The sequence below is a fragment of the Candidatus Sulfurimonas marisnigri genome (genome assembly GCF_015265475.1).
In the GTDB taxonomy this organism is placed as follows: domain Bacteria; phylum Campylobacterota; class Campylobacteria; order Campylobacterales; family Sulfurimonadaceae; genus Sulfurimonas; species Sulfurimonas marisnigri.
Window position 1 is genome coordinate 1,845,008 of the sequence record NZ_CP054493.1, and the last position, 461,373, is coordinate 2,306,380.

A 461,373-nucleotide genomic window follows, 5' to 3' on the forward strand; every position below is an offset into this window, starting at 1 on the left:
AGCTTTTTCAAATTCTTCCATTCTCCCAATATCTAGCCAATATTCTCGTATAGGAAATGATATACTTTTCATTTTACTTTCTATAACTTTTTCAAATAGTGTTGGCATATCAAAAAACTCATTTTCCGGTATATAATCTAAAACTTTACTATCCAGTACATACACTCCAGCACTTACATAAAAGTTATGCACCGGTTTCTCTTCTATACTTTTAATATTTATCCCATCTACATTAACAACACCATAGGGAACTTGAAAGTCATATTCTCTTACGCCCATAGTTGCTGTTGAGCTGTTTGACACATGATAATCCATCATATGCTCAAAGTTAATATTTGTTAATAAATCTCCATTCATCACAAAAAATGGCTCACTTAATTTTTCCCTTATAAGACTCAATGCACCAGCTGTTCCCATTCTCTTTTCTTCATGAACATATTCTATATTAACACCAAATTTCGAACCATCACCGAAATAATTTTCTATAATTTCTGACTTATAGCTAACACTAAGAATTATCTTTGAAAATCCATATTTTTTAAAGTTTAGTATTATAGTTTCAAGTATTGGCTTATCTCCAACTTTTAACATAGGTTTTGGAGTTTTATCAGTAAGAGGTCTAAGTCTTGTGCCAAGTCCACCAACCATTAGTACAACTTTATTATTTTTGTGTTTAGGTTTTAAAAGCTCATCAACTTCTTCAATGCCTACCAGCTTTCCATCGTTATCTACAATCGGTATTTGATAAAGTTTTTTCTCTACAGCTATTTCAAGTATTTTTTCTTTTGTATCCTCAATTTTACAAACTGTTGGTGTTCTAAAAATAATACTTTCAATAATATCGTCTAAAGAAAGATTATTCAAAAGACCTCTTCTTATATCCCCATCTGTAAGCGTACCGATAAGTTTTTCATTTTCATCTACTACAATACCTATCTTCATGGCTCCACTATCTATGATTTTTAATGCTTCTCTTATGCTAGAACTTGAATTTAGTAAAATATTTTTGTAGTTTTTCATCTGATTTCCTTCAAAAGAACAAAACTCTCAGCGTACTCATATCCACATGTTGCACCTCTTAAAGTTGCCAATGCTCTAAGATTTCTCTCGCTTCGAGGAAACGGATGTTCAGCTATTTCACTTTCAAACACTTTCATAATTTCTATCTTTTTATTCATAAACTCACTTATATCTACAAATACATTAGGGATAAAACTATCTTCTTTTGTGGATGGCGCAAATTCTGTTTCACTTAAAGTTTCTATCATATATTTTTTTGATAAATGGATATCTAAAAGATTTTGTACAACTATAACTTGCTTCAAAAATTTTTCTATGGTCGCTATGAACATCACCTTTAAAAGGTAGATATATTACACTTGGTTTTACTTCATTTATAATTTTTGAAATTCTACTAATCAAGTCACTCATATTATACTCATCAACACGCATAGTTGATAACTCTAGGTTATGAAGTGAATTGAAATCATAAAGAGATTTAACTTTATCAATCTCTTGCTTTCTTTTAATAACTACTTCTTTTTTAAAGCCTTCTGATTCTTTAATATCTGTTGCTATAACCCAATGTATTTCATCTCCATTAGCTTTATGCTTAAGAAGTGTCCCGCCACAACCTAGAGTTTCATCATCTGGATGAACAGCGATTATTAATACTTTATTCATAAATATTCTCCAACTTTTGGCAAAATCTCAAATTCATGTTCTAGAATTTTTATTGCTGAATCATAAGTTTTTATTACGATTGTATTATCGTCAGATTCAAGTACTTTTCCATTTTCAATATTTTGTTTATCATATTTAATTTCTTCAACTTTCCAAATAGAGACATCTTTACCTTTATACTCTATGTGTGCGCCAATATATGGTTTAGTTAATGCTCTAACTAAATTATAAATAGCATCACTGTTCATTCTAAAATCAATAATACCATCTTTTTTGCCTCTTTTTTTCCATATATTAGCTAAACTATGATCTTGTTTTTTTCTTATAAATGTTTTATTTTTGAGTTCTGGTAAGAATTCTTCAATTTGTCTAAGTGATATGTTTATAACTTTATTATAAATACTTTGAGCATCATCTTCATATAGTATTTCAAACTTTTTTTGAGACAATATATCTCCATCATCTGCACCTTCTTCCATAAAAAAGAATGTTGATGCACTTTCTTTTAGACCAAGAGCCAATGCCCAAATTAATGGATGACGACCTCTGTTTAGAGGCAAAGCTGTAGGATGATATCCAACAACACCCATCGGAGCTAAATTTAATAACTCTTTTTTGATTAGAGATGACCAACCAAAACAAAAAATAATATCTGGCTCTAAAGATTTAATCCAAATGATAGTCTCTTTTGCATTTATATCATCTATATACATATACGGGATATTATTTACTACACATGTAGGAGCCAAATTTGCATAATCACTGTTAAATGCTGAAGTTCTTTTTGTACAAACTCCAACAATTTCAGAATTTAAAAAAAGTAATTTTTCTAAAGTTCTTAACGAAAATTCAACTGTACCGATAAATAAAATTTTCATTTTATACATTCCATATCATAAAAAGATTTTTTTATTATGCCATTAAGATTTATAGTTTTAATAATATCCTTAATTTGAATACTAGCACCCCCATCTCCATAAGGATTTTCTACTTTGTGCAAAAGTGATTTAAACTCAGTTGAATATAATTTATCAAATGCTTTAAGGATATCCTCTTTTTTTGGATTGCAATCCAAAACGCTGTCTGCTTTCATTCTGCCTTTTTGTCTATCTCCAATGTTTACAGTTCCTATTTTAAAAGTTGGCGTTTCTGCCAACCCACTAGAACTATTTCCTACCATTGCATCAACAAATTGTAAAGCACTTAAGTATCTAAGTTGTCCCAAAGAGGTAAAGGCAACAGATTTATGGGAATTTTTAGCTACATATTCATCTATCATTTGGTTTATAATTCTTCCATCTGTATCACTATTAGCTTTTGTAAATATAATATTAGTATCTTTTAATTCATCTATTGCATCGAGCAACTCTTGAAATTGCCCTTTTGCAGTACTGTTTTCTAGCGTTACAGGATGAAAAGTAACTAAAATATTTCTTTTATTTAATTTGAAATCAATTGACTTTTCAAAGTCTTCTTTATTTAAAAGTTTCAACTTTTTTATATTATCAATACCTAAGCCACCAACATTAAAAACTGTTTTGGGATGTTCTCCAAGTTGTATCACTCTATTTTCATACTCTTGAGTAGCTGTAAAATGGATATGGCTCATTTTTGTAATACTATGTCTAATAGGTTCATCAATTAAACCTTCTGTCGCTTCTCCACCATGCAGATGAGCTATAGGAATTCTTGCTATCATGGCAGAACTTACTGCAGAAAAAATCTCATATCTATCTCCAAGCACAAATACAACATCAGGTTTTAGTTCATCATAAGCTTCCGCAAAACTTATTTGTGCTAAGCCCATAGATTTGGAAATACCAATAGATGTATCAGAGGACAATAACATCTCTATTTTTTTATCAATTTTAAAATCTTTTTCTATCTCTTTGTAAGTTAATCCAAACTCAGGACTTAAATGCATACCAGTAGCTATGATTTGAAGTTCTAACTCATCATCTGCTTCTATCTCTTTCATCAGCCAATAAAGTAACCCATACTCTGCACGAGTACCTGTAACTATGCATATTTTTCTTTTATTCATATCAATTCATCTTCTTGATAATTTTTAGTAGAAACAAGTCCAACTACTTCATTCCATCTCATGGGACAAATCCCATTCCCAGGTCTTTTTACAGCTAGGTTATTTTCTGTAAATATTTCACCTTTATTAACAACTGTTTTAGCAACGATTGATTTTCTAACTACTTGTATATTTGGTTTTTCACTATTACTTGGTTTCTTTACGCTACTGCCAAGAGCTAATTCAATATTTCGTATCGTTTTTACCATAGAGTTTAATTCATCTGGCTCTAAAGAAGCTTTATGGTCAGGACCCTCCATATTATTGTCTAAAGTGAAGTGTTTCTCAATTACAGTAGCTCCCAAAGCAACAGCCGCAATATCTACCTCTATTCCTAAGGTATGGTCACTATAGCCATAAGATACATCAAACGTACTACCAATAGTTTGCATAGCCTTTAGATTTACGTCCTCCATTGGAGTCGGATACATTGTATTAGCATGTAGAACTGTTATGTTCTCTTTTACAGTCCCTGCATCTATCAAAATATCTAAAGCATCTTCTATCTCTCCGATATCTGCCATACCAGTTGAGAGAATAACCTGTTTTTTTAAACTGCCTATTTTTCTTAAATATGGAAGATTTGTAATCTCTCCACTAGGTATTTTAAATATCTCTAAACCTAAATCATTTAAAAGATCTATACTATCATGATCAAATGGAGTTGATAAAAACATAATATTTTTACTGTTACAATAAGAGATTAATTCTTTATGGGTTTCAACATCCAACTCTAACTTTTTTATCATATCAAATTGTGACTCTTGGCTATCTGTAGTTTGTTTTTGATATTCTGCTTTTTGTGCGTTTTTACTTACTAAGTTTTCTGCTTTAAATGTTTGAAACTTTACAGCATCAACACCAGCTTCAACTGCAACATCTATTAGTTTTTTAGCAAGTTCTATTGAGCCATTATGATTAACACCGGCTTCAGCAATTATAAATGCACTCATTTTATTATACTCCCAGCTTTTATAAAACTATTCTCTTGTATTTCTATTGCTTCTTTCGAAGTAGCATTACTACCAAAAAAAGTTCCATCTTTTACTCTCACTCCACCGTTAATAACTGATGATGTTGAGATATGGCAATTATTTTCCACAATACAATCATGTTCTACTAATGCCTTAGTATTAATTATACAATTTTTTCCTATTTTTGCATTTGCATTTATCAGGGCTTGATGCATTATGACCGTTCCCTCTTCAATGTTTGAATGCTTTGACACATAGGCTAATGGAGAAATTAATGTCGGCAAGTTATACCCTATATTTTTTAGTTTATTAAATAGTTTTACTCTTATGTCACTTGAGCGTAACTGACCAATAGTTATCACTGCATTTTTACACTCTTTAAACAATTCTTGTAAATTATCATCACTACCTATTATTTCATATCCAATAACATCTTGTCCAATAAGCTCTTTTTTATCAATAATTCCAGCAATTGTATACTTACCTTCTAATTCAATAACATCAATCACGGACCTACAATGTCCGCCACCACCAATTAAAAGTATCTGCTCTTTCATATTACTACACTACTTGAAATATTTACAACTCTTTGCTCTAAATATTTAGAATTTTTTAAACCACCACACTGACAATCTTTAAACATCTCCAGCTCATTCATAAGCTTCCAGATTGGTCTTGTCATAACACCATTTTTATTTGTAAAGTCTAAAAACTCATCTCTATTTTTTACATCTTTAACAATTACTGCTTGTAACCAATAGTTTGATTTTGAGTTACTTGGTTCTTTTACAAAATCAATATCAACAACTGAACTAAATAGTTCTTCATACTTTAAAGCTAAATCTCTCTTACTTTTTATAAATGTATCTAGCTGTTCAAGCTGTGCTACTAAAAGAGCTGCATTAAGATTAGGCATTCTATAATTAAAACCTATCTCATCATGCACATACTCCCATTTATGTGGTATTTTTGCTGTAGTTGTAAGATGTTTTGCTTTTTTTGCAAGCTTCTCATCATCTGTAACAATAACTCCACCACCACCAGAAGTAATAATTTTGTTTCCATTAAAACTAAATGCACCTAATTTTCCAAATGTACCAGTTTGCTTGTTGTTATAATATGAACCCAAGCTTTCTGCTGCATCTTCAACTAAAGCAATGTGCCACTCGTCACATATCTCTTGTATCTCTTGTATTTTGCAGGCATGGCCAAAAGTGTGCATTGGAACACAGGCCTTTATAGTTTTTCCAGTTGTTTTATTTTTACATGTAGAATCTATTATTTCACAATTTGCTTTTAAAAACTCTTCCAAAGATTTTGGTGATAATCCTATCGTATCTAAATCAACATCCACAAAAATCGGTTTTGCTCCTATGTAGCTTATTGCATTACATGTAGCTATGAAAGTTAGAGGCTGTGTAATAACTTCATCATCTCTTTTCACATCTGCCAGTATAAGTGATATATGAAGAGCTGCTGTTCCGTTTACTGTAGCTACTGCATATTTAGCGCCAACTTTTTTAGCAAACTCCAATTCAAATGTATCAACATATTTTCCAACGCTTGAAACAAATGTAGATTCTATGCAGTCGTTTAAATATTTTTTTTCATTTCCAATAAATCTAGGTTCATGCAGTGGAATAAACTCTTTTGTATTGTAAACATTTTGAATAAATTCTATGATATCTTTATACACTACATTTTCCCATCTAAATATTTTCCTGTTTCTTTATGTCCAAAATCAGGTATCATTTTAAAAAACTCTTTTACAATATCTTCTTTACTCCAAGATAGATTCTGTTTAAAATCCTTAATTGTTTTTTCAAAAGAGTTTAATAAATCTTCATCAAAAGTAGCTTCATTCTTTATAACTCCAAGATTTGAGAATCTTTGCATATCTAAGATTTCATTTTCGGTGAAGAACTCTTCAAAATCTTTTTCACCAGTTGTATCGCTAGATGTAAACAAACAAGGCCATTTACCTTCTGCTGGCAAAGTTTTAGCCAACTCCCTAGCTTCATCTTCGTCCTTACACAAATACGGTTTATACCCAATATTTTCAAGGTATTTTACCGCAATATCTGCAAAAGATATAAGATGCAAGTCTTCACTTAATTTTGGAAAGAATATATCTCTATTTTCTCCAAATATACAAGACATCAAACACAACTCTCCACTCTCTTGTGGTGTTACAAAGTATCTCTTTATATCATTAGGAGCAACTATTGGTTGTTGTTTTTGAATTCGTTGATTAAAGCCATGGAGCAGTGAGCCATCAGAAAAAGCAACATTAGCAAATCTGGCAGTAGAAATTTTTATATCTAATGATTTTCTCATCAAAAACATTTCCATAATTCTCTTACTAGCACCCATCATATTTACTGGATTTGCAGCTTTATCAGTTGAGACACAAAAGTATTTTTTTGTTCCATTTTCAATTGATTGCTGAAGTGTTTTATCTGTATTGAAAACATTTACATCAATCATTCTCATAAGGGTAAATGGATCTTTCTCACTTCTTACATGTTTTAGTGCGGAGAGGTTTAGAACATAATCATATTGCCCATCATTTTTTATAAAAGCATCATATTCAACACTTCCAATATCAAGGGCAAATGTTTGAAAATCTCCATCTATATATCCGTATGAGCTTCTTATATCTCTTACAAGCTCAACCATATTATTTTCACTAATATCTACTACATGTAACTTTTTAGGATTACGTTTAAATATCTCTTTCGTTACTGCTTGACCGATTGAACCGGCACCGCCTATTACTAAGAATGATGAGTTTGAAACTACCTCTAGCAACTCTTTATTATTATTTTTAAGATCTTTTTCAAACAGTTCTTTTTCTCGACCGATTAATTTTAACATTTGATTCATTATTTATTATTCTCAAAATAGTGCTCACACATGCTTTTAATACCACCTTATTATTTCACTAGCTTTTCAGTAGATTCTAGTATATCTTTTAAATATTGCATTTAATATACTTGGTTCTATATCATTACTATCTTTATAATCGTTTGCTATTTCATTTCTAGGATTCATTATCTATTTTTCAGTTTATCTTTTAAAATAATCTTTCCTGATTCAACACCTGGTTGATCATAAGCATTTATGTACATAAACTTAGCACACACCGATGTTAACAGTTCATACTCGTACATCAAACTGGCTATACTTCTCTCATTTACGGTGTCAATTGTTATTACATCACACGGAATATCATTTAAATTGTTAATTGATGCAATTGTAGCATCTGCTTGCTTATTAATAAGTGAAGAGAACTCTATATTGTCCAGATAATCCAACTCTCCTAGACCTTCCAGCTCTACTTGTGGTATTTTCAAATCACTATGAAAATCATCCACTTTTATCACTGTAACAGTTTTATCTCGTCTTCCCTCTATTATAAGCTGCAAAAAAGAGTGCTGGTCTATCGGCCCGATAATCCCCACCGGAGTCAACCCTTGCCTTGTACTGTTTATATCTACTTTGCCCAAGCTCTCACCCCAAATCTGAATATACCACTTGTTAAAACCCTCGAGTCTAGAGGAGTATGAGAAGACTACATTTATGTTAAAACTGTTCTTATACTCTACAAATAACCTTGCTTTTTTCATCACTCCGTCATAATCTACACTCTTTGAGAAAAATGAATCATATACCTCTTTTGCACCGCCCAAAAGTTCATCTATATCTATACCTACAATTGCCAATGGCAATAACCCTACTGCGCTAAAAACAGAGAATCTTCCACCAACATTTTTTGGAATTTCAAAAGTTTTCATGTCGTTTGCTTTTGCATACTCATTTAACTTTGAATCAAACTCGGTAATAACTAAAGTGTTATTTTTGTCAATCTTTACAAGTGAATGTATATACTTAAATATTGAAACTGTCTCAACAGTTGTTCCTGATTTTGAAATAACAACAAAAAGAGTGTCATTTAGGTTTATCGCCTCTAGTTTTGACTTGATATCTATAGGGTCTGTCGTTTCTAAAAAGTACAGATTTTTAGTAAGTTTTTTTGAATATTTTAAAAACTTATATATCGCATATGTTCCTAGCGTACTTCCACCTATCCCTATCACAACTACATTTGATTGCTTAACACCAGAAGCATAATCTTTAAAAGCAGTTGTCTCTTGATGAACCAAATTGTAATAACCAATATACTCTTTCTCTTTTACAATCTCGGAAAAAACATCTTCGTCCGATATAGTTGGGTTAAAATTGTTTTGATATTTCATAATCTTCCTTTACTCTCTAATGTGTAAAAAAACAGGAAACCTGGGCCTGCCATTAGATGTTAAGCCATAATACTTAAATGTTATCATAGCACCTATTTTTGGAGGGTTTGCTCTTTGATAATCATCTAAACCGCTCCCAATGTTTATAACCTGCGTGTTTTTCATTTCACAAGAGAGTGAGCCTGTCTGGTTCTCATATTTTCCTTGCCCTTTATTATATCCGATAACCTCACACTCTTCATCTATATAACTTTTCACCTTTAAAGCGTTGTTATCTCTTCCTGTATAGTACGAAAGCTCTCCATTACGGACTACTGCACCCTCTCCACCTTTTTCTTCAACAGATTTTAAAAACTCCTCTAAATGCTTTTTATCTTTTACTCTAATTTGTTCTATAGTTTTTAAGTATTTTGTTTTACTTTTAACTCTCTCCAACCTCTGTAAAAAGTCTCCTTGCATCTCAGGGATTTCAAAAACATTGTAAGTTAAATTTTTCCAACCGCTATGAGGCTTTTGCTGATTTACGATGGACGAGATATTTGAAAAATCGCCTCTTTTGCTCCAAAGCTCTCCGTCTAGTTTGTGTTTTGGAAACTCTTTTGTAAAAAATGCCGGAGCCGAAAAAATTTTGCCTGATCGGGATATTAATCTATTTCCGTCCCAGTAGGCTCTTACACCGTCAAGTTTCTCGCTCATATACCACGATGTCACATTTATATCTTCACTATATTTATTTAAAAGAAATATCTCTGGCTTTGATGCGAACAGAGTTGAAAATAAAAAAATAAGTAAAATAAGTTTCATATTTTTATGATTTGCTTTTGCCGTAAAAATAGTTTGTTGCTTCAACAAAACCGTCTACAGAGCCACAATCAAATCTTGTCCCTTCGAACTTGTAAGCTATTACCCTTCCCTCATTTGCCTGTGTTAAAAGTGCATCGGTTATCTGAATCTCTCCACCTTTTCCTGGTTTTGTATCTCTAATGATGTCAAAAATATCAGGTGTTAAAATATATCTGCCAATAATTGCCAAGTTAGATGGTGCATCTTTTGGGTCCGGCTTCTCAACCATATTTGTAACTCTCAAAACAGACTCTTCTAGTGGGTCTCCGGCTATAACGCCATATTTATTTGTCTCATCCATAGGAATCTCTTCTACTGCGACTATAGAGCACTTATACTTTTCATATAGTTTTGTCATTTGCAAAAGGACCGACTCCCCCTCATTGTCACATAAATCATCAGCGAGTATTACTGCAAAAGGCTCATCTCCGATAAGAGTCTCTCCGCTAAGGATTGCATGACCTAGACCCTTCATTTCAATCTGTCTTGTATATGAAAAAGTACAATTTGTTATCACTTTTCTTATCTCTGTTAGATAGTGTTCTTTAGATGTACCCTTTATCTGATGTTCAAGCTCGTAAGATATATCAAAATGATCCTCAATTGCACGTTTTCCACGCCCTGTTACAATAGCCATAGTCTCTATATCTGCTGTAATCGCCTCTTCTACTCCATACTGCAAAAGTGGCTTTGTAAGCACTGGAAGCATCTCTTTAGGGATTGCTTTAGTAGCAGGAAGAAACCTTGTTCCATAACCGGCAGCCGGAAAAAGGCATTTTCTAATTTTTGTATTACTTTTTGACATTAACTAACCTTAACAAATTATAATTTTTTTATTATTATATCTTAAGTTTATATACCTTTGCATGAGGAGTTGCTAAAACTTGCTCAAAAATAGTTTTATCAAACTCCTCCAGCACCATCAGCTGGATATAGAGTGAGTTGTATGTCTGCTCATCTAGAACTAAAAAAGTATTGTAGTTCGACATGTAGACAACACTGATATTCGCCATAAAATTTGAAACACTTACATCTTTTTGCAATTTCATATCTTTGTCATAAGCTGTTTTTACAAATCTTTTTATTGGAATTTTTTTATTCCCAATATTTAAACTTTGCCCTTGTAAGTCAAATAAAACGCCCCTGCCTAAGTCAATTATATTTTGATTTTGTTTAAAATTTTTACTTACAAAAAATTGTGGTGCTTGTTTCATCTCTCCGTTCATTAAATTCATATTAGAGAATATAGTAACAGTTGGGTAAATCTCTAACATTCTAAACGGTAAATAAAGATATATATCTCTTGTTTTATTTGGAAGCTTCATATCTGATTGCATTGAGAGCAAAAAGTCATTTGTATCTTTAAAACCATAATCGGTTGTCATCTGTTCTATATTTGAGAAAACATTAACTTCTTTATTTTTTATACGCTCTTCATTCTCTTCTATAAACTTAAAGGTTTTCTCTGTGTATTCAACGTCAAGTCTCGCCATTTTTGCTGAAATTTCCTGAGGATTAGTAAGTATAAAACTAACCGGGAAATTTACACTTCCGCTGTGTTTTCCGCCATCAACTAGTGTCTTAACATCACTGTAATACCTTAGCGGATATCCATAGTCCCACCAAGAGACTACGTAGTCTTCTCTACTGGCAACTGTTTTTAATTTGTCTAATATTTTAACTTCTTCTGCATTAAATACAGTAGGAACTTTATAAGCTTCTATATGTTTATAATTAGGATACAAAACCATCAAAGTAAAAGCTACTGTGCTTAAGACTTTTAGCTTCTTAGTTGGCATTAAGCGTGCTATCTCAGTGATTAAAAAAGCTATACCAAAGGCTAAAACAGGAACTGCATAGATGGTAAACCTAAGCCCCCCGACACTGGCTAAAAAACCAAGTCCTAGCATAGGAATTGTAAGCAGCATAATCTTGTGCCTGTATGCTAAATATATATAGCCAACAACAGAGAGAATAAATATAATTCTATGTCCGCTTATTCGGTTTGCAAATGTCTCAAACGGAATTTGTCCCGCCTCTCTTACAGTCTGCATAACAGAATAAAAATGAAGTTTAAGACCCTCTTCACCAACGACTACTGCATCTTTAAATATATACGCTTTTAACTTGTCCCAGATAGGTTCAAACCCTCCAGTTGCAAAAAATACGACCACCGAGAGAGCTAAAATATAGTAAATATATTTTTGATATCTCTCTTGTTTAAACAAGTAGTGTGCAACTAAAACTAAAGGAAATCTTATAAAGCCATCTATATTAAGCATAGCAAACATCATAATTGCCAAGAGTTTATAGTTATATAGATTTTTTCTGTCCCACACTAGAGTATAAAATAAAATCAGACCAAAAAATGAAAATTCTAAAGCATAACTTTGAGGATACCACCATCTGTATACTAAGATATCCAAGGCCGTTATAATAAGATAGATATCTTTGTTTGTTTTTACTGCCCAAATAATAGACCATAGCAAAAACATAGGAAGGACAATGTTTAGCATATCTGTATCGTAGTACCCTATCAAGGTTCGGTTATAGTAACTCCAGGCAATAGATGCTAAAAGTGCAGCTACTAAACCCATCTCTAAATTGTCTAAACCTCTAGCAATCAGCACTATTGGAACAACTACAAGAGAGCTTAAAAAAACCGGCATAAAAAGAATAACTGTCTCAAAAGAAAAAGGTAAAACATAAGCAAAAAATGCTGTAAGTTGCGAGCCTGCATTAGCAATTGGTGAGCGGTCATTCTCCTGACTTATTCCGCTAAGTATATCTCTTGCACCCTCAGCCCAAAAGTAACCATCATTTGTGTTTATCATAAACTGCCCATTGAACATAAAGGGTTCATAGCCGTCAAACTGATACATCCAAATCATCCGCATTGCTACTGAAAAAGCGAATGCTATCAATATATAAACTAGTGTTAGTTTTGTCTCTTGTGTTAAGTTATTCAAATCTGTATCTCTCTATTTTAATTTTATACTCTTCAATCTCCAACATTTTATCATATTTTATAGCCCCTTTTAGAAGTACGCTATATTTTTTTACTAAAGTTTCTCTGAGCAATTTTTTTTGCTCTAAATGTAACTCCAAATTCATAAGCTTTTCTAAAGCATGAACCCTAAATCTGTCCATTCCCCAAAACTTCACACTTAACTGGTCATCATTGCCGCCATATTTGGTAATAAGTTTTTCATTTATCAAGCCAACTTTATCTCTACATGTAACTCTCAGCCACATCTCATAATCTTCACAAACCTCTAAACTCTCATCGAAGAGTCCAACTCTGTTTATCAAGTCAATATGCATCATGGCAGCTGATGGGGCTATTATGCAGTGAGACAAACACTTTTCAAATATATCTCCGCCAAACTTATGAAACTTTTTAGGTATTTTTACTTCAATTCCGTCTCTAATCCACTTCTCGTCCGTATAGCTCATTAAAATATCTCTATTATTTTTATGAAACTCTACATGTAAAGCCAATTTATCTCTATGCCACTCATCATCGGAATCTAAAAATGCAATCCAGCTACATGTAGAGTTTTTTATCCCTAAGTTTCTTGCACTTGAAACACCGCAGTTTTTTTGATAAATATATTTGACTTGTGGAAACAATTTTTTGATTAGTGAGGTTTCATCATTAGAACCATCATCTATAACAATGACCTCTTTTGGCTGATGAGTTTGGGAGTAGACGGAAGCTAAAGCTCTTTTAAGAACTTCATACCGGTTATATGTTGGTATTACAACCGATATATTGTAATTTTTACTCATATTATTTCAGCAAAGCCAAAATAATATTCAAACACTAAAGCTTTGACTATTGTCAAAAAATTGTTACCAAGCCCGTACTTCATTATAGACACTGTCTCTCTCGACTGGTATAAAACCGCTGTTTTTTATAAGTGCCGTAAAATCTTCCAACTTTACACCATTCGCACTTGCAGCTCCAGCAGCTGAGTTTATAGACTCTTTTTCTATTGTTCCGTCCAAATCATTTGCCCCAAATTCTTGAGCAACCAAGGCTAAGTTTACAGTTGATGTAACCCAGTATGCTTTAAGATGTGGTACATTGTCTAAAACTATGCGGCTAATAGCCATTGTCTTTAAAATCTCGTTTGCAGTTATAAATTTATCAACTTTCAAGTAGTTGTTTTCTGTCTGGTACACAAGTGGAATAAAGCAGTTAAAACCGCCTGTCTTATCCTGAAGCTCTCTTATTCTCATCATATGGTCTATACGGTCTTTACGCTCTTCTACATGTCCAAAAAGCATAGTTACATTACTCTTTTTTCCGCGTCCATGCCATTTCTCATGTATATCTAACCACTGCTGTGAAGTAACCTTGCCTTTGCAAATATAATCACGAACCTTCTCATCAAAAATCTCAGCACCACCACCTGGCATAGAGTCTACACCATTCTCAATCATCAAGTCAATTATCTCATCATAACTTTTACCATATTCACGTGATAGAAAATCAACCTCAGCAGCAGTTAATGCTTTTATATGTAGATGTGGGTAAGCAGTTTTGATTTTTTTAAAAATCTCCAAGTACCACTCTAAACCTGTGTTTGGGTTGTGGGCTGAGACTATATGAACCTCTTTGGCCCCGCGTGAGTCAATATCTTTTACAACATCCATTATCTGCTCATGGCTCATTGTGTACTGATTTGGATTTTTTCTTGTCGCACTATAAGCACAAAACTTGCAAACATCCGCACAAACATTTGTAGGGTTTATATGACGATTTATATTAAAATATGTCTTTTTACCATGCTTTTCTTTTCTGATTTTATCTGCGAGTTCACCAATTTCAAAGAGATCCATCTCATAAAGTGCTAAAGCTTCATCAAAATCAATCCGCTTACCTGCTAAAATTTTTTCTTTAGTATCCAATTTATTACCTTTTTTTCATATTAGTTTAGGGAGTTTCCACTTAAATTTTATTGCCATCAGTCTCATAATTATTCCAAAAATTAAAAGTATTATCGTAGAGGCTGAATTTAGGAGGTTCATGGTTGAAAGTAACCAAACTAAAAAGCCCAAGATAAAAGCGACTGTTCCATAAAAATCGTTTGTTAAAACAAAAGGAACTTTATTCATCATCATATCTCTAATTATACCGCCGCCAACAGCAGTTAAAAAAGATAAAAACATTATACCTGCTAAATTAAAACCAGACTCTAATGCAACGATAGCACCGGTAAAAGCAAATATACTAAGTCCTATACTGTCACTAATTATAAAAACTAAATTATCTGTCAGTGTAGTGTTTTTATGTAGTTTGAATATATATGCAGTAATAATTGTAATAATTACAATAGTAATAGGATACGTCTTGAGAAATATATATGGCATTCTGTCAACCAGCAAATCTCTAACAACTCCACCGCCAAAAGCGGTAATGAATGCTATTACTAGAATTCCTAAAATATCATACTTGGCTTTTGCTGCTAAGATATAGCCAGATAGAGCAAAAGCTATTGTGCCAATAATATCCAAAAACACTGTGTACTGCAAAATTGACACCTTGAGCTATGTTTAATTTATTTTAGAGCCTCGAATTTTTCCAGCTCATCAAGTTTTTCCCATGGGTAATCACTTTGACCAACTTGTCCGCGAGCCGCCACGTCTGCATAAAGAAAAGTCTCTTCGCTAGGTTTATCCAGAGCAAATTTCTTTGTAATCCAATTTGGTGTCAAAGAGAAGTTATCTTGTATAAAAGTAGATAACTTATCATCGTCAAGTCCATCTATAACAGTTCCACATGTATCAACTGCTACAGAAGTTGGTTTTGCAACACCAATAGCATATGAAAGTTGAACTATAGCTTTTTTAGCCAAACCTGCTGCTACAATATGTTTAGCAATATAACGCCCTGCATAAAGTCCACTTCTGTCAACTTTTGTATAATCTTTTGAGCTTTGAGCACCTCCGCCGATTGGTGCATATCCGCCAAAACTATCAACTATCAGCTTTCTACCAGTTAAGCCGCTATCGTGAAGCGGAGAGTGAGAAACATACTTCCCTGTTGGGTTAATGTGAATAATACAGTCATGAGGATTAAAAAGATTTTTAGGCAAACCTGTGTCAATAATAAGATCTAAGATAAGCTCACGCACAGTCTCAATATTCATAGTAGATACACATGGAGCTGAAACTACGATTGTATGAATCTTTTTTGGTTCACACTCTTCAAAGTTTGCTTTTATACCGTAATCCATAGTCACCTGAGTTTTAATATCAACACCTAGTTTGTGCGGATGAGCAAGGGCGTAGTGATAAACTTTTTCCATCAGCATTCTTGCATAAGTGATTGCACTTGGCATAAAGTTATTTGTCTCTACATCAGCATAACCGAACATAATACCTTGATCTCCAGCACCAGTCTCACCATCATCTTGGTCAACACCTTGATTGATATCCGGGCTTTGACGATTTAAAAGCACTTGCACATCTACATCTTCAGGGTATAGACACTCTTGATGTGTAAAGTTTTTATTACCGTCATAACCAATTTTTATAAGAGCATTAATTGCGATTTTTTTATAATCTTCAGTAGAGACTTTAGTCTTTGATGTAACCTCACCACCGATTATAACGTGTTTACCTGCAACAAATACTTCAGATGCAACTCTAGATTTTGGATCACCGATAATAAGTTTATCAACTATACTATCTGCAATAATATCTGCAACTTTATCCGGGTGTCCAGGACTGACTACTTCACTTGTGAATAAATACATTCTTTTCCTTGAATTATTATCAGTCTATTTAAAATTTTAAACAGACTAGTTCAGAAAACACCTTCTAATTTTGGCTACAAACCAGGTGCTTTCCACATTGAAGACGTGATATTATCATCAACCAACTTTAATTGTGCTTCATAAGCTCTTTGCCATTTTAATTTTATATTATCATACACTTTTTTATTTTCTAAGTTTGGCTCGTAAACTTTTTCCCAAACAACTAACTCTTTGGCGATACTTTTTATGCTTTCATATATACCAGCACCGACTCCAGCAGCCATTGAAGCACCTAAGGCAGTAGCCTCAGTAACGCGAGGAATCTTCACTCTGCATCCAGTCACATCTGCAACTATTTGAGACCAAAGTTCCCCTTTGCTAGCACCGCCGGCAAAAACTATTTCATCAATTTCAATGTTTGTAAACTCTCTAATCTTATCAAGATTTATGCTAGAAACTATAGCAGCGTTTTCTTGCAAACTTCTAAACATTGATGCGCGGTTACAAACTTCTGGGTCAATACTAAGGTTCAAAAAACTGGGAGCTGCATGGTACCATTTCCCATACTTCATACTATCTGAAAATATTGGTAAAATTCCGTACGAGCCGACTGGAACATCTTTAGCTTTTTGCTCTAAAACTGTGTAGACATCCAAACCCTTCTCTTTTGCTTCAAGTTTTTCCATATCACAAAAAGCATCTCTGAACCATCTCATAACAAGTCCGCTGAAAAATGTAATCCCCTCAGCTTGGGACTGATTAGGTATAACATGTGGATTTACTCTTATGCTCATATCCTCTGGCATTTTAGCATCACTCTTTATATTTACAACCTGCTGCCAGAACGAACCGCCAAGAATTGCCACCTGTCCAAGTTCAACAACACCTAAACCAGCAGAGCCAAGCTGAACATCGCCGCCACCCATAACTACTTTTGTATCTGTTGATAATCCTGTTACATGTGAAGCCTCTTTTGTAACACTCCCCATAAGAGTTCCGACTTCCAAAGTTTTAGGAAATATATCATCTTTTATTCCAACTCTTTTAGCCATCACAGGTACCCAGTCACGATTTTTCAAAGAGAATATCCCTGTTGTTCCACCGTTACTTGGGTCAGTCGCAATCACTCCACTGAGTTTCGCCAAAATCCAATCACCAATCATTGATATTTTTGACACTTTTTCATAAAGTTCAGGTCTGTTGTTTTTAAGCCACATTATCCGCGGAATCGCACCCAAAGCAAAAGTTTGTCCAGACTCTTGGTAAAACTCCTCTTCAATTCCTGCAAAATTTTCTTTTAGATACTTAACCTCTTTGTCAGCCCTTGCATCAACATTTGCAACAGCCCATAACTCTCTGCCATCTTTATCATAAAGGACAATACCCTCTCTCATACTTGTAGCACTTAGAGCCAGGATATTTTCACCATTTAAATTTGCACTAGCCAACGACTCTTTTATACAGCTACATGTAAGAAGCCAATTTTTATCAAAATCAAAACTCATGCTATTTGGCACATTTGGCTCTTGCAAATGGCTCCACTCTTTTTGAGCAGAACTTATCTGGTTCCCTTTGGTATCAAATATTACCGCCCTTATGCTTCCTGTTCCGGCATCAATTGCCATTAAGTAGCTCAAATTATTAGCCTAAAACTTCTAATTCATCACTGTATTTTTTTTCACAATATGGCTCGAAAGAAGATTTATAAATTGCGTAATGTTCAGTTGACTTATGTCCATCAAGAGCAGCTTCATCTCTCCATGATTCAACAGCCATAAATTTTCTAGGGTTATTTTCATATACAAAAATATCATAAAATATACAGCCATCCTCTACTTTTGATGGTGCTACCATAGCTATTAAAAGCTCTTTCATTTTAGCTTCGTCACCCTCTTTTGCGATAAAAGTTACTCTTTTAGTTATACTCATAATACTGTTCCTTAATTTTGTTTAATATTTAATCGCAGAGATTATATCAAATTAAAGCAATTACAATATAATAGTAAAAAAATAAAATTGCACTAGTGCAATGGGCTTTCTGCCGAAGAAAACCAAATGTTAATGCAGACAAAGGAATTACTTCCTTTGTCGTAACAATAAAAATGAGGGGCTCCCTTCATTTTGTGAAACAAAATTAAGGGATATCACTTTGGACATAGTGCTACAGATTGAAGATATTATAGAAAAAAATGGCAGTGATTTTGAGCTTTCAAAACTTTTTAAAGCCTATATAAATGAGTATAAAACATCTCTGCCTGAACTGTTTGAAAAAACTCAAGGTAAAGATTTTTTGGTTCGTCATACAAAAAAACTAGACTCAATCATCTCAATGATGTACAAAACTGTTTTAAGACGTGTTTTTGGAAACTACATACCTATGCGTAACTCGATACCAATAGCCATAATAGCTCTTGGAAGTTACGGAAGAGAACAGTTGTGTATTCATAGCGATATTGACCTGCTTATAGTTTATGAAAAAGTTGACGGATTTAACAGTCAACTCATAATAGAAAAACTTTTTTACCTAGCACTTGATTCTGGGCTAAAACTAGGTCATAGAGTTCACGAGATCAGTGATCTATTTGGAGCAAGCAACGAAGATATAACAATCAGAACATCACTTATGGAATCAAGATTTATTACAGGTTCTAACTTTGCTTGGCATACAGCAACAAAAGAACTAAATAAAATCAGGCTTCACAACCAAAAAGAGTTTATACTTGCAAAGATTGAAGAGGCGCAAATAAGACGTAAAAAATATCCAAACTCTATGCAGCCAAATATCAAAGAGAGTGTGGGTGGACTTCGTGATTCTAATCTTATTTTTTGGGTTGCTCAAACAATCTATGGAATAACCAGCTTAAAAGACTTAACCGGAGTTGTCTATTCAGAAGATGAGTACAGAGATTATAGAATTGCTCTAGAACTACTGTTTAGAGTAAGAAGTGCCTTACATCTTATTGCTGGAAAGCAGGAGGATAGGCTCCTATTGGAACATATTCCACAAGTGAGTCGTATGCTTGGATTTAATAATCAACAGAAAATGGCGACTAAAGTTCTCGAAGCGCAATGGCGAATCAGTAACTTCACCCAAATCTTTGTTAAAAAAATGGTCCGTGTTTTCATCTCTGACATATCATATGTGAGAAAGTTTAGAAAAAACCGAATATGCAGGGGCATATATGCACTTGATAACAGACTGTTCGCTTCATACAACTTAGAGATACAGCCCATAAACTCACTCTTAGAGATCTTAGTATCACTACCAGATAATTTCCACCACTTTGATGCCGGGTTTTTAAATCAATTAACTTATACAAAAATATCCCATCCACTGAATTTAAAGACCTACTCACTCTTAAAAGAGCTCTTAAAGAAACAGCACATGTACTGCTTTTTAAAGCTATTTTATGATGCTGGAATACTTCACCATCTATTTTTAAACTTTAAAAAAGTTCTTCACATGCCACAGTTTGACGGATACCATCAGTATCCCGTAGATATACACTCTATTAAATGCGTTCAAGCATTAGAGAGTATAAAAGAGCCGTTTATTCAGAGTCTCTATGATGAGTTTAATGATGATGAAAAACTGCTTCTGAAAATAGTAACCCTTTTTCACGATACAGGCAAAGGTCGCAAGCAAGACCATAGTGAAGTTGGAGCGAAACTAATAGTCCCTTTTATGAAAAAACTAAAAATAAAAGATGAACTAATTGAGAGAGCAATAACATTAGTTAAACAACATGTGACTATGAGCAGTGTTGCTTTTAAACAAAATATTCACAATGAAAAAGTTCTATATAAATTTATGTCAAGTGTCAAAGATGTTAAAAATTTAAAACTTCTATATGTATTAACTTATGCAGATATAAATGGAGTTGGCGACGATGTATACAACAATTTCAGCTCTAAACTACTTCGTGACTTATATAACAGTGCTTTAGAAGTAGCACAAAATTTCGGAAGAATAACAGATGCGACTAAAAGAATGAATATAGAAAAACGTGTGCAAAAAGTTCCAGAGTTTTTAGAGCTTCCAAAACCCCTACAAAAAAAACTTCTTCGTGTTGAGTCAAATCTTTTCTTTTTTAAGCACACTCCGTTAGACATAATTAAAATTGCAAAAAAAGCTAATAATACCAAAGAGTATGCATACTCAATACATACAAAATCATCTCTTAGTATAGAAATATATAGAAAAATACCACTGAACATTGGTTATCTCTTAGCAACTCTAAGTCATCTTGATGTTGCCTCTATGGAAATTTTCACACTCTTTGACGGGGTTAAATATTTCAAAATTGAGTTTATTCATAACGTAAGCGGAAATGAAGCGATTGAACTAGAGGAAATAGTTAAAAATGCTTTTGACATGAGCCTACATGTAGAGTTGAAAAATGTAAACATATCTAAAGATGAGATTAACATCGACTGTGAGCACTCCCTCACACATGCAGAACTCGCTGTCAACACACAAAATCAAAGAGGTCTGTTAGCATATATAATGGACTGTTTTGAACAGCTTCATATAAATATAGTAACAGCAAAAATTCACAGCACTAAGCATAGGGTTAGAGATAGCTTCTTAATGGAGAAACAAAACGTTATATGCAATAATGTCGAAAAAATTTATCAATTATTAACAAAAGGCAAGTAAATGTGTGGAATTGTAGGCTATTTAGGGGAAAAGAACACAAAAGAGATTTTATTAGATGGTCTTAAAGAGCTAGAGTATCGTGGTTATGATTCAGCTGGAATTGCAGTGCTTGAAGATGGTAATTTTTCTAACTATAAAGCTATTGGTAAGCTGGTAAACCTTGAAGAGAAAACGAAAAACTATTCTACAAAAGGCCTTGCTGCTGGAATTGGTCATACAAGATGGGCCACACATGGAAAACCAACAGAAATAAATGCTCATCCACACCTAGGGGAGAGCTCTTATGTTGTTCATAATGGAATCATAGAGAACTATACTGAGCTAAAAAAAGAGCTTATAAACAGTGGTGTAAAATTTTTAAGCCAAACAGATACTGAAGTTATAGTTCACCAGTTTGAGAAGAATCTAAAATCATCAAAGAGTGCTTTTGAAGCTTTCTCTAAAACTATAGATGAGTTAAGTGGTGCTTACGCAATTTTACTTGTGACAAAATCTGAACCAAACACAATATTTTATGCAAAACATGGCTCACCGATGTTGGTTGGAAAAAACAGTGAAAATGAGAAGTATTTTGCCTCATCAGACACCCCCCTTATTGGGCACTGCACAGATGTCAACTACTTTGAAGATGGTGATTACGGATATGTGACATGTGATGAGATTGCTATTTTTGACCAACAAGGAACTAAAAAAGAGCCTCAATTCTCAAAACTTTCACAAAACAAACTATCTGCTCAAAAAGATGGATTTAGATTCTTTATGGAAAAAGAGATTTACGAGCAAACAAGTGTAGTTTCAGATACATTAATGGGGAGATTGAGTGATGAGGAGATTATATTTGATGAGATTGATAAAAACCTTTTTGACGGTATAAATGAGATAAAACTTTGTGCATGTGGTACTTCATATCACGCTGCAATGACTGCATCATACCTTTTTGAGCGTTACGCAAAAATAAAAACTTCACTGGAGATAGCAAGTGAGTTTAGATATAGAGAGCCTATTATGACTAAAGATACTCTCTTTGTTGTTATTTCTCAAAGTGGAGAGACTGCCGACACACTAGAGACTCTGAAAATGGCAAAAAAAGCTGGTCTAAAAACATTAGTTATTTGTAATGTAGACAACTCTTCTATGGTTAGATTAGCAGATTCAACAATACTAACAAGAGCCGGGATAGAAAAAGGGGTCGCTTCAACAAAAGCTTTCGCTACTCAGGTAACTGTATTTTGGATGCTAACTCTATATATAGCAAAATTTAAAAATTCTCTTAGTACACAAGAGATATCAAGACAAATAAAACTCTTGAGAGAAGTTCCATCACATTTAAAAGTTACAGATGAAATGCATGAGCGAATAAAGAGATTATCTAAGAGATATCTTCATGGTCATGGTTTTTTCTTTATCGGTCGAGATGTGTTTTTTCCTCTTGCTCTTGAGGGTGCACTTAAACTTAAAGAGATTTCATATCTTCATGCAGAGGGTTACCCTTCTGGGGAGATGAAGCACGGCCCAATAGCACTTGCAGATCCAGAATTATTTACCATTGCACTGCTTCCAGAACATCTTCATTATGAAAAATCTAAAAGTAATGTGGAGGAACTTAGTGCAAGGGATTCTACTATTTGTGCAATTAGTTCTAAAGAGTTTGATAAAGCTGATGACTTCATTAAAATCTCTACATGTAAAGACTATATGTTAGAGTTTTTTGAGATGATGATAGTGGTTCAAATTTTATCTTTAGAGATATCTATAAGATTAGGAAATGATGTAGATATGCCAAGAAATCTGGCAAAAAGTGTTACAGTTGAATAATTAACTAATAATTCATATTAAATTTATATACTCTTGGATAATATAATACAAAATAAACTATTTCTAAAGTGATTTAATATGAATGCAAAAACTAAACTTCTCATAATTGTGGCTCTTATGCTACTTGCACTAATGACAGCTACGATTATCAATGTAGCTCTAAACTTTAGAAGCTATAGCCTTAAGGGTGCAATTGAGAAGTCGAACTTGACTGCAAATATCGTTAGAGATGGACTTACAGCTCATATGGTAAATGGGATAATGCCTCAAAGACAATATTTTTTAGACCAGATATCAAACAATGACAAGATTAAATCATTATGGTTATTTAGAAGCGAGAATGTCAAAAAACAGTATGGCGAAGGGTTTGTAAATGAGACCATTAGAGATGATATTGATAAAGAAGTTTTAGCAACTGGAAAAATGGTACGAAAAATCATAGAGCATGCTGATGAAATTATTCTGAGAGTAACTATCCCTTACAACGCTAATAGTACTGGTGTTCAAGACAACTGTCTCAACTGTCATGATGTTAAGTATGGCGATACTCTTGGTGCGATTAGTATGGAGTTTGATGTTAGTGATTTGAGAACAAGCGGTCTTCTCACTATGTTAAAAATATTTGCAATTAATTTAATATTTTTAATAATAGCACTATATTTAATTAGACACTATGTGACACCTTATACAAGGCTTTTTACAAACTTACAAGCTGGGATTAAAAAAGCATACAGTGGAGACTTTACCCATAATTTTAGTACTACAATAGGTGGGGATGCTAAAAATATTGTAGATAGAATGAACTCACTCTTTAGTAAAATGCAAGAGACATTCGGAAACATTAAATACAACCTTGCAACTTTTATACCTCAAGGGAGTGTTTCGAGCGGAAGCATCTCAAGTGGTGATCCGCTTCATGAAGCTAAGACTATCATAAACGAGCTATCAGATATTTATAAATTTAAAAAGACTATTGAGCTTGATGCTTCAAAAGAAGCTGTATACACAAGACTAGTAGATATAATAAAACTAAAATACCATGTGGGACATTTTGCATTTTTTGAAATAAATAGCATAACATCGGAGAGATATTTATTTTTTACTACAGAGGGAGATAATAGTATCTGCTTCAACAGAGATAATAATGATTCATCAGTGTGTAGAGCATTCAGAACAAATAGTGTAACAATATCTACAGAGTTTCCAAACCTTTGTCAGGCATGTGTAAATAGTAATGTCAACTATGTGTGTATACCATTTACTATAAATCAAGACATATCTCTGGTAGTTTCAATGACTTCGGATAATATAGATGAAGTAGAGAAGATGAAAACTCATGTCTCAAGTATTAAGCACTACCTTGAGGCTGCTAAACCGGTTATAGAAAGTCAGATTCTTATGGAAAAACTAAGAGATTCATCTCTGCGTGATGGGATGACAGGACTATACAACAGAAGATTTTTAGAAGAGTTCATAGATAAACTTATGAGTCAAGCTGAAAGAAACCAACATACATATAGTGTTATGATGATCGATATTGACTTCTTCAAAATGGTTAATGATGAATATGGTCATGATATAGGGGATATGGTAATTGTTGCTCTTTCAAAAGTGTTAAAAGAGAATATTAGAGAAGCAGATTTGGCTATACGCTATGGTGGGGAAGAGTTTGTTGTAATGCTTCAAAATTCTACTCTAGAGGGCACGATGGCTGTTGCTAAAAAAATACACTCAGCTTTTTCTTCTCTATCATTTGATGTAAATAACGAAAAGCTAAAGAAGACTATAAGTATCGGAATTGCTAAACTGCCTACTGATGGTGACACTATTTGGAAATGTATTAAATTTGCTGACATTGCTTTATACAAAGCAAAAAATACAGGCAGAAATAAAATAGTTGAATACAAAGACGAAATGAATGAGATGAATGAGAATGACGAAAAATTTTATTAGAATATAATCTTTTAACAGAATAAATAGGCTACGCAAATATGCGTTGCCTATTTTATTTTTCTACTTACTACTACAAGCAGATACACCTGGAGGTGTAGTAGGCTGAACACTCTCATTACTAGCGCCACCACTTGCATTCACTGCTTCAATAGTAGCCCAAATAGACTCAGCAGCACGCATATATCTTTTTGCACTCTCAGAAGTTGGGTCAACAAAAGTAACCGGCTTACCTTCATCTCCACCAGTTCTAATACTTGGTTCAATTGGAATTTCAGCAATTATTTTAGTATCAAACTCCTCAGCCATTGGACCAGATGTTCCTTTACCGAAGATATCATATTCTACTCCAGTATCTGGAGCTATAAAGCCGCTCATATTTTCAACAATTCCTGCAATAGGAATGTCTAATTTTCTAAACATATCTAATGAACGACGAGAGTCATCAAGAGAAACAGACTGAGGTGTAGTTACAGTAAGACCAGCTGTAACAGGTACACTTTGAGCTAAAGAAAGTTGTGCATCACCAGTTCCAGGAGGCATATCAATAACTAATACATCAAGTTCACTCCAAAGGATATCTCTTAAAAATTGCTCTATTGCTTTCATTATCATTGCACCACGCCACATGAGCGACTGGCCATCATCCATAAGCGACCCCATAGACATCATCTCAATTCCGTAGGCTTTAATAGGAAGAACTTTATTTCCTATAACTTCAGGTTTAATACCAGCAACACCCATCATACGAGGAATATTTGGACCATAAATGTCGGCATCCAATAGACCTACTTTTTTACCTTGTGCTGCAAGAGCAATAGCAATATTTACTGATGTAGTCGACTTGCCAACTCCACCCTTACCTGAACTTATCATTAAAAAGTTTTTAACATGTGGAGCTAAGTTTTTACTTTTTGGTGTTGCTGCCTCTGGTATTTTAGGAGCATTTATATTTACAATTATATTTGTTGCACCTACAGATTTAAGCTCATCTGTCGCTTCATCTTTAATTTGCTGTGCAACTTCTGGAGCACTTGATGTTATATCTACATTAAAACTCACATCATTACCATTTATTTCTACATTATTAACAAAACCAAAAGTTACAATATCCTTAGTAAAACCTGGATACATAACTTTTGATAATGCTGAATTTACAATTTCATTAGTCATTATATATTATTCCTTAATTTGATTTTATTACGACTAAAGCTTTGCCTCTTTAAGGCAAGACTTTATTTGTTAGAAGCATAGCATATTTAAATAAGACAAAAATTGTCCTGTTTAAATTAATTTATTTTTTTAAGCTGTTTGTGCTTCTAAAGCTTCTTTTGCACCTCTCTCTTTAACTTCCTGTGCAATCTTTTCAATTGCTTCAGGATTTTCCATTATATTTTGAGTTATTTTATAAGAACAAAATTTAGGTCCGCACATTGAACAAAACTCTGCCTCTTTAAAAACATCTTGAGGGAGAGTCTCATCATGGTACTCTCTTGCTCTCTCGCCATCAAGTGCAAGTTCAAACTGTTTTTCCCAGTCAAAACTATATCTAGCATCACTCATAGCATCATCAACATCTCTAGCACCTTTACGGCCACGAGCAATGTCTGCAGCATGAGCAGCAATTTTGTAAGCGATTATTCCTTCTCGGACATCATCTGCATTAGGCAATCCTAAATGCTCTTTTGGTGTAACATAACAAAGCATACTAGCACCATGCCATCCACCAATCGCAGCACCAATTGCTGAAGATATATGATCATATCCAGCAGCAATATCTGTAACCAATGGCCCTAGTATATAAAAAGGTGCCTCATGACAAAGTTCACGTTGAAGTTTCATATTGCGCTCGATTTGATTAAGAGGAACATGACCTGGACCTTCAATCATAACCTGGACATTTTTCTCCCAAGCGCGAAGAGTAAGCTCACCTAAGACTTTAAGCTCGCCCAACTGTGCATCATCTGAAGCATCTGCTAAACAACCCGGGCGAAGAGAATCACCAAGAGATAGAGAAACATCATATTTAGCACAAATATCTAAAATTTCATCAAATGCTGTATAGAATGGGTTCTCTCTATGATAGTGCATCATCCAAGCAGCCATTAAAGATCCGCCACGGCTAACTATTCCCATTTTTCTCTTTGCAATTTTAGGCATAGTCTCCAATAAGAAACCTGCATGAATTGTAAAATAACTAACACCCTGCTTTGCTTGGCGCTCTAAAACTTCAAGCATAACTTCTATGCTTAAATCTTCTATTTTATTTCCAACATCATGAAGTATTTGATAAATAGGCACTGTTCCAATCGGTATTTTTGATGCATTAATTACCGCTTTACGAATTTCATCCAAATCACCGCCAGTTGAAAGATCCATTGCTGTGTCTGCTTTATAATGTTGAGAAACCTGCATCTTTTCAACTTCACCTTGAACATCGGATGCTATTGCAGATGAGCCGATATTTGCATTTATCTTACATTTTGCAGCTATACCTATAGCCATTGGCTCTAGTGTTACGTGATTGATATTCGCTGGAATTATTAATCTTCCTCTTGCAATTTCGCTACGAACCAATTCAGGAGCTAAATCTTCTATTTTTGCAACATATTCCATCTCTTCTGTTATTATGCCTTTTTTTGCATAATACATCTGAGTCCTAACAGAATCATTTTCTCTCTTATTTACCCATGAAGTTCTCATCTTATCTCCTAAAATTATTATAATATGTGTGTTTATGTAGCGTAATATAATCAAATAAAGTTAATATAATATTAAGTTGATTGTTTGCTTTTATTTTTTATATAATAATTGAATATTGAGAGGCAAATTTAAGATAAAAAAAGCTATTTAGATGTATACTTTCGTAACACTTTTTAATTATAGGAGTTTTATTGCTTAACTTAACGCTTATATTACTTGCTGCAGGTAGTTCTACACGCTTTGAACTTGATGTTAAAAAGCAGTGGCTGAGAGTTGGACAGAAGCCTTTATGGCAGTTTGTAGCTGATAAGTGTGAAGATACTAAACACTTTGAAAAAATAATCGTAACCTCTTCAAGAGAAGATATTGAGTTTATGAAAAACTACTCAGACTTTACCTTTATAGAGGGTGGGTCAACCAGAGGAGAGTCTCTACAAAATTCTCTTAGTGAAGTTACTACTGAATATGTTCTTGTTAGTGATATAGCCAGATCATGTATCAATAAAGAGTTCTTGGAACGAATCATATCTCACATTGGCAATAGTGATTGTATTGTCCCTTATCTGCCGATCAATGATACTATTGTTTATGAAGACAATACTATAGATAGAGATAAAGTAAAAATAATTCAAACTCCACAGCTATCACTTACTTCAGCTCTTAAAAATGCACTTGAGCTGCCACAGGAGTTTACAGATGAGAGCAGTGCAATAGTTGCAAACGGTGGCTCTAGAGAATTTATACTAGGTGAGTTAAATGCTCATAAAATAACTCATCTTCAAGATCTAAAAAAGCTAACTTGTCTTTCGCCACCATCAGATGATACACTAAGTGGAACCGGCTTTGATGTTCACGCCTTTGACAACAAAGGCAATATGTATCTAGGTGGAGTAAAGATAGAGTCCGACTATGGGTTTAAAGCTCATAGCGATGGTGATGTGGCAATTCATGCACTTATAGATGCTCTTTTAGGTGCCGCAGGAATGGGAGATATAGGAATGATGTTTCCCGACAACGATGACGTATATAAAGGTATTGACTCTAAAGAGTTATTAAAAATAGTTATTACTAAAATATACAATTTTGGTTTTATTATTATAAATGTAGATTTAACAATAGCAGCAGAAAAACCTAAGATTGGTAATTATAAATTGGCAATGAGAAAAACGCTTAGCTCTATATTAAATATAGAACCTAGCAGAGTAAATATAAAAGCAACAACAACCGAAAAACTAGGCTTTATAGGCAGAGGCGAAGGTGTTGGAGTTATTGCAAATGCAAATTTAAAATATTTTGATTGGACAAAAGTTTAAAAAATGAAAATACTAATTATAGAAAACGAAGTTTATTTAGCACAAAGTATCGCAACAAAATTAAGTGAACTCGGACATGTATGTGAAATGTGTACATCAACAAGAGATGCGATTAAAAGTAATAACTATGATGTTGTTCTACTCTCTACAAACATCAATGGTCAAGACTTCAATCCAGTTATTGAAACATTTAAGAACTCCATTATTATTTTAATGGTTTCATATATCAGTAATGACACGGTTTCTAAACCTCTTTCAGCTGGTGCAAAAGATTATATTTTAAAACCATTTATGATTGAAGAATTAATTAGAAAGATAAATCATTATCAAGATTATGAAAAGCTAAAAAAAGAGAATAAGTCATATGAGAAGTATTTAGCTCATTCTTTCTTGACATTAACTGAAGAATATAGCTTTGATAACCTTGATCTTCCTCTTTTCATATCTTCATCTTATCAAAAAATTGCAGACTCTTTTGCCTTTAAGTATGCAAAATATCAAAACCTGCCAATACACTTCATAACGCTAACTGATATAAAGGCTATGGATGAAATTGAATCTATAACAGAGAATTCTTTAATATATACAATAGATTTTCAAACTATAAAAAAGAGTGACAGAAAAGCTTTTTACAAACTAATTAAAGGTAAGAAGATAATAGTCTCTTCCACAGACAGAATAGAAGATGAAGATTTAAAAGTTCTAGATATAAAGAGTGAAAACAATATTTTCGACCAGGGTGAAATACTACCTATTGAGGAGTATGTTAAGTTTATTGTTTTAAACAATCAGCATAAGTTTCCAGATACTGAATTATCAAAAAAATTAGGTATAAGCCGTAAAAGCTTATGGGAAAAAAGAAAAAAATATGACATCATTAAGAAAAAATAAAACTCTTCTAATAGATAGCGAGGCAGCTTCTGCGCTTGAGCTTTTAAAAGATGGCTTACTATCTCCTGCTACATCTTTAATGAACTCATTTCAATGCAAAGATATTCTAAAAACAAGCCTCATTGATGGAAAGTCATTTCCTTTTCCTTTTATACTTGCTCCTTCTGGAAAGATAAATGAAGAGGTCTTGAAATCACTAGACGCTGGTGAAGAAATTGACATTCTTTTTGATGATAAACTTTTTGCTACTTTGATAGTTGAGGAAGTGTTTTATCTAGATCCAAGTGATAGAATAAAACATATATATGGTACTGACGATGTTAATCATCCAGGTGTAATGGCTACCATGAAAAGACTCGGCTCTTTGGCAGTAAGCGGTAAGTATCAACTAATAAACGGCTCAAGAAATAAAAATAAGCAAATTATTGAAAAAGCTAAAAAACAAATAGATGCGAAACATACAACAGCTCTTGTAATGGCAGCTAATCCCCTTCACCGTGCTCATGAAAGACTTATTCGCCAAGCACTAGACAACACTGATTTACTTGTTATATTTTTACTTAAACCATATACTGAGTCAAATTTAAGTTATGAGATTAGGAAAGAGTCTCTAGAGTTTTTTATAAATAATTTTTTAACAAAAAACAATGTTGTTGTAGTTACCTTAGAGAATAGTTATATTTTTGCCGGCTATAATGAGATAATTATTGATGCTATTGTTGCAAAAAACTACGGCTGTAATAGACTTACAGTAGGTAGAAACCATGCTGGACTTGGTATGTTTTCAGACTCTAATTCCAATAAGTCAATAATTGATAAAGTTATTGGTATTGAAATAGAAATAACAGTAGCAAGCGAGTATGTTTACTGTGATAAATGTACGACTCTTGTTAGTAAAAACACATGTCCTCATGGACAGCATCATCAAATCTCTTATCATGCTGACTCGATTTTAGAACTTTTAGAACTTGGAATTTTACCACCTACTATACTTATTAGAAAAGAGATTTCAGCCTTTATTCTCTCTAAACTATTTCCAAATAGGTTTAAAAATTTAGAAAAGCTCTACTATGACATACTACCAGTCGCAGGTCTTTTAGAAGAGCACACTGAAAAAGATTTTTATTTAGAGCTAATGAAACTCTATCAAACAACATCACTTACCTAGGAATAATATGAATTGGTTTTTTATAACTTTAGGATATAGCGGGCTTGCTCCAAAAGCCCCTGGAACGGTTGGAACCTTAGTGGCATTACCTATAGGAATGCTTATACTTATCTACTTTAGTGCACAAACTCTATTTCTGGCTACTGTTCTTATCAGTATAATCGCAATAAAAGAGATAAACAAATACGAAGCTAAAAGTGCAATACACGACGATAAACGTATTGTAATAGATGAATTAGCTGGGATGTGGTTTGCACTAAGTGTTGCGCCTGCAATCAGTATTGGATTAAACGAAGTAAGTGATTTACAAAATGGTTTTTTACTACAGAGTCTACTATCATTTTTGCTTTTCAGATATTTTGATATAGTAAAACCATCTATTATAGGCAGAATAGACCGTGAAGCTAAAGGTGGTATCGGTGTTATGGGTGATGATATAGTCGCCGGTTTTGTAGCAGGTATTTTAAGTGCTGTTATTTGGCAAGGGTGGGTGCAACTTCAAAGTTTTATATAATATGAAATATATCATTAAAACAATTAGTTTACTACTATCTATTGTTTTATTCTCAGGCTGTGTAACTAAATCGCTATGGGAAGATAAACATACATATTATGAATCAGTTCAAAGCTTTAATTTAGCAGAGGATAAATTAATTATTATTGGAAAAGAATATCATTATATTTTTACAATTGATAATAAAATAAAAAAACTGCTAATGTCCAAAAATAAAGAAGGCATTAGCTTTGAAACAGGCACTTTTCATATAGATAAAGAAAATAAAGTAGAAGGAAATGTCTATATAAATTATCAAGAAAAAGAACAACTTGATTACTTAAAGAGCTTAGGCTTTTCACAAAATAAAAAGACTAATGAATTTAAACTTGAATTAGAAGGCACTAGGTATTTGCCTAAGCATGATTTTCACTTTGAAGGAACTTTTTCTAAAGAATATAAAATAAAATTTTTAGAAAAGTACAGTAAATATAATAGGACAACTCAAATACTTTTATCCCCATTAACTGTTGCTACAGATGGAGTGCTAATTGTTGCAGGTCTTTCAGCTCTAATAGTTGTCTATGAAGTTTCATTACTAACAGGAGACTCACCATTTAATTAAATGAAAAGAGTGCTGCAGTTGCAAGGGCTGAAGGAGGAAGGATACTTAAGTATCTGACGACTGAAGCAACGCAGCAAATGCATCGCTATTTTGATTTTTAAACAAACATAGGGTCGTCTGTTGGTTCTATCTCCTCGAAATCTTCTGTTATCTGATTAAACATTCTCATAGTTTTTTTAGCCTTGTTAGTATGCTCATCAAATATCGACTTAGATGCAGGAAAAGCTTCACTGAGCTCTGTATATATTAAAATACGTCCATTTATATGTTTATCTATCTCATTAAAAGCATCTTTAAGATACTGTTGTTTTGTCGTGTGTCTAAAAAGAGCCCTAACCATTTTAATACGCTCTTTAATAGGTATAGATTCATCAATAGCCTCAGAAACTCTTTTAATATCAAGTCTTGATAGATAAACTCCGCTTACAGCAGGAGCCAGAAGTTTAGATGTTAAAGCATCGACAAACTGAGGTACGGGCTCATCATCTACTTTATCTCCAGCGTCTCTATCTTCTGCTTCAGCACCTTTTGCTAGATCAGTTACACAACTCTCTTTTACAAACTTATCAAACTCTGCTCTTAAATCACTAAAATCATTTGTATTCATTGTTATTTTCCTTATTTTTTTAAAATCTCATATCAGGTTTATCATAATCAAGATGTTTTTTTAACTTGAAGTACTCAAAAACAGCTTCACTAAACTCATCCAGTAACTCATCAAAGCCAATATAACTGTCTTCAAGCACATGTGTTCTTGCTTTAAGAGATGAAAACTGCTTTTTTGGTTTCATATCAATATTTATCAGACTAAGGTTATTAACCATTTCGAAATTCTGGATATCTGAAAAGTCAATAACTGCGTCATATTTTGAAAAGTCAACACTCATCCCATCAGCTATTCGGTTAATATCTGCATCCACTATTTCCATATCAGTTGTGAAACTCATCAAAGATTCTAAATCATCATTAAAATAACTAACCTCAAAGCCTTGAGTATTAAAAGCAAAAGCTTTAGCATAATGATTAATCCCAATAAGTGCAATTTTTTTCACATCTCTATTTTTTAAAAACTCTTTTAAAACATTTATACTTAAAATATCTCCAATAAGTTTTTCACCATCGCGTATTAACATATCACACATGCCAGAGTGCTTTACTATATCAGAGCTTTCATCCAGGATTTCAACCACATTAGTAACATACTCATTAGATATAAGAGTACCATTTACATGTGATTTTTTCATATTAGAAACTGTAAAATAAAAATCATCTTCGCGGATGTTCATTGGAATCATCATTGCATCTTTATTCTTAGCTTTAAATACTTTATTGAGTTTTGCAGAAATACTACTCTGTCCTGCAAATTCTCCAATAAATCCGTAAAGTTTAGTTTGATGAGAAATCTCATTACTATCGTTCATCATTTTAAATATCCTATATTACATATCATCTGTTATACCCCAAAGTTCACGAGCTTCTTCATCTTCTGCTTTACATCTATAACATAACTTATCTGCCGTGTTTGTACTAAAAATAACATTACATTCATTACATCTTCTTACATTAAACTTGATTAAGCTTTGCACAGCAGGTTCAAAAAACTCTTTTACATTATATGATGGTGAAAGAGTTATAGCATCTGGCTCACATACATCATGACAGATGTGGCATTTAATACAAAGAAATGGGTCAAAATCTATTTTAGAGTTTTTGATATCTGAAGTAAGTGCTCCACTTGGACATACTCTATAACACATTTGACATGCTGTACACTTTTCACTATCAAGCAGCTTCATTGAAGTAAATGTAATTTCATCTGCTTCAATTACATGATACTGGGATGGCTTTTTGACTCTTTTTATAGCTGTAAAAAACAGTTTTCTTCTGTCTGGTATTCGTTTTTGTTTTAAAAGGGCTATATCACTCTTTTGCAAAGTATGCTCAATTAACTCATCTGTTGCTTTTTGTATCTCTTTTTCAAATGCATGTTTAGTTTTTGCTACAGCTTTAAGATTAACACTGCTTAAGAACTCTCTTCTATTACTTGTCACATCTTGAATGGAATCAGATTTTTCATACCTAACATCTTCAACTTTAATAAGTGCCGGATTCTCCATAGCTTCTAATATATAAGAGGCCTCTTCGTAGTTTTTTTCTATTTGAGGTTTGCATTTATGCGCTATATCACAACCATCGCAGTGACCCATATCAAAAACTATCTCTTTTTTAAGTACTGCCATTGAAATAATGTTTTCTATATTCAAAGCTGCTATACATGGAACATTCTTTTTACATGATATTAAATTATCGTCATCTTCTATAAATTTAAAGAAGAAATCTGTTGAACTAAAATCATCTAAGGAGAGTGCTTCATTTGGACAAACTGCACCACATGCACCACATGCAACACATGCAGAAAAGTTGATACTTGGCAGTGGGTTATCTGCTACAACTATTGCCCCTGTTGGACATATAGTTTCACATCTATTGCACTCACTATCTTTTGATAATGAACGAACACAAAGACCCGCACTTAGTTGTATCATTTGTTAACTTAGCTCTTTGGATAAATATTCATTATCACTTAGTAAAAATTCCAAAGCCATCTCGGCAGCATCGTAATAAAGAGGTGTTCGTGCTTCAAACTTCATATTTATCAGATACATTGGTGCCCATTGCAGAAGATGTTTATTTAAAAATTCTCTCTGAACCTCTTTAAGCTCAAGAACTGCATTGGTATCATTGTCTTCTAAAGCTTTTAACTCTGCCTCAATCAAATGATGCATAAATTCCAACTCAATACCAATGTGGTCTGCTGACACAGTACGAGAGACTTCATAATCAACCATAAAATCATAAGCGCTGTAGATGTCCGTAACAGGGTTCGCTCCACCTGTCTCTATTTTCTGATCTTCTCTAGTATAAAAAGTTTCGTATGGTATAAGATGCAGAATAGACAAATTAACAAAGTCAGGGTTTAAATACTCTTGCAAAAGTTTACTTGCTTCTATCTCTCTAAGTGGCTTCCACTCTTTTAAAGTTGGGAAAAATTCTAAAATATTTTCATCATCTTTAATTGTTTTCAACATCTCAGTATCTAGCTCTTGAAGTAGTACACGAGATAGTAATGCGTAAATATTTGTTCTGGCTTTTGTATTTTGCATAATTTTAAGTTCTTTATATTGATTTTTTAAGAGATTATTTTATCTAAAGAATCTGAATATATGGTTAGATTTATTTTTTGTCTAATAAGTCCAACTCATTTTCATGATAAAGTGACATTGATGGAAATGCAAACTCTATAGAATTTTTTTCAAAGATTTCCATTATTTTAAACATTACATCTTGCTTTACTTCCAGCCATTCAGACCAGACAACTGACTTTGAAAAAGAGTAAACTAATATATTAATACTTGAACCACTAAACTCATCAAGATATACTAAAAGTGTCTTCTTTACACCCTGCTCATCATCCTTTGAAGTAACTATTCTTGTTTTTTTACGCTCTTGCATGCTGTGATCAAATTTTGTATTTTGTGTTGCTATTCCTTGATGCTGATCTAACATCTTATAAATATCTGAAAGTGCATTTTTAATATCTTGAGGCTTAGAATTATACTTAATACCTAAATTCATTTTAATTCGTCTACCCAAAGAGCGTTTATTCCAATTTCTAACATCTTTGTTGGCTAAAACTGCATTTGGTATAGCTATTAGAGCATTGTCAAAAGTTCTAAGTTTTGTAACTCTCAAACCTATTTCTACCACAGTACCCTCTTTCCCATCAACCTCAATCCAATCGCCTTGAGAAAACACATCACTAAATAATATAGAAAGTGTTCCAAAAAAGTTTGCTAACGAGTCTTTGGCTGCTAAGGCGACAGCAAGTCCGCCTATACCAAGTCCAGATACAACTGCTGTTAGCTCAACCCCAGCTAAGTGCAATACGATTAACGATCCAATAATCCAAATAAGAATATTTAATATTCTAACACCAACATTAATAACTTCATTTTTTATTTTTTTTTCTTTGGCATTAATGCTTTCTAGTTTTATATTAGATATCGTATTTATTACTCTAAATACGATAAATGTGAGTACAAAGCTGTAAGCTATATTAAAGTAGGTTCCAAAATCTTCAATACTTGAAAAATCATTATAAACATATAATGTTAGTTCTATATTTATTAAAATCATCATAACTTCTGATGATTTTCTTATGCTATTTAAAATATCTTTTGAGTAGCTTTTTAGTGACTTTACTTTAGAAATATTGCTTTGTATTAAATCAAAGATAACTTTACGGATAAAATATATTACTAAGAATAGTGCAATGATTATACTTATCTTCATTACACTCAAACCATAAGGAGTTAAAACTTTATCAATAAATGAAACTGATGCTAAAGATGTAAAACTATCTTTAGCATAAAGTGGAAGATAAAAGAATATGGTGAATAATATATAAAGCTTCTTAACCATAATTCCTCTTAAATTCCCTCAGCAATCATAGCATCAGCAACTCTTTTAAATCCTGCAATATTTGCTCCATCAACATAGTTACCCTCAACTCCATAATCTTTTGCTGTTAGGGATACTCTTTTGCATATCTGTTGCATTGTCTCTTTTAATTTATCGTCAACTTTTTCAAAACTCCATTTTGACATTGAAGCATTTTGAGCCATTTCAAACTCGCTAACTGCAACACCACCTGCATTTGCAGCTTTTGCTGGAGCAAAACATAGTTTATGAGCTAAAAAAGCATCTACGGCATCTGGTGTAGATGGCATATTTGCACCCTCTGTTACACTAATACATCCATTTGATATTAGGTTCTGAGCATCTATCTCAGTCAGTTCATTTTGTGTTGCACATGGAAATGCTGCATAACATGGTATATCCCAAACAGCATGTCCACCTTTTGGATACTCAGAAACTGGTATATATTTAGCCTCTGGATGTGCTACAATATATTCCTCCAAAGAGGCTCTTTTTTCTAATTTCAACTCTTTTAGAAGACATAAATCAACTCCACGCGGATCATATATTGTCCCTTTTGAATCTGTACATGTAACTGGAATCGCTCCAATCTGTTGAAGCTTTTCAATTGCATGAAGTGCTACATTTCCAGCCCCACTAATTGTACAAATTTTTCCTTCTAGACTCTCTTTACCTTCCATGTCTAACATTGTTTCAGTAAAATAAACTGCCCCGTAACCTGTAGCTTCCGGTCTCATAAGTGATCCGCCAAACATAAAAGGTTTACCAGTTAAAACACCCTCATAAGATGATGTAATCTTCTTGTATTCGCCAAAAAGGTAACCTATCTCTCTAGCACCAACACCAATATCTCCGGCTGGAATATCCATTCTTGGTCCTATATATTTATGCAATTCTGTCATAAAAGCTGAACAAAATTTCATAACTTCAAAATCACTTTTACCCTTAGGGTCAAAATCACTTCCCCCCTTACCTCCACCAATAGGTAAGCCAGTAAGAGAATTTTTAAGAATTTGCTCAAATCCTAAAAACTTTAAAATTCCCTCATTTACAGTTGGGTGGAAACGTAAACCACCTTTATATGGTCCTAGTGAATTATTGAATTGTACTCTGTAACCAGTATTTACTTGAATGTTTTGGTTGTCATCCATCCATACTACTTTAAATTTTATTATCCTATCTGGAACAACAAGTCGCTCTAAAATAGCATGTCTCGCATATCTCTCATCTGACTCTAATAATGGAGAAATAGAACAAATAACCTCTTCCATCGCTTGATAAAAAACTCTATCTTGCTCACAATCTGCTCTTTCGAATTTTTTAATATCGTCTTCTGCTATTGACATATATTTCCTTCGTATAATAAATTTATAAAAACATCTTACTTAAAAAAGAATATAATTTATGTTAAAATTCACCAAAAACAAGGACAAATCATAACTTATACATTGGTTCACACAATTCATATATTTTCTGTATTCATTTATGGTGGTTTTTTATTTATTGACGTTTTATTTATATCTAAAATGAAACAGACTTTAACTGATAAAGAGTATGTAAAAGCAAGAGAAGCGATTATGGTCAATGTCAGAAAAGTTGTTCCTTATGCTTTAATGATTGCAGTAGCCAGCGGTTTATACATGATAACTCAAGTTTTAGGAAAAATTGAAGATAGCGGCATGACATATTTTCAAATACTTTTAAGCATCAAAGCCTTTTTTGCCTCTTGGCTTGGTGTTAGAGGAGTTAATCAAAAACTATTCAATATAAACCCTTGGGTATTTAAGAGTCATTTGTTTCCGTTTAGTCTAGTTGTAGTAGTGATACTTATCTCTCAACTTATGTATATTTAAAAATAAGATCTAGAATTTAATAAATAAAATACTATTTTTTATGTAACATTATATTTAAAAAAAACAAAGGATTTTTTATGTTTAGCAAAACAAGTATTCAAAAGCAAATGCTTTACTTTGTAACTCTTGTATCAGTAACTATTTTCGGAGCTACTATTTTTGTGTTTTTTGCATTCCATTATGTTGAGTTAAAATACGATCATCTTCAAAATAGCACAATGGAAGGTGAACTATTAACTTTAAATATAGAAAAAAACATTAACTATATAAGTAGAACAACAAGAGAAATTATGCTTGGTGGAGACTACAATAAAAACATTAACAAACTAAATGATAAAACTGAAAGTATAAAAAGTAGTTTTATTGAACTAGAGAAGCTAATGGCTGATGATAAATCGTTGGATGTTGTAAACAAAGCAAAAGAAACAACTATAATTTTTTTAAACAACACTCTCAATATGATGAAGTCTTTATCTTCTGATAATATTAAAAATAATAAAGAAGCTATATATGCAAAGTACAAAAAAGATTTGACTCCTTATGCTAATGAATCAAGAGAATCATTTAAACAACTTGAAGACCTAAAAACAGATGAGTTAACTTTTGAGTTTAAAGAAATAAATGACTTAATTGTTTTTTTTAAATACTTTGTATTTGTATTAGGTACCGTAGTTGGGTCAGTTGTCTTAGTACTATCAACTTTTATTAGAAAGTCAATTATTAGCGGCATAAAAGATTTTACCTCTTTAATTAGTTATGTAGCAAAAGGTGACTTTTCTCATAAGGCAACTAATACCAATAAAGAAACAGAACTTGGTATTATGGGAAGTGAAGTAACGAATCTTATTACTCATACACAAGACCTAATCAATGAAATAAACAGAACAATTACCGATGCCTCAAAAGGTGACTTTTCACATAAAATCTCATCCGCTGGGATGGGTGGTGAATTTGTTAAGGCAATTGATAGTGTTGCTACTAGTATCGATTTTATGAAATCTCAAAATGATAAAGCCAAAAAAGACACCTTTAACTCTAAAATCAGTGTTAAAAGTGTTCAGGTAACAGAATCACTCTCTATTATTACATCCAGTTTAGGCAAGAATATTAATGAGTTAGAGACTATAACTTCTGCTACTAAAGAAGCAGCAAGTTTAGCCAGCAGTTCTCGTAACGATATTACAGAAATAACAAGTGAACTAAACCAGTTAAGTGAACAGGTCAATATTAACAATCGCAGTATTATTGAAATAGCCAATCAGACAAATGAAATAACTTCTGTCATTGAACTTATAACAGATATAGCAGATCAGACAAACCTTCTTGCTCTAAATGCAGCTATTGAAGCAGCACGAGCTGGTGAGCATGGTCGTGGTTTTGCAGTTGTAGCTGATGAAGTGCGAAAACTCGCAGAGAGAACACATAAGGCAACGGGAGAGATTTCTGTATCGATAAAATCTTTGCAGCAAGATATGAATGATATTCAAACTAGTTCAGACAATATGAAAGTAACTGTAGAGGGGTCAACTAAAAAAATCAGTGGCTTTGAAGAAACACTTATAAACTTAAGTGAAAACTCTAAAAAAATTGTTGACTATTCATATGAGATGGAGAGCAGCGTATTTGTAGTGTTAGCAAAATTAGATCATATTTTATATAAATCTCGTGCTTACAACTCTCTGCTTTCATTAAAAGAGATTTTAACCCCAAGTACATCTCATCAGTGTAGATTTGGAAAGTGGTATGATGATAAGGGCAAAAGTAGATTTTCTAATACTGCCTCTTATTCTAAAATAGCAACTCCGCATTCTATTGTTCACGATTATGCAAATAAAAATCTAACTTACATACAAGAGAATGCTCAAGAGAACACAATTTCAAACTCTGAAGAAATAATAAATAACTTTGAAATGATGGAAAAATCTTCTACTGAATTATTTACCTTACTAGACAATATGTTAGAAGAGTCAAAATAACTCTTCTACTCCCAATCATCATATTTTGATTCGGTGTGTTTATCTTTTTTATAGCGTCTAGCATTTTTATTTTTTTCAAGTTGATTTGAACTATATAAAATATCAGTTTTGATATCTTCTATATCCTTGTCTGATCCCTTGTAACTTATCATTTTTTTAATTAACTTCTGCAAATCTTGCAAATCACCCTTATATAGTGCTATTTCGTCAACTCTTTGTAAAACCTTTAAAGAATTTTCAATCTTCTTATCGTACCCTGCATGTGATAGTTCTGGAGTATTCATTAAGTAAGACAGAGTACTTTTATGAAACCTCTCAATCGCTCTTATATATCGAAGTCTTTGTGCGTTATCTACTGCTTTTTCAGATGCCATTTTTAACCTATTATTTATTTATAGATATAATTATACATTAAATTCAAACCTACATGGAGAAAATATTGAAAAAAATATTGTTATCACTTTTAGTTCTATCAGCATCGCTTTTTGCTACTGTTACAAATGAAAACCCTTCTAAGCAGCTTGTTGATTCGAGCATACCTATTGTTGACATAAGAACACCTGGGGAGTGGAAAGAGACAGGGTTGCTAAAACGCTCTATCCCGATTATGCTTTTTGATGAAAAAGGAAATTATGATCTTAAAGTTTTTTTAGATCAGTTAAACAAAGCAGTTGACACAAAAAAACAATTTGCTATCATCTGTAGAACAGGGAGCAGAACAAAAGTTTTAGCTGACTTTCTTTCTAGAAAAATGAATTATGATGTTATAAATTTAACAAATGGAATATCTTACGCCAAATATATACGTTTACCAATTATTCCATATAAGTAAGTATGGAATTTTTAAAATTTCTTTTTTACTTTACCACTAGGACGATGGTTGTTTTTGCAGCTATCGCTTTATTTGTGTTTCTTCTGTGGGGAGCTTTATACCTCATCTTTATTTAACTCATTTATTGGATTAATACCATTTACCATAGCGTAAAGTGTTGGTAAATAAAGCAAATTCAAGACAGTCCCCCAAATCAAGCCAAAACCAATTGAGATGGCTATTGGTTGCAAAATAACTGCTTGTCCCGTTGCATAAAATATAAGCGTAAACAGACCTAAAAATGTAGTAATAGTAGTAATTAAAATTGGTCTTAGTCTTAGTTTAGCACGCTTAAAAAACTGTTCCGAGTTATGTGTTCCATGTAAAAAATCCAACATAATAATCCCATCATTAATTACAACGCCCGCTAGTCCCAAGATACCTATTATTGATGGCATCGTCAGGTTGATTCCCAAAAGCTTATGCCCAAGTAAGGCCCCTAAAACTGAAAGGGGGATAACACTCATAACCATAAGAGCATATTTTATTTTTGAAAATATCAAGAGCAATGATAAAAGAATTAAAAACACAGCTAATACAACCGCTTTTTTCATATCTTCTTTTAACTGTTTAGATTTCTCTTTTTCACCGAGAAGATTAACTTCAATACCAGAGTTTGAAATCTCATCTAGAGTAGTATCAAGTTTATTAAGTATCTCTTGGGGTGTAATTTTACGCTTGTCAATATTGGCAAACATAGTTTTAACTATACTACCATTTAATTTATCAATCTTCTCATAATCTCTTATTTTTATAATATCTGCTACATCAGTTAATTTTACATAACGACCATCTGATATAGGTATGTCAAAATCTACTAAGGTTTTAACTTTGTCCTTGTCTATATCTTCTGTTTTTATCTCCATAATTCCATTTTTATTAAATGTAGTAGCTTGTCGTCGCTCTAAAAAATAACCACTTAATATCTTTGCGATGGATGCTTCACTAAGTCCTAACCTCTCACCATATGGGTTTATCTTAATTTTATACTCCATTTTTCCATAGCGAATATTGTCACTAAAATTTAAAACACCCTCTATTTTTGATAATTCTGCCTCTAATCTTTTAATAGCATTGTCCAAAGTTTTATCATCACTTCCTGATAAGTTTATTTGAATATCACTTCTAATCAAGCCTGGCTTACTCTCCATAACACCAAGCTCAACCATGCTATATTTCTCTTTGTATGGCATTATAATTTCTTTAACCCTAGGCGAGAGTTCAAATGTTTTTTTCTCCCTAATCCTCTCAGGATTATTAAAATCAAAAGTAAAATTAAGAACAGGGTTTATATATTGATTTATAAAATTTGTCTCAGCCCTATCATAGAGTTCCATTGTAATAAAAAAAACATTATTGTTGCGTTCAGTTTCACCGGAGAGGCTTCTTCTAAATCCACTTGTAGCCGTGATAGACTTTAATGAGAACTCCTTTGAGTGTTGCATCATCTTTGCCTCTATCTCTTTTGCAATTTCAAATGTATCACCAATTGGGGTATTAATATCCATTTTTCCTGATATATATAGATAGTTACCATCAAAATTTGGAAAAAACTGGAATTTCATAGATTTTGCTGTAAAAACAGTTAAAATAGGAATAATTACCAGAAACAAAAGCACAAATATTTTTTTATATGTAATAAAAAAGTGAAGTGTTTTTGCATAAGAATTTTGAAAAGGTTTCCAATCAATTAGATTATTGCTTTTTTTTAAAAACTCCTTAGCATGAAGGGGTAAAAAGAAAAAACTCTCTATTAGTGAGCCTAATAATATCATGACAACTACTATAGGCACAAGAATCAAAAATAGTGCTATATCTCCAGTTAGCATAAACATAGGTAAAAATGCGGCAGCGGTTGTAATAGTAGCTAGCGATACAGGCAATATCATCTCTTTTACACCTAGCAATACAGCCTCTTTTATCTCCATGTCATCATCAATATGACGTTGAATATTTTCACCTACAACAATAGCATCATCTACGACTATACCAATAACTATTAATGCTCCTAGTAGAGATACAATATTTATGGAGTACCCCAAATAATATATAAAGAGTAATCCTATAATAAAAGAGAATGGGATGCCAAGTGCTACTATAAATGCTATACGAAGATTAATCAGAATATACATAGATATAAAAACCAAAATTAGACCAAACATCAAGTTTGATATTACAGTGTTTAAACGATCTCCTACTGGCTTGGAGCTATCTTGGTATAGGTTAAAGATAACCCCCTCATAGCTTGCTCTTAACTCTTCAACATAGCTATACATTTGCTTAGACATCTCTATAGCATTTCCTTCTTCACCCTTAGATATAACAAGTGACAGGGTTGGATTATTGTTAAAAGTTGAGAGCGTATTTGTTTGTGGAAAGTGTATTTTAACATCAGCAATATCACCAAGTTTTACATTTTTATCTCCAATTGAGAGTATGGATTCTTTCCACCCCTCTACATTTGCTTTACCGCTGACAGTTGAGACATAGACAAATTCACCTCTCTCTTCTATATTTCCAATAGGAAAAATATAAGAAAGCTCAGAGATAGCACTTAGTACGCTTGAATGATTTAGCTTATACATTGAAATTGCTTTAGAGTCAATCTGAATTAGAACTTCTTCATTAGAGTCACCTCTAATTGATACATCGCTGATATTTTTTATTCTTGAAATTTTTGATTTTATATCTTGTGCAATATTGGTCAACTCACCTTTTGTATGTTTTTTAGATGAGATGGAGAGCCTAATAAGAGATCTGTGTCTATCTATAAGTATTGCAATCGGGTCAACCATATCAGATGGGAGATATTGCTTAGATGATGCAATAGAGTCTTGTACCTTATTGAGTATATTTATCTTATCACTCTTTTCATTTAGTGTTAAAACTATTGAAAATGCCCCAGGAATGATAGTAGTCTCTGTTTTATCAATGCCATTAAGATTACTAAGCGCATCTTCAATGTCACGGACAGCCATCTTGTCCATATTTGTAGCACTACTGCCGGCATAGCTTCCAGATACTGATATTTTGTCTAGTTCGACAGTTGGAAACATCTCTTTAGGAATATTAATATAAGCATTAACACCTAAATATAATAAAAAGACTAACAGCATATAGTTTAGACGACTATTGTTGACAAAATACTCTATAATTTTATTCATTTATAAACACCTATAGAAGAGACTTGATAACGTTACTTACACCTTGGTGTAAATTATAGTTTGCTATCGGGAAGTCTAGATTTTCATCTTCAAGATTTACTGTATATCTTGCTAAATAATCACCTAGTATTTTCAAATCTATATTTTTGTACTCTTTACATGTAGCGATATCAAGCTTAGTTCTAACCAGTTCATTGACCTCATTTGATTTTTGAATTGTAAAAGCCAATGTTTTTAGGCTTACAAAGTTATTCCACTCTAAAAACAGTTCTGGGGTAAGTTCTAATTTGGCTTTTCCTTCAGGGTTAAAGAGCATATTTGAGTCTCTCAAAGGTATTAAAACACTTAAAATTGATTCACTAAACGGTATAACTTTATCACTCCAAAAAGGAGACTCATTTCTCCTACTCAACTCACTACTCAAAGTATCTAAAATAGTTTGTAATTGTGCATTTTTAAAAAGTTCATAGCTTTCGTTGTTCATTGTATTTCTCTTTTAAATTTATTTACTATATTATAGAATCTTTTTAGTATAATTTCGCTTTTACATTGGAGATGTATTTTGAAATTTAATAAAAGCTTTATAACAAACATTATAGCTGCACTATTGGTAGCTTTATCATATATACTAGAGAGTGAGTGCAGTTCACTTCTACTATATACAGGTCTTTTCGCTCTTTCTGGTGCGCTTACAAATCAACTTGCTATTCACATGTTGTTTGAGCGTGTACCACTACTTTATGGCTCAGGAGTAATACCAGCAAGATTTGAATCATTTAAGGAGTCTATAAAAACCCTTATGATGAGTCAGTTTTTCACCCAAGAACAGTTGGATAACTTCTTTAAAAGTGAAGAGAAAAAAATAGAGCTAGCACCAATCATAGAAGAGACAGACTTTAGCCCGGCATTTGACGCTCTTAGTAAAACAGTTATGGAGTCATCTTTTGGAGGGATGCTTGGCATGTTTGGTGGAGAGAGTGCGCTGGAAGGTCTGCGTGAACCATTTTCTTTAAAAATGAAAAGCGCAGTTATTAAAATCGTAAAAAGTGAGGCTTTTAACAATACTCTGCAAACTCATATGCAAAACTCATCTTTAAGCAGTGATATGATTAACTCTATCGAAGAAGTTATTGATAGCAGATTAGATGAGCTAACTCCACAAATTGTTAAGGAGATAGTTCAAAAACTAATACATGAACATCTCTCATGGCTCGTTGTGTGGGGTGGTGTTTTTGGTGGATTAATTGGATTGATAAGTTCGTTTATATTTTAATACCAATCAGAACCTGTGCTTGTACTCTCTGTTAGAAAGTCCGCTTGACACACTTGTGTCAGAAGACAGAGGCAAGTCCTACTTAAACAACTTCAATAATTACATCAGCTATTTCTATAGTATCGCCACTACGGATTTTAGCTCTTTTTCTTAGCTCAAATTCACCATTCCTCTTTACATATCCATCCCCAACCAGTATCTTAGCTTGTGCTCCGCTATCAACTAAGTCTAAAACTTTTAGCAGCTTAAAAAGCTCTATATAATCATCTTCTAACTCATACTTCATAAATTATCCTTTTGTAAGTGCAATAATATCAAATAATTAGCTATTTTATAAAAGCAATGTTTAAATTTCAAGGCACAACAATGAAAATTATGAAAAAAGAGAATTTATACTACCACCTAACTGTATCTGCCAGGCCACATGTACTAGCTTAAGCCTCTTTGTTTATAATAGAAAAGCCTAAATCATACATAGCTTTGTCTACCATCTCTATGGCTTTTGCCATTGTTTTTTGAGAGATATCCGGAAGCTTACCACCCCACATAGTCTCGGCTTCTTTAAAGCCGGCAATCATCCCCTCTCTTCCCGCTCGAAGCATATCTTCATCACCTCCTGAGCCGTTAATTACAAAGTTTGCAATACGCTCAGAGGTTTGTGTAATTCCAAAAAAACCATCTTCGCTTACAAGTGCTGAAGCTTCTTTTTGAGAGAGTTCTGCTATAGGTTTTCCATCGTATCCAATATTACTCAAAAAACTTTGAAAATCTTTGTAATCTTGTCCAAAACTATCACTAGAACCTAAAATTGAACCCTGAATAGAAGTTGAGTTAAAAGCAACTGCATTAGCATTTTGCTGAATCTGTTCTCTTATCTCCTTTACCTCGTCCTTTGATAATTTTTCTGTAAAAAGAGGTTTAATGGCCGATGGCTTACTTGCACTATTTAAAGTAGCCACATTAGATGAAATTTGCATAACAAATCCTTTATAATTATTTACAATACACTAGCTTACACTAATACTTATTAAGTACAAATATCGACATATTAGTAACTTAAATTAATTATTCAATTTTTTTGTAATTTATTTTGTTATTTATTTTGTGAATTTAAAATTTTAAGTTATAATATTCGCGATGTAAGAATTGCGTGTGAGATCATCTATTAGTATATTCTGCTAGACAAACGACTCTCTCCATTTTCAGACTCCACTTCAATGAAGTGAATTTTTACCAAAGAGGTACAACATATGGCAGAATTGCTAGACGGATCAGTTAAATGGTTCAACGAAGAAAAAGGTTACGGTTTTATTCAACAAGATAATGGTGGGAGTGATATTTTTGTTCACTTTCGTCAAGTAAACAGAACAGGTCAAGGACGTGTTTCTCTAGCTGAAGGTCAAAAAGTGACTTATGAAGTTGGCGAAGGTCAAAAAGGCCCTCAAGCCGAGAACGTAACACCTCTATAGGTCTTGCGCTGTAGACTCCAACATATGTTGGCAGTCTACTACTCTTTTTTTTATCTATCCTAAAAACTTAACATAAAGTTATCTATTTTTCTAAAACCTTTATGCACTCACGAGCTATTTCTAACTCTTCATCAGTATTTATAACTAATATTTTAATTGAACCTGCTAAATGGTTGTCTAAAACTTTATCTCTGATATACTGAGAATTTTCACCTATACCGCCTGTGAAAACTATAGCATCTACTCTACCCAAAAGAGCCATATACGAGCCAATATATTTTTTAATTCTTCTTATCATCATATTTAGTGCTAATTTTGATTTTTCGCTATCACTCTCTATTATACTTCTTACATCATTACTGCCGCAAATACCAAGTAAGCCAGATTTTTTGTTTAAAAGATTATCCACCTCATCAACACCCATCCCCAGTTCTCTTTGCATGTAAATGATAATAGCAGGGTCTACATCACCGCTTCTAGTTCCCATAATTAGCCCCTCTAGTGGAGTAAAACCCATAGAGGTATCTATACTTTTTCCATTTTGTATTGCACACGCACTTGCACCATTTCCAAGATGAAGAGTTATTATGTTTAGCTCATCAACACTCTTTTTAAATATTTTTGCTGTCTCTTTTAATACATAAGAGTGTGATGTTCCATGAAAACCGTATCGCCTTATCTTATGTTTTTCATACATCTCATAATCCAATGCATACAGGTAAGCCTCTTTTGGCATAGTTGAGTGAAATGCTGTATCAAAAACAGCTATTTGCTTAACAAACGGTGCTTTTTTTCTACTAATAGTAATCCCCTCTAAATTTGCTGGGTTATGCAGTGGGGCTAGAGGTATAAGTTCTCTTATCTTATTTATAACATATTCATCTATAAGAGTTGATTTTTTAAACTCTTCTCCACCATGGACAACTCTGTGCCCTATTGCATCTAATGATGAAAAGTCTTTAATTATATTGTTTTGGGACAAAAGTATTATTATGTTTTTTAAACCTTCATGATGATTATCTATAACTGAGGTAATTACAACCTTTTTTTCATTATGTTTAAATATTGTCGAGGAACTAAACTCTCCTATTTTTTCAACCAAAACACTAGCTAAAACTAATTCTGTATTCATGTCAAAAAGCTGAAATTTAATAGATGAACTTCCAGAGTTTATTACTGCTATTTTCACTTTACCTGCCCTGCTTGAATGGCTGTAATTGCTACGGTATTTACGATATCATCAACCGAGCATCCTCTACTTAAATCATTAATAGGTTTATTCAGACCTTGAAGTATTGGACCTATTGCTACAGCTCCGCTTGAACGCTGAACAGCCTTATATGTGTTATTTCCAGTGTTTAAATCAGGGAAAATAAAAACTGTAGCCTTTCCTGCAACTTTTGAATTTGGAAGCTTGCTGGCTGCCACATCTGCATCTATAGCTGCATCATACTGAATAGGACCCTCAACCAAAATGTCTGGATGCAAAGATTTAAAAATTCCAGTTGCCTCTTTTACCTTGTCTACATCTGCGCCTGTTCCACTCTCACCTGTTGAGTATGACAACATTGCAACTTTAGGATCAATGCCAAAGGCTTCTGCTGTCTTAGAAGATGAATATGCGATTTGTGCCAAAGCTTCGGCATCTGGATCTTGATTTACAGCACAATCTCCATAGACTAAAACCTTGGTTTTTAAACACATAAAAAAGACACTAGAGACTATCGAAGTATCTGGTGTTGTTTTTATGATTTGAAGAGCAGGTCTAATAGTCTCACCAGTTGAGTGAATAGCACCACTCACCATCCCATCTGCATATCCCAAGTGAACCATCATTGTTGCGAAGTAATTAACATGTTGCATTGCATCTCTAGCCGCAAGCTTACTTAAACCCTTTGCTTCTCTTTGTTTAAAAAAGGCATCTGTAAACTCATCCAAAAGTTTTGAGTTCTTATAATCAATTATAGTAGCACCACTTAAATCAACACCTAGTCTCATATAGTTTTCTCTTACTTCTTTCTCATTACCAAGGAGTATTACATCTGCAACCCCACGACGGATAATTATCTCTGCCGCTCGCAGTATTCTCTCATCTTTACTCTCTGGTAAAACAATTCTTTTTTTATTAGAGCGTGCCATCTCAAAAAGTTTGTACTCAAACATTACCGGTGTCATTGTTGTACTGTAAGTACTAGTAATTCTTCTCTCTATTGACTCTATATCTGTATTTGCATTGAACATACCAAGGACAAGAGCTATTTTTCTCTCACTTGTAACTCTGATTCTTGCAGAAACTTTTGATATATTTCTAGCTGTTTCATATGTATTTGTGTCAATACTTATGATTGGAATATTAAAGCCATCTAATCCATCGAGTAATTTTTTAATATTTGGATGAGCCTTCATGCTAAATGGAAAGATTATTCCAGATACATTTGGATAGTTATTAGAGTAAAGAGAACCAAAAAGTCCAAGAATAATATCAGATCTATCTGCTGGAACTATCACTAAGTCATCCTCTTCAAGGTATTGTAGAAAATTATCCAAAGTCAGTGCCGCAACTTTTACATCTCTTATTATTCTTGTATGGTCCTTCTCTCTCATAGAAACACTCTTTGCACCAAGTCCTTCTATAACATCTTGAATTGTCAACATGTCAAGTTCTGCTACCTCTTTTAAAAGATAACAATTTTTATCGCCACTCTTAAGTGTCGATTGCAAGCTTTTATGTTGCTCACTATCAAGTCTATTTATAAATGTTGCAAAATGAACACACCCTTCACTTTTAAGATTTTCTTTCTCTATAAGCATATTTTCATATACATCTAAAACAGTGCTGTTTTTTGCATTGATAATATTTATTACCGCTGAACCAAAATTTTGTGCTATTTTTATATTTAAATCATAGTTTATTGTTGTTGTTAAAAAAGAGCGACGAACCCCTTCACAAAGGACAAAGTCATACTTGTCTTCAAGTTTTTTAAATTTTTGAATAAGCTGGTTTATTAGCTCATTAGTTCTATGTTGTGATATCATTTTTTCAACATAGTCTATGTCAAATCCATAGCTATCTTCATAGTCCATATCAATGTTGTAACGCTTTAAAATAAAGTTTATATCATTATCTTTTTTATCTTTTTTAAATATTATGGGACGGAAAAAAGCAACGCGGTCAATGTTTCTTTTTAATATTTCCATAATTCCCATAGAAACAAAAATAGTCCCTGCATCTTTTTCTTGTGCCGATATGTAGAGTGATTTTATCTTCATTAAAAAACCTTAAATAATATATTTGAATAATACAAATTTATATGTTAATACCTGCTGTATTGTGGTAGGATTACAAAAAAACTTGGAAGTCTTATGAGCTGTATATGTGGGAATAAAAAAGATTATAATGAGTGTTGTGGAGCAATAATAAATAGCAATATAAAAGCCTCCTCCGCAGAAGAACTTATGCGTAGCAGATATAGTGCTTATGTAAAAGGAGACAGCAACTACCTTATTAAAACATTAGTTGCTAATAATAGACATGCAGATGATGCAGAGCTTATTGAAGAGTTTAGCAACTCTGTAAAGTGGCTGAAACTTGACGTGCTACATGTAGAGCAAAATATTGTTGAATTTAAGGCTTATTATAAAGATATAGATTCCATAAAAGTCTTACATGAAAAAAGTAACTTTATTTTTAAAAATGGAATGTGGCTATATGTAGACGGTGAACTTTTCAACTCAAAAGTAGAGCGAAATGAGAGCTGTCCTTGCGGAAGTGCAAAAAAGTTTAAAAAATGTTGTGGCTAAACACTTTTTAAAAAGACAAAACTTTTTTTTATAAAACCATATTTTTCATAAAATAGATGTGCCTTTTCTTTCTCAACTCCTGAAGATAAGACTATATTTTTACACATGCCCATCTTTGCATAATCGTGCAGATATTCAAGCATCATTTTTGCATACCCCTTATTTCTATGCTTCACATCTGTAACCAAATCATATACATATAGATGTCTTTTATGGTAAAGGTTGGTAGAAACGGCGACACCAGTATATGTTATGAGTTCATCTACATCAAATATGCCAATCATCTTATAATCAATACTTCTCATGTCATATATTAAGTCTTCAAACTCTTTATAAGTGAGTTCCGTTCTAAGTTGACAAACCACCTCATAAGCAGTATATAATTCTTTTAAATCTAGTTCTCTTATTTGCATTCTGGCATTTTATAATAAATTTGCTACAATTCCAATAATTATATTTAAAATAAGGAATTATTATGGCAACTAAGAACTTTGAAGTTATTATTGTAGGTGCTGGCGTTTCTGGGACAGCATTAGCATACGAGATTGCAAGATATACTGACATTAAGTCTGTTGGTATTATTGAGAAGTATGGAGATATAGCAACTTTAAATTCTAGTGCTAAGGGAAATTCTCAGACAATGCATGTCGGGGATATTGAAACTAACTATACTTTGGAAAAAGCAGCGGTTACAAAACGTACTGCTAAGATGGTTGAGAAATACTGCCTACAACACCATTATCAAAATGAGATAATATATTCACACCAAAAAATGGCTTTGGGTGTGGGCGAAAAAGAGGTTGAGTTTCTACTTCACCGCTATGAAGAGTTCTCTGAACTGTTTCCATATTTAGAGGTATGGAGCAAGGAAAGACTTAAAGAGTTGGAACCTCGTGTTGTTTTTGATGAAGATGGGAATGAGAGAAAAGAAAATATAGTTGCTATTGGCACTAGGGACCAGTGGACAACCGTTGAATTTGGGAAACTTTCAAAATCTTTCATTGAAAATGCAAAAAAAGAATCAGATGTAGATGTAGAACTCTTTTTAAATACTCAAGTTTTAGATATAGAAAAAAGTAAAAAGCGTGGTTATATTGTTAAAACTGCAAACGATACTTACTATGCTGACTTTGTAGTTGTAGACGCCGGAGCTCACTCTCTGTTTTTAGCACATAGAATGGGTTTTGGCCTAGAACTAGGTTGTTTGCCGGTTGCAGGTAGTTTTTATATGACCGAACAAAAGCTGTTAAACGGTAAAGTTTATATGGTTCAAAATCCTAAACTCCCATTTGCAGCTCTTCATGGTGACCCTGATGTTCTAGCTGATGGAAACACACGCTTTGGTCCAACTGCCTTAGTTCTCCCAAAGCTAGAGCGTTACAAAAGTGGTACATATATGGACTTTTGGAAAACTCTTAGATTTGACACAAAAATTGCTACTGCATTGTGGAAACTGCTAAAAGAGAGTGATATCCGTAACTATCTTTTTAGAAATTTTCTTTATGAGATTCCATTTTTCAATAAGTATCTATTTTTAAGAGATGCTAGAAAAATTGTGCCTGGGCTTAAGCTTGATGAATTCAATTATGCTCCTGGTTTTGGTGGTGTTCGTCCACAAGTTTTAGATAAAGAGCAACAAAAATTGATGCTAGGCGAGGCTTCTATCTTTACAGGTGAGGGTCTAATTTTCAACATGACGCCATCTCCGGGTGCAACTTCATGTTTGGGCAATGCTGAGAGAGATTTGAAATATATTTGTAAATATATTGGTAAAAACTTCGATGAAGAAAAATTCAATGATGAGCTTACGGAGGGTGAATACTGTGCACTTCCAGAGCCTATTGCATCTCAAAAAGCCATTGTTAATCTAATCCGCGCAGAGATTGCAAGAACGGATGAAAAATATTTTAAAGATATGAATCAAAATAAACCTGATGATACTTTTTGGAATAAACCACATAGTAAACTTAAGTAATAGATAGCTATTAAATCAAGCTTTAAACAACTTTCAGCTACAATCGCGAAAAACAATAGGCACATCCCTTGTGCCTAAGCGAGAGATATAATCATGGTATATGTAAATAATTTAATAATGCGCTTTGGAAATAGAGTTCTATTTCAAGACATAAATCTTAAACTAGATCGTCATAAAAGATATGGACTTATCGGTGCAAATGGCGCTGGTAAAACAACTTTCTTAAAAATTCTTTGTGGTCAAATCGATGAATATGAAGGCGATATCAGTATTGAAAATGGTGCTAAAGTTGGAGTTCTAGGGCAAAATCAGTTTGCTTTTGAAGAGTATACAATTATGGATGCTGTTTTATACGGTAACAAAAGACTTTACGATGCAATCAAAGAGAAAGAGTTACTTTATGCAACTGGTGACTTTGAAGATGATGCTGTTAATGACCGTCTTGCTGAGCTAGAAGTTATCTCTGTTGAAGAAGACCCTACCTATGAGTATGATGTAAATATTGCTAAAATTTTAGAGAATGTTGGTATTCCTGCAAGCAAACACTATGACCTTATGTCAAGCCTAGATAGTGCAGATAAATTCAAAGTTTTACTAGCACAGGTTTTATATCCAAAACCTGATGTTTTATTTCTTGATGAGCCTACCAACAACCTTGATATTGAGACTATTAGCTGGTTAGAAAATGAACTTCAACGCCATGAAGGCACTATGGTTGTAATCTCACACGATAGACACTTTTTAAATGCTGTTGTTACTAATATACTTGATGTTGATTACCAAAAAATTCGTGAGTTTACAGGTACATATGATGACTGGTATATTGCGGCTAACGTAATAGCGAAACAACAAGAGCTTGGTAATGCTAAAAAAGAGAAAGAGAAAGAGGAGTTAGAAGCTTTTGTTCGTCGATTTTCAGCAAATGCCTCAAAAGCTAAACAGGCAACATCAAGACAGAGAAAACTTGATAAACTTGTTATTGATGATATTAAACCCTCTTCTAGAAGAGACCCTAGCATTGTTTTTAAAGCAAAAAGAGTTATGGGTGATGAAGCTCTAAATCTTGTTAACATAAATCACTCTTATGGTGACAATGAAGTTCTAAAAGACATAAACCTAAAATTCGATCCAGATGAAAAAGTTGCACTTATAGGTCCAAATGGTGCAGGTAAAACAACATTGGTAAAAATTATTATGGAAGAGATGAAACCAACAAGTGGTGAAGTTCACTGGGGTGCAACAGTTGAAAACAGTTACTTTCCACAAGACACAGCAGATACGATTAAGGGAAAAGGAACTCTTTATGATTGGCTAAGAGGATTTGACCCTAAGCGTGATATTGCTGAGATTAGAAACTGCCTTGGTCGTATGCTTTTTAATGGTGAGCAGCAAGAAAAATCTGTAGTAAGTATCTCTGGTGGTGAAAAACACAGAATGATGCTTAGTAAGATGATGCTTGAGGGTGGAAACTTTTTAGTTTTAGATGAGCCTTCGAATCATCTTGACCTAGAGGCTATTATTGCACTTGGTGAAGCACTATTAAACTTCAAAGGGAATGTTATCTGTGTATCTCATGACCGTGAGCTACTAGACGCTTTTGCTAATCGTATTATCGAAATACATGCGGATGGAAGCTTAACAGACTTCAAAGGTTCTTATGAAGAGTATGCTGAGGCCAAAGTAAGTGGACGTATATAAAGATTTTTTAGGGCTGGGAATTGCAGGTAACTTTGCACTTCACCTAGCTCAAGCCGGTGAACTAGAAGACTTCAAAGATATTATAACAGCCGATGAAGCAGCTCCTAAAGGGATGTTCCCTTTTCACCTTCCTCTACATGTAGAAAAAGCAAAAGCAATTTTAAACACCTACCCTCTCTCAAGCACTACCATTAAACTTCCAAATAAAGATGTCAATATTCAGGCTGAGCCAGAAATTGGACTTACATGTAGACTTGAATATATAGATAACAAACTCTCTAAAATTATTCCAACCCATTTTGGTGCCTATAACGACTGCTCCATAAGAGTAAAAGGTGCAAGTAAGATTAGTGACAAAAAAAACTGGGGCGAAGCATCTAAAGGAATTAGTGACAACTTAATTGCCATTGACAAATTTAGCGCTGGCGGAGTTATGGACAACTACTCAATATGCAGTTTTTTAAGAAGAGATGGTGAAGTTCACTCTTATGGTGAAGATGTAGAACTAACCGGTTATAGCTACTTTTACGAGAAGCTTCTTGACTGGATGACTAATCAAATAAATACTCAAGAAGATTTTGGTCCGCTGGAAAATTTGAGTGAGTATATATCTACATGTAACAATCCAAAAGAAGCAATTATAAGCATCGGGGCTACTAGATACACCCCTTATGGAGAGTGTACATTTTTAAAAACTGGAGATGAAGTAGTTATTGTTGTTTACAATGCCAAAAGCACTTCACATGCAGAAGTCTTAAAAAGTGTTAAAAACAGCTCCTACGATAAAGCTAACATGAGTGTTTTAGCTCAAAAGGTTTTGTAGTATGAAAACAGGTATCTATGAACATTATAAGGGTAACCGCTATGAAGTCATAGATACCCTCAGACATAGTGAGACAGAGGTGCTTATGGTTCTTTACCGCACAATGTATGGAGATGAAGATCTATGGGCTCGACCATACAATATGTTTTTTGAAGAAGTAGAAGTAGATAACAAATTAGTTCCTCGGTTCAAATATATAGGAAAAAAAAGTGTCTAGAGGCAAAAAACTAGATATCTTTATCGGTGCAGATATTGATGATAGCTGGTCAGAAATTCAATCGCCAAGAAAAACAACTATCTCTAATGAAATTTTAGAGCCATCAAAACACTTCTTATTTTTTAAAAAAGAAAAACGCCGTGGTAAAACTGTGACTCTTGTTGGTGAGTTTCATCTTCCCTCAAATGATTCTGAAGCTACTCTGAAAATTTTGAAGAAAAAGCTTGGTTGTGGTGGAACTTTTAAAGATGGGTGGATGGAGCTTCAAGGCGAGTTAAAAGATAAGCTTAGAGCTCTACTAGCAGCAGAAAAGTTTAGGTTTAAGAATGGGCACTAAGCGCTAAACTCTTTTTTCTTTTCACTCTTAACTTCAACATTTTTCTCTTCACTCTTAACTTTAACAGTTTTTGCTTCACTAATATCTGTAGTAATATTATATCGGTCTCTTCCACTATCTTTTGCTTTGTAGAGCATCTCATCAGCGCGAGATAAAAGTATCTCATCATTTAAAGCTTCATCAGCAATGCAACAAACAACACCAATAGAAATAGTTACAAACTCATTTGCCTTAGAAGCTGAATGTTTGATTTCTCTGCCTCTAACGGAGTCACAAATATCTCTAGCTAAATTTGCACTATTAGATTCATCTGTCTCTGTAAGTAAAATTCCAAACTCTTCTCCGCCAAGCCTAAATACAAAATCTCCAGGTCTTTTGAGTGTGTCTTGTAGTACTTTTGCAACACTTTTAAGAGCAAAATCTCCCTCAATATGCCCATAAGTGTCATTATATTGCTTAAAGAAGTCAATATCGAGCATCATAAAAGTTATATGTGTATGATTTCTTTTTGCCCGCTTTAGTTCTCTGTCGTAGACAAGGTTAAAATATCTTCTATTATAGAGATTTGTTAAAGAGTCTGTATATGAAACATTTTCCAGCTTTTTATTAGCTACCTTTAGTCTCTTTGTTGCAATCTCTAATGCTGTCTGGTCTTTTTGAATACTTTTAAATACATAATACGATATTAACATTACACCGAAAATTACAATGCTAAGTATAAAACTAACTTCAAGCAGTAAACTATCATAAACTTCTAGAAATTTCTTTCTCTCATACTTAGCAACACCTACTTCATAAGCAATTAGTTTATTTAGTACTTTGTGAATATGTGAAATCTTTTTTTCTAAACTTAATATAGATATATCTTTAATATTGTGTCCATCAGATAAAGCTTTTAATATTTTATAAAAATATTGATTAGTTGAGTTAACTTCAAGTGCCGTGTACTCAACATATCCAAACTCTTTATCTCTTTTAAAATGAGATTCATATTTTTTCCACTCTCTATTAATACTATTAACTGAGTTTTGAATCTTTGATTCAACTTCACTTCGAGTAATTTCAGAGTTTTTAGCTCTGTATATTGTATGTGCCAAATCAGAATGATATATTTGTAAAATTGAATTAAGTTCAATCACCGGAACTAGTGAGCCGAAATACAGGGAATCCAAGTTTTTTTTCATTGAATTTAGATTTATTGTACCCATGATGCCTAGGAAGAATAGACCAACTGCTATGAGTATAAAAATAAATAATAGTTTACTTCTAAGCTTTAAAGCTTCTATAAAATTCATCTCTCTCCCTGTTAAACATCATTAAACTAAAGCAAACACTATTCCAAATATAAAATTTCTATTAGAAATATAAGACTTTTAGATAAAATACATTATGTTTAAGATTTCCAAGAAAATTGTAACAATTACTATAATTTTAAGAAGTGAGTGAAAAGTTATGAATGAAAAGTTATATCATATAAAACAACTCTTTTTTTTTGATTCACTTAACAGTGAGATGTTAAATATAATTGATAGTATCTCGAGGGTGGTTAAATATCCAAAAAACTCAATCCTTTATTATGAAAATGATACTAACAATAAAATATTTTTTTTAGTATCTGGACTTTTAAAAGTTTACAAAATAGATAAGTTTGAAAATGAAATCTTTCTTTACAATATACATAAAAATTCTCTTATTTCCGAACTTACCACTCTAGACAATAATATAATTCATTGTTTTTCTAATGCTGAATTTATGGAAGATAGTACTATACTTGAAGTTGATTTTTTAGAGTTTAAAGCACAGTTCTTATCTAAAAACATACTAAACACTGAGTTTATAAATGAGATACTCTCAAAAACGCAGCAACTTCACTGTGTTGTAAACAGGGAGTTGGTATTTGATGCAACTGCAAAAGTTGCTTTTACCCTGTGTGATGATTTGGAAATGTTTAATACACTTAAAAGGACTGAAGTATCTTTTATGTTGCATATTCAACCAGAGACACTCTCTAGAGTTTTAAAAAAGTTAAAAAGAAGTTCTATCATCAATATTGAAAACTCTATAGTCACCATTCTTGATAAAAAGCTACTTCAAAATATATATAATGGTGGATTACTATGATTAAAACAACAAAAATGAGTACAAAAATCAAACTATTAGGCTCTATGCTAACAGTTCTAATGATTAGTGTAATAGGAACTACTATATACCTCAACCAGCAAAATACGAAAGATGCCCTTGTTGTAAATATTGTTGGAAAACAAAGAATGTTAACTCAAAAAATTGCTAAAAATATTTTTTATATATATCATAGTTCTAATAAAGATTTTACTGAACTAGATTCGGCTGCTAATGAGTTTATTAATGGTCTGAAGATTTTAGAACATGGGGATAAAGATAAAGAGATTTTAGCTGTTAATACATATAGTATCTCTACGCAACTTAAAAATGTCAATAAACTTTGGGTTAACTTTTATGAAAATATTCAAAAGTTTAAACTTCTCAATAATTCAAAATTTAGTATAAGTAAAGAGCTTGAAAAAGTCGTTAATTCTATATATGAACAAAACACCATCCTTCTTGATAATGTTGATAAACTAGTAACTATGTATACAAACCACAGTGAAGAGAAAACTAATTTCATAAAAACTTTCCAATACTTATCGGGAATTACATTCTTAATTTTACTTATATACTCACTAACAAAGTTAAGAGCGATGGAGTCACATGTAGATTCTTTTATACAGCACTCCAAAACACTCATAAATAATGAAAATATATCCAAGATTACACCAATAAAAATCAAACCTGAAAGCGAGAGTGAGATAGCTGAAGTTGGTGATACTATTAATTGTTTTATTCAAAAAATAAACTCTGCTATCGAACACTCCGACGAGGCTCTGAGACAATCACAGTATGCATCTTCCAAACTAGAGGAGCTTACTGATGAGTTTGACACTATCATAAATGAACTGCAAGATAATTCATTAGCATCTAAACACCTCAACAATAGCGAGGACATTGTCATTGAATCAACAGAGGTTTTAATAAACTCAACTCATAAACTTTCAAACCTAAAAAAAGAGTTAGAGAAACTTACTAAAAGTTGTCAAATAGTTAAACCATAAATACCCTCCCCTGCCAACGACCTAAGCTGTAAACATATAAGTTTTAGCTTAATTATAATCACTAAGCTATTGACATAAGTCAAGTAATTTATAAAAATTATGTGTTATACTTCTTTTTGTTAATTTATACATAACAAAAAATATTATCTAACAGGAGAGAATATGACACTTTCTAGAAGAGAATTTCTTAAGAGTTCAGCGGCGGCATCTGCGGCAGCGGCAGTTGGTATGAATGTACCGGCAAATTTGCAAGCAGCAGCTACTCAAGCTGAAGGTGACTGGAGATGGGACAAGGCAGCTTGTCGTTTCTGTGGTACGGGTTGTGGTATTATGATGGCTACTAAAAATGGTAAGATTGTAGCTGTTAAAGGTGACCCTGCGGCACCAGTTAATCGTGGTCTAAACTGTATTAAGGGTTACTTTAATGCAAAGATTATGTACGGTGCCGACAGGCTAACCAAGCCATTACTTAGAATGGATGCAAATGGCAACTTTGACAAAAAAGGTAAATTTGCACCTATATCTTGGGAAAGAGCTTTTGATGAGATGGCAATAAACATCAAAAAAGCACTTAAGCATGCTGGACCTGAAGGAGTTGGTATTTTTGCTTCTGGGCAATATACAATTATGGAAGGTTATGCAGCTCAAAAAATGATGAAAGCTGGCTTTAGATCAAATGCTATTGATCCAAATGCACGTCACTGTATGGCATCGGCTGTTGTTGGTTTTTACCAAACATTTGGTGTTGATGAACCTTCTGGCTGTTATGATGATATTGAACTTACTGACACAATAGTTACATGGGGTTCAAATATGGCAGAGATGCACCCTATTTTATGGTCTCGCGTTACTGACAGAAAACTTTCAGACCCTGAGAGAGTAAAAGTTATAAGTATTCAAACTTATACTCACAGAACTTCAGATTTAGCTGATACGGAAATCATATTCTCTCCAAATACAGATATAGCTCTATGGAACTACATTGCAAGAGAAATCGTAATGAGAGATGAAGCTGAAGGTATTATAGATTGGGATTTTGTTAAGAAACATATGATTTTTGCAGCTGGTCCAGTAAACATTGGTTATGGTATGAGAAGGGCTGGTGAGAAATCAATATCTCCTGTAAACTCTGATGGTAGTGCCGGTCAATATTCTGCTTTAGAGATGCAAACAATCAATAAAGAGATGAAAACAACTGTTTCTGCAAAAGAGGGACCTGCTTTAGAGCCTTTTGGTTATAAAGCTGGCGACACTATGAATCATACTGCTGGTACATTAGGTCACTGGGAAATTTCATTTGAAGAGTATAAAAAATCTTTAGAACCATACACATTAGAATATACTGCAAGTCTTACAAAGGGTGATCCGGATGAGTCCCTTGAGAGCTTCAAAGCAAAACTTCAAGAGTTAGCTAACTTGTATATTGAAAAGGGGCGAAAAGTAGTATCTTTTTGGACAATGGGAATGAATCAACATACTCGTGGTACTTGGGTTAATACACTTGCTTACAATGTTCACTTTTTGTTAAATAAACAAGCTAATCCTGGTGAGGGAGCATTTAGTTTGACTGGTCAGCCTTCTGCTTGTGGAACAGCTCGCGAGGTTGGTACATTTACACATAGACTTCCAGCGGATATGATGGTTGCAAATCCTAAACATAGAGCTATCGCTGAAGAAAAATGGAGGGTTCCAAATGGGACAATAAATGGTGTTGGTAAACAACATATTATGAAAATCCACCGTGATATCCAAGATGGCTTAATTAAATTTGCTTGGGTAAATGTTTGTAATCCATATCAAGATTCAGGATCCGCAACTCACTGGTTAAAAGCAGCCCGTGAAATGGATAACTTTATTGTTACCTCTGATGGATATCCTGGTATATCTGCAAAAGTATCTGACCTTATCCTTCCAACGGCTATGATTTATGAAAAATGGGGAGCATACGGAAATGCTGAACGCCGTACTCAACATTGGAGACAACAAGTTCTTCCTGTTGGTGATGCAATGTCTGATACTTGGCAATGGGTTGAACTCTCTAAGAGATTTACTGTTAAAGATTTATGGGGTGCGCAAGCGCCATCTGGTCCGAGAAAAGATGCGCTTCCTAGTGTTATAGAGCAAGCAAAGGCTATGGGTTACAGCGAAGATACAACAATGTTTGATATTTTATTTGCAAATAAAGTTGCTAAAACTTATAAACTTGACCAAAATGACCCAATTCAAAAAGGGTATGACAACTCTGAGGGTTATGGAGACAGCAGAAATGTTGTTGGTTCTGATGGGAAAGTATTTAAAGGATATGGTTTCTTTATACAAAAATATCTTTGGGAAGAGTATGCTGCGTTTACACGTGGGCATGGACATGACCTTGCACCATTTGATATGTACCATAAAGTTCGTGGTCTTAAATGGCCTGTTGTTGATGGAAAAGAGACAGCATGGAGATTTAATGCTAAGTATGACCCATATGCAGCAAAAGCAACTAAAGAGAGTGGTAACTCACATGCATTCTACGGAACGCTTGCAAAAGCACTCCAAAGTGGTAACCTAGGCGGAAAAGATAAAGATTCTAAGAAAAAATCACTGGCAAATAAAGCCAAGATATTTGCTCGTCCGTACATGGATCCTCCAGAAATGCCAGATGCAGAGTACGATATTTGGTTAAATACAGGTCGTGTTCTTGAACATTGGCACTCAGGTACTATGACTATGCGTGTTCCTGAACTATATCGTGCAGTTCCTGAAGCGCTATGTTATATGCATCCGAGTGATGCAAAGAATAAAGACCTTAAACAAGGTGGTTTATGCTGGATAGAGTCCCGTCGTGGCAAAGTTAAAGCCAGAGTTGAAACTCGTGGTAGAAATAGACCACCAAAAGGGTTAGTATTTGTACCTTGGTTTGATGAAAAGGTATTTATCAACAAAGTTTGTCTAGATGCAACATGTCCTATGTCAAAACAGACAGACTTTAAAAAATGTGCTGTAAAAATTTACAAAGCATAAGAGGTTATACTAAAAAATGAAAACTGAGGCAGTTAGCGATAGAAGAAAGTTTATCCTTAATATGGCTAGAAGTGCTGGTATAACAGCACTTGGTGGTTTTATTTGGAGTGCATATGTTGATGAAGTTACAGCTTCACAACTTTTACTCCGTCCACCTGGAGCTATAAAAGAAGAAGATTTTCTAAAAACATGTATAAAGTGTGGGCTATGCGTTTTAGCTTGTCCTTACGATACACTATTGCTTGCTAAACCAGGTGACAATAAACCTCTGGGAACTCCATATTTTATCCCTAGAGATATACCTTGTTACATGTGTACAGATATTCCGTGTGTTCCTGTTTGTCCTACGGGAGCACTTAATGAGTCAAGTGTTACAACAGATAAGAAGCTGGATATAAACGCTGCCGATATGGGGCTAGCTGTTATAGACAGTGAGAGTTGTATAGCTTTTTGGGGTATCCAATGTGATGCGTGTTATAGAGCTTGCCCATTGTTGGGTGAGGCTATATCAATAGTATATGAAAAAAATGAGAGAACTGGTAAACATGCCTTTATGAAGCCAGTTGTCCATGCCAATATCTGTACCGGCTGTGGTTTATGTGAAAGAGCTTGTGTTACAGAAAAAGCATCTATATTTATACTTCCAAGAGAAGTTGCTATGGGAAAAGCTGGCGATTACTATATTAAAGGCTGGGATAAAGAGGACGAAAAGCGTTTAGAAAATGCAATGGAAATCAAAACGAAAACTGAAATAAGTAAAGAGAGTGCTATTGATTCTTTAAATAGCGAAGAGGAGTTGTACTAATGGCTACGCTATGGAATAACTACCGATATCTATTTTTTAGAAGATTTACACAATTAAGTATATTGGTTTTATACTTTTTGGCTAATGCTTGGGGGTGGAGTGTTCTAAAGGGTAACCTTAGTTCATCTCTGCTTTTGAATACCGTTCCTTTAAGTGATCCTTATGCAGCACTACAAATGCTTGCAGCGGGTGCCGTTTTAAGTGCAGATTTACTTCTAGGTGCATTTATAGTTACTATATTTTATCTGCTAATTGGCGGTCGCGTCTTTTGCAGCTGGGTCTGTCCGGTTAATATAGTTACAGATGCGGCAGCGCTTCTAAGAAGAAAACTTGGCGTTGATGCTATTTCAAGAAGACAGCCAGCTTCGCGAAACATGCGATACTGGGTTTTAGTATTAAGCTTGATAATCTCAGCTATTATGGGTATTACAGCCTTTGAGTTTATATCACCAATATCTATGCTTCATAGAGGTATAGTATTTGGTTTAGGTTTTGGTTGGGCAGCAATGCTCATAATATTTCTTTTTGACTTATTCGTCTTAAAGAATGGTTGGTGCGGACATGTATGTCCACTTGGTGGATTCTATTCACTATTAGGCAACTTTAGTCTAATAAGAGTAAGTCATTCCGAAGAGAATTGTACTTTATGTATGAAATGCAAAACTGTTTGCCCTGAGCACCAAGTACTACACATGGTTGGCAAAGAGAGTTTACCTGTCCTATCAGGTGAGTGTACAAATTGTGCTAGATGTATTGAAGTTTGTGATGATGATGCTCTTAATTTTTCAATACGAAACCTAGCAAAAAATAAAACAACGGGAGAGTAAAATGAAAGCAATAAGAAAGATAACAATTGGTTTGGTTGCTACTACACTACTAATAGTTGGTTGTGGAGATAAAACTAAAGCTGCTTCAGCAGGTGATGCTGAAGCACTTAAAGTTGTAACTGAAGAGTCTTTAGGTCTAAGAAAAACTGACATATATACAGAAGCAGGTACTGCCGCTGAGAAAACTGAGTATAGAACAGCTGCAGCTGGTGGAAGTTTAAAAATCAAAAGAGCATTTCAAGATGCTCCACCAATGATTCCGCATGATACTGATGGAATGCTACCTATTAAGATTGGTGACAATCAGTGTACAGGTTGTCATATGCCTGATGTTGCTGAGTATATGGATCCAAAGCCAACGCCTATTCCTGTATCTCATTTTACAGACTTTAGACCCAAGCACGGTGTTGTAGATGGTATATTCAAAAAAGCTGTAGACAACTACAAAAATGAAGTTGCTATAAAAGAAACAGAGAAGCTTCAAGGTTCAAGATTTAATTGTACCTTATGTCATGCTCCTCAATCTCAAGGGAATTTAGCGGTTGAAAATACTTTCGAAGCTAAGTTTACTTCTAAAGATGGTGCGAGTAAGTCAAGTTGGGCTGGAACTACTTTAACAGACTCCCTGGACACAATTAAGGGTGAAAGCTTTGTAACAGATGAAAACATTGCAAACAAAGATTCTGCTGCTGGTTATTTAAACGAGCACTAAATGAACAATAGAAGAGAGCTTTTTAGCTCTCTTGTTTCTTCTTTAAACACAAAGAACAATCAAGAGAAACTGATAAGACCGCCTTACTTTGGTGATGAATCTCTTTTTCATAATGAGTGTAGCAAATGTGACGCAAAATGCGCCACTGTTTGTGAAGAAGAAATAATTAAAATTGAAGATGACAGAACTCCATATTTAGACTTTTCTTTGAGCGGATGCACATACTGTGACGAGTGTGCAAAAGCTTGTGAGTTTGGTGTTCTACATGTAGAAGATAAAAAGCTGATTAATATACATGTAACTATTAATAAAAGTACATGTCTTAGTTGGAATCATACTATGTGTTTCTCTTGTAAAGACCCATGCTTGGATGATGCAATAGATTTTAAAGCGATGTTTATGCCTGAAATTAATGATAAATGTACATCTTGTGGATTCTGTATAAATAAATGTCCAACAAATGCAATAGATATAAAGGTGCTGTAGTGAATAAAATCATACTTATAGGTATTTTGCTGACATCTCTGTTTGGAGCAGACATAAAACAGCCTACTGGACACTTTATCTCCAGTGGCAATGTTGTTGATTTGGTATATAAAGAGGGCAAAGTTTACAGTGGCACAGATGCTGGGACGGTTGATATATTTGATTTTAAAAGTAAAAAACTTCTAAAGCAAATAAAACTAGAGCAGATAAAAGATTTTACAGGTGATGATGTTGATTCTAAAGTTTTTTCTGTTGATATTATTGATGATAAAATACTTATTCTTTCACAAACAAAACAAGGGTATAGAAGAGTCCATATTCATCAAAACAACAAAACAGAGCTTTTAATTGATTTTTCAAAAGCTCTCACTATTGCAAAAGCTAAATTTTTAAATAAAAGCACAATTTTATTGGGACTCCTTAGTAGTGAACTTATTTCATATGACATGACAACTGCTAAGCAAAATTGGTCCATTCAAGTAAGTGGCGCTAAGTTCTCTGACTTTTGTTTAAACGAGGAGAAGAGTGAGGTAGTAGTTGCAGATGAGAGTGGTAATCTAAAGATCCACAGCATAAAAAATGGCAAATTTATAAGAGTTCTGGAGGGACAAAATCTAGATAATGTTTTTCAGGTTGATTATAAAAATAAAATTATCGCTACAGCAGGTCAAGATAGAAGAGTTGTGATATATACTACTTCATCAAACCAGGCATATTATAAACAGTCAAATTTCTTAGTGTACAGTGTTGGTCTATCGCCAAGTGGCAACAGAGTGGCTTATGCCAGTGATGAAAACAACAATGTAACTCTATTTAACACTGCGACTAAATCAACTTTAGGAATATTTGGTGGAAACAAAATCACACTATCAAATATAGTATTCGTCAATGAGAATGATTTTTTAGTCTCAAGTAATGACAAAATTATTAATCTATACAGTGTAAAATAAATCAGGAGTAATAAATGGATTATAACAAAAGTGAATTTCTAATAGAAACAGAAGTTCCCCAAGATGAGCTTATTATTTCAAGAACTGATCTTAATGGAAACATTACATATGTAAATGATGTCTTTTGTAAAATAAGTGGCTACAAACCAGAAGAGCTTTTAGGAAAACAGCACAATATTGTTAGGCACCCTGATATGCCAAGTGTTGTTTTCAAAGATTTATGGGAGACGATTAAAAGTAAAAAACAGTGGACCGGTGTTGTAAAAAACATGCGTAAAGATGGTGGTTACTACTGGGTTCAGGCAATTGTTTCTGGAGTTTATAATGAAGGGGTTTTGGTTGAGTATAAATCACTAAGAACTCCTATAAGCTACGCTGAAAAATTAAAACATCAGAAGTTATATGATAAAATCCGTCAAGAAAACGGCGAAAAAATAAGAAAAATAATATATCAATAAATTATAAAAGGAAATAAAATGAATGTATCAAGCATAGTAGTTCAAACAGTACCAAAATATCTAGAAGAGGTTGTTCAGAGTCTAAAAGATTGTGAAGTATGTGATTATCATATGCATGATGAAAAAGGTAGAATCATAATTACAATAGAGGGTAGTGGTGTTTCTGAGGAGCTGGAAAAACTTAGAGTTATAGAAAACATTCCACATGTAGTTGCCGCTGATATGCAGATGGCATATAGTGAGGATGAGCTAGATGCACATATGGAAGTAATTGCTAATGGTGACGCTGTTCCTAAAATACTAAATGACGATAGCGCTAGAGTATCAGATATTACATATAATGGTGATTTAAAGAAAAAAGATGATTTAATTACATTTACTAAAAAATTTGATGAAACTAAGAGATAAGAGATGTCTGCAATATTTAAATCAATAATAAAAATGGCTGATGGTAGTAATGAAGATTGGTATATAGAACTTACAGATATTGCCGATGAGAGAGTGGAAATTTGTAAAGATTTGCAAGAGTACTCTAAAAAAATTGAAGAACTTGGTCGTGATTATGGTGGAAATATTGAAGAAGTCAGATGGAGTAAAGATGACAATGTGCCTCCACATATTATGGATATTGTTAGATTTGAGATGTCTAAACTTCAAAAAGATATTGAGGAAGAGACAGGTAAGTCACTTTTCGGTGAAGAGGATAAATAATGGAGGCTAAAGCTATAAAGACAGACAAATATTTTAATCCAAGTGAAATTTCAAAACACCTTGAAAATGTAGAGTATATTATAATGGCAGCTCCTGCACCAAGTAGTTTTAAAAACACTCCAATTCAATTTACAATCTTTTTAAATACAGATGAGAAGCTACCACAAGATGTTAAAGATGCTATTTTAGATAAGTTTTTAGATGAAAACTCAATAAAGAGTCCAATAGAGGTAATGAGCCAGTTAATGCCTGTTGGATTTTCAATGAGTTCACAAGACACTCCAATGCCACTGCTTTTAGTATCACCAGAAGATCAAAGAAGTATACCCTACTCCGTAATGCATGTAATGGACTTTCTAGCCGATTCTGACAACTTTTATGAAGCAAAAACACATAAGCTTACAGGATGGACGTATTCATATAATTAGATGAAGATATAGATTCTATCTCTTCTATTGTTTTTGCAATACCTATGGAGAGGTTTTTGTAGCCATTTTGAGTAACTAGAATGTCATCTTCAATTCTAATCCCAATACCTCGATACTCTTTGGGCACATTTTTATCATCTTTGTCTATATATAATCCAGGCTCTATAGTTAAAACCATACCTTTTTTAAGTGGTATTTCTTTCTTTTTATCATCCAAGTAAGGAGCCGTATCGTGAACATCCAGGCCCATCCAATGACCTATTCCATGCGGATAATATTTTTTGTGTTTCTTATTTTTAATTAGCTCTTTGTAGTCACCCTTTAAAATACCAAGTTTAACCATCCCTTTTGTTAACAATATCTCCGCTTTAGCTTGCAAATCACTTCGTTTCACATTTGGCTTAATCATCTCTATTATCTCAAGCTGAGTATTCAAGATTAAACTATACAACTCTTTTTGTGCTTTTGTAAATACACCACTTACAGGAATAGTTCTTGTAATGTCACTTGCATAGTATTCATACTCACATCCTGCATCTATTAAGATAAGTTCTCCATCAACTAGCGGTTGATTATTATCTATATAATGAAGCGTATTAGCACTGTTTCCACATGCTACTATAGATGTATATGCATCACTGTATGCTCCATTTTTTTTAAATTCATACTCTATTTCTGCTTGAAGTTCAAACTCATTTTTACCTATTTTCTTACTACGCATTGCCCGATTATGAGCTTCTGTAGTTATAGCTACTGCTCTGTTTATTAAATTTATCTCAGAAGTAGATTTTACAAGTCTCATTTTTTGTACATGTAAAACTATATTATCAAAAGTTTTAATCTCTTTTGATAATTTTAAAACCTTTTTTAATCTTTTATCTTTAGAATCTAAATCATAATATAAATATTTTTTATTCGCTAAATACTCTTTTATACTCTTTTTAAAATAATCAGTAGTGTAAATTTCATCAACAAAAAATCTTTTTTTTGCCTCTTTAACGCCTAGTCTTTTCCCGTTCCAAAGCTCTAACTGTTCATCTTTTTTTTGTAGAAATATAACTGTTTTAACACTCTCTTTTTCTTTAATAAAGACTAAACTTGCATTGTCTTCTCTAAAGCCTGTAAGATAATAAAAGTCACTATTTTGCCTATATGGATATTCTGTGTCGTTTGATCTAGTCTTACATGTAGCGCTAAATATAACACCTACTGAACTATTATAAAGTTTTTTGGCTAACTTATCTCTTCTTTTTTTATACTCATTCTCTGTTATCACTTACAAACTCCATTAAGCCACTCTAAACTTTGTTCTAATACATTAGATAATGAAGCGTTCAACGCTTCCACTCCGCCATCTGCATTAAGAGTAGTTGAATTAACTTTAGACTTAAATGTTTTAGCTGAAAGTACTTCTCTTGTTTTTAAATCAATAAGTGTTAAACTTATTACAACATTAGCATATGATTCTTTTAAGTCTTCGCTGTAATACTGCATAAAATCTTCTATATTTATCTCTAAAATCAAATCTCCATTACTTCTAGATTTTGATATTTGAACATTTTTAAAGAGATTACTATCTCTTACTTTTTCATATATTTGTAAAGTTATAGCATGGTTTGGTGTTTCACTCCATTGAGACTCCGTATATGAAAAGATTTTATTTTCATCTTGCCCGTAATTCATTTTTAAAGACATAAGCACACTAGAACTAAATGCTTGTGACACCTTTAATGATTTATCTAGATAACCATCTGCTCTGCTATTTGTATTTATATTCTTAGCCACTACCCGGTACTCTGTAACAGAAGGTTTCGTTGTGGTACAACCTGAGAGTAAAAACAAACTTGCAATCATTAAAATTAGTTTCATATATTAATCCTCACCTGGTCCTTTTTTTATTTTTTCCTGCGTAAATATCATATCTCCTGGACTTCTTTCATACTGGTTAATAGCTTCTTCTATCTTTACAATAAGCTGTTGCATTGATAAAAAAGTATTGTTCATAGTTGGAACTACGTCACTTGTAATCTCTTTTAAATTAAAATCACCACTCGACACTGCTTTTTTAAATACATCCATTGAGTCTTGAATACCAATATAGCTATTTTTAATTGAATGAAAAGAACCTGATATTTTATTTTCCCATTCTACACTGTTTTCTAAAAATATATCTATGCGCGGCATTATTTCATCTAGCTTTTTCGTACTACTGTTAAGATTTTTCATAGCTGATTGAAAATCATTTATTGTTTTATCGTCTAACAATAGATTCATTTTATCCATAAACTTAGCACTGTTTTTCAGTAAAAGTGAAACTTGAATCTGATTTTCACCATCGAGTAACTCTTGAGTTTTCATTAATGTTGTTGATAAATTATCCGAAAAATTTCCAAATGATGACTCAAGCTGATTAAACAGTGAAGGAATAGTTTTTATTACTGGATAATCTTCTCCTTCTTTAGCTTCTAAAGGCTCTGCATTGCTATCATCAAAACTAAGATTAATATAACTTAAACCTGTTATACCATGCGAATTCAATTTGGCAACAGTTGATGACTTTATAGGTGTGGTTTTTAAAACACTGATTAACACCTCTACTTTTTGAGAGTTTTTTTGGTTAATGCTAAGTTTTACAACCTTTCCAACACCAACGCCTCTGTACTTTACTGATGCATCAACATTAAGACCTAATACAGATTCATCAAAGTATATAAGATATTTTTGCTTCTCATCTTCAGACGATGGCTTTAAAAGCCAGTACGTAAACCCAAGCATCATAGCCAAACTAAAAAGTACTAAAAAACCAATTAAACTATAATTTACTCTATTATTCATTATGATTCCCAAAAAATATCTGTATAAACTCACTCTCTACAGACTTTATACTATCTAAACTTCCCTCATAAACTATCTTTTTATTGTCAATAATTGCGACAGAATCAAGTGTATCATAAATAGAATGTAAGTCGTGTGAAACCATTACAATTGTTAATCCCAACAGCTCTCTAAGCTTTAAAATTAAAGAATCAAATTCTCTTGCTGAAATAGGGTCCAATCCGCTAGTAGGTTCGTCTAAAAAAAGAAGTTTTGGATCCATTGCTAAGGAACGAGCTAAAGCTGCTTTTTTCTTCATCCCTCCACTTATTTGAGATGGATACAAATCTGCATCCTGTAGTTTCAATCCGACTATATTTATCTTAAACTCAACTATCTCATTAATCATCTTTGCAGACAAGTCTGTATACTCTATTAAAGGAATAGCAATGTTGTCTCTTAGGCTTAAAGATGAAAAGAGTGCTCCGCCCTGAAATAAAACTCCCCATTTTCGTCTTAATTGCTGGGCATCTTGATGTTTAATTTGATGTAATTTATGTCCCAAAACTTCAATATGTCCACTGTAGTTATTTTGCAGCATTACCATTTCACGAAGAAGAGTAGTCTTTCCACATCCACTTGGACCCAAAAGGCCATAAATCTCACCCTCTTTCACACTTAGACTTACTCCGTCATGCACCAATCTATCATCAAAAATAGTTCTAATATCTCTGAGCTCAATAAGGTTACTCATCATATCCCCAAATTAGTGAATGCTATTGAGAATACTGCATCACAAATAATGACAGCAAAAATAGATTCTACAACACTTTTAGTTGTATTAAATCCTATACTTTGAGTATCATTTTTAACCATTAAACCTCTATAAAGTCCTATAGTTGCAATAAAAAAAGCAAAGAAAGGTCCTTTAACAATTCCAATAAAAAAGTGTTTTACAGCTATAACATCACTAAATCTGTCTAAAAATAGATTTACTGTGATATCCAAATCTACATTTGCCACGAACATCCCACCTAAAATGGCCATTACATCTGATAAAAAGATAAGTATTGGCATCGCTATCATTAAAGCAATTACACGAGGGAGCACTAAAAACTTATATGGGTCAAAACCCATAGTTCTCATAGCGTCAAGTTCCTCAGTAATTTTCATAGCACCGATCTGAGCTGTAAAAGCAGAACCGCTTCTTCCCGCAATTACTATAGCTGTAATAAGTGGTGATATCTCTCTTAGTATCGACAATCCAAGTATATCTACTATAAATACATTTGCCCCGAACAATTTCAATTGAAATGCTGACTGGTACGCCACTACTATACCTATTAAAAAGCTAGTGATTGCTACAATGCCAACTGCTTTTATAGCACTTTCGTTTATCTCAAAAGCAATCTCTTTATATCTTATATTTTTAACTGAAAAAAAATAATAGAGTATATTTGCAAATAACTCACCCATAAAAGCCATAAAAAGTAAAACTCCTTTGTAGCTTTTATAAATTTGAAATCCTATTTTCTCTATGATACTTATATCTTTAATAAGTGGAATTTCAGTCGTATTTTGTTTTTGATATTTTATTAATTCTAATATTTCTAATATTTCTCTATTATTGCAAAGCAGATTGTTTTGTATGTTTTTTGAGGAGAGTTCAGTTTGTAAATTGTATATAAAAATAGAAGCGGCACTATCTAAAAATGAAAGATTTAAAAAGTCTATATCTACGGTTTCAACACCATTAAGATCTATTGAAGATATCTGTTTTTGACATTTTGAAATATTGTAAAGGGTCAACTCTCCTATGAATCTAAGGGAGAGTCTACTATCTGCATGTTCAATTTCAAAAGATGAGTGATACATGTAAAAACTACTAAAAATCTCTTTCTAGCAGTTTATTCACTTTAAGGATAGTAATAATTCTATCCTCTTGTTTACCAACTCCATCAATAGCTGTATCGTCACCACTCATTGTATCTGGTGCTGGACCAATATCTAACTTTTTAATTCTTATTGCCATGGTAAGTCTATCGATTACAAAGCCTGCAATATCATGCCCGTCTCTCATAACAATAAAACGAGTCTCGTCAGTGTGTTTTTTAGGGCTTAGTCCAAATTTTGTACGAAGATCTATTAGTGGTATAACTGCGCCACGCATATTAAATACACCAACAACATGCTTTGGAACTTGGGGGACTCTAGTCCACGGAAAAGGCTTAATGATTTCTTGAATTGCTAAAATTGGAATAGCATACTCCTCATCACCAATTACAAATCCGACCAGTTGAACTACCTCATCTGTAATTATTCCTGAATCATTTTGTTGTGCACTTTGCTTATCAATTATCTGTTTTAATTTATCACTCATTATAAAAACTCCGATTTAAAATTAACATTTCTTTGAACTACACTTGATAGGTAGTCAGCAGAGTATGGTTTAGTAATATATTCAACCATTCCAGATTCAACACCGCGCATACGATCAGATTTGCCAGTACGTGACGTTACAGCTATGAGAGGCAGATTTTTATAACGATTATATTTTTTAATCTCATTAGCAAGAGTGTATCCGTCCATTCTAGGCATTTCAATATCTACCAACATTGCATCAAAATTATGATCACCCTGCTTTAAAATATTTAGTGCTTCTTGCCCATCGCCTGCTTCAACTAAAGTTATTCCTAATGGTTCAAGTGCTTTTCTCATAATCGTTCTATCTGTTTTAGAATCATCAACAATCATGACAGTATAATCACTTCTTTTTGTCTTCTCTTGTGTTAACAGAGCCGCATTTGATGCACTATCATTTGTGATTGTTGATTTTACTTTTTTAGCTATATCCATAAGTGCTATAACATCGACAATAAGAGTAACACCACCATCACCACGAATAGTTGCACCAGCTACACCTTCTATACCTTTTAGGAAATCACCAAGTGATTTAATAACTATCTCCTCTTGTCCAACAAGAGTGTCTACTATAAGACCTAGCTTACTAGTTCCTAAACCTAGAACAACAACATAAGCGTGCTCACTTGAATCCAATATACGTTCAACCTCAAAAATATCTCCAATATGAACCAAGGAGAGAACATCATCACGAAGTCTCATTACAGAGCGACCTTCAACTGTGTAAATTTCATCTTTTGAAATTCTAACAGTTTCTAAAACTGATGCTAAAGGGATAGCATAATGTTCCTCTTGAACACCAACCAGTAGTGCTTGAATAATAGCCAAAGTAAGAGGAATTTTCAACTTAATAGATGTTCCAATTCCCATCTCACTATCAATATCTATAATACCGTTCACTTTCTCAATATTAGTTTTTACAACGTCCATCCCAACGCCACGGCCAGAGACATTTGTAACTGTAGCTGCTGTAGAAAATCCAGGCCTCATAATAAGACCAAAGGCCTCTTTATCACTCATATTATCAGCTTCTTTTTCGGTAATAAGACCTTTTTCTAGGGCCTTATTTTTTAAAACTTCTGAATCAAGCCCCTTACCATCATCATCGATTTGAATAATGATTTGGTTACCTTCATTATATGCAGTTAACTTGATAGTTCCTTGTTCATCTTTCCCCTGTTCAGCACGAATTGATGGAATTTCAATACCGTGGTCACATGAGTTTCTTATAATATGAACTAAAGGATCACCAACTTCTTCAACAATAGATTTGTCAAGCTCAGTATCTTCACCAGAGATATCAAGTTCAATTTTTTTGTTTAATTCACGAGTTAAATCGCGAATCATTCTTGGAAACTTATTAAAAACTTTACCAATTGGAAGCATTCTTGTTTTCATAACAGCTATTTGCAAGTCTGTTGTCACAAGAGAAACAATAGAAACGACTTGATTTAACTCCTCAAGAAACTCCTCTCCCTCATAGCGCTCCTCTACATCATCATTAATCTTAATAAGTCTGTTCTTAGCAAGAACCAGTTCGCCGATTAAATTCATCAGGTGATCAAGTCTGTTTACGTCAACGCGTATTGTTTGCTCAACAGTTGTCGCTTTTTTTGCAGGTGCTGCTGCTTTTGTATCGTCTACTGGTTCAGCTTTTGTTCTGGATACTGAAGAAGGAGTTACATGTACAGGAGCTGTTACAACTGGCTGAGGAATTACTTCTTCTTCTAAAGTATCTTCATCAGTAGGATCTAGAGATGGAACACTCTCTCCGGCTGCTATTTTAGCTTCTCTCTTAATCTTATCTTCAATCTGTCTTGCATTGAGAAGCCTCTCTATCTCTGCTTCGAGTTCATCTGCATCCATACTATCGTAATCTGGCTCGTCACCAGAAGCTTCCGGCACTACCACTGGAGATACTTCTTCAATAATTGGAGTAACTTCTTCTACTACAGGAGCAACTTCTTGTGCTGCTGGTGGAGCTTTAACTTTTCCCTCTCCTCCACTGACTTTATCAAGTCTAGCAACACATTCAGCTACATCTATGCCAGCATCTTGACTTGTATCACGAATAGTTTCAAGGAGTGCCTTCATTAAATCTATTGATTGTAAAATAACATCCATAACGTCTGCATCTATTAATAAGTCACCATGTCTAGCTTTATTTAATACATCTTCCATATGGTGAGTCAAATGTGTAAGAACATCAAAGTTTAAAAATGATGATGCACCTTTAACAGTATGAGCAACACGAAATATACCATTTAAAAGTTCTAAATCGTTGGGTCTACTCTCTAATTCTACCAAATCATGATCTAATTGTTCAATCAGCTCAAAAGACTCAACTAAAAAATCCTGTAGTATCTCCTGAAATTCATCCATATTTACGCTCCTGTTTTCATATGTGCACGTATTATCCGTGACACTTCTTCATAAAATGTTTTAGCTTTAAACTTAACTAAATAACCTTCTCCGCCAGCTTCCTTACCCCTAGCTTCACTAAAGTGATCACTAATAGATGAGTTAAATACAATTGGAATACCTTTAAATCTGGCGTCATCTCTGACATTTGCTGCAAAGTGAAAACCATCCATTTTTGGCATCTCAACATCAGAAATAATTATTTTAAGGTTATTTGACACATCTTCCCCATACATTTTGTATAGCTCATCAAGCTTTTCAAGACCCTCTTCTCCATCTCCAGCTTCCATAACTTTAAAGCCCATCTTAACAACTGCTTCTTTCACTATTCTTCTTGCTGTTGGACTATCATCTAAAATGAGTGCTAATCCGGAAAATTTTTCTATCTCATCAGGAAGGCTTTGTGTATCAGGTGCATATAGTCCCAAATCTTCAACAACACTCTCTAGGTCCAAAATAAGAAGTACATTATCCCCTTCTATTCTAGTTACACCTGTTATCTTACTTCCTTCAAGCGATCCAGATTCACCCACAAAAGATGCTGGTTCAATATCTGACCAATTAATTCGTCGTATTCTTTTAGCATCATGAACTATAAAGCCAATTAAAACGTTGTTAAACTCTGTAATAATTACTCTTGAGTTTTTTTCAGATTCCTCAGGTACTATAATTCCCATCCATTTTGCTAAATTAACAACGGGAATCACAACATCTCTTAAATCGAAAATTCCTTCTATATAATCTGGTGTTCCTGGCAATTCTGTTAAATGTGGTATTTTAATTATTTCTCGAACTTTTGATACATTGATGCCATAAATTCCCTCATATACTTGGTCGTCTTCTTGCTTGAAAATGCGAAAGTCAACAAGCTCCATCTCATTAGAGCCAACTTTCAGTGATTCATCTCTTGTCATATTTCAATTCCCTTTAGAGAAAATTTTCTCTTGCAATAACTCTAGTTCTTTTGGTGATTTTACAATAAAATATCTTTGATTGCAAGCAAAAGCTCCTAAGTTTATGTATGTAAACTTCTCATATATAATAGTTCTGTTTTGATGAAAATGCCCCTCTATAAAGAAGTCACAACTGTACTTTTTATCTAACCTTCCTGATATATATTTAGTAAAACCCTTAAACTCTTTACAATCATTTTTTTTACTTAAATGTTTATCTAGTGTTTTTAATATGTAGTGCCGAGATAAAGTATCTATAATATTTAAGATATACACAATGGTAGGGTTTCTAATCATCGATGTATAAACTCTGTATCCATAATCAGACTCTATATCTCCATGAGCAAGCAAGATTCTTTTATTATTATAAATACATGTAACTGGTTGTTTTGAGATTGGGAACAGTTTTACATGTGGAAATATTTTCTTTAGATTGAAGTCGTGATTTCCTTCTAGATATATAACTTCTATCTCTTTAGAGATTTCATCTATAAACTTTACAACTTCACTATTTAGTTTTTGAGTATAAAAAACTCCGCCAAATAGAGCATCAAATATATCACCCATGAAGATCAGTTGGGTAGGTTTCAATTCTTTTAAGTGTATATCTTTTATGAAGTTTAAAAGTTCCGGTCGCTTATTTGAGTAGTGTGCATCTGAAACAATAAATGCACCCTCTAAAATTTCTATACTATGGGACATAAGCTATATTTGGAATTCCAGCTGATTCATCAATTCCCATCATAATATTTGCGTTAACTACTGCTTGGGATGAAGCCCCTCTCATTAGGTTGTCAATTGCACTAGATATAAAAAGAACATTCCCTTTTTGTTTTACATATATATCACAAAAGTTTGTGCCAGATACACTCTTCATATCCACAGGATTTTTACATACTCTTACATGTAACTCATCTTTATAGAACTCTTCTAATACCTTAAAAGCATCGAAATCACTACTTACTTGTATATATATAGAGCTTATCATACCTCGCGTTACAGGTACTAAATGCGGAACAAAACTAACATCATCAAAATCTACATATAGCTTTTGCGCAATCTCCGGAGCATGTCTGTGCATAAGGGGGTTGTATGCGAATAAGTTCTCATTTACATTTACAAAGTGTGTTACATCACTAAGCTTTTTTCCTGCTCCGCTTACGCCTGTTTTTGCATCTATAATAATAGGGGTATTTTTCAGTCGCTTATCCATAAAGGGTAAAACTCCTAAAATTGCAGAAGTTGGAAAGCATCCAGGGTTGGCTACAAGTTTTGCACTCTTTAAGGCTTCACGATTAATCTCAGGGAGTCCATAGACTGCATGTGATAGATTTTTGACATCTGTGTGAGGACAATAAAACTCTTCATATAAACCTTGTGTAAGTCTATAGTCAGCAGATAAGTCAACCACTTTAACACCTTTTTCTATAAGTGCTTTCACATAAGCCATAGCAGTCTGATGAGGCACAGCTAAAAATACAAGTTCGCATTCTTGTGCTAACTCATCAATATCAGCTTTTAAAACCTTACACTCATAAACTCCACTCAGGGATGGGTGAAGTTCACTCAGCATGACCCCACCCTCAGAGTTTGCAACATAAGAGAGTTGAAATTTTGGATGCTTAATAAGTATTTTAACAAGTTCAAGTCCTGTATACCCGCTAGCTCCAATTATTCCGACATTAATAACACTCAAAAACTATCTCCTGATATTTAACCTCGTTTATCTCAAACTCTTTTTCACCGCCTGGCAATCTAACTTTTACCTCATCACCCTCTGCTTTACCTAATAACTGCTTTGCTAAAGGTGAACCAAAGGAGATCAGCCCCATATCAGGATTGCTCTCACATCCACCAACTATAGTATATGTTATTTCTTCATCTGTATTCATATCTGTCATCATAATTGTTGAACCAAAACTAATACTAGAGTGTGTAAGTTCAGAAGGGTCAACAATTTTTGCACATCCTATAATGTCGGCAAGGTCTTGTAATCGTCCATCAATTTGTCTTTGCTGCTCTTTTGCCGCATGATATTCTGCATTTTCTTTTAAATCACCATGCTCTAATGCTTCTTCTATATCTTTGACAACTTGAGGTCTTTTTACCTCTTTTAAGTTTTTAACCTCTGCTTGGAGTTTCTCATATCCAAACAAAGTCATAGGTTCAACTCTTTCCATAATTATTCTCTTTTAGTGTTTATTTTTTATCAAACTTAATATCATTACCGATACTTACAGCTTCTTTTATATCTTCTATATTTTTATCTATCAACTTTATTGAGTATGGTTTTTCTTTATGGACAACTCTTATATCTTTAAGCTTTACACTGCTGCCATCATACTCAAAAATTGCTTCTGGTGTTAAGTTTTTAAAGTTTCTTTTGAAGTTTATATGCTCTTTTTTACTTATTTTTATAGAAACATCTTGTTCAAAATCTAACTTTCCTTCAAAAGATAAACTTGCAGAAAAATAACCTTTTCTTTTGTTATATTTAAATTTCGTAAGGATTGGTTTTCCCCAAGTTATTTCAAGAGCTTGTTTCAAGACTCTATCTTCAAGATGTTTTCTAGTTGATGGTTTTGGAATAGTATGCATCTCCTTCTCAACCAATTTTGAAACCAAACTATTAAAACTTAAACCATTATGATGTCCTGCTCTTGCACATCTCACATAGTGATTACTCTCTTTGCTGCCATAGTCACTGGAGAAGCCGTAACCAAAATGAACATACCAGACTCTCTCTTGGTGTGTTGCATGAATAGATGATGACCAATAGCCTTCAGAAGCAGTATTTTTAAACCCTTTTTTTATAGATGGATTAAACTTTTCTTTATCTGTTATAGTTAGAAGTTGCTCTGCCGACGGTAAATACCAATCATCTTTCCCGTCTAGCGCCAGCTCTTCGCAATATTTTCTTGCACCACTGTAGTCTTTTTGTAAACTTGCCACTTCACTGCTATCTTGCCACACTATTCCTGTACCATTATCAGTAACTACATCACCTTTTTTCTTTAGTTCTAATGGCTTCTTTTTCTCTACTCTAACACACTTAACATTATAAATATTTGTCTTATCAAGAGTATATGAACGACCATTCTCAAAAAGGAGAAACCATGCATCATTACTATTTGAGATGTCAGTGGATGATGACCAGTAAATATGAGAAGTAATATTATCAAAACCGGCTTTTATTGCAGGTTTGTATTGTCTATAATCAGCAATACTTTCAAGCTCATTAATAGCTGGCAAACGCCAGTCGTCATACCCACCCATCTTTAAATCTTGACAGTACCCTTTTGCTTCATTCCAAGTTTTTTTTACCTTATAATCATCTTTCCACATCATACCGGTCGTACTGTCAGTTATTATGTTGCTTGAGTCATCTCTTGTCAGAGTATGTTTTTTTTCGAGTTTTATCGTCTCATTTATAACTATTTCATATGCGAAAGATGTTAAAGCAAGCATAACAATCAGTAATAACTTTTTTATCATTTATCTATTTCCTTATGGTTTTTTATTATTAGATTTATAGTGAAGTATATCAATAATTTAGTTAAATAGACTTTACATGTTATTATTTATTTTTCTCATATTTGAGAGGTCAAACTCAATGTTTTCATCTTCACATGTAATAAAAACAATACACCCCTTCTTACTTATTGAGATTGGCTTATGAATATTTTCTAGTAGTGTTATACTCTCTTGGCTTTGTGGGTCGTAAGCTTTGAGCTTATTTTCGTCTATTGTGAAAAGTCTGCCACCGCCACAACCATCACCAATAATGCCCTCACATGTAAGATTTTCATCAAAATTATTAATCTCTCTAGAACCATGAGTCATCTAAACACTCCTCTTTAGTCTGTTTAACAAATGCTTTAAAATCTGTACTGTTTTTATCTAGATTTTTAAACTCATCATATGTATACTCTTTAAAAATTCTATCATCCAAACAGTTGCACATAGTTTCATTATTCTCTTTCTTACATGTAGATATCAACTCTGTTTTATCTCTATCTTCCCATGTCATATAACTATTATAAAAAGGGACAATTGCCCAAATAAAAAAACCAAATGTCAGTACAATATTTACTATATACTCTTTTTTTCTAGTCTCATAATACTTTTTTAAATCATACGCTATAAAAATCAGAAAAACTATCTCTAAGGTTATTGTGAACCAATCACTACTTACAAAATTAAACAACTATTTTTACCCTTAACATCTTACAAACCTCTTATCTTTTTAATCGCTTCTGCACACATGGTAAGTCCGAAAGTCGCAGTCACACCTACAAAACTCCCTTTATGCTCTGTAACGACAGCCTCTTCTGAGCTAAATATCACTTTATACTTACTCTTGAACTTTCTTCTTGTTAACTCTCGTCTTATCTTTTTACCAAGCGGGTCTCCGGCACTTTTCCAGATATCTGCCACTTGTACTTTAGTCGGGTCTACACGTTTTGCGGAGCCAAAAGAAGAGATTAGTTTTCTGTAACACGCTTGTGCAAGAGCCAGTTTTGCGCGAGTATTATCTATGGCATCTAAAACAATATCATACTCAGAAAAGTCAAAATCTCTAACCCATTGCTCCTCTACATGTACATTGATTATTTTTATATCTGGATAGTGCTTTTGAAGCGCTTCTGTTTTTAATTCCCCTACATGTAACTCTGACCACATTTGACGATTTTGATTTGACTCATCATAAGTGTCATAGTCCACAATAGTAATATTACTAACACCACTGCGAACAAGGCAATCGAGACAGTGACCACCAACGCCACCAACCCCTAAAAGAAGTACTTTTGCGTTTTGCAGTTTTGTAAAATCCTCTTTAAGAAGTTGTTTTATACGCTCATGCTTCATACTGTACTAATCAATCCAATCTTGAAGTCTATTCATACTTTTATATGCACTCATATCAAGCTGTATTGGAGTTATAGAGATGTTTCCGTCTCTTATTACCTCATAATCACTTAGACCACTATTACCAACTCTCGGAGAAAAGTTAAGAGGATGTAAACCTAGCCAATAGTGTTCTTCTCCTCTTGGATTTCTATGCACATGTGAATCATTTGCGTAAAACCTGTATCCGGCATAAGTTACTATCATTTTTGCCTCTTTTACATCTGCTGGAATATTCACATTTAAGAACTCTCTATCAGGAAGTGGGAAAGTGCCACCTTTGATTTTTAAAACAAGTTTTTTTATCGTCTCTTTTGCTAATGTAAAATCTCCCTCAGGATCTGAAAAATCCATCACCTGAGAAATAGCAATAGAAGGGACATCATGAAGTACACCCTCCATAGCTCCGGCGGCAGTTCCAGAGTATGTAATATCTTCACCCATATTTGAGCCGCGGTTTATACCGCTTATAAGCAAATCCGGTTTAGAATCTACAAAGATTGTGCTCAAAGAGAGATAAACACAATCACTCGGAGTTCCATCATCAAGCTTATAAAAGTCATCACCTACACCCACAAACCGAAGTGGACGAACCAAAGTAAGTGAGTGACCACATGCAGACTTCTCATTTGCAGGAGCCACAACAGTAACTCTTACATCATCCAACTCTCTTAAAGCCTCTACTAAACTAAGTAGACCTTTTGCCTCATAACCATCGTCATTTGTTACTAAAATTCTATACTTATTTTTCATAATCTAATTTTATCATAATGTGTTTACTTTTCTAACCGATATTGTATAAAGAAAGAAATAATTTTGGAGAAATATTATGAACACATCTTATGCATTTGACTCTTACAGAGCACACGATTTAAATATTGCTATGAGAACTTCAAGTGGTGACGTTATTAAGATGGATTTTTCCAATGCCGAGGCACTATCAATGAGCAAAGAGCAAAATGCTAACGGCTCAAAAACCTCTATGACATTCTCTTCTATGCAGTCGTTTCAGTTTTCTATTGACTCCAACGGCATAGATAAACAAGACCAAAAAGAGATAGATGCTTTTATGAAAATTGCGCAGCCTTTTATAGACAATTTTTTAAAAGAGCTCGAAGATGTTGCACCAAAGTCTCCTGTTTCAAAACTAGCACGTACTATTGCCGGAATTTTTGAGCCAAGCAAAGAGAGAGACGATAATTCTAAAAACAATGTTAAAACAAATATAGTAAATATGTTTGATAACTCTATGAAAAAACTAGAGACTCCTGAAAAACTAAACACTATTGATACTTTGGATAAAATATTTGAAGATGCTAAAAAGCTTTTGGAAAAAACACTTGAGGAATTTGATAAGTTTAATAAAATTTTATATGCATAAAACCAAATATAGCTTAATATAAAAACTAAGCTATATTTTGTGTAATCCTGATTGAATCACCATAGTATATCATATCATACAGTTCTAAACTCACGACATCACTGATGGCAACTAAATCTCTTATCTTTAAACTATCAGAACCAACTCCTGCATAAAGGTAAAGAGTTTCATCAACAATATCACTCTTTTTAAAATATATAAGATTACATTTATTTATATTTTTTAATAAATCATCTAACATAAGCACCCTTTATTATAATATATGAAATAATAACATAATTTGTAACAATATAATATATTTAGTTTTATAACATTATATTTTTCTGCACATAACATCGGATATTTTTTAATTTTATAAAGAATTTTTGCATATAATTACCAAGTAATAGAAATTTAATACCCATAATTTGGTATAAAAAATGCTTTGCAAATGTTATGAAAAAACTATTTTTATTACTTATTTTTAACCTAATCATTTTTGCTTCATCTGTTTCTACCATAGAAGAAGACTACCGGAAGCTCAATCATGAGATAGATAAAATATCTCTTTATTTAAGTGCTGAAGAAAAAGTATCTATATATTTTTTAATCCTCTCTACGCATGAAAAAATTACTTCTGCTCTGTCCACAAACATAAATAAAGTTTCAAGCCTCAAAGAGTTGCAAATAGACACAATACAAGCAATTTCAAACTTAAAAGAGAATAACAATAAAATAAGTTCCAAAGAGATTGAAAAAGTAAAAGAGCTTTATAAAAAAATGAGCAGCAATGGCTTGGTTCTTATTAAATCACTAAAACAAGAGACTCAAGATAAAATTGTTTATCAAGACAAAATTATATATCAAGATAAAATTGTTTATAAGGAGAAGTTGGTTTATCAAGATAAAATAGTCGAAACCACCTCTTATGTGTACATTTGGATAGCATCTATATTATTTTTAATAGTTGGCTTTATTCTTGGATACTTAGTTTCTAAAAACATCCATATAAAGAGAAAAAATCTTCCTCAGCTAATAACTATAAAAGATTTGGAAGATGAAAAAACAAATCTTTTAGAAATAATCAACAATATTAAAACAGACAATGAAAAGCTACATGTAGAAATAAATAAAAAAACTCTGCATGTAGAAAAACAAAATATAGAGCTAACAGAGAAAAACAAAGCATTACACAATCAAGCAGCAGAGTTGCAAAACTCTCACACAAACATGCTACTAGAACTTAATGAAAAGATTGAAAAACTAGCCCAAGAGAAGAATACTCTTTTTTCTCAGATTCAAGAGAGTGAAACCAACAGTGAACTAGATAAACAAAACAGTTTTCAATTTGATGAGCACTTACAATCTCTTCAACACCAAAGCAGGGATATATTCAATGTTTTAGATACTATATCTGATATAGCAGACCAAACTAACCTCCTTGCTCTAAACGCGGCAATTGAGGCAGCAAGGGCGGGAGAACATGGCAGAGGATTTGCGGTAGTTGCTGATGAAGTGAGAAAACTGGCAGAGAGAACACAAAAAACACTTAACGAAGCAAGAGTTAATATTTCAGGTGTTGTTGATGCCATTTCAAACCTTAAAATATAAAAACTTGACTTTAGAAGTTTTATTAGTGTAAAATTGCGCAATCAAGAAGATGTAATGAGTATATCCTAAACAACTTTCCCCCTGCAAAAATCCTAAAAACCAAGGCAGCCACCATATGAGTGAAAACAATTCAGAACAACCGCGTAAATCTAACCCTAAATCTAGCCCTAAGAACAATTCAAAGCAAAGAACTCACAAACCAGTAAAAGGTGCAAGTGTTGAAGAGCTCCGTATTAAGAGTATTGATGAGTTAACGGCTTTAGCAATAGAGTTAAATGTTGAAAACCCCAACGAACTTAAGCGTCAAGATATTATCTTTGAAATTCTAAAAGCACAAACTGAACAAGGTGGCTTTATCCTTTTTAGTGGAATTCTTGAAATTATGCAAGATGGCTACGGATTTATCCGCTCAATAGACAAAAGTTTTAACGAAAGTATAAATGATGCTTATGTTTCCAATACACAGATTAAAAGATTTGCTCTTAGAAACGGTGATGTCGTTACAGGTCAAGTTAGACCGCCAAAAGACCAAGAGAGATACTACGCTCTTATTAAAATCGAAGCAGTAAATTCACTTCCACCTGAAGAGAGCAAAAAAAGACCTCTGTTTGAAAATCTTACACCACTTTACGCACTAGACCAAATAAAACTAGAGTATAGAGAAAAAGGTCTAACCGGCCGCATGCTGGATCTCTTTTCCCCTATTGGTAAAGGTCAGCGTGCTCTTATAGTTGCACCTCCTAGAAGCGGTAAAACTGAACTCTTAAAGGAAATTGCTCATGGTATAACTCATAACCATGCAGAGATTGACCTAATGGTTTTACTTGTTGATGAGAGACCTGAAGAGGTTACAGATATGGAGAGAAGCGTTAAAGGTGAAGTTTATAGCTCAACTTTTGATATGCCTGCAAAAAACCATGTAAAAGTTGCCGAGATGGTAATAGAAAAAGCAAAAAGACGTGTTGAACTAGGTAAAGACGTTGTTATTTTACTTGACTCCATCACCCGTCTGGCACGTGCATACAATACTGTTACACCTTCAAGCGGAAAAGTTCTGAGCGGTGGTGTTGATGCAAATGCGCTTCACAGACCAAAACGTTTTTTTGGAGCTGCCCGCAACATTGAAAATGGAGGAAGCTTAACTATCATTGCAACTGCCCTTGTTGATACAGGTAGCAAAATGGATGAAGTTATCTTTGAAGAGTTCAAAGGTACGGGTAATTCAGAGGTTGTTCTTGATAGAAAAATTGCCGACAGAAGAATATTCCCTGCAATTGATATCCTCAAATCCGGAACACGTAAAGATGAACTTCTTATCGGCCCTGAAGTTCTACAAAAAGTATTTATTCTTCGCCAGATGATACATAAACAAGAGAATGAAATTGAAGCACTTAAATTTGTTTACGCAACTATGGGTAAAAAAGCTACAAATGATGAATTCCTAGAAAGCATGAATACAAACTCGTAACAATGAAGATAGGTGTATTTGATAGTGGAATTGGTGGTTTAACAGTTGTTAAATCACTCCTTGGACATAATCTTTTTGAGGAGATAATCTACTTTGGTGACACAGCTCGTGTTCCATACGGGATAAAAGACAAAATAACTATCATTCGCTACGCAATTGAAGCCGTAGAATTTTTCAAAAATTTTGAACTTGACCTTATTATAGTTGCTTGTAACACTGTCAGCGCTTATGCTTTGGATGAGATGAGAGAAGTCTCTGATTGCCCAGTCATAGGGGTTGTAGAAGCCGGGATACTCGCTACAGCCAATGCACTTAAAGATAAAACTTCAAACATACTTATTATTGGTACAAAAGCGACTATAAACTCAAAGGCGTACGAGATAGGTCTAAACGCAGAGGGATTTCACAGCTTGCAGGCCAAAGCAACAGGGCTTTTTGTCCCGATTGTTGAAGAGGAGATTTACTGCGGCGAAATTTTAGAGGCAACTTTTAAACACTACTTCAGTCAAACGACAAATCCAGATGCTATAATCTTGGGTTGTACTCACTTTCCTCTTATCTCTGATGAGCTACAAAACTACTTCTCAAAAGATACGATATTGATTCACTCTGGTGATGCCATAGTTGAGTACTTGGAGAAAAATTTTAATTTTAGTGTAAAGTATAATAATCCAAAACTGGAATTCTTTGCATCTGAAAATCCGGATGCATTAAAGGCTGTTAGTAAAAAATGGTTGAATATTTAAAAGGATAAATAATAAAAAAGCTATTTTCTGCTTATTATCACCCTCAACTTGTAGAAACAATAGTTAAAGGAAATTTATCTGGCGGTTTAGCAGCAAATATAATTATTCCTACCTTGGTGACTTATGTACTTTATAACACTATTCCAAATACTCAGATATTCACTTGGCTATTTTTAAACTACACAATATTTTCGAGTAGAGTTTTTTTTAACAAAAAAATATCTACTAATTTAAATATACATTTGTTTCATTTATCATTTACATCTTTTCTTTATGCTGTATTAGCATGGTTAAGTCTACTATACGGTGATGGAATTCACTTACTTTTTGCCGGAATGGTTATAGCATCTATTGCAGCAGGTTCCGTCATAACTGTGGTAAGCATATTTCATTTCTTTGTTATTTATGTAATTATTCAAATGTCTGGTTTAATCAGTGCCTTTTTATACTCTAATCAAGAGATCTTTTATATAAGTGCCATACTTGCAATTACCTTTAGTGTTTTTGTTATATCTAATGGTTACAAGCAGTACTCTTCTATAAAAGAGATGTTAAGACTACATGGTCAAATTAATGATTTGCTGGACAATGCAGGCCAGGGATTTTTATCATTTGATAATAATCTAATATGTGAAAGTAGTTTTTCAGCAGAGTGTAAAAAAATATTTGATTTAAAAGATATTGAAGGTCTTGATATATCTCAACTGCTATTCAGTCAAAACATAAAAGATAAAGAGCTTTTTTGTGAGGGAATAGAGAGCGCTGTTAAGTGTGAAGATAAGATGATAAAAGATATGTTTTTGTCTTTAATTCCAAAAGAACAAATTATAAACAATAACTCAATAAATATTGAGTGTAAAGCACTTAATAATAACAAATTTATGATTATTCTGACAGATATTACAAAAACAAAAATTCTAAAATCTAAAGTTGAGCACCAAACACATGTGCAAAATATGATTGTAGAGGTTGCTTCAAATAAAAATGATTTTATTGAGTTAAAAGATGCATTTAATAATTTTGTAAAAAACTTATCCTCTTATAAAGATGTCTCAACGAGTGAAATAGATAGTATCAGAAGGGAGCTACACACATTTAAAGGTGTTTTCGCACAAAAAAAGATGATTTACATACCCTCTTGCATTCATGAAATTGAATTAAAAATACGAAACATCTCTTTAAATAGTGAAATTATTTCTGCCATTATAGAAGCAAACTTACAAGATGAATTCAATAAAGATATAGCTGTTGTTAATTCTATTTTAGGTGAAGAATTTTTAAACTCTAAAAAAGCTATATCTGTGGAGATTGAGTCCATAAATGAGATTGAGTCAGAATTAACATCAATTAGCTCTATCTTGGAGTATAGCGAACAAAAAAATTTAAACAATATTTTAACAAAAATAAAAAAATTAAAATACGAATCAGTTAAGAATATGTTGGATCCTTATATTTCACATGTAAAACAGTTATCATTAAAACTAGAAAAAGAGGTGTATGAGCTAGAGATAGAGGGTGATTCAACTATAAGAGTATCAACTAAAATTAAACCATTTATGACATCACTTATTCATCTTTTCAATAACTGTGTTGACCATGGGATAGAAGACATTGACACCAGAGCTGATTTAGATAAAGATGATATAGGAACTATAAAATGTAAGTTTGAAGTTATATATGATGTTTTAGCCATACAAATAAGTGATGACGGGCAAGGGATAGATACAAATAAGCTATCATTAAATGCAATCTACAAAGCCTTTAATAGTGAGGAATACATAGCATTGATGAGTGAAGAAGAGAAGTGTAGTCTTATTTTCACTAATAAACTAAGCACCAAAGATCAAACGTCAATTGTTTCTGGTTTTGGGACAGGGATGAGTTCTATTAAAGATAATTTGGAAAAAATAAATGGTACATACAGTATAAAAAATGAGCCTGGTGATGGTGTTACTTTTTCATTTTTTATACCACTAAACGAAGATAAAAATACAGATTTTTCATATTTTAACAAGTGTGAAAATATTTGTGACTGTATCTCTGAACAAATTGGAATATTTATGAATGAGACGCTAAATATTGAAGTTATAAACACTAAAGAATTAACTAATCAAATTTTTGAGAATAAGTATGTTCAAGCTGAGTTATATGGTAGTTTTAATGGCAAAGTTATTATTGTTTTCTCTAAAAAAATCACTAATTTACTTACTTCTACTTTAATTCCAGATGGTTTCAACGAGCAAGATAAGCAATGTCTTATTCAAGAACTTCCATGTGAAATACTAAATACAGTTGTTGGTCTGTCCATTCAACATTTTGATAAAAACTTAGAGAATACAAATCTATCAACTCCAATAAATTATGATAATTTCAGTTTAATGAATTTAGGAGAAAAGTGTAAAAATAAATTTATTAGAGAGATTGAGACATCCTATGGTAGAATTATCTGCATAGTTTTGGAAAAGGAAAATCAATGATAAGCGTTATGATAGTGGATGACTCATCAATAATAAGAAAGATATTCGCAAAAAACTTAACAGACATGGGTTTCACAGTTTCTGGGGTAGCTAAGGACGGAAGAGAAGCTATAAGTATGTATGAAAAACTAAAGCCTGATTTAGTAACTATGGACATAACTATGCCTATCTTGAATGGAATAGAGTCATTAAAAGCTATAAAAGCAAAATTTAAAGATGTAAAAGTGATTATGATCACTTCCCATGGTGAAGAAAAGTTAGTTATGGAGGCTTTATTAAATGGAGCAAAAGGTTATGTACTCAAGCCTATCACCCCTGAAAAAATACAACAGGCAATATATAAAATTTTCCCACAAGTAATTGATAATAATCAAACAAAACTAAATAATACCGATATAGGAATCATAACCCCTTTGTAACATTAGTCACATACAAAAAAATATTAATGTCATATACTTCTTATTGTAAAACAAAACAAAAGGAAATAATATGTGTTTTAATGCAGGAAAAATAGATAGAATAATTAGAGTTGTTGCAGGTTTAGGATTGATTGCTTATGGAATCATTACCGTAAATATGCTAGTTGCTGCTATTGGTGCGATACCTCTTTTAACAGGTTTAATTGGCTTTTGTCCATTTTATCCAATCTTTAAAATGAATACCGGTTGTAAAAAATAATTACAATTTTTATTCCATAAATTCAGATATAATTTTCATCCAATAGGATGAAGATTATGCAACTACAAGATTTCGATTTTTACGACGAATTGACAAAAGACGAACAAGAGCTTTTGCTCAAAAGCTTAAAGCCTATCTCTATGGATGCCGGCAAAATTATTTTTTATCAGGGCGATACAACTCAAGATATACTTCTTCTTGAGGATGGTGAGGTAAGAGTATATATGCAAGGAGATGGAGTCAATGAAATCACTCTTTATAGTCTTCTACAAAATGAGCAATGTATTGTAAATACAACTTCAACAATAAACCAAATTCCGACAATAGGCTCAGCCATAACTACTACTCCAATAAGAGGTTATCTTCTTAACAAAGAGCTTGTTATAAAACTAATGAGAGATAACTCCAACTACCAAAGCTATATGTTCTCACTTTTAACATTGCGATTAGATAGCGTTGCAAGAGTTTTAGAGAATATTAAATTTAAACATCTTGATGAGAGAATCTATGAATGGCTTCAAGCTCAAAAGAGTCAAACAATACAAATAACACATGAAGAGCTAGCCAACTACATAGGTTCAACTCGAGTAGTTGTAAGTCGTGTTTTAAAAAAAATGGAGAGGGAGTCTCTTATAAAACTATCCAGAGGTTATATAACTCTGATTGATGATACTTTAACCCTATAAATGCTAAAATCACCATAACTAAAAATGGAGTGGCATGTGAAAGAGAGCTCAGAAGTATTAGCAAGAAAATATAGACCTATTAATTTTGATGAGCTTATCGGGCAAGAGACAATATCTCAAACTCTCTCACTAGCACTTGATTCAAATAGACTCTCTCATGCTTATCTTTTCTCCGGCCTTCGCGGGAGCGGAAAGACTTCTACAGCTCGTATCCTTGCAAAAGCTCTTATTTGCGAACAAGGGTTAAGCCATAAGCCTTGTGGGACTTGTCAAAACTGTATCTCTGCACTTGGAAATCGTCATATAGACATAATAGAGATGGATGGTGCATCATCAAGAAAGATAGATGACATTAGAGACTTAATCGAGCAGACAAAGTATAAACCGGCAAGTTCAAGGTTTAAAATTTTTATTATTGATGAAGTTCATATGTTAACCAAAGAGGCTTTTAATGCTCTTCTTAAAACACTTGAAGAACCTCCTTCTTATGTAAAATTCATTCTAGCTACTACTGACCCTCTTAAATTACCTGCTACTATTTTAAGTCGTACTCAGCACTTTAGGTTTAAAAGTATTGCTACGAATAAAATCATAAACCATCTTGCACACATTTTAAATATTGAGGGAATTCAATATGAAACAGACGCCCTAGAAATACTGGCTAGAAGCGGAAGCGGAAGCTTAAGAGACACTCTAACTCTACTTGATCAAGCAATAATATACTCTAAAAATCATGTAGATGTTCGTACTGTTACTGATATGCTTGGGCTTGTTGACCCTAAGTTTATTGGTGAACTTTTTGGAGCCGTATTCGCAAAAGATTATGCACGTCTTGTAGAACTCACAAAGGTTCTAGAAGATTATGAAGCAGAGATGGTTGTCGATGAGCTTATAGCATATCTTAAAGATAGGATGTACTCCAGTGACGCTTTATTCTCAACATTGGTTTTAGACAGGTTTTTTAGAATTTTAAGTGAGTCAAAATATCTATTTAGTATAAATGCTGATGGCTCGTTTGTATTATCACTTATATTTTTCAAGATGATTGAAGCTCTTCGTATAAAAGAGGTTGACCAAATGATTGAGTCTCTTCAAAAAGAGATTAGTAGACCTGCTATTGCTGTATCTGTACCTGAACCTACTCAAGAGGTAGAGACTCCATATATGGCTGCAGCACAGACATTTGAAGATGAAATACAAACTCCAAATATAGAAACTGAAATAGCTCCAGCAGTACAAGATAGAGTTCTACATGTAGAAGTAGATCCTAATCTAAAGGTATTCCAAGAGCTGATAGCAAAAATCAAAGACAGAAGTTTTGAGCTTGGTGAGTGTTTTGAAAAAAGTATTAGTTTTATATCTTATAGAGATAGTATTTTAACTTGGGAGAGTTGTGCCAATGAGGAGTGCAAGAAAGCTTTGACACACGGCTACTCGGCTATTAAACAGCTTGTTAGAGAAATATTCGGATTTGAGACAAAAATCAAACATGAAGCCTGTAGAAAAACTACTCAAGAGCTATATGCAGAACCTGAAAAAGAAACACAAACTATTGAACAACCAACAATGCAACATACTCAGAGTACCTCAATGGTAGAAGATGCGGAAATAGGCGGAAGTGCCAGCTGTGTAACAAGCTGTGAAAGTAGTGACTCTTCAAAAGAGATAGATGCTGTACAAATGAAAGATGAGCCTATGGTTCAAAAAGCAGTAGAGTTATTTGAAGCTAAGAAGATGACAATTCAGTCTAAAATTTAACTCTTTAGCATCTCTTTTATACTAAAACTAAAAACAGAACCTTTGGCAAACTCTGACTCAATTTCAAGGTTAGAGTTTAGTGATTTTAAAATATAACTGACCATAGCTAAACCTATCCCCATAGAGTTGTCCCAACTATTTTTGTCAACTCTGTAAAATTTACTCGTCACCTTATCCAGATGCTCCTCTTTTATTCCTATTCCACTGTCTTGAATTGATATTTTTTCATCTTTTAATATTATTTTCACATCACCACTTGAGTATTTCATAGCATTATCAACAAGGTTTATTAACACAAGTTCTAGCATTGTCTTATCACTAAAAACTATCACCTCATCCGCTTCAACAATAATGTCTCTATCTTTATATTTTGAAGATTGGTTAAATGAAACTTCATTACACAAATCTTTTAAGTCAAACTCGCTGTTATTGATAGTCAAATCACCATTATCTAGTTTTACAGATAGAGCTAATCTGTCTAACATTTTAGATATTTTGTCACCGTTTGAGCTAATCTTTTCCAAAAACTTATCACGAATTTTCGGTGGCATATCTGCATCTTCTCTAATAGTTTGAGCATAGCCCATAATAGATGCAATTGGATTTTTAAACTCATGAGAGAGTGCCGACAAAATATCGTTTCTTTGTTTATTTATCAGCCTGAGCTTAGCTATGTTTTTTATTTTCTTTTTATCATTTTTTGCAAGTTTTTTTACTAAATTTTTTAAAAGTAGTGAAATCTGCAAAAACTCATAAAAATATTCAATCTTTATAGCAGCATTATAGTTTTTATTTGATATTTCATCTAAATAGTTTGTTATTTGTGAAATATCATAAACCACCCTTTCACTCATTTTTTTTGAAATAAAAGTAGCAATTAAAATAATTCCAATAAAGACAAAAAATAGTTTTATCCATAATGAGTAAAAATCATCCATTATTTGAGCCAAACTCATAGATAGTCTAATATAAATTGTCTCATTGTTAAATTGGGTTTTTTTAGCAACGTATAAAAAATCAACTTTTAGTGTTTTAGAGTACCTTGTTATATCAGCAAATTTTTCTGAGTTGGCCTTCATAATCTCATATCTGTTACCATGGTTATCCATACTGTTCTTATCTGTATTAGACTCAGCTATCACAACACCCTCAGCATTTACAATTGTTATTCTAAGAGAAGTTTTATCATGCACTTTTGCTATAAATTTATCTAGGTTTACTATCTTATCCAACTCTAATTCCATTAAATCAATAGAGTGTTCAAGATGATTTTTATTGTTCCCTATAATTACAGATCTTAATGCCATATAACTAATAAGAGATGTAACAAGAAGAGCACCAACAAAAAGAGCTAAAAATTTAATTATAAATATCTGATGTATTTTTAGCACAACTTATACCCAACTCCCCGTACAGTCTGTATATAGTCTTTAGTCTTATCTGGATCAATCTTCTCTTTAAGACGATTTATCGCAACATTTACAGTCTTATACTGATATTCTTCACTGTCTCCCCAGACATTTAGTAAAAGATGGTCACGATCAAGAACCATATTTTTATTTAAAATAAATTCACAAAGAAGATTGAATTCTAATTTTGTAATATCAATATTTTTTCCATCAACGCTAAGCGTTCTTGAGCTTTTATCCAAAAAAAGATCTCTGTGTGATAAATTACCTTCCTCTATTTTTTTGCCTGTTCTGCGCAACATTGCTTTAACACGCAGGAGCAACTCTTTCATGTTAAAAGGTTTAGTAATATAGTCATCACCTCCTCTTAAAAATCCCTCTTCTATATCAGAGTCTCTATTTTTTGCACTTAGGTAAATAACTGGGGTAGTAATCCCATCTTTTCTGAGTTCTTGCACAAACTCACTTCCCTCAACACCTGGAAGATTTCTGTCCATTATTAGCAGGTCAATCTCCTCTTCATCGAGTATTTGAGCTACTGTTTTCGTATTTAAAAAACCTATTACTTCATAACCTTCTTTTTCTAAGTTATACTCCAATAATTCTAGTAAATCCTCTTCGTCATCTACAATGACAATTTTTGCACTCATTACTTTTCCTAAAATTTTATATTTATTATTGTACCCTAATGTTGGTATGGTTTAACTACAAAGTTGTAATAATAAATTTTTATAGTAAGTAAAGCAAAATTAATTTATAATGGTAGCAAACAGGAGGGTTGTTATGTTTATTTCGTCTTATAATACATATATTAATACCAACTCTTCCGATAGAACTGAAAAATTTAGAGAAGACCATTCTAAAGATGAATTTAAATCTTTTAACTTAAAATCTTTACCCAACTCCACTATAGACTCTTCTTCAAATAAGAATCTCCCTGTAGATTATGTTTCAAACTATAAATCATTTAACAATCAGCAAAAACTACAAGAGCAAATAAAAAGTCAAGATGAAATAAAATATACAAAAATAAAAGATATTAAAAATGCAAAGGTGGCTTATGAAGATAATTCTAAGATGTTTTCACTCTCAAGAAAACCAACTGCTTCTCTAGACCAGACACCAAAGATAGATAAAGATATACCTAAAAGTATTCAAGAGTTAAAAGAGAGTGAACTGCGACACATAATGGTAAATACATATACAGCTAATGATAAGTATTACCAATTAACAGCTTAAATACTTTTTATTTATACAAAACTTACATCTACAAGAGTTAAACAAAACAGTACCTCTTTATTGTTTAACTCAATTGCTTGAACAGCCTGATTTAAGGTAAATCCTGTTGTTATGATATCATCGACTAAAATAACATTTTTCTCTTTAAAGTTTTTCAATTCAAAATTTCTTGGATTTAACAATCTAAATTCTCTACTCTTGCCTGAATATGAAACTCTATTATTAGCCCTTAATTTATTAACCTTAGGTTTTATATATTTACATGAAAGAGACTTATTTAAAATTGCTGTATGTGAATACCCGCTTTTCACATGGTCATCAATTGCTACTGAAGCTACAGGATACTCAAATTCAAATTCTGATGCAAATTTTAATAAAGAATTTTTTGCCAATATAGAGTATATATAAAAACCTAAATCCGTATGTTTTGTATGCAATAAATTTTTTATTTCACTGTATTTATAAAAAGAGATTACTTCAATATTATTTAAAATTTTTCGTTTGTAGATTGAGGGAGTTAGAAAAGTAGTTTGACATGTAGAACATATGTGTGCAAAAGATAAACTTTCACACAACATACATCTCATGGTTTAGTCCATCTTTAAAACAGACATAAATGCTTCACTTGGAAGTTGCACTTTTCCTATGGACTTCATTCGTTTTTTACCGGCTTTTTGTTTTTCCAAAAGCTTGCGTTTACGGGTGATATCTCCACCGTAACATTTGGCAGTAACATTTTTACCCATAGATTTCACTGTTTCTCTAGCGATGATCTGAGAACCTAGAGAAGCTTGAACTGCCACTTCAAAAAGTTGACGAGGTATTATCTCTTTCATATTCTTAACTAAAATACGACCACGAGAAAGAGCTTGATTGCGAGGAACTACAATACTTAGTGCGTCTACAGCTTCCCCTGCTACTTTAATATCAAGTTTAACAAGGTCGCCTACTCTAAAATCTATAGGCTCATAGTCAAATGAAGCATACCCTTTAGAGATTGACTTTAAGGTATCGTAAAAGTCAACAACTATCTCATTCATTGGCACTTCATACTCAAGCATTACTCTATCTTCATTAAGATAGTTCATCTTGCTTTGAGTACCGCGTTTGTTTATTAAAAGAGTTATGATGTTACCAAGATATTCACTTGGAGTAATTACAGTTGCCCTTACATAAGGCTCTTCTATTCTGTCAATTTTGTTTACTTCTGGAAGCTCTGAAGGATTATGAACATTAATTTTTTCACCATTATTTAGATAAACTTCATATATAACAGATGGTGCAGAAGCGATTAAGTCAAGGTTAAATTCACGCTCAAGTCTCTCTTTAACGACTTCCATATGAAGCATACCTAAAAATCCAACACGAAAACCAAAGCCAAGAGCTAAAGAGGTTTCAGGCTCATAAGATAGAGAGCTGTCATTTAGTCTTAGTTTATCTAGTGCATCGCGTAAACTTTCAAACTCATCCGTATCTATTGGATATATACCTGCAAATACAAATGGTTTAGCTGGTTCATATCTTCCAACAGGCTCTAGTGCAGGATTTTTAGCATCAGTAATAGTGTCGCCAACGTTGATAACGCTAACTTCTTTTAGCCCAAGAACAACTATGCCAATTTCGCCACACTCAATAGTACTGGTTTTGATTTTTTTCATAGGGTGAGGATACATTAAATCTAAAATTTGATGCTCTTCACCGTTACTCATAAGCTTAATGTTTTGACCTTTTTTAACTTTACCGTCAAAAACACGAATAAGTGCAAGAGCACCAAGATACTGGTCAAACCAAGAGTCATAGATGATAGCTTTTGTTGTAGCATCAGGGTCACCAACTGGAGCTGGAACACGGTCTACGATAGCATCTATAAGCTCATGAATCCCAACACCTGTTTTTGCAGATACTAAACAAGCATCTGTAGCATCTATACCGATACTTGTCTCAATCTCTTCGGCAACTTTTATTGGATCCGCTGCAGGTAAATCAATTTTATTAATTACTGGGATAAGCTCTAGGTTGTTTTCCATTGCCAAATAAACATTTGCGATAGTTTGAGCTTCAACACCTTGAGCAGCATCAACTATAAGAAGTGCGCCATCACTTGAAGCAAGAGATTTACTAACTTCGTAAGAAAAATCAACGTGACCAGGAGTGTCTATAAGATTTAGAATGTAGTGTTCACCATCTTTTATATAATCAAGTCTAACACTTTGAGCTTTAATGGTAATACCGCGCTCTTGCTCAATATCCATGGTGTCCATCATCTGTTTTGTAAGTTCTCTATCACTTACTGCGCCACACTCTTGTATAATGCGATCTGCTAGTGTACTTTTACCATGGTCAATATGAGCAATGATAGAAAAGTTTCTAATATTTTTCAATAATTATCCTCTATTCAAACAGAGAGTTTACACTCTCGTTATGATATACTCTGCGAATCACTTCAGCAAAAAGCGGTGCGACTGATAACACTTTTATTTTTTCATGAGGCTTAGTTTCTAATGTATTTGTAATAATCAGCTCATCAAGCTCACCATTATTCAGATTTTCATAAGCTTTTCCACTAAGAACACCGTGAGTTGCACATGCCATTACTGATGTAGCACCGTTGTTCTTAAGTGCAGTAGCGGCTTTTACCATTGTACCAGCTGTATCTACCATGTCATCAATCATGATTACATCTTTTCCTGCAACATCACCAATGATATTCATAACTTCACTCTCGTTGGCTTTTTCACGGCGCTTATCAACTATAACCATATCTAAACCCATTCTTTTTGCAAAGTATCTAGCTCTTGCGACACCGCCAATATCTGGAGATGCAATAATAGGGTTTTTAAGATTTTTACTTTTTATATAGTGCTCAAATGTTACTGAACCATACAAGTTGTCAACAGGGATATTGAAAAACCCTTGAATTTGCCCAGCATGAAGATCAATTGTCACAACTCTGTCTATGCCAGCAGTCTCGTACATGTCAGCAACAAGTTTAGCAGTAATTGGTACACGAGGTGCAGCTTTTCTATCTTGTCTTGCATATCCGTAGTAAGGGACAACAGCTGTAATACTCGAAGCAGATGAGCGGCGAAGAGCATCTGTCATAATCAGAAGCTCCATTAAGTTATCGTTTGATGGAGCTCCAGTAGACTGAACAATAAATACATCACGACCGCGAACACTCTCAGCAATTTGAACTGAAATCTCACCATCACTAAAACTCTTAACATCAGCCTTAGCTAATGGAATATCTAAAACTTTACAAATTTCTTTTGCAAAATCAACACTGGAAGATCCGGCAAAAATTTTATAACCACGCATGGTATTCCTTCTTGGAAAAAATGATATCAGATTATACAAAAATAGTGCTGAGATGTTGTTAAAGTTTACTTTTATCTATTTCAACTCCACCATATTCCAATGTGTATATTAAATCAGTCGTATCAAGTTTTTCAAAATTTGCTATCATTATTTTTTTTAAATACTCTTTTTCTGCTATTTCTGCTCTCATTAAACTAGCAGCAAAAATTCCTTTTTTTTCAAGTACTAAAGAAGTTATATCGCTGTCCATTTTCACATGGTTCATTAACTCTTTAATATCTGTCTCAAAAATAGCACTAAGCATAGTAAACATACCAGCTAAATAAGCTTTATTTTTATCTCTAGGGCTAGCATCTACCTCCATTCTTTCTGCTCTTTTTATAGCTAATTCCAGTAAAGTTTGAGAAGCAGGATTTTTAGAAACCTCAGAGTATAAATAGACCATTAGCCATCTTAATAGTTTATCTCTTCCCATTAAAGTAATAACTTGAAGCAATGATTCAACTTTTACGCTCAAGCTTTTAGAATTATTGAAAAATTGAATAAGCTTAAAAGATAGGTCAGGCTGTTTTTTAATAAAAAACTCTAATTGTTCAGTAGTATTATTGTCTTTTATGATTTTTATCAACTGTAATATAATGAACTGAGCTGGCTCTTTTGAACCAATAATTTCAACAACTTCCGGTTTATCTAAATAATAACCCTGAAAAAAATCAAAACCCATTTTTAAGTATGTATTGTAATCTTCTTTTATTTCAATATTTTGGGCTAAAAGCTTAATTCTGCCACCTTTAAACTTCTTCATAACTTTTTGTAAATTTTCAGGTTCTGATAATTCAACATCCATTTTTATTATATCTATATAGTTAAATAATCTACTAAATTTTGTAATCATCTCTGCACTTGAATCAAAGTGCTCTAGTGATAATATAAATCCTCTTTTTTTATACTGTACTATTTTAGCAATGACTTTTTCTGTTAATTCTATATTTTCTAATATATTAAGAACAAACCTATCTTTATCTAAAACATCTAAAATGCCTTTTAGCAGTGTTTCTTCGTCTACGTTTACAAAAGCCAATGTCCTTTGCCCCAATAGCTTATCTAGCTCTATGCTGGTAATAGAACTCATAATTAATTGTGATGTGCCTTTGACATTGCTTGAAAAACCTGTTCTTTGGTCTTCACTGTCTTTAAAAACAAGTTCATAAGCATATAATCTATTTTTATTGTCAAATATCTTTTGTTTGGAAATATTAATCACATTCATTTGCTATATCCTTAACTGAGTATATTATATCATTAAGACCTATTTATTTTGATGAATATTCTTTAATTCAAAAACCATTTTATCTGCACACTTGTTAATGTCTACAACATGAACACTCAATGATTTTGCAATTTCTCTATACTCTTTATCTACAATTTTTCTATCAAACATAATTTCTGAATCCATATAGCTTGTACCTAGTACCGCATTGAAAAGAAAACTACTGTTTAAAGCAAAAAGAAATTTAACCTCATCGTATAAATCTTTTCTCTTGTTGCCATCAATAATATTATTAACATTATTCTGTAATTCCTCTAATTGTGCACTATTGTTATATGCCAAAAAGCTATTTGAATTTACAATTGATTTATATTTTTCTTTTTTATTATTGTAATACTCTTCCTTCACTCGTTTAAAAAACATCTTCTTGCTTGGGATAAAAGAGGGCAAAGATTTAAGTAATTTTCCTGTATCACCTTCTAAACTAATATATATATTCAATCTATTCTCTGGCGAACAACTATTTGTCTCAGCATTAACTACTGTTGTATACAACAGTAGATAGAGGGTTAAAAAAAGTTTTTTTATTAAGTCTCTATTTTTCAAGCCATGCCTCACTTTTTAAAACTATACCATCATCAAATTGCTTTAGTTTAAATGCACCGGTGCACTCCCCATCACTAAAGTCCATTACAGCTATTTGAAGTATCTTTTTACATTTTTTAGGAATATCAAAGTGACCCTTCATACCAGTCAAAAACTGCTTAAGCGGTACTTTTTTATCCATTCCTATAACATTATCTCTGCATCCTGTAAGTCCAATATCTGTAAGGTATGCTGTTTTATTTGCTATTTGAAAATCATCTGTAGATACATGGGTATGAGTTCCAATAATTGCGCTGACCTGACCTTGAAGCAGCATCATCATGCCCCTTTTTTCACTTGTCGCTTCTGCATGAAAGTCAATAAGTATGTTTTTTACCCCATCAACATGTAGAGATTCAACTGTCTCTTTTGCCTTACGAAATGCATTGTCAACAAGAGGCATAGAGAAGTGTCCCATAAGGTTTAAAACCGCTAACTTCTCTCCACAAACTTCATATACTTTACAGCCAGTTCCACTAACTCCATCAGGATAGTTGTGAGGGCGAAGTATCTCATGAGTATCAAATAGTTCTTCCACCTCTTTTTTATCCCAAGAGTGATTTCCCCCTGTCATACAATCAAGTCCATATCCCACTATTTCATTTGCATTTTTTTTGGTTAATCCAAATCCGTGGGAAGTATTTTCATAGTTTGCTATAACAAAATCAATCTTATACTCTTCTCTAATTTTTGACAGATAGTTTTTCAACATGTCGCGACCTGGGCTACCTACAATATCACCTATAAAACCTACTCTCACTATAATACCTTTGGTTTGTTATTTCTTAAATAATAAAGCACTGCTTTTACAATGTCATCATCATCTTTAGAGTCTGATTTAATACTCTCTTTTGCATCATTCATATATGTAAAAGTTATATTTTGCCCATAGTTTGAAACAGATTTTATCTTTTTGTCTAAACTCAAAAGTTTAATAACCATTAACTCAAAAAATTGTTTTGTTTGTGTATCCAACTCTCCAAATCTATCTATAACCTCTTCTTGTATCTCATATATCTCTACAGCATCTTCACAGGCTGAGAGTCGTCTGTAAATATCTAAACGGAGCCTATCCTCTTTTACTATTTCATCAGATATAAAAGCACTTATTGTAAGTTTAATATCTACTTTTGCTCTCTCTGTCTCCATAGTGTTGCTAAGGAGTTTTATAGCATCTTCAAGCATTCTAAGGTAGAGTGAATAACCTATGTTTTTAATATGCCCGCTCTGCGCATCACCAACAAGATTTCCGCCACCGCGTATTTCTAGATCGTGGTATGCTAAAACTGAACCGCTGCCAAGAAATGAGTTTGACTCTAGTGCTAAAAGTCTTTTTTTTGCCTCATCGGTCAAGTTCTCTTTATTTTGTACAATAAAATAAGCAAAGCCCTCAGCCTGCCCGCGTCCTACTCGACCACGAAGCTGATGAAGATCTGCTATACCGAATCTATCTGCACCGTCAACTATAATAGTATTTACATTTGGCATATGGATTCCAGACTCTATAATAGAAGTTGCAATCATAAGGTCATACTCTCTTGCTTCGAATTTTAAAAGCTCTTTTTCTGTATCAGCAGCAGATATTTTAGAGTGAAGCATTACAACTCTAAGACTCGGAAGCAGAGCCTTTAGTTCACCTAGCTTTATTGGCATGTGGTCTATAGAGTTATGTACATAAAAGACTTGACCGCCACGGCGAAGCTCTCTTAAAATAACCTCTTTTATAAGTTTTTCACCATACTCTTTTACAAAAGTTCTAACTGGTTGTCTCTCACTTGGTGGAGTTAACAGCTGTGACATTGTTTTTATAGAACTCATCGCCTGATTAAGCGAGCGTGGGATTGGAGTAGCACTCATAGACAGAAGATGTACGTTATGATAAAGCTCTTTTATCTTCTCTTTTTGCTTTACCCCAAACTTATGCTCTTCATCTATAATTACAACACCTAGATTTTTAAAGTCCAATCCAAACAAAGAGTGTGTACCAACTACAACATCCAATTCTCCACTTGACAGAGCCTTTATGACACTGCTTTTATCTTTAGCAGACACAAACCTATCTAACTTTGAGTATCTGATACCTAGATTTTTAAATCTCTCATCAAGTGAGCGATAGTGTTGAGCTGATAAAAGTGTAGTTGGGACTATCAGAGCAGATTGGAAACCTGATTTATATGCTGCAAAGATAGTATTCATTGCTACTTCTGTTTTGCCAAAACCAACATCACCGCTAAGAAGCCTGTCCATTATGTGGCCTGAACTCATCTGAGTTATTATTTCATTTACAGCTTGTGTTTGGTCTTGTGTGTAATCAAAGCCTGAAAGAGATTGAAACTCTTGCAACTCTTTTTTATTAACATTTATTTTAGGTGATTTTATCAGTGCTCTTGCTGCGGCTGTGTTTACAATCTGTCCGGCAATCTCCATAAGGCGTTTTTTAACCTTATCTTTGAGCTTTCCAAAACTCCCCTTACCAAGTCTGTCTAAAACTGGTGTTGAGCCTCCAGATGATATATAGCGGTCTATAACCTCTAGATTTTCAACTGGCAATAAAATCTTATCATCACCAACATACTTAATAACTATAAAGTCTTTAACACCACCAAGAATCTCAGTCTTCTCAATTCCTTCAAATATTCCTACACCATAATCTTCATGGACAACATAATCACCTTTTTTCAAATCATCAAGTAAAATTGAACTTTTTCTTCTTCGTCTCATTTTATCTGGTTTGTTAAGAGATATTATAAGTTCATCTTTACTAAGAATATTTAGAATATATGGGGCATAAACTTCTGTAATATTTTTAAGTTCAAATAGACCTGCTTGTTTCATAACAGCTTCGTTAGAGGCTATAATAGTCACTTTTTTATCTTTATGAACTTTTAAAAGAGTGTGAATATCTACAACTACCAACTCTTTAAAATCATCAGCCTCTGGCAAAAGTTCTAGATTAAAGCACTCTCTTGAGATTGTTGGATTATTAAGAGCGTAGGCATCTACTAAAAGTGTGTCTAGATTTCTAATGAGTTTTACATTTTTGTTCTCTAAAAAGTTTGAAGCACTCTCATCTAAGTGCCATAGACCCAAAGAAGCAATATCTTTAACCAATGAGTCAAATTCACTTAATTCTATTTTTTTATTTAGGGTGTTAAATTCTTCCTCATTTAAGGAGTAAAAAGCGGGAGTTATAAGAAAACTATCAAGCTCATCTTTTTGTGTTCTTTGAGACTCTAATTCAAAATATTTTATCTGCTCTATCTCATCATCAAAAAGTGAAATTCGAATCGGCATTTTAGAAGAAGGTGCATAGATATCTATAATATCTCCGCGAAAAGATATCTCTCCTTCAACTTGAACCATATCTACAAAGTTGTAACCCCAAAATAGCATCTGCTCTTTAAAGTTTTTAAGTCTGATTTTCTCTCCAAACTCGATGATTGTCGAGTTGAGTAAATTCTCTTTTGGAAGGTTGAAAAGTAAGGTTTTTAAAGGAGATATTACTAATGGTTTCTTTTTAGATGTGTAGTATGCTCTGAGAGAAGAGAAAAGCTGATGCAGTTCCTCTTTAAAAACTCTTAAATCATCTCCAAATCCTGCTCTGAAATCTGGAAAAACCAAAACATCACGCTTGAAAAATTTGGCGACGCTTTCCAGTTCATAAGCCTCTTTTGAGTCCTCACAAATTAGAAGCTCTAAATCTCCGCTTTGTTTTGAATTAAAGTACTTAAATAATATATTTTGAGACATTATTATAGACTAAAGAGGACTATGATTTTACTTCCTCTTTTTCAATTTTTTTTACTATAGTATCTGCAGGTAATATTGTTGGAGCTTTTGATGCGTCTATTACCGTACTGTTTCCTTCAAAAATTCCTTTTGCCTCAATAACAAGTTCACTTGATTCAATGCTGCCATTAACTCTTCCTTGAGCTTTTATTTCAACTCTTGCGGCATGTATGCTACCTTCTATATACCCTTGAACTACTAGTCTTTTTGTGGATACATCGCCTTTGATATGTCCATTTTTACCAATGTTCACTTCTTTATTTGAATGGATTACCCCCTCAAATTCACCATCTACATATAGATCACAGGCAAGATTCATCTCACCTTTTATTTTAGAGCCAGCTGTGATGATGGTAGTGTTTGTGTCGGGTTTGGTACTTTTATGTGTGCTGTCGCTGTTATTAAAGATTGCCATGGTATTTTTTTCTCCTTTTCAAATATCTCTTTATAATTTTTGACACTCCATTTTACAAATTCATAAGGATTTACTGCCCTTTGAATAAATCTAATTTCATAATGAAGATGTGGGCCGCTGCTCATTCCTGAATTACCGGTGTAGGCTATTAAATCACCCTTTTTTACAAATTTCCCTGATTTTATCACAATTTTATTTAAATGTCCGAAATATGCTCTAAAACCATAATTATGTTGAAGTATCACAAGATTACCAAAACCGCTGCGTTTATGAATACCTGCCCATTCAACGATTCCATCAGCTGTTGCGTACACAGGTGTCTTCATCTTCGCTTTCATGTCAATACCGCGGTGAAGCTCTTTGGAACCAAGTGTTGGATGAATTCTATAGCCGAACTTACTAGTTACGCCTTTATACTCTACTGGTGAACCGCTAGGTATAAACTGCATAAGAGTTGCCATGTGTTCAGAATTTAGCTTTGTGGCACTAACTCTCTCAGTAAGTGTCATATCAGCTACTGGAGACATTCCAATAAGAGTCTCTATTTCAGATAGTGAGTCGGAGACTTCCGTAAGCTCTTTCTTTTTATCTATAAGTGCCAATTGTGTGTCTCTAATACTCTCATCTAGTGCTATATTTTTTTCTTTTAAAGACGTATAAGCATCTTGCATACTTTGTCGCTTCAACTCTATGGCATCAACAGAACTGCTTAGGTATAAAATAGTCCCAACAGCAATAAGACCAATAAATCCTAAAAATGCTACAGCATAAAAAATAGCTTTTTTCATGATTTGATGTAGGTTAAATTGCTTGACACCATTGTCATCATGTATAGTAATAGTAAAGTGATTATCCATTATACTCTCTTAAAAAAGCTTCTACTACGCAAAAAGATCCAAAAACCAGATAGTTGTAATTTGGTTTAATCTCCTTAAATACAGTGTATTCTATCTTTAAAGAGATTAAAGTGCTTTTAATCACCTCTATTGATTCTACTCTTTCATCATCTATTTCTATAATCTCTACATGTAAAGAGATTGGTTTTAATATCTGAAGTATATCTTTATAGTTCTTATCCTTGAAACTATTATAAATAATTATATACTTATCTGGGCTCAATGAATCAACAATACTCTTTGCAGCTAATGTATTATGACCTACATCAACTATTATATTCTTGTTTACTTTAGACAACCTGCCAAATAGTTTTGCATTTTTAAAATTAGTAACCTCGTAATCTATTTTAAAAAAGTTCAATGCACTTATACTCAAAGACAAGTTTTCAGTTAAATATGCGGCAAGAGATAGTTCCTTAGAAATCAGAGCTATTTTTTTTCTATCTTCTTCATATAAAAGTTCATCAACCTTATAAATATTTATAGATTTCTCCGCTCTCATCTTATAGGCAACCTCATAAACATCGCTCTCACTTTGAAAAGCCAGAATAGCACTGTTTTGTATGGCATTTAATTTTGTTGTAGCAATTCTTTCTACAGTTGAGCCTAAAAAAGATTCATGATCTAAGGCAATAGGCGTCACAAGAGTTAAACATTTTGGAAAAACTGCAGTAGCATCAAATTCTCCGCCAAGGCCAGCTTCCATAATAATATACTCACACCCAGCAAAAGCTATCATTGCTAATATAGTTGTGTATTCGAAGTAACTAAGAGAGTCTAAATCAGCCTTAGGTAAAAGTTCTTGTAAACTTAAATGTGAGTTTTCTAAAAGCTCATCACTACTCTCTTTGCCATTTACCCAAACTCTTTCATTAAATTTTAAAATATGAGGTGAAGTATAGTGTCCACAGCTGAAGCCGATAGAGTGCAGTGCCTGAGCTAAAAAGCGACCTGTTGTACCCTTGCCATTTGTCCCTATGATATGGACTATTTTAGGAATATCTAAAGATGATTTTATCTTTTCATATATACGAGGCATACGAGTGTAGTCAATACTTTTATAATAAAGCGGTTTTTCTCTTAGGTACTCTTGCAGTTTCACTAGTGCTCTACTCTGTTTCTGCCATCTTTTTTGGCTTTATAAAGGTTTTCATCAGCAGCTTTAAGTAAAGTATCAATAGAAGGGTGTTTACTTCTCTCACTAACACCACAACTTACTGTAACTTCAATTCTCTCCCCTTTGTACATAAATCTGGCTTTTTGAACTTTTGCTCTAACTTTTTCTGCGAAAATAACTCCGCCCTCAACATTCGTTTCTTCCAGAAGTGCCATAAACTCTTCCCCACCAAATCTTCCAATAATATCAACATTTCTTGCTTCTGCCTTTAGTATTTTTGCAAAAGCAGACAATATAGCATCACCAGCATCATGACCGTAATTATCATTTACTGCTTTAAAATAATCAAGGTCAAACATAACAATACTAAAGTTATGGTTATATCTCTCAAACTCTGACTCTTGGATAGTTATTAACTCATCTAGGGCCCGTCTATTGTATAGCTTTGTCAAGAAGTCTTCTTTAGACTCCTCTCTTGTTTTTTTCAGCTCTTCTTCCAATATTTCTATCTTTTTAGAAAGTGCTTTTACTTCGCCATTATGATTTTTCAAGTCCTTGCTTAAAGCTTGGGTATTCTCTTCGAGTGCTACTGCTATTGTAAAAAGTTTTTTGTGAGCAATTTTAAAATTAGTAATAGGATCTTCATTATACGCTTCTAGTTCAACTTTTATTTTTTGAATCTCAACAGTTGAGTTGTCTGAACGCTCAATCATATCTATTAATCTTAATGATAGTTTATCAAGTACCCCATCAAGTGATTTAATCATATCTTTTACACTCTGTTTATCAAGTGCTATTCTTAAAGATATAGCAGATTTAATCTCAGCTTCGACACTGACACTCTCTAAAAGTGATGGATTTTTTTTGATTTTTTGACTTATGTCAGCTATCTTCTCATTTACACTAGAGGCAATTGATGGAACTAATGATGAAACCAATAGAGAAGCTATTGAAGACAGCTCCATTGGAGCTACTAAATTGTCAGATGAGCTGATTTTCAAGCTCTCTATACTCTTTTTAAGATCAGTTATATCAACATGACCCAAAGATTTTAATTTTTCTAAAAAAGTGTCATCATAAGTAGTAATAAAATTAACCCAAAGTTGTCTAAACTGATCTACTTGAGCAGCCGATGCCTCATTATTTAACAAATCAATGCTTTTTTTAGCTAACTCACTTGCCTCTTTATTGTGTAGCACTTCAACGACCTGCAGTACTCTTTTTGTAAAAATTGTCTGTGACTCTAGTAAGCTTGAGCAGTGTGAGCTATTTGTTCTATTTAGTTTTGATATTAAAAAGCGTGCAAGTTCGGACATTGTTTTTATTCTATATTGGGTTAGCTCTTTTTGAAACTCTTTATTCAAAGTGACTTTAAACTTTTCTACATGCGAGCAATCTTCAACATTCATTCCAGCTTTTGCCGACTCTTTGCAAAATGCTTCAGTATAAAAATCCGGCGTTAATAGTTTTCCTTCTAACTCTAGTCGTTTTACAGCTTTTTTAATGATACCTTGAATAGTCATACTTGCTCCTAATTTATAAGCTTTTACTTTTTAGATCTAGCGCCTTCGGCAGAGACTTGTGCAATAAATGATCTAATAGCCCTTTGTGTGCTAAAGCCAATAGCTTCAAACCTTTGCTGATCAGTAACAATGGCATTTGGTGCTACTGCAAAATCATAGTTTCCCTTAGCGGAATAGTTTTTTGATACACCGTTATTAAACTTCTTTATAGAGAGGGAAACGCTCATTCTATAGCTTACTATATAACCGTTTACATCATAGACAATTGGCACATAGCTTGGTGCGCTCATATTTAAAACTAGGTGGGTATCAGAGAGTGCTCTACTAACTAGTGATGCTTGAAACACCTCTATTATGGCTCTATCTACAGCATCTTTAATTATAACTGTATTTTCTGGGTCTTGTGCTGATATAACTACACTTGTACTTATTTTGTCACCTAAAGAGTTACGGGCAAACTTTGCACTTGGACTATAACCACATGCACTGATTGTCAAAAGAACAACGAAAATAAGCATAGTTGTTTTAGCCTGTACATAAGTCATACATCTACCCTTTTACTACAAAATTAACTAGCTTATTTGGAACTAAAATCTCTTTAATTATATATGTACCTTCAAGCCATTTAGAGGCGCTCTCCTTAGCTATTGAAATAATCTTCTCTTTAGAATCATCAATTGACACTTCTATTTCTGTTCTTCTTTTTCCATTTATTGAAACACCTAGTGTAATAGAGTCCTCAACAAAAACCTCTTCTAAAACTTTTTGAGCACAAAGGTTTTTAAGTGAAAAGTATTCACTGCTTATCTGCCAGCAAACATGTGGGATTACAGGCTCCATTATGGAAGTCAGTATCCAGTAACCCTCGCTCCAAATATCACTATTTGATTGAGTGTTTAGAGCATTAATTGCTTCCATAACACCGGCAATCATAGTGTTAAAAGTATATCTCTCGTTATAAACATCATTTGCACGAACTAATGCTTCATAAACCTTTTTTCTTGCAAATTTCTCATCTTTAGAGAGTGATGAATGGTTAATCGCTGGGATAGTATTTGTTTTTACTACATTTGAACTTCTGTCAAAAAACCTTTTTATAAACTTATAAGCACCCTCTACAGCGCTGTCGTTCCATTCTAACTCTTGTGTCGGAGGAGCTGCAAAAAGTATGAAAAGTCTTGCAGTATCTGCACCGTACTTCTCTATCAGTGCATCAGGGTCAACAGTATTACCTTTTGACTTAGACATTTTAGCACCATCTTTAAGAACCATTCCCTGTGTCAGAAGTTTGTCAAATGGCTCGTCAAAATCCAAGTAACCTAAATCACGAAAAACTTTTGTGAAAAATCTTGCATAAAGAAGGTGTAAAATTGCATGTTCAATTCCGCCAATATAATGGTCAACACCCATCCAATACTTAATCTGCTCTTTTGAAAAAGCCTCTTTTTCCCAATTTTGAGGTGATGCACAAAAACGTAAAAAATACCAAGAAGACTCTACAAATGTATCCATAGTATCAGTTTCTCTAAAAGCATATTTGCCACATGTAGGGCACTTGCAGTGTTTCCATGTAGGGTGATTATCAAGAGGATTTCCCTCACCTGTAATCTCAACATCTTCAGGAAGAGCAATTGGAAGATTCTCTTTTTTCTCCATAACTATGCCACAATCGTCACAGTGAACAAAAGGTATAGGAGCACCCCAATATCTCTGACGCGAGACACCCCAGTCTTTTAGTTTGTAGTTAGTTGTCTTTTTACCAATTCTCTTTTCTTCAAAATACTTTATAATGTTGTATTGAGATTTTTTAGAGTTCATACCATCAAATTCACCGGAGTTAAATAATTCTCCGACTTCAGTAAAAGCTTTATCAGGTTCTGCTTCACCTTCAAATGGTTTAATCACTGCATTAATCTCTAAATCGTATTTTTTAGCAAAGTCATAATCTCTATCATCATGAGCAGGAACAGCCATAACAGCACCACTTCCATAATCCATAAGAACAAAGTTAGCAATCCAAACAGGAATGCTTTTCCCAGTTAGTGGATGAACTACATGGAGATTTAAAGGCACACCAGTTTTTTCTTTTTGTCTATCAATTGATGAAGTGTTTTTCATAGTCTTGATTTTAGATATTGTTTCATCGTCAAGTAGTGTGTTTTGTATCATATAAGTTACAATTTCATGCTCAGGAGCAAGAGCTGTGTAAGAGACTCCGTAGATGGTATCTGGGCGAGTTGTAAATACATCAAAACTTTTAAATTTATTGTTTAATCTAGCAGATGAGGCATCATCAAAAAACAAGTCAAACGCTAAGCCGTTTGATTTTCCTATCCAGTTCTCTTGCATAGTGAGAACCTGTTTGGGCCAACCACCTTCAAGCTTTTTTAAATCTTCCAAAAGTTCATCACCATACTGAGTGATTTTAAAATAGTACTGATTCATATCTTTTTTTACAATTGGAGTATCACATCTCCAGCAACAGCCATCTACCACCTGCTCATTTGCCAAAACTGTCTGATCATGCGGACACCAGTTTAAAAGGCCTTTTTTACGGTAAAGAAGACCCTTCTCAAACATGTCAATTATAAACCCCTGCTCAAACTTAGTATAAAGCTCATCACTGGTTGCAAGTTCACGCTCTTTAGAAAAAGAAAAACCTAAAGTTTTAAACTCACCCTTCATATAGTCTATATTGTCATAAGTCCAACCCTTAGGGTGTGAACCATTTTTAATAGCCGCATTCTCAGCTGGCATACCAAAACTGTCAAAGCCTATTGGATGAAGGACATTAAAACCTTGTTGTCGGTAGTATCTTGCAAAAGTATCACTTAAAGTATAGTTTCTCACATGTCCCATATGTAGTCTGCCGCTTGGAAAGGGGAACATACTTAAAATATATTTTTTCTCTTTTGTAAAATCTTCATCTGGCTCAAAACTTTTGTTTTTCGCCCAATACTCTTGCCACTCTTTTTCTATGGTCTTTGAACTATATTCCAAATTTTATGCTTCCTAATCTATATTATTTTTTGACTCCAAAGGAGTCTTGCTTCAGTCGTCTCAGCGGCGTAAGCGAAGTAAAAGGGACTTTGTTCCTTTTACGAACTAATAGTAAATTCTAATAATCATCACGATTTTTTGAACTCTCTATATAAACAAGACCCATAGAGAAAAGATTTGCAATCAATGCACCGATTGTAAGAGCAATAGCCCACTCTAAATTACCGACAACTTGCAGATAAATAAATGCAGGAATAAGGTGTAAGTCTGCCACCAATGATGATGCTAAAAGTTCTGCAGAGAGAAGGTTTCTGACACCAATTTTTAAAAACGTAGAGACCAGATTTAAACTGCCAGCAGCAAACAATGCTGTAGCACTATGCTCATATAAAAACCCCGCTATTGATGTTAAACTCATCAACGAGAAAAATACGTATATTACTTTACCCCAATCCATAAACTACCCTTAATTTTATAAAATAAAATGAAGGAAATCCTCCATTTATTGGTTACAGTATAGGAAGTAATTCCGCTACCAACGCTTCTGCACTAAAGTGCGACTTAGAAAAAAACTAAATTTTTTTCTGAACGCTAGGTTTCCTTCGGCAGGAAGCCCGCGACACTAGTGTCTTTTGTATTAATATTTATTGAATGGATTATACAAAAAGTATCTTAAGGAGTGACTGAATACAAATTTCTACTAATATCATTATTTCAAACATTTGCCTATATTATGGGATTTTGAGAGGAAGAATATATGAGTTTGTTTTTTTGTTGTTTATAACGTAATAAAGCTAGAGAGAGATTAAATATCTCTCTCAATAACTCTTTTAAATGTATTGAAGTAGTTGTCTTTTAGCATGTCCATACTCATAGTAACATTGTTACATGTGAATTTATTTCCGCCTATGGTTCCTATTTTCTCTACCGACATTGACTCATCAAGCATAGCTTCAAAAGCTTCTTGATTTTCAGGTTTAACTTCAATAATTGCTCTACTCATAGACTCAGCGAAGATATCACGCTCATCTTCTACAGTCATCTCAACATCACATCCAAGACCTGAAGTTGCAGACATTTTAGCTAACGCGATAGCAACACCACCAGAACTTGCATCTTTGGCACATTCTAATAAGTGTTTTTTGTTACCCTCAATTACTAAGTCCCAAAGAGCAAGCTCTTTTTTGTAATCTATCTCAGGAAGCTCTCCTGCAACAGTGTCACAAATTTCTTTCATGTAAAGTGACCCACCAAATTCAGACATTGACTCACCAACCAAGTAGAGTGCATTTCCTTCATTTTGAAAGCATGACATAAGTACATTGTTTTGGTCATCATTAACACCAACAGTCGCTATTGACGGAGTTGGGAAAACTGATACACCGTTAGTCTCGTTGTAAAGTGAAACATTTCCACCAATAACTGGTGTAGTAAGTTCAGCACAAGCTTCTTTGATACCTAAACAACCTTGACCAAACTGCCACATAACTTCTGGGTTTTCAGGGTTACCGTAGTTAAGACAGTCTGTAATTGCCAATGGTCTAGCACCACTCATAGCTACATTTCTACCGCTCTCAATAACAGCTGCAGCAGCTCCACCTTTAGGGTCAATGTAACAGTAACGAACGTTACAATCAGCAGACATTGCAAGGGCTTTACCATTTTCTTTTACACGGATAACAGAAGCGTCAAGCATTCCGCCTTTTTTAATAGTGTTTGTTTGTACCATTGAGTCATACTGAGTATAAATCCATGATTTATCTACAACTTCCATGGACTTTGTAAGTGTCTCAAACGCATCTTGGTTAGTTACTTTGCCAAAATCATTGATAGTTACACTAGCAATATCATCTAAATAAGCTGGACGGGTCATTGGACGGTTAAGCTCAGGTGCTTCTTCACTAACAGGATCAACAGGAACCTCAGCACACTTCTCACCGTGCCAAAAAAGTTCCATGTTTCCAGTTCCAGTTACTTCACCGATAACAGCCGCATCTAAATCCCATTTTTCAAAGATATCGATAATTGCCTGTTCTGAACCTTTTTTAGCACAAAGAAGCATACGCTCTTGAGACTCTGAAAGCATAAAGTCATAAGGAGTCATATTCTCTTCACGAGCCGGAACTTTATCAAGGTGCATAATCATACCGCTTCCAGTACGACCAGCCATTTCAAAAGATGAAGAGGTAAGACCAGCAGCACCCATATCTTGGATACCAACAACATGGTCAGTTTTGAAAAGTTCCATACAAGCTTCAAGAAGAAGTTTTTCAGTAAACGGGTCACCAACTTGAACAGTTGGACGAAGAGATTTCGACTCTTCAGTAAATGAGTCAGAACTCATTACAGCTCCACCAAGACCATCACGACCTGTTTTTGCGCCAACATACATTACGGGATTACCGATTCCCTCAGCACGACCTAGAAAAATCTCATCTGATTTTGCAATACCAAGGTTAAAAGCATTTACAAGGATATTTCCATTGTAACACTCATCAAAACTAACTTCACCACCGATAGTAGGTACACCCATACAGTTACCATATCCACCGATACCTTCAGTTACACCACGAACTAAATATCTTTGATGTCTTGATACATCATCATCGTTTAAGATGTTTCCAAATCTAAGAGCATTAAGAGATGCTACAGGACGAGCACCCATAGTAAATACATCACGCATAATTCCACCAACACCTGTTGCAGCACCCTGATAAGGTTCAATGAAACTTGGATGATTATGTGATTCCATTTTAAATACGGCAGCATAACCATCACCAATGTCAATAACACCAGCATTTTCACCTGGGCCTTGTATAACCCATGGTGCTTTTGTTGGGAAACCTTTTAAATGCACTTTTGAAGATTTATAAGAGCAGTGTTCACTCCACATAGCTGAGAAAACACCTAATTCTACTAGGTTTGGTTCACGATTTAAAATCTGTTTAATATGCATATAATCTTCTTGCGAAAGTTTATGGTTTGATAGCTGTTCTTCGATGTTTTCTAGTTGTTGGCTCACTGGTGAATCCTAAAAATTTAGTTTTTAAAAATGGATTATATCTAATATGAGGTAAAAAGAATTTTAATGAAAAGAAAAGTCTACTTTTGTTCTGATATTTTTCTTTAATGAAAAGATATTTTCGTACTTTATTTCCAAAATTTCGTACTCTTTTTTACCATTTGGAAGTTTTAAGATAAACTCATCCCCTACACTCCTACCCAACAAAGCTTTGGAAATGGGAGAATGGATAGAGATTAATCCATTTTCTGGTTCAGTCTCTAATACTCCGCAAAGTGTATAAGTCTCCTCTTCATCACTATCAATATTTAAAAGCTTAACACTGCTTCCAAAACTAACTTTGGTATGTGGATAAAGAGATGGGTCTATAATTTGTGATTTAGCAATTATGGAGTTTAGATAAAAAAGTCTTTTATCTATAAAACGTAGCTTCTCTTTAGCTGCATGATAATCGGCATTTTCGCTTCTATCGCCTTGAGCGGCAGCAACTAATTTCTCTGAAGCAACCTTTGGTTTTTCAATTTCAAGTAAATACTTAAATTCTTGAGTTAAAATATCATAACCCTCTATGCTCATAGGTTCTTTCAAAAACTGCTCACTAATGGTTAAAGCCAACTATATAATAGGTCTCTTTATTATCCAATTTATTAACCATAATTTTAAATTTTTCACTAAAGTGTCTAATTTTCTCATGTGCTTCTTGTGCAATTTCTGGACTTGGAGACTCAATTTTAATCTTAAAGCAGTCATTAGAGTTTGACATTGCCACATAAGACTCATCTACTTTAAGGTGGTCATGTAAATCCATAATATGTTTTTGTATTTTTTCATACCCCACAGTGTTCTCTTCAATTCTCTGTAATTGTTTAACTAAAGCATCGTTTGGTGCATAACCTAGTTGTATCAGCATTGCGTCTCTTTGCATTTCATTCCTTTTTTACTTTTTTAGATAAAAATAATAACAGCAATTTGTAAATATTCAGTATGTTTTTATCTACATGTACTATAATTATGCAATTAACTTATAATTATAAACAAGCGAGGGCTTAATGACTGAAGATATACTAAAAAAAATTAAACAACTACCACCACTTCCAGAATCTGCAATGCAGATAGAAGCTGTGTATCAAAACCCTGATAGTAGCTTTAACGATATGGTAAAAATTCTTGAAAAAGATCCTCTTTTAACTGCCGATATTCTAAAAGCTGCCAACTCACCTCTTTATGGTTTTTCTCGTGAAATAAATGCTATAAGTCAGGCTGTAGGGCTTTTTGGAATGGGTACAGTTAGGGGATTTGCTCTTGCTAGTATTGTTAAAAAGAGCTTTTCTCTTGATTTATCTCCTTATGGAATAGATAGCGACATGTTTTCTCTCCTTTCCAAAAAGCAACATGCACTTACAACTGCATGGTGTCTAAAAACAGAAGGAAAGTTACTCGGCGTCTTATCTCCAGCTGCCTTTCTTGTTGAGATTGGAAAAGTATTAATAGCTCAACAAATAAAGACTGAGAAAAAAGAAGTGGAGTTTAGAGATGCTTTGAAAGAGTTGCAGGATGTAGAAGCAGCTGAGAGAAAAATTGCTGGCGTTGACACTCCTGAAGTAAGCGCTACTATATTTGAGCATTGGAGATTTGAATCAGGTCTAGTTAACACAATAGCTAACTGTCAAAACCCAGATAAAGCTGATGAAGCAGATAAAAAAGCAGCTCAAATTTTACAGGTAGTTCGTGCTACTGTTCCGATAAATGGCGTTGTTACAGAGGAGAGTATATCTAAAGCAAAAGATCTAATTGCAAAATATGCTCTGCATTTAGAGAGCTTTGAAAAAGCACTAAAAAATCTTTAGAATTTTAAATTGAAATCACTTCTTATAAGACTTACTCATGGTTTGAGTGAGCAGGACATCTCCAAAGATGAACTCCCATATGTAAACGATTTTTTGGCAAAAAAGTATATTACCGAAAAAAAGGGTATATACAAATTTAATTCCAAATACCGTGCTGGTACTTTGGGACTTATTCAAAACTCAACCGCATACCTAAATGTTATTGGTGAAAATGTTAAAGATCTTTTTATAGATGATGGCGACTTTGCTAAAGCAAAAGAAGGTGACCTTGTTATAGCACAAAGACTGCTTGGCAAAAGAGGGGCTCCTAGTGCAAAAATCATCGAAGTAGTAGGTCGTGCACAAACATATAGTGTTGCTTATATCATCTCTAGAGATGGTGCTAAATCTTTAGTAGACCTTAAAACAGGTTATCCAACTGGAGTAGAAATAGCTCTAAAAGAGCTAAACTCATACAGTGACGGTGATGTGTTTAAAGTAAACAACCAAGACTACACCATAATGGAAAAACTTGGAAATATGAAAGACCCGCTTGTTGATGAAAAAATAGTTCTTGCACAATTCAACAAGCATGATGAGTTTGAACCTGAAGTTTTAGAAGTTGCCACATCTTTTAAAGAGGTAGATGCTTCAAAATACCCAAAAAGGGCTGATTTAAGAAAGCTACCTTTTTGTACAATTGACCCTGTAACAGCAAAAGATTTTGATGATGCAATTTATTGGGATGACAATAATACGACTCTGTATGTTGCCATTGCTGATGTTAGTGAATATGTAACACCTTTTGGTCCAATAGACAATGAGGCCATTTACAGAAGTTTTTCCATCTATCTTCCTCACCGTTCAATTCCAATGCTTCCTCGCCAACTTAGCGAGACTCTATGTTCACTGCAGGCACATGTGGATAGACTCGCTTATGTTTTTGAGATGAAACTGGATTTGGAGAGTTTAGAGGTTGTTAAATCAAAGGTTTATGAGGCGATAATACACTCAGACAGAAGATTTAACTATGAAGAGATTGATGCTTATTTTAACAAAGAGTTAAAAGCCAAAAATGCTAATGAAGTGAAAATATTTGATTACATTACTAAACTTAGAGTTGTTACAGACAAACTTAAAGAAAAAAGATTAAAAATCGGCTATGACTTCCGCTCAATGGAGTTGGAGATGCACATAGATGAAAATTCAAATATAGTCTCAACTACATACGCAGAGGAGACACCATCTCATGCGCTCATAGAGGATTGTATGCTTTTAGCAAACAAAGCAGCAGCCTCACAGTTTGCAAGAGGAATTTTTAGAATACATGAACCTCCAAATCAGGTGAAGATTCAAAAATTATACCAAGAGTTAGCTGGAATAGGAATGTTTATTGATATAAAAGAGACTATAAAAGAGACTATAACAGATATTCAAAAGCAAGCCAGAGAGATGGATCTAGAGAGCGAAGTAGACACTCTTATTATCCGTTCACAGATGCAAGCCAGATACGCTCCTATAAACTCTGGGCACTTTGGTCTAGGCTTTGAGGCATACACACACTTTACTTCGCCAATTCGTAGATACAGTGACCTTATAGTTCACAGGCTTTTAAAGGCTATTAACAGTAATGACACAGCTGAAGGGTCATATGTTCTTAGAAATATAGAGTCTCTGAGCATGACAATAAGTGAAAAAGAGAGAGAAGCAAGCACAATAGAAGTTGAGTTTATGGCACGAAAGTTTGCAAGATGGGCTGAGCAAAATATAAATAAAGAGTTTAAAGCACGAATAAGCTCAACTGACCCTGAGGTAAAAGCTGAACTACATGATGAAATCAAAGGTGCAAAACTAAATATAACTTCGAGTGAAAATGCAACTCTCTTTGAAGATGTGACAATCTGCATTGACAAGGTAGATATCGCCAAAGCTAAAATATTTGCAAGAGTTGTACAAAAAGATATTGACTAGTGTACAAGAGTGAATTAGATAAACATATTCAAAACAACTCTCTTTCGAATAGTTTTGTGCTATTTGGTGAGAGCAGTTTTCTTATTGACATGTACACTAAAAAACTCACTGATATCCAAGACGCTTCAGCTCTAACTTATTACTATGATGAATATGATTTCAACTCTGCAAAAGCTCATCTTTCTCAAGCCTCGCTCTTTGGTGGTCAAAATATTTTAATCATTAAAAGTGAAAAAAAAGTTCCAAAAAAAGATTTAGATATTTTAATAGATTACTGTGAAAAAAACAAAGACAATATCTTTGTATATGCTTATTATGGAAGTGACCATAAAACCTATAATAATAAGAATTCTTTTGGCAAAACAACTGCCATGTCTGTTAGATTTTTCAATCCCAATCAAAATGAAGCTATTTTTGCACTCTCTCAAATAGCACGTGATAAGCATGTAAATATTGATAACTACACTATAACCCACCTTCTTGAAATACACCATGGAGATATTGCCTTATCTTCTAATGAAATTGATAAATTCAGAGTGTACGACAGAGCTATAACAACAAAAGATGTAGACAACTTAGTCTTTGGTCTAGCCCTTGTAAATATAGATGAGTTGATAAAAAAGATTTTAAATAAAAAAGATTTTAAAAGTGAGTTAGAGAATATTCTTGAGCATGGAGAAGATGAGATAAGAGTTGTAACCGCAATAACGAGTTACCTTACACAACTCTACATGTTTAATATATATATAAGAGTAAACGGAGCACCAAACGCCTTAGAAATATTAGGCTACCCTGCTCCAAAATTTGTAGTTGATGAAAAAGCTACACTTTCAATAAAGTTTAAACCGAGCACCTACTATAAACTCCATGAACTTTTACTAGAAAGTGAACTTAAGATGAAAAGTTCACATGTAGATAAAAGTGCAATTTTACTATCTACAATTATCAGAATTCAACAGCTTTTGTAAAAGCTTGACTTTTATGAAGTCTTAAAGCCATTCAGCTTATTTTGTACACCCTCTGTAAGGTTATGTAAATGATCTGAAGCTTTATGAATCTCGCTAACACTAAATCCATTCTCTTTAGAAATCTCATTTATTGACTCTATTTGAGACATAATTGTTTCAGAATCTTTACCAATTTTTATTGTTATTTGTAAAGCTGTATTTACCTCTACCGAAGATCTATCCATAACTTCTGATGCGACAACTATCTGCTCTTCTACATCATTTGCTATTAGTGACATTGAGTGATACTCTTCTACATTTTGATTCATACTCTGACTACTCTCATTAACGGATTGCACAACAACACCGATTGTTGTGCTAATTTCTGAGAGAGTCTTTTGCGTGCGCTCTGCCAACTTTCTTACTTCATCTGCAACAACTGCAAAACCACGACCATGTTCCCCAGCTCGTGCAGCTTCTATTGCAGCATTTAGTGCTAATAGGTTTGTTTGATCTGCTATATCACCAATAATATTTAAAACATCTTTTACTTGGTCAATATCTTGACTTAGTTGTGTCAACTGTGAAGCCAATCCTGCCTCTGATTCAGCATTTTTGTTGATTATTTGCGTTAAGTTTAAAACTTTACTTTTTGCTTCATCAAGTGTAGAGTTTGCATGTTTCATCTCATTACGCATATGTTCAGATGTCTCTACTGAATTCGAAGCAATATTTTTTATTTCTTGTGATGTTTTAACAGCTGTACCGACAGCTACTTCTTGCTCTGTTGCACGCTTTTGAATAACTCTTACAGTAGCACTCAACTCTTCGGATATAGCAGCATTTTCACTGCTCAACTCTTTAGTTTCTCCAATGCTTAGTTGTACTTTTTTAATAAAGCCATTAATATTTTCTGCAACTGACCTTATCTCATCATGAGAATCAACATAAACTCTTTGAGTTAAATCCCCTTCTCCTTCTGCTAAATCTTTAGTGACAATAAGCATTTTATTAAGCGAATTCATAATATTACCGGATATAAATATGCCTAATGTAATTACAACCGCCAGTAGTGCAACTACCGAATACAATGAGTTTATCTTTAATGTTTCTTGTTTTTCAATAACATTTTTACTTGACTCTATAACTTCATTATTAATAGAAGATATCACAGTGTCTATATTAGTGCCAATTCCGCCTGCTATAGAATCAATCTCATCATCAAGTGCACTCCATGCCTCTGCCGGAGCATTTGATTCAACCATTTTTTTAAGTTTAACCTTAATAACTGGCTCTAAAGCTTCCAATGCCTTAATGATTGCTTTTGCACTTGCTATTTCTACTTCCGTATCTGCCCCTTTTAAAAAGTCAGACTTTATATTATTAAATCTAGTAAACAAGCTATCTATCTCTTTGACTCTTTCATAAGAGACATAACCATCTGCTCTATCTATAATAATATCCATTGCACTGAGTGTAATGGAGGTATTTATAAAGTTAATATCCTTAGCTACCATTATCTGCTTATAGCGTAGCGATTGTTCCTCATTTGTTACTGCTAAAGAGACTGTTTGAATATTACTGTAAACCACATAAAGCAAAAACATAACGCTTGGCACAAGTACAAGCAAAAAAACTTTTGCTTTAATTGACATATTATTTAACACTGACATTGAACACCTTTAATTTTAATATATAATTATATATAACAATATTATATCTTAATAATTCTTAAACTTAATTTTTCATAAGTATTAAATTTAAGTTATTATTATAAGGTACTGAAAGGTGTATGGTAAATTTTATAAAGTTGGTTTATTGACACCCATGTTCAATCATGGGTGTGAAGCATGCAAAGAAGTGTTTTACATTACTCCAGATTCGAATTGTTCACGCATTCTCTGTTTTTCTGCTTCTCTTTTTGCTTTATGTGCTAGCTTGATATGATACTTTTTGACATCAAAACCAAATGCAAGTAAAATCGGTGAAGCAACAAAGATTGATGAGTATGTTCCAACTACAATACCAACTAAGAGAGTGAATGCAAAAGCGTGAATAATCTCACCGCCAAACATAAACAATGTAAATACAACAAAGAAGGTCGTAAGTGATGTTAGAGTTGTTCTAGCTAATGTTCTCGTAACTGACTCATCAATAATCCCAGATAGATCGCTATTTCTACCTTTAGTTACACCTTCGCGAATACGATCAAATACGATGATAGTATCGTTTAGTGAGTAACCAAGTATTGTTAAGAGTGCAGCTAATACATCCAAGTTAACATCTAAGCCAACAAGTGTTATAGCACCAAGGGCAATAGATACATCATGAACAAGAGCTACTATTGAAGCAACAGCAAATCTCCACTCAAATCTAAATGCAACATAAATTAAAATCCCTATTACAGCCAAGACAAGAGACATGATGCCCTTCTCTTTTAGCTCATTTCCAACTTTTGGACCAACAATGTCAACACGGCGAACTTCAAACTCTCCGGTGTCAGATAAAGCAGCTCTCGTCTCATCGCCAATATCTACTGTAACACTTCCTGTAGTAGTTTTCATGCGAATTACAACTTCTTCAACTGAGCCAAATTCTGTTATAGAAGCACCGCTAAACAGTTCATTTACCTTTAGCTTTTCTCTCATCTCATCAATTGGAGCCGCGGAGGTGTATTTAACTTGAACTATAGTACCGCCAGCGAAGTCAACTCCGTAGTTTAACCCTTTGGTTGCAAGCAGAGCAAATGAACTTAATACTATAGCGATAGAGATAATCATTGCAATCTTTGACTTGCCCATAAAATTAAAGGTTCTTGTATATTTGAAAAACTCCATAACTAGCCCTTTATCCCGAACCATAAACGGTTGTTTTTACTTTTTTGTATTTTCTTCTCTAGCATCTCATAAACTCCATGCGTACCCAATATTGCTGTAAGCATAGAAGCCAAAATACCAATACTAATGGTGATAGCGAAACCTTTAATTGCACCTGTTCCATAAGCGTAAAGAACAACAGCTGCAATCAGTGTTGTTATATTTGCATCTAAAATTGCTCGCATTGCATTTGCATAACCATCTTCAATAGCTTTGTGAATAGAAGAACCTTGATATATAAGTTCACGAATACGCTCAGAGATTATAACATTGGCATCAACCGCCATACCGACAGTAAGAACAATACCTGCCATACCTGGAAGTGTTAGAGTTGCTCCAAAAAGGCTCATAACTGCTAGAATAATAAATAAGTTTGCTATAAGAGCAATGTTTGCAATAACTCCTGCAAGTCTATAATAAACAAGCATAAAAATTATTACTAAAACAAAACCACCAATAAGAGCTACCATACTAGCTTTAATACTATCTGCACCCAAACTTGGTCCAACAGAGCGTTTTTCCATTAAGTAAATAGGAGCTAAAAGTGAACCAGAACGAAGAGCAATAGATAAATCTTTTGCTTCCATAACAGTATAGTTACCAGATATCTGACCACTTCCTCCACCAATACGCTCATTTATATTTGGAGCAGAGTAAACTTTTCCATCAAGGACAACAGCCAATCTTTTTCCAACGCTTTTACCTGTGAAGTCTCCAAAAATTTCAGCACCCTCTGCATTAAGAGTGAAATTAATTAAAGGACGATTATTTTGATCGAATCCTACATGTGCATCCGTAAGCATTGTTCCGTCTAAAATAGGAATCTCACGAACAAGGTATTTAAGATTAGAGTTTTTTACATCCTCTAAAATAATATCACCATACTCCGCTGCATCTGATATGCTCATATTGTCTACTCTAGCAGCTCTATCTTCATCAACAGCCATAAGTTCAAGTTTTGCAGCACGAGATATAAGCTCACGGGCACGTTGCTCTTCCTCTTGGGTTTTAATACCAGCTAACTCTACTAGTATTTTTTCTTCACCCTGTCTTGCAACAATAGGTTCAGCTAAACCAAACTGATCAAGTCTATTTCTGATAGTCTCTATAGCTTGGCTTATTGCTTGTTTTTCTGTTCTAATAATCTCTTCAGGAGTTAGACTCAGAGAAATATTTTCGCCTTCAATAACTACTATTGCACCTTCAATTTCTGCTAAGTACTTTTGAATAGCTTTTGTATCATCTGTATCTAGGATAGTAAAAGAGATAGCACTCTCATCAAACTTAAGCGAATCAATTAATATATCATTACGTTCAGTAAAATGCTTAACACTTGCAGCGATTGATTTAATACGAGATTTAACAGCCTCTTCAGTTTTTACACCAAGGAGCATGTGCAAACCGCCTTGAAGATCAAGCCCCAAGTTAACTTTTTTACCGTCTTGTGTTTGCATAAGAGATGGAATGGAGAAGAAAACACCAAAAACTATGGCAAGCGCAAAAACAACTATGCGATAATTAAGCTTCATCCTCATACTTTCTTGCAACAGCATCTTTAGTGATTTTTACGATAGTGTCATCGTTAAATTTAACACTTAAAAATTGCTCTTCTACTTTGTGTACAACAACAATAACACCACCAGCGGTAACAACTTTGTCACCTTTTTTAAGAGCTTCGATCATCTCTTTTCTGCTTTTAGCCTCTTTTTGTTGCGGGCGAATTATTACGAAGTACATAATTGCAATTAAAAATACGAATGGTAGTAGTTGACTTAATATTTCCATGGTTATGGGTTTCCTTTGAATAAATTATGGCGATTATACAAAACATATCTTAATAAATGACTGAATACTGCTATAATTTTGTTCTAACAATGAGGTACAAGCTTGATTAACAAATTTCATAATATAAAAAATTCTTTAAACCCTTTAATGTTTGACCTAATATCTGGAGTTGTAACAGCTCTGTTTTTTAGTGCCTTTATCTATTTTGAACATCTAGATATCACCCTTAAACTATTAAACACTATTTTTGCCCTTCTCTCATTGGCACTTTTTTTATATATTTCTAAACGAGCCATTTTAGTCGCAGGATTTTTCATTGGTATCTTGTGGTTTTACTGGATCGGGTACAGTTTTGAATACAATGGTGTTGGATACCTGACACCATTTATAACTCTTATCTTTGCAATTATATACATGTTGTTTTTTGGTGTTTTGGCACTTACCAACAAAGTTTACATTAGAGCTGCTTTACTCTTTGGACTTAGTTTTTTTGAGCCTATGGATTGGAACTGGCTTCAAATTGAACTTATATTTGTAGATAGTTACATAGGTGTTTTAAAATACCAGCTAGCGGTTGTCTTAGTAGCTATATCACTTCCAAACTATCTAAAAATGCCATACAAACATGTACCACTTTTACTAATTATTTTAGCTTTCAGCTTTAATCCACAAGTGCAAAAAGATGCACCTTTAAAAATAAAACTAATCTCAACTGATATAACCCAAGATATTAAGTGGAAAAGAGAGACTTTAGCCCCAACAGTTGAGATGGTTTTCAAAGAGATAAATTCAGCAATAGATAACAAATATGATTTAGTTGTATTTCCAGAATCCGTGTTTCCTATCTATATGAATAAATCACCAATTATCATGGATGAGTTATCTAAACTATCAAAAAACATAACAATCATTGCAGGTTCATTGCTATTAGAAAATACTCAAAATTATAATGTTACATACATGTTTGAAAACGGCAACTATCAAGTTGCTAAAAAGTTAGTTCTTGTTCCTTTTGGAGAGTATATACCTCTTCCAAAATTCGCGCAAAAAATTATTAATGATACTTTTTTTGCAGGGGCATCTGACTTCAAAACAGCAACAAAACCAACAGACTTTATAATTAAAGGTGTAAAATTTAGAAATGCAATCTGCTACGAGGCTACATGTAAAGAGTTATATGAAGGAGAACTTGACTTTGTTATTGCTACAAGCAATAATGCTTGGTTTGCTCCATCAGTAGAGCCAACTTTGCAGAAACTCCTTATGAGATACTATGCCCGTAAAAATGGTGTAACTATCTACCACTCAGCAAACTACTTAGGAACTGGTATTATCAAGTAATTATATTCTAATAAGCTTTTGGATATAATCACCAAAATATATAACTACATAGGGTAAATAATGTTAAATCTAAAAAATCCATATTTATATAATAATCGCGAAATATCTTGGTTACAATTTAACACCAGAGTATTAAAACAAGCTCAAGATGAGTCGCTTCCACTACTAGAACGTCTTAAGTTTTTAGCTATTTACGGCACAAATTTAGATGAATTTTACATGATTAGAATTGCAGGATTAAAGAAACTTTTTGCTGCTGGAATTATTGTTTCGAGTGCTGATAGGCTAACACCTCTTCAGCAGCTTCGCGAAATAAGAAAATATCTTCATCAAGAACAGCAGGTAGTTGAGCACTGCATGAGTGGAATTTTAAAGAAGCTAGACCACGAGGGCATTAGAGTAAAATCATATAATGAACTTAATCAACATGAAAAAAATTATTTAAATAGATATTTCAAAGAAAATATATATCCAGTAATTATTCCTATAGCTGTTGATGCAACACACCCTTTTCCTCACCTTAACAACTTAAGCTTTGGTCTTATTGTTAAACTTAAAGATAGTGATAATGAATCAATTGAGAGATTTGGAATCATTCGTGTTCCTAGACCTTTGACTAGATTTTTAGAGCTTGAAAATGGCACATATGTCCCAATTGAGTCTCTTGTAGCTCAACATATAGAAGAACTTTTCCCTGGCTATACTCTTTTAAAATATGCATCTTTTAGAGTGACAAGAAATGCAGACATTGAAATAGAAGAAGAGGAAGCCGATGATTTTATGGAGATTCTCGAAGAGGGGCTAAAACTTCGTAGAAAAGGGGCTATGGTTAGACTTGAAGTTGGTTCAGATACGGATGAAGAAATTATTAACTTTTTCAATCGTCATACAAACGTTTATAAAGATGATATATATAAGTTTCATACATTCTTAAATCTATCAAGTCTTTGGCAAATAGTTTCAAATAAAAATTTTGCACACCTGCTAGCGGCACCATTTAAACCAAGAATTCTACCACCTTTAGATAATGTTGAAAATATATTCGTTACCCTGGAAAAGCAAGATATTTTTCTCTACCATCCTTATGAAAGTTTTGATCCGGTTGTAAAGTTTATTCAGAGTGCTTCTAAAGACCCTGATGTTGTCTCTATAAAAATGACACTTTATCGTTCAGGGACAAACTCTCCTATAGTTCAGGCGCTTATAGCGGCTAGTGAATCAGGGAAGCAGGTGACCGTAATGGTTGAGCTAAAAGCAAGGTTTGATGAAGAAAATAACCTTATTTGGGCAAAAGCTTTAGAGCAATCAGGAGCACATGTTATTTACGGTATCCAAGGCTTTAAGGTTCATGCCAAAGCAACTTTGGTAACAAGAAAAAAAAATGGTAAGCTAAAACAGTACGCTCATCTAGGAACAGGGAATTACAACCCTGCTACATCAAAAGTATATACTGATATGAGTTATATGACATCTAAAGATGAAGTTACAAATGACTTGACTAGATTTTTTCACTTTTTAACAGGTTTTAGTAAAAAAGGTAAGCTCGATGAGCTTTACATGTCACCATCCCAGATTAAACCGAAACTACTTTCACTTATTCAAAATGAAGCAAGAAAAGGTGTAAATGGCCAGATAATAGCAAAATTAAATTCACTTGTTGATGAAGATGTAATAAGAGCACTCTACAAAGCAAGTCAAGCTGGTGTTAAAATTGATCTTATTATTCGTGGTATCTGCTGCTTAAAAGTAGGGATAGAGGGTGTAAGTGAGAATATTAGAGTTATCTCGATTTTGGGTAAATATCTTGAACACACAAGAACATTCTATTTTAAAAATGATGAAGCTCAAGTTTATATATCTTCGGCTGATTGGATGCCTAGAAATTTAGTAAGACGAATAGAGCTGTTAACAGCTATAAAAGATGAAAAATCTAAAAATAAAATTATACAGATACTAAAACTTCAGTGTTCTGATAATGCTCTAGCTCATGAACTTCAAAGCGATGGGTCTTATATCAAGATAAAAAATGATGGCATCAAAACAATAAATAATCATAAACTTTTAGAAGATTATGTTAATAGAGTTTCAAGAGCTACGAAAAAAGAGTCAGCGAGTTTTATTGAAGAGCTAGCTTCCAATATTTTTGTGGAGAATTAATATGTTACATAGCTTTAAAGGAATTAGTCCTAAAATCGGAAACAGAACTTGGATTGCAGCATCTGCTGATGTTATTGGAGATGTTACTTGTGGAACTGATTGCTCTATATGGTTTGGAACTGTTGTAAGGGGAGATGTGCACTTCATTTCAATAGGAGATAGAGTTAGTGTTCAAGATTTAAGCATGATACATGTAACTCATTATAAAAAAGATGACAAAAGCGATGGACATCCTACTATAATAGGAGATGATGTAACAATTGGTCATCGTGTTATGCTTCATGGCTGTACTATAGAGAATGCTTGTCTTATTGGGATGAGCGCCACTATACTTGATGGTGCGGTTATCGGTAAAGAGTCGATTGTAGGAGCAGGGGCACTTGTTACAAAAAACAAAATTTTCCCTCCACGTTCACTAATAATGGGAAGTCCGGCTAAGGTTATAAGAGAGTTAAGCGATGCAGAAGTTAAAGAGTTATACGCTTCTGCTTCAAGATACGTAGAGTTTAAATCTCACTACCAATGAAATCTACCTCAATCGAGGTAGCTTACAAACTAAGTGCGATAATCTGCATTTATCTTAACGTACTCATGACCCAAATCGCAGCCGTACGCTTTAAAATTTCCTTCACCAATACCTAAATCACAAGAGATAGTGAACTTACTGCTTTGCATAACTGCTGCACATTTTTTCTCCATCTCTTCATTAAAATAGAGTTCTCCCCTATCGTAAACACATAGGTTATCAAATGAAATTTTCAAACTCTCTTCATTAGCCTCAACACCACTAGCACCGATTGTTGAAGCAATTCGTCCCCAGTTTGGATCTTCACCAAAAAGAGCAGTTTTCACCAAAAGTGAATCTGATAATGCTTTTGCTGCTATTTCAGCTTCTCTATCATCTTTTGCACCTGTTACATTGTATGTAACAAGCTTTGTAGCACCTTCGCCATCTCTAACCATCTCTAGTGCTAAAAAGTGCATCACTTTAAAAAGTGCCTCGGCAAAAGCCTCTTTTTCATAAGCTCCACTTTTACCGTTCGCTAAAAGTAAAACTGTGTCATTAGTTGATGTATCTCCATCAACACTAATTGCGTTAAATGTATTTTTTACGCTAGAGTCTAAAGCCTCTTGCATTTGGCTTTTAGTTACCAATGCATCTGTCGTTATAAAACATAACATTGTAGCCATCGCAGGGTTTATCATCCCTGCACCTTTTGCTATTGCACCTATATTGAAACTATTCCCATCATCAAGTTGCACTTTGAAAGATATCTCTTTTGCAAACGTGTCTGTTGTCATAATTGCTTTTGAAGCAGAACTTGAATCTTTTTTAGAGTAGTCAAAAAGCTTCATTCCGTCAATGATTTTTAGTTTTGGTAATCTAACACCAATAACTCCAGTTGAGCTCATAATTGGATTTTTTACAATTTTGCATCTATCCAATATTTCATTTATGTCATCAATCCCAGCCTTGCCTGTCATAGCGTTAGCATTTTTTGAATTTATTAGTATAAAGTTGGTCTTAAATTCACCCATTGAACGAAAATGCTTTATTGGTGCTGCACACATTTTGTTTGTAGTAAAGACAGAAGCAACTTCACACTCATCTTCACTGTAAATAAATGCCATATCTTTTGCATGATTTTTTTTAAGACCTGCACTCACACCATCCGCAAAGAAGCCATCACTTGCACATACTCCACCTTGTGTATTGACTATTTTATACAAATTTTAATTCCTTTGGCTTATCTCTTTTTCGCAATAGCCCTTTTGTTGTATTTATATCTTTTTGAGTTCCAATAAGAAGTAGTTTACACTCACTAGTAATCAGTACATCACCTTTTGGCATAGCTAAAAACTTACCATCTTTTTTTGTAATGCCAATAATAGATGTATTTGTAATAGCTCTCATATGTGTCTCTCTTAGCTTTTTCAAAACTGCCCAACTGTACTTTGGAACTTCAACCTCTTCCATATCTAAAGGGTTATCACTTTTATATAAAAACTCTTCAAGTAGATTTTCCATATCAGGACGTGCTGCCATTGCACTAACTCTTTGAGCAGTTAGTTTTGTTGGAGAGACAACAGTGTCAGCCCCTAATTTTTTAAGTTTTTCAATATCTGTAACAGTTTCAGCAGATGAGATTATATAGTATGGCCTTGGTAAAAAATGCTCTTTTTCAAAAAGCCTAACTGAAGCGATTAAAGCAATATTATCACTCATTGAATCCGACAACGTTATAAGACCTTTTGCAGATGCTAAATGAGCTTTTAGCATTGTAAGCTCTGCATGTGGCTCTGCTTTTAAATATGTTGGATATTTATGCTCTTCTGCCCACGCATGAATCTCTTCGCGTGGATCAATTACAACAAACGGTATATGATTCTTTCTCAACTGCTTTGTAACTTCAAGAGTATACTCATTGTGATAACAAACAACAAAGTGCTTTTTGAGCCTTGCTATATTATATAACATTCTTCGCTCCTTTAAAATTGCAACTATATGTCCTCTATTTAACTCTGCTATTAAAATACCGACAGCACTCGAAAATACTGCAAATCCAGATATAATAAGTGTTATAGTAAAAATTCTACCTGCATCTGAAATTGGAGCAATTTCTCCAAATCCAACTGTAGTAAATGTTACTCCGGTTTGATAAATTGCGTCCATTAAAGCAAAGTCATCTATTATAACATAGCCCATGGTGCCAACCATCATTGTCATTACGGTTAAAATTAGAGGTAGGCGAAATGCCTTGAGGTGGGAGTAAATTTCTGGAAGAAGATTTACGTCAGGTTTGGGAGAAGCCTCCCAATGCAGAAATTTTCGAACTCTCATTAAGAGATTCAATTAAATTTCCTTTTATTCTTAAGAAAGTTTCTTAAGCGTACGTAACTCTCTTGCAGAGATTTTAATTTTTTGAGTAGTACCATCATCTAGAGTGATTCTTACTGTTCTAAGGTTTAATAAAAAACGACGTTTTGTTCTGTTCTTTGCGTGAGAAACATTGTTCCCGCTCATTGGGCCTTTGCCACTAATAGCACATCTTCTTGCCATATCAGCTTCCTTTTGTATAGGTTTTAAAGTTGCGAAGTATATCAAGTTAAATCAAAACTTATGCTTAATGTTAAATAAAAAGTAATTTCTTTTTGATTTTTATATATCTTTTATCATTATGCAGATAAAATGTACAAAATTTAATAAATGTAGTATATATGATAACAAAAGATAAGATTGACAGCTTTATAGATAAGATCCCTCCTACACCAAAAGCTTTAAAGGAGACTCTCTCTTTGTTAAATATTGGTGAGTTAACAAAAGCAGCAAAGGTTGCAGAGAGTGATTTGGCTTTAAAAGCTTATTTAAAAAATATAGTTAACAAGCCTATATATGGGTTTAAAAATGAGGTTACTGATATCTCTCAAATATTTGGAATACTTGGTGTTTCACTGTCTCAACAAACTGTTTACAACTACATAATCACTCTTCTAAGTCCTGCTAAATGGAGTCTATTTAAACTAAGTAGTAAAACATTTTATGAGCTTCAGGCTAATCTATCAAAAAAATGGGAACTTATATTAAAACATTTAGAGATAGATAACAAAGACATATATAGTGCAATTAGCTTACTGCCATCAAGTGTTATTGTTGCAGAAGCTCTATTTTGTGAAAAAATAGATGATGTAACACTACTTCGAACTACTAAATCTCTTGATTTTAACACTATACTTATTAGATTATGCGGTATCGGTCTTTTTGACATTTGTGAGCAAATTGCTATTAAATGGGAAATGGGAGAACTTGTTCCACAAATTTTGCAAGCTTCATCTGGACTTAAACCAGCAGAAGATGAAAAGATAAACTTACTTGGAAAATGGATGCATCTTCTACTTTTTTATGAACTATCCCAACCTATGTTTATAAAAGCTGGCCTAAATGATTTTGTTGATTTTCAAATTGATTATGTAGAAGATATATATGAAGAATTCGCCTCGCTCATGGAGATAGAATGAAAGCCGTAGTTAAAAACAATATTGGTCTTTTTTCACCACAGGGTTTTTTGGATAGCAATAATACAAGTTCCTTTTTAAGCATTGAGGATATTGAAACGGCAACAAAATTAAAAGTAGAGATGATTTTAGTATCTTTAAAAAAAGTTATTTTTTTCAACCGTAATGGACTAGATACATTTGTTAAACTGTTTATGAAAGTTCGTAAAAAAAATCATATAGTAGTAGGTTTTTGTGATTATGACCATAAAAAATATGAGGCAATAAAAAAATTTTACAAAGATGATTTAGATTTTTCACTTTTTAAAACAATTGAAATAGCTTATCTATTTACTTCTACTTTTAAAGCTAAAGATAAAAGTATATTACTTTACAGCAGTGATAAGTCACAACGCTCTGCTATGGCAATAGAACTACATGATTATGGACACAATCCAATAATAGCCCAAACACAAGAGGAGTTCATAGAAAAAAGAAAGAATCCTACCGCTTATGATTATATTATAGAAGACACATACATGGGTCAAATGGGTCAAACATTCTCAGCACGCGTAACTGGCAATGCTATTATATATACAATATCATCCTTTTTAGATGTTGAAGTAACTAATCAATTTAACATAGAGTACCACAACAATTCTCTAAATGTAGGCTTTAGACTATTTATCTTTGATGCTTATAAAGTAATAAGTATGAATGTTCATGCTCTTAACTTTTTTTCCAAATTATCAAGTTCAGCAGCTGAGTATAATGCAACTATCTGTTTTGTCGGCATGTCATTTGAGAAAACTCAAGCATCATTTAGAGAAAACCTTGAAGACGCAGGTATACTTTTTTATCCTCAAATGGATGATATTCTTCAAAATAAAGAGTTGCTAAAAGAGTTAGGCGCAAGCAGTGCTGCTAATATAAAAGATAAAAGAGTTATAAACAAAAAGACAGTAATAGAACTACCAAGGTTTATAGATGCAACAGTTTTAACACTTGAGATGATGACAAACTCTAAAGCAATTAAAAACTCTGTTGAAATTCAGAAAATATCAATAGTTAATAAAGATGACAAGCTTGCGAGTTCAATAGGATACTATGGAGATATGAATGGGATGGTTGTTCTAATTTTTCCAAAAGGAATTGCCAAAAAAGCCTGTGAGTTGCTTATTGGTGAGAAAACTGATGACTTGGAGATGATTTTAGATACATTAGCAGAACTCGTGAATATAGTAGGTGGTAAGATAAAAACTCTTTTATCTGATGAAAATATAAGTGTGAGTATAACTCTTCCAAGAACATACCAGGACATTGATAGCCTTATGGAAGTATTAGATAGTAAAAAAGGTATTCAAGTAGATTTATCTTTTAATGATGATAAGTTTTTATTTTTCTTAACAAGATAAAAGTTAATTAATAGTAACATTTCAAAAATAAAAAAGTCTCAATAAATAGGCTTTACCCATTACATAAAGGAAAAAAATGAAAGTTGCTCCTAGCGTACTCTCTGCAGATTTTGGAAATTTACAAAGAGATGTTGAGGCTATCTGTAATGCCGGCTGTGATTTTGTACATGTAGATGTTATGGATGGGCATTTTGTTCCAAATTTAACTATAGGACCTGTTGTCGTTTCTGCTATTGCAAAGTGTGCAACAAAGCCTTTAGATATACACCTTATGGTTGAAAATAACACTTTTTTTGTTGAGCTTTTTGCACCTTTAAAGCCAGAATATATATCTTTCCATATAGAAGAGGAGAAACATCCTCACAGACTTATACAAAAAATTCGTTCACTAGGCATAAAACCTGCAATAGTTTTAAACCCACACACTCCTCCGGAGTCTATAGAATATTTACTTGAAGATTTAGACATGGTTCTACTTATGAGCGTTAATCCTGGTTTTGGCGGACAAAGTTTTATTGACTCTGTGATATCAAAAGCTTCAAGATTAAATGAGCTGAGAAACAAAATTAATCCAAACTGTCTTATTGAAGTTGATGGTGGAGTTAGTGATAAAAACATTCAAGCTTTAAAAGATGTTGGTGTTGATATAGTTGTAGCTGGAAGCTATGTCTTTAAACATGCAAGTAAAGAAGAAGCAATTAAAAGTTTACAAATTTAATGCGTTGTAAAATCTGTGGGATTAAATCGCTCGAAGATGCTATGCATGCAATAGAAGCTGGTGCTGATGCACTTGGCTTTGTTTTTTATGAAAAATCTCCCAGATACATCTCCCCATCAGATGCTAAAAAAATAATAAATAAACTCCCACCATTTGTAGAAAAAGTTGGCTTATTTGTTAATGTTGATGCTCATACCATCAATACTTACATGCACAAGTCTGGATGCACTCTGGCTCAACTTCATTTTGAAGCTTCAGATGAAGTTTATAAACAACTTCTTGTGCCACATATTAAGGTGATACGTGCGAAAGATGCTAATGATATTTTACAATATAGCGATGAGTATAGACTTGTAGATGCTTATTGTGAGTCATATGGTGGGGCTGGGAAAAGGTTAAATATAGAGTGGTTTAAAGAAGTTGATTGCTCTAAAATAATTTTGGCTGGTGGACTTGACCCTGAAAATGTAGCTTCTGTAAAACCGTATGGATTTTATGGTGTTGATGTTAGTAGTGGTGTTGAACTATCTCATGGTAAAAAAGATGCAAAAAAAGTAAAAGAGTTTATTGTTAATGCTAAGTAATGATTTTCCTCTAGACACTAAAAGTATACATAAGCTTTCATCTAAGGGGTTATGTTTACAAAGCTTAAGAGAGCAAATTGATGATGATTTAGACTTCTCTTTAGAACTTTGGCACTCCCAAGGGTTGAATATTTTAAAGGATCGCGGTTATTTTTACTTTGCTACAAAATTTATGCCAATAGCAGAAGTAGAGTTTTGCATTGTGGACATTGAAACAAATGGCTCCAAAATAGATAAGCATCAAATTATAGAAATTGGCGCAGTGAAGGTAAAAAATGGTGAAATAACAGATAGATATGAATCACTAGTTCACTGTAAAGAAATCAACTCACACATTACAGAAATAACTGGCATTAGAGCAGAAGACACAAAAGATGCCCCAAACTTAAAAAAAGTCATGTATGACTTTAAAGTCTTTTTAGGTGATGCAGTTTTTGTAGCTCATGATGTAAAGTTTGACTATAAATTCATATCATTAAGTATGCAAAAAATAGGATTAGCTCCTCTACTAAACAGAAGCTTATGCTCTCTGTCTTTAGCAGAGAGAACAGTTGAGTCTTACAGGTATGCTCTCTCATATCTAAATGATTCTCTAAACTTACATCCCAGCGCTACCCACCATAGAGCAATGAGCGATGTTTTAACTACTTACGAACTATTCAAATTATCACTAAATAATTTAAATAAAGATATTAAAACAGCGGAAGATATTATAAAATTTTCTAAAGAGGCAAAAAGGTTGAAGAGACCAAAGTTTGATCCTCTAAAAGAGAATCAAGAAGAACTATAGTTTTACTCTGAAAAAGCTCCGACACCTATTAGTTTTTTATATCTAACATCCATTCTCTCTTCGCTAGACATTTCACGAAGCTTAGAAAGTTCACCCAAAAAATATTCTGCTATTGCTGTAGCAGCAGTATCTTTATCTCTATGTGCACCTATTAGTGGCTCAGCAATAATATCATCAATAAGACCCAATTCTTTCAAGTCACTACTAGTTATTTTCATAGCATTTGTAGCCGCTTCAACTTTTGCAGGATCATTCCATAAAATAGCAGAACAACCCTCAGGCGAGATAACACTAAATACAGAGTATCTCATCATAGCAAATTTATCAGCAACTCCTATTGCAAGAGCACCACCACTTCCACCTTCGCCAATAACAATAGAAATTGTTTGAGTTTGAAGTTGAGACAATTCAAGTAAATTTCTTGCAATAGCTTCACTCTGATTTCGCTCTTCTGCTCCAATCCCAGGATATGCGCCCGGTGTGTCAATGAGCATTAAAACTGGGATATTGAATTTTTCCGCTAATTTTGCTGCACGAAGGGCTTTTCTATAACCCTCTGGGTGTGGCATACCGAAGTTTCTTTTTATTTTATTTTTGGTTCCACGACCCTTTTGCTCACCAATAACCATGACTTTTTCATCACCAATATAGCCTATGAAACAAAGAATAGCAGCATCATCACGAAAGTGTCTGTCTCCATGTATTTCATATTTGTCTCTCATAATTAAATTAATATAATCAAGCGCATATGGTCTATCAATGTGACGAGCAAGTTGCAATTGTTGAAAAGGAGATAAATTATTAAATATTTTTGAAACTTCTTTATCTAGATTTTTCTGAAGTGTTTCTACTGCACCTTCATCATGACGAACTTGTGCAGAGATAATGTCTTCTTGAATAAATTTTATTTTGTGTTCAAAGTCTAAATATGTTGCCAAATTAAATTCCTATATTTAGATTTTTTTAAAAATCAAAACACCATTAGTTCCGCCAAAACCAAAGGAGTTGCTCATAACAGTGTTAAGCACAGCTTTTCTTGATTTATTAGGAACAACATCTAAATCACAGTTTTCATCAGGTGTTTCATAGTTTATTGTTGGAGGAATAATTTCATCTCTCATAGCCATAAGACATACAACTGCCTCAATACCGCCAGCAGCACCTAAACAGTGGCCGATTTGACCCTTAATAGAACTCATTGGAGGACAATTTTCTTTACCACCAAGCAACTCTTTAACTGCTGCTGTTTCATTCTTATCATTAATTGGTGTGCTCGTTCCATGTGCATTAATATAGTCAAGTTTAGGCGAACCTGCCATTTTATATGCAGCTTTCATTGCACGAGCCGGACCATCAAGACTTGGTGTTGTAATATGGTTAGCATCTCCGCTCTCTCCAAAACCTATAATTTCTCCATATATATTTGCACCACGAGCCACTGCATCTTCATATACTTCTAAAATAAGGGCTGCCGCACCTTCGCCCATAACAAAACCATCACGGTTTGTGTCAAATGGACGAGAAGCACCCTTAGGATTGTCATTATTAGTAGAGAGTGCTTTCATAGCAGCAAAACCACCAACACCAGCACCCGTTACAGCACACTCTGCCGAAACAACTAACATTTTGTCAGCACCACCACACATAATAGTCTTAACTGCTTCGCTTATTGCATGTGTTCCTGCAGCACATGCAGTAACACTTGAAAGGTTTGGACCTTTTGTCCCATGTTCAATAGAAACGAAACCGCCAAGCATATTTACTAATGCTCCAGGAATAAAGAATGGAGAAATTCTACGAGGTCCTTTAGTTTCTATTATTATAGAGTTTTTCTCTATTGAAGGAAGCCCACCTATTCCTGAACCTGCACTTATGCCAAATCTTTCCATATCTGTATTTTCGTCAAGATTAGCATCAGCCATTGCTTCTTGCGCAGCCTTAAGACCAAGATGAATAAATCTATCCGCTTTTTTCACCTCTTTTGGTGCCATTACAGTTTCTGGATTGAAATCTTTAACTTCACCTGCAATTTTAACAGCATAATTTTCAGGGTCAAAAAGAGTAATAGTATCTATTCCGCATACACCTTTACAGATAGCTTTAAAAGAACTTTCTTTATCGTTTCCAACTGCATTTATCATGCCTAAACCTGTGACAACAACTCTTTTCATTTAATCTCTCCATGATAAATTATAAAATATTTTATAAAAATCAGTAATCAAACTGACCACTAAAAATATTTTACTACCGAGAAGCACTCGATAGTGTTATAGTAGTGTTATTTACTTTCTATATAAGTTACAACGTCTCTAACTGTTTGAATTTTTTCTGCTTCATCATCAGGTATTTCAATATCAAACTTTTCTTCAAGAGCCATAACTAATTCAACTACGTCAAGGCTATCAGCACCTAAATCTTCAACAAATTTTGCGTCTTCTTTTACTTCATCTGCATTAACGCCTAATTGTTCAACTACTACTTCTTTAATATCGTCTAAAAGTGCCATTCTAGCTCCTATGTTTTGTGTATAAATTCACGAAATTATATCATAGTTAGCTTAATTATTTTAAAATCTTTAGCAAATAAAAGCAATCAAGGCTTACGCCATATTTAAACCACCATTAACTTTTAGTGTCTCACCAGTTATATAACTAGAATGATCTGAGAGTAAAAAAGCTGTTGCTTCTGCTACCTCTATAGCATTTCCAAATCGTTTCATTGGGATATTTGCAGTAAAACCATTTTTAATTTCCTCACTAAGAGCATCTGTCATCTCTGTTGCTATAAAGCCTGGTGTTACAGTGTTATAGCGTATACCACTGGTAGCTGCTTCAATAGCAAAACTTTTTGTCATAGCTATTACTCCGCCTTTAGAAGCAGCGTAGTTTGTTTGACCACCATTCCCAGTTTCTCCAACTATTGAAGCAATATTTACAACCGAGCCAAATTTCTTTTTACGCATAACTTTCATAGACTCACGACAACCAATAAAACAAGATGTAAGGTTTGCATTTATTACACTCATAAAATCATCCGTTTTCATTCTAAGAGCTAGTTTGTCATTTGTTATTCCCGCATTGTTTACAAGGTAAGAGAGCTCTCCATCACTATCAATAATAGTTTTAATTGCATCAACAAATGCTACTTCGTCACTTACATCAAAACCAATCACTGCAGCATTTCCGCCAGCAGTTTCTATTGCATCTTTTACTTCGTCAGCTTCTGTCGCACCACTTCTGTAATTAATCCACACTTTAAGACCAAAACCTGCTAAAGTTTTTGCAATTTCTGCACCAATACCTCGACTTGAACCTGTAACTAAAACATTTTTTCCACTAAATTTCATTTTATAAACTTCTCCATTTTAAATTTAAAAAGCACCTGAGTGCGTGAGCTTTCTGCTGAAGAAAACTCAGTGTTAACGTAGCCAAAGGAATTATTTCCTTTGGCGCTAGCAATATATACTGCACTATATCAGCGAGTGATCCATATCTTTTGGGATTTCTATATCCATAAGTTTCAAAACTGTTGGTGCTATATTGTTTAAAGCACCTGTCTGAACTTTACTAACTCCCTCTGCTTGAACAAAACACCAAACTTTTCCAACTGTATGGTTTGTCAAAATATCTCCTGCTTCATCTCTCATCTCTTCGCAATTACCATGGTCGGATGTAATTACTAATGAATAATCACTCTCTTTTGCTTTTTTCATAATTTTACCAAGCTCTGTATCAACAGCAGTAACTGCAATTTTTGCTGCTTCAAAATCACCAGTATGTCCAACCATATCGCCATTTGCGAAGTTTACGACTACAAAATCATACCCATCATCCATGCCTTTTAAAACTGCACAACCAACTTCCTCTGCACTCATCTCAGGTTTTTCATTATAAGTCTTTACATCTGGAGATGGAATAAGCACTCTTGTCTCATTAGCATAAGGTTCATCAATTCCACCATTTAAGAAAAAAGTCACATGTGCATACTTTTCAGTTTCTGCTGTATGAAGCTGCCTTAATCCTTTAGATGAAATAACCTCTGCGAGTGTATTTTTTGGAGCATCTTTTTTAAATAATACTGGATATGTGAAACTTTTGTCATATTCTGTAATTGTTGCTAGGTTAACCTTCACATGTGTTCTTGTAAATCCGTCGAAGTTTTTATCACCAATAGCTGAGACAAGTTCTCTCATCCTGTCACTTCTAAAATTTATAGTTAAAACACTGTCCCCACCTTCAAACCCATCATAACCATCAAAGGCAACGGGAGCTACAAACTCGTCTGTATCTCCTAAAGCATATGAAGAGCCAATGTATCCAGCTGGCGTATAATCTGTCTTTGGAGTTGCATTTACAATTGCTTCATAACCTCTTTGAACTCTTTCCCAACGGTTATCTCTATCCATACTATAAAAGCGACCGGATATCGTAGCTATCTTAATGTTTTCATTGAGATGATTTTCAACTAGCTTTATATATTTTCCCGCAGAAGTTGGAGAAACATCTCTTCCATCAGTGATAAGATGTAAAAAAACCTCTTTACCCTCTTTTGAAGCCAAATCAGCTATTCCCATAAAATGTTCTATATGAGAGTGAACTCCGCCGTCACTCATAAGTCCAATAAGATGCAGTCTGCCAGAAGCTTTAAAAAGATTTTTTAGCTCGACATTGTCTTTTAAAGTATTTTCACTTAAGGCCAAAGAGATTTTAACCAAATCTTGATATAAAACTCTTCCACTACCAATGCTCATATGTCCAACTTCTGAATTTCCCATCTGTCCCTCAGGAAGCCCAACGCTGAGCCCAAATGTGTCAATAAGTGAATGAGGAGTTTCACTAAAGAGCTTATCATATGTTGGTTTTTTGGCATTGTAAAACGCATTATGTTCGGTTTTAGAACTAAACCCTATGCCATCTGTTATGACTAAAACAACTTTTTTATTCAAAATTTTTCCTTCAAAACAAAACTTTTATGCAATTATACTATAATGTCATTTTTATATTAATAAGGATATGTAACTTTGCTGTATTGGCTATCAGAAATACTAAATATTAACATACTTGGATACATTACAATAAGAGCTGGAATCTCTTTCTTCTTAGCTCTATTTTTTACAATGTTTTTAATGCCCCGCTTTATAAAATGGGCGCAAAGAACTTCAAGCGTTCAGCCTATCAACGATTGGGCACCGGATAGGCATAAAGAAAAAGCGAAGACCCCTACTATGGGTGGAGTTGTGTTTATTTTTGCTACAATTTTGGCATCTCTTATCACCATTAAGTTTTCAAATATTTATGCTATTGGCTCACTTTTAACTCTTGGATTATTTGCCATAATAGGTTTTCAAGATGATTATGCAAAAATTAAAAAAAATGAAAATTTAGCTGGTTTAAAAGCAAGAACAAAACTTATATTTCAAATTCTATCTGCACTTATTATTGCATCTTTTTTATGTATATTTGCAGACTTTAATACAGAGCTTTACATTCCATTTATTAAAAATCCTATCTTTGACATGGGCATATACGCAATAATTTTTTGGGCAATAGTTATGATTGCAACTTCAAATGCCGTTAATCTTACGGATGGACTTGACGGACTTGCAACTGTTCCCTCAATAGCAGCGCTTACATCTTTTGCTATTATCATATACATAACAGGTAATGCAAAGATAAGTTCATACCTTCTTATGCCTAATTTCAATGTTGGTGAAGTTGCTATTGTCGCGAGTGCTCTAATGGGTGCACTTACTGGTTTTCTATGGTACAACTGCCACCCTGCTGAAGTTTTTATGGGAGACAGTGGTTCTCTTACCATTGGAGCTTTTTTAGGATATCTTGCAATAATTTCCAAAAGTGAAATTCTTCTCCTTCTGATTGGTTCGATATTTGTTATAGAGACTCTCTCTGTTATTCTTCAAGTTGGAAGTTATAAACTTAGAAAAAAAAGAGTCTTTTTGATGGCACCAATTCATCACCATTTTGAGATGAAACAGTGGTCAGAAAACAAAATTATTGTTAGGTTCTGGATAATTGCAATTTTATCTAATATGATTGCATTAATATCACTAAAGATACGCTAATGCAAAGAGTGTCTCTTTTTGGTTATGCACATACAACAAAAGCGCTAACAAAACTTTTCCCAAATGCAGTTTTTTATGATGACAAGGTGTCAAAACCATTCACGGACGAAAATGGTTTCAGAGTTAAACCATCATCAGAATTTAATCCAAAATACTCTGATTTAGAGATTCCTTCTCCTGGAATTCCACCGTCAAATCCACTTATTGCTAAAGCTAAAAATCTTATAAGTGAGTATGACTGCTTTGCCAAAAACTCTCCACTTACTGTTTGGATAAGTGGAACAAATGGAAAAACAACCACAACTCAAATGATGCAACATTTGCTAGAAGACAGAGGCTCTCAAGCAGGTGGAAACATAGGCACTCCATTGGCAAACTTAAGAAGTGATGCTGATATATGGATTTTAGAGACAAGTTCTTTTACTATGCACTACACAAATCAAGCTCTTCCAAATATTTATGTTTTACTTCCGATAAACCCAGACCATTTAAGCTGGCATGGTTCCATGGATGAATACGTAAAAGCAAAATTAAAACCTATAGAAAAAATGCAAGAGGGGGAAATAGCAATAATCCCACATGTTTATAAAGATATTGTAACTTCAGCACATGTTGTTACATACAAAAACGAACAAGATCTAGCATCATATTTTGATATAGAGAGTGAAAAAATAAACTTCAAAGGTGCATTTCTTGCGGATGCTCTTTTGGCAATGGCCGTTGATAAAATACTTTTTGATAGAGTTGATTATGAAAAGATAAACTTTTTTAAACTTGACCCTCACAGACAAGAGGAGTTGAGAGATAGCAAAAATCGCTTATGGGTAAACGATACCAAAGCAACAAACATTGATGCTACTATTGCTGCTTTAGAGAGATACAAAACTCTACATGTACATCTTATTTTGGGTGGGGATGACAAGGGTGTTGAATTAACTGAACTATTTGAATACTTAAAAAATTGTAGTGTTGAGATATACAATATTGGCACAAACAAAGAGAAACTTTCACAATTAGCAAAAGAGTACAATATTAAATTTAAATTGTGTAAAAACTTAGCAGAAGCTATAGATAAAATAGATGAAAATTTAAAAGAAAATGAGCTTGGTATGCTCTCCCCCGCCGCTTCTAGCCTTGATGAATTCAGCTCGTATGCCCAAAGAGGTGACGAATTTAAAGAAGCTGTTGGCACTATAAGCTAGTATTCAGTACACAATCGATATAATTTCGCTCTTTAAAAGATGGCCAATTAGCTCAGTCGGTAGAGCAAGTGACTGAAAATCACTGTGTCCTTGGTTCGATTCCGAGATTGGCCACCACCGTTTTTTTAAAGAACCTTTTTAACTTACAAATATTTACCGTGGCCAATTAGCTCAGTCGGTAGAGCAACTGACTGAAAATCAGTGTGTCCTTGGTTCGATTCCGAGATTGGCCACCACCCTATATTCAAAATCACTTTAACATTAATATATTGTAAACTTAATCTTTGATATAATTCTCAATGCTTATTGTATTGGGCATATTTGGGGCTGACCTGGTTTCGACGGGATCAAGTAGCTTTTAACTGCATGTCGGACTGAGCATTTCCGTTATACGGCTCAAAATTGCTTAAACGCAAACAATACAAATTACCGCCCAGCTTACGCAGTAGCATAAGTTTTACCCCCTCTTAGAGGACGGGCTGCTTCACCTATGGACTCTAGATAAATAGGATTCGAAGTATAACCCCTATGTAGATATACTATATGTCCGCCTCGTGCATATAATGAACCCTAGAGGATCGTCTTGTGTAGCTTTGCAAGTTGTGTGAAGCAAGATTAAACTTAAACGGCTTTTCTAAGCATGTAGACGTTAGGAGTAGCGTGGTTTCGGACTGGAGTTCGATTCTCCACAGCTCCACCAACTCATAATCTAAACCAATCCACAAAACCATAGTTAAATTATTTCCCCTGCTTTATGGTCTAGTTATATGACATTAACTAACATTTTATATGTCTTTTTTTATCAAGAATTCAGAGTCTTGATGAGTGGGAGAAGTTTTTATTTTATAAAAAGTTCGTTTTGAAAAATATCTTCTATGTATTCCACAGTTTGATATCCATAAATTTCATGAACTATTTCTGATTCTTTGTTACTATTTAGTTTAAGAATATATGTCATAGGATATATTATTATTTTATGCCCAAATTCTTTTCTTAATTGTGAAGATATCTCACTTCCTTTTTGAACTTTAAAAAATTTTATATCTGTTTTATATTTTTGTTTGATTATATAATCTAATTCACTTTTATATCTTACACACCAAGGACAGCCATTTTTTTCAAAAACTAAAAAAATTATATGATGTTCTTTTAGCTGTGACAATGATTTTAAACTTTCTAAAGCATTAGCTGATGCAGAAAAAAACAATAAGATTGTTACTAAAATTAATTTATACATTTATTTCCTTTAATTTTTTTATAAACGGCAAATCTACTCCTAGAAAATCATAATCAGGTAGTTCAGCAATATCAACCCATACAGCAGCTGTATGAACATTTAATTTTAGTATCTGACATTCATCTGTTTTATAAGCTGTATAAATATGTAAACAGAAGTCTGTGTCATTGACGTTAATCTCTTCAAACCCAAGACATTCATCTATACTTACATCAAGAGACAACTCCTCTTTAGTTTCACGAATGCCACACTCTTGCAATGTTTCATTACCTTCAAGTTTACCACCAGGAAACTCCCATCTATTTGGCATAACCTTACCTAATGGTCTCTTAGCTATCAAAACTTTTTTATCATTATTGATAATTACTACACTTACTGCAGTTATAATTTTTTTATTCATAAACTTTCATACTAACTAAAAATAATATTTACCTATTATATCAGAAGTTGAAAAAAATTGACAAAGCTCTGCTTGTTGTTATTGCTAGCTTAATTAGCGTATTATTTATATTTATAACCAGCAACTATATAGTTACAGTTATAGTTTTGTTATTTCACAGACATCGTCTCTCATGCTTTTTCTAATCTCTAAAAAATCTTCTAAATGATTAAAAAATAGTTCTACTAGTTTAGGATCAAAATGACTTCCACTCTCTTTCTTGAAGAAGCTTAAAATATCATCTAACTCCCAAGCATTTTTATAGACTCTATCGTGCCCTAAAGCATCAAATACATCTGCAATGGCGGTTATACGCCCATAAATATGAATCTCTTCACCTTTAAGAGCGTTTGGATACCCTGTTCCATTCCACTTCTCATGATGCGTGAGTGCAACTATAGAAGAAGCTTTTAGTATTGCTCTATGAGAGTATTTTAGCATTTCATGTCCTATTGTAACATGCGTTTTCATCACCTCAAACTCTTCATAGGTTAGTATTCCTGGTTTATTTAAAATGCTATCAGGGATACCAACTTTACCTATGTCATGCATAGGTGAAGCTTGCTTAAGTAGTGCCGCCTCTTCTTCACTCAATCCAATTAGTTTTGCTAAATGATAAGAGTACTCTGCAACTCTTTTAACATGCAGACCTGTCTCTCTAGATCTTGTCTCTCCTATGGCACCCATAGTGAGAACTACCTCTTTTTGCGTGTCAATTATCTCTTGATTGAGTTTAATTATCTCGGTTAAATCATGCATGACATGTATATGTTCGACAATGTTTTCGCTCAAACCAACAATAGGATAAATAAGATTATCAACCGTATATTCTTCTCCATCTTTTGTTATGTTTGTTAAAATCTCATGAACTATTTTATTATTACTAAGTTCATCCTTTAGTTGCTCGCATTTGTCTAATTTTCTATATTTTTCATGTCGTATTTCTTGACAATTTTTACCTACCACCTCATCATTGTCATAACCACTAAGCTCACAAAATTTTTCATTGACATAAGTAATAATATTTTTAGTATCTGTTTTCATAATAGCTGTAGTTGCATTTATAGCATCTTCATACTGCTGAGTGTAGTTTAGATTTTCATCAAGACTTTGATGTGTCGTATCAAGCTCGTTTTTTAAAATATTCTTATATTCTTCGAGCTCCGTCACATCATTTCTAATACCTATATACTCCCTAAAAGAGCCATCCTTATTATATATTGGGCTAATCTCCAAGATAACATAGTATGCTTTTGCATTTTTCTTTTTATTTTTAAGAAGTCCATTCCAGACTTTACCACTTTTGATAGTCTTCCACATATCTGCATAAACTTCCGCTGACATATCCTCATGTCTTATTATAGAGTGAGGCTTTCCTATAAGCTCTTCTTTTGTATACCCGGATATAAGTTCAAAGTTTTTATTTACCTCTTTTATGTTTCCATATTCATCAGAGGTAGAAAAGATTGATGCTTCTTCCACCGCATTTTTGAACTGTTCGAGATAGTAATTATTTTCATCCAACTGAACTCTAAGTTCCATAGGTTCAACTATTTTTCCTATACTCTCCATAAACTCTTTTAAGTTCAAAGGCTTTATCAAATAAGCATCGACGTGAAGATTTATAGCTTGCAAAAGATAGTCGGATTCATTAAATGCAGTAGTAACAACTATTGGTATATCTTTATTGTTTTGTCTGATAATATTTATCATCTCTATTCCATTCATTATGGGCATCTGTATATCTGTAATGATTATCTCGGGTTTATTCTGCTTAAAGAGATCTATACCTTCTTCACCGTTATACGCAATAAATAATTCCTTTACTTTTAAACTTAAGAAAAAAGCTATCTCTTCTGATATTTCTTTGTTATCTTCAACATACAAAACAGTGTATTTTTTCAAAATATCTAGATCAAATTTATTTTTCATATTATTTCTTTTCACAAGGGCTTAGTTTAATCTTGATTGTAAAACAAGCGCCGATATTATTATTTTTTACTTTTAGCTTGCCATGCATATTATTTTCTATAATTGTTTTAGACATATAAAGACCTATCCCTGTGCCCTTTCCTTCATCTTTTGTTGTAAAATAAGGATCAAAAACTTTTTCTATGATTTCATTTTTTATACCACCGGCATTGTCTTCAATAGAAAAATATGCAAACTCACCTTCTTTATATATAGAAACATTAATTAGTCTCTTCCCATCTTTTTTTTCCATAAGGGCATCTTTTGAGTTATTTAAAATGTTTAGGATTACTTGAGAAAATTCACTTTTAAAGCCATTTACACAAACGTTTGTATTAATACTTTCATTTATTTCTATCATGTTACTTACAATACTTGAGCCTAATATATCCATTGTTGACTCATAAGCTTTTGCGTAAGAGAAAACTTCAGTATCTTTGTTTGGTTTAAAGAAATTCCTGAAATCATCAATGGTCTGCGACATTGATTGGGTCAGATTATTTCCTTTTTCTACAACACGTTTAATGTATGCTTCATTGAGGCTATCGCTCTCATACGCAAACTCTATATTTTGCATCAATAAACTAAGAGCATTGAGTGGCTGTCTCCACTGGTGTGCAATATTTCCTATCATCTCACCCATAGATGCAAACCTTGATTGCTGGATAAGGATTTGCTCTTGTTCTGTTCTTTTAAAGACCTCTTCTTTTACCCTTTGGTCAAGTTGTTTATTTAAGAGATTAAGTTCTTCTGTTCTCTCAGCAACATGCTGTTCCAACTCATCGTTATAGCCTCTGAGTTGCTTATCTGAAGCTTTTAAAGCATCTACCATATAGTTAAAACTTGATGCCAACTCTCCAATCTCATCTTTTTGTAATATATCTACTTTATTAGTAAAATCTCCAGCGGCAATATTTCTTGCAGCACGATTTAGTATCAAAATTGGCTTTACTAGCCATACTGTAATCATGAAAGAAAAGAGTATGGAAACAAAAAGCATGCCTAATACTAATAATAAACTATCCCTATAAATACTCTGCATATTTTTATTGTATCGCTCCAAGGATAGTCCTACTGATATCCACCCCCATTTTATACCAGTGAACATGATAGGATAATTAAAGTGATATACCTTTTCATCGTATAACTCACTTGTTATTTTATTGCTTTTTACTTCATCAGCCTCTAAGTCGATAATAATCTTTGGTAGAGCATCAAGTATGAGCCATTTAGAAGAATCGCTGTATATACTTTGTCCACCTCTTTTTTTAAATATTATGTATTTTATTTCACTATTATCCTTAAGTACTTTTTGTACATGTTCCACAATAAAACTTTCATCATCTACTACCATGGCATCCGAAGTAACAAGAGATATGGATCTTACTACCGTATTAGCTTGGGAATACAAAACATTCATCAAGGCATTTTTCTGATTATTAATTATAGAGTAACTAAAGAGTATTACAACTACAATTACAATTGTTACAATCAAAATAAATGTCTTTGCAAATAGACTATTAATTGAAAACATTTACCCATTCCTCTTTAAATAATGTTTTTTTTAAATTCTGATTCAATTGTAATTTCATTGCGCTTAATGGCTGACGCCATTGATGTGCAATATAATAATTCAAAAAGATGAACAAGAATATCATACGTGCAAATGATTTCGAGTGCTCCTCGTTCTCACTATTGAATAAATTTTTTTCCAAATTCATTAAATTAATCCATCTTAACTTCATATTTTTGCTTGAGCACCATATACGCATCATAATATTCAAACAAAGGCTTTAAATCTCTTTGTGCCAATGGTAATATTTTTTTCATTTTAAAAAGGCTCATAATGTTTTGACCGCGTGCAGAACTGTTGTTCCTTGCCATGTTAAGACTAAATATATCAAGCATTTCCTCAGTAGTATTGTTATGAAAACCTCCCACAAGTGATAGAAAAATTTTCTCACTTTTGTGTAATACCTTTAGTTTTTTACTAATATCTGGGTTCATTTCAGACACAACAGCAAAAACATACGATGGCACAATACATGCATCTACCTTTGAAAAATATGTTTTTAATATAGAAGTAGAGAATTTTTCTGTTTTCTCCATATCTGAAAAATAGTTTTTTGCTGTGGTATGTGCTTCTTTTAGTATTTCAAAATCAACTACCATGCGACCCATATAATCATCACTACGGCTCATTATAATCTTGGCTTTTAAATCTTTTATTGTATTTATTTTTCCATCATCTCTAACCAGGATTATATATTCTTCAAATAATTCTGAACTTCTTTGTACCATCCAAAAATTTTTTGTATTATCATAAAATATATCTTTATGTTTTAAGAGAAAATAAGGGTTTACAGCCATGTAATTAAACTTGTTGTTTATATAGTCTTCGAGCATCTCATCCACATTTTCATAGTACGTTATATCTGCTTGAACTCCATCAAGAATTAAAAAATCTTTTATCCATAACGTAAACGCCAAACGGGCATCTTTATATTTTATATCATTAAGACCATCCACAAGATAGCCCATACTTCCTTTATAAACTGTCTTTTCACCATAGCATTGACCCATGCTTAAAAGAATTATAAAAAAAATTTGGAGTACCTTGTGCATCATGTTGCCTTATTTGTTTATAGAATCTTCTATGGCATTTCCAACAATCAAATCAGATTTGGCGCGAGCCAGTGCATAATCATTTTGACAACGGTAAAAATCAGCCTCTGTAAGTGCTTCAAATAGCTGAGACTCAATAACATCTTTTGTTTCAACCATATCTTCTTGGTAGGCTCTTGTATTTAAATCTCTGTTTTCTTTTGCTACTTCCACTGCATCTACTAAAACTTTATATTTATTATAGGTACTTTGCATCTCTAAGTAGGCTTGTTTGATTTGAAGAGCCAAGCCATCTTGTAAAAGTATCTCTTGTTCTTGCATTTTTAGTTTTTCTAGTCTGCTCTGTTGCACTTGGTTTGTTGTGCGCATACCGTTAAAGAGTGACCACTGCACACCTACTCCTATGCTCCAAGAGTTTTTGTTCGTATCATTAATGACACCATACTCGTAGTCATTATACATGTGTTGGGCACTTGCTACAAACGCAACCTGTGGGAGATAACCACTTTGTGCTTCGTCAATTTTTGCATCTTGAACTTTAATAGCTAGCTTTAAAGTTTTATAATCTGGATTAAACTCATACGCTTTTTGAACCATCATCTTCATAGACTTATCCATAACTGGTGCCGGGAGTTTGTCATCTGTTGCATCTATCTCTTTCTCCCATGAGTAGCCCATTGCATTTGCTAGAGCAGCCTTAGCCATAACCACTTTAGATTTAATGTCTTCATAAAAAACTTCTATCATATTTACACTCATCTTTGAACGTAAATAGTCTGTTTTTTTCACTTTCATTGAGCCGCCTTGATACAACTGTGAAGTTAAATCACGAGTAAAGCTCATTCTCTCTAAAGTATCTGAGGCTAGTTTTTCAACTCGCTTAGCTAAAACAACCCCGTAGTAGTACTTTTTTACATCATATATAACTTGGTTACGAGTACGCACTACTCCCTCTTGTGAAATTGCTTTGCCTATTTTTGCTTGCTCCGTAATAGCTGTGATTTTTCCACCCGTGTAAAGAGGCAACATAAAATCAATCTGGCTCATAACCGTGTCACGCCCCATCATCTGAACTTCCATGTCTATTGGAAGACTTCCTTGATCTGGTATAGCTGCTGCTGCAGCTGAGAATTGTGTGCCAGTAGTAGTAGCACTAGCAGCAATAGCATTTAAAGTTCCCTGAGTAGCAAGATCTAGTGTCCCAGAGTCAGCAGATACAGCTCCAGCGGTAGCACCTAAAGTCGTGTATGCTCCACCAAGACCACTATATAAGTTTTTTATTCCAGTATTGTCAACCGTTGCAAGCCCTCTCATCTCAAAAGTGGGTGCTTCATCAAGTCTCATAGCAGTTACACTTACATCTAAAGTTGGGTAATGTGCACTCATAGCTTGATTATAAAGAGTGTCAGCTATCTTTAAAGAAATGTCCGATACCCTCAACTGCTTGTTGTTTTCAAGAGCGATAGCTATAGCTTCATCAAGTGTCACACTTTGTGCGTATAGCGAAGTTGCCAGGACTACTGAAAGTAGTAAAGTTTGTTTTTTTATCATCTATTTTCCTTTTTTGTTAAGATGGTTTGTTTTGTCGTAAAGCTCCTGAAATGGCTTCAAGTCTTCTAATTTTGAATCTGAGATCATCTCAGTTTTATATAATGTTAAAAGCTGTCTCCCTCTTTTAGTTTTGTGTATATTTTTCGCTCCATTACTTATCAATTTTTTTGTATTTTCGTTCATAGATTTACTCAAAAAACCAAATGTCGTAGCTTGTAAATTTGTAATTTCTATAATTTTTAGTTTTTGTCCAATCTGGGGATTTAACTCTGTTGCAAGAGCGTAAGACTTATTTGTGCTCACAGCAGCCTTCACTTTGCCAAAAAATAGTTTTAATAGTGCTCTTTGACGGCTTGGATATGTCTCAAACTTTGTAGTGAGATTTTCTAGTTTTTCCTTGATTTTATACTCTATATAAAGCTTAGCTGCTTCATCATATTCTTGAATGGATATAGATTTACCTTCCAAATCACTTAGAGTATTGATGCCACTCTCTTTATTTACTACAACGACAAAAGTCTCTTTTTCACCATTTAAAAAAGCTTGAGCAAAACCATCTGAGAGCTTAGATAAATCAAAATATTTTACAAAGACCAGACCAAAAGCAGCTACATAATCAAGCTTGCCATCTGCAAAATCTTGTGCCATATGTGCTGGGTTTTCATATATTGTGGTACTCGTATCTAAATTTATCTCTTTTGCAATCTCTTTTAACCAAACATCCGTAGCTATTGTCATATCTTTTATATTTACATCATTTACGGAACTAGCGTCTGAGCCTACATGAAGTGTATCTGCAGGTAAGAGTACAAAAAAACAAAAGAGTGAAATTAATATAACTTTTATCATTTGCTCTCCTGTCTAAGAATAAAAGATTTTTCGTAAAGATCTTTTATAGGTTTCAAATCTTCAAGTTTAGTTTCTACAATGATTTGCGATTTGTATAACATCAAAAGTTGTTTGCCACGCTCATCATTTCCAAGTCCTTTTGATACGCTAGTCAAAGTAGTTTTCATTTTAGCATCTATACCTTTTCTAAAAAATCCAAAGCTTGTTGCTTGTAATTGCGTGTAATCAATTATTTTTAGTTTTTTTTCAACTTGAGGGTTAAGTTCTTTCATAAGATCAAATGACTTATTTGTGGCTATTACCGCATCAACTTTTCCAAAAAATAACTTAAGCAAGGCTCTTTGACGACTTGCAATAGGAACTAACTTAATCTCTTTTGTTTGAAAAGTTTCATACATTTTACTTTGTATATAAAGCTTTGCTATCTCATCGTTTTCATCTAAACCTATTTTTCTATCTTTTAGTCCACTCCATGATTCAATACCGCTTTTTTTGTTAACAATCAGCACAAAAGTTTCTTTTTCACCATTTAAAAAACCAGAACCAAACCCATCCTCGAGTTTTGAGAGGTCAAAATACTTTATAAAGTTCAAGCCAAAACCTGTTATAAAATCCAATTTGCCTGCATTTATATCAGCCGCCATCTCTGACATGTCATCATAATATTTGAAATCAAGTTTGTACCCAGTCCCCTTGGTAATCTCTTTTAACCAAACATCGCTAGCTATAATCATATCTTTTTTACTAAATTTGCTCATAGCACTTGAATCATACGCAATATGATAAGTTGTTGCTAATAAATTGCTAAATAGCAATAAGATAAAAGCTATCAGTCGTATCATAATGTAGCCTTTTCCTAAAGTATAATTTTATTGATGTACAATGCTATCTTTTGTACTATTTTTAGCTTTATACATAAGGTTGTCCGCTCTTCTTATAAGTGTATCCCAATCATCTTTACCATCAAACGCAACAACACCAAAACTTGCTGTTACAATTATCTCATTATCTAGTTTTATCTCCCTAAATGCGCCACGAAGTTTTTCTGCCATGATTACCGCACCATGACAATCATTTTCAGGCAATATCACTAAAAATTCTTCGCCACCCCAACGAACTCCTACATCTGAAGAACGTTTATTAGCTCGTATACAGCTTGCGACTTCTACTAAAACTTTATCACCAATGTCATGCCCATATTTGTCATTTATTTTTTTAAAATCATCAATATCAAGATAGATGAGTGCCAATGTCCTACCATATCTCTTTGCTCGTTCAAGCTCATCTTTTAAAAATTCTTTTCCCTTGTGTCGGTTAGCACACAGAGTAAGAGAGTCTGTTGTAGCTTGCGTGTGTAGTACTTTTAGTAACTCTTCTTTTTCTTCTATGTTCGCTATAGCTTGCAAACCAAAGGCTATCGTCTCTGATATATGACTAAAAAGTTCTAACTCATCTTTTTGGAAAGTATGTTTTTTCTTAAATGTTAAAGTAATCACACCTATCAATTCATTGCTTGGTTTAAGTACTATTGGAATAGAGACTATTGACTCTATACCCTCTTGCACAAAAATTTTCTTCAAAGGAAATTCCTCTAGTTTTTCAATATCATCAACAATAATCATCTTTTTTTCACTTATAGCTCTACATGTAGGACAACCACCTGTTGAATTAATCTCAAATACTTCACCCATAACTTGAACAACATCTATTTTCTCATGAAGAGATTGTGAAGCAACTTTTAGTTTATTCTCTTGCTTCAATAAAGCTATAAAAGCAAATTTAAATTCAACATTTTCTATAAAAGCATTGCAAACATCTTGTAGAAATTTCTCTTTACTAAACGCATTAACAATAGCACTAATAACCAATACATGAGTACTAACAAGCGACTTAAGATACCTCTCGTTTGATAACAATTGGTTTACATCATCTTGTAAATTTATAAGGATATTAAGATTTTTTAACTCACAATGCGTTTTTATAAATTTACCATTTTCATCATAACTTGATGTTCCATTTAAAATAACGTCAACATAAGTATCATCTTTTTTCTTGAGAAAAAAACGAAGATTATCTACACGTCCATACTGTTTTAAATGCGAAAAATTACCTTCAAATTGTTTCATGGACTCTTTGCTGATAAAGTCAGCAAAATTTTTCCCAATGACTTCTTCTTTTGTAAAGCCAAGGTAGTCCAGCCACGCTTGGTTAACATCTAGTATATCTCCATCTTTATCAAGCGATTGGTAGAGTGTTTGATAATTAAGTCTAGAAGATATTTCTCTAACACTCAAGAGAAATTCTTTTAGATTTAATGGCTTGAGTAAATATTTACTTATTCCCAGATTAATAGCTTGAAGAAGATGCTGTGTTTCATTAAAAGCTGTTATAACTATAACGAAGACATCTTTGTTTATTTTTTTGATATTTTCAATCATTTCAATACCATTCATAATAGGCATCTGAATATCTGTAACAACTATATCTGGCCCGTGTTCTTTGAACATAGCCAAACCCTCTTTCCCATTAAAAGCTATATATAATTGATCTGTAAATTGCTTCAAGAAGTATGACACTTCTTCATTTGCATTTATATCGTCTTCAACATACAAAATTTTAATATTTTTAATGTCTAACATATAATTATAAAACCTTTCATCATCTTGCTGTTTTATATAACTAAACTCTTTGCTTGAGTTTGAAAGCAAAAAATTAAACTTATCACATTATGTTTTTTAATATTATTAATTGTATCTAATGAATTATTAATAGTATATAAAACAACAGCTTGGTTTAATTGTAGCTGGTATATTAAGGCATGAATCAATAAAAGGAGAAAAACAATCATAGTCGAGCAAGGTTAGAAGTCGTAATTTTGTTATAAAATCTATAAATCTATAAATCTATAAATCTATAGCAAGTTTTTTTAAGGTCTCCAAGTCAACCAACTGTAGTATGGCCTGATGAGTAGCGTGTATAAATATCTGTGGAGCGTTTCCGTCTTTTACTGCTTGAGCGAAACGAAGTCCCGATAGGCACCAGCTCTGACCAGGTTTTACTCCAGGGAAGTTGTACTGAGGCATGGGGGTCGAGAGGTCGTTCCCAGTGCGTTTTGAGTATTCCAAAAACTCTTTACTTGCATAAATGCAAACGGCATGCATTCCTTGATTATCTGGAGTTACTTGACAAGTTCCATTTCTTTTAAAGCCAGTAAGAGGGTCTAAACTACATGGCTCCAGGAACTCTCCCAAGACGTTTACTTCTTCAAATACAAACTGAGTTTTTGGCATAAATACTACCTCATAATTTTTAAAGGATTGTACCTTATATTTTAGAAGATTATTTTTGAACTAAAAATTAATCTTAAAGCTTAAAAAAGCGCTAATTTTGAATACTACCTTCTCACTTATTTAGACTATTATCCAAACTTAAAAAATAAATTTAATTGATTTTTCAGGCCATCATTGATTAAAGTATGTACTATATTTCTATCATTAGAAGTGCAACTATTAAGGGATTAAAGAACAAAGAGGAAGACAAAATGGGTTTATCACAAAGTACAATTGCAATAGTAAAAGCAACTGCCGCTTCTGCAGCTGCTAATGCAGAAGCAATAACAACACGTATGTATGAAATTTTATTTGAAACACATCCTGAGACAAAAGAATTTTTTAAAGATGCAGATCCTGACCAACATAAAAAACTTGCTGGAGCTGTTTGTGTCTATGCAGCAAATATCGACAACTTAGGAGCTCTCTCTAAAGCAGTAGAAAAAATGGCAAAAACGCATGTCCTTGTAAAAGTTCAACCTGAGCACTATCCTATTGTAGGTATTTCACTACTTAGTGCGGTTAAAGATGTTCTTGGTGATGCAGCTACAGATGAAGTTCTCGAAGCTTGGAAAGAGGCATACTTCTTTTTGGCAGATATTTTAATCGCACACGAAAAAGAGCTTTACAAACAACAGATTTAGTTCAAGACCTCATAACTAGCATAAAGGATAAAACTAGTCCAAGATAGTTCTGATATTTGAGTTTGAAATTCATTAGTTAATTCATGGTTTTGTTCTAGAAAGTCCGATAAGAGATTTATATATTACTTATTTTAATTTCCAGTGAGTCTTAATTCCACATTTTTTACATTCTGGTATGAGTTCATTTTTCTTAACATGTATCTCGCATCCACATTTGACACATTTTAAATCAGCATCAATAATTGCTTTTGTTCCAATTAGAAATTCTACTTTCATAGCAGTTGCAGTATATGTTGTTACCCCATATGGTACTAAATAAGTGAGACCTAGCTTTATAAAATTTAGATTTGCAATATCCAATGTAACTAGAGTTTCTCCTTGATTTATCAGGTTTAGAATTGTTCCAACAATGAGTGAAACTTTTAAAGCTCTATTTATCACATTTGGAGATATTACTATCTCACCATATATTTTAAAATACTTCATTTTAATCATTATATCTATCTCTTATTTATAAAAATTTATCTAAATTATCCATAAAGATTGTTGCCAATTTTGGGTCAAAATGTTTGCCGCTTTAATTAATATATTGTGACTCGTTTAACATGATTTCCAGTCTCTTTATAGAAATTGCTCTTTTTTATTCTCATCTATGACTCAGTGTGTTTCATATTATAACTGTGTTTTTCAAACATAAACAACAACCCTCATATTTTTTTTCTACTTACTAAAGAGTATATCGTCATCTTTCTCATCAACTTACAGCTTTTAGCTATAATTTCCCAATGAAAAATATAATAAACATAAGCACTCACTCATAATGGATTTTCTTACTTTTAAAAGCTTTATTAGTATTGAGGCTTTAATAATATTTTATTATATAGGGGCACTTATATTGCCTATTGGTATATGGCTCTTACTTCTTTGGCTTGTACGAAAATATAAACTATTAAACACTTCATATGAAAAAGGGAAAGAAGTAATATGGAAATTGTTAAATAGAGAACAGAAAATTAAGTTTGTAGCAATTTTTGTGATTTTATTTCTGTTTATGCAACTATTTTGGCGAATGTTTTTTGAGTTTTTAATTGCTTACATGCAGATAAGGGATGCGTTATTACTCACTTAACTATGAGAAGAAACACCCTCCTAAAACCTTATTTAGTCCTCATGTGTTGGTGAAGTGTAGTCGAATGCGAATTTCATTTTTCTACCAATTTCCTCATCCACTTCATCTATAATCTTCTCAGTTTCATTTTCAACATCACTTATGAACTTATTTTTTTCTTTTTCTTTTTCAAATGAATTAATCTTGTAAGCTTTTTCCGGTTTATATGCCTCGAAAAATTTTTCGAGTGTATCTTCCCAAACTAAAGTAACTTCTCGATTAATCTGCTCTTCCACATCTTCTCCGGGTAGTGAATAATTAAAAACTATAACATCTTCATAGGTAATTACTTCGTACTTATCACTCATATGCATAAACCTTTCACACAACCCAAAATAAATTTTGGATTGATAATCTCTCCCATCTTGTCCAACTGTATGAATTTTATAGGCTTTTTTATAGTTCTTAAATATTGTTTCATTTTGATTCTCCTAAAATAATTATAACATTTAAATAGAAAACTATAATTAATTTTCTACACTATATATCGGATTAGTTTTGTTGGTATAATGTCAGTATATCCCACCACCTCCCCCCCCCTCTCATTATAGTTCAACAAGAAAGAAGTTGTTTTTTGTTAATATTACATAAATTATATTTTATACTTATAGATATTTATATATTTCATAATTACAAAGGCAAAATCGAATAATGAACTTTAAAAAATCTGTAATATTTATTTTACTAGTTGGCATAGGTGCTATATATTTTATGTCAAATCTCATTGTGGATGACAGAGTAGAAGCTTTACTACGCCAAAAATACATAAATTCTTCAGAAACCATGAAAAATAGTGCGAAACTACATACTGCAGAAAAAATGGATGCAACATTAGCATTGGCGATTGCTATTTCACATAAAGAGGAGCTTATAAAAGCTCTGCGTGAAAATAACTATAAGCTAGTAGATTTAAAAAGCATATCAGATATGATCAAAAAACACACTAAATTTAAAACACCATGGTTTCATCTTGTATCAAAAGATGGAGTAAGTATTCTAAAAAGTTGGATGGAAAGAAAAGGTGAGTATATATTAGGGTTTAGACGAGATTTGGCCAAATTAATGAAAGAACCAAAAGTTACCACTACAATTAGTGTAGGTAAATTTAATATGACCTTTAAAGCTATTGTTCCAGTTTACGATGGACAAAAATTCATAGGCTTATTTGAAGTTATTACTAATTTTGACTCAGTTGCAGAAAGTTTAAAAAATAAAAATATTGACTTTGTTGTTTTAGCAGATAAAAGGTATAAAAAACAACTCACTAAACCATACTCAAAATTATTTATAGAAGACTATTATGTAGCAAATTCAAACGCTAATAAAGAGTTCTTAAAGCTTGTAGAAAAAATAGGCGTAGATAACTTTATAAAAAACAAGGAAGACTATTTTATTCATAAAGATGAAAAACATCTATTAACTAACTATAACCTATTAGACATAGACGGTAATACTATTGGATATTTTTTACTATTTAAATCACTTGAATCAATAGATACCACAGATATATCAAATAAAAAAAATCTCTTGTTTTTTATACTTTTGGCTATCTTTATAGTGTTTTTTGGAATTCTATATTATTTTTATAATAGGGCATATTCTAACAAAATATTACAACTAAACAGCGAATTAGAAGAAAGAGTAAAAAAAGAGGTTGAGGAAAATCGCTTAAAAGATGGGCTTGTTCTTCAGCAGTCAAAATTGGCATCTATGGGTGAGATGATAGGTGCCATTGCTCATCAGTGGAGACAACCGCTAAACGCTTTAAGTATAAGTATACAAAATTTAGAGTACGCCTATGAAGATAATTTAGTTGATAAAGAGTATCTGGATAAATATACAAGTAAAAATCTAAAAACAATAAATTTTATGTCCAATACTATAGATGATTTTAGAAACTTTTTTAGAGTAGATAAAGAGAAAGAAGGTTTTAGCGTAAAAGAGGCTATATTAGGGACTATATCTTTGCAAGAAGCACAATTAAAAAATAATGGAATTAGTTTAGAAGTTATGGGTGATGACTTTATAGTTAATGGATTTTATAATGAGTTTCAGCAGGTTATTTTAAATATAATAAGTAATTCAAAAGATGTTCTACTTGACAACAATATAAAAGAACCAGAAATAAAAATTATTCTAGAAGACAATAAAATACTAATTAAAGATAATGGCCCTGGAATAAATAAAGATATTATAAATAAAGTGTTTGAGCCATATTTTACAACAAAAGATAAAGACAAAGGGACAGGGATGGGTCTTTATATGTCAAAAATGATTATAGAAGATAATATGGGCGGAAAACTATTAGTATCTAACATTCAAAAATCAGACTTAAATGATTGCTATGGTGTTATGTTTACAATTGAAATGCCAACAAAAGAACAAAGAGAGGAGGATGAAAAATTATGATTGATAAAAGACCTTATATAAAATATATTTTTCTTTTTATTATGTTACTTCTCTCAACATCTCTTTTTGCACAAAAAGAGATTAAGATAGGTATTTTCGCATATAATGGGGTGGAGTTTGCTCTAAATAGATGGGATAAAACTATCAAAACATTAGATAAGGCTATTCCTGACTATAAGATTTCAGCCTTATATTTAACAAAATTTAATGAGATGACAGAAGTAGTAAAAAATTCTAAAATAGATTTCGTTTTAACAAACCCAACAGCGTATGCAAGACTTGAAAAAGAATATGGGATTAGCAGAATTTCCACACTAATAAATACAAGAGAAGATGGTGGATTGACACAGTTTTCTTCTGTGTTCTTCACAAGGGCAGATAGGGATGATATAAACTCTCTAAAAGATTTCAAAGGCAAATCCATAATGGGCGTTAATAAAGAAGGTTTTGGTGGTTGGCAGATGGCTCACAAAGAGCTTTTAGACAATGGGATAGACCCTTTTAAAACCTCAAACGTAGTTTTTGCTCCAGATAGTATAAAAACAACAGTTGTATACTCTGTTCTTAGTGGTAAAGCAGATATAGGTACTGTAAGAACAGGTAACCTAGAGAAGTTGGTAAGTAAAGGAAAGATAAAAAAGTCTGATTATAAACTTATTGGTCTAAAAAATGATGGCTTTGCTCTTCCGCACTCTACAGCACTTTACCCAGAATGGCCATTTGCAACAATGCCACATACTGATTTAAAAGTATCAAACGAAATGGTAAAAGCTCTGCTAAATATCAAAACTTCAGACATTGCTGCCATAAAAGGAAACTATACTGGTTGGACTGTACCTCTTGACTATGTTCCTATTCACAATATTTTAATGCAATTAAGAGCAAAACCTTATGAGCATTATGGGGAAGTTACATTAGCTTCTATTTGGAAAGAATTTAAATATGCTGTTGTTGCTACTTTTATCATTGTCAGTATGATTTTTATTTATACTGTATATATTGGAGTCTTAAATAAAAAGTTGAAAATTTCTGAAAATAATTTAAAAAAGAGTAATAGAGATTTAGAAAAAGCAACTTTAGAGATAAAAAATATAAATCAAGATTTAGAAGAAAGAATAGGCATAGCTGTACAAGAGTATAAAATTCATAAAGAAGCAAAACAATCATCTTTAAAAGAGATGATAGGAAATATTGCCCATCAATGGAGACAGCCTTTAAACATACTTAGTATAAATATACAAAATATGGAGTTTGAGTACGAAGATGGCATAGTAAATAAAGCGTATTTAGCAAATTTTGTGCATAAAAACAAGCATATTATTAACTCTATGTCTAAAACTATAAATCTGTTTAGTGAGTTTTTAAAGAATGATAAAATAAAAGAGAATTTTTCTGTTAAAAACACTATAGAAGAGATTATATCTGCGCTAGCAACTCAATTTAAAGATTATAAAATATCTTTAAATCTTCTTGGCAGTGACTTTGAAGTATATGGTTCTGCAAGTGAATTTAAACAAGTTATTTTAAATATTTTAAATAACTCAAAAGATGAGCTTGCAGAAAAGTGTGTAGATAACCCAACTATTAATATAACTTTAAATAACGGTGAAATAACAATTGATGATAATGCAGGAGGAATCCCAGATGATGTTTTAGATAGGGTGTTTGAGCCATACTATACGACAAAAGATCAAGGAAAAGGAATGGGGATGGGACTATACATAGCAAAAATGATTCTTGAAGAGAGTATGGAGAGTGAGATTTTAGTTTCCAATACTTTAGAAGGGGCAAGGGTTTTGATAAAACTCAATCAAAAGGTTAATTATGGAAGATAAAATTACAATACTTTACGTAGAAGATGAAGCAGAAGCTAGAGATGGTTTATCAACTTTTATAAACAGATTTGCAAAAGAATTATTTGTTGCTACTGATGGCCAAGAGGGACTTGAATTATATAAAAAACATAATCCAGATTTAGTAATATCAGACATTAAAATGCCTAATATGAATGGTATAGATATGGCAAAAGAAATTAAAGAGATATGTTTTGATCAACATATTATTTTTACTACAGCACATAGTGAAAAAGATTTTTTTATGAAAGCAATTGATTTACAAGTTGATGGATACATTTTAAAACCTGTAGACTTAAAGCTACTTAAGTATAGGATAGAGTCTATTGCAAAAACAATAAATTTAAAAATCAAGTATGAAAAACAACTAAAACAACAAGTAAAGATGGCTTCAATGGGTGATATGATAGGAAATATTGCTCATCAATGGAGACAACCACTAAGTGCAATATCTGCAGCAGCTTTCGCTGCACAAATGAAAATAGAATTAGGAATATTTGATTTAGAGAGTGAAGAAGGTAGAGAAGAGAGTCAAAAATACTTTTTAAATCAACTTTCAGATATTGAAAAGTATGTTAGTAACCTAAATAATACTATAAACGATTTTAGAAACTTTTTTTCTCCAAATAAAGAAACAACTAATTTTAAATTACAAAAAAGTGTGGACAAAACAATGTCTCTTTTAAAGTCTACGTTTAATGCAAATAATATTGAACTCATTTTTGATATACAAGACATAGAAATAACCTCATTAGAGAATGAACTTATCCAAGCTCTTTTAAATATTATTAAAAATGCTAAAGATGCATTAGTCTCATTTCAAGAGAATAGTAAAAAATTATTATTTATAACTATATATAAAGAAAATAACAAAGCTATAATAGATATAAAGGATAATGCTGGAGGAATCCCTGAGAATATTTTAGATAAAGTGTTTGATCCATATTTTACTACTAAGAGTGAATCAGAAGGCACAGGGATAGGTTTACATATGACAAAGTCTATTATTACTAAAAATATTAACGGTAATATATCCGTTGAAAATATAGAGTATGAGTATGAAAGTGTATCTTATGTTGGTGCAAGATTTAGAGTAAGCTTACCGATAGAACAAAATTAAATACATAATAGTTGGACTTAATTAAGCCATGACTTCTCCAATTAAAATGTAATCGATACAAAACTTTAGAATGTGTTACATGTAGAGTATTTTGTTTTTTGCTATGATCATTATCAGTCTGAAGATTATAGGCACTCTTGCCAAAATTAATAAGAATTTGATTACAAGCCAAATAAGAGGATTTGACTCTTATTTGGCTCTATGGAGCTATAGGACTGTGAGTAAGTTAGGCTAGTGTTTGGCTTGTTTTTATTTTTTTTATGTTTGAAAGCATTAATATAGAAGTTATTAGTGCAATAAAGAAAAGACCCACAAAAACATAAAGTGTGCCTGTGTAGCTACCAGTAGAGTCTTTGACGTAAGCAATAATAATAGGTCCAGCAAGCCCGGCTAAGGCCCAAGCGGTTAGAATATACCCATGAATAGCACCCAGCTCTTTTGTGCCAAAAACATCACCTATGTATGCTGGGATAGAAGCAAATGCTCCACCGTAACACATCATGATATAAAAAAGAAGTATTTGAAAAAGTAGTATGCTTGTGACTGTTGTGAGTAGAGAAAAAGCAATAATTTGAGTGACAAAGAAAAGTATAAAGACTATAGGTCTAGTAAGGTAATCAGAGATACTTGCCCAAACAATCCTTCCTACACCATTGAAAATACCCATGAGCCCAACTGCTGAAGCTGCGGCTAAGGCAGAAATACCAATAACTTCTTGTAATAGTGGAGATGCTACAGAGATTATAGCAATCCCGCAGGTTACATTGATAAAAAGCATAATCCACAAGCCATAAAACCTAGCTGTTTTTACGGCTTCATTTCGTGTAATGTTTACTAAATCTTCTTTAATTTTCTTTTTTCCTGAGGCAATTGCATGACTTAGACGCTCTGGCATATATCCTTCTGGCGGATTAGCAAGATACTGTGCTGCGCTAAACATAATGACGAAGTAAATAGCACCCAAAATGTAAAAAGTTGAAGATATCCCTACTGAATCTATTAGTATTTTAATTGCAGGACCAGAGATAGCGGAGGCAAAACCAAAGCCCATAATAGCAAGTCCTGTTGCCATTCCACGTCTATCAGGGAACCATTTTACAAGCATCGATACAGGAGAAATATATCCTATGCCAAGACCTGTACCACCTAAAACACCATAAGTAAGATAGAGCAGTATCTTAGACTCAAAATGGATAGCCATTCCAGAGCCTATGGTACCTAGCCCAAACAAAACAGCAGCAAGCGTGGCAGCAACCCTAGGACCATTTTTCTCAACAAATTTTCCCATAAGAGCAGCAGAGAGGCCAAGAAAGAAGATGGCAACAGAAAATGTAATCGTAACATCTGTGAGTGTCCAAGCCATTGCGGACTGTATAGGGTTTACATACACACTCCATGCATATACTGAGCCTATACTCATATGAATTGCCATGGCGCCTATCACCATTAGCCAGCGGTTTTTAATTTTTGTCATCATTTGCATCCTTAAATGTCTAGTTTGCATGGATTTTATCAAAGATATAGTTAGATATAAATATTATAGAATAAGTACATATTAAGAGTTATTTTTAATAAAGTCGCCATCAATAATCTTGCAAATGCATAGAAGTGCTAAGACGGATAACACTCAATTACTGTAAACAAAAAGTAAAAATTTAGATTTTATACTTTTTTAGTTTTTCATCAAATTCATTTGCACTTCTATTAAGTAAATCCGCAACATTTTGAATATCTAAACTTGAAGTTTTATTTTTTTGTGCAAACTCAGTTATATTTTCAATACTATCTATAAGTAAATCGAGGTTGTTTTTGACTTCATTGTTTTTTGATATAAGCTCTGTGGTGTTCTCAATTGTTTTTGTTAATTCACTTTTTGTTTTATCTGATTTTTCTACAAGATTTTTTGCATGATTAGAAACATCTAGTATCTCTTGTGAATTTTGCTCAAGTTCTTCACTTACAGTATTTATGCTTTGTGTAATGACATTTGTTGTTGCTCTGATTTCACCAAGACTTTTTTGCGTTCTCTCAGCTAGTTTTCTTACCTCATCAGCAACTACCGCGAAACCTCTACCGTGTTCACCTGCCCTTGCTGCCTCTATTGCTGCATTAAGAGCGAGTAGATTTGTCTGATCAGCAATATCACCTATAATATTTAATATCTGTTTTATCTCATCGGCTTGTTTGTTTAGTTCTCCCATTGATCCTGCCATCTCATTTTGTTTATGGCTATTTGCTTCGACTTGACTCATTACATTTTTTAGGCTTTGTGCTAGTTCATCTAAAACGGAATATGTCTCTTGAAGGCTATGGCTATTTTGCTTCGTCATCAAAAAACTCTCTTCAATACTTTTATCAGTAATAGATAAAATCTCTTTGCTTTTTGTAGTCTCTTCAACCTGCAAAGAGATGTTTTTAGTTAGATTACTTACATCATTTGTCAAATTTTGGCTTGAAGATTTTAATCTTTGAGTACTCTCTTTGGAGAATTTTATTATGTTACTGATTTCAGATATAAAATCATTGAAATGTCCAGCAATTTGACCGATTATTCCACCTGATGTTTTTATTCTATTTTTTAGATTTCCTTCGCCTTCAACTATATCTTTTACAATATATTCGAACTCTTGCATTCCTTTATTTGTATAACTTGATATTTTTCTTGTTCTGTATATCAAAAATATTATTAACACAAAACCGATAAATACAACCACACCAATTTTTAATCTATAAATATCATTTTCATTTTGTAGATTTTTATCATACAGGCTTTTTGGAATCTCCATAAAAAGTTTCCATTCACTATCACCCGTAGTGTTGAGTATAGTTTCGTAAAAATTATCAGGATTTTTATCTTTGCTTTGTGCAAAGTTTAGAATACTCTTATTTCTTCTATCATTAATGTTAATATTATATTTTGTATTATATATAAGAAATTTTACAGGCTCTTTTGGCATTTCAAAGTTTTGTGCTTTTGCTTCTTTTTTATCTTTATCAGTAATTATTATAAAAGGAACATTTACTAATAGTGATTCTAAAAGATTTTTTCTAAAAATTATAGAAATAATTCCTTTTATCTCATTTTTTTTATTATAAAAAGGTATAGAGTAGAGTATTCCGTAGCTCTCTTGAACATTTCCAGTTGATTTTGATTGATATTGAGTATTGTCACAAGTCCTTAGAAGTGGTGAAAATACCGCTGGAATATCATTTAAAGTTTTATAGTTAAAGAGTGGAAATTTTTCTTTAAAATAGTTTATTTGAATAGGATAGTATATATACTCAGCCTCTTCCGCTTCTTCTGGGAAATCTGGGTTTACTTCAGCGCTTTCTCCCTCTTCTTCTTCATTGCCCATAACTAAAGAATCAAACATAAAAAAAGGAAACTCACCTTTTTCAAAGTTTAGTCCATCAGCAATAGCATAAATTTCAGATACGTTTACATTGGATACCAAGTCATTATATATTTGCTGAACAGTTGCAAAAGCATCTTCGGAGAATGTGCCATCTTTTACTATGTCCTCATCTTCACTTTTTCTATTTCCGCCATCAATATCTCTAACAGAAGGTAATAGTGATATAGTTCTAGCGCTCTCATACATCTTTTTAAAAGCTTGTTCTAATTGCATCTTTTTATTTGCAAAAACTATATCTATTTGTTCTTTCTTGATTATCTCTTTTGTATGGACTATTGCTTGTTCATGTTCTTTGTGTATAAAGTATATTGCTGCAAACACAACAATTAATATTGAAAAGGTTGTTAACAGTAAATTTCTTATTGTAGGGCTCATATTCTCTCCAATTATAATTTTTTTTTATAATCATAGCAATTTATATTCCAAAATATAAGTATCATCATATTTGACTTATTCACATTAAATTGAATATTGAGGAGATGACACTTTTTTTCTTAAAAAAATAGCTGAAGGATATACAAATAAATAGGTTTCGTGCCTTCAGATTAACACTACGATGAACAGCTAAGTTTAATATTCTTAGACTTCATTGGTGTTGGTTTACATAAATGTTCTAATTCAGAGTGTTCGTCATAGGGAGCTAAAGCCACTTTGAGCAGTTCATTTACCATGCTAAAGTCATGTTCCCCAGCTTTCTTTATAGCCTCTTGGAGTATATGGTTTTTAAGTATATACTTTGGATTTACTGCTAGCATCTTCTCGTGTCGCTCAGCAACACTGAGAGCCTCTTTTTCTATGCGTTCACTATATCTATCTAACCACTTATCTAAAGGTTCTCTATTTACACATATATCTAAGATATCTGACTTGTTTGTGTTAAAACGAGAAAGTTTTCTAAAGAACTCTGTGTAGTCGATTGTTGCATTTCCTAATGCTCTAAGCATCCCCAGATATAGTTCTTTATCATTATCTTGTTTTGTTTGCAGACCCATTTTTTCATACATTATCTCTGAATAGACATTTTCATATGTACTTCTAAAAGTATCATCAAGTACCTCTTCAGACAAGGTATAGTCTATTATTGGGGAGAGTGTACGAGCAAGCATATCTAAATTCCAGTGAGCACTTCCTACTTGGCCTGAAAAACTATAAAGACCTTGTGTATCGGTCTGATTACATACAAAGTTTGGATCATAGTCATCTAAAAATGCAAATGGACCGTAGTCTATGGTTCTCCCATCTATACACATGTTGTCCGTGTTCATAACACCGTGATTGAAACCAACGCTTTGCCATTTGGCTATGGTGGTTGCTGTATTTTTGACTATCTCTGCATACATCTTTAAGTATATGTCCTCACTCCCTTTGAGATAAGGAAAACTCTCATCGATAACATAATCAGCAAGTTCTTGAAGTTTATCATGTTCACCATAAGCATTCAAGTACTCAAACGTTCCAAACCGAACCCATGTGGGAGACAAACGTAATACTATGGCACCTTTTTCCCATTTTTCACGGCTCACATCAGTATCGCTTCCTATAAGAGCCAAAGCACGAGTAGTCTCAATACCCAGACCATGCATTGCCTCACTAGCAAGGTACTCACGTATGGATGAGCGAAGGACTGCTCTACCATCACCATGACGAGAGTAAAGGGTAAGTCCTGAGCCTTTTAGTTGTAAGTTTTGTCCATTTATCTTGCCTAGATTTATAGCTCTTCCATCACCTAAGCGTCCTGCAAACTGACCAAACTGATGTCCAGCATAACACATCGCGAAAGTCTCACTTCCCTCTAGTTTTGTTTTTCCATTTACAATATTAATCAGCTCTTCGTCCAAAGCTAAATCTTCATCTACTCCTAAGAGTTTTGCAGCACTCTGTGAAGCAGAGATAAGAAAAGGTTTATCTAGTGGTGTTGGATCTACTTTTTCGTAAAAAATAGGCTTATGATTTAAATATGGTGTTGTTAGTTTTAAGTTTGAAAATTTCATAATTAGTTTTATCAAGTTACATATTAAAATTTGCTACTTATTAAAATTGGATAATATTTTTTAGGATATGATTAAGATAAATAGATAAATTTCTTAATTTTAGTGCTAGGTGTTCAATGAAGCATCTTTATTAACAAGATCTAAATCATTTGGAATAAACCTTATGGATTCATCATAATTAAGTCTATTTTTGTAACATTTATAATTATTTTTAATATATCTACATATTAAACTTGACTTATACATAAAAAGTAATAACAATGGTTAAAGTTTATTATATAAGGATAAAAAACATGAGCGTAAATATAGAACAAATGAGATTAGATGAAAAGAAAAAGAGTGCTGTTATAGCATATATATTGTGGTGGTTTCTTGGATTTTTTGGAGCGCATCGTTTTTATATGGGAAAAAGTAATGGTGCCACTATGCTTATTATTAGTATTTTAAGCTTTCTTACTATGGTTATAGTAGTTGGTTGGATAGGTTTACTAGCAATGCTTGTCTGGTGGGTACTAGATGCAATATCTCTTCATAAATGGGTTACAACTTATAACTTAGAGCTTATCAATAATTATGAGAAAGCAACTGTATCTGCTAATAACTAAATATATTACTTACTTGTTATTACAAACACAACTTTAAATACCGTAATATGAGGTGTTTAAAGTAGCCTATAAGAACTTAGACTTACGTGATTTCTCGGCAGTCTAATAGCAGCCATCTTCTTCAAAATCACCTCAAATACAAACCATTCACAACTAAATGCTACAATTAAACCAAACTCTTGAAGGTGTTACAGGTAGCGGTAAAACGTACACTATGGCTAAGGTTATAGAGAATGTTAAGATGCCTACTATCATTATGATTCATAACAAAACTTTAGCGGCTCAGCTGTGTAGTAAGTTTCATTCTTTCTTTCTAAACACTTTGGCTTACTTCTTCTTGTGTATTAAAAAATAATATCAATACAATATAACCATCCAATTACAGTAACAGGTCCGATAAGAGCTGTAATAGCTCCAAGAATTAAGAAATCTTTAGAATCTACTTTTTTGCTTGCATGTATGATGGCGTTTGGTGGGGTTGATACTACCAAGCTCATAGCAAAAGAAGCACTCAATGTAACTCCTACTACAACCATTTGAGTTGAATGTTCACTTATTGTTATTGCTATTGCTATCACTATTGGAAGCATAATATTTGCAGCAGCAGTATTGCTCATAAAATTTGATATAACTACAATTAAATATGAAAAAATAAACATAAGTAAAAGTATCGATAACCCATCTGTTGAAACAAGTGTAGCAAACCATAAGTCAAGCCCTGTTTTTGATACGGCTAGGCCTAAACTTAGACCGCCAATGATTAATATAATAACATCCCATCTAATACTAGATATATCATCAGCATCTATAATCCCAAACAGAGTAAATCCTATAATTGGTATTAGAGACACAACTGTAGTTGGTACATGATGTAGAGGACCACTTAGCCACATCAATATTGTAAGTGTAAATATAGTTATTGTTACATTTTTTTTCCAACTAGGAACTGTTGGTATCTTTGAAAACTTCTTTGTAGAATCATCAAAATGCTCTACCTCTTTTATAATTTTAAAGTCTATAAAAGATTGATTTGATGGATATAGTTTAAGTATTACAAAGCGTAAAATCAAAGTAACTACCAAAGCTGGAGGCAAAGCCATACCAATCCAACCTATAAATGATGGTGCATCTTGCCCCAATATACCAACGGCTATTGCATTTGGCGGAGTTCCAATAATAGTAGCCATACCGCCTAGATTTGCTCCAACCACAACAGCTAGAAAAATTGACTTTTTAAATGGATTTGATTCTTTAATATGTGTTAACATAGGAATAAGAATAGTCATCATCATAGCAGCTGTAGCTGTATTTGAAATGAACATTGACAGTACAAATGTAATACCTATGAGTCCAGTTATTATATTATGAGGCTTACCACCAACATAAAAAAGTATTTTTTTAGCTAACCAAATATCAAGCTTTGTTTTAGAAGCGGCCGCTGCCATAATAAAACCAGCTAAAAATAGAAATATTAAAGGTGAGGACCAAGGTTGTAGATAAACTTTCCAATTATCCGAAGGGGTAGCAAAATCAAAGTTTGGAAAACCCAAAAGAACAATTTCCAATGCGATAATCAACAATGATACTGCAAAAGCCGGAATTGCTTCACTTACCCAAAGTCCAGCTGCAAAGAGTAATATAAACAATGTATAAACAGCATCTTGCTTTAATGAATATGTAGGTATAAACGCAAGAGCAAAAGCTAATAAAAATGATACTCCAAATGCTATAAAAACAAATTTTTGCGATAAATGATAAGCATGATCAATCAACTTACTTATATGTCGTCTCGTATCTAACAATCTATAAACTTTTTCATTATTATCTTTCTAATTTACTACTGTTATCTCTCAAACTCTAAAAAAGAAGAACCAAAATTCGAAGATACTCTACAACGTAATTTATCTCATTAAAATCAAGATTAATTTATTGTCTTTGATTATAGAACAACTTATCTTAAAATAAAAAAAATTTACAATTAAATTATTGTTTCGGCAGCTTATCTGCAGCTATAAATATTTTTTATTATGTGTTATTATGATATAAAGTATCTTAATAGTAATATAAAATCACTATAAGGTCAAATCATGAAAATAGCAATATCGGCTTGTTTATTAGGCGAAAAAGTTCGTTTTGACAAAGGGCATAAACGTGATGAATTTGTAATGGATGAGTTAAGTAAATATGCTGAATTTATCTCTTTTTGTCCTGAGCACTTTGCTTTTGGAAGTCCTAGACCATCTATTAAAATGGTAAAAGATAATGAAAATTTAAAAATTATCTCAAATAAAACTGGCGAAGATTTAACTGACACTCTGCTACAAAGCTCACAAAATGATTTAGAAAAAGTGAAGACAAACAATGTTGTAGGAATTATTTTTAAGTCAAAATCCCCAACCTGTGGTTTAATAAGTTCAAAGGTCTATTTGGAGAATGGTTTTGCAGAAGGAAAAGATGACGGAATGTTTGCTTCCTTATGCAAAAAAGAATTTCCTCTTCTACCAATGGAAGAGGAAGGAAGACTACAAGATTCATGGCTGAGAGAAAATTTTATAATGCAGGTATTTGCATATGACAGCTTTGAGAGATTTAAACAAAGTGCAAAAATAAAAGATTTAGTACTTTATCATCAACACTCAAAATTTATGCTTCAATCCAAAGATGAAACGCTTTATAGAGAACTAGGACGAATTGTCGGTAATCATGAGCCTAAAGAATTTTCAGATATTTTAAGTGAGTATGAATATGTTTTTAAAACAGCTATATCTAAAAAAAGCAGTATAGGAAAAACTAGAAATGTCCTTGAGCATATAGCCGGTTTTTTAAAAACCTTTTTAGATTCTGATGAGAAAAAAATATTGCATGAACAGATAGATGATTACGCAAATAAAATCATTCCTGTTATTGTCCCTCTAAGCACTCTAAAACTTTATGCAACAAAGTACAATGTATCCTATCTACTAGAGCAGACTTTTTTAAATCCATACCCTAAAGAGTTGGCACTTCGTTCAGATATAAAAAGTGTAAAATGAAACGAATCCTTTGGTTTAGACGTGACTTACGGGTAAAAGACAATCCTCTTTTATCATTAGATGGTGATGTTTTACCTATCTTTATTTTTGATACCAACATCCTAGAGAGTCTTAATAAAGATGATAAAAGACTCTCTTTCATATTCCATTATGTTAAAAAACTAAAACAAGAGTTATTGTCTTACGGACTTAATTTAAAAATATTTTATGGTAAACCAGAGATTATTTTTAAGTATCTATTACAAGAAAATAGTTTCCATGAAGTTGTCGCATCTCCAGACTATGATAGTTACACAAAAGAGAGAGATTTACACATTTCACATAAACTCCCTTTTCGCTATGTTGAAGATACTTACATTTTTAAAACTGATGAAATTTCAAAAGATGATGGTACACCTTACCTTGTATTTACTCCTTTTTATAAAAAAGCAAGAGCTATTTTAGAATCTAAAAACATTCAAGAGTATGAAGTATCTACAAACAGTTTAATCGAGACAGATTATGATGTAATTACAAAAATAAATGAGACTTTGAATGTTTCAAAAGTCGCTATTAAAATTCAAAACATAGGATTTGAAGAAGTAATTCTAAATATAGTAGAACCTCATCTTAAATTAAAAGCACTAAAAAATAAAATAGATGATTATAAAGAACAAAGAGATTATTTTAGTATTGATGTTAGTTCAAATTTAAGTGTAGACATAAGGTTTGGAACTATCGGTATAAGAGAGGTTTTACGTTTTGTTTTTTCATTAAAAAGTAGTGATACTGAACCTTTTATTCGTCAACTTATTTTTAGAGATTTTTATGCTTATCTTTTATTTCATTTTCCAAACATCGAATATGAAAATTATAAGTACAGTTTTAACGGAATAAAAAACAATGAAATGTATGAGCTCTTTTGTAGTGCTAAAACAGGTGTCCCAATCATTGATGCAGGAGTTCGTGAATTATTACAAACAGGAAATATACATAACCGAGTGCGTATGATAATAGCTTCATTTTTCACTAAAGACCTGCTTTTGCCTTGGCAGTGGGGTGAAAAGTTTTTTGCAAAATATCTCCTAGACTATGACAAGGCGAGTAATGTTCTTTCATGGCAATGGAGTGCTGGAACTGGAGTTGATCCACAGCCTTACTTTAGAGTATTTAACCCATATCTGCAGAGTAAAAAGTATGATAAAGATGCACTTTATATCAAAAAGTATATTCCAGAACTTTTTGATATAAAGTCAAAATACTTACATAATGAAGAGTATCTTTTTAGTACAAATATACAAGACTACTCTAAACCTATAGTGGTTCACAAAGAGGTTGCCAAAAAGGCTGTTGAAATATTTAAGGATTACAAATGAAACGATATGAAAAAAATTCATTATTAAAGTGTGATATACAAGATTTATTTGATTTTCATCTTGATGTAAAAAATTTAAAAAACATAACTCCTCCAGGAATGGAGGTTACACTTTTAAATGAAGATTTTATTCCTAAAGAGGGTGAGATACTTAAACTAAAAACTGTTAAAAACTTCATCCCTATTATGTGGGAAGTCAAAATCAACAAACTTCAATCTCCAAATTTACTAGAGGATTTAGCGATAAAGTCACCTTTTAAATATTGGAAGCATTCTCATATTTTCATACAAAAAGAAAATGGTTTTTGCGAACTAAAAGATGTAGTTGAATATGAAGCTCCCTTTGGTGTAATTGGCTCTATGCTTGACTTTTTTATATCATACGAACTTGGAAAAATGTTTGACTATAGACATAAAATTACTAAGCATATAATAGAAGATACAAAAATAATATGATTATGCTTATTATAATACTAAATATGAAATAATCTTAGCAAGGGAGTTATTATGCGTCGAATTATATTATCAATTTTAAATTTTTTTACAGGATGTTCTAACCATACTAAATCATTGACTACTGTCGATGAAGTAAATTTAAATAGATACTTAGGAACATGGTATGAGATAGCAAGGTTCGAGCACTGGTTTGAGAAGGGATGTTCCAACGTGACTGCAAATTATTCTCTAAAAGATAATGGCGAGATAAAAGTAATTAACAAATGTATGAAAGAAGATAATAAATATAAGGAATCACTTGGAACCGCATATACAATTGATAAAACAAACTCAAAACTAAAGGTGAGTTTTTTTAGACCTTTTTATGGTGATTATTGGATTTTAGATTTAGATGAGAACTACCAATATGCGTTAATTGGTGATCCTTCAAGGAAATATATGTGGATATTAGCACGTGATTCTAAAATAGATAACACGACCAAAAATAAAGTACTAGATAAAGCATCTAGTCTTGATTTTGATATAAGTAAACTGCACTGGACAGTACAAGAAGATTAGGACTCATAAATCGTCACCAATCTCTTGAAGGTGTAACAGGTAGTGGTAAAACGTACACTATGGCTAAGGTTATAGAGAATGTTAAGATGCCTACTATTATTATGACTCACAACAAAACTTTAGCGGCTCAGCTATATAGTGAGTTTAGAAGTTTTTTTCCCCAAGCACATGTAGAATATTTTGTATCATATTATGATTATTATCAGCCGGAGGCTTACAAGCATAATACTTTAATTGCTTAACTTTGATTAGAGCTGTTTGTTAACAAAATCAGCACTATATATATATGATGGGCTAAGTATCACTTGTCATAATATTTATATTTTCTTATATGCTATCAACACCACCAAATGCTATAATATGCGCTAGTAAGAAAGTTATATAATAGCTACTATTATACAAAAATAAGACAACTAACTATTTTATTTTATAATTATTTAAGTACATTAAGTTTAAAACAATCATTATTTAAATAGAATAAAAATTATTTAAAATCAGATATGTTATATTACTTCGTTGATGGATAATTACTTATGAAAAAAATATTTATCTTTTTCCTTTTTTTAGCTTCTTTATTAGCAAATACTAATAGTGATCATTTAAAATTTACAGATAAAGAACAAATTTGGATAAATAAAAAAATTCCAATTACCTATGTGTATGACATAGATTGGGCTCCATTTGAATGGAAAAATGAAGTAAATAGGCATACGGGAATTATCTCAGATATTTTGAATCTTATTTCTAAGAAATCTAATCTTAAATTTGAAGCAATTCATACTAATAATTGGTCTAAAGCAGTATTGCTTGCTGAAAATAATAAAGTAGATATGTATAGTGCGATACCATACAGTAAAGACAGAGCTAAATATATGAATTTTATATCAGGTGATATATTTCAATACAATGCCTGTTTCATAAAACATTCAAATGATAAAACTGACTATAATAATAATCTACATAAGGAACTAATTAATAAAACTATTGCAATTGTAAGGAGTAGTTCCTTAGGCAACAGTGTAAAAAGTAAATATCCACAGGCAAAATATATAGAGGTAGAGAAAACAGAAGATGGTTTTGAAAAACTTGAAAGTGCCGATATAGATTTATTTGTTATAAATTCTGCTACCGCTGATTATATGATTAATACTAGAGGTTATAATAACCTTGAAGTTGCAAAAAAACTTGATGAAGTATTTAAATTAAAAATAGCCATTTCTAAAAGTATGCCGGAAGAACTTTTAAGTATTATTGACAAAACTATAGCCCATATTGATAAAAATAAAATTGATAAAATATATAATAAATGGATATCTCCTGTACATACAGATAAAACAATAAATTGGAACATTGTAATATATGTCATAATAATATCATCGATTATTGTGTTACTTTTGATTTATAGACAATACCTTTTATATAAATCAAATAAAAACTTAGAAACGATTGTGCAAGAAAGAACAAATGATTTAGAAGATTCAAAAGAAACATTAAAAAAGATAAATGCAACTCTTGAATATAAAATAAAAAAAGAAGTAGAGGAAAACCAACAAAAAGATAGAGTACTATTCCAACAATCAAAGATGGCATCAATGGGAGAGATGATAGGAAATATCGCTCACCAATGGAGACAACCAATCTCAATCATATCAATGTGGGCAAACAATATAATTGCAGACATAGATATGGGAGATGTTGAGAATCAAGAGTTAAGAAAGTACGCTGTAAACATCAACGAACAAACCCAACATCTATCTCAAACAATAGATGATTTTAGAAACTTTTTCATTCCAAACAAAAATCCAAATACCTTTACTCTAAAAGATAGTATAGATAAGACAATGTCTTTACTTGCTGCTTCATTAAAAACACATAATATAGAAGTAATAAAGAATATAGAAGATATAGAAATAACAGCCTTAGAAAACGAATTTACACAAGCACTTCTAAATATAATAAAAAATGCAAAAGATATCTTAGTAACCTTGCCTGAAGATAAGAGAAAACTAATATTAATAGATATATACAAAAAAGACAATATCGCAATTATTGAAATAAAAGACAGTGGTGGTGGAGTACCAGAAAATACAATAGATAAAGTTTTTGAGCCATACTTCACAACCAAGCATAAGTCACAAGGAACAGGAGTAGGTCTTTATATGACAGAGTCTATTGTTACTAAGCATCTTAGTGGAGAAATATCTGTTTCTAATGAAGAGTTTAAGTATGCAAATGAGCACTATAAAGGTGCTAAATTTACTATAAAGCTATTACCTTAATGCACAGGGGATTAAGTCTTTTCAGTTCCGTATATAGATGAACACACCTCACATAAATAACTATAATCCAAACCATCCATAACCAAACACTATAATATTATCAATAAAAAATTCAATCATTTTAAAACTAATACTCCTTATGAACCAGCTGGTGACCAGCCTACTGCCATTAAAGAGTTAAGTGATTCTATACTAAAAGGTAATCGTTACCAAACACTTGAAGGTGTAACAGGTAGCGGTAAAACGTATACTACTATAATAAATATAGGTACTCACTCATAATGGATTTTCTTACTTTTAAAAGCTTTAATAGTATTTTATTATATAGGGGCACTTATATTGCCTATTGGTATATGGCTCTTACTTCTTTGGCTTGTACGAAAATATAAACTATTAAACACTTCATATGAAAAAGAGAAAGAAGCAATATGGAAATTGTTAAATAGAGAACAGAAAATTAAGTTTGTAGCAATTTTTGTGATTTTATTTCTGTTTATGCAACTATTTTGGCGAATGTTTTTTGAGTTTTTAATTGCTTACATGCAGATAAGGGATGCGTTATTACTCACTTAGCTATAAGAATTTTTCTATGACTTTACGTTATATGAAGCTGAGTGAAGTGAACATGGTATCAGCTGTTAAGTGATTTATTAAAATAAGCTATAATATTAACAATTATATATAGAAGGTTGACTCCATGACTTTACATTTAAATGCTTCGGATAGTGTATCCCAAAAAATACTATCTTTTTTAGAGTCTCTAACTAAACAAGGTGAATCTGTAGAAATTATTGATGACTCAATTTATAAGTTTGAAAAACAAGGCATTTCACAAGGTTTAAAACAAGTTGAAAATGGTGAAATTTATTCAACAGATGAACTACTAGAAGAATTAAAAAAATAATCTTTGTGAAAGTTAACTATGCAAAAAGCTCCAAAGAGTTCTTATTTAAATTAAAAGATTTTATATCAGAAAACAATCATACAAAAGCTAAACAGTACACATTAAAATTAGTATCTAGAATTACAGATATGCTTCAGCACCCATATATTGGCAAAGTAAATGCCACATTTGATGATGAGAGTATTAGAGAAATTATTTTAGATGGAATAAAAATTATATATAAAATTCATCCAAAGAGTGTCAATGTTGTAATGATGTATAGATATATTGACTTTAATGAATTAGAGATAGACACAAAATCTTAAAAATTTCTCGGCAGCCTAATAGCAGCCATCTTCTACAAAATCACCTCAAATACAAACCGTTCACAACTAAATACTATAATTTCAGCAATGAAAAATTCAATCAATTTTAAAGCAACTACTCCTTATGAACCAGCAGGTGATCAACCTACTGCTATAAAAGAGTTAAGTGATTCTATTCTAAAAGGTAATCGTTACCAAACACCTGAAGGTGTTACAGGTAGCGGTAAAACGTACACTATGGCTAAAGTTTATTGATTACTCTTACCTATAACTTAATACCAAATTTTCCAAGAACATATATGACACTATAATAAGCTCCTATTGTCATAACAGTTGCCACAAATAAACTTGGATAGAAACCGACACCTTTCTTAATTAAAAAAGGAAATACTAAAAAAAGTGTCATTGATGGTGCTATAAGCCATACAATTCTCTCAGAAAATTCCACGGCACTTTCTGAACTGTTTGTATCTACGTACATCCATGTCATGGCAAGAATTGACACTAATGGTACAGCTGCCAGAAGTGCTCCTGCTAAACTATATCTCTTACCAATTTCTGATATCAAAACAATTAGAACAGTAGTAATAAGTAATTTTACAATGTAATACGCCAATATATATCCTTTAATAATTCAACCTCATAATTGAGGTTGAATATTTATTTTCCTGTAAAATTTGCCCCTGTCATTTGACCATACTGATTTATAAATATATAAAGATTTTTTTGATCAGCTTTTGGTTCATTAGGATTGTTAAATGTAAAAACCCATTCAGGAGTTCCTTGGAACTCCTGTTTATTTGTATTTTTCACTGAAATATTCTTCCAGCTTTTATCCAATTTACCTAATGCTACATAACCGTTTAATTGTTTCATAGCAATTTGCTTTGCCTGTGCTTCTCCAACCTTTGAGTATTCATGACTGTGTCCATGTTCTCCATGACTGTGTCCTGAACCTGCATATAGAGGGTTGATTCCTAATGCTAAAAAAGTTGCCATTGCAACACTTATGATAATTTTTCTCATTTTGTTCTCCTTATTTATAATGAACCGTGTGTATATTGTTTAGCCTTCTTGGCTTCAATATCCATGTGAATATGCGTGTGGGCATCTTTATTAAACCCAAACTCTTCTTCGTTTGTTGTATGTAAGTATCCATGAAGTTGCATTAAAAGCAACATAAAACCTACAAACATCAATGCATGATTGGCGACTTTACTATGTTGTATAAATGATTTTGTATTACGCCATATAGCAAGTATAAATAATATTGGAATAAGTGCAAGAACTTGTCCAAACTCTACACCAATATTAAACGAGATGATACGCATTAGCATCTCAAAACTATCTTCACCTAGTGGAAGTTGTTGTAGTCTTGTTGAGAGACCAAATCCATGGATAAGACCAAAAACTAATACCATCCATAGCAAGTTTGGAGACTTAACATGTAAATAGTTCTCAAAACCTTTGTTATTGTCAAATGCTTTGTAAATTACACTTAAAGCAATTACTGCGTCTATAAGGTAATAATTTGCATTTATACCCATAAAAGTTGCAAAAATAAGAGTAATACTGTGTCCAAGTGTAAATATTGAGACAAACTTTACAATATCTTTTACAGTTTTAAGAAAGAATACTACACCAAATAAAAAAAGTAAATGATCGTATCCTGTTAGCATATGTGTTGCACCTAACCAGATGTATCGTAAATTGCCTCCATCAAGCATTGCCTGTTTGTCTTCTGCTGAAATTCCATGTGCATATGCTACACCGTTTAGCAGAATTAATGCACCCATTATTAAGAGTGTTCTCATTAAATATCCTTCTAATTTTTATTGTTTTACTGATTATTAAGAATATTAATTAAGAGATTGGAGGTCTGAATAGTTTCGGGGGATAAAACTCTATACGCCATTGTTTTAAAACAATCGGTATATCATTGTCAAGTTTCTGTGTAAAAATCAACTGCGTATCAAGAGACTGAAAATCTACAAGATTAACTTTATGAATATGTCCATGAGAATGTTGAACTCCATGATGAATATGACTATGTTCATGTGCAAGAATTGAACAAAACTCGTGATGGTGACTTTTTTGTTCTTTTACAAAGTTGTTAAGTGCAAATACATTTACACTTGTAAGGCAAAATATTACTATACTAATAATGATGTTTTGCTTCATTACACATTGCCTTACTATTTTTTTGCAAAAATTATATCAAAGTTTCAACAATATAAGTTTTTTATAGCCATGATTGTCTAAACCTGTAGGTTGATGCACAAAGTGTAGGTTTTGGAATATGTTCAAAAATTCAACTCTTTGTGGAATATTCTTTCTGTTAGTAAAAACTGTTCCAAAAATAAGAGCTTTTTTATGTTAGTTTCCTTATATTGCAGTTTAAACTAAGAGTTGCACTTCTTATGCAACAACACCAAAGATTCTGCCTACTCCTGCCGTCAGCGCCATTGCGAGTGCACCCCAAAATGTAACTCTGATAGCACCCATAATTATTGATGCACCACCTGCACGCGCTGCGATACCACCAAGAAGGGTAAGAAATACAAGAGAAGATACTGCAACAAGAGGAATAAGTAAGTTAACCGGTACAAGCCACGCAACAACTAATGGAAGTGCCGCACCAATAGTAAAGGTGCCTGCTGAAGAGAAGGCTGCTTTAACCGGCTGTGCATTCCCATGTTCTGTGATACCTATTTCATCTCTAGCATGTGCGCCAAGTGCGTCATGTTCCATAAGCTGTTCAGCTACTTGCTGTGCTAACAATGGCTCAACACCTCTTTCTTCATATATTATGGCAAGTTCATTTTTTTCAAACTCAAAATCTTTTTCTAATGATTTTTTTTCAAGTGCAAGATCTGCATTTTCAGTATCAGACTGAGAACTGACGGATACGTACTCACCAGCAGCCATAGACATAGCGCCCGCGACTAAACCAGCTACACCGGCTAAAAGAACTCCCTCATGAGAAGTGTTCGCAGCGGCAACACCGATGATAAGACTTGCTGTTGAAACTATTCCGTCGTTTGCCCCAAGTACAGCTGCACGTAACCATCCTACACGATGTGATCTGTGAATTTCTGTATGACTCATATGACTCTCCTTTAATTAAACTTACAGCTAACATGGTCATAAAGAGTACAATATTAGGAGTATCCCCATGAACAACAGGTTATTTATTTACATCTACAATAAACTATTTTCTTTGGTAAATCTTTTTGCTAAGGCTTCTAGGGGTAATCTGTTTATATTCCATATTCCATAAAATGGATGATCTAAATCTTCAATGATCATATATAAAAGATGGATAGAAACAGAAAGGCTGACAAGTATTGCAACATGGGTATAGATATTATGGACACCTAACAGCATAAATGCTGTGATAAGAACAATAGACATAAAAGTCATTAGTATCTTTAACCTCAGAGGCAGTCTATCATTTGCTAATGCTATCCGTCTTGTACGAAGTTTAGTGATATCTGATATATTTTCTATTATGGCAGTAAACACAATACTGTCTTTTTCTGTATTAACTGATATTCCTTTGCTCTTACGCATTATCTCGTATAACTCTTCGGAAGTATCAGAATCCATAGGCTCATTAGGATCACTCATTTCTGACCATTCATTATTATTTAGTGATAAGGTGTAATAAGAAAGCGCATCTTTGATGTTCTTTTTAATTTCATTATTTTCGTCATTTAAATATGTCAAAAAATCTCGTACAGTCTCAATAGCATTTAATTCGTTCTCTATAACTTGATTAAGGTCGCTGTATTTAGTTAAAACTGTAACCAATAAAAAACCTGCCACAATTGCATAAACAATACCGAAAACACTAAAAAATGCACTCCATGCTGATATATCTTCAAATATTTCTTTGTATTGTGCATATTCTTTTGCTGAGACTAGAATGAATGCAGAAAGTGTTCCTGTTATAAGTAGCGGTACAAAGATTCCAATTAATTTTCTTTTAGTCATTTCATTCCTTTTTCTATTATAAACAAAAAATAAATCATTTAAAGTTAGTGATATATCCAGTAATGTATGCCTAAATATTTATTTATACCAATTATAGTAAGCTCAACCTTAAATAATATTTTGACTTACACCACAGGGGTAGTATTTCTCTTTTTGTGTCTCTATGAATAAGTCGTAGTTGTTGTCCATCAAACAATAATCATGGAAAAAACACTTTGTCTAAAAATATGACATTGTGAAATATTTATATAGTTGTAGTTTTTAAAAAGTGAAGATGTTACCCCTGGGGTGTAATTTATATCCGTAAAGTGATCTACAAACTCTTTTGATTTTTTTAGATATTTTGTATGAAAGTATTGGATTTTGAAATATCTTTGTTTTCTTTTATAGTTAAGTATAAAAGTGGAGATGTTCTAAGGTTATATTGAAATGAAGGGCCAGCGAAAGGCTCTTGCTTGTATCTAGATATAGTACTGATGACAACTTTTCTGATTACATCCACTTCTTTCGCTTAAAAAACCATATCTGTCCAGCGGCTATTGCAAGTAAAATGAAGCAGAAAATGAAAAATGCCGATTTACTTTCCGTACCAGGGATACCACCCACATTAATGCCAAGTAGCCCTGTCAAAAGGCCAAGGGGAAGGAAAATACCTGCCACGATGGACAACACATACATTGTCTTGTTCATTTGCTCCGCTAAACGGTTGTTGAGTTCTTCTTGTGTAACGGTGGCTCGATCTCGTACAGAATCAAGATCTTCAACATAGCGCATTGTGCGGTCGGCAACTTCCCTTAAACGCATACGTTCCATTTCGCCTAGCCACTCAACTTTCTCGCTGTGTAATCTAACCATCACATCCCGCTGGGGAGCGAGATAGCGGCGCAAAGAAATTGCTGACCGACGAATGTCTGCAATTTTTCGCCGAAGATCATAACTCTGTTCGATGAGCACATCATCTTGGAGTGCATCAACTGAGTCATCAATATCGGAGATGACAGTGCCCATGCGTATGATTAGGCGGTCAGACAAGTCTTCTAAGAATGCACCTGGTCCTGAAGGACCATCCCCCTCTTTTACAGCTTGACAAAGATCGTCAATTGCCATAACTCTGCGATGTCGCAATGTCACAATACGATTGGCATCAATCCAAAGCCTGATCGACACCATGTCTTCTGGGTCCGCACCCGGATTAAGATTGACGCCACGCAGAATCAATAGCATTCCCCCTTTGTGCACTAAAGATCTTGGACGGGTTTCCTCAATCGTCAATGATTCAGCAATGACAGGATCAATCAAACTGTCATTGTTGATCCACTCCTGAGCATCATCTTTAGTGTAATCCAGATGAATCCAAAGTTTACCGTCACTAGGATTCCATTTCTTAACACCATCTAAATCAATGCTCTTTCCACCACCTTTTCCATCTAGTATGAAAGCAAATACAAGCCCGCTATTGTTGTTCATCTTATTATCCTTATATATTTTAGTTTTATTTTCTTATTAAATAATGTAATAAAAGTACTTTTGGCACTATAACTATTTCTACTTTAAAACTAACAATTCTGATAATACTCATATAATATTTATGCCGTAGGCAGCAATTAACGTTGGAAAATCCATTGCTATAGATAAGCCACTAAGTGTATATTTCCAATGATTCAATTTTCCCCCCCCCTTTTTGTAATCTAACTATTTATTAAATTACATTATATGTAAAATAATCTTAAGTCACATAAATCACTAATACTTTATTTGCATGTTAAAAAGCTGTATTTTGTCAGATTAATGTCAATTTGTCATATTTTCGATAAAAAAGAGAAAATTTACATAGAATTCTTAAAACTTAGATGTTCGTTTAATACTGTATATTCAAATTAAATTACATTTTGTATGTTATTTCACCAATATGTTACATAACACACAAAATGTTGCTTAAGTGAAGGATTAAAAATGGAAGTTAAAAAAAAGCTATTAGGTTTAGTTCGGGATAAGATTAGATTCAAACATTACAGTTATTCAACTGAAAAAACTTATGTGCATTGGATTAAGCACTATATATTGTTTCATCAAAAAAAATCCTATTGAAAATGATATATACACATGTAGTTTCAAAGATGAACAAGACTAAAGTTATTAGTCCTTTAGATTTTCAATAATGAGTATTCTAGCTACTATGTAGCTACATATATGTCTTTTAGTAACTTCTTATAATAAAAACATTATTTAAGTTCAATAATCTGTAGGTTGATGCACAAAGTGTACCTTGTGCAACTTTTGCCTTATTTTTAAAGACAACTGAAAACACTATGTCATAAAAGTAGAAAAGACTTTCAACTGTTTGGAATGATTAAACCATGCATCAATCTTAAAGAACATGATACATACTATTGAACAAGTAATTACATCGATACAAGATATTAAGTCTCTGCTATTGGAGGTTAATTCTTCGCATAATCTTTCTTACTTCTACAAAAGAGAGAACAAACATCCCCATATAACCAAGTGCTAAACCAAAGACTACAGATACTGAGTTTTCTGAGTAAAGTCTTGTAATATAAAATGCCACCACAAAAAGAGCTATCCCGCTCACTCTTACAAATAGAGCCTTCCCAAATGCTCCAGAAGCTTTAATCAAAGAGAGTTGAAAAGCATTTATCATAATAAATATAAAGAAAAAGCTCAAATGAGTCAGGTATAAATACGCACCTTGGTACTCAGGTTTAAATGCCAGTGAAACAAACTCTTGAGAATAAAAAACCATTAGTAGCACAAAAGAGCCACTTATTAAAAATGCAAACTTATAAAACCATCGCTGTAGATCAATTATCTCTTTGTATGATTTATGAGCATGGAGTTTAGAGAGTTCAGGAAGTAAAAATCGGAAAACTGGAAATACAAAAAGAGTAATCATGTACATCAAAACAGGTTTAGTAACCACTTGAAAGTCTCCCAACTCCTCTACGCTATAGTAGTGCATAAGAAAAAATACTGCCATATATATCATGACTATTCCTGAGCCAAATTCTACAGTAGAGAGTACTGCGTTTTTAAGGAATGTTTTTGTATCGGTATCAAATTCTACTTGAGCTAAATGCGGTTCATTAATTTCACGGCGTTTTTTTAGCCATATAAAGATTGAGAGTCCCATATAACTCATGATGGTCATAATAAAAAGTGACTTTAGACCATTTGTATGTGCTATATAGTAGGCTATCAAAAACCAAATGGCCCCAAGTGTTGGTTCCATAAATGTACTCTGCTTCATTATAGAGTAGAGTCTATACATAGCCAACTGATTAGTAAGATAAGCATAAGAACTCATGGTAAGGATAGTGAAAACAAGATACCAGTAATGTATCTCTATACCAACGCGATGCTTTAGATACGGAAGTATAAGACCCCATGACAAAAGTACAAGGACTATGATGAAGTATCTAAAGATATTGATAATATTCTCATCTTTTTTACTCTTTGCGTAAGCTACGACCATGGATGAGCGAAAGCCTATAAGAATAAGGAGTGAAAAAGAGAAAATATCTATGGCTGTATAATAGAGAGTGAGTACATCTTTTTCTATGATTCTCGCTAAAAATATTTTAAATGAAAAGCCTGCTACTACGGTAAATATCGAAATCAATATCGCATGGTAAAAATGTTTTTTAATCTCTTGCAAACTTTATTCCTAATTATATTTTTTATAGTTTACATTATCGCACAAATTTATGATATTTTGTATGCATATTATGTCTACGAACTAGACAGTTGCAAAACCTGTTATACTTGGCAATCTTTAGCTTTAGGATAGAAATAAGCAGCACCACCATAGGTGACTGCAAACACTATAAGGCTTATTATAGAGTTACTAGTAAATAATTGTGTAATAGTTACTGCGACTACTGCTAATGAAAATATGATAACGAACTTGATTATAAATCCATAGGGTGTGCATTGTCCTAGCATTTAAACCTCTTATATGTTTTTGAGAAGTATAGCAGTATATTGTTAAGCAAATAGCTGTATTAATGGAAAATGTAAGCTCCATAAACAGTTCTTTTTGGAACAAACGAACTCCACAGAAGCACATCTAAGTTAATATTTTTTGACATTCTTGCTTTATAATCTCAGGAGCATTTTTAGCATCATTTATGTAATTTTCAAAAGGCGCTACAATTTCTATCTCTTCTTCGAAAGTTTTTTTATCCAAGTTTTCCAATGAAGTTTTTAACTCTTTCAAATCTAGTTCATTAATCAAGCCTCTCTCAAGTATATTTTGCAGGATGCCATCTTTTAACTTTATAGCTATGGCGATATCTATAATGTCTCTTGTAAGATTATCATTTCGTCTATAAACTATTTTCTTAGCAATAATATTTTCTATGCTCTCAACATATACATCACTGGTAAAAATAACTTTTGAATTGTCAAGTAAATACTCAGATGAAGCATTTTGAGAGACCAACACGTCGACTTTTATATTATTCTTCTTCTCCTATAATGCCCCTAAAAATCAAGACAACCTAACAGCTTAATTTATTTCCCTCTGCAACTGCTACTTTATCCTACATTTTTAAGATATTCAAGATAAACATTCATAGGTTTTTGATAATTCAAACTTGAGTGAAATCTCTTGAAGTTGTATTTGTGTATATAAGCTTTAACTCCTTCTTTTAAATCTTTGATTGTTAAATAATCGTTTATGTAAATATTGCCATGCTTTAGAGTCCTAAAAAATCTCTCAATGACAATATTATCTATACTTCTGCCTTTGCCATTCATTGATATTTTTATATCATGTTTTTTAAGTAGCTGAGTATGTTCATGACTTGTGTATTGGCTACCCTGATCTGAGTTAAATATTTTAGGTCTAGGATATTTAGCAAGTGCATCTTCGAGAACATCGGTAGCCAGTGTTGCATCCATTGAGTTTGATATTTTATATGAAAGAATAGCTTTACTATGCCAGTCTATAACTGCTGCAAGATACATAAAGCCACCATTGATGCGAATATAAGTAATATCGCCACTCCACACCTCGTTAGGGGTTGGTACATATACAGTTTTTTTTCTGCCAACTTTAGTCCAGTATTGTTTAAGTAGATACTCATAAATTGGATGTGCTTGGTTTTTAAGGCTTGTGAGTTTTTTTTTAGTAGGGTATATAGCTTGAATGCCAAGTATTCCCATATATTTTATGAAGTAATTTTATATTTTCTTGACTCATTGGCACTGGTTGATAGTAGTAACTACTTCGACTAATACCAATAGTTGCACACTGCTCTGACACAGATATTTTTTTATGCTTAGACTCAATCAGAGACTTTTTGTTATCAAAGTCCAAGCTCTTTAACTTTCCCGCTGCCCACTCCGCTTTGATAGTTGCTTTTCCAAGTGCTTTAGCTAACCCATCATTTTCAGTTCTCAACTCTTCTATCTCATCTCTATAAGATTTAGTCGCACCACCAACATCAAATGCTAAAGATGCATTTTCTAAAAACTGTTTCTTCCAATTCTGGATAGTTTTAGATGTAATCTTATATTTTGTGGCTATTTGACTAATAGTCTGTTCCTCTTTGAGAAGTTCTAAGACAATTTTAGTTTTTTGTTCTGCTGTGTAAACTTGACCTTTTTTGCGTGCCATTTTTTATCTCCATATTTGTTATTAAAATTTTAACATTTAGGAAATAAATATTACTGAACTACTGTCTTAGATTTTAGGGGCATTATATTTTCGGCAGCTATATAACAGCCATACCTCTAAAAACAATAGAAAAACAGCATTTTAGCTATAATTTCACCAATGAAAAATTCAATCAATTTTAAAGCTCATACAGATTTTGAACCAGCTGGTGACCAACCTACTGCTATTAAAGAATTAAGTGATTCTATACTAAAAGGTAATCGCTACCAAACACTTGAAGGTGTAACAGGTAGTGGTAAAACGTACACTATGGCTAAGGTTATAGAGAATGTTAAGATGCCTACTATTATTATGACTCACAACAAAACTTTAGCGGCTCAGCTATATAGTGAGTTTAGAAGTTTTTTTCCAAAGGCACATGTAGAATATTTTGTATCTTATTATGATTATTATCAGCCTGAAGCTTACATACCTCGTCAAGATTTGTTTATTGAAAAAGATAGTGCTATTAATGATGAACTAGAACGTATGAGACTCTCTTCCACCGCAAACCTCTTAAGCTATGATGATGTTATTGTTATTGCTTCTGTATCGGCTAACTATGGTTTAGGAGACCCTGAGGAGTATCAAAATATGGTTCAGGTTTTAGAAGTTGGCGATGAGATTCCTCAAAAGAAACTTCTTCTACGTTTGGTCGAGATGGGTTATAGTAGAAATGACTCATATTTTGACACGGGGCACATAAGAGTCAATGGAGAGAGCATAGATGTTTACCCTCCTTATTTTGAGCAAGAAGCTATCCGCATAGAGTTTTTTGGTGATGAGATTGAAGCAATGTATACCTTCGATATTATTGACAACAAAAAACTAGAAGAACACAAAAGTTTTACAATTTATGCAACTTCACAATTTAGTGTAAGCCAAGAGAAAATGTCTGTAGCCATTAAACGAATAGAAGAAGAGCTTGATGAAAGACTTGCATACTTTCAAAAAGAGGGAAAACTACTTGAGCACCAGAGACTAAAGCAGAGAGTTGAGTTTGATTTAGAGATGCTTCAAACTACAGGTATGTGTAAAGGGGTTGAGAACTACTCAAGACTTTTGACAAACAAAAAACCTGGAGAAGCTCCATTTACACTACTTGACTACTTTGAGGTCAATCACAAAGATTATTTAGTCATAGTCGATGAATCACATGTATCTCTTCCTCAGTATCGTGGTATGTATGCAGGTGATAGAGCAAGAAAAGATGTCTTGGTTGATTACGGTTTCAGACTTCCTAGTGCACTCGACAACAGACCGCTAAAAGCAGATGAATATATAAATAAAGCTCCTCATTATCTTTTTGTTTCAGCTACACCCGCTGAGTATGAGCTAGAGATGTCAAGTGTTATTGCTAAGCAGATTATTCGCCCTACTGGATTACTTGACCCAATTATAGAGATAAAACCATCTGATAATCAGGTTGAAGATATTCACGATGAGATTAAAAAAATAACTCTTAAAGATGAACGCGTTCTTATAACTGTTCTTACGAAAAAAATGGCTGAGGCCCTTACAAAGTATTTAGCAGATTTGGGAATAAAAGTTCAATATATGCATTCAGATATTGATACAATTGAGAGAAATCAAATAATCCGTTCTCTTCGACTTGGCGAGTTTGATGTACTCATAGGTATAAATCTTCTCAGAGAAGGTCTAGATTTGCCAGAAGTTTCTCTTGTGGCTATTTTAGATGCTGACAAAGAGGGGTTTTTGAGAAGCGAAACCGCTCTTGTACAAACTATTGGTCGTGGTGCTAGAAACTCAAACGGTCGAGTTATTTTATATGCCAATAAAATAACAGGTTCCATGCAAAGAGCGATAGACAAAACAACAGCAAGAAGAGAGATTCAAGAGGCACATAACAAAAAGCATAATATAACTCCGACAACTACCATTCGTAAATTAGATGCAAACTTAAAAGTAGAAGATCATGGAGGTATTTATCAAAAACATAAAAAAATGGATAAAATACCAGCATCAGAAAGAAAAGCAATGGTAAAAGAGCTCTCACTTAAGATGAAAGAAGCTGCTCGTGAGTTAAACTTCGAAGAGGCAGCTCGTCTTCGTGATGAGATAACAAAAATTAAAAAACTTTAGGAAGATATATAATATGGAAGATACATTTAGCAATTTAACAACTTATGGATATATAGGACTTTTTTTATACTCGCTTGGCGGTGGGTTTGTAGCGCTTATTGGTGCTGGGGTGTTGTCATTTATGGGGAAAATGGATTTAACTCTTTCAATGTCCATAGCTTTTGTGGCAAATTCTTTAGGTGATTTTTTACTTTTTTACATGGCAAGGTATCAAAAAAGTATGATGATGGATGGTCTTCGCAAACATAGGAGAAAATTGGCTCTTGCTCATATTATGATGAAGAAAAATGGTTCTTGGATAATACTTATTCAAAAATTTGTTTACGGGATAAAAACTCTTGTCCCTATTGCTATCGGTCTTACTAAATATGACTTCAAAAAATTTGCTATTTTAAATGTTGCAAGTGCTGCAGTATGGGCTTTAGTTGTTGGACTTGGGAGCTACTACTCAGGCAGCTATTTAATAAAGGTTGCAGAGCTAATTGGTGATAAACCTTGGATAGCGCCAATCATACTTGTAGTTTTTGGTGGAGCTTTATGGCTCTATATGACTCAAGCCACAAAAAGAAAAGTTAAATAATTTTCAGTAGGAATCAACTTCCCACTATCGGTCCTGCCGGAGAGTAGTCTTCATGCTCTCCATCATTATATTTTTTATAATTTTCAATAAACATCTCAGCTAAAGTATCTCTTGTTTTATCAAACTCATCTTTGTCTTTCCAAGCGTTACGAGGATTTAATATTTCTGGGTTTAATCCTCCAAGCGTTCTTGGCACATGTAATCTAAATGTTTTAGTAGTATCAAACTCACTATTTTGAATACTTCCATCTAAAATTGCGTTGATACAAGCACGGGTATCTTTTATGCTCATTCTATGACCAACACCATAAATACCACCAGTCCAGCCTGTGTTTACAAGGTAAACATTAGAACCATGTTCATCTATCTTTTCACCCAAAAGCTTAGCATATTCTGTTGGGTGCAGTGGTAAAAATGCTTCGCCAAAACATGCACTAAATGTTGCAACAGGTTCAGTAATACCGCGCTCCGTTCCAGCTACTTTTGCAGTATATCCACTTAAGAAGTAGTACATTGCTTGCTCTTTTGTAAGCTTTGAGACTGGAGGGAGAATACCAAAAGCATCAGCTGTTAAAAAGATGATATTTTTAGGATGTCCTGCATGTAAAGTCGGTTCATGATTTTCTATATGCTCAATTGGGTATGAAACACGAGTATTTTCAGTTTTTGAGCTATCCTCGTAGTCAACCTCACCTTCTCCATACATCACAACATTTTCCAAAAGAGCATCTGTCCTAATAGCATTGTATATCTCTGGTTCGCTTTTACCATCAAGGTTAATTACTTTTGCGTAACATCCACCTTCAAAGTTAAAAACACCATAGTTATCCCAACCATGTTCATCATCGCCAATTAATGCTCGATGTGGATCTGTTGAGAGAGTTGTTTTTCCTGTTCCGCTAAGACCAAAGAAAAGTGCAGTATCACCATTTTCACCAACATTTGCTGAACAGTGCATAGGAAGTTTGTTTTCTAACGGCAACCAGTAGTTCATCATTGAAAAAATACCTTTTTTCATCTCACCACCGTACCATGTACCACCAATTATTGCTATGTTTCTCTCAACATCAAAAAGTACGAAAACTTCTGAATTCATACCGTGTTCTTTCCATTTGTCATTTACAGCTTTACAAGCATTTAAGACAGTAAAGTCTGACTTAAAAACTTCAAGTTCAGGCGGTTCAGGACGAATAAACATGTTTTTAACAAAGTGTGATTGCCATGCTATTTCAGACACAAAACGAACTGATCTTTTTGAAGCGGCACTCGCTCCACAAAAGACATCAGTTACGTAAATATCTTTGTTAGAGAGTTGTTCTTGAGCTATTATTAAAAGTTCGTCAAAAATTTCAGAAGATATTTTTTTATTTATATCACCCCAAGCAATATGTTTATTTGATGGCTCTCTATCTACAAAATATTTATCTTTTGGACTTCGTCCCGTGAATATACCAGTGTCAACAGCTGTTGCACCTTTTTTTGTAAGAGCACACTCATTATTATCAAGTTCATGTTGAATTAATTCTTCATAACTTAGGTTATGATAAACATTACCAACATTTTTTAGACCTATTTCTTCTAACTCAGCTAACTTCATAACTTACCTTTTGGGTGCTTTTTAATTATGGCGAAATTATACACTTAATAAACATAAATTAAAAGTAAATATCTAACTCTAATTTAGATTTTTAGGAACTTTGCATGAAGCTTGGTAAAAAAATATAATTTAAGTATTTTTTGCTAAAATTACGCTCTTGCTCGATTAACTCAGCGGTAGAGTGCTTCCATGACATGGAAGAAGCCACTGGTTCGAACCCAGTATTGAGCACCACTTCAAACCACAGAAGCAGAGATTCTAATAGTTTTTGTTTCTATTGTCTTTTAATAAACTACCCTGTATATAATATTGCTTTTTTATGAAAGAATATGCCTTAACTGCATTGCAAACCACAATATCCCAAGATTTAAGAAAAATATCATCAAAGAACTTCCGCGGGACACCAAGTTTTGCAAAACAGTACGTTCCTTTTTATGCGTTTTTAGAGCTATTCTCATATGAATTATCGTTAAAACAGTTATTGCACCCACATAAAATAGTTTATGGCTCATCATATAACCAAGTTTGGACTCATTTATATCAAATGTAAGTACATCGATAATATTGAAGTTAATAAATAAAATACTGCCTGTTGTCAATAGCACTATAAGCCAAGCTACTTCAAAATATCCATATAGTGGTCCAAGGTATTCATAGGTCTGAGCCTGTGCTTCTTTTCCCTTTAAAAAAATCCCAAGAATAAAAAGAAGTAAAGCACCACCTATCCACGCAGTTGCAGCTAAAATGTGAAAATACAAAACTATATCAATCATCTGTTCTCAATATTTTTAATAATATACCAATTTTTTTTACTATCGGCATTTATCTCTTCTTTAACACTTTTTTTATCCAGTAGGTGCTGAATGATTTTTACATTCTCGAACAAATTGTTAACAGATTTAAGTTGTGGCAGATTAATCTTTTGGCTTGCCTCTTTATGTGGTGTTTCAGGCTCTATAGAAATCCATTTTACTTGAGCATTCAAATCTATTACTATAAGAAAGGCAATCAATACAGCCACTACAAATCTCATAACCTACTCCCAATATTTACTTATATAAATGCAATCATATCAAGATTGCGTTTAACTAATCCACTTTAAAGTATAAACTCTCTTATTCTCTCAAAGTGTCTCTCAATGCCATCAAAACCATGAGTGCCACCCTCTTCTATAATTACGTTCGCATTTGCAAATTTATTGACAGCCTTTTTGTAGTCAAGAGTCTCATCACCCTTTTGTACTAAAAGCATAAAATCACTTTGATTGATTTCATCTTTTTCATAGTTTTTCAGCATTTTAATATGAGACTCTCTCCACTCAAAGATGCTCTCATCATAGTAGCTTGGTACATAGCCTGTGAGTTTAGCAAGCGTTTCATAAGGAAATATAGACGGGTTTATAAGAACTCCCCTCAAACCATACTTTTGAGCTAAATATATAGTATAAAACCCGCCCAAAGACGAGCCTATAAGCTTTACATTGCCTTTGTAAGACTCTATTAACTCTTCTAAAGTCTGTATAGCCAACTCTGGAATATAAGACAATGATGGAGCTACAAAACCCTCATCTAAACTTTTAAAATACTCTCTAAAAGCGTTTGCCTTAATCCCATCTCCGCTTCCACTAAAACCGTGTATATAGATAATCATTGCATACACCCCTCTTTTTCTTAATAAACTCTTCTCATACTGAAGAATTATACCTCTTTTTATTAGAACTTGAACATTGGATTTATCTGATATATGATAATATTTGCCAAACAATTCCAAGGAACAATTATGACAACTTTAGAGGCAGCGGTAGAGTTACTAAAGCTTATATCGCTTATGGTATTTATCTCATCTATTGGTGCTCAAGTGTGGATAGCATTTTTAGATATTACAAAGTATTTTACAGACACATTGGAAAAGTTTCGCCCGGCACCATCACAAGATAAATACTCAAGAATAGCTGTGATTATAGGAGTTTTTGTTATGTTGGCTGGCTAACTAACCTATTGTTCCCACTCTAGTTTTCTATATGCTATTGCAACATTTGGCTTATGCTGCTCAGAGTAAGTTTTATACTCTTTAAAATCTTCCATTTTTATGTTATTTACTGCATCGTCTAGTTCATCACCGTCTTCCAATGCAAATGCTACTTTATCTCTTAGTGTTTTTATATAGTTATAAGTAGAATCAATCGAGCTTTTATCTACTATCTCTCCATGTCCGCCTATGATATGTTTTGCTTTTATAGTTTTGATTTTTTCTAGAGCTTCAATCCAGTTGTTTAGGTTTCCATCTCTAATAACAGGAATTCTCTCACTAAAAACCAAATCTCCTGCAAAAATAGTCTCGTACTTAGGTATATGAATAAATATATCACTGTTTGAGTGTGCTCTTTTGTCTACTGCTTCAAGGTAGACTTTTATACCGTTTAGTTCTAAAACTTTTGTACCATCTACAAGTGTGCTTGGAAAAACTTGCTTGGTTCCTGCGTAAGCCTCTTTAGAGATTCTGCTTTGCATTCTAGTCTCTTGAACTATTTCTACATTTTTAAACTCTTTTGAGCCAACAATCTCTACACCAATCTCTTTGTAGTAAGCATTACCAAGATAGTGATCATCATGCCCATGTGTGTTTATAAGATAAGAGATAGGCAAGTCTTTAATCTCTTTCATATTTGCATGTGTACTTTTTGCATAAAGGTATGAAGGACCACTATCTATAACGATATAACTATCACCCATATTTACATAACAAGAGTTTGATATATTTCCATTATTTTTCTCATTCATAACTTCTGGCAAGCCGAAAAAGCAATATGTATTAGAGTTTACTTTTGTTGGAGAGAGAGTGTATTCAAAAGCAAATAGAGAATTTAAAAGTAACACGCTTAACAGAAGCAGTTTCATAGAGCAACCTTTTTTAGATTTTATATTGGCTCTAATAATATCGTAAATTGCTTTATACTTTCATAGAATCAGCACACGTTCCCATTCTACTAAAAATGCCCACTGAAAGTTGTATCTATCCACAGTTAACATGTAGCATCAAGCACTTCTATTATGTAAAGTAAATTTTCTACATGTAGAGATTCCAAAGTTACTAAATTTAAGCTCACTGCTTAAAACTTCGCCGCGGTAAACATTACAGGATATGTATATATTTCATACATTAAATTTAAAAAAAATTTCATAACTATATTATAATTCGCATATGGAAAATTTACTATTAGCAATATTTTTAACAATCACAATTGCAACTGTACTCAATATAATTTTAAAAAAATTTGATATTTCCCATATTATCGGGTATATTTTATCTGGAACAATTATAAGCTATATCTTTGGATTTAATGGGCTAAACATATATTCACTTGAGCTTATAGGCGAGTTTGGAATAGTATTTTTGATGTTTAATATAGGGCTGGAACTGAGCTTCTCAAAAATCAAAAAGATGAAAGAGATACTTCTTACAAATGGTTTACTGCAAGTCTTACTTAATGTAGTGGTAATATTTCTACTATCTTTTTATCTTTTTAAACTTGATTTTAATACATCACTTATTATATCGTTGGCATTTTCGCTTTCATCAACCGCAATAGTGCTGACATATCTCAAGAAATCAAAAGATATTCTCACTCCGTATGGACAAAAGTCTATGGGAATACTTATATTTCAAGATTTAGCTGTTATCCCTATTTTATTACTTATTACATTTTTGACAAATGATACTTTATCTATAAGTGAAGTCCTGATTAGAACAGTTATTTCAGCTATCTTGGTACTTGTTTTTATGTTTACAATTGGAGAAAAAATAGTAAACGCTCTTCTTCAGTTTTCAGCAAAAGCAGAGTTGGAAGAGTTGTTTTTAGGCTCTGTTTTTTCCATTGTAATCGGTGCTTCACTACTTACTCACGAGATGGGTTTCACATACTCTTTGGGGGCATTTATGGCGGGGATGATTATAGCTGACACTAAATATAATGTAAAAGTTGAGTCAGATATCGCTACTTATAAAGACTTACTTCTGAGTGTGTTTTTCTTTGGTGTTGGAACAAAAATTGATATGATTTATTTTTTGGAAAACATGTTCATTGTTATTTTTATTTTCTTATTGGCAATGCTTTTTAAATCGATTGTAATTTATGCCATTATCAGACGAAACTCAGACAAAAATACTTCCGCAAAAACTGCTTTAGCCTTAGCTCAAATTGGTGAATTCTCTTTTGCTATCTTTGCAATTGCCGGTTCTCATAAACTTATAAGTGAAGAGATGACTAATTTTTTAATACTTGTAGGTGTAATGTCTATGATTCTGACTCCTTTTATACTAAGTCATATTTATAAAATTTCATCTTATTTTGAAAAAGAGTTTTATGAATCAGATGTTATCACCCCTATAAAATTAAAAAATCACATAGTTATCGCAGGGTTTGGGACTTTGGGAAGAAGAGTTGCAACAGACTTGAAGGCAAGAGGAGTTGACTTTGTTATCATCTCCGACAATCTAAAACATGTACTTCTTGCAAGAAAAGTAGGTTACTCGGCATATTTTGGGCACTTAAACAAGTTGCCTGTTCTAGAGTCTTTAGCAGTAGATGAAGCAAAAGCCATCATAATAACAGTAAGTGACGAGCATCAAAAAAGACTTATCAGCGAAGCAATACTCAACTTTTTTAAAGATACCAATATAATCATTAAAATTGACAACTCAGAAGAAAAACAAAATTTAAAAGATTTACAAGAGTTGGAGTTTGTGGATGCAAGTTATGAAATATCCAATGTACTTGTAAACCACGCGTTAAACAAGTAAATTATAAATATATTAAGCTTCTAAAGTCTCAATTAGCTGAGAGAGTTGGCACACGTTACCCCGCTACTAAACGCCCACTGAAAGTTGTATCCACCAAGCTCACCTGTTACATCTACAACTTCTCCTATGAAGTATAAATTCTCTACATGTAGAGATTCCAAGGTTGCGAAATTCAGCTCACTACTTAAAACTCCGCCACGACAAACCTCAGCTTTAGAAAAACCAAAGTTGCCTGCTGGAGCGAACTCATAGTTATGGATATTTTGCAATTTCTTCATAGATTCTGAGTCTATTTTTTTGCACTCCACATCTTCTACATGTAGAGCTTCTAAAATCGCTTTTGAGAGTCTTTTTGGAAGAGGGATAACTGAACTTAGTAGTTTTTTACTACCTTTGATAAGCTCTAAAATATTATCATCTGGTAAGAAATCTATAGCAATATTTCCTTTTTGCCAATAAAGAGAAGCCGATAAAACAGCAGGACCGCTTATCCCCTTATGTGCAAAAAGCATCTCCTCTTTTAAAATTTTACAATCTACTTTTATGTTTACATAACAACTAAGTCCACTAAGTTCTTTCATCCAAAACTGATCTTTTTGAACTGTTAAGCCCACAAGAGCTGGAGTAAAATCTTTTACCTTTATACCAAAGCTTTTTGCAATCTCTAGACCAATATCGCTGGCACCAAGTGTTTTATAACTTTTGCCGCCCGTTGCTACTATGAGTTTTTTTGTTTTATATACACCTTGCAAAGTTTTCACCTCAAAAAGTTCATCTTTTTTCTCTACATGTAGAATCTCTGTGTTTAAAAGAATATCTGCATATCTGCTCTTTTTTTTCAAAATATCTATAATTTCATCAGAAGAATCTTTGCAAAAATAGTAACGGTTCTTTCGCATAATAGGCTCTACGCCGTTTACATGTAGATAATTGAGCAAATCCTCTTTTGAAAAATTATTCAAAGAGTAAGACACAAAATCACCATCTCCGTCATAATTATCTTCACTTACATGTACATTTGTTATGTTGCACTTTCCGCCACCGGAAATTTTCAGTTTTTGTGCAACTTTAGAGTTACACTCAACCACTGCTACATCTAAATTTTTATCCAAATGAGAGGCGCACATTAAACCGCTTGCCCCAGCTCCCAAAATTATCACATCATATATTTTCATGATGACATTATACTTTAGATATAATACAAAAAATAATAAAAGTAGTAAAAAAAGATGTATTAATAGTGCTACAAATATAATTATAAAGGCATAAAACATCAAAAAATCAAAAAAAAATGATTTAAAAGTATTTGCCTTAATATGGTCATTTATATTTTTAGTTATCGGATTATGGCCACTTATTAACAATGATGAAATTAGATTGTGGGCTATATTTATATTGATTATATTTGTTGTAATTGCATTTTCTAAGCCCTCAATATTAAACTCTTTTTATACAATTTGGATAAGTGTAGGTGAGTTTATTGGCAGCATAATTTCAAGAGCAATTATGATTGTTATTTTTTATGGCTTGTTCACGCCAGTATCATTTATACTTAGACTTTTTGGAAAAGACTTATTGAGAAGAAATCTTGATAAAAACAGCTCAAGCTACTGGATAGATAGAGAAACCCAACCCGGTTCGCTTAAAAACCAATTTTAGGATTTTGTATGAGTTTATTTAAAGAACTATTAATATTTTTAAGAGTTAGAAAAAAGTTATGGCTATCACCTATTATAATAATCATGTTACTTTTAGGGGCGCTAATTGTACTTGTCCAAGGCACTGCAGTAGCTCCTTTTATATATACGCTATTTTAGGATAAACAGATGTATATATTGGGTATATCTGCTTATTACCATGATTCAAGTGCGGCGTTGATAAAAGATGAAGAGATTATAGCTGCAGCACAAGAGGAACGATTTACGCGAATAAAACAAGATGCGAAGTTTCCAAAAAATGCAATCAAGTATTGTTTGCAGGAGGCCGAAATTACTCTTGATGAAGTTGATTACATCACTTTTTATGACAAACCGTTTTTAAAGTTTGAAAGACTTCTTGAGACTTACCTTAGTGAAGCACCAAGAGGCATAAAATCATTTATGATGTCAATGCCTATATGGTTAAAAGATAAACTTTATTTAAAAGAGACGCTTTCAAGAGAATTAAAAGATATTTTTGAAGAACTAAATCCAAAGCTATCAGAAAAAGAATTAAAAGCCTTTAAAAAGAGATTACAGTGCAAATTTATGTTTGGTGAACATCACCAAAGTCATGCGGCAAGTGCTTTTTACCCAAGTCCATTTGAAGATTCTGCCATACTTACTATAGACGGCGTTGGAGAGTGGGCAACAACTTCTCTTGCTTATGGGAAAAACAATAAAATAGAATTTTTAAAAGAGATTAATTTCCCGCATTCGCTAGGACTTTTGTATTCAGCAATTACATACTATATAGGTTTTAAAGTCAACAGCGGTGAGTATAAAGTTATGGGACTCGCTCCATATGGAGAACCAAAGTATGCCCAACTTATGAAAAAACATATTATCGATATAAAAGAAGATGGCTCATTTAAACTAGACATGAGTTATTTCAACTATACAACAGGCTTGACTATGACAAGCGAAAAATTTCATAAACTTTTTAATGCTCCTCCAAGAGAAAAGGAAAGCATATTGACACAAAAAGAGATGGATTTGGCAGCTTCTGTCCAGGCAATAACCGAAGAGGTGATGTTAAAACTTGCAAGACACGCCAAAGAGGTAACTGGTTCTAACAATCTCTGTCTTGCCGGCGGTGTTGCACTTAACTGTGTAAGTAATGGAGAACTTCTTAGAGCAAATATTTTTAAAGATATATGGATTCAACCAGCTGCGGGAGATGCAGGTGGTTCATTAGGTAGTGTATACAGTGTTTATTATCAAGAGTTAAATAATATCCGTAATATTAACCCAAATGAAATGGATAAGATGAAAGGTGCATTTTTAGGACCAAAATTTTCCAAAGCAAAGATTGAAAAATATCTTGACTCTGTAAATGCAAACTATAAGCATATTGATAAAGAAGAAGAACTTATTGATATTGTAAGTGATGAACTAAAAAATACAAAAGTTGTAGGCTGGCATTATGACAGAATGGAATTTGGACCGCGTTCACTTGGGCATAGAAGTATCATCGCAGATGCAAGAAGTAAAAAAATGCAATCAACTATTAATATAAAAATCAAATATAGAGAGAGTTTTAGACCATTTGCTCCATCAGTACTTAGAGAAAAAGTTAGTAAATGGTATGAATTGGATGTTGATAGTCCATATATGCTTTTGGTTGCTCCTGTAAAAAAAGAAAAGTGTTATGAAATGACAGATGAACAAAATAAATTATTAGGAATTGAAAAGCTTAATATTTCAAGGAGTGAAATCCCAGCTGTTACACATATAGACTACAGTGCTAGAATCCAAACAGTTCATAAAGAAACCAATCCAAGGTATCATAAGCTTATATCAAAATTTGAAGAAAAGACAGGTTGTGCAACTATTGCAAATACTTCATTTAATGTAAGAGGAGAACCAATAGTGTGCACTCCTGAAGATAGTTATAGGGGGTTTATGAGAACAGAGATGGATGTTCTTGTGATTGATGATTTTGTGCTCTATAAAGAAAAGCAACCAAAATATGAAGATAAAAGAAATTGGCAAGATGAATTCGAATTGGATTAAATCTGGAACTGGACATTTACTGATTTTAATTTAGTAACAAAAGAAAAAAAGCTACTTAAATCATTTTTAAAGATATCATAACTGCAAAATAAGGTAAAATTTCACTATGCTTAAAAACTTTTTTTTTACACTCATTATCGTTTCTTTATTTTTTGCGGGGCTTGAATTTATTTTAGCCTTGATTGGAGTAAAGCCAATACTCCAGACCGAAGACCCGCTGGTTGGGTTTTCCAAAAATATCCCTTTGTTTGAAGAAACACGCAATAGTGACGGCTCAGTAATTCTAGAAAGTGCCCCCAATAAGCGTGCGATTTTTAATTATCAGGCATTTCCTATGGAAAAAGCGAGCAATGCCTATCGCATATTTTGCATGGGAGGCTCTACCACCTACGGCCGGCCGTATAGAGATAAGGTCTCTTTCACCGGATGGCTGCGAGCATTTCTGAAAAACGCTGACCAAAAGCGCAAATGGGAGGTGATTAATGCCGGTGGTATCAGTTATGCCAGTTACCGTGTTGCCAGATTGATGAAAGAGATTAAGCAGTATAAGCCAGATTTATTTATTGTATACACTGGGCAAAATGAGTTTCTTGAAGAGCGCTCTTATGGTGACATGTTGGACATTCCCAGCTGGGTACTCGAGTTTAATGACATTCTTAGTAACACCAGAACCTATGCTGCTGTAAAAAAAGGGATTGATGCCCTCCGACAAGACACACCTGAGAAAACTAAGAAAAGGTATCAACTATCAGGTGAGGTAGATGAAATACTTTCCCATACTGCAGGACCGACAAGCTATCACAGGGATGAAAAGCTAAAAAGCCAAATCATCTCCCACTATAGTCTTAACATGCAACTTATGATTAATATCGCAAAAGAGGCTGGTGCGAAGATAATATTCGTAAATCCTGCAATTAACCTCAAAGATATGTCTCCCTTTAAAAGTGAACACAAAGAGTTACTAAGCAAAAAGGAGCTTAAAAAGTGGCAGGAGCTCTACAATCGCGCTTCAATATTGCATAAGGTTGGTGGGAATATAGAAGATGCTTTGGTTGATTACAAACTAGCATTGAGCATTGACGAGAGCTATGCGGAGCTTCATTACCGTGTAGGGCAGGTTCTTTTTGAATTAAAAAAATATGATGAAGCACAAAAGGCTTTTCAAAGAGCATCAGATGAGGATATCGCCCCTCTACGTATACTCAGCTCCATGCAGAAGGCTGTGGAAGATGTCGCCTCTGAGAATGATGTTCCACTGATAGATTTCTCACGCATTCTCAGAGAGGCTTATTCGCGTGAGTATAATCACGCCGTATTTGGCAAAGAGTATTTTGTAGACCATGTTCATACTAACCTTGATGGCTATCGCCTTTTAGGTCTTACCTTATTTGATGAGTTAATACGCCAAGGTATTGCCAAACCTGATGAAACTTGGAACGAAGAGCGCATAAAAGCGGTGGAGAAAGAGCTTACAGCATCGCTGGATGCTAAAGCCCTTGCCGATGTCATGGTCAATTTAAGTAAAGTACTAATATGGGCCGGCAAATTTGATGAGGGACGCAATGCACGGGAACAAGCCATAGCTATGAACGCTCTAATCCCTAAAGAACCTGGAATGAATGTTGAAATTGGAATTATTTTAATGAAAAAGGGTAAAACAGACGAAGCACTAAATCATTTCAAAGAAGAACTCAAGATAAGTAAAGATAACCGTATTATTGAAAAAACTCATCTATATATAGCATATGTGTATTATAATGATAACCAGTTTGATGAAGCGGAAAAGCATCTTCGTATAGTTTTAAAAAACAATTCATCACTTTATACTGCGCATGCCCATCTTGGAACTGTCTTGGAAAAACAAGGCAGAATCAAAGAGGCACACAGTCATTATACCGCGGCGTTGCGGATTAATCCGGATTATGAATTGGCAAAGAAAAGCATAGAGACAATGGCTAAGAAAGAAGAAGCTCTAGACAAAAAAATAAAACGTTTTAGAGGCATACATTAAGCCACTTACACCTGCTCTCAAAATTATTACATCATATATTTTCATGATGACATTATACTTTAGATATAATACGAAAAATATTTAAAAGTAGTAAGAATGAGCAATAAACTTCACATAGTATCTCTTGGGTGTACAAAAAACTTAGTTGACACAGAAGTCATGATGGGTAAACTTCAAAATTTTGAACTAACCGATGAGTCAGGCGATGCAGATGTAATCATAGTAAACACATGTGGGTTTATTGACGCAGCAAAAGAAGAATCAATAAATACAGTTTTAAATCTTCATGACGCAAGAAAAGAGGACTCTGTTTTGGTAATGGCAGGCTGCTTGAGTGAAAGATACCAAATAGAATTGGCCAAAGATATGCCAGAAGTGGACATTTTTACTGGTGTTGGTGACTACGATAAAATTGACGAACTTCTTAAAGAAAAAAAGAGCCGTTTTACAGATGAAGTTTTTTTAATTGATGGAGCGGAGCGTGTAATTACAGGTTCAACCTACCACGCTTACATAAAACTCTCAGAAGGGTGCAACCAAGTATGTAGCTTCTGTGCAATTCCATCTTTTAAAGGCAAGCTAAACTCAAGAAATTTGGACTCTATTGCTAAAGAGGTTGAAGGTTTAGTTGCGAAAGGGTATTATGATTTCTCTTTTGTCTCACAAGACAGTAGTTCATACCTACGTGACCAAAATGTAAAAGACGGTCTAAGTCTTCTTATTCAAAGAATAGAGCTAATAGATGGCGTTAAAAGTGCTAGAATTCTTTATCTTTACCCTTCAACCACAACTATCTCACTTTTAAAAAATATAGGCAACAGTAAAGTCTTTCACAACTACTTTGATATGCCTATTCAACATATAAATGATGAGATGCTTCGTATGATGAAAAGAGGTTTCGGTAAAGAGAAAACTATTGAACTATTAGAGTATATGAAATCACTTCCAAACTCTTTTATTAGAACTAGTTTTATCGTTGGACACCCTAATGAAACTGAGGAGATGTTTGAAGAGATGTGCGAATTTGCAGCTTCTTTTGGCTTTGACAGAATCAATGTTTTCTCATACTCTGATGAGGAGACAACATCAGCATACGACATGAGCCAAAAAATTAGTGTAGAAGTTATCGCTGAGCGCGCTGATATCTTAGGCCAAATAACTAGCGAGTGTTTAGAAAAATCCCTAAGGGCAGAAATCGGAAAAGAAGTTGAGATTGTAATAGATGGCGAGAGTGATGAGCACGAGTACCTATTAAGTGCAAAAGAGCTTATTTGGGCACCTGAGATTGATGGTGAGATTTATGTAAATGACAGAATTAAAGAGGATGACTTAGTGTTTGGAAAAATCTACAAAGCAAAAATTACCGATATTGTTGGAAATATTCTAACTGCTACAGTAGATAATGCTTGAGAAACATACACTTCAAAAATTAAAAGATAAAAAAAATCTTTTAGCCTTTTCAGGCGGTGGCGACTCCACTGCTCTGTTTTTTCTTCTTATAAAAAATCACATCCCCTTTGATATAGCAATCGTAAATTATGGAGTCAGAGAGCAGAGTAAAGAAGAAGTTCTTTACTCTAAAGAGTTGGCTAAAACTCATAATTTAAAATGTCATGTATTTAATGCTGTAAAATTTGAAAAAAACTTTGAGGCGAGAGCAAGAGAGATTAGATATGATTTTTTTGAAGAGTTGATTAAAACTTATGGCTATGAAAACCTTATAACTGCACATCATCTTGGTGACAGATTTGAGTGGATGCTTATGCAGTTTTGCAAAGGTGCTGGTTGTGCTGAAATAGCTGGAATGCAAGTAGAGGATAACAGAGGTTTTTACACACTTATTCGTCCGCTACTTCATCTAGACAAACAAGAACTTTTAGCCTATCTACATGCTAACAAAAGCAAATACTTTGAAGATGAGAGTAACCTAAATGAAGATATAAAAAGAAACTCTTTTAGACACAATTATTCACTTCCTCTTTTAGAAAAATACCTCTCTGGAATCAAAAAAAGTTTTGAGTATTTGGATGAAGACAGAAATAGTCTTATTCAAGAACTTGAAATTAATATTATTGGTGAGTTCGCATACTTTGAAAACTCACAAAATTCAAGAACTAACATCTACACAATTGACAAATATCTAAAACTAAAAGGCTACATGTTAAGTGCAAAAGAGAGAGAGCTTTTAAAGAGTGAAGAGACAGCCGTAGTTGGACGAAAATATGTAGTTAATCAAAATAGTGACTTTGTTTTTATTGCGCCATTTACAAATGCGGTAATGTCAAAAGAGTTTAAAGAAGAGATGAGAATTTTAAAAATTGAGCCAAAACTTCGCCCATACTTATATAAAAACCAAGAACTCTTTATAAAAATAAAAGAGTTACTTAGTCGCGGTTAAATCTTTCTTGTTGTTATAGACTTTCATAGTAAAAGATGAGCTAATAATTTCACCGTCTCTTTTAAAGTTTATTGGGAAATTTATACCTATTATCCAATCACTTTTATTTACGGCATCTAAAAATGTGTAAAAACTCTCAGGTGAACTCATTTCTGATGTTGTATTGACCTCATAAACGACAAAACCCTCTTCGTCATCTGATTTAGATTGTTTAGATACACTTAAAGAGTTGAAAAAACTTTCATGTTGCTTTTTAAATCTTTGTGCATTAAATTCTATTTCAAATGCTGTTATAATGTGTCTGTTGTCAGTTTTTAGTTTTTGAAGTATAACCTCTGTCTCATAAGAAAAATCTTCTATTTGCCTCAATTCAAGGGACTCTTTATTTAAATTACTTCTATTAATTCTATACTCTTTTCCAGCTGGAATCAATACAGAAAATGAGAACAGTAAAACAAATATAAGTAAAGATACAGAGAGTCCTAAAAGGTAAATATTTTGTCTAGTGATATTAGTTTTCACCCTTAATCTCCTCTTCATCTATATGATTTGTAGAGACAAATCTATACCAGCCATTTTGGGCAGGATAAAAACTACTGTAACTTCTATTAAATATTGAACGAAGTGGTGCTTGAAGCATAAAGTTGTATATATCTTTATTTGGTGTAATCCCGTATAGAATCAACCCATCTTTCATGATTTTTGCTTGAGAGAGAGTTATTCTGCTTGGAACTAAATCAAACATATTATTTATACTATCTTTGAGTACGCTATTTTTTGTGAAAACTATTTCGCTAAGCATACTCTGCTTCTCTATTTTCGTTATTTGTTTTTTCATATTTTCAATACGAATCCGTAGCTCTTGTTTTTGCTGACTTATCTCAATCCTATTTTGATCAAATCTATAGTCACGAAATAATAAAAAAATATATGTTAGTAAAAGCATAAGAAGCGCCACTGCAAAAAAAGTAAAAAGAAGTTGCATCTCAGTGGTTAAAGCGGTTTTAGACCTAGGTTTAATATAGCTATATTTCATAGTAGCTCCGCCTTGGCCATCTCACAAACCTCAACACATAAATCAATCTTTCTTATAACAACACTTAAAAACATCTCCTCTTCTAAATATCTCTTAAGGTCTTTACTCACACCAATGGCATCTGCAATAAAAATACTTTCAACAAAATCACTATTGCATTCCTCATCTTTATAAAAAGAGTTTACACAATCGTGTATTAGCAAAAATCTCTTATAGTCTTCATTAAATCCTTCTTCTTCTTCAACTTCATAACTTTCTTCAACTATCTCTTTCATATCTAGTGCTTCTGCAAATTCATCTATATCGTCACTGCTGTCTAGATCTTCTATATCACCAAAATCATCTAAGTCGTCAGAGTCAACCTCTTCTAAATCGATATCATCCATGTCTAATAATATATCTTCATCTAAAGAGGAGTCAATAAGAAGACCCTCTTTATCATCATTGGTATTAATATTTAAATATTTTGCATAAAGCAATTTAGAATTATCAAAAATTGTGAAAGATATATTTAAATCTTCAACCAATAAAAACATTGCAAAATGTCTCTCTATTTTATCATTAAAAAACCTAGTCATTATCACAAAAGGAGAAAATATAAAATCTAGACCTATGCTTTTATACTCTTTATTAATTAAACGTATTTCATCTTCTGATGTATATACAGCCAGCGCATTAGAAATACATACACTTTTTGAAGAATCAACATCAATATAATCACTCATATCACCAGCAGTACATGTAGGAACTGCCCCTTGAGTTAAAGATTTATCTAAAATTGAAATATAATAATATGGTGATGATTTAATGTAGTTCTTAATAAATTCATACATTTTTGAATTTATACTGATTGTGTCAAAGCGCATTTGGACACTATCAACTACCGTACCCTGAGAACACACTTCTACATATACAACGCTCGTTGTACCCTCAACAATAATATTAATAAAAATTTTTGTATAAAAAGCATCTATCAATTTTGCAATCATTGATTATCCACTTTACAAAGAGGATGTGCTCTACTATAATTTTGTTGTTTCAATGCACTACCCAGTTTTGTATATATTTGCGTTGTCGCCATAGACGAGTGACCCAGCAACTCACTAACATCCGCTATTGGAGCACTACCATTTAACAGCTCAGATGCATAGGAATGACGAAGTTGATGAGGCGTAACTTTCAACCCAACTCTTCTAAAGACTTTTATAATAATATATCTTAGACTGTTTTCGCTTAATTTTTCGCCATTTTTTTCTAAAATGAACTTTTTTTGCAGTGTTGTACTCAAATGTTCTTCAAGCATCTCTTTTGTAGAAGCTAAAAGTGGAATATCTCTATGTTTATTTCCTTTTCCCAAAACCCTGACCCACTCATCTGATATATCATCTATCTTAAGTGAAGAGAGTTCAGATATTCTCAGCCCTAAAGTGTAAAACATTGTTACAATCAACTTCTCGTCTGATCCACAGTAGGACAAAGCTTCTAGAATGTGTTTATGAGAGATTGGCTTTGGAAGAGTTTTTGCAACCTTTACGCTATCATCTGCCTTTAAGGTCACTTCTACACCATTCTCATTAAGATACTCAACAAATGAACGTATAGAACTAAGTTTTTTGCTGATAGTTTTTGGATTTAGAGAAGCAATTTTAATTCGATATGGCATAAGATTAAAAAGAAGATAATTTTTTTCTTCTACTATTTCTATATGTAATAATGCTTCTTTTAAAGACTCATCATAACTTTTTACAGTTAAATCGGAGTAGCCCAGCTCCTCTAGGTTTTGTAAAAATTCTTTGCGCTTAGCGCTTATTAACTTTTTCAAGAAGCTTCTCAAACATATCATAATATTTTGCTGATTGGGCAACTAACTCTTTATCGGTTATAACGCTTGGTGCCAACTTTATATATGCGCTAATCATAATATTACAAATCATCCTGATTTTAGCTTTGTCTGAATCTGAAATATCTTCATGCAGTGCAATCTCATCTATTACCTTAGTATATTTTTTAGCATCATCATTGTATCTAACATATCTAAGTGAATTTTGAGATTGAGCCATAATAGTTGCTGCCATACGGTTATATACATCCAAACTAAATGCTTCTTTAGCCAGATTATAAGCCTCTTTGTAGTCTGAAACTTCATAATAGTATTTAGCTTTTAAAGACTTTTCATAAGATGGGCTTAATAAATAAAATCCACCCATAATCGCAAATAAAGAGAATGAAAAAATGAAAAATATTATCTTAGGCTTCATGTTTAAGTAATCCTTCCTTGATTAAAAGCTTAGCCTCTTCTATATCCATTTCACTAACATCAATTTCAGATGTTGAATAATAATGTAAAGTCCCAAAAGGCTTTGGAATAATAAACTTATCCCAAGAGTTTAACTGCCAAAATTTTGTAGGCTTTACGTTGAATAGCGCTATCTTTGCTTTGGTTTTTTTAGCCATTATTACAATACCATCAGCAACTTCATGCCTTGGACCCTTAGGACCATCTGGTGTAATGCCTATATCGTATCCATCTTTTAATGCTCTTATACCCTGAATCAAAACTTTTGCTGCATTTCTGTTTGTAGAACCAGCAATAGTTTCTAACCCAAAGTATTCTATAGTTTTTGAGATTAAAAGTCCATCAAAATGGCTGGATATTAAAACTTTAGCATTAGGGGTTTTTCTGTATTGGAAATAAAGATAAGGGAGCATTAAAAGTTCACCATGCCAACAAGCAAAAATAATAGGTTCACTACCTACACTTTTTGGAGCATGGAACACTTTCTTGTTTGTCACGTACAATAATCTAATCAATAAAGATGCGAAAAATGGAACAACCATTAGTACGGTTGCTCGAAACAATTTTTTACGCAACAACTTCTCCAGTTAAAATAGTTCTGCCGATTGCAGTAATTTTAACATCACGAAATTCACCTAAAAGTTCATCTGAACCTTTAACTTTTATTACAATATTATTGTCACTTCTTCCACTTACGAAATAATCTTTATTTAAATCTTCAAAATATACTCTGTATATTTTTCCTAAAGATGTTGCATTTATCTCATCTAGTATCTCAGTATTAAGATTTTGCAACGATGTTAATCTAAAAGAGGCTACATCTTCGTCTACCGTATTTGTAAAATGCTCTGCCTCTGTCTCTGGACGAGGTGAATATTTAAAAGAGAATATTTGATCAAATCTTACTCTCTTCATAACGTCAATAGTATCTGCGAAATCTTCATCACTCTCACCAGGAAACGCAACAATAATATCTGTAGAGATACTAACCTCAGGACATACGCTTCTTAGTTTTTCTACTCTCTCTAAAAACCACTCTTTTGAGTAACCGCGTTTCATATCTTTAAGTACTTTTGTGGAACCGCTTTGTAGTGGCATATGCATAGATTTACAGATTTTAGGGTTTCTTGCAAACTCCTCTATAAACTCATCATCCATATGAAACGGGTGCGGGGATGTAAAGCGAATTCTCTCTAGTCCATCAATTAGACTCAAGCGACGAAGCAACTCTGAGAAGTTAACTTTTTCATGTTCACCTGAAAACCTGCGACCATAGTTATTTACATTTTGTCCTAGTAAAAAAACCTCTTTAGCTCCGCCTTTTACAGCTCTAGTAGCTTCACGGATAATAAGTTCATCTGGGATAGATATCTCATCACCTCTTGTTTTTGGAACTATACAATAGGTACAGGATTTATCACAACCCATAGATATATTTATAAATGCTTTATAAGGTGATGTTCTAAAGTCATCAAAAGCAAACTCACTTTCGTCATAGTTAATATCTATTTCGACAGCTTTTTCCCTATGTAGGACATCTGTTATTTTAGAGACATTTCTAGCACCCAAAACAAAACTAACATATGGAGCGCGTTTAATAATCTCCTCGCCCAAGTGAGAGGCAGTACAGCCACAAACACCGATTTTAGCACCATCTTTTTTCTTTTTATTAAATACGCCCAACTCTGAAAAAAGCTTAGAAACTGGTTTTTCTCTAACTGAACAAGTATTTATTAAAATTAAATCTGCGCTTGCCAAATCATCAGTAAGAGTGTAATTCTCTTTTTCGCTAAGCTGAGCAATAATATGCTCTGAGTCGCGAGAATTCATAGCACAACCTAATGTTTCAATAAATAGATTCTTTGACATAAATTAACTTTATTTTATAATATGAACTTGGTACATGTACTCACTGTCTGCAAGACCATATTTAACTTCACTCATATAAAAACTTTTGCCTTTTTCTTCAAAATAGTCTTGAAGTTCTAGTAAATCTTTATGAGAGTTCTCTTTGTCAAAATAGAAAATAACACTGTCATCTTTTTCAACGCTAGCTTCTAATTTAGCCAAATCAACTTTCTTTGGTTTTGATGCAACATCAGTTCTTGCAAATTTTAAATCCATAATATAATCCTTAATATTTTAATATTGTAAAAGTCTTGCATTATATACAAAATCTACTAAAAACTCTATTAAAGATGATTTTATCAAATTTGGGTATAATTTTATACTTCATAAGAAATCTCACAAACTTTTAGCACTGTTTTTTATGAGTAAATCATAAAATTTGCCTTTAAAAGGCTATCTTAAAGAGACTTGGTTTCTTTATCAACTAATTAGATGAAGGTTTACTTCATTTTATTAAATAAAATTAAGGGATATTAATGGAAAGAATTCTAGATATTATTGATGCAATTGCTCATGAAAAAGGTCTTGAACCTGAAAGAGTAACAGAGGCGTTAAAAACAGCATTTATTCAAACTGCGAAAAGAGTAATTGATAATAAATTTGCTTTTGAAGCAGTAATTAATAATGAAACAAAAAAACTTGATATTATTCAAACTATTACCGTTGTTGCGGATGATGATAATAGACTTCAAGATGAAGAGATAGCTCCTGCTTATATCTCTATATCAGAAGCAAGAGAATATGATGATCAGGTAGAGCTTGATGATCAGCTTCAAATTCCACATGACCTAGAAGAGTATGGCAGAACTGCTGCATCTCAACTTCACCGCGAAATAGAGTACCACATCCAAAGACTAGTTGAAGATGAGATGTTCAATAAGTATAAATCTAAAATTGGCACACTTGTAACAGGTCGTGTAACAAGAGTTGATTCTCAAAATGCTACTTATATAGATGTTGATGAAGTTCGTGCAATTCTTCCAATGAAAAGTCGTATAAAAGGTGAACTGTTTAAAGTAGGCGAACATATGAAAGCTGTAGTACGTCGCGTAAACATGGATAAAGAGAATGGTATACAGATAGAGCTATCACGTACATCTCCTAAATTTCTAGAAGAATTGTTGGCATTGGAAGTTCCTGAAATTGCTGATGGTGCTGTTATTGTAGAAGGCAGTGCAAGAATTCCTGGTGAGAGAGCTAAGGTTGCACTTTTAAGTACTCACCCTCAAGTTGATGCCGTTGGAGCAACTGTCGGTGTAAAGGGTGTCCGTATCAATGCTGTAAGTGCTGAGCTTTTTGGTGAAAATATTGACTGTATTGAGTACACGTCAATACCTGAGCTTTTCATTTCAAGAATTATGGCTCCTGCAATTATCTCTACTGTTGAGATAATTAAAAATGAAAAAGGTGAAGCCGAGAAAGCAATCATAACACTTCCATCAGATCAAAAGTCAAAGGCTATCGGCAAAAGCGGCATAAATATCCGTTTAGCATCTATGTTAAGTGGACTAAATATCGAACTAGTTGAGAATGGCAGTACCACTAGTGAAGATGGAACAATTGAAGAAGCAAAAGATGGCGTTGATGCACTAGAGGCATTGTTTAATTAGTTAGTCCATAAAAACGGAACTCGTCCCTTTTACTTCGCTTTGGCAGCTCTGGCCACTGAAGCTTGCCTCTTTTAGAGGCAGAGTTTTTCACTCTAAAATTTTATTTTATCCTCTTTTCATATATGGGTTCAACTTTAATAACAACAAATCTGCAATCATATTTCCTAACAGTGTTAAAAATGCTGTTATCATCAAAGTACCCATAATTATCGGATAGTCCCTACTCAGAGCACTCATAAAAAATAACTGTCCCATACCTTCTATGCCAAAGATTGATTCTAAAATAACACTACCGCCTATTAGTCCAGGTAGAGAAAGTCCTAAGAGTGTGATAATAGGAGGGAGCAAGTTTGGAAGTATATAGTAGCGAAGCAGCTCTTTTTTGTTTAACCCGCGAGAGAGTGCGAAGTAGTAGTAATCACTTTTTAATATCTCCAAAGTAAGTGAGCGGACATATATAATCATACTTCCTAATCCAACAAATATCATAACACCAACCGGTAAAACTAAATGCCAAGCCATATCAAGATAGTAATAAGCACCTAATTTTGGTTCTATTGAGTGAAGTCCTGATATAGGGAACATATCTAACTTCAAAGAGAAAAATATTATGAAAAGAAGTGCTAAATAAAATGATGGCATAGAAAATGAAACCAACGAAATCTGCCTAATTAAATAATCCATCTTTTTTTCATAATTTAAAGCCGATTTAATTCCCAAGTATAGTGATATTACAAATACTGCAACAAGTGCCGTAATATTCATAATCATAGTAACTGGAAGTCGTTTAAGTATCTCTGCACTCACGTCTTGCCCAGACACAAAAGAGATTCCAAAATTAAGACTGAATATATTGATTACCCAATCAATATATTGTACATGTAAAGGTTTATCAAGTCCATAAACAGCTTTCAATACAGCTATTGCATCTTGGGTCATATTTGGATTTAGTTCACCCGCAGCAAAAAAACTATTTGGTGCTGCATGAATTGCCAAAAATGAGATAACAGAAATAATAAGTAACATAAATATTATATAAAAAAGTTTTTTGATTAGTGCATACATGTGAAGAATTATAGCCAAAGTATAATTTAAATATCCACCATCCTAAAAACAGGAAAAGGATAGTGGATGTGTAGGAGAATAAAAAAACATACCCAAGCTAGCTTGAGCATGGTATACTAGAAACTAGTACCTACTGTTACTACAACATTATCTTCATCAGCAGTACTGTCAAAGTCATCATTATACTCAGCATACATAACATTTATATCAAACTTTCCAAACGACTTAGTTAAACCAACTAAAGCGTAAGTACCATAGTCCATATAATCACCATAAGTTGCATCTAAAGAGATATCCATTGGAAGTGGAACTGATATACCAGCTTCCCAAGTATTAGAATCTGCTTTATTTGTGCCATCAATAGCTAAATAGTATGTTCCGCTAAGAGCAACTACATCAAAATCATATCCTAAAGTAAGGTGTGCCTCTGCAAAGTTATTGTCAGAATTACCATTATAAGTAAATTCTAATACACCTACATCGTAACTTAACTTTCCAAGTTCACCTGCATATCCAGCATACAGATCTAATTCCATTGTAGCACCGCTATATACTTCATCACTAACATTTGAACCCCAAGTACCTATATAAAAACCTTTATAAGACGCATCAAATCCACCTTGAATTGCTGTAGTATTAGCAGTTTGAGAATAACCTCTCCAAATATAATTACTTGTCATTGCCACATTAGCACTTATTTCAATTTCTGAAGTTGCTTCCTCTGCGAACGCCATTGTTGCAACTAAAGCTGCTGCTAAACTAAGTTTGATTAATTTCATTTTATTTCCTTTGATTGTTTTGATAGGAAAATTATAACAGCTATTGAACACTATAATGACAATAAATTGATTAATTTTTAATCAGTTGTTAGTATAAAGATTTTGTGTGAATTTAGCATGAAAAAAATAAGAAATTATGTTTAAATGGCGTCCACCTTCCCAAAAGGAAGAGGAAAGAGAAGATGGACTGAAGAAATAGAAATTACTAGAAGTTATATGTTAAGTAAACTTGTAAATGCGTTGTATCCGTATCTGTAACAGCAACGTTGTCTTGAACATTATCAAAGATAAGTGCTAAAGAAGTGTCAAGTGGTCCAAAAGATTTAGAAGCAGTAAGAGCTATCTCGGTTACTTCTTTATCCGAATTTGCATTAATTGTTGAACCTGAAGCAACTTTTATATCTGCCATATAGTAACCAGCAAATAAATCAATCCCAGCCAAAGTTGTTTCAGCAGTTAGAGAGTAAGAGTCTGCACCAATCTGTGAAACTGAGCCACTTGTCCACCACATCTCTGTATATAGTTTAGTTTGAGCACCAGAACCATTTCTAGAAGCAGCCGCGCCATTACCAGTTGAAACATTAGCAACACCAATAGTACCTTCATCATCAACAGAAGAGTAAGCAAGCTTAACAGCTACAACATCTTTAGCTTCATAGCCTAACATAACAGAGTATGCTTTGTCTTTGTCTACTCCAGAGATTAATTTATCAGCATCAATTTCTGTAAATTGTGCCCCAATTAGTAAACCTGGAACCAGAGAACATTTAATATCAGCTTGAAGCCAATAAGCAGTTGCCATTTGCTGAAGAGAATAGTACCAAGCTTGCATTGTAAGAGGCTTGAATGAGTTATTTACTACACCAGCAACATAAACGCCGTCTGTTCCGAAAGTGTTAAATTTTCCACCTTGAGATACATAACCAGCCTGTGCACCAGAAATATTGTTTAAACTTCCAGATACATATGTTGAGCCAGATAAACTTAATGTCGCTAGATCATCTGCTGAACCATTTGATTTTCCAACATAAGTAGCTACTAATGTAGTGTCAGGGATACTTTGGTTTATTAATACTACTGCTTCAAAAGTATTTGCATCAATTCCCCATGTCTCTGTAAATGCCAACGGAGTATCTAATGCTTGGCGACCAACTTTTATTGTAGTGTCAAATGCTGTTCCTGCAACCCATAATTCACCTATAAAGAATGTATCATCAAGTTGAAGACCACTTGTTGGTGGATTACCAAAACTTGACCCAGAATTTGATGTAATGCCATGAGCATTTGACCATGTGTTATCAACTAAGTTTTGTTCTAGTCCTAAAGTAGTTACATAAGTAGCCTTTGCGCCGGCAGAAACACCCTTTGTTAAATCTGTAGTTAAAGACAAATCAACTGCTAAATCACCATAAGCACCCTCTGCATCAAACAATGATGTCTCATTTCCTAAATAAGTACCAGCATCACTATCCATTGTTCCATATAGCACCTTTACATCACCAGATACTTTTGTATTTTCAATTGCAAACGCACTTGAACCTATTAGCACTACTGTTATCAAACTTAATTTTGTTAATCTCATATATTCTCCCTGAATTATAACTTGTCATAATTCAGGGAGAATATTTAAATTAAGTTGATATTATTATTAAATTATATTTAACTTATTATAGTACACTTGCAAAATGAAAAATATAACACTAATTATCCTCATAATAATACTTTTAAATGGATGTAGTCAGGTTGATGGAGCAAATCCGTCTCAAAATAAAGCATTAAATACTCTTGCAGGAAAAGAAGAAAAAACTAAAAAAGGTTTTTTGCAAAACACAATGGACAGTTGGGTTGAAAAAGAGTGGACACCGACCATAGAAAAAGATGAGAAAATAAAAGAAATAAATAAAGATGAGGATAGAAACTTCACTATTCAAGAATTTATAGATAAAGCATCCATATACAATAAGTCTTATGATGATAATAATAGTTCAAACAGTTCACATATAAAAAAAATAAACTCTTTACCGGTTATTGGAAATATAAAGTAATTGCAGGTTATCCGCCTCGAATATAATCGAGGCTACATGTAGTTATTTTCTCAAATCCCAAGAAAGAACCGTTTTCCCATCTTCAGTCTGTTCAGCGGCTGCCATACCCATAACGTTGTATCCACTATCAACATAATGAATTTCACCAGTTACTGCAGATGATAAATCACTTAAAAGGTACATTGCAGAATTACCAACCTGCTCGATTGTAACATTTTTCTTTAGTGGTGAATTAGTCTCATTCCAGTTTAGAATTTGCTTAAAATCACCAATACCTGCGGCAGCCAGTGTTCTTATCGGTCCAGCAGATATAGCATTTACTCTTTGACCTTTTTTACCTAAATCTACAGCCATATATCTTACAGTTGATTCAAGTGCAGCTTTTGCGACACCCATTACATTATAATTTACTATATATTTTGGTCCACCAAGATATGAAAGAGTTAAAATAGAAGCATCATCACTTAAAACTGATTCTAAACGATTTGTTAAGTCTATTAAAGAGTATACAGAGATATCCATAGCAATTTGGAATGCTTGTTTTGTAGTTTTAATAAAAGGCTCGCTAAGTGCTTCTTTTGGAGCAAATGCCACAGAGTGAACTAAAAAGTCTATTTTTCCAAAATCTTTTTCTATTAGCTCTGCAATCCCTGCCATATGCTCTTCGTTTGAAACATCAAGCTCATAAACTTTATCACTTCCAAACTCAGCAGCTATTGGTACAACTCTCTTTTTAAGTGCATCATTTAAGTATGTAAACGCCATTTCAGCGCCCTGCGCTGCACAAGATTTTGCTATACCGTAAGCTATAGATTTATTATTTGCAAGTCCTACAATAAGACCTCTTTTACCCTTCATTATCATCCATATATCCTTAGTTATTTATTTTCTATTTGTTGAGCGAACTCAACCATTGCACAAAAATCATCTGCTATAAGCGCAGCACCGCCAATTAAAACTCCATCAACACCGTCAAGCCCTAAAAGTACATTTGCATTTGAGACTTTGACACTTCCGCCATAAAGAAGAGGAGCTTTACACTTCTCTTTTAACTTTAAATGCACAGATACTATATCTTCAGATGTTGGAACAACACCTGTACCTATTGCCCATATCGGCTCATATGCTACTATAAGATTTTCATACTCTATATCAATTCCATCAAACTGTGAGTAAAGGTATTCCATCATAACCTTATCGCCGGCTTCTCTAATTTGCAATGATTCACCTATACAGTAAACTATTTTAAACCCCAACTCTTTGTAAAAATTAAATTTCTTAACTATCTCCTCTTGTGTTTCACCAATTACATGTCGTCTCTCACTATGACCAATTAAAATAGTTTTTATATTAAACTCTTCTAACTGTTCATTACCGATTTCACCAGTAAATGCACCATTTTGGGCTGCATAAGCATTTTGCGCACCAATGGTTACTTTTCCTACATGTAGAGTTAGGCTAGATGGGGCAGGGAAAACTAGAACCTCTTGCGAGATAGCATTTTTATTTAAAAAGTTCTCAACTTCATTTATATATTGGGCTGTTTTTGCTCTTGTAAGGTTTGTCTTTAGGTTTGCTGCTATTATCATCTTTTATCCCTATTTTACGATTAATGGTGCAACACCTGGCAAGATTTTACCCTCAAGAAGCTCTAAAGTAGCTCCACCACCAGTTGAGATAAAACTAATCTCTTCATCAACACCAACTTTTTGAACTAAATCTGCAGTATCACCTCCACCAACAACAGTGGTAGCGTAACTGTCTGCAACAAAGTGAGCTATTTTATTTGAGCCACGTGCGAACTTATCCATCTCATAGACACCCATAGGTCCATTCCATAAAACAGTTTGCACATCACTTAAAACTTCTCTATAAAGTCTAACTGTTGCGGGTCCTATATCAAGCCCCATCCATCCACTTGGAATCTCTTGAACAGGAACAAGTTTGCTTATTGAATCTTCAGAAAATTTCTCGGCAGCAACAACATCAACAGGCAGATAAAACTTAACACCAAGTCTTTTTGCCTCATCCATAATATGCTGAGCATCTTCAAGAAGGTCATCTTCTACAAGTGAAGCACCAATGTCATACCCCATTTGTTTTAAAAATGTAAATGCCATTCCTCCGCCAATAATTATTTTATCAACTCTGGTAAGCAAATTTGTAAGTGCCTCTAATTTCCCTGAAATTTTTGATCCACCAATAATTGCAGCGAATGGACGTACTGGTTTTTCTATCAGCTTTGAAAAAAACTCTATCTCTTTTTGAAGTAAAAACCCAGCTGCTTTATGTTTTTCATCAAAAAAGCAGGTAATTCCTTCGACTGAAGAGTGCGCACGGTGGCTTACACCAAACGCATCATTTATATAAAAATCAGCCATTGAAGCAAGTTTTTCTGATAATTCTTTATTATTCTCTGTTTCACCAGCCTCGTAGCGAAGATTCTCCAAAAGTAAAACTTCTGACGGTTTTAGAGATTTCGCCTTTTCAATTGCATCTGAACCAACAACATCTTTAGATAAAATAACTTCCCTTTTTAGTAGGTGCTTGACTCTTCTCGCAACTGATACTAATGAGTACTTTTCAACTACTTTACCTTTTGGACGACCTAAATGAGATGCTAAAATTACTGCACAATTTTGGTCCAGACAAAAGTTAATTGTAGATAGAGCAGAACGAATTCTTCTATCATCAGAGATATTTCCAAACTCATCCATAGGGACATTAAAATCACATCTTATAAAAACTTTTTTACCAGCTAAATCTAAATTTTTAATATTTAACAATTCCATACAAGTTCCTTAATTTTAAAATACACGTTGCGCGTGTTAGTTAGCTGAGATATGAAGAGCCATATCTATCAGTCTATTGGAGTATCCCCACTCATTATCATACCAAGCCATAATCTTAATCATATCACCATCAATCACTTGCGTTAAATCTTCAGCAACAATAGCACTATATGGGCATCCAACAATGTCTTGAGATACTCTCATCTCTTTATCCATCAAAAGAATACCTTTTAATGAACTGTTTGCCATTTCATTAAATACAGCAGTAACTTCTTCTCTTGTGGTTCTCTTTTTAACCACTACATTAAGATCAACCATTGATACATCTGGTGTTGGTACACGAACACTCTGACCATGAAGCTTACCAATAAGGTTAGGAAGAACCAAACCAATAGCTTTTGCTGCACCAGTTGTTGTTGGTATCATATTTATCGCCCCAGCTCTTGCCCTGCGTTTATCTGTTGAGTGCTTTACATCTAAAATATTTTGATCATTTGTGTAAGAGTGAATAGTTGTCATAAGACCTTTTTCAATTCCAAAAGCATCATCTAAAGTTTTTGCAACAGGACCAAGACAGTTTGTAGTACATGAAGCATTTGAGACTACTCTTTGCCCATCATATAACTTTTCATTAACACCCATAACAAACGTCGCAGTTACTGTATCTTTTGAAGGAGCTGAAAAAAGCACCTGTTTAATTCCATTATCAAGATGAATCTGAGCAAATTCTTGAGTTAAAAAAACTCCAGTACACTCAATAACCATGTCAGCACCATACTCAGCAAACTTTAATTTTTTTGGATTTTGCTCAGAAAAAACTCTAATTTTTTTTCCATCAATTGTAATATTTTCATCATCTATTAGCTCTACTTTAGAACTAAAAGTTCCGTGAACAGAATCGTTTTCAAGTAGATAAAGCATCATGTCTATACTTGTCAAATCATTGATAGCTACAACTTCAATATCATCTCTGGCAGCTGCAATGCGAGCTACACAACGACCGATTCTACCAAAGCCGTTAATTGCTATTTTAAGTGCCATTAAATTTCCCACTATAATTAAAAATTAAAAATTCGGTTATTTTATCTAAACTTAGCTATAATTCGCTTTAAATATGGAAACTATTGCACTTTTTGGCGGCTCATTTGACCCACCACACATCGGTCATGAGGCCATTGTTACGGCCTTGATAAACTTCAAAGATGTTGAGAAGATTATCGTTATGCCAACATTTTTAAATCCATTTAAATCTAAATTTTATGCTCCTTCATCTCTAAGACTGAAGTGGCTAAAAGATATATTTGGTGATTATGAGAATGTTGAAATTTCTAGTTATGAAGTGGAACAGGCAAAAGCTGTTCCAACTATTGAAACTGTCAAATATCTACTAAAGAGTTATAAAAAAATATACCTCGTTATAGGTGCTGACAATCTGCTTTCACTTAACAAGTGGCATAGATATAGTGAGCTAAAAGAGCTAGTTACTTTTGTAATTGCTCCAAGAGACGGTATAGAGATTTCGCCAAATTTTTTAAAACTTGATGTTGATAAAAAAATTTCTTCAACAAGACTTAGAGAGCATGTAGAACTATCAAAACTACCTAAAACAATTGCAAAAGAGATATATAAATACTACAAGGAAAACAATTGCAAAACAGAATAGAAAGAATAACAACCGTACTAGATACAAATAAAGCAGAGGGTATTGAAGTTTTTGATCTTCGTGAGAAAAACTACTTTGTGGATTATGCGATAATTGCTTCATCACTCGGTTCAAGACACACAACAGCTCTACTTGACCATCTTAAAACCGGTCTAAAAGAAGAAGAAACTTTTAACAATGTTGATGAGAGTGGTGACTGGATTGTTATTGACCTGGGGGATATTCTTATTCATATAATGACTCCAGAATATAGAGTTAAGTATGATATGGAAACATTTTTAAGTGACTTAGCCAATGGCAAAGAGGGAGAAGCTCTTTAAGAGCATCCTCTTTTAATTAGTCTTTACCATACGATCCAAAAGCATCCATAGCTCATGAGATGATTTTTCTGTCTCTTTAAATAAACCCATAATCTCATCTAGATTAATCTCTTTATTTTCTCCTATCATATTATTAATCTTACCTAAATTGATATGAATATTTTTATGAGGCGTATCCATTTCTCTAAAGCAATCTGTATTACCAAATAGTTTTTTGCCATCGTCTAAATACCATTTACCCATTGAACAAGTTGTATGGTCACCTAGGTTACTATTTTGCTTATTATCAAGTGCAGCTGAATAAGTATTATTTTTAATTGTCATATGATCAAGCTTTACCATATTAGCAAAAAGTTCATGACCTATAGTGCTATTATCAGCTTTAATTTTTTCTACATTAGTAACCATTTCAGATAAAATGTCTTTAAAATCAGACAATTTACTTTGAGATGATATCGCCTGCTCTTCAATTTTCTCACTGTACTCACTCATACTCATAGAGTTTTGTTTTAAAACACTTATATTTGCTTCAACTTCACTTGTAGCTTTTTGTGTTCTCTCAGCCAGTTTTCTTACTTCATCAGCAACAACTGCAAAACCTCTACCATGCTCACCTGCGCGTGCTGCTTCTATCGCAGCATTTAACGCGAGAAGGTTTGTCTGGTCTGAAATATCTTTAATCAATGTTATTACGCTGTATATCTCTTCAACATTTGAACTTAACTGCTCAGAAGAGGTCCTTGTTTCACTAATCATCTCAGTAATATTTGATATAGAATTTGTTATTTCATCTGTAGATTCTGTAACCTTTCCTATAACCACACCAGTTTCTATATTAAGCCTGTTTACTTTGTCTACATTGTCTACATTTTCCTTCATGCTTTGACGAAGATTATTGGTATTGTCCAATGCTCCATCAAGCATACTTGCAGAAAGGGCTAAAGTCAAGTGATTTTTTTCCATACTAGCAATAACTTTTTTTGCTGAGTCTTCAGCTTTTTGCTTTTCATCATGTGCTTCGTGAGCTAAAGCCTCAACTTTATCAAAAAATACATTCAGGCTTGCACTTGCTTTTCCAAGTTCATCATTATTTGCAACAGGTAACCTTTTAGATAAATCTGCATCACCTTCGGCTAAGTCTGATGCTACACGGTCAAGTTGTAGTATTGGATTGACAATAGCTTTTTTAATAATTATAAACAAAAACAGCAAAATAAATATATCTAGTATTGCCACAATATATACTTGACGGATTAATGAGTTCTCAGACTCTGAAACAATCGCTTGAACTTTTGATATATTGTTTCCAACTACCGCATAACCTACAATGTTGTTTGAGAAGTCTTTGATTGGTTCAGATACAATAAAATACTTGTCTGTTATTTGATGACTTTTCGTATCACTTATATTTATATTTTTCAGGTCATTGAAAAAATCTTTATTTATAACGCTATCTTTAACTGCCAATGTATAATTTCCAATTTTCGGGGCAGAAGCAAGAGACTTAGCCGTTGAGAGATATTCATTATTCATCAGAATAACCATATCATACCCTTTAACTTTTTTTGCCCTTTTAATAATAGAATTCAATCCCTGCATAAATTCTACTGAACCCAAGTATTTTTCATTATCAATAATTGGTGCTATACCACGAAGGATTAAGCCTGCACGACCTAACTCTATAGCTACTAATGGTTTCTTAGTGCTTTTAACACTTACAATTGTTTTTCTAAATGAACTTAAATCATCACCAAATTTTTCAGGCTTCCATGCTCTTAAAAAACTATAAACATTAGCGTCATGCACATGTACTTTAATATTTTTATAGCTTGTGTTCTCTTTAAACTCTTTAGAGACAGAAGCTAATCCATTGATAGCTATGCTTCTGTCATTAGATTTTAATGCCATTACAACACTGTAGTTTTTAGATATATTTATAGCATTAGTTAGTCCAACGCTCTCTTTTGTCTCTATAGCCTCTTGATAATCTATTCTAAGTGATTGAGCCTGTTCCTCATAAACAACACTCTTCATCTCATCAATAGAGAAAATATAATTTACTACTATTATTACAAGGCCTATTAAAATGGCCGCTATTAATGGAATGTGTATCTTTCTACTGATGGACATATCTGAATTAATCATGATTTTCTCTTTTATGGAAGATTTGGAATTTAGTGGTAGTTTATCTTACGAATGCTTAAAACATACTAACAGTATCTGTTAATGTTGCTTATTATTCAATAACATTTTCTAATATACCTCTATAGTCATATATGGAATCGACATATTTAACAGGTTCACTACCCCTAGCATAGCCGTGCTTTAGTTTTTTATAATACTTTTTTTGGGATAGCAGCGGCAATGCTTTTTTTAAGTCATTCCAAACATTTTGATTAAGACCCATCATCTTAGCTAATATTTGAGCATCTTTTACATGTCCCATACCAATATTGTAAGCAGCTAAAGCAAATTTCAGACGATCTTCTCCCTCAACCCCTTGTGGAACATTTTTTATCATCTGGTTTAAGTGTCTCGCCCCACCTTTTACACTCTCTTTTGGATCTAGTCTATTTTTAACTCCCAGCTGTTTTGCCGTTGATAGAGTTAACATCATTAAACCTCTTACACCTGTAAAACTTTTTGCTTTTGGATTCCAGTGTGACTCTTGGTAAGATTGCGCGGCTAAAACTGAACAAGGTATATTATATTTTTTGCCAAACTCCTTAAAATAGCTCCTATACTTTGGTAGTCTTGATTTAATCCGTTTATATAACATTTTAGTGTTGTAATAATCAAAAAACTGAACAAAACTATAGTAATGATCTTTCAGTCGTGCCATTTCACCGCTTTGATCAAAGCCATTCAACCAAGAGTACATATCAGCTTCAAGTTCTTTGGAGTTTGGAGCCAATACCCAGGCCAACTGCTCTCTGTTGCTTACAGCAAATGCAAGTGCAATATTTGGGAAGTATCTCTGATTCAAGGAATAGATGTTTGAATCTGCAATTGTGCAGTCTATCTCATTTGAAGCTACCTTTTCTAAGAGTTCTTCTGTAGAAAATTCGGATGTATAACTGGCGTTAATATCAAAACCATCTTCTTGAAGTTTCTGTATAGTCTCACTATAGCTGGTGTCTTCCCCCACGATAATTCTAAGCCCTGCCAAATCCTCTACATCTTTTGGAAACACACCATCCCACAACATCCCCCTGTAGCATACAACTTGTTCTTGTACTTCAAAGTATGACGGTCCAAAATTAAAGTTTTTCTCTCTTATTTTTGTTTTTGCCAAAGATGCTGAAGTTATATGTATATTTGGATTTCTACTAAGCTCTATCGCCTCTTTAGTAGTATTAGCTGTAGTAATATTCAGTTCAACTCCCAAGCTTGTTGCATATGAGTTAAGAAGGTCATATTCAAACCCCTGTGGTTCATTAGGGCCAATATAGTAAGTTGAGGGTGAATTTAAAAGTACAACATTTAAAAGTTTTGTTTTTTTTATTTTTTCAAATACAGATGGCTTCTCTATCTTGTGAACAGGTTTATATGCTGTATGACTCAACCATCCGAAAATAAAAAAAGATATTGATAAAAAAATAATTACTGAAAATTTTATGTATTTGTCCATTGTTTTATTTTACAAAGAAAAACTTATGCAAATATAAAACGGTTGATTCCACTATCATATTCATGCGCTAAAACTTGGTCATGTGCCTTCAAAATAGAATCAACAAGATATAGTCCTAGTCCAAAACTATTTTTAGATGGATTATCTTTTGTGAATGGTTCTATGTAGTACTGTATTGGGTTAGCAATACACGCCCCTTTACTCTCAAAACACAACTCATTATTTATAATTAAAATTTTTACATGTGCATCAGTAGAATATTTAATACCATTGTCTATCATGTTTTTAATTGCTGTTGTATACAGCCTGAAGTTTGCATATATTTTATGTTTAGCATCTATAGTTACTGTAACAGAACTTCTTTCGATCATAGCCATATCAATAGCATCATCAATAATATCCACCAACCTGTACTCTTTAAATTCACTCTTATCATCTATACTTGTAACTTCTTCTATGAGAGCGAACTCTGTAACTAAAGACTCTAATCTTCCAAAAATTGAGGAGAATCTATCTCTTTGTTTTTGAGACTCAAGCATTTGTGTTGCAATAGTTCCCTTTGCTATAGGAGTTTTCAACTCATGCATAATATTTCGCAAAAATAGAGTTCTGGATTCTAATATATTATTAATTTTTCCTCTAGTTGCTTCAAGTTCGTTTGATATTAACGCTATTTCATCTTTGCCTTTTGTTTTAAAAGAGACATTCATATCTCCGTCACCATAGAGTGCAATCTTTTTTCTAAGTCTAATAAGTGGTCTTAATCTAATTAGTATTAAAACAAACGATATAGATATTATAAGAATTATTATTGAGTAAGCATATGCTAATGGGTAATATTTATATGGTTTGAGTTCCTCATCAAGAATTAGCACAGAAGTTGATGGAGACTGAATATAGAAGTATATTTTTTTATTTAACTCTAACATACTAGCAGTTAAATCTGTTACAATTTTTTGAGTGTAGAGACCCTCCTGTAGCATCATTAAAGAAGCGTCAACACTTTTAAAATCTTTTGTCTTTAAAATTTTTGCTGTTTTTGTAATATATTTTCTTTTCTTAACATCTTTTTCTAAAACAAAACTATATACAGCCAGATTTGCTTCAAGCATAATTTCAGAATTAGGATTTTGTTGATGTTGACGAAGGATTTGAGTTATAGTTGAGTGTTTTGAAAAAATATAATTTATGTACCGCTGCTTATTTAATTGAAAAAATTCCCAAAATACAGCACTTACACTTAGAAGAGTAACAACAAGTGCAAACAGTACGGTTATTAAAACAGTATGTTTACGCAATTTTTGTCTCCTTCACAATGTAAAGGCAGTTTTTACTTGAGAAGTTTATAACCAACGCCTCTTACAGATTCTATAAGAGATTTGTCCCCAAGCTTATTTCTAATTCTACCTACCATCACGTCTATACTTTTATTTGATGAATCTTCATTGATAGCATTAACATTATGAATCAGATCTTCTCTTGAAACGACAAGTCCCTGCTTTGCAATCATATATGATAAAATTCCAAACTCTGCATTTGTCAAGTCAATATTTCTATTTTTATATGTAATCATCATAGATGAAACATCGCATTTGAAGTCACTTTTTGATTCTTGTTTTTCTTGACTTTTTGCTTCATAACGTCTTAAAACAGAGTGTATTCTAGCTTCTAGTTCTCTAGGATCATAAGGTTTTGGAAGGTAATCGTCAGCTCCGAGTTCAAGTGCCTTTACCTTATCTGTCACATCACTTCTAGCTGACGAGATAATAATTGGGATATCCTGCCTCTCTCGAATTGCTTCACAAACTTCAAGTCCGTCCATACCAGGAAGTGATAAATCTAAAATAACTAAATCAAAAGGTTCTAGCTTTAATATACTGACGGCTTTAAATGGGTCATCTTCAGTTACTACCTCAAACTCAAACTGCTCAAGATACTCTGTAAGTATCTCTGCAAGTTCTAAGTCATCTTCAATCATTAATATTTTTTTCATAAATGAATCTTAACAGATTTGAACTAATAAGTAGCTAATACTTAGCTAAAAAGCATAGATGTCACATTAAATGCAACAAATGCAAGCCCATACGCTACTATTGATGTGAATGCAAAAAGGTAAAAAAAGTATTTTATTCCTCCAGCTTCACGAGTAAATACAACTGATGCTGCTAAACATGGCAAATAAATCATAATCACTACAATAAAAGCGACGGCGGATGCAAAGGGTATATTTTTAGATATTACAGTAATCAAAGAGCTATTATCTTCATCAACTTCACTACCCAAAGAGTATAAAACTCCCAATGTTGAGACTACCACCTCTTTTGCTGCAAGCCCAGTTTGAAGAGCTACACTCATTTTCCAATCAAACCCAAGTGGTGCAAAAATTGGTTCAGAAAATTTACCTATAGTTCCTAAATAGCTCTGCTCAAGTAGCTCTTGGGATAACTTATTTTTTAATACTGATTTTTCATCTTCCCCTACTGCCTTCTCTACCTTAGCCCCATATTCCTCTTCTAGAAGCAAATTATGAGGATAGTTACTTAAAAACCATATCAGCATAGAGGCTGCAGCTATATATGTACCTGCTTTTTTCAAATACATCAAAGTTTTTGTCACAACAGTATGCCAAATCAACTTCAAAGATGGGAGTCTGTACTTTGGCATTTCCATAACAAATGGTTCGTTTGCCCCTTTAAATGCTGTCATTTTTAGTACTTTTGCTGCTATAAGTCCAATAATAGCACCACTGATATAAATTAGAAACAAAATATTACCAGCCATCTCAGGACCGAAAAATGCACCTGCGAAAAGAACATAGACTGGAAGTCTTGCTCCGCAACTCATAAACCCGATTATAAAGAGTGTTAACAGTCTATCTCTGTCATTTTTCAAAATTCTAGCTGACATGTAAGCTGGGATAGAACAACCAAAACCAGTTACCAAAGGAATAAACGACTGCCCATGCAAACCAAATTTATGAAAAAATCCATCAAGCAAGAAAGCGACTCTCGACATGTAGCCTGTTCCCTCAAGAAGTGCAATACCTATAAAAAGAATAACAATATTTGGGACAAACAAAACAACTGCTCCAACACCGGCTATAATTCCGTCTACAATAAGTGATCGTACATCGTCATTAGCTATTGTCGGGCCGACTGTATCTCCAAGCCATCCAAAGAAAGCATCTATCCAGTCCATCGGAATTGAACCTATCTCAAACGTAAGCTGAAACAATCCCCACATAAGAAACAAAAAGATTGGAATACCAAACTTTGGATGTATTAATACGCTGTCTAACTTATCTGTAAGTGTTCTTTTTTCAACTATTTTTTCCTCTTTTAAAACCTCAGCAATAACTCCCCTATTAAAAGAACCATATTCCGAAGCAAAAGCCTCTTTTATATCATCGCTATCATGGTGAAGTTCAATATGATGTGATGCTTCTATAAGGATTGGCTGAAGCTCTGTCCATATAGGGTCATCATGGAGTTTTGCATAAGTTACTTTGTCATTTTTCAAAAGATTGATTGCTATATTTCTATATGAGTTATCATCTTTATATTTATGTCTTGTGAGATAGTTTACAATTTGAGAGATTTCTTCTTCTACGGCTTCACTAAAAATAAGTTTTTGCTCAATACCCTCAGATTCATACTCTTGTAAAATTGAATCTATAAGATTTTCTATTCCATACTTTGTAACAGCAGAGACTTTTACACAGCTAATACCAATAAGTTGAGACATATATTTTTCATCTATCTTTATCCCCTCTTTATCAGCTTCATCACTCATATTAAGTGCAATTACCATTTTTTTACCAACACTCATAAGCTCAGCAGTAAGTTGAAGGTTTTTTTCTAAATTTGTAGAATCAACTACATTTATAATTACATCATAATCTTCTCTTGCCAAATACTCGCTTGTTACCCTCTCTTCTATTGTATAATCATTAAGAGCGTAAGTACCTGGCAAATCAACTACAGTAAAATGGTAATCTTTATAATCAAAAAGAACTTCTCTTTTTTCAACCGTTACACCTGTAAAATTCCCTACATGTAGATGGGCATTCGAGATAGAATTAATCAGCATACTCTTTCCGACGTTTGGCTGACCTACTAATGCTATTTTAATGTGGCTTGCTGTTATTGGACAAACTTTTGCTTGGGGTTTCATATATCTTCTACCTCTATTAACTCAGCTTCTTTAGATCTAAGAGCTATTCTCATCTTGCCAACTTTAATCTCTATAGTGCTCTTTGCAGGGGAGTGTTCCAAAACCTCAACAACGACCTCTTTCATAATACCAAAAGAGATGAATCTTTGCTTTAGTTCTGAGTCAGCATGTAGCTTTAATATTTTTACTTTACAAGCTTTTTTGCAATCGCTTAGTTTTTTCATAATTTCTTCAATCTATTTAATTTTTATAATGATAACGAATATCATATTAATAGTAGATTAAATTTAAAAGTTGTAAGCAATCATTAATTGCAAGCGAGTCCAATCATTTGATGAATCTTCTTTGTCTTTTTGGACAACATATATAGAGCCTATATATAAGCCTTCCTTAAACTCATATTCACAACCAATATTATGCTCAACAATATGCGCTTTTTCTCCAATAGAGTTTTCTTTTCCTTTAAAATCTCCATATGCGTACAGAAAATGTAATATTCCAACATCACGAGAAACACTTAATAAGATAGCTCTTGCTTCTCTGTCATCAGCGATTTCATCAAGTATCATAGTGTCCATACTGGTAAACAGTGTTCCACCGCCAGTTCCAGAATGACTATGTTTACCTACTTTCTTATTTGATTTATTGTATGCTAGCTCAAAGCCAATGTTATTAACTGAAAACCCAGCTACAGCACCATATATTTCTGCTTCCACACCACTAGCACCAATCTCTGATTCATTTAGATATTGAGCTGCTGTGTCAATAGAAAAATCTTTAGTGATATCAAAAGTGTAAGCAATATCAAAATAGATTGCATTAGTTAAGTCTATAAAATTATAGTACCAAGCATTTATTTGAACATCATATGTATAAGTGATACCGCCAACCCATGCCCCGTCAGCACCAACATTTATCCATTCGCCATGTTGTAGTCCGGCATCTATACCCTGCCATTTCAGTAAATTTCCTGCAAAAAATTCAAAATTATCAATATAATATGTAGCGGTATAAGCTTCAAATGTATTTTGTATCATTCTAATATTATCACTATCAGCCAAAGGAGTATTGAGAACTTGAAGACCTGCTCTTATATTCAAATCTCCATTTCTATAGTTTATATAAGCTTCTGTTAGTTCTGTATACTCATTAGTATCTGATGATAGCTCAGAATTGTGCTTAGCATCTTTCCCTGATGCATAATCAAGATCTTGTGATGTCGTAAAAGCAGCACCGGCATTAAATCCATTATATTCTGCAAGCTCGTATTTAAGCATACCACCAACTGCACTTGCATACTCATCAGGATTATCTCCTTCTCTAAAATATCCAGCATACATGGATTTAAATTGACCGCTCACCTTACCATCTGCAACCATCCGTCTAAGGTTACCAACAACTGAAATCTCTTTTTCATAATTCTGAGCAAACTTATCAAGTTTTTCATGAACAGATATCTGTTTATCTTCATGAAATCTCCCTGTCTCTGCTACTAGTGATACAGAACAAACTAAAATAAATAAACTTATACTTAACTTATAATTTAACATTACTAAAACTCCTTAAATTTTGTGATTGTATTATTTTATACTTTAAACTCTTCCATCTTAGTATTCAATTGCTTGGTCAAACCGTTTAAATGCTCGGCAGCTGCTGCTATCTCTTCAACACTCTGTGCATTTGAGGCAACTATATCATTAGCATTGCTTATCTCAGTTGAAATATCATTCACTGAAACACCAGTAGCTTCGAAATCAGAAACTGTCTTCTCAGTGGCTTCTGATGCTATTTGCATTAAATTTAAAGTTTCAGTTATTTTTACTTCCACTCCAGAAGATATATTTGCTAATGCCTGAATATTTTTAGAGTTAATATTCATCTGCTGACTTGTATCAGAAATAGATTGCACAATTATACCAATACTAGACTGTATCTCAACAAGACTTTTTTGTGTTCTCTCAGCTAGTTTTCTAACCTCATCAGCAACAACCGCAAAACCGCGTCCATGCTCACCTGCCCTTGCCGCTTCAATTGCGGCATTTAAAGCCAATAGATTTGTCTGGTCTGCTATATCTCCAATGACATTTAATACATCTTTAACCTGCTCTGCATCACTGCTTAATTGGTCTATCTTAGTGGATAAGTCAGCTTCAACATTTGCTGTTTCTTGAACACTTGATGTTAAATTTATAATATCATTTGTAGCTTCTGTAAGATTCTCGTTTGCTTTAATACTATTTTGAAGACTCTCTTTGGCATAGCTAACGGATATTTCTATTTCATCCGTTATGTTTTTGGCCTTCTTAGTCGCATGTTCAACTATCTGCATTACATTTTCAACTTTTTGACCTACTATAGTAGATGTTGTTGATAGTTCATGAGATATTGATGAATTTTCTGTAGAAGAATTTTTTGCTTCTGTTATAAAATCTTTAAAAGAGTCCATAACTAAGGAAATATTTTGAATAATCTGAGTAACCTCATTTTTAGAACCTGCTTGTAAAGTAAAATCAATATTTGAAACCTTAGCCAAAAATGTATCTACCCCTTTTATAGAACTCAGTAGTTTGTTTATAATACCAAAAGCAATAAATAACACAATTATCAATAGAGTTGAAGTATAAATATTTTGTAGTTCAAAGTCAGATAAACTCTTATTTAAGTTTTTTGCAGAAACAATTGTCTCATCTTTGTATGCATCAACCCATCCCTCAAGTTGCTTAGAAAGTTTTGCAGCAAATGGGTCTAGTTTTAACATCAACTTATTTCCTTCTTGTGGTCCATATTTTACATAAGAGTTTGCCATCTCTAAACCAACATCATAATATTTTTGCATATCCAGTTTAAAGTTTTTAAGATTACTAGCCATCTCCTCTTCATTAATCTTCATATGCATTGCTACCAATCTATCTATAGCTTTATTAGCTTTATTAAAATATTTAGATGCTTCAGAGTAACCATCATCAAAACCCTCTGCGGCTCTAGTAGCAGAAATATCTGTCAACCACTGCTGTATCTGTATAATATTATACTGCAGCTCTAAAAAATCATAGATATTTGGCAAAACAATCTCTATCTGTTCATTTGACTTAGTTTCTATGTCACGCATTGTATAATGGTTTAAAATAGCACTGATAAGCAGTATACCAAGAACCAAGCCTGCTACAACGATAATAATGTTCTTTATTTTAAAATTATTTAACATAAAATAATAATTCCTTGTGTTTTTAAATTAGTTATAGATTTTAATTAACTTGCTGGAAATAGTACGACTTATTATGTTAATTGTGACTTAATAATCCATGATAATTTATAAATGAATTTTTAATTTCTTAATGCTATAATTTCGCAAACAAAGGCAACAAATGAAATTTTTATATCAACCATCTTCACACTTCAACTTGGCAAACCTTTTTACATTCGTAAATATTACAGCCGGTCTTCTTGCGACATATTTTATAACTCACAACAACTTTTTTATTGCAATTATATTAGCCTGGATTGGCGGTGCTTTTGATATTTTTGATGGAAAAATTGCTAGAAAATATAAGCTATCTAATGAATTTGGAGTTCAACTTGATAGTTTTGCTGATTTTTTAAGTTTTGTGCTTGTTCCTGTATTTTTAATATTTCAAGCAGTTTACTCTGTTTCACTCTCTGACATATCTCTTTTATTGGCGGGAGTTGTGAGTATATATTATGTGATTTCGGGACTTAGAAGACTTATTCACTTTAACATTAATGCAGAGGCTGGTAAAGTTGATAAGTTTTTCACTGGAGTACCTACACCGCTTGGAGCGATTTTACTCTGGTTAGTTTACTTATGTGCTACTTATGACTTTATACCAGCATTGGCTGTCATAGCTATTATGGCTTTAATTGGGTGGAGTTTAAACTCTAAACTAAGAGTTCCCCACCTCTAAATAGTTCTACATGTAGATGCTTTTCTACTTACTATTTACAGCGTATTTTCCACTTCCAAGCAAGAAAACCACAACCGAGATAATAAAATATAAAAATGGCAATTCAATTACTGGTGCCCCATGCTTACCTAATTCAAATATAGAGTTATAATAAGCTAAAAAGATTGCCATAATCATATTAAACGCCAACAGAACTGAGGCAACCCTAGAGTAAAATCCCATTATAATTAAAATTGGAAGAGCAAGTTCCCCAATATAAACTCCGTAAGCAAAAAATTCAGGTAATCCTGCGTTTACAACTAATTGCTTAACACCCTTTATTCCGTTAATAATCTTCTCAAAACCGTGAAAAAGTATCATTAAACCAAGGGTTAATCTTAAAATAAGTTTTGCTATATCATTCATCATTTCTTCTCTCCTACCATATGAATCTCTCTTTTTGGAAATGGTATCGTTATCTTAGCCTCATTGAAAGCCTCTAAAACTTTTAGGTTTACATCATATTGTGTTTTAAAATAACTGTTCGTTACAACCCAGTATCTATATCCAATATTTACAGAATTATCTGCAAATTTTTCTACCCCTACAATTGGTTCATTTTCATTTGAGACATCTTCACATGTAGATAGCACAGCTTTAATAAGTTGCACCACACTATGAACATCGCTATTATAAGAGACACCAACGCTTCCCTCAACTATGCGGTATGCATATGAGTTTACTAAAACATCACCTATCATATATTTATTTGGTATCGTTATCTGCTCTTTATCTTCATTAATTAAAACAGTATACGCCAACTTAATCTCTTGTACTTCTCCATAAATATCATGAACTCTTATAGTATCACCAATTTTAAAAGGCTTAGTTGCGATAAGAACTATGCCTGCTGCAAAGTTAGACACACTCCCCTGAAGGGCTAAACCAGCAGTTAAAGATATTGCACCAAGAGCCGCAATAAATGGAGCTATGGAAATGCCGAGCTTTCCAAGTGCTAAAATAGCCATCATCGCAACTATAAGAAATCTTACTAAGTTAGCTATAAACCCACTTATTGTCTCATCTATTGTAGTTTTTAATAGTAGTTTTAAAACATACTTATGGATATATTTTGAGGCTACGACACCTATCACTAAGATAATAATCGCACCAATTATTTGAAAACTATAGTTAGTTATAAATTCTATTACTATATTATAAAATTGTCCAACCTCTTCAAGCTCTTTTTCCATATTTTACCTCTACTTTTTCTCTCTAAACTTACAACTTCCAACACTAATTGTTTTGCCTGTTTTAATAGCTTCTTTTACATATGCAAGTGCCCCCTTAGGATCAGCATCACCTATCTCTTCTTCTATTATTCGAAGTAACTCAGCCTCATTAGTTATTGCCCACATCTTTTCATATGTATATTGTGTCTCTATTTTCATATTAGTATCATATCTAAAAAATAAATTCATTACTACATCTATCGGCAATATCTTCATTTTCTACACAGTGTAAACTTAACTAATTTTAAATATACAATCTTTAAATATAAAACACATAATATTTGGGTATAATTCGCCAAATAGTTTAGGGGAAGGTGCATTGCCAAATGAGGCAATCTTGTATCAGCTCCTATTTAAAGGATAACGATGCAAGAAAATGCACAAACAGTAGAACAAACTAATGAAGAGCCAACAATCACATTTGATGATTTAGGTTTAAACAAAGATATACTTAGAGCAGTTAAAGACGCAGGTTTTACAGTTCCAAGCCCTATTCAAGCATCAGCAATACCATTCGTATTAGCTGGTCGTGACATAGTTGGTCAAGCACACACTGGTACTGGTAAAACAGCAGCTTTTGGTCTTCCGGCACTAAACAATATTGATCCTAAAAATGGTGTTGGTATACTAATTATCACTCCAACTCGTGAACTTGCTACTCAAGTTAGTGATGAGATGTTTAAGTATGGTAGAAATATAGGCGCTAGAACAGTAACTGTTTATGGCGGTAGCTCTTATAATAGACAAATTGACCTTATTGAAAGAGGTGCAGCAGTTGTTGTTGCAACTCCAGGTCGTCTTTTAGACATACTTAAAAAGAATTTACTTAAAGATTTCGCTCCTAGTATCGTTGTACTTGACGAAGCGGATGAGATGCTTGATATGGGATTTTTAGATGATATTAATGAAATATTCTCTTACCTTCCAACAAATCGTCAAACACTTCTTTTCTCTGCAACTATGCCTAAGCCTATTAGGCTTCTAGCTGAGAGAATATTAGACAATCCAGAGTTCATCTCTATTACTAAAGGTGAAACTACAAACACAGATATTGAGCAAGAATACTATGTAATCGAAGAGTCTGAAAGAGATGATGCTATCATCCGTCTAATGGATGCTGAAGAGACTAAAAAATGTGTAGTGTTTTGTAGAACAAAAAGCGAAGTAGATCGTCTTTCAAATGTTCTTTCAAATGCTGGATACTTAGCTAATGGTCTTCATGGAGATATGGAGCAACGCCAACGTGAGACTGTAATCAAAGGTTTCAAACAAAATTCAGTAAAAGTACTTGTTGCTACTGATGTAGCCGCTCGTGGTATACATGTAGATAATATCTCTCATGTTTTCAACTACCATATTCCTTTTGACCCTGAGTCTTATGTTCACCGTATTGGTAGAACTGGTCGTGCGGGAACTAAAGGTAAAGCTATTACACTTTTAACTCCTCTAGAGTTTAAAGAACTACAAAGAATAAAAGCAAAAGTTGGAACTACAATGACTCATGCATTTGTTCCAAGTAAAAATGATTTAAGAGCTTTAAACTTAAAATCAATAGTAAAAACAATTGAAGACCAACACATCTATGATGAAGCTCATCAAATTCTTGACATGTTAAAAGAAGATATAGACGAAGCTACTATTATGTTTAAACTAGTTTCAATGATTCTTGATAGACAGGCAGTTAAAGGTCCAAATACTATCGGTATCCCTGCTGATAAGTTAGCTGCTATTTTAGAGCGTGCTGCTAATAGAAATGATAGCAGAGGTGGCCGTGGTGGTTACAAAGGAAATAGAAATCGTTCAGGTGGCGGTGGAGATAGAAATCGTAGCGGTAGCGGTGACAGAAATCGTTCAGGTGGCGGCGGTGGATACCGTGGTGGAAACTCTAGTGGTGGAAGTTCTGCTGGCGGCGGAGACAGAAGTCGTTCTGGTGGCGGTGATAGAAACCGTAACAGAACTAGAGACTAAATTGTATGCACATGTAGAACTCTTTGTTTTACATGTACAAATATAAAAAAGCCTAAAAGCTATAATTCATCCAAAAAACAACTCTGTTAATCAAGCTACTATTTTTTTCATTCCTATTCTCAAGTTCTAATAAACTATTAGAGATATTAACCTTAAACACAAAGTTGCCAAAACTTATTGGCTTTATATCAATAAAATCATTAGAAAAAACATCTAAAACAAACTCATCCTGTTTAAGAGTTTCAGATGAAGCTCCTAAGGGACTAAACATAAAAAATGTCATAATGACAAATATTACAGTTTTCATGACCTTCCTCCATACAAATAAGTATAATGTCAGAACATAAAAGTATATATAGCACACACCATGCTAATAACGCTTACACTTATAAAGAAATTTTGATAGATAAAGGAAAATGAGGTGTAAATACCTAGGCAGTCTGGCGATCTATAAAAGACCCATAACTTTCCGTGCTTGCTTCGCAACAAGGTTGGCTTTTTCTAATATTTATCAATACTATAATTATACCCACTTTTATGTTTTTTATTCTTAAGAACAGTAATTGCTAGCTTCAACAAAGAAAGGACTAATAATGATTATCTATGAAGAGAGTGAGCTATATATTGAGAAAGAGCCAAGTGAAATACCTTGGCTTAAAATATTTACAAAAGAAGCCTACAAAGAGTTAGGTGATGTTCCAAAAAGTTTGAGAACAAGACTTTGGGAAGTATATGACATAGTAGAGTACGAAATGAAGGATTACTACAGACCTACTAAAATAAATATGGCATCCTTTGCAAATATGCTTCCAAGAGTTCATATACATGTGATGGCTAGATTTAAAGATGATAGTCACTTTCCTAATCCTATATGGGGAGAAAAATTACGAGAAAGTGATTTAAAGCTTCCAGATGAAAAAGAGTTTTATAAAAGAGTTAAGAAAGCTTTGGAAAATTAAAGAACAAACGTATTAATTTTAAATTGTTAAAATTTTCAATTTTGCTATAGTTCAAGGCGAAGTTTAGTTTTGTTGAGGAGCTCGCTTGTGTGAGTGACGAAATAAAGCTAAATTTCAACGAAGAAATTTAGTAAAAGTTTTATTTTAACGGGCTAAAAGGGACTAGAGCGCTTCCCCAAGTCAATCCCCCACCAAAAGCATCTAAAAGCATCAGTTCACCTTTTTTAAGTGTTCCTTGCTCATATATATCATTTATAGCCATTGGTATTGAAGCACCAGAAGTATTTCCATATTTTTCTACAGTAAGTACAACTTGCTCATCTTTTAGCTTAAGAGCATCACCAACTGCCTTAATAATTCTGTAGTTAGCCTGATGTGGCACAAAATGCTTTATTTGTGAACTTTGAATATTGTTCTCTTGTAAAATTTCAACAACATCTTTTGTAAGAGTTCGAACTGCAACTTTAAAAGTTTCATTTCCCTTCATTTGCATAAAACAACTTGAGGCCTCTTGACTTAAAGAGTCGTGAGTAGAGCCACTTCCACCATTAGGAGTCATAAGTAAATCTGCATATGCTCCATCTGAACCCGTATGAACATCTATAATTGCTTCATCTTTATTTTCAGTTGCTGATATAACTGCAGCACCAGCACCGTCCCCAAAAAGAATACATGTACTTCTATCAGTATAGTCTGTAATAGCTGATAATTTTTCTGCACCGATTATAAGAATATTTTTTTTCATCCCCGATTCAATAAATGCTTTGGCAATTGAGAGAATGTATACAAAACCTGTACAGGCTGCAGAGATATCAAATGAAGTTACATTACCAAGTCCAAGCTTAGTTGCAATTATAGTAGCTGTTGAAGGCATACAGAAGTAATCTGGAGAGATAGTAGCACAAATAACCATGTCTATGTCACCCTTAGCTATGCCACTTCTCTCTATTGCCAATTCTGCAGCAAAAGTACCCATATCACTAGTGAACTCATTTTCAGCAGCAATGTGACGTTCTTTTATCCCGGTTCTTTTTGTTATCCATTCGTCTGTAGTATCGACCATTGTAGATAAATCTTCGTTTGTTAAAATTTTGCTTGGAACATAAGCACCGATAGATCGAAAAGCAGCGTAAGCCATTATATTTCCTTGTTTTTTAAGGCTTCTAGTCTCTCTACAATATGTTCATTAACTCCAGTATCAACATAGTTTATAGCTTGAAAAATTGCATTTTGTATAGCTTTGGGATTACTTTTACCATGACTTACTATTGCACACCCTTTTATACCAATAAGTGGTGCTCCACCTATCTCTGCATAATCCATCTGTGCTTTGAGAAGTCTAAAAACTTTTCTCATCAAAAGAGCACCTGTAATAGCAATTGGTGATTTTCTAATATAATCTTTAATAAGACCTGTAATTGTAGATGCAACACCTTCACTTGCTTTTAGGACTAAATTTCCTACAAAGCCGTCACAAGTTATTACATCACAACTACCATTATATATATCACCACCCTCAACGTTACCTTTGAATCCTTTATATCCAACCAAGATTTTAAATGCTTCTTTTGTTACTTCGTTACCTTTGGATGGCTCTTCACCATTAGCAAGAATACCAATTCTAGGGGTCTCTATCTTCAATAGATCCTCTGCATAACATCCACCCATAATGGCAAACTGTGCGATATGTTCAGCTTTTGAATCAACATTTGCACCAGCATCTAGTAATATTGATCGTCTAGCAAGCTTTGTTGGCATCAATGTAGCTAATGCAGGACGAAGTACACCTTGAAGGCGTCCTAGTCTAAGCGTTGCAAGTGTCATTGTAGCCCCGCTATGACCGGCTGATACAACACCATCTGCTTCACCATTTTTTACCAGTTCAATAGCTTTGTAGATACTACTATCTTTACGTTTTACAGCATCAGTAGCTGCATCACTCATAGATATAACGTCATCTGCTTCTACTATAGAAATCTTATCTCTATAACGTTTTGGTAACAGAGGTAAAATTTCTGATTTTTTTCCTACAAGTATAGGTATAAATTGCTTTTTCTTAAGCGCTAGAATACAACCCTTAACAATTGGCTCAGGACCGTAGTCCCCGCCCATTGCGTCAATAGCAATCTTAACCATTGACTACTTATACTCACCAGTAGTTGGGTTGATATGATGTGGAAGTTTGTAAGTTCCATCCTTATCTTTAACTGGTTTAGCTAAAGTGATTTTATAGTGAGTTCTTCTTTTCGCTGAACGTGAATGAGATACTCTTCTTTTAGGTACTGCCATAATATATTCCTTTGTTTAAATTTTTGTTCTTATTAAGAACTTTGACAACTGCCACAACTGTTATAGTCGCTTTTTATAAGTTCTATTTCTGAATTCAGAAGGTCTTCTATATCTACTATCGAATTTAATGATTCCACAACATCTAATAAAGCTTCTTCATGTTTTTCATAAACACCATCTGAGATAAAAAATTCTATATCTTCATCTACATCAAGCTTGAACTCTTCAGCACAGACATCGCAGTCTGTAGTGATTTTCCCACTTAAATTTGCTTTGAGCAAAATTAATTTGTTGGCATCATACTGTAAATAACCTTTAAAAGTTATTTCATCAGATTTTACTTCAAAATCCAATGGTGTTTGACCAACTTTTCTAAGCATTACTCGCATAAAAAATTAAGAAATTTCTCTTTCAGAGAAAAAGAATGCGATTTCAACAGCTGCATTTTCTACAGAATCACTTCCGTGAACTGCATTTGCATCTATATTTTCAGCGAAATCAGCACGAATTGTTCCAGCTTCTGCTTCTTTAGGATTAGTAGCACCCATAAGGTCACGGTTCTTCTGCATAGCATTTTCACCTTCTAAAACTGTTACAACTACTGGACCGCTAATCATAAAATCAACTAAGTCTCCGAAAAAAGGTCTCTCTGCGTGAACTGCATAAAAAGCTTCTGCATCTGCACGAGAAAGTTGAATTTTTCTTGTTGCTGCTATTTTAAGACTAGCACTCTCAAAACGGTCTAAAATCTTACCTACAACACCTTTAGCTACGGCATCTGGCTTTATTATCGATAGTGTTCGTTCCATCAAATCTCCTATTATATTTATAAAATTAGGATGGAATGATATCTAAAAAATAGTTTATTATAAATTAAATGGAAAAGAAATTTTATAAGATTGTAAAAAGTGAGTATTACAAAGTGAAAGACACTTTGTAATATTGTAAAAAGACTATTCTACTACAGGCTGTAGATTTGAACGCTGATCGTCTGTAATATCATCACGATGCGATGGGCTTTCACCGATAGCATCCCAAGTAATACATCCTTCAGTAGGACATGCGGTAGCACATGCTGGTTCATCATGATGACCAACACACTCTACACATTTATCACTATATACATAGTAAATCTCGTCACCTGTTGGATTATCATCCTCATCAACTATCGCTTCTACTGGACACTCATCTATACAAGCACCACAGTTAATACATGTATCATTTATAATTACTGACATTAGAATTCTCCTAGTTATTTTATTTTTCGAAGTAATTTTAACAGAAGATTTTTAAAGATAGCTAAAATATCTTTTATAAGAGTCTAATTATATTAATTTGTAACACTTTCAGCATAAACAATCCCCTAAATACTAGGGGACTTGATAATGATTACAATTAAAGTTTTAAGTACTCTTTAATATCTACTACTCTATCTGTAAGCTCCCAAGTAAAACCATCTTCTTCTCTTCCAAAGTGACCATAGGCTGCTGTTCTTCTGTAAATAGGTCGGAGAAGATTCAAGGAGTCTATAATACCTTTTGGAGAGAGATCAAAAAGATCTCTTACACATTTTTCTATTTTTTCTTCTTCTACTTTAAATGTCCCGTGAGTATCAACCATAATAGAAACTGGCTGAATAACACCTATCGCATATGCGATTTGCAAAGTTACTTTATCACATGCACCAGCTGCAACCAAATTTTTGGCTACCCATCTTGCAGCATAAGCGGCACTTCTGTCAACCTTGGTTGGATCTTTTCCGCTAAATGCACCACCGCCATGAGGGCAAGAGCCACCATATGTATCAACTATTATTTTTCTACCGGTAAGTCCTGCATCACCTTGTGGTCCGCCTATTACAAATTTTCCAGTTGGATTGATATGAAAAACTGTACTTTCACTCATCATCTCTGCAGGTATAACATCCTTTATTACTTCATTTATCACATCTTCATGTATTTTGTCTTGGGAAACATCCGGAGCATGTTGTGTTGAAATAACAACAGTCTCAACTGAAACGGGCTTGTCACCTATATATTTAACACTTATTTGTGCTTTTCCATCAGGACGAAGATATGGAATAATCCCCTCTTTACGAACCTCTGCTAATCTTCTGGTTAGATTGTGAGCCAAGTAAATTGGTAAAGGCATAAGAACATCTGTTTCACGGCAAGCATAACCGAACATCAGTCCTTGATCACCGGCACCAATCTCGCCATTAGCCTGATCAACACCTTGGTTAATATCAGGAGACTGTTCTCCTATCCCATTTAAAACTGCTGCGGCTCTATAGTCAAAACCATAAGTTGCATCTGTGTATCCAATCTCTTGAATAACTTTTCTTGCAATCTCTTGCATTGGGGCATAAGCCGTTGTTTTCAGTTCGCCTGCAATTACACAAAAACCATTTGATACCAATGTCTCACACGCAACGCGTGCATTTGGATCATGTTCAATAATATAATCCAGAATTGCATCACTGATTTGATCTGCCATCTTATCAGGGTGCCCTTCTGTTACAGACTCTGAAGTAAATATATACTCTTTCGTCATCGATTTTCCTTATTGAAATACAGAGTCAAGCCCCATAAATCACCGAAAGTATATCTTAGTATTTTAAATAAAGCTTTTTACGTAATTTTTATTGTATTTTGTTGTATTTTTATAATACAATTATAAATAAATTTAAATATAAAAAATCAACATGGAGTTATACTTTAATGACACATAAAAACGCAGGAAAAAAAGTCTCTTCTTCTAATCTAATAAATATTCCTAATCTTATTTCTGACTACTACACAAAAACGCCAAATATGTCAGAAAGTTCTCAAATGGTTGCTTTTGGCACATCAGGTCACCGTGGTTCATCTTTTAAAAATAGCTTTAATGAGGCACATATTTTTGCTATTATGCAGGCTGTATGTGATTATAGAAAAAGTAATGGTATCAACGGCAGACTTTTTATTGCAAAAGACACACACGCTCTCTCAACGCCTGCGCAACTCTCTGCACTGCAAGTTTGTATAGCTAATAGTGTTGATTGTGCAATAGCACAAAATGATGGTTACGTGCCAACCCCCGTACTATCATTCACTGTTATAGAGGCAAACAAAACCTCTAAAGAGCTTTGTGATGGTATTGTTATCACTCCATCACATAATCCTCCCCAAGACGGAGGGTTTAAATATAACCCGCCAAACGGTGGCCCTGCTGACACCGATGCAACTTCTGTTATTGAAGCAAATGCAAATGAGTATCTTAAAAATTCTCTAAATGGTGTAAAAAAAGTGAGCGTAGAAGAGGCTCTTAATAAGGCGGCTCAAATAGATTTTACCACCCCATATGTAGAAGCGCTATCAAGTATAATTGACATGGATCTTTTAAAGTCAAGTAAACTAAATGTTGGTGTTGACCCACTTGGCGGTTCAGGGATAGAAGTTTATAAAAAAATAAATGAGATTTATGGGCTTAGACTTGAAATCGTAAATGAAAATGTTGACCCTACCTTTAGTTTTATGTCATGTGATCATGATGGAAAAGTGAGAATGGACTGCTCATCTCCATACGCAATGACATCACTAATCGCATTAAAGGACAAATATGACCTAGCTTTTGCTAATGACCCAGATTTTGACCGTCATGGGATTGTGACTAAAAGTGTTGGGCTTATGAACCCCAACCACTATTTATCTGTTGCTATTTGGTATCTTTTTCAATACCGCAAGAGTTGGTCACCTTTACTAAAAATAGGAAAAACACTTGTTTCAAGTTCCATGATTGACAGAGTTGCAAAATCTATAAACCGTGAGGTTATTGAAGTACCGGTTGGGTTTAAGTGGTTTGTAAACGGGTTAAGCGATGGAAGTATAGGTTTTGGCGGTGAAGAGAGTGCCGGCGCCTCTTTTTTACGTAAAGACGGTTCTGCATGGACAACCGACAAAGATGGAATTATTTTAAATCTTCTTGCTTTTGAAATTACAGAAAAACTCAAAAAAGACCCTGGTACTATATATAAAGAGCTAGAATCGCAGTTTGGTGTCTCTTACTATGAAAGAAGTGATGCTGAAGCATCGCCTGAACAAAAAACAAAACTTAAAAAACTATCTCCTGATGATATAGTATCTAAGAGTTTAGCCGGTGAAAAGATAGAGGGTATTTTCACGAAAGCCCCAGGAAATAGCAAGGCTATTGGTGGACTAAAAGTAACTACAAAAAATGGATGGTTTGCGGCACGCCCATCAGGAACAGAAGATATATACAAAATATATGCAGAGAGTTTTATCTCAAGAGAACATCTCTCTCTTATTCAAGAAGAGGCAAAAACATTAGTACTTAGCGTAATTGGATAAGCTAATAGTAGCCATAAAGATAAATAAAAAATTTCTTTATATAATTTTTAATCAAGTAAAATAATATATTTGTTAATTAAATTTAGTTAGAATTTTATAAACAAAAAAAAACTTTAAGGAATTATAATATGTTAGTAACAAACCAAGCTCCAGATTTTACAGCAACAACAGTTTTAGCAGATGGCTCAATAGTAGAAGATTTTAAATTATCAGAAAACTTTGGTGAAAAAGGTACAGTTTTATTCTTTTATCCATTGGACTTTACTTTTGTATGTCCGTCTGAACTTATTGCATTTTCTCACAGAATTGAAGATTTCAAAAGCCGTGGTGTAAATGTTATTGGTGTTTCTGTTGATAGCCAATTTTCACACTTTGCATGGAGAGAAACTCCAGTAAACAATGGTGGTATAGGCCGTATCAAATACCCACTTGTAGCTGACCTTACAAAACAAATCTCTAAAGATTATGATGTACTTTTTGGCGAAGCTGTAGCGCTTCGTGGATCATTCCTTATTGATGGTAAAGGAATTGTTCGTCATGCAGTAATAAATGATTTACCACTTGGTCGTAATATTGATGAGATGATTCGTATGGTAGATGCAATGCAGTTTACTGATGAGCACGGTGAAGTATGTGCTGCTGGTTGGCAAAAAGGTGACGAAGGTATGAAAGCAACAACTGAAGGTGTAGCTGAGTATCTTGGTAAACACGAGGGCGATTTATAATCGACCTGATCCAGCAACGCATATTTTGCGTTGTTCATTCGTCACTCACTCGCAGTACCTTTATTCGCGCCTTAAATATAAACTACTATTTAATCACAATCAAATTTCTTTTTTTTACCACTTTTAGATAAAATATAAAATTATGAGTAGACAAGAGAACAAAGACGAGACAAGAGCAAAAAAATATCTACAAACTTTAGAATATACAAAACTAGAGCATGAGCCACTTGGAAATGTCACCCCTGACTTTCTTCTTGACAATAAAATAGCTGTAGAGGTTAGAAGACTCAATAGAAACTATATAGATAGTGATAAATTGATTCGTATAGAAAACTTTGAAATACACCTCATTAAAAAAGTAAAAAAAATAATTTCTATCTTTCAACATACAGATTATAAAAATTCTGCCTATATATCAATAACACTTTCCAAACCGTTAGAAGTAGAGAGTAAAGCAGGTGTTATTAAAAGAATAAAAAAAGTATTAAAAACACACACTCATAAAATCCATAAAAAAAAGTCATATAAGGTATCTGAGTATTTAAAAATAACATTTACCCCAATAAAGAAGAAATCAGTGCAGTATATTTTCTCAGATTGTAATAATGATTATTTATGGATTGTAAATGAGTTACACAAAAACATTCAATTGGTTATTGATGAAAAGAATAAAAAAATATCTAAAAATTTCAATTTATTTGACAAATGGTGGTTAATACTAGTTGACTCTATAGTTTATGGGCTAGATAATGATGACTTTAAAGCACTTAAAAAAATCAAACTAAAAAAGCGTAAGTTTTCTAAAGTACTAATACTCTCATCAAAGGGGAAGATTAAAACTTTTAAGTTTTAATTACTTTTTCTTACCTACCAAAATCCCGCCAAGTATAATAAGCCCTATTCCCATATAAGTATATATGTCAGGAAGTGCATCTCCTAGCATCCATCCAAAACCTATGGAAAATGGGATGTTTGTGTAGCTGATTACACCGATTATACTTACTTTTGAAGCGCTGTATGCTTTTGTTAGTAACCATTGAGATAGTGTCGAGATAAGTCCCATAAAGATTACAAGCGACCAGACATAAAATGTGTTTGGAATAGTAAAAACTGGAAACATAAAACTTATAGCCTCTGGTGCATCCACATATGGTGCTAGTAAAAAACCAAATGCTGGAAGTATTGTCCCAATTCCCACAAAAGAGAGGACTATAACTCTAGAGTCATATATATCTTTTATCTTTTTTATAGTCGTATATGCAGCTGCTGCGAAAAATCCGCCGAGTATTCCTAAGAAATGAGCATACGATATAGTAAATCCAAAAGGTTTTACTATTAAAATTATCCCTAAAAAACCAAGTATAAGGGCAAAGATAGTGTTAAGACTCAGATGCTCTTTTAGAAGGTAGTAGGCTAAGATTGAGACAAACAAAGGTGAAGTCTTGTTTAAAGTAATCGCCTCACCTAGCGGAATGACTGTGATTGTGTAAAAAAACAGTATCATTGCCAAGAAGCCATATACCCCGCGAGAGATTAACATGTAGAACTTACCGCCACTTAATTTTGGAGCTGTATGCTTTAGTGCATAGAGTATAAGTGCTATACCTAAAAGGTTACGAAAGAAGACAATTTCTAATGCACTCATCTCATCAGCTAGGATTTTTGTGAGTGCCCCATTTATTGCAGATATTAATGCACCTGCGAGCATATAGAGTACACCTCTATCTATTCTACTTAACAACTTTGTTTCACTTTAACAAATTCCAAGGCTTTAGAGTTTACAAAAACTATCTCTCTCCACTGTTTTGCTGGCGCAATAAGGTTCAACCTTTTGGGATTAGAACTTCTTGATATCGCCACATAAAACTGCGATGGTGCAAATATCTCATTAGTCTCTATTATCAAATCCTCAATAGACATACCTTGTGATTTATGAATTGTAATAGCATAAGCTAGTTTTATTGGGTACTGGTAAACACTAAAAACAGGCTCTTCAACAATCTCTTTTTTACCACTTATGCTTTTTTCTTTCCACATGCTCTTGCTTTGTGCGATTGCTTCAAGTTTTACAACAACACCGTCACTTTTTTGAACATATACAAAGTTGTTGTCAACATTTACGATCAAACCTCTCTCACCGTTAAAATAGTTCCAAGAGTTTCTTGTAAAAAGAACCGGAACTCCTACTTTTAACTCCAGCTCTTTTTCTATCCTTGCATCACCCATAAAACGCTCTATCTCAAAATCTTTAGTAGTCTTTAAATGTTTAATGACCTGAGCCTCTTTTATAAACAGTTCGCTATCTACAAAAGAGAGCTGATTTTTATTGTGAAATGAAGCTGAGTTGTTTTTGCCAAAAAGAAAAGTAAACTCACTTAAATCTTCTGGGAGCGGTTTTATAAATTCATTGAGGGAATTATGTACATGTTCGTTTACAAAACCACCTCTAACATGTGCTAAAAGTTCTATAAACTCCTTGTCATCAGTTCTATAAATATGTGTCAATTCTACTGTTTCAAACCCAAACTTATCCCAAGATGATGATTCAAAAGCAAACTTAACATCGCCATATCCACGAACTACAGGAGGGAGTTGTAAAAAGTCACCTACAACAAGAAGGGAGCCTTTAAACTCTGCTTGAGTCAGCCTAACTCTTATCATGTCAAAAAGAGTATCACTTACCATGGAGATTTCATCTATAACGATTAGCTCCATACTAGAGAGGAGTTTTTTCACTTTCGCTTTGATCTCTAGCTTGCCATTTTTCTCTAGCTCTTCTATGTTTGAAGCAATTCCTAAATCTAAAAAACTGTGCAGAGTCTGCCCACTTATAAGCGTAGCCGCCATTCCAGTCGAAGCTAATTTTGCAACTTTTTTTGCATCTTCTTCGTAAGCTTTTATGACATCTCTAGTAATGGTTGTTTTGCCAACCCCTGCCCCGCCGGTTAAAAAAACGTTCTTTTTTGCCTGTAGTTTTTCAATAACATTTTTCAAATAATTCATGAAAAAATTATACAATAATTCACGTGCTAATCCTCTAAAAGTATAACTTCTCCAAATGGAACTTCAGCCACTTTTTGGCTTATCCATTTTACATCATAAAATGGAGCTACATGTGGAAATATTCCATCTAAATCCGTAAAATACAGAAGCAATTTTGTATCTTCAAGCTCATTTTGTATAAACTCAAAAACAGCTCTAAAGTCTGTAGCTCCACCACCTTTTAAATCGGCTTCCAAAATATCGCCACTGTAAAAAGTTTTATGTGATTGGATTTTATCGTCACAAATCAGCAGCTCTATTTCGTAGTTTTGAATTGTATTCATAAGAAAGTTCAACTCACTTAAAAACTCATTTAAAAGTTTTTCATCTATTGAGCCTGAGCTGTCCACCGCCACTACCAACTTAAATCTTTGGCTTATACATGAGGGCAAATATATCCCTACATGTAGAAATTTTTTATTGGGTGGCAAAAGAGTGTAGTCATCTTTATGAAACCTGTCGAGTGCCGCTTTTATCTCGTCTCGCCAATCAATTTTACCCTTACATGTAAGATTGAAAAACCTCTCTATCGCAGCTGGGATTTCGCCATTTTTTATCTCTGCCTCAATAGTTGCTTTTGCAAACTCCTCAAAGAGTTGTTCTGTTTGGATAGTTTCATTTTGTGCTTCTGGGTTAATCTCATTTTGTTCATCTTCGTTTGAGTTATTAGGATGAATATCATTCACATCATCAGCTTCATACTCCAAACCTTCATCCTCACGAAGTATGTCAGCTTTTAGCTCGGCATAAATCTCCTCCGCATAGAGTCCGCTAAATCTTTTTGAGTAGTGTGCCTCATGGGGCCTCTCTAAACCATTCTCAACCAACATGTCATTTACTGCATAGTCGGTCGCCAGTTGCCATAGCCAGCCACTTCTGCCGTTTTTACGGGACTCATGAGCCAAGGAAGCGTGCATAGCCCCGTTTGCAAAGACAAACTCCATCTCACTCAGTTCCAAGCCTTGAAAAAAATCGCTGTTATACTCCAGCTTTACACCGTTGCTTTTAAAGCTTTGTATATCATCATTTATGCTCAGCTCCAACCTTGAAGCTATCGTTCCAAAAAGTGGATAATCAACTAATAGTTTAGCTTTTGCTTGTGAGATTTTTTGTTGTAATGTCATGTAAAAATTATATCACAGATGATACATATTTATTTTTTTATCAACAATCACTATTGTTGTCAACTTCTCTACAAATCCTCTTAATATCTACTACTCCCTCAAAAAAATCACTAATTTTCACATCAAGTGCTATGGAAATTTTATAGAGGTGTTCAATATTAAAATGTTTTTTGTTATGGTAAATCTCAGCAACAGAAACAAGCCCTACCGATTTTAGCCCAATTGCAAGAGCCAATTCAAGTTGTGACATCCCTTTTGCTTTTCTTAAGCACATTACATTTGTACCAATAGTACGATAAAGAGTATCAATATCCGACTGAGAAACTTCTTGCATAAACTACCTATAGTTAATATTGGTATAAGTTTATTAGTAATACAATCTAACATCAACTAACTATGGTTAGTTAGATTACATTTAGGATTGAAATATGAAGAAAATAGCATTGGCTGTTTTATTGGCAAGTGGGTTAATGGCGGCAGATAGTGGTGTTTATATAGGTGCTGATATTGGGAATACAGCTTTTGATATGAAAGCATCAGCTCTTGGAGTTAGCGCTGAGGAAAAAGATGATGGTGGGTCTCAAACTTTAAAAGTTGGTTATTATCTTGATAAAAACAGCCGCGCATGTATAAGTTATCAAAATATCAATGTTGATGGAGGAGATGCTTATCATTTTGGAATCGGTTATGACTATCTAATCGGAGATAATGATATTAAGCCGTTTGTTGGTGGTTATGTTGGGTACGGTTCGGCTGAAGTTGATGTTTATTCAGAATTAGATATTTCAGGTGTTGTTTTTGGTGCACAGGCTGGTGTCAACTATGCTATAAATGATAATTTCTCTGTTGAAGCTGGCTATCGCTATATAAAATCAAACATGGAAGACACAATAAACATTATCGGTGTTGACGTAAAGCTTGAAGTGGATCCAATTAAGAATTGGTTTGTTGGCGTAAACTACAAGTTCTAATTTTTTCTTTATTCTCATAGTCGCCATGTTTTACTATTCATGGCGAAACTAACTCCGACGTTGACAAATAGTGCTATAATACTAGAAAGTAAGTGGGAGGTTATAGATGAAAACTATTCAAATTAATAACCCTGATATTGAGAATTTTATATCTTCTCAATATGGTAATGATACAGAGGGTTTACTTAGTGATTTTGTTAAATTTGTTAAATTATCTTTAAATGATGGTTATCCTGCAATCTCAAAAGATGAAGCAAAAAGAAGAGTTGCTAAAGCAGTTGAAGATGTAAAAAGTGGTGAAGCTGTGCTTTTGAGCCAAGAAGAGTATGATACTGATATGAAAGAGTTTATAAACTCTTTATAGATGATAATACTCAGGAGAAAAGAATACTCAACTGCCTTAAAAGTTATAATGTCGTTTATTTCAAAAGATAGTAAAAATAGAGCTTTGAACTTTAAAAGCCAACTTGATAACAAAATAAATAATTTAGTAGGTTTCCCCTACAAGTTTAAACAATCAGAAAATCATAGTGATGTAAATGTAAGGGATATGACATTTAAAGGTTATACAGTTACATATCTTGTAGAAAATGAGAACGATAGGATTTCAATACTTGATATTTATAAGTGGATTGATAAATAATTTTACCTTAACGAAAAACAAAGAAATTGTATAGGTCAATAATCTCATATAATTATCTGTCAATGTAATAGAAAAGCAAACTTACGAACCCACTCTTTAAAAACTGCAGAGTTCTGCATATCCACACCGTTTCTTTGTAAATCCTGCACTATCATTACTGCAAATTCGCTCTTTAAATCAAGAGTATATGTTAGCAAGTTCTCCAAACTCTCTTCACTTTTATCTTTTAAATAAGCACTCACAAGACCTGTGCTTAAAGCATATAAAACATCTACCTCATCACTGTATTCACCACTTGCGGATGTCAAAATATTTTGTATATCAGGAAGACGGTTCATAACTTTTGTAAAGCTCAAAAAAGAGACAGCAACATCTCGTCCGATTGCTCCACTTAGCGTATCTAGAAGCAGTTCATCTGATATTGTGCTTTTTAATATCTTGTTTACATACTCCCAGCTTCTAGGTGTTGCAAAGCTCTTAACATCACTCTTAGAATCAAAGGTAAAGAGGTGTTCACTCCTGTATGAGATATATGAGATGATTCTCTCGTCTATCTCTTTGGAATATGCCCAGAAGCGCCAATCATCTACATTTACTTCCATTTCTAAATGGACAAATCTATTTGCCAGTGGGCTTGGCATTCTGTATGTGACTCCTCTGTCTCCCTCACGGTTTCCCGCAGCGACTATTGCCCATCTATCCGGAAGTTCATACTCTCCCACTTTTCTGTCTAGTATTAGCTGATATGCTGAAGCCTGAACAGACGGGGGTGCGGAGTTCAGCTCATCTAAAAACAATATCCCCTCGCCCTCTTTTGGCAAAAAAGCTGGAGGTGCCCAAAGTGCTGTGTGTGACTCTTTATCGTAAAACGGAATACCCTTCAAATCTGTGGGGTCCATAAGTGCAAGTCTTAAATCAATAAAAGAGATACCTCTCTCGTCTGCAACTTGCTTAACAATAGATGACTTCCCTATTCCCGGTGCACCCCATAAAAATATTGGAACTTTTTGCTCTACTAAAGAGGTAATCGTGTTTATTAAACTTGTTGCTTTCAAACTTCCCATCCTATGCTATTTTGTTGAATATATTTGCCAAATGCCGGATTCTCTTTTACAACTCTAGCCAATGCAGAGTCTAGTTGCAGTTGATATAAAATGTCAACCGGCGTACTTTCATTTTGAGCCAAAGCTCTTAAAACTTTTTTATCTGAACTTTGCCCAAGCTGCTTTAATATATGTTTTGGAGTATTCTCATTACATGCCAATGAAAAATGATTCTCTCTCCTCTCATATGCATCTTCAAGAAGTCTTTGCGGAGTTGCAGAGTTTTTATAAATTGCAGACTTAACCTCTTTGGTATCATCTTCAAGAAGCTCTAAAAGTATATTTTTATCTATCTTGAAGTTTGATGCTAGAGCAACTTTAATACTTTGTACATGTAAAGAGATTAGTTTTGCTTGCATATCAATTGAGAGAGACTCATTTTGAGCCAACTCTTGAGGGTACTTTTGCAATAATGCTTCAAAATATCCAATATTTAGTCTTACATGTAGAGCAATGTTATATGTAAATTTATCTTGATCTATAAGTTTACAAAAGAGTGTCTCGCATAGGTTTAAGTTACATGTGAGAGCCTCATGAACATCTTCATCCATAGAGTTATAAAGAGCTATCTGCATCTCCTCGTCACAATCGTCACGCATCGCAATAATAGTTTTAATATATGAGGAAGATTTTTTTATAAAATGGTTCAGCACACTTTTTGGTGTGGCAGTTTGAGTCGCTATTGCTGTCAAAATTGTGTAGTTTGATGATTTAGCATCCAGAGTAAAGCTCTTTTGCAAAGGTTCTAGCTGTGCTATTGCCTCTATAAGCTGCTTATTTTCTGTCTGTACTATCAGGTGCATAAAACCAGAAGTTGCGTACTGAACATTATGATTTCTCTCTATGTTCTTGTAAAACCTTAAAATAATCGCTGCACTCACATCGCGGTTCTCATCACTCTCAAAAAAGTCTTCACCCCTCCACGAGTACATCTTTAAAAGTTTAAAAAACAGCTCATCACCTAAGATGGAGTTTTGCAAAAAACTTTTTAATCTCTGCTTATCGTGGGATAGCTTAAGACTCATCAAAAGTGTGTCTGCATCTATATATTTTGCCAGCTCTTTTTCAAAAGCATCAATTGCTATAAACTCAATCTCTTTAGAATTTTCTCTGTAAAGTTCATCACTTGCTATATGCTCATAAGGGCTCATCATCTTGCCATCTACAACAAGTACGACTTCGATGTTATACTCTTTGCACAATGTGATTTTATGAAACTTCATCTGAGACTCAAACTCGTCACTACTAAAAGCACGACTCTTTCCAAATAACAGTATTGATTTGTTTTGTAAATCTTTTAAATTCATAAAAAGATTATAGACCCATTATTTAAAATATGAGCTTATTTGTTATAATAGCGCGCTTGATTAAAGATATTTTTATAAAAAAATCATTAAGGGAAAATGTGCAAAGAATTTTAATAGTAGAAGACAATAAAACATTAGCAAAATTAATAAGTAAAAAAATAACCTCAGAACTTAATGTTAAAGTTGACATTGCATATAATTTTTCAGAATCAAAACTTTTTTTAAAAAGTTATAAATATTTTTTAACTCTGTTAGATTTAAATCTCCCTGATGCTCCCAATGGTGAAGTTGTTGACTATGCATTAAGTAAAGATAATCGTGTGATTGTTTTAAGCGGAAATATAGATAAAGAGCTAAGAAAAAAGCTACTTAGCAAAAATATAATTGACTACATAAACAAAAGTGGTGTAAGTGATATTAAATATATTATCAACTTTATTAAGAGACTACAAAAAAATCAAAATCATAAAATTTTAGTGGTTGACGACTCTATGGTTTTTAGAAAACATATGAAAAGTATGTTAGAAAATCTTTTTTATGATGTAATCTCAGTAGCTCATGGGGAAGAGGCACTAAGTATGCTGAAAACTTATCCGGATATTTCTTTGGTACTAACAGACTACAATATGCCGGTAATGAATGGCCTTGAATTAACATCTGCCATAAGAAAAACCCGTGATAAAAATGATATTAGTATTATTGCTCTATCCTCTAATGAAAATGAGGAAATCGACGCTAGATTTTTAAAAGAAGGTGCAAATGATTATATTAATAAGCCTTTTTCTAAAGAGGAGTTTTCTTGTCGAGTCAACAACTCAATAGAATCCTTGGAAAATATACAGACTATCACAAACCATTCCAATAGAGACTTCTTAACTGGTGTTTATAATCGACGTTACTTCTTTCATAATGTACAAACTTATTTTGATACTGCACTTGAGAGTGGCGAAAGTTTTGCAATTGCTATGATAGATATAGATAACTTTAAAAACATAAATGATACCTATGGCCATGACTCTGGAGATAAAGCCATTGTTCATTTATCTGATATATTAAGAGCAAACACTGCAGAAGATGATGTTGTATCAAGATTCGGTGGAGAAGAATTTTGCATTATTTTAAAAAACATTAGCTCTAAAAATGCTTTAACCGTACTAGAAAGAATAAAAAATAAAGTACAAAAGTCAGTGACTATTTCAGAGAAAAATGCAGAAATAAGCTTTACTATATCTGTTGGTTTAGTGACTAATCATGAAAACAGCCTTGATGAGACAGTAAACCAAGCAGACATGCTACTTTATGAGGCTAAGCAATCTGGAAGAAACAAAGTTATATCAAACTAACAGGAGATATTTATGAAAATTTACGCACCGTGGGAAAAGGCCTTTAAGAGAGTATCAACTCCATTTGAAACATTCTTACATGCACAAACTACAACCGGTTTAATACTAATATGTATGACAATTTTTGCTCTGATTCTTGCGAACACTCCACTAACAGATGATTATATGAATTTTTTTCATACAAAAATAGATTTTAATGTTGGGGAGTGGAAACTCTCACACAGCATACACCATTGGATAAATGATGGGCTGATGGCTATATTCTTTTTCACTGTTGGTCTTGAAATAAAAAGAGAGATATTAGTAGGCGAGTTATCAGATATAAAAGTTGCCATGCTGCCTATTCTTTCTGCTATTGGAGGCATGGCTTTACCTGCTCTAATCTATATTAGTATTAACAGTACTGGTGATGCCTCTGCTGGGTGGGGAATCCCTATGGCAACTGATATTGCTTTTGCTATTAGTGCTCTTGTTCTTTTGGGTAAAAGGGTATCACCTGCACTTGTAACATTTTTAGTAGCCTTAGCTATCGTTGATGACCTTGGTGCAGTTGTTGTAATAGCCCTATTTTATACAGATCAAATTCAAATGCTGCCACTTATGCTTGCAGGTATTTCTTTTCTTGTAATGTTTATGTTCAATAGGTTTGGTATTCATGTTATTTTGCCCTACTTTATAACTGGCCTAGCTATGTGGTTTTTTATGCTGGAGTCTGGTGTACATGCGACAATTGCAGGTGTTATAGCAGCTATGGCTATACCATCTAAACCAAAACTCGCTCCAATAGCCTTTACTCAACATACTAAAAATCTACTTGATGAGTATGACAGCTATCCAGAATCAAAAGATTTTACAATACATGAAAGACAAAAAGCTATTTTACAAAATATAAAAGACAGAATTAACTCCGTAAGTTCACCTTCAAGTAGGTTAGAAAATGCTCATCATCTGCCTGTTAGTTTAGTTATTATCCCCCTTTTTGCACTAGCAAATGCTGGAATATCAATAGATTTTTCTTCTATTGGCAAAACTATTTTAGAACCTGTGTCATTAGGGATTGTGGCTGGTTTGGTAATTGGAAAGGTAGCAGGCATTGCAGGAGTTGCTTGGCTTGCTATAAAGCTTAAAATTGCAAAACTACCACAAGACAGTACAATGAGTCAAATCTTTGGAGTTGCATTTTTGGGTGGTATCGGTTTTACAATGTCTATATTTGTAGCAGACTTAGCTTTTTTAGGTAACGAAGAACTTATTTTTCAAGCGAAGGTAGGTATATTAGTGGCTTCTCTTTTTTCAGGTTTATTTGGCTTCTTTTGGCTTAAATACACCTCTAAGACAGATAACTAAATATAATTATTAATATAAGCTAAACAATAAATTGTGTATTATTTTAAAATTAATTTAAAAAAGGTTTTTACATGAAGATTTTATCTCTCATATTTCTTTTCACTCTCTCACTAGTTGCAAATGATGCTGTTCACGAGTTTGCTAAAAGTGAAGAGTGTCAAGCTTGTCATACTCAGATATACAGTGAGTACTACGGTTCTATGCATGCAAACGCTACACCTGACAAGGATGTGATTCATGGAGCTGTTTGGGCAAAGCATCCAGCAAATACAAAGGCTAACAGATACTTATGCGGAAAATGTCATACTCCAGCAGCAAACAATCTAGATAAAATGCTGACAAAAGGTGAGAAAGCACCAGCTGATGTAAACAATGAGACTCATCAAGAAGCTATCAGCTGTGCATACTGCCACAGAATAAAAAGTATAGAGTTACATGCGGATAGCAATACGAATATTATTGATAAAACTCCTAATAAGTACTACGCAACTAGAAAAAGAGGGCTTGACTCACCATTTCATAAGATAGAGACAGAATCAAATGAGCACATGCGAAATGGAAATGTATGTATTGGGTGTCACTCACACAGGATGAACAAAAATAATCTTAATGTATGCTCCACAAATATAGCCAACGAGATGGACGGAGCAAACTGCGTTAGTTGTCATATGCCAAAAGTAAAAGGCAGCACCTCAAGTATTAATGAATCAAAAGCTCATTCTTTCCACGGTTTTGCTGGAAGTCATTTTAACTCTGAGATGTTAACTCAATATGTTGATATCTCTGTTTTGAGAAATATAGACAATTTTATAGTAAATATTGACAACAAAACTTCACATGCTCTACTTCTTCACCCTATGCGTTTGGCAGTTTTAAGGATAAGCGTTAAAAGAGATAGCGAAACTATAGAGCTTGAAAAAGAGATTTTTGTGAGAGTCCTAGGCAAAGATGCAAAGCCAGCTATGCCATGGGTTGCCGACACAACAATAAAAGACACTATGATTAAGGCTAATGAAAAAAGAGCTGTAAAGAGAGAGTTTAAACTGCTTAAAGGAGATAGGGTAGATGTTGTTTTAGGGTGGTTTTTAGTTAACCCAAAAGCTGTTAAAAAATTGGGTTTAGATAAAGAAGAAGTTGCGACTAAATTCAATGTGTTTAAAAAGCAGAGTTTTAATTTTTAGTCTTTAAAAACAACTCTGTTTCTATCAGCACCCTTTTATTCATAGAGGGCCTGTTCTTAGACTACGCAAAAAACTAGCAATGATTTTTCTACTAATGTTGCAGGTCTTGGTTATAAACTATCTCGCAGCCGTTAAACTCAAAATCAAGCTCGTTTGACGGCTTTTTATAGAGCAAAGGGCTGTCTAAATCTATATATTTTATAACATCCCTGTAAGACATTGCTAAATGTAAGGCAATGTTTATAGAATACGGACCTTCAAGCATCGAGCCCAACATGCATATAACACCATTTTTCCTAGCATACTCCAAAATCTCTATTGCTTTAGTCACTCCACCACACTTCATAAGTTTTACATTTATCATATCTGCACTTTTTGACTCTATAACTTTTTTTGCATCATCTAGTGTAAACACTGATTCATCTGCAAGTATTGGAATATGTGAGTACTCTGTAATTTTTTTTAAACTCTTCAAGTCTGAAGCGATTACAGGTTGCTCAATCAGTTCTATATTTATATCTCTCATAGCATCTATAAATTTTAGTGAATCTTTTAAGCTCCATGCCTGATTTGCATCTACTATTATCTCCACAAATTGGAGTTCTTCAGATATTGCTTTTATAACCTGTATTGCATGAGTTATATCTTTGCCTAGTTTTACTTTTAGTATTGACTTATTCTCTGCATAAGCTTTTTTTGCATCTTCCAACATAACATCTAAGGAGTTTAAACTTATTGTTATATCGGTTTTTAAAGGGCTTAAATCTGTTGCATTAAAATACTCTATAAAAGTTTGCTTTTGCTTTTTTGCTTGCAGTGAGACATATGCCATATCAAGAGCTGCTTTTGCACTTGAGCCAATATTATCAAAATTTATAAAATCTCTTTTTACGCTATTAATAGAGTTTAAAATATCTTCAATACCCTCACCTGTTATAGCTTTAGTTGCAGGAGCTTCCCCTACGCCGACTAAACCATTTTCAAGCTCTACATGTACTCTTACAAACTCTACATGTGACGTTTCTCTTAGAGCTGTTTTAAATGGCGTTTTTAACTCTATATATTTAACTTCTGTTGTTATTTTAGCTATCTTCATTTTGCAATTCCAATTAAAATATTTCCAACAACTAAACCGCCAAAAGTTCCAATAATATAACCCATAATTGCCATCAAGACTCCAACACTAACAAGTGCCTTGTTGTAAGTTGCTGCAAGTATCGGAGCAGAAGCGACTCCACCAATGTTAGAGAGTGATGCTATGGCGATAGAGAAGAGGTCAAGCTTAAATATTTTAGCCCCCATAACCATTATGGTCGCATGAACTACCAAAATCATAAAACCTGCAAAAACATAATAACCGACATCTCTGAAACTATCAAAAATCGCATGTGAGCCTATAAGCGCTATAAGAATATAAAGCATTGTAGTTGCAACTTCACTTGAGCCGTTTATATTTTTGAGTTTTGTAAAAGAGCCTAAAATTCCAAAAATTGTCGCAATTATAACAGTGGTGGTTGTATAGTTTAATATTTGAAATTTATAGGCTATTGTATTTACAAAGAATGCAACTCCGACTGACAAAAACACAAAAAGCCAATACCTTTTTGCCCCAATATTACATGCACAACCTATCTCTGCCAAATAAGCAGTGCTCTGCTGTGATGAAGTAAATTTATTAAAATAAGAGGCGAATGGGACCAAAAACAGCAAAAACATAACCCATATTGTGTAATTAACACTATCAACAATTAGAGCAAATCCAAATGCGACATCACTTACATTTAGAGCTGAACCAACGGCAATCATGTTGGCCGTTCCACCCATCCAACTACCGGCCAATGCTCCAAAAGCAGATGCCATATCTTGGTTGAAATTAAAAACCAAAGAAACTACTACAAAGGCAAAAGCTAAAGATAGAACCGCTAAAACATATGAGACAAGTAAAGACCTTCCAAGCTTAAAAAAGTGCCTGAAATCAACCTGCAACAGCATTAAAAACAGCATTGCAGGGAGGAGGTTTTTTTTTGTATTTTTATATATCTCATTAATGGGTTCATTTTGTTCGAAAACTCCCATACCTGCCAGAGTCATGCTAGCAGCATAAATCATCACAACTGCCGGAACAAACTTAAATATTTTAAATTTTGTTTTTTGTTCTAGCAAACTAAAAAAAGTTGCAACCAAAGCAAGTACAAAAAGGTATATAAGAGGTGAACTAATCACATGGCGCTCTTGTAAAAGAGTCTAATTTGCCAAATAACTCTTCCATAAATCTTTTTGACGGATCATCTTTTTTTGTTCTGTAACTTTTGTCCTTTTCAAGCCATAAATCATCACCCTCAAAACATCTATACTCATAATGACCTACAACATACCTAATGCTTGCATATTTTTGTTGCAAATATTCTATAATATTCACATTTGCCTTAAGTTGTGCCTCGGTAAGATTATCTTTAGAATTTTCTCCACCAACGTTTTCAATCCCGATTGAGCTGTAGTTTAGTCCTATAACATGTCGTGCCATGTACTTTAACGGCATAAGTTGATGTATGGTGCCATCTCTTTCAACCATAAAATGGGTAGAAACATTTACACTAGGACTTCCATCATCTATGTCTGGTCTATCGCTCGGGAGTTTTTCATCTGAAAAGCGTGCTAACGATTTTCTATAATCATCTATGGCAGTGTGGTGCACAACTACTATTTTTGGTATTATATTTATGTTGTTTGCATCTATTTCGTAGTGAGTTTTAATATACTCTTTTGTTAGTTGATACCTGAGTTTTGTAAATTTTATTGGGGTTTGTCTAATTTCCAAAGCAGCCAAAGAGAGAGACAAAGATATTAATAATAAAAAGAGTTTAGTCATGAAAGACCCCAGATTTTTATAAAAGTGTAACATAATTAACTGTATTTATACAGTCTTAATACGAAAAAATATAATATATAAGTATGATTAGTAATGAGATAAATAAACAGAGATTAATGTCAGAACCACTTAGTGATAATGCACTTAAATTGGCTCGTGGTTTATATAATACCTATATTACATATGATGACTTGAATATGAGTATAAAGTTTATAACTTTTTTTAAACTTCTTAACCTCCATCCTTGTACAGATTCAATAAGAGATATTAGAAATCTGTTAGAAGAGTTAAATGAGCCGTTGGCAGTTAAAAACTTTGAGTTTCACGGAAAAACTACGCAATTGAAATTTATTCAATTTTGCAACTATGAAATTGGAGAAGAAACAATACAAGTGAGGCTAAGTCCAGAGTATTTACATGCTCACGATAAATACATGTTAGACACATTTTTAAATAGTTAAGGAAAAATATTTGGCAAAAAGATATATAATTTTAGATACAGAAACAACAGGAACAGGTGAGCTAGACAGGGTTATTCAGCTAGGGTATATAGTTTTAGGAGAAAAAGTGGTAGAGGTACAAAATGAGCTTTTTAGCTCTGATGTTCCTATTAGTTTTGGCGCTATGGAGGTTCATGGAATTACCCCTGACATGATTGATGGCAAACCTACATGTAAAGAGAGTTCTTCATACAGAAGACTTCAAGAGTTAAATACGCAAGATAATTATATGATTATTCATAATGCACCATTTGATTTAGGAATGCTTGAAAAAGAGGACTTTAATACGCAAATGAAAGTTATAGATACACTAAGAGTAGCTAAGCATATCTTACCTGATGAAGATGCTCATAGACTTCAATACTTTCGTTATAAAATGGAACTTTACAAAGAAGAGCAAAAAGAGGCTGACTCTTTAGGTGTAGTAGTAAAGGCTCATGATGCGATAGGTGATGTTTTGATTTTAAAACTTCTACTTAGCAGACTTAAAGATGAAGTATCAAAACAGTTTCCAGGTGAAAACCCAGTTGAGAAAATGGTTGATTTAACAAATACACCTATCATGATAAAATCATTTAGATTTGGAAAACATAAAGGTAAAACTCTTCAGGAGGTAGCAGCTAGTGATGCAGGCTACTTAAGATGGATGTTAAGCTCTATGGAAAATCTAGATGAAGATATGAAATATTCTATAAATTCTGTTTTAAGCTAAAGACTATAAACAAAACTATAGTAATCAAACCACTAAATAAAGCATATGGAAGCTGAGTCTTTACATGTTCTACAACATCACATTCACTAGCCATTGAAGATATAATAGTCGTATCTGAGATTGGCGAGCAGTGATCGCCAAATATACCCCCAGAAATAACCGCACCCATACAAAGAGCTATATCTGCATCCATTGCTACTGCCATTGGAACTGCAACTGGAATCATTATGCTAAATGTTCCCCAACTAGTACCAGTAGCAAATGCCATAACAGAACTAAGAACAAATATAACGGCAGATAAAAAATAAATACTCAAGTTTTCGTTAACTAACGAAGCTAAATATTGTCCAGTTTTCAATTCTGTAGTCACCGAACCTATTGCGAAAGCAAAAAGAAGTATCAAAGCGATTGGGACAAGTTTAACAGCCCCACTAAAAGCAGTTTTGCTCCATACCGATAAACTCATGTTTTTTGTACTAACAAAATAAAAGAGTGTAAATATTAACGTACTAAGCATAGTGTAAAAAATAGAGCTTGAGCCACTACCTTTTACAATATTACCATCTCCTGTAATGTACAAAAACAAAAATACAAAAATAATCATAAGAAAAATTGGCGCAATCATATAGAACATGTTTGAACTTTTATTTGCAATTACATCAATACTTGCAGGTACATGTTTAGCTCTTTTCATAGGACCTATATCTATGTTAAACCATATAGATATAAATGTGACCAGCAGAGCAGTCATTGCATAAAAGTTATATAACACTGAGTCAATCAAAATATCAATCGCATTTACGTCGATAACACCCAAGGACACTTGAGTAGTTATCAATCCAAGTAGAAGTGCTCCCCACCCATTTAAAATAATAAGAGAGCTGATAGGTGCTGAAGTTGAGTCACATACAAAGGCTAGTTTAGCACTTGGTATTTTGTATTTTTGACAGAACGGCTTACCAACTGCACCGGCTATTAGAGCTGTAATAGATGACTCTACAAAAATAAAAACACCAACTGCATAACTTAACATTAAAGCTGAACGGGGAGACTTAACTAAAGATACTCTATGTTGCATAAAATCTACAAAACCTTCAATACCGCCAGACTTTTCAACTAAAGCCATAATACTACCTACTAAAACAGCAAAGGCCAAAGTTTTAAGTATCCACCCTTTTGAGAGCAGAGATGTAAAAAGTAAAAAAATTGATTCAACTGAATCAAGGATGGCAAAATTATTTAAAAGTAAAAAACCTAAAACAATACCGCCAAAAAGCGATATAAGAACATTTCTTGAATACAGAGCTAAAGCGATAGCCAAAAGAGAAGGTAGAAGAGAAAGTGCAGAAATTTCTATGTGAAACCAATCAAAATTCGTATGCTAATAAAACGAAACCTGCTCTACCAAACTTTTCTCTATAAAGTTCACACTCTTTTTGATTAACCTCTTTGAAGCCAAGTTTCTTGTAGTAAAGTAATGTTTCTAGGGAACCAATTTCTACTACTGTTTGAGCTATCCTGTAGCCTTTTAGTCTTGCAGTAAGAAGACTCTTCTGCATAAGTGCTTTTAAGACACCAACATCTATAAAACCTTCTAATTCTTCCATAAAATCAAAAATCAGAGTTCTAGTGTTAAGCTCAAAACCACAATAATTGACTATATCTTCATATTCACTATTTTCATTTCCAACACCTATCTCTTGCAAAGCATTACGAAACACTTCTTTAGTTGCTATTCTCGGCTCATAGCTACAAAGAGAACCAACACACTTTCCATCCATCTCAGCAACTAAGAAGTTACTATAGTGACAGTTGCTTTTTGCAGTCGCTGTTATTAATTTTTCTAAATTTTCTAAAGTGTCTTTATCGTTATATGAAGCGAATAATAAATCATATATACAAACTTTTTTTCCAGCTCTAGAACTTTGTAAAATCATCTGTGCTAAAAATGCTGAATCATCACTAGTTGCTTTTCTTATTTTTATGCTCATAACCTTTTCCATTTCTATTATATTAATCTGTTTCATATTTTAGTAATAGTAACATACTTTATGGTAAAAAGTTTCTTAATTATAATAAGTATTCAAATATTCTTGTTTTCTAGTGAACAGATAATTTTAGTTGTTAGTAATGATTTCGATTCAAGCATTGCTAACTTGAGCACTTTTGAGGATGGTAAAAGAGTGTTTAAGCCATTTGAAGTCAATATTGGCACAAATGGTCTTGGATGGGGACTTGGAAAAACATCCCTAAAACAGAAAGAATTAGAGCCTCAGAAGTACGAAGGTGATAAGAAAGCACCTATTGGAATATTTAAACTTGACTCAATTTTCGGTTATGAGAAAAATAAAAATTTTAAAATGAAGTATCTGCATGCGACAAAAGAGTTAATTTGTGTAGATGATTCTAATTCAAGCTCATATAACCAAATAATTAATTTAAAATATGAAAAACCTAAAAGTTTTGAATATATGAGAAGAGATGATAATCAGTACGAGTTGGGTGTTGTCGTAGCTCATAATTCAAAGCAACTAAAAGGGAGAGGTTCTTGCATATTCTTACATGTAGAAAAAGCTAAAGATGAACCAACTGCAGGTTGTACTTCAATGAGTTTAGAAAATATGAAAAAGATTGTCAATTGGCTAGATAAAAGTAAAAATCCAATCCTAGTTCAAGTTTCAAAATCTAAGCTAAATCAGATAAAAGAGTTATATCCTGAGTTGGAACTAGCTGAGTAAAAAGACTATTCCTCCTCTTTACTCATGTAATCTTTCGCAGTTATACCCATAAGAGATAGACCAGTTTTTAGTGATAGCCCCACAACCATAAGAAGTTTAAGAAGTTTTGCTTCATCCTTAGTTCCTATAATTCTGCAATCGTAGTAAAACTTATGTAGAGATGCTGCAAGTGCTTTTAAATAATCAGGAAGTTTTTGAACCTGTCTTGAGCTAAATGCATCTTCAACTATTTCTGGAAGAAGTAGTGCATCAAATAGTAAAATATCTGCATTTTCATCTAAGTTTTTTAGAGTTGCTGACATAACTTCATTTTCACTCAAGTCACTCTTTGAAAGGATAGTTTTAATCCTTGCATGTGCGTATTGGATATAAAAAATAGGATTTGAACTATCCTGCTTTTTAAACTCTGCCAAATCAAACTCCAAAGCCGTATCACTCTTTTTAGATGCAAAAATAAACCTAAGTGCATCAGAACCAATCTCTTCAACAATATCACTCATAAGAATAACGTTGCCAGCACGCTTACTCATCTTGTATGGCTCACCATCTTTAAGAAGACTAACCATCTGAGAAAGAAGTGTTTCGAGCTTATTGCTGTCATAACCTAAATACTCAACAGCAGCATTTACACGAGGAATATATCCGTGGTGATCTGCTCCCCAAATATTAATATAGTGATCATATCCACGCTCAAATTTTTGATTGTGGTAAACTATATCTCCTGCTAAGTAAGTTGGACGACCATCTTCACGGACAACAACTCTATCATTATCATCGCCCTTGGCTTCAGATGCTATCCAGATTTTATCTTCTTTTTTATAGATGCCATCACCCATCTTAGTCATTACTCTGTCCCAATCGTTATACAAAGATGACTCATTTACAAATGTATCAAAATGAATATTTAAGTTTGCTAGAGAATCTATAACAATTTCCATTACACCATCTTTAGCCCATAGTGCAAGCTCTTTATAACGAGTCTCATCATTGAAAATTTCTTTGCCAAATTTCTCTATTGCACCATTTGCTAAACCATCTAAGTAATCACCACGATAGTAAGAGTCAGGGTATTCTACAGTTTCGTTGAGAATATTTTCACGAGCATAAAGAGCAATTGAAAGACCAAGTAAGTCTATCTGATTGCCAGCATCATTTACATAATACTCAGCTGTAATATCATAACCCAAATGCTTTGCTAATCTATAAAGAGTATCTCCATAAACAGCTCCGCGAGCATGACCTATATGAAGAGGTCCAGTTGGGTTTGCACTAACAAATTCTAAAAGAATTTTCTCTTTTTTCTCTTGTTTTGCAAAATCAGTTTCATTGTCAAGTGCCCAAGTAGCATATTCGCTTAAAAAGTTTTCACTTAGGCGAAAATTCAAATAACCTTTTACTGATTCAACACTGGTAAATATTTCTGATTCATTAAAAGAAGATGCTAACTCTTCAGCAATTTTCATAGGAGACTGTCTAAGTTCCTTAGCCAAAGAGAAAGCTATAGGGGTAGCAAAGTGACCAAAAGAGCGATCTTTTGGCTTCTCTAAAACAACTTCACGACCAAACTTTTCGCGCAAAAGCGCCGATACTCGTTGTTTCAAGATCTATGCTTGTGTAGTTTGTTTTGGAGCTTCTGTAGATGCAGTTTCTTCACTACCTTCTACTTTTTTTGGAGCTTCCGTAGATGCAGTTTCAACTTCATCTATTTCTTTCATTTCACTTTTGAAGTTTTTGATTCCTTTACCAAGACCTTTTGCTAAGTCAGGTATTTTTTTCGCACCAAACAATAGTACTACGATTGCTAATATTATTAATAGTTCTGTTCCACCAGGCATTCCCATGCTTATTCCTTTTGTAAATTAAAGTCTTGAATTGTATCTACTATTTGCTGTAAATTCTCTTATCAAATAAATATATTGCAGTTATAAGTCTATATCTTCCCATTTTTGCACAAATTCATTTATTTCATTGTCTGGAACTTTGAGTCTAGAGGCTTTGGCGATTGTTCTTAAAACATCTGCTGCTTCTTTAAGATTATCATTAATTACCAAATAGTCATACTCGCTAATTCTCTGAATCTCTTTTTTTGCCATCTCTAAACGACGTTCTACAACATCTTGGGCATCAGTTGAACGATCTTGTAAGCGTTTTTTTAACTCTGATAATGTTGGAGGAGATATAAAAACTGAGGTAGTAATATCTCCAAGTCTATTGTTTACCAAAGTGTTTCCTTGAACATCTATGTCAAATAAAACTAACTTGCCTTCATTTAAAGATTTTTTAACAGGCTTGAGTGATGTTCCATAGTAGTTTCCATGCACAAAAGCGTACTCTAAAAAGTTGTCCTCTTCTATATCTTTTTTGAATTCTTCTTCAGATACAAAATAGTAGTGCACACCATTTTCTTCACCATCTCTTATTTGTCTAGTTGTCGTTGATATAGAAAAATAGCATTCGCCAATATCATTAATAATTTCATTTAGTAATGAGCTTTTTCCTGCTCCACTTGGACCTGAAAGAACTAAAATTGCACCTGTATTATTATTCACTACTTGTCACCTAAAGTTATATTAATACTTATCTTCATGCCTTTTAATGAAGCTGCAACATCTTCATTTGAGAGAGCTTTAAGTAATTTTTTCAAAGCTTCTACTCCATCATTATTATCTGTAGAATCAGAAACTTCTTCATCTAATTCTGCTTCATTTGTATCTAAACTAGATTCATCTGGGCTTAACTGTTCATTTACTTCTGTGCTTTGAGTGTGCTTACTAATGCTCTCTTCAGGTACTTCTTCACCAATAGCAATTTTAATATCTCGACTAGTTATAGAATCTATGCTAAATAAAACATCTTCATCAATTTCACTTTGTAAATCTTCTTCACTCAACTCATCGACAGCATTTTGTATCTTGATTTCAAGATCTTCTGCCTCATCAACTTCTGTACTTTCACTAGATTCAGCATCAGACTCTAAATTTACTTCTTCTGGCTCTTCATTAAGTTCTAACTCTTCATCAGGTTCAAGCTCTTCTTCTGCTTCTTCGAGTTCTAGTTCTTCATCAAGCTCTAACTCTTCTTCAAGTTCAAGCTCTTCTTCTGCTTCTTCAAGTTCAAGCTCTTCTTCAAGTTCAAGCTCTTCTTCTGCTTCTTCGAGTTCTAGTTCTTCTTCAAGTTCAAGCTCTTCTTCTGCTTCTTCGAGTTCTAGTTCTTCTTCAAATTCAAGCTCTTCTTCTGCTTCTTCGAGTTCTAGTTCTTCTTCAAGTTCTTCGAGTTCATCAACTTCTTTAATTTCGCTAGATTCAGCATCAGACTCTAAATTTGCTTCTTCTGGCTCTTCGAGTTCTAGTTCTTCATCGAGTTCTAGTTCTTCTTCGAGTTCATCAACTTCTGTACTTTCGCTAGATTCAGCCTCAGACTCTAAACTTACTTCTTCTGGCTCTTCATTTTCATCATCCATTTCTAAAAGACCTTCAATCTCTTGAATATCATCTTTATCAAGAATACTATCCCCACTCTCTTCATCAAAATCATCTAGATCATCAAAGTCCAATTCATCCTCATCTTCTTCTAGATTCTCTAAATCATCATCTAATTCTAGCTCGTCGAGATTATCAAGTTCTGTTCCAATATTTATTTCATCGTCTTCGTCAATTTCTTCAAGCTCGCCTAGCTCTTCTAAATCCACATCATCAAGACCATCTAAATCAAATAAATCACTAGATTCATCTGGTGAATCCAATTCTATATTCTCGTCATCTTCGTCTAGACTCTCTTCTTTATTTCCTAAAATTGCGAACAGTTCAACTAAATCTGTTGGTAAAAAAGGTTTTTTTAAAGTTGAAGTAAAACCCTCTACTTTCTTGGCATCCTTAACACATAAATATAAAGATTTACTAAATACTATTTTATCATTAAGTTCTTGCATGATTTCATCACTATACTTGGCATCATCAATCACTAAGAGATCATAATTAGTAGCCCCTATAGCATCTACATTACTAACCACATCCAACTCATCTGAAGTCTTCTGTGCACTTAGTGTAACTAGCTTATTAACTACTGGATTTTCATTTAAAAGTAATATTTTCATTACGTGTTCCCTCTTGGAAGCTCTTTTGCCATTATTGTATCAAAAAAAAACTAAAAAAGCATCTCTAAAAAATTAAAAGCATCTTGCATTTGTGTCTTTAAAATGAGCATTGTGGCACTGAATGTTGCTATTAATACAACGAATGAGACCATAATTTTTATTGGGAAGCCTATAACAAGAAGGTTGAACTGCGGCATTGTTTTCATTAACATTCCAAAGATAACATCTGCCAATAAAGATAGAGCAATAATTGGAAATGCAATCATAAAACCAACCATAAACATATTCGAAGTTGCTTTAATAATATAGTTAAAAAGATTTTCACTCATTAAAAAACCACCTAGTGGAATATGCTGCAAAGAGCTGTCTACAAAAAGAAGTATCCAGTGGTGCATGTCTATTACAAACAGAACCATTAGTGCCATAAGAGAAAGAAATTGTGAGATTATAGGCATTGAGACACCAGACTGTGGATCAATTGCACTTGCCATTGAAAAGCCCATCATAAAAGATATCTGCCCACCAGCAAAAGTTATAACATTAAATGCAATTTGAAGCATCACTCCTATTGCCAAGCCAAAAAACAGTTCGCTTAATATTGCCATTACAATACTAGGAGCCGTTATTGTTATTGCTAAAGGTGGCATTGAGGAGTAAAAAACAATTGCGAAGAAAAAAGCCATTGCGGCTCTTAAAGTAATAGGAATACTTTGGTGAGAAAATATTGGAACAGCCATAAAAAGAGCGGCAAATCTAAAAAATAGAAGGATGAAGCCAACTATGTAAGTATCGCTAAAAACTTCTGTCCATGCCATCTATTAAATCTCACATAATCTAAAGAGGCAAAACATCATTTTAATACCTCTAGTTCTTTGTTATGTACTCTATAAACTTTGTGACATCTGTGAGCTAGTTCTTCATCGTGCGTCACAAGTATCATACCTGCATTATTTTTATCTATATACTCAAAAAATATATTCATAACATCATTTGCTGTAGATTTATCCAAGTTCCCTGTTGGCTCATCAACAAATAAAATACGAGGCTTTTTTGTTAAAACCCTAGCTATTGAGACTCGCTGTTGTTGTCCACCCGAGAGTTCTGTAACTTTTTGGTTTATTGCCTCTAAAATATTAAGTTTTTTTAGAAGTTCATCGTCTATATTTTGATTTGAAAGCATTGCAGCAACTTCCAGGTTTTCTAAAGCGCTAAAACCTTTAAAAAGATAGTGAGATTGAAAAACAAGTCCAAGCTCATCTCTTTTTATTTGAGCCAACCTTTTCTTACTCATTTTTAAGACATCTTCACCAAAAATAGAGACTGATCCCTCAATAGGCTTTAATAGTGTTGATAAAATATTAAGTAAAGTTGACTTGCCACTACCTGATGTACCAATGATAGCTATAGACTCTTTTGCTTGTAGCTCCAAGCTAACATTAGAAAATAGTTGATACTCAAAAGTATGCGATAGATTTTTTGCAGATAATAAATTCATATATGGATTATAGCAAATATACCTAAAAATGAAATCGCGAACATATCTTCATTTATCACTTCAAATATAGTGACTCTATAGCATACTTACTTAACTTATTTAGCTCATTAATCCCTGGAATATCAAAAAGCAATGAAGTTCCCACTCCGCCCCATAAAACTATTACACTACAAATAATTATAAAAGCGAATGAGAGTTTATGCCCGTAATCGATTTTTTCATGAACTTTATCTTTAAAGTACATGTGAACAATAATTTTAAAGTAGTAGTAAATGGAGATAAATGCAGTTACTGCCCCAAAAATAGCAAAGGGTGTGTATCCTGATTCTATAGCTGACGTAAAGATATAAAACTTACCGATAAACCCTATTGTAGATGGAAAACCTGCAAGAGAGAGTAAAAAAACTGTAAGAGATGCTGCAATAATAGGATTAGTTGTAGCTAGTCCATTTAAGTCATCAAAGTTAATAACTTTTTCACTCCCTCTGCTGATATAGCTTAAAACTCCAAATGCTCCAATTGCACTTATAAAATATGCAAAAAGATAAAAAAGAATGGCACTCGCAGAACTGACAGTTCCTGAGCCGGCAGCGGCAAATGCGATTAATATATATCCGCTATGAACAACTGATGAAGCGGCCAACATTTTTTTAACACTTGTTTGTATAACAGCTAAAACTGAACCGCCAAACATTGTAACAACTGATGCTCCCAAAATTAAAGGAGCGTATAAATCGCTTAAAGATATATAGCTTCCAAGAAATAATCTAAGAGCAAAAGCGAAAACTGCAATTTTAAATATACCTGCCATGTAAGCGGTAATTGGCAGTGAAGCACCTTCGTAAACATCTATTACCCACGCACCAAACGGCACTGCTGCTATTTTAAATAAAATAGTAATCATTATTAGCAGACCGCCTGAGATAATTAAAAGCTGGGAATTTAAATCAGTTCTTAACATGTACTCAGCAATTACATCTAAGTTTGTACTTTTTGCCTGCGCATATATAAGCATCATTCCAAGCAGATAAAAAGAGGCTGCAAACGAGCCTAAAAGGAGATACTTAAAAAATGCCTCCGAAGCTTTTAAAGAGTTTCTATTTAGACCTACTAGGATATAAACAGACATAGAAGCTATTTCAAGGGCGATAAAAGCAGTTAAAAGCTCATTTGACATACTAAGCATAACCATACCAAACAGTGAAAAAAGAAAAAGAACAAATGATTCAAAAGTGAAGTATTTTGTATTAAAAATAAATGACTTTGCTATTGCCAGTGTTAAAAAGCCACCAAACAAAAACAGAGATATAAATGTAGTACTGAAAGTATCGTACACCACCATTGAGTTGAAAAGTTCTGGCAGTAAATCTATCGAATGCTTTTCACTTAAGGCATTCACTGAAATAAGCAGAGTTACCAAAAGAGTTGCAAGGGTTATATAGTAGCCTCTGGCTTTTGTATAGTATGAACTGAGCCCAAAAAGCAGGATAAAAATAGCACTAAACAGAAGTAATGCCGGAACGGCCAATGCAATAAACTCATTAGTCATTATAAATCACCCCAATCTTTTGTGAGTAAGACTCAGCCGTAGGCTCAATCTTTTTAATAAAATAATTCGGGAAAATCCCCATCACTAAAATAAGCAGTGCCAACGGGACAAGTGCAACAAGTTCATGCAGGCGTAAATCTTTAAAATCTTTTGTTGATTCACTTAGCTCACCATACAAAACTTTGCTTATAGTCTTAAACATAAACAACATTGCGATTAAAATTGTAGTCGTCGTCAATAATCCTATGTAGATATTGTACTTAAACGCTCCTAGAATAATTAAAACCTCAGCAACAAAACCGGCTGTTAGAGGAACGCCGACAATGCTAAGTGAAAAAAACACAAACAGCAACGCAAATTTAGGTGCTACTCTAGCTATGCCTCCAAGATCATCTATTCTATACGCCCTTGTTCTCTCAAACATAATACCCACCATTAAAAAGAGAGCTGCAGATGAGAGAGCGTGAGCTACAATAAGGTAGGATGAGCCGATAAGTCCGTATACATCATATATAAAAAACCCAACAACAATCAATGACAGATGCGAGGCTGATGAAAATGCAAACATCCTTTTTATATGTGTTTGAGTCATTGCAGAAAATCCAAAATATATTAACCCGAAAAGTCCAATGCCTATAAAATATGGTGCTACTGCATGTGATGTTTCATTAAAAAGAGTAAACAAAAACCTCCAAATAGCATAAACACCAAGTTTTGCCATAAGCGCTGACATTACAATAACTATACCTGTAGGTGCACTTCTGTATGTATCGCTAAGCCAAGTGTGAAATGGGAAGATAGGGATTTTAATTGCAAATGCGAGCATAAAACCACTAAAAACAAGTAGTGACTCACTTGAAGAGAGAGTTAGGTATTTAAGCTCATTTAAATCAAAAGAGTATGTGCCGAACTGCTCTTTATATTGAACTGCAATATATAAAATGGCAATCAACATCATAAGTGAGCCAAAGATAGTATACATGTTAAACTTCATAGCTACATAGTTCTTCTTACCATAACCAAATAGTCCAAGCATAAAGAATATTGGTAAAAGCATAAGCTCCCAAAAGAGGTAAAAGAGCATTAAATCAAGAGATAAAACCGCCCCCATAATACCACCTTGAACAAAGAGAAGATTAATCCAATACCCATTTTTATCTCTAAGTTTATGCAGAGCCAGAGTAACGAGTGGCATTATAATAGCATTCATCATAACAATACCAAGAGAAACCCCATCAACTCCAACATGGTAGTTGATTCCATACTCCGATATCCAAGGGTGGTATTCAATAAACTGCATTGACTTAGCAGGATCAAAATCAATATACAACCCAACTGCCAAGTATAAAACACTTAGTGTTACAACCATATATACTATTTTAACAATTGCAATATTTGGTCGTGTAAAAAATAGAAATAGTGCCGCAATAATAGGTGAAAATATTATTATGCTTAAAGTACTCATATTGCAACCCTCAAAAGAATATATAAATAAACTGTTCCCAGCATTGCCCCTATCATCATATAGAGCGCATAGAAGCGTACATTTCCGTTTTCAATATAGGAAAAGAGTCTTCCTGCTTTGGCATAAAAGAGTGCAATAAAATTAATGCTGTTGTCAATTAATAGATTACTGATATTTTTATCGAAAAAGCTTGATATATAGTAAATAGGTTTAACAATCATTCTATTATTTATCTCATCAATATAAAATTTATTTGCAACAATACCTTTATCGTTTTCAAGTTCTATAGCGTCAGTATATGCATATTTTTTATATGTATAGAAGATAACTCCTAAAATCAGTAGAGTATTAACTGACATTAAAATATACTCTGTTGAGTGAGCTATTATAAAAATTTTATCTTCTACATGTAGCCATTTTGATATGTTTGAATTTCCACCAAAAACTTCAGGTAAGTTAAGCACTCCTGCGAAAATAGAGAGAAGTGATAAAGCAACCATCGGATAAATCATTGAAGTACTGCTTTTATCTCCAACTTGTTTGCTTTTACTAAAGAAGAGAACAAATATCATTCTAAACATATAAAAAACTGTTAAGAGAGAAGCTATCAGTGCAATAATCAATATATCTACATGTCCACTTGCATACAAAGAACTGATAATCGCATCTTTGGAGAAAAATGCGGCCAGAGGAGGAAGAGCACTTATTGTAAGTGTACCAATCATCATCATTATAAATATTAGTGGTGCACTTTCCCTAATTCCGCGAAGTTCTCTTATATCCTGCTTGTGATGAAAAGCAACTATGATAGCTCCAGCAGCCATAAATAGAAGTGCTTTAAAAAAAGCATGTGTAAACATATGAAAAAGTGCTGTTGAGTAAGCCCCGACTCCAAGAGCCATAAACATAAAACCTAACTGGCTCATTGTAGAGTATGCAAGGATTTTTTTGATGTCATATTGCCTTGTTGCGATAATCGCTGCAAAAAGTGCACTAATAGCTCCTATATAAGCGATGAAGAGAGAGACATCGACTGCTATATTATAGATAGGTGCAAAACGGGCAACCATATAAACACCTGCGGTTACCATAGTAGCTGCGTGAATCAAAGCTGAAACCGGCGTTGGTCCAGCCATCGCATCTGGCAACCAAACAAACAAAGGCACCTGCGCAGATTTACCCATAGCTCCGACAAAAAGTAAAAACGCAATAAGCGTCAGCATAGCTGAATCAATATTTTGAATATTAGAAAATATAGCTTCAAAACTAAAACCGCCGCTTCCAATCTCCACAAAAAGGAGCATCAAGGCACTAAGTAGTCCAAAGTCCCCTATACGATTTACAATAAAAGCTTTGTTACCCGCATAAGTATTTTTAATATCTTCAAAATAAAAACCAATAAGAGCGTAAGAAGTAAGTCCTACACCCTCCCAACCAATAAACATAAGAATCGGATTGTCACCAAGAACCAGCAGAAACATAAAAAATATAAAGATATTAAAGTAGGCAAAAAATCGACCATAGCTTTTGTCTTTGTCCATATACCCTGTTGCATAAACATGAATTAAAAAACTAACAGGCGCAACGAACAGCACCATAAATGAGCCTAATGAATCAGCTTTTAAGGCTACCTCAACAGAGAAGTCACCAATATCCAGCCAAGTGAAAAGGTATGAAGTAAAAAGTTTTTTTTCAAAGAAGCTGTAATAACTAATATATAAAGCAATAAAAGCACTTATACCTGAGCCAGATAGAGCTAAAAATGTGTACACATATTGCTTTATATTTAAAGATGAAATATTGATAATAAAAATCAGAAATGCACTTATAAAAGGTGCTAAAAGGAGAGTGTTTAGTAACATGTTATCACTCATTTTTTACTCCCTAACATATCAAACAGATTCGCGTCAAGTGAGGCTCTATTTCTAAAAAGGACAACAAACAAAGACATAAAAAGTGCAGCTTCAGATGCCGCTATTGCAATAATTACCAGAGAGATTACTTGAGCTGAAGAGTCCGCTAAGTCTGCGCTTATCGCTATTAGGGAGAGGTTGACTGCATTTAGTAGAAGTTCAACAGACATGTACATTACAATAATATTTCGTCTGCTAATAAGTCCTACAACTCCTATGGAAAAAAGTATAATTGATAGTACCATATATGCTTTTAACATCAATCTTCCTTTTTCGAAAGAGTGACTGAACCGACAAGGGCTACAAGTAAAAGAATAGATACTAATTCAAAAGGGAGTATCCATTTGCTAAAGAGTGTCAATCCAACATCTTTAATTGTTCCGAAATTCTCACTTGCAACTCCATTTACAGCTATGTCACTTCTCATAATCAGATCTATTAATATGTATGAGAATGGTGCAACAATTATGGATGTTCCCATTAACCATCTGTTTTTATGCTTCTCATCCGGCAAGTTTGAATCTTTAATATTTAAAAACATTATTATAAAAAGTATTAAAGACAAAATTGCACCTGCGTATATTATTATCTGTACTACAAACAAAAATGTTGCATTGACAAGTGCAAAAAGAGCAGCAATACTCACAAGTGTTACAATAAAACTAAGTGCAGAGTCAATCGGTCTATGAGCACTAATCATAACGATAGAGCTAACTATGGTTATTAGTGCCAGTATTGTAAATATTATCTCATTTTGCAAGACTGTACTCCTCTTTTGATATACCTTTTATACTAAGAAGTTTGGCTTTATTGTAAATAAAATCTTCTCTTACTTTACCGATTACAGAATATATACCGCTATCCATTCTTATGGCATCACATGGACAAGCTTCCACGCAGTAGCCACAAAAAACACACTCTAATAAGTCAATATTGAAAATTGCCGGCATTTTCTCATCAACACCATCATCTCTAAATGTTGCTACTATCTCTATACAGTTTGCAGGACATGCTGTTGCACACATAAAACAGGCAACACAGGCAATTGAGTCATCCTCTTCTCTGTGGGTGAGTCTATGAACACCTCTATAACGAGGGGTAATATCTGTCGGCTTTTCTTCTGGGTAACATATAGTAGGAATATTTGAAGCATCACTTAAATTTTTTGTAAAATGTTTAAGTGTTGATTTCATACCAGCAAAAATAGCAGGCAGATACAGTTTCTCTTTAAAAGTATTACCGTGACGCTCTACGACTTTAATTCCCATAATTTACTCCTACCACAACAATAGCTGTTATAAAGATATTTGCTAACGATAATGGAAGCAAAATATTCCATCCAAGTTTTTGAGTTTGATCGTATCTAAAACGAGGGAGAGTCCATCTCACCCAAATGAAAACAAAATGTAAAAAGAAAAGTTTCACTGTAAAGATAGCAAACTGTAAAATCATCACCCCTACCGCACTTGCGTGACCAAATCCAAGAGCGTAATATGACATTAGCAGTATTGCAAAAGCTGTAAAACCTATAATAAGAGTTGCATATACTTTTTTCTCATCTAATCCAGAAGTGTTGTAGATATTATGAGACTTCATCCACTTCAAAAACATAAGTGAAGTTACAACTGCAAAAGCAATTATAAGCCATAAAACTAACTCAAAATTGTTTATAAGATCAGCTGTATTTAGATATGGAAGCTGATAACCTCCAAGGAAAATAGTCACTATAAGAGCACCAGACGCAGCCATAGCAATATACTCTGCAACAAAGTAAAGACCAAATTTCATAGCGCCATACTCTGTATGATAACCGGCTACAATCTCACTCTCACCCTCAGCCGCGTCAAACGGTGCTCTGTTTGTCTCTGCAAAAGCAGTTATTATAAAAATAATTGTAGCTATAGGTTGAATAACTATTCCCCAAGCTGGAATTATAAAAAAGCTTTGAGATTGGTAAGTAACCATCTCATTTAAACTTATTGTCCCATAAGTAATTAACATTGAGACTAAAGATAAACCCATCGCAACTTCATAGCCAATCACTTGTGCTGTAGCTCTCATAGAGCCAAGTATTGCATACTTATTGTGACTTGCCCAACCACCAAGAATGATTCCATATACCCCAAGACCAGCAAATGCTAAAAACCAAAGTACACCTAAGTCTGTCGGCAGAGCCTGCATGTAGTATGTCTTATCATTAATAGTAATGTTATCGGCATAGGGGATAACCATAAAAGTCAAAAATGCACTCATAAAAGCAATAGATGGAGCAACCAGATAATAAAACTTATTCTTTATATGTGAAGGTAAAAACTCCTCTTTAAAAACAAGTTTCATCATATCTGCAATTGATTGAATTATTCCACCTAATCTAATACCATTTATATGACATCTATTAGGTCCAAGTCTATCTTGAATCAAAGCAGCAACACGTCTTTCCATCCATACCAAAATTGGTACAGTTGCAAGTGAAAATAAAATTGTCAAAATAAGAGGCAGTAAAATTAAAACTGTATTCATTTTAGCTCCTCTAAAAGCTCTACTAACCTAGGATGAACACTTTTATACTTTGTTGTGTAAAAGTCCTGTTTTATCATATCACAGTTAATTATTGTCCCACTGTCATGAGCGAAATTGGCAATTGCAAAAACAAGCTCATAGTTTGTCTCAATATTTGAAGTTGTAAAATGGACTACTTTTTTATTTTTAAGCTCTTTATTTTTAAGGTATTTATGGTCAAAATTAATCACTACATGTAGATTTTCCAAAGAGGCATTAAACTCTTCCTCACTGCTGTTTATACCAAGCTCTTTTACCCCTGCAAAGTTTGCACTCATATCGTTAGTTTTTAGCCAATCATCGCCAAAACTCTCATCAATATATGGCAGAGAAAAAAGCTCTATATTATTATTTCTACAAAACTCTTTTACAGCAGAGAGCTGTTGAAGACTCATAGATGGTGAGACAAGTGCGATTTTTTTATCAACTTTAAGCAGCTCTTTTAAATCTTCTACATGTGAGATTCCGCCGATAAACTCTTCATTTAACTCTGTGTAGCTAAGTCTTCCATAATCACATAAAAATGATTGGTTTATCTGCTTATTTCTTCTAGAGCGAAATCTATGAACCTTCTCAGCTGAATATTTTGTTTCATTGTAGTCTATTTGGATATTACACCCGCGTGAACAGCCATGGCATACACTCTTTGTAGAGTCTAAAAACCATACACGCTGTTTAAATCTAAAATCTTTTGATGTGAGTGCTCCAACGGGACACAGTTCAACAACATTCATGGCATAGTCATTATCTAGTTCATGTCCTAGTGCTACTGCAACTCTAGCATTGTCTCCGCGTCCAATAATCCCAAGCTCACCAGTTTTTGTAATGTCTGATGTAAAGCGGATACACCTTGTACATAAAACACATCTCTCTTGATCAAGGATAACATTGCACCCAAGGTCAATAGCTTTGCCTTTTTTTGTTTTAGGCGTACTTAGATGACTATCATAGAGACCAAAATCCATATAATAGTCTTGAAGCTTACACTCACCAGCTTGGTCACATATAGGACAATCAACAGGATGATTTAGAAGTTCAAGCTCTAAAATAGAGCGTTTAACCTCATTGATTTGTTCACTGATTGTTGAGACTTCAAGATTCTCTGTTACAAAGGTGTCACATGCAATCTGAGGACGCTTTTGCCCTTTTATCTCAACCATGCACATTCTGCAGTTACCATCAGCACCCAAATCCTGATGGTAACAAAAATGTGGGATTTTAATGTTGTTGTCAAGCAACACATCCATTAATAAATCGCCCTCTGTACACTCTATTGGAATATCGTTAACTATGATTTTCATTTTATGCACTCCAAAAATTCACTCTCAAAGTGTTTTAAAAAGCCGTCAATAACACCACTGGCTGCGGGTGCAAATACGCATATAGTTTTTCCATTCATAGTTTTACTTACAGACTTTAAAATTTGCAAATCCTCTTTTGTAGCACGTTTTTCAACAAATTTATTCATAATTTTATCGACCCAAGAGGTCCCTTCTCTACAAGGTGTACACTGTCCACATGACTCATGGTGATAAAATCTAAGTAGATTTTTCAGAGCTTTAACCATAGAAGCATCTTCATCTAAAACTATCATGCCTCCAGTACCAAGTGATGAACCAAGACCGCGCAGACTCTCATAATCGAGTCTTGCACTCTCGACCATATCAGCCGGAATAATCGGTGTTGAAGCACCGCCTGGAATTACAGCTTTTAGCTTTTTGCCGTTTTTTACACCGCCACCAAGCTTATTGATATACTCCATCATACTTACACCAAATTCAGCTTCATAAACACCTGGAGTGTTTACATTTCCACTTATTGCAAAAAGGAGAGTTCCCGGAGACTGCTCAGTTCCATAAGCTCTATAAGCATCTGCTCCGTTTTTAATTATAAAAGGGACTGATGCTATTGTCTCAACATTATTTACAAGCGTTGGCTCTCCAAAATAAAACTCTGGCTCAGGTGATTTTGGCTTTAGTCTTGGATGACCACGCTTTCCTTCAAGAGACTCCAAAAGTGCGGATTTTTCACCGCAGATATACGCCCCTGCACCACGATGAATAGTGATATCAACTCGGTATTTCGCGTTGCTTCCTAAAAAGTTTTTCTCATAAGCTTCATCTATCGCACTTTGCGTAATATCGCTAAACTCTTCATACTCACCTCTAACATATATATATGAAGTGTGAGAGCCAATTGCATAACATGTAGCAATAATTCCCTCAATTAACAGATGTGGGTCCAATGAAAGGATGCGTCTGTCTTTAAATGTTCCCGGCTCACTCTCATCAGCGTTTACTACAAGATACTTTGTACCTTCGTAGTCAGATGCCAACTGCCATTTTCCCCCTGCTGGTGCACCACCGCCACCTTTGCCTCGAAGATTACTCTGCTTGATAATATCTATTATCTCTTGGGGCTTTTTTGAAAAAGTTGCCTCTAAAGATGAATAACGCCCATTCTTAAGTGCCACATCAATAGTATGAGAGAGTGGTATTTCAAAATTTTTACTTACTATCTTAGTTTGCATTTAAAACCTCATCAATCATCTGCGGTGTTAAATTTTCTATATATTTTCCATCTAGTGTACACATAGGAGCACCCGAACATGCGCCCATACACTCAACTTCTAAAATCTCAAAATCTTCACTATAGTTATCATCTAAATGTTTCTTAATCTCTTCACTTCCATTTAACTCACAAGAGAGTGTTCTGCATACTTCAATTATGCGTTTATTTGTTTTTTCAAGTCTAAACATTGTGTAAAACGTAGCCACACTATAAATATTCATATATGGCAATTCAACAATCTCAGAGATATATTGCATTGCATCTTCGCGAATGTAAGATTCCTGTTTTTGCGCCAACCATAATAGAGGGAGGATTAAAGCTCTTTTATCTGGATAACGTTTTTCTAAAAGCTCTATTTTTGATCTATTTTGGATGTTATATGAAAAACTCATCTATCCATCTCTCCTGCAATAATATTAAGACTGCCAAGTGTTAAAATTGCGTCTGCCAGCTGAGAACCTTCAACCATTTGGGGGTATGCACTCATAGCTGTAAAAGATGGAGCTTTTACTTTAACTTTATACGGAGTTCCACTTCCATCACTAACTATAAAGAAGCCAAGCTCTCCATTTGTAGCTTCGAGTGAGCCATAATACTCTTTAGCAGGAACTTTAACCCCTTCGTATATTAGCTTAAACTGATTCATGGCACCCTCGATAGTGGTATAAGCTGCCTCTTTTGTTGGAAGAGTGATAGAAGCATCTTTTATATTCACATCACCCTCTGGTAAGTTTTGCATAACCTGCTCGATAATTTTAATGCTCTCATCTATCTCAGCATAACGGACCATAACTCTGTCATAAACATCACCTACACTTCCAACTATAACATCAAATTCATACTTCTCATAACCATAATAAGGTGTATCTTTACGCATATCAAATGAAACTCCGCTTGCACGTAAGTTTGGACCTGTCATAGAAGCGTTGATTGCATCTTCTGCACTTATCACACCAACATTTTGTGTTCTGTCATGAAAGATTTTATTATGCTTTATAAGCTTTAAGGTCTCATTTACACCATATTGAACTTTTTTTATAACCTCTTTTAAATCTTCATCAAAACCATCATACAAATCGTTTGCCATACCGCCAACTCTCATAAAAGAGTTTGTAAGTCTAGCTCCTGTTAGTTTTGAAAGTAAGTCATAAATATCTTCTCTAGGGTTGTACATGTACCAATAATTTGTAAGCCCGCCCATATCTACCAAAACAGCTGCTAAACAAACTATATGGTCTTCAACTCGTGAAAGTTCAAGTAGCATAACCCTAATAGCCTGAGCTCGCTCACTTAATGTAACACCTAGCATATCTTCAACTGTTTTAACAAAAGCTATATTGTTACTAATCGCTGAACAATAGTTAAGTCTATCTGTGTATGGAACAATCTGGTTATATGTGTGGTTTTCACAACTCTTTTCAAACCCGCGATGAAGATAACCAATCTCCGATACTGCTGCTTCAATAGTCTCTCCGTCAAGGGCAACATAAGTTCTAATTGTTCCATGACTTGCCGGATGAGATGGACCAAGGTTTAAAAACATTAAATCTTTGTTACACTCACTAAAAGAACCATCTTCTAATGAACAGACAACTTCTTTACTAAGTAACCTATTGTTCATCTCATCAACCAAGTCATCTGTCTCATAAAGAAGTTGACCTTTCGTTATAGGGTAAGATTTTCTTAACGGATGTCCAACAAATTCTCTATGGTTTAGAACTCTTCTTAGATTTGGATGATTTGTAAATATAACTCCATATTGGTCATAAACTTCTCTCTCTAACCAGTTTGCACCACTAAATATATCTGTGATACTATCTATTTCAAGAGTTGGCAAATATGTTTTAATCACAACATGTAGCTTAAAATCTTTATGGCGGATTATATATATAACAGAATACTCTTCTTCGTGAGTATCAATATATTCAGTGTAATCAATGGCTGTAATATCTAGGAGGTAATTGAAACCATCTTTGTATTTATTTTGTATAAATGAGTGAATCTCAGAATGTGCGACAGTAATATACTCATGCTTCATCAAGCAAGCCTTTAAAATCTTTATGTCTATCAAAATTATATTTGTTAGTTCTCAAATCTTTTTGTATGCAAAGTAGTGCATCAAGCAGAGCTTCAGGTCTTGGAGGACAACCGCCAACGTACATGTCAACTGGAATAATCTCATCAATTCCCTGCAAAGTACAGTAGTTATCATAAAAACCACCGCTACACGCACATGCACCCATACTCACAACCCATTTTGGCTCACTCATTTGGTCATAAATCTGCTTAAGTATTGGAGCCTGTTTATATGTAATGGTTCCTGCGACTATCATTAAGTCAGCTTGTCGTGGTGAAAAACGGACAACCTCTGCACCAAAACGGGAGATATCATACCTACTCGCAGCGGCACTCATAAACTCAATGGCGCAACATGCTGTTCCAAAAATCATCGGCCAAAGTGACGACTCTCTTGCCCAACCAATAGCTTCATCTAGTTTTGTAACAATTACGGTATCGCTTGGAAGGTTTGGATTATTCAACTCCATTTCAGGGCACCTTTTTTATAGATATATATAAGTCCAGCGAGCAGAAGAGCCATAAATGTAAACATTTCAAAAAGACCTAAAAGACCCGTCTCTCTAAGTGTCACAGCCCAAGGAAACATAAAGAGTATCTCCACGTCAAAAATAACAAATATAATAGCTACTAGATAGTACTTAATATTAAAGCGCTCAAAACTATCTTTATATGTTTTTTTAATTCCACTTTCATAAGTCTGATTTATTGTGTCGCCTTGCTTAGACTTTTCACCAACATAGCGACTCAAATGAAATAAAAAAGGGATTAAAGCTGTAAGAGTAAGGATTACTACTAATGGTAAATAAAAATTATAGTTCATATTTCTTAACCTTTGTGATGAAGAATTATAAACTAATTAAGCTTATTTATTGCCTCTATTTGTAAAAGAATTTATATGAATAATATGATTGTGTGTTAAGGAGTATATAGATTTACTTGTAGTTTAATGGGTTAAGGAAAAATCCTTAACCCATTTGTGCAGCAACTTCTGCAGCGAAGTCGCCTACAACTTTCTCAATTCCTTCACCTACTTCAAGGCGAACAAATTCAGTAATAGTTGCAGTACCACCAAGTGCAGCAGCAGCAGCTTCAACAGCTTGTGCAACTGTTTTACTGTCATCTAGAACATAAGTTTGATCTAGAAGAGCTTGTTCTTGGTCTAAAGTCGTGTTATCAGAAATAAAGCGAGCTAAAGAACCAGGAACAATTCTATCCCATATTTTTTCTGGCTTACCTTGAGCAGATAAGTCAGCTTTGATATCAGCTTCAGCTTGAGCTAAAACTTCTGGAGTTAATTGACTCATAGAGATGTACTGAGGTACATTTTTAAGAGGTTTTTTAAGACGTGCAAGTTCTTCGTTTTCTTTTTTGATAACTTCGATTCTTCCAACAGTCTCAGATGCAACGTACTCAGCATCAAAATCTTTATAAGATAGTGTTGTTGGTTTCATTGCAGATGCATGCATAGCAACTTGCTTAAGTACAGCTCTCATTCCCTCTGCAGTTTTTTCACTGTCGCATTTAGCAGTTAAGATAACAGCTATACGGTTGTTTGAGTGAATATAACCATTTAATGCAGTTGTAGCATCAGCAGTAAGAGTAGAAAAACGACGAACTTCTATCTTTTCACCGATTTTACTAACAGCAGCTGTAAAAGTCTCCCCAAAAGAAGAAGCCATTAATGCATCAACATCAGCAGGTTGATTATTGTAAATCTCTTCTGCCGTAACTTTAACTAGATTTTGAAAACCTTCATTTTGAGCAACGAAATCAGTTTCAGAGTTAATTTCAACAACAGTAGCTTTAGAGTAGTCATCTGCTATTTTAAATCCAGCAAGACCTTCAGCAGCAACTCTGTCAGCTTTTTTAGCTGCTTTAGCAATACCACGCTCTTTTAAAAGCTCAGTTGCCTTAGCTATGTCTCCATCAGCTTCAACTAAAACTTTTTTACAATCCATCATTGGTGCATCAGTTGCTGAACGCAACTCTTTTACCATTGCTGCTGTAATATCTGCCATAATTATACTTCCTCTGTTGCTACAGGAGCTTCTTCAGCTACTACTTCTTCAGTTTGTTCTTCTTCAGCAGGTGCATCTCTAAGAGCTTTACCTTCGTTGATAGCTTCAGTCATTTCACGACAGAAAAGTTGAATAGAACGGATAGCATCATCATTACCAGGAATTCCGTAAGTGATTAAATCTGGGTCACAGTTAGTGTCAAGTGGAGCAACAACCGGAATACCTAAACAACGAGCTTCTAAAACAGCAATATGCTCTTTAACTGCATCAAGAACAAATAACATGTCAGGAAGTTTTTTCATACCACGGATACCACCGAAATACTGCTCTAGTTTCTCTTTTTTTCTTGAAAGCATTAAAGCTTCTTTTTTAGTTAAAAGATCAATTTGACCATTTTCTTGCATCTCAGAAATAATGTCAAGTTTACGGATAGATTTTTGAATAGTTGGGAAGTTAGTAAGCATACCACCTAACCATCTGTTATCAACATACGGCATACCACAAGCGATTGCTGCATCTCTTACAGAGTTACGAGCTTGTTTTTTTGTACCAACAAAAAGAACTGTTTTACCTTCAGCTGCTACATCAACAACGATTTGGTAAGTGTTACGGAAATAACGAAGAGTTTTTTGTAAATCTATAATATAGATATTTTTACGTACACCAAAAATATACTTTTTCATTTTTGGATTCCAACGACGAGTTTGGTGTCCAAAGTGTACACCACATTCTAATAGGTCTTTCATAGTTACCATTTAAGGTCCTTTAAGAGCTCTTTTGAGCTAGAGTTTTATCAGTTAGCTTTGGCAATATCGGGTAATACTCATCTAATAAAACGAGTTACACTGACTTTTGATACATACCTGTTAATGTTTCTTTAGCTACATGTAGTAAAGAAAATCCGCGAATTATACTCAAAATATATTTAAGTTTTGCTTTTATATTGTTTTATCAATTTTAAGTAACAGCATATGTCGCATATTAGTATTTACCTATATAAATAGCACTGTTTAAAATAAAATTTATATAATCTTGGTATAGTTATGCATAAATTATAAAAAACAGTTATATTACTGACTATGTTTTTTTGCATAAAAAGGATCAATATGAATAGGCCTCTACTACTATCTTTAGCTGCTGCTGCACTCTTAAGTACAAACTTAAGCGCACAGTCAATGTATGAGCGATTTGAAGCAATGGAAAAAGAGATGAATCAGCTCAAAAGAGAGCTTTCTGCTTTAAAGTCTAGCAAATCTCCTACTAAGACCGATGAAGAAGAACAAGAAGAGGTAGCTTCAAGTGTAACATCTACAGAAGATGAAACAGTGGCAGTCGCAGAAGACAAAGAAGAAGAGGATGATGGAGAAGAGATTGCGACTAATGAAGATAGGATATATGAGCTTGAAGAGGCTGTTTCACAACTAAACAGAAGTACATCTGGTTCTCATCTTAAATTTAAAGTTGATTACAGATTCGCAATTGAGAACATGAACTACACAATGGCTGATGGTAGAGAGGCTAAAAACAATGCTTTTATGACAAACAGACTTTGGATAAATACTGCATACAAGGCAACAAACAATCTAAGTTTCTCGGCTCAATTTGCTTACAACAAAGCTTTCGGGGAGCGTTCAGGTGCCTCAGATGCTCCTACAAATTCATTTGAAGGTTTCGACTGGATAGCAAATGAAAATGCGTATGATGACAAACTGAGAGTCCGATCTGCTTACTTCTTTTACAGAAACACAGAGTTTATGGGTCTTGATATACCATGGACAATAAGTATTGGTCGCAGACCATCAACAAACGGCCATCTTATAAACCTAAGAGATGATGATAAAGCTTCTTCTCCTCTAGGACATGCTATCAATGTTGAGTTTGATGGACTAAGTTCAAAATTTGTTATAAATAAAAATACAGGTACATATGTCAAGTTTTGTGCAGGTCGTGGGATGAGTAATGCTGCTCCGAAATTTTCATCTACTCCTTATGCTGAAGTTAGTAGTGATAACACAAATATAGATTTGGCTGGATTGATATTTGTCCCTTTTGACAACAAACAGTATTCTGTAGCAACCCAATACTACTATGCAAACAATCTAATTGATGCAGTCAACCCTAATGACCAAACTGCTGGCTTCGATACAGTAGGCGGTTTGCATAGCGCCAGCATCAATTTTACTGCCAAGGGGATTGGGAACGAGTGGAGCAACTTTTTAGATGATTCTACATTTTTTGTAAGTCTTGCTGCTACTGTTACGGACCCTAAAGATAGAGGTGTTAGCACCGGAATGCTTGGCTCTGCTGATAAAGAGACTGGTACATCTTACTGGATAGGGACACAATTCCCTTCACTCCTTACAGAGAGCGGAAGATGGGGTCTTGAATTTAACCACGGTAGCAAGTACTGGAGAAGTATAACTTACTCTGAAGATACAAATATAGGTTCAAAAGTTGCAACCCGCGGTAATGCATATGAGGTATATTTTACAGAGTATCTTATAGAAGATATATTATCTTTGCAGCTCCGCTATACATATATAGATTATGACTACTCTGGAAGTAATGGATTTTTTGGAAGCACTTCAGGAAATTCAATGAGAATTTCTGACATCCCTACAAACAGTGCTATGGCCTCTCAAGTTGTAGACAAAGCACAAGATATCCGCTTTTATATCAGATATAGATACTAAACTAGATTCTGGGTCAAGCCCAGAATGACGGAATTTTCAAGTCCAACTGACGGAATGGTCAAACAAAAACGTCATCCTGAACTTGATTCAGGATCTCAAATATATTAAACCTGCAAACTCTCCAGTTCACTCTTAACTTTTTGCACATGCTCTTTAACTCTTACTTTTTCAAACACGCCTTTTACAACCCCCTCTGGGTCTATAATAAAAGTGGTACGGACAATCCCCATATACTCTTTGCCATAATTCTTTTTCATCTGCCAAACACCATACTCTTGCATCATAGAGGTATCTTCATCGCTTAAAAGTGTTACATCTATCTCATGTTTTTCCATAAACTGGCGATGTTTTTTAGTTGTATCGGCACTTACTCCCAATACAATCGCATTGAGGTCATTAAAGTCAGGGAGTGCTTCTGTAAACTCACAAGCCTCTGTTGTACATCCTGGCGTATTGTCTTTTGGATAAAAATACAGAACTATCCACTTTCCTTTTAAATCTCTAAGACATATCTCTACGTCATCTTGGTTTGGTAAACAGAACTCTGGTGCATTTTCATCTATTCTTATCATATTTATATTCCTTAGTTTTAAACTGCTTTTTTTCCATTTATCATAGTAGAAATAACTCCATTTTCATCTGTAGCATCTGCAATAATCACACCCGCTATATGAAGAGGCACAAAAATCATAACAACATAAAAAACAATTTCATGAATATCTTTAATGCTCCCTGCCAACTCTTTACTTATCTGCAGCTCCTTGTGAAAGTGTATAGCTAAACCGCTAAGTGCCATAAAAATAAGTGTTGCATAAATCACATAGTATGAAATCTTAACAGCTTTTTTGTGAAGAGTTAGCGAAGCAAAACTCTCAGTTAAACTTGAGTCCTTGATGAAGAGGCATATTCGGTAAATTATTAAAAATGCCAGAGCGTAGCCAAATATAATGTGCCACTCCCACATCCCCGCACGAACAGCTTTTGCTAATATTTTTGCCTGTTCTGCCGTTATTACAACTCCCATATCCGAGAGCTGAGTCATTAAAATTTCAGAGTTAATTCTCCATGAGAGAAATGTTTTTCTTAAAAAAACAGTACCTAATAAACCAATAACTACTATGGCATTGAGCCAGTGCCATACTCTAAATTTTACAGTGTACTTCATCTCATCCCCTTAATCTTAATATACAAACATTAAAAAATAGACCCATATCCCCGTTAGTGAAGTCGCTATAACCCCTGCAAATGTTATAAGACCCGCTTTTTTGTGCTTTTTCAATTGCACCTGCTTCTTAGCCATAAAAATAGTTGTTCCCCATATTATCAGTGTTATAACTGCAATAGCTATATGAAAAACTAAAACCATAAAAGCGTAATTATGAGCAACTGAACTCTCCTCCATAAAGGCATTAAAGCCACCGCTTAGTCTTACTCCATATTCAAAATATGAGACTACAATCACTGAGAAAGCAAATATAAATATTTGAACATATGAGTGTGCTTTATAGTGTTTATTTCTTGCCAGAGCAATTGCTCCTGCCACCAAAAAAGGCAAAAGCGCAACAATAAGAGTTACTAAATCCATAAAAAATGGAGAACGCGTGCCGAAAAAACCAGGATGGAACATATATTCTAAATTACTCATAAATTAAACCTTCTTTCTTTTTTGAATCTTATAATACCAATAAATCAATAAAACTAAGGTAATTAAAATAACAATAATAATCTGTTTTAAATAATTGTTAATTAATTCTTGATTCTCCCCTATAAAATACCCAAGCATTACAAGTATCAGTGCCCAAAGACCAGCACCTAATGCTGTGTAGGCAGAAAAAGACACTAAGTTCATGCGAGAGAGTCCTGCTGGAATGGAAATAAGCTGACGAATGCCTGGGATAAGTCTTCCTGTAAAAGTAGATATATGACCATGTTTTTCGAAAAAACCATCCATCTTTTCCAGGGCATTCTCGTTTATAAAAAAATACTTCCCATATTTACGTAGAATTTTTCTTCCTAGTGTCAGTGCAAGATAGTAATTTATAAATGCTCCAATCATAGAGCCCCCCAAAGCACTAGCCATAATTAGACTAATACTCATTTCACCCTTTGAGGCTAAATATCCGGCTGGTACAAGCACTATCTCACTAGGAAAAGGGATAAAAGAACTCTCAACAGTCATTAGTAAAAAAATTCCAAAATAACCCCAATCAAAGATTAAATCTACTAAACCCTCTGCTAACTTTCTAATCATTTAACACCTCTGTAACATCTTTTATCATCTTAGAAGCAACATCTTTAGATGAATACTCCAATAGAGCTTTACTTTTACTCTCAAGCTCTTCATCTAAAATAGAAATCAGTTTAGATTTTATATTTTCATTCTCTCTCTCGCACCAGCCAAGGTTATTCTCTACTATAAACTGAGCATTGTAGTACTGATGGTCACCTGCTGCGTATGGATATGGGATAAATAAAGCTGGACAACCATTGGCAGTTAATTCCCAAAGTGTACTTGCTCCTGCGCGACTAACAGCCAAATCGGCACTTGAGATCAACTTGTCCAACTCCTTTGTAAAAGCGTAAAGTTCAACCTCTACATGTAGAGATTCATACTCTTTCTTTACCCTCTCAAAATCAGCCTCACCGGCTTGATGAATTATTTTAATATTTAGTTTTTTTAGATGTTTTGCTACGCTTAAAGCTAAATCATTTATAGCTTTTGCACCGTTGGAACCACCTAGAAATATGATTGTCTTTAGAGACTCTCTTACCCGTGCATGTTTAAAAAAATCTTCTTTAATCGGGTAGCCAGCAATAGGAGAATTATTATCGTAAGCAGATATAAACCTTTTAGCGAATGGCTTTAAAAGTGAATTTAATCTTCCCTCAACTGCATTTTGTTCATGTATAAAAAGAGGGATAGATCTACTTAATGTAGCTATTGAAGCAGGAGCAGCAGAAAAACCACCTACGCTATAAGTTGCAACAATATTATGTTTTTTCAGTAGTTTTCTAGATTTTAAAAATGCTAAAAAAATTTTAAAAAGTGCTTTAAATTTTCCTAAACCTTTTTTATTTACAACGCCCGCAGTATCCAAAAAGTATACATGCGAAAATGAGCTATGATGCTCAAAATACTTTCTGTCCTGCCCACGCATGGAACCTATAAATATCGCTTCATGTCCATCTTTAACAGCAGCTTCTACTAAAGCCTGAGCTATCATAAGATGTCCACCTGTACCACCACCGGTAATGCATAGTTTCATTTTAATTTCCACATATATTAATTCATTTTCGCTTTTTTAGATGCCATCAAAACCATCCCTATAGCAAAAGAAGCCGCTAAAATAGAAGATCCACCATAACTTAAAAAAGGAACTGAGATTCCTTTAATAGGTGTAATCCCACTAATCCCATAGGCGTTTACCAGAAAAGCAAATGATAAAAGCAATCCTACGCCCAAACTAAATAGGTATATCGTAGAATCATCTGAGCGGTTAGCAATTTTAAAAATTCTTTGAATCATCCACATAAATATAAATACTACAAATAAAACTCCAATAAATCCGAACTCCTCTGCTAAACCTGCTAAAACAAAATCTGTATGCACTTCAGACAAAAACCCTAACTTGAAAGTCCCGTTTGCAATACCAGTGCCAAAGAGGCCTCCATTATGAATTGCATTAAGAGAGTGTCCTATTTGATAAGGTTCAACTTCAGTTGGAACTCTTAATTGCTCGGCGATTGAAGCTGGAAAAAGTTCCAATACACTATTTTGCGCTAAAGCCCACCAAGATTTTATACGAATAATTCTATGTTCTGCCGTAAAAATAAAAAACAAAAAGAACATAAGTGCCCCCAAGAGAAGAGTCAAGAAAAACCTAAAACTGCTTCCTGCAAACATAAGTAGAAAAAGAAGAGTAAGCCCAAGTACGACTACTTGTCCTAAGTCATTTTGTACAAATGCTATAACAAACATAGCACCTATAAAAACTACTCCATATGGGGCAAACCGTATATACTCCTGTTTTATTCCCATTCCACCATGGTGACCCAATTTTCTTGAGAAACTCCATGCCAAAAAATATACAAACCCAACTTTAAAAAACTCTACCGGAGCTAAGGAAAATCCAAAAAGTTTTATCCACCGTTTTGCCCCACCAACTGCTGAGACTAAATACTCCGGTAAAAATGGCATAGCAATCATAAGAACTGCAGAGCCTATAAAAAGGGTAAAGCCTATTGGGGCTAAAAGCTTATCTGGGTCCCCCTGAGCAAGAATCCAAATTGTAAATATACTTATAAATCCGAAAAGAGTCTGTCTTATTGCAAAGTGAAATTCATTAACTCCAAAAAGTATAGTTGTATAAGCAGAGAGAGTATATGTTAAAATAATACTAATCCCTATAAGCGTCGAGACGAGGGCAAAGAGCTTTCTATCTGCCATAAAACATTACTTAATTTTGTTGATTTTTAGAACAAACTCAACTTCTGCTTTAGATATATGTAACTCTTTTGAGATTGTCTCAAGAGTAACACCCTGTTTAAAGAGTAAAATAATTTTTTCATCGTCATTTCCATGAATAGAAGTAGGAATAGAGATTTGTTTTACACCATTCTCTAAAGATGCAATTCTAGATTCTATATGTTCATCAATAGTTTGAACACTCTCTTCTAATCTCTTTAGTCCCAAAGAAATAGGTTTTACCATATCATATACTGTTCTCTCTACCTCTTGGTAAATATCATCGTCACTCATTCGGCTGGTGTTCTTCGTAATATTTTTTTGTGTTTCGCTAAGTGTTTTTTTCAAATAGAAAATTTCTCTATTTAGCTCCTCTGCCACAGTTGCAACAGAGCGGATATTTTTACTATACTGTGAATCTTTTGTAAAAACATAATAAATAAGATATAAAATCATAGCAGCCATTGCAACTACGAGATACTCGATGCTAATATACTCTATGTTCATCTCTTATTCTCTTTCGCTTCACGTATCAAAACTCTCTCTCTTGCAGTCAAGTAAGCGCTCCACTCTTTTTCATCTCGCTCATGAATTTTACTTATTTTAGCAAGTGATTTGTCAAGCGCGGTAAAGAATATTGGTACATCTCTTTTTGGGTGAACAGGCATCTCAACTCTGCCATAATACTCTCTCCCCTCTTCTAAAACATCTTCTTTGAGTTTAAAATGCTCAAAACCGATAGATTCAATTGCCACTTCATGTGTCAGGGACAATCTTTTTGGCTCTTCATTTTTTAAAAACCTTTCCAGTGAGTCTACTTTTCTATGCAACTCTACCATCAAGTTTAGTAAAACAGGGTCCGTATCTGAGCTCTCACCTTTTGCACGTGCGAGTTTAAGCCATTGACTTATAGGATCATCATCAATTTCGCTTAACTGTTGATACTCTCTTAAATATCCCTCTATATCTATCTCTGTTTCGCTAAAGGTTAAACTAATTGGTGCATCGACTAGGCGAATATCCATTATAAAACCTTATCAAAAACAATTAAAATAAAAAATGCAATCCCAAGATAACCATTTACTGTAAAAAATGCACGATCTATTTTTGTAAAATCTTTTCTCACCAAATAGTGCTCATAACTAAGCATAACTGCCCCTAACATTACTGCAAAAAATGCAAACAGACCAAGTCCTGCCATCCAAGCGAATAGTGCCCAAAAAACTACTGTCAGTATGTGAAAAAATGCTGATAGTAAAAGTGTTGCATCAGAGCCATACTTTGATGGAACAGAGTAAAGATTATTCTGCTTGTCAAACTCCATATCTTGCAGTGAATAGAGCAGATCAAATCCTGCTACCCAAAATATAACACCTAAACTAAGCATTACAGACCAAGGTGTAATTTCTGCGAGAACTGCAACAACACCAGCTATTGGAGCAAGTCCAAGAGATATGCCTAAAACTATATGAGCTAAAGAAGAGAAGCGTTTAAAGTATGAGTAAGATCCAAGAACCAAGAGTATTGGAAAACTCAAATAAAACGCTAATGGATTTATAATATATGCAACCCCAATAAAGACAAAAGCATTAACAAGAGTAAAAATAATAATGCTTGGAGCATCCAATCTTCCGTCTACATTTGGTCTTGATGATGTTCTGGGATTTTGTGCATCTATATCCCTATCTGCAAATCTATTGAGACCCATTGCAAAATTTCTTGCACTTATAGCTGCAAACACCCCCAAAACAAGTAGTGTATAACCAAACCACCCATCTGCTGCGACAATCATAGCAATAAAAATAAACGGAAGTGAAAATATGGAGTGCTCAAACATTACCAGTTCGTTAAAATCTTTAATTTTATTAATATATCTTTGCAAATTAAACCTTCATGTATTTTTGCTTATTTTACCTAAACTAGGTTTAAATGTGTATGATTATTAAACTAAATTATATTATAATTGTTTATATAATATAACCAATAGGAATAGATAATTGAGGAATCAACCGAAGTATAATTTTTTTAAAAACACAACATATGCTCTAAACGGTCTAAAAGATTTAATTCAGACGGAGACATCATTTAAGATTGAACTTATACTTACTGTGATTTTACTACCAGTAATTATATTTATAGATACTACTTTGGTTTATAAAGCTTTAATGTTTATATCACTAATTGGAATGCTTCTGGCAGAGGCAACAAACAGTGCAATTGAGAGAGTCGTTGATTTAGTAACACTTGAACATAATCATATGGCGGGTCGCGCAAAAGATGTTGGAAGCACAATCGTATTTTTAAGCATCTTTGTCTTTACCGTAACTTGGGCAATAGTTTTAATAGATATTTTATAATATGAAACAACTAGCCATTATTGGTCCTACAGCATCCGGTAAAAGTGATTTAGCTATAAATATTGCTAAAAAAACAGATGCTTACATACTCTCAATCGACTCGCTTAGTATCTATAAAGAGATTGATATAGTCTCTGCTAAACCTTCCTCTACTGAACTAAACTCTGTTAAACATTTTGGTATAAATGTAATTGATCCGGATGAGTACTTCAGTGTAAATATATTTATAGATTTATATAAAGAGCTACTATCTACATGTAGGAGTGAAAATAAGAATCTCATCATAGTTGGCGGTACATCTTTTTATCTAAAATCACTTCTTGATGGACTCTCAAAGTTACCAGAAATCAATAATGAAATAAAACAACATGTAGAGTTAAAACTGAAAAATTTAAAAGAGTGTTATCAGTTTTTATATGACTTGGATACTACGTATATGAAAGACATTTCTCCAAACGACAAGTATAGAATTGAAAAAGCGTTACTTATTTACGAATCCTCTAGTCTAACACCATCTGAGTGGTTTATACAAAATCCACCAAAACCTATTATAGAAAATCTTGATATTTACAATATACATGCAGATAGAGAAATTTTACGCCAAAGAATCTCAAAAAGAACATCTAAGATGTTAGAGCTTGGATTAATAGATGAAGTGTGTGCCTTAGAAAAAAAGTATACAAGAACACCGCATTCTATGAACTCTATAGGGATTGTTGAAGTTTTAGAGTACCTTGACGGCAAAGTTACAAAAGATGCTATGATTGATAATATTTCAACCCATACGTCTCAATTAGCAAAAAGACAACAGACTTTTAATCGCACTCAGTTTAAAGATATTGTTAGCGCTCCACTAGAAAAGCTAGAGGAGCTTATACTTTCTCAAATCTCCTGAGCTGCTTTTGCTAATTTAGCCCAAGATGATTCTTTGTCGGCATATATAGAATCTTTATAAGCCTTTGAAGCATCATCATCTCTCCATAACTTACTGTATACACTACCTAACAGGTATTTTTGTCTTGCTCTTGTATTGTTTTTTAACTCAATATTGTCTAGTGACTTTATAACTTCTAGTGCTTTGTTAAAATCTTCTCTTTTTGAATAAGCCTCATAAAGTGCAAACTCGACAAAAGGACTCTGAGCATTTGAGTTAGATTGAGATTGTATTTTCATAACTTTTTCACCATACAAAACAACTAAATTATTATCTTTTTTTTGGCTGCCTACTGATATTAACGATATATATCTCTCTATATCTAAATAATCTAACCCATAAACTTTTTCTATCTCAGCCATACTATCTATCATCTTTATACTGTTTTCTAATCTAGAATATGTATCAAAGAGATACCTATAAATATCTTTGTAATCTGAATTTTTATTATCTTCAATAAGAGTTATTAAATCTTTTGATGCTTCTATAACATTGCTGTAATTTCCAGTGGCAAAATCAATTTTTATATATCTATATAACCACTTCTTTCTCTCTTGTAGATCTTTTGATTTTAAATTCTTGTCTGACGTCTTTTTAGCAAGTTCATAATCAGCACCTTTCATGGCACACTCATATATCCCATCATCCCACTCATCTGAAAGTTCTATTTTATATTTTGATGCTATTTCCAATACACTGCCGCACTCTTTTACTTCTAATGCTTGCTTCATAGTGCCTATTGCCGAAGATGTTATCATAGCTCCAACATCTTTATACTCTTCGACATCTAGCTTAAGAAGTTTTTCCTCTAATCCTAGAACCTCTCTGAATCTAGAATTTTCAATAAGCAGTTTAGCTTTTTCATATATAGCTTTGTTTCCTATACTGTCCCCGAGGTATTCACTCATTAGTTTCTCATAATTTGCCAGTTTAGTTGTTACATTATCATCACTTATATCAAAAAACAGACCATCTTTAGCAGCTTTTACCTCTTGTTCATAAAGACCATCAGAGAATAGCTTTAAGTATAAAGTTAAGGCTTCATAAGCTTCTTTTTTATTTTTTGTTTTACTAAGCCATACTCCTCTGTTTTTCAAGAGTATTTCATGCTCCTCATGATCATTTTTTATATTTTCAAAGAGGGCTTTTGCTATAGATGCTGCTGTAATATAACCTTCATTGTCAGAAAAATCATACATCATGTCAATAGATTCCGGTATTGATTCTATAAAGTAGATAGGTTTAGCTTTTGCCACTTTATTTGCATACAAAGATGCTTCTTTGAATTTATCTGATAATATAAAATTTTGTGCTAATCTATATGCTGCGGTTGCGGCTACATCTATATCAGAAGTTTGTTCCAATGCCTTTTTGAATAATGACCTTGCTTGAGTGGCACTTCCCGATGAATCCAACATCTCACCTTTATATATGTAGCCCCACTGAGCATAAACTGTATTATCATGTTCAGTGAAAAGTCGGTCGAAAAAGTAATCAGCATCAGTACCCAAACCCATTTTATAGTAAGATTTAGCAGCCATCGATATAACTTCAGGAACATTTTCATCAGAAGAGTACTCTTTTAGATAGACTTTTACAACATCAATCAACTCATCATATAGCATTAATTTAGAATATACTTTCATCTTATAATATAGTAATTCAGCTGTAAATAGTGAGTCTGGATACTCTTTTATAACTTCCTCAATAAGCTCCAATGTAAATTCATATTCCTTGTCATCATAAAGTTTTTTTATTTTTATATACTGGGAGACATCCCCAACTCTTTCTATATGCACTGGGTTTCCTTGCATATCTAAACTCCCGACATAAGGCAACTTATCCTCTGAAAATGTAAATGGGAAGTTTATGGATACGTCTAAGTCAGAGTTCTTCTTAAGATATGGTAATTTATTTTTATAGCCAATCAGCATCCAATGATTTGAGAGCTTAACATTAGAACTAAAAACAGTATCATCTTTAGTTAAATTAAATTCAATTGGCAAAAGTTTCATCTTTTGATATGGTTTAATTATTAAAAAAAAAGTTTTTTTATTTACCTCTGTAGTTATCTCAAAGAAATTGTTTTGTATTTTTTTTAATTTTTGCGATGGAGACTTTGAAAATGCACACACTATTTTAACTATTTCGTCAAAATCATTTTTCATATCTTGGCATAAAAATTTATCTTCATCTCTTAAATGAAGTGTTGAGAAGTCTTGATGATTCTCTTTTGCACCTTGAATAGAAATTTCAAGGGCAAAAAGAAGTGGAGTTGATATATTAGATAGTAACAGGATTAAGAGTATGGTTTTTAACAAATTCTGTCCCTATTATTAATTTACAACGCCTAGTAAAGCTATTCATTCACTAGGCCACACCAACCGTTATGATACTAAATCCAGCCCAGTAATGGGTGGACAGAAGTTCATATTCAAAAAGTTGTTAATATCCGCTATTGTACACGAATGATGTAACAAACTCTAATAGTGGGTTTAGTGTTAAAAAAGCAAATATAGTTCCTATTGCTGCAAAACCGATAATAGTTTTAAGAGGAAGTGTTGCATTTGATACATATACATGTCCGTCATTACCTACTAATGGTTCTTTCATAAACATATATACTATAAGTTTCAAATAATAGTAACCAGCTATAGCAGAGTTAAGTGCCATAATAAGTGCTAATACTGTATATCCACCTGTTATTGCTGCACTAATCATATATAACTTACCCCAAAATAGAGCGAATGGTGGCAGACCAGCTAAACTTAACATAAACAGAGCCATAATTGATGCAGCTACTGGAGATGTTTTTACCATTCCTGCGAACTTATCATAACTATGATCTGAGTTTTGATGGGCTGGAAGATTTTTCTGTCTTGATATCCAAAGCATAGAAAATGAACCTAAGTTAGTAAAACTAAATAAAATCCAGTATAAAAATAGAGCACTGTTTGATTGTGTAGTACCTATTAATATTGCTGCCATAACAAAACCTGCATGAGAGATTGAGCTGTATGCAAGCATTCTTTTTACATCAGTTTGAACAAGTGCCCATATATTTGCCATAGTCATAGTAAGAACTACACCAATATATAAAACTACCTCTAACCAAACTATTCCACTATGAATTAAAAACTCAAATAGTCTCATAGCAACTACAAATGCAGCTATTTTTGGAACTATTGACATGTATCCAGCTAATGCTGCAGATGAACCTTCATAAACATCTGGTGTCCAAGTATGAAATGGAACCATTGAAAGCTTGAAGCCAAAAGAAGCTAAAAGGAAGACAACACCAACAAGTACAAATCCTATATCAGCAAAGTTGTTTGCAGAAAGAACTGAAGCTATCTGATTTATCTCCACTGAGCCTGTAAGTGCATAAAAGACCATAGAACCAAAACTAAAAAAACCTGCAGCTAAAGCACCCATTGTAAAGTACTTAACAGCAGCCTCAAATGACTTATCACGGTTATGCATAGCAATCAGAGTATATAGTGCTAAAGAAGCTGTCTCTAATCCTACAAAGATTAATATTAAGTTATCAGTTGCAACCATAAATTGGAAGCCTGCTATCATAAACAAGAATAGTGCAAAGAACTCAGGGTATGAGAACTCATGGAATCTCTTATGTGTTAATGCTAATGGGATAAAAAGCATTGATGCTGCAACTATAATAAACTGAGATAGAATTGCAAGACCATCTATAAGCATTACATCGAAAACACCCATAACTGTGCCGTTTTGGGTAAATATACCTGCTGAATCCAACAGTGCCGCAAAATCTATTCCTAGTACAAGCAAACTTATCATTACATATAAAGATTTGTCTTGTCCGCTTTTGAATAGGTCTATAACTAAGATTAAAAGAGCACCAATTATTGGTATTAGCATTGGTGCTAAAGTCATTAAGTTTAGTGATTCCATTGAAATATTTACTGGTGATAACATTAGTGTGCCTCCTTTTCAGAAGTCTTATTAATTAGAATATTAAGATTTGGTATTCTTTTTTTTGCTTCCTCAGTTGTAGATTTTTCATGCATTAACTGAACAACTGCTTCAACTGAATTATTGATAGGCTCTAAAAGTGGTTTAGGGTAAATACCTAGCCATAAAGTTATCGCGACTAAAGGAACTAAAGCGATTAGCTCTCTTTTGTTTACATCTGGAAGATTTCTATTTTCCTCTTTTGTAACTTCACCAAAAAACATCTTTTTGTAAGCCGCTAACATGTAGATAGCGCCTACGATTATTGCGATACCTGCTAGAAGTGTTAATATGTGAGACTGTTGATAAAAACCAATAAGACTTAAAAACTCACCTACAAAGTTAATTGTAAGCGGCATACCAACTGAAGCCATCATCATTATTCCAAAAATTGTCGCATATCTAGGCATAACTGCTGCAAGTCCACCAAATTCACTCATAAGTTTTGTATGACGTCTGTCATAAATAACACCTACAAGCAAGAACAGAGCACCAGAGACAACACCGTGAGCAATCATTAAAAATACTGAACCTGTAATTCCCTCAACATTAAGTGCAAATGTACCGAGGATAATTACACCCATATGAGATACAGATGAGTATGCAACAACCTGCTTAATATCTTTTTGTGCGTATGCTACCATCGCAGTGTAGATAATCATAATAATTGCCAATACTGCAATTGGGTACATGAAGTAAACTGACGCATCTGGAAAAAGTGGCAGCGAAAAACGGATAAAAGCATATGTACCCATTTTCAGTAAAATTGCCGCAAGTATTACAGAACCAATAGTTGGTGCTTGACCGTGAGCGTATGGTAACCAAGTATGGAATGGAAACATTGGAACCTTGATTGCAAAACCAAAGAAAAATGCTACAAATAACCAAAGCTGGAATGATTCAGGCAATATTAGACGGTACCAATCAAGAATTGCAAAACTCCATTGACCTGTTGCTTGATAGTAAAAATAAGCCATAAACAGCATACCAACTAGCATTACAAGTGAACCTGTAAATGTATATAAGAAAAATTTAACAGAAGCGTAAATTCTTCTTGGTCCACCCCATGCACCAATGATATATAACATTGGTACTAGTGAAAGTTCCCAGAATACATAAAACACAATAGCATCAAGAGCAACAAATACACCTATCATTGTCATATGTAAAAACAAAAGTGTGATTATCATATTTTTTACATCTTTAGTATCCGTTAACGAAGCAATCCCAATCATAGTAAAAAATGACGCTAATATAATAATAAATAGTGATATACCATCTACACCGACAATATAGTTAATTCCAAATGCTGGAACAAGAGCTACCTGCTCCATAAACTGCATGCCAGAAACATTTGAATCAAAAGCAAACCAAAGCCATAGAGATAGCGCAAACTCCACTGTAGCTACTGCTACACCGTATGAACGCATACTGTCTTTATGAACAACGAATCCAAGCACAGCTGCTAGTGCCGGGAAGAAAATTAAAATCGATAAGATATGATCTAACATATATTAAGCTCCTAAACCTGATAAAATCGTTTTGATTTCACCAGAATATCTAACTGCAAGTCCAAAAACTACAGCTAACGATAGCAAGACAACAGTTCCTGCTACCATCCATTTAAGCATAGTTGATAGATTACCACTCTGCATTGCTCTTGTGTTTTCACCAGTTGAATAGAACATATGTGCTATTCCATCAACACTTGCGTCAACAACTTTTTCATCAATCTTTGTCCAACATGCATCAGACAACTCTCTGTATGGCTTAACAATATACTCTTCATAGGCATAAGGGATATAGTATTGATTGAATAAAAGTTTATATGCAAAACTTTTTTCCATTTTAGAAGTTCCATCAGGTACTTTTATATCTCTTGATGTATATTTTTTATATGCAAAAAGGATTGCAGCAATTACAAAAAGTTGCGTACCAATGGTCATAATCCAATATGTCAATTGCGAATGGACATGATACTCTGTAGCTGGAAGTACATATGTAACCATCTCAAAGTATGTCATTTTAAACGAACCTGCAATAATTGCAAGAATTAAAAGTGGGCTCATAGCAACGAGCATAAACTTGTATGCTTCATGCGGATGAAAACCAAATAGTTTATATCTCTCTTCACCATGGAAAATTAAAGCAATAATTCTAAATGAATAAAATGCAGTTAAACCAGCAGTTAATAGTAGCACTGTATAGATGATATAGTGATGTTCAACAAAACCAACCTCTAGGATTAAATCTTTTGAAAAGAAACCAGCAAATGGATATATACCAGCAAGAGCAACTGATGCTAGTGTCATCATAATCATACTAGCCTTCATCTTCTTGCCAAGTCCACCCATTTTAAACGGATCAAGTTCACTATCCATAGCGTGCATAACATTACCAGCACCAAGAAATAGTAATGCTTTAAAGAATGCGTGTGCCATAAGGTGAAATAATGCAACCCAGTATGCACCTAGTCCTGCTGCAACAAACATATATCCAAGCTGAGAAAGAGTTGAGTAAGCAATAACACGTTTAATGTCACGATTCACAAGAGCCATTGATGCTGCAAAAATTGCAACAAAAGCACCAAGAGATGCTATAAACAACCCTACATGTGGAATTAAATCATACAACGGATTTGCACGAACAACTAAATAAACACCGGCTGTAACCATAGTAGCAGCGTGAATTAGTGCAGAAACTGGAGTAGGACCTTCCATCGCATCTGCGAGCCATGTATGTAGTGGAAACTGAGCTGATTTACCCATAGCACCGATAAACAAAAATATACCCATCCAAGTTAAAACATCGCTCTCTAAAGAAGGCATAGCAGCAAAAGCTTGATCATACTGAAGAGTACCTGTATTCCAATAAACTAAGAAAATACCAATAAGCATTCCAAGGTCAGCAATACGGTTCATAATGAACGCTTCATTAGCAGCCCATGTAGCGCTCTCTTTTTTATACCAAAAACCGATAAGACCCCATGAACAAAGACCAACACCTTCCCAACCGATGAAAAGACCAGCAAAGTTATCACTCATTACAAGAACCATCATTGAAAAAACAAATGCAGACAACCAAGCAAAGAAACGGTTAAAGCCTGCATCGTGATCCATATAGCCGATTGCATATACATGTACAACGGTTGAGACTAAAGTAACGACCATCATCATTGTAACGCTTACTTGATCCACTACAAATCCAAATGGGATATATAAGTCCCCGGTTGCCATCCAAGTCATCATCTCTACATGTAGAGTGTGCCCCGTACTAAGAACCAGAACAAGAAGGATTGTACTGCTCAGCAGAGAAACACCAAGAAGAATACTTGGAACAATTCCAGCTATTTTTGTCTTTGGTGACGCACCAAAAAGAGCAGCAAACATAGACCCAACTAGTGGTGAGAACAGTGCAGTATATAAAAATAGTTCCATCTGTTATCCTCTCATCATTGACATTTGATCTAGGTCAATATTGTTGTGTTTTTTGTGCCATACAATAAGTAGACCAAGTCCAACAGCAACCTCTGATGCAGCAATAGCTATTACAAAAAATGCAAACATCTGTCCTGTTAAATCACCATAAAAGTGTGAAATCGCAGCAAAAGAAATATTAACAGAGTTGAGAAGTATCTCAGTTGCAAAAAACAGCATAAGCAGATTTTTTCTTCTCATAACACCAATTAATCCTATAGCAAATAAAATTGTTGAAAGAACAAGATAGTGGTTTAAGCCAATTTCCATCATGAAAGCACCTTTTTGTTTTTTTCTTCTCTCATTTTTCGAATTTCATCTTCATCCATAAGAGTCAATGAAAGATCCATTTTTTTACCGGCTAAAACAATACCAGCAACCATAGCAACAAGAAGCATAACAGCTGCAACCTCAAAAGGAACAAGATACTTAGTAAACAAAACCATACCTACCTCTTGAGTATTTCCTGCACCTGGGGTCATTGGATAAAGAGCAGTAATGTTATCACTAACTATTGGACCAGCAAAAATAGCAACAACCAATAATGCCGCTAAAATACTTAACCCTGTAACAATATACTTATTGCCATTTTTCTCTTTTATCTCTCTAGTAGTATCAAAAAACATCATACCAAATGCGTAAAGAGCCATTACAGCACCCGAGTAAACAACGATTTGAATCGCACCTAAAAAGTCAGCACCTAAAATAAAGAAAAATGCTGATATAAAAATCATTCCTGCTGCTAACGCTGTTAGTGCATACAATGCTTGTGATGTTGTTACCGTGATATAAAACATCGATATTGTCAAAAATGCAAACAGATAAAATGCAATCGCTTCAAACATAAACTAACTCCTTAATATGATAGAGGTGTTTTTTTAACACGCTCATCTTCATGTGGTGTAATCGCACCAAAACCTTCGAACTCTAACTGTTTTCCAGCCTTCATCTTATCTATTGGAGTTAACATATCTTCATACATAACAAAGTGTTCTCTTTGATCACTAGCATTCTCATACTCTCCACCATGTGTAATTGCAAGCTCCGGACACACTTCAGCACAATAACCACAAAAGATACATCTTCCAAGATTAATACTATACTCTGAAACCTCTTTACGAGAGTTTTCATCAATTTTAGTATCCATTTTAATACAGTTAGATATGCAGATTTTTTCACAAAGTCCACAACCAATACATCTTTCTGTCTCTGATTCCCAAAGTCTTTTCATCTCATGCACAGCACGATATCTTGGACCTATAGGCATCTTCTCTTCAGGATACTTAATCGTATGGATATCAAATCTAATCATTTCACGTAGTACAACCCAAAGACCAACAAAAAGCTCGCCTCTAAAACTTCTTTTAAGTGTTCTTTTAAACTTATCCCAGCCAGCTGTAGGATAGTCTTCTATATCTACTAAGAAATATCCATTACTAACATCTCTGTCGTTAAATTGTTCATTATTCATCATCACCCCTTACATCATCACAATAGCAGTGATTAAGATATTTAGTACTGCTATCGGCATTAGAACTTTCCAACATAACCACATCAATTGATCTGGTCTTACATCTGGCCATGCAGCTCTTGTCCATAAGAAAAAGAAGAAGAAAAATGCCATTTTACCAAGTAATCCTAAAGCACCTAAAAGACTTCCATCACCATATCCACCTAAGAAAAGAAGAGGAATTACAAAAGAAATAAAGAACATATTTGCATATTCACCAATGAAGAAAAGTCCCCATCTCATACCAGAGTACTCAGTACCAAAACCATCAATAATCTCATGGTCATTTGCAATAAGATGAAATGGTGTACGACCAGTTTCAGCAAATGCAGCAATCCAAAATAAAATAAATGCAACAGGTTGAGACCATACAATCCAATCTGTAAATCCACCAGCTTGATACTCATTAAAATCAATTAGAGAGAGTGACCCTACTAGCATAATTGGAGCTAATATTGATAAACCTGTAACAACCTCATATGAAATAAACACAGCAGCACCACGAGCAGCTGAAAGTAGTGCGAACTTATTAGCTGATGCCATACCACCAAGAAGCGGTCCATAAAGACCAACGCCCATAATTCCTAAAATATATAAAATTCCAATATTTATATCAGCAACTATTGGATGAACTTCATATCCAAAGAGTGTAAATGAAGGCAAGAAAGGAATTGCAGCAGCTGCCATAAAAGCGGTAGCAGCTGTAATAACAGGAGCAATTTTAAAGATTCTTCCAACTACATTAGTAGGAACAATATCCTCTTTAGTAAAAAGTTTTATTCCATCTGCTGCAACTTGTAAAAGTCCATAAGGTCCAACATTCATTGGCCCTAATCGACGTTGCATAAATGCCAAAATCTTTCTCTCAAAATAAGTACCTATCCCTGCCAAAGCAGAAAAGACAAGTAGAATTACAACGATTTTTATAACCGTTTCAATTAAATATGCTGTTTCCATATATTACACCTTTTCAATCGAAGCTACTGCAAAACGGTAACCGTTTATAAGAGCCTCTGAATTTATTTTAGAATCAAATGTTGGTAGAAGTGCAATATCACCATTGATTTTATTATCACTTACGATATTAACAACAAGCTCACCACTCTCACTCTTAACTCTCACACTATCTCCTTCACTTAAATCAGATTTGCTTAAGAACTCTTCACTCATATAGAGTCCGCCAACCTCATTAAGATTAGTAGTTTTATTTGTAAACTCTGTAAACTGCCTTACTGGATTAGCAAGATAAACAATGGTTCCTTCAAGTTTTTCATCACTGAATTTTTCTACTGATTCATCAGAGCTTATTTTAGCACTAACATTATTCAGAACATATCCACGATGCTCAGTTCCATCATTATCGTAGTGGTTTGGTAAAGAGTCAAATTTTACGCTATTAAAACCTGATGCAACCGGAAGTGAAGCTGTATAATCAATAGTATTATATGCTTTAAGACCTAACTCATTTGCAATATCATTTAATGTATAACCATTGTAACCAATAGCAGGATTTGTAGGGTTTACTCTTTTGTTAACACTAGTAAGTGTTCCCTCTTGCTGATTTATTGCCGGCATATCTAAGTTACCATCTCCTAAAGCAGATAGAGTGAAATCACCTTTAGTATTGTATCCTACGCTATATGAGCCACTTGTTTCATCAAGCTCACAAATAAGTGAAACACCTAATGAATTAGTAAGAGTTGGTATCATAGTAATTTCAAAAGCACTATACTTCTCAATTAGTCCTAAAAGACGAGCAAGGTTTTTTGAGTTCGGATGAGTATAGAGATCTGGTCCAGCAATCAGAGCAAAAGAGTCTTTTTTCTTAAGATTTTTATCTAAGTCTTCTATAAACTTACTGCCAGCACTTACTATTTCTAAAAGTTTATTATCATCAACAACAACCTCTTTAGAGATTTTTTTAGGAACCATCTTTTTCTTCTCTTCTTCTACCTCTTCCTCTTCGCCTGTCTCTTCATTTTTCTTCATAACTTTTACTATTTCAGTAATTTCTTCTTTTATAGTTTCCGTAACTGTAATAGTTTTCTCCGAATGAAATGTTGCCAAATAATCAACGATAGTAGATGGAAGTTTCTCTTTATCTGCAAAAAGGTCAAGAATTAAGTATAAAACTACTTCCTCTTGAAGTGGAGCATGATTAACTGTCATAATACTTTTACCAAGACCCTCTATAATTGGATCTTTTACAGGATGAAAATATAAACCTGCACCTTTATTTACAGTCATTGAGTTATTGAGGGCATACCTTGCATTTGGATTATCGCTCTTAAGTGCTGTACCAACAGAAATAATAAAGTTTGCATTATGAGTGGCTTCAAGGTCATTGCCATAAAGTTTAGTACCGCTAATTTCACTATAGTTATTTAAAAATGTCTGGAATGCTTTAGCTTCACTATTTACAAGCTTAACTCCAAGTTTCTCTTTTAATTTTTGAAGTATAAAAGCCTCTTCGTTAGTTATAGTAGATGTAAACTCAATAGTATCAGCTTTTTTGAAAGCTTCAACTGCATTTGCAAATGCTGCTTCATCTTTAGCTTCAACTCTGTTTTGATAGTCAAATCCATATCTTCCTGCACCACAAAGCGAAACATAGTTCCACTCATTCATAACACGATAAATTTTATCTTCATCATTATCAATACTAGTGTGCTTAACATCATAAGTTATTTGACAGCCAGCAGAACAGTGTCCACATGTAGCAGGAATTTGATTTAACTCCCAAGCATTAGATTGATACATAAAATGAGTATCCACTAAAGCACCAACTGGACAAACTGCAGCACACTCACCACAAGATGTACAATCAAGCATCTCTTCGCCACTTGTTAATCCAATAACAGATTTATTAAGCTTATTCCACATAGCATAAGCATCTTTTGGCATACTCTCTTTGTACTCCACATTCAATGGATCTGCACCGCGAGCTACAGTTTTAAGTGAATTATCCCCTATCATATCTTTACATGCCGTAACACATCTCTCACAGACTATACATAAGCCCGGATCGTAATGTAAATGGCCCCAGTCTTTAGAACTTCTATCTACATCTTTAACTGTATAGCTTTGAGAATCTACTCCCATATCTAAAGTATAATTTTGTAATTCACACTCACCTGACTGATCACAAACACCACATTGAAGAGGATGATTTACATCGTAAACTTCCATAATTGCACGGCGCTCTTTTTCGATACTTTCTGTCGAAGTTGTAATATTCATCCCATCTTTAGACTTAGCATTACAAGCATAAACTTGCTTACCATCAGCCTCTACTAAACATATACGACAAGCTAATGTTGGACTACATCTTGTTAAATAACATATTGCCGGTATAAAGATATTATTTGCTCGAGCAGCACTAAGTATATACTCACCCTCTTGCGTTTGAATATCTTTACCATCAATGTTTATAGTAATATTTTCGCTCATTGTGCCCTCTCTAGTTTAACTTGCTTATAGCGATACGATTCATCGTTTTGCATAGAATCAAAGTTTGGATTAAATGCCACTGTCCCTTTTAGCTTATTACTAACTACAAAGTGTCTAGTTTGCTCTTTGCCATCAACAATAAACTTAACATCATCACCACTCTTAATCTTTGCAGCATTTGCAAACTGCTGAGAGCCTAAAAGAACTGCTTTATCCACGATTTGATGTGCCTTATCTGTAAATAGATTAAACTGAGAAATAGGATTGCAACTATAAATAACAGTTCCATTAAACTCCTTAATCTCTTCTACTTCATCCAAAGTAAAACCTATCTCTACAGGAGAGTTAGTAAGTTTATATCCACGAACCTGCTCTCCATCATTAAGATAATAGTTTTTTAGGTCATCAAATTTTGTACCGTTAAAACCTTTGCAAGAAGGCAACTTTGGTGTAAAGTCAATTGTATTTTTACAATATACTCCAAGCTCTTTTGCTATATCACTAAGTTCATAACCATTGAATGGTAGAGCTGCATTAAGAGGAACAACTTCTTTATTGACAGTAGTGAAAGTTCCCTCTTGCTGATTTAGTGCAGGTATATCTAAATCTGCACCGCCATGTGCACTTATCACTACAGCGCCATCAGTATTGTAACCTATATCTGCTAATGACTCTTGCGTGTCAAGTTCACAAATAAGTGATACTCCAAGAGTATTTGTATCACTTGGTACAATTACTACTCTAAAATCACTAAACCTTTCTATCATACCCGCCATTTTAGCAATATTAACAGCTTGTGGGTGATTATATAAATCAGATCCTAAAACTAGTACAGGAGATTTCTTACGAATTTTATTTTTTTCTAATAATTCAAACTCTTCTTCACCAATACTACTCTCACCGCAAATATAACCATGGTCAATAGAGTCAAAGAAAGATTTATACTCATCTTTTGCCTTATCAGAAACGAATAACTCACAAAGCATTGCTAAAATCCCCTCTTCAGAACCAACTTCATGTTTAAAATATTGGGTTACAATATTCTGGATAGTATCATCTTCAATTGGATGTATTGCACTAACATAGGCTTTGTTTCTTTTAACAGCTTTTGAGAGTGCAAAACGTACCATAGGGTTGTCTCTTGATATTGCACACCCTAAAGTGATTACATAATCACTCTTAGCTACATCACTTAAGTCAGCAGTATACAGAGAATTTCCACTAGCACTGCTATAAGCTTTTAAAAACTCTTGATATGCTTTTGCATCTGCATTTATCAACTTATATCCATGTGTATTTTTAAGTTCTTGTAAAATATAAGCTTCTTCATTAGTAATCATAGATGTAAATGCAATAGATTTAGCATCCTTAAATGATTTTATAACTTTTTCGAAAGCTTTAGTATCTTTGCCTGCAACTCTGTTTTCATAGTCATAGCCAAAACGACCACCACCACAAAGTGAGTCATAATCATCTTCATTCGTAACTCTATGTATCTCTCTATCGCCAAAAATAGAACCTATTGCGCTATCTTTAACTTCATAGTTCAAATTACACGCACTGCTACAGTGTGCACATGCTGAAGGTATTTTATCAAGCTCCCAAGCATTTGTTTTATATTTAAAATCAGAACTAGCCATTGCACCAACAGGACAGACAGAAATACATTCTCCACATTGAATACATTTTGAATAGTGATTGTCAATTTCTGATTTATATCCACCTGGCTTAATGAATAATGCTTCTGAACCAACTACCTCATTACATACGGCAGTACATTTCTCACACATAATACATAAACCTGGGTCATAACTAAGAACACCCCATTTTTTTTGTTTTCTTTTTTGGTCTTTTGTAGCAAAAGTCTGTTCTGCAACTTCGAATTCTAATGTTTTATTTTGTAAATCACACTCTCCGCTCTTATCGCAAACACCACATTGAAGAGGATGGTTTACATTGTAAAGTTTCATAATATTTTGACGTTCTTTAAACAGCTCATCCGAGTCTGTTGTTATTTCAACACCTTCAATTGGGGGAGTGTTACAGCTAAGGATAAAACCATCTACCCCTTTTACTTCAACAACACACATTCTGCATGAAGCATTAGGTGTTGTTTTTGCTAAATAACACATAGTGGGAATATAAACTCCAACTCGACGAGCCACTTGAAGTATAGACTCATCACGCCTAGCTTCAACAGAGGTACCGTTAATTTTAAAATTAATTGAATTATTCATCTACATGCACCTACTATGTTGCTACCATAGCGATGTAGTAACATCGCATACAGCGTTCCGCTTCTGATATTGATTGTTCTTGTGTGAAACCATAATTCACTTCTCTATTATTATATTTTCTATCATCAACATCAACTACTTCACTTTTTTGACGTGCAATGCCTGGCATCCATCCAGTTACTTTCTCTTTTTTATCATAAACTTTCAGTTTACTTAAATGATCTTCCATAATCTCATCGTCACTACGAGTAATTTCGCCTGTTTCTAGATACCTTGTAATAACCGATGCTCCACGCTTAGCTTGACCAACAGCATTTACAATAGTCATTGGACCATATTCGCAATCCCCAGAAGCAAAAATACCTTTACGAGATGTCATATAATCTTTGCCATTTGTTTTAATAGTAGCCCATGAAGTCTTCTCAATTTCCCACTCTTCTGGCAAGAAATCTAAATCTGCACTTTGAGATACAGCTGGTATAAGATAATCAACTTCAATTACCTCACTTGCACCTTCTGTTTTAACTAGTTGAGGACGACCACCATCTGGATCTGGAACCAATTCAAACTTGTCAACTAAAAGAGATTTTAAAATATTATCTTCATCTCTCATCTCAGCAACAGCCGAATGGAATATAAACTCAACGCCCTCTTCTACTGCTTCATGATACTCTTCATAGGTTGTATTACGAATAATAGTTTTCTCATCACGACGATATAACATTATAACGCGCTTAGCACCAGCACGGATAGAACAACGAACAACGTCCATTGAAGTAAATCCACCACCAACACAAGCTACTGTCTTTCCAGTCAAGTCAACATAATCAGTATCTATTGCATATTCTATTTTTTGTTCTGGAGTTAATGTATAGCCAAATTTTTCATATAGGTTTACACGATCAAGGAAGTCTATCGCTCCCCAGTATCCAGTAATCTCTGGTCTTTCATTTGCACAACGCACAGCTTTTGATATACGAGTACCTGAAGCAATCATAGTTGCGTCATACTCTGTTTCAAACCTACGCATGTCATCAGTAGATACTTTATGATTAATTATAAAGTTTACACCCATATCTCTTACACACTCAATGTCTTGAAGGTATTTTTCCCATGGCATACGATATTCAGGTACACCAACCGTAACCTCTCCACCAAGAACTGGCAATTCTTCATATACATCTACTTCAACACCATCAGATGCTAAATAGTAAGCTGTTGTTAGCCCAGCAGGACCTGCACCAACGATTGCAACTTTTTTCCCCATTGGTTTCTTTTTCTTCATAGGGTGAAAAAAATCAAAACCATGATCAGTTTCATAATCAGCACCAATGCGCTTTAATTCCATTATAGCAATAGGCTCATCAAGGTTAGTTCTTCTGCATGCGTCTTCGCATGGGTGAGGGCACACACGACCACAAACATGTGCAAGTGGCATAGTTTGGCGAGTCGCTTTTAGTGAATCCCCCATCTTTAAATCTCTTACACCCTCTATGTATCCTGGAATGTCTACATGTGAAGGACAAGCGTCAGTACAAGGTGCAGTAATTTTTGCAATGTATCCAACTTCTTCATGGTAATGTTTAGATGGTTTTTGGTTAGTAATACAATCCATAAATACATCTTCAAAATGCTTCATTAAATCAATAATAGGAGTTGGAACTGTTTTTCCAATCTCACATTTTGAAGTAATTTGCATACTTTTACCGATCTCTTTCAAGTGGTCTAAATCAGCGACAGCACCTTCACCACGAGCAATTTTATCTAGCTGGTCATATAAAATTCGTCCACCCCATCTACCGGGCGCACATCTTCCACATGCCTCAGAATACTCTTGGTACTGTGCAGCATACTCCATTGCTAAACGGATTACATCTACATCTGCATTGAATAGTGAAACACCATCCCAACCTATAAAGGCTTTGGAATCACGATGATCATCATATTGTGCTGGCAGATTATAAGCTGATTCTTCCCACTCTTCTTCAGGTTTGCCAATATTATTTATAAGCTCTCCATTCCAAGTAGAAAAATATACTTTACTCACATTATATCCCTAACTATTTTTTAACTACGATAGTCCAGTCGACTTCGTTAAACTTTAAAGAGTTCATCAACTCATAACCACATTCTTTTACTAAATCTGCTGATTTTTGCACTGGGGTAAAATCCCCAATCTCAAATAAAAAGATTGCTACTTCGCCAGCTTTATGCTCACCAAGTATCTCTTTCATTCTAGGTTCATACTCAGTTTTCAGATGTCTTAAATCATATCTTTTCATTATCTATCTACCTCACCAAATACAATATTTGTAGTACCAATAATAGAAACAACATCCGGAATATAGTGACCAGGTAAAAGGTCAGTTAAAATTCCTGTGTGCCAAAAAGATGGAGCACGAAGCTTCAGTCTATATGGATATGGTCCTCCTTGAGAGTTTATATAAAAACCTAATTCGCCTTTTGGTGATTCAGTTGCTACATATACCTCTCCTACAGGAGGCCTCATACCTTGTGTTACAAGCACGAAGTGTTGCATAAGCGAATAGTTTTGAGTCATAATATCCAGCTTTGAAGCTGATATATATTTTGGAGAATGAGCCATCAATTCAGTTTGATTATCTTTAACGCATTTCTGATACATAGTGATTGTTTGTCTAAGTATCTTAGCTGACTCTCTCATCTCTTCCATATATATGCGGTATCTTGCAAAGTTATCACCTTTATCAGACCAAGGTACATTAAACTCTACTTCATCATAAAGCTCATACGGCTCTTCTTTACGAATATCCCATGCAACACCAGAAGCTCTAAGCATTGGTCCACTACAACCCCATGAAAGCGCCATCTCCGTTGAGACAGTTCCAACTTCTTCCATTCTCATTAACCAAATACGGTTAGTGTCAAGAAGATCCTCATAATCTTTTATATTTTGAGGTAACTTATCTAAAAATACTCTAAGTTGAGTTATAAAACTATCTTGAATATCTAAAGGAACACCACCAATACGGATAGAAGCATGCGTAAGCCTAGCTCCACAATAACCCTCGATAATATCCATTAAGTACTCTCTTTCACGGAATGCGAAAAGAAAAACTGTCATAGCTCCAATATCTAGTGCAGTAGTTGCCAGCCAAAAAAGGTGAGACATTAAACGGTTCATCTCTAAAAGCATCATACGTATTACTTTAGCACGACGAGGAACATCTAATCCTATAAGTTTTTCAACAGCAAGTGCGAATCCATAGTTATTTGAAGATGAAGCAATATAGTCCATGCGGTCAGTCGTCGGCATAAACTCATTATAAATCATATTCTCAGCCATCTTCTCCATTCCGCGGTGAAGGTATCCAACATCTGGATGGGCTTTTACTATCTGCTCTTGTTGAAGGTGAAGCATTAAACGAAGTTGTCCATGCGCTGAAGGATGCTGAGGACCAAAGTTTAAGATCATCTCATTATCTTCTCTATCAAAAGTGATATTTTCAAAAAACGGGTTTAATCTATTTTTTACCTGCATATTTCCACCTATCTTTGAGGGTCGTTAACAACGACCGAATCTTTTTTATCAAATTTTTTAACCATGAAAACGCCACCATCTTCTTGATAGTTCTGTTCTGTTTTAGGTTCATTGCCAGTAACTTTAGTGCCCTTTGGTACTTCATATCCTAATCTGGCAAATCTCTCAGAGTCATAACGATCAACGTTAGCAGTATCACGGAGTTCAGGCCCGATTTCTTCGCGTGCCTCTTTTCCAAAAATTTTATCTACTTCATACCAAGCAGCAAACTCATCACCTTGTAATGGGTATGTTTTAAGAAGTGGATTACCTTGCCAGTCGTAAGGCATAAGGATTCTTTTCATAAATGGATGACCGTTAGCTTCGATTCCAAACATATCAAACATTTCACGCTCAGACCAATCTGCACTTCTAAAAAGCTTCTCAACAGAGTTTACAGCTTCTCCATTTTCAATAAACATTTTTATACGAATACGCTTACGCTTATTCATACTTAGCATTTGGTAGAAAATCTCAAACTTATTATCTTTAGCAAGCCAATCAATAGCGCTCATCTCTGAAAGTTGAGTATACTCAAGCTCGTTTTTCATCAGTTCTAAAACTTTGTAGTTGTCTTCAGGTTTAATAAACACTACCATTTGACCAACTTGAATATAAGAATCAAGAACGTCAAACTTCACTTTTATAGCTTCTAGGTCAGAATTGAAAACTTCGTCACTCTCAACAGTACTTTTTGGAACTTGAGGAGAGACGTAAAATCTATCCGTATAATAAGCTTTTTTTTGTACATCATCTTTAGGTGTATATGCTCTCATTACATCAACCTTTTTGGTTTTTGCGCACGAGATGCGTGATTAGCACGGATTTTTTTCTGCAATAACATAACGCCATACTGAAGTGTTTCAGGACGAGGTGCACAACCTGGAAGATATAAATCAACTGGGATAATTCTGTCAACACCCTGAACAGTTGAATAAGTGTTAAACATACCACCAGTATTCGCACATGAACCCATAGAAATTACCCATCTAGGCTCTGTCATTTGGTCATACAGTCTTTTAATAAACTCAGCATGCTTTTTAGTAAGAGTTCCCGCAACTATCATAACATCTGCCTGACGAGGGGATGCTCTAAAGATTGTTCCAAAACGGTCAAAGTCATATCTTGATGCTCCTGAAGCCATCATCTCAATACCACAACAAGCAAGACCGTAAGTAAGTGCCCATAGTGAGTTTGAACGACCCCAGTTTACAATTTTATCTATACTTGTAAGTGCTACAGGCAAGCCGCCATCTTGTGTATAATTTACTTTATGCTGTGCCATTCAAGTGCTCCTTTTTTCCATGCATATACGAAACCAATTGTTAACAATAATATAAACATTAACATCTCAGCAAAACCAAACCAGCCAAGTAGTTTAAAGTCTACTGCCCATGGGAACATAAATACTATCTCTACATCAAAAAGTAAAAATAGAAGTGCAAACAAATAAAACTGTGGCGATATTCTATTTGGTTGTCTAGTAACCTCAGGTCCACACTCATATACCGATAATTTAATTTTCTCGCTATCTTTAGCCGCTAACGCACGACTCGCCAAACGAGCGATGATTGTTGTTGCTGTAAATGCACCAAATGTTACAAGAAAAAGTACAAATACCCCAAAATACGGATTTGAAGTCACTATATGCTCCATATAACCTACCTTTATATTATTATTGTTTTTGCTTTTTTAATATTTATACAAAAAACAGTTGGTTGGAGTATATCAAAAAGAGTATTAAATAAAAGAAAACGATGAAATTTACAGCGATGGTTGTTACTAAATACTACACAAAAAAATATATAAATATAGCAAATGTATATAATAGTAACATATTAAAAGATTATTTTATACTGCAACTAATAAATATGATTAAGCTACCATATATATTAATATAAGTGATGAACAATTGCTAAAATGCCTAGGTGAACTTCTTACAACAAAAGAGAAAAATTCGTATTTTCCTCTGTATTGATGAACTTAAGTATAAGTTTTGCTTAGGTTTATAAAATTACTTAGTTAAAAATCCCATAGATTTTTCACTATCAAAACTTGCATCTTTTTCTCGTCTGATTTCTTGAATAAAATCCTCTAATCTAAAAAGTGGTTCATCTCTAACTGCAACTTTATACGCAGTATTTTTGATTATTAGATTTATTTGGCCACCAGTAAGAGCGTAAGTTGCTAACTCATTTAAATCAAACTTTTCCTCATACGGAGCATCAACAGGTAGCATTAATTTCCAAAGTTCTACTCTTTGTAGCTCACTTGGTTTCTTAAACTCTATTTTGTAGTTAAATCTTCTTGAAAATGCTTTATCTATATTTTCAAGCAAGTTTGTCGTAGCTATAAGCATTCCTCTAAACTTTTCTATCTGTTCTAAAAATATATTTTGCATCTGATTGTGCATCTGATCTGCACCTGATGTCGTTCCACTAGAACGTGCACCTAAAAACTGGTCTGCTTCATTTAATAGCAAAATTGGTTCTGATTTTGTTTTCTCACAAAGGTCATAAAAAGTGTCAAATATTTTACGAACATTTTTTTCACTCTCTCCAACATACATAGATAAGATTTTTGAACAATCAAAAGCAAGTACTTGGCGCTTTAATGATTTTGCAAGTGAATAAGCTGTCATTGTCTTACCTGTTCCTGCTGCACCATAAAAGATAATTCTAGCATCAATTCCACTTTTTTTATCTTTTATTCCCCACTCAACAAGTCTTCCAACAACTTCTTTATCCAATTGTCTCATAAGATTACTTAGGGTCTCTTTTGTCTCATTAGCCAAAACTACATCATCTAAAGATGTTGTAGGCTCAACAAGTTCAAAGATATCTTGCTCATCAATAAGAGCATTGAGTTTTAATCTTGTAACTTTTTTGTTCTTCTGAGGATGTATTATACTTTGAAGAATATCATCGACTATATAGAATGCACGAGATATCCCACCAAAAGGGTTTAACATCTCTTCATAGTCTATAATGCCCTCATTTATCAGGTTTGAGCCATCCTCTAGAAGTGAGCGATTTTTTATTTTATCATACTCATCAAGAGAAATTAACTCAATAAGAGCATTCATCTCTCTCAAAGATGAGTCTGATGCACTATACTCTTCACGAAGAAGAGCTATAAAAATCACCTGCTCTTTATTATCCATCTTTTTTTGTTTGAAAAATTTATCTAACACAAGTTTTTCACTGGTTTGTGCGACTCTCTCTTGAATTCTTTTTTCTAAAAGTTGTAATTTGTGTTGCGTTCTGTCAATACCAAGTGAGTGTTCATGTACATTCTGTCTTATCATGCTTATTTTTTGATAAAGTTCTATACGAAAAAACTGGTCTTGAAGGTACTCAAGGTGATCCAAATATGGCTTTATATCAGGTAGATCACTCTCTAATGTTCCATATTGCAAAAGCTTCAGTAGTGATGGTGACAAGCCAACTGCACCATTTAAAAGCTCTAATGGAGTAACCTCAGATATTTTTACAGGAGTAAAACTTTGTTGATGCAGCCAACCTAGTTCTAAAAGTACTTTAACCTCGTTGAGATGCTTTATTGGCTCATACTTTTTATCTCCGTAAATATCTTGAAGAATCTCAATAGTTAAAACATCATCTTGACCCTCAACGTATTTTCTTGCCAGATGTTGGAGTATTACCGCCTCTTCTTTTCGGCACTTTAACTGTGTAAAGACCTCTGACTTCTCAACGTCTTTTGTGTCTAAAAAATTTATTAATGTTTTCAAAAATTTCCTTAAAATTTATATTCTAGTCCAGCAGAGATTATTAATACATTTGAATCTTTAAATTCACCGTTTGTTAAACTCGCATTCGTTATGCTTTTATCTTCTCTCATTGAATAAAGAGCCGCCAAACCTAGATTTACCTTCTCATTCATCTGATAGCGACCGCCAAATGAGACTGAAACAGAATCAGAATCGGGCAACTCATAACCAAGTGAAGAGTCTGGTACCGGAGAGTTATCAACAACTACGCCACCCATTAAAGTACAGCTATCCAACTCTTGAGTTATACCCAAACGAAAAGCATTTACATCTTTCCAGTTTTTTGTTATTGGTGTGCCAAAACCTGCTAAAGCAGGATGTAAGCTTGGTTCATAATTAAAATCTAGTTCATTATATGTATGCCAATAATTTCTCTCATATACCAATTCTATTGTTGTGTTTGTTGGTAACGTGTATGCTATTGCCATATTTAATAAAGCTGGAATAGGTATACCGACAGTTGCTCCACCGTCATATGTTACAGCGCCACTGCCACCAGATAATTTTGCTGTTCCTTCAATTGTTAAATCCACATTAGAACGATAGGTTAAACCAATTTCCAGCTCTTTAGTTGGCTTATATGACAGTGCTAAATTGTATCCAAAGTCTATGGAGTCACCTTCCATATCACGAGAAGAAGTAGGTGCTGTATTTCTAACTATTCCGCTAGAATGTACAAGTCTAAGACCTGCTGATACTGCAAGCTTATCGCTTATTGGCAAAGCAACCGTTGGATTCACCTCAATAGTTTGAAGAGTAAATTCCTCTGCACTCCATACAGCTGGAGCAGTCTCCCATCTCTTTGATAATCCAGCCGGAGAAACTATGCTTAAACCAAAACGAGCACCACTAATATTTTGTGAGACATAGTGAAGTGATGGAACAAGAAAGTTCTCTTTTTTTGAATTTATATCATATTGTGTTGCTCCAGTAGCTATATATGTGCCCTGATAATTTATCTCACCAAGACCGATATACATTAAATCTGCTTCTAAAACACTCTCATTTTTCATAAAAGCCATATTTGCAGGGTTGTAGTAAGCTGCATCTGCCCCATTGGAGTGTGCAACATTCGCAGCACTTAAAGCTACGGCATTGAGTGAAGTTTCGGGTATTTTATACCCGCCTGCCATTAAAGCTGAACCCGCAGCCAATGAGATTAAAAGAAGTTTTTTCATATTTTCATCCAATTGTTTTACATCGGACAATACTACACAATCTAAGCTTAATTTTCAAAAGAGTAGAGAAGCTCTATCTCCTCTTTCCAAATATCACTGTCTATCGTCTCAAGAATAAGCGGAATATCATCCATCCTCTCATCGTTCATAATAAATCTAAATGCATCAAGTCCGATTTCGCCTTTTCCTAAAGAGTGGTGTCTGTCTACATGTGAGCCCAAAGGCGGTTTTGAGTCATTTATATGCATACCCATCAGGTATTTAAAACCCACTATTTTTTCAAACTCGCTCCAAGTTTTCTCATATACATCTCTTGTTCTTATATCATAGCCTGCTGTAAACATATGGCATGTATCTATGCAGACTCCGATTCTGGACTTATCCTCAACTTTATCGATAATATGAGCTAAATGTTCAAACCTCCAGCCAAGATTAGTTCCCTGCCCTGCTGTGTTCTCAAGCACTGCACTCACACCGTTTGTTTTATCAAGAGCTATATTTATGGACTCTGCAATAGTATCAAGGCATTTATCTTCAATCTCTCGCATCACATCTGCGTTCTCTTTATCTTTTTTGCTAACTTTAACGAGATGGCTTCCCGGATGAAAATTAAGTTTGTCAAGCCCAAGAAGCTCGCATCTTTGCAGTTCGTCTATAAATGCAACTCTTGATTTTTCAAGTTTTTCAGCCTCTGGATTTCCAAGATTTATAAGATATGAGTCATGAGGCAATACATGCTTAGGTAAAATACCGCTTTGCTCAAGGGCATATTTGAACTTATCTATAGTCTCTGTATCTAAATCTTTGGCTACCCACTGCTTTTGGTTCTTGGTAAAAAGTGCGAATGCCTTTGCCCCTATTTCCTGCGCATGTTTCACTGCATTAAAAACTCCACCGCTTGCACTAGTGTGTGCTCCTACAAATTTATTACTCATTTGTATCCTTTATTTTAAAAATTATATTGTTTTTTCTATCTTTAAAAAACACTACATGTAAGCCTACTTTATATTGTATATCTACATGTGTATCTTGTATATTTTGCTCAAATCCATCTACTGTTTTTATAATATTTTTTCCGCCATAAATCTCACGAGCCAAAAGTATATTTTGAAGCATCTCATCAGGATATGAAGAGTTAAGATAATCTTCATTAAATCCGCTTTTACTCATACACCCTTCGCTTACACAGATGAGATGATTAACACTGATTTTCTCTACAGCTTTACCTGCAATGAAAAGTTCTAACTCTATATTTTCATTACTATTACGAATGTAGCCTAGGTCAGAAAACTTTATCTTAGGTGATTTTATTATGATTATTTTTGTCTGAGTGTGCTCATAATTTTTTATACTGCACGCACTTAAAAAAAATATAGATATTAATAGTATATATTTCATGGCTGTAATTATAGCGATTATTTTCTTCTCAATTTGCCATATCTTTCACTTGTACATGTAGATTTATGTATAATTAATTTATAAATAAATCATTAATATTAACGAAATAATAAGTTTAATATGTTATCTTGTCCAATAAATTAGTAAAGGTGGTAGATTTGAAAAGAATTGTTTTTAAAGTTGGAAGTAGTGTATTAACAGAAACGAATTTTATTGCAAAAGAGAGGATGTTAAATTTAGTCTCTTTAATTGTTGAAGTGCAAAAGAAATATGAAGTAGTACTTGTAACTTCTGGCGCTGTTGCCGCTGGATACACTGCGTTAAAACTAGATAGAAAAAAACAGATAAGTAAAAAAGTGTTAGCTGCTGTAGGGCAACCAATATTAATGAGCAGTTATAAAAGTAAGTTTGATATCTATGGTGTAGACATTGCGCAAATACTTTTGACGGAAGATGATTTTGACTCCAGAGAACATACTAAAATTTTTCAAGAAATCATTAATAGAGCATTAGAAAATAATATTTTACCTATTGTCAACGAAAATGACATTTCTACAACGCCTGAACAACTTTTTGGAGATAATGACCAACTTTCAGCTCATGTATCACACTATATAGATGCTGATATGCTTATTATTTTAAGTGATATCGATGGCTATTATGATGATAATCCACATGAAAATCCAAAAGCAAAAATTAGAAAAATTGTAAATGAAATTAAAGAAGAAGAACTTCTTCAAAAACATACACCAAATAATGAGTTTGCAACAGGTGGGATAGTAACAAAGTTGCAGGCTGCTCAACATATTTTAAATAAAAAAAGAAAAATGTTTTTATGTAGCGGTTTTGATTTAACAGCAGCAAAAGAATTTTTAATTGATGGTGTTCATAATAAAGGTACACTTTTCGAAAATAAATAATAATTTAATCCTCTGATTATAGAATATATGAGATTCCAAATCAAGCTTGGAATTAAGACACCTCCCTCATCCTGAACTTGATTCAGGGTCTAGTTAAAAACAAAAATCTGACAATTTGACATAGAAATGCATATCTATATATTTACCCAATATAATTCTTTAATTATCAAAAAAACGACTTAAAAAATTATTTTGGAGTAGCATAAAGTGTATATTAAAATAATACTACATCATATTACTCCTATAAACAGGACTATATAAATTGAAAATTCATATTGATATCGACTGTTTTTTTGTGAGTGCTGCAAGAATACAAGAGCCTTCACTTGAACGTAAAGCTGTTGCAATTGGCGGGAGAAGCGATACCAAAATCTTTACAAAAGATGCTAAAAAACAGACTGTAAACTTTGAAAACTCTGGCTCATTTGTGCCAACATTTTATAAGACTTACGAAGAGAGCGATGATGACTTAAATGCTTTTAAAGATGCAGATGGAAAAGTGCGTGGAATACTTACAACTTCCAGCTATGAAGCAAGGGCTTATGGCGTAAAAACTGCAATGAGCATAAAAGAGGCTTTGGGGCTATGTCCAATACTGATTATAAAAGCGCCTAATATGTCACTTTACCAAAAACTATCACATGAACTTCATGAGTTCTTGCAAACAAAAATACCTCTTATTGAGCAAGCGAGCATTGATGAATTTTACGGAGATTTAAGCGGTTGGGTTGAAGATGCTGATATTCCCCGTTTTATGGATGATTTACGCCATGAGATAAAAGAGATAATTAAACTTCCAGTTTCCATAGGTGCGGCAAGTACAAGATATATCGCAAAACTTGCAACAACTGCCGCAAAACCATTTGGATGCAAAATAATTAAGAAATATGAGCTTGATAGTTTTATAAATAAAATTCCTGTTGGAGAGTTTGCAGGTATTGGAAAAAGTATGAAAGAAAAACTAAAATCTGCTCAGATTCACACACTTGGTGATTTAAAAAGCAGACGCGGAACGGTTGAGTCTTGGGGACCTTATGCAAAAGAGTTATACGCAAGGGTGAGCGGAATCAGCGATGCACCAATTCAGACAAAACATAAAAGAAAATCAATAGGGATTTCTCGTACTTTTGACCCTATTTTTGATAGATATGAATTAAAAAGAAGAGTACATGTACTAGCTCGTCATCTAAGTTTTGCCATATTAAAACTTGATGTTATTCCCACAGTTTTTCATCTTTCACTAGCTTATGAAATGAATCAAAAATCTCATAAAAACATCTCTCTTTGTGAAATATATACAGAAAAAAAGTTTGACTCCTTATGTTTAACACTGTTTAATGAAGCAGATGTTCACAGGAGACTACATGTAATAAGGATAAGCATTAACTGTTCAAGCTTTACAAGAGACTCAAGGAAAGAGTTATCACTTATCGGCTTTGCTGATGAGAGCAAAATGAAGAAACTAACAGATCATGCACAGGAAATAAGAGAAAAATACGGAATAAATATGTTGAAATGGGGGAGTGAAATGTAGTAATTTTATGCTACAATTTCCACATGTTAGATAACAATCTTTTAGAACAATTTCGTTCATTTTATTTTAGAAACTATCCAGATGATATGGAAGCACAAATTGATTACTTCGCAGTATTTGGTGGTCTTGGTTGGGAGATAGATACAACAAAGCCGATTGACTTTTTAATCCAAGAGTTAATATTGGAAAATTTCCAAAAGTTAAACAAAGAGATAGAAGAGCTTACTTTGCAAAACAAAGAGTATACAAGGTTGCTTCGTGCACTTGCTATTGGAGACCGAAGAATATTCTCCGCTTTTAACAGAGCCAGATTAAACAATCAAAATGGCGGGATAGCTCTTAACTATCTCCAAGACAAAGGCTTAATCCAAATTGAGTATTCAAGAGAGGAACCGGCAAAGAGTTTAAATCCAAAAGGAAGAGTAAAAAGAGAGATTGCGAAACATAGAATCTCGCATAAAGTTCTTTTTACATACCCTTTTATAAGATTTTGGTTCTATTTTATAGTTCCACATGCAAGAGAGATAGCTCTTGGGAATTATGATAAATTTTTAAAAGATTTTGAGATTAAACAAAACAGTTACACAAGCTTAGTTTTTGAAGAACTCTCAGAGGTGCTTCTTAACTATAACCTTAGAGATTCACAAATTTTAAGCTCTGGCAGTTACTGGGATGCAAATGTTGAAATTGATATATTAACTATTACTCAAGATGAAAAAGTTTATGTAGCTGAATGTAAGTGGACTAATCATAAGGTAAACAAAAAAGAGTTAAACAAGATAAATGAGAAGTGTGAAAAACTTGAAATTGATCCTGACCAAATAATTTTCTTCTCTAAAAGAGGGTTTTCCAAAGAGTTAAAACAGTATGAGGGGAAAAAGCTGGCTCTTTACAGATCAGAAGACTTTGAAGCACTCGTTAAAAATGCCAAAGAGCATGAGCTGATAAAAGAGCTATTTAACTGATAAAATAAATTAACTGCTAATTCTAAGAGCCGTATATGCCTCTTGTAAAAGCTGAAATTTTTGTGTGTAGCGCCTTACCATATGAGGAGTTTCGTGGACTATTTTATCAGGATGGTAAACTTTAGCTAATTTTTTATAACTCTTTTTAAGTGCATCCTGGCTTGCCCCTACCGGACACTCCAACACAGTGTATAGGTGGATATTTTCTTTATCTTCTTGAGCTTTACATAAATCACCAAAACTAAAGTTTGCAAAATCACTATAAAGCTTGCTCATAAAGTGATTGTCATAGGTGTATTGAATCTGATAATGTAGAATATGTCGTTTGTTTAGGGCACGTTCAAGTCTACTTTTTGCTTTGTAGTCTGAAACATCTATGACCAAAGAGATATCAGTACCTCTCTCAACATAAACCTCTAGTTGAGAACGTAGATAATTAACAACCCATGAGTTTGGATAGAGCAAAGATATTAAAACTGTGTCTTTGTCGTAGGCATATAGATTTACCTGCACTACTTCTGGTTCTTGAAGTTTATTTAACTCAATTTTTATAGGTTGTGTCCCATACTTTAGCATTGAGCGTAAGAAAAACTCATGTGAAAACTCATTTATTTTGGCATGATGTTGACTCAATTGGCTTAAAAACTCTTCTCTAACTTCTTTTAATATTTCGTTTCTAAATACTAGAACTGCTTTAGGTAGAAAAAGCATACCACGAGAGTGGTGACTTAAAAATTCTCTCATCCACTTGGTATTTAATGTATCAAATTCCGTAGTGATGAGAATAAGATTATTGCGTAAAACAATTTTCATATATTCTAACCTTTATTGAATTATTTTACATTTTAAAGCAAAAATAGTTCCACTTAGCAGATATTTTTATACATATTAGGCTTTCTATCCCTGAGTAAACCCCAATACTCTCTTTGTTGTGCATTTTCTACCAAATCAATATCTGCATAAATTATCTCTTGTTTGTCTCTGCTGGCTTCTGCTACTTTAGCACCGGTGTAGTCAGTTATAAATGATGATCCGTAAAAAGTCAAACTGCAACTCTCTCCTGCCTCTTCGCCTATTCTATTGGCAACTACAACAGGAACAGTATTTGTAGCTGCATGTCCCATTTGAACTCTTTGCCAATGCTCTTTTGAATCAAGTCCAATTTCTGGCTCACTGCCTATTGCAGTCGGATAAAAGATGATTTCTGCACCCATAAGTGTCAAAGCTCTTGCTGTTTCACAAAACCACTGATCCCAGCAAATCCCCACACCAATCTTCCCATAGGTTGTTTCATAAACTTTAAAACCTGTGTCTCCAGGTTTAAAGTAGAACTTCTCCTCATAACCTGGACCATCTGGTATATGAGTTTTTCGGTAGTTATCCATCACTCTTCCATCAGCGTCTACTACTACTAAAGAGTTAAAATAATCATCTTTGCTTTTTTCAAAATAACTAACTAATATAACTACATGTAGCTCTTTTGCCAAGTTGCTAAAGCGTTGTATTAATTTGTTATTCTCTCTAGGCATTGCCCATGAAAAGTATTTTTCATCCATATCTTTACAAAAGTACAAACCCTCAAATAGTTCTGGTAAAAGCACAATTTGCGCACCATTTTTTGCAGCCTCTACAACCAAATGTTCTGCTTTAAAAACATTAGCCTTTTTATCTTCACTCATACTCATCTGAATTGCGCTTACTTTAATCATAATTTACCTCAATTCTACATAGTAGAAGCTATTAACTTCTACTCGTAACCTCTAAAAGGTGGTAACCAAACTGTGTTTGAACTGGTCCGTAAAGAACTCCCACATCACCGCTAAATACAACTTTGTCAAACTCAGGAACCATCATTCCTGGGCCAAATTCACCTAAATCTCCACCTTGTGCACCCGATGGACACTGAGAGTTCTCTTGGGCAACATCTGAAAAAGATGCTCCATTTTCAATCTCCGACTTTAGTGCATTACACTGCTCTTCACTCTCTACTAAAATATGTCTTGCTGTTGCTGTTGCCATAACTTTTTCCTTATTTTTAAAATTGTTTAGCGTATTTTACTAAAATTTTATGTTACTATGATAAAAAAATTATAGGATATTCATGAAAAGAATCTCAACTAAACTTATTTTTGCTGTTTTAGCGTTTACCTTATCGACAGGTAATCTTCAAGCTGCTGATTGGCTTATGCTTCAAGGTACAGAAAAAAGCTTCGTTAAAAAAGATGGAAAAGTTGTTAAAAACACAAGAAGAACACCTGTCATTTGGGGTTTCATGCAAGTAAACTATAAAAGAGATTTTGGAAATGTTCTAGATACAGGTATCAATAAAACACCTTTTTCTTTGCTAATACCAGATTTAAAAAGCCAATCTGGTGTTAATCTTGGACGTGGACGTTTATCTGCAAGGGGGATGATGGATGAAGAGAATAAAATCAACTACTTTACAATGTTGGCTTTTGAAAATAGTGGAATAACAAACCTAATGAACACAAGAGCTACAACTGGTGAGGTCCTTGTAGATGCTTCTGTTACACTAAAACACATTCCATACGCAAAACTGAGAATTGGGCAGTTTAAAACACCAGGCTCAGAAGAGGGACTAAGAGCAACTTTTGCATCTCCATATATTGAGTTTACCTCTTTTACAAATGGAGAACTTATGGAACGCCAGACTAACGTTGTTGGCTCAGCACAAACTGGAGGACCCGCAGGTGGAGCCACAACAGTTCACTACCAAGGTGACCCATATACATCAGTAAGTGCTTTTAGAGATAAAGGTGTTCAGGTATTTGACACTGTTGCTCTTTCATTTATTCCTAATTACAAACTTACTTATGCTTACATGTACGGTAATGGTAGCAATTTAAAAATGTATTCACCAAGTGGACAAGGAACACATTATGCATATCTAGCATTAGAAAAAGAGTTTGGAAAAGGAAAAGGTTTTTATACGGAGTCTTTAAAGACATATATTTGGGGTCAATCAGGAAATCGTGAAATCATTACTACCGATGCAGGTATTCAAACCAACAAACGCAAAAGATATGGCGTTGGAATGACATACTATAAAGATGGTCTTAGAGTTACATCTGAACTAATGGGTGCAGAAGGTATGATTTTTACAGGTGCTAAAGATAGTGACCCAACAGTTGATGTGGAGACTTGGCAGGTTCAACACGCTGTTGGCGTAGAGAACAAGTCAGTCGGTGGGTACTTTAATGTTCAGTATGAAATAGTTCCAAAAAAGTTTGAGATATTTAGTCGTTATGACCAATATAATCGTTTAACAAATGATACAAAAGCTGAGAGAATATTCAAAACTTTAACTATTGGTGCTTCTTACAGGTTTAAAGGACCAACAAGAGTTGACATTAACTATGCAATGCGGGACGCTTTGGCTGATGGAAATGCTGGTGCACAAACAGTATTGGACAATATAGGAAATCGCTTTATGGTTCAATTTACAGGATTCTTTAAAAACTAAACAAATTAGCGAATCAATAAATTGAAGATAAAATTTTACAAAAGGATTGTGGTGAAGCATATTTTATTACTTATTTTAATATCTATAACTTCACTAACCGCTGGTGGAATAAAAATAGCAGTTGCAGCAAATGTAAGCTATGCAATAGATGATTTGATTAAAGAGTTTAACAAAACCAATCCGAATACAAAAGTAAATGTAACACTTGGAAGCAGCGGAAAGCTTACGGCACAGATAAGTAATGGTGCTCCTTATGAGCTGTTTATGTCTGCAAATATGAGATATCCGAACAAACTTTATGAGAAGAAACTTACTAGTAGTAAACCTGCAGTTTATGCTCAAGGTTCGCTTGCACTTTTTAGCACTAAAAATTTAGATTTTTCTAAAGGGATAGAGCTGCTAAAAGATGATAAAATTTCAAGAATAGCAGTAGCAAACCCTAAAACTGCCCCTTATGGAAAAGCTGCTTTTGAAGCTTTTAAAAATGCTGACATTCTAAAAGTTATAAAGAAGAAATTTGTTTACGGAGAGTCAATTTCACAAACTCTCTCTTACGCAGTTACGGCAACCGACATTGGAGTTGTTGCAAAGTCATCATTATTCTCTCCAAAAATGGCAATGTACAAAAAAAATGTTAACTGGGTTGAAGTTGACTCTAAACTCTACAGACATATAGACCAAGGTATAGTTATTCTTAAAAATTCATCTGAGGCAAAAGCCTTTTATGACTTTATTTTAAGTAAAAGTGCAAAAAAAATCTTTAAAAATTACGGATACACAACAGAGTGAATACATTTATAGCAACAGTTAAAAATATACAGAGTGTAGATAATCTAACTATAGTCAAGTTTGATTTTGATGGTGTGTCGCTTAGTATGATGAGTTTAGAATTAAACAGCAGTGTGAAAGTTGGAGTAAGAGTAAAGATTAGCACAAAACCTACACATGTAGCAATCTCAAAAGCCTTCAGGGGAGAAGTCTCTTACTCAAACCAACTACCTGCAAAAATTATACATGTAGAAAATGGAGAACTTTTAAGTAGCATCACATTACAGGTTAACAGCACAACTTTAGAGTCTATAATTACAAAGGAATCAAGTGAAAGAATGAATCTACATCTAGACGACGAAGTAACTGCGTTTATAAAAGCGAATGAGCTCTCTATTTTGGAAATTTTAAATGATTGAGATTTTACAAAACATTGAATTTACTCCATTCTTACTATCTTTTAAACTAGCAGGTTTGACAACTCTGATACTTTTTATTTTATGTTTGCCACTAGCTTGGTACCTCTCGCAAACCAGCTCAAAAGCAAAACCCTTTTTAGAAGCCATTACGGCTCTGCCGATAGTTCTGCCCCCTTCTGTTTTAGGTTTTTATATACTTTATGCACTCTCGTACAACTCACCTATAGGGGCTTTTTTTAAAGAGTTTTTCGGAGTTGACTTGGTTTTCAATTTTACGGGACTTGTGGTGGCTAGCTGTTTTTACTCTCTCCCTTTTATGGTTCAGCCTCTACAGAGTGGTTTTGAGTCTATAAATAAAAACATGCTTGAAGCCTCTTACATAAGCGGAAAAAGCAAGTTAGTAACTATTTTTAGAGTAGCTCTTCCAAATATAAAACCGGCTCTTATAACAGCAGTTATTGTAACCTTTGCCCATACAGTCGGTGAGTTTGGAGTAGTTCTTATGGTTGGTGGAAGCATTCCCGGTGAGACAAAAGTAGCTTCTGTTGCAATCTATGAGATGGTTGAGATTATGGACTACTCATCTGCTCATATCTACAGTGCAATTATGGTTATTATGAGCTTTTTAGTTCTACTTGGGGTTTATACTTTCAGCCATAAGCAAAAGTTTTCCGGGTTTATAAAATGATAAAAATCAACATAAAAAAAAATCTTCACGGCTCGCAGGCAGATATGCTTTTAGACGTAAACATAGAGATAAAAAGTGGTGATTTTATAGCACTTAGCGGGAAAAGCGGAAGTGGGAAAACAACTCTTCTACGCATCTTAGCAGGGCTTGAAAAGGCAACAGGCAATCTACATGTAGATGATAAAGTATGGCTAGACGAAAATAAATTTATGCCTGTTCAAAAAAGAGAAATTGGTTTTGTATTTCAAGACTATGCCTTGTTTGAAAACATGAGTGTTTTGGATAATCTTTTGTATGTTCAAAAAGATAAAAAACTAGCAGATCATCTTCTACATGTAACAGAACTAAGTGAGTTAAGAAATAGAGTTCCAAACACTCTAAGCGGTGGGCAAAAACAGAGAGTTGCACTCTGTCGCGCTATGATGAAGAGACCAAAACTACTTCTTTTAGATGAGCCTTTATCTGCTCTTGACACTACTATGAGAACGAAACTTCAAAATGAAATCCTTACACTTCATAAAGAGTTTGGAACAACTACAATTATGGTTAGTCATGACCCAAGTGAGATTTATAGACTTGCTTCAAGAGTTGTAGTGCTAGAGCATGGGAAAATAATAAACGATGGAACTCCAAAAGACATACTCCTTCGTACATCAGGAAGCCAAAAATTCTCATTCGAGGGTGAACTTTTAGAGATAAAAAAGGTAGATATTATTTTCGTAGCAATTATATCCATCGGTCAGCAATTGGTTGAGATAGTTGTTAGTCAAGAAGAAGCTAAAAGTTTAAAGGTTGGTGATTTAGTCAATGTAAGCACTAAAGCATTCAGTCCAACCATCACCGCATACTGAACGTAAATACCTCACATGAAGCGTAAAAGTAGGAGAGAATTTATGCCCCAAGGAGGAGATGACACTTAGAAAAGTGTCACATCTTGAAAGTTTAAAAAGTTTTAGAACGTATTCTTAAAACACCATATCTAAATGCGGAGACGTACTAGGAATATTAATACCTGCATCATCGTAAACCGACATGTGGTGAGCGAATGCGCTTGAAGCTAATGCTCCAAATAAAAGTGCTACTGTAATAATTTTTTTCATGTTAATCCTTTGTTTTTTGATAGGTAAATTATAACAGTTCTGCGTAAGCGATATGTTAGCAGTTGCTAGAAAAATATTGAAATAAGAGAAGCTCTTTTAGGTGTATTTAGAATAATAAAAAAGTATGAAAATATTAAATAAGAAGATTATATATATGAGAAAAGAAGAATGATTAAAGGCGTGGCTTAGAGCCACACCATAGTATTAAAAAGTTAAATCTAAGTGCCCAGAAGTATCCGCTATATTTCCACCTGCTGTGTCAGACGGTGACGGATGATGTGCAAACGCACTTGAAGCTAAAGCTGCTAATACTAATAGAGTTGCTGTAATTTTTTTCATGTTAATCCTTTGTTTTTTGATAGGAAAATTATAACACTTCAGTGTAAGCGATATGTTAGTGCTATGAATAATCAAATAATACATAATAATCTTGATAATACTTTTACAGTTGAAACAACCGTGAGTCAAAAATAAGCTAAAATTTAAAGGTTAATGATTTATTTAATGAAAGTTAATTGCATACTGAATGTAAATACCTCACATGAAGCGTAAAAGTAGGAGAGAATTTATGCCCCAAGGAGGAGATGACACTTAGAAAAGTGTCACATCTTGAAAGTTTAAAAAGTTTTAGAACGTATTCTTAAAACACCATATCTAAATGCGGAGACGTACTAGGAATATTAATACCTGCATCATCGTAAACCGACATGTGGTGAGCGAATGCGCTAGAAGCTAATGCTCCAAATAAAAGTGCTACTGTAATAATTTTTTTCATGTTAATCCTTTGTTTTTTGATAGGTAAATTATAACAGTTCTGCGTAAGCGATATGTTAGCAGTTGCTAGAAAAATATTGAAATAAGAGAAGCTCTTTTAGGTGTATTTAGAATAATAAAAAAGTATGAAAATATTAAATAAGAAGATTATATATATGAGAAAAGAAGAATGATTAAAGGCGTGGCTTAGAGCCACACCATAGTATTAAAAAGTTAAATCTAAGTGCCCAGAAGTATCCGCTATATTTCCACCTGCTGTGTCAGACGGTGACGGATGATGTGCAAACGCACTTGAAGCTAAAGCTGCTAATACTAATAGAGTTGCTGTAATTTTTTTCATGTTAATCCTTTGTTTTTTGATAGGAAAATTATAACACTTCAGTGTAAGCGATATGTTAGTGACATAAGAAATCAAAAAACATTTATCTAGAAGAGTAAAAATATTGTAGTGTTAGCGACGTCATATAAAAAATATGCTAAAATCCAAAAAAATTATTTATAAAATAAAATTTAAGAAAAACTAAATATACAATAAAGTCTTCTTACTAAGCCTCCGTCTTGCTGCTATTGTTTACTCTTTTTTCCAATAAAGAGTGTGCTTCGTATTAATAATAAAAGCTTGATGCTAGTACAAAAGCATTTAGCCATAAAACTACACAATAAATTTAAAAGAAATGAGAAAACAATATTGAGCAAACATGTAGTAATTATAGGTGGTGGATATGGTGGTCTTCGTGCCATAGAGTTTTTAGATAAATATGAAGATGTAAAGTTAACACTAATTGACAAAAATCCATATCACTATCTTCAAACTGAAGCTTATGGATATGTAGCTGGAAGGTTTAATATGCATGACATTGCTATTAATCTCAGCAGTTGGTGTAGTGGCTTTAAAGAGAAAGTTCGTTTCATACACAAAGAAGTGACAACAATCGACTTCCAAAAGCAGAATATAGATTTAGAGAATATGGAAATAGCTTATGACTATCTAATAATTGCAACAGGTGCTCAGACTAACTTTTTTTCATTTATAGATGGACTAAAAGAGCATAGTTATGGCGTTAAAAATCTAAAAAGAGCCTATTCATTCAGACAAAAATTTGAAGATATAATATATAAAAAACTACTAAATACAAAAGACACAAATGATGGTGAAGTAAATATCGTTATTGGCGGTGCCGGACTAAGTGGAGTTGAGATTGCTGCTGAAATGGCACATGTTATTGATGTTCACAGCAAAACAATTGGTGAAGCGGCAAAAGACATTAAAATATATCTTGTTGATGCAAGTGAAACCATACTTCCTGGTATGGGCAAATATACTATCTCTCATACAAAAAAAAGATTAGAAAAACTAGATGTAATAATTCTTACAAATACTTTCATAAACAATCTTGACGACTCGTATATATACTTTAGAGATGGTCAAAAACTGAACTACTCTTTCATGGTTTTTACTGGGGGAATTAAAGCAACCAAGCTAAACACTACAATCAATCATGACAAAAATAGAGTTGATCAACTTATCCCAGATTCAGAGCTAAATATACAAGGTAAAAAGAATGTGTTTGCTTTAGGTGATTGCGTAGAGCTTAGAGATAGAAATGGCAATATACTTCCACCCACAGCACAAATAGCGGAAAAAAGTGCCGAGTATGTAGCAAAAACAATCAGAAAAAGAATAGATGGCAATAAAACAAAACCATTCAACGGAAGTGTCGCTGGTGTTTTTGTTGCGCTTGGCGGCAATTATGCTGTTGGAGAGATGTTTAAATTTATAAAAGTAAAAGGCTACAAAGCCTATTTGCTTAAAAAAGCGATAACTAGTGCGTATCATTTTGGACTTCGTCTACGTATAAACAGCGGTTTTAAAAACAGAATAAAAGAAACATAGCTACACTAAAAGTTCTATAAGTTTAAAATCCTGAAAATAAAATTATGTTACAATTCTAAAAATATTTTTCAGGAAAACTAAATGAAAAAATCTCATTTTACAAACTTTATCTTTTTATCTTTTTTATTTATATTGTTTACAAACACTCTTTACGCAAAAGAGTCAGCCAAAAAAATGATTAAACATAAGCCTTATGCAAATAAAGAGTGTGCTTCATGTCATGTAGACAAAAAAGGTGAATCAGGTGAGTTAAAAGAAGATATTCCAACTCTATGTTACACTTGTCACGATAACTATGACAACAATAACTTTATTCATGGACCTGTCGGTGCCGGCGGATGTATGTTGTGTCACGACCCGCATGAATCTGAAAATCCAAAGCTTCTTGTTTACAAGACAATAAATGAACTTTGTACTACATGTCATACTGAAAAAGGCGAGATGTTGGCGACTGTGGACAACATACATCCGCCTGTAAAAGATAGTTGTATAAACTGTCATGACCCACATGCAGAAAATAACAAGTTTCAGTTAAGAGGCGACAGAACACAAGAGTTATGCCTTATGTGTCATATTGAGAAAAAAGAGAGAATAAGCAACTCTAAAAATAAACATGGTGCAATTGAGATGGGCGATAAGTGTTTAAACTGCCATGACCCACATGCAACTGGACGTCCTAGAATGCTTAAAGCGGAAACTCCAAAAGATTTATGTCTGCAGTGTCATAGCAATGAGTGGAATCGTGAAGAAGACGGAACAACTCTTATGAATATGGGAGAGCATCTTGAAAACAATCCTGATCATCATGGACCTATTTTATGGGGAGATTGTGCTGCTTGTCATAATCCTCACGGATCTGATAATTTAAGAATGCTAAAGCAACCATTTCCAGAAAAAGCAACACAAAAGTTCTCTCCTGATGGATATATTTGTTTTAAATGTCATGAGCCTAAGAAAATAGAAGAGAAATACACAACAGAATTTACAAACTTTAGAAAGGAAGAAAAAAATCTTCACTTTATACATGTAAAAGACAAAAGTATTACATGTAAAGCTTGTCATGATTATCATGGAAGTAGGAATCTTCCGCACCACTTAAGAGAAAAATCTTCTTTTGGCAGTGCGAAGTTTTCACTTCATTTTCTCGAAAAACCTACAGGAGGTTCATGTAACCCAATCTGTCACCAAAGAAGAGAGTACGATAGAGAAAATCCAAAAGTTAAATAGTTACTAATAATGAACTGCCAACCAGACACTCTCTTGGTTTGGCTTTGTCCAAGATACTCTATGTTTTTTATGTGCAGGAATATTAAGATAATCACCAGCTTTTAACCTAACATCATCTTCATTAAAAAAGGAGACGATAGCTTCCCCTTTAAGTAAAATAACCCACTCGTAACTATCTTGGTCATACCACTCAGACTCTGCTGTAGTATGTCCATATGAAACTATACGCTCAATTTTTAAGCCATCCTTTGAGATTAGATCCTCAAAAAACTCCTCTTTAAGTTGCTTTGGAATTTTTTCAAATATATTTGATTTATTCATGAGAAGCATGCACTCATATATCCTACCACCCTCTCTGTATCGTCGCTTGCATCAGCACTAGTTTTATAGTCAAGCAGATGAGAAGATAATCCTAGCTTTTTTGCACTTAGCATCATAGCTTCAACGCCAATCATTCCACATGCTTCACACCCTCTATGAAGCATATTTAAATCAAGGCTTTTTACTGCTTCTAAGCAGATATTATCAAGTCTGTTTGCATCTTCAAGATTATAAAAATGACTTAAATCTGTGCTAATAATAACTCCGCAATCTTCTTGCTTTAAAACAAAATCTATAATCTCTGAAATATCTTGCGCTCTAGCATTGCTATATACTAATTCTACTACATGTACATCTTGCATGTAGTGTTTGATAAAAGGAAACTGCACCTCAGTGGAGTGTTCCGCGTGTGCTTGAGTAAAGCATGAAATCGAAAAGTTGTCTTGAAGTTTTTTAGCTAAGGTACCTGCTGCTTTTATATCTCCAAATGGAGTTACATAGCTTTCATAATCGCAAAGACTGACTCCTTCAAAACCCATCCTGTGAGAAGGTCCAATAACGACAAAATTTTTAACACCTTGTTTTTCTAAAACTCTGTAAGCTATATTGGCTGTATATCCAGAATATATATACCCAGCATGTGGCACTATAACCGCCCTGCTTTTTACATCTGGAATTATAAAACTCTCATCATACACATTGGTAAAATGTTCAAAATACCTCTCTAGTTCAACCTCTCTGGCCGGATAAAATGTCCCTGACACACTCATTTCTCTTTTCATAAGTAAACTCCTCTTATGTTCTTTTTACATGTAACACTGATTATACCTCTACAACGGAAGTATTTCATCGAAATTCGCTTCTATTGCATCAACACTGAATCTGTAGATAGTTGGATGGTCAACGTATATATATGGAGTTGCACCGGCTTTCATACTTAGATGTTCTAAAAATAGTTTAGGAGTTGGAAGCTGTTCCCAAACTTGAGGTAAAAAGGTTCCGTGGTATGCACGGTGTTTTAAAATAAGTCCATCAACCTTTGGCTTAACCTTTTCACATAAATCCTCAAAATCTTTATACTCTAAAATTGTAGGTTCACTTAAAACAGAAACTTCTAGCGAGATATTAGAGAGTTCATCTACATGTATGTGTTCAAATCTGGGGTCACTGAACCCTGCAGAGATGGCGTTATAAACAATATCATCATAAAGTGTACGATGCGCAACTATAGAACCTATACAGCCACGTAAATCGTTATTATATTTTAGAGTAACAAATGCAGCTGCATCTTTTTTTAAAAATGGAAATTTACTCAAAACACTCTTTTCATCAAATATATACTTATTATCAAGCTCACTAAGTATTGCACTCTTAGCAATTCTCAAAACAACAGAATTTAGCATTTTAACACCTTTAGTATTATTTATAGCCTCTGTGTTATTTTACTACTTTAAACATTATTAAATATTAAATTCTTCTTTTTTTCAATGTCACCACTCTTTTGTAAAGCATATTTAGTCATAAAAGGTCCTATTATCTCATGTATTAATGTTGTGGCAATGACTATATTTAAAATAATTGGGGCAACACTTTGAAGTCCTTCATGTTTTTGAATAGACAAGGCAAGCCCTATGGCTACGCCGGCTTGGGGGAGAAGAGCCATTCCCATATATTTTTTAACAATCCTATTGCTACCAGATACTATTGCTCCTATATAACAGCCAATAATTTTTCCAAAAACTCTCAGAACTACATACAACACTATCGCAATGGGAAGAGTAAAAATTGCGCTTATCTTTAAGTGCATAGCAGATATGATGAAAAACAGCATAAAAATAATCTCTACTAAATGGTTATCTATCTCCTCTTCTACTAAATCAAAATCTGGTGACATATTTGTAATTACTACGCCCATAACCATAGAACTAAGAAGAGGCTCCAGCTTCAAATATTCACTAAGACTGTAAACTATAAAAATAAGCCCAAGAGTAGAAATTGTCTCCATCCCTTTGTGATGTGTAAAAATCTTTTCCATAATAGTATTTAGAAGTCCAGCTATTATGCCAAGAATAGTGCTAAATAAAATAAGCGATAGAGCCTGGGCAAGATTTGTCCACTCAAACACTCCACTTTCTATAAGTGTTACTCCTGCAGTCAGTGCCAAAGTAAAAACAATCAAAGATATTGCATCATCAATAGCTATTACTGCTAATAGGGTTGAAGTAAAGTTTCCTTTGGCTCGTAGTTCATAAACAAGAGCAAGAGCTGTTGCTGGAGCTGTTGCAGCAGCAATACCACCTAATAAAAGTGCAATAAATAGTATCTGTTGCGATGGAAAATTTAAAATATTTCCCATTAATATAAACCCAACCACTACAACTATAAAAGCTCCCAAAGACTGAAACACTGTTATGTAAACAACCTCCCTGCCATGCCCTTTAAGGTTTGATACTTTAAGAGTAGCTCCAACTAATACAGCAATTATAGAGAGTGCCAAATCGGTAATAATATGAGTATTATCAACAAATTCATTAGGAATAAGAGCTAGTACCTCAGGTCCTATAATAAGACCAAGCATTAAGTAACCAACTACACGAGGAGTATGTAGTTTCGGGCTAAGCCATTCAGTAAGTGCTCCAAGGACAAAAATTATCCCTAAGTAAAAAAGTGTTTCCATATATACTCTCCTTATAAATACATATTATAGTAGCATAAAAAATAATTTATAATATAATCAGTTAATATGTATATAAAATAATTTATTTTACGCTAAAATTTTCATTATTAAAAAAAAGGTTGATTGATGGAATCAAAACAAAAAGTTATTGTATCACTAGTTATTATTTTTACTCTGTTTTTTATAGCTATGATAGTTAGCACAGTAGTAAATTTTAGAAACTACGGTATAAAAACAGCTGAAGACAAGGCTAGCATTACTGCAGAAATTGTAAAGATAGGTCTAACTGCACATATGGTTAATGGAATTACAGATCAGAGAGACTATTTTCTAAAACAGATAGGCGATGTAGAGAAGATTAGTCAACTTTGGATAGCAAGATCTCCTAGCGTTGTAAAACAGTACGGAGAAGGTCATAATAATGAAGTACCAAGGGATGATATAGATAAAGAGGTGCTTGAAACTGGAAATACAAAATCAATCACTACGGAAACACTAAGTAAAAGCACAATGCGTGTAACTATCCCTTTTGCTGCATCAGAATTTCAGACTCCAAGCTGTATGGGGTGTCATGAGGCAAAAGAGGGGGAAGTTTTAGGTGTTGTAAGTATGGTAATGGATATAACTGAACTTCGTATGGGTAGCATTAGAACCGTTCTTTATAATATGGGGCTTACATTGATTGCTGTCTTATTTGTTTTTATAGTAATAAATAGGTTTATCAAACCATTCGTCAGTATATTTTATTCTATAAGGGATGTTATGAATGGTGCAAAACATGGTGACTACTCTATCAGAGTTAAAGGTTCTAAGAATGAGGAGAACTCTTCATTGGCAAGCCTTTTAAACTCTCTTCTGGAAAAACTGCAACATACCTTTGAAGAGCTGGATAAGAAAGTATATGTATTTATAAAAAATAAGAACTATGTGAAAGAGGCTGACCCCCTTAAAAACATCAACTGTACAATAGATAGACTATCTGACATCTACAAGTTTAAACAGACTATAGAGAATGATAAAGAGCTAGAAGATATATATAACAGAATAGCATACGTTTTGAAAAATCATTTTAATCTAAATGACTTTACTATTGTTGAAATTGACACTATGAATAAGCTCAAAAAAATCGTTCACTCAGAAAAAGAGTGTCACTGTGATGTCATAGAAAACGAGTGTAGAGCAGACCGTATAAATGCAAGTGTAGACTCAACTGTTTTTGCAAACTCCTGTGAACTCTCTAAACTTGAAGAGGGAAAAGAGTATATCTGTACTCCGTATACAATATCAAATGAACTGCAACTTGTTCTAACAATTGTTACAAGTGATGAGAAGCAGACTGAATATGTAAGATCTATAATGAGTGATATAGAAGATTATATAACAACAGCACGGCCTGCAATAGTTGGAAAAAAATTGATGCAAACTCTTAACAAAATAGCAAGAGTTGATCAACTTACTAATATGTACAATCGAAAGTTTTTAGACGAATTTGCTGATATATCGGTTCCGCAGGCACTTCGCGCAAATACATCGTATGGTGTTTTAATGATTGATATTGATTACTTTAAAATGATAAATGACGACTATGGACACGATGTAGGTGATGAAGCTATTCGCATAGTCTCTGGTGTAATCAGAAAACAGATACGCAAATCTGACCTTGCGATTCGTTATGGTGGGGAGGAGTTTATAGCACTTCTATACAACTGTAATGAAGAGAATATTATAAAAATCGCAGAATCAATAAGAGTAGAATTTTCTAAACAAAAGATTCCTGCAGCTGGTAAAACATTTAGTAAAACATTAAGTGTAGGGTGTTCTCGTTTCCCGCAAGACAGTGACAGTATTTGGAAATGTATTAAATTTGCTGATATTTCATTGTACCAGGCAAAAGAGGGTGGAAGAAACCAAGTTGTGGCTTTCAAACAAGAGATGCTTGATAACAAAGAGATGGGTGAGAGTTACTAACTACAACTAAAGCAATACGGTGTCTTACCGTGTTGCTTAAAATATTCTACATGAAGAAAATATATTTATTAATTGATTATACTTTCTAAAGCATCTTCAAATTTTTCATAATCAAAAGCAAAACCATTTTCAAGTAACTTTGTTGGATACACCTCTTTTGAATCAAGCATAACAGTAGATCCCTCTCCAAAAACAAGTTTCAATATAAAAGATGGAACTGTGAAAAAAGTAGGCCTATGTAGCAGTTTTCCTAAGATTTCTGTCTGTTCATTATTCGATATAGGAAATGGTGAGGTAAAGTTTACAGAGCCTCTGATTTCTGGAGTTTTTATAATAAATTCAATAGCTCTAAGTAAATCATCTATATGTATCCATGAGACCATTTGTGAGCCGTTACCAATGTTTCCGCCAACTCCCATTTTAAATGGAGGCAACATCTTTTGCATCGCACCACCCTCTTTTGCGTATATAACACCAAACCTCATCTGCACTGACCTGACACCATGAAATTCAGCTTTTCTGGCCTCTGCTTCCCAATCTTGACATAAGTTAGATAAAAAATCATCCGCAAAATTTTGAGAATCATCATTGTTTGAGTAAGTGGAATTATAAATACCTACAGCAGATGCAGTTAAAAAAAGTTTCGGTTTATCTTTACACAGCGCCATAGCATCGACTAGCTTTTTAGTTGTATCTATGCGGCTGCTGTAAAGATTTCTCTTATACTCCTCACTCCAACGAGCTAAAATAGTAGTTCCACTTAGGTTAATTAATATGTCACACTTCTCTAGCTGCTTAGATATACTCTCTATCAGTGTATCTTGGCGTACTTTTATACCAATCACTTCATTGTGTTTTGAATTAAACAGAGTTTCTAATTTTGAGCCAACTAAGCCGCTTTTGCCGCAAATCACTATTTTTAGTTTATTTCCTATTGACATGTAATACTCCTCAAAACAAATATTGTTTTGATTATAGAGCGATGTTAATAAAAAAGCCCTTATAGTTCCAAAAGAACGGTATCTCTTCTGGTAACTTCAAATTTCTTGCAGGCACTCTCAAAAGCTCCACTCTCACCAATTAAAATACACTTATGCTTAGCTCTAGTAACCGCTGTATAAATCAACTTTGTGTTGTGCATAATAAAGTGAGAGAAACTCATAGGGATAACAACAATGTCGTACTCCATCCCTTGAACTTTGTGAATGGTAAGAGCATAAGAGAGCATCAAGTGGGACTTTAACTCTTCGTACTCATATACAACTACAACATCCTCATTTGGGTAAAAAACAAACACCTGCTCATCTTCTTCTTCTATCTTAAAAAGCAGTCCGCTCATGCCGTTAAATATTCTTCTTTGACTCGACTCTTCCCCGCTCTTAAAACCATCTGTGCTCCATGAAGTCATGTTCTCATTTTTTGTGTGGACAACTTTGTCCATAAGTCTAAACTCACTCCCCCCTTTTTTAACACACTTTTTAGGGTTTGGATTAAAGTACTCCTGCAAAACTATGTTAAGATTGTTTGAGCCCAGAGTTCCGCCCTTCATTGGGGTTATAACTTGAAAATAATTCAGATACTCTTTTATCTGCTTGTTGCTCAGTCTATATCTTGCCTTCTCGATTGACTCTACAACTTTATGCACGATTTGAGTAACAATCTGAGAGGCGTTATCCTCACGCATATCTTGTAACTCATTTTGTGAGAGTTGATTTTTCACAGCATAGTAGTTAGCCATACTAACATCAATAAACTCAAAATCCTCATACTGCATCCTATACTCCGGCACAATCCCTTTTCGTATATCATTAGCTATTAAAGTTATAGCTTGATCTTCGCTCTGTCGGTAGATTTTTGTAAGCTTTACTATCGGTGCCAATTTTAATTCTAAAACGTCACTTAAAATATTTCCTGCACCTATTGGCGGTAGTTGTGCATCATCTCCAACAACAATAAGCACGGCTTTATTACTTATCTTTCTCACAAGTCTTGCAAAAAGAGACGAGTTAATCATGGAAGCTTCATCTATAAGAACAACAGAAAATGGAAAATGGTCCCTATCCTCAAACTTTACTAAAAGAGATTGAATTGTTGCACTCTCATAACCTGTGGTATCTGCAATTCTCTGAGATGCTATGCCACTTAAAGCACATGTCATTATCTCTTTTGCATCGTATCTTGTATTTAACAAATCAAGTATAGTTTTTGAGGTTGTACTCTTCCCTGTTCCTGCATACCCGACTAAAAAAAGGAGTGATGCACCTTCATTAATCTTTTGAACTGCCTCTTTTTGCTGTTCTCCAAGCTGTAATTCACTCTCTTTTAAAAATTCATCCAAATTACCGACTAAACCGCCACTGTCTTTTTTTGCCCGCTCTTTAAAAGTGTCATATAAATATTTTTCAGAGTCATAAAGCCTAGCTGGAGAAACTCTGCTATTTTTCATAATAACAATACTTTGCTCACTAACTCTCTCAATAAGTGCCACTTCATACAGATGGTTTTTATCGCTGAATCCAAGAAGTTCATTAAGTCCGGCAAACAGTATATCTTTTGCTACGCAGCTATTTCCCTGTTGCTCACAGTAATTCATAAGCACATAATCCATAGCAGAACTTATGCGGTTATCATTTTCTGGAGTAACGCCCATTTTAAGTGCCAACTCATCTGCCCTCTTAAACCCTATAGAGTTTATTGAGGTCAAAATATATGGATTGTTTTTTATCTTAGTGCAAGGTTCATCTACGTCTTTCATAGCAGTTGAGATTGTTATAAGCAAAGCCTGAGATACATCATAAGGGCTTAAAAACTCGCCAAGTTTTCTCATGGAGCGAAATTTTTTCCAAGACTCTTGAATCTTCTTTAATCTCTTCTCTTTTATCCCGTTGAACTCCAAAAGTTTTTCTATATCATTATCCAAGATTTCAATAAGCTTCTCATTTCCAAAATGTTCAATGAGTTCAGCGGAGAGCTGTTTAGTAAAACCTTTAACAATTTTGTTTAAAAAGAAAAAAAGTTGATTTTGATTTACTTTGATAGATTCAAATTTGAAGGTTTTTCCGTATTTTTTATGCTCTTCCCAGTAACCTTTTAAGGTTATAGCCGACCCTTTTATATGACTGACTTCGCTCTCATAGTAAGAGCCGCTGACTTTTTCACCGCTTTTTAAAACAGCAATAAAAAAGCCCTCATCCTCAAAAAGTATTTTGTCTATTTGACCGATGAGTGTATCACTCAAGAACTAAGCCTTAACTCTCTCAATTCTCTCAGCTTCTTGTGATTTGTAAAGTTCTGCGCACCCTTTTGAAAGTTCACGGATTTTTAAAATGTAGTTTTGTCTCTCTGTTTGTGAGATAGCTTTTCTTGCATCCAAAACATTAAATGTATTTGCTGCTGCCATACATAAATCGTAAGCAGGAAGAGGAAGTCCAGCTTCAATAGTGCGCAAACACTCTTTACTTTTTGCATTAAAATCAGCAAACAACATCTCAACATCTGCAACTTCAAAGTTGTACTTTGAGAACTCTATTTCACTCTCTTTATGAACATCTCTATAGTAAGTTTTTCCGTGCTTATTTTCATTCCAAACGATGTCAAAAATTGTATCAACACCTTGAAGGTACATAGCAAGTCTCTCAGTTCCGTAAGTAATCTCAACAGCCACAGGGCTACACTCTATCCCTCCAACTTGCTGAAAATAAGTAAACTGAGTAACTTCCATGCCGTTTAGCCAAACTTCCCAACCAAGACCCCATGCACCTAGTGTTGGAGATTCCCAGTTGTCTTCTACAAAACGGATATCGTGCTGTGAAACATCAAGCCCTAGGTACTCTAAAGATTTAAGGTAAAGCTCTTGTATATTATCTGGAGAAGGTTTTATAAGTGCCTGAAACTGATAGTAAGAACCCAATCTATTAGGATTTTCTCCATATCTACCATCTGTCGGTCGGCGAGATGGAGCGACATATGCAACTGACCAAGGGGTTGAATCTAGTGAACGAAGAAATGTTGCTGGATGAAAAGTTCCAGCTCCTGCTGAAATATCATAAGGTTGAACAATATTGCAACCCTGTTTCATCCAAAATTCTTGTAGTTTTAGTAGCATTTCGCTAAAAGTTATCATTTATATACCTTAGTTTTTTTATTACGATATTGAAAGTACTTACGCTATCTACTCTAACACTTTGTTTAACTCAGCATAAAGCTCACGGCAGAAGTAGCTTTTTTTATTAACTTGTTTATATTTTCGTAATTATACCAAGCTGAGTTAAAAGTTAGATTTATTAAAGTTTTTATGCCACTTTACAAACAATATCACCAATCTCTTTACCTAAAGAGTTAGCGACAACACTACATTTTACTTTAAGTAAAAAGCAGATATTTTGTCTATGGGATGGCCTCATACACTCATAATTACCCATCCCTTTTGAGATAACTAGGTCTGCACTGTCAAAAAGTTTCTGAGAGTAGGAGTTAGCACGATTATATGTAAATCCTGGTGTATTCACTCCACTGTCTACCAGCTCACAAAGTTTATCGAACCCAGCTTCTTTTGCCTCTTTCATCGTAACATCATTAATAATCGGATTTCCTCTAACCATATATGAAAATTCTATATGTGGATATAACTCTTTAAGAGTTTCAATAAACAAATAGTCAAATATATGTTCACCCACGTTATCTCCAATAACCAAAACTGTTTTTACTGTAGTTAATTTTTCTTTCAGTATCTCAAAGTCATTATATGCGAAGTTGGTGTCAAATATCTTATTTAGTTCATCCTCTAAATCAAATTCTACAGCAGCTGCTAAATCTATAACATTTCCAGCTACTGCTATTTTTGTTGCAATTAAAAGCTTATTTCTTGAAGATAATAGTCTATCTTTTAGCAGAGGTATAAATGAAAGTGCTTTTTTTGTTGAGAGCTCTTTAACCTCATCGTAAAGATCAGTTTTATTTGCAATTTCTGCGAGTTTTTCATAAACATAAGAGGCAATTTCTGGAGGATTATCTTTAAACGAGAACTCTTTACTCATATGCTCAACTGTCGAAATCATCTCACTTGCTAAAGACTCAGAAGCTTTTATAGCTTTTGCAACTCTAGCACTTTGATTTATTATACAGCCAACACACTCTTCTTCTATATTCATATTTAAATCAACCTTATATATTTTCTCAAAAAAATTATTTTTTGTAGCTTTAGGGGGTTGTAGGGAGTTTGGTCCCTGCCAATACAATGGGCACTATGCTCATTATATTATTAATCAAGTAGTATGTTCATCTATCGCTTTATTCCACATAAGTTTATATTTTCTTCTCATAAACTCAACTTCTTGCTGTGAAAGCTTAAGTTGTTCAGTTAAAGTTGCTATAGTTTTTCTGTCTTCATCATAAAGTTCTTGTAAAGACCCAAGTGCTTCTCTTAAAAATTCATTTTCAGCTCTTACGGCTACAAGAGTTTCATCTTTAGCATCAAGAACTTTCTCATGAAGGTTAATGATTGTGCCGATTGTTTTTTCAACAAACTGAGGCTGAACTAACATATCATGAGTATTGCGAGCAGAGAGTTCTCTTAGTTGAGCTGGAACTACCTCACTTGAACCTTTAGATGGATCAATATATCTAACCCCATCTTCTACCTTTAGAGTGAGTTTTCCTCTATCTGCTAATTCATCAATAGCTGAAAGATCTAACCCCGTAAGTTCCATATACTCTTCATCACTCATCCACTTCATTAATGCCCCTTTTATAAAAACTACAAAGATATAATAGTTTCAATCTCCATAGAGTCCATCTCAACTTTTTTAGCTTTTGCGATTCTGTCTTCTTTTAACTTAACTGCTAACTCTTCATTGTCTAGTGCTAATATCTGCATTGCCAAATAAGCTGAATTAATAGCTCCGGCTTTTCCTATTGCTACAGTAGCAACTGGCATTCCAGCTGGCATTTGAACAGTTGAAAGAAGTGCATCAATACCAGATAGGGCAGATGCACTCATCGGCACACCAATAATAGGTTTGACTGTTTTAGATGACAAAACACCTGCCAAATGTGCGGCCATACCCGCCGCAGCAATGAATACCTGCGCCCCTTTTTTCTCTGCTGTAATTATATACTCTTTAGTTCTCTCTGGTGAACGGTGAGCAGAAGAGATAATCATCTCATAATTTACTCCAAAAGCCTCGAGTGTATCTGAACATGATTTCATTACCTCATAATCACTTTTACTACCTATTACAATTGAAACAAACTTCATTTAGTTTTCCTTATATTATTTTAGATTATACCGCACAAAAGGTGCAAGGTGTTAAAATTCACTTCTTTGGCTGAGTTCCCATGTCCTCGTTTGACGGAATTCTTAAAAAAGTATATGGTGGAAGTTTTGTAGGCAAAGTTATGGGATTTAAATTTCCGCTATGGACTTCATCCCACACTTTTTTATTTTCAGCAAGTAGCTGTTTTAACTTTAAATAGGTTCGTCCATCTCTCTCATATATAGTACCTATTTCATTATTTACAATTTCTACATGTGAGTTTAGCGGAGCTACTATTTCAAGTTCATCATTTGGAAGAGTCTTGTACTTACATAAAAAATGAGTCCCCTCTTCATTAACGATTCCGCTTACCTGGTGCGTACCAAGCTGCATGCTAAAATCCAAACTTTGTGTATCATGTTTTTCGAATGGACGCGACACCAAATAAGCATCTGTATATCCACGATTTTGAAGAGATTGAAGTTCATATTGATATTTATCATTATTCACTCTATCCCCGTAATAATCATCTATAGCCATTCTGTAAGCTTTTGCTGTAACCGCTGCATAATATGCTGTTTTTGTGCGACCTTCAACCTTAACAGAATCAACAACACCGCTATCTAGTATCTCTTTCATATGAGATGCAAGATTTAAATCTTTTGCATTCATAATATATGTACCAATTCCATCATCCTCTTCTAGCTTAAAAAGAGTTCCCGTTTCTGGATTTGCTGCATACATCTCATAAGGAAATCTACAATCATTAGCGCAGCTTCCACGGTTTGGAACTCTACCACTCTGAAGAGTTGAAATAAGGCATCTGCCACTATATGCAAAGCACATGGAGCCATGAACAAATACCTCCAGCTCTAAATCTGGAAGCTCTTTTTTTATCTCTTTTAAATCTTTTAATGATATTTCACGAGCTGTTATTATGCGAGTCGCTCCCATATCATAGTAGACTTTTGCATCGAGAACATTCATTACGTTAGCTTGTGTTGAAAGGTGAAGAGGCATGTCTGGTGCTAACTCGTGAGCAAGTTTTAAGACTCCAGGAGTTGCAACAATAAAAGCATCAGGGTTAAGTTTTGCCATAGCTAAGATATGTTTTTTCAGTAAATTAAGCTGAGAGTTAAAAGGGAAGCCATTTATAGTTACATATACTTTTTTGCCCCTTGCATGAGCGTAAGCTATACCTTCTGCAAATTCTTCCATACTAAACTCTTTACCGGAGCGAATTCGAAGAGAGAAGTGGCTAACTCCACCATATACAGCGTCTGCACCAAAGTCGAACGCAATTTTTAATTTTTCAAGTGTCCCTGCGGGAGATAGAAGTTCTACTTTTTTCATTTATTTCCAAACTGCTCCAAAAGTGCCTCAATTTCATCAACTGAAGCTAAATCAGTGTGTGTATCACCAACAATGTGTTGGGCAGATGATACTCTTTTTTCATCCTCAATTTTACCCTCAAAAAGAGTGCTCATATATCTTGATAGTGCTCTCATTACATTTATAACACGCTCAATTTTTTGGCGATGTATATCTTGATATTGCATAATATCCATAACACTCATAATAGAATCACCACTATTTTGAAGTGCTTCTACAGCTTCATTAGTATCATTTAATGCAGATTTATTTTTCTCTAACTGTGTTTTAAAAGCTTCAACATCCGGAAATTTTTCACTAAGTGTCGTAAAAAGTTCAATATTACTATTTAAGACTTCTATAACATTATTTACATTTTCCTCTTTTTCCATTAACTCGTTACTGATACCTTCAATAATATCAAAAATTTCGCTGGCTTTTTCTTCGCTCTCTTTTGTAACATCATCCAGCTGATGCACCATCTTATTCTCTTCGGTTGCTGGCAAAGGCCAATGATGTGCAGTATCTTCACTGTAGCCTGCTGGTCTATCATCAATTTGTTCAGATTCTTTTTTTACGGATGAATCATCTTCTTCTTCATTTTCTTCCGCTTTATCAGGACCAGCAGCCTCTTCTAAAGTGTCTAAATCGTCAATGTCCCCGTTCATCAAAGCGTCCAACTCTTCTTGTGTCATACAATCTTCTCCGTCTACATAAAATTAGTTAAATTTAATATTTGTCACTATAATATCATAAAAATCTATAAATAGAGAAAAAAATGATAGTTGATTTACACAACCACACAAAACTTTGTAATCATGCAGAGGGTGAAATTTTTGAATATATTGAAAAAGCAATAGAGTGCAATATTAAATATTTTGGTTTTTCTGATCATGCCCCAATGAATTTTGATCCGAAATATCGGATGAGTTTCGAGCAAATGAAAACATATGAAGCTGATGTATTAAAAGCAAAAGAAAAGTATAAAAACAAAATAGAGATACTACTCGGCTACGAGGTTGATTACCTTGCAGGACATATGGACAAAAGAATTTTAAATGCAGATGTCGATTATCTTATCGGTTCTGTCCATTTTATTGATGAGTGGGGATTTGACAACCCTGAATTTATAGGTAATTATGAAAATCAAAATATAGATGAAATTTGGCAAAAATATTTTAATGCGGTAAGAGATATGGCAAAAAGTGGACTATTTGATATTGTAGGACATTTAGACCTGATAAAAGTATTTAAATTTATGCCAAATAAAAATATTGTATCCCTAGCAAAAGAGGCACTACAAGCTATAAAAGAAGCAGACATGAGTATAGAAATAAATGTAGCAGGATTTAGAAAACCTGTTGCAGAAGCTTATCCGTCACTATCTCTTTTAAAAGAAGCTTACAAACTTGATATCCCAATTACATTTGCTTCTGATGCTCACCATCCAGAGCAAGTTGGGCTATTTAGTAACGAGGTTATAGATATTGCAAAAAGTGTCGGCTACACAAAATGTGCACTTTATAGAGGCAGACAGAGAGAGTTTATTGAATTCTAAACTTTTTAAAAGTTATAATTTATTTTATACCTATAACATAAAGCAATTATAAAGATTTAGGCATGTATAATGTTTTCAAATAAACTTTATAAGGAAATAACAATGGGTAAATACATAGAATTAACTGGTTCAGATTTTGAAGCAACTTTGAGTGAAGGTGTATCTTTGGTAGACTTCTGGGCACCTTGGTGTGGACCTTGTCGTATGATAGCTCCAGTAATAGAAGAATTAGCTGAAGACTTTGATGGGAAGGCTAAAATCTGCAAAGTAAATACTGATGAAGAGCAAGATATTGCTGTTAAATTTGGTATTCGTTCTATTCCAACTATTATGTTTTTCAAAAATGGTGAGATGGTGGATCAAGTTGTTGGTGCACAATCTAAAGCTGCTTTAGCTGAAAAAATAAACGCTCTATTAGCGTAATTATAAAAAGATTAGTTTAGTGGCAAAGGCAGGTAAGAGCCTCTTCTCACTCTCTACTCTTTTAGCTTCTTTCTTCGGTGCAGCTATGATAGCTGCTGCCTTTGCATACTTTAATTACAAGTTTTCTGAATATAAATTTATTGATTTCAAAGAATGGATTTTTTATGAAAAAAAAGATATTTTTACTCCCAAGCATGATAAATATATTGTAATATTTTATAGTTCTAAAGAAAAAAATGTCGTTGAGCGTTTATCTACAATAGAGTTAAACCTTCCAGTAATTGCAATAGATTATTATAATGAAGCATTTGAAAATTCAAAAAATACAACCTTTTTAAGAGCTGGAACAAGAACAAGCCTTAGTTTTATTCAAAGATTTAATATATATGAATCACCAACTATTTTTTTTATCACAAAACATAAAGAAGCTATTTATAAACAAGATAGTATGATACGAAAATTAGACAATTTAGAAGAGTTGTCAAAACAAATAAATTCACTTTAACAATAGGAACATTTATGATATTAGATTGTGCAATTATTGGTGGTGGGCCTGCTGGACTTACTGCAGGTTTATACACAACCCGCGGTGGTTTAGAAAATGTAACAATGTTTGAAAAAGGAATGCCTGGAGGTCAAATCACCTCAAGTAGTGAAATAGAAAATTATCCTGGAGTTACTGGTGAAATTACAGGTATGGATTTGATGATGCCATGGCCTGAGCAGTGTCAAAAATTTGGGCTTAAACATGAAATGGTAGAAGTCAAACGTATTTCAAAAGATGGCGATATCTTTAAAATTCTTAAAGAAGATGGAAGCATAACTGAAGCGCACAGTGTTATTGTTGGTACTGGATCATCTCCTCGTCGTGCAGGTTTTACTGGAGAAGATGAACTTTTTGGAAAAGGTGTAAGCACATGTGCCACATGTGATGGTTTTTTCTATAAAGGAAAAGAAGTCGCTGTTATTGGTGGTGGGGATACAGCCTTAGAAGAAGCGCTTTATCTTGCCAAAATATGTACTAAAGTATATTTAATTCACAGGAGAGATACTTTCCGTTCAGCTCCAAATACAGTTGCTAGAATAAAAAGAACGGAAAATATTGAGCTAGTTTTAAACTCCGTTCCAGATGAAGTATATGGTGATGCTATGGGTGTTACTGGCCTTCGAGTGAAAAACAACAATGGAGAGCTTAGGGATATTAAAGTTCCAGGTGTTTTCACTTTCGTAGGAAATGATGTAAATAATCAAACTCTTATTCAAGAAGATGGTAGTTTTCTTTGTGATATGAATAAATCTGGTCAAGTGATAGTAGATATAAGTATGAAAACTTCTGTGCCTGGGCTTTTCGCAACCGGAGATATGCGTATTTCAGCACCTAAACAAGTTGTAAGCGCAGCTGGAGACGGTGCAGTCGCAGCTCTTCAAGCTATCTCATATATTGATGAGAAATTAAACGATTAATAATAAAATTAAGGAAGATATTTATGATAAAAGTTGGTGTTTTTGGTGCAAATGGTAGAGTTGGAAAGCTAATAATAGATGATTTAAAACTTACTAGTGATATCAGCCTTAGCTCTGTATACGTTCGTAATAGTCTAAACTTCACTATCGATCCTTCTATTTTAGTAACCACAGATATTCAATCATTTTTAAATGGATGTGATATTGTTATAGATTTTTCTCTTCCTGATGCCTGTGAAATACTACTTGAAGAGTGCCTAAAGATACCAAAACCATTAGTAATTGGTACTACTGGCCTAAATACTCATCAATTAAATCTTCTAAAACAAGCTAGTGAAAAAATGCCTGTTTTATATGCTACCAATATGTCTTTAGGCGTAGCACTTTTAAACAAGCTTGTATATCAAGCGTCTGCTGCTCTTGATGGTTTCAATATAGAAATAGTTGAGATGCATCATAAGCATAAAAAAGATGCTCCAAGTGGAACAGCACTTACCTTAGGTGAGTCTGCGGCTCGTGGTCGCGGTCTTGATTTAGATAAAGTTCGAGTAAGTGGACGAGATGGAAATATTGGTGAGAGAAGTGAAGACGAGATAGCTGTTATGGCTATCCGTGGTGGGGATATTGTTGGTCGTCATACAGTTGGGTTTTACAATGATGGCGAATTCATAGAACTAAACCACACTGCAACTTCAAGGAATACATTTTCTAAGGGTGCAATTAGAGCTGCTACATGGTTAGCAGATAAAGAAGCTGGTCTTTACTCAATTTCCGATTGTTTAGAGGTATAGAATCAACAAAGTTTTACCTTTGATTCAATATAATTCCATAATTATTTTTCGAGGAGAAAAATGTGCGAGAAGATATTAATGAGAAATGTGCAGTTGTTGGGATTTTTGGTCATAAAGAGGCTTCTAAGTTAGCTTATTTTTCACTGCATGCACTTCAGCATCGTGGTCAAGAAGCAGCTGGTATAAGCTCTTCTGATGGAGAAAAACTTCATACTATCAAAAAACGTGGTTTAGTTATGCGTATTTTTGATGAGGCTAAACTAAAAACTCTTAGTGGCTCTAGTGCAATAGGTCATACCCGCTATTCAACTGCAGGAGATGATTCTATTCTTGATGCACAGCCAGTCTTTGCAAGATATGATCTTGGTGAGATGGCAATTGTTCACAATGGAAATCTAACCAATGCAGAAGATGTCCGCAATAAGCTTATTGAAAAAGGTGCTATTTTTCAAACATTTATGGACACAGAAAATCTTATTCATCTAATAGCTAAAAGTGAAAAAAAGAAACTACTTGATAGAATTGTAGATGCAGTTGGAAGAATAGAGGGTGCTTTTTCACTTGTATTTTTGAGTAGAACAAAAATGTTTGCAATGCGAGACCGCTTTGGATTTCGCCCCTTAAGCCTAGGGAAACTACCAAATGGTGGCTATATTGTAGCAAGCGAAACTTGTGCTTTTGACCTTGTGAGTGCTGAATTTGTTAGAGATGTAGAGCCAGGTGAACTTCTTATATTTGAAGAAGGTAAAGAAATAAAAAGTATTAAAGTTTTTGAGCCAACTCCTAAACACTGTATTTTTGAGTATGTATATTTTGCTAGACCTGATTCAAAAGTTTTTGGTCAATCAGTCTACCAAACTAGAAAAAATATGGGAAAAGAACTTGCACATATAAAACCAGTTGAAGCTGACATAGTCATACCAGTTCCAGATGGTGGAGTCCCTTCTGCCATTGGCTACGCTCAAGAGAGTGGAATACCATACGAAATGGGCATTATGAGAAATCATTACATTGGCCGTACATTTATTGAACCCACTCAAGAGATGCGTGACTTAAAAGTAAAAATGAAACTCTCACCTATGACCGATATAATTAAAGGTAAAAAGGTAGTTGTTGTCGATGACTCAATAGTACGTGGAACAACATCAAAAAGAATCGTAAGGATGCTAAAAGAAGCAGGTGCTACAGAGGTTCATATGAGAGTATCATCTCCTCCTACAACTGACCCTTGTTACTATGGAGTTGATACACCCAATAAAGACAAGCTCATTGCAGCTAATATGACAATAGATGAAATATGTACGTTTATAGAAGCTGACTCTTTAGCTTATTTAGATGGGCCGGCTCTTTTAAGAAGTGTAAACACTAAAGAGGACAACTACTGTACTGCTTGCTTTACTGGCGAGTACATAGTTTAAAGTTTATGAATCAAATATATACATTTGGCAACTATTTAAAATCTAAGTTTAATAGCAAAGTCTACAAAGTAGGTATCAATATTTCTGGCTTTACCTGTCCAAATATAGATGGGACTGTTGCAAAAGGTGGCTGTACTTTTTGTGAAAACGACTCCTTTAGTGCAAGTAGTGGTGAGACTAAAGAGCTAAAAGGTTTTCATCTGAACCTAACTTCAAAAGAGAATCCAAACCTCCAAAAACAGCTTGAGCAACTGGAATATCAGTTTAACGCTATCAGCAAAAGACAAGCAAGCGAATATGGAGCTGAAAAATTTCTCGTATACTTTCAATCTTTTACAAATACATATGCCCCTTTTGAAACACTAAAGGCCCTCTACGACAAAGCCCTCTCATTTGAGAATGTAGTAGGACTGAGTATTGGTACTCGCTCTGACAGCATTACAGAAGAAACACTAGAATATCTTGCCGAGCTCAATAAATATAAAGAGATATGGATTGAGTTTGGAATTCAATCTGTATATGACGAAACCTTAGAGAAGATAAATCGTGGTCATAGTAGCGATAATGTTAAAGAGTGGATTTTAAAATCAAAGCAAAAAGGTTTAAATGTATGTGGTCATCTTATCTTTGGATTGCCAGATGAAACAAAAGAGATGATGTTAGAGACTTCAAAAGCTGCTTATGCTTGGGGGATAGATTCTGTTAAATATCATCCACTGTATGTAGTAAAAAAAACTTCCTTAGCAAATGATTTCATAAAGGGTAAATTTAACCCAATTAGTGAAGACGATTATCTTGATGTTTTAATTAAATCTATTAAAATGAAACCTGACAATGTATCTGTTCAGAGAGTAACAGCTGGAATTAACGATAGCTCACTACTTTCACCAGATTGGTGCAGAGACAAAAACATTCAAATAAAGAATATAAATAGAGCGCTTAAGCCATTAAATCTTAAATATTAATGAGCATATATTTTTGAAAACTGCGAAGTGCTTCTAAAATATGGCGGGTAATTTAAATATACTCTAAAGTCTTTAGCTTCGCCTGGCTTCAGATTTCTAGCAACTATAAACTCTTCTTTAACCTGCTGTGGCTTATACAGTTTACCAGATCCTCCAGAGAAAAAATCAAAAAATCCACTAGGGCTGAAGAATGATCCTGCCTTTACATTTCCTGTTACATGACCTTTATTGACTAATTTTATTTCAAAAACAACTTCGCCAACTTCATGATTGCCATCATTTTTAACTATCCCGCTATACATAATTTTTTCACTACTCAACATTCTTTTATTATCTAACTTATATAAATTTACTATTTTTGTATATTTATCAACTGTCACAATAGAAAAGCCAGCTAAGAGTAGTGAGATAAGAGATACAGATATAATCATTGGCGTTCTTAACTTTGGTTTATCCTGCTTAAATGCAGCAAACACACCACTGACAAATATCAAAAAAATCAAAGCCAAAATAATAAAATGCCAGTAGTTAAATAGTGTAATCATCTGCAACTTGCCTCCACTGAAATATTATAATCATTAGAATAAGTGAAAGGCTCCAATATGATTTTAAACTCTCTATCTTCACCTTTTAAAATATCATACTCTAAAATCGACATTTTTTTCAATGGCTTAAATTTAAACATGTAATCCTTAACTGCATTATTAGTAACTTTATACGCGCTAGCACTTATTTTACAGTTTTTAAAGTCAACATTTGAGTTGTTTTTCACTGTTGCATAAACAACAACAGCCTGAGTATAAGTTAATCTCTTTTGACTAACTATTGATGTGGTATTGCTAAACAAATATTCGTGCATTTTGGAGTAGCCCAATGTTGAGCCAAAAAGAAGTATCAAAAATGCTGAAGAAATAAAAACAATCGCTTTAACAGGTTTTTTTCTTAAAATTAAACCTACTATGAAAAAGAGTATAAAAAGTGCAAAAATACTACCAAATAGAATATAATCATATATGATTAGCTCATCTATAAAAGTAGTTAATATACTATTCATAGTTATTTATTTCTCGAATTCTTTTCAGATATACCACTCATCTTAAATCTTCTAGCTAGCTCTTGTTTTATTCTATCTGGAGATATATTTTTAGCAGCAAGTGCTACTAACATATGGTAAGTTAAATCTGCAGCTTCATATATCATCTCACTCTCATCATCATCTTTATATGCAAAGCTAAATTCCCCAGCCTCCTCTACAACCTTTTTCAAAATTGTATTTTCGCCTTTAGTTAAAAGTTTTGCAGTCCAAGAAGATTCTGGATCGGCACTTTTACGCTCTTGGATTGTATGATAAAGGGTGTCTATTACCCCATAAAGTGTTTCACTGCTTACTTGAACTTCAGAGTTCACTTCACCGGATTCTAGTTCAGTAAAAAAGCAAGAACGGCGACCAGTATGACAAGCCACCCCCTCTTGGGTTACTTTTACAAGAAGAGTGTCACTGTCGCAGTCAATATTAAAAGAGTGTATTTTTTGAATATGCCCGCTACTTTCGCCTTTTTTCCAAATGCGCTGTTTTGAGCGAGAGAAGTAGTGTGCTATTTTTGTTGAGAGGGAGAGTTCTAAGGCCTCTTTATTCATGTAAGCCATCATTAGAACTTCGTTATTTTCTATATCTTGAACTATTACTGGCAGAAGATCACTCTTTTGCCAGTCAACTCTATTTACAATCTCTTGCATATCTACTGAGCCGTAGTTCTCTGTTTAGCATTTTTCATATCAACCCAAATATTTGGAGTTGAACCGCCGGGTGTTAAGAAAATCTTAGCGTCTTTGTTTTCTCTAAGAGCATCATTGAACTGGCCTTGAACTTTCATTTGCTCTAATTGAAGCAGTTGAGTTGTTAATGATTTCGAGATAAGAATATTTGCTTTGGCTTTTGCATCTGCTTCAATTGTAACAGCATCCGCAATACCTTGTGCTTCAATTCTAGCTTTTTGAGCCATACCTTCTGCTTCTGCTGCACGTTTAAAAGCTTCTTGCTTTGCACGTTGAACATCCTGTTCTGCTTTTTGAACCTCTTGTTTTGCAACTTGAACACGCTCAATCTGCTCTTTTACTTTGCTAGGTAGTCCTATTTCACGAAGTTGCACAGACTGAAGGTCTGCGGGTGAATTTTTAAGACCTGTTACGCTGTCTCTAACAGCCTTATCAATCTCTTGAGCTATTTGATTTCTAAGTTGTGGAAGTGATTCTGCATCATACTTACCAACAACGTTACGAACAACATCACGAACAACTGGATTAATAATTTTATCTTCCCAGCTAAATCCCCAGTTAGAGATTGTTTGAGCTGCAAACTGAGAGTTAAGTCTATACTGAACAGTAAGTTCAATTGAAACAGGAAGACCACGTTTATCAAGAACAGTAATCGCAGGTTTAACGTTGATACCAGCCGCATTTCCACCACTTGCCTCTATTTGTGAAGCATAATTAATAATACGAACTTTTGTGTCCACTACGTAAACTTTTTGAATCACGGGAACAATAAAGTGAAGACCTGGCAGAAGTGCTTGGTCTTGATACTTACCATTTGTACTTAGAATTCCGCGCTCACCCTCTTGAATAATTGTAAAAGGTTTTGCTAAAACAAGTAAAATAACTGCCGCAATTATAAAATAGATTATTCCTGATTTAGCGCCCATGTTAAAATCAAGCTTTGGCATTTGAGGACCACCGCCACCGCCTCCACTATTTCCACTATTAGGTTTCTTAAAACCGCCTTCTTCGCTCTTTTTTTTGTTAAAGTAGTCATTCATATCTGATGCCATGTAAATATTCTCTTCTTTCATGTAAATTTTCCTTATAAAATTCTGCTTCCAAAGAAGCAAGCTTTAGTCGCCACAGCGGCGCAAGCGAAGTAAAGGGAATAACTTCCCTTTACAGACTAATCAATGTATGTTAAATAATGCTCGTATTTTTCATTACGACCAAAAACAATATCAAAGTACCCACTTTGAATTTCTTCTGTGAATACACCACGAGAACCGCAACCAATCTCTCTTGCGTCTATGATTCGAACTGGAGTAATCTCAGCAGCAGTTCCTGTTAAAAATGCCTCATCTGCAATGTAAACTTCTTCTCTTGTAATACGTCGGCGTTCTACTTTTAAACCCATATTTTCTGCCATCTCTATAACAGTCTTTTGAGTTATTGATTCAAGTGAATTATCATTTGGTGGAGTTATAAGCACACCATTTTTGACCATGAAGAAGCTAGCTCCGCTTGCTTCTGCAACATAACCTTGATCATCAAGCAGAAGTGCCTCATCATACCCGCAGTCAACAGCTTCAAATTTTGCCATTTGTGAGTTTAAGTAGTTTGCTGTTGCTTTTGCTTTACCCATGTTTGAGGTGTTTGCAGGTCTTGTCATAGAAGCAATCTTAAGCTTAATACCTTTTCTCATACCCTCTTCACCGAGATAAGCGCCCCACTCCCAAGCAGACATAACAGTCTCAACTGGTGCATTTTTATGATAAACACCCATAACACCGTAACCTAAAAATGCGAAAGGACGAATATATACATTGTCTCCTGTAAACTCGTTTTTTCTCACTAACTCTATTTGAGCTTGATTCATCTCCTCAACCGAGTAAGGGATATCAATAAGAGTCATCTTAGCAGACTCTTTAAGTCTTTTAGTATGATCATTCAAACGAAAAATAGCGTACCCTTTGTCAGTCTTGTATGCTTTTGTTCCTTCTATTACACCATTTCCATAATGCAAGGTGTGCGACAGTACATGTACTTTAGCATCTTCCCAAGCTACAAACTCTCCATTCATCCAAATATATTTGGCTGCATCCATTAAATTCTCCGATAATTTACATAAATTGTTAGTATTTTATCTAAAATGCTGTTTATATTGAGTAATGAATTTAAATAAGTTAAAGTTTATGGAGTTTAAAATTGTACATGTAGAAAATTTATAGAGCCAAAAAAGGCTCTATTAGGAGAGTAAAATTACTGTATGGTTTAGAAAAAGAATTGAGTAGTTATTTTCATTTTCTCAACATCTTTGTCTCCTGTACTTGCACCGTACTCATCTTTTTGGTACATAAAACCAGCTTTGATTGTATTACCTTTTAGGTACCAGTTCACACCGGCCATTTTTGATGTGAATTTATAATCTTCACCGGCAGCAGAATCTTCAAATTTATCCCAGCTCTCATATCTCACAAATGGAGCTATATATCCCAACTCTGGCATAACATATTCACTAAGTACATACCAACCAGATGATTTACCAGTTACGATAGTTGCAGCAGACCAATCTTTTACAACATCATCAAATTTGAAGTACTCGCCTTGAATCATAAAGTTCTTATAGTGAGCAGAAGCTTCAAGATTAACTAGTTTATTATTTAATGTAACGCTATCAGCTGCACCATCAGCTTTAATCTCAGGAACAACCCAGTATGCAGCACCAAAAGAGAAGTGTTTACCTACTCCGAAGTATGTTTCTGTTTTTGAAGTCTCTTCCCAGCCGTCAAATGGAGATAGTAGAATTTTACCACCGTAGAAAAAGCTTTGTTCAGTTATCTCTGATGTTTTTTTACCTTTTGCATCTAACAAAGAGGTTTCTTCTGTTGCATCACCAAAAGCCAATTGGTAGTGAACTTTTTTATTTAAATCACCAAATACTTGAGCATTTGTACCACGACGGTTATGAGTAATAAACTGTGCTGCAGCATCTGCAACTGCAGGGCGGTCATAAGCTATTGTGCGAGCTGATTTTATAGTTTCAGTACGTGAAACATCGATTTTTGCACGGAAAAGTTTAAAATTTACTAAAGATGAACCAAAAGGTTTTTTGATTTGAACATATGCATCACCAACGTTAAATTCATTCTCACCACTTTGTTGGTAGTTTGCTTTATCATTTCTAACATCCATTACAAATGAAGTCCACTTGTTAAAGCCGGCTGCAACCTCAAAACGAACACGACGAAGGTATGCATCATTTATACTTGTGTCAGTTTTTGAAACATCATTATAATCAGTCTCTACATTTTCAAAAGTACCCTGAATACGAACACCAGCTTTTAACCACATGTCAGAACTATCATCTGCTACAAACTTCATATTGATATGTGTTTGTTTACCATAAAGAAAATCTGGAGAATTTTTATCTACAATTGTTATTTTGCTAACATTTGATTTACTCTCATTTGCCATTTCAAAAGCTTTACGACCCTCAGCAGGTGTAGTAAAGAGTTGACCTTTGTCATCTACATAAAATTGTGCAGCACTTAAGCTAGCTGAACCAATTGCTAAAACCGCCATTGTTGAAAGAACTATTTTTTTCATTATTTGTATTTCCCTTGTTTTTTGTTGATAGAATTATAAAATAGTTTGGTTACATAATGATTACAGTTATACACCTACACAAAACAGGTTAAAAGAACTATAACAAGGTTGTTTTAGAGAGTTTATGGAATAGGTTGTAGAGTAGTGTTTATGAATACATATAAAGGAGGATTCTTGCAATCAGTAGTTACAAGAATCATAGGAGAATACATGTGGTTCTTATAATCAGTAGTTATAAGAACCTTAGGAGAAGAAAATGAAATTTAATGATTATTGTATATTTGCAGCCCAATACTCCCTAATCATGTTTTTTGTAGCTTCAGGAAGAGGAATATAACCTAACTTTTTAGCAGATTTGTCACCATTTTTAAAAGCATAGTCATAAAACTCTATTGTTTTTTTATTCATCTCAGATTTTTCTGTTGGAAGCAAGATAAATGTTGCTGCAACAATCGGGTAAGAAGTATCGCCTGGTTGTAGAGCTAGCATTGCATAGAAGTTATCCTCTTTAGTCCAACTTGCATATTTTGCAGCAGCTTTAAAATTATCTTCGTTTGCTACAACCCATTTGCCGTTCGCAGTTTTAAGTACAGCAGCAGAGAGGTTGTTTTTCTCTTTATATGCGTTTTCAATGTAACCGATAGAGTAAGGAGTTTGCTTAACCAAGTTAGCAACACCTTCATTACCTTTTCCACCAATACCAACAGCCCAGTCAATTGCTTTACCAGTTCCATAAGTATCTTTCCAGTTTTTAGAACTTCCACTTAGGTAATAAGTAAAGTTAAAAGTAGTCCCTGAACCATCTGAACGGTGAACTACAGTAATTTTTTGGTTTGGTAGCTTAATACCTGCATTGTTAGCAGCTATAGCAGCATCATTCCACATAGTGATTTTTCCCGCAAAAATATCTGCAACAACATCATTGCTTAATTTTAATGTCTCATCAGCAATGCCATCAACATTAAATGCTATAACGATTGAGCCGATAACTGCTGGAAACTGTAAAAGTTTAGCTTTTGCAAGTTTTTTAGAGTCTAATGGTTTATCAGATGCACCAAAGTCTACAATTCTCTTTGCAATCTGTTTGATTCCGCCGCCTGAACCGATTGACTGGTAGTTAACACGGTTTTTTGTATCTTTTTTATATGAAAATGCCCAATCATAATACAGGGGAGCTGGGAAAGATGCGCCTGCACCATTGATTTTATCTGAAGCGAATGACGTACTTATTGAAGCAGCTGTAACAAGTGCAACTAAAGCTAATTTCTTTAACATTTTTGTACCTTTTGTTTTTTTAAGATGCAAAATTATAAATGCGGAAGGTTACATGTAGATTACCAAATTGAATAGTTTAAACTATTTTTGTAACCTACTTGTAATAAAACTTATTTTTTAAGCGAGAACTTAAACTCTTTTTCCATTGCAATAGCTTCATCTCGTCCATAAACTATAATCTCTTTATCTACCGAAATATTTTTTGCTTTTATTTTATTCGGATATTCAACAAAGTTCAAAATATGTTTTATAGTATTGATTCTGGCTTTTTTCTTGTCATCACTCTTTACAATTGTCCATGGTGCTATTTCTGTATGGGTAGCACTTAACATCATGAATTTAGCCAAAGAATACTCATCCCATAATTTTTGAGACTCCTTATCAACAGGTGAAAGCTTATATTGCTTTAGCGGGTCTGTCTCTCTAGCTTTAAATCTTTTTGCCTGCTCATATTTGGATACAGAGAAATAGAATTTAAATATTTTAATATCTTCATCAACTATCATATCTTCAAATTCAGGTGCATCTTTTAAAAATTTATGATGTTCTCTCTCTGTACAAAACCCCATAACAGGCTCAACCATTGAGCGGTTATACCAACTTCTGTCAAAAAGGACTATTTCTCCGGCAGATGGCAGATGTTGCACATATCTTTGAAAATACCACTGAGAGCGCTCTCTATCACTCGGCTTCTCAAGTGCAACCACTCTCGCACCCCTTGGGTTTAGATGCTCGGTGATTCTTTTTATAGTGCCACCTTTGCCCGCTGCATCACGACCCTCAAAAATCATCAAAATTTTAAGTCCAGTATCTTTTACATGATTTTGAAATTTCAGAAGTTCGACTTGTAAGCTAGCCAGCTCCTCTTCGTAAGCTATTCTCTCCTCTTTTTTCCAGATTCGCACTTTACCATCTTTACTTTTTCTTCTTTCTTTATCCTCTTTTCTTCTTTCTTTATCCTCTTTTCTTCTCTCTTCTTCAAGTTTATCTTTCTTTTTCTCTTTCATAAAATCCCCTTTTTTCAGTAAGTATACAACTTATAATCTTATCAATTTCTTCATATATATCGTTAGTAACCTATTTGTAATAAAATTTATTTACAATTGCAAACTTTATAAAGAGAGGTTTTGACGAATGAGTATTATCATTGATAAACTATTTGCACATGTAAGTAAATTTATTGCTATCGCCATACTACTATTGGTTGCTTGGATTTTTACAGTTTTGCTGCAAAACTCTATGGCTTCAATAGAAGCATTTGGTTTTGACTTTATAACAGAGTCGAAATGGGCACCAAACTTAGAGAAGTTTGGTGCCCTTCCCGCAATTTACGGTTCAGTTGTTTCAACTTTTCTTGCAATGATTTTGGCAGTTCCATTGGCTATAGGTGTTGCAATATTCTTAAGCGAGCTGGCACCTGCCCGTCTTAAATCACCAGTTGGTGTTTCCATAGAACTTCTAGCAGCTATCCCATCTGTTATATACGGCATGTGGGGTCTGTTTTACTTTGTCCCTATTGTACGTGACATATTTGGCGGAATTGGTATCAGTATGCTTACAGCTGGAATTGTACTATCTATAATGATACTTCCATTTATGGCAGCAGTTACAAGAGATGCAATGAATACAACCCCTGATATCTTAAAAGAGTCTGCGTATGCACTTGGCGGCACAAAATGGGATGTCATAAAAGATATAATTATCCCTTACGCTAAAGCTGGAATAATAGGCTCATTTATCTTAGCCCTTGGCCGTGCCATTGGTGAGACTATGGCTGTTACTTTTGTTATGGGTAATGTTCATAAAATATCTACAGATTTAACAGCACCTGCTACATCTATCCCTGTAACACTTGCAAACGAGTTCACAGAAGCAGATACGGAACTTTATTACTCATCACTATTCGAGCTTTCACTAATGCTACTAGTAATCAGTTTTACGATTATATCTATTGCGAAATTTTACTTTTTACGCAGAAAAAGGACAGCATAATGACTCATACTCAAAAAAGAATTATTGTCAATAACATTGTTATGTTTCTCTCAACCATGTCTGCTGTAATTGGTATAGGTTTTTTATTCTGGATTTTAAGTGTGCTGATCTTAAATGGTGTTGATGCACTTAGTTGGAGTATCTTCTCACAAGAGGGAGCACCCCCAGGCTACGAAGATAGTGGGCTTAAGCATGCACTTATTGGTCAGCTTATGATTGTCAGTATTGCAACATTTATTGGTGTTCCTCTTGGAATATTGGCAGGGACATATTTGAGTGAGTATGGACAAAAATCAAAACTAGCAGAGACTATTCGTGACATATCTGACATTATGATGTCAGCACCCAGTATTGTAATAGGTGCTTTTGTTTATGCAATCGTTGTTGTTCCTATGGGGCACTTTAGTGGCTGGGCCGGTTCAGTTGCACTTACTATCATAATGCTTCCTATAATTTTAAGAACTACTGATGACATGTTGCAGCTTGTTCCATCCACCCTTAGAGAAGCTGCTTTTGCTTTAGGTGCTCCAAAGTACAAAGTAATTATTCAAGTTGTTTACCGCGGGGCAAAAGCTGGAATATTAACAGGTGTTTTACTTGGTGTTGCAAGGGTTGCAGGTGAGACAGCTCCTCTTTTGTTCACATCATTTAATGACAATTTTTTAAATACAGATATGAATGAGCCAATGGCATCACTTACTGTTACTATGTATAACTATGCAACCAGCCCTTATGAAGATTGGCAAAAACTTGGGTGGGCTGCAGCATTTATTTTATCTATGTTCATTTTATCTCTAAATATAATTGGACGACTATTTTTATTAAAGAAAAAAGGGAAATAATGGCAACTATTGTTGATATAACTAAAGAAAAAGCGCTTGAAGTCAATAACTTTGAGTTTACTTATGCAGGAGTAGATGAACCAAGTATAAAGACTCTATCTATGCCTATTGCAAAAAACAGCATTACTGCTCTTATTGGACCATCTGGATGTGGCAAAACAACACTTCTTAGAAGTTTTAACCGCATGCACGACTTGTATCCTGGCAATAAATATAGCGGGGAAATTTTATTTAAAAATAAAAATATTCTAACGAAAAATGAGGATTTGATTAACCTAAGAATCCAAATAGGGATGATTTTTCAAAAACCAACAGCTTTTCCTATGAGTATATTTGATAATGTTGCTTATGGTATGAGACTACAAGGTATAAAAAATAAAACTGAATTAAAAGATAGAGTTGAAAAAGCACTTAAAGATGCAGCAATTTTCAAAGAGGTTAAAGATAGACTAAAACACGATGCAAATGGACTATCAGGCGGACAACAGCAAAGACTCTGCATTGCTCGTGCTATTGCTGTTGAACCAGAAGTTTTACTCTTTGATGAGCCCACTTCTGCACTTGATCCAATCTCTACTGCCGGAATTGAAGAGTTAATAGTTGAGCTTAAACAGAGGGTTTCAATTATTATAGTTACTCATAATATGCAACAAGCTGCGAGAGTAAGCGACTATACAGGTTTTATGTATATGGGTGAGCTTATAGAATTGGGTCTCACAGAAGAACTTTTCGTAACACCAAGAGAGAAGCTTACAGAAGAGTATATAACTGGTAAATTTGGTTAATCGCACTTGTGCAATGGGCTTCCTGCCGAAGGAAACCTAGCGTTAACGTAGGTAGCGGAATTACTTCCGCTACTGTAACAAACAAATGAGAGGTTTCCTTTCATTTTGTGAAATAAAGTTAAAGGAATTTATACATGTCAACAAAATATAATAATAAAATAGATGAAATCAGAGGTCTTATTGCCACTCTGCTAGAGAGCATTGTCTCAGCAAGCCAAATATCATTAAATTCTTTTATCCCAATTAGTCAAGATGGTTATAAACTAGCCCTTGAAAAGCTAAATAATATTGAACTCCAAGGCGATACAATTGATAATGAGATTATAAAAACTTTTGCTCTGTTTGGTCCAGAAGCTATAGAACTCCGCTCATTAGTTGCTTACTTAAAAATGACGAACGAAATAGTTCGCATTGGAGAGGGTACAAGAAAATATGCTCGCAGAATGAGAGATCACTCACAAAGTGAATGTAATCTAGAGCCTCTAAGTTCGACAATTTCGCAACTTCACAAAAGTACAATAAAAGCATTAGAGTATATTTTAGAGTGTTTTAAAGATTTGGAACAATGCAATATTGAAGATTATTATAGAAAAATAATGGTTGAAGAGAGCAAAAATGATGATATTTTTTCAATACTAGAAAAAGAGATAATGACATTAATTATAGAAGAAAAAGAGCTATCTCCAGAATATGTAAAAGTTCTTGGAACTCTTAGAAAACTAGAGCGATCATGCGACAGAAGTGTTAATATTGCTAACTTGATGATGTATGCAAAAAAAGGTGGAGAACTTAGTCTTTACAGATAATATTATAACTTTACGAAACAAATTAAGATATTGATTAAAATTTAATCAGCTATCCTTATTTTTATTAAATGTAATTGAGATATACTACTAGCAATTAAATTTCAGGAGAAAATAAATGGGAAAATTTGTTAACAATACAGAAGAGTTTTTTACTTTTTGTGAAGAGAATGATGTTCAATTTGTAGATTTTAGATTTACAGACATTAAAGGTGCATGGCACCATGTTACATATAGAATGAGTGCTGTAAATGCTGGTCAACTTAATGGTGGACTACCATTTGACGGCTCATCTATTGATGCTTGGCAACCAATCAACAAATCAGACATGCTTTTAAAACCTGATGTTGCGTCTGCCTTTTTAGACCCTTTTACTGCTGATCCTACCATTATTGTTTTTTGTGATGTTTATGATATTTACAAAAACCAAGCTTATGAGAGATGTCCACGTTCAATCGCTAAAGCCGCTCTTAAACATGCTGACTCTTTAGGTATCGCTGATGCTGCATACTTTGGTCCGGAAAATGAATTTTTTATGTTTGACAGTGTAACTTTTGTTGATAACATCAATGAAGCTGGTTATAAAGTAGATAGTGAAGAGGGCGAATGGAACTCTAACAATCCATATCCAGAAAATTACAACACAGGTCACAGACCAGGAACTAAGGGTGGTTACTTCCCAGTAGCTCCAACTGATAGTGCTGTTGACATTCGTGCTGAAATGATGCAAGTTCTAGAGCAAGTTGGTCTTGAAGTTATTTTGGGTCACCACGAAGTTGCTCAAGCTCAACATGAAATCGGTATTGTTTTCTCTGATATCATCGGTGCAGCTGACAATGTTCAAAAATACAAATACGTTGTAAAAATGATAGCTCACCTTAATGGTAAGACTGCTACGTTTATGCCTAAACCAATGTTTGGTGACAACGGTAACGGTATGCATGTTCACCAATCACTATGGAAAGATGGTAAAAACCTTTTCTATAAAGAGGGAAATTATGCAAATGTTTCTGAGATGGGTCTTAACTATGTTGGCGGTATCTTTAAACATGCACGTTCAGTTGCAGCGTTTACTAATCCAACTACAAACTCATACAAAAGATTACTACCAGGATTTGAAGCTCCAAGCGTTTTAACTTACTCTTCTCAAAACCGTTCTGCTGCTTGTCGTATCCCTTATGGCGCTGGAGAAATGGCAACTCGTGTTGAGATGAGATTCCCAGATTCTACTGCTTGTCCTTATTTAGCTTTCGCAGTTATGATGATGGCTGGACTTGATGGTATCCAAAACAAAGAGGTTCCAATCGGTCCAATGGATGAGGATTTATATGAGCTTTCTCTTGATGAGATTCGTGAAAAAGGTATTCCTCAAATGCCTCACACACTTCGTGGTTCATTAGAGGCTCTTATTCGTGATAATGAGTTCTTAAAACCTGTATTTACTGATGAGTTTTTAGATGCTTACAGACACTACAGATTTGAAAGAGATGTATGGCCTGATGAAGGTCGTCCAACTGCTTACGAGTTTAAAACAACTTACCAGTGTTAGTCTAAAGCGGGGCAATGCCTCGCTTCTCTTTTTTTCTATTTTCCTTTTTAAAATTTAGTTATAATCACATATTATGAAATCAAATCCTTTTATAAAACCATCAGTTGAAATAAAACGTCGTAAGAATCCACAAGGTGAATATTCACACCTCAAAACTGCCGAACTTCTTGACGCGGTTAGAGAGAGCGCAAACTCTACTTATCGTGCAGACTTAGATATACTCCTAGATATTTTTTTAAAACGATATGATCAACGTCAGCAAGAGTTAGATAATTTAAACAGGGATTTAGAAGCCCGCATTAAAACAGAAGTCAATCTTGGTAAGGTAAACCAAAAACGCTTTGAACAACAAGCAAAAATGGCAGCTATGGGTGAGATGATGGATGCTGTCGCTCACCAATGGAAACAACCACTAAACGCACTCTCAATGATGTCTGACATGTTAAGATATGACTTTGAAAGTGAACTTGTTGACAAAGCTTATATAGATGAGATGACGAACGATACACAGATTCAAATAGAACATATGATTACAACTCTTAATGAGTTTAGAAACTTTTTTAGACCAAGAGAGACAAAAGAGAGTTTTGGTATAAAAAGATGTGTACAATCTGTTATGCTTCTAGTAAATGATGAATTTTTAATAAACAATATAAGCATACATGTAGACAGTGATAAAGAGATAATTATACATGGAATTGAAAATGAGTTTAAACATTTAGTTTTAAATATAATCAATAATGCAAAAGATGCTTTTAATGAGCGGGATACTAAACAAAGAGATATATTTATTACTTTTAATAAAGAAGATGATTTTGTACATGTAGATATTCAAGATACAGCAGGTGGAATTCCATTAAATGTAATCAATGATATATTTAAACCAGAAGTTACTACAAAAGAAGTTGGAAAAGGGACAGGGATAGGTCTGTATATGAGTATGCAGATAGCTCAAAAACTTGGCGGTTCACTCTCTGTAAAAAATATAAATAGTGGTGCCTGTTTTTCACTCCAAATTCCTTTGTAACTGCAAATTCGATATAATTCCAAAATAATAACAATATGTAAGAGTGCTGTTATTAAAATTTCAAGTTAAAGGTTCAATAATGAATCAAGTTCAACCGGGTAAATATCGCCCATATCCGCAAATAGATTTGCCAAATAGAAAATGGCCAACTAAAACCATAACGAATGCTCCGGCATGGTGTAGTGTTGATTTACGTGATGGAAATCAGGCACTAAAAAATCCAATGGACATGAATAAAAAACTTGAACTTTTTGCACTCTTACTAAAACTCGGATTTAAAGAAATTGAAGTTGGATTTCCATCTGCCTCAAAAGTAGAGTTTGACTTTTTACGACGTTTAGTTGATGATAAACTTATCCCTGATGATGTAACAATTCAGGTTTTAGTTCAAGCCAGAGAACATCTTATTGCTAAAACATTTGAGTCTTTAAAAGGTGTTAAAAAAGCAACTGTTCATCTTTATAACTCAACTTCTGTAGCACAACGCAAAATAGTATTTGGAAAAAGCAAAGAAGAGATTATTGCACTTGCTTTAGAGGGTGTTGATTTAGTAAAAAAATATGAAAAAACTCATGATGGAGAAATATTTTTAGAATATTCGCCTGAGAGCTTTACAGGAACAGAATTAGAATTTGCCGCAGAGATTTCAAATGCAGTAACATCTCGCTGGGGTATAAGTGATACTAGAAAAGTTATAATTAACTTACCAGCAACTGTAGAGATGGCTACACCAAATATTTATGCAGACCAAATTGAGTGGATGGCTAATCACTTAGATAACCGTGAAAATGTAATTATCTCAACCCATACACATAATGATAGAGGAACTTCTATAGCTGCTACTGAGTTGGCACTTTTAGCTGGTGCAGATAGAGTTGAGGGAACACTTTTAAGCAACGGTGAGAGAACTGGTAATGTTGATATGATTACGCTAGCGCTTAACATGTTAACGCAAGGCGTTGATCCTAAGCTAGACTTCTCTGATATTAATGAAGTTTTAGATGTTGTTGAGAGATGTACAGAAATGGTTACACATGCTCGTCATCCTTATGTTGGTGAACTTGTTTATACTGCATTTTCTGGTTCACACCAAGATGCAATAAACAAAGGGTTTACTCATAGAAAAACTTCTAATGATAGCTTTTGGGAAGTCCCATACCTTCCAATTGACCCAGAAGATGTTGGAAGAACTTATGAGAGTATTATCCGTATAAACTCTCAATCTGGAAAAGGTGGCGTTGCTTATATCTTAGAGAACGATTTTGGTTATCTGCTTCCAAAAGCTATGCACCCTGAAGTTGGAAAAATTGTTCAAGCTCTTAGTGATAAAAAAGGTAGTGAGCTCAATGGTGTTGAGATACTAGATGTTTTCAAAAAGAACTACTTTATTAAGACAGAAGAAGAGCATTTATCATTTATAGACTTTACTTTAACCTCTGTTAAAGGGACCTCTACATGTACTCTTACTTACAAATATAATGATAAAGAGATTGTTGCTAATGGCAAAGGAAATGGTCCTGTTGATGCATGTAAAGATGCTCTTATGAAGAACTATGCAAATAGTTTTACTATCAAATCTTACGCTGAGCACTCATTTGGAGATAAAAGCTCTGCAAAAGCAGTTGCTTATATAGAGATACAGACTAAACAAACACCATCTTGTTTCGGTGTTGGTGAAGATAACGATATTGCTACAGCCTCAGTTAAAGCACTATTTTGTGCTATTAACAGAGCATTTAATTAATATAAAAATATTTTAAATTATAATATAATTATATTTAATTAGATATAATTATATATGAACAAAAAAATATTACTTTTAGAAGACGACACTCTTTTGGGTGAGACTCTTCTTGAACTTTTAAGAGGTGTTGGTTATTCTGTTGTATTGGTCACATCTGGAGATGCGGCGGTAGATGAAACTTATGACAACAGTTATGATCTTTATATATTTGATATAAATGTTCCTGATATCAATGGTCTTGAACTTCTTAAATCACTTAGAGAGGCAGATGACAAGACTCCTACTATATTTATAAGTGCGCTGGTTGATATTGGTTCAATTTCACAAGCTTTTGAAGTTGGTGGTGATGACTATATTAAGAAGCCGTTTTTTCCAGAGGAACTACTCATAAGAGTAAACGCAAAACTCTCATCTAAAACTTCAAACATTATATACAATAATTTAGAGTATGAGCCTCAAACGAAAACACTTAGAAAAGATGGACATGTAATAGCTCTTGGAGAAGTTCAAGAACAGCTGTTTAATCTTTTTATACATAATATTAACAAAATTCTTGATAAAGATTTACTAATGGGGTGCTTAGAAAAACCGTCGCCGACGGCCCTAAGAGTAGCACTTACAAAACTAAAGCAGACAACCGGACTCAACATAAAAAATATTCGCTCCATAGGATATATACTTGAGTAGAGTAGAACTTGAATCATTTTTAAAAAGTTTTATACTGTTTTTCAGCTCTCTTGGGCTATTGATAGGTATACTTTTTTATATTAACTACACTAAGGAGATTCAAACTCTTGATGAGAAAATATTTTCCCAAATGAGAGTTTGCAGTTTCAATTTGAAATGTGAACAGTTTCAAATAGACTTTATACCGATGCATAAACATGAACTTTATACGCTGTATAAAGATGAGAGTGGACTAAGTAGCTACTACCCGATTCCAAATTCTAAAAAATATGTAATGTCTTTTAATTTTAATACACAAAGCTACAAAACAGAGCTTAATAGACTACAAAATAGTGCGCTTTGGAATTTTTTTATAATATTTGGAATAATTTTCATACTGTCAATTCTATTTTCTTTTTATGCTTTGCATCCACTTAGAAGTGCTTTGCTGCTAACACAGGAGTTTATAAAAGATATACTCCATGATTTTAACACTCCAATTGCTTCGCTTAGACTTAACAGCTCTATGCTTAAACACGAACTAAGAGATAACAAAAAAATAGACAGGATTGAGCAGAGTGTTCAAAATATACTAAATCTACAACAGCATCTACGTTCATATTTAAATAATCATCTATTAGAAAAAGAGATATTTGAGTTAAAAAGTACTATACAAATTCATATACATATGTTAGAAAAAAACTACCCTGATATAAAATTTGAGGTAGATATGCAAGATTTAAATATCTCTACATGTAAGGATGCTTTCATCCGAATAATAGATAATATTTTAACAAATGCAGCCAAGTACAATAAACAAAATGGCTCTGTTAAAATAAATTATGACCATAAAACAAAAAACTTGTATATTATCGATACAGGAAAGGGGATAAAAAACCCTAAAAGAATGTTTGATAGATTTTATAAAGAGCAAGATAGGGGTATAGGGATAGGTCTTCATATTGTCAAAAAACTATGTGATGAGCTGGGAATAAAAATCAGTGTCAAAAGTGAACCAAACAAAGGAACAGAGTTTACACTAAACATTTCCAAACTAACACTTGACTAACAAACATGTGCAATACTTGCAACATCAAAACAAAGGATATACAATGAAAACTTTAACATTGGGAGCGACTTTAATGTTGCTAGGGACTTTTACATTAGGTATGTCGGCAACGATAGATGAGCAAATTTCAGCGATTGAAACAGCAACTACGACACAAGAAAGAGTGAGACTTGTAAATGAGTTTAAAACAACTCTCTCAACTATGAGTGCGCAAGAAAGAGCAGTAGCCATTGATCAACTAAGATCAACTATGCAGACGGATGGGGAACAAGTTCAGACAAGAACTCAAACTAGAGAGAGAAGTCGTCTTAATCAAATGGATGAAACTCAATTAATGCAACAGAACCAAATAAGAAATCAGAATCAAGTTGGATCACAATATATGCAACAAAATGCTGGTGGTTCTAGTAAATTTATGAATAAAAGATAGGCTTTACAAAATAACTAGGAATGTATCGTCATTTTGACGATACAGGAGGATGTCTACATGTACAAAAAAATAATAACTCTTTTAGCGATAACCTCGCTTAGTCTATCTGCTTATAGCGATAAAGATTTGGATGGTGTCGATGACAGCTTAGATCAATGTCCCAATACATACTTTAGTGAGTTGGTGGATATGAATGGTTGTACAATTGAAAATTTAAGTGGTGAACATCATTTTGATATTATATATGGTCTTAATTTTACGAAGGCCGATTACACAACTACCGAGAAGACAGATACTACTACACAAGATTTACAATTAGATTACTATTATAGAAATTTTTCCCTTCAGATTATTAGTTCTTACTACAACTACAATAATAAAACATACGATAAGAGTGGCATGAACGACCTATTTATAGCTGCTTACTATAAACTATCTCCAACAAATGAGTTAACGCTAAGGTTTGGAGCTGGAGTAACTATACCCACTTATGATTCACTGCTAAATAATAACAATTCTGACTACACAGCATCTATGAATATTGGATACAAACTAGAAAGTATAAATTTATTTGCAGGGTACAGCTACACAATAATAAATGATGATGATGTAGCGGGAGTAGCCTCATATCAAAATACAAATTCTTTCACTGCCGGTGCTGGTTTTTACCCACAAAAAAATCTATACGTCAGTGGCTCTTACAATAATAGTGACAGCATATACACAAATGTAGATACAATAAGAACCATTTCTCTTTATACTTTTTACAATATAGATGCTAATTGGTTTGCAAGCTTTAGTTACTCTTATGGAGTAAGTGATAGTGCTAGTGATAGCTCTACATCATTTCGTGTAGGCTATTATTTTTAAAACAATAGTTCCTCTTCTGCTTTTACTTCCGCCTCAGCGCGAGGTGGCTTGGAGATATCGCTAAAGTACTCTTTTCTACCATTTACATCTACTTCTATTATTCCTTCTGGTGCTTCAAACTTTCTTTTTATTTGTGGATATAATCTCAATATATGTTGATAAAACATTGAAAATGCTGGTCCAGATATTCTACCGCCTGTCTCTTTTATATGCATAGGAGTATTGTCATCATTTCCAAACCAAACTATAGTCTCAATTGTTGGTGAATAACCTGCAAACCATCCATCCATATTATTATTAGTAGTTCCTGTTTTTCCGGCAAGCTCTATCCCTTTTGATCTTGCTCTTCTTCCTGTCCCTTTTTTTATAACATCTTTTAATATTGTAGTTATTATATAAGCTTGAGTAGGTTCTGTAATAAAACGTGTTTGCTCTTTTTTCTCATATATTGTAGTTGATTTTTTATCTATATAGCGTATCAGATGAGGCTCAACTTGAATACCGGCATTTGCAAAAGATGTGTAGTACTTTGCTAGTTCCAGAGGCGAAAGAGAGATAGTCCCAAGAGAGATAGATAAATCAGGAGGAAGATTTTTAATACCAAATTTTTTAAACTCTCTTAAAAGTTCTCTAAGGCCTATGTCATTTACGAGATTAATAGTAGCCAGATTTCTTGAGTGAACAAGTGCCTCCCTAAGACTAATAAGACCTTTATAGTTCTCCTCATAGTTCTGTGGCTGCCACTTCAACTCTTCACCATTTTTTTCGTATGTGTATGTTCTAGCAATATCAACTAGCTCAGTTGCCCCGGAATAGCCTAAATCAACAGCAACCTGATATATAAATGGTTTAAACGCCGAGCCAGGCTGACGACGACCTTGCGTTGCACGATTGTATGGAGAAGTTTTATAGTCTATACTGCCTACAAGAGCTAATATATCTCCACTTTTAGAATCCAGTGAAACCAGAGCTCCGTTTAACTGAGTTATATTTACGTCAGGAGCAACTTTATAATTTGGATTATTAGATAGTTTTTTTTGTTCCCAAGCCTTGTATTTATCAATTCTTTTTAATGACATATCATAGGCACTTTTAAGCGACTCAATTGCCGCCTTTTGAAGCCGTATATCTATTGTAGTATAAATCTCATAACCGCCTGTTTTTATATCACTTATCCCTAAGTTATATGCCCGTCTTGCCACCTCATCTACTATAAAAGGTGCACGATTTTGTGTCAAAGTGTCATCAAAAACTTCAGGGTTCTCTTCTAATGAACTATTGTAAGTCTCATCATCAATCCATCCAAGAACATGCATTCTGGTTATTACACGATTTGCTCTACCCATAGATATCTCATAATTTTTTGTGGGGGCATAAGCACTTGGTGCCTTTGGAAGACCTACTAAAATTGCCATCTCTTTGAGCGTTAAATCAGCTAAATTTTTGTGAAAATAACCGTCTGCTGCTGTTTTTATACCATAATATCCGTGACCGAAATATATCTCATTTAAATAGCACTCTAGGATTTTCTCTTTGCTTAGATTCATCTCTAGCTTAAGAGAATATATAAGCTCTTTTACTTTTCTTGATAGCTTTTTTTCTCTTGTTAAAAGTTTATTTTTCACTAACTGCTGAGTTATTGTACTCGCTCCCTCAACCATTTTTCCAGCTTTTATATCTTTTATTATTGCTCTGAAAATTGCATCAATATTTATACCTGGATGTTCAAAGAATGTTGTATCTTCTATTGCTGTAAGGGCTTCAATTATTCTAGGAGGAATCTCTTCAAATGAGGCATAGTATCTATGCTTTTTATCAAAAATATTCGCTATTTTATCTCCATTTTTATCATAAATTCTCGTTGTGACATCTGGCTTATAGTTTACTATTGATGATATATCATAACTTTGTCCGACTAAAAAATATCCTAAAATAATAAAAGGAGTTAAAAAGCCAAGAAGCATCAGTGTAAAAAATATATTTTTAAATAGTTTCATATTCTAAAGTTCCTATTGGCAAAATTTGCCTCAATCAGTGTTTTTGTATATTTTACAGTTGGATTTTGCAAGATTGTTTGCATATCTCCAATCTCCATTACTTTGCCATTTTTTATAACACATATATCCTCGCACAAGCTTTTTGCCGAGTTCATATCATGTGTCACAAAAAGTATTTTAAAGCCAAACTCTTTTTGCAGTTTTTTTAATAATTCTAAAATCATCACTCTCGTCTTTGGGTCAAGTGCTGTTGTTGGCTCATCTAGTAACAAAAGTTTAGGTTCAGACTCTAGTGCCATAGCAATTATAACACGTTGAAGTTGCCCACCTGAGAGCTCCGGAGGGAACCTTTGTAAAAGTTCTGCCTCCAACCCAACTTGAGTAAATAGACTTTCTGCTTTCTCAAGAGAGGTAAAAAATTGTTTGTGTATTTTTGTAAGTGGAGAGAGTGCTGTAAATGGGTTTTGAGGTACAAAAGCCAAACTATCACCTGCTCTTAATTCAAAATCACAATCAAATTCCAATTCAACTTCCATACTGCTTGGCAACATACCCAAAAGTGCTTTTAGTGTTAAACTTTTCCCACTTCCACTCTGCCCAACAAGCGCTAAAGAGGATGATATGTTAAAAGATATATCAACTAATGTTTTATCATCTAGAGTTATATGCAGCTTTGAGATATTCATATTTTTATTTTAGCTAAATTTATACATAACTCTCTTAACTGCTCACAACTGTTGCCTAATCTTGCGATGACTCTTATTATAGCTTTGTCTACTGTTGGCTGTCTTATACCGCCTACAGCGAATCCTTGGCGTTTTAGCTCATCTCGAATTTCTATAACTTTTTTGTTATCATCAATAACAATTGGGACAATAAGAGCCTCTGTTTTTATACCGAGTTCTTTAAAAATTATTTCTTTTCTTTGCTCTATTTCACCCTTTAAAAACTCTACATTTTTCAACATATAAATTAGAGCATTATGTGCCAAAAGCGTGTCATAAAGAGATAGAGAAGTTGCATATATAATTGGTTTTGCACGATTAATTAAATACTCTACAATATGCTCTGATGCCAAAATAAATGCACCAAAACTCCCATAAGCTTTTCCTAGTGTTCCCATCTTTATATAATTTTGTTTTATATCCACCCCATAGTAATCAAATGCGCCCATTAGCTTGTCACCTATAACTCCACTACTATGTGCTTCATCTACTATAAGAAGTGCATCATATCTGTCAGCTATGGAAAAAATATCTTTATGAACTATGTCTCCATCCATTGAGTATATCCCCTCAACTGCGACTATCTTTCTTTTTGCTACTGAGTGCTTTAGTAAATCTTCCAACTCATCCATGTTATTGTGAGAAAAAAACTCTACATGTAGATTGTTTAGATTGGAAGCCAACACTCCAGAAGCATGGTATTTCTCATCCATAAACAAAGTATCGCCTCTTCTAACCAATGACTCAATCAGAGCTATATTTGCATTAAATCCACTACCTACAATAACTGCATCCTCAAAGCCATTAGCCTCACACAAAGCAGACTCAAAATTTTTATGAATCTGATGATAGCCATTTACCAAAAGCGATGCTTTGGAACTGTGAAGCGGAAGTTTTGAGAGAGCTTTACATGTAGCATTATGTAACTCTAGATTGTGTGCTAAACCAAGATAATCATTTGATGCAAAATCTAAAACAGAGTTATCTACCACTTCTCTGCTTCTATATCTGCCTGACTTTCTAAGAGCCTTTAGTTCATTATCGTAATACATTATATTATTCCCCATTAACCAACAACAACCCTGTCTCTGCCTGTCTCTTTTGCTTTGTAGAGTGCATCATCTACTCTTTTGTATAAAAACTCTGCATCTTCTCCATCAACATACTGTGTAACTCCAAAACTCATTGTAATTGGCAGAATTTTCTCACTATTCTTTATCTCTATTCTCAGTTTTTCTGCAATTACCTCTGCATTTTCCTTGCTTGCATGTGGTAAAATTATCATAAACTCTTCACCTCCAATTCTGCAAAAAATATCAACATTTCTAATAAAAGAAGATATAAGTTTTGAATACTCTACAAGTACATTATCACCGACTATATGCCCATGAATATCATTTACTTTTTTAAAAAAATCTATATCACACATTATAAGAGATAAAGAGTGTCCATATCTTCTTGACTTGGAAATCTCTTCCTTTAATCGTTGATTGAAATACCTGCGATTTTTAATCCCAGTCAAAGGATCCGTAACTGTTAAATATTCTAATTCTATTTTATATCTTTCTTGCTCTGTAATATCTGTAAGTACTACACTGTAATGATTCTTCTCAACTGAAATAAGTGATACAGCTACTGAGAAATAGTACTCTTTTTCATTGTATTTAATTTTTACCTTATTATAGCTAGTAGAATTTTGTTCCAAATATTCAACCCAATGCTGACCACTCATATCTTTTTGTACACATCCATCTTCTTTTACAAAAAAATCACATATACAAGCATGCTCCATTTTAAACTCTTTAAGGGATTTATATCCATCAAAATATTTAAAGAACACTCTGTTTACATCTATTGTTGTATTTTTGTCATTTATTACAACAATATTAGTGGATGAATCTATAATATTTTTATAGTATTTCTTTTCTCTTCTATTTCCATAAAAAAGAAAGCTACTCACAATAATTGCAATGCTCATAACAATTATAGTTGTAAAAGTAAACCACTTAAACATTAAAAAATCTAAATCTAAATTTGAAACATTATTTCTCTTTTTAAACATAATATAATAGCCGAGAGACTCCATATTTAGTGTTTTTAACTCATGTGAGACCACCAAATAGTCATCTTCTACTTTGTATGAGTTGTTAAAGTAGTTTTGTACACCTTTTTTCTCTAAATATTTTAATATCCCTGAGGGTGCATCAAAATTTGCAACATAATATTCACTATTGATAAATGTTGCTGTAAATGGGTATTTTAATTTTTCACTATACCTTTTTTTCAAAACAACAACTGAGTCTGTATCAAACTTCTTTAGCTGCTTTGAAATAGAGTTGAAATGTGATATCACCTCTATTATTCCAATAAAAACATCATCTTTAAAAAGTGGGATTACTGCTTTTATACTAAGGTCATAAAGCCCTGCGCTACAACCATATGACGGTTTTTTTGATTTTGAAACGCTTACCAAATCCGGTCTTAGGCCAGCAATATTCTCATGTTTTATATTGCTCCAGCTTTTATAGATAGAGTTTAAATCCTTGTCAATAATATGCACCCATATGTTTTTATATTGTGTATATTCTCTATAATCAGAAATTAGTTTTTTATAATAATCATTATCTATATTGTTGCTAAAAACATCCTGAACTAATTTTTTATCATTTGCCAAACTAATTGCCATCGCTAAAGTCGCCTTTTGCTTGGCTAAAATCATAGCCCCAACTTCTTCTTGCATCTCACTGGCTAATAATTTATATTTAATATTTTGCAGGCTATCTTTTTTTTCTTCAAGAAAACCAGTGTATGAGAAAGCAATAAGTACTAAAAGTATAAAACCAACAAGTTGATATAAGTATAGCCGATAATGTTTCAATCTAAATGTCCTTTTATTTACACCATTTTATCACTAAATATGTTGAATTTAAATAAAAATTTTTAATAACTCTGTATTCAAACCCATTGCTGTGCTCTCATATCCCCTAATTTCTGTTATATAAGCTTTACAAAACCCCTCTACCATACAAGCCCCTGCTTTTCCTTGCCAATCCCCACATCTAAGATAATTTTCTAAATCTTCAAGATTAAACTCACTGAAAATATAATCAGTAGATGAGATGTCGACTATTTTAATGTTTGGCGCTTGGTAAATCATACATGTAATAATGCTTGTAATATTTCCGCTTAGTGTCATCAGTATATTTCTGGCATCATCAACACATTTCGCTTTTCTAAGTATTTGCCCCTGAGAACTGACTACAGTGTCAGCTACTAAAAGCGGGTAATCATTGTATCCGAAAGATTTGAGGTTTGCTTCATATTTTCCAAGTGTAGCGAGGTAAACGAAGTTTTTAGGTGATGAGGCAATAATACTATCTTCATCAAAATCAACACTTTGCTGAATAAACTCAATTCCAGCTTCTGTTAAAAGCTGGGCACGTGTAGATGAAGATGAAGCAAGTCTTATCATTATAAAGAGCTTGAGAAATAAGTTCCTATCAATATCGCAATAACACCAAGTACAATATTTAGAGGCACCATAAATTTTCCAATAAGTCCAAGCTGATTTTTAGCACCTACAAAGTCTCCGCTGTTCAATAGTTTCTCAGCCTTGTTTCTTCTAAGCATCATAACCATCAGGTTTATAAACATAACACTCCATATAGTCTCTTTAATGTAGACTAATGGGCTAAATGCTGATGCGGAGAGTCCATAACCTTTAATCATAAAAATCGCAGTAATCATTAAGATAATTACAAAAGGTAAAACTATACTAAAGAGTCTTTTAAGAGCATGAGAAATTCTCTCTAATCTTTTTTGAGGTGATTCAATCTCTAAAAATGATTGATGAGCAGCATAACGCATAGCTATCATACCGCCAACCCACACAACCGCACTTATTACATGTAAAAAAACTATAATAACTTTATACTCTAAAAATATATCTTGCATTATGACAGAACCTCCGCAATAAATTTTAATGCCTCTTCTTTAGCTTCTGCCAATTTTGTTGCATCTTTTCCACCGGCTTGTGCAAAGTCAGGACGACCTCCGCCTCCGCCACCAAGTATTGGAGCAATTTTTTTAATCCAATCACCAGCTTTAGCATTTGCATCTTTAACACCAGCAGCAATAAGTACTTTATCACCTTTTACTTGAAAAAGCATTGCGCAAAGTTTTTCATTTTGGTTTTTAAGCTCATCAATTTTTTCTTTTATATCTCCGCTCAGTAACTCTTCAACAACAACTGTAACACCATTTATATCAGTTGTTCTCATCTCAACTTTAGCACTATTTTGCGCATCTTGCAATTCGTTCTTTAGCTCAGTAATATTTGATTTAAGCCTTGCAATACCAGAAATAATATCTAAGTTTTTAACTTCGGCTTGAACCTCTTTTAAAAGAGCTCTTTGCTGCGTAAAGTATTGAAAAGCTGCATTTCCACAAACAGCCTCTATACGACGAACACCTGCAGAGACTCCACTCTCTTTTGTAATAATAAACGAGCCTATGTTTGCAGAATTATCTACATGTACTCCACCGCAAAACTCTACACTTGCATTGCCAAAACTAACAACGCGAACTTCATCACCGTATTTCTCTCCAAACTGAGCTTTTGCACCAGACTTTTTAGCATCTTCAATACCCATAACTTCTGTTTTGCCAGTTATTCCACGAAGAACATCATTGTTTACTCTTTTCTCTATTTCAGCTATCTCTACGTTAGTTAACGCTTTTGGATGTGAGAAATCGAATCTTAGCTTATCTGCGTCTACAAGTGAGCCTGCTTGTGAAATATGATCTCCTAAAACATCATATAAAGTTGCATGAAGAAGGTGTGTAGCGGAGTGATGTTTGATAATTTCTGCTCTGCTTATATCTACATGTGAGTCTACAATATCACCAACTTTTAACTCATTTTCTACAGAGATTTGTGACATATTTAGTCCAAAGAACTTTTTCGTATCAAGAACTTTTGCAAAATTGACAAGCTCTCCCATATCACCAGTTTGTCCACCACTCTCAGCATAAAAAGGTGTAACATCTAAAAGAACCCAGCCTTTAGAACCTACACTTAACTTTTCTACATGTTTAAATTTATCATCTAAAAGCGCTAAAACTTCCCCTGAGTGTTGTAAAAACTCATATCCGATAAAAGTGTTTTCATTAAACTTCTCTAAAAGTTCTTTGAAATCTCCATGAACTGCATCATCTCCGCTACCCTTCCAGGCAGCTTTTGCACGAGTTCTTTGCTCAAGCATCAACTCTTCAAACTTAGCAGAATCAAGTTTTAAATTTTTCTCTTTAAGCATATCTTCTGTTAGGTCAAGCGGGAATCCAAAAGTGTCATAAAGTTTAAAAGCAACCTCTCCGCTAAAGACACCCTTTGTATTTTCAAGTTCAGCATTAAAGAGTTCGATTCCAGACTCAATTGTTTTGAAAAATCTAGCCTCTTCTAATTCTATCTGCTCTTTTACGGCAGGAGCTTTAGGAGATAAATAATCATACTCTGCTCCCATAATCTCTACCACATCATCAACCAGTTTATACATAAACGGCTCTCTAAAACCAAGCAAATAACCGTGTCTTACAGCACGACGAAGAATACGACGAAGAACATAGCCACGCCCTTCGTTTGAAAAGTTTATACCTTGAGCCAAAAGAAATAGTGCAGTTCTTATATGGTCTGCTATTACGCGGTAAGAAGCACCAGTAGCATACTCATACTCTTTGCCTATTAGTCTTTCTACATGTAGAATAATTGGCATAAAAAGTGATGAGTCATAATTGCTTTGTTTCCCCTCTGCAATTGCGACAACACGCTCAAGACCCATACCCGTATCTATCGATGGTTTTGGAAGTGGCGTCATAGTCCCATCGGCACTTTTTTCATACTGCATGAAAACAAGATTCCAAATCTCTAAAAATCTATCTCCCTCACCGCCCATATAATCCTCTGGGCCACTAAAGCTTTCTGCGCCTTGGTCAAAAAAGATTTCACTACAAGGTCCACATGGTCCTGTATCTCCCATCTGCCAGAAGTTATCAGCATCACCAAGTCTCATAATTCTATCTTTATGAACATGCTTCTGCCAAAGGAGTTCAGCTTCATCATCGCTCTCATGGACAGTAACCCAGAGCTTCTCAACAGGGAATTTTAAAACTTCAGTTATAAATTCCCAAGCATAATCAATGGCATCTTCTTTGAAGTAGTTACCAAAACTAAAGTTACCGAGCATCTCAAAAAACGTGTGGTGACGGGCTGTGTGTCCAACATTTTCCAAATCGTTGTGTTTACCGCCTGCACGGATACATGTTTGACAAGAAGTAGCTCTAGGGTTTTGTGGAACCGGTATTTCACCTGTAAAAATAGATTTAAAGGGCACCATACCTGCATTGTTAAAAAGAAGTGTTGCGTCATCTGGTACAAGCGGAGAGCTTGCTACTCTATCGTGATTTTTTTCTTCAAAAAATTTTAAAAATTCTTCTCTAATATTCATAAATAATTCTCTCGTATAAAATTACGCGATTATACCTAAAAATTGTACTAAAGAAGATAAAAATACCTGCCTATTTAAGTAAAAAATTTGATAAGTGTAGCTATAATTATTGACTTTCAATAATGGTAAATTAAAACAAAAATCGGAGATAATCTTGAAGAAATTAATATTGGCTACTGCTTTACAATTATCTTTAGCAACAACTGTAGTATTAGCAGCACAGCAAACGAATATGAATAACAGAGCGTTTATGTCGGTAAAAGTAAAAGCTGACAAAGGGGAGGCAAATAGTCAATTTGCTTTGGGTGGCATGTATTTTCAGGGTATTTCAATAGAAAAAGACCATGCTATGGCAGCATCTTTATATCGAAAAGCTGCAATACAAGGGCATGAAAAAGCTATGTTTAACCTTGCTATGATGTACAAAAAGGGAGATGGCGTAAAACAGGATATGAATGAAGCAATTTCTTTATTTGGTCAAGGGGCTGAAAAAGGGGACCAAAAGTCTGCCATTCACCTTGCTGAGATATACTACAAAGGTGATGGTGTAAAAAAAGATTTGGGTAAGGCTTTTGAATTATATAAACAAGTTGCAGATAAAAAATACCCTATAGCGCAATATCAAGTTGGTTTGATGTACAAAGCTGGCGAAGGTACAAAAATGGATTTATCCAAAGCCATCCTTTACCTAAACAAAGCATCTATGCAAAACAGCGAAGCAGCGCAATACGTACTTGGTAAGATGTATTACGATGGTGATGGAGTAAAACAAAACAAAAAAGAGGCTGAGGGTCTTCTAAAAAAGGCTTACTTAAATGGAAAACATGAAGCTAAAGCAATTTTAGATAAAGAAAATTGGATACCAGAACAAAATAAACAAAATTAAAGGAAATTTATGAAAAAAATATCTATTGCATTAAGCGTTGCTACACTTCTAATAGTAGGTTGTAGCGATAAGCCAAAAGAGCAAGAAAAAAGTACAAAAGCAGAGATTACTAAAGCAGCTGTAGAGCCTCAATCAATTTATGGAGCTTCTCCTCAAAAACAAGATACGCCAAACGACAATGAGCTTAAACTTGATGCTCCTCATGTTGGTAAAGTGTTAGAAACTGTAAATGGTGGTGGTTATACATACGCTAAAGTTGAAGAAGAAGGCAATGTATACTGGATAGCCGGTCCTCAGACAGAAGTAACAGTAGGAAGTAAAATCTCTTTTCTTGAGCAAATGGTTATGAATGATTTTTCAAGCAAAGCATTAAATAAAACATTTGAGACTCTTGTATTTGTTAGTGCTATTGTATCAACTGACAAATCAGCTAAGAGTGGTTCTGTAGTAACTACGGCTGCTAAACATACAGATGGAACACATATTGATTGCAACCACGAAGATGAACTTAAACAAACTCCATCAGCAATCAAGGTATCTAAAAATCCGAATGGGTACAGTGTTGAAGATTTATATACAAAAAAAGCAGAACTTGCTGCTAAAAGTGTAAAAGTTAATGCTCAAGTAGTTAAGGTGTCAAAAGCAATTATGGGTAAAGATTGGGTTCACTTACAAGATGGTTCTGGTTCCAATGGAACTAATGACATTATAGCTACTTCGAAAAATTCAACTGTAAAAGTTGGAGATGTAGTTACTACTGAGGGAATAATAAAAACTAAAGTTGATCTTGGTTATGGTTATAAATTTGACGTAATCATCGAAGAGGCTAAATTTACTGCTATTAAGTAGTATTTATAATAGTAACTAAACTATAGAGCATCCTTAAAAGATGCTCTAAAAACTTCTAACTATTTATTAGGAAAATCCTTAAATAACTTTTCAATAACCTTATTTATATAAGCGCTCATCTCTTCTTGTGTATATTCTGCAGATATTTCGTCTTTAGCTATACCCTGCCAAACAACTTCCTGCTTTTTAACATCAAAAACTTCTATAATTAGTTTTCCCTCGTCATACTCATAAGTATTAGTAGTGACTCTCATATCTCTCTCATACGGGTAATAGCTACGATTAACATCTATAAAAGGCGAGTTGTTGTTCCAATAACCATCATAAAATCTAGGTCTTATACTCATATTTTCATAATTAGTCTCAACTTGACTCTTAGTTTGAACATCAAGATGTACTGTAAAATAAAAGTCTGCATTACTTTTCTCTACACTTGTGTAACCTTTTTGAATTATATAGCTCTTAAGAGCTTTACTTATACGACTTCTAGCCAAATCTCTGTTATCGCTTTTCTTGGCATAAACAACTGAAAAGTTTGAGTTTGATTTAAAGTCATACTTCGGGTCATAATCAACTTGAACCTGAAGTGTAGAACACCCAATCATAAAAATAGATACAACGACTCCAAACAACAAGTTTCTCATAAACTCCCCTTTTTTACTGTTTTATAGGTTTTATATTCACTAACTTATTACGGTTAAACCATGCACTGACAATTAGTATAATTATAACAGATATCACATAATATATCCACTCAGGTACAGGAACAGGATCACCAGCAGCATATGAGTGCAATCCAGACAAGTAGTAGTTAACACCAAAGTATGTCATTATAACAGAAGAGTAAGCAACTACTGAAACAGCATTAAATGTAAAGTTTGATTTCAGTGCCGGTACAAAACGCATATGTATTACAAATACGTAGACTAAAATAGTTACCAGTGCCCAAGTCTCTTTTGGATCCCATCCCCAGTAGCGACCCCAAGACTCATTAGCCCAAACACCGCCTAAAAAATTTCCAACTGTAAGAAGTGAAAGTCCAACAATCATAGACATCTCACTAATACGCGTTGCTTCGAGTATATTTACACTGATTTGCTCACGCTTATCTTTATTAGAGAGCATTATGTAAAATATCAGTGTCACAAAACCAAGGAGTGTACTTAGCCCAAGAAAACCGTAACTTGCCGTAATAATAGAAACATGGATTGTCAGCCAGTATGACTTAAGGACAGGAACCATTGTTGTTATCTGTGGATTTAGCCAGCTTAGATGCGCTACAAATAGAGTTATACCTGAAAAAATACCAGTAGTTGCAACTGCCAACTCTGATGAACGTGCAAACAATATTCCAGCAAGAATGATAGTCCACGAAATATAAAGCATTGCCTCGTATCCATTACTCCATGGAGCATGACCCGCGATATACCATCTTAGACCCAAGTTCATAGTATGAACAACAAACGCAACAACAAAAACTGCTAAAACAATACGTGTAACTACTTCTATATTTATATTTGGCTTTGCAAGGCGGACAAATATCAGCACCAAGAGAACTAAACCTGCAATAAGGTAGATTGGATACAGTTTATCAAAAACATTCATCTTATTGTAAAGAAGTTCTGCTTCTATCAACATAGGATCTGGGATGATTGAAGGAGAGTACTTTTTCTGATACTCTTTAATATCATCTATAGCCTTATTTGCTTCTTCCCATGTGCCTCTGTTTATGCCATTTACCAAGCCCATAGAGTTATTTCTAAGCAGAGACAGAACCTCTTTTGAAGCTTCTGGCGGAAAACTTTGAAGGGCCTCTTCTGGGTAGTACCATTTATTGTTTACATCGCCTTCAAGAGGGAAAACAGTCATAAAACGACCTGAGTAAATCATATAAGCTACATTTACTCTCTCATCAACTTTTATAAGCTCTTTATCAAACATATCCCTAGTTGCTGAACGCTTACGAAGAGCCTGTTCTGCAAGTTCACCTAACTTATATTGACCATTTCTATCAAAAGCATCTCTGTATGCAAATCTTTTTTTAGACTCATCAATACCAAGCAGTTTTTGAACTTTCGGGTGTGCTACCTTAATCATATCAATCTGTTTCCAAACATCTGGGTTAGATGCCATACCTAGCAGTATTTGATTATGAGAAAGTCCAAACATACTGTCTTTAGCAGATATTTTATTAAGCAGTTCAGTTGCAAAAGAGTCAAGTGGCTTGATTCTACCATCACGACTTTGAACCAGCAAAGTCCCATAGTGATCTGCATGTCCTGCATCAATATTTTTAACCTTCTCAATTAGTTCAGATGATGCTACAAGTGGCTGTGTACTAAAGAGTGCAAAAAGCATTAACAATGAAGCAGTCACTCCTGCTTTGTACTCATATTTACTTCGAGCAAGTTTTCCAAAACGACCATTTGGATTAAAAAAATTAAGAAACAGACCAATTGCTAAAAGTGTGTAGCCCAAATAAGTTGGCCACTTCCCAGGGTCATGATTTACAGACAAGATTGTCCCTTTTTCATCTTTATCATATGATGATTGAAAAAATAGATAACCGCCATAATCAAGAACATTATTCATGTAAATTCTGTGCTCCTGCTTAACAAGGTTTTTCTTATCTATTAAAGTTACATGACTCTCATACGATGAAGGACTCATTGAACCTGGATATTTTATCAGCTTAAAATCTCTAAGTCTAAGAGAGAATGGTAACTCGATAATCTTTGAACCCCACTCTAATGCTATTTCAGTATCAGCTATCTTGATATTTTCAGTATAACCTTTATATCGCTTTCCACTCCCCATAAGGGCAACTTCTTTATGCGTTCCGTCATACTCAACATCTACAACCAAAGCAGATAGTGATGCAAATTTCATATTCATCTTTGCTGTCGACTTATATGTAGCTTCATCAACTACAGTTACTTTGCCCTTAGCTAAAACCGCTTTAGAGACTAACTGAATACCATTAATGTTATAAAGTTTTTTCGCCTCAAAAGGGTACTCTCTGCCAACGTCATAAAGACCTTCTGAGCGGTCTGCCATCTTCATCCAGTTTATTTGCACATTTGAGACAAAAGATATTTTATCACCATTACTAATAAGACGAACTATAGGCTTGGGAACTCCTTCTGGCTCTTTATCAAAATAAACAGCCAATGGACCTAAGTCTATAAAATCACCACTTTTCAAGAAAAATTTCTCAGGACCTTGCGGTGTTGTAATAACAAAAGAGACTATTGGTACTCCACTTGGGTCTTCAACAGCAGTTTTTACAGCTTTATCTATAAACTTCTTATATTTAACTGTAATATCTTTACCATCAACATCTAGAGTTGTTTTAAATTCTCTGCCTCCAAGAGCAGAGATATAAACAATATCCTCTTCATAGTATTTCGTATTATTTTTATTTGCACTAACCTGTAAAAAAGCGTCAGAAGACAACATACGATGTTCAGTTGATCCCTCTCTTATATTCATAACACCCTCATACCCATAGTAACGAGTGATGCCTGAGCCTAGTAAAACAAATAAAAAGGCAATATGAAATATGAAGGTAGGTAATTTTTTCTTAGTATACATTTTATATTTGAAAATATTTCCAATAATACTGATACCTAAAAGTACCTGCACTGCTTCAAACCAACGTGTACTATAAACTAGTGCCCATGAAGTATTTATACCATGATCATTCTCTATAAATGTTGCAACTCCACTAGCTACTGCAAATATAAGAATCAAAACTACCATTAATTTCATCGAAATTAAAAGTGACCATATCTTTTTAATAAGTGTCATAATTTTTCCTTTATATGAATACAAAACAATAGTTTGAGTGTACCAGATACTTACCACATAATGGTTAATGCGTAATAACTTTGAAGATTTTTCGAGATGATTTATAGAGGAGAAAGTACACTTGGACACCAATGATAATGATTAATCACATTGTATCCAAAGCATATTTTTTACATTATTTGTTTCTAACACATCTAGCTATACCAGAGCCTGTCGTTTTATTCGCTGTTCCTGGATCTCCAGAATAAAAGTCTAAATATTTTACATCTGTAGTTGGTCTCTCTACTGAAGTACTACTCCAATATATATCCATTTCACCTGTTTGAAATACACTATTTAAGAATGGTGTAGTACCTTCATCACCACGATCTACTATACTTTCAAGTTCAGTTATTGTTGGAAGTCTCCAGTCTGTAAATGTGGCTAAACTCAATCCTGTACAGTAATCAACAGCACTCTGCCAGTTTGTTTTAGTATTGTAGTTATTATCTTGCCAAACGAGAGCTGTTGAATTCATATTAACTATACCTGATGGAATATCTGCTTCATCAGCACCTGCTTCGCTTCCTCTTGAACTTCTAACACATCTTACATAATCACTATTTAATTTTCCATAGTGGTTTACAGAACCATTGTTAAATCTAACATCTAATGCTCTATTGGAATCACCACTATATGTCTCAGAACTCCAAAAATATCCACTAACTATGTTTTGAAAGATACTTTCATCTTCATCAATCTCATCAGCAAGGCTTTTTAACTCATTTACATCTGGAAGATACCAATCATCATACCCGCCTAAAGTGCTATCTGCACAATATGTTTTTGCAGAACTCCATGTTTTTGTTGTTAGCACATCTGCATCATCCTGCCAGACAAGGCTTGATTCACCAAGTACAACAACTTCTTTTGTGTTATCTCTAACATTATCACCGCTTGAGTCTACTGCTGTTGTAAAAGTTCTAGTTGCCTGACTTCCCATACCATTACTTGTAGTCGCACCTACTACGCCACCATTTACATTTATTGTGTATGTATGATTATATGTTAGTGATGAGCTTGGAGTGAATGTAGCAGTGTATCCGTCATATGTAACGGTTCCGGGAATACTTGTGCTTGATTCATTTCTAAGAACAATATTTGAAGTTGACATACCACCGGCGACCATCGCTTCACTAAATCTAATGCTAATTGATGAGTCTATTAAAACACTGATTGCATCATCCTCTGGGACACTATAGCAAATAGTTGGATTTGCTGTCTGCGTACAAGCTGAAGCGACTGTAGTAAAAATTGTGTCAGACTGTGAAGCCAAACCATTAGCAGATAAATCTTGGACACCTGTTGTTACTCTAACGCTATAGACTTCATCGATAGCATAATTTGCAGTAGGGGTAAAAGTTGCTACATTGTTACTTAAAGATACCGTTCCTGCTACCACATCATTATTAGAATCTTTTACTATTATATTAGATGTGGTAATAGTAGAAGCTTTCATCTCTTCACTGAACGTTATTGTAACAGCTGAATTTAAAACTACATCTTCTTCATTATTCGCCGGAGAAATAGAGCTTATAGTAGGAGGTGTTGTCTCAGGTGCCTGTGTTGTAAAAGTTGATGTGAAAGTTGATGCAAGATTATTTGCAGAAGCATCTTGTACACCTGTCTCAACTCTTATGGTATAAGTTTTTGAAAAATCCATATATGCATCAGGTATGAATGTAGCGGTATTTCCGCTCAGACTAACACTTCCGGAGATTGGCGTAGCACCATCAAGTAACCTTATATTGGTTGTATTTATAGTTGATGCATTCATCGTTTCATTAAATGTGACTTGAACATTTCCTTTGAAGTCTACTCCGCTAGCTCCATCAGCCGGATTGGTTGAGCTGACAACCGGAGGAACACTCTCTGGTAAAACTGTACTAAAAGAAGAAGTAAAGTTCGATGCTATTGCATTGCCAAGTGCATCTTTAACCCCTGTTGTTACAGTTAATGTATATGTTGTATTATCAGCCAAATCTACACTAGGTGTAAATGTAACCGTATTTCCGCTGACGCCGACACTTCCTGTCACTCCATTATCCATTGAAATGTTTGATGTTGTCAACGTAGAAGCATCCATAGCCTCGTTGAATGTAAATACTACAGTAGTATTTTTAGCAACTAACGTTGCTCCGCTTGCAGGTGAAATAGGAGTGTTTACAGTTGGTCCTGTCTTATCAAATGTAACCGAGCTTCCATCCGTCGTAGTGCTCACTGCACTTGCAGCATTACCAGCTGTATCTCTAGCTGTTATTAAAAAAGCAATATTTCCGTTATTTGTAGCTGTAGTCATCGTGTATTTAGCTGTATAAGTTGTACCACTCACAAGTGCTATCGTTGCACTCTGCCCAGCAATAGTAGCTGTAGTCGCACCTACATCTAATGCTTCATTTGCAGTAAATGTTACAGTTATCTGATTTGTAGGTCTTGCTTTTGTACTATCGGCACTATTGTTTGATGCCATAGATACTGATGTTAGTGTTGGAGGAGTACTATCTGAAATAGTGGTGAAGTAATAATTTCTATTACTACTCAAGTTATCACCGCCACCAGATATACTTGTGGTAAATCTTATTCTATAAGTAGTACCCATTGTTAAAGAAGTAGGAAAAGTAACCGTAATATCTCTACCAGAAGAACTATAACTTAATGGAACATTCCAACATGAAGTATTGTTTGTAGTACAAGTAATATCTGCAGTTGACATCTTTACCCAACTAGCATTTGCTGTATTAGTAACCGTACTACTAGATAAACTTTGACCAGCTCTACCAACAAAAGTAGGTTGAAGCTCTATCCCTGTTGTTGGACTACCACTGCTTGTAGAAAGGCCTGGTGTAATTGATGTCCAACCAAAACTACCTCTATACTCGACATCAACTTCTACCCTATCAGGGTCAGCATTTGTCACCTCTGCCTCTTCTACAGTAATATCAACCGATGCAGGAACGTCGCCTATCGCCAGTAAAGCTGCATGTGCATTTATCTTACCGTATGCATATTGGCTATTCCAACCATTTTCATTATACGTCACATCACCAATCTTGTCTGTGCTATTTATAAGAATATGTCTTATTTGAGCAGGAGATAAATCTGGTTTTTCACTAAGTAATAGCGCTACAACTCCTGATACAATTGGTGCAGAAGCAGATGTTCCTTTTAAAAATGTATAGTTTTTGTTAACTATTCCTAAATCACTACCATTTCTACCAGTGTATCCCATCTCGTCTGTTGTAACTATACCAATATTATTTCCAGAAGGAGCCAAAATATCTATGTTTTTTCCATAGTTCGAATTTTGAGTTTTATTGTTTGTTTCACTACTTGCGCCAACACCTATAACCCAAGGAAGTTCAGACTCATCACTAATACCTTCACTATCCAAATCTTTACCTAAGTTACCAGAAGCAAATACAACTGTTATACCATCATCATAAAGCTCTTTTATCTTTACACTTACGGCTTCTGACACACTCTCAGTACCCCAACTACAACTAACTACATGTGCGCCATGTATTCTAGCATATTCAAAAGCATCTATAAGGGTTAAATCACTGTTATTTTCGCCTTCACCTATTGCTATAAGCAAAAGTTTTGCGTCAGGTGCTACCCCGACAACCCCTTTGTTATTTGCAGATGCACCAACAATTCCAGAAACTGCTGTTCCATGAGCAGATGTTAATTCGCTATCAAAAACAATACTTGAGCCTGTTTTTGCATTGTAAGTCGCTACTATATTGTCTTTTAAGTCTTCGTGTGTTGTGTTAAAACTATCATCAATCACTGCAACTAAAACACCTTGACCTCTTGTTATTTCCCAAGCTGATTTAATATTTACAGAAGCACTGCTATCTATGCCATTTGAAGTAGTAAAATTATTATTGTGATCTTCAATGTGCCATGCATATTTATAATATTCATCTGCAATCGCTTGACCTACTGTAGATATACCAGCAGCAACAAAAGCTTGAATTTCATCAAAGTCAAATAACGAAGTTTCCTCTTCCACTATTTGTGTTGCATTACTATCAACATCCGCTGGAACAATTCCACCAGCTATTATAATAGCCTCATTCATCGTAGTTCTTGCCTCAGTTTCACTAACTAAAACAATATCAAGTGCATCTTGTATTGTTGTATTAAAATCAACATTTGAAAAATTTGTATCAGCAGGTATATTTGCTTCTAAAGCAGTATCTATCACTATAACACCTGATACACTACCCGTATCCACAGACTGAAGAAGTCTTGCAAGGTTAATTGCAGCAACATTATTATTAGTAAATAAAGAGTAAGGAGTAATCGCTGTTTCTTGTGCAGATGATGTACCGATTTCAACTGAGCCTATAAAAAATGTTACACTATCCCCGATGATACATGTATACTCACCATTGGAGTTGGTTGTGCCTGTTGTTCCAGATGAACATGTATAACCCAAACCTTGAACAGGAGCATCAACAAACTGACCTGTCACAGTCCCTGAACCATCACCTTCGCCACATCCAGTTAATGAAAAAAGAATTAAAAAAGATATAATTATTGAACGTATCATCTTGCTCTCCTTAACTTAATAAAGTTTGGTTGAGCAAAAACTGTATCGCTGTCTTCATGAAGGACAGCAGCGGTTTCAAAAACATTTTCACCACCCAAAACTTTTAGTAGATATAAATCACCACCCAACTTTCTCAAAATCTCGACATTACATTTGGACAAGAGAGAGTGTATGTCAGAATGACGGCTTAGCTGAACAATTATTTTGTCATCTACTCCGACAACATTAGAATCAGCAGTTTTTTTATAGTAAACAACACCACTTTGTGACTTAGCATTTACAGCCAACTCTTCTACGAAAACCTTTTGTCCGGAATCATAAAAATACAATGATGAAGCATTCAAAAGAGAGAAAATCGAAACTAAAATAATTAAAATTTTATTCATAACAGAACCCCTTGTTATTAACTTTATCTAACTATCATACCATATTTTTCATAAAGAATCAATATTAGTTATTAATGCTAATTAAAAAATTATTTTATAACTTTTCTAAAGAGGTTTAACAGTAAGCCAAGAGTAAGTAAAACGTAACCTAAATAAATCCAAAAAATTCCAGGATTATAATTTACTGTAAAGATGGTGCTGTTTTTATTCTCAAATTTTGTCTGAAAAAGTCTGTAACCGTTATATGAAAATGGTTCATTTATACTAAGTTTTGCTTCTATATTTTTACCGCTATCAATTATATTTATATAACTAAAATAGTTCTCTACATCATTAGAACCGGGGTAATGTTTAACCTTAAAATCACTCAAATATACTTCAAAAGGGAGAGTAGTCATCTTTTTACCCCAGCGAATATTTACTTTTGTATTTTCATTAAGCCATATCTCTTTTGCATATCCACCAAAATATCTATCTTTTTCTACTAAAACAATCTCTCTCTTTATTCCACCATACTCTATCTTTGCAAGCATTACTGTGTTAGTGTTTTTAGACTTCTCTTCTTGCGGTACGGCTACTATACTTCCAATTGTAGTTGCTTCACTTGCCAAAATACCAATGCTGTCAGTTATATAGTACAAAATACCTTGAGAAAAATCATGTATGCTACTTGTGTTGTACTCTTCGCCAAAATTTGACTTAATGAGTATATTTGATTTAAAATGTTGTGATTTTTTATCATTTGCTTCTATTTTAAAATAAGGTTTAGTTTTATCTTTTGGCTCCATATTAAAAAGTAATTCAAAGTCATCAAACTGTAGCTTACCCAAATCTTCAAGGTAATATTTTTCTCTTTTAATATTATCTTTTATAATTTCAAATGCCATAGCCCCTCTTTTTGTCACATCTCCTGAGCCTTTTCTGAGAACTTCAAGCTTTGCATTATTTGAGTAGTACCCGCGTTTTATCTTAAACTCTCTACCGTCTAAATCAAAACTGCCATCAAAAGCACCATCTTTTCCCTCTTGAGAATAATCTTTTGTTTGTCCATTTTTCGTTACATGTAGACTCATAAAATAATCACCGGAGAGCATAATATTTCTACTCATACCTTTTGTAACATACAGGTCTGCTTTATAGCCGTAGTTTTTAGATAAAAAAGAACCGACTAAAATAATCAAAAAAGAGATGTGAAATAAAAACAGACCAAGCTTTTTTAACTTGTACATCTTTGCTCTAAAGATAGCTACTATTAAAAACAGAGCTAAAACACCTTGCAAAGACCAGAACCATAAAGCATCATAGATATACTCTCTTGCCATACTATGTGAAGAGCTGTTTTCTATAAACGTTCCAGTAGCAATAGACAAAGCATAAATTGCCACAAAAACAAGTGCCACTTTCATAGAAAAGAGCTTATACATTTTTTCTATCCTTGTACGAAATAGCCACTAAACCAAAGAGGCTTAAAGCACCAATATAAGCATACCAAGGTACACGAGAACCACTGTCGCTTGCATATACATGTATAGCGTCAAAAAAGTAGTTTACACCAAAATATGTCATTAAAATAGTACTAAATCCCAAAACCGACATTACAGAAAAGAGATAAACCCCGCTTCTCTTTGCAATAAATCTAAAATGGAGTATGAACATATAAACTAGTATAGAGATAAATGACCAAGCCTCTTTAGGGTCCCATGCCCAGACTCTTCCCCACGATTCATTTGCCCATACGCTTCCAAGCAGTGTACCGATTACCAAAAGAGAGAGACCAAAAATCATAGATGCTTCATTTGTTTTATAAGACTCTTTGATTTGTTTAGCTACATGTAGAGAGTTTTTAGAAAATTTAAAAAGCACAAGAGTGATAATTCCAAGCATAAAACTTAAGGCCAAAAATGCGTATGAGGCACTAATAATCGCTACATGTATAACAAGCCAGATAGATTGCAAACTTGAACTAAGTGTTGTTATTCTAGGGTCAATCCAGCTTAGATGAGCCGCAAAAAGCATAACTCCAGCCATAAATGTAGTAACTCCAAGAGCAAAGTTTGATTTCTTAGAAAATATCAACCCAACAAGCAAGATTGCCCAAGCTATAAATATCATAGATTCATAAGCATTTGTCCATGGCGCGTGAGTGCTGATGTACCATCTTAGCCCAAGATTAAAACTATACAGAGCAAAAAGTCCATATAAAATAAAATTAGCACTTTTTTCAATCAACATGTAGTTTTTTTCTCTAAGCACTTTTATAAAACTTAGAACTAATAATAAGAGTCCAACTATTATATAAAATGGATAAATTTTCTCAAATATCAAAATCTTGTTATAAAAAAGTTCAGCGTCCACTTTTTCTTTAGTTAGTAAAACCTTAGAACCATAAAGCTTTTGAAACTCAGCAATCTTTTTAACCATCTCTTTGGCTAAATCAACATCGCCACTGATTAAAGCTTTTTTATTTAAAACCAAGATTTTTTGAACGTCAAACTTTTGTGAACCACTAAATTTTTCTTCATATGTTTTTGGAGACAACCAACTGTTTTTTTCATCATTAGCCAATGGGAAGATTTTTAAATAGCCTTGAGTGTAAACATACTTAGCAACTTGAAGTTTTTCATCTATTTTTAACAGCTCTTTATCATAAGCTGTTCTTTGGCTTGCCTCTTTTTTGTTTGCCTCAGCAACTTCAAGCATCAAAGTATAAATACCATCTTTGTAAAAATCATTATAACTTTGCACTTTTGAATTGTATTCAAGCATAGGAACTTTTTTCCAAAACTCTGGAGCAAAAGTCATCCCTAAAACAACTTGATTATGATTAAGCCCAAACAACTCTTTTTTTCTTGTAAGTTTATTTAAAACATCCATATTTAGAGTGTCAAGCGGTTTCATACGGCCATCGCCGCTTTGAACACTCAAGCGGGAAAAAACCTCAGCATAACCTTTATCTAACTGGTATTTTAAAACATCATCTTTTACGAAAGAAAAAAGCATGGTTGTAAAAAATAATAAAATTAAAAAAAATCGCATCTATTTATCCTCTATAGGAGTATTAACCTCTTTTATTATCTTAATATGATTTATCTTCCAAGTGCCATCTTCCAATTGAATAAAGAAGTACCTCATATCATAGTCAGTTTTTACAGGTTCTGAGGAAACTTTTTTTCTAAATATATCTATATATCTGTATTTCCACTTCTCATGCGTGTCGAGTGTAGCAGTAATGCCATCTTGATTAAACTCACCAAACTTTATACCTAGAAGAAGGGCATCCATAAATAGATAGTTGTCCTGATAAGACTCTAGCCAAATCCAAGTCTTAAAATATATCTCTTGCGTTAGATACTCTTGTAGATGGTCAAACTTCTTTTTTTTCGCTGCTAAAAGGACTCCGTGATTATACGAAACAACAAGCTCTCTAAAAGGCTTGTTATCTACTTCACTAGCAAATATAGTGAGTGAAAAAAAAATATAAAATATAAAATATTTAGTCATGTCTCTTAAATCTTACCAACCGGTTGGCTTAGTCTCTGCTGTACCAGTTTGGTCACCAGACCTATGCTTATCACTACAGCTAGGTCCATTTGCTAATATTTGATTTGCATTCCAAGTTGCACTACCTTTTGCTATTCTAGTAAAATAAATCTTATTTCCATTGTAATTATATGGTGCTGGAAAAGTAGTCATGCCCAACAATCTTGACATAGGAGAACCATGAGGAATTGCGATATGACATCTTACACATTCCAAATTCATCTCATTTCTTTCAGTGTGATTAGGTCCACCTTGTTCTATAAAGTGACAATTTCGACAAAAGACACCTGGGTTGTTTCCACTATTATTACTACTACCAGATTTAAATAGGGTTCCTCCTGAATCAGCTGGCCAATAATTATCAGTATTTTTACCTTTTAGCATAAACTTATAACTAGAACCATGAGGACCTTTTGGGTCAGTCCCTGTCTCATCAGCTGCTCCATGACAATCACTACAGTACATAGTCTGAGTACCTTCACTTTTCCATGGATCTCTCATCTCACTATCTTGTAAAGCTTTTGGAGAATTACTTCCAGTTCTACTACCGAGTGCAACATTTACAGGGTGACCTGAGCGGTTATTGACATTAAACTCCCACGCAACATCTGTAAAATTTACATTTGCATCACTAAATGTCACATATGCTGAGTGTGCAGGACTATTTGTCATCGTATCTCCATTCGCTCCATCAGCACCTATCCCCCAATATGAGTGACACTTAAAACACACCTCATACTCATAAGTAGCAGTTTCGAGTGTTGTAAATGTTGTTGGCTGCTCCCATCTAGCTGTTGATGTAAAGGATGTTGGTCTAACTCCGCTAGCACCTTTTAACGGACCTTCATTTGCTCCATTTACTATAAGGTTTGTGCCAGCACCGTTAGTTGGGTACAAAGAACCTGGTAGTGTACGGCTAATCTCTTTTACCTGATGCTGATTATGACAGTCCATGCACTCTACATGTTGAGAACTAGTCCAATCTATACCACTTGTTGGACCTTGATCATTTGTTACACCCGCACCATAAATATAATCTAGATTTGTGTGCTTTATATTTCCATTGCTATTTCTCAATGTGAATCCATGACCGTATTGCTCACTCATAGCAGTCTCTATGTCTTTTCCACCTGATGCACCACCTGAACCGTGACATGGAGCTGTGCTTACTGTATCAGATGCTCCTTGGTAACATGTTTGCTCCTGCACTCGTCTTGTTAAATACTGGTCGTCACCTGCATTATGAGGAGTATGACAATTTACACATTTCATGTCAGATACCTTTGTACTAGCTCCATTTGAAAATTTAGTATTCACAGTTGAGTTAGTATAGGTAGCAGTTTTAACATCATGCGTGCTTCCTACAAAATTATCTTTTACATGACATGACATACATGTAGTTGCTATATTTTGTCCATGTGTCGCACCTGTATCTACTCGTAAAAACTTTCCATTCTCTTTGTGTGGGTCATGACATGAGATACACTCTACAAACTTTTGACCAGGATATCCTAGATATTCACGAAGCACTATTGGTGAATCTGGGGTAGCCTTTAGTTCATTGCCTCTAGATGCAGATTGTGAATGTGGAGCACCAGCTGACGGCATTGTCATAGTTTCCCCATATGATACTGCTACTGGATGATGCTTACCTAAATCAGTACCTATAAAAGCACTACTACCACTCAACATTGTCCCATCACCAGCAACACCACCCATAGCAATATCACTACCATTACCACTACCTGGAGCATTTGTAATAGCGCCAATAGCTACAGTTCCATCATGACAACTAAGGCATTGTCTAGATATTGTTCCTGGTTCTCCATTTGCACTTCCTAATACTGATGGCATTGGATACCCTGTTCTTCTCAAATAATCACTATCATACATAGTATAAGCACTAGCAGGCATACTTCTGTTCCATAGTGGGGCTCCAACAGGTTCTGCTCCATGTGGGGTATGACAAAAAACACAAATTTCCGTTTCTGACGTAGCTTTTACTGTTCCTCCAGTGTTACTAACGGAAAGATTATGTTTTGTGTTTACAATTCCAGCAAAAAGAGAGACTGATGCAAAAAATGATATTCCTATAACAAATAATTTAATAAACCTCATTTCAACCCCTCTCTATTTAGATATATTCAGGCGTTTAAACATCTGAACTCTTTTATTATTTGTATCGCTAATGTATATTTTATCATTTTCTGATATAGATATATTAACAGGCAAAGAAAACTCACCAGCTCTATTGCCATATCTACCTAAAACAAGCAGTAATTCACCTTTTTGATTAAAAATCTGTATAGCATTAAAGAGTGTATCACTCACATAAATATTTTCATCACTATCAACTGCTATACCTCTTGGATTTACAAAACTACCTATCTTTTCCCCTACATTACCAAATGAACTTATGTAGTTTCCATCTTTATCAAGTATTTGCACACGATGATTTAAAGAATCTGTAACATATAGTTTGCCATTTTTACCAATTGCAATATATGTTGGTCTATTAAATTCTCCAGCCTTTTTTCCAAAATTACCTATAGAAAAAAGGAACTTGCCGTTAGTATTCATTACATGTATTTGGCTAGATACTGCGTCTACAATATATAAGTTTTTATTCTCTGGGTTTATGGCAACACCTACTGGTCTCTTAATCCTAACATTTTGTATAATATGCTTAAAATCTCCATCTTCTTTAAAAACAAATATTTGTGCACGAACAGAATCAGAAACATAAATATTTCCTTCATCATCAACACAAACACCAATAGGGTATAAAAATGGCTGTTTACTTGATCCCTTTATATCTATGATTTCATCATTCTCTGTGTCAAATACATAAACAGACTTTAACGAAATATCTGTTACATAGATTTTATTTTTTACAATTTTTAAACCAAAAGGTGCTAAGAGTTTAAAATTATCTTCTCCAAAAACAAAATCACTAAGCTTAGAAAAAAAACCTTTTTTTACACCTGCTTGAGCTGCTGTAGAAAATGAATCTATGTACTCTATACGAGCAGGGTCAGGCTCTTGAGGCCAATATAATCTCTCTTGTGTCCCTGCATATAAACTCATACCAATAAAAAAAACAAACATTAACTTTATAAAATTCCTCACCCCTATCTCCTTTTAAAAATTTCTTACCAATTTTGCTCGCATAATTCCTCTAGATGTATATGTATCCTTAATAGAGCCGACTGTCATTGAATACATATAATCATAAGATAATGTAAAAATTGTTTTACCAGCTACATACTTCATAGATGCACCACCTCCATAGGACACTTGCTTAGCAGTAAAATTATTAAGAGCTCTAGCATTTGATTGAATAGACAACTTCCTTCCTACGTATTGAAAGTTCAGAGATGAATTCGCACTAGAAATATCACTTGACACATCTTCAGTAATCAAACTATCATATGTATAACCTGCCGATGCTGATATGGTGCTTCTTAAACCTATCCTTCTATTATACGACAAATTTGAATTATTACCATAAGATACAACAGTAGTGCCTTGCTTTAGTTGATAAGATGCAACAAATTTATTTGTAAGATATCCCAAGTAAGTTTCTAAATTTACGCTTGTGCGCCATGTATCACTGCTATCTTCTTGTGATTGCATAACACGATTATATGAAGTAACAATTGTACCATTAGACCTTAGTCTTGGCAGGTTTTCTCTTAATGAAGCTCTAAGACTAAGAGTTAGTGTTTTATCTAAGCTATCTTCTTCGGCACTAGTTTGATTTTCATCAAAACGTTCTGTTGTGTTACTCACTACATTCCCAACAAGTGAACTAGTGGTAATAATATTTCTTTGGTTAAATAAATTTATAGTTTTGCTGTATGTAGTTATTAGATTGAACATTGCTCTTTTATTCATATAAATGTCGTCTTGTGTAGTAAAATAACTTGCATTTTGACCAACTAAAAGCCCTGGCAATATATTATAGCTAAACATCTGATTTAAATTTATCGTGCTAATTGAATTAGACCCTTCTGTAGGATTAGAAATATTATTATAATCATATGGGGAATAATCTGTATTAACGATATCAAGGCCAATGGAGCCTAGTATATCTTTATTTGGTTTCCAGTTTAATACAATATTTCCATAGGCCACTTTAGTTTCAAGATTGCTCACATTATTGTCAATAGTAGTACTTTGATACAATAAAGAAGTATCCAGCTTAAAACTTTGACTTGGATAATAACTATAACTAAAATCAACAACATTATCTTCGCTATCTATTGCATTAGAATTTACATTATTTGTATCTACTTTTCGAATGTTATTTAGAAATCCTAATTTAAAACTTTGTCCAGTGCCTTTATAGTTTAAATTTACGCCATATTTAGCATCAGTTTCTTTTTCAGAAGTATTGCTTGAGTTTTTCTTGTTTTTACTTTCATTAAGATAATAGTTTAATCCAAATTTACCCAGGTCTACAGAACCACCAAAATTATAATTTTCTATAGTTCTTAAATAGTATATAGAAGTACTATTAGCATCTACTCCTATTTCTATTGAAGGTTCAGTAAACTTACTGTAGCCTATACTAAATGGGACTTTCGTACTTTTTAAAAATGAAAAATCACCACCATAATTATTACTTTGTGAGCTATTATCATTTTTAATATTTGACATTGAATCATTTTGCTTTAAGTCTGAATAGTCTAAAGATCCATATACCTTATATTGTAAAATTTTTGGATGATAAACATTTCCATCGTACAATAACTTATACTTTTGTGTAAATGTTTCTTCACTGTTCTTATAGTCTTGGGTTTCACTTTGATCATCTTCATAGTTAAACTCAATATTACCACTTAAACCCTTGTCTGGATGATTTTTTGCCAGAACAACAGGTGAGCAAATTAACACAAGGCAAACAAAGGTTAAACAAAAATTCTTCATCACTTCTTGAATTTACTTTATTATCTTTGCTTTTTTCTTTAACTTCTCAAGAAGCTCGTCTCGTTTAATTTTCTCTTCTTTAGTTTGTAAGTCTTTTTTTAAATTATCTTTTATCTTGCTGAATGGAAGCTGCTTCGCTTCACCTTTTTCAATGACTTCTACTATATAACAACCCAGACCTCGTTCCATAACCTCACTAAGTTCCCCAGGCTTCATTTTAAACACTTCTTCTTCTATACTAGCAGTTATCTGTCCCTTATGCATAAAGCCCAAGTTACCACCCTTAACACGACTCCTGTCACTAGAGTATTTTTCTGCCACTTCCTCAAATGATGTGCCACTTTTGATTTTTGCTAATGCTTCATCTGCTTTTTTCTTTGCCTTTTTATTCCCTATAGGGTCCATTGGATTGTTTTTTATATATATCATTTTGATATTTATTCTCTCTGGCATTTTAAACTTGTGCTTGTTGTTTTTATAATATTCTTTAAGCTCTTTTTCTGTTGGTACGCTTTTTATGTTTTTTTCATAAACTTGAGCTAAAACTAACTCTTTTTTAAATGCATGCATATATAAATCGAAGCTAGTACGTTTCTTCTGAAAATAAATATCTAGTTGAGCTCTTGAATTATTTGCAGCCTTAAGAAGTTCCTTTTTTCTAGTATCTAAATCCTCTTGCTTTGGTTTAAAACCTTGTGAAAGTCCATAAGTATAAAAAATATTTATATTTATAAGTTCATCTAAGGCTTTTTTTATCAACTCATCTGTTTTTGCTTTTTTTAAATTTGTATGAAAAGAAATTCTAGGCAATAGTTTTTCAACAGTATAATTAAGTTCTTCTTGAATTATTGCTGTTCCGTTTACTACTGCAACTGTATTTTCTGGAAGTACTGTCGCATGAGAAAAAGACAAAACAATAAAAAGTGAAACTAATATCTTTTTCATTTGTCACCATCCTTTTTTGTCTGTTTTTCTTTTTCTTTTCTTTCTCTTTCTAAAACAGCTTTAGGTGTATAATCTACATACTCTTTGTACTTTAATGGATTGTTTTTTTGCCATTTTTCACTTAAGTATTGAAACGACTGTACTCTTCCTGAAAAGCCATCAGCTATAATTAGTTTATCATTTTCATCAATATACATCCCCGAAATAAGTCTAAATGTTGCTGGTTCTACGAATCCTGCATGACCAAAATAAGTCATTATCTCACCTTCTTGATTAAAAACTTGAACATTATTAAATGCACTATCAGCTACATAAATATGCCCTTCACTATCAATACCTACCCCTTTTGGTCTTGCGAAGTCACCAGGTCTATCACCAACCTTACCAATACTTTTTATAAACTTTCCATCTTTATCAAAAATCTGTACTCTAAAATTTTGTGTGTCTGTTACTACAAAATTATTGTTTCTTCTATCTATGGCAATATTTGTAGGGAAGTTAAATTCTCCATGAGCATTACCTCTTTTACCAACTTTATACAAAAGCTTTTTAGTAGCCAAATCATAAGCTTTTACATCATGTGCTTTTGTATCTACAACATATAATCTATGAAGCTCCTTATCAATAGCTATCCCTGTTGGTGCTGTAAAGTCTAAGCGACTTCCAAGAGTAAAAACTAAAGTTCCTTCTTGATATCCTGTAATTTTTTTTGCTAATATATCACTTATATACATTATGCCATCTTTATCAAAAGCTATAGAAACAGGACTAACAAAACTAGCTCCCTGGCCAGCGCCCAAGTATGCTACTTTTTTTGTTTTTTCATCAATTATAAAAACAACTCTCGTTCCTGTGTCTACTACATATATTTTTCCATTTTTAAAAGCTACACCATAAGGTTTTACTATAAGAGGGTTTTGGACTTTTTTACTAGTATCACCAGTTATACTGTCTAATAAGTTAGTTTCTTCCTCTTCAACATTTTCACCTCTATATGTGTCTAGGTAAACAATACGTGGCTTATCAGGATATGGAGGAAACGCTAGCATTTCTTGTTTTATCTCTTTTACTTTTGTTGAGCATCCTATAAACATAAGTTGCATAAAAATAAAAAGCACAGCCAATATCAGTTTCATATAACAATCCTTAAATTAAATAATTATTTTTATTGTAGCAGATGAATTTAAACAATCTACTGTAAATATAGTTTAGTAGCAAATTTCATCTATTTTTATTATTAAACTAGCATGAACATCATCCCATGTTACTCCTAAATGTTCACCACTACATGCATTGTCTAGTGAGTTCAATGCATCACTTGCATTAAAATCTCTCATATAGATATGCCACCTTGCATGAAATTCTCCTTTTTTTATAAAGTAAGATGTTTTAAGCTCTTTTTTAACGCCATTAAAGTCTAACTCAATAGTAATATAACCACTTTTTTTATAAATTTCCTTATCTGCTTCAACGGCTATAATTTTAGCTCTAATATCTTTTTTTATTATCTTTTTAAAAAAATATTCCTTCAGATTAGGTATTATCAGATCTTCTTTTGAACCAATGTCTACTATATTTATAATTACAGATGAGCCAACAAGTAGTTGCTTCAAAGTTGGTGCTTCATTTTTGGCAGGAGAGTACTTGATATCGTTAAAGTGGCTACCCATAGCAACTTTAAATTCTGTCTTATATCCTCTAAAGAGAACTTCTATATTGTTTTTTTGTGTAAACTTACAGCTATATGCCTGAGCTAAAACACTAAAAAAAACAAGTGCTACAATACTTTTTTTCATCTAAAATTCCTTCTGATTATTATGCGTATAATGATTATTATATAGTGTTTATGTAAATGGGAGAAAAAGGGCAAAAAAAAAGGCAGATGCTAAAAGCACCTGCCTTTGCGAACAAACAAGAGTATACTTATTTGTCGTGACAACCAATACAAAGCTGAGAACCTTTGTTAGTATGACGAAGATAACTAACTTCACCTGTACCTTGTGCTGAACCTGTTGCATTATGTGGATCATGACATGAAACACACTCAACTTGATCATTAGAAGAACCTCTTAGTAGATCCGACACTTTAGGAGTTGCAGGAGCACCTGGTACTAGCCATGCTTGATCTCCTGCTGGTAAAGTAGTTGCAGTTGTTCTTAAAGAAGCTCTTCCTGGAACATATGTAATAGAAATTGGATGATCATTTGATAAGTCAGCTACACCATCAGCACCACCAGCACCTGCATCATATGAACCACCAGCACCAATATTACCGCCATTCAATGAGCCAATACCAGTCATACTCATATTACCATCTTTTAGACCGCCCATACCAGAACCTGGAGCATTTAATATAGAGTTAACAGCAGAAATACCATCATGACATGATAAACATACTAAAGATGGATTCGCTGGTACAGTACCATTATTATCACTTCCACCAATCGTTTTACCATACATCTTGTAACCAGACACACCAGCCGTAGGCTTGTTTAGTGAATCTTTATTCCAAAGTGGCGCACCTGAAAAAGCTGTGTTAGCCGCGTGAGGCGTGTGACAATATACACAAATTTCACCATTATCACCAGTAGTTGCACCACCAGTTCTTACGCTAATGTTGTGTGGACTACCAGTAGCAGTAATCGATTCACCACCATAAGTAGCACCTGAAGTACCCGCGAAAGCCATTGTTGTTGTTAACAGTGAAGCTAATAACAATTTTAATTTAGTATTCATAATATCTCTCCCTTTGCATATAGTAAATTACTTATATGTTTTGTTGATATACAATATTATATCTATTAATCTTAATAATTGCAACAAGCATCAACTAAGAATTTTATTTTATCAAAAATTAAGTTACAGAAAGTAACACAGTTGCTTTCTGTTTACTTTTTATGGCATCTTTGACATACGTTAAAAGGATGGGAACCTTCCATTCTAAGTAAATATATCCCTGTGGATCCATGAGGGTTATGACAGCTTGTACAAACGAATTCCCTTCCTGGCCGTGCTGGGTCTGCTCTATCTTTTGTTGGGTGAGCTCCTGCATTTCTTGAAAAAACAAATCCTGAAACTATATGGTTGCCCGGAATCGCTTTTTCCGTATGACAAGTTGTGCACAAGTCCCAAATATGCTTACGAAGAAAAAACTCATTGTCAGAGCCGTGTGGATTATGACATCTTTTACATCTTCCATCATTAACTGGGCCATGTCCATATCTGCTTGCTTGCCACCCCTCTACAGTATCATGACAATATGCACAAGTTTTTGCGATTGGATCAGGTGCTAAATATTTCGTAAGTCCTTCATCGTCTATGTTGTATTCAGCACCTTTTCCATTATGACAAATCGTACACAACCAGTTAGCAGCAGGAGCATGCGTACTTTTGGTATTTAACTTACCGCTGTGACACTTATAACATGTAGTTTCTGAGACATCATCAAATGGTTCATCTTCAGGAGGTATATTATTTGTCATATCATGACAAGATTTACACTTCTCTTCCTCTTCTTCTGAATGAAAATAATTTTTATCATACTGTTCAGCATCATATACATCTACACCAGGGAGTACATCATTGTAAAAGTAAGACTCCCTTTTATCACTACTAAGAAGTTTACCATCTTTATATGCTTCAATAAAAATTGTATTTACTGCTGGATGAAGCTCAACGGTTTTACAATACGTATCTTTTTCTGATGTTACATCTATTGTTGTATTTATATCGCCTTGTCTAATAACTATCTTATCTACACTTTTATGATTTGCTTCAATTACAAACGTGCTGTCTTTTCCTTCGTATCTTGTATAATCAAAAGGTTTCATGATTTCAATAAAAGATGAAGCTTCTTCAGCTTTGCCGCTTAAAGCGACAAGAAGAAGAATAAAGAAAAGATATATTGTTTTCAAGACCAGATCTATTTCAGGTTGACTTTTGGAGTCTCTCTATCGTAGTGGCGACGAGCATGACAAGCTGGCGCACATGAACCGCCATTTTCAGTTTCAATATAACGAATTGGAAAATTTATTCTTCCAAACTGTGTTTTCTTTCTTAAGTGGTGTGGGTACTCTTTTGTTCCATGAAAATCATGACAAGCACGACAAGAACGACCTTTTATTTTGTTAACATGCACAAAGTGTATATTTTTATCACCATTTCTAAAGTTAGTTGCTTCAATTGTAAACTCTGCTTTAATTTTATCTGGTTCATGACACTGAAAACAGATATAATTTTTTTCGTCAAAACTTTCATAAAAAGTTCTAGGAAATGGTTTTTTTAACATTCTTAAGTTGTTTGAGCCATGAGGATTGTGACATGCAGCACAATCACCCCAAAGTATTGGACCATGCCAATCTGGATTATCTTCAAGATGTTTTGCAATATTTTGAAGCTTGTACCCTGTCTCATCAGTTTTTAAAGACTCATTGTGACATGTTAGACATAACTCTTTTGCTGTATCTTTAATAATAAACTTTGGATGCTCAGAACCATGAGGGTCGTGGCACTCAAGACATTTTCTTGGTCTATCAATTGCTCCATGCTTATCTGTAACTTCTGCTATCCAAACTTTTTTATCTACATGACACATAAGACAGATATCTTTTTTACGGTCAGCTTTTAGTTGGTAAAGATTATCTTCAGTGTGAGGATCATGACAGTTTGTACACTGATCTTTTACTGGTGGGTGAATATATGTAGTATTGTGTAAAAACTTATCTTTTGCCTCGTGACACGATGTACAAAGCTCATTGATACTAGCTCTAACCAAAAGTTTTGCGTTTGGTGATTCATGTGGGTTATGACATGCTGTACAAGCACCTGCTCCTACTGGTCCATGAATAAAATTCTTAGTATCTTTTGGTTCATGGCACTGGTAGCACAATTCTGGAGTGTCAAGCTTTAAATCTTCTCCATCTTCAGGGTTAGCTCCCTCATGACAAACAGTACAGTCTCCCCACTCATATGGAGGGTGAACAACTTTTTCATCTGCTCTTAGTGCAGTTCCGTAAAACTTCTCTTTTTCAGTTAAAGCGAGAGTTTCAGTTTCAGCTTGAGCACCAGCCATATCTGCACCAAAATCTTCAGCTGCCATGATACTTGTACATGTTAGCAATAAAGAGATAATTATATTTGCTATGTAGAAACGATTATATTTCATTTTTTACCTTTTCTTATTTATCTTTGTCTTGGTCTATCAGCAGCTGAAACCAGATATGTTGCGAGAGCCTTCATTTTGTCATTTGAAAGAGTCTTAATTTTTGCCAATTGCGGGTTCATAACAGGTGCGCGGTCTGGATAAACTATAGGGGTTCCCAATGAACTAAGATAAGACACTAAAGAACTCTCTTTACCTGTATATGCAGTCGCTATTGTCATTATTGATGGACCAATTAGCTCTTTGTCTAATTTATGGCAAAGGGTACAACCTTTTGATTCGAAGATTGCTTTACCCTTTGCTTTGATAACATCATCTGAATCTTCTGCTATAACATTAGAGAAAAACAATATGCTAAAAGATAAACCCAATATAAATTTTTTCATTTAAAAGCCTTTTTTAAAGAATAGTGCGCCGATTGTAGCATAACTTTTTTTAAATTTCTATAATTAGGCACTCATCTTTTATATTAATATCCTTATATGTTACAAAAAAAAGTTCTGCAGCTATACCGTTTCCATATTCAATAATTTCTTTTTCACAATTTAAAATAGGAGTTGTTCCAAAGCCGCAGCTTGGGCTTTTTGATTTCAAAACAATCTCATCTACTTCTGGATTCTCTTTTATAAATTCAATGATTTCATCTTCTAAAAGTTTTGTGATGTCTACATTTGTACTATCAGTAATAACTCTATTCTTGCCATCAACATTTACAATATTAATTTTTTCTCTTGGTGTTCCAAAAAGAGGTGCTTCTGGACAAAAAGGGATGATTTCATAATCTTTAAAAGCTTCAATGACTTCATTTACTTTTTTTGTTTTACCATCATAGCGACAATTCTCGCCAAGTAAACAAGCAGAGATGATGACCTTTTTACCACTATTCATTTAACTCCATTATATGAGCAAAGCCCATATAATTAACGCTAAGCGCTGTGCTACTAAAGTTGCCTCTATCGATGCAAAATGAATTTTAAATAAATTCATTAGCAGATGACTACACTCTTAATTTCTGTCATCTCTTCTATAGCGAACTTAGGACCTTCACGCCCTACTCCACTTAGCTTCACACCACCATAAGGCTGTATATCAAAACGAAGAGTTGGCATGTCATTTATAACTATTCCACCAGCATCAAGCTCAGATATAGCACGTTGAGTCAGCTTCAAGTCATTTGTGAAAACAGAAAACTGAAGTCCGTATGGAGAGTTGTTCATTCGAGGAATTGCATCATCAAATGAGCCAACTTTTATTAGTGAAACAATAGGGGCAAATACCTCTTCACAAACTATTGCCATGTCATCTCTTACATCAACCATAACACAAGGGTAAAACATTCTTCCCTCATGTCTTGGAGTAAGAAGAGGAGTTGCTCCCTCCTCTATAGCACTCTCTACCCAACCCATAGCACGAATAGCCGCATCATCATCTATAAGCGGTCCCATAAAAGTATCATCTTCATAAGGAGAGCCAACTACCAATTTTTTAGTCTCTTCTGCCATATTTTTTGCGAATTCATCATAAATATCAGAATTAACGTATATTCTCTGCAGAGATATGCAAACTTGTCCAGAGTTTACAAAAGCACCTAAAGCACAACGCTGAGCAGCCAAATCTAAATCAGCACTCTTATCTATGTAAGTAGCTGCATTTCCGCCAAGCTCTAAAGATACTTTTTTAATGCCGGCATTTTTAGTGATAATGCGTCCAACAGGAACTGAACCAGTGAAGCTGATAACACGTGGAATATTACTAGTAATTAAAGCACTTCCAACTTCTGCATCGCCGTAGACCACACTAAGAGCATCTTTTATGGCGAACTCACTCTCTATAAAGAGTTTTGCAAATTTATATGCCGTTAATGGCGCTTCTGGTGTTGGCTTTAAGACAACACAGTTTCCTGCAACCAAAGCAGGAGCTAGCTTATGTGCTACAAGATTTAATGGAAAATTAAATGGAGTGATTGCCACAACTACACCAGCTGGCTCTCTAGTGAAAAATGCAGTTGTTTTTTTACCACTAGGCATTGCATCAGTGTTAATTGTTTCACCATGCATTGTTCGCATAGTCTCAGCTGACAAAGTTACTGTTTCAATACATCTATCTACCTCAACTCTTGCAAAAGATATTGGCTTACCAACTTCATCGGTTATAGTTTTTGCGATATCCTCTTTTTGCTCTTTAAGTTTTTTTACCACATCCAAAAGCCAGTTGCATCTTTGAGAAAGAGTTGATTGTTTAGCATACTTTGTTGCGTCCTGCGCAATTTGTAATGCTTTTAAAGCATCTTTCTCATCACAAATAGGAGCATACGAGACAACTTCTCCACTAAATGGACTTCTTCTTTCACTGCAATTATCTGTTATAGCTTCAACTGAGCCAAAAAATATTTTTGCATTCATGTAATTCCTTGCGTAAAAAGTTTTTATAATTATAATATGAAAAATTATACCATTAAAAAAGTAGCAAACTTATTTTATTTTAGGCTTTTAAATTTTATGTTATTATATGGGTAGATAAACAGGAGGATGTCATGGAAGTTACTCGCTATATATTTCAGTCACCTTATTCTAGCCAAGTACAAGTTGGAAGAGCTGATACTGTTTCTGTTGGCAGTAAAAATACAGCAGATAGCAGTTCGGGACTTGATGGTGCGATAAACCAAGCGCTTAGCAATGCAGAAAACTTCGAAGCTACTCAAGTTAAAGAGCTTGAACTTACAATTAGTAGCGATTCTATTTTAGATATTTACGCCTAACAAAAGGGAAAAATGAAACTTTTTATAGTTATATCAGTGCTTCTATCAACTCTTTTTAGTGCCGAATTAAATTGGTTACATAATTATGATGTTGCCTTATCGCAAGCAAAAGAGGAGAAGAAGTGTGTTTATCTTTTTGTTGGTGCGGATGTTTGCAAATGGTGTGATAGATTTAAAGAGATGACTCTCTCAGACAATAGAGTTATACAAAGACTGAAGAAAGATTATGTACTTTTATACATGTCAAGAGATAGACATAAAATACCAGCAAAATTTAAAGTCAGAGGTGTCCCTAGACATTACTTTCTAACAAAAAATGGTGAGATAATATATGCGGCTCAAGGAAGCAGAGAAATTGACGGTTTTTACGATTTACTTGAAGAAGCTGATTTAGCAAAATAAACTAGAGTGTAATGTTCTCCAATAACTCTATATTTTTAGGTGTTACAATAATTGCATCAAAAACAAAATTTACGTCGAGAGAATTTTTTTTCATATAAACATGTGCTGTTTTTATGACTTTTGATAGCTTCTTCTGGGTTATATTTTGAATGGCACACTCATAATCAACTCCGCTTTTTACCTCTATAAAATGAATAACCTCATCTTTTACTGCAATTATATCTATCTCGCCAAAGCGAGAGTAAAAGTTTCTCTCAGCTACAAAAAATCCATTTTCTAAGAGAAATTCACTCGCTTTATCTTCAGCAATATTTCCCTTAGATCTGCTCATTTAGCAGTTAATCACTTCAACTTTTATAGATTTAAAAGCAGCAGTTAAAATAACCTCATCACACTTATCTCCAAACAGATTATTTATCTTGGAATCTGCATGGTGAAAAGTTGAAAAAAGAGTTTTTGGCTCTACTTTGTTTGTTAGCTTAACAAGAAGTGGTGAAGTTTGACCAAACTCTGTTTTTAAAATTACTCTTTCGCTTGTAAAATCTGCCACGTCATCTTCATTTACTAAAAGAACATCTTCACTATAACGCTTCATTAAACTTGGTGTCTGTTTGGTTTGCGCGGCATTATTATATTGAGCGATTGTTCTCCCCGTTGTTAAATGATAACCGGTTAATTTTTTAGCCAATATCTCTTCTATCATCCCGCGAAGCTTATATTGATGATAATGAAATTCACCAAGTCCATCGTCAGTTCTAAAGTCTAGTTGATGAAGTATCGGTGTGTCTTCCGTATGGACAGGCCACTGCAGTCCACGCTTACGGTGACGCTCAAGCCTGCTATATGAAGCTCCACTAAAACGACGATATGCAACCTCTCTTACTTCATCCCAAATCTCATTTGAGTTTTTATAAGCATAATCTCCCCCCATTTTATTATCAAGAAGTTTTATTACTTCCCAATCATCAGGCAGGTCTGATTTTACAAGCGGTTGAGAAAGATGCAGACGACGCATTGCGTTTACATAAACACCTGTTTTTTCATAGGCAGATTTTACACCTATTACTATATCTGCTCTTGATGTTATATCTGTCATAAAGAGTTCTTGAACCATAACAAACTCTAAGTTATCCATAGCTCTATTTAGTTTATTTAAATTTGGGTGTATATGAGTTAAATCTTCACCCATGTTTAAAACAGCTTTTAGGCGCCCTTCTAACATCTCATCAACTAACTGAGGTGTCATAAGACCAACTTCTTTTGGCTCTTGGTAATCAGGATCATAATTTGGAAGCATTCCCATATCACAAGCACCTTGCACATTGTTTTGACCACGAAGAGGCATAAGTCCAGCTCCGCTTTTTCCTACATTTCCTGTCATAAGAGCAAGATGTACAATAGCCATTACTGCGTAAGAACCATCTAGATGTTCAGTAACTCCTAGTCCCCAAAATATCATAGATTGTTTTAGTGCGTATTCACGAGCCACTTTTGGAATCATTTTGCTTAGATACTCATAGCCCTCAATATTTTCAAAATACTTAGGATTAGCATATGGGTCATTTAAAATCTTCTCTTTAAACTCTGCAAAACCTTTAGTTCTGTCAGCAATAAAACTCTCAGCATAAAGCTCTTCATCCATAATCACATAAGCTATCATATTTAAAACAAGTAGATTCGCTTCATGCGGGATGATTGCTTTATATTTTGAGAATCTATGAAGCTTTATCTCTCTTACGTCAAATACTGCTAGGTTATCATGCTTTTGTGCCACTTCTACAATACGGTTTGAGATAATTGGGTGAGCTTCTGTTGTGTTTGAGCCAATTACTATCATAAATTCGGCATTGTATATATCATTATACGGGTTTGTTGCCGCACCTTCACCAATAGTTTTCTTCATACCAGTAAGACTTGGAGCGTGACAAACTCGTGCACAATTATCTACATGTGGTGAGTTTATTGTGTGGCGAGTAAACTTTTGAAAAAGGTATACACTTTCACATGAAGTTCTAGCACCACCTATTGAGGCAATACTTCTGTCACCATAGTTCTTTCTAATCTCTTGAAGTTTCATAGAGGCTGCAGTTGTAGCAGAGTCTAGATCTGTTTCATACCAAGTCTCATCAAAATCAACCAATGACGAGGAGATAGCCTCTTTTATTGCTGGGTTTTTATCAAGAAAAGTTTTCCTGACTCTTGGTATTTTCAGCCTCTCTTGTGAATCAACAAAATCAAAGCCATATTTACCCTTTATACAAAGTTTTCCTTGTGAAACGACTCCATCTGGGTGTGCAAAAATCTTTTGAATTTTATTAGTATCAGTATTAACGTTAGCTGCAATATCACAGCCAACACCACAATAAGTACAAACACTATCTATAGTTTCAACATTTTCCATAAAAACTTCCCAAATTCAATTGATGAAGTTTACAATCTTATCTCTTAAAAACTGCGGAAATAAGTTTAAAAGTTTAATAATTAAATAAAATCTAAAAGGGAAAGGATAAAATCTTTTACTCTTTTGGATAGCTTTATAAATTTTCATAGCACCATCTTTGGTACTAAGTAAAAATGGCATCTTAAACTTATTTTTGTCAGTAAGTTCACTTTTTATAAAGCCAGGTAATATATTTATAACTTCTATACCATCTTTTTTATACTTGTATCTAATAGATTCAGCGTAAGCATTGAGTGCTCTTTTTGAGGAACTATAAGCTTTTGAACTTGGCATTGCAATTAGTGAAGATAATGATGAAATGAAAACTATTTTACCGCTTTTTTGTGCTTTAAACAGAGGAAGCAAGATTTCTAAAATTGCATGATTAGCAAATAAGTTAACATCGAAAAGTTTTTTAAAATCTTTAAATGGTGTTATCTCCATGGAGTGTCCTATTGATATTCCGGCATTTAAAATGACCATATCAATAGCGCCGATTAGTTTTATTTTTTCTTGAAGTTTTTCAAAGTCCGATAGGTCTGCTACAACTACATGTATATTTTTTACATGTGGGGCGAATTCTTGCTGTAGCTTTGTTAAACGAGTTTCTCTTCTTGCCAATAAAATAAGCTCATTATCTTTAGTAGCATAGAGTCTTGCTAACGCTTCACCTATCCCGCTGCTTGCTCCTGTTATTAAGATTTTCAAAGGTAAAAACCTACACTATCCTAATCATAACTGGAGTTGAGTTTACAAAATCAAGTGCTTCTATCTCTTTAATCATAGCTTGAATATCTCTTTCATATGCTACATGTGTTGAAATCAGTAAATTTGCAGAATCTTGTGATGCTGGACGTTGAAGCATAGTCTCAACTGAGATATTGTTGTCTTCAAAAATTTTTGTTATTTTTGCTAATACACCTTTTTTGTCAGAAACATTAATACGAAGATAGTATTTTGATTCAATATTTTGTGTAGCTTTAAGAGTAAGCTTACTTCCTTCCATTGGTCTGTCAAATCCAAGCATTGGAGTAGACTTTCCGCTTCTGGCAATATCTATGATATTTGCAACAACAGCAGAAGCTGTAGCATCTCCACCAGCACCAGGACCATAGTAAAGTGTCTCACCAACTTTATCTCCAACTACAGAGATTCCATTCATAACACCATCAATTTTTGCTATCATCTCTTCTTGTTTGATAAGACAAGCATGAACACGAAGTTCAACTTCATTTCCATCTTTTTTAGCAATACCAAGAAGTTTTATGGCATATCCGAATTCTTTGGCAAAAGATATATCTTCTTGAGTTACATTTTGTATACCCTCAATCAAGATATCTTCAGGCTTAGCATCTATACCATAAGCAATACTTGCTAAAATAAGTAGCTTATGAGCAGCATCAAATCCACCTACATCAAATGTTGGGTCTGCTTCTGCGTAACCTAATTCTTGGGACTCTTTTAAAATGTCATCATACGCTACACCATCATTAGTCATCTTTGTCATCATATAGTTACATGTACCGTTCATAATTCCCATAATTGATTCAATGTGGTTTGCTGAAAGTCCGTCACGAAGAGCGTTAATAATTGGAATACCACCTGCAACACTAGCTTCATACTCAAATGCTATATCTTTAGCCAAGCTTTGAAGCTCATAACGATGATATGCCAAAAGCGCTTTGTTTGCAGTAACAACCGCTTTACCACTTTTAAGTGCTTTTTTTACAACCTCAAATGCTTCTTCAACTCCGCCCATAAGCTCAACAACAATATCTATTTCACTGTCATCAAGTATGTCATCAACATTGTTAGTTAAAGTTATATCTAAACCTCTATCTTTATTTAGATTTTTAACTACTCCACTTTTAACTACTATATCCACACCAGCACGAGCAGAAATAACATCAGCATTATCTTTTAAAATTTGAGCTACACTTGTTCCAACGGTTCCAACACCAATTATTCCTACTTTTATCATACTACTTCTCTTCCTCTTGAAACTGTTTTAAAAACTCTTTAATATTTCTAGCTGCCTGACGTATACGATTGTCATTTTCTATAAGAGCTATACGAACATAGTTCTCACCATAAGCACCAAAACCAATACCTGGAGCTACTGCAACACCAGCTTCTACTAAAAGTCTTTTTGAGAATTCTAAAGAGCCTAAATGTTCAACACACTCTGGAAGCTTAGCCCAAACGAACATACTAGCTTCGTTTTTATTAATTTTCCAACCAGCTCTCTCAAATGCTTCAAGTAAAACGCCTTGTCTATGGTCATACTTATCTGTAATGTCTTTCACGCACTGCTGATCTCCATTTAGTGCGACTGTAGCTGCAACCTGAATAGGAGTAAACATTCCATAATCTAGCCAAGATTTTATCTTTTGAAGTGCGCCGATTAACTTTTTGTTTCCAACAAAGAAGCCAACACGCCATCCAGCCATATTGTAACTTTTAGAAAGAGTAAAACTCTCAACTGCAACATCTTTTGCTCCTGGAACGCTCATAATAGAAGGAGTAACATAACCATCAAAAGTTATATCTCCATATGCTATATCAGAGATAACATAAAACCTTTTCTCTTTAGCCATTGCAACTAATCTTACATAGAACTCTTGCGTTACTGTTACAGTTGTTGGGTTATGAGGAAAGTTTACCAACACATACTTTGGTTTTGGAGAAGTCTCTTTAAAAACTCTATCCAAATCAATAAAAAATTTATCTTCATCAAGTCTGTAGTGTTCATCAAACTCTATTCCAAACTTAACAACATTTCCTCCTGCTAAGATAAAAGAGTACTCATGGATAGGGTATGTAGGATCAGGTACAACAGCCGTATCACCTGGATTTGTAACTGCATAAGTCAAGTGAGCATAGCCCTCTTTTGAACCCATAGTAGCAACGCACTCTGTCATTGGGTCTAAGTCACAATCATATCTTCTTTTATACCAATCAGAGATTGCCATTAGAAGCTTAGGAATACCTTTTGATGTTGAATAACCATGAGTTTTTGTTTTCTGGGCAGATTCTATAAGTTTTTCTCGTATGTGCTCAGGAGTGTCCCCATCCGGATTACCCATAGAAAAATCTATAACATCAGCACCCGCTCTACGCTCAGCCATTTTAAGCTCATTTACCTCAGCGAAAACATACTTTGGTAATCTTTTCATCTTGTCAAACTGTATTTCATCAAACATCAAAATTTCCTGTAAAAATATTAATGGTATTTTAGCTAAAAATGTTTATAAAAGGATAATAAACTTTATTTTACTGCTTAGGAAATGCTTCTCTTACGCCAATTGATGTTAACATCAAAGCATCTTTTATATTTTTCAGAGTATATATATCAGAAATCTTTATATAATATGTGTTTTCTTTCATATCTAAAGTTATTCTTCTTCTCTTTACGTCTTTTTTTAGAACCCTTAATAAGTTTAATGATTTATCATAATAAGCAATATATGGGTACCAGCTATTTCTATGTGAGCTGGAAATTCTTAATTTTTTAATTTTTGAGACATCTAGCCAATATGAGTAAAGAGACCTCTTTAGTTCCAACTCCTCTCCATCTTCAAGAACTTTTGTGTCAAGCTTAGCTTTTTGCATATTAACAACATAGGTCCAATCTGTTTCAGATTCTCTTATAATATCTACAATTTCACAACCACTTTTACTTAACTCTTGCGATAAAATAAGAGGATCTGCTGCATATTCGGAAGTCAAACTTATCTGCCAAGTAAACTCAGATGCTTTTAAATTTGACTCTTTTGTTACATATCTGTAATAGCCTATATTTTGAAGTGAATCACTCATAATTTTAACAAAAAATAGAGGTGGGCCATCTGTTTTAAAACTAATGTTTATTTCACATGGCTCCTTAAAAAATAGATTTAAAATACCATTTTCTTTAAGAGTTTGTATAACTTTAACAGAATCAACTCTGCCATCATTTATGTAGTAATCTTCTTTTGGAGAAAAAATAATATCTATATATGCTCTATCTTTTTTAAATGCTGCTTCTCCAATAAAAGATTTAATTTTTGCTGTTAAAAGATTTTCTGATTTTGATATATGTGTCTCTTTGTTTTTGATCTCAGCAGCTGCAGAAAAAGAGAAAAATAGCGCAATTACTAAAAATATTTTTACCATATATTTCCTCTATTTAAACTCCTAAACTCTTCAAAATTTAACTTTTTTAGCTCTGCATCTTTATATAAAAATCTTACTGTTTTAGGATCTTTATACTCTGTAACAACTCCATTGATTTCAATATTTATATGTCCATGCCCAAATGCTAAAAGCCACTCTTTGCTTGGATCCAAGCTGAATTCATCGGAAAAAATTGTTTGATTTTTTTTATGTGTACTTAAGTCGATGTAGCCTAACCATACTTTAGCTCTTGGAATAATTTTAAAAGAGATTGCTTCATTTTTAGAATCATCTATTATAGTTACTTCCTTTGTTGATTCTACTTTCTCAATTGTCGAACTGTTTTCATCTTTTATATCTAACGTAATATTACTTTTAGCACTATTTATTACACTGTTGTCAACTTTAGTATTTTTTGACTCTTTACTGTTTATTGATTTTATATTTAAAAGAGCGAATGCAACAAAAATTGCTATTGCAACCCCTATATATATTGGAGCTAAATTTCTTTTTTTATTAGAAGGCAGAAAAACTTTAGTACGGTTTTCTTCGTTAACTTGGGGAGTAATAATATTAAAATATTCTTCTGCTCTGCTTTTAAGTTCACTTAAGTCAACAGAATACTCACGCTCAAAGATGGATATAAAGCCAAATAGCTGTACTCTAGTCATACCTTCAAAGCTTTCATGTAAAATAGCTTGGACATATTCTCTTGAAATATGGGTGGCCTCATGTATTTTTTGAGCACCAACTTCTTTTAATACTTCACACCCTTTTTTCATATTCGCATCCTATCCATTAAAATAGCTCCGGCAACACTAACATTTAAAGAATCAAACTCATGTGACATTTTTATACTTACTACTTCATCTAATTTAGAGACGACTCTATCAGTAAGTCCGTCACCCTCGCTTCCTAAGAATAGTGCTCTTTTTTGTTTTGGCTTTACATCTCTTATATCTAATCCACCCATATCAGCACCATAAGTAGTAAAACCAGATGTTTTAAGATCATTCATAACATCATGAACATTTGTCTCTATTGCAAAAGGCATGTCAAACAGAGCACCAGTGCTTGTTCTTAGTATTGCTTCAAATGGAAGTTTTTTAACCCCACATGCAATAATACTGTCAACACCCAGTGCATAGGCACTTCTTACAATGGCACCTATGTTTCCTATATCTGTTAAGCCTGATAAGACAAGTACAAACTCGTGATTTAAAAATGTTTTATAATCTTTGAGTTCATATTCATCAACCTCAGCCAATATTCCTTGATGAGAAGCATTCTTACACATTTTACCTGCAGCATCTGCCGGTATTCTTTTTATCTCAAAACCCATTTTCATTAGTTTTGAGTACTCTTTTTTATCCATCTCTTTGGCAAGATATAAAATCTTGATTTTTTCAGGATGCTTACTTATAATATAATTGATTGGTTGTTTTGCATAAATTAACATGAGGACATTCTATCTAAAAAAAATTAAAAAAAAAGTTTTATATCGTTTTTTATTATAAAAGTTGATATTTGATAGGAAATATTATATTTCAAGCAGTCTTTGATAGCAAGCTTTAGTATTTTCGCCAGTTATTTTACAAATGAGTTTTGCCTGAGTTTTCTTAGGAATATCGAGCTCTAAAATATCATTTTGACTTATTGCACTACTATTATGAATAGCACCTGCTTCAATCACAACAACCCATTCTCCACGAAAATTACTATTAAGCTTTAAAAGGCACTCATCAGCAGTTCCAAAATAGTAATTTTGAAACTTTTTTGTAAGCTCTTTTGCTAAAAATATTTTTCTCGAAGACTCTTCTATTGATAGCTCTTTTAAAAACTTCTCTAATCTATGCGGTGATTCATAAACAATTGTAGTAAATCCACTATTTAGCGCACCTTGAAGTGAAGCTGCTCTATCTTGACCTTTATGAGGTAAAAAGCCCCAAAACAACATCTTTGTTTCAATAAATCCACTCGCAACAAAGGCTGTAAGAAGTGCATTTGCACCAGGGAGAACATCATACTCTACTTCATTTTCTTGACAATATTTTACCAAAGCTTGTCCAGGATCGCTGATTCCAGGCATTCCAGCATCACTTGCATATACAATATTTTCATTAAAAAAAGATGGTTCAAGTCCATTTATAAAATCTTTTTCATTGTGTGAGTGAAGTGGTATAAATCTTTGATTCTCTTTAAAAGAAGTTTCGTATCGCTCTTTTAAAATGTGGATAAGTTTTTTTGTAACGCGAGTATCTTCGCAAAGGAGTATGTCTGCATCTCTTAAAGCTTCTATAGCTCTAAGAGAAATATCTCCTATATTTCCAATCGGAGTTGGAACAAGGGATAGCATTTGTTAAATCTAGTCTTTAGCGTAACGCTTGTTGAATTTCTCAATTCTACCAGCTGTATCTACCATTCTCTCAGAACCTGTAAAGAATGGGTGACATTCATTACAAATATCGATTCTTAGTGTATCTTGAGCAGCTTTATTTTGAAAGCTGTTTCCACATGCACAAGTTACAGTACAAGCTACAAAGTTAGGGTGAAGATCTTTTTTCATTTTTTTGCCTTTTGATACTCGTTTATGTGCGAATATCTATATATTTTTTTAATCCGTATGGGTGCGGATTTTTTCAATTGGAATTGTACCAAAAATTATCTTAAACTTATAGTAGTATCTTGCTAGCCACTGCCATAACAGCACTTTCAGAGCGCAACACCATTGAAGTGGAGAGTCTAAAGTTCTCTTGTTTACTTAGAAACTCTTTTTCATCCTGCGAAAAACCACCTTCGCAACCAATCAAAACAGTTTCAAACTCAGCACCGCCATTTAAAGTATTATCACAAAAGTCAAAAACCTTCGTTTTCGGGAATTCATCTATAAAATCTTTTATATTTTTATATGTATCAAACTCTAGATAGGAGCTTCTTCCGCTTTGCTGCATTGACGCTTCTATAATCCTCTCAAACCTTTTAAAATCTAGCTTGAAATTTTTTTGACTTCTAGAGCACGATATAAAAGAGATTTTTTCCACACCTATCTCACATAACGAGGGGAGAACTTTCTCTATTGAATTTGAATCAATAATGCACCATGCAACATGTAAAAAATTTTTACTTTTAATCTCTTTTATTTCAGAGGAGATAAGAGAAAGTTCTAATACTTTTGGTTCTACATGTACAACTCTGTATGTATGTAGATTTTTCATATCTGTTCTTGAGCGAAAACTAAGTTCATCCCCTTCACAGTGACGTCTTACTTTAACTAAATATTTGTAAAGTTCCCCTTTTACATGTAAAGACTCTTTACCTGCATCATCGTTAAAGGTATAGGTCAAATCCACATCCAAAAAGAGATACTTAACGTTACTAGTACTTCTAGAAATAAAACCTTTAATGCAAAAATTTTATACTCACTAAAAGCATTTTGCTCTTTTTTATTTAAGTATTTCAATCTAGATGAACGTTTTACTTCCAAGACTATTATGGCTAGTGCAAAAATTATCATAGCAATATTTGCTAAAGTAAACTCAAGATGTTTTGCCGCCATCATAACAATACCTGTAAAAATAATTACACTAATAGCTATTGAGCCTATCGGCATAAAAAGTCTCATAAATCTTCTATATTTAGTTATATCCTTCGCACGCAAAAGCATAAAAACATTGATTAAAATCACACCCAAAACAGACATAACACCGTAGTTATGTGTTACAATACTCATATCATACATTTCATTCATAGTGAAATTTTACTATAATTATTATAATTTTTGCTAAAAGGCGGGCAATGGCTGTAACAATCGAAGAAGCACTAGAACTTATTTACAAAAATACACCAAATAAATCACTAAAAATATTACCACTTGAACAACTTCTTGGTTATGTTTTATGTGAAGATATAGTTGCAAAGCACAACCTTCCATCTTATGACAATTCTGCAATGGACGGCTACGCCGTAAAAGTTGCAGATGCTGGAAAATTAGCAAAAGTTACTCATACTATTTTTGCTGGTGATGATTCAAAAGATGAGCTAGAGTCTGGATTTGCTATAAAAATAATGACAGGCGCAAAGATACCATTTGGTACTGAGTGCATAGTTCCCATTGAGGATGTCACAGAGTCTAATGCTGGCATTGTACTGCCAGAAAATCTGTATAAAAATAGACATATTCGTTTTTGCGGTGAGGACATTAAAAGTGGGTATAAACTTCTGCATAAAGGTCAAAGAATTCATGCCCATCACATTACCTTGTTGGCTTCTCAAGGTATTTCACATGTAAAAGTATATAAAAAACCTAAAGTTGCTATCTTCGCTTCAGGTAATGAGTTAAAAATGCACTTTGAGAGTGTTGAGTCATATCAACTTTACAATACAAACAGTCCAACATTTTATTCACGTGCACTTGAGCTTGGTTGTGAGGTTGAGTTTATAGGAACAGCTCACGATTCACTTGAAGATATTCACCTTCACATAAAAAGCGCACTTGATTGCGACCTAATCGTTACAAGTGGAGGAGTTAGTGTTGGAGATGCAGACTTTACAAAAGAGGCATTTGGAGCATTTGGCTATGAAATATTTTTTGATAAAATAGAGATAAAACCTGGCAAACCTACAACTTTCGGGAAAATTGGAAATACATGTGTTTTAAATCTCCCCGGAAACCCATTAGCTGCTGCACTGAACTTTGAACTATTTGGACAGAGCATTTTATTGGCATTAAGCGGTGATGAGTCTAAATATTTAAACGCAATAGAGACAAAGATGCAAACTGACTATAAGTTAAAAAAGGGAAGAAGAACATTGGTACCTGGTTTTTTTGATGGTAACTCATTTGCTCCGTATGAGAAGTTTTCACCGGGGATGATATCTCCATTGGCGACTTCAAATAGTTATATAATTATTGATAATAGTGTTGACTTTTTGACAAAAGAGGCCAGTGTAAAAATAATTCCAACAAGGTTTTATTTCACCTCAAAAGAGAGTAGTGATTTAGTTAGCAGTAACTAAACACTAAGAGGGTTTATAAAACTCTCGCCTCTTTTGATTTTTTCCCATAATTCAAAATCATTCCAGTCATTTCTAATCTCATTACTGAATATAATATCATCTAGGTTAATTATTCCCATATTTTCAGAGTAGGCATCCTCTGCAAAACATTGCGCATATCCTGTATCTGTTTCATGAACAATAATACTATTTAGCTTTACTTCTCTCTCGCCATTTACAGTTTCGGTTAACTTTAGAATTCTGTCAATCATAACAAATATAACACGAGAAAACTGCTCTGCTGAAGGAGACACTGGAAGCTGAACCCATCTGTCTGAGTATTTTTTCATATCCTCTATATATTCTAGTTCATCTTTGTCCCAAATAGTTACAGCATGATCAAAACAGTCAATAAAAGCTTTCATATTTTGTTTCATTAGTCCAAAGTCATAAACCATTTGTGCATTATCTAAAAAGTTAGATTCAAAAAGTAGTTCAATCTTGTAGGAGTGTCCATGAAGTGAACTTCTGCATCTTACAGTTGAGCAACCTCTCACTATATGAACGTTCTCAAATTTAAAAAGTTTTCTTATAATCATATATATATCCTATTAATCTCATAAAATCTGAACAAGTCCACATTTTATTCAGTCACTTAAGCTTTGCCTATTGGCAAGATGGAGTTTACACTCCCTTTTCTTTGTCCCATATTCTCATATGAAGTCTGTCACTAAAATTGTACCCTTTTAGTTTGCAAAACTCTATAAGAGGTTCACTGTTAGATTCTACTTCAAGCTTGCTTCCACCAAGTGGCATACAATAAACCTTTGTTTTTGGTGCATGCAAAAGTATACTAGTTATCTCTTCTTGTAAATCTCTGTTAATCGATGATGCACCAATACTGAACTTAAAAAAAGACTCTTTAGCATTTGAAGTAATAGAACTTATAACATCACCTCTTATACGCTTAGATAAAGGCTCGTTTGAGTTAGACAATTTGACAGACAAAGCAAAGATACACTCTTTATATACTGGATACTTAAGAAAATCTACATGTAGAGATCCGTTTGTCTCAAAAGTAACTCTATGACCCGCTACATGTAGAGCATTTAAAAACTCAATAAAAATAGGCTCATTTGCATATATCAGTGGTTCTCCGCCAGTTAAAACAACATCTACATGTGGAGGCAGTTTGTACTCATCTAAAACATTTAAAAGCTCATTTGATTTATTGATTGGTATCCAATTTTTAGAGAAGTGTTCTCTGTTAACTGCATAAATAGTGTCACAGCCAAGAAGTTTTGTGCCATCTGAGAGAGTCTCTTCGCAGGCAAAACCTTCACATTTCATATTGCAGCCGCCAAAGCGAAAGAACAATGAAGGAGTCCCAGTGTAGCGACCTTCACCCTGAATGGAGTAAAAGTGTTCAACTAGGTATATCATCATCCGCCTGTTTCGTAAAAAGCACGGGATGAACTCTCACCATCTTCACCACCCCAACGATTTTTTTCAGGTTTTGTTCTTACAACTTCTCTTAAAACTTCTGCAGCAGCATTAATATCACCAGCTTTTATAGCTTTGCCAATACTCAGTGCCTCATCAAAATATAGACATGGGATAAGATTACCCTCAGCAGTAAGACGAATACGGTTGCACTTTTTACAAAAATCATCTGCATAAGGCTCTATAATACCAAATCTGTACCCATCTTTCATTGTGTAGTAATGTGAAGGCGACGAGCCGTCAAAACCATCATCTGTAAACTCGTAATGCTCTCTTAATCGCTCTAAAAGTTCATCTGATTTAAGTCCGCTTATATCTTTAGAAGCATGTTGGTTCTCCATATACTCTATAAAGCGTATAGACATGTCGCGCTCTTTACAATACTCTAGTACATCTACAATTTCATCAGCATTCATGTTCTTCATGGGAACCATATTTACTTTGACTTTAAGACCGACTCTTCTTGCCTCTTCAACACCAGCTAGAACATTTTTCAAAACATCTTTTGCCGCAATTCTGTGTGCAGTCTCTGGCTTTAAAGTGTCTATACTGACATTTATACGTCTCAATCCTGCATCTTTTAGTCTCTGTGCAGCACCTTTTAGTAAAAATGCGTTAGTTGTCATAGCTAAATCAATACTCGGTTCATAGTCGTAAATCATCTTAATAAACTTGTCTAAATCTTCTCGCAGAAGTGGTTCCCCGCCTGTTATGCGGATTTTTTTAACACCCTCATCTATTGCTATTTTCATAAACAAAAACAGTTCTTCAAAACTAAGTAGGTTCTCTTTTGGAACCCAAGAGAATGGTTTTTCCGGCATACAGTACTGACATCTAAAGTTACAACGCTCTGTTACGGAGACTCTTAGGTAGTCAACTACCCTGTCATAGCTATCAATTAACATAATTATCTTCTTCTTTATTTAGCTAATATCTCAGCTTTTAGTTTTGTAAATTCATCTTCACTCAATATTCCATCAACTTTTAGCTGATAAGCTTTTTTTACTTCGTCCATTTTAGATGAAGTCGTAAGAGTCTCTATCTGCACCTTTTGTACAGCTGGCTTTGGTGCAAGTGGAGCAGATACTATAGGCGTACTCTCTTGTTTTTCATCAGGAGTTACTAACTCTGTTATTATATTGTCAAGCTCAATAGCTCTTGAACCTGAGAGCCCTGTTTTTGCTATCTCTTTTAAGGCTACACCCTTCTCAGCTTGGACAAAAGAGAAGTTGTTGTTTTGTACATCGTTAATAACTCTAAGGTAGTAGCTCTCACCCTCTTTAAAGTCCATCTGCAACTTTCTCTCTTCAATGCCATCTTTTGTTACAGAGATTGATATTTTTTCAGGTTTTAGATTGAAAACCTGATATTCACCTTCAAATATTTTACTCTCAACTCTTTTATTGTTAATGCGGATTTTATAACTTCCCATATTGCCGTTCTCACCTGTACTGACAAATTGTGGAACATAAACATAAACAAGTGAAGCACCTTGAAGAGGTTCTTGTTTTGCAAACGCCACTTTAGAGCTACAAGCCGTGAATACCAGCAGTATAAGAAGTATGGTTGATTTTAAAAGTAAGTTTTTCATATTGTTAAGCCTTTGGTTTATAAGTGGTGTATTATACACAAAAAGCTTAAATTTCATATATTACGAAGTAGATTATAAAAAATATTTGCAGAGTGTGATTTGGGAAGTAAAAATAAGTATTTCCAAGCAAAAGCTTGGAAATTAAGTTTGTCTAGAAACTTTTTAAGTTAGATAACTATTAAAAGCTGTAACGAGCCCAAAGACGAACTCTTGTATCTGAATCACTACCAGTAGTAACCAATAAATGGTCCCCACCAGATGCCATAGTTGTTGATTTTTGATCCCAGTCACGCACTATTAATGCAGCAAAGTATTGAACTCCACCAGCTTTAAGTTTGTACATTAAGTCAAACTCATTATAATCACATTCTGTACCAGTTACAGGATCTGGATTAATAGACTCAAGGTTTTCCTTGCCAGCAGAAGTCATACCATATTGAGCGATAATTGTACCCATATCACCAAGACTATAAGCAGCTTTTACAACTACAGTGTCTGCATCTTTAGCGATGTTAAGTTGATTATATACCATTTGAGAATAAAGTGGAGATTTTACACCTGTACCAGCATTTGTAATTGCTACTGTTCCATCATTAACTGAAGTATATAATGCTGTTAGCGTTAATGCGTCCATTGGCTTAATTGATGCCTTTACACCAAATGCTGTTGTATCTTTTGCAGCATGACCTAATACAGCGTCAAGACCAGCATTTGTATCTAAAGATATAGAACCGCCTTGAAGACCTACTTTAAGACCCATTGGTAAATCTTTACCACCTATTGCAACATCACCCCAAAGAATGCTAGCACTACCAAATCCTGTTGTACCTGCTATATCTCGAATATTACCTAAGTCATAATAAGATGCTGTAATAGTAGTATTTGGAAGTGATTTATTTTGAGCAGTCAATAAATAAATATTACCATGGTATCTAAGTCCACTATTTTCTGAACCTACACGAGAGCCTACATTTAAATTACTAAAAGCTGTAGTACCAAATGGTGCAACTGCATTACTTTCACCAACAGATGAAGCAACTAAAGTTGTGTTTGGTAAATCAGTATTTACAACTAATACTGCATCAAAACTATTTTTAAATACATTCCAACCCTCTGTATATGCAAAAGGAGAAAGTGATTTTGGAAGTTGTTGACGACCAACTTTTACAGTTGTATTACCAATCTTTTTAGTAATATTCATCTGAGATAAAGCAATCTCATCAGCTATAGTACTATTAGCACTTCTAGTAGTAACTCCTTGTCTATCAGTACCAGTATTTTTATCTAAACTTGCAGTACCCTTGTATTGAATCTCAGAACCAAAAGTAAAGTTATTTCCAAGGTCAGCATCTAAGCCTAACTGAACACCAAATTGAATTTCTGAATTTGGAATTCCAGCTGCTCCTGGAACACCAGGACTTTGTGCATCAGTATGACCAAATAAATCACCACTAGTACCATTGTCTGAGTGTGTCTCATAGTAAAGAACTGCTTGACCAGTTGTTACGATATCTATTCCCTTATCTGCAGCTACTGCTGAAGTTACCAATAATGACGCTGCCGCCAAAGATACTAAAGTTTTTTTCATGTATTTCTCCTGTTTTGTTTAAATATCACTCATTATAGATTAATTGAGAAGTGATAGCGAAATGACCCTCTCTAAGTCACTTTGCTATCACTTCTCAAACACGATAACTAATTTTACTTCACATATCTTACATTAGTTTTTTTAATTTTAGTTTAAATTATACGATTTTGTTTGCATTTTGTTTACTTTTTTCATTAAATGTATAAATTAAGGATTATTTTATTTATTAGATTTGATTTGTTATAAAATCAGATAATATTTGTTATAATTATAATATGAAATTCAGAACACTTAAAAGACAAAAAAAAGTTAAAAAAACTGCTGTGAAGTATATGTATGCTTCTTACACACATAGAGTAAAAGCATTTATTACAGATATGTTTATGATATATGCTCCAATTTTATATTTGATTGCCTATGTTTTTATGGATGGTAAAGATGATTTTCAGTCATCACAACTTGCCCCTTTTATTGGTGTATCAATTTATGGTCTAATATATGCGATTCTATTAAGTAAGTTTGGACAGACTCCGGGGAAGAAAGCTTACGAAATAAAAGTAGTTGATGATAAAAAGGGTGAGTTAATTAGTTTTTTTAGAGCTGTTTGCAGATTTATAGCTTTTTTGTTTACCGCATCAACACTTTTAGGACTTTTTCTTCCTTTTTACAGAAAAGACAAAAAAAGTCTACATGATTTAATTTGTGGAACCATTGTTGTAATAGAGAAAAAAGACTAACTACTTAATTAAATGCAGACTCCCCATTAAAAATATGGGGAGAAACGAAATCTACCTACTTTAAGCTTACCTAAACTATATTTGGAACTACGGGAAAGATAGTCTTATAAAACCAGTTATATATTAATTGTTTAAATAGCTTGAGGATGTAAAAGTGTTTTAAGTGATTTATAAAGTGTTGAAGTAAACAAGTCTGCCTCAAGAGAGGCAAGCTTCAGTGACCACAGCGGTCAAAGCGGAGTAAAAGAGATTACTCTCTTTTACGGGAATAACTAATGTAACTCTTTCCAAACCGATCTTTTCCAAAGATAAGCAAAGATAGCAAAGATTAAGATGTACCACATTACATTTTGACCAACTGATTCTCTCTCAGCTCTTTTAGTATCACCAGCATCTTTAAGATGCTCAATAACTTTCTCAGCAGAATCAGCTGTAACACCAACTCTTGGCATTGCAGTACCAGCTAAGTGGTTTTGAGGATTTTCAATAAAAGTGCTTACATAGTGCTCACCGCGAGAACGGATATACATACTTAAATCTGGAGGTAATTTACCCATATATTTAGTAAGAGAATCTTGGTATTCTAACACTTGAATGTCAAATGCCAAAGAATCCTTTTTATGTTTGAACGTAGGTTTTGTACCAATTTGAGTCCAATTTTCATAAGAAAGCGCATGACATCTACCACAAGCATTTTCATATGCAACTTTAGGAGTCAATTCATCTTTACTAACAGCAATCGACTGTAAATATGCAACCATATCTGCAACTTCTTGGTCAAGGTCTCCACCAGCACCAAAGAAAGGAACCATTGGGTGCATTTGACCTTTATTTGCGTCAAATTTATGCTCAACTTTTAGAGCATGTGCAGGATTTTTAATTAAGTCAGTTAAAAATTTAACATCATAAACAGCACCTGCATTACTTAAGTCAGGTGGGTTCACACCATAACTAGCAGCAGCAGTAACCGCATCCATTGGAGCAGGCATACCATCTTTAGAAATTGAGTGACAACCTGTACAAGCGGCCGCTCCAGTTACTAATGCTTTTCCATTAGCAGCGTTACCAGTTTTAGTAACACTTGGTAAATCAGCGTAAGCAAAATTTTCACTATCTACTTGCTTATGCATTACATGGTGAGCATAAGGCTCAACCAAATAATAAGTTACAAGTGAGAAGAAAACAACTACTGCTAATATTAAAGGTTCTTTATTTTTCATTTGTTTCGCTCCCTATACTTTTTTTTCACGTGCTGTAATAAATGGAAGTGCAATCCACATTACAATAAACAGTAGTGCTGCAACTAAACCAATAGTGCTAAAAATACCTTCTGGAGGTAATTTACCCATAGCAGTTAAAACTATCATAACTATCAGCATCATCCAGAACCAATATTTAAATGCTCCACGACGAGATGCTGGAACTGAGTTTGGACTTCTGTCTAACCATGGTAATAACATAAAGATTACTTGTGCAAAACCGAATGCTACTAGACCTATATCAATAGAGAATGGACGAAGAATCTCATAAGACCACAAGAAATACCACTCAGGATAGATGTGTGCCGGAGTCTTAAGACCATCAGCAGGGTCAAAGTTTACAGGATCCATTGCAAAGCCATAGTTGTAAAAAGTTAGATAGAAAAAGAATACTAAGTAAACTCCTACAACCATCATATCTTTAGACATAAAGTCATTTGCAAATCTCATAACTTTAGAACCAGCTTTGTCACCATCTAAATATTTTTTAGCTTCAGCATCAAAATCAATCTCATCACCATCTTGGTTATTAACATGTGGAATACGAAGAGCAGCAAAGTGAAGCCCAATTAGTCCAATAATAGCCAATGGAATAAGAACCACATGTAGCATAAAGAAACGAGTTAAGAATGCTTGAGCAGGAATATAATCCCCACGGATCCACTCAACTAAACCATCAGCATGTAACGAACCACCTGAGAAAAGGTTAGTAATAACCATACCAGCCCAGTAAGACATTTGTCCCCATGGTAACATATAACCAGAGAAAGCTTCTGCTGAGAATGCAACAAAAAGAAGCATACCAGAAATCCAAATCATCTCACGACCTTTTTTATAAGAGCCGTAATAAATACCTGTAAACATGTGAATATAGATAACCAAGAAAACTACAGATGCCGCAACACCATGTACATGTCTCCATAACCAACCAAAATCTACATCTCTCATAATTGTATAGTTTACACTATAAAATGCTGTATCAACATTTGGTTGATAATACATTAATAAGAATATGCCTGAAACTAAAAGTATTGCAAATGTGATTGCTAGAATCATACCCATTGCCCACAAGAAGTTAATGTTTTTAGGAATCCAATACTCAGATCCCATTACCTTTTCTACTTTTTCAATTGCTAATCGTTGGTTTAACCAATCTTTAACACTTGTCGCTTTTGTAAAATGTGCCATTTATGTCCTTTCCTTAAAGTGTTATGCCAGTTTCTTTCATTTTTGTGTATTCAGGTCCAGCTTCACCTAAAACCAACATGTTTCCATCTATTTTAAATGGAGGTATATCAAAACCGCGTGGAGGTGGAACTTTTGTTACTTCGCCAGACCAATCAAACTGACCACCGTGACAAGCACATGCAAAACCTTCCTCTGCAGCATTATATGCAGGTATACAACCTAAGTGCGTACATAAACCAATAGCTATCATATAATGTGATCCAGAAATAACAATGTCACGAGCTTTTTGACTTTCAGTTGCTTTTGCAACCATTGCTTCAGTCTTTTTCATAACAAAAATAGGCTTCCCTCTCCACTTCTCTGTTACTAACACGTTCTCTTCATATATTGACATATCAAGAGTTGTAAATCCAGCTGCTTTAACACTTGGAAGCGGATCCCAAGTTTTTTTCATTGCAACTAATGAACCTATTGCACCAACACCTGCAACGGCGCCAAATGCTTTGCCCATAAAACCTCTACGGCTACTATTATGCATATTTGCTCTCTTTCTTGTAATTTTTAAAGACTGATTATATACTAAAATAGTTTTAAGTAATTATAAATTTAAGTTTTCTTTTATAAATTTTACCATTTTGTTACTATTTTGTCTCATTTTAGAATATTTATGCTCATATATGGATTTAATGGCATTTGAAAGGCATTTTTTATCATAATTTTTAACTATTGGTATATTTAATTCTTCAAAAAGTTCTAAAAAGTCTGTGGTGTAATCATCTCTTTGAATATATATAGGTCTCCCGCCTGAAGCAAGGTTTTCTAAAACTGCCTGTGGGGATGCTGTTATTAAAACTTCTGAATTCATAATAACTTCATCATAATCTTCAAACTCGTGGTGGGTTGGAAATTGTTCTTTTAGCATATCTTCATAATCAAAAAAGTAGTAAAAACCCAATAGTAAATCTGGATTAAGTCCATCAATCATATTAATGTTTTTCTCTAAATCTTTTTCATAATCATCATCTCCAAAAAAATAGGACAATTTAATAGTTTTTTCTTTTTCGGATGCTCCCTCTGCATAGAACTTTTCATCTACTGCATAAGCATTACAGATATTTACTCCATCTAAATATGGAGATATTAAAAACTCATTTTGCTCTTTTTTATCATCTTTATTATCACTAACACGAATAAAAGTGGAGAAATACTTTCTCATATCTTCAAGCATTATAGGGTTTGCTTCTTCAGAATCAAAGATTATCTTAGAGCCGTTATGTGCAATGTTTGGAATATTTCTAATAACATCAATCCCTACACTATTTTTGACACCAAAATGTTTAGCCTCATTTGCAATACGAAAATCAGAACATAAAAGTGTAATCTCAATATCACCTAGTGAACGGATAATTGTGCATGCTCTTCTAAATCTGTCAAGACCTATGCGGTGCCCTGTGTGTACGTAGTAATAGACATTCATCTTTTTTACCTTATTTTTTTCTGCCTGCTATTTTTATATATATATGGAGTATCTCTATAGCAGCTGGTGTTATTCCACTTATCATTGATGCAGATTGAAGAGTTGGAGGATTAAAAGTCTCTAATTTTTCAATAATCTCTGTTGACAATCCACTAACAATTCTAAAATCAAAGTTTTCAGGGATTTTGATTTTAAGATATTTTTTCATCTTTTGGATCTCTTCACTCTGCTTTATAATATAACGATAATATTTTCCCTCTACTAAAATCTCTTCTTTAATATAGTCATCATATTTATCCAATTCTGGAAGTAGTTTTACCATTTTTGAACATCAAAAGTTTTTCTAGCAACCAACTGTTGAGCTGTAATAGTATCTTTAATCTTTTCTTCACCAATAGACTCTAAAAATTCTATAAACTCTTTATTTGGAGTGTATTTTGTTTCATTAAGAAGTTGTGCACCATCTTGAATTTGCTGATGTTTTAGTTTTACTTTTTCATATACCTCATCACTAAGCAAACCAATTTCATGTCCATATCTGCTAAGTCTTGTGTCTGCAGACTCTTCACGAAGAAGAAGTCTATACTCTGCACGAGATGTAAACATACGGTAGGGCTCTTTAGTCCCTTTTGTTACCAAATCGTCTATCAAAACGCCAATATATGCTTCATCTCTACGTAAAACAAGTGGCTCTTTTCCCTGAATGCTTAGAGTTGCATTTATACCTGCCATCAAACCTTGAGCTGCTGCCTCTTCATAACCTGTTGTTCCGTTTATCTGTCCAGCTAGATATAGACCTTTAATTTTTTTAGTCTCAAGGGAGTGTTTTAACTCTCTTGGATCAACAAAATCATACTCTATCGCATACCCGTAACGAACAATCTTCGCATTCTCCATTCCAACAACTGAGTGAATCATCTGCTGTTGAACCTCTGGCGGTAAAGATGTACTCATACCATTTATATAGCACTCTGTATTCTCCATAGTTTGCGGCTCAATAAAGAGGTGATGTCTATCTTTATCACGAAATCTATTCACCTTATCTTCTATACTTGGGCAATATCTTGGTCCTGTTCCCTCGATTTGACCGGTAAAGAGTGGTGCTCTGTAAAAATTTGACTCAATAATATTATGAGTATCTTCATTTGTATAAGCTATAAAACATGGAATTTGCTTCTTAGTTTTTCTAAACTCTTCGCGGTTTGTTCTAAAACTAAACGGATTTGGAACTTCATCTCCGCCTTGCTCATCCATAACGGAAAAGTCTATTGTCGAGCTATCAATTCTGGCACATGTACCAGTTTTCAATCTACCCATTTGCAGTCCACATTTTTTCAGTGAGTCACTAAGACCTACGCTCGTCTGTTCACCAAAACGACCACCCTCTTGTTTAATCTCACCAATATGAATAACACCTTTTAAAAATGTTCCACTTGTTATGATTACCCTTTTGGCTCTATAGTCGTTTAAGAGGTTTGTTTTAACACCTTTGACCTCTTCATCTTCTACTATAATTGATTCAACCATCTCTTGGACTAAATCAAGATTTGGAGTAGTTAAAACTTTATTTCTTGCAATAACTCGGTACTTATCCATATCTATTTGAGCACGAGAACCACGAACTGCAGGACCCTTTGTCTCATTTAAAATGCGAAACTGAATACCCGCTTCGTCTGTAATAAGTCCCATTTCACCGCCAAGAGCATCTAACTCACGAACTAGATGACCCTTCGCTAAACCACCAACGGCAGGGTTACAACTTGTAGCACCAACATTTTCGGCAAGCATAGAAATCATTAAGGTCTTACTGCCCATTCTGGCACACGATAGAGCCGCTTCAACACCGGCATGACCGCCGCCAATAATTATTACATCATAAATCATATATTATTCCATATTATCTTTAGCCGAATTTTATCATTTTTGAGTATCATTTGCATAATATATATTCAATTAGTTAGGGTTTTTAATAAATTATGATAAACAAAGCACATGAAGCCTATAATAAAGGCGATTTTACGACTGCTTTTGAGCTGTACTCAATATTAGCAGAAGATGGCAATGCAGATGCTCAAACATCTCTAGCTTACATGTACCAAAATGCTCAAGGGTGTGAAAAAAACGATAAAAAAGTACTTGAGCTTTATGAAAAAGCGGCTGAGGCAAAACAACCTTATGCCCTTTTCAATTTAGCTATCCTTTATATGAATGGTCTTAGCGGAGTTGAACACGACCAATTCAAAGCGCACGACCTTCATATGGAGGCTGCGACAAGAGAAGTTCCACCCGCTATGTATGAAGTTGCTCTAATGCTTGAGCGCGGACTAGGATGTGCTCAAAACTACTCCGAGGCTGCTTTTTGGTATGAAGAGGGAGCTAAAAGAGGACATCTCGAGTCTTTCAATAATCTTGGTGTTCTTTACAAAGAGGGACATGGTGTTAGTCTAGATGAAGCAAGATGTTTTATCTGTTTTTCTAAAGCCGCTGAGGGTGGCCTAGCTGAGAGTCTTTACAACCTTGGTCAACTCTACGACCAAGGTTTTGGGTGTGAGCAAGACCATGACAAAGCACTTGATTTATGTAGAAAAGCTGCCTATAAAGGTCATGTTAAAGCCAAAGAGATTATCAAAGGCTTACAAGAAGAGGGTAAGATAGTCTTCTAGATATAACACTGAAGCTTGCCTCTTTGAGGCAGAAATAAAAGGATATAACATTTTTACTGGATTAATAAGAGAAATTGCGAATGTTAAAAGTTTAGTCGGAAGTACCCTTACAATTAGAGCAAAGCATAAAGCTAAAATTGGTGATTCTATTGCTATTAACGGAGCATGTTTAACGGTTATAAAGGTCTTAAATGATGGCTTTAGCGTAGAACTATCTCCTGAGAGTCAAAAACTTTTAGCTATGGAGAACTACAAAAATGAAGTTCATATAGAACCTGCTATGATGATGGGTGACAGATTTGAAGGTCATATTGTTCAAGGACATGTAGATTGTATTGGTACTATTAAAGAGATAAAAAATAACGGAAACTCTTTTGATGTTTTTATACATGTAGATAAAAAATATATAGCTTTTGTTATTCCTAAAGGTTCTATTACTATAGATGGAGTCAGTCTGACTGTTAACGATGTGATGAGTGATAGCTTTAGACTCACTATAATTCCCCACACGATGAAAGAGACACTATTTAGAAACTATAAAAAGGGCTCACATGTTAATGTTGAAACAGACATGTTTGCTAGATATGTTTCGCATATAATTGCTCATCAAAGTAAAGCCGCTTCACTCTCTTGGGACGATGTTGACTCAATAAGTGCAAGATATTAAAAATGGCAGATAAAGCCGTTGCCTTAGAATATGATAAAAAGAGCGGCTCAGCTCCAAAAGTCATAGCTTCCGGAAAAGGGACAATTGCTAAAAACATTATCGCCAAGGCAAAAGAGTTTGATATTCCAATATTTGCAAATGAGGCACTTGTAAACTCTTTAGTTGATTTAGAGATTGACAAAGAGATTCCAAGTGAGCTTTACCAGGCAATAGCAGATGTTTTCATCTGGCTTATGAAAAATGAGAAAAACTTTAAAATTGGAAAATAAAAACAAAGTCCTAAAAGACATATTTGGCCACAATAGTTTTAGAGAGCTTCAAGAAGATGGCATTGATGCTATTTTAGAAAATCGTGATCTGCTTATGATACTTCCGACTGGTGGTGGAAAATCACTTGTTTACCAACTTCCAACACTTATAAAAGATGGTATCAGCATCGTTATATCCCCTCTTATCGCACTTATGCAAGACCAAGTAGCTTCACTAAAAGCACAAGGAATCAGTGCAGATATGATCTCATCTGCTCAAAGTCAAGAAGATATAGACAATATTGTCTACTCTGCTAAGATGGGTCAACTGAAATTTTTATATCTTTCTCCAGAGAGATTAAACACGCAGTGGACACTAAATCTACTTAACCAACTAAAGATAAACTTTTTTGTAGTAGATGAAGCGCACTGTATTTCCCAATGGGGACATGAGTTTCGTGATGATTACAGAGCTTTGGGAAGGTTGAAATCTAATTTTCCAAACTCCAATATTTGTGCATTTACTGCAACTTCTACAAATCATGTGACACAAGACATCATAAGAGAACTGCGACTTGAGAATCCACTTCTACTTAAAGGTAAAGTCTTTCGCAAAAACCTCTACATATCTTCAGAGAGACGCATTACGAATGGTCAAGCACAACTAAAGAACTTTCTCAAGCGTCATGAAAATGAGAGTGGAATAATTTATGTGAGTTCAAGAAAAAAGGCAGAGGAGTTAAGTTCAAATCTAAATATAGCTGGCTATAAGACATTAGCTTATCACGCTGGACTTCCTCAACATATTCGTGAAAACAACTTTAAAATATTTGTTAATGACAAAGTAAATATAATGGTAGCAACTATTGCTTTTGGAATGGGGATTGACAAAAGTGATATTCGCTTTGTTGCTCACATGTCTCTGCCAAAAACACAAGAAAACTACTACCAAGAGATAGGTCGTGCTGGACGGGATGGTGAAGATAGCGAAGTTTTACTACTTTTTAACTCTTCTGATATGATAATGCAAAAACAATTTTTAAAAGACATCCCAGACCAAAACTATGCAAATCATCTAGATGCAAAAATAGATAGCATTTATAAATATGCGACAAGTGAGATATGTTTTCACAAACAACTTGCTGAGTATTTTGAAGACACACTTGATGAATGTGGCAATAGATGTGACAACTGCTCAAACTCAGATGATTTAAGAGAAGATATTACAAAAGAGGCTCAGATGGTATTGAGCACAATTTATAAAACTGGACAAAATTTCGGAAAAAACTACATCATAGATATACTTCGTGGTTCAACAGAGCAAAAGCTTTTAAGCAATGGTGCAGACAAACTATCTGTCTACAATATAGGTTCTAATCTTAGCAAGAAAGAGTGGTTTGTAATTATAGAGCGTTTAATGGAGATGAAGATTTTGAGCCTTGGTGAGTTTAGTTCTTTAAAACTTACAAATGATGCCATAGCGATACTAAAATCGCAAAAAACAGTTGATATAAAATCTTCAAGACTTCAGGTAAAAGGTCAAGACAAAAAAGTTAGACAAAATGACAAGTTTGATTATGATAAAGAGTTATTTGAAGAACTTCGCACTAAACGAAGCGAAATGGCATCCAAAATGGGAGTTCCAGCTTACCTTATTTTTGGAGACAAGACTCTCAAACATCTTGCAAATGACAAACCTTTTGATAAGGTCACCATGCTTGAAGTTAATGGTGTTGGCGAGAAAAAGTTTGAGCAGTTTGGAGAAGAATTTTTAAATGTTATTAACTCTTAATCTCTGAGAGACTTAACATCTGGATTGCACGATATCTTATGCTTCATATCTACATGTAGAAATTCTTTTAGCTCACTCATTGAGGCAACGGTAGCATCACGAAAACCTTCACCGCTATTTATATAAATGTTAAAACTATTCTCATAAAGGGCAAGTCTTGTAGCAAGCGCCATTGAGTAGGTTGTCAAAATTCCATCTTTTTTCATAGTGTTTTTAATATCGCTAAAGTACTCTTTTGTCCAAAGAGTTGGATTCTTACTTGGTGAAAAAGCATCCTGATATACTATGTCGAATTTGTCTTTAAAGTTTCTGATATACTCTCTTGCATCACCAACGAACAGTTCTACATGTAGAGTTTCATCTTGATACGCTCCTGTTTCACAAAGTTTTAAAACAATATGTTTAAACTCATCAAACTCTTTTGGGTAAGTGAAGTTTTTCAAAGATTTTATGAGTGCAGAATCTAACTCTGGAGAGTAAATATTTAGCTTACATGTAAGAGAGTTTTTTTTATGATAATAGATGGTCGCCAATGTATTAAAACCCAAACCAAAACAAATATCTAATATATTTATCTCTTTTAGGTGTTGCTTTATCTTAAATGCCGGATGAACATGTTTAACCAAAGACTCATGAAGTGCTCCATCTTTTGTGGAGTGATAATGCTCATCATACTCTTTTGAATAAGCAGTGTAACTGCCGTCATCACTTAAAGTCATTTGATGAAGTTCGGTGTTAAATGACATAGAATCTACTCACTATAATCCATTACCCCACATGTGCATTTTTTTAGCCATGACTAAATCATAACCGTCAACACCCTGCATCATCTCTTCAAAAATTTCACTTATATCATCTTGAGCAGTGGCAACTTGTAAATAATGATTATCTGCCAGAGGAATAAATAGTTCTATAGACTGTTTCAATATGCTAAATCATGAAGCTCTTTAAATAGATACGCTTCAACTATATCATCTATACTTCTCCCAGTATGAGCAACTAGAACCATCATATTTTTCTCCATAAATGGCCACACATGCTCATTGTCATTAATAACGACTGCACACTCACTAAGATTTTCAAATGCATTATTATCAATGTTGTGGCTTACCTCTACAAGCTCACCCTCTTCTATAAGTAGTTGAGCCCATATTTTTGCATCCTCTATTTTAGTGAGGGATGCCTCTTGGACATCATCGCTATCCATCGGAAGTAAAATATACATTGCTTACTCTACTTTTGACAAATCTAGTGCTAAAGTATCATTATCCATAATGCCGATATCTTTACTTAATACAGCAGAAGCAATACTTTTTGCATCTTCTAGTGAATGCATTTTATATGTTCCACACTGGTATAGATTAAGCTCTGGTATATCATTTTGGCTCTTTACATTTAAGACATCTTCCATAGCAGCTTTCCAAGCTTCTGCCACAACTTTTTCATCAGGAGCACCTAAAAGTGACATATAAAAACCTGTTCTACATCCCATAGGAGAGAGGTCAATAATCTCCACTTTTTCGCTGTTTAAATGCTCTCTCATAAAACCAGCAAAAAGATGCTCTAGTGTATGTATCCCTTCAGGTGAAAGAATCTCTTCATTTGGCTTAACAAATCTTAAATCAAATACTGTAACGTCATCTCCACTAGGAGTCTTCATCCCCTTTGCACGGCGAACTGCAGGTGCTGGCATAATTGTATGGTCAACTGTAAAACTGTCTAATAATGGCATATTATTTCCTTATTTAAATTAGGTGATTGTATCGTTTTTTATCTAATTAAAGATAACAAATATACAAACTAAAAATAGCTTTACATACATTCAGTGTACATTATCACAATTTGATTATTATATTGTATTTACATTTGTTATAACTTTATGCTAAAGTTACACAATTAAACTAAAAGGGAAAATTAAGGTGAAAAATATATCTATTAAAATACAGGTATTACTACTAACATCAGTATCTCTTATTATATTAGCGATAATCACAACTTACATATCGAGCACAATGAGCAAAGAGGCTCTGATGAAAAATAGTTATAATCAACTAACGACAGCTAGGGATATGAAAAAAAGCTTTATAGAGTCATTTTTCAGTGAACTTATAAGTGATGTGGATGTGCTATCACATGCACAAAATGTTGAAAGCCTTATTAATGACCTAATATATGTACATAAAGAGCTAAAAGTACAAGCAACTGACAATTATCCTGTTACTAATCCACTGGCTGTAGATAAAACACTTCCGCATGATAATTTTTTTCAAAATTACATGAAAGCTTATAAGTTAGCTGATATATATATTGTATGCTCTAAACATGGACATGTAATGTACACAGCATCAAAACGCTCTGATTATGGACAAAATATTACTGTTGGTCCCCTTAATAAAAGTGGTTTAGCCCAAGCATATAGAAATGCACTTAAAAATGATCGACCTACTTTTTTTGACATGCAACCTTATGAACCAAGCAACAATGAGCCCTCGATGTTTCTTGCAACACCTGTTAAGCTTAATGGTGTGACAAAATCAGTTTTAGTATTTCAGATTAATGATAAAACTATAACTAATGTAATGAAATATAGAACTGGTTATGGGGATTCACAAGAGGATTATCTGGTTGGTCCTGATAAGCTAATGAGAAGTGACAGCTTTATTGACCCTGAAAACCACTCAATAAAAGCTTCTTTTTCTAATCCGCAAAAAGGTTCTATTGACACAGAAGCGTCAAAAGAGGCTCTTTCTGGCAAAACTGACACTAAAAAAGTAATCGGCTATACAGGGAATAGTGTTCTTAGTTCATTTACTAGTATTAAAGTAGGAGAGGATTTTTTATGGGCTATACTTTCTGATATAAATTATGATGAAATTAATATTGTTCCAAACTCTATCAGAAACAGTATTATTATTGCTTCTATTTTTGCACTATTGGTAATTATTGTCATTTCGATACTTATGGTTAACATTTCTATAGTTAGCCCAATAAATAAGTTTAAAAATACTCTACTCAACATTGGTGAGAATAATGACTTAACCATAAAAGTGGATGAAAATGCTCCTAAGGAAATCTCTCAAATAGCACATAGTTTCAATAAACTTATGAATGAACTTAGAAATCTGATTGAGACCTCCAAACTAAGTTCGTCTGAAAATTCTTCAATCTCTAACGAACTATCCACTACAGCAATGGGAGTTGGCAAAAATGTTGAAAAATCTGTAGCAGTTGTTGATGAAGCTACTAGAACAGCAGAAAATATCAGTACTGAAATCACACAAGCAATTGCTGATGCTATAGAGAGTAAAAAAGATATCTTACAGGCAAATGAAACTCTAACTGACGCAAGAAATGATGTAGTGTCTCTTACAAGCAGTATACAACATAGTGCTGAACTCGAAGTTGAACTTGCACACAGGATGACAACTCTCACCACTGATGCAAATGAAGTAAAAACTATTCTTGAAATTATTTCAGATATTGCAGACCAGACAAATCTTTTAGCACTTAATGCGGCAATAGAAGCGGCAAGAGCTGGCGAGCATGGTCGTGGTTTCGCGGTAGTAGCAGATGAAGTAAGAAAACTAGCTGAGAGAACACAAAAAACCCTAACAGAGATCAATGCAACTATAAATGTAATAGTTCAATCTATATCAGATGTCAGTGGTCAAATGAGCAATAATTCCGAGGAGATTCAAGCACTTGCAAGTACAGCAACAGATGTTGAAGAAAAAATAAATCTATCTGTTAGTATTGTTGATGCAGCTGTAAAAGCAAGTGATGAAACTGTAAAAGATTTTGAGAGTACAGGAAAAAGTGTTAAAGTAATAGTTACTAAAATTACACAAATTAATGAGTTGTCTTCTGAGAATGCTCGTAATGTTGAGGAGATTGCAGCTTCAGCTGACCAGCTAAACTCAATGACTGACGAACTGCACTCTAAGCTTGAAACTTTCCGCACCTAGTAAAATTGTCCTTATTGGCGCCTCCACTGGAGGTCCAGGACAAATAGAAAAAATCATCAAGTCATTACCCCAACTGAGTGATATAAGCATAATTATTGCACAGCACATGATTGATGTTTTTTTACCTAGCTTTGCAAAAAGACTAAAAAACATTAGTGTCAATCCGGTATCTATGGTAACTGATGGTCTTAATCTTGATACAAATCATATATATATTTCAAATGGATTAACGTCCATCGCTGAAAAAAGCTCACAACTGTATTTCAATATACAAGTATCTGACGAGCACCAATACAATCCAGATATCAATACTCTCTTTAACTCTTTAGTTCCCTTTAGCAATAACATAGTAATGCTTAGCGTTATCCTTACTGGGATAGGCGATGATGGCATTAATGGGTGCAAGCAACTCTCTATTAATGGAGTAAGGTGTATTACTGAAAGTGAGAAGAGCGCGATAGTTGATGGCATGCCATTTCGAGCAAGAGAAGATGTTCCAAATATTGAAGTATCTGATATAAATGAAATTATTAACAGTATAAAGGAGTTTTGTAATTAATGTTTGGATTCTTAAAGAAAAACAAAACAGTAGAGGCAGTAGAGAAAATATTAAAAACTGAGGACTACAAAGATATTTTACCTGTTGCCGAGTATTTTAAAAATGAAACAGGTGTAACTTTTGATAGACAAACCAGTATACTACAAAGCAAAGTAACTACTTTTTGCAAACAAAGGGAGATTTATTCATTTATCGAACTTTTAAATACAATAGAGCATAATAAAAATATTAAACAAGAGCTAATTGATTATCTTACAACTAATGAAACATATTTTTACAGAGAATTTAAACAAATTGCAGAACTTGTTGATTTAGTTAAAAAAGCAGACTCTAAAGTAGATATCTTATGTGCGCCATCTTCTACTGGAGAGGAATCTTACTCTATTGCAATTGCTCTGCTTGAAGCAGGTGTTCCTTCTTATCATTTTCATATTACAGGTATTGATATAAACTCAGACGCACTTACTAAAGCAAACAAATCTATTTACAGAGAAAGAAATGTACGAAATCTACCATCAGGTGTTATTGAAAAGTACTTCACAAAGCATGGTGATGAATATATATTAAATGACAGCTTAAAATCACTTGTCAACTTTAAACTTGCAAATATATTTGATTCTTCTTTCAAGCAAATTGGTAAATTTGACTTTATATTTTCAAGAAATATGCTTATCTATTTTGACAATGGAACAAGGTTAAAAGCTAAAGAAATTTTAGAGAGTATGAGAAAAGATGATAAATATAAAGTTTTTTTTGGACATGCTGATTTGTTTTAATAAAATTTGGGATTATGAAATAAGGTTTTAGATTTTATGTAGATTGTGCCTGAGAAGCAAAAAGGGCTAGACTATAAGTCTGCCATTTGCTCATCTGGTACAAGATGTGCGAAAGCTAAAAAGTCTTTAAACTCTAGCTTCTTCACGTCTTTGTAGATATGCCCATTGAGCATCTACACGCTCTTGCCACTCTTTGATTAAGTACTTGTACTCATCTTTAAATAAGTGTTTAAAACGACCTTGTGCAGCTAAATACTCTTCAACTGGCACAACATTCTTAGGTCTATATGTAATATTCCACTCTTTTCCATCAATAACTTCATAAAGTGGGAATACTAATGAATCAGTTGCTAAATCAGTCATCATCATTGTATCTTTAGGATCAAATCTCCACTCAGTAGTACAAGCAGAAACAGCATTAATAAACACTGCACCTTCAGTTGCAAAACCTCTTTGGATTTTTTTAACCATGTCTTTCCATTTGTTTGGAGAAACTTGTGCAGCATATGGAATGTTATGAGCTGCCATAATACCCATAATGTCTTTCTTATTCTTTGTCTCACCATAAGAAATAGAACCAGCAGGTGAAGTTGTACAACTTGAACCAATTGGAGTAGAACTTGAACGTTGTCCACCTGTATTTGCATATACTTCATTATCTAAAGTAACATACATCATGTCATGATTTCTTTCCATACAACCTGAAAGCCATTGTAAACCAATGTCATAAGTTGCACCATCACCAGCAAATGCAACAAACTTAGGTGTACGTTCTGGTTGCTTCAGGCGACCTTTTGTTTTAAGTGCTTGGTACATTGACTCTGCACCCGCAACTGCTGTTGAAGCATTTTCGAAACCAATGTGAATCCAAGAAGCATCCCAAGATGTATATGGATAAACTGCCGTACAAACTTCAAGACAACCAGTCGAAGCAGATAATACTAAATCATCATTAGTTGCATTTAAAACTTCACGAACGATGATAGAGTGAGAACAACCAGGGCATAGAAGGTTTGCACCCTCAAAACGATCTGCTGATGTTGAGAACTCTTTTAAGTTTTTAATTTTTTTAATTTCACTCATTGTAACTTCCTATAAATAAGATAGTTTCGGTCCACGAACACCGATAAACTGTTGTAATTGAGTAGTTATTTTACCAGCATCAGCATTTGCTTGAAGCTCATTGAAAAGATCTACTAAGTGTGCCTTAGTTAAGTCACGACCACCAAGACCATAAATATAGCCAGAAAGTAAAACTTTTGAATCTGTGTTAAATAATGAACCAGCAATTTCGTTAAACATAGCTCCTGCTGCACCACCTGGAGATGAACGATCTAATACACCAACCGCTTTTATATCTTTAAGTGCATCAGCCACTGCCATAAATGGGAATGGACGAACAACACGAAGACCAACAACACCAGCTTTGATACCTTTAGCTCTCATCTCAGTTGCAACTTCACGAGCTGTTTCAACTGATGTACCCATACAAAATACTGCAACATCTGCATCATCCATATCGTAACACTCAACAGGATTATATTTACGACCTGTTAGTTTTTCAAACTCTGCAAAAGCATCATCAATTTTTGGTGGAACATTAAGCATAAGGTCTCTGTGTTGACGAGCTTTATGCTCATAATGCCAATCTTCTTCTGTTTGAACACCATGAGTTGCAGGATGTTCAAAATCCAACATGTCATTCATTGGCTTATAGTCACCAACAAATTTATATGCTACATCATCACTCAATGTATTTACACCTTGAGCTGTATGAGAAGTCATAAATCCATCTTGATTTACAATTGCTGGAAGTCTTACATCATGATCTTCAGAAACTTTAAAAGCAATAAGGTTTAAATCATAAACATCTTGTGGACAAAATGCATCAAACTGAATCCAACCGCTATCACGACAAAGATACATATCAGAGTGATCACCATTAACATTCAGTGGTGAAGCCAAAGTACGGTTTACAAGGTTTAAAACGATTGGTAAACGCATTCCTGATGCTTGGTAAAGAACCTCAACCATAAGTGCTAGACCTTGAGAAGATGTAGCAGTTGCAACACGACCACCAGCCGCTGCTGCACCAACACATGCGCTCATTGCCGCATGCTCAGACTCAACCATTACATATTCGCCCTCAACATAGTTGTCAGATTTGAATTTTGCATAACCTTCAACTATTGGAGTTGATGGTGTAATTGGGTATGCAGCAACAACATCAACTTGTGCTTGTCTTAAAGCTTGTGCTGCGGCAAAGTTACCATCCCATACTTCAGTCTCATTTAATTCCATTTTATCAAATGCCATTATGCTTGCTCCTCATCTTTTTTAGGCCATGAAGCTAGTTCTGCCTCATCATCTGCTTGTTCAGGGAACATTAGAAGTGATTTTGGGTTTGTAGGGCAAACCTCAACACATATTCCACAACCTTTACAGTGATCCATATCTACACCAATCATCTTTTTGTCTCTTGAAATAATTGACATATCTGGACAAAAAATCCAACAAAATTGACAATCAATACAGTAATCTTTATTGAATACTGGCTTAACTAGTCTCCAATCTGCAACACTTGCTTTAAAAGAGTTGTTTTCTGAATATGCGCGATCCTCTTGTACTGTTCCTGCAACATCGTCGATTTTGCCATCAAAACTACGGAGTATTGCTCCGATTTCAAGTTCATCCCATCCTTTATGTTCCATCATCTACTCCTTATTTCACTTCATCATAAGCACGCTGAATTGCAAGCATATTCGCGTCAATGATTTTTTGTGGTAATTTTTTAAGAACTCTTTTCATGCTCTCTTTAAAAAATTCTATATCATACATTCCAGAAATTTTCATAAATGCACCAAGCATTGGTGTATTTGGAATAGGACGACCAATAGTTTCATTAGCAATAGTAATACAGTCAACCGTATGAACCTCTTTACCAGTAAGCTTTGGTTGCTTTTCTATTAACTCTTCAGCAGTTAAATGCGTAGTTACAATATATTTTGTAGTATCTTTGCCATTTAATGTAATATCACCAGTAAGAGCCAATGCAGGATCGATTACAAATACATAATCTGGTTTCATATATTTTTCATGATTCATAATAACTTTATCATCAACACGATTGTAAGCTGTCATTGAAGCTCCACGTTTTGCAGATCCGTAAAATGCAAATGCCTGCACATGCTTACCAGTTGTAGAAATAACATCTGCTAAACCTTTAGCTCCTGTTACGGCGCCTTGTCCAGCACGACTATGCCATCTAATTTCTAGCATATAATCTCCTTCTATTTATTATAAGAACAAGCTGTTCTAATTTACTTAATATTCTAGACAAGTTGCTCTTAAAAATAGCTTGAAACTATGCACTTTATAACTAACTTAATAAAGTGTGTTATATTTTCCTATTAAGAAGATATTTAACTGCTTCTAGGGCATCATTAAATATAACATTTGTATATTTATTTAAACAATCTAGCTCTCCATATCCGCATAATAGGCCTATGGAGTTTACTTTTGCGTTTTTGGCTGATATTAAATCTAACTTAGTATCTCCTATCATCCATATCTCTTTATTATTAGTATCTAGTTTTTCCAAAGCTTTTAATATAGGCTCTTCATGCGGTTTTGGATTCTCAACATCTTCCCTGCCAATTAAAACTTCAAAATACTGCATTAATTCAAAGTGCTCCATTAAAATTCTAGAGTATTCTCCTGTTTTCGTCGTAACAATACCTAGAACCGCAAATTCACTAGCCTTAATTACTGCCTCTCTTGCATTCTCTAAAAGCTCTGTCCTTAGTGTAGAAATCTCTCGATAGTATTCTTTATATGTTGATACATAGTCCCAAACAACATCTCTGTGAACACCTAGCTCTTCATACATTACATCAAGTGGATATCCTATAAGCGCTTTAATCTCTTCATCCTCTGGATTGGGATATTTATGAACATTAAAAGAGTGGTGAAAAGTCTCCAAAATCGCCTCTGTTGAGTCAATAAGTGTTCCATCTAAATCAAATAGTATAATCATAGTCTAATTTTTCTCCCAGTTTATATAATCATGCCAAATTCCGCTAGGGCTTGGAGTTACATTTTTTATATTTTTATTTATTGCTGTAATTGAGTTTGGAATATACAAAAAGAGATATGGATTTTCATCTGTTATTGTTTTAAACATCTCTTTCCACATAACCGACAACTTATCTCTGTCTATAATACTTTGAGATTTTTCTATCATTTCGTCTATCTTTTGATTGGAATATCCAACCAGGTTGAAGCCACCTTTTTTATCACTGTCACTGTGCCAAAACATGTATGGGTCTGGAGTAGGTGAGAGTCCCCAACCAAGAAGAACAGTATCAAATTCATGAGGAAAAACAACCATATTTAAAAATGCCTGCCACTCCATAACTCTTAAGTTCACAATAACACCAGCACTTTTAAGCTGATGCTGAATTATCTGTGCTGCATAAGGTCTTATAGCACTTGAGTTTGACGTAACAATCTCGAAAGTAAATGGATTGTTCTCATCATATCCAGCCTCACTCAGGAGTTGCTTAGCTTTTTTAATATTTTGTGTTGGAGCTTTTACATCTTTGTTGAAAGCTTTAGTTCCTGGTAGAAACGGGCCAGTACAGACTTTTGCATGATTAAAAAATAAAATTTTTACTATCTCATCTCTGTTGATTGACAGGGAAATCGCTTCTCTTACTTTAGGATTTTTAAACTTTTCTAGTCTTAAATTAAAACCAAGATATGTGTATGACCTTGAAATTTGCTCATATGTGTCAAACTTATTAAAAAAACCTTCACTTAACTGTCTTTCAAACTGCATAGGTTCTATACTCCCAACATCTAAAGCAGATGATTTCAACATTAAAAAACGTGTCATCGGGTCTGCTATGACGTGAAAAGAGATTTTGTCTATTTTTGCACGACCTTCAAAATAATCATCAAATGCTGCTAAAATGATATTTTTAGAGTGTTCGAGTTGGTAGAGTTTATAAGCACCTGTTCCAATTGGGTTTGTGTTAAAAGATGAATTCATCAGATTTTCTTCATCTTTTAGTACATGCTCTGGTAATATTCCCATCATCCAAGTCTCCAAAGCCTTAAAATATGGCTCTTTATACTTTACTTTTACAGTCAACTCATCAAGTGCCTCAACACTCTTTACAAATCTGAAATTTGCACTGTATGGTGAGCTTATTTTTGATGAGACAAGCACATCATAAGTGAAAACAACATCTTTTGCAGTGAAAATCTCCCCATCATGCCACTTAACATTCTTATGAAGCTTGAATATAAGGGTTGTATTGTCCTCGTAGTAAAACTCTTTTGCCAAATCACCTATAATTGTGGATGAATCTTTGTCATATTTTATAAGCCCGTTAAATAAAAAACCTGTTATCTCTGATGAGCTTGAGTCTGTTGCCAAGATAGGGTTTAATCGTGCCGGATTTGTTGAAGTTGCAAGGTTGAGTGTTGATGAAAAAAGGTTTATGGATAAAAACAGCAGTATTATGTAGTGCAAAATTACTCTTTTTTTAAAGAGATTATACCAAAGTTACTTAGAGTTGTTAGTTAATGAAAAGTTTATGAAGAGGTTTTAACAGCGCAAAAAGCGCTGATAAAAAGTTTTTGTATAGATTAACGCTTAGAGAACTGACGAGAACGACGAGCTTTACGCTTACCTGGCTTCTTACGTTCAACAACACGTGAATCACGAGTCATCATGCCTTCTGGCTTAAGAATCGTTTTTAATGCTGGATCAAATGTAACTAATGCACGAGAAATACCGTGACGAAGTGCATCTGCTTGACCACCAAAACCACCACCCATTGTGCTAGCTACGATATCAACTGAAGTATCTTGTTTTGTTAAAGCAAGTGGTTGCTTAACACGAAGTTTCTTAGCTTCTAATCCACCTAACCATGCGTCTAACGAAAGACCGTTGATTGTTATGTTACCTGTACCTGGTGTTAACCATACTTTTGCTATTGAAGCTTTACGACGACCTGTTGCGTATATTTTTGCCATATGTCAATCCTTACTTAGCAAGTTGTGCAGTGTGAGGATGTTCAGCACCTGCATAAATTTTTAATTTTTTAATCATTTTAGCACCAAGCTTAGTTTTAGGAAGCATACCACGAACAGCTAATTTATATAGCTTCTCTGGGTTTTTTTCTAAAAGCTCAGTCATTTTAACACTTTTAGTACTACCGAAGTAACCTGAGTGAGAAAAATACTCTTTATTAGCAATTTTACCTAGACCGTTAAATTTTGCTTTAGAAGCATTTACGATAACTACATAGTCACCACAGTCAATGTTTGGAGTCCAACATACTTTGTTCTTGCCACGAAGTATAGTAGCTACTTCAGTAAGCATACGACCAAAAGTTTTACCCTCAGCGTCGATCAAAATCCATTTTTGATCAATTTGTTCAGAAGTTGCAATTTTTGTAAATTTCATTCTTGAACCCTTATCTTAGATTTTAACAAACAGATAACCTGCTTGTTTTAGTGGCGAAAGTATATCTGCATAAACTTACAAGAAGCTTAATTTTTGGTTTATTTAAGGTTTGGGAGAGTGATTGATTTTTTAATTGTAAAAAAGGTTTATAAACATCATTATACCAAAGCCAAACAAGATAATTGATGATACTAAACTAATCCAATGCGACACTCTTTGCGATATTTTATGTCTGCTTCTATGTACCAAATAAGGCATAAGAGTTATCCATAAAAGTATTGCACTAAGCATACCAAAGAGTGTAATAAACGGATTTAGTTCTTTACCAGCTATGTAGCCAGAAACACTAAACCAAAACCCTACAGTGTATGGGTTTACAGATGTTAATATATACCCTTTTAGGTACAGTTTCATACTACTTTTCTTTGCGACCTGCTGTATTGGTATATCAATTTTTGTATCTCTATTTTTATATATGGTGTAGGCTAAATATATTAAAAAAACTCCTCCAAAAAGAGACAAACCATTCAAAATTTCTGGTTGATTCACATAAATCATTAATCCAAACATAATTAAAAATAGATACGTTATGTCAGAGCTCATCGCCCCAAGCCCTATAATGACACCATTTTTGTATCTCTTAACAGACTCATTCATAATAAGAATATTTATAGGCCCCAATGGAACTGCAGCACCTAAGCCTAGTAAAAAACCTTCCATATATGATAAAACCATTTAGTTATACACTTACTATTTTTATTTCATTTTTTAAGAGATAGCATATATAGCCATCTACATCTTCACCTGTAATCTCTTTAATGGCTTTAACGTAGTAACGAACTTGTTTTAAGTGATGCTCACTATAAGATGCAGAACTTTTATAGTCTATAATATTCCAACTCCCAAACAGGCTTTCTTGTGTGTCGCTTTTTACCAATAAGTCTATATATCTCAAGTTATTTTTATATCTAATCGCTTGTTCTCTGTAACATTCTCCACTAGAGAGAGTCTTGAATTTATCATTTTGTAAAAGGAGTTTAGCACGGTTTTCTATATCCAGCACCTCTTCATCTTCCAAAGAGTGTCCGTATTTATTTATCATCATATCTTTGGCATTTATAATGTTTTCTTCGCGAAACTCTCCCAACATCTCCAACATATAGTGCATAGCAAGACCAAAGTTTATAGACTTTAAATCTTCCTCTTTATCATCTTCTAGTTTTAAAATATCACTTTGAGTTCCGTAATAAAGATTTTTATACTCCAAAGCTTTAAATTCCTCTTTACATGTAGAAATATTTGAAGAGTTTGTACATGTAAGCGTTCCACTCTTCTTACATGTAAGGTCTAAAATCTCAAATATCGAGCCTTTTGATTTCATAATTACAATAAGATTGTCTCGCGCTCTTGTAAATGCAACATACAGAGCATTTAAGCTGTCTTCACGGACTAAAGTCCTCTCTTTTGTCAGTGCATTAGCATACTGCTTATCTATTGCGTCACGACCCTTTATTCGGAGATAAATATTTTTCAAAGTTATATCATCATACTCATAAATTATAGAATCTCTTGCGGGTGGCGCTTTTTTGAGTCTGTCCATAACTATGACATGTTCATACTCTAGCCCTTTTGATTTATGAACTGTAAGGACTCTTACACCGTTGAGCTCAGACGCTGCGGCACTTGTATCTAAACGTTCATACTCAAAAAGCAGAGCTTCAATATCGCTATATTTTGAGATGGCATTTAAAAATCTAATCAGGTTAAAATCATCGCTGAAAAGTTCATATTTTTCAATCACATCTTTAACTACATGTATAATCTTAACTTCGTTAAAATCAACTCTTTTAATACCCTTAACATCTTGTGAGATAAGAGCAAAGAAGTTGTACATGTAGATATCTTCTCTAAAGTAAAGATACTTCAAATACTCCAAAATAGCTTTCACGCTTCTTTGGTTTATAAGCTTTGTTGTAGTCTCTGTTACAACCTCTATATTTTGAGTATTTAAAGCCTGTTTAACCTCTCCACCGTCACCGTTTGTTGCACATAAGATTGCTATTTCATTTATGTTTGCGCCATTACTAAGAAGTCTTTGAACCTGTGTTGTGACCTCTTGCAGTAGTTCGTCATTATGGATAACTTCAACATAACCGCCACTTGCTTCTGGTCGCACTAACTGAGGAGAGTAGTTTTTTATCTTCTCAATAAAAGCACTGTTTACAAACTCAATAACCTCTTTTTGTGAACGGTAGTTTGTTAGAAGTTTTTCTACATGTGTGTTATTTTCCTCTTGAACAGTTCCAAACAGAGATGAAACACCGCCTCGAAACCTATAAATAGACTGCTTAACATCTCCAACAAAAAAGAAACTCCCGTTGTCAAAAATTCCATTTCCTGAGGTAATCTCATTTATAAGCGGCTTCATAATTTCATACTGCAAAATACTTGTGTCTTGAAACTCATCCAGCAACATATGCTCTATTTGTGAGTCAAGCCTAAAGTATAAGAACTCACTGTCGTCAATCAGATTTAAAATCTCATAAACCAAGTATGTGACATCAGAAAAACTAAGTTCGCTGTCATCCATGTAGAGAGCTTTTTTGCTCTTTGCGTAGATGTCAACCAGCTCTTTTATACCAAAGAAAAAGTTCTGCTCTTTTGCACGGTTTTGATTTTTTACAGCCTCTTGAATTTTGAGTAGCAAATCATCCATAACAGGGGTAAAGCACTTTTTAAAAGTACTGTAATCAAGTGACTCTCTTGCTATCCAAGCCTTTTGGCTGAGTTCATAAAAGTTTTCTGCTTCTACTGATTTTATAGCGGTTTTCGAAGCTGCTTCACAGGACTCAACGAGTGCTCTGAGCTCTGACATGTAAAGCATAGCCTCCTCCTCGAACTGCAGATAGTTTTGCTTTGAAAACTCCATATCTTTAAGCTCTGAAAACTTCACATAAAACTCATCCAAAAGTGTAAATATATCTGTAAGTCGTTTTTTTGAAGAGAGCGATAATGCTACCAGAGTCTCTTTTTTACCTGCAACTGTCACCTCTTTTAAAAATCTAGAAAGTAGTTTAAGCTCGTGTTGGGATGCAAAAGTAGAGAAGTCAGGCATCAAAGAGGCATACAGAGAAAACTTTCTTAGTATCTGCGTGAAAAAGCTGTCAATCGTCATGATTTTTGTATGTGAATTTAAAAACTCATTTAGAATTCTTTGGCGGTTCTCAAGCAGGAACTCGCGCGGCAACTCTGTTACTTTGACTATCTCATCAAGCTCTCCACGATTCTCAAGCTCTTCGAGAGTTGAAACAACTCTCTCCTGCATCTCACTAGCTGCCTTGTTTGTAAAAGTAAGGGCTAAAATCTTAGATGGTGAGGCACCCTGAAATAGCAGACTAAGGTAACGGACAACAAGCATAAATGTTTTTCCGCTTCCTGCACTCGCTTCATAAGCTAGATTATTTACAAATGCCATTACTCTCTACCACACATTACTTTATAATCACAAAACAAGCAGTTTTTCAAATCTTCACATTTTTCAAAATTTACATCTTCTATGTTGAGCAAATCTTTTATATTTGATTCCAAAACTGCTAACTTCTCTTGCAAAAAAGCCTCATTTACAATTTTGGACTCTTTAAGGTCATAGTATCCACACCCGACAACATTGCCTAATCCACCAGCTAACAAGTAGTAAAATTCGAGTTGGAAGTCTGTTGCTTCTGTAAAGTTTTTCTCTGTATAAAGAGGGTATTTTCCAGTTTTATAGTCAAGTACAAATATCTCATTGGCACGTTTATCTATTCGGTCTATCTGCCCAGCCAATGTTATTCCTGCAAAGGTACATTCCATACTCTCTTCGCATTTATAAACTTCCCAGCCATCAGCAAATCTTTTAACTTCCTCTTCACAAAACTTGTCCAGATTTCTTTTTTGTATAGCTATTAAATACTTCTCTAACTCACTCTCTCCACAAGCATCATCAAGCTCTACATGTAGATTTTTTTTGAGCTCATCTACGTTGGAGTAACTGCTCTTTTTCGTGTAGAGTTCTTTTAGCGCTTCATGTACATCTAAACCAATTTCAAACTCTTTAGGCATATCTTTTGGTATCTCATGTCCATAAATATGTTTGATATATCTGTAATAGTATTTTCTTTTACATGTAAGAAAGTTTTTAAGTCTTGTAGCTGATAGTTTTTGATTTTTAAAACTATACTCGAGCTTTATCTCTTCCTCTTCTTTTGCTGACGTAGTCTTTTTCTCAAACAAAATATTTGCATAACCAGATTCTACATGTAGAGTTTTCTCTTTAATCCCTAGCTGCTTTAAAAACCTTGAACCTGAGCTGTCGCTTGATTTTACAAATGAGATTGCAACCTCTTTACTTCTAATGATTAGCATCTCATAGTAGTGTTTTTGAAGGTTTTCTCTATCACTCATAGTAGGAAGGTTCGCCATCTCTCTTATGCTTGTGTTTAAAAACATATCTTTGTCGCTTTTTTTTGGCACATTGGAGTCGCTAAAGTCAACTATTACAACCGCATCAAACCTAACTGAACGAGTCTCTAAAACACCCATAACAGTTATTTTTCCACCTCTTACATCATCCATAGTTCTACTTGCCAACCTCTGCAAGAAAACTGAAAGTAGAGATTTCACACCCATCTCTCTCATATATGGCAATATATTTTTAAAACTGTAAAGCTCTTCGTCAAATATTTTTATCTCTTTTTTGTTTGAAAATCTCTCTTTATACTCTCTCAAAAACACTAAGATATCTACCTCGTGACTTTTTTTGTAGTATATACTTCGAAGCAACATGTAGAACTCATCACCAACTCTCTCCAGCCTAGCTTCATTCTCTTTTGAATCTTGGTCTATGAACTTACATGTAGAGTCTAGTTTTTCATAAATCTTTGTTTTGTTAAACGGTTCACCCATTGCAAAGTTAAAGTTTGATTTTTCATCGAAAGCTTTAAGCATTGGAGCAAATTTTTCATCTGGGAGTATAACTGCTATATTTTCAGGTTTATGTCCGCTTTTAATAAAGTCATATATCTTTTTTTGCACAAATGCGACTTGCAGCATTGTCTCACTGAAAGATTCACATGTAACATTTTTGTTTTGCTCTTGCTTGTGAGAACTAACTATCCTGCTCTCGTTTAAAGATATTTTATACTCGAAACCTTCCTCCAAAACTATACCTAACTCTAAGAATTTACTCTGCATTTTAGAATTAAACTTAGTAGTATTAAACACTACATGTACCGTGCTAAACTCACAACATTTTTGTAAAAGCTCCAGTTCAAAGTTTGTTAAATGGCCATCTACATGTAAGATTATATTTTTATGGGTTTTCGCATATGCTTCGTTGAAGTTGTAGAGTTTTGCTAAAAATATTTTATCTAAGAGTTTTCTCTCACTGCACAAGAGTTCATATCTTTTGTACAGCTCCTGTAAAATTGTTATATGCTCCTCATACTCACCGTAAATATCTGAGGTATCCAATCTCTTTATGTCGTACAGCTCAGCACTTAGCTCTTCAAAAAATTTAAAAATATATGAACTGTTTTTAGTAAATGTGAAAAAGTTTCTCTGGATTTGAAGTTTCGTAAATGCGTTAAAGTCTGAAGCTTCAAGGAGAAGTAAAACTCTGCTATCCGCATCAAGTGTTTTAAAATCTTTAACGATACATAACTTTGAGATAAAATCACTCATAGTAATAAAGTTTGGGAGAAAAAGAGTTGAGTTCTCTATTGCCATCTGCTCTGCTCTTATTGCGCGGGCTGATGGCAAGACTATAGTTGAGTTATTCATAAAAGAATTATAGCTTAATATTCAAAAGCCTCTTTAGCTCTAGTGTCGGCTTTAACATTGTAAAATCTTTGAACATCTAGCACATTTGCTTTTGCCATAATATCCCATCTTCCCTCTTGTGGAAGTTTGATTGTGTTAAAAGTATAAATTCCATTTTCTACTGATGGGTTAATCAACTCTTGGTCATGCTTATGGTTATTTGGTCTTGTTACAATAACTTTTATCTTTGCACTGTTTACCGGTTGAGAGTTTACGTCCGTAACTCTATATTTTATTGTTGAACCCTCTACATGTAGAGCGTCAGTTATATACTCAATCTTATATTTTTCATCAAATGCAATCTTTGCTTGTATTAACTCATTTGCTTTTGCATCAGCTTCATGGTAGCCCATCATATAAGTATCGCTATTCTCAACAGGAAGTGTATTTGCAACAACAACAGTTACTATGCAAGCACTAAATACAAGCATTATTGATATACCAATTGCGTATGGCCAAATTCTACCGTTAGCTAAGCTCATTTTTTTTCCTTATAAAATATAGTTTTCTTTTAATATACAAGACTATACCATAAACAATAATGCCGTAAAACAATACTTTCACGAGTAAAATACTGTTTTGATTAGCATTGCCGACTGCATTTTGCAAAACTACATTTTTACTTTCTGCTATCTGTTCTGCAATATCAGCGTAGCCGTTAAACATTGAACCGCTGTACTTTCCAAGCACTTCACCTTGTTTAGCTTTTTGAGCCAATAGAGGTAAGATTGTGCCACCACTTGTCATATCACTAAAATCCATATTCATCAAAGCGATTACAAAAGCTTGAACCGGTGATGATATTGGACTTAAAATCTGTTTTTTATCGAAATACTTATATAAAGAGGGCTCACTTGCCAATATGTCCACTTTGGAGTCCATCTCTGAAAAGGTAAGCAAAACTGTAGGTTCACTGAAATCTTTCATCAACTCTTTTTCATAATCAACTATACGCATCTTATTTGGGAGCTCTTTAAGCATAATCAGCCTCAAAGATATTCCGGTTTTTTGATGTAGTTCATAACCCAGTTTTTCAATCTGTTCACCAAAAGCAGGATTGAAAATAACTTCATCTTTATATAAATATTGCGCCGTAAGTGATGTGTTAAACAGTAACGTGAGGATGAGGGCCGCAAGCCCTCGTGAAAATTTCAAAAAATTTCCTAACCAATATAGAGATGATTTGGTGTTAAAACAGCATATGCAGTGTAAATTGCCATAATAACAAGGCCCCATGAAATTACTTTTTCCATTATTTACTCCCTACATTTACTATATGGTCTTCAACTTTTGAACCAAACATCTTTATAGACTTCTCATCTTTAACTTCATAAAAGTTTGTTGCACTTGCATTTTGTACACTAAGTCCCCAAGCTGATAAAACAATTAGGATTGTAAGTAGCAATACTGTCGCAATCAACATACCTGTTATACCATCCAGAGCAAATACACTTCTATTCTCATTCATACCTGACTCCTTATTTATTCAAGCTGCTGATATACGCACCAACAGCCTCTTTTTGTTTAGCATTAAGTCTATCGAACTTAGGCATTTCACCTATGGCACCTTTTTTACCATGAAGCAGAACATCCACAACAAGCCTAGTTGTAAATGTTGCAATGCTTGGAGCAACGTATTGTATGCCTTTACCATCAGTACCGTGACACATGGCACAAGTTCCTGCAAATATATCAGCACCCTCTCCGCTCATACCGTTTGCAACATAAAAAGAGACCATATTGATTTCCGCATCTGTAATTAGAGCACCACTGTTGCTATTGAAAAGACCATTACGATCTGGCATCGGAATTGACTGTTTAGGGTCTAGTAAATAGTTGTCAGAACCATTTTCTATTGCATATTTCACTGAGTCTACATTAATTCTTTTATTAAGGTTAGCCGCTTTTCCATCAATACCATCAGCACTGATACCATGGCATACTTTACACTCAGCCAAATATACAGATTCACCCATCTCTACTAATCTAGCACCGGTAATATCAGCGTATTTTGCTTCAAATTTAGCATTGTGAGCGGCTGTATCTTCATTATACTCACCAATTTGTGAATATGCATTTACAGGATAACCAATGGTCATATACCACATTCCCCAAACCATAAGTATTAAGAACATAACAGCCCAACCCATAGGCAACTCATTTAAGTATTCACCGATACCATCCCAACTCTCTTCAACCAACTGCCCATTCGCAGTGTCTGTTTGCATCTGACGAACATACTTGATTACAACAAAAACTGTAATTATTACTAGTGCTATTGCACCGGTAACTGCAAGCATATTGACGATATCACCATTTAAACCACCCTCTGAACCACCTATTGACAAGTAAGTCAATAGTATCATCACAGCAGCAAAGATAATCCCCCCAAGATAAAGCTTATTCATATATCTCTCCTATTTCTCTTTATTCTACCCTCAAGGGGCACCTCGTCATCAGACATAGGTGACACCGGAGTATCATCTATATCATCTTTGAGTGCCATATTGCTAAAACTCTCATAGTCTATTCCATCTGCATCTTTTCTTTTTGTATATAAATGATATATATATGCATAAAGACCTATAACCAAAATAGTTATTAGAGCAAAATATCCATAAGCTTGAAGTTGTGCAATATCCACTACAAACCCCTACTTATTGAAGACTATTCATGTAAGCAATAAGAGCAACTATTTCAGGAATATCTCCGTTAGCTACTGCATCTTTTACATCTTGATCTTTCATATCCGCCGCTATTACTTTTGCTTCAGCCAGAGCTAAAGCGTTTGCATCGGCAACACTACTTCCCATTTTAACAACTTTTTTAGAGCCATCTTTCATAGGAACTTCTTTGTTATACGGAACTGAGAAGAATTGTGCAACAGTTAGTTGCTCTGCATAAGCAGTATCTATATCAGTCTTATTTGTAAACATCCATTTATAAGCGGGCATAATAGAGCCTGGAACCACAGAAGCTGGATCTTTCATATGATTTTCATGCCAGTCAGTAGTTCTATAATTACCTACGCGCATTAAATCTGGACCAGTTCTTTTTGAACCCCAAAGAAAAGGACGATCATAAGCATACTCACCACTTAATGAATAATGTCCATAACGGTCAGTCTCTGACTTAAACGGACGAACAAGCTGTGAGTGACATGCATTACAACTGTTTTTAATATAAACATGACGGCCCGCTAACTCTAATGTAGAGTATGGAGCTGTACCGATTACAGGACGAGATGCTTGAGCAAAATTTGGTAATATTTCTACTAAACCAGCAAAAGCAATTACTACGAATACACCTACCGCAAAAAAGAACGGATGTTTTTCTAACCAATGAAACATATTATTATCCTTATCTTTTATGCGCCCATAGGCGATGCGTTTTGAAGCTCAGACTCTTCAACTCTGCGAGAAGACATAGTTTTATACATGTTATAAGCAAACATCAAGAAACCAATAAGATACAATAAACCACCCACGCCACGTATAGCATAGTAAGGATGAAGAACAGTTACTGTATCAATGAAAGAGTAAGCTAAGTTACCAAATTCATCGTGAGCACGCCACATCATACCTTGAGTAATACCTGCAATCCACATAGAGGTGAAGTATAAAACAACGCCTAATGTTTGAATCCAGAACTGTGCCGCCATAAGAGATTTAGAGTAAATCTCTCTTTTAAACACACGTGGAGCCATATGAAAGAGTGCAGCCATAATCATAAAGCCGACCCATCCAAGAACACCATCATGCACGTGACCAACAATCCAGTCGGTAAAGTGTGCAATCGCGTTAACTGATTTTATTGCTTGAATCGGACCTTCTAATGTTGAGAACATATAAAAAGTAGAACCTAGAATCATAAACTTAATAAGAGGAGATGCTGCAACTTGTTGCCACTCACCCTTCATCGTAAGAAGCATATTAATTGCTGAACCCCATGATGGTAAGATTAAGATAACAGAGAAAATTGAACCCATTGTCTGTACCCAGTCTGGAACCGTTGAATATAGAAGGTGATGACCGCCAGCCCATAAATAAACAAACATTAAGCCCCAAAAAGAGAGCAAAGATAACTTATATGAATAAATCGCTTGACCGGACTCTTTTGGTAAAAAGTAGTAAATCATGGCAACAATAGGAACTGTAAAACCAAAGGCAACAGCATTGTGCCCATACCACCACTGTACAAGTGCATCATTAGTACCCGCATACATAGAAACAGAATGGTACCAAGCGCCAATTCCACTTTCACCAGCTGCAGATGTACCTAAAATTGTAGGTATCTCCATATTGTTAAATAGATAAAGCATAGCTATACCTAGGAATGTAGCAATGTAGTACCAAATAGATATATATAGTGACTTCTCACGGCGCATACCGATAAGACCAAACATGCTTAAACCGAATACGACCCATACTATGACTACTGCAATATCAATTGGCCACTCAAATTCAGCATACTCTTTTGAAGTAGTAACACCTGCTAATAGTGATATAACAACAGAAGCAACTACTGCTAAATAGAGCCAAAAATGTAATTTACCCAAAAGCATTAATACTCTAGACTCTGCCATTGATACTTTTAACACACGCTGACCAACATAATACCAAGTAGCAAAAATACCACTAAGTGTAAAACCAAAAATTACCGCATCTGTGTGCAGTGGACGAAGACGACTAAAATTAGTGTATTCAGCTAAACCATCTCCCAGGAATAAATTAAGCCCAGGATAAGCAAGTTGAAAAGCTAAAATAACACCTACTAACATGCCAACAATTCCTAATATAACTGTTGTAAACATGAACATCTTAGCAACTGTATAGTCGTACTCTAGTGGACGATTCTCCATATATAGCCTCCTTATAGATTCAAAGCAATTAAATTTAACTAATTATCATAAAATTAGCAAATCAATTAACATTAGCATATTATCAGTATAAATGTTTAAGTAATCTTAAATTATGACAAATTTATGACAAATTTGAAAATTTTATTAATTATTTATCTAATTCTGATGCTTAAGTAATAAAAAAATGTTGATTAAGGGATTTTTAGGGGGAGAGCTTTATCTTTTTATTAAAGATAAAAACTCATTGAAGATGTATCTACTCTCTTTTGGACCAGGGCTTGACTCTGGATGATGTTGAACAGAAAATATTGGAGAGTCATTATATCTCAGACCCTCTATTGTATTATCAAAAAGATTTGTATGGGTAACTTTTGCAACTTCAATTATATTGTCAGGAACATTATAGTTATGGTTTTGTGCTGTTATCTCCACCAAACCTGTTTTCTCGTTTTTTACAGGATGGTTCCCACCATGGTGACCAAATTTTAGCTTGAAAGTATCATAACCATGAGAGATAGAGAGCAATTGATGCCCAAGACAGATTCCAAATATAGGAATTTTTGCAGCTATAAGTTTTTTTATCTGCTCTTGCTCTTTTTTAAGCACCAAAGGGTCACCAGGACCATTGGATAAAAACACACCATCTATTTCTTTAGCGTTGTATCTGCCTATAAGATTATCGGCTGAGAAATCATTTGGGATTACTTCTACACCAATTCCGGCACTTACAATCTCGTTTAATATGTTTGTTTTAACACCAAAGTCAATTGCAACTATATTTGCTTGAACTTCGGGAGCCTTATCAAAATCAAAACCAATTTTTTCTGCATAGGTTGACTGAGTATGCTTGTAAGCCTCTTTCGTGCTAACTATATCTATATAATTAATATCTTCGATACGAGGAGAGTTTTGCAAAATCTTTTTTAACTCTTCTTTGTTACTGATCTCTGTAGAAGCTACCATCATCATAGCGCCTTCAGCTCTTAACATTTTAGTTAAGTACCTCGTATCAATATCACAAATACCCATCACATTATGCTCTTTTAAAAATGCGTCCAAAGAGTCTTTTGCTCGAAAGTTAGAATACCTTTTTTGATATTTTCTAACTATCATACCCTTAGCATGAGCGCCTTTGCTCTCCATGTCTTGAGCATTTACTCCGACATTTCCAATTTCTGGCGTAGTAAAAGTTACAAACTGTCCCGCATAAGATGGATCAGACATAATCTCTTGATATCCGCTCATCGATGTGTTAAAAACTATTTCACCGACTATAGTATCTTCTGCACCAAAACTGTTTGCCTCTAAGAAAATTCCGTTCTCAAGATATAAAAAGACCTTATTCATAAACCTCTCCTTTTTTTGAAAAGTAATTTCCAAAAAAATTCCCCTCACTAAAGCTTTGCCCTTGGCAAGAAAAATTCATACTCATTACTCCATACCTCTTTTTGTTAATTCCTCACGATAAAGTTTTTCATATAGAATGTCAAACTCGTCTGTACCAGGAATATATCTTTTTTTATAAGTTTTAATTTTATCCATAATAGCAGTATCTAACTCAGAAGCTTCTGCTATAAAAGAAGTGATTGAATTATAAATAATATTTTTTATACGATTTTCTGTTACTTCAAAGTGAATTAAATCTTCTTCATAAAGTTCATCTAAAATTTTATGAGAAAGGTCTGAATAACGCTCTTCATAGTTCAAGATAATTCCAAATTCTGGTGCGAGTTTTTTCTTTATCATAAAGAAAAGTTGTCTCTCATCAACAAGGTTAAACTCTATCTCTTCTTCATTATCTTCACAAATCTCGTCAACTTTGTCTTCTAGTGCCATCTCTTGATTTACATTGTGAATCAATACTTTTTCAGCTTCTTTAGCAACAAAGTCAAGACCTTTTGTCATCGTAACAACACCACTTTTATTTAGATCAATTGCGATTTTACTAGATATGTGAGGTATAGTTTTTAGTGATATTTTCATCAATAGACCTTGCTTGTATAAAATAATTTTTGTATTCTACACTAAGTAAGGTAAAAATATGATTAGAGAAAAATTATTACTACTGTTATTTCTTGTAAGAAAATAAATATTTCTCGAACTCTTCTTTCTCTACTGGTTTTGAGAAGTAATAACCTTGCAGTATGTCACACTGCTCATTTATTAAAAAATCTTTTTGAAATGCATTTTCAACACCCTCTGCAACAATTTTCAAACCAAGGCTTTTTGCAATATTTAGTATAGTTTTTACCATATTAGAATCTTGGTTTATACCATCTATCTCAAAAATAAATGACTTATCAATTTTAAGTTCATCTATTGGAAGTTGACGTAAATAGCTTAGCGATGAGTAGCCTGTTCCAAAATCATCCATTGAAAAACGGAAACCACACTGCTTAATAGTGTTAATAATTTTTATTAATCTATCTAAATCTTCAGCAGCACTTGTCTCTGTTATCTCAAATATAATTTTTGATCTTAAATTAGTATCTAAGTACTTTTCGCATAATTTTGAGACATTTCCTAAAAAACTTGTATCAAACAGTTGTCTCATGCTAATATTTATAGAAAATTGTTCTAGAGTAATTCCTTTTTCATCCCATTCTCTTAATGTTTTAAAAGACTCTTCTAATATAAAGTATCCAAGTTCTATGATAAATCCACTCTTTTCAGCAATTTCTATAAACTCATTAGGTCCTATGTTTCCTAACTTTTCATTACTCCAACGGGCGAGAACTTCACAACCTATCACTTCATTATTTAAATTTATTTGCGGTTGATATCTGAGCGTTATTTCATTGTTTTGTATAGTAAAATGAAGTGCACATTCTACCTCTAACTTACGCTCAACTCTAATGGATAATTCATTATTGAACAGTATCACTCCATCTCTACCTTGCGATTTTGCTTCGTACATGGCAATATCAGCCTCTTTCATAAATCTGCTGGCTTTTATTTGTGAGTTATCAATAATACTAACCCCTATACTTGCACTAATGTATAGATGATGTTCATCAATAATATATGTTTTCTTAATTTCTTCAAGTAGTTCTTCCGCAAATGAAACTGCTTTTTCCTGGCACTCATCTTTATCTTTGTATGCACTACTTAAAATACAAAATTCATCTCCACCAAGTCTTGATACACTACACTTATGTTTTTTTGATAATTTACTCATTCTATCTGCTACTTCACAAAGTAATATATCTCCAATATCGTGCCCTAACGTATCATTTATAGTTTTAAAGTAATCCAAGTCTATAAGTAGTAAATAAACGAAATTATTCTCTCTTTTTTGAATTTTGATAACATCTTCCAAAAGATTAACAAAATAGTGTCTATTTCCTAATTTAGTTAAATAATCATGAAATGCTTGAAATTGGCTCTTTTGTAGATAGTTATAAGTATTTCTAGATGCATACAGTAATACCCAGCCAAGAATTATCGATAAAAGTGCTATAAAGTAACTATATGGCTCCCCTACTAATATTAAATAAATAGTTATAGGCAACATTGAGGTACCTAAAACAAAAAGGGATAGTTTTTTTTCTGAAACAAGAATAGTTGCTGAGACAACCGAAACACCAAGTTGCGTAGTAATAGCAATGTAGTGTAGTTCTACTATATCATGAGATACATAAACAAAAAACATTATTGTCCACACTGAAAAATATATAAATAAAAAATATTTTAACGTTTTTAGCCATCTCTCTTTTTCTTCAATAGTGTAGTTATTAATAGAGTATGCCCTGTGCAGTCTATACCCCCAAAAAGAGATTAGCAAAAGTAGTAAGTACCAAGATATTTCAATAAAGTAAGAAGAATATAGATAACCAAAAAATATATATGTAAGACCGGTTCCAGAAAACAATACAATTAGGGTTGGAATCTGCCTGTGAATAAAGTTGTAAAAATTCATATTGTCTAAAATAATAAAGCCTTATTTAAAAGGAAAGATTATATCGAAATAAAATTAATTGACCCCTCCGGAGAACTATAGAAATAGTTCAATTATTTTACTAAAAGTAGTGTAAGTTCTGAGGCTTTTTTTGAGTCCATCTTGGTTAAAATCTTTCCAACTGTTTTAGGCTTTAATGAACTAAGAATTGATGATGCTTCATTTGGATTCATTTCTGAGAGTATATTTGCAGCAGAAGCTGCTTTCATTTTTGCAAATGTCTGAGCAATTTTATCAGTCTTTATATTTTTTGTCTCTTTTAAAACTTCCTCGTTTATTTGAAGCATTTTTTTAATTGACTCTTCTTTAGATGAAATTTCTGTCAATTTTCTATCAACAACTTCCTCTTCTTGAGAAAGTTTTGTTTCTCTCTTTTTAAGTAGCTCTTCTGTAGCTGATTTAAGGGCGCTAAGTGCTTGCTTTTGCTCATCAATTCTCTCAAGCTCAATAAGAAGTTCACTTTTTCTTGCTTTAAAGATTTCTGTACACTCAAAAAGTTTATCACTTGTCTCAAGTGACATGATAGGTGATAGTGCTAGCATAAATAATAATATAATTTTCAATTTTCAGCCCTTAAATGTTTTATTTATTTTTTTGCCCATAAGTCATCAAGGCAATTTCATCTAAATCTTTTGCTTCTTGTATCTTTATTTTTTTTATCTCTTTTTCTATCTCTTGGAGCTCTAAATAATTAAACTTTTCATATTCTATAGTATCAAGCTTCAATTGTTCTTTTGCTTGAGAAACTTGGTTTTTTGCAAAACCAACCCACTCGCTGTTATGTTGGATTATAACTCTTTGAGAATCTACAAGGGCTCTTGCTGCTAACATTTTACTCATTATCCCACTCTTAGGAGAGTCTAAACCCTCTAAAGAACTATATGAGGTTTCGAGTGCTGTAATGGCACTATTAAGGTCAGCATTCGCTTTTTGTACAACTTGCTCACTTTTTTGCATATTGTTTTTTTTTAGTTTTACTAACGAACTAAAGCGAGTTTTCACATCATTCCTTCTCATAAAATCTGAACAAGTTCAGACTTTATTCAATCACTGAAGCTACGCGGTTAACGCGAGAAATTTAATTTTATAATATTATCGTGTCGTCTCTCTCGGGAGAAGTAGATATGATACCTACTTTTGTTTTAGAAATATCTTCAATAATTTTAACAAAATCTTGTGCAGAAGCTGGAAGTTCATCCCAAGTTCTAGCGCCAACAGATTTATCCCAACCTTTAAAAGATTTGTAAATTGGTGTAACATCTTCTAGGTTTGACGGAAGATAATCTATTGTCTTACCATCAAGTTCATAAGCAATACAAACTTTAACTTCATCAAAACCATCTAAAACATCAAGTTTCATAAGAGCCAGTTCATCGCAACCATTCAGACGGCTTGCATATCTTGTTGCTACTGCATCAAACCAACCACAACGTCTTGCACGACCAGTAGTTGTTCCAAACTCCTTCCCTTGCTCGCCTAGTCTTATGCCGTCTTCTCCAAAGTCTTCACTAGGAAATGGTCCATTACCAACACGAGTACAGTAGGCTTTTACAATTCCTGTAACCTTGCCAATATCTTTAGGATTAATTCCCAGTCCAGTACATGCGCCAGCACTTACTGTTGCACTTGAAGTTACATAAGGGTATGTTCCATGGTCAATATCTAGCATAGTTCCCTGAGCTCCCTCAAGTAACACTCTTTTGTTCTCTTCATCAAGTGCTTTCCAAACCATCTGAGTTGTATCAGTTATTAAAGGCTCAAGTTTTTCTCTATAACCATCTAGTTCAGTAAGTAATTCATCAGCACTTGGTGTTGGAATTTCGTAAATATCAAAAATAGCTCTATTTTGCTCAAAATATTCTAAAATCATTGCACAAAGTTTTGGAGGATTTAACAACTCACCAACTCTAAATCCAACACGATTGATTTTGTCTGAATATGCAGGTCCTATCCCTTTACCGGTAGTACCGATTGCTTTTTCGCCCTTTAATCTCTCTTTTGCTTGGTCAATAAGTGCATGATACGGAAGATTTAAGTGAGCTTTATCAGAGATAAAAAGACGCCCCTCTAAACCTTCAAACTGCTTCATCTCTTTTATGAGAGCCTCTGGAGAAAGAACAACACCATTACCTATAACATTTATGGCCTGTGGATTTAAAACACCTGAAGGGATTAAATGAAGTGCAAACTTTACACCATCAACCCATATAGTATGGCCAGCATTGTGCCCACCTTGGCTTCTACAAACCATGTCATACTCTTTTGCAAGTCTATCAACTATCTTTCCTTTTCCCTCATCACCCCACTGTATACCTACTATTAAATCTGCTTTCATCATATTCCTCTTTTAGTTCACTTTTGTTTCTATTAATGTATCTGTATAAATTGCAAAACCTACAGAACTTATCTCTGCATTTTTATATCTTCCGCCTCTTGCATACACTTCATTTTTATCTATTGCCCTGAAAAACAGCTCATCATAATAGAGCATTTTTGCATAGTACATTGGTGCCAAAACCCTTTTATCACACTTGATTTCAAAACACAACTCTCTCATTTTTAAAAGTTCGGTTTTTACTTCAGCTGGCACTATTTCAAGTAGCTCTTCTACTTGTTCTACATGTTGAAGATAGACAAGTTTTTCCAACCACTCAACTTTTAAGTTTAAAAATTTCTCTATATTTACATGTCTAAAATCATCTAAAGTCAGCTCATCAAACATATTTACTAATATCTGAGGTATTCTCATATTTGAAATCTGAATCAGCGGAGCAACTTCAAGATTGTCAAAAATATCAACTGCTATATTTAAAACACTTGATAGTTTTTTCTCATCCATAAACTCTACACCGACCTGATACTGTTCTGTTGTTGGATAAGTAAAAACCGGCTGTATGTAAAACCACTTTTTATGCTGTGTATTTCTTCCGAGTCTTTTCTCAATTATGCGAACCACATCGATTGTAGAGTCAGCTCTAATAGAGATTGCGTTGTTATTTTCATCATTTACTTTCACTAATTTTTTCTCGTCAGCAATACTTAGATGTTGGTGATATGAAAAAATTGGAGTAACAATCTCTTCAAATCCATTATTGCTCAATATCGTGCTAGCAATACTCTCTATCTCTCTTTTAGCTTTAGCACTTTTACCAAAGTAAAGCTTCGAGCCGTTAGGAATCTCGTGTTCTAAAATCATCTATTCTCCAACCTTTATAAACTGTTTTGAAAACACTTCTATTTACCAATCTTGAAATATATTTCATTAAAAACTTTGTTTGCTGTTCCATCATAGACTCTATGCCCTAGTTTTGCAAGAGCGAGTTCTACAGAATTTACAACCCAAGCCATCTCATAAACAGGAATAAGACCCATTTGATTAATGCGGAATATTTTTCCATTTAAATGGTCTTGTCCTCCAGCTACATTTACAGCAAACTCTTCTTGTAAAACCTTTCTGATTTGTGAAGCATTTTCATCATCAATTGTTGTCATTGATAAAGCAGGAACAGCAGGATATACATGAAGACCGAGAGCTTCAAGGGAAGCCTCTACTGCTTTAGCCCTTAAAGCTGTAGTCTCATAAAGCTTTTCAATTCCGCCATCTTTTTCTATTGTCTTTAAAACTTCCAAAAGACCGATAATCAAAGTAGTTGCAGCTGTATATGCCGTTGTGTTTTTTTTCTGATTTTTTATCTCTGAAGCGAGGTTTAGATAGTAACCTCTTCCTGCACCGATTTTTTCAATAGCCAAACTGCTTAAGCCCAAAATAGAGAGTCCCGGAGGAAGCATAAGTGCCTTTTGGCTACCTGCTATAAGACAATCAATATTTGATATATCAATTTTTTCAACGCCAACTGCTGTGATTCCATCAGCAATTATCATAATATTTGGATTTATCTTTTTTACAGCTTTTGCAAGCTCTTCTACAGGGTGACGAAGACCGCCTGCAGATTCACTAATCTGAACTGCGATAGCATCTATTTCACTGTTTGCTTTAACAGCTTCAACTACTGCTTCAACGCTAACAGGAGTATTCCACTCATTTTTTATCTCAACACTACCAAGACCGTGCGCTATTGCAATCTTTCCAAATCGCTCCCCAAATTTTCCAGAGTTTACATTTAAAAGTGTTTTATGGCATAAATTTATAACGGCTGCTTCCATAGCACCTGTGCCGCTAGAGCTTAACATTACTACTTCATCACTCTTAAAAAGATTAAAAAGGTGTTTTCTGGTTTGTTCAAAAATAGCTTCAAATTCTGGTGTACGATGGTGCATAGTCTCATCGCTCATAGCGTTGCGGACATTTTGAGGTACTGGAGTTGGTCCAGGAGTAAAAAGTAACATGTGAAATTTCCTACAAAGTTTATTCTAATTTAAAAAAACCCCGTATTATAGCGAAATTACTTAAATTGACTCTTTATTATTATGATAGAATTTCAATCTAAAATTTAAAATGTGCACAGTAAGGGACTTAATGACAATATTTGATTCAATTATCTTAGGGATAATAGAGGGGTTTACAGAATTTTTGCCTATCTCTTCAACCGGTCATCTCATAGTAGCTAGCGAGTTTTTAGGGATTGATCAAAACAGCGTAAACAAAGCTTATGAAGTAATTATACAGTTTGCGGCTATTTTGGCTGTGGTGTTTAACTACAAAGATAAATTTACTCTCAAAAAAATAGATCTTTGGTCTAAAGTTTTTTTAGCATTTATACCTATAGGAGCTGTCGGATTTCTTTTCTCTTCGCAAATAAAAGAGCTTTTTAGTATCAATATCGTAGCTGTAATGTTTATAATTGGAGGAATTATTTTTCTCATTGTAGAGAGGTTTTTTATAAAAGAGCAAGCTCAACTAATAGATGATGTCGAGAAAGTTACAGTGAAACAATCTCTTATCATTGGTTTCGCTCAAATATTTGCACTTATTCCAGGAACAAGCAGGGCCGGTTCAACAA

The 461,373-nt window shown here is 33.9% G+C and carries 458 protein-coding genes, 3 tRNA genes, 1 other RNA gene, 5 pseudogenes and 1 riboswitch (2 of these 468 only partly in view); of the genes and pseudogenes, 151 read left to right on the forward strand and 316 right to left on the reverse strand.

Going from position 1 to position 461,373, the window contains the following annotated elements; all coding sequences use genetic code 11:
- The 19 genes from HUE87_RS09345 to HUE87_RS09430 form a co-directional block, all read right to left on the reverse strand.
- A protein-coding gene (locus HUE87_RS09345) for a nucleotidyltransferase family protein (RefSeq protein ID WP_194366091.1) crosses the window boundary here: on the reverse strand, positions 1-1,020 show its 5' portion. It extends 27 nt beyond the left edge of the window; 1,020 of the gene's 1,047 nt are visible here — the first part of the coding sequence; it begins with the start codon at positions 1,018-1,020; the stop codon falls past the left edge of the window.
- Positions 1,017-1,268, reverse strand: a complete 252-nt coding sequence (locus HUE87_RS12735) for a PIG-L deacetylase family protein (protein WP_229855121.1) — start codon at positions 1,266-1,268, stop codon at positions 1,017-1,019. The genes HUE87_RS09345 and HUE87_RS12735 overlap by 4 nt, the downstream gene beginning before the upstream one ends.
- Complete coding sequence (locus HUE87_RS09350) at positions 1,249-1,683, reverse strand: PIG-L deacetylase family protein (RefSeq protein WP_229855122.1); 435 nt, start codon at positions 1,681-1,683, stop codon at positions 1,249-1,251. Before HUE87_RS09350 ends, HUE87_RS12735 begins: the two co-directional genes overlap by 20 nt.
- Entirely contained in the window at positions 1,680-2,561 is an 882-nt protein-coding gene (locus HUE87_RS09355) for a formyltransferase family protein (RefSeq protein WP_194366093.1), read from the reverse strand. The genes HUE87_RS09350 and HUE87_RS09355 overlap by 4 nt, the downstream gene beginning before the upstream one ends.
- Positions 2,558-3,727, reverse strand: a complete 1,170-nt coding sequence (gene neuC / locus HUE87_RS09360) for a UDP-N-acetylglucosamine 2-epimerase (protein WP_194366095.1) — start codon at positions 3,725-3,727, stop codon at positions 2,558-2,560. The genes HUE87_RS09355 and neuC overlap by 4 nt, the downstream gene beginning before the upstream one ends.
- Positions 3,724-4,719: an N-acetylneuraminate synthase gene (gene neuB, locus HUE87_RS09365; RefSeq protein ID WP_194366097.1), complete on the reverse strand. Its 996-nt coding sequence runs from the start codon at positions 4,717-4,719 to the stop codon at positions 3,724-3,726. The genes neuC and neuB overlap by 4 nt, the downstream gene beginning before the upstream one ends.
- Complete coding sequence (locus tag HUE87_RS09370; RefSeq protein ID WP_194366099.1) at positions 4,716-5,297, reverse strand: acetyltransferase; 582 nt, start codon at positions 5,295-5,297, stop codon at positions 4,716-4,718. The genes neuB and HUE87_RS09370 overlap by 4 nt, the downstream gene beginning before the upstream one ends.
- Positions 5,294-6,436 carry a LegC family aminotransferase gene (locus HUE87_RS09375; RefSeq protein ID WP_194366101.1) on the reverse strand — a complete coding sequence of 381 codons (1,143 nt, stop codon included), beginning with the start codon at positions 6,434-6,436 and terminating at the stop codon, positions 5,294-5,296. The genes HUE87_RS09370 and HUE87_RS09375 overlap by 4 nt, the downstream gene beginning before the upstream one ends.
- Positions 6,436-7,626, reverse strand: coding sequence for a UDP-N-acetylglucosamine 4,6-dehydratase (locus HUE87_RS09380; protein ID WP_194366103.1), 1,191 nt, complete (start codon positions 7,624-7,626; stop codon positions 6,436-6,438). The genes HUE87_RS09375 and HUE87_RS09380 overlap by 1 nt, the downstream gene beginning before the upstream one ends.
- 167 nt (positions 7,627-7,793) lie before the next feature.
- Complete coding sequence (locus tag HUE87_RS09385) at positions 7,794-8,999, reverse strand: glucose-6-phosphate isomerase (RefSeq protein WP_194366104.1); 1,206 nt, start codon at positions 8,997-8,999, stop codon at positions 7,794-7,796.
- Between the two features lie 9 nt (positions 9,000-9,008).
- Positions 9,009-9,803, reverse strand: a complete 795-nt coding sequence (locus tag HUE87_RS09390; protein WP_194366106.1) for a DNA ligase — start codon at positions 9,801-9,803, stop codon at positions 9,009-9,011.
- 4 nt (positions 9,804-9,807) lie between these two features.
- Positions 9,808-10,647: a UTP--glucose-1-phosphate uridylyltransferase GalU gene (galU, locus tag HUE87_RS09395; protein WP_194366108.1), complete on the reverse strand. Its 840-nt coding sequence runs from the start codon at positions 10,645-10,647 to the stop codon at positions 9,808-9,810.
- A 34-nt stretch (positions 10,648-10,681) separates the two neighbouring features.
- A complete protein-coding gene (locus HUE87_RS09400) occupies positions 10,682-12,811 on the reverse strand; it encodes an STT3 domain-containing protein (RefSeq protein WP_194366110.1) in 2,130 nt (709 codons plus the stop codon).
- Positions 12,804-13,634 carry a glycosyltransferase family 2 protein gene (locus HUE87_RS09405; protein ID WP_194366112.1) on the reverse strand — a complete coding sequence of 277 codons (831 nt, stop codon included), beginning with the start codon at positions 13,632-13,634 and terminating at the stop codon, positions 12,804-12,806. Before HUE87_RS09405 ends, HUE87_RS09400 begins: the two co-directional genes overlap by 8 nt.
- Before the next feature lie 63 nt (positions 13,635-13,697).
- Complete coding sequence (mqnE, locus tag HUE87_RS09410) at positions 13,698-14,759, reverse strand: aminofutalosine synthase MqnE (protein ID WP_194366114.1); 1,062 nt, start codon at positions 14,757-14,759, stop codon at positions 13,698-13,700.
- A gap of 15 nt (positions 14,760-14,774) precedes the next feature.
- Complete coding sequence (locus tag HUE87_RS09415; RefSeq protein WP_194366116.1) at positions 14,775-15,383, reverse strand: trimeric intracellular cation channel family protein; 609 nt, start codon at positions 15,381-15,383, stop codon at positions 14,775-14,777.
- A 26-nt stretch (positions 15,384-15,409) separates the two neighbouring features.
- The gene (metK, locus tag HUE87_RS09420) at positions 15,410-16,609 is read right to left on the reverse strand and encodes a methionine adenosyltransferase (RefSeq protein ID WP_194366118.1); all 1,200 of its coding nucleotides are present in this window, start codon (positions 16,607-16,609) and stop codon (positions 15,410-15,412) included.
- Between the two features lie 74 nt (positions 16,610-16,683).
- Positions 16,684-18,246 (reverse strand): autoinducer-2 kinase, encoded by a 1,563-nt coding sequence (gene lsrK / locus HUE87_RS09425; protein WP_194366119.1) that lies wholly within the window; start codon positions 18,244-18,246, stop codon positions 16,684-16,686.
- A gap of 4 nt (positions 18,247-18,250) precedes the next feature.
- Complete coding sequence (locus tag HUE87_RS09430) at positions 18,251-18,538, reverse strand: putative quinol monooxygenase (RefSeq protein WP_194366121.1); 288 nt, start codon at positions 18,536-18,538, stop codon at positions 18,251-18,253.
- 229 nt (positions 18,539-18,767) lie between these two features.
- Between HUE87_RS09430 and HUE87_RS09435 the strand changes: the two genes are divergently transcribed.
- The 3 genes from HUE87_RS09435 (at position 18,768) to HUE87_RS09445 (ending at position 25,037) form a co-directional block, all read left to right on the forward strand.
- Entirely contained in the window at positions 18,768-21,269 is a 2,502-nt protein-coding gene (locus tag HUE87_RS09435) for a [protein-PII] uridylyltransferase family protein (protein WP_229855277.1), read from the forward strand.
- Positions 21,270-23,084 carry a glutamine--fructose-6-phosphate transaminase (isomerizing) gene (gene glmS / locus HUE87_RS09440; RefSeq protein ID WP_194366125.1) on the forward strand — a complete coding sequence of 605 codons (1,815 nt, stop codon included), beginning with the start codon at positions 21,270-21,272 and terminating at the stop codon, positions 23,082-23,084.
- A gap of 78 nt (positions 23,085-23,162) precedes the next feature.
- Entirely contained in the window at positions 23,163-25,037 is a 1,875-nt protein-coding gene (locus HUE87_RS09445; protein WP_194366127.1) for a GGDEF domain-containing protein, read from the forward strand.
- Between the two features lie 60 nt (positions 25,038-25,097).
- Here the strand turns inward: HUE87_RS09445 and HUE87_RS09450 are convergent, their stop codons facing one another.
- Positions 25,098-26,207, reverse strand: coding sequence for an Mrp/NBP35 family ATP-binding protein (locus tag HUE87_RS09450; RefSeq protein WP_194366129.1), 1,110 nt, complete (start codon positions 26,205-26,207; stop codon positions 25,098-25,100).
- Between the two features lie 129 nt (positions 26,208-26,336).
- Positions 26,337-27,737 carry a phosphomethylpyrimidine synthase ThiC gene (thiC, locus tag HUE87_RS09455; RefSeq protein WP_194366131.1) on the reverse strand — a complete coding sequence of 467 codons (1,401 nt, stop codon included), beginning with the start codon at positions 27,735-27,737 and terminating at the stop codon, positions 26,337-26,339.
- Between the two features lie 191 nt (positions 27,738-27,928).
- Between thiC and HUE87_RS09460 the strand changes: the two genes are divergently transcribed.
- Genes HUE87_RS09460 through HUE87_RS09480 form a run of 5 tightly spaced genes read left to right on the forward strand, consistent with a single transcriptional unit; the run spans position 27,929 to position 32,227 of the window.
- On the forward strand, positions 27,929-29,050 hold the full coding sequence (locus tag HUE87_RS09460) for a bifunctional 2-C-methyl-D-erythritol 4-phosphate cytidylyltransferase/2-C-methyl-D-erythritol 2,4-cyclodiphosphate synthase (protein WP_194366133.1): 1,122 nt from the start codon (positions 27,929-27,931) through the stop codon (positions 29,048-29,050).
- Between the two features lie 3 nt (positions 29,051-29,053).
- Positions 29,054-29,941: a response regulator gene (locus HUE87_RS09465; protein WP_194366135.1), complete on the forward strand. Its 888-nt coding sequence runs from the start codon at positions 29,054-29,056 to the stop codon at positions 29,939-29,941.
- Positions 29,919-31,109, forward strand: coding sequence for a sulfate adenylyltransferase (locus tag HUE87_RS09470; protein ID WP_194366137.1), 1,191 nt, complete (start codon positions 29,919-29,921; stop codon positions 31,107-31,109). The genes HUE87_RS09465 and HUE87_RS09470 overlap by 23 nt, the downstream gene beginning before the upstream one ends.
- 7 nt (positions 31,110-31,116) lie before the next feature.
- Positions 31,117-31,623 (forward strand): phosphatidylglycerophosphatase A family protein, encoded by a 507-nt coding sequence (locus HUE87_RS09475; RefSeq protein ID WP_194366139.1) that lies wholly within the window; start codon positions 31,117-31,119, stop codon positions 31,621-31,623.
- 1 nt (position 31,624) lies between these two features.
- A complete protein-coding gene (locus HUE87_RS09480) occupies positions 31,625-32,227 on the forward strand; it encodes a hypothetical protein (protein WP_194366140.1) in 603 nt (200 codons plus the stop codon).
- Between the two features lie 97 nt (positions 32,228-32,324).
- On the opposite strand, the gene HUE87_RS09485 is transcribed toward HUE87_RS09480, so the two are convergent.
- The 6 genes from HUE87_RS09485 to gdhA all read right to left on the reverse strand — a co-directional run bounded on the left by HUE87_RS09485 (position 32,325) and on the right by gdhA (position 38,073).
- Positions 32,325-32,834 (reverse strand): hypothetical protein, encoded by a 510-nt coding sequence (locus HUE87_RS09485; RefSeq protein ID WP_194366142.1) that lies wholly within the window; start codon positions 32,832-32,834, stop codon positions 32,325-32,327.
- 19 nt (positions 32,835-32,853) lie between these two features.
- The gene (locus tag HUE87_RS09490; RefSeq protein ID WP_194366144.1) at positions 32,854-33,651 is read right to left on the reverse strand and encodes a hypothetical protein; all 798 of its coding nucleotides are present in this window, start codon (positions 33,649-33,651) and stop codon (positions 32,854-32,856) included.
- 15 nt (positions 33,652-33,666) lie between these two features.
- Positions 33,667-34,773: a 4Fe-4S dicluster domain-containing protein gene (locus HUE87_RS09495; RefSeq protein ID WP_194366145.1), complete on the reverse strand. Its 1,107-nt coding sequence runs from the start codon at positions 34,771-34,773 to the stop codon at positions 33,667-33,669.
- A gap of 3 nt (positions 34,774-34,776) precedes the next feature.
- Positions 34,777-35,391: a TorD/DmsD family molecular chaperone gene (locus tag HUE87_RS09500; protein WP_194366147.1), complete on the reverse strand. Its 615-nt coding sequence runs from the start codon at positions 35,389-35,391 to the stop codon at positions 34,777-34,779.
- A 70-nt stretch (positions 35,392-35,461) separates the two neighbouring features.
- Positions 35,462-36,709, reverse strand: a complete 1,248-nt coding sequence (locus tag HUE87_RS09505; protein WP_194366149.1) for a mechanosensitive ion channel family protein — start codon at positions 36,707-36,709, stop codon at positions 35,462-35,464.
- A gap of 8 nt (positions 36,710-36,717) precedes the next feature.
- Entirely contained in the window at positions 36,718-38,073 is a 1,356-nt protein-coding gene (gdhA, locus tag HUE87_RS09510) for an NADP-specific glutamate dehydrogenase (RefSeq protein WP_194366151.1), read from the reverse strand.
- A gap of 180 nt (positions 38,074-38,253) precedes the next feature.
- Here gdhA and HUE87_RS09515 point away from each other — a divergent pair, with 180 nt between their 5' ends.
- On the forward strand, positions 38,254-38,580 hold the full coding sequence (locus HUE87_RS09515) for a hypothetical protein (RefSeq protein WP_194366153.1): 327 nt from the start codon (positions 38,254-38,256) through the stop codon (positions 38,578-38,580).
- Positions 38,581-38,657: 77 nt separating this feature from the next.
- Positions 38,658-40,556: a methyl-accepting chemotaxis protein gene (locus HUE87_RS09520; RefSeq protein WP_194366154.1), complete on the forward strand. Its 1,899-nt coding sequence runs from the start codon at positions 38,658-38,660 to the stop codon at positions 40,554-40,556.
- Between the two features lie 5 nt (positions 40,557-40,561).
- Here the strand turns inward: HUE87_RS09520 and HUE87_RS09525 are convergent, their stop codons facing one another.
- The gene (locus tag HUE87_RS09525) at positions 40,562-40,930 is read right to left on the reverse strand and encodes a hypothetical protein (RefSeq protein WP_194366156.1); all 369 of its coding nucleotides are present in this window, start codon (positions 40,928-40,930) and stop codon (positions 40,562-40,564) included.
- Positions 40,931-40,995: 65 nt separating this feature from the next.
- Here HUE87_RS09525 and HUE87_RS09530 point away from each other — a divergent pair, with 65 nt between their 5' ends.
- The gene (locus HUE87_RS09530) at positions 40,996-41,388 is read left to right on the forward strand and encodes a rhodanese-like domain-containing protein (RefSeq protein ID WP_229855123.1); all 393 of its coding nucleotides are present in this window, start codon (positions 40,996-40,998) and stop codon (positions 41,386-41,388) included.
- Between the two features lie 95 nt (positions 41,389-41,483).
- Here HUE87_RS09530 and HUE87_RS09535 read toward each other — a convergent pair whose 3' ends face one another.
- Positions 41,484-44,591, reverse strand: coding sequence for an efflux RND transporter permease subunit (locus tag HUE87_RS09535; protein WP_194366160.1), 3,108 nt, complete (start codon positions 44,589-44,591; stop codon positions 41,484-41,486).
- 10 nt (positions 44,592-44,601) lie between these two features.
- A complete protein-coding gene (locus HUE87_RS09540; protein ID WP_194366162.1) occupies positions 44,602-45,075 on the reverse strand; it encodes a hypothetical protein in 474 nt (157 codons plus the stop codon).
- 78 nt (positions 45,076-45,153) lie between these two features.
- On the opposite strand from HUE87_RS09540, the gene HUE87_RS09545 reads away from it, so the two are divergent.
- On the forward strand, positions 45,154-45,864 hold the full coding sequence (locus tag HUE87_RS09545) for a DUF445 domain-containing protein (RefSeq protein ID WP_194366163.1): 711 nt from the start codon (positions 45,154-45,156) through the stop codon (positions 45,862-45,864).
- Positions 45,865-45,946: 82 nt separating this feature from the next.
- Here the strand turns inward: HUE87_RS09545 and HUE87_RS09550 are convergent, their stop codons facing one another.
- Together HUE87_RS09550 and HUE87_RS09555 are read right to left on the reverse strand one after the other, a co-directional pair.
- Entirely contained in the window at positions 45,947-46,150 is a 204-nt protein-coding gene (locus HUE87_RS09550) for an RNA-binding S4 domain-containing protein (RefSeq protein ID WP_194366165.1), read from the reverse strand.
- A gap of 148 nt (positions 46,151-46,298) precedes the next feature.
- Positions 46,299-46,841 (reverse strand): hypothetical protein, encoded by a 543-nt coding sequence (locus tag HUE87_RS09555; protein ID WP_194366166.1) that lies wholly within the window; start codon positions 46,839-46,841, stop codon positions 46,299-46,301.
- Between the two features lie 273 nt (positions 46,842-47,114).
- On the opposite strand from HUE87_RS09555, the gene HUE87_RS09560 reads away from it, so the two are divergent.
- Positions 47,115-47,333: a cold-shock protein gene (locus HUE87_RS09560; protein WP_272872674.1), complete on the forward strand. Its 219-nt coding sequence runs from the start codon at positions 47,115-47,117 to the stop codon at positions 47,331-47,333.
- A gap of 82 nt (positions 47,334-47,415) precedes the next feature.
- On the opposite strand, the gene HUE87_RS09565 is transcribed toward HUE87_RS09560, so the two are convergent.
- Entirely contained in the window at positions 47,416-48,522 is a 1,107-nt protein-coding gene (locus tag HUE87_RS09565) for an acetate/propionate family kinase (protein ID WP_194366168.1), read from the reverse strand.
- Positions 48,519-50,603 carry a phosphate acetyltransferase gene (gene pta / locus HUE87_RS09570; RefSeq protein WP_194366169.1) on the reverse strand — a complete coding sequence of 695 codons (2,085 nt, stop codon included), beginning with the start codon at positions 50,601-50,603 and terminating at the stop codon, positions 48,519-48,521. The genes HUE87_RS09565 and pta overlap by 4 nt, the downstream gene beginning before the upstream one ends.
- 93 nt (positions 50,604-50,696) lie before the next feature.
- On the opposite strand from pta, the gene HUE87_RS09575 reads away from it, so the two are divergent.
- On the forward strand, positions 50,697-51,134 hold the full coding sequence (locus HUE87_RS09575; RefSeq protein WP_194366171.1) for a YchJ family protein: 438 nt from the start codon (positions 50,697-50,699) through the stop codon (positions 51,132-51,134).
- On the opposite strand, the gene HUE87_RS09580 is transcribed toward HUE87_RS09575, so the two are convergent.
- Positions 51,131-51,547 (reverse strand): GNAT family N-acetyltransferase, encoded by a 417-nt coding sequence (locus HUE87_RS09580; protein ID WP_194366172.1) that lies wholly within the window; start codon positions 51,545-51,547, stop codon positions 51,131-51,133. The genes HUE87_RS09575 and HUE87_RS09580 overlap by 4 nt on opposite strands.
- Positions 51,548-51,609: 62 nt before the next feature.
- On the opposite strand from HUE87_RS09580, the gene HUE87_RS09585 reads away from it, so the two are divergent.
- The 5 genes from HUE87_RS09585 to HUE87_RS09605 all read left to right on the forward strand — a co-directional run bounded on the left by HUE87_RS09585 (position 51,610) and on the right by HUE87_RS09605 (position 56,184).
- The gene (locus HUE87_RS09585; RefSeq protein ID WP_194366173.1) at positions 51,610-53,109 is read left to right on the forward strand and encodes an FAD-dependent oxidoreductase; all 1,500 of its coding nucleotides are present in this window, start codon (positions 51,610-51,612) and stop codon (positions 53,107-53,109) included.
- Positions 53,110-53,202: 93 nt separating this feature from the next.
- Complete coding sequence (locus HUE87_RS09590; protein WP_194366174.1) at positions 53,203-54,807, forward strand: ABC-F family ATP-binding cassette domain-containing protein; 1,605 nt, start codon at positions 53,203-53,205, stop codon at positions 54,805-54,807.
- On the forward strand, positions 54,794-55,630 hold the full coding sequence (locus tag HUE87_RS09595; RefSeq protein WP_194366175.1) for a DUF5718 family protein: 837 nt from the start codon (positions 54,794-54,796) through the stop codon (positions 55,628-55,630). The genes HUE87_RS09590 and HUE87_RS09595 overlap by 14 nt, the downstream gene beginning before the upstream one ends.
- A gap of 1 nt (position 55,631) precedes the next feature.
- Complete coding sequence (locus tag HUE87_RS09600) at positions 55,632-55,847, forward strand: DUF1653 domain-containing protein (protein ID WP_194366176.1); 216 nt, start codon at positions 55,632-55,634, stop codon at positions 55,845-55,847.
- Positions 55,840-56,184: a translation initiation factor gene (locus HUE87_RS09605; protein WP_194366177.1), complete on the forward strand. Its 345-nt coding sequence runs from the start codon at positions 55,840-55,842 to the stop codon at positions 56,182-56,184. The genes HUE87_RS09600 and HUE87_RS09605 overlap by 8 nt, the downstream gene beginning before the upstream one ends.
- On the opposite strand, the gene HUE87_RS09610 is transcribed toward HUE87_RS09605, so the two are convergent.
- On the reverse strand, positions 56,181-57,479 hold the full coding sequence (locus HUE87_RS09610) for a diguanylate cyclase (RefSeq protein ID WP_194366178.1): 1,299 nt from the start codon (positions 57,477-57,479) through the stop codon (positions 56,181-56,183). The genes HUE87_RS09605 and HUE87_RS09610 overlap by 4 nt on opposite strands.
- A gap of 157 nt (positions 57,480-57,636) precedes the next feature.
- Here HUE87_RS09610 and HUE87_RS09615 point away from each other — a divergent pair, with 157 nt between their 5' ends.
- From HUE87_RS09615 to HUE87_RS09670, 12 genes are all read left to right on the forward strand, one after another.
- Positions 57,637-58,305, forward strand: coding sequence for a Crp/Fnr family transcriptional regulator (locus HUE87_RS09615; RefSeq protein WP_194366179.1), 669 nt, complete (start codon positions 57,637-57,639; stop codon positions 58,303-58,305).
- Positions 58,302-59,312 (forward strand): type IV pili methyl-accepting chemotaxis transducer N-terminal domain-containing protein, encoded by a 1,011-nt coding sequence (locus HUE87_RS09620; RefSeq protein ID WP_194366180.1) that lies wholly within the window; start codon positions 58,302-58,304, stop codon positions 59,310-59,312. Before HUE87_RS09615 ends, HUE87_RS09620 begins: the two co-directional genes overlap by 4 nt.
- 162 nt (positions 59,313-59,474) lie before the next feature.
- Positions 59,475-62,318 (forward strand): nitrate reductase catalytic subunit NapA, encoded by a 2,844-nt coding sequence (gene napA, locus HUE87_RS09625; RefSeq protein ID WP_194366181.1) that lies wholly within the window; start codon positions 59,475-59,477, stop codon positions 62,316-62,318.
- A 16-nt stretch (positions 62,319-62,334) separates the two neighbouring features.
- Positions 62,335-63,123, forward strand: a complete 789-nt coding sequence (gene napG / locus HUE87_RS09630) for a ferredoxin-type protein NapG (protein ID WP_194366182.1) — start codon at positions 62,335-62,337, stop codon at positions 63,121-63,123.
- On the forward strand, positions 63,123-63,950 hold the full coding sequence (gene napH, locus HUE87_RS09635) for a quinol dehydrogenase ferredoxin subunit NapH (RefSeq protein ID WP_194366183.1): 828 nt from the start codon (positions 63,123-63,125) through the stop codon (positions 63,948-63,950). The genes napG and napH overlap by 1 nt, the downstream gene beginning before the upstream one ends.
- 1 nt (position 63,951) lies before the next feature.
- Positions 63,952-64,662: a nitrate reductase cytochrome c-type subunit gene (locus HUE87_RS09640; protein ID WP_194366184.1), complete on the forward strand. Its 711-nt coding sequence runs from the start codon at positions 63,952-63,954 to the stop codon at positions 64,660-64,662.
- Complete coding sequence (locus HUE87_RS09645) at positions 64,663-65,148, forward strand: ferredoxin-type protein NapF (protein WP_194366185.1); 486 nt, start codon at positions 64,663-64,665, stop codon at positions 65,146-65,148.
- Positions 65,148-66,098, forward strand: a complete 951-nt coding sequence (locus tag HUE87_RS09650) for a WD40 repeat domain-containing protein (RefSeq protein WP_194366186.1) — start codon at positions 65,148-65,150, stop codon at positions 66,096-66,098. The genes HUE87_RS09645 and HUE87_RS09650 overlap by 1 nt, the downstream gene beginning before the upstream one ends.
- Positions 66,099-66,112: 14 nt before the next feature.
- Positions 66,113-66,556 (forward strand): PAS domain-containing protein, encoded by a 444-nt coding sequence (locus HUE87_RS09655; RefSeq protein ID WP_194366187.1) that lies wholly within the window; start codon positions 66,113-66,115, stop codon positions 66,554-66,556.
- Positions 66,557-66,574: 18 nt separating this feature from the next.
- Positions 66,575-66,964, forward strand: a complete 390-nt coding sequence (locus HUE87_RS09660; RefSeq protein WP_194366188.1) for a chaperone NapD — start codon at positions 66,575-66,577, stop codon at positions 66,962-66,964.
- 3 nt (positions 66,965-66,967) lie between these two features.
- Positions 66,968-67,267, forward strand: coding sequence for a hypothetical protein (locus HUE87_RS09665; protein ID WP_194366189.1), 300 nt, complete (start codon positions 66,968-66,970; stop codon positions 67,265-67,267).
- Entirely contained in the window at positions 67,267-67,695 is a 429-nt protein-coding gene (locus HUE87_RS09670) for a hypothetical protein (RefSeq protein ID WP_194366190.1), read from the forward strand. Before HUE87_RS09665 ends, HUE87_RS09670 begins: the two co-directional genes overlap by 1 nt.
- On the opposite strand, the gene HUE87_RS09675 is transcribed toward HUE87_RS09670, so the two are convergent.
- The 16 genes from HUE87_RS09675 to surE all read right to left on the reverse strand — a co-directional run bounded on the left by HUE87_RS09675 (position 67,667) and on the right by surE (position 81,965).
- Positions 67,667-68,971, reverse strand: a complete 1,305-nt coding sequence (locus HUE87_RS09675) for an aminopeptidase P N-terminal domain-containing protein (protein ID WP_194366191.1) — start codon at positions 68,969-68,971, stop codon at positions 67,667-67,669. The two genes, HUE87_RS09670 and HUE87_RS09675, sit on opposite strands and share 29 nt — an antisense overlap.
- The gene (locus HUE87_RS09680; RefSeq protein ID WP_194366192.1) at positions 68,968-69,564 is read right to left on the reverse strand and encodes an ABC-type transport auxiliary lipoprotein family protein; all 597 of its coding nucleotides are present in this window, start codon (positions 69,562-69,564) and stop codon (positions 68,968-68,970) included. The genes HUE87_RS09675 and HUE87_RS09680 overlap by 4 nt, the downstream gene beginning before the upstream one ends.
- Before the next feature lie 3 nt (positions 69,565-69,567).
- Entirely contained in the window at positions 69,568-70,530 is a 963-nt protein-coding gene (locus HUE87_RS09685) for an MlaD family protein (RefSeq protein ID WP_229855124.1), read from the reverse strand.
- Positions 70,523-71,263: an ABC transporter ATP-binding protein gene (locus HUE87_RS09690; protein WP_194366193.1), complete on the reverse strand. Its 741-nt coding sequence runs from the start codon at positions 71,261-71,263 to the stop codon at positions 70,523-70,525. Before HUE87_RS09690 ends, HUE87_RS09685 begins: the two co-directional genes overlap by 8 nt.
- Positions 71,263-72,384 carry an MlaE family lipid ABC transporter permease subunit gene (locus HUE87_RS09695; RefSeq protein ID WP_194366194.1) on the reverse strand — a complete coding sequence of 374 codons (1,122 nt, stop codon included), beginning with the start codon at positions 72,382-72,384 and terminating at the stop codon, positions 71,263-71,265. Before HUE87_RS09695 ends, HUE87_RS09690 begins: the two co-directional genes overlap by 1 nt.
- Before the next feature lie 10 nt (positions 72,385-72,394).
- Entirely contained in the window at positions 72,395-72,889 is a 495-nt protein-coding gene (locus HUE87_RS09700) for a chemotaxis protein CheW (RefSeq protein WP_194366195.1), read from the reverse strand.
- A complete protein-coding gene (locus HUE87_RS09705; protein WP_194366196.1) occupies positions 72,889-75,312 on the reverse strand; it encodes a hybrid sensor histidine kinase/response regulator in 2,424 nt (807 codons plus the stop codon). Before HUE87_RS09705 ends, HUE87_RS09700 begins: the two co-directional genes overlap by 1 nt.
- Before the next feature lie 2 nt (positions 75,313-75,314).
- Complete coding sequence (locus HUE87_RS09710; RefSeq protein ID WP_194366197.1) at positions 75,315-76,265, reverse strand: chemotaxis protein; 951 nt, start codon at positions 76,263-76,265, stop codon at positions 75,315-75,317.
- Between the two features lie 3 nt (positions 76,266-76,268).
- Positions 76,269-77,006 (reverse strand): UDP-2,3-diacylglucosamine diphosphatase, encoded by a 738-nt coding sequence (locus tag HUE87_RS09715; protein WP_194366198.1) that lies wholly within the window; start codon positions 77,004-77,006, stop codon positions 76,269-76,271.
- Positions 76,996-78,000: an N-acetyl-gamma-glutamyl-phosphate reductase gene (gene argC, locus HUE87_RS09720; protein WP_194366199.1), complete on the reverse strand. Its 1,005-nt coding sequence runs from the start codon at positions 77,998-78,000 to the stop codon at positions 76,996-76,998. Before argC ends, HUE87_RS09715 begins: the two co-directional genes overlap by 11 nt.
- On the reverse strand, positions 77,987-78,484 hold the full coding sequence (gene greA / locus HUE87_RS09725; RefSeq protein ID WP_194366200.1) for a transcription elongation factor GreA: 498 nt from the start codon (positions 78,482-78,484) through the stop codon (positions 77,987-77,989). The genes argC and greA overlap by 14 nt, the downstream gene beginning before the upstream one ends.
- Positions 78,485-78,503: 19 nt before the next feature.
- Positions 78,504-79,799, reverse strand: coding sequence for an Lcl C-terminal domain-containing protein (locus HUE87_RS09730; protein ID WP_194366201.1), 1,296 nt, complete (start codon positions 79,797-79,799; stop codon positions 78,504-78,506).
- A gap of 72 nt (positions 79,800-79,871) precedes the next feature.
- Positions 79,872-80,147, reverse strand: coding sequence for a thiamine biosynthesis protein ThiF (locus tag HUE87_RS09735; RefSeq protein ID WP_194366202.1), 276 nt, complete (start codon positions 80,145-80,147; stop codon positions 79,872-79,874).
- A complete protein-coding gene (locus HUE87_RS09740) occupies positions 80,131-80,511 on the reverse strand; it encodes a hypothetical protein (protein ID WP_194366203.1) in 381 nt (126 codons plus the stop codon). The genes HUE87_RS09735 and HUE87_RS09740 overlap by 17 nt, the downstream gene beginning before the upstream one ends.
- Before the next feature lie 20 nt (positions 80,512-80,531).
- A complete protein-coding gene (locus HUE87_RS09745) occupies positions 80,532-81,173 on the reverse strand; it encodes a tRNA threonylcarbamoyladenosine dehydratase (protein ID WP_194366204.1) in 642 nt (213 codons plus the stop codon).
- Positions 81,174-81,179: 6 nt separating this feature from the next.
- On the reverse strand, positions 81,180-81,965 hold the full coding sequence (surE, locus tag HUE87_RS09750) for a 5'/3'-nucleotidase SurE (protein WP_194366205.1): 786 nt from the start codon (positions 81,963-81,965) through the stop codon (positions 81,180-81,182).
- 76 nt (positions 81,966-82,041) lie between these two features.
- On the opposite strand from surE, the gene HUE87_RS09755 reads away from it, so the two are divergent.
- Complete coding sequence (locus HUE87_RS09755) at positions 82,042-82,593, forward strand: hypothetical protein (protein ID WP_194366206.1); 552 nt, start codon at positions 82,042-82,044, stop codon at positions 82,591-82,593.
- 25 nt (positions 82,594-82,618) lie between these two features.
- Here the strand turns inward: HUE87_RS09755 and HUE87_RS09760 are convergent, their stop codons facing one another.
- Entirely contained in the window at positions 82,619-82,834 is a 216-nt protein-coding gene (locus tag HUE87_RS09760; protein WP_194366207.1) for a hypothetical protein, read from the reverse strand.
- A gap of 194 nt (positions 82,835-83,028) precedes the next feature.
- Here HUE87_RS09760 and HUE87_RS12870 point away from each other — a divergent pair, with 194 nt between their 5' ends.
- From HUE87_RS12870 to HUE87_RS09800, 8 genes are all read left to right on the forward strand, one after another.
- Positions 83,029-84,183, forward strand: a complete 1,155-nt coding sequence (locus HUE87_RS12870; protein ID WP_194366208.1) for a methyl-accepting chemotaxis protein — start codon at positions 83,029-83,031, stop codon at positions 84,181-84,183.
- 115 nt (positions 84,184-84,298) lie between these two features.
- Entirely contained in the window at positions 84,299-85,651 is a 1,353-nt protein-coding gene (rho, locus tag HUE87_RS09770) for a transcription termination factor Rho (RefSeq protein ID WP_194366209.1), read from the forward strand.
- A 2-nt stretch (positions 85,652-85,653) separates the two neighbouring features.
- The gene (gene murI, locus HUE87_RS09775) at positions 85,654-86,397 is read left to right on the forward strand and encodes a glutamate racemase (RefSeq protein ID WP_194366210.1); all 744 of its coding nucleotides are present in this window, start codon (positions 85,654-85,656) and stop codon (positions 86,395-86,397) included.
- Positions 86,398-86,639: 242 nt separating this feature from the next.
- Complete coding sequence (locus tag HUE87_RS09780) at positions 86,640-88,874, forward strand: ATP-binding protein (protein ID WP_194366211.1); 2,235 nt, start codon at positions 86,640-86,642, stop codon at positions 88,872-88,874.
- Positions 88,871-89,293 (forward strand): response regulator, encoded by a 423-nt coding sequence (locus tag HUE87_RS09785; protein WP_194366212.1) that lies wholly within the window; start codon positions 88,871-88,873, stop codon positions 89,291-89,293. The genes HUE87_RS09780 and HUE87_RS09785 overlap by 4 nt, the downstream gene beginning before the upstream one ends.
- Before the next feature lie 70 nt (positions 89,294-89,363).
- A complete protein-coding gene (locus tag HUE87_RS09790; protein WP_194366213.1) occupies positions 89,364-89,552 on the forward strand; it encodes a YgaP family membrane protein in 189 nt (62 codons plus the stop codon).
- A gap of 56 nt (positions 89,553-89,608) precedes the next feature.
- Positions 89,609-90,238 (forward strand): Crp/Fnr family transcriptional regulator, encoded by a 630-nt coding sequence (locus tag HUE87_RS09795; RefSeq protein ID WP_194366214.1) that lies wholly within the window; start codon positions 89,609-89,611, stop codon positions 90,236-90,238.
- A gap of 36 nt (positions 90,239-90,274) precedes the next feature.
- Complete coding sequence (locus HUE87_RS09800) at positions 90,275-91,996, forward strand: DNA polymerase III subunit gamma/tau (RefSeq protein ID WP_194366215.1); 1,722 nt, start codon at positions 90,275-90,277, stop codon at positions 91,994-91,996.
- On the opposite strand, the gene HUE87_RS09805 is transcribed toward HUE87_RS09800, so the two are convergent.
- Positions 91,993-93,387 carry a sensor histidine kinase gene (locus tag HUE87_RS09805; RefSeq protein ID WP_194366216.1) on the reverse strand — a complete coding sequence of 465 codons (1,395 nt, stop codon included), beginning with the start codon at positions 93,385-93,387 and terminating at the stop codon, positions 91,993-91,995. The two genes, HUE87_RS09800 and HUE87_RS09805, sit on opposite strands and share 4 nt — an antisense overlap.
- Positions 93,381-94,055 carry a response regulator gene (locus HUE87_RS09810; protein WP_194366217.1) on the reverse strand — a complete coding sequence of 225 codons (675 nt, stop codon included), beginning with the start codon at positions 94,053-94,055 and terminating at the stop codon, positions 93,381-93,383. Before HUE87_RS09810 ends, HUE87_RS09805 begins: the two co-directional genes overlap by 7 nt.
- Positions 94,056-94,188: 133 nt before the next feature.
- On the opposite strand from HUE87_RS09810, the gene HUE87_RS09815 reads away from it, so the two are divergent.
- Positions 94,189-94,644, forward strand: a complete 456-nt coding sequence (locus tag HUE87_RS09815) for a hypothetical protein (RefSeq protein WP_194366218.1) — start codon at positions 94,189-94,191, stop codon at positions 94,642-94,644.
- 11 nt (positions 94,645-94,655) lie between these two features.
- On the opposite strand, the gene HUE87_RS09820 is transcribed toward HUE87_RS09815, so the two are convergent.
- From HUE87_RS09820 to HUE87_RS09900, 17 genes are all read right to left on the reverse strand, one after another.
- Complete coding sequence (locus tag HUE87_RS09820) at positions 94,656-95,231, reverse strand: ComF family protein (protein ID WP_194366219.1); 576 nt, start codon at positions 95,229-95,231, stop codon at positions 94,656-94,658.
- Positions 95,232-95,234: 3 nt separating this feature from the next.
- Positions 95,235-97,025 carry a translation elongation factor 4 gene (gene lepA, locus HUE87_RS09825; RefSeq protein WP_194366220.1) on the reverse strand — a complete coding sequence of 597 codons (1,791 nt, stop codon included), beginning with the start codon at positions 97,023-97,025 and terminating at the stop codon, positions 95,235-95,237.
- A gap of 10 nt (positions 97,026-97,035) precedes the next feature.
- Positions 97,036-97,962, reverse strand: a complete 927-nt coding sequence (locus tag HUE87_RS09830) for a ribose-phosphate pyrophosphokinase (protein ID WP_194366221.1) — start codon at positions 97,960-97,962, stop codon at positions 97,036-97,038.
- Between the two features lie 58 nt (positions 97,963-98,020).
- The gene (locus HUE87_RS09835) at positions 98,021-99,232 is read right to left on the reverse strand and encodes an EAL and HDOD domain-containing protein (RefSeq protein WP_194366222.1); all 1,212 of its coding nucleotides are present in this window, start codon (positions 99,230-99,232) and stop codon (positions 98,021-98,023) included.
- A gap of 39 nt (positions 99,233-99,271) precedes the next feature.
- Positions 99,272-99,838: a hypothetical protein gene (locus HUE87_RS09840; protein ID WP_194366223.1), complete on the reverse strand. Its 567-nt coding sequence runs from the start codon at positions 99,836-99,838 to the stop codon at positions 99,272-99,274.
- Positions 99,828-100,637, reverse strand: coding sequence for a TIGR00282 family metallophosphoesterase (locus tag HUE87_RS09845; RefSeq protein WP_194366224.1), 810 nt, complete (start codon positions 100,635-100,637; stop codon positions 99,828-99,830). The genes HUE87_RS09840 and HUE87_RS09845 overlap by 11 nt, the downstream gene beginning before the upstream one ends.
- Positions 100,637-103,627, reverse strand: a complete 2,991-nt coding sequence (mfd, locus tag HUE87_RS09850) for a transcription-repair coupling factor (protein WP_194366225.1) — start codon at positions 103,625-103,627, stop codon at positions 100,637-100,639. Before mfd ends, HUE87_RS09845 begins: the two co-directional genes overlap by 1 nt.
- Before the next feature lie 19 nt (positions 103,628-103,646).
- Entirely contained in the window at positions 103,647-104,081 is a 435-nt protein-coding gene (locus HUE87_RS09855) for a bactofilin family protein (protein ID WP_194366226.1), read from the reverse strand.
- Positions 103,994-104,938, reverse strand: a complete 945-nt coding sequence (locus tag HUE87_RS09860; RefSeq protein ID WP_194366227.1) for a M23 family metallopeptidase — start codon at positions 104,936-104,938, stop codon at positions 103,994-103,996. The genes HUE87_RS09855 and HUE87_RS09860 overlap by 88 nt, the downstream gene beginning before the upstream one ends.
- Complete coding sequence (locus HUE87_RS09865; RefSeq protein WP_229855125.1) at positions 104,931-106,079, reverse strand: folylpolyglutamate synthase/dihydrofolate synthase family protein; 1,149 nt, start codon at positions 106,077-106,079, stop codon at positions 104,931-104,933. Before HUE87_RS09865 ends, HUE87_RS09860 begins: the two co-directional genes overlap by 8 nt.
- On the reverse strand, positions 106,079-107,617 hold the full coding sequence (locus HUE87_RS09870; protein WP_194366228.1) for a GGDEF domain-containing protein: 1,539 nt from the start codon (positions 107,615-107,617) through the stop codon (positions 106,079-106,081). The genes HUE87_RS09865 and HUE87_RS09870 overlap by 1 nt, the downstream gene beginning before the upstream one ends.
- A 23-nt stretch (positions 107,618-107,640) precedes the next feature.
- Entirely contained in the window at positions 107,641-108,162 is a 522-nt protein-coding gene (locus HUE87_RS09875; protein WP_229855126.1) for an LPS assembly lipoprotein LptE, read from the reverse strand.
- Between the two features lie 4 nt (positions 108,163-108,166).
- Positions 108,167-110,617: a leucine--tRNA ligase gene (gene leuS, locus HUE87_RS09880; RefSeq protein WP_194366229.1), complete on the reverse strand. Its 2,451-nt coding sequence runs from the start codon at positions 110,615-110,617 to the stop codon at positions 108,167-108,169.
- Positions 110,618-110,735: 118 nt separating this feature from the next.
- A complete protein-coding gene (locus HUE87_RS09885; RefSeq protein ID WP_194366230.1) occupies positions 110,736-111,074 on the reverse strand; it encodes a DUF6394 family protein in 339 nt (112 codons plus the stop codon).
- 348 nt (positions 111,075-111,422) lie between these two features.
- On the reverse strand, positions 111,423-113,639 hold the full coding sequence (gene purL, locus HUE87_RS09890; RefSeq protein WP_194366231.1) for a phosphoribosylformylglycinamidine synthase subunit PurL: 2,217 nt from the start codon (positions 113,637-113,639) through the stop codon (positions 111,423-111,425).
- Between the two features lie 63 nt (positions 113,640-113,702).
- Positions 113,703-114,215 (reverse strand): GreA/GreB family elongation factor, encoded by a 513-nt coding sequence (locus HUE87_RS09895; RefSeq protein WP_194367949.1) that lies wholly within the window; start codon positions 114,213-114,215, stop codon positions 113,703-113,705.
- A gap of 22 nt (positions 114,216-114,237) precedes the next feature.
- Positions 114,238-114,564 (reverse strand): hypothetical protein, encoded by a 327-nt coding sequence (locus HUE87_RS09900; RefSeq protein WP_194366232.1) that lies wholly within the window; start codon positions 114,562-114,564, stop codon positions 114,238-114,240.
- A gap of 124 nt (positions 114,565-114,688) precedes the next feature.
- On the opposite strand from HUE87_RS09900, the gene HUE87_RS09905 reads away from it, so the two are divergent.
- The 3 genes from HUE87_RS09905 to holA are packed head-to-tail and all read left to right on the forward strand — an operon-like array spanning position 114,689 to position 118,404.
- Positions 114,689-115,486, forward strand: a complete 798-nt coding sequence (locus HUE87_RS09905; protein ID WP_194366233.1) for an HDOD domain-containing protein — start codon at positions 114,689-114,691, stop codon at positions 115,484-115,486.
- 9 nt (positions 115,487-115,495) lie between these two features.
- Positions 115,496-117,436 (forward strand): RNB domain-containing ribonuclease, encoded by a 1,941-nt coding sequence (locus tag HUE87_RS09910; protein ID WP_194366234.1) that lies wholly within the window; start codon positions 115,496-115,498, stop codon positions 117,434-117,436.
- Entirely contained in the window at positions 117,436-118,404 is a 969-nt protein-coding gene (gene holA / locus HUE87_RS09915; RefSeq protein WP_194366235.1) for a DNA polymerase III subunit delta, read from the forward strand. Before HUE87_RS09910 ends, holA begins: the two co-directional genes overlap by 1 nt.
- Positions 118,405-118,415: 11 nt before the next feature.
- Here the strand turns inward: holA and HUE87_RS12875 are convergent, their stop codons facing one another.
- The 4 genes from HUE87_RS12875 to yajC all read right to left on the reverse strand — a co-directional run bounded on the left by HUE87_RS12875 (position 118,416) and on the right by yajC (position 123,044).
- Entirely contained in the window at positions 118,416-120,056 is a 1,641-nt protein-coding gene (locus HUE87_RS12875) for a methyl-accepting chemotaxis protein (RefSeq protein ID WP_194366236.1), read from the reverse strand.
- Positions 120,057-120,248: 192 nt separating this feature from the next.
- Positions 120,249-121,220 (reverse strand): protein translocase subunit SecF, encoded by a 972-nt coding sequence (secF, locus tag HUE87_RS09925; RefSeq protein WP_194366237.1) that lies wholly within the window; start codon positions 121,218-121,220, stop codon positions 120,249-120,251.
- A 2-nt stretch (positions 121,221-121,222) separates the two neighbouring features.
- Positions 121,223-122,788 (reverse strand): protein translocase subunit SecD, encoded by a 1,566-nt coding sequence (secD, locus tag HUE87_RS09930; RefSeq protein WP_194366238.1) that lies wholly within the window; start codon positions 122,786-122,788, stop codon positions 121,223-121,225.
- The gene (yajC, locus tag HUE87_RS09935) at positions 122,778-123,044 is read right to left on the reverse strand and encodes a preprotein translocase subunit YajC (RefSeq protein WP_194366239.1); all 267 of its coding nucleotides are present in this window, start codon (positions 123,042-123,044) and stop codon (positions 122,778-122,780) included. The genes secD and yajC overlap by 11 nt, the downstream gene beginning before the upstream one ends.
- 102 nt (positions 123,045-123,146) lie before the next feature.
- Here yajC and HUE87_RS09940 point away from each other — a divergent pair, with 102 nt between their 5' ends.
- From HUE87_RS09940 to HUE87_RS09950, 3 genes are read left to right on the forward strand one after another with little or no spacing between them, the layout of a single operon-like run.
- On the forward strand, positions 123,147-124,385 hold the full coding sequence (locus HUE87_RS09940; RefSeq protein ID WP_229855127.1) for an apolipoprotein N-acyltransferase: 1,239 nt from the start codon (positions 123,147-123,149) through the stop codon (positions 124,383-124,385).
- Positions 124,386-124,445: 60 nt separating this feature from the next.
- A complete protein-coding gene (locus HUE87_RS09945) occupies positions 124,446-126,542 on the forward strand; it encodes an RNA degradosome polyphosphate kinase (protein WP_194366240.1) in 2,097 nt (698 codons plus the stop codon).
- Between the two features lies 1 nt (position 126,543).
- The gene (locus tag HUE87_RS09950) at positions 126,544-127,068 is read left to right on the forward strand and encodes a gamma carbonic anhydrase family protein (RefSeq protein WP_194366241.1); all 525 of its coding nucleotides are present in this window, start codon (positions 126,544-126,546) and stop codon (positions 127,066-127,068) included.
- A 29-nt stretch (positions 127,069-127,097) separates the two neighbouring features.
- Here the strand turns inward: HUE87_RS09950 and argJ are convergent, their stop codons facing one another.
- The 3 genes from argJ to rpmB are packed head-to-tail and all read right to left on the reverse strand — an operon-like array spanning position 127,098 to position 129,603.
- Positions 127,098-128,273 carry a bifunctional glutamate N-acetyltransferase/amino-acid acetyltransferase ArgJ gene (argJ, locus tag HUE87_RS09955; RefSeq protein WP_194366242.1) on the reverse strand — a complete coding sequence of 392 codons (1,176 nt, stop codon included), beginning with the start codon at positions 128,271-128,273 and terminating at the stop codon, positions 127,098-127,100.
- Positions 128,266-129,396 (reverse strand): potassium channel family protein, encoded by a 1,131-nt coding sequence (locus HUE87_RS09960; RefSeq protein ID WP_229855128.1) that lies wholly within the window; start codon positions 129,394-129,396, stop codon positions 128,266-128,268. Before HUE87_RS09960 ends, argJ begins: the two co-directional genes overlap by 8 nt.
- A gap of 18 nt (positions 129,397-129,414) precedes the next feature.
- Positions 129,415-129,603, reverse strand: a complete 189-nt coding sequence (rpmB, locus tag HUE87_RS09965) for a 50S ribosomal protein L28 (protein WP_194366243.1) — start codon at positions 129,601-129,603, stop codon at positions 129,415-129,417.
- Between the two features lie 158 nt (positions 129,604-129,761).
- Here rpmB and HUE87_RS09970 point away from each other — a divergent pair, with 158 nt between their 5' ends.
- The 5 genes from HUE87_RS09970 (at position 129,762) to HUE87_RS09990 (ending at position 134,042) form a co-directional block, all read left to right on the forward strand.
- On the forward strand, positions 129,762-130,559 hold the full coding sequence (locus HUE87_RS09970; protein ID WP_194366244.1) for an HDOD domain-containing protein: 798 nt from the start codon (positions 129,762-129,764) through the stop codon (positions 130,557-130,559).
- Entirely contained in the window at positions 130,556-131,950 is a 1,395-nt protein-coding gene (locus HUE87_RS09975) for a chemotaxis protein CheX (protein ID WP_194366245.1), read from the forward strand. Before HUE87_RS09970 ends, HUE87_RS09975 begins: the two co-directional genes overlap by 4 nt.
- A 76-nt stretch (positions 131,951-132,026) precedes the next feature.
- On the forward strand, positions 132,027-132,668 hold the full coding sequence (rpe, locus tag HUE87_RS09980; RefSeq protein WP_194366246.1) for a ribulose-phosphate 3-epimerase: 642 nt from the start codon (positions 132,027-132,029) through the stop codon (positions 132,666-132,668).
- Complete coding sequence (locus HUE87_RS09985; protein ID WP_194366247.1) at positions 132,668-133,252, forward strand: phosphoribosylanthranilate isomerase; 585 nt, start codon at positions 132,668-132,670, stop codon at positions 133,250-133,252. The genes rpe and HUE87_RS09985 overlap by 1 nt, the downstream gene beginning before the upstream one ends.
- Entirely contained in the window at positions 133,242-134,042 is an 801-nt protein-coding gene (locus HUE87_RS09990) for a 3'-5' exonuclease (protein WP_194366248.1), read from the forward strand. Before HUE87_RS09985 ends, HUE87_RS09990 begins: the two co-directional genes overlap by 11 nt.
- Before the next feature lie 2 nt (positions 134,043-134,044).
- On the opposite strand, the gene accA is transcribed toward HUE87_RS09990, so the two are convergent.
- The 5 genes from accA to gpmI all read right to left on the reverse strand — a co-directional run bounded on the left by accA (position 134,045) and on the right by gpmI (position 138,987).
- Positions 134,045-134,980 carry an acetyl-CoA carboxylase carboxyl transferase subunit alpha gene (accA, locus tag HUE87_RS09995; RefSeq protein ID WP_194366249.1) on the reverse strand — a complete coding sequence of 312 codons (936 nt, stop codon included), beginning with the start codon at positions 134,978-134,980 and terminating at the stop codon, positions 134,045-134,047.
- A 15-nt stretch (positions 134,981-134,995) separates the two neighbouring features.
- On the reverse strand, positions 134,996-136,213 hold the full coding sequence (locus HUE87_RS10000) for a beta-ketoacyl-ACP synthase II (RefSeq protein ID WP_194366250.1): 1,218 nt from the start codon (positions 136,211-136,213) through the stop codon (positions 134,996-134,998).
- Positions 136,214-136,320: 107 nt separating this feature from the next.
- Positions 136,321-136,548 (reverse strand): acyl carrier protein, encoded by a 228-nt coding sequence (acpP, locus tag HUE87_RS10005; protein WP_194366251.1) that lies wholly within the window; start codon positions 136,546-136,548, stop codon positions 136,321-136,323.
- 93 nt (positions 136,549-136,641) lie between these two features.
- Complete coding sequence (gene fabG, locus HUE87_RS10010) at positions 136,642-137,388, reverse strand: 3-oxoacyl-ACP reductase FabG (protein ID WP_194366252.1); 747 nt, start codon at positions 137,386-137,388, stop codon at positions 136,642-136,644.
- 123 nt (positions 137,389-137,511) lie between these two features.
- On the reverse strand, positions 137,512-138,987 hold the full coding sequence (gene gpmI, locus HUE87_RS10015) for a 2,3-bisphosphoglycerate-independent phosphoglycerate mutase (protein WP_194366253.1): 1,476 nt from the start codon (positions 138,985-138,987) through the stop codon (positions 137,512-137,514).
- A 75-nt stretch (positions 138,988-139,062) separates the two neighbouring features.
- Between gpmI and mraY the strand changes: the two genes are divergently transcribed.
- The 5 genes from mraY to ssrA all read left to right on the forward strand — a co-directional run bounded on the left by mraY (position 139,063) and on the right by ssrA (position 142,026).
- Positions 139,063-140,124, forward strand: a complete 1,062-nt coding sequence (gene mraY, locus HUE87_RS10020; protein ID WP_194366254.1) for a phospho-N-acetylmuramoyl-pentapeptide-transferase — start codon at positions 139,063-139,065, stop codon at positions 140,122-140,124.
- Positions 140,124-141,326: a UDP-N-acetylmuramoyl-L-alanine--D-glutamate ligase gene (gene murD / locus HUE87_RS10025; protein ID WP_194366255.1), complete on the forward strand. Its 1,203-nt coding sequence runs from the start codon at positions 140,124-140,126 to the stop codon at positions 141,324-141,326. Before mraY ends, murD begins: the two co-directional genes overlap by 1 nt.
- A 41-nt stretch (positions 141,327-141,367) precedes the next feature.
- A tRNA-Phe gene (locus HUE87_RS10030) sits at positions 141,368-141,443 on the forward strand.
- Between the two features lie 43 nt (positions 141,444-141,486).
- Positions 141,487-141,562: transfer RNA gene (locus HUE87_RS10035), tRNA-Phe, on the forward strand.
- Between the two features lie 87 nt (positions 141,563-141,649).
- Positions 141,650-142,026, forward strand: a transfer-messenger RNA (tmRNA) gene (gene ssrA / locus HUE87_RS10040).
- A 138-nt stretch (positions 142,027-142,164) separates the two neighbouring features.
- On the opposite strand, the gene HUE87_RS10045 is transcribed toward ssrA, so the two are convergent.
- The 10 genes from HUE87_RS10045 to HUE87_RS10090 form a co-directional block, all read right to left on the reverse strand.
- The gene (locus HUE87_RS10045) at positions 142,165-142,563 is read right to left on the reverse strand and encodes a hypothetical protein (RefSeq protein ID WP_194366256.1); all 399 of its coding nucleotides are present in this window, start codon (positions 142,561-142,563) and stop codon (positions 142,165-142,167) included.
- A complete protein-coding gene (locus HUE87_RS10050) occupies positions 142,556-142,963 on the reverse strand; it encodes a (deoxy)nucleoside triphosphate pyrophosphohydrolase (RefSeq protein WP_194366257.1) in 408 nt (135 codons plus the stop codon). Before HUE87_RS10050 ends, HUE87_RS10045 begins: the two co-directional genes overlap by 8 nt.
- A gap of 138 nt (positions 142,964-143,101) precedes the next feature.
- Entirely contained in the window at positions 143,102-144,934 is a 1,833-nt protein-coding gene (locus HUE87_RS10055; protein ID WP_194366258.1) for a PAS domain S-box protein, read from the reverse strand.
- 1 nt (position 144,935) lies between these two features.
- A complete protein-coding gene (locus tag HUE87_RS10060) occupies positions 144,936-146,507 on the reverse strand; it encodes a sensor histidine kinase (RefSeq protein ID WP_194366259.1) in 1,572 nt (523 codons plus the stop codon).
- A gap of 191 nt (positions 146,508-146,698) precedes the next feature.
- On the reverse strand, positions 146,699-147,556 hold the full coding sequence (locus tag HUE87_RS10065) for a PhnD/SsuA/transferrin family substrate-binding protein (RefSeq protein WP_194366260.1): 858 nt from the start codon (positions 147,554-147,556) through the stop codon (positions 146,699-146,701).
- A 51-nt stretch (positions 147,557-147,607) separates the two neighbouring features.
- Positions 147,608-149,149 (reverse strand): TolC family protein, encoded by a 1,542-nt coding sequence (locus HUE87_RS10070; protein ID WP_194366261.1) that lies wholly within the window; start codon positions 149,147-149,149, stop codon positions 147,608-147,610.
- Positions 149,150-149,998 (reverse strand): PhnD/SsuA/transferrin family substrate-binding protein, encoded by an 849-nt coding sequence (locus tag HUE87_RS10075; protein WP_194366262.1) that lies wholly within the window; start codon positions 149,996-149,998, stop codon positions 149,150-149,152.
- Positions 149,995-150,840, reverse strand: coding sequence for a PhnD/SsuA/transferrin family substrate-binding protein (locus tag HUE87_RS10080; RefSeq protein WP_194366263.1), 846 nt, complete (start codon positions 150,838-150,840; stop codon positions 149,995-149,997). Before HUE87_RS10080 ends, HUE87_RS10075 begins: the two co-directional genes overlap by 4 nt.
- A gap of 27 nt (positions 150,841-150,867) precedes the next feature.
- The gene (locus HUE87_RS10085) at positions 150,868-152,637 is read right to left on the reverse strand and encodes a diguanylate cyclase (protein ID WP_194366264.1); all 1,770 of its coding nucleotides are present in this window, start codon (positions 152,635-152,637) and stop codon (positions 150,868-150,870) included.
- A 264-nt stretch (positions 152,638-152,901) separates the two neighbouring features.
- Entirely contained in the window at positions 152,902-153,288 is a 387-nt protein-coding gene (locus tag HUE87_RS10090; protein ID WP_194366265.1) for a DUF2237 family protein, read from the reverse strand.
- Positions 153,289-153,539: 251 nt separating this feature from the next.
- On the opposite strand from HUE87_RS10090, the gene HUE87_RS10095 reads away from it, so the two are divergent.
- Complete coding sequence (locus HUE87_RS10095) at positions 153,540-153,971, forward strand: globin domain-containing protein (RefSeq protein ID WP_194366266.1); 432 nt, start codon at positions 153,540-153,542, stop codon at positions 153,969-153,971.
- Positions 153,972-154,097: 126 nt separating this feature from the next.
- Here HUE87_RS10095 and nrtS read toward each other — a convergent pair whose 3' ends face one another.
- Positions 154,098-154,457: a nitrate/nitrite transporter NrtS gene (gene nrtS / locus HUE87_RS10100; RefSeq protein WP_229855129.1), complete on the reverse strand. Its 360-nt coding sequence runs from the start codon at positions 154,455-154,457 to the stop codon at positions 154,098-154,100.
- Positions 154,458-154,791: 334 nt separating this feature from the next.
- On the opposite strand from nrtS, the gene HUE87_RS12945 reads away from it, so the two are divergent.
- Entirely contained in the window at positions 154,792-155,100 is a 309-nt protein-coding gene (locus HUE87_RS12945) for a DUF4282 domain-containing protein (protein ID WP_194366268.1), read from the forward strand.
- A gap of 32 nt (positions 155,101-155,132) precedes the next feature.
- On the opposite strand, the gene HUE87_RS10110 is transcribed toward HUE87_RS12945, so the two are convergent.
- A complete protein-coding gene (locus tag HUE87_RS10110; protein WP_194366269.1) occupies positions 155,133-155,447 on the reverse strand; it encodes a hypothetical protein in 315 nt (104 codons plus the stop codon).
- A gap of 343 nt (positions 155,448-155,790) precedes the next feature.
- Here HUE87_RS10110 and HUE87_RS10115 point away from each other — a divergent pair, with 343 nt between their 5' ends.
- Genes HUE87_RS10115 through HUE87_RS10125 form a run of 3 tightly spaced genes read left to right on the forward strand, consistent with a single transcriptional unit; the run spans position 155,791 to position 160,521 of the window.
- Entirely contained in the window at positions 155,791-157,548 is a 1,758-nt protein-coding gene (locus HUE87_RS10115; RefSeq protein WP_194366270.1) for an ATP-binding protein, read from the forward strand.
- A complete protein-coding gene (locus HUE87_RS10120) occupies positions 157,545-159,383 on the forward strand; it encodes a sensor histidine kinase (RefSeq protein WP_194366271.1) in 1,839 nt (612 codons plus the stop codon). The genes HUE87_RS10115 and HUE87_RS10120 overlap by 4 nt, the downstream gene beginning before the upstream one ends.
- Positions 159,373-160,521 carry an ATP-binding response regulator gene (locus HUE87_RS10125; protein ID WP_194366272.1) on the forward strand — a complete coding sequence of 383 codons (1,149 nt, stop codon included), beginning with the start codon at positions 159,373-159,375 and terminating at the stop codon, positions 160,519-160,521. The genes HUE87_RS10120 and HUE87_RS10125 overlap by 11 nt, the downstream gene beginning before the upstream one ends.
- A gap of 226 nt (positions 160,522-160,747) precedes the next feature.
- Here the strand turns inward: HUE87_RS10125 and HUE87_RS10130 are convergent, their stop codons facing one another.
- The 3 genes from HUE87_RS10130 to HUE87_RS10140 form a co-directional block, all read right to left on the reverse strand.
- Positions 160,748-161,998 carry an L-lactate MFS transporter gene (locus HUE87_RS10130; protein WP_229855130.1) on the reverse strand — a complete coding sequence of 417 codons (1,251 nt, stop codon included), beginning with the start codon at positions 161,996-161,998 and terminating at the stop codon, positions 160,748-160,750.
- A gap of 178 nt (positions 161,999-162,176) precedes the next feature.
- Positions 162,177-164,312, reverse strand: coding sequence for a methyl-accepting chemotaxis protein (locus tag HUE87_RS10135; protein WP_194366273.1), 2,136 nt, complete (start codon positions 164,310-164,312; stop codon positions 162,177-162,179).
- Positions 164,313-164,488: 176 nt separating this feature from the next.
- Positions 164,489-165,928: a protein adenylyltransferase SelO gene (locus HUE87_RS10140; protein ID WP_194366274.1), complete on the reverse strand. Its 1,440-nt coding sequence runs from the start codon at positions 165,926-165,928 to the stop codon at positions 164,489-164,491.
- A 293-nt stretch (positions 165,929-166,221) separates the two neighbouring features.
- On the opposite strand from HUE87_RS10140, the gene HUE87_RS10145 reads away from it, so the two are divergent.
- Together HUE87_RS10145 and HUE87_RS10150 are read left to right on the forward strand one after the other, a co-directional pair.
- Entirely contained in the window at positions 166,222-166,533 is a 312-nt protein-coding gene (locus HUE87_RS10145; RefSeq protein WP_194366275.1) for a TM2 domain-containing protein, read from the forward strand.
- A gap of 157 nt (positions 166,534-166,690) precedes the next feature.
- Positions 166,691-166,873, forward strand: a pseudogene (locus tag HUE87_RS10150) (DEAD/DEAH box helicase family protein); the annotation flags it as partial.
- Between the two features lie 4 nt (positions 166,874-166,877).
- On the opposite strand, the gene HUE87_RS10155 reads toward HUE87_RS10150, so the two are convergent.
- Positions 166,878-168,335, reverse strand: a complete 1,458-nt coding sequence (locus tag HUE87_RS10155) for an SLC13 family permease (RefSeq protein ID WP_194366277.1) — start codon at positions 168,333-168,335, stop codon at positions 166,878-166,880.
- A 285-nt stretch (positions 168,336-168,620) separates the two neighbouring features.
- Between HUE87_RS10155 and HUE87_RS10160 the strand changes: the two genes are divergently transcribed.
- From HUE87_RS10160 to HUE87_RS10205, 10 genes and pseudogenes are all read left to right on the forward strand, one after another.
- Complete coding sequence (locus HUE87_RS10160) at positions 168,621-169,565, forward strand: YbgA family protein (RefSeq protein ID WP_194366278.1); 945 nt, start codon at positions 168,621-168,623, stop codon at positions 169,563-169,565.
- Positions 169,562-170,920, forward strand: coding sequence for a cryptochrome/photolyase family protein (locus HUE87_RS10165; RefSeq protein WP_194366279.1), 1,359 nt, complete (start codon positions 169,562-169,564; stop codon positions 170,918-170,920). Before HUE87_RS10160 ends, HUE87_RS10165 begins: the two co-directional genes overlap by 4 nt.
- Positions 170,917-171,375 (forward strand): SRPBCC family protein, encoded by a 459-nt coding sequence (locus tag HUE87_RS10170; RefSeq protein WP_194366280.1) that lies wholly within the window; start codon positions 170,917-170,919, stop codon positions 171,373-171,375. The genes HUE87_RS10165 and HUE87_RS10170 overlap by 4 nt, the downstream gene beginning before the upstream one ends.
- A gap of 51 nt (positions 171,376-171,426) precedes the next feature.
- Positions 171,427-171,933: a lipocalin family protein gene (locus tag HUE87_RS10175; protein WP_194366281.1), complete on the forward strand. Its 507-nt coding sequence runs from the start codon at positions 171,427-171,429 to the stop codon at positions 171,931-171,933.
- A gap of 8 nt (positions 171,934-171,941) precedes the next feature.
- A pseudogene (locus tag HUE87_RS10180) lies at positions 171,942-172,151 on the forward strand (DEAD/DEAH box helicase family protein); the annotation flags it as partial.
- A 315-nt stretch (positions 172,152-172,466) separates the two neighbouring features.
- Positions 172,467-174,212: a transporter substrate-binding domain-containing protein gene (locus HUE87_RS10185; RefSeq protein ID WP_194366282.1), complete on the forward strand. Its 1,746-nt coding sequence runs from the start codon at positions 172,467-172,469 to the stop codon at positions 174,210-174,212.
- 309 nt (positions 174,213-174,521) lie between these two features.
- On the forward strand, positions 174,522-174,785 hold the full coding sequence (locus tag HUE87_RS12950; protein WP_430732985.1) for a DUF4282 domain-containing protein: 264 nt from the start codon (positions 174,522-174,524) through the stop codon (positions 174,783-174,785).
- Between the two features lie 124 nt (positions 174,786-174,909).
- Positions 174,910-175,116 (forward strand): hypothetical protein, encoded by a 207-nt coding sequence (locus tag HUE87_RS10195; protein WP_194366284.1) that lies wholly within the window; start codon positions 174,910-174,912, stop codon positions 175,114-175,116.
- Between the two features lie 5 nt (positions 175,117-175,121).
- Complete coding sequence (locus HUE87_RS10200) at positions 175,122-175,421, forward strand: type II toxin-antitoxin system RelE/ParE family toxin (protein WP_194366285.1); 300 nt, start codon at positions 175,122-175,124, stop codon at positions 175,419-175,421.
- Between the two features lie 87 nt (positions 175,422-175,508).
- Entirely contained in the window at positions 175,509-175,676 is a 168-nt protein-coding gene (locus HUE87_RS10205; protein ID WP_194366286.1) for a hypothetical protein, read from the forward strand.
- A 10-nt stretch (positions 175,677-175,686) separates the two neighbouring features.
- On the opposite strand, the gene HUE87_RS10210 is transcribed toward HUE87_RS10205, so the two are convergent.
- The 7 genes from HUE87_RS10210 to zntB form a co-directional block, all read right to left on the reverse strand.
- Entirely contained in the window at positions 175,687-176,037 is a 351-nt protein-coding gene (locus HUE87_RS10210) for a DUF3147 family protein (RefSeq protein ID WP_194366287.1), read from the reverse strand.
- A gap of 44 nt (positions 176,038-176,081) precedes the next feature.
- Entirely contained in the window at positions 176,082-176,447 is a 366-nt protein-coding gene (locus HUE87_RS10215) for a DUF6488 family protein (protein WP_194366288.1), read from the reverse strand.
- A gap of 14 nt (positions 176,448-176,461) precedes the next feature.
- The gene (locus HUE87_RS10220; RefSeq protein ID WP_194366289.1) at positions 176,462-177,235 is read right to left on the reverse strand and encodes a HupE/UreJ family protein; all 774 of its coding nucleotides are present in this window, start codon (positions 177,233-177,235) and stop codon (positions 176,462-176,464) included.
- 49 nt (positions 177,236-177,284) lie between these two features.
- On the reverse strand, positions 177,285-177,602 hold the full coding sequence (locus HUE87_RS10225; RefSeq protein WP_194366290.1) for a hypothetical protein: 318 nt from the start codon (positions 177,600-177,602) through the stop codon (positions 177,285-177,287).
- Between the two features lie 237 nt (positions 177,603-177,839).
- On the reverse strand, positions 177,840-178,529 hold the full coding sequence (locus HUE87_RS10230; protein WP_194366291.1) for a VIT1/CCC1 transporter family protein: 690 nt from the start codon (positions 178,527-178,529) through the stop codon (positions 177,840-177,842).
- 93 nt (positions 178,530-178,622) lie between these two features.
- Positions 178,623-179,417: a bestrophin-like domain gene (locus tag HUE87_RS10235; RefSeq protein ID WP_194366292.1), complete on the reverse strand. Its 795-nt coding sequence runs from the start codon at positions 179,415-179,417 to the stop codon at positions 178,623-178,625.
- Positions 179,418-179,909: 492 nt separating this feature from the next.
- On the reverse strand, positions 179,910-180,884 hold the full coding sequence (gene zntB / locus HUE87_RS10240; RefSeq protein ID WP_194366293.1) for a zinc transporter ZntB: 975 nt from the start codon (positions 180,882-180,884) through the stop codon (positions 179,910-179,912).
- A 486-nt stretch (positions 180,885-181,370) separates the two neighbouring features.
- Here zntB and HUE87_RS10245 point away from each other — a divergent pair, with 486 nt between their 5' ends.
- Entirely contained in the window at positions 181,371-181,505 is a 135-nt protein-coding gene (locus HUE87_RS10245; protein WP_229855131.1) for a phage integrase N-terminal SAM-like domain-containing protein, read from the forward strand.
- A 343-nt stretch (positions 181,506-181,848) separates the two neighbouring features.
- On the opposite strand, the gene HUE87_RS10250 is transcribed toward HUE87_RS10245, so the two are convergent.
- From HUE87_RS10250 to HUE87_RS10260, 3 genes and pseudogenes are all read right to left on the reverse strand, one after another.
- Positions 181,849-183,093 carry an MATE family efflux transporter gene (locus HUE87_RS10250; protein WP_194366294.1) on the reverse strand — a complete coding sequence of 415 codons (1,245 nt, stop codon included), beginning with the start codon at positions 183,091-183,093 and terminating at the stop codon, positions 181,849-181,851.
- Between the two features lie 411 nt (positions 183,094-183,504).
- Positions 183,505-183,882: a hypothetical protein gene (locus HUE87_RS10255; RefSeq protein WP_194366295.1), complete on the reverse strand. Its 378-nt coding sequence runs from the start codon at positions 183,880-183,882 to the stop codon at positions 183,505-183,507.
- 92 nt (positions 183,883-183,974) lie between these two features.
- A pseudogene (locus tag HUE87_RS10260) lies at positions 183,975-185,058 on the reverse strand (IS3 family transposase).
- A gap of 159 nt (positions 185,059-185,217) precedes the next feature.
- Between HUE87_RS10260 and uvrB the strand changes: the two are divergent.
- Both uvrB and HUE87_RS10270 read left to right on the forward strand, forming a co-directional pair.
- On the forward strand, positions 185,218-187,200 hold the full coding sequence (gene uvrB, locus HUE87_RS10265; RefSeq protein WP_194366296.1) for an excinuclease ABC subunit UvrB: 1,983 nt from the start codon (positions 185,218-185,220) through the stop codon (positions 187,198-187,200).
- A 13-nt stretch (positions 187,201-187,213) separates the two neighbouring features.
- A complete protein-coding gene (locus HUE87_RS10270) occupies positions 187,214-187,780 on the forward strand; it encodes a DedA family protein (protein WP_194366297.1) in 567 nt (188 codons plus the stop codon).
- A 13-nt stretch (positions 187,781-187,793) separates the two neighbouring features.
- On the opposite strand, the gene pckA is transcribed toward HUE87_RS10270, so the two are convergent.
- On the reverse strand, positions 187,794-189,377 hold the full coding sequence (pckA, locus tag HUE87_RS10275; RefSeq protein ID WP_194366298.1) for a phosphoenolpyruvate carboxykinase (ATP): 1,584 nt from the start codon (positions 189,375-189,377) through the stop codon (positions 187,794-187,796).
- Between the two features lie 159 nt (positions 189,378-189,536).
- On the opposite strand from pckA, the gene HUE87_RS10280 reads away from it, so the two are divergent.
- Positions 189,537-189,611 (forward strand) — tRNA-Val (locus tag HUE87_RS10280).
- A gap of 83 nt (positions 189,612-189,694) precedes the next feature.
- On the opposite strand, the gene HUE87_RS10285 is transcribed toward HUE87_RS10280, so the two are convergent.
- The 3 genes from HUE87_RS10285 to HUE87_RS10295 form a co-directional block, all read right to left on the reverse strand.
- A complete protein-coding gene (locus tag HUE87_RS10285; RefSeq protein ID WP_194366299.1) occupies positions 189,695-190,150 on the reverse strand; it encodes a hypothetical protein in 456 nt (151 codons plus the stop codon).
- Positions 190,147-190,410, reverse strand: a complete 264-nt coding sequence (locus HUE87_RS10290; RefSeq protein ID WP_194366300.1) for a hypothetical protein — start codon at positions 190,408-190,410, stop codon at positions 190,147-190,149. The genes HUE87_RS10285 and HUE87_RS10290 overlap by 4 nt, the downstream gene beginning before the upstream one ends.
- A 65-nt stretch (positions 190,411-190,475) precedes the next feature.
- Positions 190,476-191,027 carry a YqiA/YcfP family alpha/beta fold hydrolase gene (locus tag HUE87_RS10295; protein WP_194366301.1) on the reverse strand — a complete coding sequence of 184 codons (552 nt, stop codon included), beginning with the start codon at positions 191,025-191,027 and terminating at the stop codon, positions 190,476-190,478.
- Between the two features lie 129 nt (positions 191,028-191,156).
- Between HUE87_RS10295 and HUE87_RS10300 the strand changes: the two genes are divergently transcribed.
- The gene (locus HUE87_RS10300) at positions 191,157-191,366 is read left to right on the forward strand and encodes a hypothetical protein (RefSeq protein WP_194366302.1); all 210 of its coding nucleotides are present in this window, start codon (positions 191,157-191,159) and stop codon (positions 191,364-191,366) included.
- A 5-nt stretch (positions 191,367-191,371) separates the two neighbouring features.
- Here the strand turns inward: HUE87_RS10300 and HUE87_RS10305 are convergent, their stop codons facing one another.
- Positions 191,372-192,274, reverse strand: a complete 903-nt coding sequence (locus HUE87_RS10305) for an MBL fold metallo-hydrolase (RefSeq protein ID WP_194366303.1) — start codon at positions 192,272-192,274, stop codon at positions 191,372-191,374.
- A gap of 304 nt (positions 192,275-192,578) precedes the next feature.
- Between HUE87_RS10305 and HUE87_RS10310 the strand changes: the two genes are divergently transcribed.
- Positions 192,579-194,177 carry a cation:proton antiporter domain-containing protein gene (locus HUE87_RS10310; protein ID WP_194366304.1) on the forward strand — a complete coding sequence of 533 codons (1,599 nt, stop codon included), beginning with the start codon at positions 192,579-192,581 and terminating at the stop codon, positions 194,175-194,177.
- Between the two features lie 32 nt (positions 194,178-194,209).
- On the opposite strand, the gene HUE87_RS10315 is transcribed toward HUE87_RS10310, so the two are convergent.
- Positions 194,210-195,352: a BaiN/RdsA family NAD(P)/FAD-dependent oxidoreductase gene (locus HUE87_RS10315; RefSeq protein WP_194366305.1), complete on the reverse strand. Its 1,143-nt coding sequence runs from the start codon at positions 195,350-195,352 to the stop codon at positions 194,210-194,212.
- A 97-nt stretch (positions 195,353-195,449) separates the two neighbouring features.
- Here HUE87_RS10315 and HUE87_RS10320 point away from each other — a divergent pair, with 97 nt between their 5' ends.
- The 6 genes from HUE87_RS10320 (at position 195,450) to tilS (ending at position 202,299) form a co-directional block, all read left to right on the forward strand.
- Complete coding sequence (locus tag HUE87_RS10320) at positions 195,450-195,836, forward strand: SxtJ family membrane protein (RefSeq protein WP_268246190.1); 387 nt, start codon at positions 195,450-195,452, stop codon at positions 195,834-195,836.
- 8 nt (positions 195,837-195,844) lie between these two features.
- Entirely contained in the window at positions 195,845-195,994 is a 150-nt protein-coding gene (locus HUE87_RS12755; protein ID WP_229855132.1) for a DUF5989 family protein, read from the forward strand.
- Positions 195,995-196,003: 9 nt separating this feature from the next.
- Positions 196,004-197,890 carry a carbamoyltransferase family protein gene (locus HUE87_RS10325; protein ID WP_194366307.1) on the forward strand — a complete coding sequence of 629 codons (1,887 nt, stop codon included), beginning with the start codon at positions 196,004-196,006 and terminating at the stop codon, positions 197,888-197,890.
- A 106-nt stretch (positions 197,891-197,996) separates the two neighbouring features.
- Entirely contained in the window at positions 197,997-199,901 is a 1,905-nt protein-coding gene (locus HUE87_RS10330; protein WP_194366308.1) for a tetratricopeptide repeat protein, read from the forward strand.
- Between the two features lie 96 nt (positions 199,902-199,997).
- Positions 199,998-201,311 carry a 30S ribosomal protein S12 methylthiotransferase RimO gene (gene rimO, locus HUE87_RS10335; protein WP_194366309.1) on the forward strand — a complete coding sequence of 438 codons (1,314 nt, stop codon included), beginning with the start codon at positions 199,998-200,000 and terminating at the stop codon, positions 201,309-201,311.
- On the forward strand, positions 201,304-202,299 hold the full coding sequence (tilS, locus tag HUE87_RS10340) for a tRNA lysidine(34) synthetase TilS (protein ID WP_194366310.1): 996 nt from the start codon (positions 201,304-201,306) through the stop codon (positions 202,297-202,299). The genes rimO and tilS overlap by 8 nt, the downstream gene beginning before the upstream one ends.
- Here the strand turns inward: tilS and HUE87_RS10345 are convergent.
- Genes HUE87_RS10345 through HUE87_RS10380 form a run of 8 tightly spaced genes read right to left on the reverse strand, consistent with a single transcriptional unit; the run spans position 202,282 to position 207,755 of the window.
- Positions 202,282-202,821 (reverse strand): hypothetical protein, encoded by a 540-nt coding sequence (locus HUE87_RS10345; RefSeq protein WP_194366311.1) that lies wholly within the window; start codon positions 202,819-202,821, stop codon positions 202,282-202,284. The genes tilS and HUE87_RS10345 overlap by 18 nt on opposite strands.
- Positions 202,811-203,335, reverse strand: coding sequence for a hypothetical protein (locus HUE87_RS10350; protein ID WP_194366312.1), 525 nt, complete (start codon positions 203,333-203,335; stop codon positions 202,811-202,813). Before HUE87_RS10350 ends, HUE87_RS10345 begins: the two co-directional genes overlap by 11 nt.
- Positions 203,332-204,324 carry a hypothetical protein gene (locus tag HUE87_RS10355; protein ID WP_194366313.1) on the reverse strand — a complete coding sequence of 331 codons (993 nt, stop codon included), beginning with the start codon at positions 204,322-204,324 and terminating at the stop codon, positions 203,332-203,334. Before HUE87_RS10355 ends, HUE87_RS10350 begins: the two co-directional genes overlap by 4 nt.
- On the reverse strand, positions 204,321-205,157 hold the full coding sequence (locus HUE87_RS10360) for a tyrosine-type recombinase/integrase (protein WP_194366314.1): 837 nt from the start codon (positions 205,155-205,157) through the stop codon (positions 204,321-204,323). The genes HUE87_RS10355 and HUE87_RS10360 overlap by 4 nt, the downstream gene beginning before the upstream one ends.
- On the reverse strand, positions 205,135-205,593 hold the full coding sequence (locus HUE87_RS10365; RefSeq protein WP_194366315.1) for a hypothetical protein: 459 nt from the start codon (positions 205,591-205,593) through the stop codon (positions 205,135-205,137). The genes HUE87_RS10360 and HUE87_RS10365 overlap by 23 nt, the downstream gene beginning before the upstream one ends.
- Positions 205,583-206,206 (reverse strand): lysophospholipid acyltransferase family protein, encoded by a 624-nt coding sequence (locus HUE87_RS10370; protein WP_194366316.1) that lies wholly within the window; start codon positions 206,204-206,206, stop codon positions 205,583-205,585. Before HUE87_RS10370 ends, HUE87_RS10365 begins: the two co-directional genes overlap by 11 nt.
- Entirely contained in the window at positions 206,199-207,500 is a 1,302-nt protein-coding gene (gene miaB, locus HUE87_RS10375; protein ID WP_194366317.1) for a tRNA (N6-isopentenyl adenosine(37)-C2)-methylthiotransferase MiaB, read from the reverse strand. The genes HUE87_RS10370 and miaB overlap by 8 nt, the downstream gene beginning before the upstream one ends.
- A gap of 9 nt (positions 207,501-207,509) precedes the next feature.
- The gene (locus HUE87_RS10380) at positions 207,510-207,755 is read right to left on the reverse strand and encodes an HP0268 family nuclease (protein WP_194366318.1); all 246 of its coding nucleotides are present in this window, start codon (positions 207,753-207,755) and stop codon (positions 207,510-207,512) included.
- Positions 207,756-208,015: 260 nt separating this feature from the next.
- On the opposite strand from HUE87_RS10380, the gene nusA reads away from it, so the two are divergent.
- Positions 208,016-209,149, forward strand: a complete 1,134-nt coding sequence (gene nusA, locus HUE87_RS10385) for a transcription termination factor NusA (protein WP_194366319.1) — start codon at positions 208,016-208,018, stop codon at positions 209,147-209,149.
- Positions 209,150-209,254: 105 nt separating this feature from the next.
- On the opposite strand, the gene HUE87_RS10390 is transcribed toward nusA, so the two are convergent.
- The 3 genes from HUE87_RS10390 to HUE87_RS10400 form a co-directional block, all read right to left on the reverse strand.
- A complete protein-coding gene (locus tag HUE87_RS10390; protein WP_194366320.1) occupies positions 209,255-210,214 on the reverse strand; it encodes an ABC transporter permease in 960 nt (319 codons plus the stop codon).
- A gap of 116 nt (positions 210,215-210,330) precedes the next feature.
- Entirely contained in the window at positions 210,331-210,993 is a 663-nt protein-coding gene (locus tag HUE87_RS10395; protein ID WP_194366321.1) for a TorF family putative porin, read from the reverse strand.
- 205 nt (positions 210,994-211,198) lie between these two features.
- A complete protein-coding gene (locus tag HUE87_RS10400) occupies positions 211,199-212,575 on the reverse strand; it encodes a hypothetical protein (protein WP_194366322.1) in 1,377 nt (458 codons plus the stop codon).
- A gap of 103 nt (positions 212,576-212,678) precedes the next feature.
- Between HUE87_RS10400 and HUE87_RS10405 the strand changes: the two genes are divergently transcribed.
- The gene (locus HUE87_RS10405) at positions 212,679-213,038 is read left to right on the forward strand and encodes a hypothetical protein (protein WP_194366323.1); all 360 of its coding nucleotides are present in this window, start codon (positions 212,679-212,681) and stop codon (positions 213,036-213,038) included.
- A 42-nt stretch (positions 213,039-213,080) separates the two neighbouring features.
- Here the strand turns inward: HUE87_RS10405 and fabI are convergent, their stop codons facing one another.
- From fabI to gap, 4 genes are read right to left on the reverse strand one after another with little or no spacing between them, the layout of a single operon-like run.
- Complete coding sequence (fabI, locus tag HUE87_RS10410) at positions 213,081-213,902, reverse strand: enoyl-ACP reductase FabI (protein WP_194366324.1); 822 nt, start codon at positions 213,900-213,902, stop codon at positions 213,081-213,083.
- Between the two features lie 14 nt (positions 213,903-213,916).
- Positions 213,917-214,627, reverse strand: a complete 711-nt coding sequence (locus HUE87_RS10415; RefSeq protein WP_194366325.1) for a triose-phosphate isomerase — start codon at positions 214,625-214,627, stop codon at positions 213,917-213,919.
- Between the two features lie 9 nt (positions 214,628-214,636).
- Entirely contained in the window at positions 214,637-215,830 is a 1,194-nt protein-coding gene (locus HUE87_RS10420; RefSeq protein ID WP_194366326.1) for a phosphoglycerate kinase, read from the reverse strand.
- Positions 215,831-215,866: 36 nt separating this feature from the next.
- Positions 215,867-216,871, reverse strand: a complete 1,005-nt coding sequence (gap, locus tag HUE87_RS10425; RefSeq protein ID WP_194366327.1) for a type I glyceraldehyde-3-phosphate dehydrogenase — start codon at positions 216,869-216,871, stop codon at positions 215,867-215,869.
- Between the two features lie 73 nt (positions 216,872-216,944).
- On the opposite strand from gap, the gene nadD reads away from it, so the two are divergent.
- Positions 216,945-217,493 (forward strand): nicotinate (nicotinamide) nucleotide adenylyltransferase, encoded by a 549-nt coding sequence (gene nadD, locus HUE87_RS10430; protein ID WP_194366328.1) that lies wholly within the window; start codon positions 216,945-216,947, stop codon positions 217,491-217,493.
- Positions 217,478-217,813 carry a ribosome silencing factor gene (gene rsfS, locus HUE87_RS10435; RefSeq protein WP_194366329.1) on the forward strand — a complete coding sequence of 112 codons (336 nt, stop codon included), beginning with the start codon at positions 217,478-217,480 and terminating at the stop codon, positions 217,811-217,813. Before nadD ends, rsfS begins: the two co-directional genes overlap by 16 nt.
- Before the next feature lie 12 nt (positions 217,814-217,825).
- Here the strand turns inward: rsfS and HUE87_RS10440 are convergent, their stop codons facing one another.
- From HUE87_RS10440 to HUE87_RS10475, 8 genes are all read right to left on the reverse strand, one after another.
- Complete coding sequence (locus tag HUE87_RS10440; protein ID WP_194366330.1) at positions 217,826-219,958, reverse strand: methyl-accepting chemotaxis protein; 2,133 nt, start codon at positions 219,956-219,958, stop codon at positions 217,826-217,828.
- Between the two features lie 91 nt (positions 219,959-220,049).
- The gene (gene mltF / locus HUE87_RS10445) at positions 220,050-221,444 is read right to left on the reverse strand and encodes a membrane-bound lytic murein transglycosylase MltF (protein WP_194366331.1); all 1,395 of its coding nucleotides are present in this window, start codon (positions 221,442-221,444) and stop codon (positions 220,050-220,052) included.
- A 23-nt stretch (positions 221,445-221,467) separates the two neighbouring features.
- A complete protein-coding gene (locus HUE87_RS10450) occupies positions 221,468-222,742 on the reverse strand; it encodes an ArsS family sensor histidine kinase (RefSeq protein WP_194366332.1) in 1,275 nt (424 codons plus the stop codon).
- 32 nt (positions 222,743-222,774) lie between these two features.
- A complete protein-coding gene (locus tag HUE87_RS10455) occupies positions 222,775-223,437 on the reverse strand; it encodes a response regulator transcription factor (protein WP_194366333.1) in 663 nt (220 codons plus the stop codon).
- Positions 223,438-223,478: 41 nt separating this feature from the next.
- Entirely contained in the window at positions 223,479-225,617 is a 2,139-nt protein-coding gene (gene feoB, locus HUE87_RS10460) for a ferrous iron transport protein B (protein ID WP_194366334.1), read from the reverse strand.
- Positions 225,614-225,841, reverse strand: a complete 228-nt coding sequence (locus HUE87_RS10465) for a FeoA family protein (RefSeq protein ID WP_194366335.1) — start codon at positions 225,839-225,841, stop codon at positions 225,614-225,616. The genes feoB and HUE87_RS10465 overlap by 4 nt, the downstream gene beginning before the upstream one ends.
- A gap of 63 nt (positions 225,842-225,904) precedes the next feature.
- Entirely contained in the window at positions 225,905-227,167 is a 1,263-nt protein-coding gene (locus tag HUE87_RS10470) for an OprD family porin (protein ID WP_194366336.1), read from the reverse strand.
- Positions 227,168-227,202: 35 nt separating this feature from the next.
- The gene (locus tag HUE87_RS10475; protein ID WP_194366337.1) at positions 227,203-228,822 is read right to left on the reverse strand and encodes a methyl-accepting chemotaxis protein; all 1,620 of its coding nucleotides are present in this window, start codon (positions 228,820-228,822) and stop codon (positions 227,203-227,205) included.
- A gap of 160 nt (positions 228,823-228,982) precedes the next feature.
- Between HUE87_RS10475 and HUE87_RS10480 the strand changes: the two genes are divergently transcribed.
- On the forward strand, positions 228,983-229,540 hold the full coding sequence (locus tag HUE87_RS10480) for a CDP-alcohol phosphatidyltransferase family protein (protein WP_194366338.1): 558 nt from the start codon (positions 228,983-228,985) through the stop codon (positions 229,538-229,540).
- 24 nt (positions 229,541-229,564) lie between these two features.
- On the opposite strand, the gene HUE87_RS10485 is transcribed toward HUE87_RS10480, so the two are convergent.
- The 3 genes from HUE87_RS10485 to HUE87_RS10495 are packed head-to-tail and all read right to left on the reverse strand — an operon-like array spanning position 229,565 to position 231,000.
- Complete coding sequence (locus tag HUE87_RS10485; RefSeq protein ID WP_194366339.1) at positions 229,565-229,948, reverse strand: DoxX family protein; 384 nt, start codon at positions 229,946-229,948, stop codon at positions 229,565-229,567.
- On the reverse strand, positions 229,945-230,772 hold the full coding sequence (locus HUE87_RS10490) for a mechanosensitive ion channel family protein (protein ID WP_194366340.1): 828 nt from the start codon (positions 230,770-230,772) through the stop codon (positions 229,945-229,947). The genes HUE87_RS10485 and HUE87_RS10490 overlap by 4 nt, the downstream gene beginning before the upstream one ends.
- 9 nt (positions 230,773-230,781) lie before the next feature.
- Entirely contained in the window at positions 230,782-231,000 is a 219-nt protein-coding gene (locus tag HUE87_RS10495; RefSeq protein WP_229855133.1) for a hypothetical protein, read from the reverse strand.
- A 177-nt stretch (positions 231,001-231,177) separates the two neighbouring features.
- Between HUE87_RS10495 and HUE87_RS10500 the strand changes: the two genes are divergently transcribed.
- Positions 231,178-232,779 carry a DEAD/DEAH box helicase gene (locus HUE87_RS10500; RefSeq protein WP_194366341.1) on the forward strand — a complete coding sequence of 534 codons (1,602 nt, stop codon included), beginning with the start codon at positions 231,178-231,180 and terminating at the stop codon, positions 232,777-232,779.
- 52 nt (positions 232,780-232,831) lie between these two features.
- Here HUE87_RS10500 and HUE87_RS10505 read toward each other — a convergent pair whose 3' ends face one another.
- A complete protein-coding gene (locus HUE87_RS10505) occupies positions 232,832-233,086 on the reverse strand; it encodes a hypothetical protein (RefSeq protein WP_194366342.1) in 255 nt (84 codons plus the stop codon).
- Positions 233,087-233,210: 124 nt separating this feature from the next.
- Positions 233,211-233,285: riboswitch (cyclic di-GMP riboswitch) on the reverse strand.
- A gap of 87 nt (positions 233,286-233,372) precedes the next feature.
- Between HUE87_RS10505 and HUE87_RS10510 the strand changes: the two genes are divergently transcribed.
- Entirely contained in the window at positions 233,373-233,738 is a 366-nt protein-coding gene (locus tag HUE87_RS10510) for an HIT domain-containing protein (RefSeq protein ID WP_194366343.1), read from the forward strand.
- Positions 233,739-233,877: 139 nt separating this feature from the next.
- On the opposite strand, the gene HUE87_RS10515 is transcribed toward HUE87_RS10510, so the two are convergent.
- The 7 genes from HUE87_RS10515 to metK (HUE87_RS10545) all read right to left on the reverse strand — a co-directional run bounded on the left by HUE87_RS10515 (position 233,878) and on the right by metK (HUE87_RS10545) (position 238,580).
- On the reverse strand, positions 233,878-234,876 hold the full coding sequence (locus HUE87_RS10515; protein ID WP_194366344.1) for a beta-ketoacyl-ACP synthase III: 999 nt from the start codon (positions 234,874-234,876) through the stop codon (positions 233,878-233,880).
- Positions 234,876-235,874, reverse strand: coding sequence for a phosphate acyltransferase PlsX (plsX, locus tag HUE87_RS10520; protein WP_194366345.1), 999 nt, complete (start codon positions 235,872-235,874; stop codon positions 234,876-234,878). The genes HUE87_RS10515 and plsX overlap by 1 nt, the downstream gene beginning before the upstream one ends.
- A gap of 3 nt (positions 235,875-235,877) precedes the next feature.
- Entirely contained in the window at positions 235,878-236,027 is a 150-nt protein-coding gene (rpmF, locus tag HUE87_RS10525) for a 50S ribosomal protein L32 (protein WP_008335740.1), read from the reverse strand.
- Between the two features lie 32 nt (positions 236,028-236,059).
- On the reverse strand, positions 236,060-236,416 hold the full coding sequence (locus HUE87_RS10530) for a DUF177 domain-containing protein (protein ID WP_194366346.1): 357 nt from the start codon (positions 236,414-236,416) through the stop codon (positions 236,060-236,062).
- A gap of 6 nt (positions 236,417-236,422) precedes the next feature.
- The gene (ndk, locus tag HUE87_RS10535; protein ID WP_194366347.1) at positions 236,423-236,836 is read right to left on the reverse strand and encodes a nucleoside-diphosphate kinase; all 414 of its coding nucleotides are present in this window, start codon (positions 236,834-236,836) and stop codon (positions 236,423-236,425) included.
- A 144-nt stretch (positions 236,837-236,980) separates the two neighbouring features.
- A complete protein-coding gene (locus HUE87_RS10540) occupies positions 236,981-237,265 on the reverse strand; it encodes a 4Fe-4S dicluster domain-containing protein (RefSeq protein ID WP_194366348.1) in 285 nt (94 codons plus the stop codon).
- A 157-nt stretch (positions 237,266-237,422) separates the two neighbouring features.
- Positions 237,423-238,580, reverse strand: a complete 1,158-nt coding sequence (gene metK, locus HUE87_RS10545; protein ID WP_194366349.1) for a methionine adenosyltransferase — start codon at positions 238,578-238,580, stop codon at positions 237,423-237,425.
- Between the two features lie 167 nt (positions 238,581-238,747).
- Here metK (HUE87_RS10545) and pgm point away from each other — a divergent pair, with 167 nt between their 5' ends.
- The 3 genes from pgm to HUE87_RS10560 all read left to right on the forward strand — a co-directional run bounded on the left by pgm (position 238,748) and on the right by HUE87_RS10560 (position 241,954).
- Positions 238,748-240,376: a phosphoglucomutase (alpha-D-glucose-1,6-bisphosphate-dependent) gene (gene pgm, locus HUE87_RS10550; RefSeq protein ID WP_194366350.1), complete on the forward strand. Its 1,629-nt coding sequence runs from the start codon at positions 238,748-238,750 to the stop codon at positions 240,374-240,376.
- Positions 240,377-240,504: 128 nt separating this feature from the next.
- On the forward strand, positions 240,505-241,101 hold the full coding sequence (locus tag HUE87_RS10555) for a peroxiredoxin (protein WP_194366351.1): 597 nt from the start codon (positions 240,505-240,507) through the stop codon (positions 241,099-241,101).
- Between the two features lie 142 nt (positions 241,102-241,243).
- Positions 241,244-241,954 (forward strand): hypothetical protein, encoded by a 711-nt coding sequence (locus HUE87_RS10560; protein ID WP_194367978.1) that lies wholly within the window; start codon positions 241,244-241,246, stop codon positions 241,952-241,954.
- On the opposite strand, the gene HUE87_RS10565 is transcribed toward HUE87_RS10560, so the two are convergent.
- The 4 genes from HUE87_RS10565 to HUE87_RS10580 are packed head-to-tail and all read right to left on the reverse strand — an operon-like array spanning position 241,955 to position 245,601.
- Complete coding sequence (locus HUE87_RS10565; RefSeq protein ID WP_229855134.1) at positions 241,955-242,842, reverse strand: DMT family transporter; 888 nt, start codon at positions 242,840-242,842, stop codon at positions 241,955-241,957.
- Positions 242,836-244,104: an ATP-dependent DNA helicase gene (locus HUE87_RS10570; RefSeq protein WP_194366352.1), complete on the reverse strand. Its 1,269-nt coding sequence runs from the start codon at positions 244,102-244,104 to the stop codon at positions 242,836-242,838. Before HUE87_RS10570 ends, HUE87_RS10565 begins: the two co-directional genes overlap by 7 nt.
- 26 nt (positions 244,105-244,130) lie before the next feature.
- Positions 244,131-245,267 carry a vWA domain-containing protein gene (locus tag HUE87_RS10575; protein WP_194366353.1) on the reverse strand — a complete coding sequence of 379 codons (1,137 nt, stop codon included), beginning with the start codon at positions 245,265-245,267 and terminating at the stop codon, positions 244,131-244,133.
- 40 nt (positions 245,268-245,307) lie between these two features.
- Positions 245,308-245,601, reverse strand: coding sequence for a helix-turn-helix domain-containing protein (locus tag HUE87_RS10580; protein WP_194366354.1), 294 nt, complete (start codon positions 245,599-245,601; stop codon positions 245,308-245,310).
- 94 nt (positions 245,602-245,695) lie between these two features.
- Here HUE87_RS10580 and HUE87_RS10585 point away from each other — a divergent pair, with 94 nt between their 5' ends.
- From HUE87_RS10585 to HUE87_RS10595, 3 genes are all read left to right on the forward strand, one after another.
- Positions 245,696-246,238 carry an outer membrane protein gene (locus HUE87_RS10585; protein ID WP_194366355.1) on the forward strand — a complete coding sequence of 181 codons (543 nt, stop codon included), beginning with the start codon at positions 245,696-245,698 and terminating at the stop codon, positions 246,236-246,238.
- A gap of 106 nt (positions 246,239-246,344) precedes the next feature.
- Positions 246,345-246,602 (forward strand): hypothetical protein, encoded by a 258-nt coding sequence (locus tag HUE87_RS10590; protein ID WP_194366356.1) that lies wholly within the window; start codon positions 246,345-246,347, stop codon positions 246,600-246,602.
- Positions 246,603-246,881 carry a type II toxin-antitoxin system RelE/ParE family toxin gene (locus HUE87_RS10595; RefSeq protein ID WP_347401020.1) on the forward strand — a complete coding sequence of 93 codons (279 nt, stop codon included), beginning with the start codon at positions 246,603-246,605 and terminating at the stop codon, positions 246,879-246,881. It begins immediately after the preceding gene.
- 59 nt (positions 246,882-246,940) lie between these two features.
- Here HUE87_RS10595 and HUE87_RS10600 read toward each other — a convergent pair whose 3' ends face one another.
- Both HUE87_RS10600 and HUE87_RS10605 read right to left on the reverse strand, forming a co-directional pair.
- A complete protein-coding gene (locus HUE87_RS10600; RefSeq protein WP_194366358.1) occupies positions 246,941-247,936 on the reverse strand; it encodes an AAA family ATPase in 996 nt (331 codons plus the stop codon).
- Positions 247,933-249,291 carry a hypothetical protein gene (locus HUE87_RS10605; protein WP_194366359.1) on the reverse strand — a complete coding sequence of 453 codons (1,359 nt, stop codon included), beginning with the start codon at positions 249,289-249,291 and terminating at the stop codon, positions 247,933-247,935. The genes HUE87_RS10600 and HUE87_RS10605 overlap by 4 nt, the downstream gene beginning before the upstream one ends.
- Before the next feature lie 98 nt (positions 249,292-249,389).
- Here HUE87_RS10605 and HUE87_RS10610 point away from each other — a divergent pair, with 98 nt between their 5' ends.
- From HUE87_RS10610 to HUE87_RS10620, 3 genes are all read left to right on the forward strand, one after another.
- The gene (locus HUE87_RS10610) at positions 249,390-250,634 is read left to right on the forward strand and encodes a diguanylate cyclase (protein WP_229855136.1); all 1,245 of its coding nucleotides are present in this window, start codon (positions 249,390-249,392) and stop codon (positions 250,632-250,634) included.
- A 12-nt stretch (positions 250,635-250,646) separates the two neighbouring features.
- Positions 250,647-251,981 (forward strand): Na+/H+ antiporter NhaA, encoded by a 1,335-nt coding sequence (gene nhaA, locus HUE87_RS10615; RefSeq protein ID WP_194366361.1) that lies wholly within the window; start codon positions 250,647-250,649, stop codon positions 251,979-251,981.
- Between the two features lie 71 nt (positions 251,982-252,052).
- Positions 252,053-253,162, forward strand: a complete 1,110-nt coding sequence (locus HUE87_RS10620) for a multiheme c-type cytochrome (RefSeq protein ID WP_194366362.1) — start codon at positions 252,053-252,055, stop codon at positions 253,160-253,162.
- Positions 253,163-253,253: 91 nt separating this feature from the next.
- On the opposite strand, the gene HUE87_RS10625 is transcribed toward HUE87_RS10620, so the two are convergent.
- Genes HUE87_RS10625 through HUE87_RS10635 form a run of 3 tightly spaced genes read right to left on the reverse strand, consistent with a single transcriptional unit; the run spans position 253,254 to position 256,031 of the window.
- Positions 253,254-254,258 carry a dipeptide epimerase gene (locus HUE87_RS10625; protein ID WP_194366363.1) on the reverse strand — a complete coding sequence of 335 codons (1,005 nt, stop codon included), beginning with the start codon at positions 254,256-254,258 and terminating at the stop codon, positions 253,254-253,256.
- The gene (locus HUE87_RS10630; RefSeq protein ID WP_194366364.1) at positions 254,255-255,385 is read right to left on the reverse strand and encodes a DUF819 family protein; all 1,131 of its coding nucleotides are present in this window, start codon (positions 255,383-255,385) and stop codon (positions 254,255-254,257) included. Before HUE87_RS10630 ends, HUE87_RS10625 begins: the two co-directional genes overlap by 4 nt.
- Entirely contained in the window at positions 255,378-256,031 is a 654-nt protein-coding gene (locus HUE87_RS10635) for an N-acetylmuramoyl-L-alanine amidase (RefSeq protein ID WP_194366365.1), read from the reverse strand. The genes HUE87_RS10630 and HUE87_RS10635 overlap by 8 nt, the downstream gene beginning before the upstream one ends.
- Before the next feature lie 116 nt (positions 256,032-256,147).
- Between HUE87_RS10635 and HUE87_RS10640 the strand changes: the two genes are divergently transcribed.
- Together HUE87_RS10640 and HUE87_RS10645 are read left to right on the forward strand one after the other, a co-directional pair.
- Positions 256,148-256,492: a hypothetical protein gene (locus tag HUE87_RS10640; RefSeq protein WP_194366366.1), complete on the forward strand. Its 345-nt coding sequence runs from the start codon at positions 256,148-256,150 to the stop codon at positions 256,490-256,492.
- Positions 256,493-256,502: 10 nt separating this feature from the next.
- Positions 256,503-257,243, forward strand: a complete 741-nt coding sequence (locus HUE87_RS10645) for a 3'-5' exonuclease (RefSeq protein WP_194366367.1) — start codon at positions 256,503-256,505, stop codon at positions 257,241-257,243.
- On the opposite strand, the gene HUE87_RS10650 is transcribed toward HUE87_RS10645, so the two are convergent.
- Together HUE87_RS10650 and HUE87_RS10655 are read right to left on the reverse strand one after the other, a co-directional pair.
- A complete protein-coding gene (locus HUE87_RS10650) occupies positions 257,221-258,564 on the reverse strand; it encodes a Na+/H+ antiporter NhaC family protein (protein WP_229855137.1) in 1,344 nt (447 codons plus the stop codon). The genes HUE87_RS10645 and HUE87_RS10650 overlap by 23 nt on opposite strands.
- 46 nt (positions 258,565-258,610) lie before the next feature.
- Positions 258,611-259,234 carry a GNAT family N-acetyltransferase gene (locus HUE87_RS10655; protein ID WP_194366368.1) on the reverse strand — a complete coding sequence of 208 codons (624 nt, stop codon included), beginning with the start codon at positions 259,232-259,234 and terminating at the stop codon, positions 258,611-258,613.
- Between the two features lie 60 nt (positions 259,235-259,294).
- Between HUE87_RS10655 and HUE87_RS10660 the strand changes: the two genes are divergently transcribed.
- Positions 259,295-259,981 carry a L,D-transpeptidase family protein gene (locus HUE87_RS10660; RefSeq protein ID WP_194366369.1) on the forward strand — a complete coding sequence of 229 codons (687 nt, stop codon included), beginning with the start codon at positions 259,295-259,297 and terminating at the stop codon, positions 259,979-259,981.
- 5 nt (positions 259,982-259,986) lie between these two features.
- Here the strand turns inward: HUE87_RS10660 and argS are convergent, their stop codons facing one another.
- From argS to rpsB, 21 genes are all read right to left on the reverse strand, one after another.
- Complete coding sequence (argS, locus tag HUE87_RS10665; protein WP_194366370.1) at positions 259,987-261,582, reverse strand: arginine--tRNA ligase; 1,596 nt, start codon at positions 261,580-261,582, stop codon at positions 259,987-259,989.
- Positions 261,583-261,585: 3 nt separating this feature from the next.
- A complete protein-coding gene (gene tatA, locus HUE87_RS10670; RefSeq protein WP_194366371.1) occupies positions 261,586-261,822 on the reverse strand; it encodes a twin-arginine translocase TatA/TatE family subunit in 237 nt (78 codons plus the stop codon).
- 81 nt (positions 261,823-261,903) lie between these two features.
- Positions 261,904-262,530: a guanylate kinase gene (gmk, locus tag HUE87_RS10675; protein ID WP_194366372.1), complete on the reverse strand. Its 627-nt coding sequence runs from the start codon at positions 262,528-262,530 to the stop codon at positions 261,904-261,906.
- Positions 262,530-264,074, reverse strand: coding sequence for a DNA topoisomerase IV (locus HUE87_RS10680; RefSeq protein WP_194366373.1), 1,545 nt, complete (start codon positions 264,072-264,074; stop codon positions 262,530-262,532). The genes gmk and HUE87_RS10680 overlap by 1 nt, the downstream gene beginning before the upstream one ends.
- Positions 264,075-264,124: 50 nt before the next feature.
- Complete coding sequence (gene fliR, locus HUE87_RS10685; RefSeq protein ID WP_194366374.1) at positions 264,125-264,889, reverse strand: flagellar biosynthetic protein FliR; 765 nt, start codon at positions 264,887-264,889, stop codon at positions 264,125-264,127.
- A 35-nt stretch (positions 264,890-264,924) separates the two neighbouring features.
- On the reverse strand, positions 264,925-265,569 hold the full coding sequence (locus tag HUE87_RS10690; protein ID WP_194366375.1) for an ABC transporter ATP-binding protein: 645 nt from the start codon (positions 265,567-265,569) through the stop codon (positions 264,925-264,927).
- 55 nt (positions 265,570-265,624) lie between these two features.
- Positions 265,625-267,118 carry an NADH-quinone oxidoreductase subunit N gene (locus HUE87_RS10695; RefSeq protein WP_194366376.1) on the reverse strand — a complete coding sequence of 498 codons (1,494 nt, stop codon included), beginning with the start codon at positions 267,116-267,118 and terminating at the stop codon, positions 265,625-265,627.
- Entirely contained in the window at positions 267,111-268,583 is a 1,473-nt protein-coding gene (locus HUE87_RS10700; protein WP_194366377.1) for a complex I subunit 4 family protein, read from the reverse strand. Before HUE87_RS10700 ends, HUE87_RS10695 begins: the two co-directional genes overlap by 8 nt.
- On the reverse strand, positions 268,580-270,457 hold the full coding sequence (gene nuoL, locus HUE87_RS10705) for an NADH-quinone oxidoreductase subunit L (RefSeq protein WP_194366378.1): 1,878 nt from the start codon (positions 270,455-270,457) through the stop codon (positions 268,580-268,582). The genes HUE87_RS10700 and nuoL (HUE87_RS10705) overlap by 4 nt, the downstream gene beginning before the upstream one ends.
- Positions 270,454-270,756, reverse strand: a complete 303-nt coding sequence (gene nuoK / locus HUE87_RS10710) for an NADH-quinone oxidoreductase subunit NuoK (RefSeq protein WP_194366379.1) — start codon at positions 270,754-270,756, stop codon at positions 270,454-270,456. The genes nuoL (HUE87_RS10705) and nuoK (HUE87_RS10710) overlap by 4 nt, the downstream gene beginning before the upstream one ends.
- Positions 270,756-271,256 carry an NADH-quinone oxidoreductase subunit J family protein gene (locus tag HUE87_RS10715; RefSeq protein WP_194366380.1) on the reverse strand — a complete coding sequence of 167 codons (501 nt, stop codon included), beginning with the start codon at positions 271,254-271,256 and terminating at the stop codon, positions 270,756-270,758. Before HUE87_RS10715 ends, nuoK (HUE87_RS10710) begins: the two co-directional genes overlap by 1 nt.
- Positions 271,246-271,764, reverse strand: coding sequence for a NuoI/complex I 23 kDa subunit family protein (locus tag HUE87_RS10720; RefSeq protein WP_194366381.1), 519 nt, complete (start codon positions 271,762-271,764; stop codon positions 271,246-271,248). Before HUE87_RS10720 ends, HUE87_RS10715 begins: the two co-directional genes overlap by 11 nt.
- On the reverse strand, positions 271,754-273,016 hold the full coding sequence (locus HUE87_RS10725; RefSeq protein ID WP_194366382.1) for a complex I subunit 1/NuoH family protein: 1,263 nt from the start codon (positions 273,014-273,016) through the stop codon (positions 271,754-271,756). The genes HUE87_RS10720 and HUE87_RS10725 overlap by 11 nt, the downstream gene beginning before the upstream one ends.
- Positions 273,013-274,356, reverse strand: a complete 1,344-nt coding sequence (locus HUE87_RS10730; protein ID WP_194366383.1) for a 2Fe-2S iron-sulfur cluster-binding protein — start codon at positions 274,354-274,356, stop codon at positions 273,013-273,015. Before HUE87_RS10730 ends, HUE87_RS10725 begins: the two co-directional genes overlap by 4 nt.
- A complete protein-coding gene (nuoF, locus tag HUE87_RS10735) occupies positions 274,353-275,585 on the reverse strand; it encodes an NADH-quinone oxidoreductase subunit NuoF (RefSeq protein WP_194366384.1) in 1,233 nt (410 codons plus the stop codon). Before nuoF ends, HUE87_RS10730 begins: the two co-directional genes overlap by 4 nt.
- Positions 275,575-276,018 carry a complex I 24 kDa subunit family protein gene (locus HUE87_RS10740; protein WP_194366385.1) on the reverse strand — a complete coding sequence of 148 codons (444 nt, stop codon included), beginning with the start codon at positions 276,016-276,018 and terminating at the stop codon, positions 275,575-275,577. Before HUE87_RS10740 ends, nuoF begins: the two co-directional genes overlap by 11 nt.
- A complete protein-coding gene (gene nuoD / locus HUE87_RS10745) occupies positions 276,015-277,664 on the reverse strand; it encodes an NADH dehydrogenase (quinone) subunit D (RefSeq protein ID WP_194366386.1) in 1,650 nt (549 codons plus the stop codon). Before nuoD (HUE87_RS10745) ends, HUE87_RS10740 begins: the two co-directional genes overlap by 4 nt.
- On the reverse strand, positions 277,654-278,172 hold the full coding sequence (locus HUE87_RS10750; protein ID WP_194366387.1) for an NADH-quinone oxidoreductase subunit B: 519 nt from the start codon (positions 278,170-278,172) through the stop codon (positions 277,654-277,656). Before HUE87_RS10750 ends, nuoD (HUE87_RS10745) begins: the two co-directional genes overlap by 11 nt.
- Positions 278,163-278,525 carry an NADH-quinone oxidoreductase subunit A gene (locus HUE87_RS10755; protein ID WP_194366388.1) on the reverse strand — a complete coding sequence of 121 codons (363 nt, stop codon included), beginning with the start codon at positions 278,523-278,525 and terminating at the stop codon, positions 278,163-278,165. Before HUE87_RS10755 ends, HUE87_RS10750 begins: the two co-directional genes overlap by 10 nt.
- Before the next feature lie 145 nt (positions 278,526-278,670).
- Entirely contained in the window at positions 278,671-279,723 is a 1,053-nt protein-coding gene (gene tsf, locus HUE87_RS10760; RefSeq protein WP_194366389.1) for a translation elongation factor Ts, read from the reverse strand.
- A gap of 2 nt (positions 279,724-279,725) precedes the next feature.
- Positions 279,726-280,478: a 30S ribosomal protein S2 gene (rpsB, locus tag HUE87_RS10765; protein WP_194366390.1), complete on the reverse strand. Its 753-nt coding sequence runs from the start codon at positions 280,476-280,478 to the stop codon at positions 279,726-279,728.
- Between the two features lie 351 nt (positions 280,479-280,829).
- Between rpsB and HUE87_RS10770 the strand changes: the two genes are divergently transcribed.
- Positions 280,830-282,416: a DUF3373 family protein gene (locus tag HUE87_RS10770; protein WP_194366391.1), complete on the forward strand. Its 1,587-nt coding sequence runs from the start codon at positions 280,830-280,832 to the stop codon at positions 282,414-282,416.
- A 104-nt stretch (positions 282,417-282,520) separates the two neighbouring features.
- On the opposite strand, the gene bcp is transcribed toward HUE87_RS10770, so the two are convergent.
- From bcp to mqnP, 9 genes are read right to left on the reverse strand one after another with little or no spacing between them, the layout of a single operon-like run.
- Positions 282,521-282,988, reverse strand: a complete 468-nt coding sequence (gene bcp / locus HUE87_RS10775; RefSeq protein WP_194366392.1) for a thioredoxin-dependent thiol peroxidase — start codon at positions 282,986-282,988, stop codon at positions 282,521-282,523.
- Between the two features lie 17 nt (positions 282,989-283,005).
- A complete protein-coding gene (locus HUE87_RS10780) occupies positions 283,006-283,581 on the reverse strand; it encodes a cytochrome b/b6 domain-containing protein (protein WP_194366393.1) in 576 nt (191 codons plus the stop codon).
- A gap of 15 nt (positions 283,582-283,596) precedes the next feature.
- Positions 283,597-284,061, reverse strand: coding sequence for a DUF420 domain-containing protein (locus HUE87_RS10785; RefSeq protein ID WP_194366394.1), 465 nt, complete (start codon positions 284,059-284,061; stop codon positions 283,597-283,599).
- A 3-nt stretch (positions 284,062-284,064) separates the two neighbouring features.
- The gene (locus HUE87_RS10790) at positions 284,065-284,667 is read right to left on the reverse strand and encodes a DedA family protein (RefSeq protein WP_194366395.1); all 603 of its coding nucleotides are present in this window, start codon (positions 284,665-284,667) and stop codon (positions 284,065-284,067) included.
- Positions 284,660-285,682 carry an undecaprenyldiphospho-muramoylpentapeptide beta-N-acetylglucosaminyltransferase gene (murG, locus tag HUE87_RS10795; RefSeq protein ID WP_194366396.1) on the reverse strand — a complete coding sequence of 341 codons (1,023 nt, stop codon included), beginning with the start codon at positions 285,680-285,682 and terminating at the stop codon, positions 284,660-284,662. Before murG ends, HUE87_RS10790 begins: the two co-directional genes overlap by 8 nt.
- Positions 285,683-285,699: 17 nt before the next feature.
- Positions 285,700-286,863 carry an FtsW/RodA/SpoVE family cell cycle protein gene (locus HUE87_RS10800; protein WP_194366397.1) on the reverse strand — a complete coding sequence of 388 codons (1,164 nt, stop codon included), beginning with the start codon at positions 286,861-286,863 and terminating at the stop codon, positions 285,700-285,702.
- A 6-nt stretch (positions 286,864-286,869) separates the two neighbouring features.
- Positions 286,870-287,388: a hypothetical protein gene (locus HUE87_RS10805; RefSeq protein WP_194366398.1), complete on the reverse strand. Its 519-nt coding sequence runs from the start codon at positions 287,386-287,388 to the stop codon at positions 286,870-286,872.
- Entirely contained in the window at positions 287,385-287,906 is a 522-nt protein-coding gene (locus tag HUE87_RS10810; RefSeq protein ID WP_194366399.1) for a hypothetical protein, read from the reverse strand. Before HUE87_RS10810 ends, HUE87_RS10805 begins: the two co-directional genes overlap by 4 nt.
- Entirely contained in the window at positions 287,906-288,763 is an 858-nt protein-coding gene (mqnP, locus tag HUE87_RS10815) for a menaquinone biosynthesis prenyltransferase MqnP (RefSeq protein ID WP_194366400.1), read from the reverse strand. Before mqnP ends, HUE87_RS10810 begins: the two co-directional genes overlap by 1 nt.
- Before the next feature lie 115 nt (positions 288,764-288,878).
- Here mqnP and HUE87_RS10820 point away from each other — a divergent pair, with 115 nt between their 5' ends.
- On the forward strand, positions 288,879-289,238 hold the full coding sequence (locus tag HUE87_RS10820) for a diacylglycerol kinase (RefSeq protein ID WP_194366401.1): 360 nt from the start codon (positions 288,879-288,881) through the stop codon (positions 289,236-289,238).
- Position 289,239: 1 nt separating this feature from the next.
- Positions 289,240-290,133, forward strand: a complete 894-nt coding sequence (gene miaA, locus HUE87_RS10825) for a tRNA (adenosine(37)-N6)-dimethylallyltransferase MiaA (protein ID WP_194366402.1) — start codon at positions 289,240-289,242, stop codon at positions 290,131-290,133.
- Here the strand turns inward: miaA and HUE87_RS10830 are convergent.
- The 20 genes from HUE87_RS10830 to HUE87_RS10925 all read right to left on the reverse strand — a co-directional run bounded on the left by HUE87_RS10830 (position 290,121) and on the right by HUE87_RS10925 (position 314,760).
- Complete coding sequence (locus HUE87_RS10830; RefSeq protein WP_194366403.1) at positions 290,121-292,493, reverse strand: DUF7494 domain-containing protein; 2,373 nt, start codon at positions 292,491-292,493, stop codon at positions 290,121-290,123. The genes miaA and HUE87_RS10830 overlap by 13 nt on opposite strands.
- A gap of 124 nt (positions 292,494-292,617) precedes the next feature.
- Positions 292,618-294,126 (reverse strand): NADH-quinone oxidoreductase subunit NuoN, encoded by a 1,509-nt coding sequence (gene nuoN / locus HUE87_RS10835; protein WP_194366404.1) that lies wholly within the window; start codon positions 294,124-294,126, stop codon positions 292,618-292,620.
- Complete coding sequence (locus HUE87_RS10840; protein WP_194366405.1) at positions 294,126-295,673, reverse strand: NADH-quinone oxidoreductase subunit M; 1,548 nt, start codon at positions 295,671-295,673, stop codon at positions 294,126-294,128. Before HUE87_RS10840 ends, nuoN begins: the two co-directional genes overlap by 1 nt.
- Positions 295,674-295,676: 3 nt before the next feature.
- The gene (nuoL, locus tag HUE87_RS10845) at positions 295,677-297,599 is read right to left on the reverse strand and encodes an NADH-quinone oxidoreductase subunit L (protein WP_194366406.1); all 1,923 of its coding nucleotides are present in this window, start codon (positions 297,597-297,599) and stop codon (positions 295,677-295,679) included.
- 3 nt (positions 297,600-297,602) lie between these two features.
- The gene (gene nuoK, locus HUE87_RS10850; RefSeq protein WP_194366407.1) at positions 297,603-297,911 is read right to left on the reverse strand and encodes an NADH-quinone oxidoreductase subunit NuoK; all 309 of its coding nucleotides are present in this window, start codon (positions 297,909-297,911) and stop codon (positions 297,603-297,605) included.
- Positions 297,908-298,483, reverse strand: coding sequence for an NADH-quinone oxidoreductase subunit J (locus HUE87_RS10855; RefSeq protein WP_194366408.1), 576 nt, complete (start codon positions 298,481-298,483; stop codon positions 297,908-297,910). Before HUE87_RS10855 ends, nuoK (HUE87_RS10850) begins: the two co-directional genes overlap by 4 nt.
- Positions 298,484-298,494: 11 nt before the next feature.
- Entirely contained in the window at positions 298,495-299,109 is a 615-nt protein-coding gene (gene nuoI / locus HUE87_RS10860; RefSeq protein WP_194366409.1) for an NADH-quinone oxidoreductase subunit NuoI, read from the reverse strand.
- Positions 299,110-299,118: 9 nt separating this feature from the next.
- Entirely contained in the window at positions 299,119-300,105 is a 987-nt protein-coding gene (gene nuoH, locus HUE87_RS10865) for an NADH-quinone oxidoreductase subunit NuoH (protein ID WP_194366410.1), read from the reverse strand.
- A 3-nt stretch (positions 300,106-300,108) separates the two neighbouring features.
- The gene (locus HUE87_RS10870; RefSeq protein WP_194366411.1) at positions 300,109-302,598 is read right to left on the reverse strand and encodes an NADH-quinone oxidoreductase subunit G; all 2,490 of its coding nucleotides are present in this window, start codon (positions 302,596-302,598) and stop codon (positions 300,109-300,111) included.
- Entirely contained in the window at positions 302,595-304,835 is a 2,241-nt protein-coding gene (locus tag HUE87_RS10875) for a 2Fe-2S iron-sulfur cluster-binding protein (RefSeq protein ID WP_194366412.1), read from the reverse strand. The genes HUE87_RS10870 and HUE87_RS10875 overlap by 4 nt, the downstream gene beginning before the upstream one ends.
- Before the next feature lie 13 nt (positions 304,836-304,848).
- On the reverse strand, positions 304,849-306,882 hold the full coding sequence (locus tag HUE87_RS10880; protein WP_194366413.1) for an FAD-dependent oxidoreductase: 2,034 nt from the start codon (positions 306,880-306,882) through the stop codon (positions 304,849-304,851).
- 13 nt (positions 306,883-306,895) lie between these two features.
- Positions 306,896-307,117 (reverse strand): NADH-ubiquinone oxidoreductase subunit E family protein, encoded by a 222-nt coding sequence (locus tag HUE87_RS10885; protein WP_194366414.1) that lies wholly within the window; start codon positions 307,115-307,117, stop codon positions 306,896-306,898.
- Positions 307,117-308,355, reverse strand: coding sequence for an NADH dehydrogenase (quinone) subunit D (nuoD, locus tag HUE87_RS10890; protein WP_194366415.1), 1,239 nt, complete (start codon positions 308,353-308,355; stop codon positions 307,117-307,119). The genes HUE87_RS10885 and nuoD (HUE87_RS10890) overlap by 1 nt, the downstream gene beginning before the upstream one ends.
- Positions 308,356-308,363: 8 nt before the next feature.
- Positions 308,364-309,170 carry an NADH-quinone oxidoreductase subunit C gene (locus tag HUE87_RS10895; RefSeq protein WP_194366416.1) on the reverse strand — a complete coding sequence of 269 codons (807 nt, stop codon included), beginning with the start codon at positions 309,168-309,170 and terminating at the stop codon, positions 308,364-308,366.
- Entirely contained in the window at positions 309,170-309,679 is a 510-nt protein-coding gene (locus HUE87_RS10900) for a NuoB/complex I 20 kDa subunit family protein (protein ID WP_194366417.1), read from the reverse strand. The genes HUE87_RS10895 and HUE87_RS10900 overlap by 1 nt, the downstream gene beginning before the upstream one ends.
- Entirely contained in the window at positions 309,661-310,050 is a 390-nt protein-coding gene (locus tag HUE87_RS10905; protein ID WP_194366418.1) for an NAD(P)H-quinone oxidoreductase subunit 3, read from the reverse strand. Before HUE87_RS10905 ends, HUE87_RS10900 begins: the two co-directional genes overlap by 19 nt.
- A 358-nt stretch (positions 310,051-310,408) precedes the next feature.
- Positions 310,409-312,145, reverse strand: a complete 1,737-nt coding sequence (locus tag HUE87_RS10910) for an ATP-binding protein (RefSeq protein ID WP_194366419.1) — start codon at positions 312,143-312,145, stop codon at positions 310,409-310,411.
- A gap of 8 nt (positions 312,146-312,153) precedes the next feature.
- On the reverse strand, positions 312,154-313,362 hold the full coding sequence (locus tag HUE87_RS10915; RefSeq protein WP_194366420.1) for an OmpP1/FadL family transporter: 1,209 nt from the start codon (positions 313,360-313,362) through the stop codon (positions 312,154-312,156).
- Between the two features lie 47 nt (positions 313,363-313,409).
- Complete coding sequence (nfo, locus tag HUE87_RS10920; protein ID WP_194366421.1) at positions 313,410-314,297, reverse strand: deoxyribonuclease IV; 888 nt, start codon at positions 314,295-314,297, stop codon at positions 313,410-313,412.
- The gene (locus HUE87_RS10925; RefSeq protein WP_194366422.1) at positions 314,290-314,760 is read right to left on the reverse strand and encodes a hypothetical protein; all 471 of its coding nucleotides are present in this window, start codon (positions 314,758-314,760) and stop codon (positions 314,290-314,292) included. The genes nfo and HUE87_RS10925 overlap by 8 nt, the downstream gene beginning before the upstream one ends.
- 158 nt (positions 314,761-314,918) lie before the next feature.
- Between HUE87_RS10925 and proB the strand changes: the two genes are divergently transcribed.
- The 3 genes from proB to HUE87_RS10940 all read left to right on the forward strand — a co-directional run bounded on the left by proB (position 314,919) and on the right by HUE87_RS10940 (position 318,179).
- Positions 314,919-315,680 carry a glutamate 5-kinase gene (proB, locus tag HUE87_RS10930; protein ID WP_194366423.1) on the forward strand — a complete coding sequence of 254 codons (762 nt, stop codon included), beginning with the start codon at positions 314,919-314,921 and terminating at the stop codon, positions 315,678-315,680.
- A 262-nt stretch (positions 315,681-315,942) separates the two neighbouring features.
- Complete coding sequence (locus tag HUE87_RS10935) at positions 315,943-317,214, forward strand: Y-family DNA polymerase (protein WP_194366424.1); 1,272 nt, start codon at positions 315,943-315,945, stop codon at positions 317,212-317,214.
- Positions 317,215-317,237: 23 nt separating this feature from the next.
- On the forward strand, positions 317,238-318,179 hold the full coding sequence (locus HUE87_RS10940; protein WP_194366425.1) for a DUF234 domain-containing protein: 942 nt from the start codon (positions 317,238-317,240) through the stop codon (positions 318,177-318,179).
- 9 nt (positions 318,180-318,188) lie between these two features.
- Here the strand turns inward: HUE87_RS10940 and HUE87_RS10945 are convergent, their stop codons facing one another.
- The 3 genes and pseudogenes from HUE87_RS10945 to HUE87_RS10955 form a co-directional block, all read right to left on the reverse strand.
- Positions 318,189-318,992 carry a J domain-containing protein gene (locus HUE87_RS10945; protein ID WP_194366426.1) on the reverse strand — a complete coding sequence of 268 codons (804 nt, stop codon included), beginning with the start codon at positions 318,990-318,992 and terminating at the stop codon, positions 318,189-318,191.
- Positions 318,993-319,045: 53 nt separating this feature from the next.
- Positions 319,046-319,888, reverse strand: a complete 843-nt coding sequence (gene aguB / locus HUE87_RS10950) for an N-carbamoylputrescine amidase (protein WP_194366427.1) — start codon at positions 319,886-319,888, stop codon at positions 319,046-319,048.
- Positions 319,889-319,919: 31 nt separating this feature from the next.
- Positions 319,920-320,210: pseudogene (locus HUE87_RS10955) on the reverse strand (peptidylprolyl isomerase); the annotation flags it as partial.
- A 70-nt stretch (positions 320,211-320,280) separates the two neighbouring features.
- Between HUE87_RS10955 and HUE87_RS10960 the strand changes: the two are divergent.
- From HUE87_RS10960 to HUE87_RS10980, 5 genes are read left to right on the forward strand one after another with little or no spacing between them, the layout of a single operon-like run.
- Positions 320,281-321,663, forward strand: coding sequence for a hypothetical protein (locus HUE87_RS10960; protein ID WP_194366429.1), 1,383 nt, complete (start codon positions 320,281-320,283; stop codon positions 321,661-321,663).
- A gap of 51 nt (positions 321,664-321,714) precedes the next feature.
- Entirely contained in the window at positions 321,715-322,452 is a 738-nt protein-coding gene (gene modA / locus HUE87_RS10965) for a molybdate ABC transporter substrate-binding protein (protein ID WP_194366430.1), read from the forward strand.
- Positions 322,449-322,850, forward strand: a complete 402-nt coding sequence (locus HUE87_RS10970; protein WP_194366431.1) for a TOBE domain-containing protein — start codon at positions 322,449-322,451, stop codon at positions 322,848-322,850. The genes modA and HUE87_RS10970 overlap by 4 nt, the downstream gene beginning before the upstream one ends.
- Positions 322,843-323,538, forward strand: a complete 696-nt coding sequence (modB, locus tag HUE87_RS10975; RefSeq protein ID WP_194366432.1) for a molybdate ABC transporter permease subunit — start codon at positions 322,843-322,845, stop codon at positions 323,536-323,538. Before HUE87_RS10970 ends, modB begins: the two co-directional genes overlap by 8 nt.
- Positions 323,535-324,389, forward strand: a complete 855-nt coding sequence (locus HUE87_RS10980; protein ID WP_194366433.1) for an ABC transporter ATP-binding protein — start codon at positions 323,535-323,537, stop codon at positions 324,387-324,389. Before modB ends, HUE87_RS10980 begins: the two co-directional genes overlap by 4 nt.
- A gap of 114 nt (positions 324,390-324,503) precedes the next feature.
- Here HUE87_RS10980 and HUE87_RS12830 read toward each other — a convergent pair whose 3' ends face one another.
- The 4 genes from HUE87_RS12830 to HUE87_RS12845 all read right to left on the reverse strand — a co-directional run bounded on the left by HUE87_RS12830 (position 324,504) and on the right by HUE87_RS12845 (position 325,752).
- Positions 324,504-324,638, reverse strand: coding sequence for a hypothetical protein (locus HUE87_RS12830; RefSeq protein WP_268246169.1), 135 nt, complete (start codon positions 324,636-324,638; stop codon positions 324,504-324,506).
- A 204-nt stretch (positions 324,639-324,842) separates the two neighbouring features.
- Entirely contained in the window at positions 324,843-324,977 is a 135-nt protein-coding gene (locus HUE87_RS12835) for a hypothetical protein (RefSeq protein ID WP_268246170.1), read from the reverse strand.
- Between the two features lie 301 nt (positions 324,978-325,278).
- On the reverse strand, positions 325,279-325,413 hold the full coding sequence (locus HUE87_RS12840; protein WP_268246169.1) for a hypothetical protein: 135 nt from the start codon (positions 325,411-325,413) through the stop codon (positions 325,279-325,281).
- A 204-nt stretch (positions 325,414-325,617) separates the two neighbouring features.
- Complete coding sequence (locus HUE87_RS12845; protein WP_268246170.1) at positions 325,618-325,752, reverse strand: hypothetical protein; 135 nt, start codon at positions 325,750-325,752, stop codon at positions 325,618-325,620.
- 282 nt (positions 325,753-326,034) lie between these two features.
- On the opposite strand from HUE87_RS12845, the gene HUE87_RS10985 reads away from it, so the two are divergent.
- Both HUE87_RS10985 and HUE87_RS10990 read left to right on the forward strand, forming a co-directional pair.
- On the forward strand, positions 326,035-327,306 hold the full coding sequence (locus HUE87_RS10985; protein ID WP_194366434.1) for an NAD(P)/FAD-dependent oxidoreductase: 1,272 nt from the start codon (positions 326,035-326,037) through the stop codon (positions 327,304-327,306).
- A gap of 81 nt (positions 327,307-327,387) precedes the next feature.
- A complete protein-coding gene (locus HUE87_RS10990) occupies positions 327,388-328,533 on the forward strand; it encodes a cytochrome c3 family protein (RefSeq protein WP_194366435.1) in 1,146 nt (381 codons plus the stop codon).
- Positions 328,534-328,536: 3 nt separating this feature from the next.
- Here HUE87_RS10990 and HUE87_RS10995 read toward each other — a convergent pair whose 3' ends face one another.
- The 4 genes from HUE87_RS10995 to HUE87_RS11010 are packed head-to-tail and all read right to left on the reverse strand — an operon-like array spanning position 328,537 to position 331,531.
- A complete protein-coding gene (locus HUE87_RS10995) occupies positions 328,537-328,854 on the reverse strand; it encodes a cupin domain-containing protein (protein WP_194366436.1) in 318 nt (105 codons plus the stop codon).
- Positions 328,851-329,636: an AmmeMemoRadiSam system protein B gene (amrB, locus tag HUE87_RS11000; protein ID WP_194366437.1), complete on the reverse strand. Its 786-nt coding sequence runs from the start codon at positions 329,634-329,636 to the stop codon at positions 328,851-328,853. Before amrB ends, HUE87_RS10995 begins: the two co-directional genes overlap by 4 nt.
- Before the next feature lie 48 nt (positions 329,637-329,684).
- Positions 329,685-330,257 carry an AmmeMemoRadiSam system protein A gene (amrA, locus tag HUE87_RS11005; RefSeq protein WP_194366438.1) on the reverse strand — a complete coding sequence of 191 codons (573 nt, stop codon included), beginning with the start codon at positions 330,255-330,257 and terminating at the stop codon, positions 329,685-329,687.
- A gap of 47 nt (positions 330,258-330,304) precedes the next feature.
- Positions 330,305-331,531 carry a cation:proton antiporter gene (locus tag HUE87_RS11010; protein WP_194366439.1) on the reverse strand — a complete coding sequence of 409 codons (1,227 nt, stop codon included), beginning with the start codon at positions 331,529-331,531 and terminating at the stop codon, positions 330,305-330,307.
- Positions 331,532-331,657: 126 nt separating this feature from the next.
- Here HUE87_RS11010 and HUE87_RS11015 point away from each other — a divergent pair, with 126 nt between their 5' ends.
- A complete protein-coding gene (locus HUE87_RS11015) occupies positions 331,658-333,499 on the forward strand; it encodes a GGDEF domain-containing protein (protein WP_229855138.1) in 1,842 nt (613 codons plus the stop codon).
- Positions 333,500-333,567: 68 nt separating this feature from the next.
- Here the strand turns inward: HUE87_RS11015 and HUE87_RS11020 are convergent, their stop codons facing one another.
- The 8 genes from HUE87_RS11020 to HUE87_RS11055 all read right to left on the reverse strand — a co-directional run bounded on the left by HUE87_RS11020 (position 333,568) and on the right by HUE87_RS11055 (position 341,819).
- Positions 333,568-334,440, reverse strand: a complete 873-nt coding sequence (locus HUE87_RS11020) for a TIGR01777 family oxidoreductase (RefSeq protein ID WP_194366440.1) — start codon at positions 334,438-334,440, stop codon at positions 333,568-333,570.
- A gap of 59 nt (positions 334,441-334,499) precedes the next feature.
- Positions 334,500-336,737: an AAA family ATPase gene (locus tag HUE87_RS11025; protein WP_194366441.1), complete on the reverse strand. Its 2,238-nt coding sequence runs from the start codon at positions 336,735-336,737 to the stop codon at positions 334,500-334,502.
- A gap of 3 nt (positions 336,738-336,740) precedes the next feature.
- Positions 336,741-337,622 carry a glycine--tRNA ligase subunit alpha gene (gene glyQ / locus HUE87_RS11030; RefSeq protein ID WP_194366442.1) on the reverse strand — a complete coding sequence of 294 codons (882 nt, stop codon included), beginning with the start codon at positions 337,620-337,622 and terminating at the stop codon, positions 336,741-336,743.
- A gap of 169 nt (positions 337,623-337,791) precedes the next feature.
- Positions 337,792-338,649: a damage-control phosphatase ARMT1 family protein gene (locus HUE87_RS11035; protein ID WP_194366443.1), complete on the reverse strand. Its 858-nt coding sequence runs from the start codon at positions 338,647-338,649 to the stop codon at positions 337,792-337,794.
- A gap of 114 nt (positions 338,650-338,763) precedes the next feature.
- A complete protein-coding gene (locus HUE87_RS11040; protein WP_194366444.1) occupies positions 338,764-339,234 on the reverse strand; it encodes a DUF3972 domain-containing protein in 471 nt (156 codons plus the stop codon).
- Between the two features lie 20 nt (positions 339,235-339,254).
- Complete coding sequence (gene purE, locus HUE87_RS11045; protein WP_194366445.1) at positions 339,255-339,755, reverse strand: 5-(carboxyamino)imidazole ribonucleotide mutase; 501 nt, start codon at positions 339,753-339,755, stop codon at positions 339,255-339,257.
- Positions 339,756-339,813: 58 nt separating this feature from the next.
- Entirely contained in the window at positions 339,814-341,106 is a 1,293-nt protein-coding gene (locus HUE87_RS11050; RefSeq protein WP_194366446.1) for a peptidase U32 family protein, read from the reverse strand.
- Positions 341,103-341,819: a chemotaxis protein gene (locus HUE87_RS11055; protein ID WP_194366447.1), complete on the reverse strand. Its 717-nt coding sequence runs from the start codon at positions 341,817-341,819 to the stop codon at positions 341,103-341,105. Before HUE87_RS11055 ends, HUE87_RS11050 begins: the two co-directional genes overlap by 4 nt.
- Positions 341,820-341,902: 83 nt before the next feature.
- On the opposite strand from HUE87_RS11055, the gene HUE87_RS11060 reads away from it, so the two are divergent.
- The 7 genes from HUE87_RS11060 (at position 341,903) to mnmL (ending at position 347,743) form a co-directional block, all read left to right on the forward strand.
- Positions 341,903-342,682, forward strand: coding sequence for a histidinol-phosphatase HisJ family protein (locus HUE87_RS11060; protein ID WP_194366448.1), 780 nt, complete (start codon positions 341,903-341,905; stop codon positions 342,680-342,682).
- Between the two features lie 102 nt (positions 342,683-342,784).
- On the forward strand, positions 342,785-343,105 hold the full coding sequence (gene trxA, locus HUE87_RS11065; protein ID WP_194366449.1) for a thioredoxin: 321 nt from the start codon (positions 342,785-342,787) through the stop codon (positions 343,103-343,105).
- A gap of 19 nt (positions 343,106-343,124) precedes the next feature.
- Positions 343,125-343,610 carry a hypothetical protein gene (locus HUE87_RS11070; protein WP_229855139.1) on the forward strand — a complete coding sequence of 162 codons (486 nt, stop codon included), beginning with the start codon at positions 343,125-343,127 and terminating at the stop codon, positions 343,608-343,610.
- A 17-nt stretch (positions 343,611-343,627) separates the two neighbouring features.
- Positions 343,628-344,569, forward strand: coding sequence for a thioredoxin-disulfide reductase (trxB, locus tag HUE87_RS11075; RefSeq protein ID WP_194367958.1), 942 nt, complete (start codon positions 343,628-343,630; stop codon positions 344,567-344,569).
- A gap of 23 nt (positions 344,570-344,592) precedes the next feature.
- On the forward strand, positions 344,593-345,360 hold the full coding sequence (gene dapB, locus HUE87_RS11080; RefSeq protein WP_194366450.1) for a 4-hydroxy-tetrahydrodipicolinate reductase: 768 nt from the start codon (positions 344,593-344,595) through the stop codon (positions 345,358-345,360).
- Positions 345,361-345,422: 62 nt separating this feature from the next.
- A complete protein-coding gene (gene purF / locus HUE87_RS11085; RefSeq protein WP_194366451.1) occupies positions 345,423-346,778 on the forward strand; it encodes an amidophosphoribosyltransferase in 1,356 nt (451 codons plus the stop codon).
- Positions 346,779-346,783: 5 nt separating this feature from the next.
- Positions 346,784-347,743 carry a tRNA modification radical SAM protein MnmL/YtqA gene (gene mnmL / locus HUE87_RS11090; RefSeq protein ID WP_194366452.1) on the forward strand — a complete coding sequence of 320 codons (960 nt, stop codon included), beginning with the start codon at positions 346,784-346,786 and terminating at the stop codon, positions 347,741-347,743.
- Here mnmL and HUE87_RS11095 read toward each other — a convergent pair.
- The 8 genes from HUE87_RS11095 to ppk2 form a co-directional block, all read right to left on the reverse strand.
- Positions 347,740-348,288, reverse strand: a complete 549-nt coding sequence (locus tag HUE87_RS11095; RefSeq protein ID WP_194366453.1) for a DUF2393 family protein — start codon at positions 348,286-348,288, stop codon at positions 347,740-347,742. The genes mnmL and HUE87_RS11095 overlap by 4 nt on opposite strands.
- A complete protein-coding gene (locus tag HUE87_RS11100) occupies positions 348,285-348,797 on the reverse strand; it encodes a DUF2393 family protein (protein WP_194366454.1) in 513 nt (170 codons plus the stop codon). The genes HUE87_RS11095 and HUE87_RS11100 overlap by 4 nt, the downstream gene beginning before the upstream one ends.
- A 2-nt stretch (positions 348,798-348,799) precedes the next feature.
- On the reverse strand, positions 348,800-349,480 hold the full coding sequence (gene hisIE, locus HUE87_RS11105) for a bifunctional phosphoribosyl-AMP cyclohydrolase/phosphoribosyl-ATP diphosphatase HisIE (protein ID WP_194366455.1): 681 nt from the start codon (positions 349,478-349,480) through the stop codon (positions 348,800-348,802).
- Positions 349,481-349,482: 2 nt separating this feature from the next.
- Positions 349,483-350,571, reverse strand: coding sequence for a prohibitin family protein (locus HUE87_RS11110; protein WP_194367959.1), 1,089 nt, complete (start codon positions 350,569-350,571; stop codon positions 349,483-349,485).
- Positions 350,572-350,687: 116 nt separating this feature from the next.
- Positions 350,688-351,608, reverse strand: coding sequence for a branched-chain amino acid transaminase (locus HUE87_RS11115; protein ID WP_194366456.1), 921 nt, complete (start codon positions 351,606-351,608; stop codon positions 350,688-350,690).
- 167 nt (positions 351,609-351,775) lie between these two features.
- Complete coding sequence (locus tag HUE87_RS11120; RefSeq protein ID WP_194366457.1) at positions 351,776-353,110, reverse strand: porin; 1,335 nt, start codon at positions 353,108-353,110, stop codon at positions 351,776-351,778.
- A 270-nt stretch (positions 353,111-353,380) separates the two neighbouring features.
- Entirely contained in the window at positions 353,381-354,385 is a 1,005-nt protein-coding gene (gene pstS, locus HUE87_RS11125) for a phosphate ABC transporter substrate-binding protein PstS (protein WP_194366458.1), read from the reverse strand.
- Positions 354,386-354,495: 110 nt separating this feature from the next.
- Positions 354,496-355,392 (reverse strand): polyphosphate kinase 2, encoded by an 897-nt coding sequence (gene ppk2, locus HUE87_RS11130; protein WP_194366459.1) that lies wholly within the window; start codon positions 355,390-355,392, stop codon positions 354,496-354,498.
- Positions 355,393-355,519: 127 nt separating this feature from the next.
- Between ppk2 and pstC the strand changes: the two genes are divergently transcribed.
- The 11 genes from pstC to HUE87_RS11185 all read left to right on the forward strand — a co-directional run bounded on the left by pstC (position 355,520) and on the right by HUE87_RS11185 (position 366,162).
- Positions 355,520-356,377: a phosphate ABC transporter permease subunit PstC gene (gene pstC, locus HUE87_RS11135; protein WP_194366460.1), complete on the forward strand. Its 858-nt coding sequence runs from the start codon at positions 355,520-355,522 to the stop codon at positions 356,375-356,377.
- Entirely contained in the window at positions 356,377-357,219 is an 843-nt protein-coding gene (pstA, locus tag HUE87_RS11140; RefSeq protein WP_194366461.1) for a phosphate ABC transporter permease PstA, read from the forward strand. Before pstC ends, pstA begins: the two co-directional genes overlap by 1 nt.
- Positions 357,219-358,004 (forward strand): phosphate ABC transporter ATP-binding protein PstB, encoded by a 786-nt coding sequence (pstB, locus tag HUE87_RS11145; protein WP_194366462.1) that lies wholly within the window; start codon positions 357,219-357,221, stop codon positions 358,002-358,004. The genes pstA and pstB overlap by 1 nt, the downstream gene beginning before the upstream one ends.
- A 134-nt stretch (positions 358,005-358,138) precedes the next feature.
- On the forward strand, positions 358,139-358,810 hold the full coding sequence (locus HUE87_RS11150) for a phosphate signaling complex PhoU family protein (RefSeq protein WP_194366463.1): 672 nt from the start codon (positions 358,139-358,141) through the stop codon (positions 358,808-358,810).
- 115 nt (positions 358,811-358,925) lie between these two features.
- Entirely contained in the window at positions 358,926-360,356 is a 1,431-nt protein-coding gene (glnA, locus tag HUE87_RS11155; RefSeq protein ID WP_194366464.1) for a type I glutamate--ammonia ligase, read from the forward strand.
- Between the two features lie 73 nt (positions 360,357-360,429).
- The gene (locus HUE87_RS11160; protein ID WP_194366465.1) at positions 360,430-361,383 is read left to right on the forward strand and encodes a sensor histidine kinase; all 954 of its coding nucleotides are present in this window, start codon (positions 360,430-360,432) and stop codon (positions 361,381-361,383) included.
- Between the two features lie 79 nt (positions 361,384-361,462).
- The gene (gene leuA, locus HUE87_RS11165; RefSeq protein WP_194366466.1) at positions 361,463-363,127 is read left to right on the forward strand and encodes a 2-isopropylmalate synthase; all 1,665 of its coding nucleotides are present in this window, start codon (positions 361,463-361,465) and stop codon (positions 363,125-363,127) included.
- A 54-nt stretch (positions 363,128-363,181) separates the two neighbouring features.
- Entirely contained in the window at positions 363,182-363,814 is a 633-nt protein-coding gene (locus HUE87_RS11170) for a response regulator transcription factor (protein WP_194366467.1), read from the forward strand.
- Positions 363,807-364,862, forward strand: coding sequence for a sensor histidine kinase (locus HUE87_RS11175; RefSeq protein ID WP_194366468.1), 1,056 nt, complete (start codon positions 363,807-363,809; stop codon positions 364,860-364,862). Before HUE87_RS11170 ends, HUE87_RS11175 begins: the two co-directional genes overlap by 8 nt.
- 43 nt (positions 364,863-364,905) lie before the next feature.
- Positions 364,906-365,292 carry a hypothetical protein gene (locus HUE87_RS11180; protein ID WP_194366469.1) on the forward strand — a complete coding sequence of 129 codons (387 nt, stop codon included), beginning with the start codon at positions 364,906-364,908 and terminating at the stop codon, positions 365,290-365,292.
- A 57-nt stretch (positions 365,293-365,349) separates the two neighbouring features.
- Complete coding sequence (locus HUE87_RS11185; RefSeq protein WP_194366470.1) at positions 365,350-366,162, forward strand: DUF3187 domain-containing protein; 813 nt, start codon at positions 365,350-365,352, stop codon at positions 366,160-366,162.
- Here HUE87_RS11185 and HUE87_RS11190 read toward each other — a convergent pair.
- The 7 genes from HUE87_RS11190 to alaS are packed head-to-tail and all read right to left on the reverse strand — an operon-like array spanning position 366,159 to position 375,387.
- A complete protein-coding gene (locus HUE87_RS11190) occupies positions 366,159-368,159 on the reverse strand; it encodes a penicillin-binding protein 1A (RefSeq protein ID WP_194366471.1) in 2,001 nt (666 codons plus the stop codon). The genes HUE87_RS11185 and HUE87_RS11190 overlap by 4 nt on opposite strands.
- Positions 368,156-368,845 carry an ATP-binding cassette domain-containing protein gene (locus tag HUE87_RS11195; protein WP_194366472.1) on the reverse strand — a complete coding sequence of 230 codons (690 nt, stop codon included), beginning with the start codon at positions 368,843-368,845 and terminating at the stop codon, positions 368,156-368,158. The genes HUE87_RS11190 and HUE87_RS11195 overlap by 4 nt, the downstream gene beginning before the upstream one ends.
- Positions 368,842-369,936, reverse strand: coding sequence for an aminotransferase class I/II-fold pyridoxal phosphate-dependent enzyme (locus HUE87_RS11200; protein ID WP_194366473.1), 1,095 nt, complete (start codon positions 369,934-369,936; stop codon positions 368,842-368,844). Before HUE87_RS11200 ends, HUE87_RS11195 begins: the two co-directional genes overlap by 4 nt.
- 14 nt (positions 369,937-369,950) lie before the next feature.
- Complete coding sequence (locus HUE87_RS11205; RefSeq protein ID WP_229855140.1) at positions 369,951-371,762, reverse strand: diguanylate cyclase; 1,812 nt, start codon at positions 371,760-371,762, stop codon at positions 369,951-369,953.
- A gap of 48 nt (positions 371,763-371,810) precedes the next feature.
- On the reverse strand, positions 371,811-372,356 hold the full coding sequence (gene maf / locus HUE87_RS11210; protein WP_194366474.1) for a septum formation inhibitor Maf: 546 nt from the start codon (positions 372,354-372,356) through the stop codon (positions 371,811-371,813).
- Positions 372,356-372,838, reverse strand: coding sequence for a hypothetical protein (locus tag HUE87_RS11215; RefSeq protein ID WP_194366475.1), 483 nt, complete (start codon positions 372,836-372,838; stop codon positions 372,356-372,358). Before HUE87_RS11215 ends, maf begins: the two co-directional genes overlap by 1 nt.
- Positions 372,838-375,387, reverse strand: a complete 2,550-nt coding sequence (gene alaS / locus HUE87_RS11220) for an alanine--tRNA ligase (RefSeq protein WP_194366476.1) — start codon at positions 375,385-375,387, stop codon at positions 372,838-372,840. Before alaS ends, HUE87_RS11215 begins: the two co-directional genes overlap by 1 nt.
- 154 nt (positions 375,388-375,541) lie before the next feature.
- Between alaS and HUE87_RS11225 the strand changes: the two genes are divergently transcribed.
- Together HUE87_RS11225 and HUE87_RS11230 are read left to right on the forward strand one after the other, a co-directional pair.
- The gene (locus tag HUE87_RS11225) at positions 375,542-376,273 is read left to right on the forward strand and encodes a tetratricopeptide repeat protein (protein WP_194366477.1); all 732 of its coding nucleotides are present in this window, start codon (positions 375,542-375,544) and stop codon (positions 376,271-376,273) included.
- A gap of 9 nt (positions 376,274-376,282) precedes the next feature.
- The gene (locus HUE87_RS11230; RefSeq protein WP_194366478.1) at positions 376,283-377,122 is read left to right on the forward strand and encodes a DNA-binding protein; all 840 of its coding nucleotides are present in this window, start codon (positions 376,283-376,285) and stop codon (positions 377,120-377,122) included.
- Between the two features lie 59 nt (positions 377,123-377,181).
- Here the strand turns inward: HUE87_RS11230 and HUE87_RS11235 are convergent, their stop codons facing one another.
- The 19 genes from HUE87_RS11235 to HUE87_RS11325 form a co-directional block, all read right to left on the reverse strand.
- On the reverse strand, positions 377,182-377,766 hold the full coding sequence (locus HUE87_RS11235) for a DUF4136 domain-containing protein (protein ID WP_194366479.1): 585 nt from the start codon (positions 377,764-377,766) through the stop codon (positions 377,182-377,184).
- 13 nt (positions 377,767-377,779) lie between these two features.
- Positions 377,780-380,932 carry a cytochrome c biogenesis protein CcsA gene (locus HUE87_RS11240; protein WP_194366480.1) on the reverse strand — a complete coding sequence of 1,051 codons (3,153 nt, stop codon included), beginning with the start codon at positions 380,930-380,932 and terminating at the stop codon, positions 377,780-377,782.
- A gap of 175 nt (positions 380,933-381,107) precedes the next feature.
- Positions 381,108-385,529: an Ig-like domain-containing protein gene (locus HUE87_RS11245; RefSeq protein ID WP_194366481.1), complete on the reverse strand. Its 4,422-nt coding sequence runs from the start codon at positions 385,527-385,529 to the stop codon at positions 381,108-381,110.
- Positions 385,526-385,915: a hypothetical protein gene (locus tag HUE87_RS11250; protein WP_194366482.1), complete on the reverse strand. Its 390-nt coding sequence runs from the start codon at positions 385,913-385,915 to the stop codon at positions 385,526-385,528. Before HUE87_RS11250 ends, HUE87_RS11245 begins: the two co-directional genes overlap by 4 nt.
- Positions 385,916-386,004: 89 nt before the next feature.
- Positions 386,005-387,339, reverse strand: a complete 1,335-nt coding sequence (locus HUE87_RS11255) for a cytochrome c biogenesis ResB family protein (protein ID WP_194366483.1) — start codon at positions 387,337-387,339, stop codon at positions 386,005-386,007.
- The gene (locus HUE87_RS11260; protein WP_194366484.1) at positions 387,332-388,951 is read right to left on the reverse strand and encodes a cytochrome c biogenesis protein; all 1,620 of its coding nucleotides are present in this window, start codon (positions 388,949-388,951) and stop codon (positions 387,332-387,334) included. The genes HUE87_RS11255 and HUE87_RS11260 overlap by 8 nt, the downstream gene beginning before the upstream one ends.
- Positions 388,952-389,416, reverse strand: coding sequence for a hypothetical protein (locus HUE87_RS11265; RefSeq protein ID WP_194366485.1), 465 nt, complete (start codon positions 389,414-389,416; stop codon positions 388,952-388,954).
- A gap of 12 nt (positions 389,417-389,428) precedes the next feature.
- Positions 389,429-391,573 (reverse strand): cytochrome c3 family protein, encoded by a 2,145-nt coding sequence (locus HUE87_RS11270; RefSeq protein ID WP_194366486.1) that lies wholly within the window; start codon positions 391,571-391,573, stop codon positions 389,429-389,431.
- Positions 391,574-391,585: 12 nt separating this feature from the next.
- The gene (locus HUE87_RS11275; RefSeq protein WP_194366487.1) at positions 391,586-392,563 is read right to left on the reverse strand and encodes a 6-bladed beta-propeller; all 978 of its coding nucleotides are present in this window, start codon (positions 392,561-392,563) and stop codon (positions 391,586-391,588) included.
- A 33-nt stretch (positions 392,564-392,596) separates the two neighbouring features.
- Entirely contained in the window at positions 392,597-394,390 is a 1,794-nt protein-coding gene (locus tag HUE87_RS11280; RefSeq protein WP_194366488.1) for an SGT1 domain-containing protein, read from the reverse strand.
- A gap of 9 nt (positions 394,391-394,399) precedes the next feature.
- A complete protein-coding gene (locus tag HUE87_RS11285; protein ID WP_194366489.1) occupies positions 394,400-395,332 on the reverse strand; it encodes a peptidylprolyl isomerase in 933 nt (310 codons plus the stop codon).
- Entirely contained in the window at positions 395,329-396,468 is a 1,140-nt protein-coding gene (locus HUE87_RS11290; protein ID WP_194366490.1) for a 6-bladed beta-propeller, read from the reverse strand. The genes HUE87_RS11285 and HUE87_RS11290 overlap by 4 nt, the downstream gene beginning before the upstream one ends.
- A 72-nt stretch (positions 396,469-396,540) precedes the next feature.
- Entirely contained in the window at positions 396,541-397,128 is a 588-nt protein-coding gene (locus tag HUE87_RS11295; protein ID WP_194366491.1) for a hypothetical protein, read from the reverse strand.
- Between the two features lie 127 nt (positions 397,129-397,255).
- Positions 397,256-398,068, reverse strand: a complete 813-nt coding sequence (locus HUE87_RS11300; RefSeq protein WP_194366492.1) for a cytochrome c3 family protein — start codon at positions 398,066-398,068, stop codon at positions 397,256-397,258.
- Between the two features lie 152 nt (positions 398,069-398,220).
- The gene (locus HUE87_RS11305) at positions 398,221-399,246 is read right to left on the reverse strand and encodes a cytochrome c3 family protein (protein WP_194366493.1); all 1,026 of its coding nucleotides are present in this window, start codon (positions 399,244-399,246) and stop codon (positions 398,221-398,223) included.
- Between the two features lie 8 nt (positions 399,247-399,254).
- A complete protein-coding gene (locus tag HUE87_RS11310) occupies positions 399,255-400,496 on the reverse strand; it encodes a cytochrome c3 family protein (protein WP_194366494.1) in 1,242 nt (413 codons plus the stop codon).
- Positions 400,497-400,513: 17 nt separating this feature from the next.
- Complete coding sequence (locus HUE87_RS11315; RefSeq protein ID WP_194366495.1) at positions 400,514-400,879, reverse strand: c-type cytochrome; 366 nt, start codon at positions 400,877-400,879, stop codon at positions 400,514-400,516.
- A gap of 49 nt (positions 400,880-400,928) precedes the next feature.
- Complete coding sequence (locus tag HUE87_RS11320; RefSeq protein ID WP_194366496.1) at positions 400,929-401,381, reverse strand: 2-thiouracil desulfurase family protein; 453 nt, start codon at positions 401,379-401,381, stop codon at positions 400,929-400,931.
- Positions 401,382-401,479: 98 nt separating this feature from the next.
- Entirely contained in the window at positions 401,480-402,895 is a 1,416-nt protein-coding gene (locus tag HUE87_RS11325) for an aldehyde dehydrogenase family protein (protein ID WP_194366497.1), read from the reverse strand.
- A gap of 131 nt (positions 402,896-403,026) precedes the next feature.
- Between HUE87_RS11325 and HUE87_RS11330 the strand changes: the two genes are divergently transcribed.
- Both HUE87_RS11330 and HUE87_RS11335 read left to right on the forward strand, forming a co-directional pair.
- Positions 403,027-403,251, forward strand: a complete 225-nt coding sequence (locus HUE87_RS11330; RefSeq protein ID WP_194366498.1) for a hypothetical protein — start codon at positions 403,027-403,029, stop codon at positions 403,249-403,251.
- Positions 403,252-403,263: 12 nt separating this feature from the next.
- A complete protein-coding gene (locus HUE87_RS11335; protein WP_194366499.1) occupies positions 403,264-403,653 on the forward strand; it encodes a thioredoxin family protein in 390 nt (129 codons plus the stop codon).
- 1 nt (position 403,654) lies between these two features.
- Here the strand turns inward: HUE87_RS11335 and HUE87_RS11340 are convergent, their stop codons facing one another.
- The 12 genes from HUE87_RS11340 to HUE87_RS11395 all read right to left on the reverse strand — a co-directional run bounded on the left by HUE87_RS11340 (position 403,655) and on the right by HUE87_RS11395 (position 413,996).
- Positions 403,655-403,984, reverse strand: coding sequence for a YraN family protein (locus HUE87_RS11340; RefSeq protein WP_194366500.1), 330 nt, complete (start codon positions 403,982-403,984; stop codon positions 403,655-403,657).
- On the reverse strand, positions 403,985-406,054 hold the full coding sequence (locus HUE87_RS11345; protein WP_194366501.1) for a molybdopterin oxidoreductase family protein: 2,070 nt from the start codon (positions 406,052-406,054) through the stop codon (positions 403,985-403,987).
- Positions 406,055-406,069: 15 nt separating this feature from the next.
- Positions 406,070-406,801 (reverse strand): SDR family NAD(P)-dependent oxidoreductase, encoded by a 732-nt coding sequence (locus tag HUE87_RS11350; RefSeq protein WP_194366502.1) that lies wholly within the window; start codon positions 406,799-406,801, stop codon positions 406,070-406,072.
- 10 nt (positions 406,802-406,811) lie between these two features.
- Entirely contained in the window at positions 406,812-408,074 is a 1,263-nt protein-coding gene (locus tag HUE87_RS11355) for a homoserine dehydrogenase (protein WP_194366503.1), read from the reverse strand.
- A gap of 1 nt (position 408,075) precedes the next feature.
- The gene (locus HUE87_RS11360) at positions 408,076-409,296 is read right to left on the reverse strand and encodes an LL-diaminopimelate aminotransferase (protein WP_194366504.1); all 1,221 of its coding nucleotides are present in this window, start codon (positions 409,294-409,296) and stop codon (positions 408,076-408,078) included.
- 70 nt (positions 409,297-409,366) lie between these two features.
- Entirely contained in the window at positions 409,367-410,248 is an 882-nt protein-coding gene (locus HUE87_RS11365) for a hypothetical protein (protein WP_194366505.1), read from the reverse strand.
- Entirely contained in the window at positions 410,242-411,030 is a 789-nt protein-coding gene (locus tag HUE87_RS11370) for a hypothetical protein (protein ID WP_194366506.1), read from the reverse strand. The genes HUE87_RS11365 and HUE87_RS11370 overlap by 7 nt, the downstream gene beginning before the upstream one ends.
- Positions 411,027-411,707, reverse strand: coding sequence for a 23S rRNA (guanosine(2251)-2'-O)-methyltransferase RlmB (rlmB, locus tag HUE87_RS11375; protein WP_194366507.1), 681 nt, complete (start codon positions 411,705-411,707; stop codon positions 411,027-411,029). The genes HUE87_RS11370 and rlmB overlap by 4 nt, the downstream gene beginning before the upstream one ends.
- Before the next feature lie 81 nt (positions 411,708-411,788).
- Positions 411,789-412,604, reverse strand: a complete 816-nt coding sequence (rsmI, locus tag HUE87_RS11380) for a 16S rRNA (cytidine(1402)-2'-O)-methyltransferase (RefSeq protein WP_194366508.1) — start codon at positions 412,602-412,604, stop codon at positions 411,789-411,791.
- A gap of 9 nt (positions 412,605-412,613) precedes the next feature.
- A complete protein-coding gene (gene rpmE, locus HUE87_RS11385; protein ID WP_194366509.1) occupies positions 412,614-412,814 on the reverse strand; it encodes a 50S ribosomal protein L31 in 201 nt (66 codons plus the stop codon).
- A gap of 106 nt (positions 412,815-412,920) precedes the next feature.
- Entirely contained in the window at positions 412,921-413,598 is a 678-nt protein-coding gene (locus HUE87_RS11390) for a 16S rRNA (uracil(1498)-N(3))-methyltransferase (protein ID WP_229855284.1), read from the reverse strand.
- Positions 413,589-413,996 (reverse strand): hypothetical protein, encoded by a 408-nt coding sequence (locus HUE87_RS11395; RefSeq protein ID WP_194366511.1) that lies wholly within the window; start codon positions 413,994-413,996, stop codon positions 413,589-413,591. Before HUE87_RS11395 ends, HUE87_RS11390 begins: the two co-directional genes overlap by 10 nt.
- Before the next feature lie 47 nt (positions 413,997-414,043).
- Here HUE87_RS11395 and HUE87_RS11400 point away from each other — a divergent pair, with 47 nt between their 5' ends.
- Complete coding sequence (locus HUE87_RS11400; protein WP_194366512.1) at positions 414,044-415,264, forward strand: molybdopterin molybdotransferase MoeA; 1,221 nt, start codon at positions 414,044-414,046, stop codon at positions 415,262-415,264.
- Here the strand turns inward: HUE87_RS11400 and HUE87_RS11405 are convergent.
- The 5 genes from HUE87_RS11405 to HUE87_RS11425 all read right to left on the reverse strand — a co-directional run bounded on the left by HUE87_RS11405 (position 415,261) and on the right by HUE87_RS11425 (position 419,925).
- Positions 415,261-415,842 carry a 6-pyruvoyl trahydropterin synthase family protein gene (locus tag HUE87_RS11405; RefSeq protein WP_194366513.1) on the reverse strand — a complete coding sequence of 194 codons (582 nt, stop codon included), beginning with the start codon at positions 415,840-415,842 and terminating at the stop codon, positions 415,261-415,263. The two genes, HUE87_RS11400 and HUE87_RS11405, sit on opposite strands and share 4 nt — an antisense overlap.
- An 85-nt stretch (positions 415,843-415,927) precedes the next feature.
- Positions 415,928-416,689, reverse strand: coding sequence for a 7-carboxy-7-deazaguanine synthase QueE (locus HUE87_RS11410; RefSeq protein ID WP_229855142.1), 762 nt, complete (start codon positions 416,687-416,689; stop codon positions 415,928-415,930).
- Positions 416,686-417,651, reverse strand: a complete 966-nt coding sequence (gene moaA / locus HUE87_RS11415; protein WP_194366514.1) for a GTP 3',8-cyclase MoaA — start codon at positions 417,649-417,651, stop codon at positions 416,686-416,688. Before moaA ends, HUE87_RS11410 begins: the two co-directional genes overlap by 4 nt.
- A gap of 14 nt (positions 417,652-417,665) precedes the next feature.
- A complete protein-coding gene (locus tag HUE87_RS11420) occupies positions 417,666-418,337 on the reverse strand; it encodes a hypothetical protein (RefSeq protein ID WP_194366515.1) in 672 nt (223 codons plus the stop codon).
- Positions 418,338-418,515: 178 nt separating this feature from the next.
- Positions 418,516-419,925 (reverse strand): hypothetical protein, encoded by a 1,410-nt coding sequence (locus HUE87_RS11425; protein ID WP_194366516.1) that lies wholly within the window; start codon positions 419,923-419,925, stop codon positions 418,516-418,518.
- Between the two features lie 275 nt (positions 419,926-420,200).
- On the opposite strand from HUE87_RS11425, the gene HUE87_RS11430 reads away from it, so the two are divergent.
- Positions 420,201-420,662, forward strand: coding sequence for an RDD family protein (locus HUE87_RS11430; RefSeq protein WP_194366517.1), 462 nt, complete (start codon positions 420,201-420,203; stop codon positions 420,660-420,662).
- Between the two features lie 272 nt (positions 420,663-420,934).
- Here the strand turns inward: HUE87_RS11430 and HUE87_RS11435 are convergent, their stop codons facing one another.
- From HUE87_RS11435 to mnmG, 5 genes and pseudogenes are all read right to left on the reverse strand, one after another.
- A complete protein-coding gene (locus HUE87_RS11435) occupies positions 420,935-421,882 on the reverse strand; it encodes a c-type cytochrome (RefSeq protein WP_194366518.1) in 948 nt (315 codons plus the stop codon).
- Positions 421,883-421,894: 12 nt separating this feature from the next.
- Positions 421,895-423,109: a cytochrome b gene (locus HUE87_RS11440; RefSeq protein WP_194366519.1), complete on the reverse strand. Its 1,215-nt coding sequence runs from the start codon at positions 423,107-423,109 to the stop codon at positions 421,895-421,897.
- 13 nt (positions 423,110-423,122) lie between these two features.
- Positions 423,123-423,647: a ubiquinol-cytochrome c reductase iron-sulfur subunit gene (petA, locus tag HUE87_RS11445; RefSeq protein ID WP_229855145.1), complete on the reverse strand. Its 525-nt coding sequence runs from the start codon at positions 423,645-423,647 to the stop codon at positions 423,123-423,125.
- A 60-nt stretch (positions 423,648-423,707) separates the two neighbouring features.
- Positions 423,708-424,586: a hypothetical protein gene (locus HUE87_RS11450; RefSeq protein ID WP_194366520.1), complete on the reverse strand. Its 879-nt coding sequence runs from the start codon at positions 424,584-424,586 to the stop codon at positions 423,708-423,710.
- 10 nt (positions 424,587-424,596) lie between these two features.
- A pseudogene (gene mnmG / locus HUE87_RS11455) lies at positions 424,597-426,470 on the reverse strand (tRNA uridine-5-carboxymethylaminomethyl(34) synthesis enzyme MnmG).
- A gap of 92 nt (positions 426,471-426,562) precedes the next feature.
- Between mnmG and HUE87_RS11460 the strand changes: the two are divergent.
- From HUE87_RS11460 to recQ, 4 genes are read left to right on the forward strand one after another with little or no spacing between them, the layout of a single operon-like run.
- Complete coding sequence (locus tag HUE87_RS11460; protein ID WP_194366521.1) at positions 426,563-427,249, forward strand: tetratricopeptide repeat protein; 687 nt, start codon at positions 426,563-426,565, stop codon at positions 427,247-427,249.
- Between the two features lie 49 nt (positions 427,250-427,298).
- A complete protein-coding gene (locus HUE87_RS11465; RefSeq protein WP_194367963.1) occupies positions 427,299-427,916 on the forward strand; it encodes a riboflavin synthase in 618 nt (205 codons plus the stop codon).
- Positions 427,917-427,918: 2 nt separating this feature from the next.
- Positions 427,919-428,185 (forward strand): EscU/YscU/HrcU family type III secretion system export apparatus switch protein, encoded by a 267-nt coding sequence (locus HUE87_RS11470; RefSeq protein ID WP_194366522.1) that lies wholly within the window; start codon positions 427,919-427,921, stop codon positions 428,183-428,185.
- On the forward strand, positions 428,175-429,956 hold the full coding sequence (gene recQ / locus HUE87_RS11475) for a DNA helicase RecQ (RefSeq protein ID WP_347401021.1): 1,782 nt from the start codon (positions 428,175-428,177) through the stop codon (positions 429,954-429,956). The genes HUE87_RS11470 and recQ overlap by 11 nt, the downstream gene beginning before the upstream one ends.
- Here recQ and HUE87_RS11480 read toward each other — a convergent pair.
- Genes HUE87_RS11480 through luxS form a run of 4 tightly spaced genes read right to left on the reverse strand, consistent with a single transcriptional unit; the run spans position 429,953 to position 431,688 of the window.
- Entirely contained in the window at positions 429,953-430,702 is a 750-nt protein-coding gene (locus tag HUE87_RS11480; protein ID WP_194366524.1) for a tRNA (5-methylaminomethyl-2-thiouridine)(34)-methyltransferase MnmD, read from the reverse strand. The two genes, recQ and HUE87_RS11480, sit on opposite strands and share 4 nt — an antisense overlap.
- A gap of 12 nt (positions 430,703-430,714) precedes the next feature.
- Positions 430,715-430,882: a hypothetical protein gene (locus HUE87_RS11485; RefSeq protein ID WP_194366525.1), complete on the reverse strand. Its 168-nt coding sequence runs from the start codon at positions 430,880-430,882 to the stop codon at positions 430,715-430,717.
- Positions 430,879-431,181: a hypothetical protein gene (locus tag HUE87_RS11490; protein WP_194366526.1), complete on the reverse strand. Its 303-nt coding sequence runs from the start codon at positions 431,179-431,181 to the stop codon at positions 430,879-430,881. The genes HUE87_RS11485 and HUE87_RS11490 overlap by 4 nt, the downstream gene beginning before the upstream one ends.
- A gap of 3 nt (positions 431,182-431,184) precedes the next feature.
- Positions 431,185-431,688: an S-ribosylhomocysteine lyase gene (gene luxS / locus HUE87_RS11495; RefSeq protein WP_194366527.1), complete on the reverse strand. Its 504-nt coding sequence runs from the start codon at positions 431,686-431,688 to the stop codon at positions 431,185-431,187.
- 187 nt (positions 431,689-431,875) lie between these two features.
- Between luxS and HUE87_RS11500 the strand changes: the two genes are divergently transcribed.
- From HUE87_RS11500 to HUE87_RS11510, 3 genes are read left to right on the forward strand one after another with little or no spacing between them, the layout of a single operon-like run.
- Positions 431,876-433,921, forward strand: a complete 2,046-nt coding sequence (locus tag HUE87_RS11500) for a methyl-accepting chemotaxis protein (RefSeq protein WP_229855146.1) — start codon at positions 431,876-431,878, stop codon at positions 433,919-433,921.
- Positions 433,902-434,480, forward strand: coding sequence for a CheB methylesterase domain-containing protein (locus HUE87_RS11505; RefSeq protein ID WP_229855148.1), 579 nt, complete (start codon positions 433,902-433,904; stop codon positions 434,478-434,480). Before HUE87_RS11500 ends, HUE87_RS11505 begins: the two co-directional genes overlap by 20 nt.
- Positions 434,480-435,256 carry a CheR family methyltransferase gene (locus HUE87_RS11510; protein ID WP_194366528.1) on the forward strand — a complete coding sequence of 259 codons (777 nt, stop codon included), beginning with the start codon at positions 434,480-434,482 and terminating at the stop codon, positions 435,254-435,256. Before HUE87_RS11505 ends, HUE87_RS11510 begins: the two co-directional genes overlap by 1 nt.
- Positions 435,257-435,382: 126 nt before the next feature.
- Here HUE87_RS11510 and HUE87_RS11515 read toward each other — a convergent pair whose 3' ends face one another.
- From HUE87_RS11515 to HUE87_RS11640, 26 genes are all read right to left on the reverse strand, one after another.
- Positions 435,383-436,339 (reverse strand): thiamine pyrophosphate-dependent enzyme, encoded by a 957-nt coding sequence (locus tag HUE87_RS11515; protein WP_194366529.1) that lies wholly within the window; start codon positions 436,337-436,339, stop codon positions 435,383-435,385.
- 9 nt (positions 436,340-436,348) lie between these two features.
- Positions 436,349-437,572, reverse strand: a complete 1,224-nt coding sequence (locus tag HUE87_RS11520; protein ID WP_194366530.1) for a 2-oxoacid:ferredoxin oxidoreductase subunit alpha — start codon at positions 437,570-437,572, stop codon at positions 436,349-436,351.
- Entirely contained in the window at positions 437,572-437,967 is a 396-nt protein-coding gene (locus HUE87_RS11525; protein ID WP_194366531.1) for a 4Fe-4S dicluster-binding protein, read from the reverse strand. The genes HUE87_RS11520 and HUE87_RS11525 overlap by 1 nt, the downstream gene beginning before the upstream one ends.
- Before the next feature lie 10 nt (positions 437,968-437,977).
- Positions 437,978-438,535: a pyruvate flavodoxin oxidoreductase subunit gamma gene (locus HUE87_RS11530; RefSeq protein ID WP_194366532.1), complete on the reverse strand. Its 558-nt coding sequence runs from the start codon at positions 438,533-438,535 to the stop codon at positions 437,978-437,980.
- Between the two features lie 118 nt (positions 438,536-438,653).
- Complete coding sequence (locus HUE87_RS11535) at positions 438,654-439,292, reverse strand: HAD family hydrolase (protein ID WP_194366533.1); 639 nt, start codon at positions 439,290-439,292, stop codon at positions 438,654-438,656.
- A 3-nt stretch (positions 439,293-439,295) separates the two neighbouring features.
- Positions 439,296-440,795, reverse strand: coding sequence for a peptide-binding protein (locus tag HUE87_RS11540; RefSeq protein WP_194366534.1), 1,500 nt, complete (start codon positions 440,793-440,795; stop codon positions 439,296-439,298).
- 116 nt (positions 440,796-440,911) lie between these two features.
- Complete coding sequence (gene rpsI / locus HUE87_RS11545) at positions 440,912-441,301, reverse strand: 30S ribosomal protein S9 (protein WP_194366535.1); 390 nt, start codon at positions 441,299-441,301, stop codon at positions 440,912-440,914.
- A gap of 10 nt (positions 441,302-441,311) precedes the next feature.
- Complete coding sequence (gene rplM / locus HUE87_RS11550; protein ID WP_194366536.1) at positions 441,312-441,734, reverse strand: 50S ribosomal protein L13; 423 nt, start codon at positions 441,732-441,734, stop codon at positions 441,312-441,314.
- Positions 441,735-441,863: 129 nt separating this feature from the next.
- The gene (locus HUE87_RS11555; RefSeq protein ID WP_194366537.1) at positions 441,864-442,469 is read right to left on the reverse strand and encodes a LysE family translocator; all 606 of its coding nucleotides are present in this window, start codon (positions 442,467-442,469) and stop codon (positions 441,864-441,866) included.
- 4 nt (positions 442,470-442,473) lie between these two features.
- Positions 442,474-445,209, reverse strand: coding sequence for a RecB-like helicase (locus HUE87_RS11560; protein WP_194366538.1), 2,736 nt, complete (start codon positions 445,207-445,209; stop codon positions 442,474-442,476).
- On the reverse strand, positions 445,209-447,554 hold the full coding sequence (locus tag HUE87_RS11565; protein ID WP_194366539.1) for a PD-(D/E)XK nuclease family protein: 2,346 nt from the start codon (positions 447,552-447,554) through the stop codon (positions 445,209-445,211). The genes HUE87_RS11560 and HUE87_RS11565 overlap by 1 nt, the downstream gene beginning before the upstream one ends.
- Positions 447,555-447,568: 14 nt before the next feature.
- On the reverse strand, positions 447,569-448,075 hold the full coding sequence (locus HUE87_RS11570) for a FixH family protein (protein ID WP_194366540.1): 507 nt from the start codon (positions 448,073-448,075) through the stop codon (positions 447,569-447,571).
- The gene (locus HUE87_RS11575; protein ID WP_194366541.1) at positions 448,062-448,748 is read right to left on the reverse strand and encodes a 3-dehydroquinate dehydratase; all 687 of its coding nucleotides are present in this window, start codon (positions 448,746-448,748) and stop codon (positions 448,062-448,064) included. The genes HUE87_RS11570 and HUE87_RS11575 overlap by 14 nt, the downstream gene beginning before the upstream one ends.
- A 97-nt stretch (positions 448,749-448,845) precedes the next feature.
- Entirely contained in the window at positions 448,846-449,061 is a 216-nt protein-coding gene (locus tag HUE87_RS11580; RefSeq protein WP_194366542.1) for a DUF4006 family protein, read from the reverse strand.
- A 10-nt stretch (positions 449,062-449,071) separates the two neighbouring features.
- Positions 449,072-450,001, reverse strand: a complete 930-nt coding sequence (locus HUE87_RS11585) for a c-type cytochrome (protein WP_194366543.1) — start codon at positions 449,999-450,001, stop codon at positions 449,072-449,074.
- Entirely contained in the window at positions 449,998-450,237 is a 240-nt protein-coding gene (locus HUE87_RS11590) for a CcoQ/FixQ family Cbb3-type cytochrome c oxidase assembly chaperone (RefSeq protein WP_194366544.1), read from the reverse strand. Before HUE87_RS11590 ends, HUE87_RS11585 begins: the two co-directional genes overlap by 4 nt.
- Positions 450,238-450,250: 13 nt before the next feature.
- The gene (ccoO, locus tag HUE87_RS11595) at positions 450,251-450,943 is read right to left on the reverse strand and encodes a cytochrome-c oxidase, cbb3-type subunit II (RefSeq protein WP_194366545.1); all 693 of its coding nucleotides are present in this window, start codon (positions 450,941-450,943) and stop codon (positions 450,251-450,253) included.
- A gap of 17 nt (positions 450,944-450,960) precedes the next feature.
- A complete protein-coding gene (gene ccoN / locus HUE87_RS11600; protein ID WP_194366546.1) occupies positions 450,961-452,454 on the reverse strand; it encodes a cytochrome-c oxidase, cbb3-type subunit I in 1,494 nt (497 codons plus the stop codon).
- 216 nt (positions 452,455-452,670) lie between these two features.
- Entirely contained in the window at positions 452,671-453,801 is a 1,131-nt protein-coding gene (gene carA, locus HUE87_RS11605) for a glutamine-hydrolyzing carbamoyl-phosphate synthase small subunit (RefSeq protein WP_194366547.1), read from the reverse strand.
- A gap of 84 nt (positions 453,802-453,885) precedes the next feature.
- Positions 453,886-454,437: a DUF507 family protein gene (locus HUE87_RS11610; protein WP_194366548.1), complete on the reverse strand. Its 552-nt coding sequence runs from the start codon at positions 454,435-454,437 to the stop codon at positions 453,886-453,888.
- An 85-nt stretch (positions 454,438-454,522) separates the two neighbouring features.
- On the reverse strand, positions 454,523-456,373 hold the full coding sequence (locus HUE87_RS11615) for a putative bifunctional diguanylate cyclase/phosphodiesterase (RefSeq protein ID WP_229855150.1): 1,851 nt from the start codon (positions 456,371-456,373) through the stop codon (positions 454,523-454,525).
- A gap of 92 nt (positions 456,374-456,465) precedes the next feature.
- Positions 456,466-456,975 carry a MotE family protein gene (locus HUE87_RS11620; RefSeq protein WP_229855152.1) on the reverse strand — a complete coding sequence of 170 codons (510 nt, stop codon included), beginning with the start codon at positions 456,973-456,975 and terminating at the stop codon, positions 456,466-456,468.
- Positions 456,976-456,994: 19 nt separating this feature from the next.
- Positions 456,995-457,414, reverse strand: coding sequence for a flagellar export protein FliJ (locus HUE87_RS11625; protein WP_229855154.1), 420 nt, complete (start codon positions 457,412-457,414; stop codon positions 456,995-456,997).
- A gap of 82 nt (positions 457,415-457,496) precedes the next feature.
- Positions 457,497-458,750 carry an adenylosuccinate synthase gene (locus tag HUE87_RS11630; RefSeq protein WP_194366549.1) on the reverse strand — a complete coding sequence of 418 codons (1,254 nt, stop codon included), beginning with the start codon at positions 458,748-458,750 and terminating at the stop codon, positions 457,497-457,499.
- A gap of 9 nt (positions 458,751-458,759) precedes the next feature.
- A complete protein-coding gene (locus HUE87_RS11635; protein WP_194366550.1) occupies positions 458,760-459,608 on the reverse strand; it encodes an ATP phosphoribosyltransferase regulatory subunit in 849 nt (282 codons plus the stop codon).
- A gap of 38 nt (positions 459,609-459,646) precedes the next feature.
- Positions 459,647-460,759 carry a pyridoxal-phosphate-dependent aminotransferase family protein gene (locus tag HUE87_RS11640; RefSeq protein ID WP_194366551.1) on the reverse strand — a complete coding sequence of 371 codons (1,113 nt, stop codon included), beginning with the start codon at positions 460,757-460,759 and terminating at the stop codon, positions 459,647-459,649.
- A gap of 130 nt (positions 460,760-460,889) precedes the next feature.
- On the opposite strand from HUE87_RS11640, the gene HUE87_RS11645 reads away from it, so the two are divergent.
- Positions 460,890-461,373: the 5' portion of an undecaprenyl-diphosphate phosphatase gene (locus HUE87_RS11645; RefSeq protein ID WP_194366552.1), read on the forward strand. It continues 287 nt past the right edge of the window; the window shows 484 of its 771 coding nt (coding positions 1-484); it begins with the start codon at positions 460,890-460,892; its stop codon lies off the right edge, out of view.

Bases quoted from the DNA above. Each gene is read 5' to 3' on its own strand.
- HUE87_RS10780 (WP_194366393.1), bottom strand. From the start codon at position 283,581: ATGAAGTACACTGTAAAATTTAGAGTATGGCACTGGCTCAATGCCATA.
- HUE87_RS09615 (WP_194366179.1), top strand. From the start codon at position 57,637: ATGAATGAAAAGTTATATCATATAAAACAACTCTTTTTTTTTGATTCA.
- fabI (WP_194366324.1), bottom strand. From the start codon at position 213,902: ATGATAATGAAGGGTAAAAGAGGTCTTATTGTAGGACTTGCAAATAAT.
- HUE87_RS12835 (WP_268246170.1), bottom strand. From the start codon at position 324,977: ATGAAAAAAATTACAGCAACTCTATTAGTATTAGCAGCTTTAGCTTCA.
- nhaA (WP_194366361.1), top strand. From the start codon at position 250,647: ATGAAAATTTACGCACCGTGGGAAAAGGCCTTTAAGAGAGTATCAACT.
- HUE87_RS09690 (WP_194366193.1), bottom strand. From the start codon at position 71,263: ATGAGTAACCTTATTGAGCTCAGAGATATTAGAACTATTTTTGATGAT.
- HUE87_RS11300 (WP_194366492.1), bottom strand. From the start codon at position 398,068: ATGAATACTAAATTAAAATTGTTATTAGCTTCACTGTTAACAACAACA.
- HUE87_RS09465 (WP_194366135.1), top strand. From the start codon at position 29,054: ATGAAAATACTAATTATAGAAAACGAAGTTTATTTAGCACAAAGTATC.
- maf (WP_194366474.1), bottom strand. From the start codon at position 372,356: ATGATAAGACTTGCTTCATCTTCATCTACACGTGCCCAGCTTTTAACA.
- HUE87_RS09860 (WP_194366227.1), bottom strand. From the start codon at position 104,938: ATGGATAATCACTTTACTATTACTATACATGATGACAATGGTGTCAAG.
- rsmI (WP_194366508.1), bottom strand. From the start codon at position 412,604: ATGCTATCCCTTGTTCCAACTCCGATTGGAAATATAGGAGATATTTCT.
- miaA (WP_194366402.1), top strand. From the start codon at position 289,240: ATGAAACAACTAGCCATTATTGGTCCTACAGCATCCGGTAAAAGTGAT.
- HUE87_RS11285 (WP_194366489.1), bottom strand. From the start codon at position 395,332: ATGAAAAAGATATTAGTTTCACTTTTTATTGTTTTGTCTTTTTCTCAT.
- galU (WP_194366108.1), bottom strand. From the start codon at position 10,647: ATGTCAAAAAGTAATACAAAAATTAGAAAATGCCTTTTTCCGGCTGCC.
- HUE87_RS11410 (WP_229855142.1), bottom strand. From the start codon at position 416,689: ATGATGATATACCTAGTTGAACACTTTTACTCCATTCAGGGTGAAGGT.
- HUE87_RS09645 (WP_194366185.1), top strand. From the start codon at position 64,663: ATGAACAATAGAAGAGAGCTTTTTAGCTCTCTTGTTTCTTCTTTAAAC.
- HUE87_RS10135 (WP_194366273.1), bottom strand. From the start codon at position 164,312: ATGAGCCCTACAATAAGAAATTTACTGTTAACAACCTTTTCAATATTA.
- acpP (WP_194366251.1), bottom strand. From the start codon at position 136,548: ATGGCACTTTTAGACGATATTAAAGAAGTAGTAGTTGAACAATTAGGC.
- HUE87_RS12735 (WP_229855121.1), bottom strand. From the start codon at position 1,268: ATGATAGAAACTTTAAGTGAAACAGAATTTGCGCCATCCACAAAAGAA.
- miaB (WP_194366317.1), bottom strand. From the start codon at position 207,500: ATGTCAAAGAATCTATTTATTGAAACATTAGGTTGTGCTATGAATTCT.
- HUE87_RS10070 (WP_194366261.1), bottom strand. From the start codon at position 149,149: ATGATAAAAAAACAAACTTTACTACTTTCAGTAGTCCTGGCAACTTCG.
- HUE87_RS11035 (WP_194366443.1), bottom strand. From the start codon at position 338,649: ATGAATATAGAAGAAGAGTGTGTTGGCTGTATAATAAATCAAAGTGCT.
- HUE87_RS10480 (WP_194366338.1), top strand. From the start codon at position 228,983: ATGAAATTTTTATATCAACCATCTTCACACTTCAACTTGGCAAACCTT.
- HUE87_RS10510 (WP_194366343.1), top strand. From the start codon at position 233,373: ATGATTATCTATGAAGAGAGTGAGCTATATATTGAGAAAGAGCCAAGT.
- HUE87_RS11340 (WP_194366500.1), bottom strand. From the start codon at position 403,984: ATGAGCAGATCTAAGGGAAATATTGCTGAAGATAAAGCGAGTGAATTT.
- nuoL (WP_194366378.1), bottom strand. From the start codon at position 270,457: ATGAGTGATAACATGTTACTAAACACTCTCCTTTTAGCACCTTTTATA.
- mfd (WP_194366225.1), bottom strand. From the start codon at position 103,627: ATGTCTCAAAATATATTATTTAAGTACTTTAATTCAAAACAAAGCGGA.
- HUE87_RS10925 (WP_194366422.1), bottom strand. From the start codon at position 314,760: ATGAAATATATACTATTAATATCTATATTTTTTTTAAGTGCGTGCAGT.
- HUE87_RS10635 (WP_194366365.1), bottom strand. From the start codon at position 256,031: ATGACTAAACTCTTTTTATTATTAATATCTTTGTCTCTCTCTTTGGCT.
- rpe (WP_194366246.1), top strand. From the start codon at position 132,027: ATGAAAGTTGCTCCTAGCGTACTCTCTGCAGATTTTGGAAATTTACAA.
- HUE87_RS10110 (WP_194366269.1), bottom strand. From the start codon at position 155,447: ATGAGTGATAAGTACGAAGTAATTACCTATGAAGATGTTATAGTTTTT.
- HUE87_RS09390 (WP_194366106.1), bottom strand. From the start codon at position 9,803: ATGAAACTTATTTTACTTATTTTTTTATTTTCAACTCTGTTCGCATCA.
- HUE87_RS11585 (WP_194366543.1), bottom strand. From the start codon at position 450,001: ATGAATAAGCTTTATCTTGGGGGGATTATCTTTGCTGCTGTGATGATA.
- surE (WP_194366205.1), bottom strand. From the start codon at position 81,965: ATGAAAAATAAGTATAGAATTTTAGTAACAAATGACGATGGTTATGAG.
- rpsB (WP_194366390.1), bottom strand. From the start codon at position 280,478: ATGGTAACTATGAAAGACCTATTAGAATGTGGTGTACACTTTGGACAC.
- HUE87_RS09715 (WP_194366198.1), bottom strand. From the start codon at position 77,006: ATGTCCCATAGTATAGAAATTTTAGAGGGTGCATTTATTGTTTCAGAT.
- HUE87_RS09640 (WP_194366184.1), top strand. From the start codon at position 63,952: ATGAAAGCAATAAGAAAGATAACAATTGGTTTGGTTGCTACTACACTA.
- HUE87_RS10085 (WP_194366264.1), bottom strand. From the start codon at position 152,637: ATGTTAGACATTAAAAATATTAAAATTTTGTATGTTGAAGACGATATA.
- HUE87_RS09585 (WP_194366173.1), top strand. From the start codon at position 51,610: ATGGCAACTAAGAACTTTGAAGTTATTATTGTAGGTGCTGGCGTTTCT.
- HUE87_RS11510 (WP_194366528.1), top strand. From the start codon at position 434,480: ATGTTTGGATTCTTAAAGAAAAACAAAACAGTAGAGGCAGTAGAGAAA.
- HUE87_RS09700 (WP_194366195.1), bottom strand. From the start codon at position 72,889: ATGAGTGATAAATTAAAACAGATAATTGATAAGCAAAGTGCACAACAA.
- HUE87_RS09505 (WP_194366149.1), bottom strand. From the start codon at position 36,709: ATGGTTAAGAAGCTTTATATATTATTCACCATATTCTTTTATCTTCCA.
- HUE87_RS09550 (WP_194366165.1), bottom strand. From the start codon at position 46,150: ATGAAGTATGAGTTAGAAGATGATTATATAGAGCTTTTTAAGCTGCTA.
- HUE87_RS11110 (WP_194367959.1), bottom strand. From the start codon at position 350,571: ATGGCATCAGATATGAATGACTACTTTAACAAAAAAAAGAGCGAAGAA.
- HUE87_RS10165 (WP_194366279.1), top strand. From the start codon at position 169,562: ATGAAACGAATCCTTTGGTTTAGACGTGACTTACGGGTAAAAGACAAT.
- HUE87_RS11400 (WP_194366512.1), top strand. From the start codon at position 414,044: ATGGCTGTAACAATCGAAGAAGCACTAGAACTTATTTACAAAAATACA.
- HUE87_RS10270 (WP_194366297.1), top strand. From the start codon at position 187,214: ATGGAAGATACATTTAGCAATTTAACAACTTATGGATATATAGGACTT.
- HUE87_RS10810 (WP_194366399.1), bottom strand. From the start codon at position 287,906: ATGGATATTCGCCTAGTCGATGCACCAATTAGTTTAACCTTTAGCGAA.
- HUE87_RS11260 (WP_194366484.1), bottom strand. From the start codon at position 388,951: ATGCGATTTTTTTTAATTTTATTATTTTTTACAACCATGCTTTTTTCT.
- HUE87_RS10290 (WP_194366300.1), bottom strand. From the start codon at position 190,410: ATGAGATTTGTAGTGGCTGTATTGATTGCCTTTCTTATAGTAATAGAT.
- HUE87_RS11295 (WP_194366491.1), bottom strand. From the start codon at position 397,128: ATGAAAAAAAGTATTGTAGCACTTGTTTTTTTTAGTGTTTTAGCTCAG.
- napA (WP_194366181.1), top strand. From the start codon at position 59,475: ATGACACTTTCTAGAAGAGAATTTCTTAAGAGTTCAGCGGCGGCATCT.
- HUE87_RS09600 (WP_194366176.1), top strand. From the start codon at position 55,632: ATGAAAACAGGTATCTATGAACATTATAAGGGTAACCGCTATGAAGTC.
- HUE87_RS11435 (WP_194366518.1), bottom strand. From the start codon at position 421,882: ATGAAAAATAAAGAACCTTTAATATTAGCAGTAGTTGTTTTCTTCTCA.
- HUE87_RS09820 (WP_194366219.1), bottom strand. From the start codon at position 95,231: ATGAGATGTATGTTGTGTGAAAGTTTATCTTTTGCACACATATGTTCT.
- HUE87_RS10470 (WP_194366336.1), bottom strand. From the start codon at position 227,167: ATGTTAAATTATAAGTTAAGTATAAGTTTATTTATTTTAGTTTGTTCT.
- HUE87_RS10245 (WP_229855131.1), top strand. From the start codon at position 181,371: ATGGAAGTTAAAAAAAAGCTATTAGGTTTAGTTCGGGATAAGATTAGA.
- HUE87_RS11200 (WP_194366473.1), bottom strand. From the start codon at position 369,936: ATGTATTACGATAATGAACTAAAGGCTCTTAGAAAGTCAGGCAGATAT.
- HUE87_RS09895 (WP_194367949.1), bottom strand. From the start codon at position 114,215: ATGAGCATAGAGGGTTATGATATTTTAACTCAAGAATTTAAGTATTTA.
- HUE87_RS09385 (WP_194366104.1), bottom strand. From the start codon at position 8,999: ATGAAATATCAAAACAATTTTAACCCAACTATATCGGACGAAGATGTT.
- HUE87_RS09730 (WP_194366201.1), bottom strand. From the start codon at position 79,799: ATGATAAAAAAGTTATTACTGATTGTTATGCTTGCTTTAACATCTTTC.
- HUE87_RS10330 (WP_194366308.1), top strand. From the start codon at position 197,997: ATGCTTAAAAACTTTTTTTTTACACTCATTATCGTTTCTTTATTTTTT.
- HUE87_RS11335 (WP_194366499.1), top strand. From the start codon at position 403,264: ATGAAACTTTTTATAGTTATATCAGTGCTTCTATCAACTCTTTTTAGT.
- HUE87_RS11015 (WP_229855138.1), top strand. From the start codon at position 331,658: ATGGAATCAAAACAAAAAGTTATTGTATCACTAGTTATTATTTTTACT.
- HUE87_RS09990 (WP_194366248.1), top strand. From the start codon at position 133,242: ATGCTAAGTAATGATTTTCCTCTAGACACTAAAAGTATACATAAGCTT.
- HUE87_RS10205 (WP_194366286.1), top strand. From the start codon at position 175,509: ATGAAAAATTCAATCAATTTTAAAGCAACTACTCCTTATGAACCAGCA.
- tatA (WP_194366371.1), bottom strand. From the start codon at position 261,822: ATGGGAATGCCTGGTGGAACAGAACTATTAATAATATTAGCAATCGTA.
- metK (WP_194366349.1), bottom strand. From the start codon at position 238,580: ATGACGAAAGAGTATATATTTACTTCAGAGTCTGTAACAGAAGGGCAC.
- HUE87_RS10440 (WP_194366330.1), bottom strand. From the start codon at position 219,958: ATGATTAATTCAGATATGTCCATCAGTAGAAAGATACACATTCCATTA.
- HUE87_RS10405 (WP_194366323.1), top strand. From the start codon at position 212,679: ATGAAAAATATAACACTAATTATCCTCATAATAATACTTTTAAATGGA.
- HUE87_RS09900 (WP_194366232.1), bottom strand. From the start codon at position 114,564: ATGCAAAGAGACGCAATGCTGATACAACTAGGTTATGCACCAAACGAT.
- gap (WP_194366327.1), bottom strand. From the start codon at position 216,871: ATGGCACTTAAAATAGCAATTAACGGCTTTGGTAGAATCGGTCGTTGT.
- moaA (WP_194366514.1), bottom strand. From the start codon at position 417,651: ATGTTAATTGATAGCTATGACAGGGTAGTTGACTACCTAAGAGTCTCC.
- ppk2 (WP_194366459.1), bottom strand. From the start codon at position 355,392: ATGAAAGAGAAAAAGAAAGATAAACTTGAAGAAGAGAGAAGAAAAGAG.
- HUE87_RS10700 (WP_194366377.1), bottom strand. From the start codon at position 268,583: ATGAGTACTTTAAGCATAATAATATTTTCACCTATTATTGCGGCACTA.
- HUE87_RS11630 (WP_194366549.1), bottom strand. From the start codon at position 458,750: ATGATGAAAGCAGATTTAATAGTAGGTATACAGTGGGGTGATGAGGGA.
- HUE87_RS11570 (WP_194366540.1), bottom strand. From the start codon at position 448,075: ATGAGCTTAGCTAACGGTAGAATTTGGCCATACGCAATTGGTATATCA.
- HUE87_RS11320 (WP_194366496.1), bottom strand. From the start codon at position 401,381: ATGAATAGTGGTAAAAAGGTCATCATCTCTGCTTGTTTACTTGGCGAG.
- HUE87_RS10215 (WP_194366288.1), bottom strand. From the start codon at position 176,447: ATGAGAAAAATTATCATAAGTGTTGCAATGGCAACTTTTTTAGCATTA.
- hisIE (WP_194366455.1), bottom strand. From the start codon at position 349,480: ATGCAAGAGATTGTAAATAGAGTTGACTGGCAAAAGAGTGATCTTCTG.
- HUE87_RS10995 (WP_194366436.1), bottom strand. From the start codon at position 328,854: ATGAATAAATCAAATATATTTGAAAAAATTCCAAAGCAACTTAAAGAG.
- greA (WP_194366200.1), bottom strand. From the start codon at position 78,484: ATGGAAAGAGTTGAACCTATGACTTTGTTTGGATATGAGAAACTCCAA.
- HUE87_RS11560 (WP_194366538.1), bottom strand. From the start codon at position 445,209: ATGGCATTTGTAAATAATCTAGCTTATGAAGCGAGTGCAGGAAGCGGA.
- HUE87_RS10755 (WP_194366388.1), bottom strand. From the start codon at position 278,525: ATGAACTATAATTTTTATTTACCATTAGTAGTAATCCTTACTCTTACA.
- rpmB (WP_194366243.1), bottom strand. From the start codon at position 129,603: ATGGCAAGAAGATGTGCTATTAGTGGCAAAGGCCCAATGAGCGGGAAC.
- HUE87_RS10185 (WP_194366282.1), top strand. From the start codon at position 172,467: ATGAAAAAAATATTTATCTTTTTCCTTTTTTTAGCTTCTTTATTAGCA.
- HUE87_RS10455 (WP_194366333.1), bottom strand. From the start codon at position 223,437: ATGAAAAAAATATTAATGATTGAAGATGACTTAGAACTTGCAGAGATA.
- HUE87_RS09555 (WP_194366166.1), bottom strand. From the start codon at position 46,841: ATGCAAATTTCATCTAATGTGGCTACTTTAAATAGTGCAAGTAAGCCA.
- HUE87_RS09970 (WP_194366244.1), top strand. From the start codon at position 129,762: ATGATAACAAAAGATAAGATTGACAGCTTTATAGATAAGATCCCTCCT.
- HUE87_RS09855 (WP_194366226.1), bottom strand. From the start codon at position 104,081: ATGGCAATCTTTAATAACAGCGACAGCACACATAAAAGTACCAAACCC.
- HUE87_RS09610 (WP_194366178.1), bottom strand. From the start codon at position 57,479: ATGAATTTTATAGAAGCTTTAAAGCTTAGAAGTAAACTATTATTTATT.
- nuoI (WP_194366409.1), bottom strand. From the start codon at position 299,109: ATGAATAATGAACAATTTAACGACAGAGATGTTAGTAATGGATATTTC.
- dapB (WP_194366450.1), top strand. From the start codon at position 344,593: ATGATAAAAGTTGGTGTTTTTGGTGCAAATGGTAGAGTTGGAAAGCTA.
- HUE87_RS11640 (WP_194366551.1), bottom strand. From the start codon at position 460,759: ATGTTACTTTTTACTCCTGGACCAACTCCAGTACCTCAAAATGTCCGC.
- HUE87_RS11405 (WP_194366513.1), bottom strand. From the start codon at position 415,842: ATGATTATAAGAAAACTTTTTAAATTTGAGAACGTTCATATAGTGAGA.
- HUE87_RS10285 (WP_194366299.1), bottom strand. From the start codon at position 190,150: ATGATTGATATAGTTTTGTATTTTCACATTTTAGCTGCAACTGCGTGG.
- napH (WP_194366183.1), top strand. From the start codon at position 63,123: ATGGCTACGCTATGGAATAACTACCGATATCTATTTTTTAGAAGATTT.
- HUE87_RS09515 (WP_194366153.1), top strand. From the start codon at position 38,254: ATGAAACAGACTTTAACTGATAAAGAGTATGTAAAAGCAAGAGAAGCG.
- HUE87_RS11160 (WP_194366465.1), top strand. From the start codon at position 360,430: ATGAAATCAAATCCTTTTATAAAACCATCAGTTGAAATAAAACGTCGT.
- HUE87_RS12875 (WP_194366236.1), bottom strand. From the start codon at position 120,056: ATGTCAGTGTTAAATAATATGTCAATTAAAGCAAAAGTTTTTTTGCTT.
- pta (WP_194366169.1), bottom strand. From the start codon at position 50,603: ATGAAGATAAAATCACTCTACATATCGGCACAAGAAAAAGATGCAGGG.
- HUE87_RS10590 (WP_194366356.1), top strand. From the start codon at position 246,345: ATGAAAACTATTCAAATTAATAACCCTGATATTGAGAATTTTATATCT.
- HUE87_RS11395 (WP_194366511.1), bottom strand. From the start codon at position 413,996: ATGAATGAAATGTATGATATGAGTATTGTAACACATAACTACGGTGTT.
- HUE87_RS10990 (WP_194366435.1), top strand. From the start codon at position 327,388: ATGAAAAAATCTCATTTTACAAACTTTATCTTTTTATCTTTTTTATTT.
- HUE87_RS10605 (WP_194366359.1), bottom strand. From the start codon at position 249,291: ATGAATTTAAAAGATTTACAAAACAAATCAATACTGTTATTTGGAAAG.
- HUE87_RS10080 (WP_194366263.1), bottom strand. From the start codon at position 150,840: ATGATACGACTGATAGCTTTTATCTTATTGCTATTTAGCAATTTATTA.
- HUE87_RS09355 (WP_194366093.1), bottom strand. From the start codon at position 2,561: ATGAAAATTTTATTTATCGGTACAGTTGAATTTTCGTTAAGAACTTTA.
- neuB (WP_194366097.1), bottom strand. From the start codon at position 4,719: ATGAGTGCATTTATAATTGCTGAAGCCGGTGTTAATCATAATGGCTCA.
- HUE87_RS10495 (WP_229855133.1), bottom strand. From the start codon at position 231,000: ATGAATTTATTTTTTAGATATGATACTAATATGAAAATAGAGACACAA.
- HUE87_RS11290 (WP_194366490.1), bottom strand. From the start codon at position 396,468: ATGAAACTGATATTGGCTGTGCTTTTTATTTTTATGCAACTTATGTTT.
- HUE87_RS10620 (WP_194366362.1), top strand. From the start codon at position 252,053: ATGAAGATTTTATCTCTCATATTTCTTTTCACTCTCTCACTAGTTGCA.
- HUE87_RS10315 (WP_194366305.1), bottom strand. From the start codon at position 195,352: ATGAAAATATATGATGTGATAATTTTGGGAGCTGGGGCAAGCGGTTTA.
- HUE87_RS09430 (WP_194366121.1), bottom strand. From the start codon at position 18,538: ATGAGTATAACTAAAAGAGTAACTTTTATCGCAAAAGAGGGTGACGAA.
- rpsI (WP_194366535.1), bottom strand. From the start codon at position 441,301: ATGGCAAAAATATACGCAACAGGTCGTCGTAAAGCTTCAATAGCAAAA.
- HUE87_RS11460 (WP_194366521.1), top strand. From the start codon at position 426,563: ATGATAAACAAAGCACATGAAGCCTATAATAAAGGCGATTTTACGACT.
- HUE87_RS10625 (WP_194366363.1), bottom strand. From the start codon at position 254,258: ATGAAGATAGCTAAAATAACAACAGAAGTTAAATATATAGAGTTAAAA.
- HUE87_RS09665 (WP_194366189.1), top strand. From the start codon at position 66,968: ATGTCTGCAATATTTAAATCAATAATAAAAATGGCTGATGGTAGTAAT.
- murD (WP_194366255.1), top strand. From the start codon at position 140,124: ATGCAAAGAGTGTCTCTTTTTGGTTATGCACATACAACAAAAGCGCTA.
- HUE87_RS11215 (WP_194366475.1), bottom strand. From the start codon at position 372,838: ATGCAAGATATATTTTTAGAGTATAAAGTTATTATAGTTTTTTTACAT.
- HUE87_RS10195 (WP_194366284.1), top strand. From the start codon at position 174,910: ATGACTTTACATTTAAATGCTTCGGATAGTGTATCCCAAAAAATACTA.
- luxS (WP_194366527.1), bottom strand. From the start codon at position 431,688: ATGCCATTATTAGACAGTTTTACAGTTGACCATACAATTATGCCAGCA.
- HUE87_RS11010 (WP_194366439.1), bottom strand. From the start codon at position 331,531: ATGGAAACACTTTTTTACTTAGGGATAATTTTTGTCCTTGGAGCACTT.
- HUE87_RS12945 (WP_194366268.1), top strand. From the start codon at position 154,792: ATGGATTTTCTTACTTTTAAAAGCTTTATTAGTATTGAGGCTTTAATA.
- HUE87_RS12830 (WP_268246169.1), bottom strand. From the start codon at position 324,638: ATGAAAAAAATTATTACAGTAGCACTTTTATTTGGAGCATTAGCTTCA.
- HUE87_RS09480 (WP_194366140.1), top strand. From the start codon at position 31,625: ATGAAATATATCATTAAAACAATTAGTTTACTACTATCTATTGTTTTA.
- HUE87_RS10585 (WP_194366355.1), top strand. From the start codon at position 245,696: ATGAAGAAAATAGCATTGGCTGTTTTATTGGCAAGTGGGTTAATGGCG.
- HUE87_RS11525 (WP_194366531.1), bottom strand. From the start codon at position 437,967: ATGGAACATAAAGGATGGGATGAACTTGAAATCGGAGCAATACTCCGT.
- gdhA (WP_194366151.1), bottom strand. From the start codon at position 38,073: ATGTCAATAGCAGAAGACGATATTAAAAAATTCGAAAGAGCAGATTGT.
- HUE87_RS10800 (WP_194366397.1), bottom strand. From the start codon at position 286,863: ATGGCAGATAGAAAGCTCTTTGCCCTCGTCTCGACGCTTATAGGGATT.
- purE (WP_194366445.1), bottom strand. From the start codon at position 339,755: ATGAAGTTTGTTTCAATTGTAATAGGTAGTAAAAGTGATTATGAGGTA.
- HUE87_RS10235 (WP_194366292.1), bottom strand. From the start codon at position 179,417: ATGACTAAAAGAAAATTAATTGGAATCTTTGTACCGCTACTTATAACA.
- HUE87_RS11425 (WP_194366516.1), bottom strand. From the start codon at position 419,925: ATGAAAAAAACTTTAGTATCTTTGGCGGCAGCGTCATTATTGGTAACT.
- HUE87_RS10690 (WP_194366375.1), bottom strand. From the start codon at position 265,569: ATGAATTTATTATCTGCAAAAAATCTATCGCATACTTTTGAGTATCAA.
- HUE87_RS10300 (WP_194366302.1), top strand. From the start codon at position 191,157: ATGACAACTTTAGAGGCAGCGGTAGAGTTACTAAAGCTTATATCGCTT.
- HUE87_RS11530 (WP_194366532.1), bottom strand. From the start codon at position 438,535: ATGCTAGAAATTAGATGGCATAGTCGTGCTGGACAAGGCGCCGTAACA.
- HUE87_RS10390 (WP_194366320.1), bottom strand. From the start codon at position 210,214: ATGTATGCACTAATCAAAAAACTTTTTTATATAATATTTATGTTACTT.
- HUE87_RS10915 (WP_194366420.1), bottom strand. From the start codon at position 313,362: ATGAAAAAACTTCTTTTAATCTCATTGGCTGCGGGTTCAGCTTTAATG.
- nrtS (WP_229855129.1), bottom strand. From the start codon at position 154,457: ATGAAGTATTTTAAAATATATGGTGAGATAGTAATATCTCCAAATGTG.
- HUE87_RS09450 (WP_194366129.1), bottom strand. From the start codon at position 26,207: ATGACTAATGAAATTGTAAATTCAGCATTATCAAAAGTTATGTATCCA.
- HUE87_RS11615 (WP_229855150.1), bottom strand. From the start codon at position 456,373: ATGAATTTTTACAACTTTATTCACAGGCAGATTCCAACCCTAATTGTA.
- HUE87_RS11355 (WP_194366503.1), bottom strand. From the start codon at position 408,074: ATGATAAAAGTAGGAATAATTGGTGTTGGAACCGTTGGAACAAGTGTA.
- HUE87_RS11115 (WP_194366456.1), bottom strand. From the start codon at position 351,608: ATGGATGCAGCCAAATATATTTGGATGAATGGAGAGTTTGTAGCTTGG.
- HUE87_RS09875 (WP_229855126.1), bottom strand. From the start codon at position 108,162: ATGACTTATGTACAGGCTAAAACAACTATGCTTATTTTCGTTGTTCTT.
- HUE87_RS10680 (WP_194366373.1), bottom strand. From the start codon at position 264,074: ATGAAAATATTACTTTTAAATGAAAATCCAGTAGTTAATAAGCTAGTT.
- HUE87_RS09885 (WP_194366230.1), bottom strand. From the start codon at position 111,074: ATGGATTGGGGTAAAGTAATATACGTATTTTTCTCGTTGATGAGTTTA.
- rho (WP_194366209.1), top strand. From the start codon at position 84,299: ATGAGTGAAAACAATTCAGAACAACCGCGTAAATCTAACCCTAAATCT.
- HUE87_RS10090 (WP_194366265.1), bottom strand. From the start codon at position 153,288: ATGCCAAAAACTCAGTTTGTATTTGAAGAAGTAAACGTCTTGGGAGAG.
- HUE87_RS10595 (WP_347401020.1), top strand. From the start codon at position 246,603: ATGATAATACTCAGGAGAAAAGAATACTCAACTGCCTTAAAAGTTATA.
- zntB (WP_194366293.1), bottom strand. From the start codon at position 180,884: ATGAACAACAATAGCGGGCTTGTATTTGCTTTCATACTAGATGGAAAA.
- HUE87_RS11180 (WP_194366469.1), top strand. From the start codon at position 364,906: ATGAAAACTTTAACATTGGGAGCGACTTTAATGTTGCTAGGGACTTTT.
- HUE87_RS09830 (WP_194366221.1), bottom strand. From the start codon at position 97,962: ATGCGTGGTTATAAAATTTTTGCCGGATCTTCCAGTGTTGATTTTGCA.
- HUE87_RS10170 (WP_194366280.1), top strand. From the start codon at position 170,917: ATGAAACGATATGAAAAAAATTCATTATTAAAGTGTGATATACAAGAT.
- amrB (WP_194366437.1), bottom strand. From the start codon at position 329,636: ATGAAAAGAGAAATGAGTGTGTCAGGGACATTTTATCCGGCCAGAGAG.
- HUE87_RS10125 (WP_194366272.1), top strand. From the start codon at position 159,373: ATGGAAGATAAAATTACAATACTTTACGTAGAAGATGAAGCAGAAGCT.
- HUE87_RS10230 (WP_194366291.1), bottom strand. From the start codon at position 178,529: ATGAGTCATACAGAAATTCACAGATCACATCGTGTAGGATGGTTACGT.
- HUE87_RS11250 (WP_194366482.1), bottom strand. From the start codon at position 385,915: ATGAATAAAATTTTAATTATTTTAGTTTCGATTTTCTCTCTTTTGAAT.
- HUE87_RS11330 (WP_194366498.1), top strand. From the start codon at position 403,027: ATGGAAGTTACTCGCTATATATTTCAGTCACCTTATTCTAGCCAAGTA.
- metK (WP_194366118.1), bottom strand. From the start codon at position 16,609: ATGTATTTATTCACAAGTGAAGTAGTCAGTCCTGGACACCCGGATAAA.
- HUE87_RS09370 (WP_194366099.1), bottom strand. From the start codon at position 5,297: ATGAAAGAGCAGATACTTTTAATTGGTGGTGGCGGACATTGTAGGTCC.
- HUE87_RS11255 (WP_194366483.1), bottom strand. From the start codon at position 387,339: ATGTATAAGCTCTTTTCTATGAAAGTGGCACTTGTTTTTGTGGCAATT.
- HUE87_RS10900 (WP_194366417.1), bottom strand. From the start codon at position 309,679: ATGGCACAGCATAAAGTAAATTATACACAAGATGGCGGCTTGCCTGTA.
- nuoN (WP_194366404.1), bottom strand. From the start codon at position 294,126: ATGTTATCACCAGTAAATATTTCAATGGAATCACTAAACTTAATGACT.
- HUE87_RS09535 (WP_194366160.1), bottom strand. From the start codon at position 44,591: ATGAATAAAATTATAGAGTATTTTGTCAACAATAGTCGTCTAAACTAT.
- HUE87_RS09350 (WP_229855122.1), bottom strand. From the start codon at position 1,683: ATGAATAAAGTATTAATAATCGCTGTTCATCCAGATGATGAAACTCTA.
- HUE87_RS10515 (WP_194366344.1), bottom strand. From the start codon at position 234,876: ATGGCTTACGCTGCTTTTCGATCTATCGGTGCTTATGTTCCAAGCAAA.
- HUE87_RS11580 (WP_194366542.1), bottom strand. From the start codon at position 449,061: ATGAATGAGAATAGAAGTGTATTTGCTCTGGATGGTATAACAGGTATG.
- HUE87_RS12845 (WP_268246170.1), bottom strand. From the start codon at position 325,752: ATGAAAAAAATTACAGCAACTCTATTAGTATTAGCAGCTTTAGCTTCA.
- HUE87_RS10490 (WP_194366340.1), bottom strand. From the start codon at position 230,772: ATGGAAAAAGAGCTTGAAGAGGTTGGACAATTTTATAATATAGTAATA.
- HUE87_RS09705 (WP_194366196.1), bottom strand. From the start codon at position 75,312: ATGGATGAATTTCAGGAGATACTACAGGATTTTTTAGTTGAGTCTTTT.
- HUE87_RS09695 (WP_194366194.1), bottom strand. From the start codon at position 72,384: ATGTATCACTCATCTTTTGAAATTGAACATGCAGATAGTAGACTCTCC.
- amrA (WP_194366438.1), bottom strand. From the start codon at position 330,257: ATGCTAAATTCTGTTGTTTTGAGAATTGCTAAGAGTGCAATACTTAGT.
- HUE87_RS10475 (WP_194366337.1), bottom strand. From the start codon at position 228,822: ATGTTAAATAATTTTAAAATAAAGAACATTATTATCGTTGTAGCAGGC.
- HUE87_RS10905 (WP_194366418.1), bottom strand. From the start codon at position 310,050: ATGGAGCATATAGTGACTTCAAATCCGTATTTTGGGGTATTTGTACTT.
- nadD (WP_194366328.1), top strand. From the start codon at position 216,945: ATGGAAACTATTGCACTTTTTGGCGGCTCATTTGACCCACCACACATC.
- HUE87_RS09470 (WP_194366137.1), top strand. From the start codon at position 29,919: ATGACATCATTAAGAAAAAATAAAACTCTTCTAATAGATAGCGAGGCA.
- nuoK (WP_194366379.1), bottom strand. From the start codon at position 270,756: ATGTTAAAAGCATATATGGTACTATCAATTATACTTTTTTCCATAGGA.
- nusA (WP_194366319.1), top strand. From the start codon at position 208,016: ATGGAAAGAATTCTAGATATTATTGATGCAATTGCTCATGAAAAAGGT.
- rpmE (WP_194366509.1), bottom strand. From the start codon at position 412,814: ATGAAAAAAGATCTTCACCCTAACTTTGTAGCTTGTACTGTAACTTGT.
- uvrB (WP_194366296.1), top strand. From the start codon at position 185,218: ATGAAAAATTCAATCAATTTTAAAGCTCATACAGATTTTGAACCAGCT.
- HUE87_RS09575 (WP_194366171.1), top strand. From the start codon at position 50,697: ATGAGCTGTATATGTGGGAATAAAAAAGATTATAATGAGTGTTGTGGA.
- HUE87_RS09580 (WP_194366172.1), bottom strand. From the start codon at position 51,547: ATGCAAATAAGAGAACTAGATTTAAAAGAATTATATACTGCTTATGAG.
- HUE87_RS10415 (WP_194366325.1), bottom strand. From the start codon at position 214,627: ATGATAATAGCAGCAAACCTAAAGACAAACCTTACAAGAGCAAAAACA.
- glmS (WP_194366125.1), top strand. From the start codon at position 21,270: ATGTGTGGAATTGTAGGCTATTTAGGGGAAAAGAACACAAAAGAGATT.
- HUE87_RS10305 (WP_194366303.1), bottom strand. From the start codon at position 192,274: ATGAAACTGCTTCTGTTAAGCGTGTTACTTTTAAATTCTCTATTTGCT.
- HUE87_RS10840 (WP_194366405.1), bottom strand. From the start codon at position 295,673: ATGTTAGATCATATCTTATCGATTTTAATTTTCTTCCCGGCACTAGCA.
- HUE87_RS10060 (WP_194366259.1), bottom strand. From the start codon at position 146,507: ATGTTTTCAATTAATAGTCTATTTGCAAAGACATTTATTTTGATTGTA.
- HUE87_RS10660 (WP_194366369.1), top strand. From the start codon at position 259,295: ATGGTAAAAAGTTTCTTAATTATAATAAGTATTCAAATATTCTTGTTT.
- HUE87_RS09445 (WP_194366127.1), top strand. From the start codon at position 23,163: ATGAATGCAAAAACTAAACTTCTCATAATTGTGGCTCTTATGCTACTT.
- HUE87_RS11430 (WP_194366517.1), top strand. From the start codon at position 420,201: ATGAAATTCAGAACACTTAAAAGACAAAAAAAAGTTAAAAAAACTGCT.
- HUE87_RS09500 (WP_194366147.1), bottom strand. From the start codon at position 35,391: ATGCAAAATACAAAAGCCAGAACAAATATTTACGCATTACTATCTCGT.
- HUE87_RS11450 (WP_194366520.1), bottom strand. From the start codon at position 424,586: ATGAATGTCTATTACTACGTACACACAGGGCACCGCATAGGTCTTGAC.
- HUE87_RS10130 (WP_229855130.1), bottom strand. From the start codon at position 161,998: ATGATGACAAAAATTAAAAACCGCTGGCTAATGGTGATAGGCGCCATG.
- alaS (WP_194366476.1), bottom strand. From the start codon at position 375,387: ATGAATATTAGAGAAGAATTTTTAAAATTTTTTGAAGAAAAAAATCAC.
- nuoL (WP_194366406.1), bottom strand. From the start codon at position 297,599: ATGGAACTATTTTTATATACTGCACTGTTCTCACCACTAGTTGGGTCT.
- HUE87_RS11490 (WP_194366526.1), bottom strand. From the start codon at position 431,181: ATGTATATTTTACTTCCGATGGATAGCGATGATGTCCAAGAGGCATCC.
- HUE87_RS11515 (WP_194366529.1), bottom strand. From the start codon at position 436,339: ATGAGTGAAATTAAAAAAATTAAAAACTTAAAAGAGTTCTCAACATCA.
- HUE87_RS09710 (WP_194366197.1), bottom strand. From the start codon at position 76,265: ATGACAAGAGATGAATCACTGAAAGTTGGCTCTAATGAGATGGAGCTT.
- HUE87_RS09755 (WP_194366206.1), top strand. From the start codon at position 82,042: ATGAACACATCTTATGCATTTGACTCTTACAGAGCACACGATTTAAAT.
- HUE87_RS09520 (WP_194366154.1), top strand. From the start codon at position 38,658: ATGTTTAGCAAAACAAGTATTCAAAAGCAAATGCTTTACTTTGTAACT.
- HUE87_RS11190 (WP_194366471.1), bottom strand. From the start codon at position 368,159: ATGAAACTATTTAAAAATATATTTTTTACACTGATGCTTCTTGGCTTT.
- HUE87_RS10750 (WP_194366387.1), bottom strand. From the start codon at position 278,172: ATGGAGTTGAATAATCCAAACCTTCCAAGCGATACCGTAATTGTTACA.
- HUE87_RS10530 (WP_194366346.1), bottom strand. From the start codon at position 236,416: ATGCGAGTAATGCTTAGAAAAGTTGGTCAAACACCATTGGATTTTGAA.
- HUE87_RS10785 (WP_194366394.1), bottom strand. From the start codon at position 284,061: ATGAGTAATTTAGAATATATGTTCCATCCTGGTTTTTTCGGCACGCGT.
- nuoK (WP_194366407.1), bottom strand. From the start codon at position 297,911: ATGATGGAAATTGGCTTAAACCACTATCTTGTTCTTTCAACAATTTTA.
- HUE87_RS11555 (WP_194366537.1), bottom strand. From the start codon at position 442,469: ATGGTTTTATCATATATGGAAGGTTTTTTACTAGGCTTAGGTGCTGCA.
- HUE87_RS11020 (WP_194366440.1), bottom strand. From the start codon at position 334,440: ATGTCAATAGGAAATAAACTAAAAATAGTGATTTGCGGCAAAAGCGGC.
- nuoD (WP_194366386.1), bottom strand. From the start codon at position 277,664: ATGAAGCATGAGTATATTACTGTCGCACATTCTGAGATTCACTCATTT.
- HUE87_RS10160 (WP_194366278.1), top strand. From the start codon at position 168,621: ATGAAAATAGCAATATCGGCTTGTTTATTAGGCGAAAAAGTTCGTTTT.
- HUE87_RS09490 (WP_194366144.1), bottom strand. From the start codon at position 33,651: ATGATGAACGATAGTAATGAGATTTCTCATCAAACTAAACTTTACGGA.
- HUE87_RS09950 (WP_194366241.1), top strand. From the start codon at position 126,544: ATGTTACATAGCTTTAAAGGAATTAGTCCTAAAATCGGAAACAGAACT.
- HUE87_RS11420 (WP_194366515.1), bottom strand. From the start codon at position 418,337: ATGAAAAACTTACTTTTAAAATCAACCATACTTCTTATACTGCTGGTA.
- HUE87_RS10740 (WP_194366385.1), bottom strand. From the start codon at position 276,018: ATGAGTTTTTCATATAACATCCAAAATAGATCAAAAATAGAGCTTTTA.
- HUE87_RS11245 (WP_194366481.1), bottom strand. From the start codon at position 385,529: ATGATACGTTCAATAATTATATCTTTTTTAATTCTTTTTTCATTAACT.
- pstA (WP_194366461.1), top strand. From the start codon at position 356,377: ATGACTCATACTCAAAAAAGAATTATTGTCAATAACATTGTTATGTTT.
- HUE87_RS11370 (WP_194366506.1), bottom strand. From the start codon at position 411,030: ATGAAAAAAGGGTGTGAAGTATTAAAAGAAGTTGGTGCTCAAAAAATA.
- HUE87_RS09405 (WP_194366112.1), bottom strand. From the start codon at position 13,634: ATGAGTAAAAATTACAATATATCGGTTGTAATACCAACATATAACCGG.
- HUE87_RS09680 (WP_194366192.1), bottom strand. From the start codon at position 69,564: ATGAAACTAATTTTAATGATTGCAAGTTTGTTTTTACTCTCAGGTTGT.
- HUE87_RS10555 (WP_194366351.1), top strand. From the start codon at position 240,505: ATGTTAGTAACAAACCAAGCTCCAGATTTTACAGCAACAACAGTTTTA.
- HUE87_RS11565 (WP_194366539.1), bottom strand. From the start codon at position 447,554: ATGAATAACTCAACTATAGTCTTGCCATCAGCCCGCGCAATAAGAGCA.
- thiC (WP_194366131.1), bottom strand. From the start codon at position 27,737: ATGAGAACTTCATGGGTAAATAAGAGAGAAAATGATTCTGTTAGGACT.
- HUE87_RS09870 (WP_194366228.1), bottom strand. From the start codon at position 107,617: ATGACTATTCAAGGTATCATTAAAAAAGCTGTAAAACGACTAGAGTTA.
- HUE87_RS10145 (WP_194366275.1), top strand. From the start codon at position 166,222: ATGAGCGTAAATATAGAACAAATGAGATTAGATGAAAAGAAAAAGAGT.
- HUE87_RS11325 (WP_194366497.1), bottom strand. From the start codon at position 402,895: ATGAATGCAAAAATATTTTTTGGCTCAGTTGAAGCTATAACAGATAAT.
- HUE87_RS11120 (WP_194366457.1), bottom strand. From the start codon at position 353,110: ATGAAAAAAATAGTTCTTTCAACAATGGCGGTTTTAGCAATTGGTTCA.
- HUE87_RS10310 (WP_194366304.1), top strand. From the start codon at position 192,579: ATGGAAAATTTACTATTAGCAATATTTTTAACAATCACAATTGCAACT.
- HUE87_RS10570 (WP_194366352.1), bottom strand. From the start codon at position 244,104: ATGAATTATTTGAAAAATGTTATTGAAAAACTACAGGCAAAAAAGAAC.
- modB (WP_194366432.1), top strand. From the start codon at position 322,843: ATGATTGAGATTTTACAAAACATTGAATTTACTCCATTCTTACTATCT.
- HUE87_RS11365 (WP_194366505.1), bottom strand. From the start codon at position 410,248: ATGGTAAAAATATTTTTAGTAATTGCGCTATTTTTCTCTTTTTCTGCA.
- HUE87_RS10875 (WP_194366412.1), bottom strand. From the start codon at position 304,835: ATGAATAATTCAATTAATTTTAAAATTAACGGTACCTCTGTTGAAGCT.
- HUE87_RS10895 (WP_194366416.1), bottom strand. From the start codon at position 309,170: ATGAGAGCATATACACCTAAAGATGATGTACAAAAAAAAGCTTATTAT.
- HUE87_RS09495 (WP_194366145.1), bottom strand. From the start codon at position 34,773: ATGATACAACTAAGTGCGGGTCTTTGTGTTCGTTCATTATCAAAAGAT.
- HUE87_RS10295 (WP_194366301.1), bottom strand. From the start codon at position 191,027: ATGATTATCTATATACACGGTTTTAGTGGAAGCGGAGATGGGATTAAG.
- mnmL (WP_194366452.1), top strand. From the start codon at position 346,784: ATGAATCAAATATATACATTTGGCAACTATTTAAAATCTAAGTTTAAT.
- HUE87_RS10175 (WP_194366281.1), top strand. From the start codon at position 171,427: ATGCGTCGAATTATATTATCAATTTTAAATTTTTTTACAGGATGTTCT.
- HUE87_RS10640 (WP_194366366.1), top strand. From the start codon at position 256,148: ATGTCAGAACCACTTAGTGATAATGCACTTAAATTGGCTCGTGGTTTA.
- HUE87_RS11150 (WP_194366463.1), top strand. From the start codon at position 358,139: ATGTCAACAAAATATAATAATAAAATAGATGAAATCAGAGGTCTTATT.
- HUE87_RS10725 (WP_194366382.1), bottom strand. From the start codon at position 273,016: ATGAATACAGTTTTAATTTTACTGCCTCTTATTTTGACAATTTTATTT.
- plsX (WP_194366345.1), bottom strand. From the start codon at position 235,874: ATGGTTAAGATTGCTATTGACGCAATGGGCGGGGACTACGGTCCTGAG.
- HUE87_RS11310 (WP_194366494.1), bottom strand. From the start codon at position 400,496: ATGAAATATAATCGTTTCTACATAGCAAATATAATTATCTCTTTATTG.
- leuA (WP_194366466.1), top strand. From the start codon at position 361,463: ATGAATCAAGTTCAACCGGGTAAATATCGCCCATATCCGCAAATAGAT.
- fliR (WP_194366374.1), bottom strand. From the start codon at position 264,889: ATGGCATGGACAGAAGTTTTTAGCGATACTTACATAGTTGGCTTCATC.
- HUE87_RS10720 (WP_194366381.1), bottom strand. From the start codon at position 271,764: ATGGGAATTAAAGTCGTAGAGCGTCACGGTAATACTTTTAAAGAGAAA.
- HUE87_RS10790 (WP_194366395.1), bottom strand. From the start codon at position 284,667: ATGATTAGAAAGTTAGCAGAGGGTTTAGTAGATTTAATCTTTGATTGG.
- HUE87_RS10115 (WP_194366270.1), top strand. From the start codon at position 155,791: ATGAACTTTAAAAAATCTGTAATATTTATTTTACTAGTTGGCATAGGT.
- HUE87_RS09525 (WP_194366156.1), bottom strand. From the start codon at position 40,930: ATGGCATCTGAAAAAGCAGTAGATAACGCACAAAGACTTCGATATATA.
- HUE87_RS09475 (WP_194366139.1), top strand. From the start codon at position 31,117: ATGAATTGGTTTTTTATAACTTTAGGATATAGCGGGCTTGCTCCAAAA.
- HUE87_RS11635 (WP_194366550.1), bottom strand. From the start codon at position 459,608: ATGATTTTAGAACACGAGATTCCTAACGGCTCGAAGCTTTACTTTGGT.
- secD (WP_194366238.1), bottom strand. From the start codon at position 122,788: ATGAAGCTTAATTATCGCATAGTTGTTTTTGCGCTTGCCATAGTTTTT.
- HUE87_RS09735 (WP_194366202.1), bottom strand. From the start codon at position 80,147: ATGACTCATGGTTCTAGAGAGATTAATAATTTTGATGAAAATCTTACA.
- HUE87_RS10805 (WP_194366398.1), bottom strand. From the start codon at position 287,388: ATGAACATAGAGTATATTAGCATCGAGTATCTCGTAGTTGCAATGGCT.
- HUE87_RS09670 (WP_194366190.1), top strand. From the start codon at position 67,267: ATGGAGGCTAAAGCTATAAAGACAGACAAATATTTTAATCCAAGTGAA.
- nfo (WP_194366421.1), bottom strand. From the start codon at position 314,297: ATGAGTAATAAATTTGTAGGAGCACACACTAGTGCAAGCGGTGGAGTT.
- HUE87_RS09660 (WP_194366188.1), top strand. From the start codon at position 66,575: ATGAATGTATCAAGCATAGTAGTTCAAACAGTACCAAAATATCTAGAA.
- HUE87_RS09380 (WP_194366103.1), bottom strand. From the start codon at position 7,626: ATGAATCAAATGTTAAAATTAATCGGTCGAGAAAAAGAACTGTTTGAA.
- petA (WP_229855145.1), bottom strand. From the start codon at position 423,647: ATGCATAATAGTAGCCGTAGAGGTTTTATGGGCAAAGCATTTGGCGCC.
- HUE87_RS10655 (WP_194366368.1), bottom strand. From the start codon at position 259,234: ATGAGCATAAAAATAAGAAAAGCAACTAGTGATGATTCAGCATTTTTA.
- HUE87_RS09485 (WP_194366142.1), bottom strand. From the start codon at position 32,834: ATGAATACAAATGATTTTAGTGATTTAAGAGCAGAGTTTGATAAGTTT.
- pstS (WP_194366458.1), bottom strand. From the start codon at position 354,385: ATGTTAAAGAAATTAGCTTTAGTTGCACTTGTTACAGCTGCTTCAATA.
- HUE87_RS10770 (WP_194366391.1), top strand. From the start codon at position 280,830: ATGAATAGGCCTCTACTACTATCTTTAGCTGCTGCTGCACTCTTAAGT.
- ccoN (WP_194366546.1), bottom strand. From the start codon at position 452,454: ATGGAGAATCGTCCACTAGAGTACGACTATACAGTTGCTAAGATGTTC.
- HUE87_RS11480 (WP_194366524.1), bottom strand. From the start codon at position 430,702: ATGTCATTTAACACCGAACTTCATCAAATGACTTTAAGTGATGACGGC.
- rplM (WP_194366536.1), bottom strand. From the start codon at position 441,734: ATGAAATTTACAAAAATTGCAACTTCTGAACAAATTGATCAAAAATGG.
- HUE87_RS09560 (WP_272872674.1), top strand. From the start codon at position 47,115: ATGGCAGAATTGCTAGACGGATCAGTTAAATGGTTCAACGAAGAAAAA.
- HUE87_RS09745 (WP_194366204.1), bottom strand. From the start codon at position 81,173: ATGAAGCATGAGCGTATAAAACAACTTCTTAAAGAGGATTTTACAAAA.
- HUE87_RS10000 (WP_194366250.1), bottom strand. From the start codon at position 136,213: ATGAAAAGAGTTGTTGTCACAGGTTTAGGCATGATAAATGCAGTTGGA.
- HUE87_RS10050 (WP_194366257.1), bottom strand. From the start codon at position 142,963: ATGAATAAAAAAATTATAACTGCAGTAAGTGTAGTAATTATCAATAAT.
- HUE87_RS11240 (WP_194366480.1), bottom strand. From the start codon at position 380,932: ATGACACTTATTAAAAAGATATGGTCACTTTTAATTTCGATGAAATTA.
- HUE87_RS10355 (WP_194366313.1), bottom strand. From the start codon at position 204,324: ATGATTGCAAAATTGATAGATGCTTTTTATACAAAAATTTTTATTAAT.
- rlmB (WP_194366507.1), bottom strand. From the start codon at position 411,707: ATGTTAATTTATGCAAAACAACCAATCAATTATATTATAAGTAAGCAT.
- napG (WP_194366182.1), top strand. From the start codon at position 62,335: ATGAAAACTGAGGCAGTTAGCGATAGAAGAAAGTTTATCCTTAATATG.
- HUE87_RS09790 (WP_194366213.1), top strand. From the start codon at position 89,364: ATGTGTTTTAATGCAGGAAAAATAGATAGAATAATTAGAGTTGTTGCA.
- HUE87_RS09540 (WP_194366162.1), bottom strand. From the start codon at position 45,075: ATGAACAACGAAAGCTATGAACTTTTTAAAAATGCACAATTACAAACT.
- HUE87_RS10730 (WP_194366383.1), bottom strand. From the start codon at position 274,356: ATGAAAATCATAGTTAACGATATTCCAATAGAGTGTACAGAGGGCGAT.
- HUE87_RS10350 (WP_194366312.1), bottom strand. From the start codon at position 203,335: ATGAAATATAGCTATATTAAACCTAGGTCTAAAACCGCTTTAACCACT.
- HUE87_RS12755 (WP_229855132.1), top strand. From the start codon at position 195,845: ATGAGTTTATTTAAAGAACTATTAATATTTTTAAGAGTTAGAAAAAAG.
- HUE87_RS11230 (WP_194366478.1), top strand. From the start codon at position 376,283: ATGAAAAAAATATCTATTGCATTAAGCGTTGCTACACTTCTAATAGTA.
- HUE87_RS09810 (WP_194366217.1), bottom strand. From the start codon at position 94,055: ATGAGTGCAAAAATTGTCATTGTAGATGACGAAGAGGATTTACTAGAA.
- HUE87_RS10560 (WP_194367978.1), top strand. From the start codon at position 241,244: ATGAGTAGACAAGAGAACAAAGACGAGACAAGAGCAAAAAAATATCTA.
- rpmF (WP_008335740.1), bottom strand. From the start codon at position 236,027: ATGGCAGTACCTAAAAGAAGAGTATCTCATTCACGTTCAGCGAAAAGA.
- HUE87_RS11095 (WP_194366453.1), bottom strand. From the start codon at position 348,288: ATGATTACACTATTTAACTACTGGCATTTTATTATTTTGGCTTTGATT.
- HUE87_RS10465 (WP_194366335.1), bottom strand. From the start codon at position 225,841: ATGAAAAAACTAAGCGATTGCAAAAAAGCTTGTAAAGTAAAAATATTA.
- HUE87_RS09760 (WP_194366207.1), bottom strand. From the start codon at position 82,834: ATGTTAGATGATTTATTAAAAAATATAAATAAATGTAATCTTATATAT.
- glnA (WP_194366464.1), top strand. From the start codon at position 358,926: ATGGGAAAATTTGTTAACAATACAGAAGAGTTTTTTACTTTTTGTGAA.
- HUE87_RS09590 (WP_194366174.1), top strand. From the start codon at position 53,203: ATGGTATATGTAAATAATTTAATAATGCGCTTTGGAAATAGAGTTCTA.
- HUE87_RS11170 (WP_194366467.1), top strand. From the start codon at position 363,182: ATGAACAAAAAAATATTACTTTTAGAAGACGACACTCTTTTGGGTGAG.
- HUE87_RS10540 (WP_194366348.1), bottom strand. From the start codon at position 237,265: ATGTCAGTAATTATAAATGATACATGTATTAACTGTGGTGCTTGTATA.
- mltF (WP_194366331.1), bottom strand. From the start codon at position 221,444: ATGGACAAATACATAAAATTTTCAGTAATTATTTTTTTATCAATATCT.
- pgm (WP_194366350.1), top strand. From the start codon at position 238,748: ATGACACATAAAAACGCAGGAAAAAAAGTCTCTTCTTCTAATCTAATA.
- HUE87_RS10065 (WP_194366260.1), bottom strand. From the start codon at position 147,556: ATGGGTCAATGCTATGGTGAAAAGACAGTTTATAAAGGAAGTATGGGC.
- tsf (WP_194366389.1), bottom strand. From the start codon at position 279,723: ATGGCAGATATTACAGCAGCAATGGTAAAAGAGTTGCGTTCAGCAACT.
- HUE87_RS09945 (WP_194366240.1), top strand. From the start codon at position 124,446: ATGTTAAATCTAAAAAATCCATATTTATATAATAATCGCGAAATATCT.
- HUE87_RS10855 (WP_194366408.1), bottom strand. From the start codon at position 298,483: ATGTTTGAAGCGATTGCATTTTATCTGTTTGCATTTTTGACAATATCG.
- HUE87_RS10940 (WP_194366425.1), top strand. From the start codon at position 317,238: ATGTTAGATAACAATCTTTTAGAACAATTTCGTTCATTTTATTTTAGA.
- HUE87_RS10985 (WP_194366434.1), top strand. From the start codon at position 326,035: ATGCTAGTACAAAAGCATTTAGCCATAAAACTACACAATAAATTTAAA.
- HUE87_RS09655 (WP_194366187.1), top strand. From the start codon at position 66,113: ATGGATTATAACAAAAGTGAATTTCTAATAGAAACAGAAGTTCCCCAA.
- carA (WP_194366547.1), bottom strand. From the start codon at position 453,801: ATGAATAAGGTCTTTTTATATCTTGAGAACGGAATTTTCTTAGAGGCA.
- bcp (WP_194366392.1), bottom strand. From the start codon at position 282,988: ATGATAAGAATAGATGAAAATGCACCAGAGTTCTGTTTACCAAACCAA.
- neuC (WP_194366095.1), bottom strand. From the start codon at position 3,727: ATGAATAAAAGAAAAATATGCATAGTTACAGGTACTCGTGCAGAGTAT.
- murG (WP_194366396.1), bottom strand. From the start codon at position 285,682: ATGAAACTATGCATTACCGGTGGTGGTACAGGTGGACATCTTATGATA.
- HUE87_RS09795 (WP_194366214.1), top strand. From the start codon at position 89,609: ATGCAACTACAAGATTTCGATTTTTACGACGAATTGACAAAAGACGAA.
- HUE87_RS10870 (WP_194366411.1), bottom strand. From the start codon at position 302,598: ATGAGCGAAAATATTACTATAAACATTGATGGTAAAGATATTCAAACG.
- HUE87_RS11315 (WP_194366495.1), bottom strand. From the start codon at position 400,879: ATGAAAAAATTTATATTGGGTTTATCTTTTAGCATATTGTTTTTCTCT.
- ndk (WP_194366347.1), bottom strand. From the start codon at position 236,836: ATGGAACGAACACTATCGATAATAAAGCCAGATGCCGTAGCTAAAGGT.
- HUE87_RS10225 (WP_194366290.1), bottom strand. From the start codon at position 177,602: ATGAAGCAAAACATCATTATTAGTATAGTAATATTTTGCCTTACAAGT.
- HUE87_RS11275 (WP_194366487.1), bottom strand. From the start codon at position 392,563: ATGTTTGTTTTTTTTATTGGTATGAGTTTATATGCAGGGACACAAGAG.
- HUE87_RS10395 (WP_194366321.1), bottom strand. From the start codon at position 210,993: ATGAAATTAATCAAACTTAGTTTAGCAGCAGCTTTAGTTGCAACAATG.
- HUE87_RS10120 (WP_194366271.1), top strand. From the start codon at position 157,545: ATGATTGATAAAAGACCTTATATAAAATATATTTTTCTTTTTATTATG.
- HUE87_RS09905 (WP_194366233.1), top strand. From the start codon at position 114,689: ATGACTGAAGATATACTAAAAAAAATTAAACAACTACCACCACTTCCA.
- HUE87_RS10960 (WP_194366429.1), top strand. From the start codon at position 320,281: ATGAAAAGAATCTCAACTAAACTTATTTTTGCTGTTTTAGCGTTTACC.
- HUE87_RS11520 (WP_194366530.1), bottom strand. From the start codon at position 437,572: ATGGCATTTGATAAAATGGAATTAAATGAGACTGAAGTATGGGATGGT.
- HUE87_RS12840 (WP_268246169.1), bottom strand. From the start codon at position 325,413: ATGAAAAAAATTATTACAGTAGCACTTTTATTTGGAGCATTAGCTTCT.
- nuoF (WP_194366384.1), bottom strand. From the start codon at position 275,585: ATGCAAACTAAGATAGTAAGTAAAAATTTTGAAATACCACTCTCTCAT.
- HUE87_RS11270 (WP_194366486.1), bottom strand. From the start codon at position 391,573: ATGAGGTTTATTAAATTATTTGTTATAGGAATATCATTTTTTGCATCA.
- HUE87_RS09815 (WP_194366218.1), top strand. From the start codon at position 94,189: ATGTTTATTTCGTCTTATAATACATATATTAATACCAACTCTTCCGAT.
- HUE87_RS11195 (WP_194366472.1), bottom strand. From the start codon at position 368,845: ATGAATATCTCAAAGCTGCATATAACTCTAGATGATAAAACATTAGTT.
- HUE87_RS09785 (WP_194366212.1), top strand. From the start codon at position 88,871: ATGATAAGCGTTATGATAGTGGATGACTCATCAATAATAAGAAAGATA.
- HUE87_RS11050 (WP_194366446.1), bottom strand. From the start codon at position 341,106: ATGAAAAAAGTAGAACTTCTATCTCCCGCAGGGACACTTGAAAAATTA.
- HUE87_RS11235 (WP_194366479.1), bottom strand. From the start codon at position 377,766: ATGAGAAACTTGTTGTTTGGAGTCGTTGTATCTATTTTTATGATTGGG.
- trxA (WP_194366449.1), top strand. From the start codon at position 342,785: ATGGGTAAATACATAGAATTAACTGGTTCAGATTTTGAAGCAACTTTG.
- HUE87_RS11535 (WP_194366533.1), bottom strand. From the start codon at position 439,292: ATGATTATACTATTTGATTTAGATGGAACACTTATTGACTCAACAGAG.
- HUE87_RS09685 (WP_229855124.1), bottom strand. From the start codon at position 70,530: ATGAATAATAGAGTAAATTATAGTTTAATTGGTTTTTTAGTACTTTTT.
- HUE87_RS10325 (WP_194366307.1), top strand. From the start codon at position 196,004: ATGTATATATTGGGTATATCTGCTTATTACCATGATTCAAGTGCGGCG.
- HUE87_RS11265 (WP_194366485.1), bottom strand. From the start codon at position 389,416: ATGACTAAATATTTTATATTTTATATTTTTTTTTCACTCACTATATTT.
- rimO (WP_194366309.1), top strand. From the start codon at position 199,998: ATGAGCAATAAACTTCACATAGTATCTCTTGGGTGTACAAAAAACTTA.
- HUE87_RS10580 (WP_194366354.1), bottom strand. From the start codon at position 245,601: ATGCAAGAAGTTTCTCAGTCGGATATTGATACTCTTTATCGTACTATT.
- HUE87_RS09835 (WP_194366222.1), bottom strand. From the start codon at position 99,232: ATGAATGTGATTAATATTTCCAAACAAAAGATATTTGACAATAAAAAT.
- HUE87_RS11055 (WP_194366447.1), bottom strand. From the start codon at position 341,819: ATGACACAAGAAGAGTTGGACGCTTTGATGAACGGGGACATTGACGAT.
- feoB (WP_194366334.1), bottom strand. From the start codon at position 225,617: ATGAAACCCCAAGCAAAAGTTTGTCCAATAACAGCAAGCCACATTAAA.
- HUE87_RS12870 (WP_194366208.1), top strand. From the start codon at position 83,029: ATGAAAAAACTATTTTTATTACTTATTTTTAACCTAATCATTTTTGCT.
- ccoO (WP_194366545.1), bottom strand. From the start codon at position 450,943: ATGTTTCATTGGTTAGAAAAACATCCGTTCTTTTTTGCGGTAGGTGTA.
- glyQ (WP_194366442.1), bottom strand. From the start codon at position 337,622: ATGATAACTTTTAGCGAAATGCTACTAAAACTACAAGAATTTTGGATG.
- HUE87_RS10695 (WP_194366376.1), bottom strand. From the start codon at position 267,118: ATGACTAATGAGTTTATTGCATTGGCCGTTCCGGCATTACTTCTGTTT.
- HUE87_RS10575 (WP_194366353.1), bottom strand. From the start codon at position 245,267: ATGACATTACAACAAAAAATCTCACAAGCAAAAGCTAAACTATTAGTT.
- HUE87_RS10420 (WP_194366326.1), bottom strand. From the start codon at position 215,830: ATGGAATTGTTAAATATTAAAAATTTAGATTTAGCTGGTAAAAAAGTT.
- HUE87_RS10485 (WP_194366339.1), bottom strand. From the start codon at position 229,948: ATGATGAATGATATAGCAAAACTTATTTTAAGATTAACCCTTGGTTTA.
- HUE87_RS10075 (WP_194366262.1), bottom strand. From the start codon at position 149,998: ATGATAAAAGTTATATTAATTTCACTCTTTTGTTTTTTTGTACTCTTA.
- yajC (WP_194366239.1), bottom strand. From the start codon at position 123,044: ATGGAAATATTAAGTCAACTACTACCATTCGTATTTTTAATTGCAATT.
- HUE87_RS09975 (WP_194366245.1), top strand. From the start codon at position 130,556: ATGAAAGCCGTAGTTAAAAACAATATTGGTCTTTTTTCACCACAGGGT.
- HUE87_RS10140 (WP_194366274.1), bottom strand. From the start codon at position 165,928: ATGAAATTTTCAAACTTAAAACTAACAACACCATATTTAAATCATAAG.
- HUE87_RS11060 (WP_194366448.1), top strand. From the start codon at position 341,903: ATGATAGTTGATTTACACAACCACACAAAACTTTGTAATCATGCAGAG.
- HUE87_RS11185 (WP_194366470.1), top strand. From the start codon at position 365,350: ATGTACAAAAAAATAATAACTCTTTTAGCGATAACCTCGCTTAGTCTA.
- nuoD (WP_194366415.1), bottom strand. From the start codon at position 308,355: ATGCAGGTAAAAAATAGATTAAACCCGTTTTTTGAAAATATCACTTTT.
- HUE87_RS11360 (WP_194366504.1), bottom strand. From the start codon at position 409,296: ATGTTTGATGAAATACAGTTTGACAAGATGAAAAGATTACCAAAGTAT.
- HUE87_RS09985 (WP_194366247.1), top strand. From the start codon at position 132,668: ATGCGTTGTAAAATCTGTGGGATTAAATCGCTCGAAGATGCTATGCAT.
- HUE87_RS10045 (WP_194366256.1), bottom strand. From the start codon at position 142,563: ATGTATAAATTAATTTTAGTAACAATCTTATTGTTTTTTTCTGCATCA.
- pstC (WP_194366460.1), top strand. From the start codon at position 355,520: ATGAGTATTATCATTGATAAACTATTTGCACATGTAAGTAAATTTATT.
- pstB (WP_194366462.1), top strand. From the start codon at position 357,219: ATGGCAACTATTGTTGATATAACTAAAGAAAAAGCGCTTGAAGTCAAT.
- HUE87_RS10095 (WP_194366266.1), top strand. From the start codon at position 153,540: ATGGGTTTATCACAAAGTACAATTGCAATAGTAAAAGCAACTGCCGCT.
- pckA (WP_194366298.1), bottom strand. From the start codon at position 189,377: ATGAAGTTAGCTGAGTTAGAAGAAATAGGTCTAAAAAATGTTGGTAAT.
- tilS (WP_194366310.1), top strand. From the start codon at position 201,304: ATGCTTGAGAAACATACACTTCAAAAATTAAAAGATAAAAAAAATCTT.
- HUE87_RS09620 (WP_194366180.1), top strand. From the start codon at position 58,302: ATGATTAAAACAACAAAAATGAGTACAAAAATCAAACTATTAGGCTCT.
- fabG (WP_194366252.1), bottom strand. From the start codon at position 137,388: ATGAAATTTAGTGGAAAAAATGTTTTAGTTACAGGTTCAAGTCGAGGT.
- HUE87_RS10400 (WP_194366322.1), bottom strand. From the start codon at position 212,575: ATGAGATTAACAAAATTAAGTTTGATAACAGTAGTGCTAATAGGTTCA.
- murI (WP_194366210.1), top strand. From the start codon at position 85,654: ATGAAGATAGGTGTATTTGATAGTGGAATTGGTGGTTTAACAGTTGTT.
- HUE87_RS11470 (WP_194366522.1), top strand. From the start codon at position 427,919: ATGGCAGATAAAGCCGTTGCCTTAGAATATGATAAAAAGAGCGGCTCA.
- HUE87_RS11345 (WP_194366501.1), bottom strand. From the start codon at position 406,054: ATGGAAAATGTTGAAACTATAGATAGTGTTTGTACTTATTGTGGTGTT.
- secF (WP_194366237.1), bottom strand. From the start codon at position 121,220: ATGGAGTTTTTCAAATATACAAGAACCTTTAATTTTATGGGCAAGTCA.
- aguB (WP_194366427.1), bottom strand. From the start codon at position 319,888: ATGATTAAAGTAAGCGCAATTCAGATGAGTATGAGTGAAGATAAAAAG.
- HUE87_RS11610 (WP_194366548.1), bottom strand. From the start codon at position 454,437: ATGAAAATATCACTAAAAACTATACCTCACATATCTAGTAAAATCGCA.
- HUE87_RS11040 (WP_194366444.1), bottom strand. From the start codon at position 339,234: ATGAAGTGGATGAGTGATGAAGAGTATATGGAACTTACGGGGTTAGAT.
- HUE87_RS10380 (WP_194366318.1), bottom strand. From the start codon at position 207,755: ATGGATTTAAAATTTGCAAGAACTGATGTTGCATCAAAACCAAAGAAA.
- HUE87_RS11440 (WP_194366519.1), bottom strand. From the start codon at position 423,109: ATGGCACATTTTACAAAAGCGACAAGTGTTAAAGATTGGTTAAACCAA.
- HUE87_RS10220 (WP_194366289.1), bottom strand. From the start codon at position 177,235: ATGAGAACACTCTTAATAATGGGTGCATTAATTCTGCTAAACGGTGTA.
- HUE87_RS10055 (WP_194366258.1), bottom strand. From the start codon at position 144,934: ATGAAAAATAAATTTGATCTAGATATTTTGAAAAAATACACTGTTTTG.
- HUE87_RS10945 (WP_194366426.1), bottom strand. From the start codon at position 318,992: ATGAAAATTGTTTTACGCAATAATCTTATTCTCATCACTACGGAATTT.
- HUE87_RS10505 (WP_194366342.1), bottom strand. From the start codon at position 233,086: ATGAAAACTGTAATATTTGTCATTATGACATTTTTTATGTTTAGTCCC.
- HUE87_RS10365 (WP_194366315.1), bottom strand. From the start codon at position 205,593: ATGAAGCCTAAGATAATATTTTTCATTTTTTCATTCTCTTTATTTGCG.
- HUE87_RS10980 (WP_194366433.1), top strand. From the start codon at position 323,535: ATGATAAAAATCAACATAAAAAAAAATCTTCACGGCTCGCAGGCAGAT.
- HUE87_RS11100 (WP_194366454.1), bottom strand. From the start codon at position 348,797: ATGAATAGTATATTAACTACTTTTATAGATGAGCTAATCATATATGAT.
- HUE87_RS10885 (WP_194366414.1), bottom strand. From the start codon at position 307,117: ATGAAAAGATATGATTTAAGACATCTGAAAACTGAGTATGAACCTAGA.
- nuoH (WP_194366410.1), bottom strand. From the start codon at position 300,105: ATGGAAACAGCATATTTAATTGAAACGGTTATAAAAATCGTTGTAATT.
- HUE87_RS10500 (WP_194366341.1), top strand. From the start codon at position 231,178: ATGCAAGAAAATGCACAAACAGTAGAACAAACTAATGAAGAGCCAACA.